This window comes from Streptomyces sp. NPDC027672 (assembly GCF_055566335.1).
Map to the genome: position 1 here is coordinate 1 of NZ_JBVHSO010000007.1, position 430,488 is coordinate 430,488.

At 73.3% G+C, this 430,488-nt stretch carries 382 protein-coding genes, 1 tRNA gene, 1 other RNA gene, 8 pseudogenes and 2 riboswitches; of the genes and pseudogenes, 209 read left to right on the forward strand and 183 right to left on the reverse strand.

Annotation, left to right across the window (positions count from 1 at the left end; all coding sequences use genetic code 11):
• Positions 1-391: 391 nt before the first annotated feature.
• From ACZ4SV_RS17985 to ACZ4SV_RS18010, 6 genes are all read right to left on the reverse strand, one after another.
• Positions 392-1,264, reverse strand: coding sequence for an ECF transporter S component (locus ACZ4SV_RS17985; RefSeq protein WP_397943305.1), 873 nt, complete (start codon positions 1,262-1,264; stop codon positions 392-394).
• Positions 1,261-3,018 (reverse strand): ABC transporter ATP-binding protein, encoded by a 1,758-nt coding sequence (locus ACZ4SV_RS17990; RefSeq protein WP_468005359.1) that lies wholly within the window; start codon positions 3,016-3,018, stop codon positions 1,261-1,263. Before ACZ4SV_RS17990 ends, ACZ4SV_RS17985 begins: the two co-directional genes overlap by 4 nt.
• Positions 3,015-4,301: a CbiQ family ECF transporter T component gene (locus ACZ4SV_RS17995; RefSeq protein ID WP_468005361.1), complete on the reverse strand. Its 1,287-nt coding sequence runs from the start codon at positions 4,299-4,301 to the stop codon at positions 3,015-3,017. Before ACZ4SV_RS17995 ends, ACZ4SV_RS17990 begins: the two co-directional genes overlap by 4 nt.
• Positions 4,288-4,944, reverse strand: a complete 657-nt coding sequence (locus ACZ4SV_RS18000) for an SCO2322 family protein (protein WP_468005363.1) — start codon at positions 4,942-4,944, stop codon at positions 4,288-4,290. The genes ACZ4SV_RS17995 and ACZ4SV_RS18000 overlap by 14 nt, the downstream gene beginning before the upstream one ends.
• Entirely contained in the window at positions 4,941-6,155 is a 1,215-nt protein-coding gene (locus tag ACZ4SV_RS18005) for a prenyltransferase/squalene oxidase repeat-containing protein (protein ID WP_397943309.1), read from the reverse strand. The genes ACZ4SV_RS18000 and ACZ4SV_RS18005 overlap by 4 nt, the downstream gene beginning before the upstream one ends.
• Before the next feature lie 270 nt (positions 6,156-6,425).
• The gene (locus ACZ4SV_RS18010) at positions 6,426-7,481 is read right to left on the reverse strand and encodes a hypothetical protein (protein ID WP_468005365.1); all 1,056 of its coding nucleotides are present in this window, start codon (positions 7,479-7,481) and stop codon (positions 6,426-6,428) included.
• A gap of 247 nt (positions 7,482-7,728) precedes the next feature.
• Here ACZ4SV_RS18010 and ACZ4SV_RS18015 point away from each other — a divergent pair, with 247 nt between their 5' ends.
• Positions 7,729-8,322 (forward strand): helix-turn-helix transcriptional regulator, encoded by a 594-nt coding sequence (locus ACZ4SV_RS18015; protein ID WP_365876275.1) that lies wholly within the window; start codon positions 7,729-7,731, stop codon positions 8,320-8,322.
• A 198-nt stretch (positions 8,323-8,520) separates the two neighbouring features.
• Positions 8,521-9,579: an NAD(P)/FAD-dependent oxidoreductase gene (locus ACZ4SV_RS18020; protein ID WP_468005367.1), complete on the forward strand. Its 1,059-nt coding sequence runs from the start codon at positions 8,521-8,523 to the stop codon at positions 9,577-9,579.
• A 336-nt stretch (positions 9,580-9,915) separates the two neighbouring features.
• Here the strand turns inward: ACZ4SV_RS18020 and ACZ4SV_RS18025 are convergent, their stop codons facing one another.
• Positions 9,916-10,536 carry a TetR family transcriptional regulator gene (locus ACZ4SV_RS18025; protein ID WP_397943313.1) on the reverse strand — a complete coding sequence of 207 codons (621 nt, stop codon included), beginning with the start codon at positions 10,534-10,536 and terminating at the stop codon, positions 9,916-9,918.
• 218 nt (positions 10,537-10,754) lie between these two features.
• Between ACZ4SV_RS18025 and ACZ4SV_RS18030 the strand changes: the two genes are divergently transcribed.
• Genes ACZ4SV_RS18030 through ACZ4SV_RS18040 form a run of 3 tightly spaced genes read left to right on the forward strand, consistent with a single transcriptional unit; the run spans position 10,755 to position 14,070 of the window.
• A complete protein-coding gene (locus tag ACZ4SV_RS18030; protein ID WP_468005369.1) occupies positions 10,755-12,263 on the forward strand; it encodes a glycosyltransferase family 4 protein in 1,509 nt (502 codons plus the stop codon).
• Positions 12,257-13,003, forward strand: a complete 747-nt coding sequence (locus ACZ4SV_RS18035; RefSeq protein WP_397943316.1) for a class I SAM-dependent methyltransferase — start codon at positions 12,257-12,259, stop codon at positions 13,001-13,003. Before ACZ4SV_RS18030 ends, ACZ4SV_RS18035 begins: the two co-directional genes overlap by 7 nt.
• Positions 13,000-14,070, forward strand: coding sequence for a prenyltransferase/squalene oxidase repeat-containing protein (locus tag ACZ4SV_RS18040; protein WP_468005372.1), 1,071 nt, complete (start codon positions 13,000-13,002; stop codon positions 14,068-14,070). Before ACZ4SV_RS18035 ends, ACZ4SV_RS18040 begins: the two co-directional genes overlap by 4 nt.
• A gap of 48 nt (positions 14,071-14,118) precedes the next feature.
• Here ACZ4SV_RS18040 and ACZ4SV_RS18045 read toward each other — a convergent pair whose 3' ends face one another.
• Entirely contained in the window at positions 14,119-14,412 is a 294-nt protein-coding gene (locus ACZ4SV_RS18045) for a hypothetical protein (RefSeq protein ID WP_365876287.1), read from the reverse strand.
• 234 nt (positions 14,413-14,646) lie between these two features.
• Between ACZ4SV_RS18045 and ACZ4SV_RS18050 the strand changes: the two genes are divergently transcribed.
• Positions 14,647-15,216, forward strand: a complete 570-nt coding sequence (locus ACZ4SV_RS18050) for a hypothetical protein (RefSeq protein WP_397972800.1) — start codon at positions 14,647-14,649, stop codon at positions 15,214-15,216.
• A gap of 90 nt (positions 15,217-15,306) precedes the next feature.
• On the opposite strand, the gene ACZ4SV_RS18055 is transcribed toward ACZ4SV_RS18050, so the two are convergent.
• Complete coding sequence (locus ACZ4SV_RS18055) at positions 15,307-16,080, reverse strand: hypothetical protein (protein WP_365876291.1); 774 nt, start codon at positions 16,078-16,080, stop codon at positions 15,307-15,309.
• Between the two features lie 119 nt (positions 16,081-16,199).
• Positions 16,200-17,144, reverse strand: coding sequence for an N-acetylmuramoyl-L-alanine amidase (locus tag ACZ4SV_RS18060; protein ID WP_468005374.1), 945 nt, complete (start codon positions 17,142-17,144; stop codon positions 16,200-16,202).
• A 173-nt stretch (positions 17,145-17,317) separates the two neighbouring features.
• On the opposite strand from ACZ4SV_RS18060, the gene ACZ4SV_RS18065 reads away from it, so the two are divergent.
• Positions 17,318-18,016, forward strand: a complete 699-nt coding sequence (locus ACZ4SV_RS18065; RefSeq protein ID WP_468005376.1) for a VOC family protein — start codon at positions 17,318-17,320, stop codon at positions 18,014-18,016.
• Between the two features lie 18 nt (positions 18,017-18,034).
• Positions 18,035-18,352, forward strand: a pseudogene (locus ACZ4SV_RS18070) (XRE family transcriptional regulator); the annotation flags it as partial.
• Between the two features lie 96 nt (positions 18,353-18,448).
• Here ACZ4SV_RS18070 and ACZ4SV_RS18075 read toward each other — a convergent pair.
• Together ACZ4SV_RS18075 and ACZ4SV_RS18080 are read right to left on the reverse strand one after the other, a co-directional pair.
• Positions 18,449-19,099 (reverse strand): class I SAM-dependent methyltransferase, encoded by a 651-nt coding sequence (locus ACZ4SV_RS18075; protein ID WP_468005378.1) that lies wholly within the window; start codon positions 19,097-19,099, stop codon positions 18,449-18,451.
• Positions 19,100-19,227: 128 nt separating this feature from the next.
• Complete coding sequence (locus ACZ4SV_RS18080) at positions 19,228-20,973, reverse strand: MFS transporter (RefSeq protein WP_365876297.1); 1,746 nt, start codon at positions 20,971-20,973, stop codon at positions 19,228-19,230.
• A 226-nt stretch (positions 20,974-21,199) separates the two neighbouring features.
• On the opposite strand from ACZ4SV_RS18080, the gene ACZ4SV_RS18085 reads away from it, so the two are divergent.
• The gene (locus ACZ4SV_RS18085; protein WP_365876299.1) at positions 21,200-21,739 is read left to right on the forward strand and encodes a SigE family RNA polymerase sigma factor; all 540 of its coding nucleotides are present in this window, start codon (positions 21,200-21,202) and stop codon (positions 21,737-21,739) included.
• Positions 21,739-22,515 carry a hypothetical protein gene (locus ACZ4SV_RS18090; RefSeq protein WP_468005381.1) on the forward strand — a complete coding sequence of 259 codons (777 nt, stop codon included), beginning with the start codon at positions 21,739-21,741 and terminating at the stop codon, positions 22,513-22,515. The genes ACZ4SV_RS18085 and ACZ4SV_RS18090 overlap by 1 nt, the downstream gene beginning before the upstream one ends.
• Before the next feature lie 215 nt (positions 22,516-22,730).
• On the opposite strand, the gene ACZ4SV_RS18095 is transcribed toward ACZ4SV_RS18090, so the two are convergent.
• Both ACZ4SV_RS18095 and ACZ4SV_RS18100 read right to left on the reverse strand, forming a co-directional pair.
• On the reverse strand, positions 22,731-23,372 hold the full coding sequence (locus tag ACZ4SV_RS18095; RefSeq protein ID WP_468005383.1) for a response regulator: 642 nt from the start codon (positions 23,370-23,372) through the stop codon (positions 22,731-22,733).
• A gap of 194 nt (positions 23,373-23,566) precedes the next feature.
• Positions 23,567-25,033, reverse strand: a complete 1,467-nt coding sequence (locus tag ACZ4SV_RS18100) for a sensor histidine kinase (protein WP_468005385.1) — start codon at positions 25,031-25,033, stop codon at positions 23,567-23,569.
• Positions 25,034-25,275: 242 nt separating this feature from the next.
• On the opposite strand from ACZ4SV_RS18100, the gene ACZ4SV_RS18105 reads away from it, so the two are divergent.
• The gene (locus ACZ4SV_RS18105) at positions 25,276-26,136 is read left to right on the forward strand and encodes a MaoC/PaaZ C-terminal domain-containing protein (RefSeq protein ID WP_468005387.1); all 861 of its coding nucleotides are present in this window, start codon (positions 25,276-25,278) and stop codon (positions 26,134-26,136) included.
• Positions 26,137-26,233: 97 nt separating this feature from the next.
• Here the strand turns inward: ACZ4SV_RS18105 and ACZ4SV_RS18110 are convergent, their stop codons facing one another.
• Complete coding sequence (locus ACZ4SV_RS18110; RefSeq protein WP_365877187.1) at positions 26,234-26,392, reverse strand: hypothetical protein; 159 nt, start codon at positions 26,390-26,392, stop codon at positions 26,234-26,236.
• Positions 26,393-26,488: 96 nt separating this feature from the next.
• Complete coding sequence (locus ACZ4SV_RS18115) at positions 26,489-27,754, reverse strand: hypothetical protein (RefSeq protein ID WP_468005389.1); 1,266 nt, start codon at positions 27,752-27,754, stop codon at positions 26,489-26,491.
• A 187-nt stretch (positions 27,755-27,941) separates the two neighbouring features.
• Here ACZ4SV_RS18115 and ACZ4SV_RS18120 point away from each other — a divergent pair, with 187 nt between their 5' ends.
• Genes ACZ4SV_RS18120 through ACZ4SV_RS18130 form a run of 3 tightly spaced genes read left to right on the forward strand, consistent with a single transcriptional unit; the run spans position 27,942 to position 31,042 of the window.
• Positions 27,942-28,778, forward strand: coding sequence for a Nif3-like dinuclear metal center hexameric protein (locus ACZ4SV_RS18120; protein WP_468005391.1), 837 nt, complete (start codon positions 27,942-27,944; stop codon positions 28,776-28,778).
• Positions 28,779-28,795: 17 nt separating this feature from the next.
• Positions 28,796-29,539 (forward strand): zinc ribbon domain-containing protein, encoded by a 744-nt coding sequence (locus tag ACZ4SV_RS18125; RefSeq protein WP_365877223.1) that lies wholly within the window; start codon positions 28,796-28,798, stop codon positions 29,537-29,539.
• Between the two features lie 27 nt (positions 29,540-29,566).
• The gene (locus tag ACZ4SV_RS18130; protein ID WP_468005393.1) at positions 29,567-31,042 is read left to right on the forward strand and encodes a bifunctional RNase H/acid phosphatase; all 1,476 of its coding nucleotides are present in this window, start codon (positions 29,567-29,569) and stop codon (positions 31,040-31,042) included.
• On the opposite strand, the gene ACZ4SV_RS18135 is transcribed toward ACZ4SV_RS18130, so the two are convergent.
• The 4 genes from ACZ4SV_RS18135 to ACZ4SV_RS18150 form a co-directional block, all read right to left on the reverse strand.
• Positions 31,027-31,689 carry a bifunctional 4-hydroxy-2-oxoglutarate aldolase/2-dehydro-3-deoxy-phosphogluconate aldolase gene (locus ACZ4SV_RS18135; RefSeq protein ID WP_468005395.1) on the reverse strand — a complete coding sequence of 221 codons (663 nt, stop codon included), beginning with the start codon at positions 31,687-31,689 and terminating at the stop codon, positions 31,027-31,029. The genes ACZ4SV_RS18130 and ACZ4SV_RS18135 overlap by 16 nt on opposite strands.
• Before the next feature lie 72 nt (positions 31,690-31,761).
• Positions 31,762-32,544, reverse strand: a complete 783-nt coding sequence (yaaA, locus tag ACZ4SV_RS18140) for a peroxide stress protein YaaA (protein ID WP_468005397.1) — start codon at positions 32,542-32,544, stop codon at positions 31,762-31,764.
• A gap of 59 nt (positions 32,545-32,603) precedes the next feature.
• On the reverse strand, positions 32,604-33,167 hold the full coding sequence (locus ACZ4SV_RS18145) for a hypothetical protein (RefSeq protein WP_468005399.1): 564 nt from the start codon (positions 33,165-33,167) through the stop codon (positions 32,604-32,606).
• The gene (locus ACZ4SV_RS18150; RefSeq protein WP_468005401.1) at positions 33,164-33,928 is read right to left on the reverse strand and encodes a MerR family transcriptional regulator; all 765 of its coding nucleotides are present in this window, start codon (positions 33,926-33,928) and stop codon (positions 33,164-33,166) included. The genes ACZ4SV_RS18145 and ACZ4SV_RS18150 overlap by 4 nt, the downstream gene beginning before the upstream one ends.
• Before the next feature lie 290 nt (positions 33,929-34,218).
• Here ACZ4SV_RS18150 and rnpB point away from each other — a divergent pair.
• Positions 34,219-34,633, forward strand: an RNA gene (rnpB, locus tag ACZ4SV_RS18155) — RNase P RNA component class A.
• Positions 34,634-34,683: 50 nt separating this feature from the next.
• Here rnpB and ACZ4SV_RS18160 read toward each other — a convergent pair.
• Positions 34,684-35,205, reverse strand: a complete 522-nt coding sequence (locus ACZ4SV_RS18160) for an NUDIX domain-containing protein (RefSeq protein ID WP_468005403.1) — start codon at positions 35,203-35,205, stop codon at positions 34,684-34,686.
• 164 nt (positions 35,206-35,369) lie between these two features.
• On the opposite strand from ACZ4SV_RS18160, the gene ACZ4SV_RS18165 reads away from it, so the two are divergent.
• Positions 35,370-36,215 carry a SigB/SigF/SigG family RNA polymerase sigma factor gene (locus ACZ4SV_RS18165; RefSeq protein WP_365877203.1) on the forward strand — a complete coding sequence of 282 codons (846 nt, stop codon included), beginning with the start codon at positions 35,370-35,372 and terminating at the stop codon, positions 36,213-36,215.
• Positions 36,216-36,449: 234 nt separating this feature from the next.
• On the opposite strand, the gene ACZ4SV_RS18170 is transcribed toward ACZ4SV_RS18165, so the two are convergent.
• Positions 36,450-36,899, reverse strand: coding sequence for a hypothetical protein (locus tag ACZ4SV_RS18170; protein ID WP_365877205.1), 450 nt, complete (start codon positions 36,897-36,899; stop codon positions 36,450-36,452).
• A gap of 150 nt (positions 36,900-37,049) precedes the next feature.
• On the reverse strand, positions 37,050-37,781 hold the full coding sequence (locus tag ACZ4SV_RS18175) for a hypothetical protein (protein ID WP_468005404.1): 732 nt from the start codon (positions 37,779-37,781) through the stop codon (positions 37,050-37,052).
• Between the two features lie 456 nt (positions 37,782-38,237).
• Here ACZ4SV_RS18175 and ACZ4SV_RS18180 point away from each other — a divergent pair, with 456 nt between their 5' ends.
• Positions 38,238-38,750 carry a MarR family winged helix-turn-helix transcriptional regulator gene (locus ACZ4SV_RS18180; protein WP_365877209.1) on the forward strand — a complete coding sequence of 171 codons (513 nt, stop codon included), beginning with the start codon at positions 38,238-38,240 and terminating at the stop codon, positions 38,748-38,750.
• A gap of 10 nt (positions 38,751-38,760) precedes the next feature.
• On the opposite strand, the gene ACZ4SV_RS18185 is transcribed toward ACZ4SV_RS18180, so the two are convergent.
• From ACZ4SV_RS18185 to ACZ4SV_RS18195, 3 genes are all read right to left on the reverse strand, one after another.
• Positions 38,761-39,948: a PP2C family protein-serine/threonine phosphatase gene (locus ACZ4SV_RS18185; protein ID WP_365877211.1), complete on the reverse strand. Its 1,188-nt coding sequence runs from the start codon at positions 39,946-39,948 to the stop codon at positions 38,761-38,763.
• Between the two features lie 297 nt (positions 39,949-40,245).
• Positions 40,246-40,686, reverse strand: coding sequence for an ATP-binding protein (locus ACZ4SV_RS18190; protein ID WP_468005843.1), 441 nt, complete (start codon positions 40,684-40,686; stop codon positions 40,246-40,248).
• Between the two features lie 499 nt (positions 40,687-41,185).
• A complete protein-coding gene (locus ACZ4SV_RS18195) occupies positions 41,186-42,358 on the reverse strand; it encodes a PP2C family protein-serine/threonine phosphatase (protein ID WP_365877213.1) in 1,173 nt (390 codons plus the stop codon).
• Between the two features lie 201 nt (positions 42,359-42,559).
• On the opposite strand from ACZ4SV_RS18195, the gene ACZ4SV_RS18200 reads away from it, so the two are divergent.
• Both ACZ4SV_RS18200 and ACZ4SV_RS18205 read left to right on the forward strand, forming a co-directional pair.
• Positions 42,560-42,994 carry a MarR family transcriptional regulator gene (locus ACZ4SV_RS18200; protein ID WP_365877215.1) on the forward strand — a complete coding sequence of 145 codons (435 nt, stop codon included), beginning with the start codon at positions 42,560-42,562 and terminating at the stop codon, positions 42,992-42,994.
• Between the two features lie 406 nt (positions 42,995-43,400).
• Entirely contained in the window at positions 43,401-43,958 is a 558-nt protein-coding gene (locus ACZ4SV_RS18205) for an NADPH-dependent FMN reductase (protein ID WP_468005407.1), read from the forward strand.
• Positions 43,959-44,223: 265 nt separating this feature from the next.
• Here the strand turns inward: ACZ4SV_RS18205 and ACZ4SV_RS18210 are convergent, their stop codons facing one another.
• Positions 44,224-44,769, reverse strand: coding sequence for a DoxX family protein (locus tag ACZ4SV_RS18210; protein WP_468005409.1), 546 nt, complete (start codon positions 44,767-44,769; stop codon positions 44,224-44,226).
• A 228-nt stretch (positions 44,770-44,997) separates the two neighbouring features.
• Between ACZ4SV_RS18210 and ACZ4SV_RS18215 the strand changes: the two are divergent.
• A pseudogene (locus ACZ4SV_RS18215) lies at positions 44,998-45,197 on the forward strand (hypothetical protein); the annotation flags it as partial.
• 165 nt (positions 45,198-45,362) lie between these two features.
• On the forward strand, positions 45,363-46,538 hold the full coding sequence (locus ACZ4SV_RS18220; protein WP_468005411.1) for a D-alanyl-D-alanine carboxypeptidase family protein: 1,176 nt from the start codon (positions 45,363-45,365) through the stop codon (positions 46,536-46,538).
• Positions 46,539-46,790: 252 nt separating this feature from the next.
• On the opposite strand, the gene ACZ4SV_RS18225 is transcribed toward ACZ4SV_RS18220, so the two are convergent.
• Both ACZ4SV_RS18225 and ACZ4SV_RS18230 read right to left on the reverse strand, forming a co-directional pair.
• The gene (locus ACZ4SV_RS18225) at positions 46,791-47,549 is read right to left on the reverse strand and encodes an SDR family oxidoreductase (RefSeq protein WP_468005413.1); all 759 of its coding nucleotides are present in this window, start codon (positions 47,547-47,549) and stop codon (positions 46,791-46,793) included.
• Positions 47,550-47,638: 89 nt separating this feature from the next.
• Positions 47,639-48,667 (reverse strand): Gfo/Idh/MocA family protein, encoded by a 1,029-nt coding sequence (locus tag ACZ4SV_RS18230; protein WP_468005845.1) that lies wholly within the window; start codon positions 48,665-48,667, stop codon positions 47,639-47,641.
• Positions 48,668-48,772: 105 nt separating this feature from the next.
• Between ACZ4SV_RS18230 and ACZ4SV_RS18235 the strand changes: the two genes are divergently transcribed.
• From ACZ4SV_RS18235 to ACZ4SV_RS18255, 5 genes are all read left to right on the forward strand, one after another.
• Positions 48,773-50,077: a multidrug effflux MFS transporter gene (locus ACZ4SV_RS18235; protein WP_468005415.1), complete on the forward strand. Its 1,305-nt coding sequence runs from the start codon at positions 48,773-48,775 to the stop codon at positions 50,075-50,077.
• Entirely contained in the window at positions 50,017-51,198 is a 1,182-nt protein-coding gene (locus ACZ4SV_RS18240) for a serine hydrolase domain-containing protein (protein WP_468005417.1), read from the forward strand. Before ACZ4SV_RS18235 ends, ACZ4SV_RS18240 begins: the two co-directional genes overlap by 61 nt.
• A 676-nt stretch (positions 51,199-51,874) precedes the next feature.
• Entirely contained in the window at positions 51,875-52,870 is a 996-nt protein-coding gene (locus ACZ4SV_RS18245; protein WP_468005419.1) for a small ribosomal subunit Rsm22 family protein, read from the forward strand.
• Positions 52,871-52,901: 31 nt separating this feature from the next.
• Entirely contained in the window at positions 52,902-53,516 is a 615-nt protein-coding gene (locus ACZ4SV_RS18250; protein WP_365878294.1) for a TetR/AcrR family transcriptional regulator, read from the forward strand.
• Between the two features lie 127 nt (positions 53,517-53,643).
• Positions 53,644-54,381 (forward strand): bifunctional DNA primase/polymerase, encoded by a 738-nt coding sequence (locus tag ACZ4SV_RS18255; protein ID WP_365878296.1) that lies wholly within the window; start codon positions 53,644-53,646, stop codon positions 54,379-54,381.
• A gap of 16 nt (positions 54,382-54,397) precedes the next feature.
• On the opposite strand, the gene ACZ4SV_RS18260 is transcribed toward ACZ4SV_RS18255, so the two are convergent.
• Genes ACZ4SV_RS18260 through efeO form a run of 4 tightly spaced genes read right to left on the reverse strand, consistent with a single transcriptional unit; the run spans position 54,398 to position 58,629 of the window.
• Positions 54,398-55,390, reverse strand: a complete 993-nt coding sequence (locus ACZ4SV_RS18260) for an SCO2278 family lipoprotein (RefSeq protein ID WP_468005422.1) — start codon at positions 55,388-55,390, stop codon at positions 54,398-54,400.
• A complete protein-coding gene (gene efeU, locus ACZ4SV_RS18265; RefSeq protein WP_365878300.1) occupies positions 55,350-56,222 on the reverse strand; it encodes an iron uptake transporter permease EfeU in 873 nt (290 codons plus the stop codon). The genes ACZ4SV_RS18260 and efeU overlap by 41 nt, the downstream gene beginning before the upstream one ends.
• A gap of 3 nt (positions 56,223-56,225) precedes the next feature.
• Positions 56,226-57,476 (reverse strand): iron uptake transporter deferrochelatase/peroxidase subunit, encoded by a 1,251-nt coding sequence (gene efeB / locus ACZ4SV_RS18270; protein WP_468005424.1) that lies wholly within the window; start codon positions 57,474-57,476, stop codon positions 56,226-56,228.
• A gap of 16 nt (positions 57,477-57,492) precedes the next feature.
• Positions 57,493-58,629 (reverse strand): iron uptake system protein EfeO, encoded by a 1,137-nt coding sequence (efeO, locus tag ACZ4SV_RS18275; RefSeq protein ID WP_365878304.1) that lies wholly within the window; start codon positions 58,627-58,629, stop codon positions 57,493-57,495.
• Positions 58,630-58,797: 168 nt separating this feature from the next.
• Here efeO and ACZ4SV_RS18280 point away from each other — a divergent pair, with 168 nt between their 5' ends.
• Positions 58,798-59,466 (forward strand): PhzF family phenazine biosynthesis protein, encoded by a 669-nt coding sequence (locus ACZ4SV_RS18280; RefSeq protein WP_468005427.1) that lies wholly within the window; start codon positions 58,798-58,800, stop codon positions 59,464-59,466.
• 116 nt (positions 59,467-59,582) lie between these two features.
• A complete protein-coding gene (locus ACZ4SV_RS18285; RefSeq protein ID WP_365878308.1) occupies positions 59,583-59,792 on the forward strand; it encodes a hypothetical protein in 210 nt (69 codons plus the stop codon).
• A gap of 60 nt (positions 59,793-59,852) precedes the next feature.
• Here ACZ4SV_RS18285 and map read toward each other — a convergent pair whose 3' ends face one another.
• Positions 59,853-60,710 carry a type I methionyl aminopeptidase gene (gene map, locus ACZ4SV_RS18290; protein ID WP_365878310.1) on the reverse strand — a complete coding sequence of 286 codons (858 nt, stop codon included), beginning with the start codon at positions 60,708-60,710 and terminating at the stop codon, positions 59,853-59,855.
• Positions 60,711-60,768: 58 nt separating this feature from the next.
• Here map and ACZ4SV_RS18295 point away from each other — a divergent pair, with 58 nt between their 5' ends.
• Positions 60,769-61,002: a hypothetical protein gene (locus tag ACZ4SV_RS18295; RefSeq protein ID WP_397943374.1), complete on the forward strand. Its 234-nt coding sequence runs from the start codon at positions 60,769-60,771 to the stop codon at positions 61,000-61,002.
• 10 nt (positions 61,003-61,012) lie between these two features.
• Here the strand turns inward: ACZ4SV_RS18295 and ACZ4SV_RS18300 are convergent, their stop codons facing one another.
• The gene (locus ACZ4SV_RS18300) at positions 61,013-61,609 is read right to left on the reverse strand and encodes a hypothetical protein (protein WP_365878314.1); all 597 of its coding nucleotides are present in this window, start codon (positions 61,607-61,609) and stop codon (positions 61,013-61,015) included.
• A gap of 102 nt (positions 61,610-61,711) precedes the next feature.
• Between ACZ4SV_RS18300 and ACZ4SV_RS18305 the strand changes: the two genes are divergently transcribed.
• The 3 genes from ACZ4SV_RS18305 to ACZ4SV_RS18315 all read left to right on the forward strand — a co-directional run bounded on the left by ACZ4SV_RS18305 (position 61,712) and on the right by ACZ4SV_RS18315 (position 63,805).
• On the forward strand, positions 61,712-62,785 hold the full coding sequence (locus ACZ4SV_RS18305) for a sialidase family protein (RefSeq protein WP_468005430.1): 1,074 nt from the start codon (positions 61,712-61,714) through the stop codon (positions 62,783-62,785).
• Positions 62,786-62,822: 37 nt separating this feature from the next.
• Positions 62,823-63,527 (forward strand): NADPH-dependent F420 reductase, encoded by a 705-nt coding sequence (npdG, locus tag ACZ4SV_RS18310; protein WP_468005435.1) that lies wholly within the window; start codon positions 62,823-62,825, stop codon positions 63,525-63,527.
• Positions 63,528-63,613: 86 nt separating this feature from the next.
• Entirely contained in the window at positions 63,614-63,805 is a 192-nt protein-coding gene (locus ACZ4SV_RS18315; protein ID WP_468005437.1) for a hypothetical protein, read from the forward strand.
• Here ACZ4SV_RS18315 and ACZ4SV_RS18320 read toward each other — a convergent pair.
• The gene (locus ACZ4SV_RS18320) at positions 63,795-64,595 is read right to left on the reverse strand and encodes a site-2 protease family protein (RefSeq protein ID WP_365878321.1); all 801 of its coding nucleotides are present in this window, start codon (positions 64,593-64,595) and stop codon (positions 63,795-63,797) included. The genes ACZ4SV_RS18315 and ACZ4SV_RS18320 overlap by 11 nt on opposite strands.
• A 158-nt stretch (positions 64,596-64,753) precedes the next feature.
• Here ACZ4SV_RS18320 and ACZ4SV_RS18325 point away from each other — a divergent pair, with 158 nt between their 5' ends.
• On the forward strand, positions 64,754-68,014 hold the full coding sequence (locus ACZ4SV_RS18325; protein WP_468005439.1) for an AfsR/SARP family transcriptional regulator: 3,261 nt from the start codon (positions 64,754-64,756) through the stop codon (positions 68,012-68,014).
• A gap of 13 nt (positions 68,015-68,027) precedes the next feature.
• Here the strand turns inward: ACZ4SV_RS18325 and ACZ4SV_RS18330 are convergent, their stop codons facing one another.
• From ACZ4SV_RS18330 to panB, 6 genes are all read right to left on the reverse strand, one after another.
• Positions 68,028-68,849, reverse strand: a complete 822-nt coding sequence (locus tag ACZ4SV_RS18330; RefSeq protein WP_397943384.1) for an ABC transporter permease — start codon at positions 68,847-68,849, stop codon at positions 68,028-68,030.
• On the reverse strand, positions 68,846-69,865 hold the full coding sequence (locus ACZ4SV_RS18335) for an ATP-binding cassette domain-containing protein (protein ID WP_365878327.1): 1,020 nt from the start codon (positions 69,863-69,865) through the stop codon (positions 68,846-68,848). Before ACZ4SV_RS18335 ends, ACZ4SV_RS18330 begins: the two co-directional genes overlap by 4 nt.
• A gap of 97 nt (positions 69,866-69,962) precedes the next feature.
• Positions 69,963-70,673 carry a hypothetical protein gene (locus ACZ4SV_RS18340; RefSeq protein WP_468005442.1) on the reverse strand — a complete coding sequence of 237 codons (711 nt, stop codon included), beginning with the start codon at positions 70,671-70,673 and terminating at the stop codon, positions 69,963-69,965.
• Positions 70,674-70,689: 16 nt separating this feature from the next.
• Complete coding sequence (locus tag ACZ4SV_RS18345; RefSeq protein ID WP_365879665.1) at positions 70,690-71,067, reverse strand: hypothetical protein; 378 nt, start codon at positions 71,065-71,067, stop codon at positions 70,690-70,692.
• A 34-nt stretch (positions 71,068-71,101) separates the two neighbouring features.
• Positions 71,102-72,634, reverse strand: coding sequence for a zinc ribbon domain-containing protein (locus ACZ4SV_RS18350; RefSeq protein ID WP_468005444.1), 1,533 nt, complete (start codon positions 72,632-72,634; stop codon positions 71,102-71,104).
• 311 nt (positions 72,635-72,945) lie between these two features.
• Entirely contained in the window at positions 72,946-73,812 is an 867-nt protein-coding gene (gene panB / locus ACZ4SV_RS18355) for a 3-methyl-2-oxobutanoate hydroxymethyltransferase (RefSeq protein ID WP_398217304.1), read from the reverse strand.
• A 179-nt stretch (positions 73,813-73,991) separates the two neighbouring features.
• On the opposite strand from panB, the gene ACZ4SV_RS18360 reads away from it, so the two are divergent.
• From ACZ4SV_RS18360 to ACZ4SV_RS18375, 4 genes are all read left to right on the forward strand, one after another.
• The gene (locus ACZ4SV_RS18360; RefSeq protein WP_468005446.1) at positions 73,992-75,578 is read left to right on the forward strand and encodes an MFS transporter; all 1,587 of its coding nucleotides are present in this window, start codon (positions 73,992-73,994) and stop codon (positions 75,576-75,578) included.
• Positions 75,579-75,812: 234 nt separating this feature from the next.
• Entirely contained in the window at positions 75,813-76,442 is a 630-nt protein-coding gene (locus ACZ4SV_RS18365) for a TetR/AcrR family transcriptional regulator (RefSeq protein WP_365879657.1), read from the forward strand.
• Positions 76,443-76,628: 186 nt separating this feature from the next.
• Positions 76,629-77,693, forward strand: a complete 1,065-nt coding sequence (locus ACZ4SV_RS18370) for an endonuclease/exonuclease/phosphatase family protein (RefSeq protein WP_468005449.1) — start codon at positions 76,629-76,631, stop codon at positions 77,691-77,693.
• Positions 77,694-77,831: 138 nt separating this feature from the next.
• Positions 77,832-79,046 carry an MFS transporter gene (locus ACZ4SV_RS18375; protein WP_468005451.1) on the forward strand — a complete coding sequence of 405 codons (1,215 nt, stop codon included), beginning with the start codon at positions 77,832-77,834 and terminating at the stop codon, positions 79,044-79,046.
• A gap of 44 nt (positions 79,047-79,090) precedes the next feature.
• Here ACZ4SV_RS18375 and ACZ4SV_RS18380 read toward each other — a convergent pair whose 3' ends face one another.
• Together ACZ4SV_RS18380 and ACZ4SV_RS18385 are read right to left on the reverse strand one after the other, a co-directional pair.
• On the reverse strand, positions 79,091-79,483 hold the full coding sequence (locus ACZ4SV_RS18380) for an SgcJ/EcaC family oxidoreductase (protein WP_365875904.1): 393 nt from the start codon (positions 79,481-79,483) through the stop codon (positions 79,091-79,093).
• Positions 79,484-79,599: 116 nt separating this feature from the next.
• Positions 79,600-80,106, reverse strand: coding sequence for a carboxymuconolactone decarboxylase family protein (locus ACZ4SV_RS18385; RefSeq protein ID WP_468005454.1), 507 nt, complete (start codon positions 80,104-80,106; stop codon positions 79,600-79,602).
• Positions 80,107-80,254: 148 nt separating this feature from the next.
• On the opposite strand from ACZ4SV_RS18385, the gene ACZ4SV_RS18390 reads away from it, so the two are divergent.
• Together ACZ4SV_RS18390 and ACZ4SV_RS18395 are read left to right on the forward strand one after the other, a co-directional pair.
• Positions 80,255-80,560 carry a hypothetical protein gene (locus ACZ4SV_RS18390; RefSeq protein WP_397980568.1) on the forward strand — a complete coding sequence of 102 codons (306 nt, stop codon included), beginning with the start codon at positions 80,255-80,257 and terminating at the stop codon, positions 80,558-80,560.
• Positions 80,561-80,648: 88 nt separating this feature from the next.
• The gene (locus tag ACZ4SV_RS18395; protein ID WP_468005456.1) at positions 80,649-82,346 is read left to right on the forward strand and encodes a RecQ family ATP-dependent DNA helicase; all 1,698 of its coding nucleotides are present in this window, start codon (positions 80,649-80,651) and stop codon (positions 82,344-82,346) included.
• 18 nt (positions 82,347-82,364) lie between these two features.
• Here the strand turns inward: ACZ4SV_RS18395 and ACZ4SV_RS18400 are convergent, their stop codons facing one another.
• Both ACZ4SV_RS18400 and ACZ4SV_RS18405 read right to left on the reverse strand, forming a co-directional pair.
• The gene (locus ACZ4SV_RS18400; protein ID WP_365875896.1) at positions 82,365-82,724 is read right to left on the reverse strand and encodes an ATP-binding protein; all 360 of its coding nucleotides are present in this window, start codon (positions 82,722-82,724) and stop codon (positions 82,365-82,367) included.
• Complete coding sequence (locus ACZ4SV_RS18405) at positions 82,721-82,942, reverse strand: hypothetical protein (protein WP_468005459.1); 222 nt, start codon at positions 82,940-82,942, stop codon at positions 82,721-82,723. The genes ACZ4SV_RS18400 and ACZ4SV_RS18405 overlap by 4 nt, the downstream gene beginning before the upstream one ends.
• 113 nt (positions 82,943-83,055) lie before the next feature.
• On the opposite strand from ACZ4SV_RS18405, the gene ACZ4SV_RS18410 reads away from it, so the two are divergent.
• Complete coding sequence (locus tag ACZ4SV_RS18410; protein ID WP_468005461.1) at positions 83,056-83,916, forward strand: helix-turn-helix domain-containing protein; 861 nt, start codon at positions 83,056-83,058, stop codon at positions 83,914-83,916.
• The gene (locus ACZ4SV_RS18415) at positions 83,888-84,169 is read left to right on the forward strand and encodes a DUF397 domain-containing protein (protein ID WP_468005463.1); all 282 of its coding nucleotides are present in this window, start codon (positions 83,888-83,890) and stop codon (positions 84,167-84,169) included. The genes ACZ4SV_RS18410 and ACZ4SV_RS18415 overlap by 29 nt, the downstream gene beginning before the upstream one ends.
• Before the next feature lie 54 nt (positions 84,170-84,223).
• Here ACZ4SV_RS18415 and ACZ4SV_RS18420 read toward each other — a convergent pair whose 3' ends face one another.
• From ACZ4SV_RS18420 to ACZ4SV_RS18430, 3 genes are all read right to left on the reverse strand, one after another.
• Positions 84,224-86,167 carry a S53 family peptidase gene (locus tag ACZ4SV_RS18420; RefSeq protein WP_468005465.1) on the reverse strand — a complete coding sequence of 648 codons (1,944 nt, stop codon included), beginning with the start codon at positions 86,165-86,167 and terminating at the stop codon, positions 84,224-84,226.
• Positions 86,168-86,378: 211 nt separating this feature from the next.
• Positions 86,379-87,011, reverse strand: coding sequence for a DUF305 domain-containing protein (locus ACZ4SV_RS18425; protein WP_468005467.1), 633 nt, complete (start codon positions 87,009-87,011; stop codon positions 86,379-86,381).
• The gene (locus ACZ4SV_RS18430; protein ID WP_468005469.1) at positions 87,008-87,685 is read right to left on the reverse strand and encodes a DUF3105 domain-containing protein; all 678 of its coding nucleotides are present in this window, start codon (positions 87,683-87,685) and stop codon (positions 87,008-87,010) included. The genes ACZ4SV_RS18425 and ACZ4SV_RS18430 overlap by 4 nt, the downstream gene beginning before the upstream one ends.
• Before the next feature lie 139 nt (positions 87,686-87,824).
• On the opposite strand from ACZ4SV_RS18430, the gene ACZ4SV_RS18435 reads away from it, so the two are divergent.
• The gene (locus ACZ4SV_RS18435) at positions 87,825-88,271 is read left to right on the forward strand and encodes an RrF2 family transcriptional regulator (protein ID WP_468005471.1); all 447 of its coding nucleotides are present in this window, start codon (positions 87,825-87,827) and stop codon (positions 88,269-88,271) included.
• Here ACZ4SV_RS18435 and ACZ4SV_RS18440 read toward each other — a convergent pair.
• Positions 88,268-89,458: an aminotransferase class V-fold PLP-dependent enzyme gene (locus ACZ4SV_RS18440; RefSeq protein ID WP_468005473.1), complete on the reverse strand. Its 1,191-nt coding sequence runs from the start codon at positions 89,456-89,458 to the stop codon at positions 88,268-88,270. The genes ACZ4SV_RS18435 and ACZ4SV_RS18440 overlap by 4 nt on opposite strands.
• Before the next feature lie 158 nt (positions 89,459-89,616).
• On the reverse strand, positions 89,617-90,801 hold the full coding sequence (locus tag ACZ4SV_RS18445; RefSeq protein ID WP_468005475.1) for a globin domain-containing protein: 1,185 nt from the start codon (positions 90,799-90,801) through the stop codon (positions 89,617-89,619).
• 305 nt (positions 90,802-91,106) lie between these two features.
• Between ACZ4SV_RS18445 and glnA (ACZ4SV_RS18450) the strand changes: the two genes are divergently transcribed.
• Positions 91,107-92,468 (forward strand): type I glutamate--ammonia ligase, encoded by a 1,362-nt coding sequence (gene glnA / locus ACZ4SV_RS18450; RefSeq protein ID WP_365875872.1) that lies wholly within the window; start codon positions 91,107-91,109, stop codon positions 92,466-92,468.
• A gap of 214 nt (positions 92,469-92,682) precedes the next feature.
• On the opposite strand, the gene ACZ4SV_RS18455 is transcribed toward glnA (ACZ4SV_RS18450), so the two are convergent.
• The 7 genes from ACZ4SV_RS18455 to ACZ4SV_RS18485 all read right to left on the reverse strand — a co-directional run bounded on the left by ACZ4SV_RS18455 (position 92,683) and on the right by ACZ4SV_RS18485 (position 100,323).
• On the reverse strand, positions 92,683-93,354 hold the full coding sequence (locus tag ACZ4SV_RS18455) for a DUF3618 domain-containing protein (protein WP_468005477.1): 672 nt from the start codon (positions 93,352-93,354) through the stop codon (positions 92,683-92,685).
• Positions 93,330-93,752: a phage holin family protein gene (locus tag ACZ4SV_RS18460; protein WP_468005479.1), complete on the reverse strand. Its 423-nt coding sequence runs from the start codon at positions 93,750-93,752 to the stop codon at positions 93,330-93,332. Before ACZ4SV_RS18460 ends, ACZ4SV_RS18455 begins: the two co-directional genes overlap by 25 nt.
• Position 93,753: 1 nt before the next feature.
• On the reverse strand, positions 93,754-94,494 hold the full coding sequence (locus ACZ4SV_RS18465) for a hypothetical protein (protein WP_468005481.1): 741 nt from the start codon (positions 94,492-94,494) through the stop codon (positions 93,754-93,756).
• A 166-nt stretch (positions 94,495-94,660) separates the two neighbouring features.
• The gene (locus ACZ4SV_RS18470; protein ID WP_468005483.1) at positions 94,661-97,033 is read right to left on the reverse strand and encodes an Orn/Lys/Arg family decarboxylase; all 2,373 of its coding nucleotides are present in this window, start codon (positions 97,031-97,033) and stop codon (positions 94,661-94,663) included.
• A gap of 113 nt (positions 97,034-97,146) precedes the next feature.
• Positions 97,147-98,190 (reverse strand): TolB family protein, encoded by a 1,044-nt coding sequence (locus ACZ4SV_RS18475; RefSeq protein WP_468005485.1) that lies wholly within the window; start codon positions 98,188-98,190, stop codon positions 97,147-97,149.
• The gene (locus tag ACZ4SV_RS18480; RefSeq protein ID WP_468005487.1) at positions 98,187-99,434 is read right to left on the reverse strand and encodes an MFS transporter; all 1,248 of its coding nucleotides are present in this window, start codon (positions 99,432-99,434) and stop codon (positions 98,187-98,189) included. Before ACZ4SV_RS18480 ends, ACZ4SV_RS18475 begins: the two co-directional genes overlap by 4 nt.
• Position 99,435: 1 nt before the next feature.
• Positions 99,436-100,323 (reverse strand): alkaline phosphatase family protein, encoded by an 888-nt coding sequence (locus tag ACZ4SV_RS18485; RefSeq protein ID WP_365875858.1) that lies wholly within the window; start codon positions 100,321-100,323, stop codon positions 99,436-99,438.
• A gap of 127 nt (positions 100,324-100,450) precedes the next feature.
• Here ACZ4SV_RS18485 and ACZ4SV_RS18490 point away from each other — a divergent pair, with 127 nt between their 5' ends.
• Entirely contained in the window at positions 100,451-101,332 is an 882-nt protein-coding gene (locus ACZ4SV_RS18490) for a DUF72 domain-containing protein (RefSeq protein ID WP_468005489.1), read from the forward strand.
• A gap of 710 nt (positions 101,333-102,042) precedes the next feature.
• Entirely contained in the window at positions 102,043-105,036 is a 2,994-nt protein-coding gene (locus tag ACZ4SV_RS18495; protein ID WP_468005491.1) for a bifunctional [glutamine synthetase] adenylyltransferase/[glutamine synthetase]-adenylyl-L-tyrosine phosphorylase, read from the forward strand.
• Positions 105,037-105,149: 113 nt separating this feature from the next.
• On the opposite strand, the gene ACZ4SV_RS18500 is transcribed toward ACZ4SV_RS18495, so the two are convergent.
• Both ACZ4SV_RS18500 and ACZ4SV_RS18505 read right to left on the reverse strand, forming a co-directional pair.
• On the reverse strand, positions 105,150-106,013 hold the full coding sequence (locus ACZ4SV_RS18500) for a phosphatase PAP2 family protein (protein WP_468005493.1): 864 nt from the start codon (positions 106,011-106,013) through the stop codon (positions 105,150-105,152).
• Between the two features lie 68 nt (positions 106,014-106,081).
• Positions 106,082-107,116 (reverse strand): LacI family DNA-binding transcriptional regulator, encoded by a 1,035-nt coding sequence (locus ACZ4SV_RS18505; protein WP_365879134.1) that lies wholly within the window; start codon positions 107,114-107,116, stop codon positions 106,082-106,084.
• A 377-nt stretch (positions 107,117-107,493) separates the two neighbouring features.
• Here ACZ4SV_RS18505 and ACZ4SV_RS18510 point away from each other — a divergent pair, with 377 nt between their 5' ends.
• From ACZ4SV_RS18510 to ACZ4SV_RS18535, 6 genes are all read left to right on the forward strand, one after another.
• Positions 107,494-108,762, forward strand: coding sequence for an extracellular solute-binding protein (locus ACZ4SV_RS18510; RefSeq protein ID WP_468005495.1), 1,269 nt, complete (start codon positions 107,494-107,496; stop codon positions 108,760-108,762).
• A gap of 105 nt (positions 108,763-108,867) precedes the next feature.
• A complete protein-coding gene (locus ACZ4SV_RS18515; protein ID WP_468005497.1) occupies positions 108,868-109,872 on the forward strand; it encodes a carbohydrate ABC transporter permease in 1,005 nt (334 codons plus the stop codon).
• Positions 109,873-109,891: 19 nt separating this feature from the next.
• Positions 109,892-110,797, forward strand: coding sequence for a sugar ABC transporter permease (locus ACZ4SV_RS18520; RefSeq protein ID WP_468005499.1), 906 nt, complete (start codon positions 109,892-109,894; stop codon positions 110,795-110,797).
• A 78-nt stretch (positions 110,798-110,875) separates the two neighbouring features.
• Positions 110,876-112,549: a glycoside hydrolase family 13 protein gene (locus tag ACZ4SV_RS18525; RefSeq protein WP_468005501.1), complete on the forward strand. Its 1,674-nt coding sequence runs from the start codon at positions 110,876-110,878 to the stop codon at positions 112,547-112,549.
• A 160-nt stretch (positions 112,550-112,709) separates the two neighbouring features.
• Positions 112,710-114,086, forward strand: coding sequence for an alpha-amylase (locus ACZ4SV_RS18530; RefSeq protein WP_468005503.1), 1,377 nt, complete (start codon positions 112,710-112,712; stop codon positions 114,084-114,086).
• A 40-nt stretch (positions 114,087-114,126) separates the two neighbouring features.
• The gene (locus tag ACZ4SV_RS18535; RefSeq protein WP_365879124.1) at positions 114,127-114,489 is read left to right on the forward strand and encodes a 5-carboxymethyl-2-hydroxymuconate Delta-isomerase; all 363 of its coding nucleotides are present in this window, start codon (positions 114,127-114,129) and stop codon (positions 114,487-114,489) included.
• An 18-nt stretch (positions 114,490-114,507) separates the two neighbouring features.
• Here the strand turns inward: ACZ4SV_RS18535 and ACZ4SV_RS18540 are convergent, their stop codons facing one another.
• The 5 genes from ACZ4SV_RS18540 to ACZ4SV_RS18560 form a co-directional block, all read right to left on the reverse strand.
• The gene (locus ACZ4SV_RS18540; RefSeq protein WP_397941908.1) at positions 114,508-115,197 is read right to left on the reverse strand and encodes a TetR/AcrR family transcriptional regulator; all 690 of its coding nucleotides are present in this window, start codon (positions 115,195-115,197) and stop codon (positions 114,508-114,510) included.
• Positions 115,198-115,233: 36 nt separating this feature from the next.
• Positions 115,234-116,286, reverse strand: a complete 1,053-nt coding sequence (locus ACZ4SV_RS18545; protein ID WP_468005506.1) for a PDR/VanB family oxidoreductase — start codon at positions 116,284-116,286, stop codon at positions 115,234-115,236.
• Positions 116,283-117,161, reverse strand: coding sequence for a metal-dependent hydrolase (locus ACZ4SV_RS18550; protein ID WP_468005508.1), 879 nt, complete (start codon positions 117,159-117,161; stop codon positions 116,283-116,285). Before ACZ4SV_RS18550 ends, ACZ4SV_RS18545 begins: the two co-directional genes overlap by 4 nt.
• 84 nt (positions 117,162-117,245) lie before the next feature.
• The gene (locus ACZ4SV_RS18555; protein WP_468005510.1) at positions 117,246-119,213 is read right to left on the reverse strand and encodes a hypothetical protein; all 1,968 of its coding nucleotides are present in this window, start codon (positions 119,211-119,213) and stop codon (positions 117,246-117,248) included.
• A gap of 50 nt (positions 119,214-119,263) precedes the next feature.
• Positions 119,264-119,764 (reverse strand): tetratricopeptide repeat protein, encoded by a 501-nt coding sequence (locus ACZ4SV_RS18560; RefSeq protein ID WP_468005512.1) that lies wholly within the window; start codon positions 119,762-119,764, stop codon positions 119,264-119,266.
• A gap of 115 nt (positions 119,765-119,879) precedes the next feature.
• On the opposite strand from ACZ4SV_RS18560, the gene ACZ4SV_RS18565 reads away from it, so the two are divergent.
• Positions 119,880-120,272 (forward strand): hypothetical protein, encoded by a 393-nt coding sequence (locus ACZ4SV_RS18565; RefSeq protein WP_397945705.1) that lies wholly within the window; start codon positions 119,880-119,882, stop codon positions 120,270-120,272.
• Between the two features lie 122 nt (positions 120,273-120,394).
• On the opposite strand, the gene ACZ4SV_RS18570 is transcribed toward ACZ4SV_RS18565, so the two are convergent.
• From ACZ4SV_RS18570 to ACZ4SV_RS18600, 7 genes are all read right to left on the reverse strand, one after another.
• Positions 120,395-121,909 carry a DUF1996 domain-containing protein gene (locus ACZ4SV_RS18570; protein ID WP_468005514.1) on the reverse strand — a complete coding sequence of 505 codons (1,515 nt, stop codon included), beginning with the start codon at positions 121,907-121,909 and terminating at the stop codon, positions 120,395-120,397.
• Positions 121,910-122,044: 135 nt separating this feature from the next.
• Positions 122,045-122,698, reverse strand: coding sequence for a response regulator transcription factor (locus ACZ4SV_RS18575; RefSeq protein ID WP_365873556.1), 654 nt, complete (start codon positions 122,696-122,698; stop codon positions 122,045-122,047).
• Positions 122,683-123,957, reverse strand: coding sequence for a sensor histidine kinase (locus ACZ4SV_RS18580; protein ID WP_468005517.1), 1,275 nt, complete (start codon positions 123,955-123,957; stop codon positions 122,683-122,685). The genes ACZ4SV_RS18575 and ACZ4SV_RS18580 overlap by 16 nt, the downstream gene beginning before the upstream one ends.
• A gap of 51 nt (positions 123,958-124,008) precedes the next feature.
• Complete coding sequence (locus ACZ4SV_RS18585) at positions 124,009-125,034, reverse strand: NAD-dependent epimerase/dehydratase family protein (protein WP_468005519.1); 1,026 nt, start codon at positions 125,032-125,034, stop codon at positions 124,009-124,011.
• A 65-nt stretch (positions 125,035-125,099) separates the two neighbouring features.
• The gene (locus ACZ4SV_RS18590; protein WP_365873562.1) at positions 125,100-125,696 is read right to left on the reverse strand and encodes a winged helix-turn-helix domain-containing protein; all 597 of its coding nucleotides are present in this window, start codon (positions 125,694-125,696) and stop codon (positions 125,100-125,102) included.
• Positions 125,697-126,270: 574 nt separating this feature from the next.
• Positions 126,271-127,311, reverse strand: a complete 1,041-nt coding sequence (gene glnII / locus ACZ4SV_RS18595; RefSeq protein WP_365873564.1) for a glutamine synthetase — start codon at positions 127,309-127,311, stop codon at positions 126,271-126,273.
• A 233-nt stretch (positions 127,312-127,544) separates the two neighbouring features.
• Positions 127,545-127,913, reverse strand: a complete 369-nt coding sequence (locus ACZ4SV_RS18600) for an ArsC/Spx/MgsR family protein (protein ID WP_365873566.1) — start codon at positions 127,911-127,913, stop codon at positions 127,545-127,547.
• 220 nt (positions 127,914-128,133) lie between these two features.
• On the opposite strand from ACZ4SV_RS18600, the gene ACZ4SV_RS18605 reads away from it, so the two are divergent.
• Positions 128,134-128,448 (forward strand): hypothetical protein, encoded by a 315-nt coding sequence (locus ACZ4SV_RS18605; protein WP_365873568.1) that lies wholly within the window; start codon positions 128,134-128,136, stop codon positions 128,446-128,448.
• An 80-nt stretch (positions 128,449-128,528) separates the two neighbouring features.
• Here the strand turns inward: ACZ4SV_RS18605 and ACZ4SV_RS18610 are convergent, their stop codons facing one another.
• Positions 128,529-129,401, reverse strand: coding sequence for an alpha/beta hydrolase (locus tag ACZ4SV_RS18610; RefSeq protein ID WP_468005523.1), 873 nt, complete (start codon positions 129,399-129,401; stop codon positions 128,529-128,531).
• Between the two features lie 148 nt (positions 129,402-129,549).
• On the opposite strand from ACZ4SV_RS18610, the gene ACZ4SV_RS18615 reads away from it, so the two are divergent.
• Positions 129,550-129,804 (forward strand): hypothetical protein, encoded by a 255-nt coding sequence (locus ACZ4SV_RS18615; RefSeq protein ID WP_468005525.1) that lies wholly within the window; start codon positions 129,550-129,552, stop codon positions 129,802-129,804.
• 36 nt (positions 129,805-129,840) lie between these two features.
• On the opposite strand, the gene pspAB is transcribed toward ACZ4SV_RS18615, so the two are convergent.
• From pspAB to glnA (ACZ4SV_RS18635), 4 genes are all read right to left on the reverse strand, one after another.
• On the reverse strand, positions 129,841-130,425 hold the full coding sequence (pspAB, locus tag ACZ4SV_RS18620; RefSeq protein ID WP_468005527.1) for a PspA-associated protein PspAB: 585 nt from the start codon (positions 130,423-130,425) through the stop codon (positions 129,841-129,843).
• Position 130,426: 1 nt separating this feature from the next.
• Entirely contained in the window at positions 130,427-131,341 is a 915-nt protein-coding gene (gene htpX / locus ACZ4SV_RS18625; RefSeq protein WP_397980523.1) for a zinc metalloprotease HtpX, read from the reverse strand.
• Between the two features lie 157 nt (positions 131,342-131,498).
• Positions 131,499-131,756 carry an SCO2583/SCO2584 N-terminal domain-containing protein gene (locus tag ACZ4SV_RS18630; RefSeq protein WP_365873577.1) on the reverse strand — a complete coding sequence of 86 codons (258 nt, stop codon included), beginning with the start codon at positions 131,754-131,756 and terminating at the stop codon, positions 131,499-131,501.
• 225 nt (positions 131,757-131,981) lie between these two features.
• Positions 131,982-133,391, reverse strand: a complete 1,410-nt coding sequence (glnA, locus tag ACZ4SV_RS18635) for a type I glutamate--ammonia ligase (RefSeq protein ID WP_468005530.1) — start codon at positions 133,389-133,391, stop codon at positions 131,982-131,984.
• Between the two features lie 210 nt (positions 133,392-133,601).
• Here glnA (ACZ4SV_RS18635) and ACZ4SV_RS18640 point away from each other — a divergent pair, with 210 nt between their 5' ends.
• Complete coding sequence (locus tag ACZ4SV_RS18640; RefSeq protein WP_365941907.1) at positions 133,602-134,069, forward strand: RDD family protein; 468 nt, start codon at positions 133,602-133,604, stop codon at positions 134,067-134,069.
• 1,513 nt (positions 134,070-135,582) lie between these two features.
• Here ACZ4SV_RS18640 and ACZ4SV_RS18645 read toward each other — a convergent pair.
• Positions 135,583-137,226 (reverse strand): FAD-dependent oxidoreductase, encoded by a 1,644-nt coding sequence (locus tag ACZ4SV_RS18645; RefSeq protein WP_468005532.1) that lies wholly within the window; start codon positions 137,224-137,226, stop codon positions 135,583-135,585.
• 203 nt (positions 137,227-137,429) lie between these two features.
• Here ACZ4SV_RS18645 and ACZ4SV_RS18650 point away from each other — a divergent pair, with 203 nt between their 5' ends.
• From ACZ4SV_RS18650 to ACZ4SV_RS18680, 7 genes are read left to right on the forward strand one after another with little or no spacing between them, the layout of a single operon-like run.
• On the forward strand, positions 137,430-138,512 hold the full coding sequence (locus tag ACZ4SV_RS18650; RefSeq protein WP_365874534.1) for a SchA/CurD-like domain-containing protein: 1,083 nt from the start codon (positions 137,430-137,432) through the stop codon (positions 138,510-138,512).
• A 33-nt stretch (positions 138,513-138,545) separates the two neighbouring features.
• Positions 138,546-138,983: a cupin domain-containing protein gene (locus ACZ4SV_RS18655; protein ID WP_468005535.1), complete on the forward strand. Its 438-nt coding sequence runs from the start codon at positions 138,546-138,548 to the stop codon at positions 138,981-138,983.
• On the forward strand, positions 138,980-140,239 hold the full coding sequence (locus tag ACZ4SV_RS18660) for a beta-ketoacyl-[acyl-carrier-protein] synthase family protein (RefSeq protein ID WP_365874538.1): 1,260 nt from the start codon (positions 138,980-138,982) through the stop codon (positions 140,237-140,239). Before ACZ4SV_RS18655 ends, ACZ4SV_RS18660 begins: the two co-directional genes overlap by 4 nt.
• Positions 140,240-140,246: 7 nt before the next feature.
• Entirely contained in the window at positions 140,247-141,491 is a 1,245-nt protein-coding gene (locus ACZ4SV_RS18665) for a beta-ketoacyl synthase N-terminal-like domain-containing protein (RefSeq protein WP_365874540.1), read from the forward strand.
• A 25-nt stretch (positions 141,492-141,516) separates the two neighbouring features.
• The gene (locus ACZ4SV_RS18670; protein WP_268695444.1) at positions 141,517-141,771 is read left to right on the forward strand and encodes an acyl carrier protein; all 255 of its coding nucleotides are present in this window, start codon (positions 141,517-141,519) and stop codon (positions 141,769-141,771) included.
• Between the two features lies 1 nt (position 141,772).
• Positions 141,773-142,252, forward strand: a complete 480-nt coding sequence (locus tag ACZ4SV_RS18675; RefSeq protein WP_365874542.1) for an SRPBCC family protein — start codon at positions 141,773-141,775, stop codon at positions 142,250-142,252.
• A gap of 21 nt (positions 142,253-142,273) precedes the next feature.
• Positions 142,274-142,606 carry a TcmI family type II polyketide cyclase gene (locus ACZ4SV_RS18680; protein WP_365874544.1) on the forward strand — a complete coding sequence of 111 codons (333 nt, stop codon included), beginning with the start codon at positions 142,274-142,276 and terminating at the stop codon, positions 142,604-142,606.
• 75 nt (positions 142,607-142,681) lie between these two features.
• On the opposite strand, the gene ACZ4SV_RS18685 is transcribed toward ACZ4SV_RS18680, so the two are convergent.
• The 6 genes from ACZ4SV_RS18685 to lipB all read right to left on the reverse strand — a co-directional run bounded on the left by ACZ4SV_RS18685 (position 142,682) and on the right by lipB (position 148,164).
• Entirely contained in the window at positions 142,682-143,677 is a 996-nt protein-coding gene (locus ACZ4SV_RS18685; protein WP_468005847.1) for a methyltransferase, read from the reverse strand.
• A gap of 112 nt (positions 143,678-143,789) precedes the next feature.
• On the reverse strand, positions 143,790-144,917 hold the full coding sequence (locus tag ACZ4SV_RS18690) for a right-handed parallel beta-helix repeat-containing protein (RefSeq protein WP_468005539.1): 1,128 nt from the start codon (positions 144,915-144,917) through the stop codon (positions 143,790-143,792).
• A gap of 129 nt (positions 144,918-145,046) precedes the next feature.
• Positions 145,047-145,748, reverse strand: coding sequence for a DUF4191 domain-containing protein (locus ACZ4SV_RS18695; protein WP_468005540.1), 702 nt, complete (start codon positions 145,746-145,748; stop codon positions 145,047-145,049).
• 73 nt (positions 145,749-145,821) lie between these two features.
• Positions 145,822-146,043 carry an SCO2195 family GlnR-regulated protein gene (locus ACZ4SV_RS18700; protein ID WP_365874550.1) on the reverse strand — a complete coding sequence of 74 codons (222 nt, stop codon included), beginning with the start codon at positions 146,041-146,043 and terminating at the stop codon, positions 145,822-145,824.
• Positions 146,044-146,286: 243 nt separating this feature from the next.
• Entirely contained in the window at positions 146,287-147,252 is a 966-nt protein-coding gene (lipA, locus tag ACZ4SV_RS18705; protein ID WP_365874552.1) for a lipoyl synthase, read from the reverse strand.
• 114 nt (positions 147,253-147,366) lie between these two features.
• A complete protein-coding gene (gene lipB, locus ACZ4SV_RS18710) occupies positions 147,367-148,164 on the reverse strand; it encodes a lipoyl(octanoyl) transferase LipB (RefSeq protein WP_365874554.1) in 798 nt (265 codons plus the stop codon).
• Between the two features lie 239 nt (positions 148,165-148,403).
• Between lipB and ACZ4SV_RS18715 the strand changes: the two genes are divergently transcribed.
• A complete protein-coding gene (locus tag ACZ4SV_RS18715; protein WP_468005543.1) occupies positions 148,404-149,873 on the forward strand; it encodes a regulator in 1,470 nt (489 codons plus the stop codon).
• Between the two features lie 58 nt (positions 149,874-149,931).
• On the opposite strand, the gene ACZ4SV_RS18720 is transcribed toward ACZ4SV_RS18715, so the two are convergent.
• Positions 149,932-151,311: an NAD(P)/FAD-dependent oxidoreductase gene (locus ACZ4SV_RS18720; RefSeq protein WP_468005545.1), complete on the reverse strand. Its 1,380-nt coding sequence runs from the start codon at positions 151,309-151,311 to the stop codon at positions 149,932-149,934.
• A gap of 182 nt (positions 151,312-151,493) precedes the next feature.
• Positions 151,494-152,387 (reverse strand): TIGR01777 family oxidoreductase, encoded by an 894-nt coding sequence (locus tag ACZ4SV_RS18725; protein ID WP_468005547.1) that lies wholly within the window; start codon positions 152,385-152,387, stop codon positions 151,494-151,496.
• A 72-nt stretch (positions 152,388-152,459) separates the two neighbouring features.
• On the opposite strand from ACZ4SV_RS18725, the gene ACZ4SV_RS18730 reads away from it, so the two are divergent.
• Entirely contained in the window at positions 152,460-152,948 is a 489-nt protein-coding gene (locus tag ACZ4SV_RS18730; RefSeq protein ID WP_468005549.1) for a GNAT family N-acetyltransferase, read from the forward strand.
• A 25-nt stretch (positions 152,949-152,973) separates the two neighbouring features.
• On the opposite strand, the gene ACZ4SV_RS18735 is transcribed toward ACZ4SV_RS18730, so the two are convergent.
• Positions 152,974-154,158 (reverse strand): MarP family serine protease, encoded by a 1,185-nt coding sequence (locus ACZ4SV_RS18735; RefSeq protein WP_468005551.1) that lies wholly within the window; start codon positions 154,156-154,158, stop codon positions 152,974-152,976.
• A gap of 131 nt (positions 154,159-154,289) precedes the next feature.
• On the opposite strand from ACZ4SV_RS18735, the gene ACZ4SV_RS18740 reads away from it, so the two are divergent.
• Positions 154,290-155,372: a peptidoglycan recognition protein family protein gene (locus ACZ4SV_RS18740; RefSeq protein ID WP_468005553.1), complete on the forward strand. Its 1,083-nt coding sequence runs from the start codon at positions 154,290-154,292 to the stop codon at positions 155,370-155,372.
• Positions 155,373-155,686: 314 nt separating this feature from the next.
• Here ACZ4SV_RS18740 and ACZ4SV_RS18745 read toward each other — a convergent pair whose 3' ends face one another.
• From ACZ4SV_RS18745 to ACZ4SV_RS18780, 8 genes and pseudogenes are all read right to left on the reverse strand, one after another.
• Positions 155,687-156,205, reverse strand: coding sequence for a DUF4240 domain-containing protein (locus ACZ4SV_RS18745; protein WP_365874578.1), 519 nt, complete (start codon positions 156,203-156,205; stop codon positions 155,687-155,689).
• A gap of 59 nt (positions 156,206-156,264) precedes the next feature.
• A pseudogene (locus ACZ4SV_RS18750) lies at positions 156,265-157,247 on the reverse strand (helix-turn-helix transcriptional regulator).
• 129 nt (positions 157,248-157,376) lie between these two features.
• Positions 157,377-160,079, reverse strand: a complete 2,703-nt coding sequence (gene aceE / locus ACZ4SV_RS18755; protein ID WP_397941960.1) for a pyruvate dehydrogenase (acetyl-transferring), homodimeric type — start codon at positions 160,077-160,079, stop codon at positions 157,377-157,379.
• Between the two features lie 257 nt (positions 160,080-160,336).
• Positions 160,337-160,960 (reverse strand): GntR family transcriptional regulator, encoded by a 624-nt coding sequence (locus ACZ4SV_RS18760; protein ID WP_365874570.1) that lies wholly within the window; start codon positions 160,958-160,960, stop codon positions 160,337-160,339.
• A gap of 223 nt (positions 160,961-161,183) precedes the next feature.
• Positions 161,184-163,043: a 2-oxoglutarate dehydrogenase, E2 component, dihydrolipoamide succinyltransferase gene (gene sucB, locus ACZ4SV_RS18765; RefSeq protein WP_468005556.1), complete on the reverse strand. Its 1,860-nt coding sequence runs from the start codon at positions 163,041-163,043 to the stop codon at positions 161,184-161,186.
• 62 nt (positions 163,044-163,105) lie between these two features.
• A complete protein-coding gene (gene lpdA, locus ACZ4SV_RS18770) occupies positions 163,106-164,494 on the reverse strand; it encodes a dihydrolipoyl dehydrogenase (protein ID WP_365874574.1) in 1,389 nt (462 codons plus the stop codon).
• A gap of 296 nt (positions 164,495-164,790) precedes the next feature.
• On the reverse strand, positions 164,791-166,338 hold the full coding sequence (locus tag ACZ4SV_RS18775; RefSeq protein ID WP_365884215.1) for a leucyl aminopeptidase: 1,548 nt from the start codon (positions 166,336-166,338) through the stop codon (positions 164,791-164,793).
• 295 nt (positions 166,339-166,633) lie between these two features.
• Complete coding sequence (locus ACZ4SV_RS18780; protein ID WP_468005559.1) at positions 166,634-167,473, reverse strand: adenosylcobinamide-GDP ribazoletransferase; 840 nt, start codon at positions 167,471-167,473, stop codon at positions 166,634-166,636.
• Between the two features lie 60 nt (positions 167,474-167,533).
• Between ACZ4SV_RS18780 and ACZ4SV_RS18785 the strand changes: the two genes are divergently transcribed.
• Together ACZ4SV_RS18785 and ACZ4SV_RS18790 are read left to right on the forward strand one after the other, a co-directional pair.
• Entirely contained in the window at positions 167,534-168,298 is a 765-nt protein-coding gene (locus ACZ4SV_RS18785) for a hypothetical protein (protein ID WP_397945719.1), read from the forward strand.
• Between the two features lie 19 nt (positions 168,299-168,317).
• Positions 168,318-168,524: pseudogene (locus ACZ4SV_RS18790) on the forward strand (hypothetical protein); the annotation flags it as partial.
• Positions 168,525-168,709: 185 nt separating this feature from the next.
• On the opposite strand, the pseudogene ACZ4SV_RS18795 reads toward ACZ4SV_RS18790, so the two are convergent.
• The 3 genes and pseudogenes from ACZ4SV_RS18795 to cobT all read right to left on the reverse strand — a co-directional run.
• Positions 168,710-169,405, reverse strand: a pseudogene (locus tag ACZ4SV_RS18795) (hypothetical protein); the annotation flags it as partial.
• 6 nt (positions 169,406-169,411) lie between these two features.
• Positions 169,412-171,193 carry a phosphatidylglycerol lysyltransferase domain-containing protein gene (locus ACZ4SV_RS18800; RefSeq protein ID WP_468005561.1) on the reverse strand — a complete coding sequence of 594 codons (1,782 nt, stop codon included), beginning with the start codon at positions 171,191-171,193 and terminating at the stop codon, positions 169,412-169,414.
• Between the two features lie 122 nt (positions 171,194-171,315).
• The gene (gene cobT / locus ACZ4SV_RS18805; RefSeq protein WP_468005563.1) at positions 171,316-172,551 is read right to left on the reverse strand and encodes a nicotinate-nucleotide--dimethylbenzimidazole phosphoribosyltransferase; all 1,236 of its coding nucleotides are present in this window, start codon (positions 172,549-172,551) and stop codon (positions 171,316-171,318) included.
• Between the two features lie 133 nt (positions 172,552-172,684).
• Here cobT and ACZ4SV_RS18810 point away from each other — a divergent pair, with 133 nt between their 5' ends.
• The gene (locus ACZ4SV_RS18810) at positions 172,685-173,668 is read left to right on the forward strand and encodes a class I SAM-dependent methyltransferase (protein ID WP_468005565.1); all 984 of its coding nucleotides are present in this window, start codon (positions 172,685-172,687) and stop codon (positions 173,666-173,668) included.
• Between the two features lie 11 nt (positions 173,669-173,679).
• On the opposite strand, the gene ACZ4SV_RS18815 is transcribed toward ACZ4SV_RS18810, so the two are convergent.
• The gene (locus ACZ4SV_RS18815; RefSeq protein ID WP_397941973.1) at positions 173,680-174,882 is read right to left on the reverse strand and encodes a bifunctional adenosylcobinamide kinase/adenosylcobinamide-phosphate guanylyltransferase; all 1,203 of its coding nucleotides are present in this window, start codon (positions 174,880-174,882) and stop codon (positions 173,680-173,682) included.
• A 79-nt stretch (positions 174,883-174,961) separates the two neighbouring features.
• Between ACZ4SV_RS18815 and ACZ4SV_RS18820 the strand changes: the two genes are divergently transcribed.
• The gene (locus ACZ4SV_RS18820) at positions 174,962-175,171 is read left to right on the forward strand and encodes a hypothetical protein (RefSeq protein WP_365878876.1); all 210 of its coding nucleotides are present in this window, start codon (positions 174,962-174,964) and stop codon (positions 175,169-175,171) included.
• Positions 175,172-175,207: 36 nt separating this feature from the next.
• On the opposite strand, the gene ACZ4SV_RS18825 is transcribed toward ACZ4SV_RS18820, so the two are convergent.
• The 3 genes from ACZ4SV_RS18825 to ACZ4SV_RS18835 all read right to left on the reverse strand — a co-directional run bounded on the left by ACZ4SV_RS18825 (position 175,208) and on the right by ACZ4SV_RS18835 (position 177,859).
• Positions 175,208-176,281 carry a S1C family serine protease gene (locus ACZ4SV_RS18825; RefSeq protein WP_468005568.1) on the reverse strand — a complete coding sequence of 358 codons (1,074 nt, stop codon included), beginning with the start codon at positions 176,279-176,281 and terminating at the stop codon, positions 175,208-175,210.
• Positions 176,282-176,447: 166 nt separating this feature from the next.
• On the reverse strand, positions 176,448-177,149 hold the full coding sequence (locus ACZ4SV_RS18830) for a class I SAM-dependent methyltransferase (protein ID WP_468005849.1): 702 nt from the start codon (positions 177,147-177,149) through the stop codon (positions 176,448-176,450).
• An 83-nt stretch (positions 177,150-177,232) separates the two neighbouring features.
• Positions 177,233-177,859, reverse strand: coding sequence for a DUF3043 domain-containing protein (locus ACZ4SV_RS18835; RefSeq protein ID WP_365878880.1), 627 nt, complete (start codon positions 177,857-177,859; stop codon positions 177,233-177,235).
• A 247-nt stretch (positions 177,860-178,106) separates the two neighbouring features.
• Between ACZ4SV_RS18835 and ACZ4SV_RS18840 the strand changes: the two genes are divergently transcribed.
• The 5 genes from ACZ4SV_RS18840 (at position 178,107) to ACZ4SV_RS18860 (ending at position 184,414) form a co-directional block, all read left to right on the forward strand.
• Entirely contained in the window at positions 178,107-178,886 is a 780-nt protein-coding gene (locus ACZ4SV_RS18840; RefSeq protein ID WP_365878882.1) for a PspA/IM30 family protein, read from the forward strand.
• A gap of 38 nt (positions 178,887-178,924) precedes the next feature.
• Positions 178,925-179,203: a PspA-associated protein PspAA gene (gene pspAA / locus ACZ4SV_RS18845; RefSeq protein WP_365878884.1), complete on the forward strand. Its 279-nt coding sequence runs from the start codon at positions 178,925-178,927 to the stop codon at positions 179,201-179,203.
• A 56-nt stretch (positions 179,204-179,259) separates the two neighbouring features.
• Positions 179,260-180,477, forward strand: coding sequence for a sensor histidine kinase (locus tag ACZ4SV_RS18850; RefSeq protein WP_468005571.1), 1,218 nt, complete (start codon positions 179,260-179,262; stop codon positions 180,475-180,477).
• Positions 180,474-181,154, forward strand: coding sequence for a response regulator (locus ACZ4SV_RS18855; protein WP_468005573.1), 681 nt, complete (start codon positions 180,474-180,476; stop codon positions 181,152-181,154). The genes ACZ4SV_RS18850 and ACZ4SV_RS18855 overlap by 4 nt, the downstream gene beginning before the upstream one ends.
• A 158-nt stretch (positions 181,155-181,312) precedes the next feature.
• Positions 181,313-184,414 (forward strand): efflux RND transporter permease subunit, encoded by a 3,102-nt coding sequence (locus ACZ4SV_RS18860; protein ID WP_468005575.1) that lies wholly within the window; start codon positions 181,313-181,315, stop codon positions 184,412-184,414.
• A gap of 70 nt (positions 184,415-184,484) precedes the next feature.
• Here ACZ4SV_RS18860 and nadA read toward each other — a convergent pair whose 3' ends face one another.
• Complete coding sequence (gene nadA, locus ACZ4SV_RS18865; RefSeq protein WP_397980512.1) at positions 184,485-185,669, reverse strand: quinolinate synthase NadA; 1,185 nt, start codon at positions 185,667-185,669, stop codon at positions 184,485-184,487.
• A gap of 263 nt (positions 185,670-185,932) precedes the next feature.
• Between nadA and ACZ4SV_RS18870 the strand changes: the two genes are divergently transcribed.
• Positions 185,933-186,289: an iron-sulfur cluster assembly accessory protein gene (locus ACZ4SV_RS18870; protein ID WP_023551351.1), complete on the forward strand. Its 357-nt coding sequence runs from the start codon at positions 185,933-185,935 to the stop codon at positions 186,287-186,289.
• An 85-nt stretch (positions 186,290-186,374) separates the two neighbouring features.
• Here ACZ4SV_RS18870 and ACZ4SV_RS18875 read toward each other — a convergent pair whose 3' ends face one another.
• Positions 186,375-187,964, reverse strand: a complete 1,590-nt coding sequence (locus ACZ4SV_RS18875; protein ID WP_468005578.1) for a hypothetical protein — start codon at positions 187,962-187,964, stop codon at positions 186,375-186,377.
• Positions 187,965-188,064: 100 nt separating this feature from the next.
• Positions 188,065-188,274: a hypothetical protein gene (locus ACZ4SV_RS18880; protein WP_365882704.1), complete on the reverse strand. Its 210-nt coding sequence runs from the start codon at positions 188,272-188,274 to the stop codon at positions 188,065-188,067.
• A 130-nt stretch (positions 188,275-188,404) separates the two neighbouring features.
• On the opposite strand from ACZ4SV_RS18880, the gene ACZ4SV_RS18885 reads away from it, so the two are divergent.
• Positions 188,405-189,379, forward strand: a complete 975-nt coding sequence (locus ACZ4SV_RS18885; protein WP_468005580.1) for a carbohydrate kinase family protein — start codon at positions 188,405-188,407, stop codon at positions 189,377-189,379.
• A gap of 45 nt (positions 189,380-189,424) precedes the next feature.
• On the opposite strand, the gene ACZ4SV_RS18890 is transcribed toward ACZ4SV_RS18885, so the two are convergent.
• A complete protein-coding gene (locus ACZ4SV_RS18890) occupies positions 189,425-190,813 on the reverse strand; it encodes an aminotransferase class V-fold PLP-dependent enzyme (protein ID WP_468005582.1) in 1,389 nt (462 codons plus the stop codon).
• A 280-nt stretch (positions 190,814-191,093) separates the two neighbouring features.
• On the opposite strand from ACZ4SV_RS18890, the gene ctaC reads away from it, so the two are divergent.
• From ctaC to ACZ4SV_RS18910, 4 genes are all read left to right on the forward strand, one after another.
• On the forward strand, positions 191,094-192,053 hold the full coding sequence (gene ctaC / locus ACZ4SV_RS18895; RefSeq protein WP_365882698.1) for an aa3-type cytochrome oxidase subunit II: 960 nt from the start codon (positions 191,094-191,096) through the stop codon (positions 192,051-192,053).
• A complete protein-coding gene (gene ctaD, locus ACZ4SV_RS18900) occupies positions 192,050-193,783 on the forward strand; it encodes an aa3-type cytochrome oxidase subunit I (RefSeq protein ID WP_365882696.1) in 1,734 nt (577 codons plus the stop codon). The genes ctaC and ctaD overlap by 4 nt, the downstream gene beginning before the upstream one ends.
• Positions 193,780-194,178: a cytochrome c oxidase subunit 4 gene (locus ACZ4SV_RS18905; protein ID WP_365941985.1), complete on the forward strand. Its 399-nt coding sequence runs from the start codon at positions 193,780-193,782 to the stop codon at positions 194,176-194,178. The genes ctaD and ACZ4SV_RS18905 overlap by 4 nt, the downstream gene beginning before the upstream one ends.
• A 132-nt stretch (positions 194,179-194,310) precedes the next feature.
• On the forward strand, positions 194,311-195,573 hold the full coding sequence (locus tag ACZ4SV_RS18910; RefSeq protein WP_365876108.1) for a L,D-transpeptidase: 1,263 nt from the start codon (positions 194,311-194,313) through the stop codon (positions 195,571-195,573).
• A 56-nt stretch (positions 195,574-195,629) separates the two neighbouring features.
• Here the strand turns inward: ACZ4SV_RS18910 and ACZ4SV_RS18915 are convergent, their stop codons facing one another.
• Positions 195,630-196,031 (reverse strand): response regulator, encoded by a 402-nt coding sequence (locus tag ACZ4SV_RS18915; RefSeq protein WP_468005585.1) that lies wholly within the window; start codon positions 196,029-196,031, stop codon positions 195,630-195,632.
• A 154-nt stretch (positions 196,032-196,185) separates the two neighbouring features.
• Here ACZ4SV_RS18915 and ctaE point away from each other — a divergent pair, with 154 nt between their 5' ends.
• From ctaE to ACZ4SV_RS18945, 6 genes are all read left to right on the forward strand, one after another.
• Positions 196,186-196,806, forward strand: a complete 621-nt coding sequence (gene ctaE, locus ACZ4SV_RS18920) for an aa3-type cytochrome oxidase subunit III (protein WP_365876104.1) — start codon at positions 196,186-196,188, stop codon at positions 196,804-196,806.
• A 62-nt stretch (positions 196,807-196,868) separates the two neighbouring features.
• Positions 196,869-197,681: a cytochrome bc1 complex diheme cytochrome c subunit gene (gene qcrC / locus ACZ4SV_RS18925; protein ID WP_397941994.1), complete on the forward strand. Its 813-nt coding sequence runs from the start codon at positions 196,869-196,871 to the stop codon at positions 197,679-197,681.
• On the forward strand, positions 197,678-198,736 hold the full coding sequence (gene qcrA / locus ACZ4SV_RS18930; protein ID WP_468005588.1) for a cytochrome bc1 complex Rieske iron-sulfur subunit: 1,059 nt from the start codon (positions 197,678-197,680) through the stop codon (positions 198,734-198,736). Before qcrC ends, qcrA begins: the two co-directional genes overlap by 4 nt.
• Positions 198,733-200,370, forward strand: a complete 1,638-nt coding sequence (gene qcrB, locus ACZ4SV_RS18935; protein WP_365876098.1) for a cytochrome bc1 complex cytochrome b subunit — start codon at positions 198,733-198,735, stop codon at positions 200,368-200,370. The genes qcrA and qcrB overlap by 4 nt, the downstream gene beginning before the upstream one ends.
• 122 nt (positions 200,371-200,492) lie before the next feature.
• Entirely contained in the window at positions 200,493-201,557 is a 1,065-nt protein-coding gene (gene trpD / locus ACZ4SV_RS18940; RefSeq protein WP_397941997.1) for an anthranilate phosphoribosyltransferase, read from the forward strand.
• A 75-nt stretch (positions 201,558-201,632) separates the two neighbouring features.
• Positions 201,633-201,749: riboswitch (SAM riboswitch) on the forward strand.
• A gap of 137 nt (positions 201,750-201,886) precedes the next feature.
• On the forward strand, positions 201,887-203,248 hold the full coding sequence (locus ACZ4SV_RS18945) for an aminotransferase class V-fold PLP-dependent enzyme (RefSeq protein ID WP_468005591.1): 1,362 nt from the start codon (positions 201,887-201,889) through the stop codon (positions 203,246-203,248).
• A gap of 81 nt (positions 203,249-203,329) precedes the next feature.
• Here ACZ4SV_RS18945 and ACZ4SV_RS18950 read toward each other — a convergent pair whose 3' ends face one another.
• Together ACZ4SV_RS18950 and ACZ4SV_RS18955 are read right to left on the reverse strand one after the other, a co-directional pair.
• Positions 203,330-203,611 carry an Lrp/AsnC family transcriptional regulator gene (locus ACZ4SV_RS18950; protein WP_360734273.1) on the reverse strand — a complete coding sequence of 94 codons (282 nt, stop codon included), beginning with the start codon at positions 203,609-203,611 and terminating at the stop codon, positions 203,330-203,332.
• The gene (locus ACZ4SV_RS18955) at positions 203,608-204,351 is read right to left on the reverse strand and encodes a rhomboid family intramembrane serine protease (protein WP_365876090.1); all 744 of its coding nucleotides are present in this window, start codon (positions 204,349-204,351) and stop codon (positions 203,608-203,610) included. The genes ACZ4SV_RS18950 and ACZ4SV_RS18955 overlap by 4 nt, the downstream gene beginning before the upstream one ends.
• Before the next feature lie 152 nt (positions 204,352-204,503).
• Here ACZ4SV_RS18955 and ACZ4SV_RS18960 point away from each other — a divergent pair, with 152 nt between their 5' ends.
• The 5 genes from ACZ4SV_RS18960 (at position 204,504) to ACZ4SV_RS18980 (ending at position 209,840) form a co-directional block, all read left to right on the forward strand.
• Positions 204,504-204,743 (forward strand): hypothetical protein, encoded by a 240-nt coding sequence (locus ACZ4SV_RS18960; RefSeq protein ID WP_365876088.1) that lies wholly within the window; start codon positions 204,504-204,506, stop codon positions 204,741-204,743.
• 48 nt (positions 204,744-204,791) lie between these two features.
• A complete protein-coding gene (locus tag ACZ4SV_RS18965) occupies positions 204,792-206,135 on the forward strand; it encodes an NYN domain-containing protein (protein ID WP_468005594.1) in 1,344 nt (447 codons plus the stop codon).
• Positions 206,136-206,348: 213 nt separating this feature from the next.
• On the forward strand, positions 206,349-207,383 hold the full coding sequence (locus ACZ4SV_RS18970) for a C40 family peptidase (protein WP_468005596.1): 1,035 nt from the start codon (positions 206,349-206,351) through the stop codon (positions 207,381-207,383).
• Between the two features lie 237 nt (positions 207,384-207,620).
• Positions 207,621-208,622, forward strand: coding sequence for a C40 family peptidase (locus ACZ4SV_RS18975; protein WP_468005598.1), 1,002 nt, complete (start codon positions 207,621-207,623; stop codon positions 208,620-208,622).
• 27 nt (positions 208,623-208,649) lie between these two features.
• Positions 208,650-209,840: a hypothetical protein gene (locus ACZ4SV_RS18980; RefSeq protein WP_365881499.1), complete on the forward strand. Its 1,191-nt coding sequence runs from the start codon at positions 208,650-208,652 to the stop codon at positions 209,838-209,840.
• Positions 209,841-209,892: 52 nt separating this feature from the next.
• Here ACZ4SV_RS18980 and ACZ4SV_RS18985 read toward each other — a convergent pair whose 3' ends face one another.
• Positions 209,893-211,128 carry a glycosyltransferase 87 family protein gene (locus ACZ4SV_RS18985; protein ID WP_468005600.1) on the reverse strand — a complete coding sequence of 412 codons (1,236 nt, stop codon included), beginning with the start codon at positions 211,126-211,128 and terminating at the stop codon, positions 209,893-209,895.
• Positions 211,129-211,272: 144 nt separating this feature from the next.
• Between ACZ4SV_RS18985 and ACZ4SV_RS18990 the strand changes: the two genes are divergently transcribed.
• Positions 211,273-212,415: a glycosyltransferase family 4 protein gene (locus tag ACZ4SV_RS18990; protein WP_397942011.1), complete on the forward strand. Its 1,143-nt coding sequence runs from the start codon at positions 211,273-211,275 to the stop codon at positions 212,413-212,415.
• A gap of 28 nt (positions 212,416-212,443) precedes the next feature.
• Here ACZ4SV_RS18990 and ACZ4SV_RS18995 read toward each other — a convergent pair whose 3' ends face one another.
• Entirely contained in the window at positions 212,444-214,240 is a 1,797-nt protein-coding gene (locus tag ACZ4SV_RS18995; protein WP_468005602.1) for an AMP-dependent synthetase/ligase, read from the reverse strand.
• Between the two features lie 297 nt (positions 214,241-214,537).
• Between ACZ4SV_RS18995 and ACZ4SV_RS19000 the strand changes: the two genes are divergently transcribed.
• The 6 genes from ACZ4SV_RS19000 (at position 214,538) to ACZ4SV_RS19025 (ending at position 219,673) form a co-directional block, all read left to right on the forward strand.
• A complete protein-coding gene (locus ACZ4SV_RS19000) occupies positions 214,538-215,335 on the forward strand; it encodes a metallophosphoesterase family protein (protein ID WP_365881491.1) in 798 nt (265 codons plus the stop codon).
• Positions 215,336-215,458: 123 nt separating this feature from the next.
• Positions 215,459-215,926: an SRPBCC family protein gene (locus tag ACZ4SV_RS19005; RefSeq protein WP_468005605.1), complete on the forward strand. Its 468-nt coding sequence runs from the start codon at positions 215,459-215,461 to the stop codon at positions 215,924-215,926.
• Between the two features lie 100 nt (positions 215,927-216,026).
• On the forward strand, positions 216,027-217,199 hold the full coding sequence (locus ACZ4SV_RS19010) for an ArsA family ATPase (protein WP_468005607.1): 1,173 nt from the start codon (positions 216,027-216,029) through the stop codon (positions 217,197-217,199).
• Positions 217,200-217,255: 56 nt separating this feature from the next.
• Positions 217,256-217,780, forward strand: a complete 525-nt coding sequence (locus ACZ4SV_RS19015; protein ID WP_468005608.1) for a DUF5304 domain-containing protein — start codon at positions 217,256-217,258, stop codon at positions 217,778-217,780.
• Positions 217,781-217,847: 67 nt separating this feature from the next.
• Positions 217,848-218,801, forward strand: coding sequence for an ROK family glucokinase (locus tag ACZ4SV_RS19020; RefSeq protein WP_365881483.1), 954 nt, complete (start codon positions 217,848-217,850; stop codon positions 218,799-218,801).
• Between the two features lie 125 nt (positions 218,802-218,926).
• Positions 218,927-219,673 (forward strand): endonuclease/exonuclease/phosphatase family protein, encoded by a 747-nt coding sequence (locus ACZ4SV_RS19025; protein ID WP_365883804.1) that lies wholly within the window; start codon positions 218,927-218,929, stop codon positions 219,671-219,673.
• A 121-nt stretch (positions 219,674-219,794) separates the two neighbouring features.
• On the opposite strand, the gene ACZ4SV_RS19030 is transcribed toward ACZ4SV_RS19025, so the two are convergent.
• On the reverse strand, positions 219,795-220,406 hold the full coding sequence (locus ACZ4SV_RS19030; RefSeq protein WP_365883805.1) for a hypothetical protein: 612 nt from the start codon (positions 220,404-220,406) through the stop codon (positions 219,795-219,797).
• Positions 220,399-221,178, reverse strand: coding sequence for an alpha/beta hydrolase (locus tag ACZ4SV_RS19035; protein WP_468005611.1), 780 nt, complete (start codon positions 221,176-221,178; stop codon positions 220,399-220,401). The genes ACZ4SV_RS19030 and ACZ4SV_RS19035 overlap by 8 nt, the downstream gene beginning before the upstream one ends.
• Before the next feature lie 102 nt (positions 221,179-221,280).
• On the opposite strand from ACZ4SV_RS19035, the gene ACZ4SV_RS19040 reads away from it, so the two are divergent.
• The 4 genes from ACZ4SV_RS19040 (at position 221,281) to ACZ4SV_RS19055 (ending at position 225,158) form a co-directional block, all read left to right on the forward strand.
• Positions 221,281-222,051, forward strand: coding sequence for a lysophospholipid acyltransferase family protein (locus ACZ4SV_RS19040; protein WP_365883807.1), 771 nt, complete (start codon positions 221,281-221,283; stop codon positions 222,049-222,051).
• 68 nt (positions 222,052-222,119) lie between these two features.
• Positions 222,120-223,343 (forward strand): MacS family sensor histidine kinase, encoded by a 1,224-nt coding sequence (gene macS / locus ACZ4SV_RS19045; RefSeq protein ID WP_468005613.1) that lies wholly within the window; start codon positions 222,120-222,122, stop codon positions 223,341-223,343.
• Entirely contained in the window at positions 223,343-224,020 is a 678-nt protein-coding gene (locus tag ACZ4SV_RS19050; protein WP_365882952.1) for a response regulator transcription factor, read from the forward strand. The genes macS and ACZ4SV_RS19050 overlap by 1 nt, the downstream gene beginning before the upstream one ends.
• 109 nt (positions 224,021-224,129) lie before the next feature.
• Positions 224,130-225,158, forward strand: a complete 1,029-nt coding sequence (locus ACZ4SV_RS19055) for a 6-phosphofructokinase (protein ID WP_365882953.1) — start codon at positions 224,130-224,132, stop codon at positions 225,156-225,158.
• A gap of 14 nt (positions 225,159-225,172) precedes the next feature.
• Here the strand turns inward: ACZ4SV_RS19055 and ACZ4SV_RS19060 are convergent, their stop codons facing one another.
• Together ACZ4SV_RS19060 and ACZ4SV_RS19065 are read right to left on the reverse strand one after the other, a co-directional pair.
• Entirely contained in the window at positions 225,173-227,029 is a 1,857-nt protein-coding gene (locus tag ACZ4SV_RS19060) for an anthranilate synthase family protein (protein ID WP_468005616.1), read from the reverse strand.
• A 122-nt stretch (positions 227,030-227,151) separates the two neighbouring features.
• Entirely contained in the window at positions 227,152-227,208 is a 57-nt protein-coding gene (locus tag ACZ4SV_RS19065; RefSeq protein WP_365882961.1) for a trp operon leader peptide, read from the reverse strand.
• 105 nt (positions 227,209-227,313) lie between these two features.
• Between ACZ4SV_RS19065 and ACZ4SV_RS19070 the strand changes: the two genes are divergently transcribed.
• Both ACZ4SV_RS19070 and ACZ4SV_RS19075 read left to right on the forward strand, forming a co-directional pair.
• Entirely contained in the window at positions 227,314-228,666 is a 1,353-nt protein-coding gene (locus tag ACZ4SV_RS19070) for a class II 3-deoxy-7-phosphoheptulonate synthase (RefSeq protein WP_468005618.1), read from the forward strand.
• A gap of 149 nt (positions 228,667-228,815) precedes the next feature.
• Complete coding sequence (locus ACZ4SV_RS19075) at positions 228,816-229,040, forward strand: (2Fe-2S)-binding protein (RefSeq protein ID WP_468005620.1); 225 nt, start codon at positions 228,816-228,818, stop codon at positions 229,038-229,040.
• Positions 229,041-229,053: 13 nt separating this feature from the next.
• Here the strand turns inward: ACZ4SV_RS19075 and bfr are convergent, their stop codons facing one another.
• Entirely contained in the window at positions 229,054-229,560 is a 507-nt protein-coding gene (gene bfr, locus ACZ4SV_RS19080) for a bacterioferritin (protein ID WP_365882958.1), read from the reverse strand.
• Between the two features lie 171 nt (positions 229,561-229,731).
• Here bfr and ACZ4SV_RS19085 point away from each other — a divergent pair, with 171 nt between their 5' ends.
• The gene (locus tag ACZ4SV_RS19085) at positions 229,732-230,364 is read left to right on the forward strand and encodes a sulfite oxidase-like oxidoreductase (RefSeq protein ID WP_468005623.1); all 633 of its coding nucleotides are present in this window, start codon (positions 229,732-229,734) and stop codon (positions 230,362-230,364) included.
• A 12-nt stretch (positions 230,365-230,376) separates the two neighbouring features.
• Here ACZ4SV_RS19085 and ACZ4SV_RS19090 read toward each other — a convergent pair whose 3' ends face one another.
• The 5 genes from ACZ4SV_RS19090 to thiO form a co-directional block, all read right to left on the reverse strand.
• A complete protein-coding gene (locus ACZ4SV_RS19090; protein ID WP_468005625.1) occupies positions 230,377-231,264 on the reverse strand; it encodes a deoxyribonuclease IV in 888 nt (295 codons plus the stop codon).
• A 57-nt stretch (positions 231,265-231,321) separates the two neighbouring features.
• Complete coding sequence (pknB, locus tag ACZ4SV_RS19095) at positions 231,322-233,295, reverse strand: Stk1 family PASTA domain-containing Ser/Thr kinase (protein ID WP_468005627.1); 1,974 nt, start codon at positions 233,293-233,295, stop codon at positions 231,322-231,324.
• Positions 233,296-233,434: 139 nt separating this feature from the next.
• Positions 233,435-234,229, reverse strand: a complete 795-nt coding sequence (locus ACZ4SV_RS19100; protein WP_365882761.1) for a thiazole synthase — start codon at positions 234,227-234,229, stop codon at positions 233,435-233,437.
• 3 nt (positions 234,230-234,232) lie between these two features.
• The gene (gene thiS, locus ACZ4SV_RS19105) at positions 234,233-234,445 is read right to left on the reverse strand and encodes a sulfur carrier protein ThiS (protein WP_365882759.1); all 213 of its coding nucleotides are present in this window, start codon (positions 234,443-234,445) and stop codon (positions 234,233-234,235) included.
• A complete protein-coding gene (gene thiO / locus ACZ4SV_RS19110) occupies positions 234,442-235,611 on the reverse strand; it encodes a glycine oxidase ThiO (RefSeq protein ID WP_397980502.1) in 1,170 nt (389 codons plus the stop codon). Before thiO ends, thiS begins: the two co-directional genes overlap by 4 nt.
• Positions 235,609-235,719, reverse strand: a riboswitch (TPP riboswitch). (Overlaps the previous gene by 3 nt.)
• A gap of 53 nt (positions 235,720-235,772) precedes the next feature.
• Between thiO and ACZ4SV_RS19115 the strand changes: the two genes are divergently transcribed.
• The 6 genes from ACZ4SV_RS19115 to ACZ4SV_RS19140 all read left to right on the forward strand — a co-directional run bounded on the left by ACZ4SV_RS19115 (position 235,773) and on the right by ACZ4SV_RS19140 (position 240,638).
• Complete coding sequence (locus ACZ4SV_RS19115; protein WP_365882755.1) at positions 235,773-236,123, forward strand: avidin-fold protein; 351 nt, start codon at positions 235,773-235,775, stop codon at positions 236,121-236,123.
• Between the two features lie 32 nt (positions 236,124-236,155).
• Positions 236,156-237,388, forward strand: a complete 1,233-nt coding sequence (locus ACZ4SV_RS19120) for an NAD(P)/FAD-dependent oxidoreductase (protein ID WP_468005631.1) — start codon at positions 236,156-236,158, stop codon at positions 237,386-237,388.
• A 99-nt stretch (positions 237,389-237,487) separates the two neighbouring features.
• Entirely contained in the window at positions 237,488-237,853 is a 366-nt protein-coding gene (locus tag ACZ4SV_RS19125) for an Rv2175c family DNA-binding protein (RefSeq protein WP_365942126.1), read from the forward strand.
• 97 nt (positions 237,854-237,950) lie between these two features.
• Entirely contained in the window at positions 237,951-238,598 is a 648-nt protein-coding gene (gene thiE, locus ACZ4SV_RS19130; RefSeq protein WP_468005634.1) for a thiamine phosphate synthase, read from the forward strand.
• Between the two features lie 109 nt (positions 238,599-238,707).
• A complete protein-coding gene (gene metF / locus ACZ4SV_RS19135; protein ID WP_365884063.1) occupies positions 238,708-239,631 on the forward strand; it encodes a methylenetetrahydrofolate reductase [NAD(P)H] in 924 nt (307 codons plus the stop codon).
• 56 nt (positions 239,632-239,687) lie between these two features.
• On the forward strand, positions 239,688-240,638 hold the full coding sequence (locus ACZ4SV_RS19140) for a hypothetical protein (RefSeq protein WP_468005636.1): 951 nt from the start codon (positions 239,688-239,690) through the stop codon (positions 240,636-240,638).
• 51 nt (positions 240,639-240,689) lie between these two features.
• Here the strand turns inward: ACZ4SV_RS19140 and ACZ4SV_RS19145 are convergent, their stop codons facing one another.
• The 5 genes from ACZ4SV_RS19145 to ACZ4SV_RS19165 all read right to left on the reverse strand — a co-directional run bounded on the left by ACZ4SV_RS19145 (position 240,690) and on the right by ACZ4SV_RS19165 (position 246,826).
• Positions 240,690-242,186, reverse strand: a complete 1,497-nt coding sequence (locus tag ACZ4SV_RS19145) for a phytoene desaturase family protein (protein WP_468005638.1) — start codon at positions 242,184-242,186, stop codon at positions 240,690-240,692.
• 58 nt (positions 242,187-242,244) lie between these two features.
• Positions 242,245-242,847 (reverse strand): DUF4126 domain-containing protein, encoded by a 603-nt coding sequence (locus ACZ4SV_RS19150; protein WP_468005640.1) that lies wholly within the window; start codon positions 242,845-242,847, stop codon positions 242,245-242,247.
• A gap of 404 nt (positions 242,848-243,251) precedes the next feature.
• Positions 243,252-243,881: a TetR/AcrR family transcriptional regulator gene (locus ACZ4SV_RS19155; protein WP_365942224.1), complete on the reverse strand. Its 630-nt coding sequence runs from the start codon at positions 243,879-243,881 to the stop codon at positions 243,252-243,254.
• A gap of 52 nt (positions 243,882-243,933) precedes the next feature.
• A complete protein-coding gene (locus tag ACZ4SV_RS19160) occupies positions 243,934-246,021 on the reverse strand; it encodes a YhgE/Pip family protein (RefSeq protein ID WP_468005642.1) in 2,088 nt (695 codons plus the stop codon).
• Positions 245,990-246,826: an ATP-binding cassette domain-containing protein gene (locus ACZ4SV_RS19165; RefSeq protein ID WP_468005645.1), complete on the reverse strand. Its 837-nt coding sequence runs from the start codon at positions 246,824-246,826 to the stop codon at positions 245,990-245,992. Before ACZ4SV_RS19165 ends, ACZ4SV_RS19160 begins: the two co-directional genes overlap by 32 nt.
• A 171-nt stretch (positions 246,827-246,997) precedes the next feature.
• Between ACZ4SV_RS19165 and ACZ4SV_RS19170 the strand changes: the two genes are divergently transcribed.
• The 3 genes from ACZ4SV_RS19170 (at position 246,998) to ACZ4SV_RS19180 (ending at position 249,242) form a co-directional block, all read left to right on the forward strand.
• The gene (locus ACZ4SV_RS19170; RefSeq protein ID WP_468005647.1) at positions 246,998-247,576 is read left to right on the forward strand and encodes an SAV_6107 family HEPN domain-containing protein; all 579 of its coding nucleotides are present in this window, start codon (positions 246,998-247,000) and stop codon (positions 247,574-247,576) included.
• A gap of 203 nt (positions 247,577-247,779) precedes the next feature.
• Positions 247,780-248,550 (forward strand): methyltransferase, encoded by a 771-nt coding sequence (locus ACZ4SV_RS19175; RefSeq protein WP_468005649.1) that lies wholly within the window; start codon positions 247,780-247,782, stop codon positions 248,548-248,550.
• Between the two features lie 308 nt (positions 248,551-248,858).
• On the forward strand, positions 248,859-249,242 hold the full coding sequence (locus ACZ4SV_RS19180) for a DUF3040 domain-containing protein (protein ID WP_365883398.1): 384 nt from the start codon (positions 248,859-248,861) through the stop codon (positions 249,240-249,242).
• Positions 249,243-249,368: 126 nt separating this feature from the next.
• On the opposite strand, the gene ACZ4SV_RS19185 is transcribed toward ACZ4SV_RS19180, so the two are convergent.
• The 4 genes from ACZ4SV_RS19185 to ACZ4SV_RS19200 all read right to left on the reverse strand — a co-directional run bounded on the left by ACZ4SV_RS19185 (position 249,369) and on the right by ACZ4SV_RS19200 (position 255,049).
• Positions 249,369-251,756, reverse strand: coding sequence for a transglutaminase TgpA family protein (locus ACZ4SV_RS19185; RefSeq protein WP_468005652.1), 2,388 nt, complete (start codon positions 251,754-251,756; stop codon positions 249,369-249,371).
• Positions 251,753-253,111 carry a DUF58 domain-containing protein gene (locus tag ACZ4SV_RS19190; protein ID WP_397970468.1) on the reverse strand — a complete coding sequence of 453 codons (1,359 nt, stop codon included), beginning with the start codon at positions 253,109-253,111 and terminating at the stop codon, positions 251,753-251,755. The genes ACZ4SV_RS19185 and ACZ4SV_RS19190 overlap by 4 nt, the downstream gene beginning before the upstream one ends.
• Positions 253,111-254,187, reverse strand: coding sequence for an AAA family ATPase (locus ACZ4SV_RS19195; RefSeq protein WP_468005655.1), 1,077 nt, complete (start codon positions 254,185-254,187; stop codon positions 253,111-253,113). The genes ACZ4SV_RS19190 and ACZ4SV_RS19195 overlap by 1 nt, the downstream gene beginning before the upstream one ends.
• 250 nt (positions 254,188-254,437) lie before the next feature.
• The gene (locus tag ACZ4SV_RS19200) at positions 254,438-255,049 is read right to left on the reverse strand and encodes a beta-class carbonic anhydrase (RefSeq protein ID WP_365882261.1); all 612 of its coding nucleotides are present in this window, start codon (positions 255,047-255,049) and stop codon (positions 254,438-254,440) included.
• 290 nt (positions 255,050-255,339) lie between these two features.
• On the opposite strand from ACZ4SV_RS19200, the gene rsmH reads away from it, so the two are divergent.
• The 16 genes from rsmH to ACZ4SV_RS19280 all read left to right on the forward strand — a co-directional run bounded on the left by rsmH (position 255,340) and on the right by ACZ4SV_RS19280 (position 273,195).
• Positions 255,340-256,296, forward strand: a complete 957-nt coding sequence (gene rsmH / locus ACZ4SV_RS19205; RefSeq protein WP_468005658.1) for a 16S rRNA (cytosine(1402)-N(4))-methyltransferase RsmH — start codon at positions 255,340-255,342, stop codon at positions 256,294-256,296.
• Between the two features lie 112 nt (positions 256,297-256,408).
• A complete protein-coding gene (ftsL, locus tag ACZ4SV_RS19210) occupies positions 256,409-256,969 on the forward strand; it encodes a cell division protein FtsL (RefSeq protein WP_468005660.1) in 561 nt (186 codons plus the stop codon).
• A gap of 5 nt (positions 256,970-256,974) precedes the next feature.
• Positions 256,975-258,939 carry a peptidoglycan D,D-transpeptidase FtsI family protein gene (locus ACZ4SV_RS19215; protein ID WP_468005662.1) on the forward strand — a complete coding sequence of 655 codons (1,965 nt, stop codon included), beginning with the start codon at positions 256,975-256,977 and terminating at the stop codon, positions 258,937-258,939.
• 44 nt (positions 258,940-258,983) lie between these two features.
• On the forward strand, positions 258,984-260,639 hold the full coding sequence (locus ACZ4SV_RS19220) for a UDP-N-acetylmuramoyl-L-alanyl-D-glutamate--2,6-diaminopimelate ligase (RefSeq protein WP_468005664.1): 1,656 nt from the start codon (positions 258,984-258,986) through the stop codon (positions 260,637-260,639).
• Between the two features lie 4 nt (positions 260,640-260,643).
• Complete coding sequence (locus ACZ4SV_RS19225; RefSeq protein WP_365883062.1) at positions 260,644-262,050, forward strand: UDP-N-acetylmuramoyl-tripeptide--D-alanyl-D-alanine ligase; 1,407 nt, start codon at positions 260,644-260,646, stop codon at positions 262,048-262,050.
• Positions 262,047-263,120 (forward strand): phospho-N-acetylmuramoyl-pentapeptide-transferase, encoded by a 1,074-nt coding sequence (gene mraY, locus ACZ4SV_RS19230; RefSeq protein ID WP_365883061.1) that lies wholly within the window; start codon positions 262,047-262,049, stop codon positions 263,118-263,120. The genes ACZ4SV_RS19225 and mraY overlap by 4 nt, the downstream gene beginning before the upstream one ends.
• The gene (gene murD, locus ACZ4SV_RS19235; RefSeq protein WP_468005667.1) at positions 263,102-264,538 is read left to right on the forward strand and encodes a UDP-N-acetylmuramoyl-L-alanine--D-glutamate ligase; all 1,437 of its coding nucleotides are present in this window, start codon (positions 263,102-263,104) and stop codon (positions 264,536-264,538) included. The genes mraY and murD overlap by 19 nt, the downstream gene beginning before the upstream one ends.
• Positions 264,539-264,606: 68 nt before the next feature.
• Entirely contained in the window at positions 264,607-265,968 is a 1,362-nt protein-coding gene (gene ftsW / locus ACZ4SV_RS19240; protein ID WP_468005669.1) for a putative lipid II flippase FtsW, read from the forward strand.
• Between the two features lie 6 nt (positions 265,969-265,974).
• Positions 265,975-267,063, forward strand: coding sequence for an undecaprenyldiphospho-muramoylpentapeptide beta-N-acetylglucosaminyltransferase (gene murG / locus ACZ4SV_RS19245; RefSeq protein WP_365882169.1), 1,089 nt, complete (start codon positions 265,975-265,977; stop codon positions 267,061-267,063).
• Positions 267,064-267,089: 26 nt separating this feature from the next.
• Positions 267,090-267,884 (forward strand): cell division protein FtsQ/DivIB, encoded by a 795-nt coding sequence (locus tag ACZ4SV_RS19250; protein WP_468005672.1) that lies wholly within the window; start codon positions 267,090-267,092, stop codon positions 267,882-267,884.
• 279 nt (positions 267,885-268,163) lie between these two features.
• The gene (gene ftsZ, locus ACZ4SV_RS19255; RefSeq protein ID WP_365882165.1) at positions 268,164-269,372 is read left to right on the forward strand and encodes a cell division protein FtsZ; all 1,209 of its coding nucleotides are present in this window, start codon (positions 268,164-268,166) and stop codon (positions 269,370-269,372) included.
• Positions 269,369-270,133 carry a peptidoglycan editing factor PgeF gene (gene pgeF / locus ACZ4SV_RS19260; protein ID WP_468005674.1) on the forward strand — a complete coding sequence of 255 codons (765 nt, stop codon included), beginning with the start codon at positions 269,369-269,371 and terminating at the stop codon, positions 270,131-270,133. The genes ftsZ and pgeF overlap by 4 nt, the downstream gene beginning before the upstream one ends.
• Before the next feature lie 6 nt (positions 270,134-270,139).
• Positions 270,140-270,859, forward strand: coding sequence for a YggS family pyridoxal phosphate-dependent enzyme (locus tag ACZ4SV_RS19265; protein WP_365882161.1), 720 nt, complete (start codon positions 270,140-270,142; stop codon positions 270,857-270,859).
• Between the two features lie 128 nt (positions 270,860-270,987).
• Positions 270,988-271,629: a cell division protein SepF gene (locus tag ACZ4SV_RS19270; RefSeq protein WP_365882159.1), complete on the forward strand. Its 642-nt coding sequence runs from the start codon at positions 270,988-270,990 to the stop codon at positions 271,627-271,629.
• 59 nt (positions 271,630-271,688) lie between these two features.
• Positions 271,689-271,979, forward strand: coding sequence for a YggT family protein (locus ACZ4SV_RS19275; protein ID WP_365882157.1), 291 nt, complete (start codon positions 271,689-271,691; stop codon positions 271,977-271,979).
• A 52-nt stretch (positions 271,980-272,031) separates the two neighbouring features.
• On the forward strand, positions 272,032-273,195 hold the full coding sequence (locus ACZ4SV_RS19280; RefSeq protein ID WP_468005678.1) for a DivIVA domain-containing protein: 1,164 nt from the start codon (positions 272,032-272,034) through the stop codon (positions 273,193-273,195).
• 170 nt (positions 273,196-273,365) lie between these two features.
• Here the strand turns inward: ACZ4SV_RS19280 and ileS are convergent, their stop codons facing one another.
• The gene (ileS, locus tag ACZ4SV_RS19285; RefSeq protein WP_468005680.1) at positions 273,366-276,509 is read right to left on the reverse strand and encodes an isoleucine--tRNA ligase; all 3,144 of its coding nucleotides are present in this window, start codon (positions 276,507-276,509) and stop codon (positions 273,366-273,368) included.
• A 606-nt stretch (positions 276,510-277,115) separates the two neighbouring features.
• Between ileS and ACZ4SV_RS19290 the strand changes: the two genes are divergently transcribed.
• The 4 genes from ACZ4SV_RS19290 to ACZ4SV_RS19305 all read left to right on the forward strand — a co-directional run bounded on the left by ACZ4SV_RS19290 (position 277,116) and on the right by ACZ4SV_RS19305 (position 280,333).
• Positions 277,116-278,168: a TraR/DksA family transcriptional regulator gene (locus ACZ4SV_RS19290; protein WP_468005682.1), complete on the forward strand. Its 1,053-nt coding sequence runs from the start codon at positions 277,116-277,118 to the stop codon at positions 278,166-278,168.
• A gap of 58 nt (positions 278,169-278,226) precedes the next feature.
• Positions 278,227-278,856: a signal peptidase II gene (gene lspA, locus ACZ4SV_RS19295; RefSeq protein WP_468005684.1), complete on the forward strand. Its 630-nt coding sequence runs from the start codon at positions 278,227-278,229 to the stop codon at positions 278,854-278,856.
• Positions 278,857-278,924: 68 nt separating this feature from the next.
• On the forward strand, positions 278,925-279,869 hold the full coding sequence (locus ACZ4SV_RS19300; RefSeq protein ID WP_365872377.1) for an RluA family pseudouridine synthase: 945 nt from the start codon (positions 278,925-278,927) through the stop codon (positions 279,867-279,869).
• Positions 279,866-280,333, forward strand: a complete 468-nt coding sequence (locus tag ACZ4SV_RS19305) for a GNAT family N-acetyltransferase (protein WP_468005686.1) — start codon at positions 279,866-279,868, stop codon at positions 280,331-280,333. The genes ACZ4SV_RS19300 and ACZ4SV_RS19305 overlap by 4 nt, the downstream gene beginning before the upstream one ends.
• Positions 280,334-280,376: 43 nt before the next feature.
• On the opposite strand, the gene ACZ4SV_RS19310 is transcribed toward ACZ4SV_RS19305, so the two are convergent.
• Entirely contained in the window at positions 280,377-285,542 is a 5,166-nt protein-coding gene (locus ACZ4SV_RS19310; protein ID WP_468005688.1) for a trypsin-like peptidase domain-containing protein, read from the reverse strand.
• A gap of 7 nt (positions 285,543-285,549) precedes the next feature.
• On the reverse strand, positions 285,550-285,861 hold the full coding sequence (locus ACZ4SV_RS19315; RefSeq protein ID WP_365872371.1) for a trypco2 family protein: 312 nt from the start codon (positions 285,859-285,861) through the stop codon (positions 285,550-285,552).
• Between the two features lie 252 nt (positions 285,862-286,113).
• Between ACZ4SV_RS19315 and ACZ4SV_RS19320 the strand changes: the two genes are divergently transcribed.
• Positions 286,114-287,700: a Na+/H+ antiporter gene (locus ACZ4SV_RS19320; RefSeq protein WP_365872369.1), complete on the forward strand. Its 1,587-nt coding sequence runs from the start codon at positions 286,114-286,116 to the stop codon at positions 287,698-287,700.
• A gap of 73 nt (positions 287,701-287,773) precedes the next feature.
• Here ACZ4SV_RS19320 and ACZ4SV_RS19325 read toward each other — a convergent pair whose 3' ends face one another.
• Positions 287,774-288,880: a mechanosensitive ion channel family protein gene (locus tag ACZ4SV_RS19325; protein ID WP_468005691.1), complete on the reverse strand. Its 1,107-nt coding sequence runs from the start codon at positions 288,878-288,880 to the stop codon at positions 287,774-287,776.
• A gap of 106 nt (positions 288,881-288,986) precedes the next feature.
• On the opposite strand from ACZ4SV_RS19325, the gene ACZ4SV_RS19330 reads away from it, so the two are divergent.
• Positions 288,987-289,559, forward strand: coding sequence for a dienelactone hydrolase family protein (locus ACZ4SV_RS19330; protein ID WP_397940631.1), 573 nt, complete (start codon positions 288,987-288,989; stop codon positions 289,557-289,559).
• Between the two features lie 4 nt (positions 289,560-289,563).
• On the opposite strand, the gene ACZ4SV_RS19335 is transcribed toward ACZ4SV_RS19330, so the two are convergent.
• From ACZ4SV_RS19335 to ACZ4SV_RS19350, 4 genes are all read right to left on the reverse strand, one after another.
• Positions 289,564-291,234: an alkaline phosphatase D family protein gene (locus ACZ4SV_RS19335; protein WP_468005693.1), complete on the reverse strand. Its 1,671-nt coding sequence runs from the start codon at positions 291,232-291,234 to the stop codon at positions 289,564-289,566.
• 79 nt (positions 291,235-291,313) lie between these two features.
• On the reverse strand, positions 291,314-292,126 hold the full coding sequence (locus ACZ4SV_RS19340; protein WP_468005695.1) for a thioredoxin domain-containing protein: 813 nt from the start codon (positions 292,124-292,126) through the stop codon (positions 291,314-291,316).
• 63 nt (positions 292,127-292,189) lie between these two features.
• Entirely contained in the window at positions 292,190-292,870 is a 681-nt protein-coding gene (locus ACZ4SV_RS19345; RefSeq protein ID WP_365872359.1) for a hypothetical protein, read from the reverse strand.
• 68 nt (positions 292,871-292,938) lie between these two features.
• Positions 292,939-294,279, reverse strand: a complete 1,341-nt coding sequence (locus ACZ4SV_RS19350; RefSeq protein ID WP_468005698.1) for a DUF2252 domain-containing protein — start codon at positions 294,277-294,279, stop codon at positions 292,939-292,941.
• Positions 294,280-294,478: 199 nt separating this feature from the next.
• On the opposite strand from ACZ4SV_RS19350, the gene dnaE reads away from it, so the two are divergent.
• Entirely contained in the window at positions 294,479-298,018 is a 3,540-nt protein-coding gene (gene dnaE, locus ACZ4SV_RS19355; RefSeq protein WP_365872355.1) for a DNA polymerase III subunit alpha, read from the forward strand.
• A gap of 68 nt (positions 298,019-298,086) precedes the next feature.
• Here the strand turns inward: dnaE and ACZ4SV_RS19360 are convergent, their stop codons facing one another.
• Positions 298,087-298,257: a hypothetical protein gene (locus tag ACZ4SV_RS19360; RefSeq protein ID WP_365872353.1), complete on the reverse strand. Its 171-nt coding sequence runs from the start codon at positions 298,255-298,257 to the stop codon at positions 298,087-298,089.
• 226 nt (positions 298,258-298,483) lie between these two features.
• On the opposite strand from ACZ4SV_RS19360, the gene ACZ4SV_RS19365 reads away from it, so the two are divergent.
• From ACZ4SV_RS19365 to ACZ4SV_RS19380, 4 genes are all read left to right on the forward strand, one after another.
• Complete coding sequence (locus ACZ4SV_RS19365) at positions 298,484-299,698, forward strand: NYN domain-containing protein (RefSeq protein ID WP_365872351.1); 1,215 nt, start codon at positions 298,484-298,486, stop codon at positions 299,696-299,698.
• A 110-nt stretch (positions 299,699-299,808) separates the two neighbouring features.
• On the forward strand, positions 299,809-300,819 hold the full coding sequence (locus ACZ4SV_RS19370) for an ABC transporter ATP-binding protein (RefSeq protein ID WP_468005851.1): 1,011 nt from the start codon (positions 299,809-299,811) through the stop codon (positions 300,817-300,819).
• Positions 300,820-300,884: 65 nt separating this feature from the next.
• Positions 300,885-301,706, forward strand: coding sequence for an ABC transporter permease (locus ACZ4SV_RS19375; protein WP_365872347.1), 822 nt, complete (start codon positions 300,885-300,887; stop codon positions 301,704-301,706).
• Positions 301,707-301,740: 34 nt separating this feature from the next.
• Positions 301,741-302,367: an AAA family ATPase gene (locus ACZ4SV_RS19380; protein ID WP_468005701.1), complete on the forward strand. Its 627-nt coding sequence runs from the start codon at positions 301,741-301,743 to the stop codon at positions 302,365-302,367.
• 57 nt (positions 302,368-302,424) lie between these two features.
• On the opposite strand, the gene ybaK is transcribed toward ACZ4SV_RS19380, so the two are convergent.
• From ybaK to ACZ4SV_RS19400, 4 genes are all read right to left on the reverse strand, one after another.
• Positions 302,425-302,925 carry a Cys-tRNA(Pro) deacylase gene (gene ybaK, locus ACZ4SV_RS19385; protein WP_468005703.1) on the reverse strand — a complete coding sequence of 167 codons (501 nt, stop codon included), beginning with the start codon at positions 302,923-302,925 and terminating at the stop codon, positions 302,425-302,427.
• Positions 302,926-302,998: 73 nt separating this feature from the next.
• Entirely contained in the window at positions 302,999-303,739 is a 741-nt protein-coding gene (locus ACZ4SV_RS19390; RefSeq protein WP_397940651.1) for an LON peptidase substrate-binding domain-containing protein, read from the reverse strand.
• An 11-nt stretch (positions 303,740-303,750) separates the two neighbouring features.
• Complete coding sequence (locus tag ACZ4SV_RS19395; RefSeq protein ID WP_468005705.1) at positions 303,751-304,800, reverse strand: hypothetical protein; 1,050 nt, start codon at positions 304,798-304,800, stop codon at positions 303,751-303,753.
• 269 nt (positions 304,801-305,069) lie between these two features.
• A complete protein-coding gene (locus ACZ4SV_RS19400; protein WP_468005707.1) occupies positions 305,070-306,650 on the reverse strand; it encodes an oxidoreductase in 1,581 nt (526 codons plus the stop codon).
• Between the two features lie 212 nt (positions 306,651-306,862).
• On the opposite strand from ACZ4SV_RS19400, the gene hisD reads away from it, so the two are divergent.
• The 9 genes from hisD (at position 306,863) to ACZ4SV_RS19445 (ending at position 313,887) form a co-directional block, all read left to right on the forward strand.
• Complete coding sequence (gene hisD / locus ACZ4SV_RS19405) at positions 306,863-308,188, forward strand: histidinol dehydrogenase (protein ID WP_365872335.1); 1,326 nt, start codon at positions 306,863-306,865, stop codon at positions 308,186-308,188.
• Positions 308,185-309,297, forward strand: coding sequence for a histidinol-phosphate transaminase (locus ACZ4SV_RS19410; protein WP_365872333.1), 1,113 nt, complete (start codon positions 308,185-308,187; stop codon positions 309,295-309,297). Before hisD ends, ACZ4SV_RS19410 begins: the two co-directional genes overlap by 4 nt.
• Positions 309,294-309,887: an imidazoleglycerol-phosphate dehydratase HisB gene (hisB, locus tag ACZ4SV_RS19415; RefSeq protein WP_365872331.1), complete on the forward strand. Its 594-nt coding sequence runs from the start codon at positions 309,294-309,296 to the stop codon at positions 309,885-309,887. The genes ACZ4SV_RS19410 and hisB overlap by 4 nt, the downstream gene beginning before the upstream one ends.
• Before the next feature lie 4 nt (positions 309,888-309,891).
• Positions 309,892-310,056, forward strand: coding sequence for a hypothetical protein (locus tag ACZ4SV_RS19420; RefSeq protein WP_365872329.1), 165 nt, complete (start codon positions 309,892-309,894; stop codon positions 310,054-310,056).
• A complete protein-coding gene (gene hisH / locus ACZ4SV_RS19425; RefSeq protein ID WP_397970427.1) occupies positions 310,047-310,691 on the forward strand; it encodes an imidazole glycerol phosphate synthase subunit HisH in 645 nt (214 codons plus the stop codon). The genes ACZ4SV_RS19420 and hisH overlap by 10 nt, the downstream gene beginning before the upstream one ends.
• Before the next feature lie 3 nt (positions 310,692-310,694).
• Positions 310,695-311,420, forward strand: coding sequence for a bifunctional 1-(5-phosphoribosyl)-5-((5-phosphoribosylamino)methylideneamino)imidazole-4-carboxamide isomerase/phosphoribosylanthranilate isomerase PriA (gene priA, locus ACZ4SV_RS19430; protein ID WP_365872325.1), 726 nt, complete (start codon positions 310,695-310,697; stop codon positions 311,418-311,420).
• Positions 311,417-311,812 (forward strand): RidA family protein, encoded by a 396-nt coding sequence (locus ACZ4SV_RS19435; protein WP_365872323.1) that lies wholly within the window; start codon positions 311,417-311,419, stop codon positions 311,810-311,812. The genes priA and ACZ4SV_RS19435 overlap by 4 nt, the downstream gene beginning before the upstream one ends.
• Positions 311,809-312,564 (forward strand): imidazole glycerol phosphate synthase subunit HisF, encoded by a 756-nt coding sequence (gene hisF / locus ACZ4SV_RS19440; RefSeq protein ID WP_365872321.1) that lies wholly within the window; start codon positions 311,809-311,811, stop codon positions 312,562-312,564. Before ACZ4SV_RS19435 ends, hisF begins: the two co-directional genes overlap by 4 nt.
• An 84-nt stretch (positions 312,565-312,648) precedes the next feature.
• The gene (locus ACZ4SV_RS19445) at positions 312,649-313,887 is read left to right on the forward strand and encodes an MFS transporter (protein ID WP_468005712.1); all 1,239 of its coding nucleotides are present in this window, start codon (positions 312,649-312,651) and stop codon (positions 313,885-313,887) included.
• A gap of 19 nt (positions 313,888-313,906) precedes the next feature.
• Here the strand turns inward: ACZ4SV_RS19445 and ACZ4SV_RS19450 are convergent, their stop codons facing one another.
• A complete protein-coding gene (locus ACZ4SV_RS19450) occupies positions 313,907-314,542 on the reverse strand; it encodes a TIGR03085 family metal-binding protein (RefSeq protein ID WP_468005714.1) in 636 nt (211 codons plus the stop codon).
• A gap of 83 nt (positions 314,543-314,625) precedes the next feature.
• On the opposite strand from ACZ4SV_RS19450, the gene hisI reads away from it, so the two are divergent.
• The 11 genes from hisI to lgt all read left to right on the forward strand — a co-directional run bounded on the left by hisI (position 314,626) and on the right by lgt (position 323,493).
• Positions 314,626-315,027, forward strand: a complete 402-nt coding sequence (gene hisI, locus ACZ4SV_RS19455; RefSeq protein WP_397940666.1) for a phosphoribosyl-AMP cyclohydrolase — start codon at positions 314,626-314,628, stop codon at positions 315,025-315,027.
• 11 nt (positions 315,028-315,038) lie between these two features.
• Entirely contained in the window at positions 315,039-316,517 is a 1,479-nt protein-coding gene (locus tag ACZ4SV_RS19460; protein ID WP_468005716.1) for an anthranilate synthase component I, read from the forward strand.
• Positions 316,518-316,613: 96 nt separating this feature from the next.
• Positions 316,614-317,252, forward strand: a complete 639-nt coding sequence (locus ACZ4SV_RS19465; RefSeq protein WP_468005718.1) for a TIGR02234 family membrane protein — start codon at positions 316,614-316,616, stop codon at positions 317,250-317,252.
• A 115-nt stretch (positions 317,253-317,367) separates the two neighbouring features.
• Positions 317,368-317,625: an HGxxPAAW family protein gene (locus ACZ4SV_RS19470; RefSeq protein ID WP_365941847.1), complete on the forward strand. Its 258-nt coding sequence runs from the start codon at positions 317,368-317,370 to the stop codon at positions 317,623-317,625.
• 111 nt (positions 317,626-317,736) lie between these two features.
• Positions 317,737-318,228 carry a DUF2752 domain-containing protein gene (locus tag ACZ4SV_RS19475; protein ID WP_468005720.1) on the forward strand — a complete coding sequence of 164 codons (492 nt, stop codon included), beginning with the start codon at positions 317,737-317,739 and terminating at the stop codon, positions 318,226-318,228.
• Positions 318,229-318,354: 126 nt separating this feature from the next.
• Positions 318,355-319,164, forward strand: a complete 810-nt coding sequence (trpC, locus tag ACZ4SV_RS19480) for an indole-3-glycerol phosphate synthase TrpC (protein WP_365877706.1) — start codon at positions 318,355-318,357, stop codon at positions 319,162-319,164.
• 20 nt (positions 319,165-319,184) lie between these two features.
• Positions 319,185-319,400, forward strand: coding sequence for a tryptophan biosynthesis modulator TrpM (gene trpM, locus ACZ4SV_RS19485; protein ID WP_365877704.1), 216 nt, complete (start codon positions 319,185-319,187; stop codon positions 319,398-319,400).
• A gap of 56 nt (positions 319,401-319,456) precedes the next feature.
• Complete coding sequence (gene trpB, locus ACZ4SV_RS19490) at positions 319,457-320,740, forward strand: tryptophan synthase subunit beta (RefSeq protein ID WP_468005723.1); 1,284 nt, start codon at positions 319,457-319,459, stop codon at positions 320,738-320,740.
• Positions 320,737-321,555: a tryptophan synthase subunit alpha gene (gene trpA, locus ACZ4SV_RS19495; RefSeq protein WP_468005725.1), complete on the forward strand. Its 819-nt coding sequence runs from the start codon at positions 320,737-320,739 to the stop codon at positions 321,553-321,555. Before trpB ends, trpA begins: the two co-directional genes overlap by 4 nt.
• A gap of 109 nt (positions 321,556-321,664) precedes the next feature.
• Positions 321,665-322,441 carry a DsbA family protein gene (locus ACZ4SV_RS19500; RefSeq protein WP_365877697.1) on the forward strand — a complete coding sequence of 259 codons (777 nt, stop codon included), beginning with the start codon at positions 321,665-321,667 and terminating at the stop codon, positions 322,439-322,441.
• 80 nt (positions 322,442-322,521) lie between these two features.
• On the forward strand, positions 322,522-323,493 hold the full coding sequence (gene lgt / locus ACZ4SV_RS19505) for a prolipoprotein diacylglyceryl transferase (RefSeq protein ID WP_468005727.1): 972 nt from the start codon (positions 322,522-322,524) through the stop codon (positions 323,491-323,493).
• Positions 323,494-323,605: 112 nt separating this feature from the next.
• On the opposite strand, the gene ACZ4SV_RS19510 is transcribed toward lgt, so the two are convergent.
• Positions 323,606-324,973: an ADP-ribosylglycohydrolase family protein gene (locus ACZ4SV_RS19510; RefSeq protein ID WP_468005729.1), complete on the reverse strand. Its 1,368-nt coding sequence runs from the start codon at positions 324,971-324,973 to the stop codon at positions 323,606-323,608.
• A gap of 452 nt (positions 324,974-325,425) precedes the next feature.
• On the opposite strand from ACZ4SV_RS19510, the gene ACZ4SV_RS19515 reads away from it, so the two are divergent.
• The 3 genes from ACZ4SV_RS19515 to ACZ4SV_RS19525 all read left to right on the forward strand — a co-directional run bounded on the left by ACZ4SV_RS19515 (position 325,426) and on the right by ACZ4SV_RS19525 (position 332,684).
• Complete coding sequence (locus ACZ4SV_RS19515; RefSeq protein ID WP_365877691.1) at positions 325,426-326,157, forward strand: VIT1/CCC1 transporter family protein; 732 nt, start codon at positions 325,426-325,428, stop codon at positions 326,155-326,157.
• 559 nt (positions 326,158-326,716) lie between these two features.
• Positions 326,717-331,228 (forward strand): glutamate synthase large subunit, encoded by a 4,512-nt coding sequence (gene gltB, locus ACZ4SV_RS19520; protein ID WP_468005732.1) that lies wholly within the window; start codon positions 326,717-326,719, stop codon positions 331,226-331,228.
• Entirely contained in the window at positions 331,221-332,684 is a 1,464-nt protein-coding gene (locus tag ACZ4SV_RS19525; protein ID WP_468005734.1) for a glutamate synthase subunit beta, read from the forward strand. Before gltB ends, ACZ4SV_RS19525 begins: the two co-directional genes overlap by 8 nt.
• 150 nt (positions 332,685-332,834) lie before the next feature.
• Here ACZ4SV_RS19525 and ACZ4SV_RS19530 read toward each other — a convergent pair whose 3' ends face one another.
• Entirely contained in the window at positions 332,835-333,716 is an 882-nt protein-coding gene (locus ACZ4SV_RS19530) for a hypothetical protein (RefSeq protein WP_468005736.1), read from the reverse strand.
• A gap of 71 nt (positions 333,717-333,787) precedes the next feature.
• Complete coding sequence (locus ACZ4SV_RS19535; protein WP_468005738.1) at positions 333,788-335,539, reverse strand: glycoside hydrolase family 35 protein; 1,752 nt, start codon at positions 335,537-335,539, stop codon at positions 333,788-333,790.
• A 100-nt stretch (positions 335,540-335,639) separates the two neighbouring features.
• Here ACZ4SV_RS19535 and ACZ4SV_RS19540 point away from each other — a divergent pair, with 100 nt between their 5' ends.
• The 5 genes from ACZ4SV_RS19540 to ACZ4SV_RS19560 all read left to right on the forward strand — a co-directional run bounded on the left by ACZ4SV_RS19540 (position 335,640) and on the right by ACZ4SV_RS19560 (position 342,760).
• On the forward strand, positions 335,640-336,530 hold the full coding sequence (locus ACZ4SV_RS19540; RefSeq protein WP_397945767.1) for a helix-turn-helix domain-containing protein: 891 nt from the start codon (positions 335,640-335,642) through the stop codon (positions 336,528-336,530).
• A 34-nt stretch (positions 336,531-336,564) separates the two neighbouring features.
• Entirely contained in the window at positions 336,565-336,915 is a 351-nt protein-coding gene (locus tag ACZ4SV_RS19545; protein WP_365883172.1) for a chorismate mutase, read from the forward strand.
• Positions 336,916-337,063: 148 nt separating this feature from the next.
• Complete coding sequence (gene pepN, locus ACZ4SV_RS19550) at positions 337,064-339,556, forward strand: aminopeptidase N (protein ID WP_468005741.1); 2,493 nt, start codon at positions 337,064-337,066, stop codon at positions 339,554-339,556.
• 310 nt (positions 339,557-339,866) lie between these two features.
• The gene (locus tag ACZ4SV_RS19555) at positions 339,867-341,351 is read left to right on the forward strand and encodes a pyridoxal phosphate-dependent decarboxylase family protein (protein WP_468005743.1); all 1,485 of its coding nucleotides are present in this window, start codon (positions 339,867-339,869) and stop codon (positions 341,349-341,351) included.
• Positions 341,348-342,760 (forward strand): lysine N(6)-hydroxylase/L-ornithine N(5)-oxygenase family protein, encoded by a 1,413-nt coding sequence (locus tag ACZ4SV_RS19560; RefSeq protein ID WP_468005745.1) that lies wholly within the window; start codon positions 341,348-341,350, stop codon positions 342,758-342,760. The genes ACZ4SV_RS19555 and ACZ4SV_RS19560 overlap by 4 nt, the downstream gene beginning before the upstream one ends.
• Positions 342,761-342,840: 80 nt before the next feature.
• Here the strand turns inward: ACZ4SV_RS19560 and ACZ4SV_RS19565 are convergent, their stop codons facing one another.
• Positions 342,841-344,646 (reverse strand): bifunctional metallophosphatase/5'-nucleotidase, encoded by a 1,806-nt coding sequence (locus ACZ4SV_RS19565; RefSeq protein WP_468005747.1) that lies wholly within the window; start codon positions 344,644-344,646, stop codon positions 342,841-342,843.
• A gap of 216 nt (positions 344,647-344,862) precedes the next feature.
• Between ACZ4SV_RS19565 and pyk the strand changes: the two genes are divergently transcribed.
• Positions 344,863-346,299, forward strand: coding sequence for a pyruvate kinase (gene pyk / locus ACZ4SV_RS19570; RefSeq protein WP_365941742.1), 1,437 nt, complete (start codon positions 344,863-344,865; stop codon positions 346,297-346,299).
• A gap of 12 nt (positions 346,300-346,311) precedes the next feature.
• Here the strand turns inward: pyk and ACZ4SV_RS19575 are convergent, their stop codons facing one another.
• A complete protein-coding gene (locus ACZ4SV_RS19575) occupies positions 346,312-347,100 on the reverse strand; it encodes a helix-turn-helix domain-containing protein (RefSeq protein WP_468005749.1) in 789 nt (262 codons plus the stop codon).
• A gap of 84 nt (positions 347,101-347,184) precedes the next feature.
• A tRNA-Leu gene (locus ACZ4SV_RS19580) sits at positions 347,185-347,268 on the reverse strand.
• Between the two features lie 99 nt (positions 347,269-347,367).
• On the opposite strand from ACZ4SV_RS19580, the gene ACZ4SV_RS19585 reads away from it, so the two are divergent.
• Positions 347,368-348,027 (forward strand): ANTAR domain-containing response regulator, encoded by a 660-nt coding sequence (locus ACZ4SV_RS19585; RefSeq protein ID WP_468005751.1) that lies wholly within the window; start codon positions 347,368-347,370, stop codon positions 348,025-348,027.
• 80 nt (positions 348,028-348,107) lie between these two features.
• Here ACZ4SV_RS19585 and ACZ4SV_RS19590 read toward each other — a convergent pair whose 3' ends face one another.
• The 8 genes from ACZ4SV_RS19590 to ACZ4SV_RS19625 form a co-directional block, all read right to left on the reverse strand.
• Positions 348,108-348,824 (reverse strand): ABC transporter ATP-binding protein, encoded by a 717-nt coding sequence (locus ACZ4SV_RS19590; protein ID WP_397940711.1) that lies wholly within the window; start codon positions 348,822-348,824, stop codon positions 348,108-348,110.
• A complete protein-coding gene (locus ACZ4SV_RS19595; protein WP_397940713.1) occupies positions 348,821-349,732 on the reverse strand; it encodes an ABC transporter ATP-binding protein in 912 nt (303 codons plus the stop codon). Before ACZ4SV_RS19595 ends, ACZ4SV_RS19590 begins: the two co-directional genes overlap by 4 nt.
• Before the next feature lie 5 nt (positions 349,733-349,737).
• On the reverse strand, positions 349,738-351,564 hold the full coding sequence (locus tag ACZ4SV_RS19600) for a branched-chain amino acid ABC transporter permease (RefSeq protein WP_468005754.1): 1,827 nt from the start codon (positions 351,562-351,564) through the stop codon (positions 349,738-349,740).
• Between the two features lie 5 nt (positions 351,565-351,569).
• Entirely contained in the window at positions 351,570-352,499 is a 930-nt protein-coding gene (locus ACZ4SV_RS19605) for a branched-chain amino acid ABC transporter permease (protein WP_365883344.1), read from the reverse strand.
• Positions 352,500-352,610: 111 nt separating this feature from the next.
• Positions 352,611-353,846, reverse strand: coding sequence for a branched-chain amino acid ABC transporter substrate-binding protein (locus tag ACZ4SV_RS19610; protein ID WP_468005756.1), 1,236 nt, complete (start codon positions 353,844-353,846; stop codon positions 352,611-352,613).
• 783 nt (positions 353,847-354,629) lie between these two features.
• On the reverse strand, positions 354,630-355,064 hold the full coding sequence (locus tag ACZ4SV_RS19615) for a hypothetical protein (protein ID WP_468005758.1): 435 nt from the start codon (positions 355,062-355,064) through the stop codon (positions 354,630-354,632).
• A gap of 245 nt (positions 355,065-355,309) precedes the next feature.
• Entirely contained in the window at positions 355,310-355,801 is a 492-nt protein-coding gene (locus ACZ4SV_RS19620; protein ID WP_365880321.1) for a hotdog fold thioesterase, read from the reverse strand.
• Positions 355,802-355,848: 47 nt separating this feature from the next.
• Complete coding sequence (locus ACZ4SV_RS19625; RefSeq protein WP_468005760.1) at positions 355,849-358,161, reverse strand: FdhF/YdeP family oxidoreductase; 2,313 nt, start codon at positions 358,159-358,161, stop codon at positions 355,849-355,851.
• Positions 358,162-358,437: 276 nt separating this feature from the next.
• Between ACZ4SV_RS19625 and polA the strand changes: the two genes are divergently transcribed.
• A complete protein-coding gene (polA, locus tag ACZ4SV_RS19630; RefSeq protein ID WP_468005762.1) occupies positions 358,438-361,164 on the forward strand; it encodes a DNA polymerase I in 2,727 nt (908 codons plus the stop codon).
• An 801-nt stretch (positions 361,165-361,965) separates the two neighbouring features.
• Here the strand turns inward: polA and ACZ4SV_RS19635 are convergent.
• A pseudogene (locus ACZ4SV_RS19635) lies at positions 361,966-362,811 on the reverse strand (DUF4184 family protein); the annotation flags it as partial.
• 330 nt (positions 362,812-363,141) lie between these two features.
• Here ACZ4SV_RS19635 and ACZ4SV_RS19640 point away from each other — a divergent pair.
• On the forward strand, positions 363,142-364,947 hold the full coding sequence (locus tag ACZ4SV_RS19640) for a lytic transglycosylase domain-containing protein (protein ID WP_468005764.1): 1,806 nt from the start codon (positions 363,142-363,144) through the stop codon (positions 364,945-364,947).
• 76 nt (positions 364,948-365,023) lie between these two features.
• On the opposite strand, the gene hrpB is transcribed toward ACZ4SV_RS19640, so the two are convergent.
• Both hrpB and ACZ4SV_RS19650 read right to left on the reverse strand, forming a co-directional pair.
• Positions 365,024-367,561, reverse strand: coding sequence for an ATP-dependent helicase HrpB (hrpB, locus tag ACZ4SV_RS19645; protein ID WP_468005766.1), 2,538 nt, complete (start codon positions 367,559-367,561; stop codon positions 365,024-365,026).
• A gap of 100 nt (positions 367,562-367,661) precedes the next feature.
• Positions 367,662-368,546 carry a class I SAM-dependent methyltransferase gene (locus ACZ4SV_RS19650; RefSeq protein WP_468005768.1) on the reverse strand — a complete coding sequence of 295 codons (885 nt, stop codon included), beginning with the start codon at positions 368,544-368,546 and terminating at the stop codon, positions 367,662-367,664.
• A 323-nt stretch (positions 368,547-368,869) separates the two neighbouring features.
• Here ACZ4SV_RS19650 and rpsA point away from each other — a divergent pair, with 323 nt between their 5' ends.
• The gene (rpsA, locus tag ACZ4SV_RS19655; RefSeq protein WP_365877075.1) at positions 368,870-370,366 is read left to right on the forward strand and encodes a 30S ribosomal protein S1; all 1,497 of its coding nucleotides are present in this window, start codon (positions 368,870-368,872) and stop codon (positions 370,364-370,366) included.
• Between the two features lie 108 nt (positions 370,367-370,474).
• On the opposite strand, the gene ACZ4SV_RS19660 is transcribed toward rpsA, so the two are convergent.
• Complete coding sequence (locus ACZ4SV_RS19660) at positions 370,475-371,431, reverse strand: right-handed parallel beta-helix repeat-containing protein (protein ID WP_468005770.1); 957 nt, start codon at positions 371,429-371,431, stop codon at positions 370,475-370,477.
• A gap of 189 nt (positions 371,432-371,620) precedes the next feature.
• Between ACZ4SV_RS19660 and ACZ4SV_RS19665 the strand changes: the two genes are divergently transcribed.
• The 3 genes from ACZ4SV_RS19665 to ACZ4SV_RS19675 all read left to right on the forward strand — a co-directional run bounded on the left by ACZ4SV_RS19665 (position 371,621) and on the right by ACZ4SV_RS19675 (position 373,691).
• On the forward strand, positions 371,621-372,559 hold the full coding sequence (locus ACZ4SV_RS19665) for a PAC2 family protein (RefSeq protein WP_365877071.1): 939 nt from the start codon (positions 371,621-371,623) through the stop codon (positions 372,557-372,559).
• An 84-nt stretch (positions 372,560-372,643) separates the two neighbouring features.
• Positions 372,644-373,261, forward strand: a complete 618-nt coding sequence (coaE, locus tag ACZ4SV_RS19670; RefSeq protein WP_468005772.1) for a dephospho-CoA kinase — start codon at positions 372,644-372,646, stop codon at positions 373,259-373,261.
• A gap of 49 nt (positions 373,262-373,310) precedes the next feature.
• Positions 373,311-373,691, forward strand: a complete 381-nt coding sequence (locus ACZ4SV_RS19675; protein WP_365877067.1) for a tetratricopeptide repeat protein — start codon at positions 373,311-373,313, stop codon at positions 373,689-373,691.
• A 257-nt stretch (positions 373,692-373,948) separates the two neighbouring features.
• Here the strand turns inward: ACZ4SV_RS19675 and ACZ4SV_RS19680 are convergent.
• Positions 373,949-374,209 (reverse strand): annotated as a pseudogene (locus ACZ4SV_RS19680) (DUF6343 family protein); the annotation flags it as partial.
• A 159-nt stretch (positions 374,210-374,368) separates the two neighbouring features.
• Between ACZ4SV_RS19680 and ACZ4SV_RS19685 the strand changes: the two are divergent.
• Together ACZ4SV_RS19685 and ACZ4SV_RS19690 are read left to right on the forward strand one after the other, a co-directional pair.
• Entirely contained in the window at positions 374,369-375,061 is a 693-nt protein-coding gene (locus ACZ4SV_RS19685; RefSeq protein ID WP_468005775.1) for a class I SAM-dependent methyltransferase, read from the forward strand.
• A gap of 119 nt (positions 375,062-375,180) precedes the next feature.
• Complete coding sequence (locus tag ACZ4SV_RS19690) at positions 375,181-375,630, forward strand: DoxX family protein (protein WP_468005777.1); 450 nt, start codon at positions 375,181-375,183, stop codon at positions 375,628-375,630.
• 160 nt (positions 375,631-375,790) lie between these two features.
• Here the strand turns inward: ACZ4SV_RS19690 and ACZ4SV_RS19695 are convergent, their stop codons facing one another.
• The gene (locus ACZ4SV_RS19695) at positions 375,791-376,666 is read right to left on the reverse strand and encodes an RNA-binding S4 domain-containing protein (protein ID WP_468005779.1); all 876 of its coding nucleotides are present in this window, start codon (positions 376,664-376,666) and stop codon (positions 375,791-375,793) included.
• Between the two features lie 121 nt (positions 376,667-376,787).
• Here ACZ4SV_RS19695 and ACZ4SV_RS19700 point away from each other — a divergent pair, with 121 nt between their 5' ends.
• A complete protein-coding gene (locus ACZ4SV_RS19700; RefSeq protein ID WP_468005781.1) occupies positions 376,788-377,483 on the forward strand; it encodes a uracil-DNA glycosylase in 696 nt (231 codons plus the stop codon).
• 126 nt (positions 377,484-377,609) lie between these two features.
• Here ACZ4SV_RS19700 and ACZ4SV_RS19705 read toward each other — a convergent pair whose 3' ends face one another.
• On the reverse strand, positions 377,610-378,065 hold the full coding sequence (locus ACZ4SV_RS19705; protein ID WP_468005854.1) for a GNAT family N-acetyltransferase: 456 nt from the start codon (positions 378,063-378,065) through the stop codon (positions 377,610-377,612).
• A gap of 340 nt (positions 378,066-378,405) precedes the next feature.
• On the opposite strand from ACZ4SV_RS19705, the gene ACZ4SV_RS19710 reads away from it, so the two are divergent.
• The 3 genes from ACZ4SV_RS19710 to ACZ4SV_RS19720 all read left to right on the forward strand — a co-directional run bounded on the left by ACZ4SV_RS19710 (position 378,406) and on the right by ACZ4SV_RS19720 (position 381,525).
• Positions 378,406-380,334 (forward strand): FUSC family protein, encoded by a 1,929-nt coding sequence (locus tag ACZ4SV_RS19710; protein ID WP_468005783.1) that lies wholly within the window; start codon positions 378,406-378,408, stop codon positions 380,332-380,334.
• 138 nt (positions 380,335-380,472) lie between these two features.
• Positions 380,473-381,117: a DUF899 domain-containing protein gene (locus ACZ4SV_RS19715; RefSeq protein ID WP_468005785.1), complete on the forward strand. Its 645-nt coding sequence runs from the start codon at positions 380,473-380,475 to the stop codon at positions 381,115-381,117.
• Positions 381,118-381,369: 252 nt separating this feature from the next.
• Positions 381,370-381,525 (forward strand): hypothetical protein, encoded by a 156-nt coding sequence (locus ACZ4SV_RS19720; RefSeq protein ID WP_397980579.1) that lies wholly within the window; start codon positions 381,370-381,372, stop codon positions 381,523-381,525.
• A gap of 91 nt (positions 381,526-381,616) precedes the next feature.
• Here the strand turns inward: ACZ4SV_RS19720 and ACZ4SV_RS19725 are convergent, their stop codons facing one another.
• The gene (locus ACZ4SV_RS19725) at positions 381,617-382,021 is read right to left on the reverse strand and encodes a hypothetical protein (protein WP_468005856.1); all 405 of its coding nucleotides are present in this window, start codon (positions 382,019-382,021) and stop codon (positions 381,617-381,619) included.
• An 80-nt stretch (positions 382,022-382,101) separates the two neighbouring features.
• Positions 382,102-382,791 (reverse strand): ATP-binding protein, encoded by a 690-nt coding sequence (locus ACZ4SV_RS19730; protein ID WP_398216033.1) that lies wholly within the window; start codon positions 382,789-382,791, stop codon positions 382,102-382,104.
• A 216-nt stretch (positions 382,792-383,007) separates the two neighbouring features.
• Here ACZ4SV_RS19730 and ACZ4SV_RS19735 point away from each other — a divergent pair, with 216 nt between their 5' ends.
• Both ACZ4SV_RS19735 and ACZ4SV_RS19740 read left to right on the forward strand, forming a co-directional pair.
• Positions 383,008-383,868 carry a helix-turn-helix domain-containing protein gene (locus ACZ4SV_RS19735; protein WP_365877048.1) on the forward strand — a complete coding sequence of 287 codons (861 nt, stop codon included), beginning with the start codon at positions 383,008-383,010 and terminating at the stop codon, positions 383,866-383,868.
• Positions 383,869-384,123 (forward strand): DUF397 domain-containing protein, encoded by a 255-nt coding sequence (locus tag ACZ4SV_RS19740; RefSeq protein ID WP_365877046.1) that lies wholly within the window; start codon positions 383,869-383,871, stop codon positions 384,121-384,123.
• Positions 384,124-384,328: 205 nt separating this feature from the next.
• On the opposite strand, the gene ACZ4SV_RS19745 is transcribed toward ACZ4SV_RS19740, so the two are convergent.
• Together ACZ4SV_RS19745 and ACZ4SV_RS19750 are read right to left on the reverse strand one after the other, a co-directional pair.
• Positions 384,329-385,816, reverse strand: a complete 1,488-nt coding sequence (locus tag ACZ4SV_RS19745; protein ID WP_468005788.1) for a glutamate synthase subunit beta — start codon at positions 385,814-385,816, stop codon at positions 384,329-384,331.
• A 719-nt stretch (positions 385,817-386,535) separates the two neighbouring features.
• Positions 386,536-387,231 (reverse strand): NAD(P)-dependent oxidoreductase, encoded by a 696-nt coding sequence (locus ACZ4SV_RS19750; protein ID WP_468005790.1) that lies wholly within the window; start codon positions 387,229-387,231, stop codon positions 386,536-386,538.
• Between the two features lie 146 nt (positions 387,232-387,377).
• On the opposite strand from ACZ4SV_RS19750, the gene ACZ4SV_RS19755 reads away from it, so the two are divergent.
• The gene (locus ACZ4SV_RS19755) at positions 387,378-387,722 is read left to right on the forward strand and encodes a winged helix-turn-helix transcriptional regulator (RefSeq protein WP_468005792.1); all 345 of its coding nucleotides are present in this window, start codon (positions 387,378-387,380) and stop codon (positions 387,720-387,722) included.
• 43 nt (positions 387,723-387,765) lie between these two features.
• Positions 387,766-388,398 (forward strand): nucleoside/nucleotide kinase family protein, encoded by a 633-nt coding sequence (locus tag ACZ4SV_RS19760; protein WP_468005794.1) that lies wholly within the window; start codon positions 387,766-387,768, stop codon positions 388,396-388,398.
• Between the two features lie 162 nt (positions 388,399-388,560).
• Here ACZ4SV_RS19760 and corA read toward each other — a convergent pair whose 3' ends face one another.
• Positions 388,561-389,688 (reverse strand): magnesium/cobalt transporter CorA, encoded by a 1,128-nt coding sequence (corA, locus tag ACZ4SV_RS19765; RefSeq protein WP_468005796.1) that lies wholly within the window; start codon positions 389,686-389,688, stop codon positions 388,561-388,563.
• A 194-nt stretch (positions 389,689-389,882) separates the two neighbouring features.
• On the opposite strand from corA, the gene ACZ4SV_RS19770 reads away from it, so the two are divergent.
• Positions 389,883-390,677 (forward strand): methyltransferase domain-containing protein, encoded by a 795-nt coding sequence (locus tag ACZ4SV_RS19770; protein ID WP_468005798.1) that lies wholly within the window; start codon positions 389,883-389,885, stop codon positions 390,675-390,677.
• A 49-nt stretch (positions 390,678-390,726) separates the two neighbouring features.
• On the opposite strand, the gene ACZ4SV_RS19775 is transcribed toward ACZ4SV_RS19770, so the two are convergent.
• Positions 390,727-391,656 carry a carbohydrate kinase family protein gene (locus tag ACZ4SV_RS19775; RefSeq protein ID WP_468005858.1) on the reverse strand — a complete coding sequence of 310 codons (930 nt, stop codon included), beginning with the start codon at positions 391,654-391,656 and terminating at the stop codon, positions 390,727-390,729.
• Complete coding sequence (locus tag ACZ4SV_RS19780) at positions 391,641-392,549, reverse strand: pseudouridine-5'-phosphate glycosidase (protein ID WP_468005800.1); 909 nt, start codon at positions 392,547-392,549, stop codon at positions 391,641-391,643. The genes ACZ4SV_RS19775 and ACZ4SV_RS19780 overlap by 16 nt, the downstream gene beginning before the upstream one ends.
• A 99-nt stretch (positions 392,550-392,648) precedes the next feature.
• On the opposite strand from ACZ4SV_RS19780, the gene ACZ4SV_RS19785 reads away from it, so the two are divergent.
• Positions 392,649-393,077 (forward strand): VOC family protein, encoded by a 429-nt coding sequence (locus ACZ4SV_RS19785; RefSeq protein WP_468005802.1) that lies wholly within the window; start codon positions 392,649-392,651, stop codon positions 393,075-393,077.
• A gap of 109 nt (positions 393,078-393,186) precedes the next feature.
• Here the strand turns inward: ACZ4SV_RS19785 and ACZ4SV_RS19790 are convergent, their stop codons facing one another.
• Positions 393,187-393,741, reverse strand: coding sequence for a methylated-DNA--[protein]-cysteine S-methyltransferase (locus ACZ4SV_RS19790; protein ID WP_468005804.1), 555 nt, complete (start codon positions 393,739-393,741; stop codon positions 393,187-393,189).
• A gap of 42 nt (positions 393,742-393,783) precedes the next feature.
• Positions 393,784-394,656, reverse strand: a complete 873-nt coding sequence (locus ACZ4SV_RS19795) for a glycerophosphodiester phosphodiesterase (RefSeq protein WP_468005806.1) — start codon at positions 394,654-394,656, stop codon at positions 393,784-393,786.
• Positions 394,657-394,934: 278 nt separating this feature from the next.
• On the opposite strand from ACZ4SV_RS19795, the gene ACZ4SV_RS19800 reads away from it, so the two are divergent.
• From ACZ4SV_RS19800 to ACZ4SV_RS19820, 5 genes are all read left to right on the forward strand, one after another.
• Positions 394,935-395,813 (forward strand): MHYT domain-containing protein, encoded by an 879-nt coding sequence (locus ACZ4SV_RS19800; protein ID WP_468005808.1) that lies wholly within the window; start codon positions 394,935-394,937, stop codon positions 395,811-395,813.
• Positions 395,814-395,853: 40 nt separating this feature from the next.
• Positions 395,854-397,992 carry an excinuclease ABC subunit UvrB gene (gene uvrB / locus ACZ4SV_RS19805; protein ID WP_365872717.1) on the forward strand — a complete coding sequence of 713 codons (2,139 nt, stop codon included), beginning with the start codon at positions 395,854-395,856 and terminating at the stop codon, positions 397,990-397,992.
• Positions 397,993-398,163: 171 nt separating this feature from the next.
• A complete protein-coding gene (locus ACZ4SV_RS19810; protein ID WP_365872715.1) occupies positions 398,164-398,739 on the forward strand; it encodes a TerD family protein in 576 nt (191 codons plus the stop codon).
• Between the two features lie 277 nt (positions 398,740-399,016).
• Entirely contained in the window at positions 399,017-400,018 is a 1,002-nt protein-coding gene (locus ACZ4SV_RS19815; RefSeq protein WP_468005811.1) for a TerC family protein, read from the forward strand.
• Positions 400,019-400,077: 59 nt separating this feature from the next.
• On the forward strand, positions 400,078-401,178 hold the full coding sequence (locus ACZ4SV_RS19820; protein ID WP_397980461.1) for a calcium:proton antiporter: 1,101 nt from the start codon (positions 400,078-400,080) through the stop codon (positions 401,176-401,178).
• 27 nt (positions 401,179-401,205) lie between these two features.
• Here the strand turns inward: ACZ4SV_RS19820 and ACZ4SV_RS19825 are convergent, their stop codons facing one another.
• Complete coding sequence (locus ACZ4SV_RS19825) at positions 401,206-402,477, reverse strand: MFS transporter (RefSeq protein WP_468005813.1); 1,272 nt, start codon at positions 402,475-402,477, stop codon at positions 401,206-401,208.
• 209 nt (positions 402,478-402,686) lie between these two features.
• Between ACZ4SV_RS19825 and aroQ the strand changes: the two genes are divergently transcribed.
• Positions 402,687-403,160 carry a type II 3-dehydroquinate dehydratase gene (aroQ, locus tag ACZ4SV_RS19830; RefSeq protein WP_468005815.1) on the forward strand — a complete coding sequence of 158 codons (474 nt, stop codon included), beginning with the start codon at positions 402,687-402,689 and terminating at the stop codon, positions 403,158-403,160.
• A gap of 14 nt (positions 403,161-403,174) precedes the next feature.
• On the opposite strand, the gene ACZ4SV_RS19835 is transcribed toward aroQ, so the two are convergent.
• The 5 genes from ACZ4SV_RS19835 to ACZ4SV_RS19855 all read right to left on the reverse strand — a co-directional run bounded on the left by ACZ4SV_RS19835 (position 403,175) and on the right by ACZ4SV_RS19855 (position 407,672).
• Positions 403,175-403,903, reverse strand: coding sequence for an amino acid ABC transporter ATP-binding protein (locus ACZ4SV_RS19835; RefSeq protein ID WP_468005860.1), 729 nt, complete (start codon positions 403,901-403,903; stop codon positions 403,175-403,177).
• Between the two features lie 64 nt (positions 403,904-403,967).
• On the reverse strand, positions 403,968-404,825 hold the full coding sequence (locus ACZ4SV_RS19840) for an amino acid ABC transporter permease (RefSeq protein ID WP_468005862.1): 858 nt from the start codon (positions 404,823-404,825) through the stop codon (positions 403,968-403,970).
• A 50-nt stretch (positions 404,826-404,875) separates the two neighbouring features.
• Entirely contained in the window at positions 404,876-405,760 is an 885-nt protein-coding gene (locus ACZ4SV_RS19845) for an ABC transporter substrate-binding protein (protein WP_468005817.1), read from the reverse strand.
• Positions 405,761-406,264: 504 nt separating this feature from the next.
• Positions 406,265-406,921, reverse strand: coding sequence for an MBL fold metallo-hydrolase (locus ACZ4SV_RS19850; RefSeq protein ID WP_468005818.1), 657 nt, complete (start codon positions 406,919-406,921; stop codon positions 406,265-406,267).
• A gap of 64 nt (positions 406,922-406,985) precedes the next feature.
• Positions 406,986-407,672 carry a maleylpyruvate isomerase family mycothiol-dependent enzyme gene (locus ACZ4SV_RS19855; RefSeq protein ID WP_468005820.1) on the reverse strand — a complete coding sequence of 229 codons (687 nt, stop codon included), beginning with the start codon at positions 407,670-407,672 and terminating at the stop codon, positions 406,986-406,988.
• Between the two features lie 225 nt (positions 407,673-407,897).
• On the opposite strand from ACZ4SV_RS19855, the gene uvrA reads away from it, so the two are divergent.
• Positions 407,898-410,951: an excinuclease ABC subunit UvrA gene (gene uvrA, locus ACZ4SV_RS19860; protein ID WP_468005822.1), complete on the forward strand. Its 3,054-nt coding sequence runs from the start codon at positions 407,898-407,900 to the stop codon at positions 410,949-410,951.
• 200 nt (positions 410,952-411,151) lie between these two features.
• Here uvrA and ACZ4SV_RS19865 read toward each other — a convergent pair whose 3' ends face one another.
• Positions 411,152-412,072, reverse strand: a complete 921-nt coding sequence (locus ACZ4SV_RS19865; RefSeq protein ID WP_468005824.1) for a carbohydrate kinase family protein — start codon at positions 412,070-412,072, stop codon at positions 411,152-411,154.
• Positions 412,069-413,196: a LacI family DNA-binding transcriptional regulator gene (locus ACZ4SV_RS19870; protein WP_468005826.1), complete on the reverse strand. Its 1,128-nt coding sequence runs from the start codon at positions 413,194-413,196 to the stop codon at positions 412,069-412,071. The genes ACZ4SV_RS19865 and ACZ4SV_RS19870 overlap by 4 nt, the downstream gene beginning before the upstream one ends.
• A gap of 374 nt (positions 413,197-413,570) precedes the next feature.
• Here ACZ4SV_RS19870 and ACZ4SV_RS19875 point away from each other — a divergent pair, with 374 nt between their 5' ends.
• Complete coding sequence (locus ACZ4SV_RS19875) at positions 413,571-413,993, forward strand: Rieske (2Fe-2S) protein (protein WP_397945791.1); 423 nt, start codon at positions 413,571-413,573, stop codon at positions 413,991-413,993.
• A gap of 87 nt (positions 413,994-414,080) precedes the next feature.
• Here the strand turns inward: ACZ4SV_RS19875 and ACZ4SV_RS19880 are convergent, their stop codons facing one another.
• Complete coding sequence (locus ACZ4SV_RS19880; RefSeq protein ID WP_468005829.1) at positions 414,081-415,028, reverse strand: hypothetical protein; 948 nt, start codon at positions 415,026-415,028, stop codon at positions 414,081-414,083.
• Between the two features lie 546 nt (positions 415,029-415,574).
• Here ACZ4SV_RS19880 and uvrC point away from each other — a divergent pair.
• The 12 genes and pseudogenes from uvrC to ACZ4SV_RS19940 all read left to right on the forward strand — a co-directional run.
• Entirely contained in the window at positions 415,575-417,761 is a 2,187-nt protein-coding gene (uvrC, locus tag ACZ4SV_RS19885; RefSeq protein ID WP_468005831.1) for an excinuclease ABC subunit UvrC, read from the forward strand.
• Complete coding sequence (gene rapZ, locus ACZ4SV_RS19890; RefSeq protein WP_468005833.1) at positions 417,758-418,816, forward strand: RNase adapter RapZ; 1,059 nt, start codon at positions 417,758-417,760, stop codon at positions 418,814-418,816. Before uvrC ends, rapZ begins: the two co-directional genes overlap by 4 nt.
• Positions 418,813-419,880, forward strand: a complete 1,068-nt coding sequence (locus ACZ4SV_RS19895) for a gluconeogenesis factor YvcK family protein (RefSeq protein WP_468005835.1) — start codon at positions 418,813-418,815, stop codon at positions 419,878-419,880. Before rapZ ends, ACZ4SV_RS19895 begins: the two co-directional genes overlap by 4 nt.
• Complete coding sequence (gene whiA, locus ACZ4SV_RS19900) at positions 419,871-420,860, forward strand: DNA-binding protein WhiA (RefSeq protein ID WP_365326335.1); 990 nt, start codon at positions 419,871-419,873, stop codon at positions 420,858-420,860. Before ACZ4SV_RS19895 ends, whiA begins: the two co-directional genes overlap by 10 nt.
• Before the next feature lie 535 nt (positions 420,861-421,395).
• Positions 421,396-424,350, forward strand: coding sequence for a M14 family metallopeptidase (locus ACZ4SV_RS19905; RefSeq protein ID WP_468005837.1), 2,955 nt, complete (start codon positions 421,396-421,398; stop codon positions 424,348-424,350).
• A 298-nt stretch (positions 424,351-424,648) separates the two neighbouring features.
• Complete coding sequence (gene gap / locus ACZ4SV_RS19910; protein ID WP_365872677.1) at positions 424,649-425,656, forward strand: type I glyceraldehyde-3-phosphate dehydrogenase; 1,008 nt, start codon at positions 424,649-424,651, stop codon at positions 425,654-425,656.
• Positions 425,657-425,791: 135 nt separating this feature from the next.
• On the forward strand, positions 425,792-427,003 hold the full coding sequence (locus ACZ4SV_RS19915) for a phosphoglycerate kinase (protein WP_397940799.1): 1,212 nt from the start codon (positions 425,792-425,794) through the stop codon (positions 427,001-427,003).
• A 39-nt stretch (positions 427,004-427,042) separates the two neighbouring features.
• Positions 427,043-427,798, forward strand: coding sequence for a triose-phosphate isomerase (gene tpiA / locus ACZ4SV_RS19920; protein ID WP_365872741.1), 756 nt, complete (start codon positions 427,043-427,045; stop codon positions 427,796-427,798).
• Between the two features lie 107 nt (positions 427,799-427,905).
• Positions 427,906-428,133 (forward strand): preprotein translocase subunit SecG, encoded by a 228-nt coding sequence (secG, locus tag ACZ4SV_RS19925; RefSeq protein ID WP_365872673.1) that lies wholly within the window; start codon positions 427,906-427,908, stop codon positions 428,131-428,133.
• A 252-nt stretch (positions 428,134-428,385) separates the two neighbouring features.
• Positions 428,386-428,721 carry an RNA polymerase-binding protein RbpA gene (locus tag ACZ4SV_RS19930; protein ID WP_010352468.1) on the forward strand — a complete coding sequence of 112 codons (336 nt, stop codon included), beginning with the start codon at positions 428,386-428,388 and terminating at the stop codon, positions 428,719-428,721.
• Between the two features lie 147 nt (positions 428,722-428,868).
• On the forward strand, positions 428,869-430,122 hold the full coding sequence (locus ACZ4SV_RS19935; protein ID WP_468005840.1) for an MFS transporter: 1,254 nt from the start codon (positions 428,869-428,871) through the stop codon (positions 430,120-430,122).
• A gap of 52 nt (positions 430,123-430,174) precedes the next feature.
• Positions 430,175-430,488, forward strand: a pseudogene (locus ACZ4SV_RS19940) (glucose-6-phosphate isomerase); the annotation flags it as partial.

Consider the following 430,488-nt stretch of genomic DNA (forward strand, 5'->3'; position numbering starts at 1 on the left):
GCGGTGGTGAGGGCCTTCTTCGGGGAAGCGATGCGACGGATGAAGGAGACGGACACGAAAGAACCTCTTGCCTCGGGGACGGGGGATCGCCGGCATGGGACGGGCCACACGCTGTGGCCGCATGCGTCGGCGCCGCGGCCCGCTGTGGGCTCGTGGCGCCTGGCGACGTCATTCAGATAAGCAGCCCCGGCAGCTGTCCGCAATGACCCCCTTTACTAGTGGTGGCCGGATCCGCCGGAAAAGCCGAGTGTGTGGCGTGGGTCTCAATCCCCAGGTCAGCAAGGGTGCACCCGAGGGCGAACCGGGCAAATGGGTCTACGGCCCGGAATCGTAGGTGACGTGCGTCATGTGGGCCTCTTCACCGTCCCGCTCACCCGGCGCGGGCGAGGTGTCACCGTGCGGGACCGTCGAAAGTGACCGCGGTCTCGAAAGCGGCCCGCCGGGTGGCCCGGCGCAGCGCCCGCAGCACCGCCGGACCGAGCGCCACGGTCAGCACCACCGTGCAGACGGCCCGGCCCAGGTCCCAGCCGAGCGAGGTGGCCAGGCAGTACGCGAGGAAACGGGCCAGGTTGGCGGCGACCGGCGCCCCGGCGTCGAAGGAGATCCCGGAGGCGCCCGGCCCCAGGAAGGGCCAGCCGGCCAGGTTCATCACCGTGCCGTAGGCGAAGGCGGCCAGGAAGCCGTAGCAGGCGAGCATCAGCAGCTCGGCCCGGCCGCGCAGCCGCACCGGACCCGGCAGCAGGCCCGCGCCCATCGTGAACCAGCCCATGGCCAGCATCTGGAACGGCAGCCACGGCCCGACCCCGCCCGTGAGCAGCGCGGAGGCGAACATCGTCACCGAGCCCAGCGTGAAGCCGAAGCCCGGCCCGAGCACCCGTCCGCTCAGCACCATCAGGAAGAACATCGGCTCCAGGCCCGCCGTCCCCGCGCCGATCGGCCGCAGCGCCGCGCCCGTCGCCGCCAGCACGCCCAGCATGGCCACGGCCTTCGGTCCGAGGTCCGACTCCGAGATGGTCGCCGCGACCACCGCCACCAGCAGCCCCAGCAGGCCCGCGAAGAGCCACGGTGCGTCCTGGGCGTGGGCGCTGATCCGCGATCCGGGCGGGGCGAGGAACGGCCAGCCGAAGGCGGCCACCCCCACCGCGCCGGTCAGCGCCAGCGCGGCCAGCGAGCGCGGGCCGAGCCGGACGGCGTGCGGCCGGGCGGGCCGCCGGGGTGCGCGGAGCGGCGTGTCACGGGGCGTGGGGCCGGGGGCGCGGGTCATGCCAGGGCCTCGCGGACCTCGGACACGGTCAGCCAGCGCTGCGGCGCCAGGATCTTCGTCACCTGCGGTGCGAAGGACGGCGAGGACACCACGATCTCGGCCGTCGGACCGTCGGCGATCACCTCGCCCTCGGCGAGCAGCACCACCCGGTGGGCCAGCTCGGCTGCCAGCTCCACGTCGTGCGTGGCCAGCACGATCGCGTGGCCCCGTGCCGCCAGGTCGCGCACCACACCGACCAGGCGGGCCTTGGCCGCGTAGTCCAGGCCGCGGGTCGGCTCGTCCAGCAGGAGCAGCGGCGGGCGGGCCGTGAGGACCACGGCCAGCGCGAGCACCAGGCACTGGCCCTCGGACAGGTCGCGCGGATGCGTGGTGTCGGTGATGTCCGGCAGCAGCGTGCGGACCAGGGCCCGGCAGGTGCCGGGCGCGGCGCCCGCGTCCTGGTCGGCCGCGGCGCACTCGGCGGCGACCGTGTCCGCGTACAGCAGGTCGCGCGGGTCCTGCGGCACCAGGCCGACCTGGCGTATCAGGTCGCGGGGCGCGGTGCGGTGCGGGGCGGTACCGCCGACGGTGACGGTTCCGGCGTCGGGCGCGAGCAGGCCGACGAGGGAGCCGAGCAGGGTCGACTTGCCCGCGCCGTTGCGGCCCATCAGCGCGATCGTCTCGCCGGGCGACACGGTCAGGTCCACCTGCCGCAGGGCGTGGACCTGGTCACGGCGGACGGACAGCGAGCGGACCTCGGCCAGCGGGCGCGTCCCGGCGGGCGGCGCGGTGCCCGGGGCGGGGGAGGAGGCGCGGCGGCGGAAGCGGAAGCGGCGGGCCGGAGCGGCGGCGGGCGCGGCGCCGGGCGCGGTGCCGAGGGCGGGACCGTCCGCGGCCGTGTGCGAGCCGTCGCGCGGGGCCGGGACCGTGTGCGAGTCCTCCCGCCGGGCCGGGGCCGTGTGCGCGAGGCGTTCTCTCAGCTCCCCGGCGCGGCGGCGGGCGTCGCGGACGGTCAGCGGCAGCGGCGACCAGCCGGCCAGCCGGCCCAGCGCGATCACCGGCGGGTACACCGGGGAGACGGCCATCACCTCGGACGGCGTGCCGGTGACCGGCGCGGCGCCCGGCGCGGGCAGCAGCACGACCCGGTCGGCGTACTGGATCACCCGCTCCAGCCGGTGTTCGGCCAGCAGCACCGTCGTGCCGAGGTCGTGCACCAGCCGTTGCAGCACGGCCAGCACCTCCTCCGCGGCGGCCGGGTCCAGCGCCGAGGTCGGCTCGTCCAGGACCAGGACGCGCGGGTGCGGGGTGAGGACCGAGCCGATCGCGACCCGCTGCCGCTGTCCGCCCGAGAGCGTGGCGATCGGACGGTCCCGCAGCGCGGCCAGCCCCAGCAGGTCCAGCGTCTCCTCCACCCGGCGCCGCATCACCTCCGGGGCGAGCCCCAGCGACTCCATGCCGTAGGCGAGTTCGTCCTCCACGGTGTCCGTCACGAAGTGCGCCTGCGGGTCCTGCCCCACCGTGCCGACCACGTCCGCGAGATCGCGCGGCCGATGGGTGCGGGTGTCCCGGCCGGCCACCGTCACCCGTCCGCGCAGCGTGCCGCCCGTGAAGTGCGGGACCAGTCCGCTGACCGCGCCCAGCACGGTCGACTTGCCCACCCCGGACGGACCGGCGAGCAGCACGAGTTCACCTTCGGGCACCTCGAAGTCCACACCGGCGACGGTGGGCCCGGCGGCGCCCTCGTAGGTCACGCTGACTTCCTCGAAGCGGATCACGAGGGCTCCTTGGACACGAACCGGGGGGCGGGGCGGGGCGTAGGGGCTTTCCGGGCGGGGCCGGGCACGGGCCGGGGCACGGACGCGGGTACGGGCGCGGGGCCGGTCCGCGGGCCGGGCGGCCTCGGGACGGCGAACGCGGGCAGCAGGGCGAGCAGCACGGCCGCGGCGGGCCAGAGCGGGAGCGTCGGGGCGACGAGCGGTACGACGCCGGGGTGCAGCGCCTGCGGGTCCTGCGCGGAGGCCAGCGTCAGCAGCCCGGCCACCGCGGCACCCGAGCCCGCGACCAGCCAGGCCCGAGCGTCCCAGGGGTCCGGCCGGTACCGGGTCCGCAGCGAACGCCGGCCGCCCAGCCGCAGCCCCGCGAGCGCGGCGACGACCCCGGCGAGCAGCACGGGCAGCCCGTACGCGCCGCCCTCGGCCGTCAGCAGCCCGTACGTGCCCGCGCACACGCCCAGCAGCCCGCCCAGCGTGAGCGCGGCCGTCGTACGGCGGACGGACGCGGGGACCTCGGCGGTACGGCCGTAGCCGCGCGCCTCCATCGCGGCGGCGAGCGCCACCGACCGCTCCAACGCGCCCTCCAGCACCGGCAGTCCGACCTGGAGCAGGCCCCGCACCCCCCGGTCGGGGCGGCCGCGCAGCCGGCGGGCCGCGCGCAGCCGCCGCACGTCGGCGATCAGGTGCGGCGCGAAGGTGAGGGCGACGACCACGGCCACGCCCGTCTCGTACAGGGCGCCCGGCAGGGATTTCAGCAGCCGGGTGGGGCTCGCCAGGGCGTTCGCGGCGCCCACGCAGACGAGGAGGGTGGCCAGCTTCAGACCGTCGTAGGCCGCGAACAGGACCGCCTCGGCGGTCACCCGGCCGCCCAGCCGGATGCCCTGCGCCCAGTGCGGCAGCGGGACTTCGGGCAGGGTGAGCAGGGTGTGCGTGCCCGGGATCGGGGAGCCGAGGGCCACCGCGAACAGAACGCGGACGACGACCACGGCGAGCGCGATCCGGACGAACGCGCCGTAGGAGCGGGCCCAGGGCGCGGCGGAGCGGTGCGTCGCCACGACGTAGCCGGCGGCGGCGGTGAGGAGGGCCAGCAGGAGCGGGTTGGTGGTGCGGGTGGCGGCGGTGCCGAGCGAGAGCGCCCACAGCCACCAGGCACCGGGGTGCACGGTCGCCCACCGGGAACGCCCCGGCCCGGCCGGACGCACCGGCTCGCGCGCGTGCTCCTGTCCCGGCTCAGCCGGACGCACGGACCCGCGCGCGTGCCCCTGTCCCGGCTCAGCCGGACGCATCGCGCCGCCGCCTGGCCTGCCACGCCGCCGCGGCCGCCAGGGCGGCCACCGCCGCCGCGCCGACCGGCAGCCCCAGCGACGGCCCGCCGTCACCACCGCCGTCACCGCCGCCGGCCGGCCCGTCCGTCCGCCGTGCCTGCCCCGACACCTGCTCGCCGCACCCCTGCGCCGGATACCCGGCGATCGCGCACAGCAGGGCGTTGGTGTCGTAGCGCAGCGGCTTGGCCACGGCGGCGAGCGCGTCCGCGCTCGTCGCGTCGGGCGCCACCCGCGCGCACGCCGTCCGCCGGTCCGGCGGTGTCTCGCCGGACGGCGCGTCCGCGCGCGTGCCGAAGTCCAGGACCAGCGCCACCCGTTTCGTCCCCGGCCGCGCGGGCGTGTCCGCGCAGAGGGTGCCGAAGTCCGCCGTGCCGCGCGGCCGGGCCGCGTCCGCCGAGTCCGCGCTCACCGCGAACCGGAAGCCCTGGACCGCTCCGTCGCCGGGCCGGGCGGACGCCGGGCCCTGCGTGGCGTACGTCCAGTGGCCGCCGGTGCGCTCCCAGAAGGACCAGTAGCGGTAGCCGGTGGCGCCGGCCGGCCCGGCGGAGCCGAGCAGCAGCAGCGCGGCGGCGAGCAGCGGCACGGCACGGCGGACGGCGGTCACGCGCCGCGCTTCTTCCGGCCGCTGAGCAGGAAGCCGATGCCGATGCCGGCGACGAGGCAGACACCGACGAACCACCACACGCCGGCCTTGGAGTCCTTCTTCTCGTCCCGCGCGGCCGGGTCGTGCCCGCCGGCCTCCATGTGCGGGGCCGGGCCCAGCGCGTTCAGGGAGGCGACCAGACTGGTGCCGCCGAAGTCGCCCGGCTGCTCGCGCAGCGCGTGCGCGGCGAGGATCAGCTGCGCGTACGCGGCCGGGCCGCTGCGCTCCGCCCACGGGCCGGCGTTCTTCTCCAGCCAGGCGTACGCCGTGCGGGCCGGTCCGCCGCGGCCGTCCGCGGCGAGCGCGACGACCGCGTCCGCGGTGTTGCCGAAGTCGGGCTGGTCCTTGGCGCCGGGCAGCGTGGAGGTGAGGTGGCCGGACGTGCCGACGGCCGCCGCCAGATAGGCACCGGCGTTGTCGGCGACCTGCCGCCGGGTGGGACGGTCCGCCCCGCTGCAGCCGTCCCGCTCCGGGGCCTTGCCGGTCCCGGCCACGAAGCCCTTGCCGAGCGCGCCCAGCAGGCCGGCCGCCGTGGCGTCCGCGTTGGGCGTCAGCTCGCCCTTCTCGTCCGGCTGGAAGGCGAGGGCGCCGCCGCCGTCCCGGCCGCACGGCACGGACCAGGCGGGCAGCGCGTCGTACGGGGACTTGCCGGAGACCCGGACGGACGCCGGGTCGGTGCCGGCCGCGGCGAGCGCGCCGATGACGACGGAGGTGGAGTTGGCGTCGCTCGGGTCGCCCGGGTAGTAGCTCCAGCCGCCGTCCTTGTTCTGCACGGACTTCAGCCATCCCACGGCCTTCTCCACGGCGCCGCCGTGCCCGCCGGTCGCGGCCAGGGCCTGGACGGCGGCGGCCGTGCTGTTGGTGTCCGGCTTGAGCTTGGCGTCGCAGGGCTTGTCCGGGGCGGCCCGGTAGGCGGCGAAGGCGCCGTTCGCGCACTGCTGGCCGGTGAGCCAGTCCACGGCGGGGGCGGCGGGCCGGTAGCCGAGGGTGCGCTGCGCGACCAGCGTCAGCGACTGCCGCCACACACCGTCGTACGTCGGGTCGCCCTTGCCGTACAGCCCCGACGGGACCGTCGCCTTGGGGGACGGGGACGGGCCGGCGGCCGTGGCGGGCGCGGCGGCGGCCAGCACGCCTACGGCGGCGAGAGCCGCGGCACTGCGGCGGACGTTCATGGTCGGCGACTGCCTCTCCTGCGGGGAGCCGGGCGGCGCACGGGGATCCCCCGGGCGGCTCGGCTCCGTCAACCTCGACGGTGCCGTGCGCGGCGGACCGCCGGCGCACGCGAGCCGGTCAACGCCCCGCCCGGGAGCGTTCCGGGACGTGAAACAGGGCAACGCCGGAATTGCACCGGCTTCCCCCCGTACGGGTGTGACGACCCCGCCACTTTACCGGCCGCCCTCGCGGGGTCCGGGGGCGGCCGTGGCCCCGGACCCGCGCGGGGGCTACGCCGCGGACCGGTCCGGCTCCGGGGTGACCGTCGCCGTCAGGTGGCGGGCCATGCGGCGCAGGGCCGCCTCGCACTCCGCGGCGCTCTCGCCGGTCGCCACCCAGTGGGCGAGGCGGTCGGTCAGGTCCGCGTGCGGGGCCGCCGTCACCGGGTCGCCCGTGCGGCGGGTGAGGACCATGCGTTCGGCGGCCGGGTCGTCCGCGGCGGCGGGGTCCAGCCGGAGGTGGGTGAGGCGGCCGGTCAGGGCCGGGTAGGCGAACTGGACGGCGGCGGCCCGCTGCCGGGTCGGGGTCACGTCGGGCAGCCCGCCGGTCGCCAGCACCGCGGCGGCCCCGGCCAGGTCGACACCGGTGGCCCGCTCCACCAGCAGCGGGATCAGATCGCCGGGCGGATGCGGGGCGACGCCCAGCACGCGCGGGCCGCGGGCGGTGAGCCGCAGGGTGAGGTGCGCGACCGTATGGGTGAGGCCGAGGGCGCGCACGGTCCGCTCCACGCACTGGCGCAGGAACCGGTTGTGCAGCAGCCCGTCGTGCGCGTGGACGCAGTGCCGCAGCGGGCGGCGGGCGGGCGCCGGCCCCGGCGTCGTCCGGGTGAGCGCCACGATGCGGACCTCGTCGTCCAGGACGACGGCCTCCACGGACACCGGCGGGCCCTGGGCCGCCTCGCCGTCCGCCGGTCCGGCCACCGGCACCCGGTGCCGCGCCAGCAGCGCCCGCAACGCGACGGGGTCGGCGCACACCGCGGCCGTCTCGTACGGCAGGCCCGGCACTCCCAGCCGGCCGGCGAGCCGCGCGGCCGGGAGCAGATGCTCCGCGGACCAGGTGAGCACACCGCCGACCGCGCGTCCGGCCGCGTACCGCAGCACCGCCTCGGCCGTCTGCTCCTCGCGCGCGGGGTCCGCCGCGAGATGACCGGTCAGATACGGCCGCGCCCAGGCGGGCGGGTCCGGGTCGACCAGCAGCACCGGACGGACCGCGGCGATCCGGGCCAGCGGGAACTCGCCGCAGACGTCGCGGCGGCCGGACCCGAGGAGAACGACGGGCAACGCCATGGATGGCCGGACCTTCCCCCGGGGGAAGGCGGTCGTCGAACACCCCGGGTGCCGCTCCCCCATCGGCGGCACCCGGGGCGGGTCGGATCTTGCTCTCCGTGCAGTGATCCTCACCCACCGCACCAGCAACTGTCAACGATAGCTGCGCAATTGGGCAGGGAGCCTTGTCACGTCTGGTCGCCGAACGGGCCGAGCGGGTAGCCTCGCGCCAGCCACCGCATGCAAGACGCGCCCAGGGGGGACCTCGGTGAGTGACGCCTACGCCGCGCTGGCCGAAGTCCTGGACCGGCTCGGCGAGCTGACGTGCAGGCCCGGCCGGCTGCCGGAGGCGCTCGACGTGGCCGGCCTGTCGTACCGCACCGGCATTCCCGTGGGCGTCGTGGTGGAACTGCTCTCCGGCGGCCGGGCCGCGGAGACCTGCCTCGCCGAACGCGTGCGCCGCCGCCTCGACTTCATCCGGGAGACCCGGCGCCGGCCGGACGGCAAGCGGTACTCGCTGGACGAGCTGGCCAGGATCGCCGGAACCAGCAGGCAGTGGCTGAGCGAGTGGCGCAAGAGCGGGATGCCGAGCCTGGAGCACGCCGACCGGCTGCGCCGGTTCTTCGGCCTGCCCGCGGGCTTCTTCACGGCCGACGAACCGGAGGCGCTGCACGCGGCCCTGCAACCGGTGCTGCAGGGCCTGGAGGCCGAGGCGGACCCGCTGCTGCGGCTGCGTGAGAGCGGTCTGATACGACTGGCCGCCCGTGCCCCGCAGATGAACGCCCGGCAGCTCGCCACCCTGGCCGACCTGGCCGAAATGATCATCGCCTCGGAACGGGCGGGGGACACCGGACGCACCTGAGCGGCGCGAGGTGTGGGGTCCCGCCCAGTGCTTTGAACGGTGCGACGCGCTGGGTGCTGCCGGGTGCTTTGTGCAGCGCGACGCGCCGGGTGCTCCCGGTGCCCCTTCTGGTGTGACGCGGGTCTCAGCCGGGGCGTGTCACGGGGGGCCGGGCTGTCTCGTCTCGGGTGTGAGCAATCGCTTCGAGGGGAGACCAGGATGAGGATTGTGGTGGTGGGCGCCGGGTACGCCGGGACGTTCGCGGCGAACCGGGCGGCCCGGAAGATCAAGGGCGCCGAGGTCACGGTGGTCAACGCGCGCCCGGAGTTCGTGGAGCGCATCCGGCTGCACCAGCAGGTCGCCGGCACGGCCGAGGCCGCGACCCCGCTCGACGCGATGCTGCGGCCCGGCATCGCCACGCGGATCGGCACCGTCGAGAAGGTCGGCGACGGCACGGTCCTCCTCGGCGACGGCGAGAGTATCGGCTACGACCGCCTGTTCCTGGCCGTGGGCAGCACGGTCCGGGCGCTTCCCGGCACCGTCCCGGTCGGCACCTGGGAAGGCGCCCGGCAGGCCCGGGCGGCACTCGCCGCGCTGCCCGCGGGGAGCACCGTCACCGTGGCCGGCGGCGGCCCGACCGGCCTGGAGACCGCGACCGAGGTGGCCGAGGCCCGGCCCGACCTGCGGGTGCGGATCGTCGCCCCGTCGGTCGCCGACTGCCTGTCGGGCGGCGCCCGGCGACGGGCGCTCGCCGCACTGGACCGGCTGCGGATCGAGGTCGTCGACGACGGCGTCGAGGAGGCCGCCGCGGGTGTGGTGCGGCTGCGCTCGGGCCGGGAGGCCGGCTCGGACCTGACGCTGTGGGCGATCGTGGCGGGCGTCCCCGACCTCGCCGCGCGCAGCGGCCTGGACGTGGACGCCGGCGGCCGGATCGTGGTCGACGCCTGCCTGCGCAGCGTCACCGACCCGCACGTCTTCGCCGTGGGCGACTGCGCGGGCGTGCCCGGCACCCGCTTCGGCTGCCAGACCGCCCATCCGCAGGCCAAGGCCGCGGTCGACGCCCTGGCCCGGCTGGAGCGGGGCCGCGCGCCCGAGCCGTACACCCCGCGCTACGTGGCCCGGTGCGTCAGCCTCGGGCGCGCGGACGCGGTGGCCCAGTTCACCCACCCCGACGACAGCCTCCGGGACGGCTACCTCGGGGGCGGCGCCGCGATGGCGTTCAAGAAGATCGTCTACGTCGGCACGAAGTACAGCACCCGCAAGGCGGTGGGTGCCTGACCGGGGCGGCCGGCGCCTGACCGGGGTGGCCGCGCTGACCGGTGCGGCCCGGGGCCTTCGTCCGGCATGAGGGCACGGAAAAACCTACGAGACGGGTTCCCTTCGCCGGTATGGTCCGGATCAGGTCCTGGGGGTCGTCGTCCGGCCTGACCACTGCCTTCCGACCTCTCAGCCCCACCGTCGCCGTCGGCCCGGGCGGACACCTGCGCGTCTCGCCTGAGTCGGCTACTCCGGTTGGACTCCCTCACTCGCCTCGTAGGCTGCTTTCAGGATACAACGGGCAAGGCGTGACGGAACCGCCCAATTCCCACCATTTGCCGACGCCTGTACGGGTGGTCACGCCCGGGGGGACGGTTCCGTCAGGTCGATCAGGCGGCACACCGTCTCGATGTCGACCTTCACCTGGGCGATGGAGGCGCGGCCGGACAGCCAGGTGATGAGGGCCGAGTGCCAGGTGTGCTCGATGACCCGGACCACGGAGAGCTGCTCGGGCGTGGGAGCGTCCAGGCCCATCGCGTCCAGGATGATCGCGGTGGTCTGCCGGGAGACCTGGTCGACCTCGGGCGAGACGCTGCGGTCGGCGAAGGTGAGGGCGCGGACCATCGCCTCGGCCAGGTGCGGTTCCCGCTGGAGGGCGCGGAAGGCGCGCATCAAGGTCTGGGCGACCCGCTCGGCGGCCGTGTCGCCCGCCGGCGGCTTCTTGCGCAGGGTGCCGTGCAGATGCTCCAACTGGTCCTGCATGGTGGCGACCAGCAGGTGCACCTTGGACGGGAAGTACCGGTACAGCGTGCCGAGGGCCACCTGCGAGGACTCGGCGACCTCGCGCATCTGCACGGCGTCGAACCCGCCCCGGCCGGCGAGCCGGGCGCTGGCGCGCAGGATCCTGCGGCGGCGGGCCTCCTGCCGCTCGGTGAGGGCCGGGACGGCCGGACGCGAGGAGCTGGCTTCCGCAGGCATGGATCCCCCGTGACGGTCGGTGAGGGCGTCCGCAGGGCTCGTGATCGGACAGCGGGACAGGGCCCGCGCGCCGTGGCGCGAATCACCTGATCCACTGCTCACAGCGCCCCTACCTGCCGGTAGATTCAGAGCCTCTCGAACGATCAAGTCTGAAACTTGTTCTAGATTAACGTCCCGTCGTAGTCTCGCGGGACAGTGCAGGCAGAAGGGGGCACGGAGTGACCGCTGAGGCCCGGGAAGCGGGTGCCGACCAGGAACCCGCGGCCGGTGGGGGCCCCTCCCGCCCGAGCGCAGCCGGGGGCGGGGGAGAGCGACCGCTCCACATCGCGCTCCTCACCTACAAGGGGAACCCGTTCTGCGGGGGCCAGGGTGTCTACGTACGGCACCTCTCGCGCGAGCTGGCCCGGCTCGGCCACCGGGTCGAGGTCATCGGCTCCCAGCCGTATCCGGTCCTGGACGAGGGCTACCCGAACCTCACCCTCACCGAGCTGCCCAGCCTCGACCTCTACCGCCAGCCCGACCCCTTCCGCACCCCCAGGCGGGACGAGTACCGGGACTGGACCGACGCCCTTGAGGTCGCCACGATGTGGACCGGCGGCTTCCCCGAGCCGCTGACCTTCTCGCTGCGCGCCCGCCGGCATCTGCGCGCCCGGCGCGGCGAGTTCGACGTCGTCCACGACAACCAGACCCTCGGCTACGGCCTGCTGGGGGACATCGGCGCGCCGCTGGTCACCACGGTCCACCACCCGATCACCGTCGACCGGCGGCTGGAGCTGGACGCGGCCGAGACCTGGCAGCGCCGCTACGCGGTCCGCCGCTGGTACGCCTTCACCCGTATGCAGAAGCGCGTCGCCCGCCGGCTGCCCTCGGTCCTCACCGTCTCCGGCAGCTCCCGGCAGGAGATCGTGGACCACCTCGGCGTCCGCGACGACCGCGTCCACGTCGTCCACATCGGCGCCGACACCGACCTGTTCGCGCCGGATCCCGCCGTCCCGCAGGTGCCGGGGAGGATCGTCACCACCTCCAGCGCGGACGTGCCGCTCAAGGGCCTGGTCTTCCTGGTGGAGGCGCTGGCCAAGGTGCGCGCCGAGCACCCGGCCGCCCACCTCGTCGTCGTCGGCAAGCGCCCGCAGGACGGCCCGGTCGCCCAGGCGATCGAGCGCTACGGCCTCGACGGCGCCGTCGACTTCGTCAAGGGCATCTCCGACGCCGAACTGGTCGACCTGATCCGCTCCGCCGAAGTCGCCTGCGTGCCCTCCCTCTACGAGGGCTTCTCGCTGCCCGCCGCCGAGGCCATGGCCACCGGCACCCCGCTGGTCGCCACCACCGGCGGCGCGATCCCCGAGGTCGCCGGCCGCGACGGCGAGACCTGCCTGGCCGTGCCGCCCGGCGACCCGGACGCGCTCGCCGCCGCGCTGAACCGGCTGCTGGCCGACCCGGAACTGCGGGTACGGCTCGGCCGGGCCGGCCGCGCACGGGTGCTGGCCAAGTTCACCTGGGCGCGCGCCGCGCAGGGGACCGTGGCCCGCTACCGCGAGGCCATCGCCCGCGCCGCGGGCCCCGGCGGCTCCCGCCCCCGGACCGGACCGCCCGCGGACACCTCCGCCGCGGCCCCGGTTCCCGGCCGCTCCGCGGCCGCAGCGAGCGTCGCGGCCCCGCCAGGCGTCGCGTCCGCGACCTCGACGAGTGACACCAGCGTCTCCTCCGAAAGCAGGGCCACGTGCTGACCGTCGACTTCTCCCGGTTCCCGCTCGCCCCGGGCGACCGCGTCCTGGACCTCGGCTGCGGGGCCGGCCGGCACGCCTTCGAGTGCTACCGGCGCGGCGCCCGGGTCGTGGCCCTGGACCAGAACGGCGAGGAGATCCGCGAGGTCGCCAAGTGGTTCGCGGCGATGAAGGAGGCCGGGGAGGCACCGGAGGGCGCCACCGCCACCGCCATGGAGGGCGACGCCCTCGCCCTGCCGTTCCCGGACGACTCCTTCGACGTCGTCATCATCTCCGAGGTGATGGAGCACATCCCGGACGACAAGGGTGTGCTCGCCGAGATGGTCCGCGTGCTCAGGCCGGGCGGGCGCATCGCCATCACCGTGCCGCGCTACGGCCCCGAGAAGGTCTGCTGGGCCCTGTCCGACGCCTACCACGAGGTCGAGGGCGGCCACATCCGCATCTACAAGGCCGACGAACTCGTCGCCAAGGTCCGCGAGGCGGGCCTGAGGCCGTACGGCAGCCATCACGCGCACGCCCTGCACGCGCCCTACTGGTGGCTGAAGTGCGCGTTCGGCGTCGACAACGACAAGGCGCTGCCGGTACGGGCGTACCACAAGCTGCTGGTCTGGGACATCATGAAGAAGCCGCTCGCCACCCGGCTCGCCGAGCAGGCGCTGAACCCGCTGATCGGCAAGAGCCTCGTCGTCTACGCCACCAAGCCGCACCTCCCGGCGCTGGGCGCAGAGGCGGACGCCACGTGACCACTCCCCGGACGGAACACCTGGTCCTGCCCGGGGTCCTCACCGAGGGGGAGGCCGCCGCGACCGTCCGCGGCATCCTCGCCGCCCAGCGGGAGGACGGCGCGATCCCGTGGTTCCGCGGACACCACCTGGACCCCTGGGACCACACCGAGGCCGCCATGGCCCTGGACGCGGCCGGCGAACACGAGGCCGCCGAGCGCGCCTACGCCTGGCTCGCCCGGCACCAGAACCAGGACGGCTCCTGGTACGCCGCCTACGCCGACGGCGCCCACGACCACGTCACCGACCGCGCCCGCGAGTCCAACTTCGTCGCCTACATAGCCGTCGGCGTCTGGCACCACTACCTCTCCACGGGCGACGACACCTTCCTGGACCGGATGTGGCCGGCCGTCTACGCGGCCGTCGAGTGGGTGCTGCGGCTCCAGCAGCCCGGCGGACAGATCGGCTGGCGCCGCGAGGACGACGGCACGCCCACCGCCGACGCCCTGCTGACCGGCAGTTCCTCCGTCCACCACGCGCTGCGCTGCGCGCTCGCGATCGCCGAGCAGCGTGAGGAACCGCAGCCGGACTGGGAGCTGGCCGCCGGGGCGCTGCGGCACGCGATCCGCCGGCACCCCGAGCGCTTCCTCGACAAGGACCGCTACTCGATGGACTGGTACTACCCGGTCCTCGGCGGCGCCCTGACCGGGGCGGAGGCCAAGGCCCGCATCGAGGCCGGCTGGGACCGGTTCGTCGTACCCGGCCTCGGCGTGCGCTGCGTGGTCCCGAACCCCTGGGTGACCGGCGGCGAGTCCAGCGAACTCGCGCTCGCCCTCTGGGCGGTGGGCGAGTCCGACCGGGCCCTGGAGATCCTCCAGTCCATCCAGCACCTGCGCGATCCCGAGTCCGGCCTGTACTGGACGGGCTACGTCTTCGGGGACGACGTGGTCTGGCCCCGCGAGCTGACCACCTGGACGGCGGGCTCCCTGCTGCTGGCCGTGGCCGCGCTGGGCGGCCACGAGGCCACCTGCGCGGTGTTCGGCGGCGAGCACCTGCCGGCCGGCCTGGACCCGGACTGCTGCGGCTGAGCCGTCGCCGGCACGGCTAGGGCCCGTCGCTCAACGTTAGCCTGCCGCTCAGTGCCGGTGCAGGCGGTTGGCTATCGCGTGGCCGGCGAACAGATAGACCACGGCGGCCAGGCCGTAGCCGGCCACCACGCGGGCCCACGCCTCGTCGAAGGTGAAGAGGTCGTGCGACCACCCGGCCAGCCAGGAGGCCGCGTCGTGCACGAACTGGACCAGGCTGTTGGCCCGGTTCGCGTCCAGCAGGTACATCAGGATCCACAGGCCGAGGATCAGCGCCATGATGTCGGCGACGACCGCGACGACCGTGCCGGCCTGGTTCGCACCGTTGCGATATCGAGGGGACATACCTGTCGGATTGCCGGGCGGCGGGCCGTGAAACCCCGGAGAGAACCCGGACGGAGCCCGGAAACGCCCCCGACACGCCCCCGACGGAGACCCGGACGCGAACCGGGAACCGGACGTGCACCCGGACGTGCATGGGGCCTCGGACGGCGTCCCCCGAGTGGCGCGTCCCGCCGTCCCGGGGGAGGCTGCCGGAGGAAAACAGACCGCTCGGGGAGGACACGTCCGGAGGACCTCGTGCCCGTACCGATACGGCGCCTCTTCGTGGCGCTCACCTTGTGCTGCGCCCTGGTGGCCGGTGCCACCGCCTGCGGAGGCAGCGAGAAGAGCAGTACGAAGGACACCGCGGCGGCCCAGGCCAAACCCGCCGTCGACGAACCCAGCCCGTCCACGTCCGCCGAACGCCAGAAGTTCGCCAAGACCCGGTTCGTGGCGAACGCGGGACTCGCCGCCGGCGCGACCTACCAGTGGATCGTCAAGCCCTGGAAGGCGGGCAAGTTCAAGAAGGGCGCCAAGGGCCGCAAGCTGGCCCTGGTCAAGGCCGCCGCCGCCGGCGCCTTCGCCTACAACCGGCTCAAGGCGGCCCAGAAGAACGCCCAGGGCGATCCCACGCTCGCCAAGGCGATCGCGCCGCTCGGCGCCGGCATCGACGCCCTGAAGAACCTGTCGGGCAAGCTGCGCAGCGGCGACGAGGGCGCGGCGGGCGCGTTCGACGACATCATCAACAACGTCAAGGACGCGGGCAAGAGCGCCGGCGCCCCGGTCCGTGAGCAGGTGCCCTCGGCCGCCGAACTGGCCAAGGGCTGACACCCTCTCACCCACAGGTGGGAAGAAGGCCGTACGACAACGGCCCCTCGCCCGGGAGGGCGAGGGGCCGCTGCGGCGGTCTGCGCGGGGTCAGCCGCGCTGGATGCCGGAGGTGTCCTGGAGCACACCGCGGCGGCCGTCCTGGGTCTGCGCGACCAGCGCGGCACCGCGCTGCTCGACGGCCAGGTACCAGGTGCCCGGCGCCAGTTCGGCGATCGGGTTCGGCGAACCGTCCTCCGCGAACAGCGGACGGGTCACCGGCACGGCGAACCAGAACGGCGAGAAGTCCGCGGCCGGCGGCTGGGCCGCCGGGGCGCCCGGCGCGGCCGGAGCACCCGGACCGGCCGGCGGCTGCTGCCCGTACGGCTGGCCCGGCTGCGGCTGGGCACCGTACGGCTGCTGCGGCTGGGCGCCCGGGTAGCCGTAACCGCCGGGCGGCTGGGCGCCGTAGGGCTGCGGGGCCACCGGCTTGGGGGCCGGGACCAGGGCGGCCTGGAGGGCGGGGACGAGAGGAGTGGCGATGGCGGCGGCGGCCACGGCGAGAGCGGCGATGAACCCGAGGATCAGTCCGGCGCCGGCGTCCACGCCGTCCAGGTCGATGAGCGTCCACAGCAGCGACCAGGCCACCAGGATCGCGAACGCGGTGCCGACGGCGGACAGGTCGAGCCCGGCGACCTTGCGCGGCTGCGGCAGGCAGCGGTTGACGACGATGAGGACGGCACCGATCACCGCGCCCATGTAGAGGCCCAGGCCCGTGCCCAGGTTGTCCCACGCGCTCCGGCTGAGGTCGCCGCCGAAGCCTGAGTAGGTGTAGAAGTTGAGGAACGACGCGATGAACAGCACCACCGCTGCTCCGATCACCACGCCGTCGCCTCTAGTGAGGGAGCGGATATTCACTTCAGCAGGTCCTTCGTAGGTCGTCTCGTCGTCGGTAGACACTATCGTCCGCACGTTCGGACTGTCCGGCCGGTTACGCCCGCCGGTCAGGAAGCGCGCAGGAAACTCACGATTCCCTCAGAGATCCCCTGCGCCGCCCGCTGCCGCCAGGCGCCGCTGGTCAGCAGTGCCGCGTCCTTGCTATCGCGCATGTTGCCGCACTCGAGGAACACCTTGGGAACCGTTGACAGATTGAGACCACCGAGGTCGGTGCGCGTGACCAGACCTGTACCGCCGCCCAGGTAGTTGGACGGCGGCTCGTCCGTCCGGCGCCGGTAGCCGTCTGCGACGCGCACCCCGAGGTCGTGCGACGGCCCCACGATGGCGCGGGTGTCCGCGGCACCGGCGTGCACGGAACCCGGCAGGATGACGTGGAAGCCGCGGTCGCCCTCGGCGGAGCCGTCGGCGTGCAGGGAGATCGCCGCGTCCGCGTGCGCGGCGTTGCCGATCCGCGCCCGCTCGTCCACGCACGGCCCCCAGGCCGGGCCGTCCTCGTCACGGGTCAGCCGCACGGTCGCGCCCTGCCGCTCCAGCAGCGCGCGCAGCCGGTGCGCCAGGTCGAGCGTGAACCGGGCCTCGGTGTAACCGTCGTTGGTGGACGTCCCGGTGGTGTCGCACTCCTTGCTGTTCGTGCCGATGTCCACCGGCCGGCCGATCTCGGCCGGGTGCCGGAAGTTGCCCGGGTTGTGTCCCGGGTCGACGAGGACGACCCGGCCCCGCAGCGGCCCCGAGCCGCCCGGCCGGCCGGAGGACGGACCGGACGCCTTGCCGTCGCCGTCCGGGGAGGCGGCCTTGGCACCGCCGGGGGCGGGTGACACCGTCGCGGTGCGCGAGGCCGGCGCGGACGCGGCCGCGCCGCCGTCGCCCACCGCCTCGTACGCCGCCCAGCCGAGCAGCGCACCGGGCACCAGCGCGGCGAGCGCCACGGTCAACGGCCCGCGCCGGGGCCGGCGGGGCTGCGGGGAATCGGAATCCGGGCCTGTGTACGACACGTCTGCCACCTTAAAGGCCGCTCACGTGCTCCGCAGATCGGCTGAACCCTCCATCCGTTCCGCTGTGCAGGCGATGCGCACACCCCCGTCCACACAGTGCCGGCCGGGTTCAGGGAGAGGCCGAGCGGCCAGCGGCGAAGGGGGCTGTCGGACCTGCACGTTACCTTGAGCGGATGACCCACGGAGAGAGCAAGATCGAGAGCATCAGGCCGCAGCGGTTCCACGAGAGCGCCGGCGTGGAGGACTGGCGTGTCGTGGGCGAGGGCGCGTGTGCGTATTTCCGCACCGGGTCGTTCGCGGTCGGCGCCCGGTTCGTGCAGGCGATCAGTGAGATCCCGGGAGCCGGGGACGATCATCCGGACGTCGACGTGAGGCAGGAGGGCGTGATCGTACGGCTGATCACGGTCACGGACGACTACTACGGGCTGACCGAACGGCACATCGAGCTGGCCCGGCGGATCTCGGCGGTGGCCCGCGCGCTGGACGTACCGGCCGAGCCGTCCGCCGTGCAGACCGTCCAGGTCACCATCGACGCCCTCGCAGGGACCGACGTGGTGGCGTTCTGGCGTGCCCTGCTCGGCTACCAGGACCGTGCGAACAGCGGCGAGGACCTGATAGACCCGCGCCGTCGTGGAGCACCGTTCTACTTCCAGCAGATGGACGCACCGCGCCCGCAGCGCAACCGGGTCCACGTCGACGTGTGGGTGCCGTACGACCAGGCCGAGGCCCGGATAGCCGCAGCGCTCGCGGCCGGTGGCCGCCTGGTCAACGACGCCGACGCGCCGTCGAACTGGGTATTGGCCGACCCCGAGGGCAACGAGGCGTGCGTCGGCGTGGCCGGCCCACCCGAGCCGGCCACCGACCGCCCGTGAACGCAGTGCGGAGACGCTCTGTCTGCCCGCAGCCTGCCCAACGGCAGCCTCAACCCGGACAGCCCGCTCACCCTGGATCTCCAGGTGGACGGGAACACGGTCACGGGCACCCGGACGGAGCAGACCGCAGGCAGCGGCTACTACCAGGGCGCCCGTTACTTCGACGCGCTCCAGATGCTGGCCGAGCCGACCGGCCGGCGTATGGCCGGGAAGTGGGTCGGCTTCGGCCGTGAGTTCGACGTGAACACCGGCCCATGGGAGTTGCGTCTCCAGGACACGTCCACGGACAAGGCGACGCTCGCGCGGTACAACCGGCCGCCCGAGCAACAGCAGTGAGGAGCCACGGGTGACCCGGGCCCCTCACACCAGGTTCGGCGCGACGATGCCGGGGGCGTACACCCTCACCCTCGATGCCGTGCTCTCACCGCGCCCTCAGATCCCCGCCCCCGTACGCCGCAGCACGCGCAGCGAACCGGTGACGGAGACCTCCGTGAACGCCCCGGAGCCGAGGGCCCGCAGGTAGATCCGGTACGGTGCCTGGCCCGTGAACTCGTCCTCCGGGTGCGGGAAGACGTCGTGGATGACCAGCAGCCCGCCCTCGGCCACGTGCGGCGCCCAGCCGTCGTAGTCGGCGCCCGCGTGCTCGTCGGTGTGGCCGCCGTCGACGAACACCAGCCCGAGCGGGCGGTTCCAGAGTGCCGCGATCCGCGGGGAGCGGCCGACGAGGGCGATCACGTGCTCCTCCAGGCCCGCCCGGTGCAGGGTGCGCCGGAACAGCGGCAGCGTGTCCATCACCCCGAGCGCGGGATCGACGGTCTCCGGGTCGTGATAGTCCCAGCCCGGCTGCTGCTCCTCGCTGCCCCGGTGGTGGTCGACGGTCAGCGCCGTGACCCCGGCCGTGCGGGCGGCGTCCGCGAGCAGGATCGTGGAGCGCCCGCAGTAGGTGCCGACCTCCAGCAGCGGCAGCCCGAGCCGGCCCGCCTCCACCGCCGCCGCGTACAGCGCCAGCCCTTCGTCCACGGGCATGAACCCCTTGGCCGCCTCGAACGCGGCCAGGATCTCGGGCTGGGGTACGGCGGGCATGTCACGCCTTTCGGTCGTACGGCTGTGCGGACGCCGCCCATGCTGCCGCACCCCCGGCCACGGAGGTGACCAGGGGTGCGTTCGGTGCCCTGTGCAGGGCGTGCGGAGCGGTGCGGCCGCGGGCCGGGCTAGGCGTTCACCGCCTCGCCGGGCAGCGAGAGGTCCAGATCGACGGCCCGCTCGGCGCCGGGATGCGTGACGGAGGAGGCCAGCGGCCCGTGTCCGGCGGCCCTCGCGGCCAGCACGTACGCCCCCTCGGCCGGCACCGGCAGGACATAGCCGCCGTCCTCGCCGGTGACGGTGGCACCCGCCTGCCGCCCGCGCCGGTCGATCAGCGTGACCTTGGCCCGCGCCACCGGGGCGCCGTCGGCGCCGAGCACCCGGCCCTTGAAGCCCCGCAGCACCTCCTCGGCCCGCGCCAGCGAGGCGTCCTCCTCGCTGCTGGCCCGGAGCTGCGTGTGCTGCGCGGCCGGGCGCGGGGACTTCGGCAGGAACACCGCGAGCAGCAGGCCGACGGCCACCGCGGCGGTGGCGATCAGGAAGGAGACCCGGAAGCCGTGCATGGTCGGGACCGCGACCCCGCCCACGTGGTGCGCGGTGTTGGCCAGCACCATGCCGACGACGGCGCTCGACACCGAGGTGCCGATGGACCGCATCAGGGTGTTCAGGCCGTTGGCCGCGCCGGTCTCGGAGGCCGGGACCGCGCCGACGATCAGGGCGGGCAGCGAGGAGTAGGCGAGACCGATGCCGGCGCCGAGGATCACGGAGGTGACGACCGTCTGCCAGGCCGCGTCCATCAGGCCGAGACCGCCGCCGTAGCCGATCGCGATGATCAGCAGACCGCTGATCAGGGTGACCTTCGGGCCGTACCGGGCGGACAGGCGCGCGTACACCGGCGCGGTGAACATCATCGTCAGGCCCAGCGGGGCCACGCACAGGCCCGCGACGACCATCGACTGGCCGAGGCCGTACCCGGTGGCGGTGGGCAGCTGGAGCAGCTGGGGCAGGACGAGCGAGACGACGTAGAACGCCACGCCGACCATGATCGACGCGAGGTTGGTGAAGAGGACGGCCGGGCGCGCGGTGGTGCGCAGGTCGACCAGCGGCGCCTTGGCGCGCAGCTCGAACAGGCCCCACAGCACGAGGACGACGACGGCCGCGGCGAACAGACCGAGCGTGGTGCCAGAGGACCAGCCCCAGTCGCTGCCCTTGGTGATGGGCAGCAGGAGCAGCACCAGACCGGCGGACAGGCCGAGCGCGCCGAGCAGGTCGAAGGTGCCCTTGGCGCGCATCGGGGACTCGGGCACGACCAGCAGGGTGAGGACGATGGCGAGCACGCCGAGGCCGGCGGCGCCGTAGAACAGGGTGTGCCAGTCGCTGTGCTGGGCGATCAGGGCCGCGGCGGGCAGGGCGAGGCCGCCGCCGACGCCGATCGAGGAACTCATCAGGGCCATCGCCGAGCCGAGCCGCTCACGCGGCAGCATGTCCCGCATCAGGCCGATGCCCAGCGGTATCGCGCCCATGGCGAAGCCTTGCAGGGTGCGTCCCGCGATCATGACGAGGAGCTGGCTGGTGAGCGCGCTGACCAGGGCACCGGCCACCATCACGGCGAGGCTCAGCACGAGCATGCGGCGCTTGCCGTACAGGTCGCCGAGCCGGCCCATGATCGGGGTGGCCACGGCGCCGGACAACAGGGTGGAGGTGAGGACCCAGGTGGCGTTGCTGGGCGCGGTGTCCAGCAGCTGCGGCAGGTCCTTGATGACCGGCACGAGCAGCGTCTGCATCACCGCGACGACGATGCCCGCGAAGGCGAGCACCGGGACCACCGCGCCGCCCGCTGTCCGGGTGGGCTGGTCGGTCGTCGTGTCTGTCATGGAGTGAGGCCTTCCACGTGTCATAAGTACCGGGTAAACCTCGTATGCACAGGCAACTATTCCGTTGCTTCGAGCCTCTAACGAATTCTTGACCGTTTCATGGGTTTCTGAGCCATCGTCACCGGCCAAGGGCCTCGCGGTCCCGGGGAAGAAGTGGCGCCGGTCCGGCGGAGGGGGCAACGGTCCGGGCGGTTCATGGACTCCTTTAGACATCTAGGAGGTGCCCATGGGGGACGGGAAGCAGACTCGGGACGAGGAGTTCCAGAGTTTCGTGGTCGGCCGCTGGCCACGGTTGATGCGTACGGCATTTCTCCTCACGGGGGAGCAGCATGCCGCCGAGGACCTGGTCCAGTCGACGCTCGAACAGGTCTATGTGGCCTGGCGCCGGGTCGGCGGCGCCGACGACCCCGAGGCGTATGTACGGCGCGTGATGATCAACGCGCACGCGCGCAAACACCGCAGAAGGCTCCGCGAGTTCCTGGCGCCGAAGGACGACTCCGGACTGGTGCGCGAGGTGGCGGACACGGGGGACCGGATCGCCCAGGCCGACGACCGCGGCGCCCTGCTCAAGGCGCTCGCGCAACTGCCCGTGCGCCAGCGGGAGGCGGTGGTCCTGCGGTACTGGGAGGACCTGACGGAGACACAGACGGCGGAGGCGATGGGCTGCTCGGTCGGCACGGTGAAGAGCAACGCGGCCAAGGGGATCGCGAAACTCCGCGCCATACCGGCACTGGCCGACACGGTGACGCACGGAGGGCGGAAGTGATGAGCGCGGACCGGGAGAACCACGACATGGCACAGACGGACATCGCCCTCCTGCTCGCCGAGGCGGCGGACGAGGTGGAGATCGGTATAGCCCCCGTCCAGGCGGTCGTCCGCGGCGGCCGGCGGCGCAGGACGCGGCGCTGGGCGGTGACGGCGGCCACGGCCCTGGCGCTGACGGGCTCGACGGGCGTGACGCTGGCCCTCGCCGGGCTGCCCGCGAGCCACCACGCCGCCCGGGTGGCACCCGCGGCCACCCGCCCGGCGTCACCGCAGGAGCGGCATGTGTACGCCCCGCAGCGCACGGAACTGGGCCGCGGGGTGTACCGGGGCACGCAGTGGCGGGTGGAAGTGCAGGTGTGGGGCGCGGCCGCGGACAGACAGGAGGCCGGGCGGCAGTACGACGCGATGGCCCGGCTGGGCATCGAACCGGCGGTCGACGAGCCGGCCGGTCTGGTCGGCAAGCTGTCCTACTTCGTCACCCGCGTCTGGGGAGACCACCGCCCGCAGCAGGTCATGTTCGACACGGTGCGGAGCTGGGACCACATGGCGGGCGGTGACCTGAACGCGATCGCCACCCGGCTGGGCTCGACGCCCGAGAGTTCCGGACGGCTGGTCATCGGACGGGTCGCCAGGACCGCCACCCAGGTCAAGTGCGTCTGGAACGACGGCGACACCCTGGTGACCACCACGGAGGGCGCCGCCGGCTCCCCGGTGAACTGGTTCCTCTGCGTGGCACCGGAGGGGAAGAGCTATCGGGAGGCGGAGGTGATCCAGTAGCGCGGAGACGATCCGGGGTGAGGGATGAGGGGTGAGGGGTGAGAGCTGAGCGGTGAGGGGTGACGGGTGGTGTGTCCGCCGGACGCGCGGTCGCAACGGCCGCCGTCACCGGCGCCCGGGGCCGGCCGTCCGTGCCGTCGCCGGGTGTCCGGGGCCGACCGCCTGCGCTGTCGCCGGGTGTCCGCGGCCGGCCGCCCTCGTCGTCGGGCGTTCGCTCACAGCCAGCCCTGCTGCCGGGCCTCCCGTACCGCCTCGCTCCGGTTGCGGGTGCCGGTCTTGCCGATCGCGGAGGAGAGGTAGTTGCGGATGGTGGACTCCGACAGCCGGAGCCGCAGGGCGATATCGGCGACGGTCGCTCCGTCCACCGACGCCCTGAGCACCTCGCACTCGCGGGCCGTCAGCGGGTTCGGCCCGGCGCTGAGCGCGGCGGCGGCCAGTACCGGATCGACCACGGTCTGACCGGCGAGCACCCGCCGGATCGCCGCGGCCAGCTCCTCCACCGGCCCGTCCTTGACGAGGAAGCCGGCCGCACCGGCCTCCATGGCCCGGCGCAGATAGCCGGGCCGGCCGAAGGTGGTGAGGATCAGCACCCGGCAGCCGGGCGCCCGTACCCGCAGCTCGGCCGCCGCGTCCAGGCCGCTCATGCCCGGCAGTTCGATGTCCAGCAGGGCCACGTCCGGCCGGTGCGCGAGCACGGCGTCCACGATGCCGTCACCCGTGCCCAGCTGGGCCACGACCTCGATGTCCTCCTCCATGCCGAGCAGCAGGGCGAGGGCGCCGCGCATCATGCCCTGGTCCTCGGCGAGCAGCACCCGGACACACTCGGCGGACCGCTGCTCCCGGGACGTCTCGCTCATGGGCTCAGCGTACGGCGGCGGGCGAAGCGGCGGGGCCACGCTGAAGCCGCGGGGCCGCGCGCACCGGGACCGGGTCTGTCCTGCCGCGCCGGACCGCGCCGGCTCCGGCAGCGCCAAGCGCTGGACGGCCGGGGCCTCCGGGCGGCCGGCCGGACCCGGCACTGGACGCCGGGACCGGCGTCACCCGGCAGCCGTCACCTCGTGGCCGTCAGCTCCTCGGCGCCAACCGGCAGGACGGCGACGACCGTGAAGCCGCCGCGTGGCGACGGACCGGCCGTGAGCGAACCGCCCGCCGCCGCGAGGCGCTCGGTGAGCCCTTTCAGCCCGGTACCGCCGATACCGGCGCCCGCGCCCAATCCCATGCCCGCGCCCGCACCGATCCCGGCGCCCGCGTCAGTCCCGGCGCCCGCGCCCGCAGCCGGACCCGCGCCCACACCGATCCCGGCACCAGCACCAGTACCAGCACCAGCACCGGCACCCGCGCCCGTCCCGGCACCCGCCTCCGGTCTCGCCCCGTTGTCCGTGACCGTCAGGCTGACCTGTTCGGTGGTTCCCTCCACGGTGATCTCGCAGCGCGTCGCGTGGCTGTGGCGGACGACGTTGGTGACGGCCTCGCGCACCACCCAGCCGAGCAGGGCCTCGGCCTGCGGGTCGAGCGGCGTGCCCGACTGGCGGACCACCGGCTGCACGCTCGCCGCCGACAGTGCCGACCGGGCCCGGGTCAGCTCGGTGGCCAGGCTGCCTTCGCGGTAGCCGGTCACCGCCTCGCGGATCTCGGTGAGCGCCTGCCGGCCGACCGACTCGATGTCCGAGATCTGCGCCAGCGCGGCCTCCAGGTCGCGGGAGGCCAGCCGGCGGGCCGCCTCCGACTTCACCACGACCACCGACAGCGTGTGTCCGAGCAGGTCGTGCAGATCACGGGAGAAGCGCAGCCGCTCCTTCTCCACCGCGCGCCGGGCCAGCTCCTCGCGGGCGGCCCGCAGCTCCCGGACGGCCTCGGACAGGCCGAGAATCGCGGCGGTCACCATGCTGGACAGGAAGGTGGCGTAGGCGATGCTGGTCGCCTCGTCCCAGCCGGCCCGCAGCCAGGAGACGGCTCCCGCGTACAGCGTGAGGAGCAGTCCGGCCCGGCCCAGCCACCGGCCGCGCAGGGTGGCGCCGGTGGCGAGGCCGAGCAGCGGGAAGAACATCAGCCAGTTGCCGCCGTAGCCGAGGGCGAGGGCGGTGGTGACCAGACCGAGCAGGCCCAGGGCCACCCGGTTGGAGGCCGACTCCCGCTTGGCCCGGTCGAAGGCGCGGAAGGTGACGTGGACGTAGAGGGAGTTGAAGGCGAGCATCCCCAGGCCGCCGATCCACGGGTTCGGGGTCTCGCCCTTGAGCAGATTGGAGAAGGCGCCCATGCCCAGCAGCAGCCAGGGCAGCAGGGTGAAGCCGGTGGGCGGCGGACCCGTCTGTCCGTCGGCGGCCGCCTTCCTCCGGCGCCGGGCGGCCGCCCACCCCGCGCCGAGACGGCCCGCCCCGGCCTGCGGTGCCCGCGGCGATTGCGGTGCCTGCGGTGTTCGAGGTGCCTGTGCCGTCTGCGGGCTCCGGGGGGTCTGCCGTGTCCCCGATTCCGTGGGTCCGGTCCCTGTCCGGCACCGTCTGCCCCGCCACCTTGTCATCTGTTTCCCCCGGTCGAACGCTCTCCGCCGCGCGGCGGTAGGACGCACAGCGTATGGACCGAGGGTAAGGAAGCGGACATGGCCGCGGGCAGACACGGATGTACGGACCCGGGCAGGACAAATGTCCTGCCCGCGCCCGCCGTCCCCTGACGCCGGGCCGCGTCGTACGCCTTCACCGGCACGGGAGGCCGGGGCTATACAGAGGGCGCCGGGTCTTTCGCCGCCACTGTCCCAGGAGTCCCATGCCCATCGACGCAGCGCGGGCCCTCGCGGCCGCCCCCCGGACCGGCGAGATCGGCTGGGACCACAAGGACGTGCTGCTCTACCACCTCGGCATCGGCGCCGGCCGGCCCGCCACCGGCCCCGGCGAACTGCGCTACACCCTGGAGTCCCGGCTGCACGTCCTGCCCAGCTTCGCCACCGTCGCGGGCGGCGGCGCGCCCGGCGTGATCGGCGCGCTGTCCATGCCGGGGATCGACGTCGACCTGGCGCACGTCCTGCACGGCGGGCAGACCCTCCGCGTCCACCGCCCGCTCCCGGTGCGCGGGGCCGCCACCGCCACCGACCGGATCACGGCCGTGTACGACAAGGGCACGGCGGCCGTCCTGGTCATGCGCACCGAGGCCGCCGACGCCGGCGGACCGCTGTGGACCTGCGACGCGCAGATCTTCGTACGCGGAGAGGGCGGCTGGGGCGGCGACCGTGGTCCCTCCGCCCGGCCCGACCCGCCCGCCGGCGCACCCGACCGGACCGTCGAGCTGCCGGTCCGCGAGGACCAAGCGCTGCTCTACCGCCTCAGCGGCGACTGGAACCCGCTGCACGCCGATCCCGGCTTCGCCCGCCGCGCCGGTTTCGCCCGGCCGGTCCTGCACGGGCTGTGTACCTACGGCATGACGCTCAAGGCGGTGGTCGACACCCTGCTCGGCGGGGAGGTGGCGCGGGTCCGGTCGTACGGCACCCGGTTCGCGGGCGTCGTCTTCCCGGGCGAGACGCTGCGCGTGCGCATGTGGCGGGCGGACGGCAGCACGGTCCGGGTGGCCGTGAGCGCCGTCGAGCGGGACGACGCGCCCGTCCTCACCGGCACCACCGTCGAACACACCTGACAGCCGGCCCCTCCGGACCGCGATCACAGGGCCGGGACGCGGGCCGGGACGCGGAAAGAGGGGGCACCCGGTGGGTGCCCCCTCCTCGTCACTGCCGTCAGGCAGCCGCCTCGGCCCTCTCCTGGGCCGGCTTGCGATGCCGGCCGTGCGGAGCGGTCTCGCTCTCCTGGGCCGCGATCGGGCCCCGGTGCCGGCCGTGGCCGGTGGTCTGGCGAGAGCCGGCAGACAGCTGCTCAGTGGTGCTGGTGTCGCTCATCGGACGTATTCACCCCGTCAACATGATCTTTCGTACAGCCGGGCGAGTCTAACCGGCGCACTACGGGCCGAATCCAGGCGCACACGCCGACCGGCACTAGTTCGTTACAAGACGCCCCAAGGGGGCCTGCTGCAACGGCACGGGACGGACCGGCGTCGGCCCGGACCCGTCCGTCACCGGCACCGGAAGCTCCGGTTCCGCCGCCCCGGGCTCCGGTCCCGCCCCCGTGGGTTCCGGCTCCGCCACCGGCGGTTCCGGTTCCGGGCGCCGGGGCTCGGGATCGGCTTCCCGGGGCTCCGGTCTGGACGAGGCCCGCCCGAAGGCGCCGTCCCGCACGGGTCCCGCCGGCACCGTCAGGTGCGCCACGCCGCAGGGGGTCGCCCGCGTCGCGTACGGCAGCCGCAGCACTCCCTCCCGCGTCCACACCCCGGCCCCCGCCAGCCAGCCCTCCGGCGCCGGAAGGTGGCGCACCCGGCGTTCGGCCGGCCGCCAGGTGCCCACCCAGGTGCCGAGCGGGCCGTCGATCCGCAGCCCCACCGCGCAGTTCTCCGGCACCAGCATCTGTCCGGGCTGGATCGCGAACGGCGTCACCGCGCACCCGGGAAGCCGCAGGCAGTTCGGGAACCGGACCGGCAGGGTGCTGCCCAGGACGCCCCAGCCCAATCGTTCCTGCCCGGGGGAGGGCGCGTCCGAGGAGATCAGCAGCAGCCCGCTGTCGAGGTCGGCCAGCAGCAGCCGGTCGTCGCTGTGCTCCGTGATCTGCAGCAGCGGCGAGATCTCGCCGCGCTCCAGGTCCAGCACGACCGTCTTGGTGCGTCCGCCCAGTTCCCGGTCGAGCGCCAGCAGCCGGCCGGTGGTGTCCAGCCAGACCCCGCCCGAGCAGCGCCCCGGCACCTCGGCCAGCCGCCGCGGTCCGCGCGCCCCGCCCGCCACCAGCCACACCGTGCCGCAGCGCGGTCCGGCGGCGAGGGCGTACGCCCGGCCGCCGCCCGGCGCCGGCGGCAGCAGGGCGAGCCGGGTGCCCGGCTCGTGGCACTCCACCCCGCCGAGCGGCAGCTCGCCGGTGCCCGGCCCGGTCGGGTACAGCAGCGAGAAGGCGTGCCGCGCGCCCACCAGCCGGTGGATCAGCACCCGGCCGTCGCCCATCGGCTGCACCACGGTGCCGGGCTCCTCCGGCTGGTGGCCGGGCAGCGGCACCGCGTAGGGCTCCGGGCCGTCCAGGGTCCACCGCTCCGGGTACCAGCAGTCACCGGCCGGCGCGAGCCGGGCGGCGTACGCGCCGTCCGCCGTGATCACGCACCCCGCCCCCGGCACACCCGCGGTCCCGCTCGTGGACGGGGGTTCGAGCACACTGACCGTCATCGTTCGGTCACCTCCGGCGACGAAGCTAGTTTTCGTCCGCGCGGACGCGCCCCGCGCCGGTGCCCGCTTCACACATACGGGTGGCGCAGAACCGTTTCATCCGAGGAAACCGGGACCGTTGTGCTGACCGCGCCCGGTCCGGACGCATGCGGTACGGCCCCGCCGAACAGCCAGGTAGCCTTGGCCCGTGCCCCGTCTGTCTGAAGTCATCGCCGCGCTGGAGAGCCTGTGGCCCGCCGAGCGGGCCGAGTCCTGGGACGCGGTCGGCACCGTCGTGGGCGATCCCGCCCAGGAGGTCACCCGGGTCCTGATCGCCGTCGACCCCGTCCAGGAGATCGTCGACGAGGCGGTGAAGCTGGGCGCCGGCCTGCTGGTCACCCACCACCCGCTCTATCTGCGCGGTACGACCACGGTCGCGGCCACGCACTTCAAGGGCCGGGCCGTGCACACACTGATCAAGAACGACATCGCGCTGCACGTCGCCCACACCAACGCCGACACCGCCGACCCCGGTGTCTCCGACGCCCTCGCCGGCGCCCTGGACCTGCGGGTCGTAGGCCCCCTCGTGCCGGACCCCACCGACCCGCACGGGCGCCGGGGCCTCGGCCGGATCTGCGCGCTCGACCACCCGCTGACCGTCCGCGACCTCGCCGCGCGCGCCGCCGAGCGGCTGCCCGCGACCGCGCAGGGCATCCGGGTGGCCGGCGACCCCGAGGCCGTCGTCCGCACGATCGCCGTCAGCGGCGGCTCCGGCGACAGCCTGTTCGACCAGGTCCGCGCGGCCGGCGTCGACGCCTTCCTCACCGCCGACCTGCGCCACCACCCGGCGTCCGAGGCGGTGGCCCACAGCCCTCTCGCGCTGCTCGACGCGGCGCACTGGGCCACCGAGTGGCCCTGGTGCGAGCTGGCCGCGAGCCAGCTCGACGAGATCTCCGACCGTCACGGCTGGGACCTGCGCGTCCACGTCTCCAAGACGGTCACCGACCCCTGGACCGCCCACGCGGCGTCCACCACCACCCTCTAGCCCACGGGAGCCCCCAACTGAACGCCGCGCCCGCCGACCAGATCCGACTCCTCGACGTCCAGGCCCTCGACGTCCGCCTCCAGCAGCTCGCGCACAAACGGAAGTCCCTGCCCGAGCACGCCGAGATCGACTCGCTGACGAAGGACCTCACGCAGCTTCGCGACCTGCTCGTGGCCGCGCAGACCGAGGAGAGCGACTGCGCCCGCGAGCAGACCAAGGCCGAGCAGGACGTCGAACAGGTGCGCCAGCGCGCCGTCCGCGACCAGAAGCGCCTGGACTCGGGCGCGGTCGGCTCGCCGAAGGACCTGTCCAACCTCCAGCACGAGATCGCCTCGCTCGCCAAGCGGCAGGGCGACCTGGAGGACGTGGTCCTGGAGGTCATGGAGCGCCGTGAGGCCGCGCAGGAGCGGGTGCGCGAGCTGACCGAGCGGGTCTCCTCGGTGCAGTCGAAGATCGACGACGCGACCGCGCGCCGGGACGCGGCGTTCGGGGAGATCGACCGCGAGACCGCCTCGGTGACCAAGGAGCGCGAGGTCGTCGCCGCCTCCGTCCCCGCCGACCTGCTGGCCCTGTACGACAAGCTGCGCAAGCAGCAGGGCGGCATCGGCGCGGCGAAGCTGTACGCCCGCTCCTGCCAGGGCTGCCGGCAGGAGCTGGCCATCACCGAGCTGAACGAGATCCGCACGGCGGCGCCGGACACGGTGATCCGCTGCGAGAACTGCCGCCGCATCCTGGTGCGCACGGCGGAGTCGGGTCTGTAAGAGACACGGGGACAAGGGGCGTTGCGGGTGCGGGAGTTCATCGTCGAGGCCGACGGCGGGTCACGGGGCAACCCCGGGCCCGCGGGGTACGGGGCCGTGGTGCTGGACGCGGCGACGGGGGAGACGCTGACGGAGGCGGCGGAGTACCTCGGCGTCGTCACGAACAACGTCGCCGAGTACCGCGGCCTGCTGGCCGGCCTCCGCGCCGCCCACGCCCTCGATCCCAGCGCGTCGGTCCATGTCCGCATGGACTCCAAGCTGGTCGTCGAGCAGATGTCGGGCCGCTGGAAGATCAAGCACCCGGACATGAAGCCGCTGGCGGCCGAGGCCCGGTCGGTCTTCCCGCCGGACCGGGTCACGTACGAGTGGATCCCCCGCGAGCACAACAAGCACGCCGACCGCCTGGCCAACAAGGCCATGGACGCCGGCCAGCCCACCGCAACGCCGACCGCTGACCCCGCCGTAGCTGCGGGCAGTCGTGCCGCCGCGGAGCCTTCCGGCGGGTCCGTAGCTGCGGGCAGTCGTGCCGCAGGGGAGCCTTCCGGCGGGTCCGTAGCTGCGGGCAGTCGTGCCGCTGGGGCGGCACGGGTGGGCGCAGCGGCACCTCCCAGCGAGCAGCGCCCGACCACTGCCCCCGCCGAACAGCGCCCGGACCGTCCCGCCGAGCAGGACCCGGCCGTCTCCGCCCAGCAACGCCCGGACCGCCCCACCGAGCAGCACGGGGCCGCCCCTGGCGAGGCGCACGCGGTCGCCCCCGGCGAGGCGCACACCACCGCCCCCGGCGAAGCACCCGCCCCCGCCCCCGGCGAAGCACCCGCCCCCGCCCCCGCCGAAGCGCGGCGTTCCGCCCCCGGCTGGAGCGCCGCCCCGGACCTCGGCGCCCCCGCCACCTTCGTCCTCCTCCGCCACGGCGAGACCCCGCTGACCCCGCAGAAGCGCTTCTCCGGCAGCGGCGGCAGCGATCCCGCCCTCTCCGCCGCCGGCCGGGAGCAGGCCCGCCGCGTCGCCGAAGCGCTGGCCCGGCGCGGCACGGTGCAGGCCGTCGTCGCCTCCCCGCTCGCCCGCACCCGCGAGACCGCGGCCATCGTCGCCGCCCGGCTGAACCTGCCGGTCACGGTCGAGGACGGGCTGCGCGAGACGGACTTCGGCGCCTGGGAGGGCCTGACCTTCGGCGAGGTCCGCGAGCGTCACCCGGACGACCTGAACGCCTGGCTCGCCGACCCGGAGGTCCGTCCCACCGGCGGCGGCGAGAGCTTCGCCGAGACCGCGACCCGGATCGCCGCCGCCCGGGACGAGCTGGTCGCGGCGTACGCGGGCCGCACGGTCCTGCTGGTCACCCACGTCACCCCGATCAAGACCCTGATCCGGCTCGCCCTCGGCGCCCCGCCGGCGTCCCTGTTCCGGATGGAGCTGTCGGCGGCCTCCCTGTCGGCGGTGGCGTACTACGCGGACGGCAACGCGAGCGTACGGCTGTTCAACGACACCTCTCACCTGCGTCCCTGAGGCCGGTTCCCGAGCCCGGCCGCGGCCCGCGCCAGTTGCTCGACCCGGTCCCAGTCCCGGGCCGCCACCGCGTCCGCCGGGACCATCCAACTGCCGCCGACACAGTCGACGTTGGGCAGGGCCAAGTACTCCGGCGCGGTCTGCGGTCCGATGCCGCCGGTCGGGCAGAAGCGGGCCTGCGGCAACGGTCCGGCGAGCGACCGCAAGTACGCCGTACCGCCCGCCGCCTGCGCCGGGAAGAACTTCATCTCCCGCACCCCGCGCTCCAGCAGCGCGACGACCTCCGAGGTGGTCGACACACCGGGCAGGAACGGCACGCCGGACCCGAGCATGGCCGTCAGCAGCGCCTCCGTCCAGCCGGGGCTGACCAGGAACCGCGCCCCGGCCGCCGTACTCGCGCGCACCTGCTCCGGGGTGAGCACCGTGCCCGCGCCGACCACCGCGTCCGGCACCGCGCCGGCGATCGCGCGGACCGCGTCCAGGGCCGCCGGGGTCCGCAGCGTCACCTCGATCGCGGGCAGCCCGCCGGCCACCAGCGCCCGCGCCAGCGGTACGGCGTCGGCGGCGTCGGCGAGCACCACGACGGGCAGCACGGGCGCGAGATCCAGTACCGAGGCGGCGGGGGAGGAGGGCAGCGGCGAGGTCATGCCCTCATCGTGCCCAGCCCCTGCACGTGCCGCAACGAGCGTTGCGCAGGATGCAACGTATGTGCCGGCGCGTCAGTGGATCTCGTCCACCAGCACGTCCAGCGACCACGCCTTGCCCGGCTTGCCGGGTGCCTGGGCCTCCACGGCGTACCCCAGCTCCCGCAGCGCCTCCACCAGCTCGGCGGGATCGCGCGGCACGGCCCCGGAGGTCAGCAGGGCGCGGACGATCCGGCCCTTCGTCGCCTTGTTGAAGTGGCTGACGACCTTCCGGGTCGGCGCGTGCAGCACCCGTACCGTCGCCGTGCGCCCGGCCACCTCGCCCTTCGGCCGCCAGGCGGTCGCGTAGGCCGAGGACCGCAGGTCCAGGACCAGCCCCTCGCCGGCCGCCGCCGGCAGGACCTCGGCCATCGGGGTCCGCCAGTGTCCGGCCAGCGCGCCGAGGCCCGGCAGCTTCACCCCCATCGAGCAGCGGTAGGAGGGAATCCGGTCCGTCACCCGCACCGCGCCCCACAGCCCGGAGAACACCAGCAGCGAGTCCGCCGCGCGCCGCCGGCCGGCCGCGTCCAGCGTGGCCAGGCCGAGGGCGTCGTAGAGGACACCGGTGTAGATCTCGCCGGCGGGGCGGGTGCCGGCGGTGCGCAGTGCGGCGTTCTTCGCGACCTCGCCGCGCAGCCCCTCGCTCAGCCCCAGCACCTCGCGGGCCTTCTCCGTGTCGCCGGCGCACAGCCCGACCAGCTCGCCGAGCACCGCCTCCCGCGCGGCGGTCAGCCCCGGCAGGGACAGCGACCGGAGCTCCAGCGGGGCACCCTCGCCCGGGTTCGCCTTGCCTTCGGAGGGCGGCAGCAGGACCAGCAACACATACTCCTTACCTAGACCTCCGCCAGGGTACGGCGTGCCCCCCGCCCCCCTCCCGCTCAGCCCGGCGTGAGCGCCCGGACCAGGCCGGCGGTGTCGTCGGCGTACAGCCGGACCACGCGCACCGGCCTGCGGCGGCCCAGCACGGTGGTGTGTACGACGGGCTCGGCCAGCTCCAGCGTCACCGTGGTCTGCGAGCCGACGGCGAGGTCCAGGGTGTCCGGCGCCGGCTCGTGCGTCATCCGGGTCTCGCGGCGTACGGCGGCGATCGCGGTACGCGGGATCCGCAGGTCCACCTGGGCGCCGTAGCGCACCCGCAGCGCGTCGGCGGTCAGCACGTGCGGGCGGACGGCGCCGGCGGCGTGCAGGGCGACCACGAACAGCACGGTGTAGATGTCCAGCACCAGCATCACGTCGTGCGCCAGGGGCATGTCCCGCAGCATGACGGCCACGCCGACCGTCTCCACCAGGCAGACGAAGGCGAGACCCAGCAGCGTCGCGCCCTGCCCGCGCGCGTACCCGAACACCCGCCCGCCGGTCGTGCCCTCGGTGCGCCGGGCCAGCCAGAGCGCCAGCCCCGCGAAGAGCCGCATCTCGTGCCTGGCCAGCCGGTACACGATCATCGCCGCTCCTCCCCCGAAAGGATCACCAGCATACGGCGCACCGCCTCCGCCCGGGCAGGCCCCAAGTCGGCGTACAGGGCCTGCAACACCGGGTTGTCCGGATCCAGTTGGCCCTCCGGAAGGAACCCGTCCCGAAGCAAGCCACCGGGCACGCAGGCGGCCAGGGCGCGCGCCGTCCGCTCCACGCGCGCGTCGTCCGGGCCGGCGTCCGCGAGCGCGTCGAGCAGCGCGTACGCCTCGCGGGTGCGGGCCACCGTGTCCGGATCGTCCAGGGCGCCGCGCAGCATCGACACCAGCCGCTCCCGGTCCCCGGCCGACGCGCCCGTCTCGACCAGCGCGAGCAGTTCCCTGTCCCGGGCGGCCGTGGGGGAGTCACCGGCGGGCAGCGCGTCGAGCAGCGCGGCCAGTCCGGGGGAGACGGGCCCCTCGGCGGACGGCACCCCGGCGTCCAGCAGCGCCCGCAGCCGCCGCCGGCGCTCCCGGAGTGCCGCCTCCTGCCGGGCCAGGTCCGCGTCGAGTTCGGTGAGCACCTCGGTGAGGTCCCTGCCCGCGTCGTCGGCGAGCACGTCCCGCACCTCGGTGAGCCCCAGCCCCAGCTCGGTCAGCCGCCGGATCCGGGCCAGGACGACGGCGTGGCGGAGGGTGTAGTGCCGGTAGCCGTTGGCCAGCCGCGCCGGCTCGGGCAGCAGGCCCTGATGGTGGTAGTGCCGCACGGTCCGCGTCGTGACGCCGACGGCGGCGGCGAGTTCTCCGATCCGCATGCGCCCAGTACAGACGTTGACGTCGCGACGGGGTCAAGCGGCGACCGCCGGGACGCCGAACCGGCGCTCCACGCCGTCCGCTCCACGCGTGCGTCGTCCGGGCCGGCGTCCGCGAGCGCGTCGAGCAGCGCGTACGCCTCGCGGGTGCGGGCCACGTCTCCGGCAGCCCGGCGCCGATGCCTCCGGCTGCGACCGCCCCGGGTGCGCTGCGGGGCGGGACGGCACGTACCTGCCGGAAGCCGGCGGTCTGCGGTGCGGCGGGCGCCCGGTACCATGGTCAGCACGGCAGACGAGCCGGGCGGACGGCCGCGTGGAGTTCCCGCGAGGGGGCTTCCCGAGGAACGTCCGGGCTCCACAGGGCAGGGTGGTGGCTAACGGCCACCCGGGGTGACCCGCGGGACAGTGCCACAGAAAGCAGACCGCCGGGGACCTCGGTCCTCGGTAAGGGTGAAACGGTGGTGTAAGAGACCACCAGTGCCCAGGGTGACCTGGGCAGCTAGGTAAACCCCACCCGGAGCAAGGTCAAGAAGGGGCGGCCTTTCGCAAGAAGGGCGACCCTGCGCGGACGATCGAGGGCGGCCCGCCCGAGTCCGCGGGTAGACCGCACGAGGCCGGCGGCAACGCCGGCCCTAGATGGATGGCCGTCGCCCCGGCGCCCGCGAGGGCACCGGGGAACAGAACCCGGCGTACAGCCCGACTCGTCTGCCGCTCAGTGCTTCCGACCAGCGGGAACGCAGGCCAGAGGCCCTCGGTGATCACATGAGGGGCGCACCGTCGCGGAGGTACAGCGGCCGTCCCTCGTCCAGTGCCTTCAGGGCGTGCTCGAACCGGCGCCGGATGCGGTCCCGGAGGCGATCGATGGCTTCGGCGGCTGTGACGAAGGCGGCTTCGGACAGCTCGTCGTCGCGTGGCCGCAGCCGGTCGGTCTGATCCTCGCCCAGGGTGCCGCCGTCGAAGACGAACGCGAGCTGATCGTCCCAGGGACCGTGGGGGGCCACCCAGTCCACCACCAGCAGCCCGAGCGGCGTGACGCGGACGCCGAGTTCCTCCATCAGTTCACGGCGCACCGCGTCCTCCGGCGGTTCGTTGGCCTCCGCCATCCCACCGGGCAGATCCCATCCCGGTTTGTAGGTGGGGTTCACCAGGAGCACACGGCCGGACGGGTCCCGCAGCAGCACATCGGCCGCCACGCGCTTGCGGGCCTGCTTGGCGTTGCCCTCCGCGAGGTACGCGTTCCACGCATCGGCGTCGGCGGGATCGGGTGCTGTGCGCCTCATGCGGGGGTGCCTCCCGGGGCCGGGGCTGGTTTTCGGTGGGGTGTCCGGGGCGGGGACCTGGTGAAATGGCGGGATGGTGAGGCATGAGGTGGGCCGGTCAGGGTAGGCGCGGCTCTGGTGACCCGCTCACGGGAGCGGGTGAACGAGAGCAGGGAGGCCCTGGGATGACGACGGCACTCGTCGGCACGGCGACCGACCTCGGCACGGAGCTGCCGCAGATCGCAGATCCGCAGAAGGTCGCGCCCCAGGACGCCCGTGAGCTGACGAGGGTCTTCTTCGACCGGCTCGCCGTGCTGGAGGAAGGCACCCACGAGTACCAGTACGCGCGCAACACGCTGATCGAGATGAACATGTCCCTGGTGCGCTTCGCCGCCCGCCGGTTCCGCAGCAGCGGCCAGGACATGGAGGACGTCGTCCAGGTCGGCACGATCGGGCTGATCAAGGCGATCGACCGGTTCGAGATCTCCCGCGAGGTGCAGTTCACCAGTTTCGCGGTGCCCTACATCGTCGGGGAGATCAAGCGCTTCTTCCGCGACACCTCCTGGTCCGTCCACGTGCCCCGGCGCCTCCAGGAGGCCCGCACGGAGCTGGCCAAGGCCAACGAGGAACTGCGCGGCCGGCTGGGCCGTGCGCCCAGGGTCTCCGAGCTGGCCGCCCTGATGAACCTCACCGAGGAGCAGGTCGTCGAGGTCCAGATCGCGGCGAACGGCTACCACTCCGCCTCGCTGGACGCCGCGATCAGCGCCGACGCCGACGAGGGCGAGGCCGCGCTGTCCGCGTTCATAGGCGAGGAGGACGCCGCCCTGGAACTCGTGGAGGACTTCCACGACCTGGCCCCCCTCATCGCCGGACTGGGCGAGCGGGACCGGCGCATCCTCCACATGCGGTTCGTGGAGGAGATGACGCAGGCGCAGATCGGCAAGGAGCTGGACGTCTCGCAGATGCACATCTCACGCCTGATCTCCCGCATCCTGGAGCGCCTCCGCTCGGGCATGCTGGCCACCGGCTGACGACCATTGGTCGCCGGTTGCGGCGGCCACCGGTCGCCGGCTGACGTCCAGCCCATCGGCCATCCGCCCACCGGCCTACGCCCAGCCCATCGGCCATCCGCCCACCGGTCATCGGCTGCCGCCCACCGACCGGCGGCGGGGCCGGGACCGTGGGGCCGGGCGGCGCCCCGTCCGTGGTGCGCCGGCCCGCCCCGCGCTCGTCGCCCGTCCTCGTGGCTCTCCCGCCCCCGGCCGTCAGTGCGGTGAGCGGCTGCGCGGGACCCGCAGCAGAGGGCTCACCCGTCCGTTCAACTGGTTGAGCGCGTCCCGCAGTACCGGCCGGTCCGGCGGTGCGGCCGCCAGCAGCGTCTGTTCCAGAAGCTGCCGACGGCGTTGCCGCGTCGCTTCGAGCACGGACTTCCCGGCGCCCGTGAGACAGAACATGCCGGCCGGCCCGCGCCGCACCAGGGCGCGCCGCTCCAGGTGGTCGCACAGCCCGACCGCCGCCGCGAAGTCGACCCCGAGATCCCGGGCGATTCCGCCCGGGTCACCCGGCCCGTCCGCCAGCGCGAGGAGCGCGCGCATCTGCTCGTCGGAAATCCTCGGGGCGACGTCCTCGTGTGCCCGCTGCCACAGCTCGATCATCGATTCGGCGACGTGTGCCGCAGCCGGCGATGCCGCGGCTGGTTCGGGATCCACTGACATGGTTTTCCCCTTCCATGATGCCGTCGAGTAGCGCGCTACCCGCCAGGCGGCATTTCAGCCCCGCCGCTTTGTTCGAAAATGCTCTGATCTGGGCTGTGGGAAACGAATTGAGGCACGAGATGGGCCGTACGGGTTACGCGCGACGGACCCTCAGGAAGCCGTCTTGCCCGCCTTCGTGCCGTCGACGACCTGTCCCGTCGGCGGAGGCGTCGCCTTGACCGGCTTCTCGTAGTCCGAGAAGACGACGGTGCCGGGGGTCTTGCCGCCCGACTGGTCCAGCTTGAGGATGTACGGCTTTCCCTCGGCGGCGACGTACATCGTGATGGTCTCGCCGCTCCCCTTCTTCTTCTTCAGCGGGACCGCCTTCCGGCCGTCCACCGTGGTGACGTCGCCCTTCGTCATTCCCTTGCGCTCGGACTTGTCGCTGTCCAGATCGGCCAGGAATCCCTGCTTGTCGCAGAATCCCGTCGTACGGGAATCACCGACCGGCACCTTCACCCACCGGCCGCTCAGCGCCCGGGCCTGCTTCTGTCCGCCGGCCGAATTCCCCGCGGCACCGGCCCAGAACTTGTCGTCGCCTTTGACATACGTGGCCTGGCCGGTGTGGATGACGTCGGCCGAACCGCTGCGCATCGCCATCCTGCCCTTGCAGTTCTTCCGGGTGTCGACGTGGAAGTCGACCGTCAGGGGCTGTCCTTGCGCGGAGAGTTTCCCGGCCATGCGCATCGAGGTGGCGTCCCGGGTGGCGGTCACGGCCTTGGCGGCCACCTGGTCGGCGTTCTGCCCCTGGAACGGCTGGTCCGACGAAGTGTCGTCGGAGCAGCCCGCGACACCCAGGGCGGTGGTCGCGCAGATCACGGACACGGCTAACGTGCGGCTCACGGACATGCGAAAACCCCTCCGGGGATAGGTGCTGTTCCTGTCTGCCGGGCGGGCCGTCGCTCTCGCCGTCGCGTGACGGCCGCCGTGGAACTCCGGTATCCCCGTGATAACGGAATAGTCGCTTCCTTTTTCGCGGGGCTCCCGCCGGGCCGACCCGGCGGGAGCCCCGGTCACGGCGGACCACCCCGCGCAACGGCTCGCCGAACAACCCCGGCCGCCCCGGCACCCCGCGCAACGGCACCCCCCCGCAGCGGCCCCTCACGCAGCGGTTCGCCGCCCAGACCACCCCCGTCCCACCCCCTCGCGCCACGGCTCGCCGGGCAAACCTCCGTCATCCCGGTCCCTCGGTTCCTACGATGGCTCGGCCGGCGGTGCTTGCTGCGCGTCTCTTCGGGTACCGCGTTTGAATGGGGATGGCATCCACATGGGCAGGCGATTGCTGAAAGCGATGGGTTCGTGACTCGTCTCAGTGGCTCCGGGGACGACCAGGCGAGCGGGCCGGACGGAGATCCGTGGTCCCTCGCGCTGGAGATCTCCGATGCCGTGGACGGTCTCGCGGACCTGTGGTCGGTGGCGAGCCAGCAGGCGAGCCTGCGGCTGTCTCCGCACCAGTTGCGGGCGCTGCGCATCCTGGAGTCCGAGCCCGGGCTCAATCTCACGGCCCTGGCGGAGGGCATGGAGATAGGGATGCCGACCGCGAGCCGGCTGTGCGACCGGCTGGAGGCGGCCGGTCTGCTGGAGCGCGTGCTGCACCCGCACAAGCGGCGCGAGGTGCAGCTCAACCTCACCGGTCACGGCCGGCAGGTGCTGGCCGAGGTGACCTCCCGCCGGTCGGACGCGCTCGCGGAGGTCCTCGCGGCCATGGCGCCGGCCGAGCGGGCGGCGCTGAGCCGGGGCATGCGCGCCTTCCTCGCCGCCCACGAGAGCGCCACCGGGAAGACCGGCAAGAAGGACGGCCGCCGGTCCTGACCGGCCCGTGTCAGTCCGGGCGCCCGCGCCAGTCCAGGCAGACCACCGCGGCGTCGGACATCAACTCCCGGTTGCCGTAGTGCTCGACCAGCCCGGAGACGACCGCGCGGGCCGTCTCGTGCGGCGCCGCGGAGCGGGTGGCGCCGAGGATCTGGCGCAGGGCGCTCTCGCCGAACAGGGCGCCGTCCGTCGAGCGGGTGCCGTGCACCCCGGAGCTGACCACGATGAGCCGGTCTCCCGGCTCCACCCGGAACGCCTGCTCCTGGTACTGGGTCTCCTCGAACATGCCCAGGGGGAGCTGGGCGTCCAGGGCGACGCGCTCCGTGTGCCCGTCACGCTGGCGGAACAACTGGGGGGAGCCGGCGTCGACCGCGTGCACCGCGCCGGTGGCCAGGTCGAACCGCAGCAGCAGCGTGGAGGCGTACGCCTTGCCGCCGTACTGGGCGTACACGGCCTGGTCGGCCAGGCACGCCTGGTCGGCCAGGCCGATGCCCGCGCGGCGGGCGTTGCGCAGGGCGCTGACCGTGAGACTGGTGAGCAGCGACGCCTCGATGCCCTGCCCCATGCCGTCGGTGACGGTCAGGACGAGGTGGTCGGCGCTGCCGGACCAGTCGAAGTTGTCGCCGCCGATGGAGTAGGCGGGTTCGAGGTGGGCGCCGATGGTGTACTCCGCGCGGGCGCAGCCCCGGCCGGGCAGGAGCTGCCACTGCATCTCGGCGGCGAGGGTGAGGCGACGGGTGCGGCGGGCCAGGAGGTAGAGGTCGGTGTCGCGGTCGGCGGTGGCCACCTCGTGGCCGAGTGCCGTGGCGAAGTCGCCGAGCCGCAGCACGGTGTCCGGATCGGCGGCGCCCGCGGGCAGTCGCACCGAGAGGACGCCCAGCCGGTCGCCGCGCACGGTGATCGGCAGATGCACCAGGAGGCCGGGCGGCGTGCGGAGCACCTCCACGACCGGGCTCTGGGTGAGGAAGGCGCTGCCCGCGGGGCCCTCGTGGGCGGGGACCGCAGGGCCGGTGTGGGGCAGATGGGACACCGGTTGCAGGACGGTCAGTCCGTAGTCGGCGAGCAGGAGCGTGACCTCCTGGGCCCCGGCGCGCTCGGCGAGGATCCGGCGGGCGGTGGCCACCAGCGCGTGCGGCGCGGCCGCGCGCAGGTCGGCTTCCGGGGACGGAAGCGGTTCAAAGGCTGTCACGGTGTTCACCCTCTCGCCTCAAGACCTCCACGCTACCGCCCCTTTTCCACGGCGGGCGGCGGGGAGGGGCCGTTACGGGCAGCGCGCCCGCGGCGGCGATCCGGGCAGCGCTCGCGGCGTTCCGGTGCGCGGCGGCGGTCCCGGCCGTGCTCACGGGGCACCGGTGCGCGGCGGCGGTCCGGGCAGCCTTCACGGCGTACCGGTGCGCGGTGGCGGTCCCGGCCGTGCTCACGGGGCACCGGTGCGCGGTGGCGGTCCCGGCCGCCTTCACGGCGTACCGGTGCGCGGTGGCGGTCCCGGCCGCCTTCACGGCGTACCGGTGCGCGGCGCGGGCAGACCGGTGAGCCAGTCCGTGATGGTCACGGTGGTGCCCCGGCCGGGGCGGCTGTGCAGGGTCAGCTCCTGGACCAGCCGTCTGGCCCCGCTCAGGCCGCTGCCCGGACCGTCGCCCGGGGAGCCGCCGGCCATGGCCCGCTCCACGTCCCGGATGCCCGGGCCCGCGTCGGCGAAGGTCAGCCGCAGCCCGCGGCGGGCCCCGTCCCCGAGCGGTGTGATCTCCACGTGGCCGCCGCCGCCGTGCACGAGGGCGTTACGGGCCACCTCGCTGGCCGCGGTGACCAGCTTCGTCTGCTGCACCAGTCCGAAACCGAGGGCGGCGGCGGCCTGGCGCACCTGGCGGCGTACCCGGGCGAGATCCGCGTCGGAGCCGATCGGCAGGCACGCCGTCGCATCGAGTGGGGCCTGCATCACGCACCGTCTTCCACCGGAGCGGCCGCGGCCGCCGAGGACGTGCGGCCCTGCGGGGAGAGGGCCGTGGAAAGGGGCCGGGCACCCGCTCGTCCGGTGCCGCGCACCACACCGCCCGCCGGCACCGCTGCCGGTGCCGCTGCCCGGTCCGGGCTCCGGCGGGTGACACGGGGGCCCGTCGGTCCGGGCCCGCTGCCGTGACCGGGCGCGGGGGGACGACCGCGCCCCGCGTCTGCCGGACGGTGCCGCCCGCCGGCTCCCCGCCGCCCGCCCCCTCGGGGGCGTGCCGTACTGCGCCACGCGCGTTCTCCCTGCTGCCGGTGGTGCGGTGCCGCCTGTCCTGCGGGCCTCGCGGGCCCGGCAAGTCCTGCGTGCGCCTCGGACCCGCGGGACGGCCGGCCGGTCGGCCGATCCATGGACATCAGGCAATTATTGCCACCCGGCAAACGCGGGCGCGAGGGGGTGGGTCCGGACGGCGCGTGACCGGCACCGCGGCCGGTCAGCTTCCGGCCGGCCGGCCGTGCCAGTCCAGGCAGACGACCAGGGCGTCGTCGTCCGGTGCCGGCCTGCCCCGGTGGCCGGTCAGCTCCCGCAGGATGGCCCGCGGCACCTCGGCCGCGGGCAGCAGCCGGGTGGAGTGGATGGCCCGGGCCAGCGCCTCGTCCCCGTACGCCTCGCCCTTCGGGTCGGCCACGTCGTGGACGCCGTCGCTGACGAAGAGGAGCCGGTCACCGGGCTCGACCTGGAAGTCCTGCGCGACGTAGTCGGTCTCCTCGAACATGCCGAGGGGAAGCTGGGCGTCCAGGGCGATGCGCTCGACCACCCCGTCGCGCAGCCGCAGCAACTGGGGGGAGCCCGCGTCCACGACGCTCGCCCGGCCGGTGGCGAGATCGAAGTCGAACATGAGGACCGACAGGTAACAGCGGCCCTGGTAGTGCGCGTAGACGGCCTGGTCGGCGAGGGCCGCCTGGTCCTCGATGGAGATGCCGGCCCGCCGGGCGTTGCGCAGGGCGTTGATGGCCAGGTTCGTCAGCAGGGACGCCTCTATGCCCTCGCCCATGCCGTTGGTGACGTACAGCATCAGGTGGTCGGCGGTGGCGGACCAGTCGAAGTTGTCACCGAAGATGGCGTAGGCGGGCTCCAACTGGGCGCCCAGCTCGTATTCGGCCCGCGAGCAGGAGCGGCCGGGCAGGAGCTGCCACTGCATCTCGGCGGCCAGCGTCAGCCGGTCCTTGCGCCGCACCTGGAGGTACAGGTCGGTGTCCCGCTCGGCCACGATCACCTCGTGCCCGAGCATGTCGGCGATCTCGGCCAGCTCGGGCTCCGACTGCCGTACGGCCCCGGCGTCCGGCAGGGTCACCGACAGCACACCGAGCCGGTCGCCGCGCACGCTGACCGGCAGGTGCAGCCGCACCCGACCGTCCCGCACCTCCTCGGGGTACGGCTTCTGCGAGCCGAAGGCCCGGCCGACCGGGCTGTTGTGCACCGACACCGGCTCCAGCGTGTGCGGCAGCACCGACACCGGCTGGAGCACCGTCAGGCCGTAGTCGGCCAGGTAGAGCTCGACGTCCTCCGCGCCGTACTGCTCGACCAGTACGGCGCGGATGGCGTCGAGCAGTGCATGGGGAGCCGCTGTGCGCAGCGCACGTTCAGCGGCCACGAGTCTGTTCATGATGGGAAATACACCTATCTTTCGCCGGACAAGGTATGTGCCTCGTTCACGAGGCGGAGCTTCCGGTCGGGCCGCGTCGGGCACCTCGGGGCGCCCGGTGCCAGTGCGTGCACCTAGTACGCTGACAGGCGCCCCAGTGCCTGCGAGAGTGTGACCGTGACTGCCTTCCGCCGCCGCCCAGAGCCCGATGAGGTCGCACGGGTGACCACCACGGCCGTCGAGCTGCTGGAGGTCGTGTGGGGCCGGGCTTCCACCGCTCCCACCTCCGCGTCCCAGCTCCGTGTGCTGCACATCCTCGAGCACCACGACGGCATCAACCTGCGCACGCTCGCCGAGTACCTGGCGTCCACCCCGCCGTCCACCAGCCGGCTGTGCGACCGTCTGGTGGCCGCCGGGTTCGTCGAGCGGGTGGTGAGCCCGCAGGACCGGCGGGAAGTACGGCTGCACCTCAGCGGCCGGGGCCGCGCGTTCCTCGCCGACCTGCGGGCCCGCAGGGAGAAGGAACTGCGGAAGGTGCTGGCGGATATGCCCGCCGCCAAGCGGATCGCGCTGCTGGAGGGGCTGGAGGCGTTCTGCGCGACCGCGGCGACGCAGATACACGACGACGCCTCGGGCACGGGCAGCCGGACGGCCTGACCCGCGGTTCGCGGCGCCGGGGTCACCGCCGCCCTCAGGCGATGGCGACCAGTACACGGAGTGGTCTCCGTCCACCGGAGCATTCCACGTCCTTCCCCGCACACGTCCGACACGGTTACTTTGTTGCCTCACGGCTATTGTTGTCAAACGGCAACAGTACGTCTGACAGCCCTTACCTCCACCCGGTTACCCCCGTCGCGGCGCGATCCGCCGTGGTTGTGCGGCACGTCTCCCGTCCGGGGGACCCGGGGCACCCGGCTGCCGCCCGGCGCTCCCCGCCCGGACCGGTGCCGGCCCGGACGCCGTGACCGCGGTGAACTTGCAGGTCCGCACCGGAGTTGGCGGCCCCGCTCCCGGCCCGCCGGTCCCCCGGAACCCGCCGGTTCCCGGACGTAGGCTGACCGGCATGAGAATCCTCGGACTGTGCGGAAGTCTGCGTTCCGGTTCACTGAACGCGGCCGTCCTGCGCTCGGCGGCGGAGCTGACCCGGCCCCCGCGCGAACTCGTCGTCGCACCGCCCCTGGACCGGCTGCCCTTCTTCAACGCCGACGTCGAGGAGACCGCGCTGCCCGCGGCGGCCGCGGAGCTGCGGGCCGCGGCCGGCGCGGCGGACGCCCTGCTGATCGTCACGCCGGAGTACGCCCACGGCACCTCCGGCGTGCTCAAGAACGCCCTGGAGTGGCTGATCGGCGGCGGCGAGGTCGACACCAAGCCGGTGGCCCTGGCGAGCGCGTCCCCCGCGGCGAGCGGCGGCGATCGGGCCCGCGCCTGGCTCGCGGAGACCCTCGCCGTGATGGGCGCCCGGGTGCTCCCGCGGGACCTGCGCGTCCCGCAGGCCACCTTGAAGATCGCCGACGGCCGGATCACCGACGAGCCGACCCGCGCGGCCCTGGCCGCTCTCCTGGACGACCTCGCCCGGGCGGCGGCCCGGGCCCGCGAGGATGCCGCCCGCCTGGTCTGCTGAATCCGGGCGGCGGCCCGGCCCGGCGAGGATGCCGGCCGCCTGGCTTGCTGAGCCCGGGTGGCGGTCCGGGCCCGCGAGGCGCCGACCGCCCGGCCTGCTGAACCCGGGCAGCGGTCCGGACCGGCGAGGCGCCGACCGCCCGGCTTGCTGAATCCGGGTGGCGGTCCGGGCCCGTGAGGACACCGGCGGCCCCGGCCCGCGAGGATGCCGACCGCCCGGCCCGCTGAGCCCCGGCCCCGGCAGCGGTCGGCGGGCCGACGCCGGCTCACTCCTCGAACAACGGCTCCTGCTCGCCCTGCGCCGCCCGGCGCAGCCGCCGGCCGCGCGCGCCCACCACCACGGCCGTCACCGCCGCCGTCACGCCCAGGGCGGCCGGGACCATCCAGCCGCGGTCGAGGACATGGCCGAGGGCGTGGTCCAGGGAGAGGCGGCCCGGTCCGGTGACGGCGAGACCGGCCGCCGTCACCCCCAGGCTCGCCGCCTGCTCGTAGCCGCCCTCCTGGGCGAAGAACCCGTTGGGCACGTGCACCGCCGCCGCGCCCGCCATCGCGCCGGCCGCCGCCGCGCCCGCGGCCGGTGTGGCGAGGCCCAGCGCCAGCAGCAGGCCGCCGCCCGCCTCCGCCAGGCCCGCCGCCGTGGCGCTCGCCTTGCCGGGCCGGTAGCCCACGGACTCCATGAACTGGCCCGTGCCCTCCAGACCGTGACCGCCGAACCAGCCGAACAGCTTCTGCGCGCCGTGCGCCGCCAGCACCCCGCCGGTGCCCAGCCGGAGCAGCAGCAGGCCCAGATCACGTCGGTCGTAACAGGTCACGGTGACTCCCAGCAGACGGGCGGACAGGCTCCCTCCCCACCCCACCCTCGCACCGCCGGCCCCGCCCGTCCCGTCCTGACTGCCGTTCGGGTGGCGGCCCCGGGGGAGTGGTGCGTGTCCGCGCGTGCGCTGCGGCTCCTGGCGGTCCCGCCACGACGGTACGGACCCTGGGGCGCGACGGGATCGCCGTGCCCGCACTCGGCTTCGGCCGCCGGGCCTCCGGGGGCCGGCCGCACCCTCGCCCGGGGCGCCCTGCCCTGGCTGTGGGTCCACGGTCCACGGCCCACGGCCCACGGTCCACGGCCCACGGCCCACGGCCCACGGCCCGCGGCCCGCGGGCCGTGCCCGTCCCCGGCTTCCGCACCGTCACCCGGGCCGAGGAGAACGCCGGCGCGCTCGTGAAGGGCCCTCTCCCACGGCCCGGTTGACGGAAATCGGCCACCTGCCCGGCCGGTAACGGACCGGGCGGCCGGTACGGCGGGGCGGGCGGGCGACGCGGGAGGTGCCGTGCCCGTTGCGCCGGCCGTCCGAATCGGCGCCGTACCGGCCCTCCGATCGCGAGAGCCCTGCTCGGCGCGGTGTACCTTCCCCGAGTGCGTGAAAGTTCCCGGCTCAGCCGGCGTGCCGTCCTCGGGCTGACGGCCGCCGCCCTGCCCCTGTCCATGGCCACCGATGCCGCGGCGGCCACCGTCGTCGGCGGCGAACGCCTGGCCCGTACCGGCGTCCAGGCGCGCGGCGCCTCCGGACTGCCCGACAAGCTCACCGCCCGGTCCTGGCTGGTCGCCGACTGCGTGACCGGCGAGGTGCTCGCCTCCTTCGGCGCGCACCGGCGCCTCGCGCCGGCGTCCACGCTGAAGATGCTGTTCGCGGACACCGTGCTGAAGAAGTTCGACCGCACCGAGCGGTACCGGGTCACCGAGGCCGATCTCGCCGACGTCCCGGCCGGCTCCAGCCTCGTCGGCATCAAGCCCGGCATCACCTACACCGTCGAGCAGTTGTGGCAGGGCGTGTTCCTGCGCTCCGGCAACGACGCCGTGCACGTGCTGGCCCACATGAACGGCGGCATCGCCAAGACCGTCGCCGAGATGCAGGCCAGGGCTGCCGACCTCCAGGCCCTGGACACCCGCGTGGTCAGCCCCGACGGCTTCGACCACAAGGGCCAGCTCTCCTCGGCGTACGACCTGACGCTCTTCGCCCGCCACGGCCTGCGGGACGCCGAGTTCCGCCGCTACTGCGGCACGCGGACCGCCGACTTCCCGGCGGGCGGCAAGAAGACGTTCCAGATCCAGAACACCGACCGCCTGCTCACCGGGGCATGGGGGCTCAAGACGTACAACGGCCTGATCGGTGTGAAGAACGGCTACACCAGCCATGCCGGCAACACCTTCACCGGCGCGGCCACCCGGGGCGGGCGCACCCTGCTCGTCACCGTGATGCACCCGCAGGCCGGCGGCAACGGCGTCTACGAGGAGACCGCCGCGCTGCTCGACTGGGGCTTCGGACACGGGCGTTCGGCCCAGGCCGTCGGCATGCTGGTGGCACCGCTGAGCGAGGGCGGGGCGCGCACGGCCACGGAACCCGCGCGGCCGCCGGTGCGCGCGGCGGCCGCGCCACCCGGCGTGGCGGCCCCCGGCGGCCCGGCCTGGCCGGCCGTGGGTGCCGGCGCCGGCGCGCTTGCGCTGCTGGGCGCGGGAGCCTGGACCCTGCGCCGCCGTACCCGGACCCCGGCGGCCGGCGAACCGACGGGCCGGGGCAGACGCCGCCGCTGAGCGGAGAGCCGTCGTACGACACGGCGCGGCGGCCGTCCCCGCCGGCCGGTGTGTCCTCGCGTACGCCGCGAGGTGCATCCCCCTGGTCCGGTCCGGTGGTACGGCCGCCGGCCGCCTCCCCCCTCGGAAGTGGCTGCGGAACTCCCCTGCCCAACTGTGAAGTTCTGGTGGAGGAAAGTTGAGCACACGTCAGGGACGACCGGCAATACCGCGGAGGGCCGGCGTCCGCCCGCGCGTGCGGACCGGCGCGGCTCAGCCCCGCCCGATGTACGGCATCGTCGTCGCCATCACCGTCGCGAACTGCACGTTCGCCTCCAGGGGCAGTTCCGCCATGTGCCGTACCGTGCGCGCCACGTCGGCCACGTCCATCACCGGTTCCGGGGCTACCTCCCCGTTTGCCTGGAGTACGCCCGTGCGCATCCGCTCCGTCATGTCGGTCGCCGCGTTGCCGATGTCGAGCTGGCCGACCGCGATCCGGTACGGCCGCCCGTCCAGGGACAGCGACTTGGTCAGCCCGGTCAGCGCGTGCTTGGTCGCGGTGTAGGCGACCGAGTGCGGCCGGGGCGCGTGCGCCGAGACGGAACCGTTGTTGATGATCCGGCCGCCCTGCGGGTCCTGTTCCTTCATCCGCCGGTAGGCCGCCCGCGCGCACAGGAAGGCGCCGTTGAGGTTCGTGTCCACGACCTGCCGCCAGGCGTCGTACGACAACTCCTCCACCGGGACCCCGCCGGGCCCGAAGGTGCCCGCGTTGTTGAACAGCAGGTCCACCCGGCCGAACCGCTCCACGGTGGCCGTGAACAGCCCCTCGACGTCCTCGGGCCGGGACACGTCGGTGGGCACGGCCAGCGTGGCCGCCCCCGGCGCCAGTGCCGCCGTCCGGGCCAGCGGTGCGGCCCGCCGGCCGGCCAGCGCCACGGACCAGCCGGCGCGCAGCAGTTCCACGGCGACGGCCCGCCCGATCCCGGACCCGGCGCCGGTCACCACCGCGGTCTTCGCGTTCCTGTCAGTCATGACTCCGCAGCGTAGGCCCCGCATCCGCGATGCGGAATCCGGTGTCCGCCATACGGTTGTCCGAGAGCCGTTCGACGATTATCCGACGGCTATCCGGCGGCGGCCACCGTCGCCTCCGCCCGCTCCTCGCCGGGGTAGCGCACCCCGATCCGCTCCCGCACCGCGTCCAGCGTGCGCATCACCGCGAGCGTCCCCTCCAGCGGCACCAGCGGCGACTCCTTCTCGCCCGCGCGCAGCGCCCGCATGACCTCCCGCGCCTCGTGCCGCAGGCTGGTGCGCGGCCCGTCGGCGGGGTCGGCGGCGAACTCCTCGGGGTCACGGCCGTCGCGGTGCAGCACGAACCGCTCCGGATGGAAGAACCCGGACGGGACGTCGATCCGGCCGCGCGTGCCGGTCACCGACGCGGTCACCGCCGTACCGCCGGCGATCGAGCAGTGCACCGAGGCCAGCGCGCCGCTCTCCCAGGACAGCAGGGCGCCCGTCTGGAGGTCGACGCCCTCGGGCGAGAGCACCGCGCTCGCGGTGACCGTGTCCGGCTCGCCCAGCAGCAGGTGCGCGAACGACACCGGGTACACGCCCAGGTCCAGCAGCGCGCCGCCGCCCAGCGCCGGGTCCCGCAGCCGGTGCGCGGCCGGGAACGGCCCGGCGATCCCGAAGTCCGCCTGCACCGTGCGCACCTCGCCGATCGCCCCGTCCGCCACCAGCGCCGTCAGCCGCCGAACCAGCGGATTGCAGTACATCCACATCGCCTCCATCAGGAAGCGGTCGTGCTCCCGCGCCAGTGCGACGAGTTCCGCCGCCTCGCGCAGGTTCAGCGTGAACGGCTTCTCGCACAGCACGTTCCGGCCCGCCGCCAGGCACAGGCCGGCCGCCGCCCGGTGCGCCACGTGCGGAGTGGCGACGTACACCACGTCGACGTCCGGGTCCGCGGCCAGCGACTCCCAGTCGCCGTACGCGCGTTCCGCCCCGAACCGCTCGGCGAACGCCTCGGCCGAGTCCCGCCGGCGGGAGGCCACCGCCGTGATCTCCGCGTCCGGCAGATCGACCAGATCCGCGGCGAACGCCGCCGCGATCCCGCCGGTCGCCAGGATCCCCCACCGCACGTTCCGCTCCGCCATCGCCGTCCCGCCCTCGCTCATCCGTGCCTCGGCAGTGTGTACGAGCTGAGAGCATAGGTGCCGGTCGCGTCCGCGACAGCGATGTCAGCGAAGAGGGAGGGGCACATGCCGGAGCACACGGCGGCACCGACACCGGACACGCGGCGGGAGGGGGCGACGGCCCGGCCGGCGGCCGGCGTCCGCCGCACCGGACTGCTCGTCACCTTCCTCCTGGGCGGCCTCACCGCGACCCCGCCCCTCGCGATGGACATGTACCTCCCGTCCCTGCCGGAGGTCACCCACGCGCTGCACGCGCCCGCCGCCACCGTCCAGCTCACCCTCACCGCGTGCCTGCTCGGCATGGCCCTCGGACAGCTCGTGGTCGGCCCGATGAGCGACCGCTGGGGCCGCCGCCGGCCGCTGCTCGCCGGCCTCGCCGTCTACGTCGTCGCCACCGCCCTGTGCGCACTCGCCCCGAACGTGGAGACCCTGGTCGCCTTCCGGCTGGCCCAGGGACTCGGGGGCGCGGCCGGGATCGTCATCGCGCGGGCCGTCGTCCGCGATCTCCACGACGGCGTGGCCATGGCCCGCTTCTTCTCCACCCTGATGCTGATCTCCGGGGTCGCCCCGGTCGTGGCACCGCTCATCGGCGGGCAACTGCTGCGGGTGACGGACTGGCGGGGCGTGTTCGTCGTCCTCACCGTGGTCGGCGCCGCGCTCGCCGCGCTCGTCTGGCTGCGGCTGCCCGAGACGCTGGAGCCCGCCGGCCGGCACAGCGGCGGCGCGGGCGAGGCCCTGCGGTCGATGCGCGCCCTCCTCGCCGACCTGCCCTTCACCGGCTACATGCTGGCCGGCGGCTTCACCTTCGCCGCGCTGTTCGCGTACATATCCGCCTCGCCCTTCGTCGTCCAGGAGATCTACGGCGCCTCCCCGCAGACCTTCAGCCTGCTGTTCGGCCTGAACTCCATCGGCCTGGTGATCACCGGACAGGTCAACGGCAAGCTGCTGGTGGGGCGGGTCAGCCTGGACAAGGTGTTCGCCGTCGGCCTCGCGGTGATCGCGCTCGCGGCCACCGCCCTGCTGCTGATGGCCTCCGGCGTCTTCGGCGACACGGGTCTCGTCCCGGTCGCCGCGGCCCTCTTCGTACTGATGTCCGCCATGGGCATCACCCTGCCCAACGCGCAGTCCCTCGCCCTGCAGCGCACCCGGCACGCCGCCGGCTCCGCCTCCGCGCTGCTCGGCACCTCCTCCTTCCTCGTCGGCGCGGTCGCCTCGCCGCTCGTCGGCGTCGCGGGGGAGCGCACCGCCGTGCCCATGGCGGTGGTCCAACTGGCCGGGGCACTGGTCGCGGCGGTCTGCTTCATGGGAATGTGCCGTCCCTGGACGACACGGAAGACCAGCCGTGCGGGCGCGGAGGGAGACGTGAGCTGAGCGCACCGAGACTGCGCGCCGGCACACCGGAACGCGCCGGGCTCGACCCCGTCGCGCTCGGGCACCTGGCCGCCGGGGCGCGCGCCCTCACCGCCGGTGAGCGCCCGTGGGCGGCCGGCGCCGTCGTGCTGGCCGGCCGCGGGCCCGTGATCGCCGTGGCCGAGGCCACCGGCTGGGCGGTCCGCTACGCCCGCCACGACCCGGGGACCGGCACCGGCGTCGAACTGCCGCCCGCCGCCCGGGTCCCGGCCGCCCTCGACACCCGCTTCGACCTGGCCTCCCTCACCAAGCTGTTCACCTCGGTGGCCGCGGTGCAGCAGATCGAGCGCGGCACGCTCGGCATCGACACCCGCGTCGGCGACTGCCTGCCCGACTTCCACGCCGCCGTCGCGCACGGCATCACGGTACGGCAGCTCCTCACGCACACCTCCGGGCTGCGCCCCGAACTGCCCCTGTACGACTGCCCGGACGACGCCACCCGGCTGGACCTGCTGCGCGCCGAGGCCCCGGTGGCCGCGCCGGGCACGTACCGGTACTCGGACCTGAACATGCTGCTGCTCCAGTCCGTCCTGGAGCGGATCACCGGCCGCACCCTGGACGTCCTCGTGCGGGACGGCATCACCCGCCCGCTCGGCATGACGGCCACCGCGTTCGGCCCCTGCCCCGGTGCCGCGGCCACCGAGGACCAGCGGCGGCCGTGGGCCAAGGCCGACCGGGGCATGCTGCGGGGCGTGGTCCACGACGAGAACGCGTGGGCACTCGGCGGGGTCGCCGGGCACGCCGGACTGTTCTCCACCGCGCCCGACCTCGCCGTCTTCTGCCGCGCCCTGCTCGCCGGCGGCTCCTACGGCCCCGCGCGCATCCTCGGCCAGGACTATGTGGAGCTGCTGTTCACCCCGCCCGGCCTGGGCTTCGCCGTGGACCAGCCGTCCTTCATGGGCGCGCTCGCCGGCCGCGGCGCCGCGGGCCACACCGGCTTCACCGGCACGTCCCTGGTCGTGGACCCGGCCACGGACACGTTCCTGATCCTGCTGGCCAACACGGTCCACCCCAGCCGCCGCCCGACGGACAACGGTCCCCGCGCCGCCCTGGCGACCCTGCTGTCCCAAGCAGTGATCTGACCCCACGCACGGGGCCCACCCGCCCCGGCCGGTCCGCCCGCACCGGTGGCTCAGCACCGGGGCGCCGGACCGCCGCCCGTCCGCGGTGCCCGCCCGCCCGCCCGCCAGCGGTGTCGGGCCGTCTACCCGCCCGGCCGGTCCGCCCACCCGCACCGGTGGCTCAGTGCCGGGGCGACGGGCCGCCCACCCGCCACTCCGGACGGCTCGTCGGCGGCGCCGCTTCCGCCCGCGCCGGTGGTTCGCCACCTCGGGGCCGGACCTCCGCCCGCGTCGGTGGCTCGGCACTGCGGTGCCGGGGTGCCCGCCCGTACCGGCGGCTCCGCGCCGGGGCGCGGCGCTGGTCCGCCCGCCGGTCCGCCCACCCGCGGCTCCGGACGGCTCGCCCGCGACGCCGGACCCCCCGCGCGGCGGTTCGGCACCGGGGTGCCGGGGTGCCCGCCCGTACTGGCGGCTCCGCGTCGGGGCGCGGCGTTGGCCCGCCCGTCGGTCCGCCCACCCGCGGCCCGGACGGCTCGCCCGCGGCGCCGGACCCTGCCCGCGCGGCGGTTCGGCACCGGGGTGCCGGGCCGCCCGGCCGCGCCAGCGGATCAGCACTGCGGCGCCTGCCCCCGCCCCACGGGGCCGGGGTGCCGTACCGGCGGCCTCGCGCCCCGGTGGGGCGCCGTAGAATCGCCAGGTGAACGACCCCACCTCCGCGGCCGTGGTGCTCCGGGCCGCCCTGGCCGAGTTGCTGGACGGGCTGCCGGCCAGGGAGACGGCCGCCGCCGTGGACCGGCTGATCGCCCACTACCGCGGCGACACCCCGACCCACGCCCCGATCCTGCGCGACCGCGCCGACGTCGCCGCGTACGCCGCCTACCGGATGCCGGCCACCTTCGAGGCGGTCCGCTCCGCGCTCGCCGCGTTCGCCGCCGCCGTGCCCGGCTGGAGTCCGGCCGGCCACACCGACGTCGGCGGCGGCACCGGTGCCGCCACCTGGGCCGTCACCGCGACCTGGCCCGGCGAGCGCCCCGTCACCGTGCTGGACTGGGCCGAGCCCGCCCTCGCCCTCGGCCGCGAGCTGGCCGCCGCCCGGCCGGCCCTCGCGGACGCCCGCTGGCGGCGCGCCCGGATCGGCGTCGACCTCACCCTGGACGACACCGACCTGGTCACCGTGTCGTACGTCCTCAACGAGCTGACGCAGGCCGACCGCGCCGCCCTCGTCGACGCCGCCGCCCGCGCCGCCCGGTCCGTCGTGATCGTGGAGGCCGGCACCCCGGCCGGCTACGCCCGGGTCATCGAGGCCCGCGACCGGCTGATCCGGGCCGGCTTCCGGATCGCCGCGCCCTGCCCGCACAGCGCCGCCTGCCCCATCGCGCCCGGCACCGACTGGTGCCACTTCGCCGCCCGGGTCGGCCGCTCCTCGCTGCACCGCCAGGTCAAGGGCGGCTCGCTGGCGTACGAGGACGAGAAGTTCTCCTACGTCGCCGCCACCCGGCTGCCCGCCGCACCGGCCGCCGCCCGCGTGGTCCGGCGCCCGCAGATCCGCAAGGGCCAGGTACTGCTGGACCTGTGCGAGAGCGGGGAGCGGCTGGACCGCACCACGGTCACCAAGCGCCACGGCGACCTGTACAAGGCGGCCCGGGACGCCGCCTGGGGCGACGCCTGGCCGCCGGACGGCTCCGCGTCGTAGTCCGCCCGGACCGCTTGTTACTTTCGACGCCATGGTCGACAAGCCCGCCCCCGATGCCACCCGCCGCAGCGAGAAGTCCCGCCGGGCGATCTACGCCGCCGCCCTCGCGCTGGTCGGCGAGGTCGGCTATCCGAAGACCACCGTCGAGCGCATCGCCGCCCGGGCCGGCGTCGGCAAGCAGACCATCTACCGCTGGTGGTCCTCCAAGGCGGACGTCCTGCTGGAGGCGTTCCTCGACCTCGCCGGGCAGACCGCCGAGGCGGCCGGGCAGGAGCCGTACGCCATCCCGGACACCGGCGACCTGGCCGCCGACCTCAAGGCGGTGCTGCGGGCCACGGTGGACGAGCTGCACGACCCGCGCTTCGAGGTGCCGACGCGGGCCCTGACCGCGGAGGGCGTCGTGAACGAGCAGGTCGGCCGCGCGTTCGTGACCGCGCTGCTCGAACCGCAGCTCCAGCTCTACGTCGCCCGGCTGCGCGCGGCCCAGGACGCCGGGCAGGTACGGCCCGACGTGGACCCCCGGATCGCGCTGGAGCTGTTCGTGTCGCCGCTCGCCCAGCGCTGGCTGCAGCGGACCGGGCCGATCTCCCACGCCTACACGGACACCCTGGTCGACTACGCCCTGCACGGCATCGCGCCCCGCTGACGCGCCCCCGCGCACGACCGCCGGCCCGCGTGATCCCGTCCGCCGCGCCCCCCGGTCCGCGCGAAGATGGGACGATGAGGCATGCTGTCCGCACAGCAGCGAGGCCACCACGGGACCGAGGGGATAGATGAGCGACACGTTCGGCGGCCACACCGGCCGGCAGGGCAGACTCTCCCAGTGGCTGCGCGGACGCCGCCCGAAGGAGGCCGACGCCGCCGGGGACGGCGGCCGGGAGGCCCTGCTGCTCGCCGCCGCCGGCGCGGGTCTGCCGCTCGCCCCCGCCGCCCATCCCGCGCCGGGCTACCGCTGTTCCTGTGACCGCGTCGGCTGTCCCACCCCGGCCCGGCACCCGGTGTCGTTCGCCTGGCAGACGCAGTCCACCACCGACCGCGGCCAGATCGAGCGCTGGGCCCGGCACCAGCCGCAGGCGAACTTCATCACCGCCACCGGCATGGTGCACGACGTGCTCGACGTGCCCCTGGACGCCGGCCGGGAGGCTCTTCAGCGGCTGCTCGCCTCCGGTGTGGAGGTCGGCCCGGTCGCCGAGAGCGACGACGGCCGCATGCTGTTCTTCACCCTCACCCGGGGCACCCCGGAGGACGAGGACGAGTGGTGGCCGTGCGAGCTGGACTGCCACCCGGAGACGATGGACGAGCACCCCGGCCTGCGCTGGCACTGCCGGGGCTCCTACGTCCTGGTGCCGCCCGCCCGGCTGCCCGGCGACGACGGCCAGCGGGTGCGCTGGCTGCGCGGCCCCGAGCATCCGCTGCCCGACCCGCTGAGCCTGCTGGAGGCGCTCACCGACGCCTGCGCCCGGCACGCCGGCACCGACCAGCAGGGCAGCACCTGGCCGCTGCACCGCTGACCGGTCCGCCGGCGGCTCACCCGCCCTGTGCGGCCGTCAGCCCCTGCACCCGCCCCAGCATCCGCACCGGACCGCTGCCGGCCGGGTCGTACACGGCCTCGTTGGCGATCGACTCCAGCGTCAGGGACTGCTTGACCTCGCCCTTGATCAGGGCCCGCACGTCCCGGTCGGGCACCGGCACGGTGGCGCCCGGGTAGGCGGTCTGCTTCTCGTAGTGGTGCGTGGTGAAGAACACCAGCGCGCCGCCGTCCGCCGTGCGCAGCGCCAGCGGCGCGTAGTCGCCGTGGGTGAGCGGTGCGTCGATGAACTGCCGGACCAGGCCGGGCTTGCGGGCCGCCTTCGCGCGCTCCGCGCGCAGCCCGCTGGTGCCGCGGCCGTCCGCGAAGGTCTTCCCGCCGCTCTGCAGATAGGCCGCGTACGCCTTGCTCAGCGCGTCCGGGCGCACGGCCAGCCGCCCGGTGCCGGCGGGCACCGCCTCGGCCCAGCCGGCCTCGCCGGTGCGGAACTCGGGCACGGTCCCCGGCGCCATCAGCGTCAGATACGCCACCCGCCACCGCTCGCCGAGGTCGCCGCGGGTGAACACCAGCACCCAGCGGTAGTCGCCGCCCTTGTTGCCCCGGGCGTCGGCGACGAACCAGCGGGGCCAGCCGGCCTTCTCGGGGATCGTGATCTTCACGTCGGTCAGCGTCAGCGGGGTGTGCCGCGGATTCCCGGACGGGCTGTTGACGTGCCCGGCCCTCAGCCGGGCGGAGTCGATCGCGGCGAGGGCGCCGGTGACATAGGGCGCGTCCACCGAACGGTCGTAGGTCTGGTCGGCCTTGTTGTACGCGGCGGTGAAGGCGGTGAGCGCCCTGGCGGCCTCGGCGCGCGTGGCGGCGGGCAGCACCTCGCGCTCGCCGTGCACCACCACGCAGCCGCTCGCCGTCAGCGACAAAGCGGTCAGCGAGGCCGCTATGAGTGCGTTCCGCTCACGCCTGCGAAGCCGTCGACGGCTGCGTTCCCTGGTCATCGGGCTCCCTCACCTTCCCCTTCCCGGAGGCGAACCCTACCGGGGAGAGGAACAGCCCGAGCACCGGGACCAGATACAGCGCCCACACCGTGATCTGGACGACCGTCGGGTCCGGCTGGAAGTTGAACACGCCCTTCAGCAGCGTGCCGTACCAGCTATCCGGCGGGATGGTGTCGCTGATGTCGAACGCCAGGTCGGTCAGGCCCGGGATCCAGCCGGCCTCCTGGAGGTCGTGGAAGCCGTACGCCAGCACGCCCGCCGCGACCACCACCAGCATGCCGCCGGTCCAGGTGAAGAACTTCGCCAGGTTGATTCTCAGCGCGCCCCGGTAGAACAGCCAGCCCAGCAGGACGGCCGTGGCGAGGCCGAGGGCGACCCCGGCCAGCGGGCGCGGGGTGCCGTCGGAGGCCGCGTGCACCGACGCCCACACGAACAGCGCGGTCTCCAGGCCCTCCCGGCCGACGGCGAGGAACGCGGTGGCGACCAGCGCGCCGGTGCCGAGGGCGAGGGCCGCGTCCAGCTTGCCGTGCAGCTCCGACCTCAGGTGCCGGGCGGTGCGCCGCATCCAGAACACCATCCAGGTCACCAGGCACACGGCGAGGACCGACAGGGAGCCGCCGAGCGCCTCCTGCGCCTGGAAGGTCAGTTCCTGCGAGCCGAACTCCAGCGCGCAGCCGAAGCCCATGGCGATGACGACGGCCACACCGATGCCGGCCCAGATCGGCTTCAGGGCGTCCCTGCGGCCGGTCTTGACCAGATAGGCGATCAGGATGCAGACGACGAGCGACGCCTCCAGTCCCTCGCGCAGGCCGATCAGGTAGTTGGAGAACACGGACTACGCCTCCTTCGAGAACAGCGTGCTGCCCCACCAGTCGTCCGCGTCGCGGACGCCGGGCGGGATCGCGAAGACCGCCGAACCCACGTGCTGGATGTACTCGTTGAGCGCGTCGTGCGCCGACAGTCGGCGCTGGAGCGGGATGAAGCCCTTGCGCACGTCGCGCTGGTAGGCGAGGAAGAACAGGCCCGCGTCGAGCCGGCCGAGCCCGTCCGTGCCGTCGGTGAAGGAGTAGCCCCGGCGCAGGATCGTGATCCCGCCGTTGGCGTCCGGGTGCGCGAGCCGCACGTGCGCGTCGGGCTTCATCGCCTTCAGGAACGGCTCGTCGTGCTCCTTGGGCTTGCCGACCGGGGCGCCCTCGCGTTTGTCGCGGCCGAAGACGTCCTCCTGCTCCTGCAGCGAGGTGCGGTCCCAGGTCTCGATGTTCATCCGGATGCGCCGGGCGACCAGATACGACCCGCCGGTCATCCACTCCGGCCCGTCGCCGTCGCCGACCCAGACGAACTTGTCCAGCCGGCCGGTCTCGGTGCCCGCGATGTTGCGGGTGCCGTCCTTGAAGCCGAAGAGGTTGCGCGGGGTCTGCGCGCCCGGCGTGGTGGAGGAGGTCTTGCCGAAGCCGAGCTGGGACCAGCGCACGGCCACCGTGCCGAAGCCGATCCGGGCCAGGTTGCGGATGGCGTGCACGGCCACCTGCGGGTCGTCGGCGCACGCCTGCACGCACAGGTCGCCGCCGGTGCGGGAGCGGTCCAGGTTGTCCCCGGGGAACCGGGGCAGGTCGGCCAGGGCCGCCGGCCGCTTCCCGGCCAGCCCGAACCGGTCGAAGAGGGACGGCCCGAAGCCGATGGTCAGCGTCAGCCGGGACGGGGCGAGCCCGAGCGCCTCGCCGGTGTCGTCGGGCGGCGCCTCGGCGAGCCCGCCGTACGCGCCCTCGCCGACCGGCTTGCCGGCGGTCATCCGGCGGGCCGCGGCCGTCCACTCCTTCAGCATCCGGACGAACTCGTCGCGGTCCTCGGTCTTCACGTCGAACGCGGCGAAGTGCAGCCGGTCCTGGACCGGGGTGGCGATGCCGGCCTGGTGGACGCCGTGGAACTCCACCGCGCCGCCCGTCTCGGCGGCCACCGGGTCCACGTCGTCGCCCGCCTTGGCCATCGCCACCGCGCCGCCGGCCGCCGCGGCCCCGAGCGCGAGCCCGGCCCCGCCCCAGCCGATCAGCGCCCGGCGCGACGGAGTCCCGCCCTGTGTCTCGGTCATCGCTGTGCCCTCCTGCTCACTTCACGACCGCGGCGGCCAGCTTGGACAGCGGCTCGGCGAGCGCGTTCACCGCGTCCGACAGCTCCTTGCGCTGCTCCTTGCCGACCTTGTCGTAGGAGACGAAGTCGTACGACGCCTTGTCCGAGCGGTAGCTGCCGAGCAGCGTCTCCAGCGCCGTGAACCGCTTGTCCAGGTCCTTCGTCAGGGCCGGGTCGTTCTTCGCGGCGACCGGCTTCAGCAGCTCGTACGCCTTCCGGGCGCCCTCGACGTTGCCCTGGAAGTCGACCAGGTCGGTGTGGGCGTAGCGGTCCTCCTCACCGGTGACCTTGCCGGTGGCGACCTCGTCCAGCAGTTCCTTGGCGCCGTTGGCCATGGAGGTCGGGGTGATCTCGGCCTTGCCGACCCGGCGCTGCCAGTCCTTCAGGTCCGTCACCAGCCGGCCGGCGAGGGCCTTCTCCTCGGCGCCGATCTTCCGGTCGTGCCACAGGGCCTTCTCCAGCCGGTGCCAGCCGGTCCACCGCTGCCCGTCCTCCAGGCCGTCCTCGCGGACGTCGACCTTGGGGTCGATGTCACCGAAGGACTCGGCGACCGGCTCGGTGCGCTCCCAGCCGAGGCGGGAGAGGGCGTACGCCTTCTTCGCGGCCGTCAGGTCGCCGGCCTGGACGGCCTTGGCGAAGGTCTCGGCCTTCGGCACGGTCTCGTCGGCCTGGTCCTGGGCGTACTGGCGGTAGTCGGCGACCGCCCGGTCCAGCCGCGGGTCGCGCTGCGCGGCGGAGCCGCCGCCGGTCACGGTGAGCTTCTGCCGGACGCCGTGGCCCTTCATGCCGGGGCGGCAGGCGATCTCGTACGAGCCGGCCTTCACCTCGGCGGTCAGCGTGTACTTGGTGCCCGGCCCGATGTTCTCCTTCTCGGAGACGATCCGGTCGTCCGGGAAGACGATCTCGACCTCGGTCGCCTTCGCGCCCTTGTTCTCGATCTTCAGTGTCACCTGGCCGGCCGGGACGGAGGTGCGGGAGGTCTCGCAGGTGGAGTCCGCCGCGGTGACCTGGATGGCGTCCCCGTCCTTGGCATCGCTCTTCGCGGTGCAGGCCGAGAGTGCGGTCAGAGCGGCCGCGGTCGCGGCGGCGGTGACGGTCAGTCGGACGGCTCGCATGCAGGCTCCAAGCGGATCTGTTCTGGTGAGGCTGCCCTAACTTACATGAGGCTTACCTCACCCAGACCCCCGCGGTCCGTGATTCTGCTCTCAGCGCCCGGGCCCCCGGGACGGTGGTCCGGACCGCTCCCGGCGCCGGGGCGCCGGCCGGGGTGTTTCAATGCCCCGGTGACTGACTACGACGTACTCCGCGTCTTCTGCGGACCGGACGGCGGATGCGGCAACAGGCTGGGCGTCGTCCGGGACGGCTCGGTGCTGCCCGGGCGGGCGGACCGCCAGGCGCTGGCCGGCGAACTGGGCTTCAGCGAGACCGTGTTCGTGGACGACCCCGAGCGCGGAGTGATCGACATCTATACGCCCACCCTGCGGCTGCCGTTCGCCGGTCACCCGTGCGTGGGCACCGCCTGGCTGCTCGACGTGCCCGAACTCGTCACCCCCGCCGGTGTCGTCGGGGTGCGGCTGGACGGCGAGTTCACCTGGATCGAGGCCCGCGCCGAGTGGGCGCCGCCGCGCACCCTGCGCCAGTACCCGGACGCGGCCGCCGTGGACGCGCTTCAAGTCCCGTCGGGGAAGCCGGGGGAACCAGGAGAACCAGGGGAGTGGGTGTACGCGTGGGCGTGGGAGGACGAGGCGGCCGGGCGGGTCCGTGCCCGGGGCTTTCCTGGGCGGGGTGACGGGATCGACGAGGACGAGGCCACCGGGGCGGCGGCGCTGCTGCTCACCGACCGGCTGGGCCGGGCCCTGAACATCACCCAGGGCCGGGGCTCGCAGATCCTGACCGCGCCTCAGCCGCACGGCTGGACGGAGATCGGCGGACGGGTCCGGCTGGAGCGCTGAGCCGTACCGGCGTCCGGGTGAGGGTCCGGGCGCCCGTCCGGGTGGAACCGCGTGTGCGCGCGCGGGCGAACGGGGACCAGTGGGCGTGACCACTCCGCCTCCCCGAGAGGAGCACCATGCGCATCAGATCAGTCCTGGCCGCGACCGTTCTCGCCGTCGCCCTGGCCGCGACCGGCGCGACGACGGCCGGCGCCCACGGCCGCGACGACGACAGCGACGAGAGCAAGGACCGCGAGGCCGTGTGCAGCGAGTACTCCGGCCAGATCACCTCGCTGGAGAACACCATCTCCTGGGCCGGCACCCACTGCCGGGGCTCCCTGCACTGATGCGGTCCGGGTCCCTCTCGCGCACGCGGCGAGGGGGACCCGGGGCCCGCCGGCCCGCGGTCAGGGCAGGGTGAGGATGTCCGCGCCGGTGTCGGTCACCACCAGCGTGTGCTCGAACTGCGCGGTCCGCTTGCGGTCCTTCGTCACGACCGTCCAGCCGTCGTCCCACATGTCGTACTCGTGGGTGCCCAGCGTCAGCATCGGCTCGATCGTGAACGTCATCCCCGGCTGCATCACCGTCGTCGCGTGCGGACTGTCGTAGTGCGGGACGATCAGCCCGGAGTGGAACGACGAGTTGATGCCGTGCCCGGTGAAGTCCCGCACCACGCCGTAGCCGAAGCGCTTGGCGTAGGACTCGATGACCCGGCCGATGACATTGATCTGCCGGCCCGGCCGCACGGCCTTGATCGCCCGGTTCAGCGCCTCCCGGGTCCGCTCCACCAGCAGCCGCGACTCCTCGTCCACCTCGCCGACCAGGTAGGTGGCGTTGTTGTCGCCGTGCACACCGCCGATGTACGCCGTCACGTCGAGGTTGACGATGTCACCGTCCCGCAGGACCGTGGAGTCCGGGATGCCGTGGCAGATGACCTCGTTGACCGAGGTGCACAGCGACTTCGGGAAGCCGCGGTAGCCCAGCGTGGACGGGTAGGCGCCGTGGTCGCACAGGTAGGCGTGGGCGACCGCGTCGAGCCGGTCCGTGGTCACGCCGGGTGCGATGATCTTCGCGGCCTCCTCCATCGCCCGCGCGGCGATACGGCCGGCGATCCGCATCGCCTCGATGGTCTCCGGGGTCTGCACCTCCGGCCCCGTGTACGGCGCCGGCGCGGGCTTGCCGACGTACTCGGGGCGCCGGATGTTTCCGGGGACCGGACGGGTGGGAGACAGCTCCCCTGGTACGAGCAGCGACTGGCCAGACATGCCAGCGAGTCTAACCAGCGGACATGGGGGAACATGTCGGTGGCGAGAGGAGCTGTCCATGGCCCTGTTCAAGAAGCGCACCGCCGGCAAGCCGGGCGAGTGGTACTACTGCCTGGAGCACAAGAAGGTCGAGGAGGGCCCGGACTGCCCGGGCAAGGACCGCTTCGGGCCCTACGCCTCCCCCCAGGAGGCCCGGCACGCGATGGAGACCGCCGCCGAGCGCAACCTCCAGTGGGAGAACGACCCGCGCTGGCACGACGCGTCCGCCGGCCGGGACGGCGACGAGGCCTGACCCGGGCACGTCACCAGGAGGCCGGGGGCGGGGCCGTCAGGGCCTCCGCCAGCCGGGACAGACGGTCCCGGAACCCGCGCCGGGCCCGCGGCGGGCCCGGGTTCTCGCCGGCCGCCGCGCTCACCAGGTGCTGCACGGTGTCCAGGTCCAGCTCCGCGCCTTCCGGCACGGCCAGCGTGTCGTGCGCCAGCGCCGCCAGCTCGCCCCCGCCCGCGCCGAGCGCCAGCACCGTCGCCCCGGCCCGCCGGGCGTCGTGCACCCGCTCCAGCAGCGGCGCCGGCTCCCGCACCGCCACCACCAGCAGCGTCTCGCCGCGCCGCGCCGCCGCGAGCCGGCCCGGACCGACCGCCAGGTGCGGGGGATCACCGGGCCGCGGGTGCTGCCGGACCAGCGTCGGCGCCAGCTCGGGCGTGCCCGACCAGGCCGCCTCGTCCACCAGGTGCGCGGCCAGGTGCCACGGCTCGTACTCCGCCGTGCCCGCCAGCAGCAGCCCGCCGCCGTGCGCCACCACCGACCCGCGCAGCACCCCGGCGAACCGCCGGGTGGCACCCAGCCACTCCGTCCCGGCCAGCACTTCCCGCAGCAACGCGACCCGTACGGCGTCCATGGACCGCATCCTGCCGGAACCGGTCAGTCGTGACCCGGAGTTCACCGGGAATTCGCCCGGACTGGGGAGGGTCCCGGCCCGTCCCGACCCAGGAGCCGCCCGATGACCGACGTCACCGTCCCCTTCCGCGCGGGCCACGAGGGATACGCCTCCTTCCGCATACCCGCGCTCGTCGCCACCGCCTCCGGCACGCTGCTCGCCTTCTGCGAGGGCCGCGCCGACTCCGCCGCCGACCACGGCCGCATCGCCGTCGTGCTGAAGCGCTCCACGGACGGCGGCCGCACCTGGGGCCCGCTCCAGGTCGCCGCGGACCACGGACCCGACCTCGCCGGCAACCCGGCCCCGGTCGTCCTGGACACCGGCCGCGTCCTGCTCGTCCACATCCGCGCCGCCGCCTGGGCCACGGAGGCCGCCATCCTGCGCGGACAGGTCCCGGACGCCGACGGCCGCCGGGTCTGGGTGCAGCACAGCGACGACGAGGGCGCCACCTGGTCCGAGCCGAGGGAGATCACCGGGCAGGTGAAGCGGCCGGGCTGGCGCTGGTACGCCACCACGCCCGGCCACGCCCTCCAGCTGGCCTCCGGCCGCGTCCTGGTCCCGGCCAACCACACCGTGGCGCCCGCCGGGACCGACACCGGCGCCGAGGCCAAGTACAACAGCGGACACTGCCTGCTCAGCGACGACCGCGGCGCGAGCTGGTACCTCGGCTACCTGGACGAGAACACCGACGGCTACGTCAACGTCAACGAGACCACCGCCGCCGAACTCCCCGACGGCCGCGTCTACCTGAACGCCCGCAACGACTCCCCGTCGCCCGGCAACCGCGCCGACGCCCACTCCGCGGACGGCGGGCGGACCCTCGGCAAGCCCTTCCGGCCGCAGGCCGGGCTCACCGCACCGGTCTGCCAGGCCTCCGTCCTCCAGCTCCGCGACCCCGACCTGCTGCTGTTCTCCGCGCCCGCCGACCCCGCCGCCCGCGCCCTGATGACGATCCGCGCCTCCCGCGACGGCGGCACCACCTGGCGGACCGCGTACACCGTCGACGGACTGCCCGCCGCCTACTCCGACCTGGTTCGCGCCGACCCGCGCACGGTCGGGCTGCTGTACGAGACCGGCGACTTCGGCGCCAACGAGACGATCACCTTCCGCCGGGTGCCGGTGCACCGGCTGACCTGACCCGGTGCCGCCGGCGGCCCGGACGTAGAGTCGGGCCATGACCTCTACCGACAGCGCACAGAAGGCCCCCGCCAAGGACCCCTGGGACCTGCCCGACGTCTCCGGGTACACCGTCGGCGTGCTCGGCGGCACCGGACCGCAGGGCAAGGGCCTCGCCTACCGGCTGGCCCGGGCCGGCCAGAAGGTGATCATCGGCTCCCGCGCCGCCGACCGTGCCCGGGCCGCCGCCGGTGAACTCGGCCACGGCATCGACGGCGCCGACAACGCCGAGACCGCCCGCCGCAGCGACATCGTGATCGTCGCCGTGCCGTGGGAGGGCCACGGCGACACCCTGGCGGCGCTGCGCGGGGAGCTGGCCGGGAAACTGGTCGTGGACTGCGTCAACCCGCTCGGCTTCGACAAGAAGGGCGCCTTCGCGCTCACGCCCGAGGAGGGCAGCGCCGCCGAGCAGGCCGCGGCCCTGCTGCCGGACTCCCGGGTCACCGCCGCCTTCCACCACCTGTCGGCCGTCCTGCTCCAGGACCCGGAGATCGAGCAGATCGACACCGACGTCATGGTGCTCGGCGAGGAGCGCGCCGACGTGGAGATCGTGCAGGCGCTGGCCGGCCGCATCCCCGGGATGCGCGGCGTCTTCGCCGGCCGGCTGCGCAACGCCCACCAGGTGGAGTCGCTGGTCGCGAACCTGATCTCCGTCAACCGCCGCTACAAGGCGCACGCCGGGCTGCGGCTGACCGACGTGTGAGCCGCGCGCGGGGCGTGCGGGGGGCATGGGGGACACTGGTCGGTGAAGCACCCGCCGATCCGTGTCCCCGACAGGAGCCACCCGTCATGCCCCGCATCGCCCTCTACCCCCTCGCCGTCTGCGTCCTCGCCGTGGCCGCGGCCGTCGTCTCCTTCGTCCAGGGAAGCTGGCTGGGGATCGTCTGGGTGCTGCTGGCCGGGCTGTCCTCCAACATGACCTGGTACTACACCAAGCGCGGCCGGACCGCCGCCGGCCGGGACACGTCCGTCACGAGCTGAGCGAGCAGATCTCCGGGGCGTCCTCCCAGAAGCGGTAGTCCGCCTGGCCGCAGTACTGGGAGAGGATGTCCACGTGCAGCGCGCGCAGCAGGGAGTCGACCACGTCGAAGAAGACGTCGTTCACCGCCGGCAGCCACAGCAGCGCGAACACGAACAGCAGCCCGAACGGGGCGAACGGCTCCACCTGCCGCTTCACGTTGTACGACAGCCACGGCTCGAGCACGCCGTACCCGTCCAGGCCCGGCACCGGCAGGAAGTTCAGGATCGCCGCCGTCACCTGGAGCAGCGCCAGGAACGCCAGCGCGTACCGGAAGTCCGCGGGCACGCCGTCCAGCGCGTCCAGCCAGAAGGGCGCCGTGCACACCGCGGCGAACACCACGTTCGTCAGCGGGCCCGCCGCCGAGATCAGGCTGTGCCGCCAGCGGCCCGGGATGCGGTGGCGCTCGATGAACACCGCGCCGCCGGGCAGCCCGATCCCGCCCATGATCACGAACAGCACCGGCAGCACGATGCTCAGCACCGCGTGCGTGTACTTCAGCGGGTTCAGCGTGAGGTAGCCCTTCGCGCCGACCGTGATGTCCCCGCCGTGCAGGGCGGTGCGCGCGTGCGCGTACTCGTGCAGGCACAGGGAGACGATCCAGGCCGCGGTCACGAACAGGAACACCGCGATGCCCGGCCGCTCGGCGAACCCGGTCCAGGTGGCCCAGCCGGTCACCGCCGTCACGGCCAGGATGCCGACGAACACGGGACTGACCTGCCGGTCGCCGTGGCGGGTGGTGGCGGTGGTCATGGGTCGGCTCCTGGGGAAACGAGGACGGTCGGGAAGATCCGAGAGCATACGGGGAAAACGCCTCGCGGTCGCCGCCGGGTTCCTGGAGGGTGGGGGAAGGGCCCGCCCCGGCCCCGGCACCCCCACCACCGTCACCACCTCCCACACCTCCGGAGACAATGGACCCCGTGCGCTATCGGCTGCTCGGCACCACCCAGGCGATCCGTCCCGACGGCACGGCCGTCCCGGTCGGCGGGGCGCGGCTGCGTGCCCTGCTGAGCGTGCTCGCCCTCAGGGCCGGCCGCACCGTGCCGGCGGGCGTCCTCGTGGACGAGGTGTGGGGCGACGGCCCGCCCGCCGACGCCGCCGGTGCCCTCCAGGCGCTCGTCGGCCGGCTCCGGCGGACCCTCGGGGCCTCCGCCGTCGCCTCCGCCGACGGCGGCTACCGGCTCACCGCCGGCCCCGACGACGTCGACCTCGCCCGCTTCGACCGGCTGACCGCCGACGGGCTCGCCGCCCTCGCCGACGGCGACCCGGCGAAGGCCGCCGCCGTCCTCGACGACGCCCTCGGCCTGTGGCACGGGCCCGCCCTCGCCGACCTGCCCGACCGGACCGCCGAGGCGGCCCGCTGGGAGACCCGCCGCCTCGACGCCCTGCGCGCCCGGCACACCGCCGCCCTCGCCCTCGGCCAGGCCGAGCAGGCGCTGCCCGAACTGACCGCCCTGTGCGACGACCACCCGCTGGACGAGCCGCTCCAGGCGCTGCGGCTGCGCGCGCTGCGCGACGCAGGCCGCCCGGCCCAGGCCCTCGCCGCCTACGAGGACGTACGGCGGCTGCTCGCGGACCGGCTCGGCTCCGACCCCGGACCCGAACTGCGCGCCCTGCACACCGAGCTGCTGCGCGCGGAACCGCCGGCCCCGGTGAACTCCCCGGCACCGGCCCGCCCGGGCAACCTGCCCGCCCGGCTCACCTCCTTCGTCGGCCGCGAGAGCGACCTGCGGACCATCGCGGCCGACCTGGCCGGCGCCCGCCTGGTCACCCTCCTCGGACCCGGCGGCGCCGGGAAGACCCGGCTGTCCCAGGAGGCCGCCGAGGCGGTACGGCACACCGTCCGGGACGGCGTGTGGCTCGCCGAGCTGGCTCCCGTGGACGACCCGGACGCCGTACCGCAGGCCGTGCTCACCGCGATCGGCGCCCGCGAGACCGTGCTGCACGGCGCCGGCGTGGAGAGCATGCGCGCGGTCGGCGACCGGCACGGCGACCCGCTGGAACGGCTCGTGGAGCACTGCGCCCGGCGCCGGATGCTGCTGGTCCTCGACAACTGCGAGCACGTCGTGGACGCCGCCGCCCGGCTCACCGAGACCCTGCTCGCCCGCTGCCCGGAGCTGACCGTCCTCGCCACCAGCCGCGAACCCCTCGGCGTGCCCGGGGAAGTGGTGCGGCCCGTGGAGCCGCTGCCCGAGCCGGTCGCGCTGCGGCTGTTCGCCGAGCGGGGCGCGGCGGCCCGGCCCGGCTTCCGGACCGAGGACGACCCCGAGGCGTGCGCCGAGATCTGCCGCCGCCTGGACGGGCTCCCGCTCGCCATCGAGCTGGCGGCGGCCCGGCTGCGCATGCTCACGCCCCGGCAGATCGCCGGCCGGCTGGACGACCGGTTCCGGCTGCTGACCTCCGGCAGCCGCACCGTGCTGCCCCGGCAGCAGACCCTGAGGGCCGTCGTGGACTGGTCCTGGGACCTGCTGGACGCCGGCGAACGGGACGTCCTGGCCCGGCTGTCGGTGTTCGCCGGCGGCTGCGACCTGGCCGCCGCCGAGGCGGTGTGCGGGCCGGCCGCGCTGGACGCGCTCGGCTCCCTGGTCGACAAGTCCCTGGTGGTGGCCGCGCCCGCGGCCGTCGGCGGCATGCGCTACCGGCTGCTGGAGACCGTCGCCGAGTACGCCGCCGAACGGCTCGCCGAGACCGGCCGCCGCGCCGGGACCGAGCGCGCCCACCTGGCGTACTACCGCGAACTCGCCCGCACCACCGACCCGCTGCTGCGCGGTCCCGAGCAGCGCGCCGCCATCGACCGGTTCCAGGCGGAGTACGAGAACCTGCGCACCGCCCTGCGGCACGCCGTCGCCCTCGGCGACGAGCAGGAGGGGCTGTGCCTGGTCCTGTCGCTGCTGTGGTTCTGGCAGATGCGCGACCAGCGCGTGGAGACCCGCACCTGGTGCCAGGAGGTCATGGCGCTCGGCCCCGACCCGTTCGCCGAACCGGTCCGCCCGGCCGCCCCGGTGTGGCGGCGCTGCACCGACACCCCGCCCCCGTACACCGGCGAGATCCTCGCCGAGGCCCGGCGCGGTGTCCATCTCGCCCATCTGGCCTGCATGGACACCGAGATCGACATCTGGGAGACACCCGAGGCGCAGGCCAAGCTGCGGGCGGTCACCCGGGTCTACGAACCCGGCATGCCGCAGACCTGCCGGCCGCCGGGCCTGCTGTGGTTCTTCGCGGTGCTGCTGACCGGCGGCGTCGACCGGCTGCACGCCATCGTGGACGCCTGTGTGCGCACCTGCCGGGACACCCCGGGCTTCGAGTGGGAGCTGGCCGGGGTGCTGCACCTGCGCGCCAACTTCCGCGCCAACCGCACCGCCTGGGCGGGCGACGCCACCCGGGACGCCGACGAGTCCCTGGAGATCTTCCGCCGCCTCGGCGACGCCTGGGGCGCCACCGAGGCGCTGTCCGCGCGCGGCGAGTCCCACGAACGCAAGGGCGCCTACCAGCGGGCCGCCGCCGACTACCGGTCCGCCATCGAGCACGCCGAACGCCTCGGCGCCCGCGGCCAGGTGGCCGTGTTGCGGGCCCGGCTCGGCAGCGTGCTGCTGGAGGCGGGCGACGCCGTGCGCGGCGAGCGGATGCTCCGGGACGTCATCGCCGGCCAGGAGGGCACCTCGCACGAGGCGATGCCGATGGCCCGGCTCTTCCTGGCCGGCTGGCTCGGCCTGACCGACCGCACCGCGGAGGCGCGCGAGGAACTGCGGCGGCTGCGCGAGGAGTTGCCGATCGCGCACTTTGTCGTCGTCTTCGACGCCATGCTGGTGTGCCAGGAGGCGTGGCTGGACGCCCTGGACGAGCGGACCGGGCAGGCCCTCGCCGGGGTCCGCCGGGCGCTGCGCCTCGCCGCCGACCCGCTGTCCGAGGCCATCACCCCGCATCTGAACGCCGTGTGCCTGGCCGTCGCCGCGATGGCCGTCGCCGCCGACGGCCGGGCCGCCGACGCCGCGCGCTGTCTGGCCGCCGCCCAGGCGCTGCTGCCGCCCGGCCACGTCGCCTCCGGCCTGGAACGGCGGGGCCGGGCCCTCATCGAGGCCCGCATCCGGCGCGGGCTCGACGACGGGGCGTACCGGGCCGCGTACGCCGAGGGCGGTGGCCTCTCCCTCGCGGAGGCCACCGCCCTGATCTGACCGGCGTGCGCGGTCAGCTCTTGGTGCGGAACTTGTGGACGGCGACCGGGGCCATCACCGCGGTCAGCCCCACGGACCACAGGACCGTCACCCACAGCGGGTGCGCGACCGGACCGCCCGCCATCAGCCCGCGCGCGCAGTCGGCCAGCGCGGAGAGCGGGTTGTAGTCGGTGAACGCCTGGAGCCAGCCCGGCATCGACGCGGTCGGCGCGAAGATCGAGGAGCCGAACTGCAGCGGCATCAGCACCAGGAAGCCCATGGCCTGCACCGACTGCGCGTTCTTCATCGTGACGCCGAGGGTCAGGAACACCCACATCAGCGCCGAGCCGAACAGCGCGGACAGCGCTACGGAGCCCAGCAGGCCGCTCCAGCTCTCCACGTCGTAGCCCACGAGCAGGGCGACGATCAGCAGCACCACGGTCGCGAACAGCATCCGCATCAGCTCCACCGCGATCTTCGCGACGAGGACGGAGCCGCGCCCGATGGGCAGCGAGCGGAACCGGTCCATGACACCGGAGTTGAAGTCCTGGTTGAAACCGGTGCCGACTCCCTGAGCCATGTTCATGCCCATCATGGCCAGCAGTCCGGGCACCACGTACTGCACGTACTGGTCCTGCCCGCCGCCCAGCGACTTGCCGATGGAGCCGCCGAAGACGTACACGAACAGCAGGGTGAAGACCACCGGGAACAGGATGGCGTCGAACATCGACTCCGGGTCCTGGCGGATCCACAGCAGGTTGCGGCGGATCAGCGCGCCGGTGTGCCGCAGATGGCCGCGCAGCGGGATCGGCGTGTCGGCCTGCGGGGCGGACGGGGCGAGGGTGGCGGCGCTCATACGGCGACCTCCTGGCGGTCGGGAGCGGTGTCCTGCGGGGCACTGGCACGGTGGCCGGTGAGGGACAGGAACACCTCGTCCAGGCTGGGCAGTTCGGTGGTGATGGAGGACAGGGTGATGCCGCGCGCGGTGACCGCGCCGACCACCGCGGTCAGCTGCTCGTCGCTGAGGACCGGCACCAGCAGCGTCCCGGACTCGGGGTCCACGGTGGTGGCCGCGAGCCCGGTCAGACCCAGCTCGTCCAGCAGGGCGGCGAGCGGGCGCAGCTCCAGCGGGTCGACCGGGCGGACCCGCAGCGTGCGCCCGCCGACGCGGGCCTTCAGCTCCTCGATGCCGCCGCGTGCGATGACCCGGCCGCGGTCCACCACGGTCAGCTCGGAGGCGAGCTGTTCGGCCTCCTCCATGTACTGGGTGGTGAGCAGCACGGTGACGCCCTCGCCGACCATCGCCTTGACCTCGTCCCACACCTCGTTGCGGGTGCGGGGATCGAGGCCGGTGGTGGGCTCGTCCAGGTACAGCACGGCCGGCCGGCCGATCATCGAGGCGGCCAGGTCCAGCCGGCGCCGCATACCGCCGGAGTAGGTGGCCGCCGGGCGCCGGGCGGCCTCGGTCAGGGAGAACCGTTCCAGCAGCTCGTCGGCGCGGGCCCGGGCGTCCTTGCGGGACAGGTCGAGCAGCCGGCCGATCAGGTACAGGTTCTCCCAGCCCGGCAGCTTCTCGTCCACGGACGCGTACTGCCCGGTCAGGCCGATGACCCGGCGCAACTGCCGGGGCTGGCGCACGACGTCGTAGCCGGCCACGGTGGCCTGGCCGGCGTCCGGGGTGATCAGGGTGGACAGGATGCGTACGAGCGTGGTCTTGCCGGCGCCGTTCGGCCCGAGCACACCCATCACGGTGCCCTCGCGCACGTCCAGGTCGACGCCGTCCAGCGCCTTGGTCTCGCCGTAGTGCTTGACCAGCCCCCGTACGGTCACGGCGGAGCGTCCGCCGGCGGGGTTGTCGTCGATGCGTGTCATGGGGACGACCCTGCCAGGGCCCGCCGACAAACCGCCGACAGGCCGCCTACAGCGCCGGCGCGGCGGCTGTGGGCGGCCTGTCGGCACGGGTCTGCCGCTACGACACCTCCCGGATGCGGGCGCCGGTGATCCGGCCGTCCGTCACGGTGTAGGTGCCCGTGAACACGCGGACGCTGCCGTCGTCCTGGGTCGCCCGGAGGTCGGCGCGGACCTCGCCGCCGCCGGTGTCGGAGGCGGTCACCTCGACGTGGGCCGTGCCGGCGAAGCCCGCCACCCACTTGGTGTAGGACCCCTGGTAGAGGCGGGAGCCGCCCAGGGCCCAGGCCGCCGGGTAGTCCCCGGCGTTCAGGTAGTCGTAGTACGTCGTGACGACCGTGCTCGCGTCCTGGGTGGCCGACGGTTCGGGCGTCGGGGTGCCGGTGTCGTACCCGCCGCCGTCCTCCGTGGCGGAGTCGTCACCGGGGTAGCTCTCCGGTGTCTCCGGCGTGGTGGACCCGTCGTCGTACGGCGACGGGACGGTGTCCTGGCCGTCGTCCGTGGGCCAGGGGGAGACCAGGCCGGCGGGCGCGCCGGCCGCCGGGTCGGGGCGGTGAGCGACGGCCACCGCGACGGACACGCCGCCGGCCACCAGGACCGCCGCCAGCGCCCACGGCAGCCAGACGGGCAGCCGGGTGGCGCCGAACCGCACGTACCCGGTCCGGCCGGCGGTCCCGGCCGGACCGGCGGCGGGGCGCGGCGCGCCGCAGTCCGGGCAGACCGGCCCGCCGGCGTCCGTGACGCGCGCGCCGCACTGAACGCAGAAGCGCATGGTGTCCCGCCCCCGTCTACAGGCCCCGGACGGCTTCTTCGATGGTCACCGCGAGCGAGGCCAGCGCGGCGAACCCGGGTACGGCGTCCACCAGCGCCTTCGCGACCCGGCGCAGCTTGCCCGTCCGGGGCTCCGGCGCGGCCAGCTCCTCGCGCGCGTCCTCGGCGAACTCCGCCAGGTCCGCCCGCTCCGGGTGGTCCGAGCGGCGCACTTCCTCGATGAACCGGGCCAGCAGCTCGCTGACCTCGGCCGGGGTCGGCGCGGGTCCGGGCCCGGCCGCCGGCTGCTCCGTGACGCGGAAGTCGACGCGCGCGTTGCTGCCGCTCGCCACCACCGCGTTCCTCACCTGGGCGTTGCCCGTCGCGATGACGCCGTCGTTGCTGCGTCCGTCCATGGGGTCCCCGTTCGTCGTCCGGTGGGCCGCGGCCTCAGTCCGTGTTGGGCCGCGGGATCTTCTTGAGGATGGTGGAGATGCGGGACCTGTCGCCCGAGGCGACCGCGCTCGACTCGACCCGCGCGCCGGCGGTGGCGATGATGCCGTTGTTGATGATCGTCTCCTGACGCTTGATCAGGTCGCCCGCGTCGATGCCGTGGTCCACGGCGAACTCCACCAGGGCGTCCAGGATGCGCCGTTCGGCGGTCTTGAGGACCATGCCGGAGTCGACCTTCTGGAAGTACCGTTGGTGGTCCGTGGCGGAGGCGAGCTGCCGCACGCTCTGGCGCGCCCCGTAGTCGAACATCTTCAGCCGGGTGATCCGCCGGTGCTGCTTGCGCAGCCGGCTGTGCATCCGGAAGTCCGGGAAGAAGCCCGTCACCGCGCGGACCGGCGAGGCGATCAGCACGAACGGCGCGCTGGCCAGGCTCTGCAGCACCATCGCGAGGAACTCGCGCGGCGAGGGGGCCGGCATCAGGCTGTCGATGGTCCGGTAGCGGTCCAGCAGCGGGCACAGCACGGTGGGCAGGGCCTCCACGAACAGGTTGGAGTCCGAGCGCACGAGCCGCAGGAACAGCGAGGTGACCAGCTCGCCGCCCCAGCCCGAGGAGTGCGTGACGAGATAGACGCGCGCGGTCTCCTCCGGGGCCCGCTTCAGCGCGTCGAGCCGGTCCCGGCCGATCTGGGCCACGGGACGGCCGAGCGGGTCCGGCAGGAACCGGGGGTCGCCCAGCACCGCCGTGCCCTCCACGAAGACCCGCTCCTGAAGCTCCAGGCAGGGCAGCGACAGCTCGCCGACCCGCCGGGCGATGTGGGCGTACAGGTCCGCGACGTCGAACTCCCGGGGCGCCACGCCGTCGTGTCCCGGCGCGGTCACGTCGAAGCTCAGCGACCAGGAGTCCAGTTCCTGGCCGTATCCGGTGAACGGCGAGAAGTCGCTGTAGACGGTGAGGTTGCCGTGCGCGTACTCGTCGATCTGGCGCAGGCGCCGGGCGGCGGAGTCGTTGGGCGGCGGCGGTGCCTGGGCCGGGTCGAAGCGGTCCGGGCGCAGCCGCTGGAGGTGTTCGCCGTACTGGGTGGAGAGCGCGAACCCCAGCGTCGTCAGCCAGCCGAACACGAACAGCAGGAACGCCGCCAGGCCGCTGCCCATCAGCCAGCCGACGACCAGGATCACGAACTCGGCCGCCAGCAGCAGGTCCCGGGCGTGCCGCCGGGCGTTGGCCTGGTAGGCGTGCCGCAGGACCACGGGCACGTCACAGCCGGGAGCCGGTGCCACGCCGAGGTGCGGTTCGGCGGCGATGTCCCGGATGAGCGAGTCGGCGTACGGCCGGTCCAGGTAGACGGCCGCGCACATGTAGCGGGTCAGGTCCCGGCCGCCGGTCCAGCGCGGGACGGTGAGGCCGTGGGCCGGGCGGGCCGCGGGCGGCGGGCCGGCCGCGGTCAGTGCGGATCCGCACTCGCCGCAGAAGGCCGCGCCCGGCACGGCGGCGGCGGAACAAGCGGAACAGGCGGTCTGAAGCTGGGCCATCGTCGCTCCCCCGAATGTGAGACGTCCCACATCGTCAAGTGCACCACCCGGACAGCGTCAGGGGAGCCCCCGGCGGGTTTTCGACGCCACTCCGTTACCCGGAGTTCGAGCCAACTCCCTTGCGTACGGAGAAAGTTGTGGCCAAAGGTGCGGGGCGGCCGGCCGGGTGCCACCGGAGGCCGGCCGGGTCGCCACCGGAAAAGGGACAGCCCGCCGACGGGGGAAGATCGGCGGGCTGTCCGCGGTGGTGCCGCGATGGTCCGGCGGCCGGGGCGCTCCCGGACCGGGGCGCTCCCGGGCTCAGGCGGTCCCTAGTGGACGGAGTGCTCCGGGGCCGGGAAGGTGCCGCCGACGACGTCCTCGGCGAACGCCTTGGCCGCGCCGGTCATGACCGCGCGCAGATCGGCGTACTGCTTGACGAACTTCGGCACCCGGCCCGACGTCAGCCCCAGCATGTCGGTCCACACCAGCACCTGCGCGTCCGTCTCCGGTCCCGCGCCGATGCCGACCGTCGGGATGTGCAGCACGCGCGTCACCTCGGCCGCCAGCTCCGCCGGCACCAGCTCCAGCACCACCGCGAACGCGCCCGCGTCCTGCACGGCCTTCGCGTCCCGCAGCAACTGCGCCGCCGCCTCCTCGCCGCGGCCCTGCACGCGGTAGCCCATCGCGTTGACGGACTGCGGGGTCAGCCCGATGTGGGCCATGACCGGGATGCCGGACTCCACCAGCAGCCGGATCTGCTCGTGCGAGCGCTCGCCGCCCTCCAGCTTGACCGCGCCGACCCCGGCCTCCTTCACCAGCCGGGTCGCCGAGCGCAGCGCCTGCACCGGACCCTCCTGGTAGGAGCCGAAGGGCAGGTCGCCGACGATGAGGGCGCGCCCCGTGCCGCGGACGACGGCGGCCGAGAGCATGGTCATCTCGTCCAGCGTGACGGGTACGGTGGTCTCGTACCCGAGGTGACAGTTGCCGGCCGAGTCGCCGACCAGGATCACCGGGATGCCGGCCTCGTCGAAGACGGACGCGGTCATCGCGTCGTAGGCGGTGAGCATGGGCCACTTCTCGCCGCGCTCCTTGGCGAGCGTGATGTCGCGGACGGTGATGCGGCGGGTGCCCTTTCCTCCGTACAGCGCCTTACTGCCGTCGGAGGGGTTCGTGCGGGCAGCCGAAAGCTGCGTCATGGCAACGGCTCCTTCAGTCATCTCGGGGCGCCCTGACGGCGTCCCCGGATCGTCTCCATGGTGGCACCTCGTACCGGCGGCGACCAGGGGGACCCCCTGTGAGTCACGCTGCGTAAGGCGTTGGCAAAGAATTAAGATACGAGACCGTTCCGTATCGAAATGATCGTAGGCTCGGGGCCATGACAAGTCCCGTCCCTGTCTCCCGCATACCGGAAGACGTGCACCGGCGCCGCTGGGCGATCCTCGGCGTACTGATGCTGAGCCTGCTCATCGTCGTACTCGACAACTCGATCCTGAACGTCGCCATCAAGACCATCGCGACCCCGGCGCCGACCGGCCTCGGCGCCAGCCAGGGCCAGATCGAGTGGGCGATCAACTCCTACACCCTGGTCTTCGCCGGCCTGCTGTTCACCTCCGGGCTCATCGGCGACCGGATCGGCCGCAAGAAGGTGCTGCTCGGCGGCATCCTCGTGTTCGGCATCGGCTCCGCGCTCGCCGCCGAGTCCGGCTCGCCCGGCGAGCTGATCGCCTACCGCGCGCTGATGGCCCTCGGCGCCGCCTTCGTGATGCCGGCCACCCTCGCCGTGCTGATGAACGTCTTCGAGCGCCACGAGCAGCCCAAGGCCATCGGCATCTGGGCCGGCGGCGTCGGCCTCGCCATCGCCATCGGACCGATCACCGGCGGCGCGCTCCTCGACCACTTCTGGTGGGGCTCGGTCTTCTTCGTCAACGTGCCCATCGTGATCGTCGCGCTCGTCCTGATGGCCTGGCTGGTGCCCGACTCCCGTGATCCCCGGCCCGGCCGCCTCGACCCCGTCGGCGTGGTCCTGTCCGTCGTCGGCCTGGTGCTGCTGGTCTACGGCATCATCAAGGGCGGCGAACTGGCCGACTTCACCGACGCCAAGGTGCTGGCGACCATCGCCGCCGGAGTCCTCGTCCTGGTCGCCTTCGTCCTCTTCGAGAAGCGCAGCGACCACCCGTCGCTGGACGTCACCTACTTCAGGAACAAGGCGTTCTCGGCCGCCATGAGCGCCATCGCGCTGGTCTTCTTCGCGCTGATGGGCGTCACCTTCTTCGGCGTCTTCTACACCCAGAGCGTGCGCGGCTACTCGCCGCTGGAGTCCGGCGTGCTGATGCTGCCGCTCGCCCTGGCCCAGCTCGTCTTCGCGCCGCGCGCCCGGCTGGTGGTCGACCGGTTCGGCAACCGGGCCACCACCACCGCCGGTCTGCTGCTGATCGCGGCGACGCTGGCCGCGTTCGCCGGGTTCGAGGCCGACACGCCGATCTGGCTGCTGGAGGTCGTCTTCTTCCTCATGGGCACCGGCATGGCGCACATCATGACGCCCACCTCGGTCGTGATCATGCAGGCCCTGCCGCGCGAGAAGGCCGGCTCCGCCTCCGCGCTCAGCAACACCTTCCGCCAGGTCGGCGGCGCCCTCGGCATCGCCGTACTGGGCTCGGTCCTCGCCACGTCCTACCGCAACGGCATCGAGGACAAGCTGGGCGCGCTGCCGCCCGGCCTGCGCGACACCGCCGCCGAGTCCATCGAGTCCACCCTCGGCATCGCCGAGAAGCTGGGCCCGCGGGGCCAGGCCCTCGTCGGCCCGGCCCACGACGCGTTCCTGCACGCCATGCACATCACCGCGCTGTGCGGCACGGGCGTCGCGCTGGTCGGCGCCGTGGTGACGGCCCTGTTCCTGCCGGGCAGGCCGCCGGCCGGCCGGCAGGACGAGCAGGAACGGGAACTGGTCGCCACGGCGGACTGACCCGGGCACGGCGGCCTGCGGGAGCGGGCCCTGCGGGAGCGGGCCTGCGGGGAGCACGCCGAGGGCAGCGGGTCTGCGGGGCACGTCTCCTGCGGGAAGCGTCCCTGCCGGGAAGCGCCGCTACAGGGGATCACCCTTACGGGAAGTGACACTACGGGGGAAGGGGGGCCGCTGCGGGACGATCCCGCAGGCGCGGGACGACGCCCGCGCGTGAGTGAGAGGACGGACAGCGACGTGAGCCTTGCCGACAGCCGGCCCGGGCCGGACGTACCCGCGCGGGGCCGCCCGCGCAGCGCCGCGGTGGAACACGCCATCGTGGAGGGAGTGATGAGACTCCTGGAGGACGGCGTGCCCCTCGCCGAGCTGTCCATCGAGCGCATCGCCCGCACGGCCGGGGTCGGCAAGGCCACCATCTACCGCCGCTGGAGCGGCAAGGAGGAGCTGTTCGTCGACGTGGTCCGCGCGGCCGAGCCGCCCGAGCCCGAACTGCCCGGCACGTCCATGCGCGACGACCTGCTCGCCCTGCTGGAGAACCTGCGGCAGCGGGGCCTGGCCAGCCGCTCCTCGGCCCTGCTGCACAACGTGCACGCCCAGATGAAGAGCAATCCGAGGATCTGGGCCGCCTATCACGACAACGTCATAGCGCCCCGGCGCGAGCAGGTCCTCGACGTGCTGCGCCGGGGCCAGCGCGACGGCGAACTGCGGCCGGACGTCGACGTGGAGCTGGCGAACGACCTGTTCGTCGGGCCGGTCCTGGTCCGCTCCGTGATGCGTCCCGAGGCCGAGCTGCCCGAGGATCTGGCGGAGCAGATCGTCGACGCGGTCCTGGCCGGCCTACGGCCCGTCAGCTCCACAGCCTCGTAGCACTCCTGTGCGTGTTTCGTCACAGACACGGCCGGTTCGCCGCTGTCCGGAACTCCCGCCACCGCTCCGCTCGTCCTCGTCTTCCGTACGGCCGTCACGGGACGGCGGGAACGGAGCCGGTCATCCCCTAGGGTCGAAGGCACGGGGGGACGAACGGTGTGCACGGCAGGCAGTGAGGCAGACGGTATGGCGCAGCAGGCGTACATGACGGAGACGGCGGACGGCGGCTCGGGGCCCGAGCGACCGGGGACCCGGCTCCGACGCCTGGCGCACCGGCTGGTCAGCGGCTGGCGGGGCGATCCGCGGATCTGGCGCCGGGGCGCCGTCCTCGCCGTGCTGTCCCTGCTGCTCGCCCTGGTGATGCTGGTGCACTCCCGCATCCCCAACCGGGTGGGCAACCTCGGCAGTCTCACCGAGACGTTCCTGCCCTGGCTGGGCCTGGCCATCCCGGTGCTGCTGGTGCTGGGCGTGGTGCGCAAGTCGGCGACCGCGCTCATCGCGGTGCTGCTGCCGGCGGTCGTCTGGCTGAACCTCTTCGGCGGGCTGCTGACCGACAAGACGGACGCCGGCGGCACGGCGGGCGCCGGCGATCTGATGGTGGCCACCCACAACGTCAACGCCGACAACCCGGACCCGGCCGCGACCGCCACCGACGTGGCCGCGTCCGGCGCCGACGTGCTGGCCCTGGAGGAACTGCCCGCCTCCGCCGTCCCGGTCTACGCCAGGGCGCTCGCGCCGACGTACAAGTACCACGCGGTGGTCGGCACGGTCGGGCTGTGGAGCCGCTACCCGATGACCGAGGTGCGGGCGGTCGACATCAAGCTGGGCTGGAAGCGGGCCATGCGCGCCACCGTGACGACCCCGCGGGGCCCGGTCGCGGTCTACGTCGCGCACATGCCGTCGGTGCGGGTGAAGCTGGCGGCCGGGTTCACCGCGCGGCAGCGGGACAAGAGCGCCGCCGCGCTCGGCGAGGCGATCTCCGACGAGACCCTGCCGCGGGTGATCCTGCTCGGCGATCTGAACGGCACCATGAACGACCGCTCGCTCAACGGCGTCACCTCGCAGCTGCGCTCCACGCAGGGCGCGGCGGGCAGCGGCTTCGGATTCAGCTGGCCGGCGTCGTTCCCGATGGCCCGCATCGACCAGATCATGGTCAAGGGCGTGGAGCCGGAGAGCTCCTGGACGCTGCCGCGCACCCGCAGCGACCATCTGCCGGTGGCGGCCCGTGTGAAGCTGGACACGGGCTCGTAAACCGCCGGACCGCCCGACCTGGGCGATCCGGCGGAAAACGGCGACGTGCGGGGAATGCGGATCGGCACGCATTTGTTTCGAACTGGAACATACTGCGAGACTCGATCCTCTCCCCGCTTCCGCTCTGAAAGGTCCCTCATGCCCCTGGCCCTGCTCGCCCTCGCCGTGGGCGCCTTCGGCATCGGTACGACCGAGTTCGTGATGATGGGCCTGCTGCCCGACGTCGCGGACGACCTGCACATCTCGATCCCGGCCGCCGGGCACCTGGTCTCGGCGTACGCGCTGGGCGTGGTGATCGGCGCGCCCCTGCTGGCCGCGGTGACCGCCCGCATGTCCCGCCGTACGGTGCTGATCCTGCTCATGGCCCTGTTCGTGGCGGGCAACGCCCTGTCGGCGTTCGCCCCGGGCAACACCTCGCTGCTGGCCGCCCGCTTCCTCAGCGGTCTGCCGCACGGCGCCTTCTTCGGGGTGGGCGCGGTCGTCGCCACGGCGATGGTCCCGCCGGAGCGCAAGGCCCGCTCGGTGTCGCTGATGTTCCTCGGCCTGACCGTCGCCAACATCGCCGGCGTGCCCGCCGCCACCCTCATGGGCCAGCACTTCGGCTGGCGGGCCACGTTCCTCGCGGTGAGCGCGATCGGCGTGGCGGCGATCGCCTCGCTGGCCCTGCTCATCCCGCGCGCTCACACGCCCGCGCCCGCGACGGGCCTGCGCTGCGAACTGGCCGCCCTGCGCTCCCTGCCGGTCTGGCTGGCCCTCGGCACGACGGTGGCCGGCTTCGGCGCCCTCTTCGCGGCCTACAGCTACATCACTCCGATGCTGACGGGCACCGCGGGCTACGCGGAGACGAGCGTCACCCTGCTGCTGGCGCTGTTCGGCGTGGGCGCCACCGCGGGCAACCTGCTCGGCGGCCGCCTGGCGGACCACTCGCTGCGCACCACCCTGTTCGGCGGCCTGTTCGCCCTCACGCTGGTGCTGCTGCTGTTCCCGCTCCTGATGCGGGCGCAGTGGAGCGCGGCGCTGGCGGTGACCCTGCTGGGCATGGCGGCGTTCGTCACGGGCTCCCCGCTCCAGCTCATGGTGATGGAGAAGGCGTCGGCGGCCCCGTCCCTCGCCTCCTCGGCCAACCAGGCCGCCTTCAACCTGGCCAACGCCGGCGGCGCCTGGATCGGCGGCCTCACCCTGGCGGCCGGTTTCGCCGCGACGTCCCCGGCCCTCGCGGGCGCGGCCCTCGCGGTCCTCGGCCTGGCCGTGGCGGGCCTGGCGTACGCGGTGGACCGCCGCCGGGCCGTCACCCACGCGGGCCGCGTGATCGCCTCCCACGTACCGGAGAGCACGGGGGCCCTGCACCACTGACACCCGCACGGGCCCGGTTCCCCGGCCGGGGAACCGGGCCCGTGCTAGCCGGCCCGCACTTCGGTGTTCTGGCACGCGTGCAGCAGCCACCGCCCGTCGTTCTCCCTGGCCATGATGTACAGCGGAGCGCCTTCCGTGCCGCCCTCCGCCGAGTGGTAGACCTGGCGGACCTTCACGGCCGCCACGTCGGGCCGCAGGAACCGTATGTGCACGGCCTGGTAGGTGACCTCGCCGTCCCAGCTCGCGGCGGGCAGCACGGCGCGGGTGAACTCGGCGATGGCGTCGAGGCCGATGAGGACCTTGCCGTGGGCGGTCGTCCAGAGGGCGTCGGGATGGAACAGGGCGAGGAACCCTTCGGTGTCCTTCGCCCGCTGTGTGCGCTCGACGGTGGCCACGACCTGCTCGATGGCCGCGGTGTCCGCGGTTACGGTGCTCATGCGGATCACTCTGCGACCTCAAGCCGACTTGAGGTCAAGGTCCGACGGCCGCGCGGACCGGCCGCTCCCGCCCGCCCGGTCACGGCACCGTCCGGCCGGTCACGGTCCCGCTCCCGTCACTTCCACGGGTCGGTGAACGACCGGCCGGGCACCGGCTTGGCGATCAGCGCCACCGGGATGAAGAAGCCGACCTGGCCGATGGCGAACATCAGCGTGGCGAGCGCCTTGGGCTCGTAGTGCCCGGCCGCCTGCGCGTACAGCTCGTCGGAGACCCGCTCACCGGCCGCGGACGGCCGGAACACCGCTTCCGCCAGCGCCAGCGCGGCGCGCTCCGCGCCGGTGAAGTACGGCGAGTCCGGCCAGGACGCCACCGAGGTGATCCGCTCCTCCGACTCCCCGGCCTTGCGCAGGAACCCCGTGTGCAGCACGGTCAGGTAGGTGCTGCCCACGAGCTGACCGGCCCGGAGCTGCACCAGGCTGATCGTGGAGCGCGGTACGGAACCGTTGCCGGTGACCTTGAACAGGGCCGCCGACACCTCCGCCAGCTCGGGAACCAGTGCCGCGGGGTCCTCGGGCATCCGCGGAACCATCGGGACCTCCGCCGTGATCGAACGTGCTTCCATCGCCGTCTCCTTCGGGCTTTCACGTTGCTGTCACCGCTCTGACGGATCACGGCGGCGAAAGGTGACCGCCGCACGGCGGGCGCGCTTGGAGCGCCGGGTTCCGGGCACGCGGAACCCGGACAGCGCAGGCCGAGCCGGAGGTGGTGCCGTGAGCAGGAAGACGTACCGAGTGGCCGCCTCGGGACAGTGGACCGACGAGGAGGAGGGGCGCCGCCGGCTGCCCGCCGGCGAGGTCCACGCCTGGGAGCCGGGGCTGAACCAGACGGTCTGCGGGCTGGCCCTCAGCCGCTCGCAACTGGTCCGCTTCCCGGGCGTCGCCTGGGCGGACACGTTCCCGGAGTCCGGCGGCGCGGCGGACCGGGTGCAGCGCGTCTGCCCGCGGTGCGCCTCCGTGGCCGGCCGCCGCGGCACCGACGCCCGCCCCCGCTGGCAGCGCACCAACCCCCGGCCCTGAAGCCGCACCCCGCGGAGTGATACGCGGCTTTCCGGCGGGTACCCGGTGCTTCTGTCACGGGTGAGGGAGCAGTGCGGATGGTGTGCGGATGGTGAGGACGGCGGGGTCGCGCTCCGGGGAGCAGGATCTCGCCGGGCGGCTGCGGCGGACGGCGGCCGACGTCTTCGGCTGGGAGCGGCTGCTGCCCGAGCAGCTCACGGCCATGGAGTGGGTGCTGCGCGGCCACGACACCCTGGTCGTCATGCCGACCGGCTCCGGGAAGTCGGCCGTCTACCAGGTCCCGGCGCTGCTGCTGTCCGGCCCGGTCGTGGTCGTCTCCCCGCTGCTCGCCCTCCAGCGGGACCAGATCGCCGGCCTGCCCGAGGACGACCGGACGCCGGGCGCCGTCGCGATCAACTCCGACCTGGGCGCGGCGGACACGGAGGCGGCCTGGGAGGACGTACGCGCGGGCCGGGCCCGCTTCGTCTACCTGTCGCCCGAGCAACTGGCCAGGGACGACGTGGTGGACCGGCTGGCCGAGGCACGCCCGGCCCTGTTCGTCGTGGACGAGGCCCAGTGCGTCTCGTCCTGGGGCCACGACTTCCGGCCCGACTACCTGCGCCTGGGACAGGCCGCGCACCGCGTGGGCCGGCCGCCGGTCCTGGCCCTGACCGCGACCGCCGCCCCGCCGGTGCGCCGGGAGATCGCCGAGCGGCTGGACATGCGCGAGCCCCGGCTGATGGTCACCGGATTCGACCGGCCGAACATCCGGCTGGAGGTCCGCCGCTTCCTCGACGAGGACGAACGCCGGCGGGCCGTCGTGGAGCGCGCCGCCGCCGAGCCGAAGCCGGGCATCGTCTACGCGGCGACCCGCAAGGAGAGCGAGCAGTACGCCGCCGAACTGGCCGCGCTGGGACTGGCCGCCGAGCCCTACCACGCCGGGCTGCGCGCCGCCGAGCGCTCCCGCGTCCACGACGCCTTCCTCGCCGGCGAGGCCGATGTCGTCGTGGCGACCTCGGCGTTCGGTATGGGCATCGACAAGGAGGACGTACGGTTCGTCCTGCACGCCGCGCTGCCGGGCTCCCTGGACGCCTACTACCAGGAGATAGGCCGCTGCGGCCGGGACGGGCAGCCCGCCCTCGCCGTCCTGCACTACCGGGCCAAGGACACCGGCATGCAGGCGTTCTTCGCCACCCGAGCGCCGGGCCGCGAGGCACTGACCCAGGTCGCCGAGGCCGTCCACGACCACCGCGCGGACCCGGCCGGCCTGGACGAACTGCACGAGGACACGGGCCTGACCAAGCGGCGGGTCACCGCGGTGGTCAACCTCCTGGAGGAGGCCGGGGCCGTCGACACCGAACCGGACGGCGAGGTGCGCCCGGCCGAGGGCGTCTCACCCGGCCGGGCGGTACGGCGCGCGCAGGAGACGGCCGAGGAGCACCGCCGTACCGACCGGTCGCGGGTGGACATGGCGCGGGCCTACGCCGAGACGACCGGCTGCCGGCGGCACTTCCTGCTCGGCTACTTCGGAGAGCCCTACGACGCCCCGTGCGGCAACTGCGACACCTGCGACGCGGGAGCCGGGACGGAGGACGACGCGGGACGGCCCGCGGGGCGCTACCCGACCGGGACCGAGGTGCGGCACGAGCAGTGGGGCGAGGGCACGGTGCTGAGCGAGGAGGCGGACCGCATCACCGTGCTGTTCGACCGGGCCGGCTACCACACCCTGTCCCTCGCGGCCCTGGCCGAACACGACCACCTCCTCACGGTGGTACGCCGCCCCGGCGAGGACCGGCCGGACGCCTGACGGCGCCTCGCCCCGGCGTCAGTCCAGCACCTCGCACCACACCGTCTTGCGGTCCGGCCCCTGCTCCACGCCCCACCGCACGGCGAGCGCGTCCACGAGGGCGAGCCCTCGCCCCGACTCCTCCGTGCACCCGGCGGAGCGCGGGACGGGCAGCGCGCGCGGGCCGGGATCGGTCACCTCGATCCGGGTACGGCCGTGAGCCGCCGTACCCGTGACGCGCACGGTCACCGGGGTGCCCTCGCCCAGGTGCTCGATGACGTTCGTCAGCAGCTCGGTCACGCACAGCCGGATGTCGTACCCGTGGTGGCGGAGCCGGTGGCGCAGCTCCGGCGCGGCCTTGGGCGTGGCGAGCAGACGGAACTCCAGCGAGGTGATCACTCGGCCGCCGCCTTCCGCAGTACGGCGGTGAGGGCCTGCGCGGTCGCCGTGTTGCAGTTGCCGAGCGTGACGAGACCGGCGGGCGGGTCGTACGTCCCCGCGAAGCTGGGCAGGTCCACCCGGAGCGAGGGCAGCGTGATGCCGTGCAGGGCCAGGGCGGCGCGGAGTTCCTCGACGCAGCGGATCACGTCGTGGGTGGTGGGGGAGGGGTCTGGCATGGGGCCACAACCTTCTGTGCGTGGTGTGACGAACAGCTCACAGAGTGTCGCGCGAGTCGCTACCGTGAAAGAGGTTTCGCGTTCGCGGCCAGGGCAGCGGAGGAGTGTGAGCGGTGACCCGCGGCAAGGACATCGACGGCTCGACCAGCGTCCCGACCTTCTACGGCAAGGAGTTGCGGTGGAAGAGGGAGGCGGCGGGCCTGTCACTGGAAGCGTTCCTAGAGGGCAGCTTCTACGGCAAGACGTACCTCAGCGACATCGAGCGCGGCGAGCGACGGATGCCGCTCGACCTGGCCCGGCACGCGGACCGGGTCCTGGAGACGGACGGCTTCTTCGAGCGCCGCTGCGAGGACGTACGGAAGGCGCGCAGGACCGGGCACCCTGCGTACTTCGAGAAGGTACTGGAAGCGGAGAAGCATGCCCTGACCATCGAAGAGTGGTGTCCGGTGATTCTTCCCGGGCTACTTCAGACGCCGGCCTACGCGCGGGCCATCATCCTGGCGGGCCTCCCGCTGTCGGCTGACACGGAGGTGGAAGAGAAGGTCAGCGCCCGGATGGCGCGTGCCAACCTCTTCGAGGACCACCGCACCCCGGAATACTGGGTCATCCTGCACGAGTCGCTGATCACCGAACCGCTCCTTGCGGCGGAGGAGATGACCGCACAGCTCGACCGCATTGCGCAGTTGGCGGACCGGCGGCGGATCACTCCGCAGATCGTTCCGCGGAAGCAGAAGTCGTATCCGTTGATGGCCGCCTCAATCATGACCATGACGTTCCCGGATGCGCCGCCGCTGGTGTACACCGAAGCGTCGTACAGCGGAGTCACCGTTGATGATCCGGCTCTCGTGGCTCGGTACCGCAAGGCATACGATCGGCTCAGGGCCGTTGCGCTGTCACCAGACACGTCCCTCGCCATGATCAAGGCCGCGGCAGAGGATTATCGAAATGGCAAGCACCCGGATCGACTTGAGTGACGCTCTATGGCTCAGGAGCAGCTACAGCAACGAAGACGGCGGTAACTGCGTGGAAGTAGCCACCGACTTCCCCGGCGCCGCCCTCTGGCGCAAGTCGAGCTACAGCAACGGCGACGGCGGTCACTGCGTCGAAGTCGCCGACAACATCCCCGGACTCGTCCCCGTGCGTGACTCCAAGGTCCCCGACGGCCCCGCCCTGATCGTCACCGCCTCCGCCTGGACCCCCTTCGTCACCGCCCTCAAGTCCCGGTAACGCCAAGGGGGCGTGAGGCCACCAGCGCCTCACGCCCCCGGTCTGTGCGGCGGGTCAGTGCCGGCGGTACGACTGGACGTAGCCGTGGGCCGGGGAGCCCACGCCCGTCACGTCGTCGTAGCCCTTCACCGCGGACAGGGAGCTGTCCTCGCCCAGGGTGCGGGCGGAGTAGAGCAGACCGTCCGCCGCGTCCACGCCGTTGGCGAAGTCGACGCGGGCGACCGCCAGGCCGGAGCCCGTCGGGTTGTCCGTGACGTCGTGGTAGACGCCCTGCTTGCCGTAGTCGGCGTAGATCGCCGGGTTGGCGAAGCCGAGCGGCTTGCCGCCGCGGGCCTCCTGGGCCAGCGCCTGGACGCCGGCGATGACCGGCGCCGCCAGCGACGTGCCGCCGATGCGGTACTCGCTGTACTGCTCGGTGCCGTCCGGGAAGGTCTGGGTCTGGCCGACGAGGAAGCCGGTGTTCGGGTCGGCGATGGCCGCGATGTCCGGGACGACGCGGTTGCCGGCGGCGTTGTTGGCCGTGGCGAGCGCGTCCGGGACGACGCCCTTCTGGTAGTAAGGCTGCGGCACCGTCTTGCTGGTGCCGCCGCCCGCGCCGGAGGTGAACGTGCCGGGAAGGTTCGTCCAGCTCTTGCCGTCGGCCGACAGGGTCGCCTTCTCGGTGCCCCAGCCGGTCTCCCACAGGTACTTCTCGTCCTTGCCGACGGCCAGCGACGTGCCGCCGACCGCCGTCACCCACGCCGAGTTGGCCGGGGTGTCGACCTGCTTCACACCGGAGGCCGCGACCTGGTCGCCGTCGTCACCGGAGGAGAAGTAGAAGCCGATGCCCTGCACCGCGCCGAGCTGGAAGACCTGGTCGTACGCGGCGGCGAGGTCCGGCGTCTGGTTGGCCTCGATGTCGCCCCAGGAGTTGGAGACGATGTCGGCGAGGTGGTTGTCGACGACCTTGCCGAGGGAGTCCAGCAGGTCGTCGTCGTAGCAGGAGGCCGCGCCGACGTAGGTGATGTCGGCGGCCGGGGCCAGCGCGTGCGCCGCCTCGACGTCGAGGGTCTCCTCGCCGTACCAGCCGGCCGCGCCGCACTCCTCGGTCTTGGTGTAGTTCTTCGGCAGCACCTGGTGCAACTGGCCGGTCGTCCAGGCCGCGTCGCCGTGCTTCTTGGCGTAGGCACCCGCGTCGTAGGCGATCGTCGGGGACGCGTACGCGTCCGTGATCGCGATGCGGACACCCTTGCCGGTGTAGCCGCCCGCGCCGTAGGCCGCGCGGAGCTGCTTGCCGGTGTAGCCCCTGACCGCGTACGGGATCTTGCCGCCGTAGGCGTCCGGGAGGGTGGTCGCGATGTTCGAGCCGTAGTACGAGGAGAACGGCCCGGAGTTCTTGAACACGGCGTCCGGCGGCGGGAGCTGGTCGTCGTGGTGCGCGGTGTGCGGGGCGTTGTCCAGGCCGGTGACGGTCAGGACGGCGCCCTTCAGCGCGGCCGGGGCGGAGGCGGTGCGCGCCGGGGCGCGGTAGGTCTTCGCGCCCTTGGCGTAGTCGTGGAGCTGGGTGCCGAACGCCTTCTCGGCGGCGGCCACGTCACCGGAGACGGCGACGTAGTGCCCGGTGACCGCGGTGACGGTCAGACCGGCCGACTTCAGCCAGTGCGTGACCGCGGCGACCTGCGCCTTGGTGGCGCCGAAGCGGACCTGCGCCTTCTTCGCGCTCAGGTACTTGCCGTAGAGCGGCGAGGCCGGGTCGGAGACCGCCTTGGCGTAGGCGGCGAGGCCGGCCGCGTCCCGGCCGGCCAGGTAGACACGGGCCTTCACCCGGCCGCTGTCCGGGGTGGCGCCCCGGTCCGCCTTGGCCGTGGCCCACAGCGGCTTGGTGCCCTTCAGTACGTCACGGGCGGGGCTGTCGGCGGCGTGTGCCGCGGGTATGCCCAGCGCCAGCGCTCCGGCGATCATCGGCAGTGTCGCTGCCAAGCTCACCCCGGCGCGCACGGTGGCGCGGTTGGATCTCATAGAACCCCCTGCGATGCGGTTCGCATGCATGTAGTGGCTGGTGCCTCATGCGATCCGCGCCCCGGCCCGCGGCGGTTTCGGCCGGTGAAGGGATCACATGATGGGGGTCACTCTTGCGATGAACCGTTCATGCCAGGGGAACGGGGGAGTCAAGAGAAGATCAAGTCCACGCCATCCGGGGCGATTTGGGCTTTTCCTCCTTACGGGGATGTTACGAACGCGGTTGCGCCCCACGCTCCTTGAGCATCCCGGCCATCAGCTCGATCTCCGACTGCTGCGCCTCGACCATGCCCTGCGCGAGCCGCTTCTCCACGCCGACCGTGCACTTGGCCACACAGCCCTCCGCCATGTGGACACCGCCCTTGTGATGGTCCGTCATGAGCTGGAGGTAGAGGATCTCCGCCTGCTTCCCGTTCAGCGACTGGAGCCTCTTCAGCTCGGTGTCGGTGGCCATCCCGGGCATCAGCGCGCCGTCCTTGCCGGCGGCCATGCCGCGCATGCCCATCCAGGTCATCGGCGGCTCGGCCGACACCTTCGGCAGCCCCCACAGGTCCAGCCAGCCCAGCATCATGCCGCGCTGGTTGGCCTGCGTCTGCGCGATGTCGTAGGCGAGCCGCCGCACCTCCTCGTCCTTGGTGCGGTCGCGCACGATGTACGACATCTCCACGGCCTGCTGGTGGTGGACGGCCATGTCCCGCGCGAAGCCCGCGTCCGCCGACTCCGCGGCCGGTGTCCGCTCCCGCGCTCCGCCGGAGTCCTGGGCGACCGCGTACGTGATCGCGCCGGCCGCGGCCAGCGCCGTCACCGCGCACCCGGCGACCCAGCCGAGGGCGTGCCGGCTCACTTCATGACCCCGCCGGTGCACGAGGCACCCGGCTCCGGCGTCTGCTGCCCCTGCACGTACGCGGCGAAGAACTTGTCCACTTCCGGGTCCTTCGCGCTCTTGACCGCCACCTGGTGGCCCCACGCCGACAGCAGCAGCGGGGCGTCCTGGTTCGCGTACGGGCTCATCAGCGAGTACGGCGTCTTCTTCACCTTCGCCGCGAGCGCGTCCACGTCCGCCTTGGCCGCCTTGCCGGTGTACGTCACCCAGACCGCGCCGTGCTCCAGCGAGTGCACGGCGTTCTCCTCCGGCACCGGGTCGGTGTAGACGTCACCGTTGCAGTTCAGCCAGACCGGGTTGTGGTTGCCGCCGACCGGCGGGTGCATCGGGTACGTCACCTTGGTCGTCACGTGGGTCCGGGCCAGCTTGCCCGACCAGCTCTTCACGCCGTCCTTGCCGGTGGTGAAGTGCCCGGAGTCCCCGGCGCCCTTGGCGTCGCCGCTCGCGGTCGAGTCCTTCTTGTCCGACTGCGCGTTCACCAGGACCACGCCGCCGACGACGAGACCGGCGACGACCACCGCGCTGGCGGCGACGAGCAGGATCCGGTTGCGGCGTTCCCGGGCACGCTCGGCGCGCCGCATCTCGTCTATGCGCGCCTTGCGCGCCGCGGTGCTGCTGTTCTTGCCGGAACCCATGAGAGGTGTCCTTCGGGAGAGGAACGGGCGGGGACGGTGGGGCCCGCTGATCGTAATGCGGAAAGCGTCCGCTGCCGTAGGGCGTCGCACGGCCGACGGTTAATTTGAAGCCAGGATGCGCATTACCTACCCTCGCGGTATGCGGCTGCTGCGCTCCACCGACCTGGCCCTGCGCGTCCTGATGCGACTGGCCGTCATCACCGACGCCACGCCCACCACCCGCCAGGTCGCCGCCGACATGGGAGTGCCGTACACGCACGCCGCGAAGGTCGTCGCCGGACTCCAGCGCCTGGGCCTGGTCGACGCCCGCCGCGGCCGGGGCGGCGGGCTCGCGCTGACCGAGCGGGGCCGTGCGGCCTCGGTCGGCGCGGTCGTCCGCACCTTCGAGGGCGACGGCGACGTGGTCGAGTGCGAGGGCGCGAACCCCTGCCCGCTGCGCTCCGGCTGCCGCCTGCGCGGCGCGCTGCGCCGGGCCCAGGAGGCCTTCTACGCCACCCTGGACCCGATCACGATCGCCGACATCGTCACCGACCCGACCGGCCCCCTGCTGCTGGGCCTCTCCAGGGGGCCGGCGGCCGAGGGCTAATGCTCTGGCAGGCGGTCGGCGGGAGGCAGAGCGTCGATCAACTGATCGATCTCGTCGTCCGTGTTGTAGTAGTGCACGGAGGCGCGGACCACCGAGGTGAGGGACCGGGGTGCGAGGTCCCAGCGCGCGTAGCCCGCGAGGGAGACCGAGACGTTGATCCCGCGGGCCTGGAGGGCCCGTGCGACGTCCTGGCTGTCGTGGCCCTCGACGGTGAAGGTCACGATGCCGCACTGGCGGACGCCACGGTCGTGGACCCGCACCCCGGGCAGCGTGCGCAGGCGTGCGCGCAGGTTCGCGGCCAGGCGGGTCACCCGTTCCCCGATGGCGTCGAGGCCGAGACCGAGGGCGTAGTCCACGGCGGTGCCGAGGCCGATCTTGCCGGCGTAGTAGGTCTCCCAGTTCTCGAACCGGCGGGCATCGGCCCGGACCCGGTAGCTGTCGGCCGACGTCCAGGTGGCCGCGTGCAGGTCCAGGAACGGGGGCTCCAACTGTTCGCGGATGCGCGGCGAGCAGTAGAGGAAGCCGGTGCCGCGCGGCCCGCGCAGGAACTTGCGGCCGGTCGCGGTGAGCAGATCGCAGCCGATCTCGCCGACGTCGACGGGCATCTGGCCGAGGGACTGGCAGGCGTCCAGCAGGTAGACGATGCCGGCCTCGCGGGCCGCTCTGCCGATCTCGGCGGCCGGGTTGACCAGGCCGTTCTGGGTCGGCACATGCGTGACCGCGATCAGCTTGACCCGTTCGTCGATCATCGCGCGCAGTGCGTCGACGTCGAGCTGGCCGTCGGCGTCGTCCGGTACGACCTCGACGCGCACGCCGTGGCGTCGGGCGGTCTGCAGGAAGGCGATCACATTGCTCGCGTACTCGGCACGGGCGGTCAGGATGCGGTCGCCTTCGGCCCAGGGCAGGGAGTAGAACGCCATGTCCCAGGCGCGGGTGGCGTTCTCCACCACCGCGATGTCCTCGCGTCCGGCGCCGATCAGACGGGCCAGCGAGTCGTAGGTGCCCTCGATCCGCGCGGCCTGCGCGGCGGCGGCCTCGTACCCGCCGATCTGCTCTTCCAGGCGCAGATGCCCCACCACCGCATCGACCACCGGGCGGGGCGGCAGAGCCGCCCCCGCGTTGTTCAGGTGGACCACCCGCGCGACGCCCGCCGTCTCGTGACGGACCCGCTCCACATCGATCGCCACCGGCACCCGACTCCTTCACGCGTATGCGTCCCTTCGCGGTCACCTACGCTACGGTCCGCACGGCTGCCGGGTCGGCGGGCATGCCAGGACGGCGGGCGGCTGCCGGGATCCCCCTCGCCCCGTCTACGACTCCGGCTGTCCTGACACTGCTTCCACGGCTAGCCCTGGGCCAGCCACAGGTCCGGGCCGAACACCTCGTAGTGGATGTCGGCCGGGGCCACGCCCTTGCCGATGAGCTGGGCGCGGATCGCGCGCAGGAAGGGCAGCGGGCCGCACAGGTAGGCGCGGGTGCCGGGCCGTACGGCGACGTCCGCCAGGTCGGGCAGGCCGGTCCGGGCGCCGGGCCCGGCGTCGCGCTCGTAGAAGAAGTGCACGTCGGCGGCCGCCAGCTTGCCGGCGTAGGCGGTGTGGTCGGCGCGCAGGGCGTGGTCGGCGGGGGAGCGGTCGCCGTGCACCACGGTGACCGGGCCGCGGTGGCCGCCGGCGGCCAGGTCGGCCAGCATCGCGATCATCGGCGTGACACCGATGCCCGCGGAGGCGAGCAGCACCGGCGTGTCCGCGCCGGCGTCCAGGACGAGGTCGCCGTACGGCTCGGACAGCTCCAGGACGTCACCGGGGCGCACCCGCGCGTGCAGGTGGTGCGAGACCTCGCCGTCCGGCGTGGTGCCGCCGTGCACCCGCTTGACGCTGAACTGGCGCACGCCCTCGGCCGGCGCCCCGGACAGGCTGTACTGCCGTATCTGCCGGGCCCCGTCCGGCAGGGTCACGCCCACGGAGACGTACTGCCCGGCGCGGAAACCGGCCACCGGGCCGCCGTCCGCCGGCCGCACCCGGAAGGTGACGACGTCCGCGGTCTCCTCGACGCGGTCGACGACCTCCCACGCGCGCAGGCCGGGGCCGCCGCTCTCCTCGTACAGCCGCTTCTCGATCGCGATGAGCGCGTTCGCCATCAGCCAGTAGACCTCGTCCCAGGCGGCGGCCACCTCGGGCGTGACGGCGTCCCCGAGGATCTCGGCGATCGCGGCGAACAGGTGCTGGTGCACGATCCGGTACTGCTCGGGGGCCACGCCCAGCGAGGCGTGCTTGTGGGCGATCCGGCCCAGCATCGCGTCCGGCCGCTGCTCCGGGTGGTCCAGCAGACGGGTGGCGAAGGCCGCGATGGAACCCGCCAGGGCCTGCTTCTGGGTGCCGGCGGCCTGGTTGCCCCGGTTGAACAGGTCCCGCAGCAGCTCCGGGTGGGCGGCGAAGAGGCGGGCGTAGAAACGCTCGGTGATCTCGCCGATGGCGGCCCCGACGGCGGGCAGGGTGGCGCGGACGGTGGCTGCGGACTGCTCGGTCAGCATCGGGACTCCTCGGAGGACTCGGCTGATCAGCACGGTAAGAAAATTGGCATGTGGGATGCAAATTAAAAGGCAGTGGTATCGCTCACGGGCGAAGCGGACCGGCCATTACGGATACCGCCGCGAGCAGGCAAGATGGGCGAGAGCGCAGTAGACCTGCCGGACGAGAGCCGTTCAGGGCGCGGACGCTCGGGCGATCAAGGTCCGCAACGCGCGTGAAACGGTGTCGTGGTGGGATGCTCAGGTGCCCGACCGCCTCCCGTGGTACCCGGGCAGGCGGCCTGACCAGCAAGGATGGGAAGCGGAAGATGGACAAGCAGCAGGAGTTCGTGCTCCGGACCTTGGAGGAGCGCGACATCCGGTTCGTACGCCTGTGGTTCACGGACGTGCTGGGCTTCCTCAAGTCCGTCGCCGTGGCCCCCGCCGAACTGGAGCAGGCCTTCGACGAGGGCATCGGCTTCGACGGCTCCGCGATCGAGGGCTTCGCCCGGGTCTACGAGTCCGACATGATCGCCAAGCCGGACCCGGCCACCTTCCAGGTCCTGCCGTGGCGCGCGGAGACCCCGGGCACCGCCCGGATGTTCTGCGACATCCTCATGCCGGACGGCTCCCCGTCCTTCGCCGACCCGCGCTACGTCCTCAAGCGCGCCCTCGCCCGCACCTCCGACCTGGGCTTCACCTTCTACACCCACCCGGAGATCGAGTTCTTCCTGCTGAAGGACCGCCCGCTGGACGGCTCCCGCCCCACGCCCGCCGACAACTCGGGCTACTTCGACCACACCCCGACCAACGTCGGCATGGACTTCCGCCGCCAGGCGATCACCATGCTGGAGTCGATGGGCATCTCGGTGGAGTTCTCCCACCACGAGGGCGCGCCCGGCCAGCAGGAGATCGACCTGCGGTACGCCGACGCGCTCTCCACGGCCGACAACATCATGACCTTCCGCCTGGTCATGAAGCAGGTGGCGCTGGAGCAGGGGGTCCAGGCGACCTTCATGCCGAAGCCGTTCTCCGAGCACCCCGGCTCCGGGATGCACACCCACCTCTCGCTCTTCGAGGGCGACCGGAACGCGTTCTACGAATCGGGCGCGGAGTACCAGCTCTCCAAGGTCGGCCGCTCTTTCATCGCGGGCCTGCTGCGGCACGCGGCGGAGATCTCCGCGGTCACCAACCAGTGGGTCAACTCCTACAAGCGCATCTGGGGCGGCTCCGAGCGCACGGCGGGCGCCGGCGGCGAGGCCCCGTCGTACATCTGCTGGGGCCACAACAACCGCAGCGCCCTGGTCCGCGTCCCGATGTACAAGCCCGGCAAGACCGGCTCCGCCCGCGTGGAGGTCCGCTCCCTGGACTCCGGCGCCAACCCGTACCTGGCCTACGCCCTCCTGCTGGCCGCCGGCCTGAAGGGCATCGAGGAGGGCTACGAGCTGCCGCCGGGCGCCGAGGACGACGTCTGGGCCCTGTCCAACGCCGAGCGCCGCGCGATGGGCATCGAACCCCTCCCGCAGAACCTCGGCGAGGCCCTGACCCTGATGGAGAGCAGCGACCTCGTCGCCGAAACCCTCGGCGAGCACGTCTTCGACTTCTTCCTCCGCAACAAGCGCCAGGAGTGGGAGGAGTACCGCAGCGAGGTCACCGCGTTCGAACTGCGCAAGAACCTGCCGGTGCTGTAAACCCGACACCGAACCACCCCCGGGGCCGACGGTCAGACACCGTCGGCCCCGGTGTGTCAGGGCCTCATGGACCGTCCGCGCCGGGGTACAGGGCAGCCATGATCTTCTTCAGTAACCGGGTCGGCTGCCTGGGCTCCCTGCTCGTCAGTGTGGTGGCGACCGTCGTCCTGTTCTGGATCCTCGGTCGGTGACCGGACGGTCGCCACCCCCGGGGTCAGCCGGATCCTGACCGGTTCCGGGCCTCGTCTGTGAGGTGGTGGCCGGAGTCCCGGGCCTGGTCGGTGACCTGGCCGGTCTGGGCGCGGGCCTCGTCCTGGGTCGTGCGGGCGGCCTGCGCGGCGCTGTCCTGCACCTCCGCCGCCGCGCTCTGCGCCACTTCCCTCGCGCCTTCCTTCAGGTGCTGCGCGGACTCGGCCGTGGCCTGCTTGACCGGCTCCAGCGCGTCGCTCTCCATCAGGTCGGACGCCTTCTCCCGCTCGACCCGGGAGGCGGGCAGCAGCGAGGACGCCAGCAGACCGACGCCGAAGGCGACCAGGCCGGCCGCGAGCGGGTTGCCCTGGGCCCGGCGGCGGGCCAGCTCGGGGGCCTGCTGAAGGGCCTGCCCCGCGCCGCCGACCGTGTCGCGCGCCGAGCCGGCCACGCGCCCGGCGCCTTCCTGGAGGGAGCCGGTCGCCGACTGCGCGGTGTCCGCGACACCGTGCGCGGTGTCCGCCGCGGTGCCCATGACCCGCTCGCGGACGCCCGACACCGCACCGCGCATCCGGTGCGCCCGGCGGCGGACCACCCGCCGGGGACTGGTCCGGTCGGCGAGCTGGTCCACGTCGGCGGACAGCCGGTCGCGAGTGGCCGCTATCTCGGCCCTCACCTGGTCGGGTGACGTGCCCATTGCGCGTTCTCCTTCATGGTCTCGACGGTTCGCTCGGGCTTGGGCGAGACGGCACGCATCCGGCTGCGCCCCTGCTGGTACAGCACGGCCGCGACGACGGCCCACACCGCGGCGACGATGAGGGCGGCCCAGCCCCCGTCCATCACGTTGGCCAGCCCGAACACGGCGGCCAGCGACAGGAACAGCAGGACCAGATAGCCGGCGAACCCGGCGCCGCCGTACATCCCGGCGGCCTTGCCCGCCCGGGTCCCCTCCTCCCTGACCCCGGCCTTGGCCAGTTCGATCTCCTGGCGGAAGAGGGTCTGCAGGTCCGAGGTCACGGCGGACAGCAGCCGGCCCACGGACGCGTCCTCCCCCTGCGGCCGGGCCGGCCCGGAAACGGGCGGGACCGAGGCCATCTCACACCTCCGGGTAAGGGCGGCCCGGTGTGCCGTCCGGCGGCGTACCGACGGTCGGCGGCACCGAGGGAGCGGGCGGCACCGGCGGTGGTCCGCCCGGCGCGGCTCCGGCCGGCGGTCCGGGCGGCGCCTGGGCCGCGGTCGCCGGCCCGGGTTCCGCGAGAGAGCCGGTGGGCAGCGCCTGGGCGGCCGGGGCGTCCAGCGCCCCCTGGTCCGGCCCGGTACCGCCCTGCCCCCGCTCGTGCCCGTCGGACCGCGAGGCGGCCCCCGCCGCCTTCGCCAGGCGCCCCACGGCCAGTCCGGCCAGCAGCGCGCCGCCCAGGAAGGCGCCGGGACGGCGGCGCGCGAACCCCTGGAGATCACTGACCAGGCCGTGGACGCCCTGCTTCTCCAGGTAGTCCGCCGCCCGGTGCCCCCGGTCGGCCGCCTGGGCCGCCAGACCGCGGGCGGGCGAGTCGTCCCGGGCGTTCTCGGCGAGGCCGGTGAGGTCCTCCGCCCACTGCCTGAGGGTGCCGGCCGCGCGCTTGGTCTGCTGGTCGGCCTCGCCCATCGCACGGCCGCGCAGTTCCTCGATGACCGTGCCCGCCTGCTGCCGTGCCTCGCCGACGACGGCGCGGGTCTGTTCCGCCGCGGTCCCGGCGACCTGGGCCGCCGCCTGTCTGGCCTGGCCGGCCGTCGCGGCGGTCTCCGCCCTGACCTTCTCCCCGGTGCTCCCGGTGCCCGTCTGTATGGACTCACTCATCGGCGACGTCTCCTCATCGGATGTCCAGCGTGCGGTCCCGTCCGCGGGATGCCCGGCCCGGACCAGAGGCCGTACGCCGGGCACCCCACGAGACCGTCCGTCCCGCTCCGAGTCGCCATTTGTCCGTGTTCGACACCCTTTGCGGGGCATGGATCGTGAGCGCGCGTCACTCCGGTCGCAGGCACTCGATCTCGTAGTCGCCCGTCTCCTCGTCGATCGTCACGCCGTGGGTCTCGCTGCGGAAGCCCGGGAAGCGGCGGTCGAAGGTCTCCAGGGCGGTGAGGTAGCGCAGCAGGGAGCCGTCCTGGGCGCCGGTGGACTCGCCCGGCATGAGGACCGGGATGCCGGGCGGGGTGACCGTGACCATCGCCGCCGCCACCCGGTGCGCCGCGTCGGCGATCCGGACGCGTTCCGTGCCGCCGCGCACCAGCCGCTCGTAGCAGTGGTGCGGCGGGTGGACCGGCTCGGGAAGCTGCTGGAACGCCGTGTCCAGCAGCTCCACCAGGCGGGCCGAGCGCAGCTCCTCGTGCATCTGCCGGCACAGCTCCCGCAGGGTCAGCCCGGCGTACCGCTTCGGATGCGCCTCGACGGCCCAGGGCAGCACGCGGTCGAGCCGGGCGTCGGCGTCGTACAGGGCCTTGAAGTCCATCAGGGCGTCCAGCAGCGTGCCCCACTTGCCCTTGGTGATGCCCATCGAGAACAGGATGAGCGTGGTGTAGCTGTCGGTCTTCTCCACCACGATGTTCCGGGTCGCCAGGTACGCCGTCAGCACGCGCGCCGGGATGCCCTCCTCGGCCATCTCGCCGGTCGCGGTGATGCCGGGACAGGTCAGGGTGACCTTGACCGGGTCCAGCATGCAGTGGCCCTCGGTCAGCCCCGGGAAGCCGTGCCAGGCGGCGCCCGGCTCCAGCAGCCAGCAGGACTGCTCCGAGGCCAGCAGCTCCGGCGGCGCCTCGTCGAAGGGCAGCCGCTCGCCCGTCTCCGGGTCGGTGACCTCCTCGGGCTGCCAGACGCCGAAGAACCACGGCGGCCGGTCCCCGGCGCTCGCCACCCGCCGTCCCAGCCGCACCATCTCCTGCCGGAAGCGGACCGCCTCGGTGACCGCCTCGCCCAGCAGCCACTCGCCCTGCGGGCCGTCCATCATCGCCGTCGCCACGTCCAGTGAGGCGATCATCGGGTAGAGCGGCGAGGTGGTCCCGTGCATCATCAGGGCCTCGTTGAAGCGGTCGTGCTCCACGGGCGCCCGGGGAGCCGGCCGCACGTGCACCATCGCCGACTGCGACAGCGCGGCCAGCAGCTTGTGCGTGGACTGGGTGGCGAAGACCGTCGGCCGGTCCGGGCCCGGGAAGGCCGCCTCGTCCACGGACATGCCGTACCGGCCCGCGTACAGCGGGTGGAAGCGGGCGTACGCGAACCACGCCTCGTCGAAGTGCACCCGGGGCGTGCTGGCCGCGAGCGCCTTCGCGGTCGGTACGGCGTCGTAACTCAGGCCGTCGTAGGTGGAGTTGGTGAACACCGCGTACTGCGGGTCCCGGGACACGGCGCCCTCGGCGAGCGGGTGCGCGGCGATCCGGTCCGCGATCGAGCCCGCCGCCAGCTCGGCCGGCGGCAGCGGGCCGGCGAGGCCGTAGCCGTTGCGGGTCGGGATCAGGTAGACGGGCCGGGCGCCGGAGACCACCAGGCCCTGGAGCACCGACTTGTGGCAGTTGCGGTCCACCAGCGCCAGTTCGTCACGGGTGACGCTGAAGTGGCCCACCAGACGGTTGCAGGTGGAGTCGCCGTGCAGCACGAAGTAGGTCAGCTCCGAGCCGAAGACACGGGCCGCGTTGCGCTCGGCCTCCCCGATGGGCCCGGTGTGCTCGAACAGCGAGCCCAGTCCCTCCACCGAGATCGACAGGTCGGAGCGGAGCAGCCGCTCGCCGAAGTAGTCGTGGAAGGCGCGTCCCACCGGCGACTTGAGGAACGCGACCCCGCCGGAGTGGGCGGGCGTGTGCCAGGAGTACTCGTGGGCGTCGTGGAAGCGGCGCAGCGCCCGGAAGAACGGCGGCAGCACGTCCTCCCGGTAGGCGCGCGCGGCGCTGGTGATGCGGCCCGCGATGAAGCCCGGGGTGTCCTCCAGCGGCCAGACGTACCCGACGACCGTCTCCGACACCCACAGCGGCAGCTCCCGCAGGCCGTCCTCGGCCATGACCAGGAACACCGGCAGGTCCCGGTAGCGCTGCCCGATGCGGCGCAGCACGGCGGCCCCGCCCGGGTCCCCGTGCACGATGCCGGCCGGCCGGGGCGGCGCGGCGAGCGCGGCGCCGGGCCCGTCCCCGGGCCGCCACCCGCCCTCCTCCGGCAGGTCCCACGCCACCAGGGCCGCCGCCAGGCCCGCCTCCGTCCGCAGCACCGCGTCGGCGTCCTCGGCGGTGACCGCCCACCGCACCTCGAAGCCGTCCGCCTCCACCGCGTCCCGGATCTTCCGTAGCTGCTCGGCCGCGGCGCCTTCCGTGCTCGGGTGCTCCGGCACCGCCACCAGGATCTTGCTGTCGCTCATGCGTGCCCTCGCCCTCTCCGGCGGCCGTCCGGCCGCCGCGGAAAGTCTCCGGGGCGGTCCGCCGGGCGGCCGGGCGGCGGGCAGGCAGGTCACCGTGATGGGGGTAAACCTGGTTACCGCGTTGACCCGGAAGGCGGTTTGCCGAGGTACGCCGGCGACACGGCGGCCGGGCTGATCCGCCGCGCCCGGCCCGAGCCGTCCGCCGGGACCTGGTAGAGGTCGGCGCCGTAGTCCCCGGGCAGCGCGTACACGACCGTACGGGCGTCCTTCCACACCGCCTGGTCGTCCACGCTCCGCATCTCGGCGAGCGGTGTCTCCCGCAGCGTCCGCAGGTCCAGGACGTACAGCCGCCAAGGCGCGTCCTTCGGCAGCCCCGCGACCCGCTTCTTGTACGCGACCCGGGTGCCGTCCGGGGACAGCGACGGGCACTCCACGTTGGCGTGCACCGTGGTGACCGTCCGGGCGCGCAGGTCGCCGCGGACCAGGTAGGTGCGGCCCCCGGTCGCCAGCGTCGCGTAGAAGGTGCGGTCGTCGGCCGCGAACGTCACGCCCCAGAAGTTGGCGTCGGCCGCCCGGTAGGTCCGCCCGTCCTTGACGATCCGGAACGCCTCCAGCGACGGGATCAGCGTGCCGTCGCGGGTGTCGGCGATCGCCGTGCGCGTGGAGAAGTCCGTCCCGGCGTACGAGTCACCGCCCACGAACGCCGTCCAGGCGGCGAAGTGCCCGGTGGGGGAGACCCGGGCGCGGGACGGGATGCCCGGCACGTCGTAGCGGTCCACGGTGTGCAGGCGGGCGTCGAGGATCAGCGCGCGGTAGGTGTCCGAGACCGGGCCGTGCACGGCCTGGAGGCAGACCCCGGTGCCCGCGGCGGCGTAGAAGCGCAGGCACTTCAGGCCCGCGGCGGTGCGCGGGCCGCCGGGAGCGCCGGCCGGGACGCTGGTCAGCTCGTCCCGGTGCGGCCCCCACGCCATGTTCCGGAACACCAGCCGCCCGGAGTCGCGCAGGGTCACCGTCCCCGAAGTGACGGCCGGCCCGCCCGCCTGCACGCGGTCCCGGCGCTCCGCCCGCGCGGAGGCGTGCAGCACGGACGCCAGCCCGACCGCCGCCAGCACGGCGACGGCCGAGACCAGGATCAGGACGCGGTGGCGTACGGTCATGCGGTCCTCCCCGGACGCGACAGAAGGCAGAACACGGCGCACCCGGCCAGCGCCACCGCGGCCCCGGCCAGCGCCGTCCGGTCGCCCCACACCGTCCAGGCCGCGCCGAACAGCAGCGAGCAGGCGAACCGGGTCAGCGCCTGCCCGGTCTGTACGACGGCCAGCCCGGACGAGCGCAGCGTCTCGGGCACGCTGTCCGAGGCGGCGGCCATCAGCACCCCGTCGGTGGCCGCGTAGAAGGTGCCGTGCAGGGCGAGCACCAGGAAGGGCAGGGCCGTGCCGTGCCAGGGGCCGAGCAGCAGCGCGTACACCACGAGCAGCGCGCCGTGGCCGGCCAGGAAGACCGTCCAGCGGCCCACCCGGTCCGCGAGCCGGCCGAGCACCACCGCCAGCAGCAGGAACGCGGCGGCCGTGCCGAGCGGCAGCAGCGCGAACCAGCGGTCCGGGACGCCGAGGCGGCGCTGGAGCAGCAGATAGACGAAGGAGTCGCTCACCGTGGCCAGGCCCAGCAGCAGCGCGCAGACGGTGATCCGGCGCAGATCGCGGCGGCGCAGCAGGGCGAGCGCCGCGCGCAGCGTCGGCCGCTCGGCCGGCACCGCGCCGCCCCGGCCGCCCGGCACGAACAGGACCAGCACCAGGACGCCCAGCACGGCGACACAGGAGCTGACGGTGAACACCGCGTCGTAGCCGTCCACGGTGGCCCGCAGGATCAGGAACGCCACCAGCGGTCCGAGCAGCGCCCCGGCGGTGTCCATCGCGCGGTGCACGCCGAAGGCCCGGCCGCGCGTCTCGGGCGGGCCGGACAGCGAGATCAGCGCGTCCCGCGGCGCCGTCCGCAGGCCCTTGCCGGTCCGGTCCGCGGCGAGCACGAGCCCGATCGGGGTCAGCGTGTGCGCCACCAGCAGCAGCGGCTTGCACACGGCCGAGATGCCGTAGCCGAGCCCGGCCACCCACTTGTGCCGCCCGCCGCCCCGGTCGGCGAGGTGGCCGCCGACCAGGCGCACGAGCGCGGAGAAGCCGTTGTAGACGCCGTCCAGCAGCCCGAAGCCCAGCGGCGACAGGCCCAGCCCGGTCACCAGGTACAACGGCAGCACCGCCGTCACCATCTCCGAGGACACGTCGGTGACCAGGCTGACCGTTCCCAGCGCGAGCACGGTCGGCGCGACCGCCGCACGGCGCCGCCCGGCGGAAGGCCGGACGGCGCCGTGGGCGGACGTGCTCGCGCGGCTGTCCGCTACGTACACGTCAGGACGCCCAGATGCCGGTGATGTCCTTGGCGCCGGCCGCGTTGCCCGCGTGCGCGGTCAGGCCCTGGCTGTCCTCCAGGGTGCGCAGCAGGTCGTAGTGGTTGTACGTGACCGAGGAGCTGGACCCGGCGGCGACGGGCTGCCCGTAGAACACGGTGGGGATGCGGTTCCCGCTCAGCCGGTTGTCCTCGTCGAAGGTGACGACGAGCAGGCTGTTGTGGGTCTTGGCCCACGTCGCGTACGCGCCCAGCTTGTTCTTCAGCCAGGTGTCACCGGTGGACACCGAGCAGTCGTGCATGTCGCTGCACAGGTCCGGCACCACGAACGACAGCTTCGGCAGCGTCGTGTAGTCGGTGGGGAACTGCGCGAACGTCTTCGCGGTCGAGGTCGGCACGTTGCTGAACCCGAACCACGGGTTGTGCTTGCGCGCGTAGTTCCCGCTGCTGCACGTCGTCGAGCCCTGGCTCGGCAGGGTCTCGTTGTAGCTGGCCCAGCTCCGGCCGGCGGCGATCAGCTCGGAGGCGAGGTTGGGCGCCGAGGAGAAGCCCGGGGTGTAGCAACTGTCGTCGGTGATGCCCTGCGTCGAGCCGGAGAACAGCGCGAAGTAGTTCGGCTGGCTCGGATGCGTCTCGGCGTACGACTGGGTCAGATTGGCGCCTCCCGACTTCAGCGAGTTGATGTACGGCGCGCTGGACGATCCGATGACCTGGCTGTACGCGTGGTTCTCGAAGACCACGACGACCACGTGGTCCGGGCTGGGGACGGCGCCCGCGGCGTGCGCGGACTCCTCGCCGAGCCCGGTCCACAGCCCGAACGCGGCCGCGGCGAGGGCCGCTGCGGACGCCACGACGGTACGGGCACGGCGGAACACGGAACTGCCGGACACATCAACCTCCGGAAACGGGTGGGCGGCTGGCGGTGCGGTCAGAGCATGCACACGCCAACATTCCCCTGGCCCACACGGGCCAACCCCACGGGTGAAGACCGGATGAACGACGGGTACCCCCGCTTCCATGGCGGACATCCTCATCGGCACCTGCGGCTGGACCGACCCGAACCTGCTCAGGAGCGGCTGGTACCCACCCGGCCATCGTGACCCCGACAAACGCCTGCGCCACTACGCGACCCGCTTCCCGCTGGTCGAAGTGGACTCCTCCTACTACGCCCTGCCCTCCGCCCGCACCACCGCCCTCTGGGCCGACCGCACCCCCGACGGCTTCCGCTTCGACGTCAAGGCGTTCTCCCTCCTCACCGGCCACCCCACCCGCCCCGCGGCCCTCCCGCCCGACCTGCGCACCCACCCCCGCGACGAGGCCCTGCGCACCGAGGTCTGGACCCGCTACGCCGAAGCGCTGGCCCCCCTCCACGACACCGGCCGCCTCGGCACCCTGCTCTTCCAGTACCCGCCCTCCCTGCGCCCCGGCCCCGAGGCCGAGACCTTCATCCGCACCGCCCGCGAACGCGCCCACGACTGGCCGTTCGCCGTGGAGTTCCGCGACCCGGCCTGGTGGCACCCCGACCACGCGGCCCGTACGACCGCCTTCCTCACCGACCTCAACGCCACGGCGGTGGCCACCGACACCCCCGAGGACCGGCACCCCGTCCCCGTCACCACCCCCCACCTCGCCATGGTCCGCTTCCACGGCCGCAGCCCCCACTGGCGCACCGGCAGCAAGGAGGACCGCTTCCGCCACACCTACACCGAGCAAGAACTCGCCCAGTGGCTGCCCCGCATCCGCTCCCTGTCGGCGGCCACGTCCGAGGTCCACCTCCTCTTCAACAACTGCTGCGCCGACGCGGCCCCCACGGCGGCCCAGACGATGCACGACCTACTGAGCACGACATTCCCCCACCAGCCCACCCCGGCCGAGAAGACGACCCCCGAGGCCCACTAGGACGACCTGGCCCCGCACCCGAGCCCGCCGGGCGAAGGCGGCACCACCCGCACCGGTGCACGGCGGGTGGAGGCGGGCCGGCCCGCACCCGAGCACGGCGGGCGGAGCCGGACACGCGAAGCGACAGGGGACGGCCCGCACCCGAGCCCGCCGGACGGAACCGGACCCGCGACGGGGAACGACCCGCACCCGCGCGCGGCGGGCGGAGCCGGACACGCGGCGCGACGGGGGTAGGGCCCGCACCCGCGCACGGCGGGCGGAGCCGGACACGCGGCGCGACGGGGGTAGGGCCCGCACCCGCGCACGGCGGGAAGGGGACGTGCCGGGCGGTGTCCGCCCGCAGCGGCCGGCGAGAAGTCCGGCAACGGCTGGAGAAACAGGGCGCCGGACCGAGGACGGACACTGCCCGGTGCGGCCCCGACCCCGAACGCACCGAGGGCGCGACCGCAACCACGACGCACCGACAGGGGCCGCCGCAGGCATGACGCGGCACCCCCGGGTGCCGCACCAGGCATGGCACGGCACCCCGCACCCGCCCAGCCCGCCGCAGGCACGGCAAGCCCCCCGCACGCCCGGCACCCCCGCACCCCCCCACTCCCGGCACCCCCACCCCCCAGCCCCCCCAACCCCCCGCATGGCCCCCCACCACCCCCCACCCCCTCCGGTTAGGCTCTGGCCAGGACACCAGCCACCCGAGGGAGACCACGGACATGACGCCGGGCCGCAGAAGCAGCACCTTCACCCGTCTGCTCCGACACGGCTTCACCGACCCCTCCGCCGCCGAACGCCTCCTCGACGGCCCCGAACTCGCCCCCGTACGCGACGACCCCGTCCTCCTCGAAGCCCTGGGCGCCACCGCCGACCCCGACCTCGCCCTGCACGGCCTGGTCCGCCTCCTGGAGGCGCAGCCCACCCCCACCGCCCACCGCGAACTGCTGGACACCCTCGTCGCGGCCAAACCCCTCCGCGACCGCCTCCTCGGCGTCCTCGGCGCCTCCGAGGCCCTCACCGACCACCTCGCCCGCCACCCCGCCGACTGGCAGGCCCTGGTCACCTACGAGCCGCACGACCTCCACCCCGGCGTCACGGAGTTCGAACGCGGCCTCGCCGAGGCCGACGACCCGGTCTCGCTCCGCGTCGCGTACCGCCGCTGCCTGCTCTCCATCGCCGCCCGCGACGTCTGCGGCACCACGGACGTCGCCGAGACCGCCGCGGAACTCGCCGACCTGGCGACCGCCACCCTGCGCGCCGCCCTCGCCCTCGCCCGGGCCGCCGCCCCGAAGGACGACGCCGCCTGCCGCCTCGCGGTGATCGCGATGGGCAAGTGCGGCGGCCACGAGCTGAACTACGTCTCCGACGTCGACGTGATCTTCGTGGCGGAACCCACCGAGGGCACCCCGGAGACCGAGGCCCTGAGGTCCGCGACGCGACTCGCCGCCCACCTGATGCGGATCTGCTCCGAGACGACCGTGGAGGGCTCCATCTGGCCGGTGGACGCCAACCTGCGTCCCGAGGGCCGCAACGGCCCCCTCGTGCGCACCCTCAGCAGCCACCTCGCGTACTACCAGCGCTGGGCCAAGACCTGGGAGTTCCAGGCCCTCCTCAAGGCCCGCCCGGTGGCCGGCGACACCGCGCTCGGCGAGGCGTACATCGAGGCCCTGGAACCCCTGGTCTGGCAGGTGGCCGAACGCGAGAACTTCGTGGCGGACGTCCAGAAGATGCGCCGCCGCGTGGTCGAGAACATCCCCCTCTCCGAGGTCGACCGCGAACTCAAGCTGGGCCCCGGCGGCCTGCGGGACGTCGAGTTCGCCGTGCAGCTCCTCCAGCTCGTGCACGGCCGCACCGACCCCGCCCTGCGCAGCGGCACCACCCTGGACGCCCTCCAGGCCCTGGCCGCCGGCGGCTACGTGGGCCGCGAGGACGCCGCCCGCCTGGACGAGGCGTACCGCTTCCTGCGCTCCATGGAGCACCGCATCCAGCTACACCGCCTGCGCCGCACCCACCTCGTCCCCGAGTCCGAGCCGGACCTGCGCCGCCTCGGCCGCTCCCTGGGCCTGCGCGCCGACCCGGCCGCCGAGCTGACCCGCGAGTGGAAGCGGCACACCGGTGTCGTACGCCGGCTGCACGAGAAGCTCTTCTACCGCCCGCTGCTCGACGCCGTGGCCCAACTCGCCCCGGGCGAGGCCCGGCTGAGCGCGGAGGCGGCCCGGGTACGGCTCGTCGCGCTCGGTTACGCCGACCCGGCCGCCGCCCTGCGCCACCTGGAGGCCCTGGCCTCCGGCGTGTCCCGCAAGGCGGCCATCCAGCGCACCCTGCTGCCGGTCCTGCTCGGCTGGTTCGCCGACTCCGCCGACCCGGACGCCGGCCTGCTGAACTTCCGGAAGGTCTCCGACGCGCTCGGCAAGACGCCCTGGTACCTGCGCCTGCTGCGCGACGAGGGCGCGGCGGCGGAGAACCTGGCCCGGGTGCTGTCCGCGGGCCGCCTCGCGCCCGACCTGCTGATGCGCGCCCCGGAGGCGGTCGCGCTGCTCGGCGACGGCGCCGGCGCCGGCCTCGCGCCCCGGCAGCGCGCCGCGCTGGAGCAGGAGGTCATGGCGGCGGTGGGCCGCGCGGAGAACGCCGCGCAGGGCGTCACCGCGGCCCGGGGCGTCCGCCGCCGCGAGCTGTTCCGCACCGCCGCCGCCGACATCATCGGCTCCTACGGCACCGAGACCCACCCCGCCGTGGCGGACCAGGGCGCCCTGGTGGACCGGGTCGGCGCGGCCGTCTCCGACCTGACCCGGGTCACCCTGGCCGGCACCCTGCGCGCGGTCGTCCGGGACGGCTGGGGCGACACCCTGCCCACCCGGTTCGCCGTCATCGGGATGGGCCGCTTCGGCGGCCACGAGCTGGGCTACGGCTCGGACGCCGACGTGCTGTTCGTGCACGAGCCGAGGGACGGCGTGGACGAGCAGGAGGCGTCGGCCGCCGCCGCCCGGGTCGTCGCCGAGATGCGCCGGCTGCTCCAGCTCCCCAGCGCCGACCCGCCGCTGCTCATCGACGCCGACCTGCGCCCGGAGGGCAAGTCGGGCCCGCTGGTGCGCACCCTGAAGTCATACGAGGCGTACTACCGCCGCTGGTCCCTGGGCTGGGAGTCCCAGGCGCTGCTGCGGGCCGAGCCGGTGGCCGGCGACGCGGAGCTGGGCCGGCGGTTCACCGAGCTGATCGACCCGCTGCGCTACCCGGCCGGGGGGCTGACGGAGGACGCCGTCCGGGAGATCCGCCGGCTCAAGGCGCGCATGGAGTCCGAGCGGCTGCCGCGCGGCGCCGACCCGAAACTGCACACCAAGCTGGGTCCGGGCGGGCTGTCCGACGTCGAGTGGACCGTGCAGCTCCTCCAGCTCCGTCACGGCCACCACGAGCCCGGCCTGCGTACCACCCGCACCCGGCAGGCGCTGGCCGCCGCCCGCGCGGCCGGACTGCTGTCCGCGGAGGACGCGGAAACCCTGGACGAGGCGTGGGTGCTGGCCACCCGGGTGCGCAACGCGGTCATGCTGGTCCGGGGCCGGGCCGGGGACACCTTCCCGACCGAGCCGCGCGAGCTGGCCGCCGTCGGCCGCTACCTGGGCTACGGCGCCGGGCACGCCGGGGACATGCTGGACGCCTACCGCCGTACCGCCCGCCGGGCACGCACGGTCGTGGAGGAACTGTTCTACGAGGACTGAACACGGCCGTCCCGGGCGCCCCGGACGGACGGACCGGACGGAAGCCGCTCAGGAGCCGCTCCACGCGAACCGGACGGAAGCCGCTCGGCTGCCGCTCTACGCGGACTGGGGGACTACGCGGACTGGGCGGACCCCAGCGGCCGGCCCGCGGGTCTCGGGACCAGCCGGGGCAGCGCGTACGGCAGGCTGCCGTACCAGACGCGGGCCGCCGCGAAGCCGAAGCAGAGGCAGAGCGCCCCGCCCACCGCGTCCAGCCAGAAGTGGTTGGCGGTGGCGACGATCACCACCAGGGTGAGCGCCGGATACAGCAGCCCCAGCACCCGCACCCACGGCACCGACGCCAGCGCGAAGACCGTCAGCCCGCACCACAGCGACCAGCCGATGTGCATCGAGGGCATCGCCGCGTACTGGTTCGACATGTGCTTGAGGTCGCCCGAGGCCATCGAACCCCAGGTGTGGTGCACCAGCACGGTGTCCACGAAGTGCCCGCCGCGCATCAGCCGGGGCGGCGCGAGCGGGAACAGGTAGTAACCGAGCAGGGCCACGCCCGTGGTCGCGAACAGCACCAGCCGGGTCGCCGCGTACCGGCCGGGATGCCACCGGTACAACCACACCAGGACACACAGCGTGATGACGAAGTGCAGTGTGGCGTAGTAGTAGTTCATCCCGATGATGAGCCAAGTCACCGAGTTCACGGCGTGGTTGACCGAGCGCTCGACCCCGACGCCCAGTGCGTGCTCCACGCGCCAGATGACGTCGGCGTTGCGCAGCGCCGCGGCCCGCTGCTCCGGGACGGCGTTGCGGATGAGCGAGTACGTCCAGTAACTCGCCCCGATCAGAAGGATCTCGAACCACAGCCGGGGCCGCCGCGGCCGGCGCAGCCGCGCCGCCACACCCTGTCTGTCCTCGCCCGTGACGGTCCGCGGAACGGCCACCTCCTCGCGACCTTCCGGCTCTGTCACGGTCGAGTCACTCATAGGCACAGAGTCTGCCAGAAAAGGCTTCTTCGGCCGATCATCCCAAGGTCGGGTTCCCTCCGCACCTTCTACGGCGTGCGGAGGACGTGCGGGGCCGAGGCGGTGGACCCGCGGACCACCAGTTCCGGCATGAACACGAACTCGCTGTGCGGCGCCGGTGTCCCGCCGATCTCCTCCAGCAGCGTGCGCACCGCCGCCTGTCCCATCGCCGGCACCGGCTTGCGGACCGTGGTCAGCGGCGGGTCGGTGAAGGCGATCAGCGGGGAGTCGTCGAACCCGACCACCGACACGTCCCGCGGCACCTCAAGGCCGCGCTGCCGGGCCGCCCGTATCGCGCCCAGCGCCATCATGTCGCTGGCGCAGACCACCGCCGTGCAGCCCCGCTCGATCAGCGCCGTCGCCGCCGCCTGACCGCCCTCCAGCGTGTACAGCGAGTGCTGGACCAGCTCCGTCTCGACGGTCTCGGCGGGGAGGCGGAGCTGCTCCTGCACCGCCCGGACGAAGCCCTCGATCTTGCGCTGCACGGGCACGAACCGCTTGGGTCCGAGGGCGAGCCCGATCCGGGTGTGCCCCAGCGACGCCAGGTGGGTCACCGCCAGCGCCATCGCCGCCCGGTCGTCGGGCGAGATGAACGGTGCCTGCACCTTCGGCGAGAACCCGTCCACCAGCACGAACGGCACGCCCCGCGCCCGCAGCCGCTCATAGCGCTGCATGTCCGCCGTGGTGTCCGCGTGCAGCCCGGAGACATAGATGATCCCGGCGACCCCGCGGTCCACCAGCATCTCGGTCAGCTCGTCCTCGGTCGACCCGCCGGGGGTCTGGGTGGCGAGCACCGGGGTGTAGCCCTGGCGGGTCAGGGCCTGGCCGATGACCTGGGCCAGGGCCGGGAATATCGGGTTCTCCAGCTCCGGCGTGATCAGCCCGACCAGGCCCTCGCTGCGCTGCCGCAGCCGCACCGGGCGTTCGTAGCCGAGCACGTCCAGCGCGGCGAGCACGGACTGGCGGGTGGTGGCGGCGACGCCCGGTTTGCCGTTGAGGACCCGGCTGACGGTCGCTTCGCTCACCCCCGCCTGCGCAGCGATGTCGGCAAGCCGTGTGGTCACGGCATTGGACTGTACCGGTCGTATCCGCCCTTGCCCACCGGCCGGACGCCGGGCACGGGCGGGCGGACGGCCTGCCGTGGGTTGCTGCGTCATCGCGCTCCCTCGGGAATCTTGGCGGCAAGAGCTTGCAAGTCTTGCACAGGTGTCGTCATCGGCGCTCACGGCGGGCCCTGCCGGGTCGCGGAGCGGTCGACACCTGATCACGGCCGGGTAACCATCGTGTCTTCTTGCACTTTTTTTCTGCAAGGTCTTTCGCGCCGCTTACCTGGCTGTTACGTTCCCTGTCGCCCGGCCGCGGCAACGGCGCAGTCGGCAAGTCGCGGGAGGCGGGCGGGACCGCCCCCGTACCACTCGGGCTTAACCCTCAAGGAGAACTCATGCGGCGTGGCATAGCGGCCTCCGCGCTGGTGGCGTCCCTCGCCCTGACGGCGACGGCGTGCGGCGGGAGCGACAGCGGGAAGTCGGACGGCCCGGTCACCATCACCTGGTGGGACACCTCCAACGCCACCAACGAGGCACCGGCGTACCAGGCCCTGGTCCGCACATTCGAGGCCGCGAACAAGGACGTCAAGGTCAAGTACGTCAACGTCCCGTTCGACCAGGCGCAGAACAAGTTCGACACCGCCGCCGGCGCCACGGGGGCGCCGGACGTGCTGCGCTCCGAGGTCGGCTGGACCCCGGCCTTCGCCAAGAAGGGCTTCTTCCTGCCGCTGGACGGCACCGAGGCCCTCGCCGACCAGGGCAAGTTCGAGCCGAACCTGATCAAGCAGGCCCAGTACGACGGCAAGACCTACGGCGTGCCGCTGGTCACCGACACCCTCGCGCTGGTCTACAACAAGGCCCTGTTCAAGAAGGCCGGCATCACCGAGGCGCCCAAGACCTGGGACGAGCTGAAGGCCGACGCTGCCAAGGTCCAGGACAAGGCCGGCGTCGACGGCTACTGGGGCTCCACCCAGTCCTACTACGCCCAGCCGTTCCTGTACGGCGAGGGCACCGACACCGTCGACGTCGCCGCCAAGAAGATCACCGTCGCCTCGGCCGCCGCCAGGAAGGGCTACGGCACCTGGCTCAGCCTGTTCTCCGGCAAGGGCCTGCACAAGGCCGACGCCACCGCCGACGCCTACGCCCACATCCAGGACGCCTTCGTCAACGGCAAGGTCGCCGCGATCATCCAGGGCCCCTGGGAGATCACGAACTTCTACAAGGGCAGCGCCTTCAAGGACAAGGACAACCTCGGCATCGCCACCGTCCCGGCCGGCTCCACCGGCAAGGCGGGCGCCCCGACCGGCGGCCACAACCTCTCGGTCTACGCCGGCTCCGACGAGGCCCACCAGAAGGCGGCCCTGAAGTTCGTGAAGTTCATGACCTCGGCGCAGGCGCAGGAGACCGTCGCGCTGCAGAACTCCACCCTGCCCACCCGCGCCGACGCCTACACCGGCAAGGTCAAGGCCGACCCGGGCATCGCCGGCTACCAGGGCGTCCTGTCCGCCGCGCAGCCCCGCCCGGCCCTGCCCGAGTACAGCTCGCTGTGGGTCCCGCTCGACAGCGAGCTGCCCAAGGTCGCCAGCGGCAAGGAGTCGCTGGACAAGGGCCTCGCCAACGCCGAGCTGGCCATCTCCAAGCTGGTCGACGGCTTCGGCAAGTGAGCCCGGGTGGCCGCCGGACGCTCCCGCCGCGAGGAGCCGGGAGCCGTCCGGCGGCCACCGCCCCGTGCCCAGCCCAACCCCTTGATCGTTTGAAGGTGTCGAACCATGACAGTCGCCATCGACCGCGCGACCGGCAAGCGCCGCGGTGACCGCGCGCCTCGTCCCGGGCTGGGGCAGCGCGTCCGCAACGGCCTCCAGAAGTACTGGTACGCCTACGCGATGATCGCCCCGGTGGTCGTCGTGCTCGGTGTCCTCGTGGGCTACCCGCTGGCGCGGGGCTTCTACCTCACCCTGACCGACGCGAACAGCCTGAACTCGGCCCGCACCATCGGCGTCCACCACATCGACGCCACCTACAAGTTCGTCGGCCTGGACAACTACCAGGACATCCTGTTCGGCCCGACGGCCTACGACCGGTTCTGGTCGCACTTCCTGTGGACCGTCTTCTGGACGGCCGCCTGCGTCGCCCTGCACTACTCCCTGGGCCTCGGCCTCGCGCTCATGCTCAACCAGAAGCTGCGCGGCCGGACCGTCTACCGGCTGCTGCTCGTCCTGCCCTGGGCCGTGCCGACCTTCGTCACCGTCTTCTCCTGGCGGATCATGCTCGCCGACTCCGGGGCGCTCAACCAGGTCCTCGGCGCGCTCCACCTGCCCCAGCCGGAGTGGCTGGAGGACACCTTCTGGCAGCGGTTCGCCGCCATCATGGTCAACACCTGGTGCGGGGTGCCGTTCATGATGCTCTCGCTGCTCGGCGGACTGCAGTCCATCGACTCCTCGCTGTACGAGGCGGCGGAGATGGACGGCGCGAGCGCCTGGCAGCGCTTCCGGCACGTCACTCTGCCCGGACTGCGCTCGGTCAGCTCCACCGTGGTGCTGCTCGGCGTCATCTGGACGTTCAACCAGTTCGTCATCATCTTCCTGCTGTTCGGCAAGAACTCCGCCCCGGACGCCCAGATCCTCGTCACCTGGGCCTACCAGCTCGGCTTCGGCCAGCAGCCGCGCGACTTCGCCCAGTCCGCCGCGTACGGCGTGCTGCTGCTGTCGATCCTCACCGTCTTCACCTCCTTCTACTTCCGCTGGCTGAAGCGCAATGACCAGCTCGCCGTCTGACGCCGCAGGAGCCGCCGCCATGAGCACCACGACCCTGGACACGACCGAGACCGCACCGGCCCCGGCACCCGCGCCCGGCCGCCGCGTCCGCCGGCGCGGCGAGCGCGGCCCGCTGGGCCTGGCCCTGCTGCACGGCGGTCTCGCCCTGGCGAGCCTGATCGCCCTGGCCCCGGTGGCCTGGCTGTGCTACCTGTCCCTCGGCCCGGACAAGGAGGACTACCTCCACCCGGGCGGGATCGCGGCCAAGCTGACCTTCTCCAACTACGGCTTCGTGCTCCAGCACACCGGGTTCCTCGACTGGTTCAAGTCGACGATGATCGTGGCCCTCGGCACCACCCTCGTCGGCGTCCTGGTCGCGGCCACGACCGGCTACGCGGTCTCCCGGATGCGCTTTCCCGGCTACAAGCAGCTGATGTGGGTCCTGCTGCTCACCCAGGCGTTCCCGATCGCGATCCTGATCGTGCCGATGTACGAGATCTTCAGCGAACTCGGTCTCATCGACTCCTACTGGGCGCTGATCATCATCAACTGCTCCACCGCCGTGCCGTACAGCGCCTGGCTGTTGAAGGGCTACTTCGACACCATCCCCTTCGAGATCGACGAGGCCGGACGGGTGGACGGGCTCACCCCGTTCGGCACGTTCTTCCGGCTGATCCTCCCGCTGGCCCGGCCGGGCCTGGCCGTGGCCGCGTTCTACACCTTCATCACCGCCGTCGGCGAGGTCGCCTTCGCGACGACGTTCCTGCTGGACGACTCCAAGTACACCTTCGCCGTCGGCCTCCAGACCTTCGTCAGCGAGCACGACGCCCAGTGGAACTACATGGCCGCCACCGCGGTGCTGATCGCGATACCCGTGACGGTGTTCTTCTACCTGGTGCAGAAGAACCTGGTCACCGGCCTCACCGCAGGCGGCACCAAGGGCTGACACCCCGCCCGCCCGCACGTGCGCCGGTGATCTGTCCACCGGCCGCCCACCACGCCCCAGTTACGTATCAAGGACGCCATGAGCCAGCAGCACTCCGCCGCACCGGCCCGCCACTTCGTCGCCGCCTCCGTCGCCGACCGCCGCGACTGGTGGCGGGACGCGGTTATCTACCAGGTCTATCCGCGCAGTTTCGCCGACAGCAACGGTGACGGCATGGGCGACCTGGAGGGCGTACGCTCCCGCCTGCCGTACCTGCGCGACCTCGGCGTCGACGCCGTGTGGCTCAGCCCCTTCTACGCCTCCCCGCAGGCCGACGCCGGGTACGACGTCGCCGACTACCGTGCCGTCGACCCGATGTTCGGCTCCCTGCTGGACGCCGACGCGCTGATCCGCGACGCGCACGCGCACCACCTGCGCGTCATCGTCGACCTGGTCCCGAACCACTCCTCCGACCGGCACGAGTGGTTCAAGCGCGCCCTCGCCGAGGGCCCCGGCTCCCCGCTGCGCGAGCGCTACCACTTCCGGCCCGGCCAGGGCGCCGACGGTGAACTCCCGCCCAACGACTGGGAGTCCATCTTCGGCGGTCCGGCCTGGACCCGCGTCCCGGACGGCGAGTGGTACCTGCACCTCTTCGCGCCCGAGCAGCCCGACTTCAACTGGAACCACCCGGCCGTCGGCGACGAGTTCCGCTCCATCCTGCGCTTCTGGCTGGACATGGGCGTGGACGGCTTCCGGATCGACGTCGCCCACGGCCTGGTCAAGGCGGACGGCCTGCCGGACCTCGGCACCCACGACCAGGTGAAACTGCTGGGCAACGACGTGATGCCGTTCTTCGACCAGGACGGCGTGCACGCCATCTACCGCCAGTGGCGCACGATCCTCGACGAGTACGCCGGAGAGCGGATCTTCGTCGCGGAGGCGTGGACGCCGACCATCGAGCGCACCGCCCGCTACGTCCGCCCCGACGAACTCCACCAGGCGTTCAACTTCCAGTACCTGGCGACGGCGTGGGACGCCGGCGAGCTGCGCACGGTCATCGACCAGACGCTGGAGGCGATGCGCCCGGTCGGCGCGCCCGCCACCTGGGTGCTGTCCAACCACGACGTCACCCGGCACGCCACCCGCTTCGCCAACCCGCCCGGCCTCGGCACGCAGATCCGCTCGGCCGGCGACCGCGCGCTGGGCCTGCGCCGTGCCCGCGCCGCCACCCTGCTGATGCTCGCCCTGCCCGGCTCGGCCTACCTCTACCAGGGCGAGGAACTGGGCCTGCCGGACGTCGTGGACCTGCCCGACGAGGTGCGCCAGGACCCGGCGTACTTCCGGGGCGCGGGCCAGGACGGCTTCCGCGACGGCTGCCGGGTGCCGATCCCGTGGACCCGCGAGGGCTCCTCCTACGGCTTCGGCGCCGGCGGAAGCTGGCTGCCCCAGCCGCCGGACTGGGCCGAGCTGAGCGTGGAGGCGCAGACCGGGACGCCCGGCTCGACGCTGGAGCTGTACCGGTCGGCGCTCAGGGTGCGCCGCTCCCGGCCGGACCTCGGCGCCGGCGAGGCCGTGGAGTGGCTGCGGGCACCCGAGGGCGTCCTCGCCTTCCGGCGGGGCGACTTCGTGTGCGTGGCGAACACCACCGGCGAGTCCGTGACGACGCCGTCGTACGGCCGGGTCCTGCTCACCAGCGGTGAGGTGACCGAGGCGGACGGCGAGACGAAGGTGCCCGCCGACACGACGGTGTGGTGGTCGACGGCCGCCGGCTGACAGCGGCCTGAAAGTCCTTGCGGAAACCCCGCACCGGCCCGCTGTCCTCCGGACGGCGGGCCTTTACCCTCTGCGTCACCCCCTCCTCCGCCGCGAGGTGTCAGGAACCTCCGTGACCTCCGTCGGCGGCCCCGGCCTTCAACGTCGAAGGAAACCCCACATGGCACGCAGCACCCTCCCCGCGGCGGTCGCCCTCACGGCCGCCGCCCTGGTCGGCATGAACCCCACGGCCGCCGAGGCGGCACCGCCCGGCACCAAGGACGTCACCGCCGTCCTGTTCGAGTGGAAGTACGCCTCCGTGGCCAGGGAGTGCACCACCGCCCTCGGCCCCGCCGGCTACGGATACGTGCAGGTCTCCCCGCCCGCCGAGCACATACAGGGCGCGCAGTGGTGGACGTCGTACCAGCCGGTGTCGTACAAGATCGCCGGCCGCCTCGGCGACCGCACGGCGTTCCAGAACATGGTGAACACCTGCCACGCGGCCGGTGTGAAGGTCGTCGTGGACGCCGTCGTCAACCACATGTCGGCCGGCTCGGGCACCGGCACCGGCGGCTCGGCGTACACGAAGTACGACTACCCGGGCCTGTACTCGGTCCACGACTTCGACGACTGCACCTCCCCGGTGTCGGACTACGCCGACCGCTGGAACGTGCAGCACTGCGAACTCGTCGGCCTCGCCGACCTGGACACCGGCGAGGAGTACGTCCGCAAGACCATCGCCGGCTACCTGAACGGCCTGCTCGCCCTCGGCGCGGACGGCTTCCGCATCGACGCGGCCAAGCACATCCCGGCCGCGGACCTCGCCGACATCAAGAGCCGCCTGACCAACCCGTCCGTCTACTGGAAGCAGGAACTCGTCTACGGCGCCGGCGAGGCCGTCCAGCCGTCCGAGTACACCGGCAACGGCGACGTCCAGGAGTTCCGCTACGCCTACGACCTCAAGCGCGTCCTGACCGGCGAGAAACTGGCCTACCTGAAGAACTTCGGGGAGGGCTGGGGCTATCTGAACAGCTCCGTGGCGGGCGTCTTCGTCGACAACCACGACACCGAGCGCAACGGCAGCACGCTGAACTACAAGAGCGGCGCCAACTACACCCTGGCCAACGTCTTCATGCTGGCCTGGCCCTACGGCGCGCCCGACGTCGACTCCGGCTACGAGTGGTCCGACGCCGACGCGGGCCCGCCCAACGGCGGCACCGTCGACGCCTGCTGGCAGGACGGCTGGAAGTGCCAGCACGCCTGGCCGGAGATCAGGTCCATGGTCGCCTTCCGCAACGCCACCCGGGGACAGGCGGTCACCGACTGGTGGGACAACGGCAACAACTGGATCGCCTTCGGCCGCGGCGGCAAGGGCTATGTGGCGATCAACCACGAGTCCGCCGCCCAGACCCGGACCTACCAGACGTCCCTGCCCGCCGGCACGTACTGCGACGTGCAGAGCGGCACCCCGGTGACCGTGGACTCCGGCGGACGGTTCACCGCCACCCTGGGCGCGAACACCGCACTGGCGCTCTACGCCGGCAAGCCGAACTGCTGAGGCCCTAGGGTGAGTGCGTAGCCGTAGAACAGGAGCCCGTATGCCGCAGATCACCGTCGACTACTCCGACACCCTGGAGAGCGCCTTCGACCGCGCGGGATTCGCCCGGGCGCTGCACGAGGCGACCGTGGGGATCGCGGCGGCGAAGCCGGAGTCCTGCAAGACCCAGTTCCGGCCGAGCGCGTACACGGCGTTCGGGTACGAGGACCCCGGCGCGCGCGGGCACGCCGTCGTGCACGTGACGATCGGGCTCCTCGCCGGGCGCGACGCGGAGACCAAGGCCCGGCTGACCGAAGCGGTGCTGGAGCTGCTGCGCACCCATGTGGCGGATGCGGCGGTCACCCTGCACGCCTCCGCCGAGGTCCGCGACCTCGACGCCTCGTACCGCAAGTCCGACGGCTAGCCGGACCCCGGCGGGCGCTCAGGAAGCGAGCGTGACGAGCCGGCCGACCAGGTCCGCGAAGGGGCCGTCGGCCGGCTCCGCCTCGGTCAGCCGCTTCAGCAGGGCCGCCAGGTCCGCGTCGTAGGCGGCGCTGACGGCGGCCAGCGCGGCGAAGTCGTGCACGAGCTGGACCTCCAGCTCGGCGCGCGGAATGCGCCGGCCGTCCAGCCAGATCAGCGCGGTGGACTCGGCGAGCGAGATCCAGGAGCGCACCACCAGCTCCAGCCGCGCGGACGCCTCGGTCACGCCCAGATGCGACAGGATCCGGTCATAGGCGGCCTGCCGTACGGAGTCGACGAGCGCGTTGGTCGCCGAGGAGCCCACGGCCGGGCCGCCGCGCATGAGGGCCGAGAAACCGGGGCCGTGCTCGTCCACGAAGTCGAAGTAGCGGCCCATCACCCGCAGCAGCCGGGCGCCGAGCGGGCCCTCGCGCGGTTCGTCGAACCGGCTCGCCAGATCCTCCGACGCACGCTTCAACGCGGCCTCGTACAGACTGAGTTTGCCCGGGAAGTAGTGGTAGACCAGCGGGCGCGAGATGCCCGCCGCCGTGGCTATCTCGTCGATGGAGACCTCGTCCGGAGAGCGCCGGCTGAACAGGTCGAGGGCGACACCGATCAGCTGCTGCCGCCGCTCCTCGACACCCATCCTGCGGCGCACCCCGGTACTCATGCGAACACCTTACCGAGCGGATTCGGCCGCCCGGGTTCACAGGTCGAGCACCAGCCGGCCGCCGTGGGCCCGGGAGACGCAGATCAGCATCGAGTCGCGCCGTTCGGCGTCCGTCAGCAGCTCGTCCCGGTGGTCGACCTCCCCTTCGAGCACCCGTTGCCGGCAGGTGCCGCAGAAGCCCTGCTCACAGGAGTAGGCGGTGTCCGGCAGCACCCGGCGCACGGCGGCCAGCACGGTGGAGCCGGCCGGCACCGGCACCGTCCGCCCGGTGCGCCGCAGTTCCAGCGCGAACGCGGTGTCGCCGCCGGGCCCGGTGCGCGGCGCGAACCGCTCCACGTGCAGGGCGGCGCCCGCCGGCAGCCGTTCCTCCACCGCCGCCGTCAGGCCCTGCGGGCCGCAGCAGTACACCGCCGTGCCCGGGGTGGTGTCCGCGAACAGGGCCGCCAGGTCGGGCCGGCCGTCCTCGTCCTCGGCGACGACCGTCAGCCGGTCGCCGGCCAGCCGCGCCACCTCCTCCAGGTACGGCATCGAAGCCCGGCTCCGCCCGCCGTACAGCAGCCGCCACTCGGCGCCGGCCGGCAGGGCCCGCAGCATCGGCAGGACCGGGGTGATGCCGATCCCGCCGGCGACGAAGACGTAGGCGGGCGCGTCGGCCAGCGGGAAGCGGTTGCGGGGCCCGCGCACCTCCAGCTCCATGCCCGCCGCCAGCCGCTCGTGCACCTCGCGCGAGCCGCCCCGGCCGTCCGCCACGAGCCGGGCGGCGACCGTGTAGGAGGAGGTGTCCGCGGGATCACCGCACAGGGAGTACTGCCGTACGAGACCCGAGGGCAGCACCAGGTCCAGGTGGGCGCCCGGCTCCCAGCGCGGCAGTGCGGAGCCCTCCAGCCGCAGTTGCACGACCCCGTCGGCAATCGTCTCGTGCGCCGTGAGCAGCAGCCGCAGGGCCCGTGGGCGCGGCCGGCCGGAGACCGGCGGGTCCAGGGCGGGCAGCGGCCACAGCGGCGAGACGCGGACACGGCGGCGCAGCGCCCGCCGGGTGAGCAGGGCGGCGGCCGCGACGAGCGCGACGGTGCGCGGCTTCGGCGTCACGCGGTCCTCTCCTCCGCCGCCGTGGCCGCGGGGGAGGCCGCCAGATAGGCGACGGCCTGGGCGGTGTCGCCCTCCTGCGCGGGGTGGTAGCCGCGGCTCAGATAGCGCGGGACGGATTTGAGCACGTCCCCGGTCGCGGGCAGCAGGCCCTGCCTGCCCCGGACGTGGAAGTCCTTGAGCGTGGCCTTGCCGCCGGCGAGCGACGGGTCGTTCTCCATGAAGAACCGCGTCCCGCGCTGCCACAGGAACACCAGCGCGGTGAAGGCGGTCGCCCAGGTCCGGACGCGCCGGCCGTAGCCCCCGTCGACGTGCTCGAACAGCTCGAAGGCGACCGAGCGGTGCTCGACCTCCTCCGCGCCGTGCCAGCGCAGCAGGTCCAGCATCACCGGGTCGGCGCCGCGCCGGTCCAGTTCCCCGGCGTTGAGCACCCAGTTCCCCAGGAACGCCGTGTAGTGCTCGATGGCCGCGATGAGCGCCACCCGCTCCATCAGCCACCACCGGCGCGGCCTGCCCGGCGGCAGCGTCCGGTCGCCGAGCAGCTTCTCGAAGAACCAGTCGACCTGCGCGGTGTACGGCGTCGGGTCGAGCCCCAGCTCCCGGAGGCGGGGCAGCACCTCGTCGTGGGCCTGGGAGTGCATCGCCTCCTGGCCGATGAAGCCGAGGACGTCCGCGCGGAGGTGCTCGTCGCGGACGTACGGCAGCACCTGCTTGTACACGTGCACGAACCAGCGCTCACCGGCGGGCAGCAGCAGGTGCAGCACATTGATGGTGTGCGAGGTGAAGGGGTCCCCCGGCACCCAGTGCAGCGGCGTGCCGTCCCAGGAGAAGGACACCTTGCGTGCCTTGAGGGGCACCCGGTCCCGCGTATCAGACATGGCGTCAATGTACTGGCGGGTAGGACGCCTGAGAACCCCTTGCGCGCGCCTTGTTTACGCAAGTGTCAACAAGGTGCGTCCGTCCTACCGCAGCCCCGTCACCGTCCGGCCGTCCGTCAGCCGGCCCGTCAGGTCGGCCCGCGCGCCCTGCCCGGCCCTGACGGCCAGCAGCGGTCCCCGCCCGGACGCGGTGATCCCGCCCGTCGCCGAGATCGACGCCGTGTCCTCGCCGCCCGCCGCCAGCAGGTACCAGGAGCCCGCCGCCGACTTCCACAGCACACCGGCCAGCACCTGCGGATCCCGGGGCCCGCAGGCCGGCACGTCCGTGCCCTTGGCGACGACCGCCCCGGCCGGCCCGCCCGGCGTGCGGAACTGGGCCAGCGCCGCCGTGCCTGTACCGCGCCAGGTCTCCGCCCGGGTGCACACCCAGGTGCCGGACCCGCTGCCGTCGGGCAGCGGCTGCTCGGCGTACGCCCAGGCGTTGACGCTGCGGACACCCGACGCCCGCTCGGCCGCCAGCGAGCAGGCGAACGGCGCCCAGGCGCGCAGCCCCTGTGCGTCCGACGCCTCCCCGGCCGCCCCGGGCCGGCCGGCCGTGAGGTGGGCCGGGACCAGCTCGCCGAGGTCGGTGGCCAGATGCGTGCCCGAGGCGTCCGTGAGCTGGAGCACGCCCCACGAGGTGCAGCCGCCGGACCGGACGGCCGGGCTGGCCAGCGGTGCGGTGACCCCGCCGGCGAGCGGGAGCGGTTTGACGGCCGACTCCGGCCGGGTCAGGTCCCGCTGGGCCGCCTTCGTCACCCACGGCGCGGTCAGATAGCGGACGTTGCCGTCGGAGCGGTCCAGCACCAGCGCGCTCGCCCCGGCGCCCGTCGCGCCGTCGACCCGGGCGAAGTCCAGGGCCGCGCCCCGGGTGCCGTCCTTGGGCTCGGCGTAGCGGACGACGCGCAGGCCGTCGTAGAGCAGCACCACGCGGGCGGTGTCGACCTCGCCCGCGTACAGCAGCTGGGGCGGGCCGGCCGGGCCGCCGGTCGCGGTGCCCGGGGTCGCCGACACGTGCACCGTCCCTCCCGGGCGGGCCCAGACCGCGAGGGCGCGGCGCAGGAGGGCCGGGTCGCCGGTGAGCGGGCCGCGCGCGGGCCACACGGAGAAGTCGGTGCGGGCCGAGGTGCGCCAGGCGGCGGGCGGGACGCGGGTCAGCCGGCCGGGGTCGAGGGCGGCCGTGGCGGCGGGGTTCACGGCGCCGGCGGGCGCGGCCGCGCCGTCCGGGCCCCAGCCGCCGTCCGGGAGCGCGACCAGCGCGCCGCACACCGCGAGCGCGGCGGCGGCGGCGAGCACGGCCTTCGTGTGCCGGCGGCGGCGCGGCAGATCGGTGGGCCGGGCCTGGAGCGCGCACGGGTCGAACTCGGGCGAGGAGAGCAGCCCCGGGTGCGCGGGCACCCCGTTCGCCGAGGCCAGCGCGCCGCCCGGATCACTCACCCCGGCGGCCCGCAGCAGCTCGCGCACGTCCGGGTCGGGCAACTGCTCCAGAGCGCGCAGCACGTAGGCGGCGCGGGCCGGCGCGGACAGGGTGGCCAGCCGCTGGTCCAGGGCGAGGGCGTCGGCGCCGCCCGAGCGCGGGAACAGCCGCAGGCCCCACACCTGGGGGAGCAGCGGCGGCGGCGCGGCGAGGCGGAACGGACCCGTGCGGGGGCGGGCCGCCACCAGGGCCGTGCGCAGCACCTGCTCCCGCAGACAGGCGTATCCCGGGTCGTCGTCCCGGCGGGCCCCCGCTCCCGGCCCCGCCCGGCCGGGGCGCTGGGCCGGGAGCACGGAAGAGCGCCTGCGGCCCCGGGGCACGGCGCGCTGGGCGAGGGCGTGCGCGGTCAGCACCCGGCGGCTCCGGCCGAGGTCCGGCGGCAGCACCAGATAGGCGAGCCGGACCAGCCGGGGATAGTGCTCGACGAGCGCGGCCGCGGCCTGCTCCTCGCCGACCGGGCCGGTACGGGAGGGGGCCGCCCCCGCCCGGTGGGTGCGCGAGGGTGCGTGACGCGGGGGTACATCCTGTGACTGCACGTCCAGGAGAACGAGCGAGCCGGTGGTCGGTCACCGCGGGGGCGGGTGCCTCACGCCTCCGGTGCGGCCAGGGCGCGGGCGTAACGGGCCATCGACTGCCGGTAGCGCGGCAGATGCGGGGCGAGCGCGCCGAGCACCAGGGACAGGCCCTCGCGGTCCCGGCCGAGGCTGGACAGGCACAGCGCCAGCACCGCCCGCACCGCGTCGTCCAACTCGTCGGAGGGCTCGTCCAGTTCCGGCGTGAGCAGCTTGACGGCCTCCTCCGCCTGCCCGGTGTTGCGCAGCGAACTCGACAACTGGATCTTCGCCCGGCGGCCCCGGTATCCCGTGAGCCCGCGCTCCAGCGCCTCGCGGTAGAGCGGCACGGCCCGGTCCGAGTGCCCGGTGGAGTCCCAGGCGCAGGCCCGCTCGAAGGGGCCCAGCGGGCTGTCGTCGGGCAGTTCGGCGACCAGGCCGTCGATCACGGCGCGCAGTTCGGGCGCACGCTCCGGCGGACAGTCGTCGAAGTCGGCCCAGGCGGCGGCCACGCGGTCTTCCCAGTTCTGGTTCACCGCGCCACCTTCGCACACCCGTACGCGTCCGTCGCCTGAATTGAGCGCACCGCGCGCGCGGGCCGTATCCGAGGGCGCCGGGGCACGCCCGGCACCTCAGGACCGGAGGAGACAGATGAGGCTGAGGCGACTGGCGCCCGGCGCGGCGGCCCTGCTCGCGCTGGCGGGCTGCGGCTCGGGCGGTCACACGGGGCCGGTGCCGCCCACCGCGACCGGCAGTCTGGAACGCCTGGCCGCCCGGGTGCGGTGCGCGCCGGACATGCAGACCGACGCCGACGAGATCCGGCAGGCCGTCTGCCGCACCCGCGACGGCCGGTTCATCCTCGCCACCTTCGCCACCGACCGGGGCCAGCGCGAGTGGATCGACGACGCGAAGGACTACGGCGGCCACTATCTGGTCGGCCGCAAGTGGGTCGCCGTGGGCGACGACGGTGTGGTCAGGGTGCTGCGCGGCACGCTCGGCGGCGACCTGGAGACCGGCGCCGACCATCACGCGCACGGCGGCTGAGCGGGCCGCGGCGCGGGCGCGCTCCGGCGGCCGGCGCGGGGCGCGGTGGCGCGCGGGCAGGGCGAAGGCCGGTGACGAGGGGGGATCGTCACCGGCCTTCTGTCAGGTGCCCGGGGCGGGGATCAGGAGCAGTTCCGGCCGCGGTTGACGCAGTCGGCGATCCGGCCGGCCAGGCCGTCGCGGGTGACGCTGATGAAGTCGTCGTGGTCCGTGGCGGGCTTGTGCAACTGCTCGGGGAAGCCGTCCACGGCGTAGGCGTTCTTCACCTGGCCGTTCTGCACGGCCGGCGGGGTGATGTCGTACACGAGCCGCATCGTCAGCTGCGGGATCGCCTTGAAGCCGGCCGGGCAGGCGCCGCTCGCCGGGTCGGCGAAGGCGACGTGCGCGCGGTGGTTGGCGCTGTCGGTGTTCTGCCCGTCCCAGCAGCTCTGGAAGGCGAACGAGCGCACCACCTTGCTGCCCTGCGGGCAGATCGGGTACTGCGCGGTCAGCTGCACCTTGGTCTCGAAGCCGGTGCAGCTCCAGTGCGCGTTGGCGTTGGCCAGGCCGTTGGTGGTGGTCTTGGCGTCCCCGGTGATGATGCGCAGGAACTGCGGCATCGCGACGACCTTGCTCACCGGGCTGCCCACGTACCTGATCTCGGCCTGGGCCGGGGTCAGGACGCGGCCGACATTGCCTTCCTTGCCCCCGCCGTCGGCGTTCTGGTCGAAGTCCCGGGTGCCGTCCTGGACGCGGACGACCGGCCAGTAGTACGACGACAGGTCGCTGCGGTTGCGGCAGCTCGTGCCGCCCCGCAGGAACGTCTGGTTGCTGGCGAAGGCGTTCACCTTCTGGTTGCCGACGTAGTCGTGCAGGTGGTGCGCGCCGTTGGCCACGCCCGGCGCCACGATCACGTTGTCGGTGTTGTGGTTCTTGTTGGCGTTCACCCCGCAGCGCGTGGTGAAGGTGCCCGTGGAGCCGTTGCGGGTCGCGCGCGGCTTGCCCTGGACGTTCGGCGCGACCTTGGTGATGTCCACGAAGTCGGCCGCGACCGGACCGTTGCCGGCCTGCCCGCCGTTGCCCTGCTGCCCGCCGCCCTGCTGGCCGCCGTTCTGCTGACCGCCGTTCTGCTGACCTCCTTGCCGGCCGCCGTCTTGCTGCCCACCTGCGGTGGTCTGGTCGGCGTCGCGCGTGGTGCAGGCGGCGAGCCCGCTCAGCGCGGCGTCGAAGGAACCGCCGGCCCGCTGGACGTCGAGGCGGATCCGGTCGATCGTCGCGCCCCGCTTCTCCTTGAGCGGGCCGACGATCGCGTTCTGCACGAAGCCGGGGTCCTTGGCCTGCGCGTCGCGGGTCGAGGCGAGCCGGGCGTAGGCCTCGGTGATCTGCCGGTCGAGAGCGGCCAGTTCAACCGCCACGCCCCGGCGGGCCGCGTCCGGCACGTCCGTCAGCCGCTGGCCGACGTCCGGGCAGGACAGGGTCGCGACCCGGGCCGGCGCGGCCTTGGTCTCGTTGCCTCCCCACGAGCGGTGGTCCGGCTCGTGCGCCGAGGCGTAGAAGTTCGCCCAGACCAGCCCGCCCCCACCGAGCGCTAGGGCCGCCGTTGCGGCCATGGCCTTGACGGCCAGCGGCGTACGGCGTTTTCGTGTGTTGCGTCCCATGGAACTCCTCTGACTTCCTTGCGGGGCAGCATCGGGGCGCCCGACAGGAGTGAAGCGGCGCCCTTCCATACGGACGCGGCCCCGAAGGTGTTCACCCGTCACACGAATTGCCTTGCCCGGCAGGCGAGTTGCAGGTCAGCGGTCCTGGTCGAGATAGGCGAGCACCGCCAGGACCCGCCGGTTGTCGTCGTCCGCCACCTCCAGGCCCAGCTTGGCGAAGATGTTGGAGGTGTGCTTGGCGATCGCCCGTTCCGTCACCACCAGTTGCGCCGCGATGCCCGTGTTGGAGCGGCCCTGGGCCATCAGCTCCAGCACCTCGCGCTCGCGCGGGGTGAGCCGGGCCAGCGGGCGGTCCGCGGCCGACCGCCGGGTGAGCAACTGCTGGATCACCTGCGGGTCCATCGCCGTACCGCCCGCCGCCACCCGTCGTACGGCGTCCACGAACTGCTCCGCGTCGAACACCCGGTCCTTCAGCAGATAGCCGATCCCGCCGGCGCCGTCGGCGAGCAGCTCGCGCGCGTACAACTGCTCCACGTGCTGGGAGAGCACCAGCACCGGCAGCCCGGGCCGCGCCCGCCGGGCCGCCAGCGCGCACTGGAGCCCCTCGTCGGTGTGCGTGGGCGGCAGGCGCACGTCGACCACGGCCACGTCCGGCTCCGACTCCGCGAGCGCCCGGGTGAGTTCGGGGCCGGTCTCGACGGCGGCGGCGATCTCGAAGCCGTACGCCTGGAGCATCCGCACCAGCCCGTCGCGCAGCAGGAACAGGTCTTCGGCTAGGACAACGCGCACGGGATCTCCAGGGTCACCACGGTGGGACCGCCGACGGGGCTGCCGACGGTCAGGTTCCCGTCGAAGGTACCGAGCCTGCGCCCGATGCCGGCGAGCCCCGAACCCGCGCCGACCACCGCACCGCCCCGGCCGTCGTCGGTGACCGTGATCCGCAGCCGGCCGCCGGCGTGACGCACGTCGATCCCGATCCGGCCGGCCCCGGAGTGCTTGACCGCGTTGGTGAGCACCTCGTTCACCGCGAAGTAGGCGGCCGACTCCACGGGCGCGTCCGGGCGGCCGGGCAGGTCCACGGTCACCTCCGCCGGCAGCGGCAGCCGCAGCGCCAACGCCCGTACGGCGTCGCCCAGTCCGCGTTCGGCGAGCACCGGCGGATGGATGCCGCGCACCAGGTCGCGCAGCTCCGCCAGGGCCTCGGCGGAGTTCCGGCGGGCCTGGGCCAGCAGCTTCTTCGCCTCCGCCGGGTTCCGTTCGACCAGCATCTCGATGGTCCCGAGGTCCATGCCCATGGCGACCAGCCGGGCCTGGGCGCCGTCGTGCAGGTCCCGTTCGATGCGGCGCAGTTCGGCGGCCGAGGTGTCCACCGCGTCCCGCCGGGTCTCGGTCAGCACCCGGACCCGCTCGGTGAGGTCGTCCCGGCCGCCGAGGACCGCGCGGGTGAGCCGGAAGTGCAGCACGAGCAGCCGCGGCGCGAAGCGGACCCCGGCCACCAGCAGCGCGGCGGCCAGCACACCGGCGAGCAGCGCGGTGGCCTGGCCGGTCACCGGCACGAACGCGTACCAGTACACGTCGTCCGGGCCGTGCACGAACGCCCGCCACAGCCCGGCCGCCACCAGCAGGCCCTGGACGGGGAACAGCACCAGGACGGCCGGGAGCAGCGCGGTGACGGTGCCCGCCGTCATGTCGGCCAGCAGCCAGCGCAGGTCCCGCCAGGTCTGCGGGTCCCCGAGCATGACGACGGTGCGCCGCCAGGCGCCGGCCCCTTCCGGAACCGGCCGGTAGGTCACGGGGATCGCCACCCCGCACCACTCGGCGGCGAGCCTGCGCCGCGTGTTCGCATACTCCCGCAGCCCGCCGAGCATCGCCGGCACCAGGAACAGGCCGAGGCCGACGGGCAGGAGTTCGAGGGAGACGACGGTCAGCACGAAGCACAGCACCGTCACCGGCAGCATCGCCAGGGCCAGTACGAGACCTCGTACGGCGGCCAGTACCGCTTCTCGGGCGCGGGCGCGCACGTCGTCCTGCGGGGCGTCGGTGTTCATGCCGTCAGTCTGGCCGAGCCCGGCCGCCCGGTCACGGGGCGGAACCCCACGTCAGGGGGTGGTGCCGGATACACCCCCGGCCCCGCCCAGCACCTTCGCCTCCACCCGCGGGTCCAGACCGGGGCGGGAGCGGTCCGGCCGCAGCGGCGCGCTGCCGCCCAGCCGGACCAGCCAGTCCCAGGTGGCGGCGACCGTCTCGGCCACGGGCCGGCACACCAGTCCCGCCGCGAGCGCCCGCGACACGTCCGAGCCGTGCATCGCGTCGTACATCTCGCCGCCCGGCGGCACCCACACCGGCAGGTCGGTCCACGGCGCGATCCCGGCCGCGAGCACCGTCTCGGGGTCGGTCCAGCGCAGTTCGGCGTCCGCGCCGGTGACGCGCAGGCACGCGTCGAGCAGTTCGCCCATGGTGGTGTGACCGGGCGGGCTCACCAGGTCGTACGGGCCGCTCAGCCCGCTCTCCAGCGCGCCGAGCAGCCAGCCGGCCAGGTCGCGGACGTCGATGTACTGCAGCGGCAGCTCGCGCGGGCCGGGTGCGAGGACCGGGCCGCCGCGCGCGATCCGGGTGAGCCACCAGGGCAGCCGGCCCACGTTCTCGTACGGGCCGAGGATCAGGCCGGCCCGGGCCAGCAGGGAGTCCGCCGTGCCGAAGGCGCCGACGGCGGCCAGTTCGCCGCCGCGCTTGTCGTGCGCGTAGTCCGTCGCCCCGGCGTCCGCGGCGGCGCCCTGGACCAGCGGGGCGTCCTCCGTGGCGCCGGGCGGCGCCGGCCAGGCGTACACCGACCGGCTGGAGACGTACGCGTACCGCCCGGCCCGGCCGCGCAAGCGCCGGGCCGCCTCGTGCACGGCACGCGGCGCGGCCGACCAGGTGTCGGCCACGGCGTCCCACTCGCCGCCGTCCGCCGCGAGCGCGGCGAGGCCGTCCGGCGCGGTGCGGTCGCCGTGCACCGGCCGGGCCCCGGCCGGCAGCGGGTGCCGTCCCCGGTTGAAGACGGTCACCTCCCAGCCGCGTCCGAGCGCGGCCTCCACGACCGCGCGCCCCACGAACTCCGTACCGCCCAGCACCAGAAGTCTCATGCCGGGGATCCTGCCCGGTCCGGGGCCGTGGGGCCACGGGGCTCCGCCGAGGGCGGAACGGACGGTCAGCGGCCGGTCGGCGGGGTGTACTTGTAGCCGACCCGGCGCACCGTCTGGATCGCCTTGCGGTGCCGCTCGCCCAGCTTGCGGCGCAGCCGGGCGATGTGCACGTCCACGGTGCGGCCGTCGCCGACATGGCCGTAGCCCCACACCGTGGTGACGAGCTGGTCGCGGGTGTGCACCCGGTGCGGGTGGGCCACCAGATGCGCGAGCAGTTCGAACTCCAGGTAGGTGAGGTCGAGTTCGCGGTCGTCGACGCTGGCGATGCGCCGTACCGGGTCGATCCGCACCAGCGGGTCGGTGCCGGGCCCGGCGGCGTCCCGCGGCTGGTCCGGGACCGCGACCGGCAGGAACGGGGGCCGCTGGTCGGCGGGGACCAGCACCAGATAACCCACCATCGGGGGCTGGCCGGGCAGGGTGGGCAGGGTGTGCTGCGGCGCGGGCAGCCAGGTGGCGCCCGGCGGCAGGAAACCGGCCACGTCCGCCGCGTCCACGACCTCGTCCCGGTCCACGGCGCGCAGCCGGTGCCGGGTGCCGGGCGGCGCGGAGACGGGGGCGGGGGCGGGCAGGGCGGCGGTGGAGAGGGATCGGGTGGTCGCCATGAGAGGTCAGCTCTTTCGCGCGAGGGGTTCGTCGAGGAAGACGGCGGCCGCGATTCGTGGTCGGGCGCACCGAGGACGTACGTCGTTTCGCGCTGGCCGAAGGCCGGGGGTACGGCTTTAGAGGGCCCGCGCGTTCCTCGCGCGGCGACACACACGGTCGAAGTCGTGGTGCTGACGGGAAGGCCAGAACGGCTGGAGGTCATAACGACCCGTCGCGGTGCTCTGCTGGATGCCGGCCATGGCTCCATTGAAGCAGAGGCGCGCGGCGGGCAGGAGTCTCCTCTCACTGCTTGGACGTTTCCTTGGCGGTAAATTGACGTGACGTCCGCCCGCGATGCCCCCTTTCCGCCCAGGTCAGCGGGGTGCGGGCGGTCGGCCGCCGCCCGGCCGCCGTCTCAGCAACCGGACAGTGCGGACGCCCGGCCGGCCACGGGGACGGTCGCCGGGAGCGGCGGTGCGGCGGCCGGGAGTGGGCGCGCGGCGGCCCCGCGCACCCCCGGCACGGACCGGCGCGCGGCAGCGAAGAGGGCGCCCGCCGGATCGGCGGGCGCCCTCTTCGGTGGCGTGGGACGGATCAGACCTGGCCGGCCTTCTCCAGCGCGGCGCAGCAGGTGTCCACCATCAGGCGGGTCACCACGTACGGGTCGACGTTGGCGTTCGGACGGCGGTCCTCGAGGTAGCCCTTGCCGTCCTTCTCGACCTGCCACGGGATGCGCACCGAGGCACCGCGGTCGGAGACGCCGTAGGAGAACTCGTCCCAGGGCGCGGTCTCGTGCAGACCGGTCAGGCGCTCGTCGATGCCGGCGCCGTAGTTCTTCACGTGGTCCAGCGGCTTCGAGCCCTCGCCGAGCGCCTCGCACGCGGTGACGATGGCGGCGTAGCCCTCGGGACCCTCGCGCATCGCCTTGGTGGAGAAGTTGGTGTGCGCGCCGGCGCCGTTCCAGTCGCCCTTGACCGGCTTCGGGTCCAGGGTCGCGGAGACACCGAAGTCCTCGGCGGTGCGGTACAGCAGCCAGCGGGCCAGCCACAGTTGGTCGGAGACCTCCAGCGGGGCCAGCGGACCGACCTGGAACTCCCACTGGCCGGGCATGACCTCGGCGTTGATGCCGGAGATGCCGAGGCCCGCCTTCAGGCAGTTGTCGAGGTGCGCCTCGACGACGTCGCGGCCGAAGATCTCGTCGGCGCCGACACCGCAGTAGTAGCCGCCCTGCGGGGCCGGGAAGCCGCCCTCGGGGAAGCCCAGCGGACGCGAGCCGTTGAAGAAGGTGTACTCCTGCTCGATGCCGAAGACGGGCTCCTGCGCGGCGAACCGCTCGGCGACCTCGGCCAGCGCGGCCCGCGTGTTGGAGGAGTGCGGCTGCATGTCCGTGTCCAGGACCTCGCACAGGACGAGCACGTCGTCGCCGCCGCGGATCGGGTCCGGGCAGGTGAAGACCGGCTTGAGCACGCGGTCCGAGGAGTGGCCCTCGGCCTGGTTGGTGGAGGAGCCGTCGAAGCCCCACAGCGGCAGCGCGTCGAGACCGGCCGGGGCACCCGTGATGATCTTCGTCTTGGAACGCAGCTTGGCCGTCGGCGTGGTGCCGTCGATCCAGATGTACTCAGCCTTGAAGGTCACGGGGCCCATCCTTCGGGGGTGGTCGGGCCCACTGGCGGGAGCCCGGCGCTGCGGCACCGGTGCGCCGCTCGAACTGCCGGGCAGCCTGTCAACGGGCCGTTTCCCGCCGGTTGCCCGTATGTGAACCCCGTGTTACCCGGGCCTTCTGTGGTGCGGCTCACGTGCGGGGGCGCCAGGGGACCGGCGGTCCGGCCGTGTACGGCCCGCACCGGCCCCCGGATACCGGCCCGGACTCAGCTTCCGTCGCGGGAGAGGGCCTCCCGTACGGCGTCCTCGCTGCGCGCCACCAGCGCCGTCCCGTCGTCCGCGGTGATGATCGGACGCTGGATCAGCTTCGGGTGCCCGGCGAGCGCGGCGATCCAGCGGTCCCGCGCGCTCTCGTCCCGCGGCCACTCCTTCAGCCCCAGCTCCGCCGCCACCGGCTCCTGGGTGCGGGTGATGTCCCACGGCTCCAGGTCCAGCCGCTCCAGTACGGCCCTGATCTCGTCCTCGCCCGGGACGTCCTCCAGATACCGGCGCACGGTGTACTCGGCGCCCTCGGCGTCCAGCAGGCTGATCGCGCTGCGGCACTTGGAACAGGCCGGATTGATCCAGATCTCCATGCGGGACACGGTACGCGGTCCCGGCTCTGTTCGAATTCACGGCACCCCGGCAGTCTCACCCTCACCGCTGGTGACAAAACGTCAATCTCCCTGCTCATCAGGCGGATCGGCATCTGCCGCGGACGGTCGATTGTCAGTGGCCGCCGGTAGAATGGAAGCAGTGTTCGAAGGGCGGGCGCCGGGGTCCCGGTGGCCGGCCCGACCGCGACAGGAGGATCCTGTGCCCGCTGCCGCTCTGAAGCCGAAGCCGTCGCCGACCCAGTCCACCGCCCAGCGTCCCGTGCCGTTCGACTCGCCGTACGAGCCCGTGGCGAAGCGACCGCTCCCGGCCGGCCGGCCGCGCGAGTGGTACGTCACGCACAACCGGCGCCTGAAGGCCATGCGCCTCGCCATAGCCCTGCTCGACTCCGGGATCCACCTGCCGGACCAGGCCCGGAACGAGACGATCCGCGGCGCGGCCGAGCGGATCGGGATGCGGGCGCCCTCCGACACCACGTGCCACATGGTGCGGGCGCTGATGCGCTACTCACGCTGAGCGCCCCGGCCGCCGGGGCTCCCGCCGCGGGGCCCCGGCACCGGTGACGGCCGTCCCGGCCAGCCCTGGCCGCCGACGGCTCACACGGACGCGCCGGTCCCGTCACCGACGGCGGCCGGCTGCCCGGTGTGCACGGCCGGCTGGCCGGTGTGCGCGGCCGGCTGACCGTCGTGCGCGGCCGGCTGGCCAGTGTGCGCGGCCGGCTCGCCGCCTTCCGGTCCCTCGGGGCTTTCCCTGCCCTCCAGGCCCTCCAGCAGGAGCGCCACGAACTCCCGCCGGTCCTCGGGATGGTCGTGGAACCACACGCCCACCCGGTGCTCGGAGTCCGGGAGTTCGAGGCGGGTGAGCCGGGCGCGGGCGGACAGCGCCTGCCGCACCGCCTCCGTCACCTGCGGCGGGATGACCGCGTCGTTGCCGGGCACCGCCAGCACGGCCCGGCCCGCGTACGACCGCAACGCCTCCAGAGCCCGGGACTCCCGCCAGCCGTCCGGGGTGCGGATCAGCTCGGAGAAGCGGCTGTCGCCGGTGCCGAACGGGACCTCCCAGGCCGCCGGGGAGTAGACGGCGGGCGCGCCCAGACCGATCGCCGCGACCCGGCGCCCGTAGTGCCGCACCAGGTCCGCGACCGTCTGCCCGCTCATGCTGAAGCCCACCAGCACCAGGGGGTCGGCCGCCGGGGCGTGCGCGTCGAGCACGGCCACCGCCTGCTCGTAGCGCCGGCGCAGGCTCAGCTCGGAGAGCGCGCCCGTGCTGTCGCCGTGACCGGAGAAGTCGAAGGCCAGGGCGCGGCAGCCCTGGGCGGCGAAGTCGGCGAGGAGCGGCGTCAGGCGTTCCTTGCTGCCGTTGCCCGCGCCGTGCAGCAGCACCACGGTGGCCCGGCCGGCCGGACCGGCGCTCACTGCGCTGAGCCGCTCGCCGTCGTACGGGTGCGTGAAACCGGTGAGTTCGTCCATGCGGGTCATTCACTCACGGCCGGTCCGCCGCCGGAAAACCGGATGCACCGGCGGTCGCGCCCTCCCTACGCTGAACGAACGGAGACGCATCGGTCACCCTCCGTCACCCCCACCCCGTTCACTCCGCTCCACTCCTTGGAGGTTCGTCATGCGTGGCATTCTCGCGGCCGGGACGGTCGTCCTGGTGGTCATCGGCATCGGCAACCACCTCTGGTGGCTCGCGGCCGTGGCCCTGTTGTATCTGTACGCCACGCACGGCCGTGGCTCGCCCGGCGCGGTCCCGCCCGCCGCCGGACCCGGCGCCCCGCCCGAGAGCTACCGGGCGTACCGGGAGCGCCGGGACCGGCAGGCCGAGTGGGAGCGCCGCTACCGCCGTGAGCGGCCCGCCGGGAAGACCCGGTGAGCCGGTGACGCGGTGCGTCCGGGGTGCCGCCCGCCGTCACAGGCCGGGGGCGCCCCACACCGGGAACCAGCGGCCCAGGTCCGGTTCGACCGGCAGGTCGCCGTCGAGGGCCGCCCTGAGCTGTAGCTCCAGCGCGGTGTCCCGCCGCTCGGCGGCGCCGGGCAGCGGGGCGAACGGATAGAAGGTGCCGCGCTTGTAGAGGTAGACGAGGGCGAGCCGCCGGCCGGTGCCGTCCGTGAAGGAGACCAGGGAGCACAGCAGCTGCGGGCCGAAGCCGGCCGCCTCCAGCGAGCTGTTCACCGCGTGCAGGTCGGTCACCAGCTCGGGCAGCCGGCCGGGGGAGCGGCGCGACACCAGCCAGGAGTAGCCGTAGCCGTCCCGGTGCGGTGTGACCGGCGGGCCGGTGCGGTCGCTGTCCGCGTCCAGCAGCTCCCGCACCTCCTGGCACAGCCGCTCGAAGGCGGCGCCCTCCACCGTGGCGAAGCACACCGCCCCGCTCCCGGTCGGCGCGAAACCGGCCGCCGCCTCCAGCGTCACCGCCGCCGACGGCAGCGCGAACAGCCGGTCGAGATCGGGCGCGACCGGTTTCGTACGGCCGAGCAGGACGTCCAGCAGTCCCACGTCAGCCCGCCTCGCCCGGGGCGGCGGGCTCGCCCAGCTCCGCCGAGATCCGGCCCAGCTGCTCCAGCCGCTGTTCCAGGGTCGGGTGGGTGGAGAAGAACCGCTCGATGCCGGGTTCCCGGCCGGTCGCCGGGGTGAAGTAGAACGCGTTGAACGCCTGGGCCGTCCGCAAATCCTTGGTCGGGATGCGCGCGATCTCCCCGGAGACCTTGGTGAGCGCCGCGGCCAGGGCCGAGGGCCGGCCGGTCAGCTGCGCCGCCGCGCGGTCGGCGGCCAGCTCGCGGTACCGGGACAGGGCCCGGATCAGCAGGAAGCTGAGCGCGTACACGGCCGCCGAGACGGCGAGGACGGCGGCGAGGACGGCGGCCGTGTTCTGGTCCCGGCGGCCGAACACCTGAGAGTAGAAGGCGAACCGGACGACGAGGCCCGCCAGCACGCCGAGGAAGGACGCCACCGTGATCACGGCGACGTCCTTGTGCGCGACGTGCGACAGCTCGTGCGCGAGCACGCCTTCCAGCTCGGCGGGCTCCAGCCGGCGCAGCAGGCCCGTGGTCACGCAGACCACGGCGTGATCGGCGCTCCGGCCGGTCGCGAACGCGTTCGGCATGTCCATCGGGGACACGGCGACCACCGGCCTGGGCAGGTCGGCGATGGCGCACAGCCGGTCGACCACGGCGTGCAGCTCGGGATACTCCTCCCGCTCCACGACCCGTCCGCGCATCGCGTACATGGCGATCCGGTCGGAGAACCAGAACTGCGCCACGAAGAGCGCGCCCACCAGGACGGCGACCAGCACCCAGGACTTCAGCAGCACGATCAGCGCGGCGACGAAGCCCACGTACAGCAGGCCGAGCAGGAACAGCGTCACACCCATGCGCACGGTCAGCCGCCGATCGCTCCGGAACCGGCTCCGCATCTCGCATCACCCCGCACTCAGGCACTCGTCCCGCCTCCAGTGTGCACCCGGGGATTCCCATGCCGAGGTACACGGCGGCCACGGAAGCGGCAAAATACGGCCGCGCACCGGCCGGGCGCCGTGCTGTTGCGTCAGTGCCGGGGGCCGTGCTGTCGCCTCAGTAGGAGGAGCGCATCTGCGCGTACCCGAGCAGCACGATCACCACGGCCACACAGCCGAGCACCACGGCCGTCGACACCCAGGACGACCGGCGCGGCCCCACCGGGCCCGGGTCGGCACGGAAGGGCGCCGGTTCCGGCGGGTTCTCCTTCCAGCGGGCGGCGAGCATCCGGGCCCGCGCGGAGGGCTCCTTGTGCTCGGCGGAGTCCGCCCACGTGTGATCGAACTCGCGCTCCCAGTCGTCCTGTTCCAGCATCCCCGTGCAACCTCTCTCGTCCGGCGGAGTCCGGGAGGATGATCCCCCGACAATAGGAAGTCTGGGAAGCGCGAAAGGTTGCACGGGGCCGGGAGCCGGACACCGGGAGCGGCCGGCGTGCGGGCAAGCGAGAGGGCTGCCGCCCCGCAAGGGGGGCGGCAGCCCTCTCGGCCGTCTCTCGCGTCATGTCAGGGACAGGGGGCCACGGCCGGCTGTCCCCGCCGGTCACACGTCGAAGTAGAGCTCGAACTCGTGCGGGTGCGGGCGCAGGGCGAGCGGGGCGATCTCGTTGGTGCGCTTGAAGTCGATCCACGTCTCGATCAGGTCGGACGTGAACACGTCGCCCTGGAGGAGGAACTCGTGGTCGGCCTCGAGGGCGTCGAGGACCGCGCCGAGGGAGGTCGGGACCTGGGCGACGTTCGCGTGCTCCTCGGGAGCCAGCTCGTACAGATCCTTGTCGATCGGCTCGGCCGGCTCGATCTTGTTCTTGATGCCGTCCAGGCCCGCCAGGAGCAGCGCCGAGAAGGCCAGGTACGGGTTGCCGGAGGAGTCGGGCGCGCGGAACTCCACGCGCTTGGCCTTCGGGTTCGACCCGGTGATCGGGATACGCATCGCGGCCGAGCGGTTGCGCTGCGAGTACACCAGGTTGATCGGCGCCTCGAAGCCCGGCACCAGGCGGTGGTAGGAGTTCACCGTCGGGTTGGTGAAGGCCAGCAGCGACGGCGCGTGCCTGAGGATGCCGCCGATGTAGTAGCGCGCCATGTCCGACAGGCCCGCGTAACCGGCCTCGTCGTAGAACAGCGGGTCGCCGTTGCTCCACAGCGACTGGTGCACGTGCATGCCCGAGCCGTTGTCACCGAAGATCGGCTTCGGCATGAAGGTCGCGGTCTTGCCGTTGCGCCAGGCGACGTTCTTCACGATGTACTTGAAGAGCTGGAGGTCGTCGGCGGCGGCCAGCAGCGTGTTGAACTTGTAGTTGATCTCCGCCTGGCCGGCGGTGCCCACCTCGTGGTGCTGGCGCTCGACCTTCAGGCCGGACTTCTCCAGCTCCAGGGAGATCTCGGCGCGCAGGTCGGCGAAGTGGTCGACCGGGGCCACCGGGAAGTAGCCGCCCTTGTAGCGCACCTTGTAGCCGCGGTTGTTCTCCACCGCGCCGGTGTTCCAGGCGCCGGCCTCGGAGTCGATGTGGTAGAACGACTCGTTCGCGGAGGTGGCGAAACGCACGCTGTCGAAGACGTAGAACTCGGCCTCGGGGCCGAAGTACGCGGTGTCGGCGATGCCCGTCGACGCCAGGTAGGCCTCCGCCTTCTTCGCCACGTTGCGCGGGTCACGGGAGTACTGCTCGCCCGTGATCGGGTCGTGGATGAAGAAGTTGATGTTGAGGGTCTTGTCCCGGCGGAACGTGTCGACACGCGCGGTGGACAGGTCGGCACGCAGAGCCATGTCGGACTCGTGGATGGCCTGGAAACCGCGGATCGACGATCCGTCGAAGGCCAGCTCCTCGTCCGGGTCGAACGCCTCAACGGGCACCGTGAAGTGCTGCATGACGCCCGGCAGGTCGCAGAAGCGGACGTCGACGAACTTGACGTCCTCGTCCGCGATGAACTTCTTGGCCTCGTCGGCGTTCTGGAACATCCAGCTCCTCCTACTCCCGACCGTCCTCGCCGGGGTGGTAGATCGTTCGTGCGGCCAGTGCGGTGGCACACGCTGGTCTTGACCCTAGGGATGGGTGATTTCTCGGGCGTGACCCGTTTGTTTCACAGAAGTTAACCAGCCACCTGTCCACCGTAGCCCGGACACACCCCTGCGCGTAGTGTCCGAAACCGGGCGCAGTACCGTGGACGGGTGGACAACAGGCAGGCAATCGGATCGTGGCTCTCCGGCCCGCGCGCGGCCATGGAAGAGGCGGGCGCCGACTTCGGGTACCGGGGCGAGCAGCTCGGTCTGCCGGAGCAGGGGCCGAACTCGATGGCACGGCCCGGACGGCGGCTCGGCGCGCTCGCCGTGGACTGGGCGCTGTGCGTCCTGATCGCATACGGCCTGATCACCCACCGCAACGGCCCGGCCACGAGCAACTGGGCGCTGGGCGTCTTCTTCGCGCTGAGCGTCCTCACCGTCGGCACGGTCGGCTTCACCCCGGGCAAGCGCCTCTTCGGCATCCGGGTCCTGGCCCTGGAGACCGGCACCGTCCGCCCGGGCCGCGCCCTGCTGCGCTCGGTCCTGCTGTGCCTGGCGATCCCCGCACTGATCTGGGACCGCGACGGCCGCGGCCTGCACGACCGCCTCGCGAAGACGGTAGAAGTCCGCATCTGACCCCGCCGGACCCCGCCCCGCCCTGGCCTGAAGCCTGCGGCAGCCGGAACCGGAGGGGGCCGCCCCCGCCTGGCCCGATGCCTGCGGCGGCCCGACCCGGCGGGGTCCGCCCCGCCCCGGTCGGGAACGGCCGGCCCCACCCGTGCCGCGGCCCGCGTGCCTGCGGCGGCCTGACCCGGTGGGGTTCGCCCCGCTCCGGTCGGAACCGGCCGGGCCCGCTCGTGCCGAGTGCCTGCGGCGGCCCGATCCGGTGGGGTCCGCCCCGCCCCGGTCGGGAACGGCCGGGTCCACCCGTGCCGCGGGCCGCGTGTCTGCGGCGGCCGGAACCGGCCGGGTCCGCTCTGACTCCGGTCTGAAGCCCGCGGCGGCCCCGGACCGGCAGGGCCCGCCCCCGCCCTGGCCTGAAGCCTGCGGCGGCCGGACCGGCGGGGCCTGCCCCCGGGCACACATACCTGGGGCAGCCTGACCCGGTGGGGTCCGCCCCGCCCCGGTCGGGAACGGCCGGGTCCACCCGTGCTGCGGCCCGCGTGTCTGCGGCGGCCGGAACCGGCCGGGTCCGCTCTGACTCCGGTCCGAAGCCCGCGGCGGCCCCGGACCGGCGGGACCTGCCCCCGCCCTGGCCTGAAGCCGGCGGCGACCGGACCGGCGGAGCCTGCTCCCCCGGCCCGCACCCCTGGGGCGGCCTGACCCGGTGGGGTCCGCCCCGCGCCGGTCCGAAACGGCCGGGCCCACCCGTGCCACGGCCCGCGTGCCTGCGGCGGCCTGACCCGGCGGGGTTTGGCCCCGCGCCGGTCGGGAACGGCCGGGCCCGCCCCCGCCCGGCCTCAAGCCTGCGGCGGCCTGACCCGGTGGGGTCCGCCCCCGCGCCGGTCGGGAACGGCCGGGCTCACCCGTGCCGCGTGCCACGTGCCTGCGGCGGCCTGACCCGGCGGGGTCCGGCCCCGCGCCGGTCGGGAACGGCCGGGCTCACCCGTGCCGCGGCCCGTGTGCCTGCGCCGACCGGGCCCGCCCCCGCCCGGCCTGAAGCCTGCGGCGGCCGGAACCGGCCGGGTCTGCCCCGTTGCGCCCCCGTCCCGCCCCTCTCGTGCAGGAGCCGCCCGCACTCTCCGGCACGGACGACCTCCGTCACGACGCCCGCGCTGTTCGCCGGCCTCGGCACCGGTCTCCGCGCCCGGCACCGCCTCCGCGCCCGGCACCGGGACGGACCCATGCCGGGCGCCGGCGTCCGCGCCCGGCACCGGACCCGCGCCGGGCCCCCGGACCCGCGCCCGGCACCGGTGCCCGAGTCCGACACCGGTGCCCGCGCCCGGCACCGGTCTCCACCAGCCCTGGGACGCGTGCCCAGCACCGGGACCCGCGCCCGGCGCCGGTGCGGTGCCCGGCACCGGCGTCCGTGCCCGGCTCCGGGCACCACCAGGCCCGGAACCCGTCCCCGGCCCGGAACCCGTCCCCGGCCCGGAACCCGTCCCCAGCCCGGGGCCCGCCCCAGTCCCGGCCCGGGGCCCGCCTCCTCTCACCCCCGGCGCAGTACCGCTCCCAGTACCCTCCGCAGTTCCGTTTCCGGGGCTGGGGGGATGGTGGGGGTGCGCCAGGCTACGAAGCCGTCGGGGCGTACCAGGACCGCTCCGTCCGCCGTGGTGCCGTGCAGCGCGGCCCAGCCGGGGGCTTCGTCGTGGACCAGGTCGGCGTCCGGGCCGGTGCCGACGCGGTAGGGCTCCAGCCGTACCCCGTCCGTGTCCGCGATCCGCCGTGCGGCCGCGTGCCAGGCCGCGCCCGCGGGCGAACCGGCGTCGCTGAGCAGGACCAGCGAGCGCTCGTAGAGGTCGACCGAGGAGAGCCGTTCGCCAGCCCGGCGCAGCCACAGGTGCGGGGCCCGGCTGCCCGGGTCCGCGGTCAGCCGCACCTCGTCGGGCACGACCGGCTGGGCCGGGTCGGCGCCCAGGACGGCGCCCTCCGGATAGCGGTAGGCGAGGACGACCGGGAGGATGCCGCTGCGCGGGCCGGAGCCGACGCCCGGGGTCGGGGCGAAGCCGGGGTGGCTGTGCTCCACGGAGCGCGCCGAGGCGCGGGCGCTGGTGGCCAGGGCGACCGGGCGGCGCTCGGTGTCGTAGGTGTCCAGCAGGCCGGGGCCGGCCCAGCCGTCGAGGACGGCGGCCAGCTTCCAGGCCAGGTTGTGGGCGTCCTGGATGCCGGTGTTGGAGCCGAAGGCGCCGGTCGGGGACATCTCGTGGGCCGAGTCCCCGGCGAGCAGCACCCGGCCGGCCGCGTACCGCTCGGCGACCCGCTCCGCCGCGCGCCAGGACGCCTTGCCGGTGATCTCCACGTCCAGGTCGGGCACGCCGACGGCCAGCCGGATGTGCCGCTGGAGCCGTTCCTCGGTGAACTCCTCCAGCCGCTCGCCGTGTTCCGGGTGCCAGGGGGCGTGGAAGACCCAGTGCTCCTTGTTGTCGACGGGCAGCAGGGCGCCGTCGGCCTCCGGGCTGGTGAGGTAGCAGCAGATGAAGCGGCGGTCGCCGACGGTCTCGGCGAGCAGCTTGGAGCGGAAGGTGACGCTCACGTTGGCGAACAGGTCGCCGGGGCCGTTCTGCCCGATGCCGAGGTGGCGCCGGACGGGGCTGCGCGGCCCGTCGCAGGCGACGAGGTAGTCCGCGCGGACCGTGTACAGCTCGTCGCTGTCGCGGTCCCGGACGAACGCCGTCACTCCTTCGGGGTCCTGGGCGAAGGACTCCAGCTCGTGGAAGTAGCGCAGGTCGCCGCCGAGCGCCCGGGCCCCCTTCAGCAGCACCGGCTCCAGATCGTTCTGGCTGCACAGGCACCACGACGTGGGGCTGAACCGGGCCAGCCCGCCGCCCGGGTCGATGTGCCGGAACAGCCATTCGCCGGCGTCCCCGGCCAGCGTGGGCGTCTGCAGGATGCCGTGGTTGCCGGCGAGCAGGGAGGCCGCCGCCTTGATGTCCGGTTCGAGGCCGGCCACCCGGAACAGCTCCATCGTCCGCAGGTTGTTGCCGCGGCCGCGCGGATGGATCGAGGTCCCGGAGTGCCGCTCGACGAGCATGTGCGGTACGCCCAGACGGCCCAGGAACAGGGAGAGGGACAGGCCCACCAGGGAGCCGCCCACGACGAGGACGGGCACCTGGTGATCGGCTTTGTGCTGCATCAAGGCTCCAGAGGCAGGGGTGGGGATGTGGGGCGCGCTGGTGTTTGTGTGCCCTGTGGGACGGCTTTCGCGTGCTCAATCACCCACGTGGTTCACGCGAGTCGCGCGCAGCGGGGGAAGCGGCACAGGATCAAGAAGCGCTGACGTCGCGTCATTCGGCCGCCGGCGTCCGCCTCTGCCCCCGTGAAGGAGATGTGCGCAGCATGACCACCTTGTCGGAAAAGCTCTCGGCCCCGTCGACGCGCCAGGTGTCGAAGCGGGTCTCCCAGTCCGTGTTCGACGGCTCCCCGCTCAGGGTCGTCCTCCTCGTGGACGTCCACGACGGCGCCCAGCAGCAGTTCCTGGAGGCCTACGAGCAGCTGTGCAACCAGGTGGCGCAGGTTCCCGGCCACGTCAGCGACCAGCTGTGCCAGTCGATCGAGAACCCCTCCCAGTGGCTGATCACCAGCGAGTGGGAGAGCGCCCCGCCGTTCCTCACCTGGGTGAACAGCGAGGAGCACGTGCGGATGGTGGAACCGCTGCACAGCTGCGTCCGTGACACCCGGTCGCTGCGCTTCCACGTCGTCCGCGAGACGGGCGAGGACGCCGCCGGTGCCGCCTCGCGCCGCCGGCTCCAGTCGTCCCCGCGGATCGGCGACGGTGTGATCCGGCACGCGCTGACCTTCACGGTCCGGCCGGGCAGCGAGGAGCGGGTCAAGAAGATCCTCGCGGACTACGCCTCCCCCCGGGCCCGGGTCGACGAGACCACCCGGCTGTGCCGGACCTCCCTGTTCATGCACGGCAACCGGGTGGTGCGGGCCATCGAGGTGCGCGGTGACCTGCTCGCGGCACTGCGCCACGTGGCCCGGCAGCCGGAGGTGCGGGCCGTGGAGGAGGCGATCAACCCCTATCTGGAGCAGGAGCGGGACCTGGACGACCAGGAGTCCGCGCGGGTGTTCTTCACCCGGGCGGCGCTGCCCGCCGTACACCACCTCACCGCCGACGAGCTGACCGAGGGCGAGCGGCGCGCCGAGTACTACCCGGCCCGGCCGGGCGGCGGGATGCGGCTGGCCGAGCTGCTCGCCCAGCGGGACGAGGCGGCGGCGGACGACCCGGACGGCCCGGTCCTGCGCAGCACGATCTTCCAGCGCGACGACGTCGTCGTCCGGCTGATCGACGTACGGCCCGGCCTCGGCGCGCGGGCCCTCGCGGCTGAGGCGCGGCGGCCGGCCGCGCTGGACGCCCTGCTGGACGGCGAGCCCGTCGGCATGGACCTCGTCACCGACCGCCGCTCACCCGACGCCTGACCCGGCCGGCCAGCACACCAACGGAGGAACACCGTGACCAGACCCCTTCCGAAGATCGTGGACCTCGGCGAGACCGAGCCCAACACCCGGCGCGGCGGTGATCTGCGGGCCATGCTCACCCCGACGACGGTGGGCGCCACCAGCGGTTTCATGGGCGTGGCCCTCATCCGGCCCGGCGACCGCATCGGTGAGCACTACCACCCCTACTCCGAGGAGTTCGTCTACGTCGTCTCCGGGCTGCTGGAGGTCGACCTGGACGGCGAACCGCACCCGCTGCGGCCCGAGCAGGGCCTGATGATCCCGATCAACATGCGCCACCGCTTCCGCAACGTCGGCGACGTGGAGGCGCGGCTCGTCTTCCACCTGGGCCCGCTCGCCCCGCGGCCGGCCCTCGGGCACGTCGACACCGAGGAGACGGCGGACCTCGCCGTCGCCGCCGAGCCGGCCCGCCGGGAACAGGTCCGCTCATGACCCGGCGCGTGGCGGTCACCGGCATAGGCGTCGTCGCCCCGGGCGGGATCGGCGTACCGGCGTTCTGGGACCTGCTGGCCGAAGGCCGTACCGCGACGCGGGGCATCACGTTCTTCGACCCGGCCGGGCTGAGGTCCCGGATCGCCGCCGAGTGCGACTTCGACCCGGCGGCGCACGGCCTGGACACCGAGCAGATCCAACGGGCGGACCGGTACATACAGTTCGCGCTGGTCGCCGGGGAGGAGGCGGTCCGGGACTCCGGTCTCGACTTCGCCCGGGAGGACCCGTGGCGGATCGGTGTCTCGCTGGGCACCGCCGTCGGCGGCACCACCCGTCTGGAGCACGACTACGTCCTGGTCAGCCATCGCGGGCAGCGCTGGGACGTCGACCACGGCGAGGCGGAGCCGCAGCTGCACCGGGCGTTCTCGCCGAGCACCGTGGCCTCCGCGGTGGCGGAACGTTTCGGCGCGCAGGGTCCGGTGCAGACCGTCTCCACCGGCTGCACCTCGGGCCTGGACGCCGTCGGCTACGCCTTCCACACCGTCCAGGAGGGCCGCGCCGACATCTGCGTCGCGGGGGCCTCCGACTCGCCGATATCCCCGATCACCATGGCCTGCTTCGACGCGATCAAGGCCACGTCACCCAACAACGACGACCCGGCGCACGCCTCCCGGCCCTTCGACAACAACCGTGACGGGTTCGTCATGGGCGAGGGCGGCGCCGTGCTCGTCCTGGAGGAACTGGAGCACGCCCGGGCCCGCGGTGCCCGTGTGTACTGCGAACTGGGCGGCTACGCCACCTTCGGCAACGCCTACCACATGACCGGCCTGACCAAGGAGGGCCTGGAGATGGCGCGGGCCATCGAGACGGCGCTCGGCCAGGCGCGGCTCGACCCGACGGCGATCGACTACGTCAACGCGCACGGCTCCGGCACCCGGCAGAACGACCGCCACGAGACGGCGGCCGTGAAGCGGGCGCTCGGCCACCACGCCTACGACACCCCGATGAGCTCCATCAAGTCCATGGTGGGGCACTCCCTCGGGGCGATCGGCGCCATCGAACTGGTCGCGTGCGTGCTGGCCCTCGCCAAGCAGGTCGTACCGCCGACCGCGAACTACGAGATCCCCGACCCGGAGTGCGACCTGGACTACGTCCCGCGCGTCGCCCGCGAACGCAAGCTGAGCAGCGTGCTGTCCGTGGGCAGCGGGTTCGGGGGATTCCAGTCCGCGGTGATCCTGACCCGGCCCAGGGAGTGAGGACACGATGAGCGAACCGAAGGACCGGCACGCGGCCGTCACCGGCATCGGGGTGGTCGCACCCAACGGCACCAGCACCGACACCTTCTGGAAGGCAACCCAGGAGGGCCTCAGCGTCCTCGACCGGGTCACCCGCGAGGGCTGTGAGCACCTTCCCCTCAAGGTGGCCGGTGAGGTCCGCGCCTTCGACCCGGCGGCCACGATCGAGGAGCGCTTCCTCGTCCAGACCGACCGGTTCACGCACTACGCCATGGCCGCGGCCGACCTCGCGCTGGACGACGCCCGGCTCGGGCAGGCCAGCATCCCCGACGCGCCGTACTCCATCGGCGTGGTCACCGCCGCCGGATCCGGCGGCGGCGAGTTCGGCCAGCGCGAACTGCAGCGACTGTGGGGCAAGGGCAGCCGGTTCGTCGGGCCGTACCAGTCCATCGCCTGGTTCTACGCCGCGAGCACCGGCCAGGTCTCCATCCGCCGCGGCTTCAAGGGACCCTGCTCGGTCGTCGCCTCCGACGAGGCCGGCGGCCTGGACGCCCTCGCCCACGCGGCCCGGGCGGTGCGGCGCGGCACCGACGTGATCGTGGCCGGCTCCACCGAGGCGCCGCTCGCGCCGTACTCGATGGTCTGCCAGCTCGGCTACGAGGAGCTGAGCCGCGAGCCGGACCCGGCCCGGGCCTACCGGCCCTTCACGGACGGCGCGTGCGGGTTCGTGCCGGCCGAGGGCGGCGCGATGCTCGTCGTGGAGGCGACGGGCACCGCCCGGCGGCGCGGCGCCGACGTCCGGGCCGTCATCGCCGGCCACGGGGCCACCTTCACCGGCGCGTCCCGCTGGGCGGACTCCCGCGACGGCCTCGCCCACGCCATCGGGCAGGCCCTCGCGGAGGCCGGCTGCGCCCCCGAGGAGGTCGACGTGGTCTTCGCCGACGCCCTCGGGGTGCCGGCGGCGGACCGGGCCGAGGCGCTGGCGCTCGCCGACGCCCTCGGCGCGCACGGCACCCGGGTGCCGGTCACCGCCCCGAAGACCGGCACCGGCCGCGGCTACTGCGCGGCCCCGGTGCTGGACACCGCCGCGGCCGTGCTGGCCATGGAGCACGGCATCATCCCGCCGACGCCGAACGTCTTCGACGTCTGCCACGACCTCGACCTCGTCACCGGCCGCGCCCGCGTCGCCGAACTGCGGACGGCACTGGTCCTCAGCCGCGGACTCATGGGGTCGAACTCGGCGCTGGTGCTGCGACGCGGCCCGGCGCACTGAGAACAGCAGCAAAGGAGGAAGCACCATGCCGCAGATCACCGTGGAAGAACTGGCCGCCCTGATGAAGAAGGCCGCCGGGGTCACCGTCAGCCCGGAGCAGCTCGTCGAGAAGCCGGACACCGGCTTCGACGTCCTCGGCGTCGACTCGCTGGGCCTGCTCGGCATCGTCGGCGAACTGGAGAACACGCACGGCACCCCGATGCCGGTCGACGCCGAACGCTGCAAGACGCCCCAGCAGTTCCTCAACCTCGTCAACACCACTCTGATGGCAGGAGCCTGAGATGGCAGGACACACCCGGAACGAGATCACCATCGCCGCACCGCTGGACCTGGTCTGGGACATGACCAACGACCTGGAGCGCTGGCCGCAGCTGTTCAGCGAGTACGCGTCGGTGGAGGTCCTCAAGCGGGAGGGCGAGAAGACGACCTTCCGGCTGACCATGCACCCGGACGAGAACGGCACCGTCTGGAGCTGGGTCTCCGAGCGCGAGCCGGACCGTGACTCCCGCACCGTCACGGCCCGCCGGGTGGAGACCGGCCCCTTCGCCCACATGGACATCCACTGGCGCTACGAGGAGGTCCCCGCCGGCACCCGGATGATCTGGACGCAGGACTTCGCGATGAAGCCGGACGCACCGGTCGACGACGACTGGATGACCGACAACATCAACAAGAACTCCAAGGTCCAGCTGGCCCTGATCCGGGACAAGATCGAGAAGGCGGCGGCCGGACAGCGGCCCGCCCCGGCCCTGGCCGACTGAGCCGGACGACAGGAGACGACCGTGCACCAGGCCCTGATCGTCGCCCGTATGGCGCCGGACTCCGCCCCCGGCATCGCCAAGGTGTTCGCGGAGTCCGACCGGGGAGAGCTGCCCCACCTCGTCGGGGTGGTCCGGCGCAGCCTCTTCCAGTTCGGCGATGTGTACATGCACCTCATCGAGTCCGAACGCGAGCCCGGACCGGCCATCGCCGAGGTGGCCTCGCACCCCCAGTTCAAGGAGGTCAGCGAACGGCTGTCGGCGTACGTCAGCGCGTACGACCCGCAGACCTGGCGGTCCCCGAAGGACGCCATGGCCCGCCGCTTCTACCTCTGGGAGCGCGACGCCGGCGTCTGACCCCCCGTCCGGACCACCGGTGCCGGGCCCGCGTGCGACGCGGACCCGGCACCGGTGCGCCGTGGGGCGGTGCGCTCACGCGGGGACCGTGCAGTCGAACGCGTGCAGGAAGGGGTTGACCGGCTGGATGCCGCGGACCTCCAGGCCCGCCGCGCGGAGCCGGCCGGTCATGCTGCCGGTGGTGTGCTTGGCCCCGCCGACGTTCAGCAGGAGCAGCAGGTCCATGGCGGTGCTGAACCGCATCGACGGCGTGTCGTCCACCAGGTTCTCGATGACGACCACCCGGGTGCCGGGACCGCCCGCCCCGACCACGTTGCGCAGCAGCCGCGTGGTGGACTCGTCGTCCCACTCCAGGATGTTCTTGATGATGTAGACGTCGGCCCGGACCGGGACGGCCTCACGGATGTCACCCGGCACGATCCGCGCCCGGCCGGCCAGGTCGCCGCCCTCGCGCAGCCGCGGCAGGGCCTTCTCGACCACCCGCGGCAGGTCCAGCAGGTAGCCCCGCATCGCCGGGTACTTGTCCAGCAGGCTGGCCACTACGTGCCCCTGCCCGCCGCCGAGGTCGGCGACCGCATCACTGCCGGACAGGTCGAGCAGGGCGGCGACCTCCCGGGCCGACTGCTCGCTGGACCTCGTCATCGCCCGGTTGAAGACGTCGGCGGACTCCGGGGCGTCCTCGTTCAGGTAGGCGAAGAACTCCTTGCCGTACAGGTCCTGTACGACGTTCCGGCCGGTGCGCACCGCCTCGTCCAGCCGGGGCCAGGCGTCCCAGGTCCACGGCTCGGTGCACCACTGGGCGATGGCCCGCAGGCTGTTCGGGTCGTCCTCGCGCAGCAGCCGGGACATCTCGGTGTGCGCGAACGTCCCGTCGGGGCGCTCGGCGAAGACGCCGTAGCAGGACAGGGCGCGCAGCAGCCGGCGCAGCGGTCCGGGCTCGGTGCGTACCGCCGCCGCCAGGCCCTCGACGGTCATGGGCGCCTCCCCGAGGGCGTCGGCGACGCCGAGCCGGGCGGCGGCGCGGACGGCGGCGGCGCAGGCCGCCCCGAACACGAGTTCGCGCAGCCGCATCGACGGGGGCGGGGAGGAGGGTGCCGCGGACTCCGGCGGAGTGGAGAGCGCGGGGGATGGTGCGGTCATGTGCCGCCTTCCTTCCTTGCGTGGGTCGGGTACGGCCGCCCGGTCAGCACAGGCCCGCGGGCTTGGAGGCCCGGCAGGTGTTGCGGTCGAAGGCGTTGCCGCTCTTGCCGGCTTCCTGGTTGACGAGGTCGGCCGGGGAGTTGGCCGACAGCCGGTTGCCGGTGATCCGGTTCCGCTCGCCGGGCGCGCCCACGAAGCTCTTGAACAGGACGATGCCGCCCGACAGCGGGGACTTGCCGGAGTGGCCGGTGACCGTGTTCCGGGTGATCAGGGCCTTCTCGGTGCCGGTCAGGACGATGCCGGAACCCTGGAGGTAGGGCAGCCGGGCGGTCTTCGGGCAGTAGCGGTTGTTCCGCTCGACCAGGTTGTCGGCGACGGTCAGGGCGCCGGCCCTGGGCTTGTTCTCGTCGCCCACGACGAAGACGCCGGCGCAGTTGCCGGTGACGTGGTTGCCGGTGACGTCGAGGTTGCGCAGCCGGCGGACGGTGAGGCCGATCCGGTTGCCCGCCAGGAGGCTGTGCTCGACCACCGTGCCCTTGGTGTCCTGGGCGCCCTGCTCGGCCTTGACGCTGTTGGCGAGGAACAGGCCCGCGTCCCCGTTGCCCCGGGCGGTGTCGTTGCGGAACGCGCCGCGGGTGGAGTGCTCCTGGGCGATGCCCCACTGGCCGTTGCCGTCGGCGGTCACCCGGGCGACGGTCAGCCGGTCGGTGCCCATGGACCACACGCCGGTCTTGGCGAAGCCGGTCACGCGCAGGTCGGAGACGGTGACGTCGCGCAGGGCCCGGTTCTTCCCGCCGACCACGCAGATGCCGTTGCCGGCCGCGAGACAGGTGACGGAGGCCGCTTTCCCGGCCGCCGTCCCGGACTGTGCCGTCCCGGACTGTGCCGTCCCGGCCTGTGCCGCCTTGGTCTTGGCCGGTGGCCGGAGCACGGTGTGCCGGCCCACACCGCGCAGGGTCACGCCGGGCGTCCGGACCGTGACGCTCTCGTGGTAGGTGCCGGCCCGCACCAGCACGGTGTCGCCGGACGCGGCGGCGTCCACCGCCTTCTGGATGGACTCACCCGGACGCACCACGAGGGTCCGGTGGGCGGCCGACGCCGGGGTGGCGGCGGTGAACGTCCCGACGAGGACCGTGGTGCACGCGAGGTACGTAATATGGCGTTTTGTCACATGCCGAAGGCTAGGAGCGTATGAGCCGATTACCGGCCGGATGCTCCGATCGGCGGCGTGTCATACGAAAGCCCCGCACCGGTGGGGTGCGGGGCTTCGTCGGTGAGGTATACGTTCGGGCGGGGAGGCTCAGCGCCCGCGCTGGCCGCCCTTCGGCAGCTTCATGCCCTTGGGCATCGGGCCCTTGGGCAACGGCATGTTGCGCATCAGGTCGCCCATGGCCCGCAGCCGGTCGTTGGTGGTCGTCACCTGCGGGCCGGTCAGCACGCGCGGCAGCTTCAGCAGGGTGGTGCGCACCTTCTTCAGCGGCACCTGGCCCTCGCCGTCACCCACGATCACATCGTGCACCGGCACGTCCGCGACGATGCGGTTCATCTTCTTCTTCTCGGCGGCCAGCAGGCTCTTCACCCGGTTCGGGTTGCCCTCGGCGACCAGCACGATGCCGGCCTTGCCGACCGCCCGGTGCACCACGTCCTGGCTGCGGTTCATCGCCACCGCCGGAGTCGTCGTCCAGCCCCGGCCGATGTTGTCCAGCACGGCCGCGGCGGCGCCCGGCTGGCCCTCCATCTGGCCGAACGCGGCCCGCTCGGCCCGGCGGCCGAACACCATCGCCATGGCCAGCAGGGCGATCAGCAGGCCGAAGATACCCAGGTAGACCGGGTGGCCGAGCAGGAAGCCGATCGCGAGGAGGACACCGAAGGTGCCGACGCCGACGGCCGCGAGTACAAGACCGATCTTCGTGTCGACCTTGCGGGTCATCTGGTACGTGAGGGCGATCTGCTTCAGTCGCCCGGCATTCGCGGCGTCCGCCGCGGGTTCCTTCCTCGCCATGCCACGAAGTCTACGTGCCCCGGGGAGCCGCGGACGACGGCAGTGTCCGGCGGGCGGGGCCGGGGGAGGGGAGTCAGGTGCGGTCGGCGGCCCGCTCCAGGACCTGCTGGGCCTCCACCCGGGCCCGGGCCCGGCGGCGGTCCTCCAGGACGGAGGTCCACGCGTTCCGGCGGGCGGTGCGCTGACCGCCGCTCATCAGCAGGGACTCGACGGCGCGCAGGGCGTCGGTGAAGGACGGGCGGGCGGTGGCGCGGGTGCCTTTCGGCACGCCGTCGTACACGGGTGCGGCCTGCATGGTCGAGGTCCCCCCTCGAAGCGATGGAGATACGGGGCGTGATACGAGGGTCACGGTTCGGTGTTACCAGGGCGTGACCGACCGGTCAAACGCCCATGAAGCCCCGGTGCGCGGGGCCGGAACGCCGACGCGGCCCCGGCACCGTCCTCATCAGCGAGGACGGGCGGGACCGCGTCGGCCCGGCCGCTTACTGGCTGGTAGCCGCTTGTGCGTGAGTTCACACGGTCGGCTCACATCGTATGATCACACCGCCTGGGCGGCGACGAACGCACCGCGCTTCTCCACCGCCATCTGGTACAGGCGCCCGGCGCGGTAGGAGGACCGCACCAGCGGGCCGGACATCACACCGGAGAAGCCGATCTGCTCGGCCTCCTCCTTCAGCTCCACGAACTCGTGCGGCTTGACCCAGCGCTCCACGGGGTGGTGGCGGACGGAGGGGCGCAGGTACTGCGTGATGGTGATCAGCTCGCAGCCGGCGTCGTGCAGTTGCCGCAGCGCCTCGCTCACCTCCTCGCGGGTCTCGCCCATGCCGAGGATCAGGTTCGACTTGGTGACCAGGCCGACGTCGCGGGCCTCGGTGATGACCTTCAGGGAGCGCTCGTAGCGGAAGCCGGGGCGGATCCGCTTGAAGATCCGGGGCACCGTCTCGACGTTGTGCGCGAAGACCTCGGGCCGGGCCGAGAAGACCTCCGCGAGCTGCTCGGGCACCGCGTTGAAGTCGGGCGCCAGCAGCTCGACCTTGGTGCGGCCGCCCTCCCGGCCGGCGGTCTGCCGGTGGATCTGGCGCACGGTCTCGGCGTACAGCCAGGCGCCGCCGTCCGCCAGGTCGTCGCGGGCGACGCCGGTGATGGTGGCGTAGTTCAGGTCCATCGTGACCACGGACTCGCCGACGCGGCGCGGCTCGTCGCGGTCCAGGGCCTCGGGCTTGCCGGTGTCGATCTGGCAGAAGTCGCAGCGCCGGGTGCACTGGTCGCCGCCGATGAGGAAGGTCGCCTCGCGGTCTTCCCAGCACTCGTAGATGTTCGGGCAGCCGGCTTCCTGGCACACCGTGTGCAGCCCCTCGCTCTTCACGAGGTTCTGCATCTTCGTGTATTCGGGGCCCATTTTCGCCCGGGTCTTGATCCACTCGGGCTTGCGCTCGATGGGGGTCTGGCTGTTGCGGACCTCCAGGCGCAGCATCTTGCGTCCGTCCGGTGAGACTGCGGACACGTCGGCTCCCTGTGACTTCGATTCTTCGGCGTACACCAGGGTACGCCCGTGTACTTCGCGCCCTGCCGGTGAGGCCAACCCCGAGGCCGCAGGGCGCATTCCCGTGCCGGACGGTCAGGCGGAGGCCGTCTCGATCTCCCGGGGCTTGAGTTCCGCGTTCTCCAGGACGTCCCGCAGGTGCCGCTCGATCACCGGCAGCACCTCCTCGATCGTGACGTCCCGGCCCAGCTCGCCCGCCAGGGAGGCGACGCCCGCGTCCCGGATGCCGCACGGGATGATCCGGTCGAACCACTTCATGTCCGGGTTCACGTTGAACGAGAAGCCGTGCATGGTGACGCCCTTGGCCACCCGGATGCCGATCTGCGCGATCTTCCGGTCCTCGCGCCGCTGGCCGGCGTTGGAGGGCGCGTACTCCGGGCCGTTCAGGCGCGGGTCGAACTCGTCGTCGTTCAGCCGGGGGTCGAAGTCCAGGGACAGCCCGCCGAGCGCGGGCCGCTGCTCGACCGGGTCGCCGAGCACCCACACCCCGCTGCGCCCCTCCACCCGGGTGGTCTCCAGGCCGAACTCGGCGCAGGCCCGGATGATCGCCTCCTCCAGCCGCCGCACGTGCGCGACCACGTCCACCGGGCGGGGCAGCTTCTGGATCGGGTAGCCCACGAGCTGGCCCGGGCCGTGCCAGGTGATCTTGCCACCGCGGTCCACGTCGATGACCGGGGTGCCGTCCAGCGGGCGCTCGCTGTCCTCGGTGCGCCGGCCGGCCGTGTACACCGGAGGGTGCTCCAGGAGGATGACGGTGTCGGGGACCTCGTCGGCGAACCGGGCCGCGTGCACCCGGCGCTGCTCGTCCCAAGCCACCTGGTACTCGACGGCATCCGCACCGAATCCCCTGCGGACGAACCGCAACTCACTCACGGCAAGCGCCTCCCTCGGCGATGGGTGTGTCAGGCATGTATCGCGCCCACGCCACTGTACGTCCGACCGGCGTGCGTCAGCCCTGCGGATGTTCCTCACACGATCGGATGAATGCCCGGCGAACTGTGCGACCACCTGCTCACTCTCCGCTACATTCACGCCGTTCGTGAGGCCATAACGGCTGCTCAAAGGCAATCCGGGCACGTCGACGGCCCGGAAGGCAGGAGACCGCACCGCAGATGACGGACCGACCCGCGCAGCGCACCCCCAACCGCCAGCTCGCCGCGCTCATCGCAGAAGCGGGGTTCTCCAACGCGGGTCTGGCCCGTCGCGTCGACCAGCTCGGCCTGGAGCACGGGCTGGACCTGAGATACGACAAGACGTCCGTCACCCGCTGGCTGCGCGGGCAACAGCCGCGCGGCACGACCCCCGCCCTCATCGCCGAGGTCTTCACCCGCCGGCTCGGCCGCCGGCTCACCGCCCAGGACCTCGGCCTGGACGCCTGCGCACCGGTCTACGCCGGGCTGGAGTTCGCGGCCACCCCGGAGGAGGCCGTCGACATCGTCAGCGGCCTGTGGCGCAAGGACTCCGGCAGCCAGGCCGAACTGCGCCGGATCGCCTTCACCCCGGCCGGGCTGGTCGTGCCCAGCCGGGACTGGCTGATCGGCAAGGCCGACGACCGGGTGGCCCGCGAGCCCGCGCCCCGGGTGCCGCCGCAGGCCCGGCCCGGCGCGCACAAGCCTCCGCTCCCGCCCGGGGTGCCGGGCACGGCACGGACCCGCGGCACCGCCGAACGCCTCCCCGGCCACAAGGTCACCGGCGGTGACATCGCCGCGCTGCGCTCGGTCGGCGAGCTGTTCCGCGCCCTCGACGACCGGTTCGGCGGCGGCCACGCCCGGCAGGCGCTGGTGCGCTATCTGGAGCACGAGTGCGAACCGATGCTCCGCGGCTCCTACGACGAGCAGACCGGCCGCCGGCTGTTCGGCGCCGCCGCCGACCTGACCCGGCTCGCGGGCTGGACGTCGTACGACATCGCCGCGCACGGCCTCGCCCAGCGCTACTTCGTCCAGGCACTGCGGCTCGCCCAGGCGGCCGGCGACCGGGCGTACGGCTCGTACGTGCTGGTCACCATGAGCCGCCAGGCCGTCTACCTGAGCCATGGCCGCGAGGCCGTCCAACTGGCGCGCGTCGCCCAGCAGGGCGTGGGCACGGGCGCCCCGCCGGTGGTCCAGGCACTGCTGCACGCCTCCGAGGCGCGGGCGCACGCGGTCCTCGGCGAGGTGCGGGCGTGCACCGCGGCGCTGGTCAGGGCCGAGCGGGCGCTGGACGCGGCCCGGCCCTGCGACGACGTGCCGTACTGGGCCAGGTTCTTCGACGAGGGGCAGCTCGCGGACGAGCTCGGGCACTGCCACCGCGACCTCCAGCAGTTCCGGGCCGCCGCGCAGCACGCCGAGCGCGCCCTCCAGCTGCGGGCGCCCGCCTTCGCCCGCAGCCGGCTGTTCTGCCGGGTCGTCCTCGCCACGGCCCGGCTCGGCCTCGGCGAACTCGACCAGGCGTGCGCGCTGGCCGCGGAGGCGGCGGCCCAGGCCGCGGAGATGCGCTCGGCCCGCGCGGTGGAGTACGTCAGGGACTTCGAGCGCCGTCTGGAGCCGTACCGGGACGCGGCACCCGTGCGTAGCTACCGCGAGAAGGTCGCGGCCTGGGGCTAGCGGCGCCGGGGGCTGGCGGCGCCGGGGGCCGGGCTCCCGGCGGCCCGTCCCGGCGCGCTCAGGCCGCCCTGGGCAGGGTCGGTGCCGGATCGGCGCGGTGCAGGGAGCCCATGCCCAGGTCGGCCAGGACGGCGGCGGCCGCCCGGTGGGCCGAGTGCAGGGCGCCCTGGACCGTGCTGGTGTCCCGGTGGTCGCCGCAGACGTACAGGCCCGCCAGGAGCCGTACCGGCCGGCGCGGATCGTGCGGCGGGCGCATCGCCGGGACCGCCTCGGGCGTGTGGTGCACGGCCAGCGTCTCCCAGCGGCGCGTGGAGGTGCCGTAGAGCCGCGCGAGGTGGATGCGGACCGCGGTGTCGACGTCCTGCGGCGGCGGGCCCAGCACCGTGGAGGAGATCAGCGTCCGCCCGGCCGGCGCCCGGCTCGGGTCCACCGCGCTGAGCACCGCCGTGCGCGCCACCGGCCCGCCCCGGTCCGCGTCCAGCAGCAGCGACGCCCCGGCCGCGCGGACCGCCGCCGGGTCGTCGGTGGTGTGGTGCAGGACCGTCACCGGATGGAAGTCCGGCACCCGCAGCCCCGGCAGCAGCTCCGCCGCGGCCCGCGCGTCGGTGGCCAGCAGCACCGCCCGGCAGCGGATCTCCCCGTGCTCCGCGGTGGCCACCGAGGTCGTGGACACGGCGGTGACCCGCACGCCGGTGCGCACCGTGCCCGGCGGCAGCGCCCCGGCCAGCAGTTCCGGCAGCGTCTCCGCGCCGCCCTCGGGCACACCCAGCCGGCCGCTGGCGAAGGCGCGCAGCGCCAGGTCGGCGCACCGGCTGGACGTGCTCAGCTCCGGATCGCACAGCAGCGCGGCGAGCAGGGGGCGCAGGAAGCCGTCGATGGTGCGGGCCGGCAGGCCGCGCCGGTCGAGCGCCTGGGCCGCGGGCAGCTCGGGCCGGGCGAGCAGGCGTTCGACGGGCGTCGTCGCGATCCGGCCGAGCACGGCGCCCAGCCGGACCTGGTCCACCGCGCCGGCCACCGGCGCACCGGTCCGGCCGGGCGCGGCCGCGGTGCTCCTGGGCGGTCCGGCCAGGGCGCGCACCGCGTGAAGCGCGCCGCGTGCGCCGCGTGCGCCCCCGGCGCTCCCGCCGGCCGCCGGCGGCAGCACACGCTGGACCCGTCCGTCGCGGTGCAGCAGGACGCCCGGCGCGAAACGGCGCACGGCCAGGGCGTCCAGGCCCGGTGTCAGCCGGAGTTCCGGGGACGACGCGGACAGTAGCTGTCCGAGGCGGTCGAGCCGGAAGCCGTCGACCTTCTCCGTCGACATGCGGCCGCCGACGTACGGGGCGGCCTCCAGGACCGCGGTGGTGACTCCTGCGCTGGTCAGCCGGTGGGCCGCCGAGAGACCGGCGATCCCGGCCCCCACGATGACGACGTCCACCTGGTACGCGGGCTCAAGCACGAGGCCCTCCTGTGGTTGCGCGGCCGGTGGAGGCGTCAGGGCCCCGACACGCGCCGCGGATACCCGAGTTCGCCTTGAGGCTAGGGCGGTGACCGGCCCGGGACAGTCGCGCATCGGCAGGGCACGGTCGCATGGAGGTCGCATACCGTCACACGCGTTCGCCGGTGTCACCGGCCGGTGCGTCACGCCGCGCGGATCGCCTCCTCGATCCCCGGGCACGCGAACCGGAAACCCGACTCCAGCAACCGCCTCGGGACCGCCCGCTGGCTGCCCAGCACATCCCCGGCCATCTCGCCGAGCACCGCCCGCAGCGCCGCGGCCGGCACCGGGAAGAGCGCCGGCCGGCGCAGCACCCGCGCCATCGCCGCCGTGATCTCACGGTTGGTCAGCGGCTCGGGCGCCGTCAGGTTGAACGGCCCGGACAGACCGGCACCGTCGATCAGGTGCCGGATCGCGGCCACCTCGTCGCGCAGCGCGATGTACGACCAGTACTGCCGCCCGTCGCCCAGCCGGCCGCCGAGCCCCGCCCGGAACAGCGGGAACAGCCGCCCCCAGGCCCCGCCGCCGCGGGCCACCACCAGCCCGGTGCGCAGGAACACCGTCCGCACCCCCGCCGCCGCGGCGGGCGCCGCCGCCCCCTCCCACTCCACGCACAGCCGGGCCAGGAACCCGTCGCCCGGCGGCGCGTCCTCGTCCACCACCCGGTCGCCGGTGTCGCCGTAGAAGCCGATCGCGCTGCCGTTCAGGAAGACCCGCGGCGGGCGCGGCAGCGAGGCCACCGCCTCGGCGAGCGCCGCCGTGCCCAGCACCCGGCTCTCCCGGAGCAGCCGCTTGTACTCCGGTGTCCAGCGCCGGTCGCCCACCCCGGCCCCCGCCAGATTCACCACCACGTCACACCCGGCCAGACCCGCGGTGTCGACAGACCCCCGGGCCGGGTCCCAGCGGACCTCGTCCGGGCCCCGGGGGTCCCGGCGCACCAGCCGCACCACCTCGTGCCCGTCGGCGGCCAGGGACCGCGCCAGAGCGCCACCGATGAGACCGGACGCGCCGGCCACCGCGATACGTGATCGTTCCATGGCCCCAGCATGACCGCACCGCGGCCCGGAAACCCGCTGGACCCCCGGATCACGCGCCGTAGGGTGATCGCCATGCCCGAGCCTTCCATACGCCCCGCCCAGTCCGCCGACGAGCCGGAACTCGCCGTCCTGGACCGGGCCACCTGGTCCACGCTGCACGCGGTGACCCCCCGGCCGCAGCCGCCGTACCCGCCGTTCTTCGACGAGCGGCACCCGCCGGAGGAGTTCCTCGTCGCCGAGTCCGGCGGACGCCTCCTCGGCTACATCCGGCTCACCCGGCCCACACCGCTCGCCGCCAACGCGCACGTCCTGACCGTCCAGGGCTTCGCCGTCGCCGGCGAGGCACGCGGACAGGGCGTCGGGCGCGCGCTGCTGCGGGCCGCCGCCGCCCACGCCCGCGAGCGCGGCGCACGCCGTCTGACCCTGCGCGTGCTCGGCCACAACACCCCGGCCCGCGCGCTGTACGAGTCCGAGGGGTTCGCCGTCGAGGGAGTGCTGCCGGGCGAGTTCCTGATCGACGGCCGGTACGTGGACGACGTGTGCATGGGCCGCGCCCTGTGACCCGGCCTGATCCGCACGGCAGGCCCTACGCGGCGACCAGCTCGCCCGTGTCCACCGGCTCCGTCGCCGTGGCCGCGCGCCGGGCGTCGCCCGCCACCTCGGCCGCCGTCAGCGCGTACCCGGTCCCGGGGTCGGAGACGGAGCGGGCGAAGACCACCCCGGACACCCGGCCGTCCGTGGTCAGCAGCGGGCCGCCGGAGTTGCCCGGCCGCACCGTGGAGCGGATCGCGTAGACGTCCCGGGTGACCGAGCGGTCGCTGTAGATGTTCTGCCCGGTCGCCCGCACCCGGCTCGCGACCGTCGCCGCCCGCAGGTCCAGGCCGCCGTCCTGCGGATAGCCCGCCACCACCGCCGGGTCCCCACGCCCCGCGTCCGGGTCGAAGCGCAGCACCGGGGCGCGCAGCCGGGGCACGTACAGCACCGCCACGTCCCGGTCCGGGTCGAACAGCACCACCCGGGCCCCGTACGCCGGCCCCACCCCGCCGGTCCGCACGCTCGGACGGTCGATGCCGGCCACCACGTGCGCGTTGGTCAGCACGTGCCCCGGCGCGTAGACGAACCCGCTGCCCTCGCGGCCCTCGGCGCCCGCGGCACCCTCGATCTTCACCGTGCTCAGCCGGGCGGCCTTCGTCGCGTCCGGGGTGACGCTGTCGCCGGACGGCCGGGCCACCCGGGCCGTCGACTCGTTCTCGAACGGGTTGAACACCTGCGGGAAACCCGCCTGGTCCAGCGCGGACGTGGCCCGGGAGAACCACGCCGGCGTGGTGTCGGGCATCGTCCGCTGCACCGCGCCCAGCACCGCCGAGTCCCGGACCGCCGTCGTCAGCGGCCGCACCGGGGCCGCCGACAGCACGCTCGCCGCCACCCAGGCCACCACCAGCACCGCGACCGCGTTCGCCGCGGCGCCGCCCAGTCCGTCCGCCACCCGCAGCGGACCCCGGTCCAGCTCCCCGCGCAGCCGCAGCGCCAGCCGGCCCGTCAGTTCGTGCCCCACCACGGCCGGCACCAGCACCGTCAGCACCGCGAGCACCGTCGCCGCGGGCGAGCCCCGCGCCACCTGGCCCGTCACCCAGGGCAGCAGCCACACGCCGAGGGCCGCGCCGCCCACGAACCCGGCCAGCGAGACACACCCGGCCACCAGTCCGCGCCGGTACCCGGAGACCGCGTAACAGGCGGCCACCAGCACGAGCAGCACATCCAACAGGTTCACGACAGCCGCCTTCCTCCCGGGTCTCCCCGGTTCGTCGCCGCCCTCCGGGAACGATCCGGATCAGGACGAGGGTTCCGCCAGGTGGCACAGCGCGCCTCGCGGGCCCGGCGGGGCGCAACGAGAGTGGGATCATGCGCCTCGTCCCCAGAGCCCGCCGGGCCCGCGCACGCTCCGCCGCGACGCCCCGCCGCGCCCCGCGGCGCATACCCGGCGCCGTGCTCGTCCTGCTCGGCTGCCTGCCCGGACTGCTGGCCGTGGGCGCGCTCGCCCTGTGCGTCCCCGGCGCCGGTCGGGTCGTGGTGTCCCGCCCCGACCGCCCGGCCGCCGGGGCCCGGCCGCCCGCCTACCGGGCCGCCCGGCCGCGCATCGTGCCGCGCTCCGCCTGGCTGGACCGGGCCACCGGACGCGGCCAGCCGCCGCCGCGCTACGACGACGAGGTGGTCGCCGTCTTCCTGCACCACACCGACTCGCCCAACGGCTACGCCTGCGCCGACGCGCCCCGGATCATCCGCGGCCTGTACGCGGGCCAGACGGGGGAGCGCCGCTGGGACGACATCGGCTACAACTTCCTCGTCGACCGCTGCGGCACGGTCTACGAGGGCCGCGCCGGCGGTGTCGAACGGGCCGTCACCGGCGCCCACACCCAGGGCTTCAACCACCGCACCGCCGGCATAGCGGCCCTCGGCACCTTCACCGCCGGGGTCCCGGTGCCCCGGCCCATGACCGACGCCATCGCCGCGCTGGCCGCCTGGAAACTCGGCCTCGCCGGTGTCGACCCGCGCGGCCGGGCCCGGCTGGTCTCCAGCAGCAGCCTCAGCCGCTACCGCGCGGGCACCGCCGCCACCCTGCCCGCCCTGGCCGGCCACGACACCGGCTTCCCCACGAGCTGCCCCGGCGAGGCCCTCACCGCCCGCCTCCCGGCCCTCCGGGAACACGCCGCCCTGCTCCAGGGCCGCCCGCCCGCACGGCCGCCGCACAGCCCACGGCCCACCCCACCGCGGTCCCGGACGGCCCACAGCGTCCTGCCCACCCCACCGCGGTCCCGGGCGGCCCACAGCGCCCTGCCCACTCCGGCACGTCCCCGGGCGGACCACAGCCCGGGGCCCGCGCCGTCGCCGGACGAGGCGTCCAACGGACGTCCCCGGACGCACGGCGGCACCCGGCCCGCTCCGAGTCCCCGGGCCGGAGGCGGGGACCCCGGACGGCACCCGTGAGGACGGCCGGGCCGGCGGCCGGTGCGGACCCGCGCGGGAGCGCGCCGGCCGGCTCCGGACCACGCACGCCGGACCGCCGCGCCGCGCGGCCACAAGGGGGGTCGTGAGGAGCGCGTCCGGCCCGGTCGCCGGGGTCGTGTGGGGTGCGTCCGGCCCGGTCACCAGGGTCGTGTGGCGTGAGTCCGGCCCGGTCGCCGGGACCCTGAGGGGTGCGTCCGGTCCGGACCGGGCGGACGGGGTGCCGCCGTGCCGGGCGTCCGGGACCGGCCGGGGGCGGGCGGCCCCGGCGGCAGGCATCGGCGTGCGGGCCGGTCTCACGCCCTCAACCGCTCCCACAGCCGGGGATAGCGCTGCGCGAGCGCCCGGTCGTCCTCCAGGTCCAGCGGTGTGCCCTCCGGTTCCCCCGGCGCCGGGGCGATGCCCAGGTCGGGCGCGACGGTCCCGGTCAGCTGCTCGTACGCCTCGTCCGCCGCGTACCCCAGCTCCTCGCCGTCGCCGTCGATCTCCTGGTCGAACTCGCCCAGCAGTCCGGCCAGCGCGTCCGGTTCGTGCAGGGCGCCCTCGAAGACCTCCCGGCCCTGCCCGATCAGCCAGCAGCGGAAGTAGTCGAACGCGTCGTCGCTGCACCCGTCCAGCAGCAGCCAGGCCGCGCCCCACAGATCCCAGCGGTAGGCGCGGTTGTAGCGGGCCTCGAAGTGCCGGGCGAAGTCCAGGACCAGCTCCGGGTCGAGCTGGAGCAGCCGGTCCACGAGCAGGTCGGCCTGCTCCTCGGGGTCGCCGCCGGCGGCCTCGCGGGTGGTGTCGATCAGCTCCCAGAACTCCGTCTCGTCCATCACGCCACCAGGATCCGGCCTCGGCCGGTGGGGCGCACGCGGAGTGCGGAACAGCGCCGTCAGCCGCCCCCGCGCCGGTACAGCGCGGCGGCGCGGGCCGCGTCCGCCGCGAACCGCTCCCGCAGCCCGGCCGGCGCCAGCACCTCGGCCTCCGGTCCGAGCGCCGTCAGCTGGGCGTGCGCGATCTCCTCCGACTCCACCGGCAGCGTCACCGTCACCCAGCCCCCGGCGTCCGGCGCGCCCGGTTCCGCCAGCGCCTCCCGCGCGGCGAGCGGATCGACGGCGTGCGGCAGCCGGCGCACACCGTCCGGGGAGAGCCGTACACGACCTCGGCGCGCAGGATCGACCGCGCGAACCGCTCGGCCTGCTCCGCCCAGAAACCGGGCAGGTCGAAGTCCGGGTCCCGGTCGAACCGCTCGTCCAGCGGGTCCACCGCGGTGAACCGGTCGATCCGGTACGTCCGGAACGCGCCGTCGCCGGCCACCCGCGCGCACAGGTACCAGACGCCCGCCTTCAGCACGAGCCCGTACGGCTCCAGCCGCCGCTCCACCACGCCGTCGGCGCGCCGGTAGCAGGCGAGGACCCGGCCGTCCGCCCACACCGCCTCGGCGAGCGCCGGCAGCGGCGCGGGCGTCTCCGGCTCCCGGAACCAGCCGGGCGCGTCCAGGTGGAACCGCCGCGCGGCCGAGTCCGGCGCGTCCCGCAGCGAGGGCAGCAGCGCCGCCGCCACCTTCAGCCGGGCCGCCGAGGCGGCGTCCTGGAGCCCCATGTCCCGCAGCGCGCCCGGCACCCCGCTCAGGAACAGCGCCTCGGCCTCGCCGCGGGCCAGCCCGGTCAGCCGCGTCCGGTACCCGCCGACCAGCCGGTAGCCGCCGGCCCGCCCCCGGTCCGCGTACACCGGCACGCCCGCCTCGGACAGCGACTGCGCGTCCCGGGTCACGGTCCGCTCCGACACCTCCAGCTCCCGCGCCAGCTCGGCGGCGGTCATGGAGGCCCGGGACTGGAGCAGGAGCACCATCTTGATCAGGCGGGCGGCACGCATGCGTTCATGATGCCGGGCGGCACCGGCGACGGCGGCGGGGGACCGGGAAGCCGGGGAAAGCCGGGGAAGCCGAAAAAGACACAGCAGGGGTACGGCCGCGGCCGTACCCCTGCCTGGCGCGGGCGGTGATTACAGCCCGTACCGCTCCCGGGCCTCCTTGACCGCCGTGGCCTTGACCTCGCCGCGCCGGGCGAGCTGGGCCAGGGCAGCGACGACGATCGACTGGGCGTCGACGCCGAAGTGGCGGCGGGCGGCCTCACGGGTGTCCGACAGACCGAAGCCGTCGGCGCCCAGCGAGGACCAGTCCTGCTCCACCCACTGCGCGATCTGGTCCGGGACCTGGCGCATGTAGTCGGTGACCGCGAGGACCGGGCCGTCGGCGCCCTGGAGCGCCTGGCGGACGTACGGCACCCGCTCCTCGCCGCGCAGCAGGGCCGCGTCGGCCTCCAGCGCGTCCCGGCGCAGCTCCGACCAGGAGGTCGCGGACCACACGTCGGCGGCCACGCCCCACTCCTCGGCCAGCAGCCGCTGCGCCGTCAGCGCCCAGTGGATCGCCGTGCCCGAGCCGAGCAGCTGGATGCGCGGGGCACCCGCCGTCACGGCCACCCCGGCCGACTCCGCCGTGTTGAAGCGGTACAGGCCCTTGACGATGCCCTCGTCGATGCCGAGGCCCTGCGGCTTGGCCGGCTGCGGCAGCGGCTCGTTGTAGACCGTCAGGTAGTAGAAGACGTTCTGGTCCTCGCCCGGCTTGGCCTCGCCGTACATCCGGCGCAGACCCTCGCGGACGATCACCGCGATCTCGTAGGCGAACGCCGGGTCGTACGTCAGCGCGGCCGGGTTGGTCGCGGCGATCACCGGGGAGTGGCCGTCGGCGTGCTGGAGGCCCTCGCCCGTCAGGGTGGTCCGGCCCGCCGTCGCGCCGACGAGGAAGCCGCGGCCGAGCTGGTCGCCGAGCTGCCACATCTGGTCGGCCGTGCGCTGCCAGCCGAACATCGAGTAGAAGATGTAGAACGGGATCATCGCCTCGCCGTGCGTCGCGTACGACGTGGAAGCGGCGATGAAGTCGGCCATCGAACCGGCCTCGGTGATCCCCTCGTTGAGGATCTGGCCGTTCTTGGCCTCCTTGTAGTACATGAGCTGGTCGCGGTCGACCGGCTCGTACGTCTGGCCCTTGGGCGAGTAGATGCCGAGGGACGGGAAGAGGCTCTCCATGCCGAAGGTGCGCGCCTCGTCCGGGACGATCGGCACCCAGCGCTTGCCCGTCTCCTTGTCGCGGACGAGGTCCTTGACCAGGCGGACGAAGGCCATGGTAGTGGCCACGTTCTGGGTGCCGGAACCCTTGTCGAAGGAGGCGAACGCCTTCTCGGCGGGGGCGGGCAGCGGGGCCAGCGCGTGGGTGCGGCGGGCCGGGGCCGGGCCGCCGAGGGCCGCGCGGCGCTCCTGGAGGTAGCGCACCTCCGGGGAGTCGGCGCCCGGGTGGCCGTAGGGCACCACGCCGTCGGTGAAGTCGCTGTCCTTGATCGGCAGCTCCAGCAGGTCGCGCATCGCCTTGAACTCGTCCACCGTCAGCTTCTTCATCTGGTGGTTGGCGTTCTTCGACGCGAAGCCCTCGCCGAGGGTGTGGCCCTTGACCGTCTGGGCCAGGATCACGGTCGGCGCGCCCTTGTGCTCGACGGCGGCCTTGTACGCGGCGTAGACCTTGCGGGCCTCGTGGCCGCCGCGCGAGAGGTGGAAGCACTCCAGGATCTTGTCGTCGCCGAGCAGCTTCGCCATCTCGGCGAGCGCCGGGTCGGCGCCGAAGAAGTCCTGGCGGATGTAGGCGGCGTCGCGGGTCTGGTACGTCTGCACCTGCGCGTCCGGCACCTCGCGCAGCCGGCGGACCAGCGCGCCCGTGGTGTCCAGGGCGAACAGCTCGTCCCAGGCCGTGCCCCACAGCGTCTTGACGACGTTCCAGCCGGCGCCGCGGAACTGGGCCTCCAGCTCCTGCACGATCTTGAAGTTGGCGCGGACCGGGCCGTCCAGGCGCTGGAGGTTGCAGTTGATGACGAAGGTGAGGTTGTCCAGCTCCTCACGGGCCGCCAGGGCGAGGGCCGCCGTCGACTCGGGCTCGTCCATCTCGCCGTCGCCCAGGAAGGCCCAGACGTGGGAGGCGGAGACGTCCTTGATGCCGCGGCTGGTCAGGTAGCGGTTGAAGCGCGCCTGGTAGATCGCCGACAGCGGGCCGAGGCCCATGGAGACCGTCGGGAACTCCCACAGCCAGGGCAGCCGGCGCGGGTGCGGGTACGACGGCAGGCCGTTGCCGCCCGCCTCCTGGCGGAAGTGGTCCAGGTGGTGCTCGGAGAGCCGGCCGTCGAGGAAGGCGCGGGCGTAGATGCCCGGGGAGGCGTGGCCCTGGATGTAGAGCTGGTCGCCGGAACCGTCGCCCTCCTTGCCCTTGAAGAAGTGGTTGAAGCCGGTCTCGTACAGCCAGGCGGCGGAGGCGAAGGTGGCGATGTGGCCGCCGACGCCGTGCTTGCTGCCGCGGGTCACCATCGCCGCCGCGTTCCAGCGGTTCCACGCGGTGATCCGCGCCTCCATCTCCGGGTCGCCCGGCAGGGCCGGCTCGGCGGAGGTGGGGATGGTGTTGACGTAGTCGGTCTCGAGGAGCTTCGGCAGCGCGATGCCGCCCGCCTCGGCGCGCTCCAGCGTGCGGCGCATCAGGTACGCGGCACGGTGCGGCCCGGCCTCCCTGGCGACGGCGTCCAGGGACGCCTGCCATTCGGCGGTCTCCTCCGGGTCGCGGTCCGGGAGCTGGTCGAGCGCGCTCGGCTGGATGGCGTGGGGGTCGGTCATGTCGCCGCCTTCCTCAGTCGAAGGGGGTTCCCTCAGGTAAGGGTTCGGGGGTGCCCTTGGTCTTTGGCAGGACAGGGCAGTGGACTTCGGTGGAAGTCCGTCGGCGACTGTAACTCCCTGATCGATGATCGATCAAAGGGGCGAGGCGGAAAAAGTCTTGATTCCGAGAAAGTAGGCACCGGGTGCCTTCGAAATGGGCACCGGGTGCCGCTTCCGGGAGGGGTTTTCGCAGGTGAGCGGGGGTATGCTCGGCTGGCTCAGGCGCGCGGCGCGCAGCCCAGCACATGGGCCTTCACCAGTTCCGCGATCCGCGGATCACGCCGCTGGAAGGCCTGCACCAGCTCCTCGTGCTCCTCCGCGTACGACTGCTGGACCGTGCCCAGCCAGCGGATCGACAGCGCCGTGAAGACCTCGATGCCCAGGCCCTCCCAGGTGTGCAGCAGCACCGAGTTGCGCGCGGCGCGCACCAGCTCCCGGTGGAAGCCGACCGTGTGCCGCACCTGGGCCGTGCCGTCCGCCTCCCGGTCGGCCTCGTACAGGGCCGCCACGTGCGGTTGCAGCGCCGAGCAGTCCTCCGCCAGCCGGTCGGCCGCCAGCTCGGCCGCGATGGCCTCCAGACCGGCCCGGACCGGGTAGCTCTCCTCCAGGTCGGCCGCGGTCAGATTGCGGACGCGTACGCCCTTGTTCGGGGCCGACTCGATCAGCCGCAGCGACTCCAGCTCGCGCAGGGCCTCCCGCACCGGCGTCTGGCTGACCTCCAGCTCGGTGGCGATCCGGCGCTCCACGATGCGCTCGCCCGGCTGCCAGCGCCCGCTGACGATTCCCTCCACGATGTGCTCGCGGATCTGCTCGCGCAGCGAGTGGACGACGGGCGCGGTCATGACGGCTCCTTAGGCAGGGCTTCGACGTGTAGACAATACGGCCGGTCCGCTCCGCGGGCAGGGCGCGCGGGGGCGCTTTGGCGCAGGTGAGACGAGCCTTACACGCCGCGCGCCCCGACAAACACGCACACCCCGCCCGGAAGGTTCCGGACGGGGTGTGCGCTGCGGTCCGATCGGGACGGCACCGGCCGGCTCACGGCCCGGTGCGCGTCCCCGGCGCTGGTCAGAGACCGAGTTCCACCTCGAACTCGCCGGCCTCCAGGATCGCCTTGACCGTCGTCAGGTAACGGGCCGCGTCGGCGCCGTCGACCAGACGGTGGTCGTAGGAGAGGGTCAGGTAGGTCATGTCGCGGACGCCGATGACCGTGCCCTCCTCGGTCTCGATGACGGCCGGACGCTTGACCGTGGCACCGATGCCGAGGATCGCGACCTGGCCCGGCGGCACGATGATCGTGTCGAACAGCGCGCCGCGCGAACCGGTGTTGGAGATGGTGAAGGTCGCGCCGGACAGCTCGTCGGGCGTGATCTTGCTGGCCCGGACCTTGCCCGCCAGCTCGGCCGTGGCCTTGGCGATGCCCGCGAGGTTGAGGTCGCCGGCGTTCTTGATGACCGGGGTCATCAGGCCCTTCTCGGAGTCCACCGCGATACCGACGTGCTCGGTGTCGAAGTAGGTGATGGTCCCCTCGGCCTCGTTGATCTTGGCGTTGATGACCGGGTGGGCCTTCAGCGCCTGCGCGGCGGCCTTGACGAAGAACGGCATCGGGGAGAGCTTGACGCCCTCGCGGGCCGCGAAGGAGTCCTTCGCCCGGGCGCGCAGCTTCATCAGACGGGTGACGTCGACCTCGACGACCGAGGACAGCTGCGCCTGCTCGTGCAGCGCCTTGACCATGTTGTCGCCGATGACCTTGCGGATGCGCGGCATCTTGACGGTCTGGCCGCGCAGCGGGGAGGCCTCCAGCGCCGGCGCCTTCTTCGCGGCGGCCGGAGCGGCGGCCGGGGCCGCGGCCGGAGCCGGGGCGGCGGCGGCCTTGGCGGCCTCGGCGGCGGTCAGGACGTCCTGCTTGCGGATCCGCCCGCCGACGCCGGTGCCCTTGACGGTGGCGAGGTCGACACCGTTCTCGGCGGCCAGCTTGCGCACCAGCGGGGTCACGTACGCGCCCTCGTCGGTCGCCTGGGTGGCGGTCGGCGAGGTCGGCGCGGTGGCCGGGGTCACCGGAGCCGGAGCCGGGGCGGGCGCCGGAGCCGGAGCCGCGGGCTGGGCCGGGGCGGCAGCGGCGGGAGCGGGAGCCGGGGCCGGAGCCGGGGCGGGCGCCGGAGCCGCGGCGGGCGCCGGAGCCGGCTCGGGGGCCGGGGCCGGGGCCGGGGCCGGGGCGGGCGCCGGGGTCTCGGCGGCCGGGGCGGGAGCCGGGGCGGCCGGGGCGGCGGCGGGGGCCGGGGCAGCGCCCGGGGCGCCGATGACGGCCAGCTTGGCGCCGACCTCGGCGGTCTCGTCCTCGCCGACCACGATCTCCAGCAGCACGCCGGAAGCCGGCGCCGGGATCTCGGTGTCGACCTTGTCCGTGGAGACCTCGAGCAGCGGCTCGTCGGCCTCGACGGAGTCGCCGACCGACTTCAGCCAGCGGGTCACGGTGCCCTCGGTCACGGACTCGCCCAGCGCGGGCAGGACCACGTCCGTGCCCTCCGCGCCACCGGCCTCGGCGGCGGGAGCGGGAGCGGCCTCGGCGGCGGGGGCCGGCGCCGGGGCGGCCGGGGCCTCGGCGGCGGGGGCAGGGGCAGGGGCAGGCTCGGCGGCCGGGGCCTGGGCGGGCTCGGCGGCGGGGGCCTCGGCGGCAGCGGGCGCGCCCGTGCCGTCGTCGATGAGGGCCAGCTCGGCGCCGACCTCGACGGTCTCGTCCTCGGCGACCTTGATGGACGCCAGCACGCCGGAAGCCGGCGCCGGGATCTCGGTGTCGACCTTGTCCGTCGAGACCTCGAGCAGCGGCTCGTCGGCCTCGACGCGCTCGCCCTCGGCCTTCAGCCAGCGGGTGACAGTGCCCTCGGTGACGCTCTCGCCGAGCGCCGGAAGGGTTACGGAAACCGCCATGGTTTCGGTTGCTCCTAACGAATTGCGGAAGTCTGTGTCGTCGCGCCCGAAGACGGAAGGCGTCAGTCGTGCATGTGGAGGGGCTTGCCGGCCAGGGCCAGGTGCGCCTCGCCGAGAGCCTCGTTCTGCGTCGGGTGGGCGTGGATGAGCTGGGCCACCTCGGACGGCAGCGCCTCCCAGTTGTAGATCAGCTGCGCCTCGCCGACCTGCTCGCCCATGCGGTCGCCGACCATGTGCACGCCGACCACGGCGCCGTCCTTGACCTGGACCAGCTTGATCTCGCCCGCGGTCTTCAGGATCCGGCTCTTGCCGTTGCCGCCGAGCGGGAACTTGATCGAGACGACCTTGTCCGCGCCGTAGACCTCCTTGGCCTTGGCCTCCGTGATGCCGACGGAGGCGACCTCCGGGTGGCAGTACGTCACCCGCGGGACACCGTCGTAGTCGATCGGAACGACCTTCAGACCGGCCAGACGCTCCGCCACCAGGATGCCCTCGGCGAAGCCGACGTGCGCGAGCTGGAGCGTCGGGACCAGGTCGCCGACGGCGGAGATGGTGGGAACGTTGGTGCGCATGTACTCGTCGACCAGGACGTAGCCGCGGTCCATCGCGACGCCCTGCTCCTCGTAGCCCAGGCCCTGGGAGACCGGGCCGCGGCCGACGGCGACGAGCAGGACCTCGGCCTCGAACTCCTTGCCGTCCGCCAGGGTGACCTTGACACCGTCCTGGGTGTACTCGGCCTTCTGGAAGAAGGTGCCCAGGTTGAACTTGATGCCGCGCTTGCGGAAGGCGCGCTCCAGCAGCTTGGAGGAGTTCTCGTCCTCGACCGGGACGAGGTGCTTGAGGCCCTCGATGACCGTGACGTCGGCACCGAAGGACTTCCACGCCGAGGCGAACTCGACGCCGATGACACCGCCGCCCAGGATGATCGCGGACTTCGGCACGCGGTCCAGGACGAGGGCGTGGTCGGAGGAGATGACGCGGTCGCCGTCGATCTCCAGGCCGGGCAGGGACTTCGGCACGGAGCCGGTCGCCAGCAGGACGTGGCGGCCCTGGACACGCTGGCCGTTCACGTCGACGGAGGTGGGGGAGGACAGTCGGCCCTCACCCTCGATGTACGTCACCTTGCGGGAGGCGATCAGACCCTGCAGGCCCTTGTACAGGCCCGAGATGACGTCGTCCTTGTACTTGTGGACGGCCGGGACGTCGATGCCCTCGAAGGTGGCCTTGACACCGAACTGCTCGCTCTCGCGGGCCTGGTCGGCGATCTCGCCCGCGTGCAGCAGGGCCTTGGTGGGGATGCAACCCTTGTGCAGGCAGGTGCCGCCGACCTTGTCCTTCTCGATCAAGGCGACGTCCAGGCCCAGCTGGGCCCCGCGCAGGGCCGCGGCGTAACCACCGCTACCACCGCCGAGGATCACTAGGTCGAAAACGGTGCTGGCGTCGTTCGCCACGTCACGTCCTCCATGCATGTGCGCCGTAGGCCGGTCGACGATGACCGGCAGGCGGCTGGTGTCCGGCCGCTTGATGCTTCGGCCCTTCGGTGGGGGCCCTGTCCTGCCGGGCTCCATCTTTGCACTTGTCGGACGGGATCGAGACGCCGGGCCGGTGTGTGAGACGTCCCACGTCCGGCGGGAACGGACGCCGGACGCGGCGGCGGCGCGGGGCCGCGGGGGCGATCACGGCCGCGCGGCCCGCGCCGCGCGACCGGCCCCCGCGCCCCCGCGTCCCGCGGGCGGCCGGGCGGACGTCAGCCCAGGTCGCCTTCGGCGGTCAGCTCCGCCAGCCGCACCAGCGTCCGCACCGCGGAGCCGGTCCCGCCCTTCGGCGTGTACCCGAACGGGCCGCCCTCGTTGAACGCCGGGCCGGCGATGTCCAGGTGCGCCCAGGTGATGCCCTCGCCCACGAACTCGCGCAGGAACAGGCCGGCCACCAGGCCGCCGCCCCACCGCTCGCCCATGTTCGCGATGTCGGCCACGGGCGAGTCCATGCCCTTGCGCAGGTGCTCCGGCAGCGGCATCGGCCAGGCCGGCTCGCCGACCTCCTCGGCCGCCTCGTACACCGTGGTGCGGAACGCGTCGTCGTTGGCCATGACGCCGAACGTCCGGCTGCCCAGCGCCAGCATCATCGCGCCGGTCAGCGTGGCCACGTCCACGATGGCGTCCGGGTTCTCCTGCGAGGCCGCCCACAGCGCGTCGGCGAGCACCAGCCGGCCCTCGGCGTCGGTGTTGAGCACCTCGACCGTCTTGCCGCTGTACATGCGCAGCACGTCACCCGGGCGCACGGCGGAGCCGGAGGGCATGTTCTCGGCCAGCGCCAGCCAGCCGGTGACCTCGACCTCCAGGCCGAGGCGGGCGGCGGCGACGACCGCGGCGAACACGGCGGCGGCACCGCTCATGTCGCACTTCATGGTCTCGTTGTGGCCGGCCGGCTTCAGCGAGATGCCGCCCGAGTCGTAGGTGATGCCCTTGCCGACGAAGGCCAGGTGCTTCTCCGCCTCGGGGTGCTTGTACGACAGCTTCACCAGGCGCGGGGTGGCCGCCGAGCCGCCGCCGACGCCCAGGATGCCGCCGTAGCCGCCCTTGGCCAGCGCCTTGTCGTCGAGCACCTGCACCTTGATGCCGTGCTCCTTGGCCGCGGTCTGCACGAGGGCGGCGAAGGAGGCCGGGGTGAGGTCGTTCGGCGGGGTGTTGACCAGGTCGCGGGCGCGGTTCAGCTCCTCGGCGACCGCGACCGCGCGGGCCACCGCGCCCTTGTGAGCGGCGTCGCGCGGCTTGCCGCCCAGCAGCGCGGCCTCGGCCAGCGGCGCCTTGCCGTTCCTGGCCCGGCCGTTGCCCGCCTGGGCGCCGCTCTTGTAGACGTCGAAGGAGTAGGCGCCGAGCAGGACGCCCTCGCCGATCGCGCCGAGCGCGCCGGCGCTGTCCACGGGCAGCGCGAACGCGGCCTTGCGGCACCCGGCGAGCGCGCGGGCGGCGACACCGGCGGCCTTGCGCAGCGCCTCCGGGTCGAAGCCGGCGCTCTCGTCGGCCTCCGCGTCCGAGGGCCCCGGGCCGAGGCCCACCGCCACCACGAGCGGGGCCTTGAAGCCGGCCGGTGCGGGCAGCTTGGTCAGCTCGCCCTCGGCACCCGAGGCGCCGAGGGTCTCCAGGACGCCGGCCAGCTTGCCGTCGTACGCCTTGTCCACGGCCTCGGCGCCCGGCGCGACGACGGGCCCCTGGGCGCCCTTGGCGACACCGATCACGATCGCGTCGGCCCGCAGGCCGGGCGCCGCGGCGGTGCTGAGAGTCAGAGCAGTCACGGTGGTGAGTTCTCGCTTCCGATGTGAAGTTCCTGTGGCCGAAACGGGGTGGGTCGACCGGGCCCGGGAGCCGACCCTAGGCCCAGGCCCGGGGACAGGTGACAACCGGGGCCGCCACCTCGCCGGCGAACACCCGGGACGAGACTACGCGCGTACGTGCGTTCGCTCATTCCTTCGGGTGGCCACCCGTGCGTGGCACCGGCCCGCCGCTCCCGGCCGCGCTCCCGTGCGCCGGGCGGCGCGCGCCGGGTTCCGGCGTGCCGCCGCCCCACCGGTTCGGATGACGCCCCGGCGCTCAGCGGCCGAGCGAGAGCACCACGAGCACCGTCGTCGCGGCCGTCTCGGCCACCGCGCCGAACACGTCCCCGGTCACCCCGCCGAACCGCCGCACACAGCGCCGCAGCAGCAGTTCGGCGGCGCAGAGGCCGGCGGCCACGGCGAGGGCCGTCCGGGCGCCGTCGTACCCGCCGGAACAGGCGCCCGCCGCCCCGGCCGCCGCCACCGCCCCGGCCACCACGCCCAGCGCGGCCGGCCGCGGCACCACCCCGGCCACCGCGGCGCCCAGCCCCTCCGGACGGGCCGCCGGCACCCCGGAGCGCGCGGCCAGGGTGAGCGCCAGCCGGGCCGCGAGCGCCGAGACCACGGCCGCCAGGGCGCCCCGCGTCCAGGAGGCGCCGTAGAGCTGGGCCAGCACCGCCACCTGGGCGAGCAGCACCAGGACCAGGGTGAGCACGCCGAACGGTCCGATGTCCGACTGCTTCATGATCCGCAGCGCGTCCTCGGCGGGCTTGCCGCTGCCCAGCCCGTCCGCGGTGTCGGCGAGCCCGTCGAGGTGCAGGCCCCGGGTCAGCGCGGCGGGTACGGCGACCGAGGCGACGGCGGCGAGCAGCGGGCCCGCGCCCAGCCGGAGCAGCAGCAGGCCGAGCCCGGCCGCGCAGAGCCCGACGGCCAGCCCGGCCGCCGGCGCCCACAGCATCCCGCCGCGCGCCGCCGCGCGGTCCCAGCGGCGCACCCGCACGGGCAGCACGGTGAGCGTGCCGAAGGCGAAGCGCAGGCCGTCGCCGGCCGACGGCGCGGCGGACGGGGACGGCGGGGAGGGCGGGGAGGGCGGGGACGGTGAGGAGGGTGTCGGCACCGGCGCAGGGTATCCGGCGGTCCCGGGGCCCCCGGCGGCGCCCGGGGATAAAGTGCGCACATGGGGCACTGGTGGGTGCGGAACATCGTCGAGCCGGGCAAACTGCCGCTGCTGCTCGCCCTCGCCGCCTTCGTGCTGACCTTCGCCGCCACCCGGGCCGTCACCCGGCTGATCCGGGCCGGCAAGGGCCCGTTCGGCAACGTCCGGGCGGGCGGGCTGCACATCCACCACGTCGTCCCCGGCGTCGTCCTCACCGTCGTCGGCGGCTTCGGCGCGGTGGCCAGCGACCGGCACGGTGCCGGCGGGGCCGTCTCGGCGGTGCTGTTCGGCATGGGGGCGGGCCTCGTGCTGGACGAGTTCGCGCTGCTCCTGCACCTGGACGACGTCTACTGGAGCGCGGAGGGCCGCAAGAGCGTCGAGGTCGTGGTGCTCACCGCGGCCCTCGTCGGGCTGCTGCTCGCCGGGTTCTCCCCGTTCGGCGTCGACAACCTCACCCGGCAGGAACTGACCGACCGGACCACGGCCGTCGCCAACATCGCCGCCAACTTCGTCCTCTCCCTGGTCGCGCTGGGCAAGGGCAAGACCCGGACCGCGCTGTTCGGGGTGATCGTGCCGCTGGTCGCGCTCGTCGGCGCGGTCCGGCTCGCCCGCCCCGGCTCCCCGTGGGCCCGCCGCTGCTACGGCCGCCGGCCCCGGGCCCGGGCCCGCGCCGTGCTGCGTGCCTACCGGCACGACCGGCGTTGGGCGGGGCCGCGGCGGGCGGTTCAGGACTGGATCGGTGGCAGACCGGACCCCCGCCCGGCCCGGCTGCCGGACCACCGGTGAGGCCGGACGCCGGCCGGGCGGCTCGCCGTGGGCCTGCCGCCGTCACGGCCGCCGGCCGCGCGGTTCGGGCCCGGCGGCCCGTCGGCCGCCGCCTCGGGCCAGGCCCCCGGCCGTGCTGCGTGCCTACCGGCACGACCGGCGTTGGGCGGGGCCGCGGCGGGCGGTTCAGGACTGGATCGGCGGCAGACCGGACCCCCGCCCGGCCCGGCTGCCGGACCACCGGTGAGGCCGGGCGGGGCGGCTCGCCGTAGGGGCGCCGCTGTCGCGGCCGGCGTGGGTGCCCGGCCACCGCTGGGGGCCGTCGCCGGCGCGGGTGCCCGGCCATCGGTGCGGGCGGGTGCCGGTCCGGCGGCCCGGGGCCGGACCCGCGCCGCCACGGCCGTCGGCTCGGGTGCCGGACCGCTGCCGGGGGCCGCTGCCGGCGGGAGTGCCGGGCCGTCGGCGGGGGCGGTCCGGGTGGCGGTCCCGTGCGGCCGCCAGCAGGCACAGCAGCCCCACCGCCAGCAGCGCGGCCAGGTGCTCCTTGCCCGCCAGGTTCTCCTTCGCCAGCACCTCGGCGACCATCGCCGCCGTCACCGCGCCCGCCGTCACATAGGCGCCGTACCGCCAGGCCACGAACACCGCGAGCCCCACGACCGCCGCCGACGGGCCGGTGTCCACCACCTGCGCGTCGGTCCACGGCAGCCCGAACGGGGCGTGCGCGCCGAGGGTGACGCCGAGGCGCGCGTACAGCGTCCCGGCGAGCGTGGCGGCGTAGGCGATGGCCAGCGTCCGCCGCCGGCCCAGGCACAGTTCCGCGATCCCGAACACCAGCAGGATCTGCGCCAGCGCACCCCACACCGGCAGGTCCAGCGCGGGCACGAACAGCGACAGCGGGGTGCGCAGCAGGGCCGGCCCCAGCGGATCCGCGGCGCGCACCGCGCCCAGGTCCTGCACCGGCCCGTACCCCCACGGCCGGTTCTGCACGTACTGCAGGAGCGCGGTCAGGCCGACCGCCCCCAGCGTCATCGGCAGCGCGGCGGCCCCGCGCCGGCGCAGCGGCTCGCGCACGGCGCCGTACAGCGGTCCCCACTCGGCGCGGGCCCAGCGGGCGAGCGTTCCCCTCACGTTTCCTCATCCCCGTACGGTCAGACGCGTGTCCAGGTGCCTGCGGTGCAGCCACTTCGGCAGTCCCGGGGCCTCCAGGAAGCCCTCCGCGCGGGCCGCGGCGAGGCCGATGCGCGGCAGGTCCGCGCTCTTCTCGAAGAGCAGGAACCGCGGTTCCCAGATGGGCCGGTACTTGGCGTTGGCGCGGTACAGCGACTCGATCTGCCACCAGCGGGAGAAGAAGCCGAGCAGCGACCGCCACAGCCTCAGCACCGGACCGGCGCCGAGGCGCGCACCACGTTCGAAGACCGACCTGAACATCGCGAAGTTGAGCGAGACCTGCGTGATCCCGGTCTCGCCGGACCGCCGCAGCAGCTCGATGACCATGAACTCCATCAGCCCGTTGTCGCAGTCCCGGTCCCGCCGCATCAGGTCCAGGGACAGCCCGGCCGGGCCCCAGGGCACGAACGACAGCAGCGCCCGCAGCCGCCCTTCGGCGTCCGTGCACTCCAGCATCACGCACCGGCCGTCGCCGGGGTCGCCGAGCCGGCCCAGCGCCATGCTGAAGCCGCGTTCGGTCGCGCCGTCGCGCCAGTCGTCGGCGCGCTCGACGAGGAACGCCATCTCGGCCGCCGGGATGTCCTCGTGCCGCCGGATCCGCACCCGGTACCCGGCCCGCCGCACCCGGTTGTACGCCTGCCGGACCGTGCGCATCGCCCGCCCCTCCAGCGTGAACTCGGCGATCTCCACGACCGCCTCGTCGCCGAGTTCCAGCGCGTCCAGCCCGTGCCGGGCGTAGACCGTCCCGGCCTCCTCGCTCGCGCCCATCACCGCCGGGATCCAGCCGTGCGCCCGCGCCTCGGCCAGCCACGGCGCGATCGCCCCCGGCCACGCCTCCGGGTCGCCGAGCGGATCCCCGGACGCCAGGCTCACCCCGCCCACGACGCGATAGGCGACGGCGGCCTTCCCGGTCGGCGACCACACCACGCTCTTCTCCCGGCGCAGCGCGAAGTAGCCGAGCGAGTCGCGCTCACCGTGCCGGTCCAGCAGGGTCCGCAGCCGTTTCTCGTCGTCCTCGGTGAGCGGGTCGACGGCCCGCCGGGAGCGGAAGGCGGCGTAGAGGACGGCGAGGACGAGGGCCGTGCTGAGCACGTTGACCGCCACGTTGGCCCAGCGGGGCGGCTCGATCCCCGGGAAACGGGACTCGTCGGCCGCCACCGACACCAGCCGCAGGGTGCCGTAGTACCAGCGCTCCCGGAACGTGGAGCGGGCCGCGTCCGGCGCCTGGTTGGTGACCGTCACCAGCAGTCCGGCCAGCAGGCTCGCGGCCAGGCCGCCGCAGACCGCCACGGTCGCCGCGAGCCGCGGGTTGGACCGGTCGCCCTTGGCGTAGAACTCCCGGCGGCCGGCGAGCAGCGCGCCCACGAAGGCGGCCGTCAGGACCAGGGAGACCCAGTTCTGCGCGTACCGCCGGATCTCCGGGAACGCCATGGCCAGTGCGAGCAGGGCCAGGAAGAGCCCGCTCACCACCAGGTTCAGGATCCACGCGGCCCGCTTGCGGCGCCGCATGGTGATCGCCAGGAAGGCGGTGAACACCCCGGAGGCGAAACCGGCCGTCAGCAGATACGGCGTGAAGAAGTCGTCCTGGTTGTGCCGGCGCACGTCCTGGCCGAGCGAGACCCACACCGCGCTGAGGAAGTTGACGAAGGCGACGGTCCGCAGATACCAGACGGCGAAGGCGCCGGCCCGCCGGGAAGTCCGGGTGGACCGCCCCGCCCGCTCCGCCACGGCAATTCGGGCATCTCCCATGAAGAGGATCATATGGCCACGGCCGGGACGAACCGCGCTTCTGTGGCCGGCTCCCGCTCCGGCCCCTCTGTTCGGGCGTGTTCGGGTGCCGGACCGGCCCCGGCCGGCCCGGCACCACCGGGCTACTCCTCCCCGGCCGCCGGGTCCTGCCCGGTCCCCGGCGTCTTCGGGCTGCCTGGCTCCGGGTCCTTCGCAGCCCCCGTGTCCGCCACGGTCGCCGGGTCCTTCACGGCCACCGGGTCCGCCACGGTCTCCGCGTCCTTCACGGCTTCCGTGTCCTGCCCGCTCCCCGGCTCCGGCTCCTCCCCGGCCGCCGGCTTCTCGGGCAGCTCCGCGGCCAGCGCGGCGGCGCTGCGGACGAGCGGCAGCGCCAGCAGCGCGCCCACGCCCTCGCCGACCTTCACGCCCTGCTCCAGCAGCGGCTCCAGCGCCATCCGGTCCAGTGCCTTCGCCTGGCCCGGCTCCCCGCTGGCGTGCCCGGCCAGCCACCAGTCCGGCGCCCGGAACGCCACCCGCTGGGCGACCAGCGCGCACGCGGCGGCCACCACCCCGTCCAGGACGACGGGCAGCTTGCGCACCGCGCACTGGAGCAGGAACCCGGTCATCGCCGCGAGGTCCGCCCCGCCCACGGCCGCGAGCAGCTGGAGCTGGTCCCCGAGTACCGGCCGGGCCCGCCGCAGCGCGTCCCGGACCGCCGCGCACTTGCGCATCCACGTCAGGTCGTCGATCGCCAGCCCGCCGCGCCCGGTCGCGACGGACGCGTCGGTCCCGCACAGCGCGGCGACCAGCACCGCCGCCGGCGTGGTCCCGCCCACGCTGACATCGCCGAGGACCACCAGGTCGGTGCCCGAGTCGGCCTCCTCGTCGGCGACCGCGACCCCGGCCAGCAGGGCGGCCTCGGCCTCCTCCGGGGTGAGCGCGTCCTCGATGTCGATCCGGCCGCTGCCCCGCCGCACCCGGTGCCGGGTCACATCCGGCGGGAAGGTGTCCGCCGGGCAGTCCACGGCCATGTCCACGACCCGTACGGGCACCTCCAGCCGGCGCGCGAGCACGGACACCGGGCTCGCGCCCTCCAGCACCGCCCGCACCAGCCGCTCCGCGCCGCCCGCCGGCCGCGCCGACACGCCCAGCCCGGCGACGCCGTGGTCGCCGGCGAACAGCACCACCCGCGGCCGTTCGACCGGCCGCACCGGCACCTCGCCCCGCGCGGCGGCCAGCCACTCGCCCAGCTCGTCCAGCCGGCCCAGGGCCCCGGGCGGCACGACCTGGCGCTCGCGCCGGGCCTCGGCGTCACGGCGCACGCCCCCGTCCGGGCGCTCGATCAGATCGGTGAAGTCGTCCAGATTAAGGCTGCTCATTCGCCGAACAGTACCGCCAGCGGGCGCACGCTCCCGCGGCACATCACCGCCCCGCCCGCACGCCGTCTTGGCACCGCGGACCGGTATCCCATACGTTCCGCTTTGCCGCGGAATGTCGCACAGGGAGCCGCCCATGCCGACCACGCCCCTCACCCCGCAGATCACCACCCCCCACGACCCCTTCCAGGAGCCGCGCCGCGCGGACTGCCCCTGGTGCGGCTCCCGGGCGCTGCGCACCCGGCTGCGCGCGCCCGACCCGCTGCGCCACCGGGCGGGCACCTTCGTCCTCGACGAGTGCGCCGACTGCGCCCACACCTTCCAGAACCCCCGGCTCAGCGCGGAGGGACTCGCCTTCTTCCGCCGGGACGCCTACGAAAGACAGCTGGCGGACCTCACCGCCCGCGTGCTGCCCGAGCGCGCGGTCCGGCGCCGGCACCGGGCCACCGCCCGGCGGCTGTCGGCGCTGCGCGAACCGGAGAGCTGGCTGGACGTCGGCACGGGCCACGCCCGGTTCCCCGAGGCGGCGAAGGAGTTCTTCCCCTACACCAGCTTCGACGGGCTGGACCCCACGGCGCGGGTGGAGCAGGCGCTGCTGGAGGGCCGCGTGGAGGAGGCGCACCGCGGCTATCTGACGACGCCCGGCATGACGGCCCGGCTGCGCGCCCGCTACGACGTCGTCACCATGTTCCACCACCTGGAGCACGCCCCCGACCCGCGCGCCGAACTCCGCGCCGCGCTGACCGTGCTGCGGCCCGGCGGCCACCTGGTCGTCGAAGTACCCGACCCGCGCAGCCTGTTCGCCGTACTCCTCGGCAAGTGGTGGCTCCCGCACGGCCAGCCGCGCCATCTGCACCTGCCGCCGCCGGCCAACCTGCGCGCCGAGCTCTCGGCCCTGGGCTGCGCGGTCCTCGTCACGGACCGCACGGACCCGCACGTGCCGTACGACCTCGCGGCGGCCGTCGCGCTGGCGCTGGCGCACGCCCGTCCGCCGCTGCGTCTGGCGGCGGCGCCGGTCCGCACGCTGGCCGCGGCCCTGGACCACGGATGCGCTCCGCTGCTGCGCCGGACGCGGTTCTCCAACGCGTACCGGATCGTCGCCCGCAAGGGCGCCGGGTGACCGCCGGCCGCTCACCCCCGCAGCACCAGCGCCTGCCCCGCCACCACCAGCACCACCTGCTCGCACTCCGCCGCGAACGCCGCGTTCAGCCGGCCCAGTTCGTCCCGGTAGCGGCGCCCGGACGCCGTCGCCGGGACGATCCCCGAGCCGACCTCGTTGGACACCGCCACCACGGACCGCCGGGTGCCGCGCACCGCCTCCGTCAGCTCCCGCACCCGCTCCCGCAGCGCCTTCTCGCCACCGCCCGCCCACTCCGCGTCGTCCCACGCCCCGACGGAGTCCATCACGTCCGTCAGCCACAGCGACAGACAGTCGACCAGCAGCGGCGGCCCGTCCTGCGCCAGCAGCGGTACCAGGTCGGTCGTCTCCGCCGTACGCCACGAGCCCGGCCGCCGCTCCCGGTGCGCGGACACCCGCGCCGCCCACTCGGTGTCCCCGGCGCGCGTGCCGCCCGTCGCCACGTACAGCACGTCCGGGAACGCCTCCAGGCGCCGCTCCGCCTCCACCGACTTGCCCGAGCGGGCCCCGCCCAGCACCAGTGTCCGGCGCGGCACGTCCGGCACCTCCTCGTACGCCCCGACCACCAGCGTCGAGCCGTCCGGCACCGCCCGCGCCCCGGCCGCCGCGAGCCGGCGCCGCAACTCCGCGCCGGGCGGCACGTCGTGGTCCAGGTGGACGGCGAGGACGTCCGTCGTGGGGCCGGCGGCACCGGCCGCCCGCAGCCGGGCGAGGGCGTCCGGGCGGTTCACCACGTCCGCGAGGACCATGTCGTAGGGCCGCGCCGCCGTCTGCTCCAGTCCGGCCGGCGACCCGCCCGGCGGCAGGTACAGCAGCCGCTGCCCGTCCGGCCCGGTCACCGCGTACCCGGTGCCGCCCGCGTCCATCGCCACGGCCCGCACTCGATGCCCCGTCAGCAGCGCCAACTCCCGCCCGTCCGGCACCCGGCCGGGCTGAGGCAGCCCGGCCGGCACCTCCACCGCCGGACCGTCGTGCGGGTGCGACAGCAGCACCTGCCGCACCCCGGCCAGCGAATGCCCGGCGCGCGCCGCCGCGAACGCCGCGCCCGGGGTCAGGTCGAGCAGCAGCGCGTCGTCCACGAGCACCGCGGTCGCGGCCCGCGCGCCGGGCCCGAGCGCGCTCGCGCAGGCGGCGCAGGAACAGTCGGGCCGCGGCAGTCCCGCGGGGGCACCGGTACCGAGCAGAGTGATGTCCACGGACCGATTTTCGCCTGTCCCGGCAGGTCTTGCGCTTCCGGCTAGGCTGCCAGCAGGTGTTGGATCAAAGGAGGCCCACATGACGGCATGGACGTGGCGGTTCGAGAAGGCCGACGGGACGGAGGTCCAGCCGGCGGTCCAGCCCGAGGAGTTCACCACCCAGGGCGACGCCGAGTCCTGGATCGGCGAGCAGTGGAAGGCGCTGCTGGAGGGCGGGGCCGACCAGGTGCGGCTGTTCGAGGAGAACACCGAGATCTACGGCCCGATGAGCCTGCACGCCGACGCGTGAGCGGCCGTATGGCGGGGTGAGGAGGCGGCGCCCTCCTCACTGCTCGCCCAGCGTCACCTCGGCGGTGTGCCCGGTGCCGTCCCGCAGGTACGTCACCGTGGTCCGCCGGCCCGGCCGGTCCGCGGCCAGCGCCTCGGACAGCGAGGTGATGGTGGTCAGCGGGGTGTCGCCCAGCCTGGTGATGACGTCGCCGGGGCGCAGGCCCGCCCGGTCGGCCGCGCCGCCGGCCCGGACGCTGACCACCGCCACCCCGGCCGGCCGGTACCGGTCGTCCACGACCGTGCGGGCGGTGATGCCGAGGGCCGCCCGCCCGGAGTCGACGACCTCGCCGTGCCGCACGATCTGGCCGGCGACCGTGCGGACCAGGGACGCCGGGATCGCGAAGCCGATGCCGGGCGCGGCGCTGCCGCCGAGGCCCGGGTCGGCCGCGGCGAGCGTCGGGATGCCGATCACCCGCCCGTCCAGGCCGACCAGGGCGCCGCCGCTGTTGCCGGGGTTGATCGCGGCCGACGTCTGCACCATGTTCGCGATCGTGGCGCCCGTGCCGCCGCCCTCGCTGCCCTCGCTGACGGTCCGTCCGGTCGCCGAGACGATGCCCTGCGTCACGCTGGACGACAGCCCCAGCGGCGAGCCCATGGCCAGCACGATCTGGCCGGCCTCCACCTTCTCGGAGTCCCCGAACACCGCCGGCTTCAGCCCGTCGGGCACCCGGTCCAGCCGGACCACGGCGAGGTCCTGCTCCGGGTAGGAGTAGACGAGGGTCGCGGTGAGCGGCTCCTCGCTGCTGGCGGTGGTCACCTGGAAGGTCTTCTCCGCGCCGACCACGTGCGCGTTGGTGACGATGTGCCCCTTGTCGTCGTACACCACCCCGGAGCCCAGGTCGCGGCTGGCCTGGATCTGCACGACCGACGGCAGGACATCCCTGATCACCTGCTGGTAGCGGTCCTGGAGATCGGTCGCGGCCGTCGGCACGGCCGCCCCGGTGGCCGCCGGGGCGTCCCGTCCGGCCAGGGCGACGGGACCGGAGCAGCCGGCGGCCGGGGCCGCGCAGCACAGGAGCGCGACGGCGAAGACGGCCGTCCGCGGCGCGCGGGTACGGGAAGCGTCCATGCCCCGAGTCTCACCGCGCCGTGATCACCCGGCCCGCGCTGTTGCCCCGAACGGGCTCAGGGCCTCCCTTACGGAGTACCCCGGACGCGGGACGGAGCACACCGGACGCGCGGGCCCCGGGCCCGGACGGCAGCCCCCAGGGCCGGCCTGATCCGGACGGAAGACCCTAGCCCCGTACGCCGCACAGGTGCAGCAGCGCCGCCACCCCGCGGTAGGGGTCCGTGCGGCCGGCCCGCTCCTCGACCGCGAGCAGCGTCCCCAGGTCGTCGGGCAGCGCCGCCTCCTGCGCGGCCGTGTCCGTGAAGACCCGCACGCCGTACCAGGCGCGCAGCGGCGCGGCGATGCCGTCGAGCGTGGCGGTCAGGGCGGCCAGCCGGTCGGCGCGGACGTCCAGGCCGAGGCGGTTCTGGTAGGCGGTCGTGTCGAAGGCGGCCAGGGCGCCCGCCCAGTCACCGCCGAGACCCGGGCGCATGGCGAGCGCGTCGCCGTTGCGGACCAGCAGGGAGAGCAGACCGCCCGGGGCCAGCATCCGCGCCAGGCCCGCCACCAGCGGGTCGGGCTCCGTCACGTACATCAGGACGCCGTGGCACAGCACCACGTCGAAGCTGCCCGGCAGGAAGTGCACACCGGTGTCCCGCCCGTCGCCCTGCACCAGCCGCACCCGCTCCCGGATGCCCTCCGGTTCCCGGGCCACGGCCTGGCGGGCGGCGGCGACCAGCACCGGGTCCTGCTCGACGCCGGTGACGTGGTGGCCGAGCCGGGCCAGCCGCAGCGCCTGCGCGCCCCGGCCCATCCCCACGTCGAGCACCCGCAGCCGCCGCCCGACCGGGAACCGCCCGGCTATCTGCTCGTCCAGCTGCCGGGCCACCAGCTCCCGGCTCACGACATCGCGCAGGCCGCCCGGCCCGTCCGGCCGGGCGTCGGCCGCGCCCCCGGTGACAGCCTCTGCGCTCAGGGCCGCTCTCCGCGCTTGACCTGCGGCTTCGGCAGCCGGAGCCGGCGCATCTGGAGCGAGCGCATCAGCGCGTAGGCCACCGCGCCGCGGGTGTTCTGGTCCGGGAAGCGCTCCGCGAGCCGCTTGCGCAGCCGGAAGCCGCTCACCGCCGCGTCCAGCACGATCAGCACGATCACGATCAGCCACAGCAGCAGCGCCACGCTCTGGATGGAGGGCACCCGCACCACGCTCAGCACCAGGATGACCACGGCGAGCGGCAGGAAGAACTCCGCCACGTTGAACCGGGAGTCCACCCAGTCCCGGGCGAAGCGGCGGACCGGGCCCTTGTCCCGGGCGGGCAGATAACGCTCGTCGCCGCTGGCGAGGGACTGGCGCTGCCGCTCCAGGGCTTGCCGCCGTTCCTCGCGCCGGCGCTGTGCTGCCTCCTTGCGGTTCGTCGGCGTGGAGGCGACGCTGCGGCGCTGGGGCCGGGCCTCACTGCGCTTGGGCGTGGGCCGGCCCTTGGGGGCCTGCGGGTCGCGGGGCTGCTTGGAGTCGGTCACCGGCGCCTTGTCGGCGGGGGCCTTCTCTTCCTTGGCACGGCTACGGAACACAAAACCCAAGGGTAAGGGCTGCACCGGCATGGACCCCAGCCCCGCGGGGAACGATCCGGCAACACCGGGCGTCTGTAGGGGACGGAGGGAGGAGATCGGGGTGGGATCACCTACTCCTCGCGCCGGAGCGGGACGGTCCGCGGTCGTCCTCGGGGAGGAGCGCATCACCCCGCGAACAGTGCGGTAATGGAGACAGGGCCCGTACTGTGGGTCTTGTCGCAGGTTCGGTGAGCTGGAGTCCGTCAGAAGGGGGCGCGCGAAGCCCATGAGCGGTGTCATGAAGCGTATGGGGATGATCTTCCGCGCGAAGGCGAACAAGGCCCTTGACCGGGCCGAGGACCCGCGCGAGACCCTCGATTACTCCTACCAGAAGCAGATCGAGCTGCTGCAGAAGGTGCGGCGCGGCGTCGCCGACGTGGCGACCAGCCGCAAGCGCCTGGAGCTCCAGCTCAACCAGCTCCAGCAGCAGTCCGGCAAGCTGGAGGACCAGGGCCGCAAGGCGCTCGCGCTCGGCCGGGAGGATCTGGCCCGCGAGGCGCTGTCCCGCAGGGCCGCCCTCCAGCAGCAGGTCACGGACCTGGAGTCGCAGCACGCCACCCTCCAGGGCGAGGAGGAGAAGCTCACCCTGGCGGCCCAGCGCCTCCAGGCCAAGGTGGACGCCTTCCGCACCAAGAAGGAGACCATCAAGGCCACCTACACCGCGGCCCAGGCCCAGACCCGCATCGGCGAGGCGTTCTCCGGCATCTCCGAGGAGATGGGCGACGTGGGCCTCGCCATCCAGCGCGCCGAGGACAAGACCGCCCAGCTCCAGGCCCGGGCCGGCGCCATCGACGAACTGCTCGCCTCGGGTGCCCTGGACGACCAGTCCGGGATGCAGAAGGACGACATCCAGGCCGAGCTGGACCGGCTCTCCGGTGGTACGGATGTAGAGCTGGAACTGCAGCGCATGAAGGCCGAGCTGGCCGGGGGCTCCCCGCAGCAGGCTCTCGAGGGCGGCACCGGTCAGGGGCAGTCCCAGCAGCAGCCGCAGGACACCCCGCGCTTCGACAAGCAGTAACCGGTCCGACGCCGGGGTCCGAGCCGATGGAGGCCGACGTGATCGTACGGATCATGGGGGAGGGCCAGGTGAGGCTGGACGACGCCCACCTCGCCGAGCTGAACAGGCTGGACGACGAGCTGCTGGCCGAGGTGGAGAGCGGTGACGGCGAGGGGTTCCGCCGCACGCTCGCCGCGCTGCTGGACGCCGTCCGCCGCTCCGGCACGCCGCTGCCCGACGACGCGCTGGAGCCCTCCGAACTGATCCTGCCGTCCCCGGACGCCACCCTGGAGGAGGTCCGCTCCCTCCTCGGCGACGACGGCCTCATCCCGGGCTGACCGGCCCAGGTCCCGGTCCGGGGACCGGTGCGCGAAGGGCGCCGTACTGTTCCCCCGTGAGCACTCTCGACCGCGCCCGGTGCGGCCTCAAGGCCCACCCGCTGGCCCTGGACGCGGCCCTGGCCGCGGCCGTCCTCGTCTGCATGGTCGCCGGCTCCTTCGCGGTGCCGCGCGACGGGCACGGCGTGACCTGGGGCGTGCACACTCCGGACGTCCTCAGCCTGCTGCTCATGCCGGCCGGCGCCGCGGCGCTCGTCTTCCGCCGCCGCGCGCCCCGCACGGTCCTCGCGTTCACCGGCACGGTCTCCGTGGTCGAGTGCGTCACCGGCGACCCGCGCGCCCCGGTCGCGATGTCCGCCGTCGTCGCCTTGTACACCGTCGCCGCGACCACCGACCGCCCCACCACCTGGCGCCTCGGCCTGCTCACCATGACCGTGCTGACGGCCGCCGCCATGCTCGCCGGCCCGCTGCCCTGGTACGCCCAGGAGAACCTCGGCGTCCTCGCCTGGACCGGCATCGGCGCCACCGCGGGCGACGCCGTGCGCAGCCGCCGCGCGGTCGTCCAGGCCATCCGGGACCGCGCCGAACGCGCCGAACGCACCCGCGAGGAGGAGGCCCGCCGCCGGGTCGCCGAGGAACGGCTGCGCATCGCCCGTGACCTGCACGACGTCGTCGCCCACCACATCGCCCTGGTCAACGTCCAGGCCGGGGTCGCCGCCCACGTCATGGACAAGCGGCCCGACCAGGCCAAACAGGCCCTGGCCCATGTCCGCGAGGCCAGCCGCAGCGCGCTGGAGGAGCTGCGCGCCACCGTCGGCCTGCTGCGCCAGTCCGGCGACCCGGAGGCCCCCACCGAGCCCGCCCCCGGCCTGAGCCGGCTGCCGGACCTCGCGGCCACCTTCCGCAGCGCCGGCCTCCCGGTGGAGGTGGCCGGCGCCGGCCAGGGCGGCGAGCTGCCCGCCGCCGTCGACCTGGCCGCCTACCGGATCGTGCAGGAGGCGCTGACGAACGTGCAGAAGCACGCGGGACCCGGCGCCCGGGCCGAGGTCAGCGTCGTACGCGTCGGCCCCGCGCTGGAGGTCACCGTGCTGGACGACGGCTCCGGAACGCCCGGGGTGCCCGAGGCCGGCGGCGGGCACGGGCTGCTCGGCATGCGCGAGCGGGTCGGCGCCCTGGGCGGCACCCTGACCACCGGACCCCGCTACGGCGGCGGTTTCCGCGTCCATGCGATCCTGCCCGTCAAGACGCCGCCGGCCCCAGGGGAGCCCGTATGACCATCCGTGTCCTGCTCGCCGACGACCAGGCCCTGCTGCGCAGCGCGTTCCGGGTGCTGGTCGACTCCGAGCCCGACATGGAGGTGGTGGGCGAGGCGTCCGACGGCGCGGAGGCGGTCCGGCTGGCCCGGGAACAGGCCGCCGACGTGGTCCTGATGGACATCCGGATGCCCGGCACCGACGGGCTCGCCGCCACCCGGATGATCAGCGACGACCCCGCCCTGGCCCAGGTCCGCGTGGTCATCCTGACCACCTTCGAGGTGGACGACTACGTGGTGCGGGCGCTGCGCGCCGGCGCCTCCGGCTTCCTAGGCAAGGGCAGCGAACCGGAGGAGCTGCTGAACGCCATCCGGATCGCGGCCGGCGGCGAGGCCCTGCTGTCCCCGGCCGCCACCAAGGGCCTGATCGCCCGCTTCCTCGCCCGCGCGGACGACGGCGACGGCTCCGGCCCGGCCCGCGCCGAGCGGCTGGGCGCGCTCACCGGCCGGGAGCGGGAGGTCCTCGTCCAGGTCGCCGGCGGTCTGTCCAACGACGAGATCGCCGAGCGCCTGGCGGTCAGCCCGCTGACGGTGAAGACGCACGTCAACCGGGCCATGGCCAAGCTGGGCGCCCGGGACCGGGCACAGCTCGTCGTGATCGCGTACGAGTCGGGGCTGGTCCGTCCGAGGAGGGACTGACCTCCACCCGCGTGTACTGCGCGCGGAGTAGGGGCCCGGCACCGGAACGGGACCTGGGGCCTACGGAACGGGCCCTCGGCATGGCCCAAGGTGGTGCAGTGGGCGTCCGCCCGCGCCCCCCGCCGCTTCTGCCGCTCCCAGAAGAGAGACCCTGACCCATGTCCTGGCTGTCCCGGTTCAGCCTCGCGCAGCGCGCCCTCGTCGGGCTCGTGTCGCTGATCGTGCTCGCCTTCGGGCTGATCGCGATACCCCAGATCAAGCAGCAGTTGCTGCCCACCATCGAACTGCCCATGGTGTCGGTGATCGCGCCGTACCAGGGCGCCTCGCCCGACGTGGTCGAGAAGCAGGTCGTCGAGCCCATCGAGGACAACCTCCAGGGCGTCGACGGCGTCACCGGCGTCACCTCCACGGCGAGCGAGGGCAACGCCGTGATCATGGCGTCCTTCGACTACGGCAACGACACCAAGCGGATCATCTCCGACGTCCAGCAGGCCGTGAACCGGGCCCGCAACCAGCTCCCGGACGACGTCGACCCGCAGGTCGTCTCCGGCTCCACCGACGACATGCCGACCGTGGTCCTGGCCGTCACCTCCGGCAAGGACCAGCAGGCGCTCGCCGACCAGCTCGACACGACGGTCGTACCGGCCCTGAAGGACATCGACGGCGTCGGCCGCGTCCAGGTCACGGGCGTACGCGACCTCCAGGTCACCGTCACCCCGGACGACGCGAAGCTGGCGCGGGCCGGGCTCACCCCGGCCGCCCTCGCCCAGGCCCTCCAGGCGGGCGGCGCCACCGTCCCGGCCGGCTCCTTCGACGAGGACGGCGTGGGGCGCACCGTCCAGGTCGGCGGCGGCTTCACCTCACTGCGGCAGATCGAGGACCTGCGGATCGCCGGCGCGGACGGGAAGAAGCCCGTGCGCCTCGGTGACGTGGCCGCCGTCGCCAAGCGGCCGGCCCCGGCCGACTCCCTCACCCGCACCGACGGCCGGCCCAGCCTCGCCGTCAACGTCACCATGGACCACGAGGGCAGCGCGGTCTCCATATCCGACGCGGTCCACGACAAGCTGCCCGGGCTGCGCGCGGACCTCGGCGCGGGCGCGAAGCTCACGGTCGTCAGCGACCAGGGCCCGGCCGTGTCCAAGTCCATCAAGGGCCTGACCACGGAGGGCGCGCTCGGTCTGCTCTTCGCGGTCCTGGTGATCCTGCTCTTCCTGGCGTCGGTCCGCTCGACCCTGGTCACGGCGGTGTCCATCCCGCTGTCCGTGGTCCTCGCCCTGCTCGTGCTGTGGACCCGCGGCCTGTCGCTGAACATGCTGACGCTGGGCGCGCTGACCATCGCCGTCGGCCGGGTGGTGGACGACTCGATCGTGGTCCTGGAGAACATCAAGCGGCACCTCGGCTACGGCGAGGAGCGCAAGGAGGCCATCCTCACCGCGGTCCGCGAGGTGGCGGGCGCGGTCACCTCCTCCACCCTCACCACCGTCGCCGTGTTCCTGCCGATCGGCCTGGTCGGCGGCATGGTGGGCGCGCTGTTCGGCTCGTTCAGCATCACCGTGACGGCGGCCCTGCTGGCCTCCCTGGTGGTCTCGCTGACGGTCGTGCCGGTCCTGTCGTACTGGTTCCTGCGCGCCCCGAAGGGCACGCCCGCGGACGCGGCCCAGGCCCGCCGCGAGGCCGAGGAGAAGGAGGCGAACAGCCGGCTCCAGCGCGCCTACGTCCCGGTCCTGCGGTTCGCCACGCGCCGCCGCCTCACCAGCGTGCTCATCGCGATCGTCGTCCTGGTCGTCACCTTCGGCATGTCCGGCCTGCTGAAGACGAACTTCTTCGACCAGGGCGAGCAGCAGGTCCTCACCGTCAAGCAGAAGCTGAAGCCCGGCACCGGCCTCGCCGCCACCGACGCGCAGGCCCGGCGGGTGGAGAAGCTGCTCGCCGCCACCGACGGCGTCAAGGACTACCAGGTCACCGTCGGCTCCTCCGGTTTCATGGCGGCCTTCGGCGGCGGCACCGACACCAACCAGGCGTCGTACCAGGTGATGCTGGAGGACTCGGCCTCCTACGACGAGGTGCAGCGGCACCTCGAGGACGGGCTGAAGAAGCTGGACGGCATCGGGACGACCACCGTGTCGGCCGGTGACGGCTTCGGCAGCCAGGACCTGAGCGTGGTGGTGAAGGCGTCCGATGCCAAGGCGCTGCGCACCGCGGCGGAGCAGGTCCGCTCCACGGTCGCCGGCCTCGACCACGTCACCGACGTCACCAGCGACCTCGCCCAGAGCGTGCCGCGGATCTCGGTGAAGGCGAAGCCCGCCGCGGCGGCGGCCGGGTTCGACGAGCAGAAGCTGGGCGCCGCGGTGGCGCAGGCGGTGCGCGGCACGACGGCGGCCAAGGCGGTCCTGGACGACACCGAGCGGGACGTCGTCGTCCGGTCGGCGAAGCCCGCGACCACGCTGGCCCAGCTCCGCAAGCTGCCCCTCGGCCCGGTGCGGCTGAGCGACGTCGCCACGGTGAAGCTGGTGGACGGCCCGGTGTCCATGACCCGTATCGACGGGCAGCGCGCGGCCACCGTCACGGCCCGGCCGACGGGCGACAACACGGGCGCGATCAGCACCAAGCTGCAGTCGAAGATCAAGGACCTGAAGCTGCCGGCGGGCGCCACGGCCGAGATCGGCGGTGTCAGCTCCGACCAGGACGACGCGTTCAAGAACCTGGGCCTGGCCATGCTCGCGGCGATCGCGATCGTCTTCATGCTGCTGGTGGCGACCTTCCGCTCGCTCGCCCAGCCGCTGATCCTGCTGGTCTCCGTCCCGTTCGCGGCGACCGGCGCGATCGGTCTGCTGGTGGCCACCGGCACCCCGATGGGCGTGCCCGCGATGATCGGCATGCTGATGCTGATCGGCATCGTGGTGACCAACGCGATCGTGCTGATCGACCTGATCAACCAGTACCGCGCACAGGGGTACGGCGTGGTGGAGGCCGTGATCGAGGGCGGCCGGCACCGGCTCCGCCCGATCCTGATGACCGCGCTGGCGACCATCTTCGCGCTGCTCCCGATGGCCCTGGGCGTCACCGGCGAGGGCGGCTTCATCGCCCAGCCGCTGGCCGTGGTGGTCATCGGCGGCCTGATCACCTCGACCCTGCTGACCCTGCTCCTGGTGCCGACGCTCTACGCCATGCTGGAGCTGCGCAAGGAGCGCCGGGCGAAGAAGCGCGCGGCGAAGCGGCGGCCGGCGGCGGAGAAGACGCCGGAGCCCGCCGGGGTGTGATCCCCGCCGGGGTGTGACGGGTACGGAAAAGGGCCGGGTCTCCTTGCGAGGCCCGGCCCTTGTGCGTCCGTTACGGCAGCGCCAGCATCCGCTCCAGCGCCAGCTTGGCGAACGCCTCCGTCTCCTTGTCGACCTCGATCCGGTTGACCAGGGTGCCCTCGGCGAGGGACTCCAGGGCCCAGACCAGGTGGGGCAGGTCGATGCGGTTCATGGTCGAGCAGAAGCAGACCGTCCGGTCGAGGAAGACGATCTCCTTGTCCTCGGGCGCGAAACGGTTCGCCAGCCGGCGCACCAGGTTCAGCTCCGTGCCGATGGCCCACTTGGAGCCGGCCGGGGCGGCTTCGAGGGTCTTGATGATGTACTCGGTCGAGCCGACGTAGTCCGCCGCGGCGACGACCTCGTGCCGGCACTCGGGGTGCACCAGCACGTTCACCCCCGGGACGCGCTCGCGCACGTCCTGGACCGACTCCAGGCTGAACCGGCCGTGCACGGAGCAGTGGCCGCGCCACAGGATCATCTTGGCGGCGCGCAGCTCGTCCGCGGTCAGGCCGCCGTCCGGCTTGTGCGGGTTGTAGACCACGCAGTCGTCCAGGGACATGCCCATGTCGCGGACGGCGGTGTTGCGGCCCAGGTGCTGGTCCGGCAGGAACAGGACCTTCTCCCCCTGCTCGAAGGCCCAGTCCAGGGCGCGCCGGGCGTTGGAGGAGGTGCAGATGGTGCCGCCGTGCTTGCCGGTGAACGCCTTGATGTCGGCGGAGGAGTTCATGTACGAGACCGGCACCACCTGCTCGGCCACGCCGGCCTCGGTCAGCACGTCCCAGCACTCGGCGACCTGCTCGGCGGTCGCCATGTCGGCCATGGAGCAGCCGGCGGCGAGGTCGGGCAGGACCACCTTCTGGTCGTCGGAGGTCAGGATGTCCGCCGACTCGGCCATGAAGTGCACACCGCAGAAGACGATGTACTCGGCCTCCGGGCGGGCGGCGGCGTCCCGGGCCAGCTTGAAGGAGTCGCCCGTGACGTCGGCGAACTGGATGACCTCGTCGCGCTGGTAGTGGTGGCCGAGCACGAAGACCTTGTCACCCAGCTTGGCCTTGGCGGCGCGGGCGCGCTCGACCAGCCCGGGGTCGGAGGGCGACGGCAGGTCACCGGGGCACTCGACGCCCCGCTCGCTCTTCGGGTCGGCCTCGCGGCCGAGCAGCAGCAGGGCGAGCGGGCTCGGCTGCACGTCGAGTTCCGGGGTCTGGGCGGTGGTCACGGCACGCACCCTTTCTACTTTTCGTCTAACTGACGCTATCTATCATAGCTGGTTCACGTCACTTTGACGATGGCGATAGCGTCGATGTGACGTGAATCCCCCCGGCCTCCGCTCCGGGCCGCTGTCCGCCCGACGGGCCGTGTGCGAGCATGAGGAGGGAAGTGAAAACGCGACAACGCGAATGCCCGGCCCGGAATGAATCCGCGGAATCGCCGGTTGCACTCGTCGGCAAGCAGTCTCCGTACAACCCGGGAGAGATGTAGATGTCCGTATCGGACGAGACCACCACCGTCACCGACGGCATCATCCTGACCGACGCCGCGGCGGCCAAGGTCAAGGCCCTGCTCGACCAGGAAGGCCGCGACGACCTCGCGCTGCGCGTCGCCGTCCAGCCCGGCGGCTGCTCCGGCCTGCGCTACCAGCTCTTCTTCGACGAGCGCTCGCTCGACGGCGACGTGGAGAAGGACTTCGGCGGGGTCAAGGTCGTCACGGACCGGATGAGCGCCCCGTACCTCGGCGGCGCCACCGTCGACTTCGTGGACACGATCGAGAAGCAGGGCTTCACGATCGACAACCCGAACGCGACGGGCTCCTGCGCCTGCGGCGACTCCTTCAGCTGAGCCGCGATCCGACCGAAGAAGGCGGCGGCCCCCCTCGGGGGGCCGCCGCCTTCGCGTCGCGCGCCGGCCGGCGCGGTGGCACCGGTCAGCGCGGCGTCGCCGGTACGGCCGGGCGGAGCGCGCCCGGGGAAGCCTGCGGGATCGCCCTGCCGTCCGTGCCGACCACCGCCCGCCCGGCCGGCGGGGCGGCGAGCGTCACCGTCCGCACGTACTCCTTGGCGATCAGTACGCACACCCGGTCCGGCCAGGGCCGCTCGGTGACCGTCACCGTCACCCGGTCGCCGCTCTCCCGCGCCGACGCGTCGTAGTCGGCGCACACCCCGCCGAAGAAGCGCACCCGCAGGGTCCGCCCGTCGGCCGTGTACGAGGTCACCGGCACGCTCCGGCTCTTGCCGGACGTGGGCGGCGGGGCGAGGTACTCCGGGACGACCGCCGGATACGTCACCGTGAACGCGCCGTCCGCCCCGGACCCGCGCACCCGGAACAGCCAGGACGGCACCAGCGCCGGCCGCCCGCCGGCCGACCGCGCGGCCAGCCCGAACACCGCCTGGTCCACCGTGGCCGTGCCACCGCCGGCCGGCCGCTCAGGCGCCCCCGTGGACGCCCCGCACGGCTGCTCCAGCCGGTCCTTCAAAGGCACCGGGCTCGCGCACCCGCCGGTTCCCATCCGGTGCCCGTCCCGCGCCTTGCCGTTCAGCAGCTCCAGCGTCTTCGCGGCGCCCAGCACGGGATAGACGGCGCCCTTCACCGGCGCGCTCAACCGCCCGTGCCCGCCGACCAGTTCACCCGTGCGGCCGACGGTCAGGCCGGTCGTCCAGCCGTACGTGGGCAGTCCGCCCACCACCGGGTCCGCGTCGACCACCCGCTGGGCACCCTGGACCCGGCTCGCGTCGGTCCGCGCGCCGCCCAGCCCCGCCGCCGCCAGCACCGGCGCCGCCGCCGCCTCGGCGTCGGCCGCGCTCACCGGGGCACCGGCCGGGCGGCCCGGGTCCGGGGCGCACACGGTCACCTTGCGGCAGTCGTCGGTGCCCGGCGCGTACCGGCTGTACGACCAGTTCCCCGGCGCGTCCCGGTCCACCGTCAGACGCGGCCCGGAGCCGTCCTGGCCGCCCACCCGCCAGCTCCGCCCCTCGGCCACCGGCGCCCCGTCCAGGCCGAGCGCCTTCGCCAGCCGGACCACGCGCTCCCGGCCGACCTCGCCCGCCGGCGCGTAGACCGCCGCCGTACCGGGCCCGGCCGGCAGCTCGCCCGCGGCCACGTACCGGACGCCGGACGGGTCCGGCTCGCCCGGCGCGATACCGCCGTCGCCGTCCGCGGCCGGGCCGTCCAGCGCGAGCGGCGGGGGAGTGCCGTGGCCGGACGCGGCCGGGGCGCTCCCGCCCTGGCCGCCCGGTCCGCCGCCCGCCGCCAGGCAGGCGCCGCCGCCCCCGGCCAGCAGGACGGCCGCGACGGCGCAGGCGACGGCGGCGGGCGACCGCCGCCGCCCGGCCGCGCGTCCGCCGTCCGCGGTGACCCGCTGCCCGGCCGCGGCCGCCGCCGCACCCTGTCCGGACGCCTTCGCCGCCCCGGTCGTCCCGGCTGCCTCGTCTACGCCGTGTGTCTCGGACGCCTCTGATGCCTCGGATGCCTTCGGAACCGCCGCGTCGCCGGGGTCCTCGGGCTGCTCGGTGTTCACCGCATCGCTCCTCGCTGGGTCGGGTCCGGCCGTCCCCGCGCGGGGACGGTGATGGGACGCGGGAGAGGAGCGCGCGGTTCCCGGGCACGCGCCCGGCGGGTCAGTCGCCGTAGTCCGACATCGCGTCCAGCAGCCGGGCCGACCGCGCCGGCACGCTGACCCCGTGGATGCGGGACGGGGACACCGGACCGGGCTCGGCCCGCTCCGGTACCGCCCAGTGCGGGGCCATGCGGGCGCAGTCGCCGCGCAGCGAGGCGAGGCCGCCGCCGGACTCGGCCGGCGCGGAGGGAAGGGCCTTGGGGTTCGTCATGACCGCACCGTACGCACGCCGCGGACCGCGGAGAAAGATCTACTATCGGGTAGTTTCGTCAACTTCAGCGGCGGCGGCCGACCGGGTAGCGTGAACTGTCAACGCCGTCTCCCGCAGGAGAGTCCCCGTCGTGCGCATCGCAGTCACCGGCTCCATCGCCACCGACCACCTCATGACCTTCCCCGGCCGTTTCGCCGACCAGCTCGTCGCGGACCAGCTGCACACGGTCTCGCTCTCCTTCCTGGTCGACAACCTCGACGTGCGCCGCGGCGGCGTCGGAGCCAACATCGCCTTCGGCATGGGCCAGCTCGGCACCCGGCCGGTCCTGGTCGGCGCCGCCGGCCCCGACTTCGACGACTACCGCGCCTGGCTCGACCGGCACGGTGTGGACACCGAGTCGGTCCGCATCTCCGAGACCCTGCACACCGCCCGGTTCGTGTGCACCACCGACGCCGACCACAACCAGATCGGCTCCTTCTACACCGGCGCGATGAGCGAGGCCCGGCTGATCGAGCTGAAGACCGTGGCGGACCGCGTCGGCGGCCTCGACCTGGTCCTCATCGGCGCCGACGACCCCGAGGCGATGCTCCGCCACACGGAGGAGTGCCGCTCCCGGAACATCCCGTTCGCCGCCGACTTCTCCCAGCAGATCGCCCGGATGGAGGGCGAGGAGATCCGGACACTGCTGGACGGCGCGACCTACCTGTTCTCCAACGAGTACGAGAAGGGGCTCATCGAGTCCAAGACCGGCTGGAGCGACACGGAGATCCTGTCCAAGGTCGGCCACCGGATCACCACGCTCGGCTCGCGCGGCGTACGCGTCGAGCGCTCCGGCGAGGACCCGATCGAGGTCGGCTGCCCGGAGGAGGAGCGCAAGGCCGACCCCACGGGCGTCGGCGACGCCTTCCGCGCGGGCTTCCTGTCCGGGCTGGCCTGGGGCGTCCCGCTGGAGCGGGCGGCGCAGATCGGCTGCATGCTCGCGACGCTGGTCATCGAGACCGTGGGGACGCAGGAGTACCAGCTACGGCGGGCCCACTTCATGGAGCGGTTCGTGAAGGCGTACGGCGAGGACGCCGGCCGGGAAGTCCGCGCCCACCTCGGCTGAGGTCCCCGCGGAGGCGCCTCCCGCGGCCCCGGCCCGGGGGGCGTCTCAGCCCGCCCTGCGGACCACGTACGCCGTGCCGCGGTCCGCCGGCTCCTCGCCCACGTACTCCTGGCCCCGCATCTCGCACCACGCCGGGATGTCCAGGCGGGCCGCCTCGTCGTCGGACAGGACGCGGACCGTGCCGCCCACCGGCACGTCGCCGATCACCTTCGCCAGTTCGATGACCGGGATCGGGCAGCGCTTGCCGAGGGAGTCGACCACCAGGTCCTCCCGGCCCGCCCCCGGACCCGCCTGGGTGACCGGGGCCGGGGTGCCCAGCTTCTCCCGCACCCCGGCCACGGCTTCCGGCAGCACCCGCAGGAACCGCTCCACGTCCGCCTCGGCCGTCCCCGCTGGCAGGGACACCCGGACGTTGCCCTCGCTCAGCACGCCCATCGCCTTCAGCACATGGCTGGGTGTCAGCGTGCCGCTCGTGCAGGAGGAGCCGGAGGAGACCGCGAAGCCGGCCCGGTCCAGCTCGTGCAGCAGCGCCTCGCCGTCGACGTAGAGGCAGGAGAAGGTGACGATCCCGGGCAGCCGGTGCCCGGCGTCGCCGACCACCTCCGTGTCCGGCACCAGCCGCGGCACCCGGGTGCGGATCCGCTCCGTCAGCTCCCGCAGCCGTACCGCCTCCTGGGCCGCCTCGGCCCGCACCGCGCGCAGCGAGGCCACGGCCGCCACGATCGCCGGGATGTTCTCGAACCCGGGCGCCCGGCCCGACTCCCGTTCGTCCACCGGCCCCCGCGCGGCGAACCGCACTCCCTTGCGCACGACGAGCAGTCCGACCCCGGCCGGCCCGCCCCACTTGTGCGCGCTGGCCGCGAGCAGCGACCAGTCGCCCTCGACCGGCCCCCAGCCCAGCGACTGCGCCGCGTCCACCAGCAGCGGCACCCCGGCGGCCCGGCACACCTCGGCCACCCGGGCCACCGGCTGCACGGTGCCCACCTCGTGGTTGGCCGACTGCAGGCAGGCCAGCGCGGTGTCCGCCCGGAGCGCCGCCTCGTACGCCGAAGGGGTGACGGCTCCCGCCCGGTTGACGGCCACCCGGGTGACGCTCCCGCCCTCCGCCTCGAACTCCTCGGCCGCATGGAGGACGGAGGAGTGTTCGACCGCTGACACGATCAGGTGGCGTCCGGTCCGGCGCCGCCCGGCCAGCGCCCCCGCGATCCCGGTGTGCACGGCCCGGGTGCCGGACGGGGTGAAGACCAGCTCGTCGGCCCGGCACCCGACGGCCTCGGCGGCGGCCTCGCGCGCGGCGTCCAGCAGCATCCGCGCCCTGCGCCCCTCCCGGTACAGCCGCGCGGGATCCGCCCATCCCTCGTCCAGGGAGGCCGACAGCGCCTGGCGGGCGACGGGGTGGAGAGGGGTGGCGGAGGCTGCGTCGAAGTAGGCCATACGGCAACGTTAAGACCCCGGCGGAGGCGGTCCGTCCGCAGGCGTGAAACGGTCGCGTTGACGGCCGCGGCGTGGAGTGCGACCAGCGCTGACGTACCCGCAGCCGCCAATCCAGCGAACCACCCCACCCAGTAGGCACCCCTCCCCGCGAACCCTCGGAGAGGGTGGGCTAGGGTTTGGTCCGCATAAACATCCAAACCCCTGCCCGACGCAGGGCGGCGACCGACCAGCGAGAAGGCCGCAGCCGACCGCGCGGGCGAGACTCTCGGGAAGGCGCTACGTGAGTCCCAACGGCTCCGACCGCTCGCCGCGGCGCCCGATGCGGCGGAAGCTGCTGCAGGCACTGACCGCGGGCCTGGTCCTGGCGACCGCAACCGGTTGCACATACAAGGACTTCCCCCGCCTTGGCATGCCCACCCCGACCACGGAAGAGGCTCCGCGGATCCTCTCCCTATGGCAGGGCTCCTGGGCTGCCGCGCTCGCCGTCGGCGTGCTGGTGTGGGGCCTGATCCTGTGGAGTGCTTTCTTCCACCGGCGCAGCCGCACGAAGGTCGAAGTACCTCCGCAGACGCGGTACAACATGCCGATCGAGGCCCTCTACACGGTGGTCCCGATCATCATCATCTCGGTGCTCTTCTACTTCACGGCCCGGGACGAGTCGAAGCTCCTCGACATGTCCAAGAAGCCCGACGTCACGGTCAACGTGGTCGGCTTCCAGTGGAGCTGGGGCTTCAACTACATCTCGGACGTCCCCGGGTCCACCGGCGACGCCAAGACCGACAAGAACCTGGCCGGTGTTCCGGACCGGTACAAGAAGGACTTCCCGGCGAACGCCGGCGGTGTCTACGACGTCGGTACGCCCGCCTCGCGGAACCCGCAGACCGGCAACCCCGGGCCGACCCTCTGGCTCCCCAAGGGCAAGACGGTCCGCTTCGTCCTGACCTCGCGTGACGTCATCCACTCCTTCTGGGTGCTGCCGTTCCTGATGAAGCAGGACGTCATCCCGGGCCACCCGAACGCCTTCCAGGTGACTCCCAACAAGGAGGGCACCTTCCGTGGCAAGTGCGCCGAGCTGTGCGGCGTCGACCACGCCCGGATGCTGTTCAACGTGAAGGTCGTCTCCCCGGAGCGCTACGAGCAGCACCTCAAGGACCTCGTCAAGAAGGGGCAGACCGGTTACATTCCCGCGGGCATCGACCAGACGCCGCACGAGAAGAACCGGGAGTCGAACATCCTGTGAGCATCCTCAACGAACCCCAGGGTGCCGCGGCAGCAGGGTCCCACTATGAGGACGAGCTGCCGGTCCGGCGCCAGCGCCGCGGCGAAGTCGTCGTCAAGTGGCTGACGACGACCGACCACAAGACGATCGGCACGATGTACCTGGCGACGTCGTTCGCCTTCTTCCTGATCGGCGGCGTGATGGCGCTGCTGATGCGCGCCGAGCTGGCCCGTCCGGGCGAGCAGTTCATGTCGAACGAGCAGTTCAACCAGGCGTTCACGATGCACGGCACGATCATGCTGCTGATGTTCGCGACGCCGCTGTTCGCCGGCTTCGCGAACTGGATCATGCCGCTGCAGATCGGCGCGCCGGACGTGGCGTTCCCGCGGCTGAACATGTTCGCCTACTGGCTGTACCTGTTCGGCTCGCTCATCGCGGTCGGCGGCTTCCTCACCCCGCAGGGCGCGGCCGACTTCGGCTGGTTCGCCTACTCGCCGCTGTCGGACGCGGTCCGCTCGCCGGGCGTGGGCGCCGACATGTGGATCATGGGTCTGGCCTTCTCCGGCTTCGGCACGATCCTCGGCTCGGTCAACTTCATCACCACGATCATCTGCATGCGCGCGCCCGGCATGACGATGTTCCGCATGCCGATCTTCGTGTGGAACGTGCTGCTGACCGGTGTGCTGGTCCTGCTGGCCTTCCCGGTGCTGGCCGCCGCGCTGTTCGCCCTGGAGGCGGACCGCAAGTTCGGCGCCCACGTCTTCGACGCCGCCAACGGCGGCGCCTTGCTGTGGCAACACCTCTTCTGGTTCTTCGGCCATCCAGAGGTGTACATCATCGCGTTGCCGTTCTTCGGCATCATCTCCGAGGTCATCCCGGTGTTCTCCCGGAAGCCGATGTTCGGCTACATGGGTCTGATCGCCGCGACCATCGCGATCGCCGGTCTGTCCGTGACGGTGTGGGCCCACCACATGTACGTCACCGGTGGTGTGCTGCTGCCGTTCTTCTCCTTCATGACCTTCCTGATCGCGGTGCCGACCGGTGTGAAGTTCTTCAACTGGATCGGCACCATGTGGAAGGGCTCGCTGTCCTTCGAGACGCCGATGCTCTGGGCGACCGGCTTCCTGATCACCTTCACGTTCGGTGGTCTGACCGGTGTCATCCTGGCCTCGCCGCCGATGGACTTCCACGTCTCGGACTCGTACTTCGTGGTGGCCCACTTCCACTACGTGGTCTTCGGCACGGTCGTCTTCGCCATGTTCTCCGGCTTCCACTTCTGGTGGCCGAAGTGGACCGGCAAGATGCTGGACGAGCGCCTGGGCAAGATCACCTTCTGGACGCTGTTCATCGGCTTCCACGGCACCTTCCTGGTCCAGCACTGGCTGGGCGCCGAGGGCATGCCGCGCCGGTACGCCGACTACCTGGCGGCCGACGGCTTCACCGCGCTGAACACGGTCTCGACCATCAGCTCCTTCCTGCTCGGCCTGTCGATCCTGCCGTTCCTCTACAACGTGTGGAAGACGGCCAAGTACGGCAAGCCGGTCGGCGTGGACGACCCGTGGGGCTACGGCCGCTCGCTGGAGTGGGCCACGTCCTGCCCGCCGCCCCGGCACAACTTCGTCACCCTGCCGCGGATCCGCAGCGAATCCCCGGCGTTCGACCTGCACCACCCCGAGATCGCCGCGCTCGAACAGCTTGAGCACGCCGGTCACGGCACCGCCGTCGCGGGCAGCAAGGAGGCCGGCAAGTGAAGATCCAGGGTCGGATGTTCATCTGGCTGAGCGTCTTCATCCTGATCATGGCCATCGTGTATGGCGTGTGGTCGAAGGAGCCGGCCGGTACCACGGCGCTCTTCCTGGCCTTCGGCCTGGCCGTCATGATCGGTTTCTACCTGGGCTTCACCGCCCGGCGGATCGACGCGGGCGCCCAGGACGACAAGGAGGCCGACGTCGCGGACGACGCGGGCGAGCTGGGCTTCTTCAGCCCGCATAGCTGGCAGCCGCTCATGCTGGGCTTCGGCGGCGCGGTCGCCTTCCTCAGCATCGCGGTCGGCTGGTGGCTGATCTACTTCTCCGCGCCGTTCATCGTCATCGGCCTGTTCGGCTGGGTGTTCGAGTACTACCACGGTGAGAACCGGACCCAGTAGGGCGCGCTGAACGCACCGGGAGCCCGGACCTTCCTGACGGAGGGTCCGGGCTCCCTTCGTTTGCCGTAGCGACGTTCGCTCGTATGCGTTGTCCGCCGTGCCGGTCGTCCCGTCATCTCATAGCGTGATCACATGAACCACACTGCGCGGACCCGCAGCGTCGTCGGCTGCACCCTGCTGGTGACCGCCCTCGGTGCGGGCGTCACCGCTTGCGGTTCGGACGGCAACCCCCTGTCGGCCAGGCCGTACGACGCAGCGGACCTGATCTCCTTCAACGGCCCCACCGAGACCGGGAAACGGGTCGACCCGGACAAACCCCTGGAGGTCACCGCCAACAGCGGTGAGGGCCGCATCACGGACGTCGTCGCCCGGGACTCCACCGGGCGCTTCGTGACGGGCGAACTCGCCGCCGACGGCAGCCGCTGGCACAGCACCTCCCCCCTGGCCGCCGGCGCCCGCTACACGGTCACGGTGAGCACCGAGGACGAGGACGGCGCACCCGGCCGCAAGGTCCTCGCCTTCGACACCAGCAAGCCCGCCGGCCGGAAACGGCTGGGCGTCACCTTCGGACCGGGCAACGGCACCTACGGCGTCGGCCAGCCCGTCACGGCCCAGCTCGACCAGGGCATCAAGGACAAGGCCCAGCGCGCCGTGGTGGAACGGGCGCTGCGGGTGGAGTCCGTGCCCGCCGTGCCGGGCGCCTGGTACTGGGTGAGCGACAAGGAACTCCACTACCGCCCCAAGGACTACTGGCCCGCCCACGCCACCGTCCGGGTGCACAGCAACCTGGACGGCATCCGGATCGGCGACCGGCTGTGGGGCGGGAAGTCCGCACCGCTGAAGCTGACCATCGGCGACCGGGTCGAGGTGGTCACGGACGCCGCCGCGCACCAGCTCACCTACTACAAGGACGGCCGGGAGATCGAGCAGATCCCGGTCACCACCGGCAAGCCGGGCTTCGAGACCCGCAACGGCGTCAAGGTGGTCCTGGAGAAGCAGTACTTCGTACGGATGCGCGGGAGCACCGTCGGCATCGCCGAGGGCAGCTCGGACTCCTACGACCTGCCGGTCTACTACGCCACCCGGGTGACCTGGTCCGGCGAGTACGTCCACGCCGCGCCCTGGTCCGTGGGCTCCCAGGGCTACGCGAACGTCAGCCACGGCTGCACCGGGATGAGCACGTCCAACGCCGAGTGGCTGTACGACAACATCCGGCCGGGCGACGTCGTCCGGGTCGTCAACTCCGAGGGCGACCCCATGGAGCCCTTCGGCAACGGCTTCGGCGACTGGAACGTCGACTGGAACAAGTGGCGCACGGGCAGCGCCCTGACGGGCAAGACCCCGGACGGCTCCGCCCCGGCGGACACCGTGCGCCTGCGGCCAGCGGCCGTGTGAGCGCCCTGGAGGGGCACGGGACCGCGTGCGGCACGCGGTCCCGGTGCCCCGCGCTCCTAGGCGCTCAGCAGCCTCTTGCGCCGCAGCAGGGAGGCGAGCGAGGCGGCGAACTCCACCGGGTCCACCGGCAGGGTCACCGCGGCGTCCGCGCGGCTCCACGTGGCCAGCCAGGCGTCCTGCGGCCGGCCCATGAGCAGCAGCACCGGCGGGCAGTCGAACACCTCGTCCTTGATCTGCCGGCACACGCCCATGCCGCCCATCGGCACGGCCTCGCCGTCCAGCACGCAGACGTCGATGCCGCCCCGGTCCAGCTCCCGCAGCACCGCGTCGGGCGTCGCGCACTCCAGGAACTCCACCGGCGGGACGTCCGGAGCGGGCCGGCGCCCGGCGGCCAGCCGTACTTGCTCGCGGGTGTTGGAGTCGTCGCTGTAGACCAGCACCGTGGCGGTCGGCTGCATTGTTCCTCCGGGACGTCGGCGTCGTACGGACGGGACGGACAGGGCCGTCTGGGCGGATGTTACTCCCCTGAACACCACGTCAGCACCGGTTCGGCGGGGGGCAACACTCCGAACGGCACCCCCCGGAGTGAGCGCGAGATAAGCGACCGACATAATGTCGGTCGTGGCGACAGCAACGACAGTAGATACCGGGCACGCGCACCCGTCGGTCAACCGGCCGAACCTCACCAGCGTCGGAACCATCATCTGGCTGAGTTCCGAGCTGATGTTCTTCGCGGCCCTCTTCGCGATGTACTTCACCCTCCGGTCGGTGACCGGACCGGCTCACTGGAAGGAGATGGCGGAGGCACTGAATGTGCCCTTCTCCGCCACGAACACCACGATCCTGGTGCTCTCCTCCCTCACCTGCCAGCTCGGCGTGTTCGCGGCCGAGCGCGGCGATGTGAAGAAGCTCCGTGGCTGGTTCATCCTCACCTTCATCATGGGTGCGATCTTCATCGGCGGTCAGATCTACGAGTACACGGAGCTGGTGAAGAAGGACGGCATCTCGCTGTCCTCGGACCCGTACGGCTCGGTGTTCTACCTGACCACCGGCTTCCACGGCCTGCACGTGACGGGTGGCCTCATCGCCTTCCTGCTGGTCCTCGGCCGTACCTACATGGCCAAGAGGTTCACTCACGAGCAGGCGACCGCCGCCATCGTCGTGTCCTACTACTGGCACTTCGTCGATGTCGTCTGGATCGGCCTCTTCGCCACGATCTACCTGATCAAGTAGCGGGAACCTCTCCCGCACATCCAGAAGCACCGACGCAGAAGATCCTGACACCGGGGTAATCCGTGAAAAAGCTCTCCGCACGACGACGCCATCCGCTGGCGGCGGTCGTCGTCCTACTCCTCGCGCTGGCGGCCACTGGGGGGCTGTACGCCGCGTTCGCGCCCGCGGGCAAGGCACAGGCCGATGAAACCGCCCAGTCCCTGACCATCAAGGAGGGCAAGAAGCTCTACGAGGTCGGCTGCGCCAGCTGCCACGGCACCGGTGGCCAGGGCTCCTCCGACGGCCCCAGCCTCGTCGGCGTGGGCGCCGCCGCGGTCGACTTCCAGGTGGGCACCGGCCGTATGCCGGCCTCCACCTCCCAGATGGCCCAGATCCCGCGCAAGAAGGTCACCTACTCGCAGGCCGAGATCGACCAGCTGGCCGCGTACGTCGCCTCGCTGGGCGCCGGCCCGAGCGTGCCCACCAAGCAGCAGTACGGCCCCGAGGGCGCGGACATCGCCAAGGGCGGCGAGCTGTTCCGCACCAACTGCGCGCAGTGCCACAACTTCACCGGCAAGGGCGGTGCCCTGACCAAGGGCAAGTTCGCGCCGACGCTGGAGGGTGTCGCTCCGAAGCACATCTACGAGGCCATGCAGACGGGCCCGCAGAACATGCCGTCCTTCCCCGACACCACGATGTCGGAGAAGAACAAGAAGGACATCATCGCGTACCTGAACGCGGTCAACGGCGACAAGACCGAGAACCCGGGTGGTCTGGAGCTGGGCGGTCTCGGACCGGTCAGCGAGGGTCTGTTCGGCTGGATCTTCGGCCTCGGCACGCTGATCGTGGTCGCCGTCTGGGTCGCCGCTCGGACCGCAAAGGCCAAGAAGTCATGAGTAGCCAAGACATTCCAGAAGAGAACCTGCCCGCTGAGCAGGACCACGCACATGGCGCGGTAGGGGTCGCGGACGAGGAGAACCCGTTCGCCGACCCGGGGCTGCCGCCGCACGAGCACCGGATCCAGGACATCGACGAGCAGGCCGCCAAGCGGTCCGAGCGCGTGGTCGCCCTGCTGTTCACGGTGTCGATGCTGGCCACCATCGGCTTCATCGTCTCGTACCTGGCGGTGCCGCACGACAAGGCGGTCTTCGTCTTCCCGATCGGCCACATCAACGCGCTGAACTTCACGCTGGGCCTCACCCTCGGCGTGGCGCTGTTCTGCATCGGCGCGGGCGCGGTCCACTGGGCCCGCACCCTGATGTCCGACGTGGAGGTCGCCGACGAGCGTCACCCGATCGAGGCGTCCCCCGAGGTCCGGGCGAAGGTCCACGCGGACTTCCGCCTGGGCGCCAAGGAGTCGGCGCTCGGCCGCCGCAAGCTGATCCGCAACACGATGTTCGGCGCTCTGGCCCTGGTGCCGCTCTCCGGCGTCATGCTGCTCGGCGGCCTCGGCCCGGCGCCCGGCACCAAGCTGCGCCACACCATGTGGGCCAAGGGCAAGCGCCTGGTCAACATGAACACGAACCAGCCGCTGCGTCCCGAGGACGTCGCCGTGGGCTCGCTCACCTTCGCCAAGCCCGACGGCCTGGAGGAGCACTCCGAGGAGTTCCAGACGGAGATCGCCAAGGCCGCCCTGATGATCGTCCGCATCCAGCCGGGCAACATCAAGGACAAGCGCGAGCTGGAGTGGTCGCACCAGGGCATCGTCGCCTACTCGAAGATCTGCACCCACGTCGGCTGCCCGATCTCCCTGTACGAGCAGCAGACGCACCACGTGCTGTGCCCGTGCCACCAGTCCACCTTCGACCTCTCCGACGGTGCCCGAGTGATCTTCGGCCCCGCCGGCCACGCCCTGCCGCAGCTGCGCATCGGTGTGGACAGTGAGGGTTACCTCCAGGCGCTCGGCGACTTCGAGGAGCCCGTCGGTCCTGCTTTCTGGGAGCGCGGATGAGTACTGCAGACAACGCGACGCCCCGCTCTCGCGGGCAGGCGCCGGCCGGCGAGCGGTTCGCCGACTGGGCCGACGGCCGGCTGGGGATCTACTCCCTCGCCAAGGCCAACATGCGCAAGATCTTCCCCGACCACTGGTCGTTCATGCTCGGCGAAGTGTGCATGTACAGCTTCATCATCATCATCCTGACGGGTGTCTATCTGACGCTGTTCTTCCACCCGTCGATGAACGAGGTGCAGTACCACGGCACGTATGTCCCGCTCCAGGGACAGCTGATGTCGGAGGCGTTCAACTCGACCCTGCACATCTCCTTCGATGTGCGCGGTGGTCTGCTCGTCCGGCAGATCCACCACTGGGGTGCCGTGGTCTTCATCGCCGGCATGTTCGTGCACATGATGCGCGTGTTCTTCACCGGCGCGTTCCGCAAGCCGCGTGAGATCAACTGGCTGTTCGGCTTCCTGCTGCTCTTCCTGGGCATGTTCACCGGTTTCACCGGTTACTCGCTCCCGGACGACCTGCTCTCCGGCACCGGTGTCCGCTTCATGGAGGGCGCGATCCTGTCCGTGCCGATCATCGGCACGTACATCTCGTTCTTCCTCTTCGGCGGCGAGTTCCCGGGCGGCGACTTCGTGGCCCGCTTCTACTCGATCCACATCCTGCTGCTGCCGGGCATCATGCTGGGCCTGATGGTGGCCCACCTGATCCTGGTCTTCTACCACAAGCACACCCAGTTCGCGGGTCCCGGCAAGTCGAACAACAACGTCGTCGGCATGCCGCTGCTCCCGGTGTACATGGCGAAGGCCGGCGGCTTCTTCTTCCTGGTCTTCGGTGTCCTCGCGGCCCTCGCGGCGATCGCGCAGATCAACCCGATCTGGGCGATCGGCCCCTACCGTCCGGACCAGGTGTCCACCGGCGCCCAGCCGGACTGGTACATGGGCATGGCCGAGGGTCTGATCCGCGCCATGCCGGGCTGGGAGATCAACTTCTGGGGCCACACGCTGGTCCTGGGCGTGTTCATCCCGCTGCTGCTGTTCGGCGTGATCCTCATGGCGATCGCGGTCTACCCGTTCATCGAGTCGTGGGTCACCGGCGACAAGCGCGAGCACCACATCCTGGACCGCCCGCGCAACGCCCCGACCCGTACGGCGTTCGGTGTCGCCTGGCTGACCGTGTACTTCGTGATGCTGATCGGCGGCGGCAACGACATCTTCGCCACGCACTTCCACCTGTCGATCAACGCGGTCACCTGGTTCGTCCGGATCGCCTACTTCGTGGCCCCGGTCATCGCGTTCATCGTCACCAAGCGGATCTGCCTCGGCCTCCAGCGCCGCGACCGCGACAAGGTGCTGCACGGCCGCGAGACCGGCATCATCAAGCGGCTGCCGCACGGTGAGTTCATCGAGGTGCACGAGCCGCTCAGCCAGGAGCAGCTGCACACGCTCACCGCGCACGAGCAGTACACGCCGGCCGAGATCGGCCCGACGGTCGACGAGAACGGCGTCGAGCGCAAGGTGCCGGCCTCGCACAAGCTGCGGGTGAAGCTGTCCAACGCCTACTTCGGCGAGGACAACCAGATCCCGAAGCCGTCCGCCGAGGAGTACAAGGAGATCACGAGCGGCCACGGCCACCACTGATCCCCGCGTCGCCACGCCACGCCGAAGGGCCCCGTCCGCGAGCCGGACGGGGCCCTTCGCCATGCCGCCGGGCTGGATAGGGTGGGGGGCGACGGAGCAGGAATCTGTACGAGGAGCGGCTGATGAGCGCTGTGACCCCCGCTGGAGGCGACACCGCGGCGGGCCGCTCCTGGCCCGCCCTGCTGAACGGCCTGCTGGACGGCCGGGACCTGTCCGCGGACGACACCGCGTGGGCGATGGACCGGATCATGCGCGGGGAGGCGACCGACGCCCAGATCGCCGGGTTCGCGGTGGCGCTGCGGGCCAAGGGCCAGACGGTCCAGGAGATCACCGGCCTGGTCCGCACCATGTACGAGCACGCGAACGTGATCGAGGTGCCCGGCCGCACCGTCGACATCGTCGGCACCGGCGGCGACGGCGCCAAGACGGTGAACATCTCCACGATGTCCTCGCTCGTCGTGGCCGGTACCGGCGCGAAGGTCGTCAAGCACGGCAACCGCGCCGCGTCCTCGGCGTCCGGCTCCTCCGACGTGCTGGGACAGCTGGGGGTCAACCTCGACCTGTCGCCGCGCCGGGTGGCCGAGGTCGCCGACGAGGCCGGCATCACCTTCTGCTTCGCGGTGAAGTTCCACCCGGCGCTGCGCCATGTGGGCGCCGCCCGCGGGCAGTTGGGCATCCGGACGGTGTTCAACCTGCTCGGCCCGCTGACCAACCCGGCGCGGGTGCGGGCCCAGGCGGTCGGGGTGGCCGTCGCCCGCGAGGCGCCGATCGTCGCGGGCGTGCTCGCCGAACGCGGCAACTCCTCGCTGGTCTTCCGCGGGGACGACGGGCTGGACGAGCTGACGACGACGGCCACCTCCCGGGTCTGGGTGGTGCGGGACGGCAAGGTCCGCGAGGAGTCCTTCGACCCGCGCGACGCCGGCCTCCGCCTGGTCCCGGTGGAGGCCCTGCGCGGCGGCGACCCGGCGTACAACGCGCAGGTGGCCCGCCGGCTGCTGGACGGCGAGCACGGGGCCGTACGGGACGCCGTGCTCCTGAACGCGGCGGCGGCGCTGGTCGCCCTGGACCCGGCGGACGCGCCGCTCGCCGAGCAGCTCAGGGCGGGCATGGCGAGGGCCGCGGAGTCGATCGACTCCGGGGCGGCCCGGCGGGTGCTGGAGCGCTGGGTGGCCGCCAGCAACGCGTGAGGTGACCGGAAGTCGTCCCGCGATCCGGACACGGGGTTGCGGGACGACGATCATCTCGCGTACTTTTCTGCACCAGGTCATGAGTGACAGTCATGAGGCCCCGGCCGACTGTCCGGCAACCCTCCGTCCGTGGCGGGGTGCCCCGGGTGAAGACCAGGCCGTGGACAGCAAGGTCCACGGCAAGCGCGGATCCCTCGCACCACCAGGGATCCTGGTCGTCGAGGAGTCTTCCGTGAGCAAGCGAATGCGTTAGGGCCGCAGAGCCCCGCCTCCGCACACCCTTTTCTCTTCACCCCGCCGCGTTCCGCATTCCTTCACGGGAGTTCGCCATGTCTGTCTCCACCGCTGCCGCCGACCAGTCCGTTTGCACCCCTCTGCCCGTTCTGGGGGCAGATGTCTCCGTGCCGCTGGTCACCGGCGGCGAAGTCACCTACGCGGCCCTCGACTACGCGGCCAGCGCCCCGGCCCTCCAGCGCGTCTGGGACGACGTCGCCGCCTACGCCCCGTACTACGGCAGCGTCCACCGCGGGGCCGGCTACCTCTCCCAGCTCTCCACCGACCTGTTCGAGAACGCCCGTGCGGCGGTCGCCGAGTTCCTCGGCTGCCGGCCCGGTGACCAGGTCGTCTTCACCCGCTCCACCACCGACTCCCTCAACCTGCTGGCCCGGGTGGTCCCGGCCGGCTGCCGGGTCTTCGTCTTCGAGACCGAGCACCACGCCTCCCTGCTGCCCTGGCAGCACGCGGACGTCACCTACCTCGACGCCCCGCGCACCCCGCAGCAGGCCGTGGAGACCCTGGAGCGCGCCCTCGCCGAGCGCGACCCGCACGGCCCGGCCCTGGTCTGCGTGACCGGCGCCTCCAACGTCACCGGCGAGCTGTGGCCGGTGCGCGAACTGGCCGCCGCCGCGCACGCCCACGGCGCCCGGATCGTCCTGGATGCCGCCCAACTGGCCCCGCACCACCCGGTGTCCGTCGCGGACCTCGACGTGGACTGGATCGCCTTCTCCGGGCACAAGCTGTACGCGCCCTTCGGCTCCGGTGTCCTCGCCGGCCGCGCCGACTGGCTCCAGGAGGCCGAGCCGTACCTCGCGGGCGGCGGCGCCAGCCGCAAGGTCACCCGGCGCGAGGACGGCGGCGTGGCCGTGGAGTGGCACGAGACCGCGGCCCGGCACGAGGCCGGCTCCCCGAACGTCATCGGCGCCTACGCCATCGCCTCCGCCTGCAAGGCGCTCACCGAGGCCGGCTGGGACGCCCTGGTCGCCCGCGAGCGGCACCTGATCGCCAAGGTCCGCGCGGGCCTGGCCGAGGTCCCCGAGGTGCGCGTGCTGTCCCTGTTCGGCGACGACGCCCCGCGGGTCGGCGTCATCTCCTTCGTCGTCGAGGGCTGGAACAGCTCCCACTTCGCCGCCGCGCTCTCCGCCGAGTACGGCATCGGCGTCCGCGACGGCCTGTTCTGCGCCCACCCGCTGGTGCGCACCCTGCTCGGCAGCGACCCGCAGACCCAGGGCGAGTGCGGCGCCCCGGAGGCGGCCCCGGGCGAGAAGTCCCTCAACGCCATCCGCGTCAGCTTCGGCGCGGGCACCCCGGACGAGCACGTCGAGCGCTTCGTCACCGCGGTGCGGGAACTGGTCCGGGACGGCGCGAAGTGGCAGTACCGCACGGAGGAGGGCCGCTGCGTCCCGGCGGTCTGACGCCGGCCCGCCGCGCGACAGGCCGCGCCCCGGGGCCTGTCCGCCCGTTCCTGTCGCGCGACGGGAACGGCCGGGCGGGCCCTAGTTGTCCAGGCCGATCGCGAACGCGGCTTCCAGGTCGTGCTGGGAGTAGGTGCGGAACGCCACGTGCGTGTCCGTGCCCTCCACACCGGGGATCTTGCTGATGCGGCCGGGGATGACCTCGGCGAGGTCCTCGTGCTGCCGGACCCGGACCATGGCGATCAGGTCGTAGGTGCCGGTGACCGAGAAGACCTCGCTGACGCTGTCCAGCGCGGCGATCCGCTCCGCGATCTCGGGGATCCGGTCCACGCTGGTCTTGATCAGAACGATCGCGGTGATCACGGTTGTCTCTCTCCCTCGGTGACCGGAGCCGGTGCGGCCTTCACTCTAGTCCCACGGCCGTAGCGCACCCACGCGTAGCCGAAGCCGAGACCGAAGCCGACCAGGTGGGCGAGGTAGGCCACCCCCGGCCCGTCCGAGGCCCGCCCGGCCGCCAGCCACTGCAGGGCCGCCCAGCAGGGCAGCACGACCCAGGCCGGGAAGCGCAGCGGCAGGAAGAACAGGAACGGCAGGAGACTGGTCACGCGCGCCCGGGGGAACAGGTAGAGGAACGCTCCCAGCACCGCCGAGACCGCACCGGAGGCGCCGACCAGCGACTGCCCGGACGCGGCGTTCGCCGCCGCGTAGCCGAGGAGGGCGAGGTAGCCGCAGCCGGCGTAGAACAGCGTGAACTCCACCCGTCCCATCCTCTCCTCGGTCATCGCTCCGAAGACGAAGAGGAAGAGCATGTTGCCGAGCAGATGGACCCAGCTGCCGTGCACGAACAGCGCGGTGGCCGGGGTGAGCGCGCCCCGGGCCGGTCCGTCGAACAGCTCGGCCGGGACCACGCCCCAGCGCCGGAAGTACGCCCGCTGGACGGCCGGCAGCGCGTCCCCGGAGCCGTACCCGGGCACCAGCCCGGAGGCCGGGCCGAGCGCGAAGAGCAGGACGCACAGCGCGATGAGCCCGTACGTCACCGGCGCCGGCGTGCTCCGGACCGCTCTGAGGGCCCTGCCGGCGGCCGTGCTCCAGGTACTGATCATGACTACAGAGCATGACGTAACGGGACGCATGCCGACAGACCGCCTCGCCGCCGTGGACGGACGGGCGGCGAGTGACCGCCAGGCCGTAGGGTTACGAGCCACACGCGCCGGTCAGCGGCGCGGACCGACACGAGAAGGAGCGGACCAGCGCGATGACGGTTCCCCTGCCGACCGCCACGACCCGGTGGCGCTGTGCCCTGTGCGGCAACCTCACCCGGTTCGACGTGACCCGCTCGTCCAAGGTCGTCGAGTACATCCACCTCGATCTGGCCGGCGAGCCCACGGTGGAGGAGCGCGAGGTGGTCAGTGAGACCATCGAATCGGTGCGCTGCCGCTGGTGCAACGCGGTGGACCAGGTGGAACTCGTGGACAGGCCGGGCGCCGGCTCCTGAGCGGAGCCGCCCCGGAGAGGCTCTTTTTCCGGTATTGGGGTGTGACGGATGGTGGAGACCGCAGGCGGGGGGCCGGACGACGGCACCGCTGAGGTGCTTGACCGTCCGCTGCCCGACGGTGTGCGCCGGCGGGTCGTGCAGATCGTCTCGGACGCTTTCGGCGGGCTGACCGTGGCGGAACTGCCCGCCCAGTTGCGGCAGTACGCCCGGTTCGCCCCGAACCGCCGGGCGAAGTTCGCCGGGAACGCGATGGCGGCGGCGCTGGAGACCGACCCGCTGTTCCGGCAGCGGATCGGCGAGAAGTTCCGGGAGACGCAGGCGGAACTCGCCGGCGCCCTCGACGCCGGCGCCCCGCCCCCGGCCGCGGACCCGCTCGACGTGGCGGCGGCGGCCTACGTGCTGCGCCCCGCGGGCTGGGTGAAGCTGGTCGCCGCGGCCGGCGAGGAGGCCCAGCGCGCCGACGCCGAGCGGGCCGACGAGGAGAGCCGGGCCGAGCTGGAGCGGCTGCGCGCGGAGCTGGCCCAGGCCCGCGACCACACGCGCGCCGAGACCGAACGGCTGCGCGTGGAGCTGGAGTCGGCGAAGAAGGAGGCCGAGTCGCTGCACCGCAAGCTGCGTTCGGCGCTCAACGACGTCAAGCGCGGGGAGGCCGCGCTGCGCAAGGTCCAGGGCGAGATCGACGCCGTGCGCGCCGAGACGCAGGTGCAGGTGTCGGCGGCGGAGAGCGAGTCCCGGCGGCTCAAGGCCCGCCTGGGCGAGGCCGAGGCCGCGCTGGAGGCCACCCGCCGGGCGGCCCGGGAGGGCCGCAGCGTGGAGGACATGCGGGTGCGGCTGCTGCTCGACACCCTGCTGGAGGCGACCCAGGGCCTGCGGCGCGAACTCGCGCTGCCGCCGGTGTCGGTGCGCCCCGCCGAGACCGTCGACGCGGTGGAGCCGGGCCGGATGACCCCGAAGGACATCGCCGCGCGCGCCCTGTCGGAGCACGATCCGGCGATCCTCGACCAGTTGCTCGCGCTGCCGCAGGCGCACCTGGTCGTCGACGGCTACAACGTGACCAAGACCGGCTATCCGCAGATGCCGCTGGAGAAGCAGCGGCTGAGGCTGCTGGGCCAGCTCTCGGCGCTCGCCGCGCAGACCGGGGCCGAGGTGACCTGTGTCTTCGACGGGGCCGAGCTGGCCGCGCCGGTGCTGCTGGCGCCGCCGCGCGGGGTGCGGGTGCTGTTCTCCAAGCCGGGTGTCACGGCCGACGAGCTGATCCGCCAGCTCGTGCGCGCCGAGCCGCCGGGACGTCCGGTCATCGTCGCCTCCACCGACCGGGAGGTGGCCGACGGGGTCGCGAAGGCGGGCGCCCGGCCGGTGGCCTCCGCGGTGCTGCTGAAGCGGCTGTCCTGAAGGTCCAACAGGCCCGGATAATGCCCGAATTGGCAGGCAACGTCACGCAACGTAGTGTCAATCCGGCATCACTGCATGTGAGTTATGTGCAAAGAATGCATGGCGTGACGGGGTTTTTTGCCGTGAGGATTTGAACTGATCACAGCTAGGTCACTAGGGTCTGGGCTCGAACCTCCGAACGGGTGAACACTCACAAGAAGGAGTTCGTCCTCCGTGGCGTCCCACCGTCGACCCAAGCAGCCGAGCCGCACTCGCGTGACCGTGCTCACCACCGCTGCCGCAGCTGCCGTCGCGCTCAGCGCCAACGCCGCCAATGCCGCGCCGAGCGAGAATCCGGGCAAGGCCGAGGTCAAGGCCAAGGTCGACAAGCTCTACGAGCAGGCCGAGCAGGCGACCGAGAAGTACAACGGCGCCAAGGAGAAGCAGCAGAAGCTGCAGAAGGAGATCTCCACCATCCAGGACAGCGTCGCGCGCGGCCAGGAGGAGCTGAACAAGCTCCGCGACGGCCTCGGTTCGCTGGCCACCGCGCAGTACCGCTCCGGCGGCATCGACGCCTCGGTCCAGCTCTTCCTGTCCTCGGACCCGGACGACTACCTCGACAAGGCGTCCACGCTCGACCAGTTGAGCAGCCAGCAGGTCGACGCGCTGAAGAAGATCCAGGACAAGCAGCGCGAACTCGCCCAGGAGCGGGCCGAGGCCACCGAGAAGCTCAAGGACCTCTCCGCCACCCGCACCGAACTGGGCAACAAGAAGCGGGAAGTCCAGGGCAAGCTGGCCGAGGCCCAGCGGCTGCTGAACACCCTCACCGCCCAGGAGAAGGCGCAGCTCGCCCAGGAGCAGCAGCGCGCCAACCGCTCCTCCACCGAGCGGGTGGACCTCAAGGACGCCCCGCCCGCCTCCGGCCGCGCCTCGGCCGCGTTCGCCGCCGCCCAGAGCCAGATCGGCAAGCCGTACGTCTACGGCGCCACCGGCCCCTCCTCCTTCGACTGCTCGGGCCTGACCTCCTGGGCCTACGCCCAGGCCGACGTCTCCATCCCGCGCACCTCCGAGGCGCAGGCGGGCATCGGCACCCGGATCGGCTCGGTCGGCGATCTGAAGGTCGGCGACCTGGTCTTCTTCTACGGCGACCTGCACCACGTGGGCCTGTACGCCGGTGGCGGCCAGGTGCTGCACGCCCCGCACACCGGTGCCGTGGTGCGCTACGAGTCCATCAACAACATGCCGTTCCAGTTCGGCGTCCGGGTCTGACACCCGGACCCCGGTCCGACACGGTGGCGTCCGAACGGGCGAATCACCGGAACCGGAACTGACCCCGCGCCCCGCCGGTGACCTGCGTCAGCGGCGGGGCGTCAGCGTGTGTTGACGCCGAGGTCTTTGGTCCGGACCCCTTCGCACGGCTACTGTCTGCCGCGTTTCCCCGGTGCCGGGGCCTCCCCGTCCCCAGGCGCCGGGGAACGGCCTGTGTCCGCCTGCCGAAGGACTGCCGTGGGGTCCCATCGCCGCCTTGCACCGTCCGGATTCGACCGGGGCACCGCCGCCCTGTGCGTGCTGTCGGCGGCGGCCGCGCTCGGCGCCGTACCCGCGCACGCGGCACCGGACGCCGGCGCCCGCGCGGAGGTCGACCGGCTCTACACGGAGGCCGAGAAGGCGACCCAGGCGTACGACAAGGCCGACGAACGCGCCGGCGAGCTGCGCCGCCGGGTGCGCACCGCCCAGGACCGCATCGCCCGGCAGCAGCAGCGCGTCAACGACCTGCGCGAGCAGCTCGGCGCACTGGCCGGCGCGCAGTACCGGGCCGGCGGCATCGATCCGGCGGTGGCCCTGCTCTTCTCCGCCGAGCCCGACGACTACCTGGACAAGGCGGCCACCCTCGACCGCATCGGCGCCCGGCAGGCGGGCCGGCTCAAGGAGCTGCGGTCCATGCTGCGCGCACTGGTCCAGGAGCGCGCGGAGACCGCCGGGATCCTCGCCGAGCTGGAGCGCAGCCGCAAGGCGGTGGCCGCCCACAAGCGGACCGTGGAGCGCAAGCTGGCCCGGGCCCGGCAACTGGTCAACGCCATGTCCGCCGCCGAACGCGCCGCCTACGACCGGGCCTCCCGGGGCAGCCGCACCGACCCGCCCGCACCGGCCGCCGGCCAGGGCGGCCGCGCCGCCGCCGCCCTGGCCGCCGCCCGCTCCGTGCTCGGCCGCCCGTACGTGTGGGGCGCCAACGGCCCCGACCGCTTCGACTGTTCGGGCCTGACCCAGTGGGCGTACGCGCACGCCGGCGTGCACCTGCCGCGCACCTCGCAGGAGCAGCGGTACGCCGGCCGCCGGGTCCCGCTCTCCCAGGCCCGCCCCGGCGATCTGGTCGTCTACCGCTCCGACGCCGGCCACGTGGCCCTGTACGCGGGCCACGGCCAGGTCATCCACGCGCCCTACCCCGGCGCCCCGGTGCGCTACGACCCGGTCGGCATGATGCCGGTCTCCTCGGTCACCCGGCCCTGACCGCGCCCGACACCGTACGATCGGGCGGTGGCTGGTCGTCGGCGGGCATGGGTCATCGGAGCCGTGGGGCTCGGTCTGCTGCTGCCGCTGGCCGGGTGCACCGCGCCCCCGGCGGCGGCCGATCCGGTCCGCACCGAGGTGCAGCGGGTGCTCGACCGGCGCGCGGCGGCCCTGCTCGGCCACGACGAGCGGGCGTACGGCGCGACCGGCGCCCGCACCGAGTACACCCGGCTGCGCGCCCTCCCGCTGGCCTCCTGGAGCTACCGGGTCACCGCCGTGCGCCGCACCGGCTCCGGGGCCACCGCCGACGCCGACCTGCGCTACCGCGTCGCCGGCTACGACACGGCCCCGGTCGGCGCCCGCCGCACTCTCACCCTCGGCCGGACCGCCGCCGGCCGCTGGTACGTCACCGCCGACCGGCCCGCCCCCAGGGCCGGGCAGCAGCTGTGGGACCAGGGCCCGGTGACCGTGGTCCGGGGCGCGCACAGCCTGGTGCTCGGCGCCGGCGGGTCCGCCCCGGACCTGCGCCCCTTCGCCCGGCTGGCCGACGAAGCGGTGCCGGCGGTGTCCGGGGTGTGGGGCACGGGCTGGAGCCGCCGGATCGTCGTCCTCGTGCCGCGGTCCCTGACGGGCATGGCGGCCCTGCTCGGCTCGCCCGCCGCCGACTACCGGGGCATCGCGGCCGTCACCACGGGCGAGGCGGGCGGCTCGGGCCGGGCGCCCGCGGACCGGGTGGTGGTCAACCCGGACGCGTACGCGCTGCTCGGCGACACCGGCAAGCAGGTGGTCGTCACCCACGAGACGACCCATGTCGCCACCCGGACGGCCACCACCGCCGCCACTCCGCTGTGGCTGTCCGAGGGCTACGCCGACTGGACCGGCTACCTCGGCACCGGCCGCACCCCGGCCGAGGCCGCCCCCGAACTGGCCCGGTCGGTCCGGGACGGCGAGGTGCCCCGGGCGCTCCCGGCCGACGCGGACTTCCGCTTCACCAGCGACCCGACGAAGCTGGCCCGGGCCTACGAGGGCGGCTGGCTGGCCTGCCGGATGATCGCCGACCGCTGGGGCCCGTCCCGGCTCGGCGCCTTCTACCGGGCCGTCGGCGCCCACCCCGGCCGCGCGGGCGCCGTGGAGGAGGCCCTGCGCACGGTGCTCGGCACCACACCGCCGCGGTTCACCGCGCAGTGGCGCGCGTACCTCGCCCGGCAGCTCGGCTGAGCCCGGCGACGGCCCCCCGCGGCCGTACGGTGCCGCCGTGGCGGGCCGGGCGTCAGGAGGAGACCGGGGTCCCGGCGGGGCGGGCGGAGCGGGGCGGGAAGGGAGCGGCGGCACCGGGCCGCACGGTCGAGCGCCACAGCAGGCGGGCCGCCGTGAGCGCGGCCGCGAGCAGCAGGCCGTTGCGCAGCACCAGCAGCGTGATGCCGTACCAGTCGCTCAGCACCACGTGCGAGAAGCCGAGCGGGAACTCCAGGACGGTCAGGAAGGACGCCAGCACGGTCAGCAGCGCGGGGGCGCCCATCCGGCTCGCCCGGTGCGACAGGCAGACGGCGGCCAGGCCGACCAGCCAGACCAGGTACTGCGGGCTGATCACCCGGCTGGTCACCGTGAACAGCAGCACCGCCGTGAGGGCCGCGTCGGCGAGGGTGTGCGGCCGCGGGGCGCCCGCGCGCAGCCGCCACAGCAGCAGCCAGCCGAACGCGGCCCCGGTCAGTGCCAGCGCGGCCGTGCTGACCGCCCCCACCCCCGGGCCCAGGAACTCGATCGAGCCGTAGTTCAGCAGCACCTCGCCCTGCCAGCCGAAGTGCCGGGCCACATGGAAGACCAGGGCGCCCAGCGACTCCACCTCCGTGCCCCGGTCCCGCTGGAAGGACAGGAAGGCGAAGGCGCCCGGCATCGACACCGCGAACAGCAGCGCGACACCCGCCGCGGTGACCGCCGCCGAGGCCCACGCCCGCCGCCGCACCACACCGACCAGCAGCAGCGCCGGCCACACCTTCAGCAGCGCCCCGAGCGCGGTCAGCGCGCCCATCACCCGCGGGCGCCGGGCCCCGGCGAGCAGCGCCGCCACGGCGACCGCGGTCACCATCAGGTCGTAGCGGGCGTACACCGTCGGCCCGAGCAGCGGCACCCCCGCCGCCCACACCCAGGCGCCGCGCGGGGACCGGCCGGGCCGCCCGCCCGCGCGCACCAGCAGCGCCAGCACGACCGCGTCGGACAGACAGGCCAGCACGTAGAAGGCGTGCGCGTACGACAGGAAGGGCAGGGCGGCGGGGGAGAGGACCGCGAGGGCGGCGGCGGGCGGGTACTGCCAGGTGACGTCGTCCAGCGGAAACGTTCCCTGGCGCAGCACCTCGTACCAGCCGCGGTAGATCACCGACACGTCCGAGGTGACGTCCGGGCCCGGGAAGACGTACACCCGGAACACGAACAGCAGCAGCACCGCGCGGCTGCCGGCCCAGGCCGCGAGCAGCCACGTCAGGGACCGTCCGGCGCCCTTCGTCTCCACCTGATCCCCTGCCGTCCGCCGCCGTGTGTGCCCGTGCCGTTCGAATCCGCGCGAGCGACCATGATGTCCCGCGTTCCCGTGCGGGTGCCACAGACCCGGCCGGGCACGCGGGCGGGAACGGTCCATTCGGTAGGGTCGGCGGCGATGGACAAGACCCTCGTCGTCACCAACGACTTCCCGCCCCGGCCGGGCGGCATCCAGGCGTTCCTGCACAACATGGCCCTCCGCCTGGACCCCGGCCGGCTGGTCGTCTACGCCTCCACCTGGAAGCACGGCCGGGAGGGCGCCGAGGCCACCGCCGCCTTCGACGCCGAGCAGCCGTTCACCGTCGTCCGCGACCGTACGACGATGCTGCTGCCCACCCCCCGGGTCACCCGGCGGGCGGCCGGACTGCTGCGCGAGCACGGCTGCACCTCGGTGTGGTTCGGGGCGGCCGCCCCGCTCGGCCTGATGGCACCCGCGCTGCGCGGGGCCGGCGCCGAGCGGCTGGTGGCCACCACCCACGGGCACGAGGCCGGCTGGGCCCAGCTGCCCGCCGCCCGGCAGCTGCTGCGCCGGATCGGGGAGTCCACGGACACCCTCACCTACCTCGGGGAGTACACCCGCTCCCGGATCGCCGCCGCGCTCGGCCCGGCGGCGGCCTCGCGGATGGTGCGGCTGCCGCCGGGAGTCGACGAGAAGACCTTCCACCCCGCCTCCGGGGGCGCCGAGGTCCGCGCCCGGCTCGGCCTCACGCAGCGGCCGGTGGTGGTCTGCGTCTCCCGGCTGGTGCCGCGCAAGGGCCAGGACACCCTGATCCGGGCCCTGCCCCGCATCCTGGCCGCCGAGCCGGACACCGTGCTGCTGATCGTCGGCGGCGGCCCCTACGAGCGCGACCTGCGCCGCCTGGCCCGGGAGACCGGCGTGGCCGGTTCGGTCCGGTTCACCGGCGCCGTGCCCTGGTCCGAGCTGCCCGCGCACTATGGCGCCGGCGACGTGTTCGCGATGCCGTGCCGGACCCGGCGCGGCGGCCTGGACGTGGAGGGCCTGGGCATCGTCTACCTGGAGGCGTCGGCGACCGGCCTGCCGGTCGTCGCGGGCGACTCCGGGGGCGCCCCGGACGCGGTCCTGGACGGCGAGACCGGCTGGGTGGTCCGCGGCGGCGAGCCCGCGGAGGCCGCCGACCGCATCGTGGCGCTGCTGGCCGACGCCGACCTGCGCCGCCGCATGGGCGAGCGGGGCCGCCGGTGGGTGGAGGAGAAGTGGCGCTGGGACCTGCTGGCCGAGCACCTGAAGGCCCTGCTGTAGGACCGCGCCCCCGCGGGGGCGCGGCGCCTCACTTGGCGTAGATCGCCTCGATCTCGGCGGCGTAGTCCCGCGCCACCACGTTCCGCTTGAGCTTCAGCGACGGCGTCAGATGGCCCGACTCCTCGGTGAACTGGGCGGGCAGGATGCGGAACTTGCGCACCGACTCCGCCTTCGACACCGCCGCGTTGCCGTCGTCCACGGCCGCCTGGACCGCCGCCAGCAGATCGGGGTCCTCGCGCAGCGCCGCCGCCGTGGCACCGGCCGGCTTGCCGTGCTCGGCGGCCCAACGGCCCAGGAACTCCTCGTCGATGGTGACCAGCGCGCCCACGAACGGCCGCCCGTCGCCCACCACCATGCACTCCGCGACCAGCGCGTGCGCCCGGATCCGGTCCTCGATCACGGCCGGCGCCACGTTCTTGCCGCCCGCCGTGACGATGATCTCCTTCTTCCGGCCGGTGATCCGCAGATAGCCGTCCTCGTCCAGGGTGCCGATGTCACCGGTGTGGAACCAGCCGTCGGCCAGCGCCTCCGCCGTCGCGCCCGGGTTGTTCCAGTACTCCTTGAACAGGTGCTCGCCGTGCAGCAGCACCTCGCCGTCGTCCGCTATCCGCACCACCGAGCCGGGCAGCGGCTGCCCGACCGTGCCGATCTTCTGCCGGTCCCAGGGGTTGAACGCGGTCGCCGCGCAGGACTCGGTCAGGCCGTAGCCCTCCAGCACCGTGAAGCCGATGCCCCGGAAGAAGTGGCCGAGCCGCTCGCCCAGCGGGGCGCCCCCGGAGATGGCGTACTCGCCCCGGCCGCCGAGCACCGCGCGCAGCTTGCCGTAGACCAGCTTGTCGAAGAGCTTGTGCTTCAGCTTCAGGCCGAGCGACGGACCGGACGGCGTGTCCAGCGCCTTGCTGTAGGCGATCGCGGTGTCCGCGGCCCGGTCGAAGACCGCGCCCTTGCCGTCCGCCTGCGCCTTGGCCCGCGCCGAGTTGTAGACCTTCTCGAAGACCCGCGGCACACCCAGGATCAGCGTCGGCCGGAACGCGGCCAGTTCGTCCGTGAGGTGCTTGATGTCCGGGACGCAGCCCAGCTTGATCGGCGCCATCATCGGCGCGACCTGCACCAGCCGCCCGAAGACATGGGCGAGGGGCAGGAAGAGCAGCACGGAGCACTCGCCGGTGCGGAACAGCGGACGCAGCCGCTCCACGACGTTCCCGCACTCGGCGAAGAAACTGCGGTGGGTGAGCACACAGCCCTTGGGCCGCCCGGTCGTGCCGCTGGTGTAGACGATGGTCGCCGGGTCGTCGGCGCGGGCGAGCGAGCCGCGCTCCTCGACCGTCTCGTCCGCCACGCCCTGGCCGAGCCGGCCCAGCTCCGCCACGCCCCCGGCCTCGATCTGCCAGAGGTGCTTCAGCGCGGGCAGCGACTCGCGCACCGACTCCACGGCCGCCGCGTGGGCGTCCAGTTCCACCACGCAGGCGGTGGCGCCCGAGTCGGACAGGATCCACCGCACCTGCTCCGGCGAGCTGGTCTCGTACACCGGCACGGTGACGGCGCCCGCGCTCCAGATCGCGAAGTCCAGCAGCGTCCACTCGTACCGCGTCCGGGACATCAGTCCCACCCGGTCGCCCGGCTGGACCCCGGCGGCGACGAGGCCCTTGGCGGCGGCGTGCACCTCGGTGAGGAACTCCCGTGCGGTCACGTCCTGCCAGACACCGTCCACCTTGCGGGCGATGACGGCGACGTCGGGATGCTGCGCGGCGTTTCTGCGGACGATGTCGGTCAGATTGCCGTCCGCGGGGACCTCGTACAGGGCCGGAAGGCTGAACTCGCGCAAGACTGCTGCTCCTCATAGGGCGCCGGCGCCACGACGTTGTGCGATGCGACGGTGCGGTCCAAGGCTCGGGCAAGTGCTCGGGTACTTCGGTGGCTGAAAACCAGAGCACGACTGGACTGCCCGGACGTTACCCGCCGGTATGGCGTCTACGACAGGGGGTCCCGGCGAGATGTTCGCTGCGTCACACACGCGGACTTTCCTTCGCGCACAGTAGTCCACGGCCCAACCGACCGGCGAGTAACCGCAGGCCGGACCGGCACTGTTCACCCCACCCCCGCGCGCCTACCCTTGATCACCATGGCATCCACACGCACCGGCAGCCGGCGGACCCGGGTCCATGTGGTCAGCGACGTGCACGGCAACGCCCGGGACCTGGCCCGGGCCGGCGACGGCGCCGACGCCCTCGTCTGCCTCGGCGACCTCGTCCTCTTCCTCGACTACGCCGACCACTCGCGCGGGATCTTCCCCGACCTGTTCGGCAAGGAGAACGCCGACCGCATCGTCGAGCTGCGCACCGCCCGCCGGTTCGCCGAGGCCCGCGAGTTCGGCGCCCGGCTGTGGGCCGGCGTCGGCGCCGACCGGGCCGCCGCCATCGAGAAGGCGGTCCGCAGGCAGTACGAGGAGATGTTCGCCGCGTTCCCCGCACCGACGTACGCCACCTACGGCAATGTCGACATGCCGCAGCTCTGGCCGGAATACGCCCGGCCCGGCACCACCGTCCTCGACGGCGGGCGGGTGGAGATCGGCGGCTGGACCTTCGGCTTCGTCGGCGGCGGCCTGCGCACCCCGATGCGCACGCCGTACGAGATCGACGACGAGGAGTACGCGGCGAAGATCGAGGCAGTCGGCGAGGTCGACGTGCTGTGCACCCACATCCCGCCGGAGGTGCCCGAGCTGGTGTACGACACCGTGGCCCGCCGCTTCGAGCGGGGCAGCCGGGCCCTGCTGGACGCCGTCCGCCGCACCCGGCCCCGGTACGCGCTGTTCGGGCACGTGCACCAGCCGCTGGCCCGCCGGATGCGGATCGGCGCCACCGAGTGCGTGAACGTGGGGCACTTCGCCCGCACCGGCACGCCCTGGGTGCTCGAATGGTGAGGCACGTCGGGCGGGGTGAAGGCGGCAGGTCGGCGGCGCGGTAGCCTTCACGCTGCACACACGTGCGCAGCCGGCGCACACAGATCTCTCCCAACCCGGCCCGCATCTGGAGGAGCCACCGCGATGGCGGAACACACCAGTTCGAGCATCACGATCGAGGCGGCCCCGGCCGACGTCATGGCGGTGATCGCCGACTTCGCGCGCTACCCGGACTGGACCGGCGAGGTGAAGGAGGCGGAGGTCCTCGCCACCGACGAGCGGGGCCGCGCCGAACAGGTCCGCCTCGTCATGGACGCCGGCGCCATCAAGGACGACCAGACCCTCGCCTACACCTGGGCCGGCGAGCACGAGGTCTCCTGGACCCTGGTCAAGTCCCAGATGCTGCGCTCCCTGGACGGCACCTACCTGCTGAAGCCGGCCGGCGCGGACGCCACCGAGGTCACCTACCGGCTCACGGTCGACGTCAAGATCCCCATGCTCGGCATGATCAAGCGCAAGGCCGAGAAGGTCATCATCGACCGGGCCCTGGCGGGCTTGAAGAAGAGGGTGGAGCAGGGGCCGTCCGCGACGGCCGGACACACGGCCGGCTGACCGCCGGCCGGCCCGGACCGCCCCGACCGCCCGGACCCTCCGGGGCCGCCGCCCCCGGCGGCGGGCGGACCGCCGGCGGGGCACCGGTAGCGTTCCCGTCATGCGCACCATCCTGATCACGGGCCCGGGCGGCGGCGGACGCACCACGGTCGCCGCGGCGACCGCGCTGCGCGCCGCCGGCGAAGGCACCCGCACCCTCCTGCTCAGCGCCGACCACACCGACACCCCGGGCGTGGCACTGGGCACCGGGACGGGACCGGCCCCCACCGAGGCCGCGCCGCACCTCACCGTCTGGCGCCCGGACGCCACGGAACGCTTCCGGCAGGACCTCACCGCCTTCCAGAGCCGCGCCGTGACCGTCCTCGACCTGCTCGGCGCCGCCCGGCTGGACGCCGAGGAGGTCACCCCGCTGCCCGGCGCCGAGGAGCTGTCCTTCCTCCGCGCCCTGCGCGACGCGGCCCTCTCCGGACGGTACGACCTCCTCGTCGCCGACCTCCCGCCGCTGCCGCAGGCCCTCGCCCTGCTCGCCCTGCCCGAGGAGCTGCGCCGCTATCTGCGCCGCCTGCTGCCGCCCGAGCGGCAGGCCGCCCGCGCCCTGCGGCCGGTCCTCGGCCGGCTGGCCGGCGTGCCCATGCCCGCCGGGTGGCTGTACGAGACGGCGGCCCGCTGGGACCTGGAGCTGGCCGCCGTCGAGACCGTCCTGACCGACCCGGGCACCGCCGTACGCCTGGTCGCCGAGCCCGGCCCGGCCGGCGCCGCCGCGATCCGCGCCGCGAGCCTCGGCCTGGCCCTGCGCGGCCTGCGCACCGAGGCCCTGATCGCCAACCGGACCCTGCCCGACGCGGCCCCCGACAGCTGGCTCACCGGACTCCTCGCCCAGCAGCGCAAGACGCTCGCCGACTGGCGGGAGACCCACGACGTGCACACCGTCGCGCACCTCGGCCGCGACCCGCAGGGCCCCGACGACCTCGCCGCCCTCGCCGTGCCCGCCGTCGATCCGGCGCCCGCCCCGGTGCAGTGGCCCGTCACCGACCGCATCGCCGAGGACGGCGTGCTGGTCTGGGCGCTGCCGCTGCCCGGCGCGATACGGGACGAGCTGGACCTGGTCCGGCGTGGCGACGAACTCCTGATCAGCGCGGGCCCGTTCCGCCGGATCGTGCCGCTGCCCTCCGCGCTGCGCCGCTGCACCGTCGCCGGCGCCGGACTGCGCGAGGGCGAACTGCGCATCCGGTTCGCCCCGGACCCGGACCTGTGGCCTGCCGCCGGCCGGTGAGCCGGGCACGGCCGTTCGGGTAACGTCGTAAAGGCGAACCTAGTCAGGAGTCCGCCATGAGCGATGAGCGCCCCGCACCCGAACCGCCGCAGGAGCGGGCGACCGACGCCGACGCCTGGGCCACGGCCTGCGCCGAGGACCTCGCCGCCGAGAAGGCCCGCCGCCGCACCGAGCAGGGAGCCCCGCCGGGCCCGGCCGCCGAGGAGCTGAAGAAGCTGGTGGACGCGGTGGCCGACAAGCTCTCCGGGCTGTCCTCGCCCCTCCTCCAAAGCCTCGCCGGACCCGCCGCCCAGCAACTGGCGCGGCAGGCCGTGGAGCAGGCCAAGGCCGCCGTGGAACCCGTCATCGAGCGCAACCCGGACGTTTTCGGCCACCTGGCCGCGGCCGGCGGCGAACTGCTCGCCGCCTACCGCTCCGCCGTCCAGGCCCAGGAGCGGCGCTGGACGGCCGGTCCGGGCGGCGGCCGGCCGGACCGCCAGGACCGCCAGGACCGGGCGGACCGGGACGAGCGGGACGACACGGGCGGCCGCGGGGACCGGGGCGAGGGCACCGGTCCGGGGGAGCGCATCGACCTGGACTGAAGCCCTGGCACGGCGGGGCCTCGGGTACGGTTGGCCGTAGCGGGGCTCGACCGAAACTGAGGGATTCATGGGACTCACCATCGGCGTCGACATCGGCGGCACGAAGATCGCGGCCGGCGTGGTCGACGAGGAAGGCAACATCCTCTCGACCTTCAAGGTGCCGACCCCCACCACGCCCGAGGCCATCGTGGACGCCATCGCCTCGGCGGTGGAGGGCGCGCGCGCCGGGCACGAGATCGTCGGCGTGGGCATCGGTGCCGCCGGTTACGTCAACCGGCAGCGCGCCACGGTGTACTTCGCGCCGAACATCGACTGGCGCAACGAGCCGCTCAAGGAGAAGGTCGAGGCCCGCACGGGCCTTCCGGTCGTGGTCGAGAACGACGCCAACGCCGCCGCCTGGGGCGAGTACCGGTTCGGCGCCGGCAAGGGCCACCGCAACGTCATCTGCATCACGCTCGGCACCGGCCTCGGCGGCGGCATCATCATCGGCAACAAGCTGCGCCGCGGCCACTTCGGCGTGGCCGCCGAGTTCGGCCACATCCGGATGGTCCCGGACGGCCTGCTGTGCGGCTGCGGCTCGCAGGGCTGCTGGGAGCAGTACGCCTCCGGCCGCGCCCTGGTCCGCTACGCCAAGCAGCGCGCCAACGCCACCCCCGAGCGCGCCGAGGTGCTGCTCGCGCTCGGCGACGGCACCCCCGACGGCATCGAGGGCAAGCACATCTCCATGGCCGCCCGGCAGGGCTGCCCGGTCGCCGTCGACTCCTACCGCGAGCTGGCCCGCTGGGCCGGCGCCGGCCTGGCCGACCTGGCCTCCCTGTTCGACCCGTCCGCGTTCATCGTCGGCGGCGGCCTCTCGGACGAGGGCGATCTGGTCCTCGACCCGATCCGCAAGTCGTACAAGCGCTGGCTGGTGGGCGGCAACTGGCGCCCGGTGGCCGACGTGATCGCCGCCCAGCTCGGCAACAAGGCGGGCCTGGTGGGCGCGGCGGACCTGGCCCGGGAGCCCGACCCGGTCATGTAGCGGCGCCGGGGCGCGGCGCCCGGTGTCCGCGCGGCCGGGCCGCGCGGACACCTCCGGCCGCGGCGGGTCCGCGGCCGGGGGCACGGGTCGCCGCGCCCCGGTCCCCGGGGCGTACATTGATCCACATGGTGCCGCTCCCCGACTCCCACACCGCGGCAGACGGTTCCGCCGTCGTCCGCGTGCTCAGCTACAACATCCGCTCGATGCGCGACGACACCGCCGCCCTCGCCCGTGTCATCAGCGCCTGCGCCCCGGACCTGGTCCTGCTCCAGGAGGCCCCGCGCTTCTTCCGCTGGCGCAAGAAGCTGGCCCGGCTCGCGGCGGCCTCCGGCCAGGTCGTCCTCACCGGAGGGGCCACGGCGGCGGGTCCGGCGATCCTGTGCGGTCTGCGCGCCACCGTCGAGCGGACCGAGGATGTCCTGCTGCCGCTCACGCCCGGTCTGCACCGGCGCGGTCTCGCCGGCGCCGTCGTCCGGTTCGGCGCCGCCCGGCTCGGCGTCGTCAGCTGCCACCTCAGCCTCCGCCAGGACGAGCGCCAGGCCCAGGGCGGGCTGCTCCTCGACCACCTCGCCGGGCTGGGCGCGGAACACGCCGTCGTCGGCGGCGACCTGAACGAACGCCCCGACGGACCCACCTTCCGCCGCCTCGCCGCCGGCCTCCAGGACTGCCGTACGACCGCGCCCTGGGGCGGCGAGTTCACCTCGCCCGCCACCGGTCCGCACCAGCGCATCGACGCGGTCTTCGCGACCAAGGGCATCGAGGTGCTGGGCTGCGGCGTGCCCCTGGACGAGCCGGGGATCAGCCGGGCGGACCTGCGGGCGGCCACGGACCACCTCCCGGTGCTGGCCGCCCTGCGGGTCCCGGCGGCGTAACCGGCGTCGGCGGCCGGGCACGGGCCCGGGCGTCGGCCGGCCGCGGACCCTGCCCGGCCCAGCGTCAGCCGACCGCGGACCCGGTCCGGCCCAGCGTCGGCCGGCCCGGCCCGGTCCGGCGTCAGACCACCGCTCCGCGGCCCGGGCCGTCGTCCTCCTCGTCGTCCGTCCGCATCCGCGCCACCAGCGTCACGAAGCCGCCGAGGAAGCCGCCGATGCCGCAGGTCGCCAGCCACCAGGTCATGTCCCAGCCGAGCAGCACCGCCAGCAGCAGCAGGACGGGGCCGCCGACCACGCCGAGCCAGGCGAACTTCGCGGTGGTGTCCGCGGCCGGCAGCGGCGGCGGCTCCGGCGGGACGAAGTGGCCCTCGTCGCCGTCGCCGAAGTCGTCGTCGGACGGTTCGGCCACCGCGTAGTCACGCGGGCCGATCCCGGGCGCGAAGGAGACCGAGCCGCCGAGCGGCCGCGCGGGCGGGGCGTCGCCCCCGTCGTCCCCGCCGGTGTCCGCCACGGCGTTCTTCTCCAGCAGCGCCAGATCCTCCACCGGCTTGAACGGCCGGGCGCCCGGCGGGTCCGGCGGCTCCACGCCGTAGCCGGCGACGATGGCCCGCCAGGCGGCGTCCTCGTCGAACGGCACCTCCTGGCGGTCCGGTTCACGGGCCCCCTGGCCCTCGCGGTCCTCCTGGCCGTCGCGGTCCTCGCGGCCCTCACGGTCGGAGTCGTGCTCAGCCAACTGCGGCCGTCCCTTCCTTGCCGACACTGGGTGCGAGCCGGCCGATGAAGGCGTAGCTCTCCTCGAAGATCCGGTCCGCGTCCACGTCCAACGTCGCGACGTGGTAGCTCTGTTCCAGCACGGTCTCCGTGACGTCCAGGGACGACACCCGGCTCAGCACGCGCGCCGAGTCGGCCGCCGGGACGACATGGTCCTGGGCGCTGCGCAGCAGCAGCAGCGGCTGGGTGACCTGGGGCAGCTCGCCGTCCAGCCGGCGCAGGAACCCGCGCAGCGAGTGCGCCGCGTGCAGCGGCACCCGGTCGTAGCCCAGCTCCGCCGCGCCCTCCTTCGCGATGTCGCTGGCGATGCCCTTCGTGGTGCGCACCAGGTGCCGGGCCACCGGCAGGGCGTACGCGGACAGGCCGTGCACCTTGTTGGCCGGGTTGACCACCACCACGCCCGCGACCCGCTCGCCGTGCCGGGCCGCGAGCCGGAGGGCCAGCGCGCCGCCCATCGACAGCCCCGCGACGAACACCCGGGAGCAGCGCTCGGCGAGGAGGCGCAGCTCGCGGTCCACCTCCGCGTACCAGTCCTGCCAGGTGGTGAGCTGCATGTCCGCCCAGCGGGTGCCGTGGCCGGGCAGCAGCGGCAGGGAGACGGTCAGGCCGCGGGCCGCGTGGTGCTCCGCCCAGGGGCGCAGCGACTGGGGCGAGCCGGTGAAACCGTGGCAGAGGAGGACCCCCACCTCACCGCCCTGGTGGCGGTACGGCTCGGCTCCGGGGAGAACTGGCATGTGCTTCACCGTACGCGACCGCACTGACACCGACCAGGGTCGTCGGGCCCATTGACGGTCCTTGGGGTTAAGGTCTGTCCGACGGAAACGGGAGGCACACGGGTGTTGTACGGCACGATGAAGGTCGCCATCGGCGGGCCGCTGAAGGTCGCTTTCCGGCCGTGGGTGGAGGGCCTGGAGAACATTCCGGCCACGGGTGCGGCCATCCTGGCCAGCAACCACCTCTCCTTCTCGGACTCCTTCTTCCTGCCGGCCGTGCTGGACCGCAAGGTCACCTTCATCGCCAAGGCCGAGTACTTCACCACCCCGGGCGTGAAGGGCCGCCTCACCGCGGCCTTCTTCAAGGGCGTCGGCCAGCTCCCGGTGGACCGCTCCGGGGCGCGCGGCGCCGGTGAGGCGGCGGTCAGGAGCGGCATAGAGGTGCTGGAGCGCGGCGAGCTGTTCGGCATCTACCCGGAGGGCACCCGCTCGCCCGACGGCCGGCTGTACCGGGGCAAGCCCGGCGGTCTGGCCCGGGTGGCGCTCGCCACCGGGGCGCCGGTCATCCCGGTCGCCATGATCGACACGGAGAAGATCCAGCCGCCCGGCAAGGTGGTGCCCAAGCTGATGCGGCCCGGCATCCGCATCGGCAAGCCGCTGGACTTCAGCCGCTACCAGGGCATGGAACACGACCGGTTCGTGCTGCGCGCCGTGACCGACGAGGTCATGTACGAGATCATGAAGCTCTCCGGCCAGGAGTACGTCGACATCTACGCCACCGCCGCCAAGCGGCAGCTCACGGAGGCGGCCAAGGCGGCGAAGGCGGCGAAGGCGGCCAGGGAAGCCGAAGCGGAGCAGACCGGCACGGCCGGGAAGAAGCAGGACGAGTCCTAGCCGCGGCGGACCAGCGGTCCGGCGGGCCGGGGTACCAGGGGACCGGGGGAATCGGGGGGCCGGGGGACATGCCCAAGCGCGAGCGGGTCATGCGGATGTCGGTGGAGCTGCCGCTGTGGCGCGCGCTGACCGCGTACCGCGTCCTGACCATGCTCTACGCGATCGGCCTGTGCGCCACCGCCTACGACCAGTTCGTCCGGCCCTGGGTGGCCGTCGCCTACTACGCCGTGCTGGTCGTGTGGACCCTCGCCACCCTGCCCAGGGTGGCGAACGCGGCGAGCTGCACCCGGCGCTTCCTCGCCGCCGACCTGGCCGTCGCGCTGGCCGGCATCCTGCTCACCCCGCTCGCCGACAGCCACCAGCGGATCGCGGGCGGCGGCCCCACCCTGCCGTCGATATGGACGGCCGGCGCGGTGCTGGCCTTCGCCGTCAAGGGCGGCTGGCGCTGGGCGGCCGTCGCCTCCACGGCCGTGGCCGCGGCCAACCTGGCCGAGCGCGGCCACCCCGCCCGGGACACCGTGCACAACGTGATCCTGGTCTGGGTGGCCGCCATCGCCATCGGCTACGTCGTGGAGGTGGCCCGCGCCTCCGAGCGCACCCTCGCCCGCGCCCTGGAGATCGAGGCGGCGACCCGGGAACGGGAGCGGCTGGCCCGGGACATCCACGACGGCGTGCTCCAGGTGCTGGCGATGGTGAAGCGCCGGGGCGCGGCGCTCGGCGGCGAGGCGGCCGAGCTGGGCCGGCTGGCCGGGGACCAGGAAGTGGCCCTGCGGACCCTGGTCTCGGGCGGTCTGGTGCCGGTGTCCCGGGTCTCGGAGGACCTGGCCGAGGGCGCCGTCGTCCGCGCGGTGGAGGAACCGGACGAGACCGGTCCGCTCGACTTGCGCTCCCTGCTCGCGCCGTACGCGGGTGCCCGGGTCAGCCTGGCCGAGCCCGGCGCCCCGGTGCCGCTGCCGCCGGCCGCGGCCCGCGAGGTGGCCGCCGCCGTCGGGGCCGCCCTGGACAACGTGCGGGCGCACGCGGGGGACGGGGCGCGAGCCTGGATCCTGCTGGAGGACGAGCCGGACGAGATCGTCGTCACCGTCCGCGACGACGGCCCCGGCATCCCCGAGGGCCGGCTGGCGCAGGCCGAGGGCGAGGGCCGGCTCGGGGTGGCCCTCTCGATCCGGGGCCGGCTGCGCGACCTCGGCGGCAGCGCCGGGATCCTCTCCGTTCCCGGGCAGGGCACGGAGGTCGAACTGAAGGTACCGAAGGGCGCCGTGCGGGCGCGCGGCGAGAAGGCGGAGCGGTGATGACCGAGCGGCAGGACCCGATCAGGGTCATGGTGGTGGACGACCATCCGATGTGGCGGGACGCGGTCGCCCGGGACCTGGCCGAGTCCGGTTTCGAGGTGGTCGCCACCGCCGGTGACGGCGAGCAGGCGGTGCGCCGGGCCCGGGCCGCCGCGCCCGACGTGCTGGTGCTGGACCTCAACCTGCCCGCCAAGCCCGGCGTCCAGGTGTGCAAGGAACTGGTCGGCCACGACCCGGCGCTGCGGGTCCTGGTGCTCTCGGCGAGCGGCGAGCACGCCGACGTGCTGGAGGCGGTGAAGTCCGGCGCGACCGGCTATCTGCTGAAGTCGGCCTCCACCGCGGAACTGCTCGACGCGGTGCGCCGTACCGCCGCCGGCGACCCGGTGTTCACGCCGGGCCTGGCCGGGCTGGTGCTCGGCGAGTACCGGCGGCTGGCCGCCGAGCCCGCGCCCGCCGCGGACGCCGGCGAGCCGGGCGCGCCCCGGCTGACGGAGCGGGAGACGGAGGTGCTGCGGCTGGTGGCGAAGGGCCTGAGCTACAAGCAGATCGCCGAACGCCTCGTCATCTCCCACCGCACGGTCCAGAACCACGTCCAGAACACCCTGGGCAAGCTGCACCTGCACAACAGGGTGGAGCTGGTCCGGTACGCCATAGAGCGCGGACTCGACGGGGAGTAGGGCGCGCACGCGGCGCGCGCCCGGATCACCCGAATCGCCCCTCCCGATGTGACCTGAATCACCATTAGCGTGACTCGGCGTCAGACCATCGCGGCGAAGGGACATTTCCATGCGCGTCGGAGTACTGACCGGAGGCGGCGACTGCCCCGGGCTCAACGCCGTCATCCGGGGCGTCGTCCGCAAGGGCGTGCAGGAGTACGGCTATGACTTCGTCGGATTCCGGGACGGCTGGCGCGGTCCGCTGGAGAACGACACCGTCCGTCTGGACATCCCCGCCGTGCGCGGCATCCTGCCCCGCGGCGGCACCATCCTCGGCTCCTCGCGGACCAACCCGCTCAAGGTGCGCGACGGCATCCGCCGGATCAAGGACAACCTGGCCAAGCAGGAGGTGCAGGCCCTGATCGCGATCGGCGGCGAGGACACCCTCGGGGTCGCCGCCCGGCTGTCCGACGAGTACGGGATGCCCTGTGTCGGCGTGCCGAAGACCATCGACAACGACCTGTCCGCCACCGACTACACCTTCGGCTTCGACACCGCCGTCAACATCGCCACCGAGGCCATCGACCGGCTGCACACCACCGCCGAGTCCCACATGCGGGTCCTGGTGGTGGAGGTGATGGGCCGGCACGCCGGATGGATCGCCCTGCACGCGGGCCTGGCCGGCGGTGCCAACGTCATCCTCATCCCCGAACAGCGCTTCGACATCGGCCAGGTCTGCGACTGGGTGACCTCCCGGTTCCAGGCCTCCTACGCGCCGATCGTGGTCGTCGCCGAGGGCGCCGTGCCGAAGGACGGCCAGGTGGTGCTCAAGGACGAGTCGCAGGACTCCTTCGGGCACGTCCGGCTGTCCGGGGTGGGCGAGTGGCTGGCCAAGGAGATCGAGCGGCGCACCGGCAAGGAGGCGCGCACCACGGTCCTCGGCCACGTCCAGCGCGGCGGCACGCCCAGCGCCTTCGACCGCTGGCTCGCCACCCGCTTCGGACTGCACGCCATCGACTGCGTCCACGACGGGGACTTCGGCCGGATGGTCGCCCTGCGCGGCACCGACATCGTCCGCGTCCCGCTGACCGAGGCGACGGCCAGACTGAAGACGGTGGACCCGGAGCTGTACCGGGAGGCGGGCGTCTTCTTCGGCTGACCGGCGCCCGGGCGCTACACGGTCGTGCGGCGCAGCCCGCCCACCAGCTCCCGCACGACCGCGGCCCCGTTCAGCGTCAGCACCGACTCCGGGTGGAACTGCACCCCGGCGAAGCCGGGACCGCGCAGGGCGTGCACCTCGCCGTTCTCCGCGCGGCTCACCTCGACGCCGTGCGCGGCCAGCTCCCGGGCCGCGTCCTCGTCGCAGCGCGCCACGAAACTGTTGTAGAAACCGACGGTCTCGCTCCGCCCGAACAGGTCGATCTCCGTCTGCGCCCCCTGGTACGGCACCTCCTTGCGGACGAGCTCCAGCCCCAGCCGGGCCGCGATCAGCTCGTGTCCGAGGCACACGCCGAGCACCCCGTGCCGGTGACCGCCCAGCACCTCGGCGGTCAGGTCCCGCAGGAACGCCATCCGGGGATCGGCGAGGTCGGCGGGGTCGCCGGGGCCGGGCCCGAGGACCACCGGACCCGGGTGCGCGAGCACCGCCTCCCGCAGTCCGGGTTCGTCGTACCGCCGGACGCTCACGTCGAGCCCGCCGGACCCGAGGACGTGCGCCAGCATCGCGGTGAAGGTGTCCTCGGCGTCCACCACGAGGGCCTGGCCGGTCAGGACGCCGGGCCGCTCCCGCATCCGCAGCCAGAACGGCGCGAGCCCCGCCCGCCGCCCGTCCAGCGCGGCCCGCACCCGCGGGTCGTCGGCCAGCCGGGGCCGCTCCCGCTCCGCGCGCGGCCGGGCCGGGCCCACCCCGAGCGCCGCCAGCACGCCCGCCGCCTTCGCGTGGGTCTCCGCGACCTCGCCGGCCGGGTCGGAGCCGCGCACCAGCGTCGCCCCGACGGGCACCCGCAGCCGGCCGTCGGCGCCGATGTCGGCGGTGCGGATCAGGATGGGCGAGTCCAGGGTCTGCGCGCCCCCGGCGTCCCGCCCGAGCAGGGCCAGCGCACCGGCGTAGTACCCGCGGCCCCCGCGCTCGTGCCGCTCGATCACCCGGCACGCGTTCTGCACCGGGGACCCGGTCACCGTCGCCGCGAACATGGTCTCCCGCAGCACCTCGCGCACGTCCAGGGAGGACCGGCCGCGCAGCTCGTACTCGGTGTGCGCGAGGTGCGCCATCTCCTTCAGCCGCGGACCGACGACGACACCGCCCATGTCGCCGACGGTGCACATCATCTTCAGCTCCTCGTCGACGACCATCGACAGCTCCTCGGTCTCCTTGCCGTCGGCGAGGAAGCGGAGCAGGTGGTCCGGCGTGGGCCCCTCGGCGGGATAGCGGTACGTCCCGCTGATCGGGTTCATCACGACCGTGCCGCCGGACATCCGCACGTGCACCTCGGGACTGGCGCCCACCAGCGTCCGGTCCCCGGTGTGCACCACGAACGTCCAGTAGGCGCCGCGCTCGCCCGCCAGCAGCCGCCGGAACAGGGCGAGGGCGTCGGCGCGGCCGAAGCCGGGGATCCGGCCCTCGTAGGTGCGCCGGATCACGAAGTTCGCGCCCTCGCCCCGGCCGATCTCCTCGCGCAGCACCCGGCCGACGATCCGCTCGTACTCCTCGTCGTCCACGTCGAAGCCGCCGCCCTCGACCCGCACCTCGTGCGCGGGCAGCACACCGAGGGCCTCGTCCAGGTCGAGCGTGTGCGTCTCCTCGGGGGTCAGCACCAGCAGCGGGGTGCCGTCGTCGCGGACGTCGAAGCCGCGCTCGCGCAACTGCCGGAACGGGACGAGCGCCAGCCCCTCGTCGGGCAGGTCGGCCAGCCGGTCGCACCGGGTCACCGGGCCGGTCAGCACCTCCACCAGGCGCTCGTCGCGGCCCGGGGTGCGGCGGTGGAGCAGGGCGAAGGGGCGGGAGTCGTGCACCAGCCGTGCCAGGTCCATGGTTCCTCTTTTCCGTCGATGTGATCGAAGTGATCGGTGCTCGATGGCGGTGAGGAACGGCCCCGGAAAACGCCGAAGGCCGCCCCTCGGGCGGCCTTCGCGAAGTCTTGTCGTACGCGCGATCAGCGGGCCGCCGGAGAAGCGGTCCACCACCAGGTCTGGATCGACAGCGCGAACATGCCGGGAACCCTACCGCACCCGCCGGCCGTCCGGCAGGCAGTCAGGCCGTCTCACCCTTCGAGCCGGAGGAAGAACATGGGACACGACCCCGTAATGTTTACGGAGTGACCGTGAACGCTAAGACCAGCCCGAGCGCTGGCAACACCTGGCGACACCTGCCCGCGGCGCAGCAGCCCGAGTACCCCGACCCCGAGGCTCTGCGCGCAGTGATCGCGGACCTCGAGTCGTATCCGCCGCTCGTCTTCGCGGGCGAGTGCGACCAGCTGCGCGCCCGGATGGCGGCCGTCGCCAAGGGAGAGGCGTTCCTTCTCCAGGGCGGCGACTGCGCCGAGGCGTTCGACGCGGTGTCCGCCGACCACATCCGCAACAAGCTGAAGACGCTGCTCCAGATGGGCGCCGTGCTGACCTACGCGGCCTCCGTGCCCGTGGTGAAGGTCGGCCGGATCGCGGGGCAGTACTCCAAGCCGCGCTCCAAGCCGACCGAGACCCGCGACGGTGTGACGCTGCCGGTGTACCGGGGCGACTCCGTCAACGGCTTCGACTTCACCGAGGCCAGCCGCATCCCGAACCCGGAGCGGCTCAAGCAGATGTACCACGCGTCGGCCTCCACGCTGAACCTGGTGCGCGCCTTCACCACCGGCGGCTACGCCGACCTGCACCAGGTGCACGCCTGGAACCAGGACTTCGTGCGCACCTCGCCGTCCGGCCAGCGCTACGAGCAGCTCGCGCGGGAGATCGACAACGCGCTGAACTTCATGCGGGCCTGCGGTACCGACCCGGAGGAGTTCCGGACCGTCGAGTTCTACTCCTCGCACGAGGCGCTGCTGCTGGACTACGAGTCCGCCCTGACCCGGGTCGACTCCCGCACCGGCAAGCTGTACGACGTCTCCGCGCACATGGTGTGGGTCGGCGAGCGCACCCGGCAGCTGGACCACGCGCACATCGAGTTCGCCTCGCGGATCAGCAACCCGATCGGCATCAAGCTGGGCCCGTCCACCACGGCCGAGGAGGCGCTGCGCTACATCGACCGCCTCGACCCCGAGCGGGAGCCGGGCCGGCTGACCTTCATCGTCCGGATGGGCGCCGACAAGATCCGCGACAAGCTGCCCGAGCTGGTCGAGAAGGTCACGGCGTCCGGCGCGACGGTGGCCTGGGTGACCGACCCCATGCACGGCAACACCTTCGAGGCGGCCTCCGGGCACAAGACGCGCCGCTTCGACGACGTGCTGGACGAGGTCAAGGGCTTCTTCGAGGTCCACAAGGAGCTCGGCACCCACCCGGGCGGCATCCATGTGGAGCTGACCGGCGACGACGTCACCGAGTGCGTGGGCGGCGGCGACGAGATCTTCGTGGACGACCTGCACCAGCGTTACGAGACGGCCTGCGACCCGCGGCTGAACCGCAGCCAGTCGCTGGACCTGGCGTTCCTGGTGGCCGAGATGTACCGGGACCAGTGACCGGCCGGCACTGAGTCACCCTGGGGCGCGGATCACACCGGATCCGCGCCCCGGTCACTTCTCCGGGTGCCGGGAATGGGTTAGGTTAGGTTTGCCTCACCGAACAGGGGAGGGCAGTGACCAGCGACCCTCCGGGGAGGTGAACCCGCGTGTACGTCTGCAGTTGTTTCGGCATCACCGAGGACCAGGTCAAGCAGCACGCGGAGAAGGGTGCCTGCACCCCGCGCCAGATCGCCTCCGCCTGCAAGGCCGGCACCGACTGCGGCGGCTGCGTCCGGCGCATCCAGGCCCTGCTCGGCCGCGGCGCCTGCCCCCGCCGGGAGCTGGCCGGCCAGCGCGCCCCGGCGCTCGTACGGCTGGACGACGCGGCCTGACGACGCCGGCCGCTCAGTGGCCGGACAGGCCGCCCGAGGCGTCGGGCTGGCTCTGCTCGATGACGGTCGCCAGATAGAGCGCCTCGCCCAGCTTGTCCACGAGTTCCAGCTGGGTGTCCAGATAGTCGATGTGCTGCTCCTCGTCGGCCAGGATCGCCTCGAAGACGTTGGCCGACGTGATGTCGTCCTTCTCGCGCATCACCTGCACGCCCCGGCGCAGCCGGTCGATGGCCTCGACCTCGATCTGCCGGTCCGCCTGGAACATCTCGGTCACCGTCTGCCCGACCTGCACATGGCCGAGCCGCTGGTAGTTGGGCAGACCGTCGAGGAGCAGGATGCGGTCGGTGAGCACCTCGGCGTGGCGCATCTCGTCGAACGACTCCGCCCGGGTGTACCGGGCCAGCTTGGTCCATCCCTTGTGGTCCTGCAGCTTGGCGTGCAGGAAGTACTGGTTGATCGCGGTCAGCTCGGCGGTCAGCTGTTCGTTGAGCAGTTCGATGACCTCGGGGTCGCCTTGCATCGCTGTGGACTCCTTCCAGAGGGACCCGGCCGATAGCGCCGCATGATTGCACCGACGGAGAAGATCGTCCAGTAAGTGGATACTTAGTAAGTTCGCACCGACTTGTCCGTATATGCCCTTTTCGGAGAGTGATGGTCAAGGGCACTGCCCGAGGTCTGTCAGGATGGATACATGGGTCATCCGGTGGAGCGAGGGTCTGGGGCAGCGGCAGGTTCAGAGCTTCCGCCGGGTCAGCGGCTCCAGCGCGGCTGGCCGGTCACGCACTACGGGCCCGTGCCGAAGTTCCGGCCCGAGCGCTGGGAGTTCCGGGTCTTCGGGGCCACCGCCGACGGTGACAAGCGGACCTGGGACCACGAGGAGTTCACGGCCCTGCCGTACACCACGGTGACGGCCGACCTGCACTGCGTGACGAAGTTCAGCATGGTCGGCGCGGAGTGGGGCGGCGTCCCGGCGAGCGCCGTACTGGAGCTGGCCCCGCCGGCGCCCGACGTCACCCATGTGATGGTCTGGGCGGAGTACGGCTTCAGCTCGAACCTGCGCCTGTCGGACTTCTGCTCCGACCGGACCATCTTCGCCACCCACAAGGACGGCGAGCTGCTCACCGCCGAGCACGGCTTCCCGGTGCGCCTGATCGTCCCGCACCTGTACGCCTGGAAGGGCCCGAAGTGGGTCCGGGGCGTGGAGTACATGACCGCCGACCGCCGCGGCTTCTGGGAGGAGCGCGGCTACCACAACGTCGGCGATCCCTGGCGGGAGCAGCGTTACTCCTACCAGGAGGAGCCCGGGGACGGCCCCGAGCTGTGACTCCGGGCGCCGTCAGGCGTCGCGCAGCTTCTTCAGCCGTTCCACGTCCGCCGCGTGCCCCTCCTTGCCGCCGGGCGTCTCGATGACCAGCGGGACGCCCTCGGTCGCCGGGTGGGTCATGAGCGCCCGGAACGGGTCTTCACCGATGTGGCCGGCGCCGATGTTCTCGTGCCGGTCCTTGTGCGCGCCCGCCACGTCCTTGGAGTCGTTGGCGTGGATCAGCTTCAGCCGGCCCGCGCCGACCGTCTCCACCAGCAGATCCAGCGTCTGGTGCATACCGGCCGGCCCGGTCAGGTCGTGCCCGGCGGCGAAGACATGGCAGGTGTCCAGGCACACGCCCAGCTTCGGGTGGGCGTCCAGCGCCGCGAAGTACGGCCCGAAGTCCCAGGTCCGCGAGCACAGCGAGGCGCCCTGCCCGGCCGTCGACTCCAGCAGCAGGAACGGGTCGTCGTCCTCGGTCAGCTCGTCCAGCAGCGGCAGCAGCCGCTCGCGCACCTGCCGCAGCGCCACCTCCCGCGTCCGGCCGCCGGTCGCGCTGCCGGTGTGCACCACCACACCCAGCGCGCCGATCTCGCGCCCGCGCCGCAGCGAGTGCCGCAGCGACTCCACCGACCGCTCCGCCGTCGCCTCGGTGTGCGAACCGAAGTTGATCAGGTACGGCGCGTGCACGTACACCGGGACCGACTCCTCGGCGCAGGCCGCGCGGAACGCCTCGTCCTGCCGCGGGTTCCCGGCGGGCGTGGCCCAGCCGCGCGGGTTGGCGACGAAGACCTGCACGGCCTCCGCCTGCAGCTCACGGGCGTAGGACAGCCCGACGGAGTGCAGACCGCCGGCCACCGGGACATGGCTGCCGACGGGATTGCGGGGACTGCCGGGGCGGGGGGATCGAACGGGACTCACCCGTTCAGGGTGTCATGTCCGCCCCCGCGCCCGGACCGTGATCACCGGTGAGACCGGTCACCGGATGGTGATCGTGACCGTCGACCCCTTGGGCGCCTTGTCGCCGCCGTCCACCGACTGCTTCTTCACGGTGTCGCCGAACAGTCCGAGCAGCCCGCGGTCCTCGTCCACCTCGAAGCCCGCCGCCTCCAGCGCCTCATGGGCGTCGTCCACGCTGTCCCCGACCACGTCCGGGACCTCGACCAGCTCCGGGCCCTCGGACAGCGTCAGGGTCACCGTGTCGCCCTCGGCCGCCTCGTTGCCCTCCTGAGGGCTCTGCGCGGCGACGGCGCCCTTGTCGTACTCGGAGTGGACCCGCTTGGCGGCGATCCGCACCTTCAGCCCCGCGTCCGTCAGGTCCTGCCGCGCGCTGTCCAGGTCGTCGCCGGTGACGTCGGGCACGTCGACCGGGCTGCCCTTGCTGACGGTCAGCGCGATCGCCGAGCCCGCGTGCCGCTTGGTGCCCGCGTCCGGCGTCGTCCGGACCACCGAGCCGCGCGGCACGTCGTCGCTGAACTCCCGGGTGACCATGCCCGGCTCCAGGCCGTCCGCCTTCAGCCGGGCCCGCGCCTTCGCCAGCGACTGGCCCTCCACGTTCGGCACGTTCACCGTCTCCGGGCCGAGCGACACGGTCAGCGACACCGCGTCGTGGTCGCGTATCCGGGCGCCGGGCGCCGGGTCGGAGCCGATCACCGTGCCCCGCTCGACGGTGTCGCTGTAGGCGTGCTCGACCTCGCCGACGCCGAGCCCGGCCGCCTCCAGCCGGTCCCGCGCCTGGGCCTCCGTCTTCGCCAGCAGTGGCGGCACCTTGGTGAACTGGCCGGAGTTGATGTACCAGACACCGGCGCCCCCGCCCAGCACCACCAGCACGGCCGCGATCAGGGCCAGCACCGCGCGCCGCGGCCGGGCCGGGCGGCGCCGGGGCGGCACGGGCGGGCTCTGCAGCCGGGCCGTGCGGTCGACACCGTCCGCCGCGGCAGTCAGCGGCGGGTTCTCGCCGTCGGCAAGCGGCCCGGACGGGGATTCCACCGCGCCGGCGGAGCGGGGGACGGGGGCGGTCAGCGCGCGCGGGATCACGCTCGTGCGGTCCCCGGCGTTGTCGTGCCGCGCGGCCAGCGCCTGCGGCGGCAGCGTGTCCAGCTCCTCGTCGGTCAGCGCCGGCCGGGCCTGCCGCGCCTGGCCGAGCAGCGCCACCGCGTCCTGCGGCCGGGCGTCCGGGGTGCGCGCGGTGGCCGACGCCACCAGATCGTCCAGCGCGGACGGCAGCCCGGGCACCAGGGCCGAGGGCGGCGGCACGTCCGCGTGCAGGTGCTGGTAGAGCACTTGGGCCGGGGAGTCCCCGGAGTGCGGCTTGGCGCCCGTCAGCATCTCGTACAGCATCACCCCGCACGCGTACACGTCCACGCGCGGGCCGGTCGTGCCCTGCTCGATCTGCTCGGGCGCGAGGTAGGAGACGGTACCGAGCACGGCGCCCGTCGTGCTGGTCACCGTGTCCACGGAGCGCACCAGCCCGAAGTCGGCCACCTTCACCCGGCCGTCGTCGGCTATCAGCACGTTCTCGGGCTTCATGTCGCGGTGCACGAACCCGGCCCGGTGCGCGGCACCGAGCGCGGCGAGCACCGGCTCCAGGATGTCCAGCGCGGCCCGCGGCTGCACGGCGCCGCGCTCGCGCAGCACGTCCCGCAGCGTGCAGCCGGCGATGTACTCCATCGCCAGGTAGACGTACGACCCGTCGGTGCCCTGGTCGAAGACCTGCACCACGTTCGGGTGGTCGAGCCGGGCGACCGACTTGGCCTCCCGGATGAACCGCTCCACGAACGACCCGTCGGCCGCGAGCGCCGGGTGCATCACCTTCAGCGCGAGCACACGGTCCAGACGGGTGTCCAGGGCCCGGTAGACCGTGGCCATCCCGCCCGCCGCGATCCGCGCGTCGACGCGGTAGCGGCCGTCGAGCACCTGCCCGACCAAGGGGTCCTGAAGGGTCGTATCCACGAGAGGCGAGTCTACGAGGCACCGCCCGCGCCCCCGCCCCGCCGGCCGCCCCCGCGGCGGCACTGCAGCCGACCTGTGACGAGCGGCACGCGGGACGAGGGTCACACGGCGGGCTCCGGACCCGCGCGGGAAGGCGCCGTCAGAACGCCGGCCGCTCCGGGTCCAGCCGGGCCAGACCCTCCGCCGGGGAGGACGCCTCCGCGAGGTAGCGCCGCGGGATCCGCCCCGCCAGCCGGGCCAGCCGGCCGCCCTCCACCGCGTGCCGCATCGCCGCGGCCATCCGCTCCGGCTCCTGCGCCCGCGTCACCGCCGACGCCAGCATCACCCCCGCGCAGCCCAGCTCCATCGCCAGCGCCGCGTCGGACGCCGTGCCGGCCCCCGCGTCCAGGATCACCGGCACGCGCGCGTGCTCCACGATGAGCTGGAAGTTGTGCGGATTGCGGATGCCGAGCCCGGAGCCGATCGGCGAGCCGAGCGGCATCACGGCGGCGCACCCGGCGTCCTCCAGCCGGCGCGCGAGCACCGGATCGTCGTTGGTGTACGGCAGCACCGTGAACCCGTCGTCGACCAGCGTCTCCGCCGCTTCCAGCGTCTCCACCGGATCGGGCAGCAGCGTCCGCTCGTCGGCGATCACCTCCAGCTTCACCAGGTCCGTGCCGAGCGCCTCCCGGGCCAGCCGCGCGGTCAGCACGGCCTCGCCGGCCGTGAAACAGCCCGCCGTGTTCGGCAGCACCCGGATGCCGAGCCGTTCCAGCACCGAGAGCACCGAGCCGTGCACGGAAGGGTCCACCCGCCGCATCGCGACGGTCGTCAGCTCCGTGCCGGAGGCGACCAGCGCCCGTTCCAGCACCTCCAGGCTGGGCGCCCCGCCCGTGCCCATGATCAGCCGGGAGGAGAAGGTCAGGTCACCGAGGACCAGCGGATCGTCGGCCATGGCTCAGCCTCCCTGTACGGCGGTGAGGACCTCGACGCGGTCGCCCTCGGCGAGCGCGGTCGCCGCCCACCGCGCGCGCGGGACGACGGTCTCGTTGACGGCGGCGGCCACCCCGCGCGGCGCCGCGGTGAGCGTGCGCACCAGGGCGTCCAGCGCGGTGCCCGGCGCCACGCGGCGGGGTTCGCCGTTGACGGAGATGGTCACGGAGGTGCTCATACGGGCTGCTCCTGCTGTTCCGGGCGGGCGGCACCGAAGCGCCGGGGAGTGAAGGGACGTGCCTCTTCGGGGAGTTCGCCGGTGGTCAGGGTGTGCGCCAGGACGTCCCCGGTGACCGGCGTGAGCAGCACCCCGTTGCGGTGGTGACCGGTGGCCAGCAGCAGCCCGGCCAGGCCGGACGGGCCGAGCAGCGGCGCGTTGTCGGGGGAGCCGGGGCGCAGTCCGGCCCGGGTCTCGGTGAGCGGCAGCTCGGTGATGCCGGGCACCAGCTCGTGGGCGTCGCGCAGCAGCTCGTACACGCCGCCGGCCGTGACCGTCGTGTCCCAGCCCAGCTCCTCGCTGGTGGCGCCGACGACCAGCTCGCCGTTCTCCCGGGGCACCAGATAGACGTGGCCGCCGCGCACCACGGCCCGTACGGTCCGGCTCAGGAACGGCGCGTACCGGGGCGGCACGGCCAGCCGCAGCACCTGCCCCTTGACCGGCCGGACCGGCGGCGACAGCTCCCGCGGCACGCCCGCGAGGCGTCCGCTCAGGCTGCCGGCGGCGAGCACCACCTGCTCCGCGCGCAGCCCGGTGCCGTCCGCCGTGGTGACGCCGGCGGCCCGGTCCGCGACCACGTCCAGGCGCTCCGCCCGGTCGCGGTGGAACACCACACCGGTCCGCTCGCACGCGGCGACCAGGGCCGCGGCCAGCCGGCGCGGGTCGATCTGGTGGTCGCCGTCGACCCGCAGCCCGCCGCGCACCCCGGGCGCCAGCATCGGTTCCAGGCGCCGGCACTCCCGCCCGGACAGCCACTGGGCCGTCAGACCGCAGCGCTGCTGGAGCGCGTGCAGTTCGCGCAGGTGGGCCCGGTCGTCGGCGTCCAGCGCGACGGCGAGGGTGCCGCAGCGCCGGTAGCCGAGGTCGTGGCCGGTCAGCGCGGTCAGCTCGGCGGCGAACTCCGGATAGCGGCGGGCCGACTCCAGGTTCAGCCCGAGCAGCGTCTCCTCGCCGTAGTGCAGCTCGGTGACCGCGGCCAGCATCCCGGCCGCCACCTGGGCGGCGCCGCCCCCGGGCGCGGGGTCCACGACGGCCGTGGCGAGCCCGCGCTGCGCCGCGCGCCAGGCCGTGACCAGGCCGATGATTCCGCCCCCGATGACGAGGACGTCGGACGTACGTGACGACATGGGCGGTGAGCCCCTCCCTTCGCCGGCATGACCCGGATCAGGTTCGTACGGTCGGAGGCCGCGAGCCTCCCTCTCAGCCCGGTCGTCCGGGCTCCCGCGAGTGCTTGTACGGTGGCCACCCTAGCCCGCACCCCTCCTCACCCGTAAGGGAGCCCCGTTCCATGGCCCGGTCGCTCGACGGACTCGCCTTCGCCCCCGTGTCGGACCAGGACCCGGGCCAGGTGGGCACCGCCACCCGGTTCGCGTACCACGAGCGGGACGGCGCCGTCTGGGCCGAGTACGCGGGCGGCGACGTGGTGCGCGGCCATCTGGTCGGCACCCGCGAGGGCGACCGGCTGGACTTCCGGTACGTGCAGCTCAGGACCGACGGGACGACCGCCTCCGGGCACTGCGTGTCCACGGTCGGGGAGCTGCCGGACGGGCGGCTGCGGCTGACGGAGACCTGGGAGTGGGAGTCCGGTCCGGGCGCCGGCACGAGCGTTGTGGAGCAGGTCACCGAGCACGCCCGCTGACTGACGTTCCGTCATGTGTCTAAGGTGACCGGGTGAGCGAGCAGACAGCACAAGAGGGCACGTCACCGGGGCCGCGCGTGGTCGTCGTCGGCGCGGGCATGGCCGGGGTGCAGACCGCCGTGGCCCTGCGGGAACAGGGCTTCCGGGGCCGGGTGACCGTCATCGGCGCCGAGCCCCACCAGCCCTACGACCGGCCGCCGCTGTCCAAGGCGGTCCTGCTCGGCAAGGCCGAGGACTCCGCCTTCGACGTCGACTTCGAGTCCCTCGGGGTCGAACTGCGGCTCGGCTGCGCGGTGCGCGGCCTGCGGGCGGACGCGCGCGAGCTGGACACCGAGGCGGGCCCGGTGCCCTACGACGTCCTGGTCCTCGCCACCGGCGCCGAACCGGTCACGCTGCCCGGCACCGAGGGCGTGCCCGGCGTGCACCTGCTGCGCACCCTGGACGACGCCGGCCGGCTGCGGCCCGTGCTCGCCCGGCAGCACGACGTCGTCGTCGTGGGCGCCGGCTGGATCGGCGCCGAGTTCGCCACCGCCGCCCGCGAGGCCGGCTGCGCGGTGACCGTCGTGGAGGCCGCCGGCCGGCCGCTGGCCGGCGCCCTGCCCGCCGAGGCCGCCGCGCCCATGGCCGCCTGGTACGCCGACGCGGGCGTCGCACTGCGCACCGGCGCGCGCGTGGCGCGGGTCGAGCCCGGCGCGGTGGTGCTCGCCGACGGCACCCGGCTGCCCGCGGGCGCCGTCGTCGTCGGCATCGGCGCCCGTCCCGCCACCGCCTGGCTGGCCGGCTCCGGCGTCGCCCTGGGCGCGCACGGCGAGGTCCTCACCGACGACCGGCTGCGCAGCTCGCTGCCGGACGTGTACGCCGTGGGCGACTGCGCGTCCTTCCCGTCGGCCCGCTACGGCGAACGGCTCCTCGTCCACCACTGGGACAACGCCCTTCAGGGCCCGCGCACGGTCGCCGCGAACATCCTCGGCGAGACCCCCGCGGTCTACGACCCGGTGCCGTACTTCTGGTCGGAGCAGTTCGGCCGGTTCGTGCAGTACGCCGGGCACCACGCCGCGGCCGACCGCCTGGTGTGGCGCGGCGACCCGGCCGGCCCGTCCTGGACGGTCTGCTGGCTGCGCGCGGGCCGCCTGGTCGCCCTGCTGGCCGTGGGCCGGCCCCGGGATCTCGCCCAGGGCCGCCGGCTGATCGAGGCCGGCCGCGCCATGGATCCCAAGGCCCTGTCGGACCCGGCCTGCCCCTTGAAGAACGCCACGGCCGACTGAGCGCCACGGCCGCCCGCGGGGGCGTGACCGGCCACGACGGACCCGCGGACGGCCGACGACACATCGCGGGCGCCCCGGCGGAGCGCCTACGCTAGATCCGTGACCGAGATTGACGCAAAGATCGATGCTCTCGTCCCCGCCTGGCTCACCCTCCCCGACATCGCCGACATGCTCGGCGTCGAGGTGACGCGCGTCCGGCAGCTGGTCAAGGACGGCCAGCTCATCGCCGTACGCCGGGGTGAGAACAGGGCGCTGCACGTCCCCGCCGCCTTCATCGACGGGGACAAGGTCGTCAAGGGCCTGTCCGGGACCCTGACGCTCCTGCGGGACGACGGCTTCACGGTCGAAGAGATGATCGAGTGGCTTTTCACGCCCGACCCGACCCTGCCCGGCACGCCCGCGCAGGCCCTGAGCGAGAATCGCGGCACGGAGGTGAAGCGCCGCGCCCAGGCGCTCGCCGTCTGAGCCGCACCGGGGAGCAGGAGGCGGTGTGCGGGCCGGACGCCCGCACACCGCCGCCGCAGCACCGCCAGGGACACCGACCACGGGGGGACCCACGCACATGACCGACACCGCCCGCGCCGCGCTCGCCGACGCCCGCCTGTACCTCTGCACGGACGCCCGCCGGCGCCAGGGCGACCTGCCCGAGTTCCTGGACGCGGTCCTGGCCGGGGGTGTGGACATCGTGCAACTGCGCGACAAGGGCATGGAGGCCGCCGAGGAGCTGGCGCACCTGGAGGTCTTCGCCGACGCCTGCGCCCGGCACGGCAAGCTGCTCGCGGTCAACGACCGGGCCGACGTGGCCCACGCCGCCGGCGCCGGCGTGCTGCACCTGGGCCAGGGCGACCTGCCCGTCCCCGCGGCCCGCGCGATCCTCGGCGACGGCGTGCTGATCGGCCGCTCCACGCACACGGAGGCCGAGGCCGCCGCCGCGGCCGTCCAAGACGGCGTGGACTACTTCTGCACCGGCCCCTGCTGGCCCACCCCCACCAAGCCCGGCCGCCCCGCGCCCGGCCTCGGCCTGGTCCGCCACACGGCGGCCCTCGGCACCGGCCGCCCCTGGTTCGCCATCGGCGGCATCGACCTCGGCAACCTGGACGAGGTGCTGGACGCGGGCGCCCGCCGGGTGGTCGTGGTCCGCGCGCTCACCGAGGCGGACGACCCGGGCGCTGCGGCGGCCGAGTTCGGCAAGCGGCTGCGGCAGGCTTGATAGCGCCCGGTGGCCGGATCGGTGTCCAAGGGGTGGACACGCGGCCGACAATCCGGGCAATTTCCCAGGTTCGGTTGGGGGACCGCCCACCCCTGGCTAACCTGCCCGTATGGCCCTCGGAACCCCATCCACCAGGACTGATCGCGCACGCACCGTGCGCGACATGCTCGCCACCGGCAAGACGACGTACTCCTTCGAGTTCTCGGCGCCGAAGACTCCCAAGGGCGAGCGGAACCTGTGGAGCGCGCTCCGGCGGGTCGAGGCGGTCGCCCCCGACTTCGTCTCCGTGACCTACGGCGCCGGCGGCTCCACCCGCGCGGGCACCGTCAAGGAGACCCAGCAGATCGTCGCCGACACGACGCTGACCCCGGTTGCCCACCTCACCGCGGTCGACCACTCCATCGCCGAACTGCGCAACATCATCGGCCAGTACGCCGACGCCGGCATCCGCAACATGCTCGCCGTGCGCGGCGACCCGCCCGGCGACCCGATGGGCACCTGGGTCCCGCACCCCAAGGGGCTCACCTACGCGGCCGAACTCGTCCGGCTCATCAAGGAGTCGGGCGACTTCTGCGTGGGCGTGGCCGCGTTCCCGGAGATGCATCCGCGCTCCTCGGACTGGGACACCGACGTCGCGCACTTCGTGGACAAGTGCCGCGCGGGCGCCGACTACGCCATCACACAGATGTTCTTCCAGCCGGAGTCGTATCTGCGGCTGCGCGACCGGGTGGCGGCGGCGGGCTGCGACACCCCGGTGATCCCGGAGATCCTGCCGGTGACCAGCGTGAAGATGCTGGAACGGTTGCCGAAACTGAGCAACGCCCAGGTCCCGGACGCCCTGAAAGAGCGGATCCTGGCGACGCGGGACGATCCGGCGGCGGTACGCTCCATCGGTATCGAGTTCGCCACGGAGTTCTGCGCTCGGCTGCTGGCCGAAGGAGTGCCCGGACTGCACTTCATCACGCTGAACAGTTCCACGGCGACCCTGGAAATCTACGAGAACCTGGGCCTGCACCACCCCCCGCGGGCCTAGACCGGCCGCACCGCGATACGACACACTGCGTAGCGGTCACTGGGAGAGGGGCGTACATGGGCTGGGCGGTCCTCTACATCGCGTTCGGCGGCGTCGCGCTGTGGTTGCTGGGCGAGGTGCTGCTGCAATACAAGGCGCGGCTGCGCTGGCGGCTGCTGGCCTTCGCCGGTTTCGCCGGGGTCGTGGCCGGTGTGCTGTTGCCCTCCGTGATCGTGATCGGGGTCGGCGCGATCGCCTTCGCGGTCGGCCAGACCTATGTGACGCTCTCGTTCCGCCGTGGCTTCGCCTCCGGCTGGGCGGTCAAGCGGCCCGGCCCCGGGACCGGCGGCAGCAAGCGCCGCCGGGGCCGCACGGACCGGCAGACCGCGGCCCCGCAGGACCCCGGGCCCGCCGACGAGCAGGACACCGGCCGGCCGGCCTACGGGCAGGAGACCGGTCACGGCACCGATCACCCGGCCTACGGCCAGGCGCCCGGCGACCACGACGGCTTCGACCGCGCCGACTTCGACCGCGCCGACTTCGACCGCGACGACGTCTTCACGCCGGCCGCCTCCCGTGCGGACGGCACCGCCCCCGCCGAGACAGCCGCCGTCTACGAACCGCTGGTCCTCCCCGAGGACCCCGGCGGCTACACCGGCTACGGCGACACCGCCCAGCAGACCCCGGCCTACGACTACCCCGCCTACGGCCGGCCGCAGGACTACGGCTACGACACCGCCGGCCGGCCGCAGGGGTACGCCAACTACTCCGACCCGTACATCGGCACCCAGTCCTACGGCGGCTACGACCAGGGCTACGGCGAGCAGTACGGCCAGCAGCCCGGCTACGCCCCGGACCCGTACGCCCCCGGCGGCTACCCCGAGACCCCGCCGGGCGGCGTCTGGGTGCCGCAGCAGCGCACCGACGACAGCCACGGCGGCGAACTCCCGCAGGAGCAGCCGTATCCGCAGCCGGACGGACACCGGCCGCAGCCCGGCGCCGGCTACGACGAGCAGTACCGCTTCTGAGCCGTCCGGGCCCCGTCCGCCGGGGCCCGGGCCCCGCTCAGCGGACCCCGCTCACTGGGAGCCGCGGAACTGCGGTCCCTCCACGATCAGCCCGGCCACCAGCGCGCCCGACATCCCGGCGTGCGCCAGTCCGCCGCCCGGGTGGGCCCAGCCGCCGGCCCGGTAGAGCCCGGGCAGCCGCGTGGTGTTCGCCGGGTGCAGGAAGCGGCCCCCGCCGGCGGCGAGCGCGGGCGCGGGCACGGACCCGTCCGGGGCGCCCGTCTCCGCCCCGGCGTCGCCCGGCGCCCGCACCTCGTGCCACAGCAGCCGCTCGCGCAGCCCCGGTATCGCGCGCTCGCCGGCGGCCAGGAGGAGGTCCGTGTACCGCTCGTCCCGGCCGGCGCCCGCGGGCACCACGGCGGACAGCACCGCCGACTCGTGCGCGTCGTCGGGGCGCAGCGCGGGATCACCGGGGCGCAGCACGGTCACCGTCGGCGCGGGCGGCTCGGCACCGCCCGGCGAGGCCAGGAAGTCCCACTCCGCCCCGGCGTCCGCCGGGTGCACGACCGTGCGGTGCGCGGCACCGGGCTCCCGGGCGCCGCGCAGGGCGAGCAGCAGCGTGAACCGGGCGGGCGGCGCGGCCTCCGGGTCGGCCCGCACCTCGCCCTCCCCGTCCAGCGGACGGTCCGTCAGGGCCCGCAGCCGCGCCGGATGCACGCCCGCCACGACATGGTCCGCCTCGGCGGCCGTGCCCCCGGCCAGCTCCACGCCGGCCGCCCGGCCGTCCCGCTCCGTGATCCGGGTGACCTCGGCGCCGAAGACGAACTCCACCCGCCGCGCCAGGCACCGCTCGTACACCGCGCGCGCCAGCTCCCGGAGGCCGCCGCGCACGTACCAGGTGCCGAAGGCGTGCTCCATGTACGCCAGCACGGCCGCGCTCGCCGGGGTGGTGCGGGGATCGAGGCCGTAGGCCAGCGCGTGACTCGTCAGCAGGGCCGTCAGGCGCTCGTCCCGCAGCTCGAAGGCGCCGATCTCGGCCAGCGTCCCGGCCCGGCGGGTGCGCAGCAGCCGCTTGTGCGGGACCGCCGGATACGGCTCCTTCTCGGCCAGCACCCGCCAGTCAGGCCACAGCGGCTCCTCCAGCAGCGGCCGGCGGGTGCGGTCCCAGGCCTCCCGGGCCCGCACCAGGAACGCGCCCCACCGCTCGCCCGCCCCCGCGCCCAGCGCCTCGTCCAGGGCCGCGACGACGCCCGCGCGCGAGGCGTTCGGCAGGGACACCGCGGAGCCGTCCGCGAAGACGTGCCGGGACGAGGGGTCGACCTGGACCAGCCCGACGCACTCCTCCAGCGGTTCCTTCCCGGTCTTGACGAACAGATCGCGGTACACCGCCGGCAGCGTCAGCAGCCCCGGGCCCGTGTCGAAGCGGAAACCCTCCCGCTCGAACCGGCGCACCGCACCGCCGTACGTCTCCGTCCGCTCGTACACCACCACCCGGTGGCCCGCGACGGCCAGCCGGGCGGCGGCCGCCATCGCGCCCATCCCGGCGCCGATCACCGCAATCCGTGCCATGCCCGCGACTTTATCGACCGCCACCGACAACGCGGCCGCCGGGCCGCCGCGCCGCAGGTCAGGGGACTCGCGAGGCGATGCGCCGCTCCTCGCGCCGCTGGGCCCGGCGGCGCAGGAAACGCCGGATGCGCGTGACGAGGAACACCAGGGCCAGCAGCCCGCCGGCCAGCAGGACACCCGAGACGACCGCCGCGGCCAGCGGATGGAACATCGCGAACGCGACGACGGCGCCGACCCCGAGATCCTCGGCGAGGCTCAGCACGATGTTGCTGAACGGCTCGGGCGAGGCGTTGACCGCCATCCGCGTCCCGGCCTTGACGGTGTGGCTGGCCAGCGCCGTCGACCCGCCGAGCACACCGGCCGCCAGCTCGGGGACGGAGCCGCTGTGGCCGGCGAGCAGCGCCCCCACCCAGGCGCCGGCGGCCGGCCGGACCACCGTGTGCACGGAGTCCCAGACCGAGTCGACGTAAGGGATCTTGTCGGCGACGGCCTCGCACAGGAACAGCGCCCCCGCGACGATCAGCACCTCGGGCCGCTGCAACGCCTGCGGCACGTCGTCGCTGATCCCCGTCACGCCGAACAGGCCGAGCAGCAACACCACCGCGTAGGCGTTGACGCCGCTGGCCCAGCCACTGGTGAAGACCAAGGGGAGTACGGACACGCAGGCGATCGTAGCCACCCGGCGGGCGTACGGCCCGGCCCGCGCGCGGACGGCTGAGTACGCGTACTCAGACCGCCGGATGAGTACGCGCGCGGATGGGCCGCCGGCCGCCGGGACGAGAGAGTGGAGCCACGGCAGGGGGCGGGGCCGGCACCGCCGACACGGGGCGGCGGAACCGCGCCCGCCCGCCGGCCGCTCCTTCCGCCGATCCGTCGGCGGAAGCGAGACGGGGGGCCTCGGGGGAAGACCGCCACGGGGGTCCGCAGGGGGAGACCAGGGGGAACCCGTACGGGGGAGAACGGGAAGGACGTACGGGGAGCACGGGGGAGCACGGGGGAGAGAAGAGGCGCCGGTCCGGGAGCGGACCGGCGCCTTCTTCCGTGGGCCGGGAGGTCCCCGGGCGCTCAGACCCTGCCGCTGACCCGTCCCTGGAGCAGCCGGGACAGGGCCGCGTGGACATCGTCCAGGGAGCGCTCCGGCTGGAACGACTTCCAGTCCAGCGCGGCCACCAGCACCATGCCGACCAGCGCCGCCGCCGTCAGCGGGACGTCGATCTCGTCGCTGAACTCGCCGGCCGCCACGCCGTCGCGCAGCACGCCCTCCACCACCGCGACCGCCTCCCGCCGCACCACCATCAGGGTGGACTGCCAGGCCCGGTTGGTGCGCCACAGCTCGGCGACGTACAGCTGGGTGAAGGCCGGGTAGCGGTCGATGAAGACCAGGCCCGCGCGGACCATCGCGTCCAGCGCGTCCACCTTGCCGCCGCCCGCGCGCGCCGTCCGCTCGGCCGCCTCCTTCAGCGAGGCGGTGAGCAGGCCGACGCCGTGCCTCAGCAGCTCCTCGAAGAGGACGGACTTGCTCGCGAAGTTGTAGTACACCGTGCCCTTCGCGACCCCGGCCCGCTCGGCGATCTCGTCCACCGTGGTCGCGGAGAAGCCCTGCTCCGCGATGAGCGTGACGGCCGCCTCGTAGAGCTTCTGCCGGGTGGCCTCGCGGCGCGTGCTGCCGCCGGCCCGAGCGCTGCTGCTTTCCATGGCCCCGATTCTCACAGGTCCGCGCGGGTGCGGGCGCTTCCCCCGGCCCCCGTCACAGGGTCAGCTCCGGATGCAGCCGGGCCGGCGTCCACACCTGGCGGCGGCGGGCCGCGAGGGCGGTCAGCGCCAGGGCGCCGGCGGTGAACGCGGTCAGCACCCCGCACGCCTGCCACACCGGGCCGAGCCCGCCGCCGGTGATCAGCCGGCGCAGCGCCTCCACGATGTAGCTCATCGGCAGGAACGGGTGCACGGCGGCGAAGAAGCCGGGGCTGGTCTGCACCGGATAGGTGCCGCCCGCCGAGGTCAGCTGGAGCATCAGCAGCGCAAGGACCAGGATCCGCCCCGCCGCGCCGAACCGGGCGTTCAGCCACTGCACGAGCGCCGCGAAACAGGCGGTGACCAGGAAGAGGAAACCGAGCGTGCCGGCCGTCCGGAGCATTCGCAGCCCGATCGCCCAGTGCAGCACGGCCATCAGCGCCGTCACCTGGAGCACGCCGACGGCGACCACCGGCAGCCAGCCGGCGCACGCGATCCGCCAGGCGGAGGCGCCGGCCGCGAGGGCCCGCCGGTTGAGCGGCGGGATCAGCATGTAGGCCACCATCGCGCCGACCCACAGGGACAGCGGGATGAAGTAGGGGGCGAACCCGGTGCCGTAGTTCGGCGCCCGGTGCAGGTCCTGGGAGGCGAGCCGGACCGGGTCGGCCATCACGCCGGTGCGCCGGTCGCGGTCCCGCTTGTCGTAGTCCGGGATCTTCCGGGCGCCCGAGTGCAGTCCGCCGGCCAGCTTCCCGGAGCCGTCCGACAGCTTGTACAGGCCGCCGTTCAGGGTCTCGGCGCCCGACTTCGCGGTGCCGATGCCCTGGTCCAGGGCGACCGCGCCGGTGTGCGCGGTGCCGAGCCCGGTGTGCAGCCGCTCGGCGCCGGCGGCGACCTTCCGCGCGCCGGTGTTCAGCGTGTTGATGTCCTTGACGGCGTGGGCGACGTCCTCGGACAGGTGCGGTGCGCGCGCGGCGAGGGCGTCGGCCTGCTTGCGCAGGGCGCCCAGGTTGTCCCGCATGGTCTTCAGGTCGCCGTGCTGGTCGGCGATGAGGGTGTTGAGGTCGTCGGCGACGGTGGCGGTCTCGGCGGCGGCCCGCTCGGCCCGCTTGAGCTGCGGGCAGGCCGGGTCGGGGACGGGCGCCTTCTCGCAGCGCGCCCGGTAGACCTCGTCCAGGACGGCGGCGGAGGCGTGCGCGGCCTTGGCGGTGCCCGGGGCCAGTTTCACCAGCGTCTCCAGGTTGTCCCCGACCGCCTTGGCCGAGTCGGAGACCAGCCGGGCGGTGTCCCCGACGGTCTTCTCGTTGTCCTTCAGGAACGGGCCCGCGTCGGCGTAGACGCCGTTGACCTGGTCGGCGAGCGCCTGGGTGCCGTCGGCGACCTGCCGGGCGCCCTTCTGCAGGTCACCGGAGCCGGTGTCCAGCTTCTTCAGGCCCTTGGCCAGCTCGCCGCTGCCGCTCTTGGCGTCCTTCAGCCCGTCCGCGAGGTCCTTGGAGCCCTTCTCCGCCTTGCCGATACCGCTGTTCAGCTTGTCGGCGCCCGCGGCCGCCGTGACGGTCTGGTCGTGGATGTCGGAGAAGGACACGAAGATCTTGTCCAGGAAGCCCCGGGACGCCTTCGTGGACGCGGCCGAGCGCACCTCGGCGAAGACCGTGCGGGAGATCTGCCCGACGATGTAGTTGTTCGCGTCGTTGGTGCGCACCTGTAGGGCGCCGGCCTCGGGGGAGTCGCCGGAACTGGAGGCGATCCGGCGGCTGAAGTCGGCCGGCAGGGTCAGCGACAGGTAGTAGGTGCCGTCCTCCACGCCCGCGCGGGCCTCCTCGTCGCTCACCTCGTGCCACTCGAAGGTCCGGCTGTCGCGCAGCCCGTCGGTGATGTCGTCGCCGGCGGTGATCCGCTTCCCGCCCGCCGTGGCGCCCCTGTCGTCGTTGACCAGGGCCACCGGGACGCGGTCCAGCCGGCCGTACGGGTCCCAGAAGGACCACAGGTACAGGGCGCCGTACAGCAGGGGCAGCACGAGCAGCGCGACCAGCGCGGCGCGCGGCAGCCGTCCGCGTCCGAAGCGCCTCAGCTCAAGCGCGGCCAGCCTCGGCGAGCGCGTCACCGGCGTCCTCCTTCGGTCCGGTCGGCACGGTCACGCAGTCGCCGGGCGCGGTGCGGCACACGGCCACGACCGTCGTCCCCGCGCGGGCGAGGGACCGCAGCAGGTCCCACATCGCGGTGCGTTCGGTGTCCGACAGCTTCATGTCGACGTCGTCGACGCCGAGCAGCCGGGGCCGGCCGAGCAGCGCGAGCGCGAGGGACAGCCGCGCCTCCTGCGGCCGTTCCAGGTCCCGTACGGCCGTCCGGGAGCCCTTCGGGAGCGTCTCCAGGTCCAGCCGGGCGGCGGCCAGCGCCGCGTCGACGCGCAGCCGGGCCTCGTGGTCGCGCCGGGGCCGCGGGTGCAGCAGCCCGCTCAGGGAGCCGCCGAAGCGGTGCTCCAACAGGGCCCGCTCCCGCAGGTGTTCGCCCACGGTCAGGGCCGGCTCCAGGTCGGTCACGCCGGTCACGTTGGCCACCGCGGACAGGCGGCGCACGGCCGCCATGTGCCGGGGAAGTTTCAACTCGCCGACCGTGGCGACTCCTTCAGTGGGTTTCATCCGCCCCGTGAGGGACAACAGCAGACAGGTGCGGCCGGAGCCGGACGGTCCGTCGAGCGCGATCAGCGAGCCGGGCGCCGCGTCCAGGGTGATGCCGCGGAAGGCCCAGCCCCGCGGCCCCTTGACCCCGAGGCCCTCGGTCCGGACCCCGACGCCGGGGGGATCGTCCGGGTGGTGCGTGTCCTCGGCGCCGTCGGTGTCGTCGGTGTCCTCGGTGTCCTCGGTGACGTCGATGCCCTCGGCGCCGTGCGTACCGGCCGTGTCGTTCACGAGCCCCCCTGCCTGGTGTGCCCCGGTCAGTTGTACTGACTAGTCAGTACAAAAATACGCCCGAACCTACGACCGAGGCAAAAGCCCTGGTCAGAACGGATTGTCAGTGGCATACCTCACGATGGGCACATACGGCATACGTGCCGTCACCCAGACGACAGGAGGTTCGTCATGGCCCACTCGTCCGCAGCCGCCGCACCCCGGCGCCGCGCCACCGGCCCTGCCCCCTCACTGACCGGACCGGCGAGCGACGTGCACCCCGTGCTGCGCCGGGCCACGGCCCCGCCCGCCGCCCTCGACCTGCTCGCCCAGGCCCGTGCCGCACTGGAGGAGGCCACCGTCCTGGAGACCCCCAACGAGCGCTATGCCACGGCCCACCTCGCCGCCCTGCGCACCGCCGCCGCCGTGCTCGCGGCCCGGGGCCGGCCCGAGACCTCCGCGCGCCGCCGGGCCCGGATCCGCAGCGCCTGGGAGGTGCTGCCCGAGATCGCCCCGGAACTGGCCGAGTGGAGCGCGCTGTTCGCCTCCGGCGCCGCCCGCCGCGCCCGCGCCGAGGCCGGCATCCGGGGCGCCGCCGGCCGGCGGGACGCCGACGACCTGATACGGGACGTGGCGATGTTCCTGCGCCTCGTGGAGCGGATGCTCGTCCTCCAGCCGGTCCTGCCCCAGCCCCGCCAGGACACCGGCGGACCCGACGGCCCGGCACCGCGCGCCCCGGCACCGCGCGGCGCACTCCCGGACACCGGCTGAGCGCCCGGCCGGCGCACTCCCGGACACCGGCTGAGCACCCGGCTGCCGCACTGCCCGACACCGGCGGGGTGCCCGGCCGGCGCGCCCCGCGGCACACCCCGCCGGGCCGCGACGCGAGGAGCCGCCGCGGCATGGGAGGCAATCGGGAGGCAATAGGGTGGAGAGGCCTGAAATCCGCCCGCCCCGCCGAGGAGTCAACTGCCGTGTCGGACCCGTCGCGCCCCCGCGCCTCCCTGCGTACCGCCGTGGTCTGGGACGTCTTGCAGGACGCTCTCGACCGCCGGGTCAAGGCCACGGGCCGGGACTCGCTGGACGTCCTCGACACCGGGGGCGGCAGCGGCAACTTCGCCGTGCCCCTGGCCCGCCTCGGCCACCGCGTCACCGTGGTCGACCCCAGCCCCAACGCCCTGTTCGCGCTGGAGCGCCGCGTCACCGAGGCCGGCGTCGCCCAGCGGGTCACGGGCGTCCAGGGCGACGCGCACGGCCTGTTCGACGTGGCCGAACGCGGCGCGTACGACGCCGTCCTGTGCCACGGCGTCCTGGAGTACGTGGACGACCCGGCCGAGGGCGTCCGCAACGCGGTCGCGGCGCTGCGCCCCGAGGGCGTCCTCAGCCTGCTCGCCTCCGGGCTCGGCGGGGCCGTGCTCGCCCGCGCCCTGGCCGGCCACTTCACCGAGGCCCGGCAGGCGCTCCAGGACCCCGCGGGCCGCTGGGGCGCCGGCGACCCCATGCCCCGCCGGTTCACCCCCGAACAGCTCACCGCGCTGGTCGAGGGCGCCGGTCTGCGGGTCGGCGCGGTGCACGGCGTGCGGGTCTTCGCCGACCTGGTGCCCGGCGTCCTGGTGGACACCGAGCCCGGCGCCCTCGACGCGCTGCTGCGGCTGGAGGCCGCGGCGGCCGAACTGCCCGCCTTCCACTCCGTCGCCACCCAGCTCCACGTGCTCGGCGAGACACCGGGCGCCGCGGCGGTCTGAGCGCGCGGCCCCGCCGGCCCGGGGCCCGGGCCCACACCCCCGTGGAACAGCCGCTGATCAGGGCCTGGGCGGCGGATGGAGTACGCCACATGCCCCCCGATCGAGCGGTTTGCGCCGTATGATCGAGGTACACCGCCCGGCATGACGGGTCGGCTGCCGGGGAATGCAAGCCTCAGCGAGCCGGACGGCCATGACGGACTCCGGTTGGCCAGTAGGCGTAGAGGGGCGGGTTTCACGGGGGCGATTCCCTGCCTATCCTGAAGGGACCCCCCGGGTCGCCCCGGCGACTGCACGATGAGGAGGACTCCGTGCCGCTCTCGGAGCACGAGCAGCGCATGCTCGAGCAAATGGAGCGAGCGCTGTACGCCGAAGATCCCAAGTTCGCGTCGGCGCTTGAGGGAAACGGCCTGCGGACGTACACCCGTCGGCGGGTCTACCAGGCGGTCGCGGGTTTCCTCATCGGTATCGCGCTCCTCATGACCGGAATGGTCATGCAGCTCATCTGGGTCAGTGTGGTGGGCTTCCTCGTCATGCTGGGCTGCGCCGTGCTGGCCGTCACCGGCTGGCGCAAGACCCCCAAACCGGGTGAGCGCCCCCCGGCCGCCGTGCGCCGCCAGCCACGGCCGAAACGGACCGTGATGGACCGGATCGAGCAGCGCTGGCAGCGCCGCCGGGACGAACAGGGCCGCTGACCGGCGGCGCGCACCGGCCGGAGCGTCCCCGGACCGGACTCCCGCAGACCCAGACATCCGCAGACCAGACATCCGCCGAGGGGCGGCCACCATCCGGTGGCCGCCCCTCGGCGCTGCCGCTGCCGCTCAGCCCCGCTGACCGTCCGGCCGGCGCAGCGCCGGCCGGACCGCCGCGGCCCTGGCCCCGAGCGCCGACCAGCGGGCCGCCACCGCCCGCCACGCCCGCACCGACGAGCGGGGCAGGAACAGCGCCCGCAGTCGCGTCCCGGCGCCCGCCACGGCCCGCAGCCCCTCGATCACCCGGCGCACGTCCTCGGCCGCGCCCGCCGCCGGACGCGGCCGGGGCGCGTACAGGACCTGCTCCACCGCGTCCGCGACCCGGTGCACGGCGGCCCCGGCCGCCGGATCCAGAGCCCCGAGCCGGACGATCCGCGCGGCGGCCTTGCGCGGGGTCAGCGACTCGTCCGGCACGATGCCGTGGTCCCAGGCGCTGTCCGTCAGCTCCTGCCAGGCGGCCAGGGTGTGCGCGGCGGCGCCCTGCTCGGTCCGGGCGTGCCCGCCCAGCCGCCGCGCGCGCGTCCGCCGGCGCCACAGCAGCGGCGCCAGCGAAGCCGCCAGGACCAGCAGCGCGCCCAGCGCGGTCAGCGGCCACGCCCACCCCTGCGCACCGGCGCGGCCGTCGGGCGCGACCACCGCCGCCGACGGGCTGTCGCACGGCGTCGCCCCGTGCGGGCCGGAGGCGCAGCTCTCGCCCGGCGAGGCCGCCGCCGACGGCGCCGAGGACGCGCCCTTGGACGGCAGCACCTCGTCCGGCAGCGAACTGCCGGGCGTGTCCGACTGGGTGTACGACGGCGTGGTGCCCCGGGTCGGGGTCGGCTCGAAGCGGGTCCAGCCCACACCCTCGAAGTACAGCTCCGGCCAGGCGTGCGCGTCCCGCTGGCTCACCGCGACCGTGCCGTCGGCCTGCGGGGTGCCGGGCGCGAAGCCCACCGCGACCCGGGCCGGGATGCCGAGCGTGCGGGCCATCGCCGCCATCGCGAAGGAGAAGTGGACGCAGAAGCCCTGCTTCTTCTCCAGGAAGTTCGCGATGGCGCCCGGGCCGCGGCCGACCTCCACCCGGGTGTCGTACTGGAACCCGCCGGTCACCGCGAACCAGTCCTGCAGCTTGACGGCCTCCTCGTAGTGACTGCTGCTGCCGGCCGTGATCTCCCGCGCGGTGCGGGCCACCACCTCCGGCAGCGCGGAGGGCACCTTGGTGTACTCGGCGCGCAGGGCGGCCGGCGGCTGCGGCGCGGCGGCCAGCTGCCGCGCGGTCGGCTCCACGTCCAGGCTGGTCACCTCGTACGTCTCGCCGCGCGTGGTCTGCCCGTGGTCGCCGACGAGGGTCATCCCGACCGGCTCGTACCGCCACCGGCCGCCGGCCTTGACCTCGCTCGGCGGATAGGGCATCGGCAGCCAGTCCTGGGCGTAGGTGTCCGCCGCCGTGACCGTGGTGCGCACCGTGCCGCGCCGGACGTCCGGGCCCAGGCCGGCGGGCGTGGGCAGCCGGTCCGGCACGCCCACGACGTGCCGCTGGGCCGGCTTCCAGGTGGTGCCGTCGAACTCGTCCAGGGAGACGATCCGCAGATACAGGCCGGACAGGTCGCCGTCGCTGGTGCGCAGGGACAGCACCTGGCGGTCGTCGTCGGTGTTCAGGTTGTCGCGCAGCGACACCAGCGGGTTGACCGCCGAGATCGTGCCGCCGTCGCCGTTGCCCGCACCCACCCGGTCGCGGGCGGCGTCCAGCAGGCCGCCGTGCAGCGCGGGCAGGGCGAGCGGCACGACCAGGGCCACGCCGAGCGCCAGCACGCCGATCCGGCGGCCGGTGCGCACCGGCCCCAGGGCGCCGCCGGTCCCGGAGCCGCCGGGCGCGCGGGGCGCGCCGCCGAAGACCCGGCCCCACTGGGCGAACCGGTCCCGGCCCTCCGCGAGCAGCAGCATCAGATAGCCGGCCGCCGCCACCAGGAACCACAGCCAGTCGGCGCCGCCCTCGGACAGGCCCGCGGCCACCGAGTACAGCGCGAGCAGCGGCAGCCCGGCCGGGGCCGCGCTGCGGAACGTCACCGCGAGCGTGTCCACCAGCAGCCCGATCACCAGCACACCGCCGATCAGCATCAGCTTGATGCCGTCGGTGAGCGGCGCCGGTATCGCATAGCGGCCGATGTCGTCCCCGCCCTGCTGGAGCAGGTGCGCGAAGTGCCGGAAGGCCTCCGGGCCCGGGACCAGTCCGGCGATCGCCTGCCGCCGGGCGCACACCAGGGTCAGCAGCACCAGGGTGGCCAGGGCCTGCGCCAGCACGGTCGGCGCCCGGCCGAGCGGCACCCGCCGGGCCGCCGCGCCCACCCCGGCCTGCACGGCCACCAGCGGGACCAGTTGCAGCAGCCAGGTCGGCTCGCTGACCAGCGGCAGCAGCGCGCAGGAAGCCATCAGCGTGGCCGCCGCCGCGCACAGCGCCAGCCGTGCCCGTCCGCTCATCCCGGGACCTCCCCGCCCACCGGGGCCGTACCGGAGCGCTCCCGGTCGGCCTGCCGCCACAGATCGGCCGGCGCGGCGCCGCGCGGCACGCTCAGCGCCGTCCAGCCCGCCTCGCGCAGCAGCCGCAGCCGCCACGCGTGCCGGTCGCCCGCGCGGGGCACGTCGGTCGCCTCCCGCGTCCAGACGTCCGGGTCCAGCACGAAGGCGACGGCGCCGCCGCGCCCCCGCATCCCGGCGACCGTCATGGCCTGCTCCTCGTCCAGGTCGCCGAGGAAGGCGACCAGCAGTCCGCCGTGGCCGCCGCGCAGCGCGTCGTACGCCGCGGACAGGCCGGTGCCGTCGGAGTGGTCGATCACCGCGAGGGTGTCCAGCATCAGGGCGGCCGCGTCCGCCGTCTCCTGGCCGGTGCCCGCGAAGCCGTCGCCGCCCTCGCCGGGCACCGCGCTGCCGGTGTCGGTCAGCAGCCGCACCGAGAAGCCGCGCTCCAGCATGTGCACCAGCACCGAGGCGGCACCGGAGACGGCCCACTCGAAGGCCGAGTCCGGGCCCGCGCCCTCGTAGGCCCCGCCCCGGGTGTCCAGCAGCACGGTGCACCGGGAGCGCCGGGGCTGCTCCTCGCGGCGCACCATCAGCTCGCCGTGGCGGGCGGTGGAGCGCCAGTGCACCCGGCGCAGGTCGTCGCCGTGGCGGTAGCCGCGCGGGATCACGTCGTCCTCGCCGGCCAGGGCCGGCGAGCGCCGCCGTCCGTCGCCGTGTCCGCGGGCCGCGCCGCCGAAGCGGACCGGGGCCAGCGGCTCCACGCGCGGGATGACCGTCAGCGTGTCGTACGTCGAGAAGGAGCGGGTCAGCTCGCACATGCCGAAGGGGTCCGCCAGCCGTAGCTGGAGCGGACCCAGCGGATAGCGGCCGCGCAGGTCGGAGCGGACCCGGTAGGACACCTCGCGGCGGCCCTGCGGCTCCATCCGGTCCAGCACGAACCGGGGGCGCGGACCGAGGACGTAGGGCACCCGGTCCTGGAGCATCAGCAGACCGGTGGGCAGCCGGGAGACGTTGTCCATGCGCAGGTGCACCCGGGCCTCGTCGCCGGCCGGGACGCGGGCGGGGGCCAGCACACGGGTGGCGGTCACCCGGTAGCGCGTGCGGTACAGCACGGCCGCGCAGATCAGGGGCAGCACGGCGAGCAGCAGGCCGACCCGCAGCAGATCGCTCTGGCCCAGCACGAACGCGCAGACGGCGGCGGCGATCCCGGCCGCGAGGAAGGAGCGGCCCCGGGTGGTCAGACCCGCCAGGGCCGTGCGCACACCGCCCGCCTCGCCGCGGTCGGGCTCCGCCGGCCCGGTCCCCCCGAAGCTCATCACCGGATCCGCGGGGGCTGTTCGGGATAGGCCGGGACGGTCCGGCCGACGGCGCCGGGGCCGCCCTGCCGACCCGGGCCCGTGGGCACCGAGGTGTGCTGGAGGATCTCCAGCACCACCTGTTCGGCCGTACGGCGGCCGAGCTGGGCCTGGGCGGTGGGCAGCAGACGGTGGGCGAGGACGGGGACGGCCAGCGCCTGGACGTCGTCCGGCAGCGCGTAGTCCCGGCCGGCGAGGGCCGCGGACGCCTTGGCCGCGCGCAGCAGGTGCAGCGTGGCACGCGGGGAGGCGCCGAGTCTGAGGTCGGGGTGGACACGGGTGGCGGCGACCAGTTCGACCGCGTACCGCCGGACCGGCTCCGCGACGTGCACGCCGCGCACCGCCTCGATCAGCTTCACGATCTCGTGCGCGTGCGCCACCGGCCGGAGGTCCTCCAGCGGGCTGACGCCGCCGTGCACGTCGAGCATCCGCAACTCGGCCTCCACGCTCGGGTAACCGACGGAGACGCGGGCCATGAAGCGGTCGCGCTGGGCCTCGGGCAGCGGGTAGGTGCCCTCCATCTCCACCGGGTTCTGGGTGGCCACCACCATGAAGGGGCTGGGCAGTTCGTACGTCTGCCCGTCGATGGTGACCTGCCGTTCCTCCATGGACTCCAGCAGCGCCGACTGGGTCTTGGGCGAGGCGCGGTTGATCTCGTCGCCGATCACGATCTGCGCGAAGATGGCGCCCGGCTTGAACTCGAAGTCCCGGCGCTGCTGGTCCCAGATCGACACGCCCGTGATGTCCGAGGGCAGCAGGTCCGGGGTGAACTGGATGCGCCGCACCGAGCAGTCGATGGACCGCGCCAGCGCCTTGGCGAGCATCGTCTTGCCCACTCCGGGGACGTCCTCGATCAGCAGGTGGCCCTCGGCGAGCAGCACGGTCAGCGCGAGCCGTACGACCTCGGGCTTGCCCTCGATCACGCTCTCCACCGAGCCGCGCACCCGCTCCACCGTGGCGGTCAGGTCGTCCCCCGGGCTCCCGTACGGCCGGGCGGGGGCGTCCCCATGGCTAGCAGGATCGTCATAGGTGGTCACCCGGCCCTCCTCGGCCCATCCATTACGGGCCGACGCTCCGCTAGCGAAACCGGCCCACCCCGAAACACGGACGCCACGCGGGAAAAGTTCCGCGTGCCGCCCCACCCCGCATTCTTGCCGCCGTTACCGATTCGTGTCACTCGCCTGTGGACAACTGCCCACGCGGCGCCGGTCCTACGACTTTCCGGGGCCGCGTTCCCGGCCGGGGCGGCGGGACGCGCCCCGGTGCGGCCGGCCGGCCGGTGCCGGGTCAGGACGGGTCGATCTCGCGCAGCAGACCGGTGCGCACGTCGAACACGAAGCCCCGCACGTCGTCGGTGTGCGGCAGGAACGGCGAGGTGCGCACCCGCTGCATGGACTGGCGCACGTCCTGGTCGACGTCCTGGAAGGACTCCACCGCCCACGCCGGCCGCTGCCCGATCTCCCGCTCCAGCTCGGTGCGGAAGTCCTCGGTGAGGGCCTCCAGGCCGCAGCCCGTGTGGTGGATGAGCACGACGCTGCGGGTGCCCAGCTTGCGCTGGCTGATGGTCAGCGAGCGGATGACGTCATCGGTGACCACTCCGCCCGCGTTGCGGATGGTGTGGCAGTCGCCGAGCTGCAGACCGAGGGCCTGGTGCAGGTCGAGACGGGCGTCCATGCACGCGACGACGGCGACGCGCAGCACCGGCCGGGCGTCCATGCCGGGGTCCTCGAACGCCTCGGCGTAGTGGTGGTTGGCCGTCACCAGACGGTCGGTCACGGTGCCGTCCGCGGGTATGGCGCCTTCGGGCCCGGCGGGAACTGCAGCGGAAGTCGTCATGCCGACGACGGTACTGGTCACGTCACCTTCCGGCCTGCCGTGAGAGGGGACAAAGAACGTCATCGCGGCTTGGTGTGAGCTAACCCACAGGGAGGGCGCGGCACGGCCGAACGGGTGGAACGGCGCGCGACGGGGTTCCCGCCGCGCCCCGGTGCGCGACGCGCAGGCCGGTTGATTGACCCGGGGACGGCGTGGACTAAAGTGACGCGAAAGCGGGAGACGAGTCTCTCCCCGCTGGTGAGACCCCCGGAGACCCCGGCGCACACCCGGATTCGTCTCCCCGCGCGCGCGGCGCGTACGTACGGCTCGGGGGACCGACGGTGCGTACGGCCCGCCGGAACTGAGAGGCCCCCTTGAGCCAGAGTCGACACGTCCCGGTGATGCTCCAGCGGTGCCTGGACCTGCTGGCACCCGCCCTGGAGCGGCCCGGAGCGGTGGTCGTCGACTGCACCCTCGGCCTCGGCGGGCACAGCGAGGCGCTGCTCACCCGGTTCCCCGGCGTCCGGCTGGTCGGCCTCGACCGGGACACGGAGGCGCTGCGCCTGTCCGGCGAGCGGCTGGCTCCGTTCGGCGACCGCGCCACCCTCGTGCACGCGGTCTACGACGAGCTGCCCGGCGTACTCGACCGGCTCGGCATCGCGCGCGTGCAAGGCGTCCTGTTCGACCTCGGGGTCTCCTCCATGCAGCTCGACGAGGCCGGCCGCGGCTTCGCCTACGCGCAGGACGCGCCCCTGGACATGCGCATGGACCAGACCACCGGCGTCAGCGCCGCCGAGGTCCTCAACACCTACCCGCCCGGCGAACTCGTGCGCATCCTGCGCGCGTACGGCGAGGAGAAGCAGGCCAAGCGGATCGTCGCCGCGGTCGTCCGGGAACGGGAGAAGGAGCCGTTCAGCACCAGTGCGCGGCTGGTGGAACTGATCCGGGAGGCCCTGCCGCAGGCCGCCAAGCGCACCGGCGGCAACCCGGCCAAGCGCACCTTCCAGGCGCTGCGCATCGAGGTCAACGGCGAACTGTCCGTGCTGGAGCGGGCGGTGCCGGCCGCCGTGAAGGCCCTGGACGTGGGCGGGCGCATCGCCGTGCTGTCGTACCACTCGCTCGAGGACCGGCTCGTCAAGCAGGTGTTCGCGGCCGGCGCCGCGAACACCGCGCCGCCCGGACTGCCGGTCGTGCCCGAGCGGTACCAGCCGCGGCTCAAGCTGCTCACCCGTGGTGCCGAACTTCCCACCGAGGAAGAGATCGCCGACAACCGCCGGGCCGCACCGGCCAGACTGCGGGGTGCCGAGCGCATCAGGGAGGACGTCGAGTGAGCGAGACGGGTCGGAGGGTCTCCTCCGCGCAGCCCGGGGTCCGGCCGGCGGGCCCCCTCGCGTACCCGAAGGCGCGCCCGGCCGGCGGCGGCCCCCACGCGGCGGGGGAGCGGTGAGCAGGAAACCCGAGCTGAAGGGGAGGGCCGCGCGGCTCGCCCGGCTCCTCCCGGCCGGCCGCGCCCGGGCGGCCCGCACCCCGTTCGTCCTCCTCGTCGTCCTCCTCCTCGGCGGCGGCCTCATCGGGCTGCTGGTGCTGAACTCCGCGCTCAGCGAGGGCTCCTTCCGGCTCGACGACCTGCAGAAGCGGACGAAGAGCCTCACCGACGAGGAGCAGGCCCTCCAGCGGGACATCGACGCCTACTCGTCCCCCGACGCCCTCCAGCGGCGCGCCCGCGAACTCGGCATGGTCCCCGGCGGCGACCCCGCCTTCCTCGGCCCCGACGGCACCGTCAAGGGCGTACCGAGCGCCGCACCCGGGACCGCCGCCGGGACCGCGGCCCTCTCCGGCCCGGCCGCCCCCGAGGCCCTGATCCCGGCCGTCGCGCCGGATCCCGCCGCCCCGGACCCCGCGGCCGCGCCCACCGTCCCGCCGGCCCAGCCGCCGGGCGCTCCCGCGGCCTCCGCGCCGCCCGCCGCCCCCCAGACCGTGCCCACCCCGACCCCCGGCAGGTGACGGAAGTGTCCGACAGGCAACCGCCGCGCCGCCGGGTGCCCGGGCCGGCCAGGCCCCCGCGGCCGCGCAGCGCCGTCCGGCGGCAGCCCGGACCCGGCGCCCGGCCGGCCCGCCGTCCCGGCGGGTCCCGGCCCATGCCCGCGCGCCCGCTGCGGCTCGGCAGCCCCCGGCCCCGGCTGCGCCTGGTCGGCCTCGCGCTGACCCTGGTGCTGCTCGTCTTCGTCGTACGGCTGCTCCAGGTCCAGGCGGTCGACGCGAGCGCCTACGCGGCGCGGGCCGAGCAGAACCGGTACGTGGTGCACACCCTGGCCGCCGAGCGCGGCGAGATCACCGACCGCAACGGCGTCGCCCTCGCCGTCAGCGAGGACGCCTACGACATCACGGCCGACCCGACCATGTTCAGCGCCCGGCAGCTGAAGATCGGCGACGGTCCGGAGCGGGCCGCCGCGCTGCTCGCCCCGATCCTCGGCCAGGACCAGGCCACGCTCGCCGGCAAGCTGCGGCCCGCGAACAAGGACGCCCGCTACACCCGGCTCGCCACCCGGCAGACCCCGCAGGTCTGGAAGCAGATCAGGGACCTGAAGACCGCGCTCGCCAACAAGGCCGGCACCGACCACACCACCGTCAACGTGCTGGCCGGCGTCTTCGCCGACCCCAGCAGCCAGCGCGTGTACCCCAACGGCGACCTGGCCGCCGGGATACTGGGCTGGGTCAACGCCGACGGCAAGGGCGGCGGCGGCGTCGAGCAGCAGCTGGACAAGCGGCTCTCCGGCAAGGACGGCAAGGTCCGCTATGCCCAGGCCGGCGGGCGCGAGGTGCCCACGGTGGGCTCCGCCGAGACCCCCGCGGTGCCCGGCGCCGACGTCGAGCTGACCCTCGACCGGGACATCCAGTGGGCCGCGCAGAGCGCCATCAGCGAGCAGGTGCGCAAGTCCGGGGCGGACCGCGGCTACGTCATCGTCCAGGACACCCGCACCGGCCAGATCCTGGCCATGGCCAACGCGCCCGGCTTCGACCCGAACGACCTGGCCAAGGCCGACGGCGACGCGATGGGCAACGCGGCCCTCCAGGACGCCTACGAGCCCGGCTCCACCGCCAAGGTGATGTCGATGGCGGCCGTGCTGGAGCGGAACGCGGCGACCCCGCTCACCCACGTCGTCATCCCCAACCGGCTGCACCGCGGCGACCGGCTCTTCCAGGACGACGTCGACCACGGCACCTGGTACCTCACGCTCAACGGCGTGCTCGCCAAGTCCAGCAACATCGGCACCATCCTGGCCACCGGCGAACTCGCCAAGAGCCAGCCCGAGGCCAACAAGGTCCTCTACTCCTACCTGCGCAAGTTCGGCATCGGGAGCTACACCGGACTCGGCTTCCCCGGCGAGACGCCCGGCATCCTCGCGCCGCCGCAGAAGTGGTCCACCTCGCAGCAGTACACGATCCCTTTCGGCCAGGGGTTCTCCATCAACGCGATGCAGGCCGCCTCCGTGTACTCCACCATCGCCAACGGCGGGGTCCGCGTCGAGCCCTCCCTGGTGCGCGGCACCAAGGGCGCCGACGGGCGGTTCACACCGGCGCCGAAGCCCAAGCAGACCCGGGTGGTCAGCGCCAGGACGGCCAAGAGCCTCGCCCAGATGCTGGAGTCCGTCGTGGACGACGAGCAGGGCACCGGCATCAAGGCCCGCATCCCCGGGTACCGGGTGGCGGGCAAGACCGGCACGGCCAACCGTGTGGATCCGGCCACCGGCCGCTACCGCGGCTACACCTCGTCGTTCGCCGGTTTCGCGCCCGCCGACAACCCGCGGATCACCGTCTACTGCGCCATCCAGAACGCCACGTCGGGCGACTACTTCGGCGGCCAGATCTGCGGCCCCATCTACAAGCAGGTGATGGAGTTCGCCCTCAAGACCCTCCAGGTCCCGCCGACCGGGGCGAAGCCCGCCAGCCTGCCCGTCGAGTACAAGCCCTGATCAGCACCCCCACTGGTCAGCACGGAAACACCAGGAACGAGCCCGTGACAACGATCACCCCCGACCCCGGGAACCACAGGGACGACAGCCCCTCGCTTCGCTCCGGAGCCGGTACGCCCGGTACGCTCACCGCCGTGCCACACGCTGATCAGTCCCAAACCACCCAGAAGGGCGCTTCCGTGACGTATCCGGGACCGCCGCGACCGGTTCAGGTCTCCGCCACCCCCCTCGCGGAACTGGCCGATCAGCTGGGTGCCGCCGCTCCGGACGCCGCCGCCGAGGTCACGGGCATCACCCACGACTCGCGTGCCGTCCGCCCCGGCGACCTGTACGCCGCCCTGCCGGGCGCCCGGCTGCACGGCGCCGACTTCGCCCCCCAGGCCGCCGGCCTCGGCGCGGTCGCCGTGCTCACCGACCCGAGCGGCGCCGAGCGCGCCGCCGCCACCGGTCTGCCGGTGCTGGTCGTCGACGACCCGCGCGCCCGGATGGGCGAACTCGCTGCCACCCTGTACGGCCGGCCCGGCCGCGACCTGCTCCAGATCGGCATCACCGGCACCTCCGGCAAGACCACCACCGCCTACCTGGTGGAGGGCGGCCTGCGGACCGCCCGCGCCACCGGGCTCATCGGCACCGTCGAGACGCGCATCGGCGACGAGCGGATCAAGTCCGAGCGCACCACCCCCGAGGCCACCGACCTCCAGGCCCTGTTCGCCGTCATGCGCGAACGCGGGGTCGAGGCGGTCGCCATGGAGGTCTCCAGCCACGCCCTGGTCCTCGGCCGGGTCGACGGCTGCGTCTTCGACATCGCCGTGTTCACCAACCTCAGCCCGGAGCACATGGAGTTCCACTCCGACATGGAGGACTACTTCCGGGCCAAGGCGCAGTTGTTCACGCCCTGGCGCAGCCGGCTCGGTGTGGTCAACGCCGACGACGAGTACGGCCGCCGGCTCGCCCGGGAGGCGACCGTCCCCGTCGTCACCTACTCCGCCGAGGGCCACCCCGACGCCGACTGGCGCGCCCAGGACGTCCAGGTCGGCCCGATGGACTCGACCTTCACCGTGCTCGGCCCGGACGGCCTGCGCGTCCACGCCAGGTCGCCGATCGCCGGCCCGTTCAACGTGGCCAACACCCTCGCCGCCATCGTCGCCCTCGCCGTCGCCGGTCTCGACCCGCAGGCCGCCGCCGACGGCATCGCCGCCGTACCCGGCGTCCCGGGCCGCCTGGAGCGCGTCGACGCCGGGCAGCCCTACCTCGCCGTCGTCGACTACGCGCACAAGACGGACGCGGTCGAGTCGGTGCTCAGGGCGCTGCGCAAGGTCACCAAGGGCCGGCTGCACATCGTCCTCGGCTGCGGCGGCGACCGCGACCGGACCAAGCGCGCCCCGATGGGCGCCGCCGCGGCCCGGCTCGCCGACACGGCCGTACTGACCTCCGACAACCCCCGTTCCGAGGACCCGCTCGCGATCCTTGCGACCATGCTCCAGGGCGCCGCCTCGGTGCCCGCGCACGAGCGCGGCGAGGTGCTCCTCTTCGAGGACCGGGCCGCCGCCGTCGCCGCCGCCGTGGGCCGCGCCCAGGCCGGCGACACGGTGCTGGTCGCGGGCAAGGGCCACGAGCAGGGCCAGGACATCGCCGGCGTGATCCGTCCCTTCGACGACCGCCAGGTGCTTCGCGAAGCTATCCAGAAGACCCAGGGATGAACTTGTGATCGCCCTCTCCCTCGCCGAGATCGCAGCAGTCGTCGGCGGGCAGACGCACGACATACCGGATCCGTCCGCACAGGTCACGGGACCGGTCGTCCGGGACTCCCGGGAGGTGGTGCCCGGCAGCCTGTTCGCCGCCTTCGTCGGCGAGCGCGTGGACGGCCACGACTACGCGCAGCGGGTCGTCGAGGCCGGCGCGGTCGCCGTGCTGGCGTCCCGGCCGGTCGGCGTCCCCGCCGTCGTGGTGGACGACGTCCAGGCCGCCCTCGGCGCCCTCGCCCGGCATGTCGTGGCCCGGCTCGGCGCGACCCTCGTCGCGCTGACCGGCTCGGCCGGCAAGACCAGCACCAAGGACCTGATCGCCCAGGTGCTCGGACGCAAGGCGCCGACCGTGTTCACGCCCGGCTCGCTGAACAACGAGATCGGGCTGCCGCTGACCGCCCTGACCGCCACCGAGGAGACCAGGTTCCTCGTGCTGGAGATGGGCGCCCGCGGCATCGGGCACATCCGCTACCTCGCCGGCCTGACCCCGCCGAAGATCGGCCTGGTGCTCAACGTCGGCACCGCGCACATCGGCGAGTTCGGCGGCCGTGAGCAGATCGCCCAGGCCAAGGGCGAACTCGTGGAGGCGCTGCCCGCGGACGGGACCGCCGTCCTCAACGCCGACGACCCGCTGGTGCGGGCCATGGCCTCCCGTACCCAGGCGAAGGTGGTGCTTTTCGGAGAGTCGGCCGAAGCGGACGTACGCGCCGAGAACGTGCGACTCACGGACAGCGGACAGCCCGCCTTCAGGCTTCACACACCCTCCGGTGCAAGCGATGTGACGATGCGCCTGTACGGTGAGCACCACGTGTCGAACGCGCTCGCCGCGGCCGCCGTCGCCCATGAGCTGGGCATGTCCGCAGCGGAGATCGCCCTCGCGCTCTCCGAGGCGGGCTCCCTCTCCCGCTGGCGCATGGAGGTCACCGAGCGCCCGGACGGCGTGACCATCGTCAACGACGCCTACAACGCCAACCCCGAGTCCATGCGGGCCGCCCTCCGGGCGCTCGCGGCCATGGGCAGGGGGCGCCGCACGTGGGCGGTGCTCGGCAAGATGGCCGAGCTGGGGGACGAGGCGCTCGCCGAGCACGACGCCGTCGGACGGCTCGCCGTCCGGCTCAACGTCAGCAAGCTCGTCGCCGTCGGGGGGATTGAGGCCTCCTGGCTGCAATTGGGCGCATATAACGAGGGTTCGTGGGGTGAGGAGTCGGTGCACGTGTCCGACGCACAGGCGGCGATCGACCTGTTGCGCAGCGAGTTGCGCCCGGGGGACGTCGTGCTCGTGAAGGCGTCCCGTTCGGTGGGGCTGGAGAGCGTCGCCCAGGCGCTCGTCGAGGCCGGTGCCGGGCGTGGGGTTGATGCCCGATGATGAAGCAGATCCTCTTCTCGGGCGTCATCGGCCTCTTCCTGACGCTGATCGGCACGCCGCTGCTGATCAAGCTGCTGGCCCGCAAGGGCTACGGCCAGTACATCCGTGACGACGGCCCCCGGGAACACGCCAGCAAGCGCGGTACGCCGACGATGGGCGGCATCGCCTTCATCCTGGCCACGATCGTCGCCTACTTCCTGTCCAAGGTGATCACCGGCCAGCCGCCGACCTACTCGGGTCTGCTGGTGCTGGGCCTGATGTTCGGCATGGGCCTGGTCGGCTTCCTGGACGACTACATCAAGATCGTCAAGCGCCGGTCGCTGGGTCTGCGGGCCAAGGCGAAGATGGCCGGCCAGCTGATCGTCGGCATCGCCTTCGCGGTGCTCTCGCTCCAGTTCGCCGACGCGCGCGGCAACACCCCGGCGTCCACGAAGCTGTCGTTCATCACCGACTTCGGCTGGTCGATCGGCCCGGTGCTGTTCGTGGTCTGGGCGCTGTTCATGATCCTCGCGATGTCGAACGGCGTGAACCTGACCGACGGTCTGGACGGCCTCGCCACCGGTGCCTCGGTCCTCGTCTTCGGCGCCTACACCTTCATCGGCGTCTGGCAGTTCCAGGAGTCCTGCGCCAACGCGCAGACCCTGACCAACCCGGGCGCCTGCTACGAGGTGCGCGACCCGCTGGACCTCGCCGTGGTCGCCTCCGCGCTGATGGGCGCCTGCCTCGGCTTCCTGTGGTGGAACACCTCGCCGGCGAAGATCTTCATGGGCGACACCGGTTCGCTGGCGCTCGGCGGTGTCCTCACGGGTCTGGCCATCCTCTCCCGCACGGAGCTGCTGGTGGCCATCATGGGCGGCCTGTTCGTCCTCATCACCATGTCGGTCGTCATCCAGGTCGGCTCCTTCCGGCTCACCGGCAAGCGCGTCTTCCGGATGGCGCCACTGCAGCACCACTTCGAACTCAAGGGCTGGTCCGAGGTCCTGGTGGTGGTCCGGTTCTGGATCATCCAAGGCATCTGTGTGATCGTCGGACTGGGCCTCTTCTATGCGGGATGGGCAGCGGACAAGTGACCTCCACCTCGGGGCTCTTCGACTTCCAGGGCACGCACGTCACCGTCGCCGGGCTCGGCGTCTCCGGTGTCCCGGCGGCCAGAGCGCTGCACGCGCGCGGAGCGGTCGTCACGGTCGTCAACGACGGCGACGACGCACGCGCGCGGGAGCAGGCCGCGGACCTGACGGCGCTCGGTGTCACCGTGCGCCTCGGCGACGGGGCGACCCTGCCGGAGGGCACCGAGCTGATCGTCACCGCGCCCGGCTGGCAGCCGGACAAGCCGCTGTTCCTGGCGGCCCGCGAGGCGGGCGTGCCCGTCTGGGGCGACGTCGAGCTGGCCTGGCGGCTGCGCGGGCCGGACGCGGCCCCCTGGCTGGCCGTGACGGGCACCAACGGCAAGACCACCACCGTCCAGATGCTCGCCTCCATCCTGAAGGCGGCGGGCCTGCGCACGGCCGCCGTCGGCAACATCGGCGTCTCGCTGCTGGACGCGGTCCTCGGCGAGGAGGAGTACGACGTCCTCGCCGTGGAGCTCTCCAGCTACCAGCTCCACTGGGCGCCGTCCCTGCGCGCCCACTCGGCCGCGGTCCTCAACCTCGCGCCGGACCACCTGGACTGGCACGGCTCCATGGAGGCGTACGCGCGCGACAAGGGCCGTATCTACGAGGGCAACAAGGTCGCCTGCGTCTACAACGTCGCGGACCCGGCCACCGAGGGCCTGGTGCGCGCGGCCGACGTCGAAGAGGGCTGCCGGGCCGTCGGGTTCACCCTCGGCACCCCGGGCCCGTCCCAACTCGGCGTCGTGGACGGCATCCTGGTCGACCGCGCCTTCGTCGAGAACCGGCAGAAGAACGCGCAGGAACTGGCCGAGGTCTCCGACGTCCGGCCGCCGGCCCCGCACAACATCGCCAACGCCCTGGCGGCGGCGGCCCTCGCCCGCGCCTTCGGGGTGCCCGCCGGCGCGGTACGGGACGGGCTGCGGGCCTTCCGGCCGGACGCCCACCGCATCGCGCACGTGGCCGACGTCGACGGCGTCGCGTACGTGGACGACTCCAAGGCCACCAACACCCACGCCGCGGAAGCCTCGTTGGCGGCATATGAGCAGATCGTATGGATCGCGGGCGGGCTGGCGAAGGGCGCCACCTTCGACGAACTGGTCGCCAAGTCGGCGAAGCGGCTGCGGGGCGTGGTCCTGATCGGTGCCGATCGGGCCCTGATCCGCGAGGCCCTGGCGCGACACGCCGCGGAAGTACCCGTGGTCGACCTCGACCGGACCGACACTGGGGCGATGCTCCAGGCGGTGACGGAGGCCGGGCGCCTGGCCCGGCCCGGCGACACGGTGCTGCTGGCCCCGGCCTGCGCCTCCATGGACATGTTCACCAACTACAACCAGCGCGGCGACGCGTTCGCGGCGGCGGTCCGCGAACTCGGCGCCTGACCCCGGCCGCCTGCCGGGCGGACCTTGGGAGGGACGCGTGGGACGGTCGACGTTCAGCGGAGGGACCGATGCCCAGTAGCCGTACCGGCCGGCCGCCCGTGCAGCGGGCGTCCCGCCGCCCCGCCGTCTCCCGCACCCCGCGCGAGAACCCCGTACAACGGCTCGGCGACCGCGCCCGCAAGGCGTGGGACCGGCCCTTGACGGCCTACTACCTGATCGTCGGCGGCAGCGTGCTGATCACCGTGCTGGGTCTGGTGATGGTCTACTCGGCCTCCCAGATCACCGCGCTCCAGCTCTCGCTGCCCGGGTCGTTCTTCTTCCGCAAGCAGTTCCTCGCCGCGCTCATCGGCGGGGCGCTGCTGCTCGCCGCCTCCCGCATGCCGGTGAAGCTGCACCGGGCGCTGGCCTACCCGATCCTCGCCGCCGCCGTCTTCCTGATGGTCCTGGTGCAGGTGCCCGGGATAGGGCGGGAGGTCAACGGCAACCAGAACTGGATCTCGCTCGGCGGCTCCTTCCAGATCCAGCCCAGCGAGTTCGGCAAGCTGGCGCTGGTGCTGTGGGGCGCGGACCTGATCGCCCGCAAGCAGGAGCGCAAGCTGCTGGCCCAGTGGAAGCACATGCTGGTGCCGCTGGTCCCGGTCACCTTCCTGCTGCTCGGCCTGATCATGCTGGGCGGTGACATGGGAACCGCGATCATCCTCACGGCGATCCTGTTCGGCCTGCTCTGGCTGGCGGGCGCGCCCACCCGGCTGTTCGCCGGGGTGCTGTCGGTCGCCGCCCTGATCGGGGTCCTGCTGATCAAGACCAGTCCCAACCGGATGGCCCGGCTCGCCTGCATCGGTGCTACCGAGCCGAAAAGCGGGGTAGCCGACTGCTGGCAGGCCGTGCACGGCATCTACGCCCTCGCCTCCGGCGGACTGTTCGGCTCCGGGCTCGGCGCGAGTGTGGAAAAATGGGGCCAACTCCCGGAAGCCCACACCGACTTCATCTTCGCCGTCACCGGCGAGGAACTGGGTCTGGCGGGGACGCTGTCGGTGCTCGCCCTGTTCGCGGCTCTAGGCTATGCGGGTATCCGCGTGGCCGGACGCACGGAGGACCCCTTCGTGAGGTACGCCGCGGGAGGCGTGACCACCTGGATCACCGCCCAGGCGGTGATCAACATCGGTGCGGTGCTCGGTCTGCTGCCGATCGCCGGCGTCCCGCTCCCGCTGTTCTCCTACGGAGGGTCCGCCCTGCTGCCGACCATGTTCGCCATCGGGCTGCTGATCGCCTTCGCACGCGACGAGCCCGCTGCGCGGGCCGCGCTTGCGATGCGGCAACCTCGCTTTGGTAGAAAGCGGGCGGGAGGCTCCGGCGCTGCGCGGGGGCCTCGGAGATGGAACACGATGCGACGGCGTGCCTCGGCGGCGCGTTCGTCCGGAGAGCGGTGAATTTCGGTGCATGTCGTACTCGCCGGTGGGGGGACCGCCGGCCACATCGAGCCCGCGCTCGCCCTCGCGGACGCCCTGCGCAGGCAGGACCCCACCGTGGGGATCACGGCCCTGGGCACGGAGCGCGGCCTGGAGACCCGGCTCGTCCCGGAACGCGGCTATGAACTGGCGCTGATCCCGGCGGTGCCGCTGCCCCGCAAGCCCACGCCCGAGCTGATCACCGTACCGGGCCGGCTGCGCGGCACGATCAAGGCCGCCGAGCAGATCCTGGAGCGCACCAAGGCGGACGTCGTGGTCGGTTTCGGCGGCTATGTCGCCCTGCCCGGCTATCTGGCCGCCAAGCGCCTCGGGGTGCCCATCGTCATCCACGAGGCCAACGCCCGCCCCGGGCTGGCCAACAAGATCGGCTCGCGGTACGCGGCCCGGGTCGCCGTCTCCACCCCGGACAGCAAGCTGCGGGACGCCCGCTACATCGGCATCCCGCTGCGCCGCTCCATCGCCACGCTGGACCGCGCCGCCGTCCGCCCGGAGGCCCGCGCCCGCTTCGGCCTCGACCCGAATCTGCCCACGCTGCTCGTCTCCGGCGGCTCGCAGGGCGCCCGGCGGCTGAACGAGGTGACGCAGACGGTCGCCCCGTGGCTCCAGCAGGCCGGCATCCAGATCCTGCACGCGGTCGGCCCGAAGAACGAACTGCCGCAAGTGCACCAGATGCCGGGAATGCCGCCCTACATCCCGGTAAGTTACCTGGACCGGATGGATCTCGCGTACGCCGCGGCCGACATGATGCTCTGCCGCGCGGGCGCGATGACCGTCGCCGAACTCTCCGCCGTCGGGCTCCCGGCCGCGTACGTCCCGCTGCCCATCGGCAACGGCGAACAGCGGCTCAACGCCCAGCCGGTGGTCAAGGCGGGCGGCGGACTCCTCGTCGACGACGCGGACCTGACGCCCGAGTGGGTGCAGCAGAACGTGCTGCCCGTGCTCGCCGATCCGCACCGGCTGTACGAGATGTCCCGCTCGGCAAGCGAGTTCGGCCGCCGGGACGCCGACGAGCTGCTCGTCGGCATGGTGTACGAGGCGATCGCCTCGCGCCGTTAGGACCGTATGACGAAAGGGCAGTGAGCGTGGCCGGACGGACGACCGCCGAGCGCGGGGAACGCCAGCAGGAGTCGTCCGGCCCGCCGCCCGCCCGCCGGCCCGGCCGAACGCGCCTTCGTAGGATCATCGTTCTGGCCGTGGCGTTGGTGCTGCTGGCCGCCGGCACCACCTGGGTGCTGTACGGCTCGCAGTGGCTGCGCGTGCGGCAGGTCTCGGTGTCGGGCACGCTCGTACTGACCCCCGCGGAGGTCCGCGAGGCGGCGGCCGTGCCCGTCGGCGCGCCGCTGGCCTCGGTCGACACGGGGGCCATCGCGGCCCGGCTGCGGCGGAAACTGCCCCGGATCCACACCGTGGACGTGGTGCGGTCCTGGCCGCGCGGAATCGGTCTGAACGTGACCGAACGCACTCCGGTCCTGCTCGTGCGCAAGGGCCGCGACGTCATCGAAGTCGACGACGAGGGCGTGCGTTTCGCCACGGTCGCCCGGGCGCCGAAAGGCGTGCCGACCCTGGAGATGTCCGTCTCGCGCACGGGTCCCGGCGCGGCGAGCCTGCGCCGCTTCGGCAGCGGCCGGCTGGTGCGCGCGGCCGTCCGGGTCGCCGGCGACCTGCCCGGTCCCGTGGCCCGCACCGCCCGGACCGTCCGGGTGCGCTCCTACGACGCCATCTCCGTGGAGTTGGGCGACGGCCGCGTGGTGGCATGGGGCAGTGACGAGGACGGCCGCGCCAAGGCACGGGCCCTCACGGCTCTCATGAAAGCAGCTCCCGGCGCGCGGCACTTCGATGTCAGCGTCCCCACCGCCCCCGCGTCAGCGGGGAGTTGACGCACATCAGCGCAGGCCAGCACCCTGGTTGGGCACCGCTATGCCTGATCACATAGGGTGAAAAGAAAAACGGGAGGTTCGGCGTGTTCGTTGAACGGGCGCCGCTTGTCGACTTAGTGTCCTGTTCAGAAGACTCCAGAGAACGGACACACTGGTAACCCTAAACTTCAAGGTTAGGGTTCGGGTCGGCGCTACGGACCGTCCCATTCGGCATCCGTCGTCCCGGCGCGGGGCACCGCACGGCGGCGACAACGTAATTCGAGGCGAGAGGCCTTCGACGTGGCAGCACCGCAGAACTACCTCGCAGTCATCAAGGTCATCGGTGTCGGCGGCGGTGGTGTCAATGCCATCAACCGGATGATCGAGGTCGGTCTCAAGGGCGTCGAGTTCATCGCCATCAACACCGACGCACAGGCGCTGTTGATGAGCGACGCCGACGTCAAGCTGGACGTCGGCCGCGAACTCACCCGCGGACTCGGCGCCGGAGCCAACCCGGCTGTCGGCCGCAAGGCCGCCGAGGACCACCGCGAGGAGATCGAGGAGGTCCTCAAGGGGGCCGACATGGTCTTCGTGACGGCCGGTGAAGGCGGCGGCACCGGCACCGGCGGGGCGCCCGTCGTGGCGAACATCGCACGGTCGCTGGGCGCCCTCACCATCGGCGTCGTGACGCGCCCGTTCACTTTCGAGGGACGGCGCCGCGCGAACCAGGCCGAGGACGGCATCGCCGAACTCCGCGAAGAGGTCGACACCCTCATCGTGATCCCGAACGACCGGCTGCTGTCCATCTCGGACCGCCAGGTCTCGGTCCTGGACGCCTTCAAGTCCGCGGACCAGGTCCTGCTCTCCGGTGTGCAGGGCATCACCGATCTCATCACCACCCCCGGCCTGATCAACCTCGACTTCGCCGACGTCAAGTCGGTCATGTCCGAGGCCGGTTCGGCCCTCATGGGCATCGGCTCGGCCCGCGGCGACGACCGCGCGGTGGCCGCCGCCGAGATGGCGATCTCCTCGCCGCTGCTGGAGGCGTCCATCGACGGCGCCCGCGGTGTGCTGCTCTCCATCTCCGGCGGCTCCGACCTCGGTCTGTTCGAGATCAACGAGGCGGCCCAGCTGGTCAGCGAGGCCGCCCACCCCGAGGCCAACATCATCTTCGGCGCGGTCATCGACGACGCCCTGGGCGACGAGGTCCGGGTCACCGTGATCGCGGCCGGCTTCGACGGCGGCCAGCCGCCGGCCCGCCGGGACAACGTCCTCGGCTCGGCCTCCGGTTCGGCCGGCGGGCGCCGCGAGGAGCCCGCGCCGGCCCGGCCGAGCGAGCCCAGCCGGCCGTCCTTCGGCTCGCTGGGCAGCGTCAAGCCCAAGGAGGAGCCGGAGCCGGCACCCGAGCCGGCGGTCGACCTCCCGGTCGCCCCGCCGGTACCGCCGTCGCCCCGGACCTACTCGGACAGCGCGGCCGAGGAGCTGGACGTCCCGGACTTCCTCAAGTGATAGGACAGCGCGAGAGCGTGAGCGGCGCGCACTTCGCCTTCACCGACCGGTGGGGCGGGGTGAGCGCCGCTCCGTATGAGGAGCTGAACCTCGGCGGCGCGGTCGGCGACACGCCCGGGTCGGTGACGGTCAACCGCGAGCTGGCGGCCAAGTCGCTCGGGCTGGACCCGGGCCTGGTCGTCTGGATGAACCAGGTGCACGGCGCCGGCGTCACCCGGGTGAACGGTCCGTGGGGCACGGACGTCCCCTCGTTCGGGGGAAACCGGGAGGAGGGCGGCGCGGTGCCGGAGACCGACGCGCTCGTCACCGCCCGGCGCGGCCTCGCGCTGGCCGTCCTCACCGCCGACTGCGTGCCGGTGCTGCTGGCCGACCCCGTCGCCGGGATCGTCGCCGCGGCCCACGCCGGCCGGCCCGGCATGGTCGAGGGCGTCGTCCCGGCCGCCGTACGGGCCATGACCGAACTCGGCGCCGAGCCGGGCCGGATCGTCGCCCGCACCGGACCGGCCGTGTGCGGCCGGTGCTACGAGGTGCCGGAGGCGATGCGCGCCGAGGTGGCCGCCGTCGAACCGGCGGCGTACGCCGAGACGAGCTGGGGTACGCCGGCGGTCGACGTGTGCGCCGGCGTGCACGCCCAGCTCGACCGGCTCGGGGTGCGCGACCGGGCGCGTTCGCCGGTGTGCACGCGGGAGTCGCAGGACCACTTCTCGTACCGCCGCGACCGCGTCACCGGACGCCTCGCGGGCTATGTCTGGCTGGACTGATAGGGCATGACGGACCGTAAGACCGAACTCGCCGCGAATCTGGCGAAGGTGGAGGAGCGCATCGCCGCCGCGTGCGCGGGGGCCGGGCGCGCCCGGGAGGAGGTGACCCTGATCGTGGTCACCAAGACCTACCCGGCGAGTGACGTGCGGATCCTGTCGGAACTCGGGGTGCGCCACGTCGCCGAGAACCGCGACCAGGACGCGGCCCCGAAGGCCGCCGCCTGCGCGGATCTGCCGCTGAAGTGGCACTTCGTGGGTCAGTTGCAGACCAACAAAGTGCGTTCCGTGGTCGGTTATGCCGATGTCGTGCAGTCCGTCGACCGGTCCCGGCTGGTCACCGCGCTGTCGAAGGAGGCGGTGCGGACGGGGCGCGAGCTGGGCTGTCTGCTCCAGGTCGCGCTGGACGCCGGGGCGAGCGGCCGGGGCGAGCGCGGGGGCGTGGCCCCGGACGGAATCGAAGAGTTGGCCGGTCTGGTCGCCGACGCGCCCGGGCTGCGGCTCGACGGACTGATGACCGTCGCCCCGCTCACCGGCGCGTACGCGGGACGCGAACAAGCGGCGTTCGAACGGCTCATGGATTTGTCGACCGACCTGCGCCGGGGTCATCCGGCTGCGACCATGGTGTCGGCAGGGATGAGCGCGGACCTCGAACAGGCCGTGGCCGCCGGGGCGACACATGTGCGCATTGGCAGCGCGGTACTCGGAGTCCGCCCCAGGCTCGGGTAACGTCGCCAGGAAGTCGGACCACAGCAGAAAATATGGTCAATGCCCGTGAAGTTGGGCACAACGACCACGTGGATCGCGGGCACTTGGCAGTCGTCAGCCGATCCACCACAGAGCGGAGGACTCAGAGCATGGCCGGCGCGATGCGCAAGATGGCGGTCTACCTCGGCCTCGTGGAGGACGATGGGTACGACGGCCGTGGATTCGACCCCGACGACGACTTCGAGCCGGAGCTGGACCCGGAGCCCGAACGGGACCACCGGCGGCACGAACCGTCACATCAGCCGCACAGCGCACATCAGTCCCAAAGGGACGAAGAAGTGCGTATCGTGCAGCCGCCCGCGCCGCGCGAACCAGTCGCCCGTTCGACTTCGCTCGCCGCGGAATCCGGACGCCCGGCGCGGATCGCGCCCGTGGCATCCATCACACAAGAACGCCAGTCCCTGGAGAAGAACGCGCCGGTGATCATGCCCAAGGTCGTATCGGAACGAGAGCCTTACCGGATCACCACGCTTCACCCGCGGACCTACAACGAGGCCCGTACCATCGGGGAACACTTCCGTGAGGGCACCCCGGTGATCATGAATCTGACGGAGATGGACGACACGGACGCCAAGCGACTTGTCGACTTTGCGGCGGGTTTGGTGTTCGGTCTTCACGGCAGTATCGAGCGAGTGACGCAGAAGGTGTTCCTGTTGTCTCCTGCTAACGTCGATGTCACGGCGGAGGACAAGGCCCGCATCGCAGAGGGCGGGTTCTTCAACCAGAGCTGAGACGGACGACCGGACCGCAGTACGGAAGAACATGGACAGGGGAGAGGGAACCGCAGGCCATGAGCGTGTTCGCGCAGGTGATCTACATCGCGCTGATGGTGTTCCTCGTCGTGCTCATCTTCCGGCTGGTCATGGACTACGTCTTCCAGTTCGCCCGCTCGTGGCAACCCGGCAAGGCGATGGTGGTCGTTCTGGAGGCCACCTACACTGTCACCGATCCACCGCTGAAGCTCTTGCGGCGGTTCATCCCGCCGCTGCGTCTCGGGGGCGTGGCGCTCGACCTGTCCTTCTTCGTACTGATGATCATCGTCTACATTCTCATCTCCGTCGCGCGGAGCTTCGTGAGATGAGGAGGGACGATCCGGTCTTGCCGACTGCCGATGACTACGTTGAGGTGAAGAGATGCCGTTGACCCCCGAGGACGTGCGGAACAAGCAGTTCACGACCGTCCGCCTCCGAGAAGGCTATGACGAGGACGAGGTCGATGCCTTCCTCGACGAGGTCGAAGCCGAACTGACGCGTCTGCTGCGCGAGAACGAGGACCTGCGCGCCAAGCTGGCCGCCGCGACGCGAGCCGCCGCGCAGAACCAGCAGAACCAGCGCAAGCCCCCGGAGCAGGACCAGCAGCACCCTCAGCAGCAGCATCCCCAGCAGCAGCACCCTCAGCAGCAGCAGGGCATGCGAGGTCCCGGCCAGCCGGTGCCCGCCGGGATATCGGGCCCGCCGCAGCAGCAGATGGGTGGCCCCATGGGTGGTCCGCCCCAGCTGCCGAGCGGTGCCCCGCAGCTGCCCGCCGGCCCCGGCGGTCAGGGCGGCCCGCAGGGTCCCGGTCCGATGGGCCAGGGTCCGATGGGTCAAGGCCCGATGGGCGGTCAGCCGCCCATGCAGCAGCAGATGGGCGGCCCGATGGGCGGTCCCATGGGTGGTCCCATGGGCGGTCCGATGGGCGGCCCCGGTCAGGGCCCCGGCGGCGACAGCGCCGCCCGTGTCCTCTCGCTGGCCCAGCAGACCGCCGACCAGGCGATCGCCGAGGCCCGCTCCGAGGCCAACAAGATCGTCGGCGAGGCCCGCAGCCGCGCCGAGGGTCTGGAGCGTGACGCCCGTGCCAAGGCCGACGCCCTGGAGCGGGACGCGCAGGAGAAGCACCGCGTCGCCATGGGCTCCCTGGAGTCCGCGCGCGCCACGCTGGAGCGCAAGGTCGAGGACCTGCGCGGCTTCGAGCGCGAGTACCGCACGCGGCTGAAGTCGTACCTGGAGTCGCAGCTGCGTCAGCTGGAGACCCAGGCGGACGACTCGCTGGCCCCGCCGCGCACCCCGGCCACGGCCTCGCTGCCGCCGTCCCCGTCGCCCTCCATGGCGCCGGCGGGCGCCGGTGCCCCGTCCTACGGCGGCAACCAGTCGATGGGCGGCTCGCAGGCCCCGTCCGGTCCGTCCTACGGCGGCCAGCAGCAGATGACCCCGGCCATGACGCAGCCCATGGCCCCGGTCCGGCCGCAGGGTCCGTCCCCGATGGGCCAGGCTCCCTCGCCGATGCGCGGGTTCCTGATCGACGAGGACGACAACTGAGCACCGGGCACGGTGCGTAGGACGCCTCAGGCGTCGGCAGCGTTCAGGGCGCGGCCCCGGATTCCGGTCCGGGGCCGCGCCCTTTGCCGTGGGCGGACGCCCGGGACGCGTGACAAAAGGGCCCGGCCTCCCCGTGGGGAGACCGGGCCCTTCCGTCGGGGGCGGGGGCGTTACGCCTTGCGCAGCCGGAAGACGAGCGACAGGCCCTCGTCGGTGAAGGGCTCGCCGTAGCCGTCACCGGCCTCGCCCTGGCCGAAGTCGGTGGCCAGCACCTCGTCGGCGATCAGCCCGGCGTGCTCGGTGAGGGCCGCGACGACCGCCGGGTCCGTGGAGGTCCAGCGCAGGGCGATCCGGTCGGCGACGTCCAGACCGCTGTTCTTGCGGGCCTCCTGGATGAGCCGGATCGCGTCCCGGGCCAGGCCGGCCTGCCGCAGCTCCTCCGTGATCTCCAGGTCCAGCGCCACCGTGGCACCGGAGTCGGAGGCCACCGACCAGCCCTCGCGCGGGGTCTCCGTGATGATCACCTCGTCCGGGGCGAGGGTCACCGTCTCACCGTCGACCTCCACGGACGCCGTGCCCGCGCGCAGAGCGAGGGAGAGGGCGGCGGCGTCGGCGGCCGCGACCGCCTTCGCCACGTCCTGCACCCGCTTGCCGAACCGCTTGCCCAGCGCGCGGAAGTTGGCCTTGGCGGTCGTGTCGACCAGGCTGCCGCCGACGTCGGACAGGGAGGCCAGGGCCGAGACGTTCAGCTCCTCGGTGATCTGCGTGTGCAGCTCCGGGTCCAGGGACGCGAAGCCGGTGGCCGCGATCAGCGCGCGGGACAGCGGCTGCCGGGTCTTGACGCCGGACTCCGCGCGCGTGGCCCGGCCCAGCTCCACCAGCCGGCGCACCAGCACCATCTGCTGCGACAGCTCCGGGTCGATCGCGGCGAGGTCCGCCTCCGGCCAGGCGGCCAGGTGCACCGACTCCGGCGCGCCCGGCGTGACCGGGACGACCAGGTCCTGCCAGACCCGCTCGGTGAGGAACGGGGTGATCGGCGCCATCAGCTTGGTGACCGTCTCCAGCACCTCGTGCAGCGTGCGCAGCGCGGCCTTGTCGCCCTGCCAGAAGCGGCGGCGCGAGCGGCGGACGTACCAGTTGGACAGGTCGTCGACGAACGCGGACAGCAGCTTGCCGGCGCGCTGGGTGTCGTACGCCTCCAGCGCCTGGGTCACCTGGTCGGTCAGCGCGTGCAGTTCGGACAGCAGCCAGCGGTCCAGCACCGGGCGCCCGGCCGGCTCCGGGTCCGCCGCGGACGGCGCCCAGCCGGACGTACGGGCGTACAACGCCTGGAAGGCGACCGTGTTCCAGTACGTCAGCAGCGTCTTGCGCACGACCTCCTGGATGGTGCCGTGGCCGACCCGGCGCGCGGCCCACGGGGAGCCGCCGGCCGCCATGAACCAGCGCACCGCGTCCGCGCCGTGCTGGTCCATGAGCGGGATCGGCTGGAGGATGTTGCCCAGGTGCTTGGACATCTTGCGGCCGTCCTCGGCCAGGATGTGGCCGAGGCAGACCACGTTCTCGTACGACGACTTGTCGAAGACGAGGGTGCCGACGGCCATCAGCGTGTAGAACCAGCCGCGGGTCTGGTCGATCGCCTCGGAGATGAACTGCGCCGGGTACCGGCTCTCGAACAGCTCCTTGTTCTTGTACGGGTAGCCCCACTGCGCGAACGGCATCGACCCCGAGTCGTACCAGGCGTCGATGACCTCCGGGACCCGGGTGGCCGTTTCGCCGCAGCCCTCGTGCGGGCAGGCGAAGGTGACCTCGTCGATGTACGGCCGGTGCGGGTCGAGGCCGGACTGGTCGGTGCCGGACAGCTCGGACAGCTCGGCGCGGGAGCCGACGCAGGTGAGGTGGTCCTCCGCGCAGCGCCAGATGGGCAGCGGGGTGCCCCAGTAGCGGTTGCGGGACAGCGCCCAGTCGATGTTGTTGTTCAGCCAGTCGCCGAAGCGGCCGTGCTTGACCGTCTCCGGGAACCAGTTGGTCTTCTCGTTCTCCTGGATGAGCCGGTCCTTGACGGCCGTCGTACGGATGTACCAGGAGGGCTGCGCGTAGTAGAGCAGCGCGGTGTGGCAGCGCCAGCAGTGCGGGTAGCTGTGCTCGTACGGCAGGTGCTTGAAGAGGAGTCCGCGCTCCGCCAGGTCCTCGGTGAGCTTTTCGTCCGCCTTCTTGAAGAAGACGCCGCCGACCAGCGGGACGTCCTCGTCGAAGGTGCCGTCCTGGCGGACCGGGTTCACCAGGGGAAGGCCGTAGGCGCGGCAGACCTTGAGGTCGTCCTCACCGAAGGCCGGGGACTGGTGGACCAGACCCGTGCCGTCCTCGGTGGTCACGTAGTCGGCGTTCACCACGAAGTGGGCGGGCGCCGGGAACGCGACCAGCTCGAACGGGCGCTGGTAGGTCCAGCGCTCCATCTCGGCGCCGGTGAAGGTCTCGCCGGTGGTCTCCCAGCCCTCGCCGAGCGCCTTGGCGAGCAGCGGCTCGGCGACGACCAGCTTCTCCCGGCCGTCGGTCGCGACGACGTAGGTGACCTCCGGGTGCGCGGCGACCGCCGTGTTGGACACCAGGGTCCAGGGCGTGGTCGTCCACACCAGGAGCGCGGCCTCGCCGGCCAGCGGTCCGGAGGTGAGCGGGAAGCGGACGTACACGGACGGGTCGACGACCGTCTCGTAGCCCTGGGCCAGCTCGTGGTCGGACAGGCCCGTGCCGCAGCGGGGGCACCAGGGGGCCACGCGGTGGTCCTGGACCAGCAGGCCCTTGCCGAAGATCTCCTTCAGCGACCACCAGACGGACTCCACGTACTCGGGGTCCATGGTGCGGTAGGCGTCGTCCAGGTCGACCCAGTAGCCCATGCGGGTGGTCAGCTCGGCGAACGCGTCGGTGTGCCGGGTCACGGACTCGCGGCACTTGTCGTTGAACGCGGCGATGCCGTACGCCTCGATGTCCTGCTTGCCGGAGAAGCCCAGCTCCTTCTCGACGGCCAGCTCGACGGGCAGGCCGTGGCAGTCCCAGCCGGCCTTGCGCGCCACGTGGTAGCCGCGCATGGTGCGGAACCGCGGGAAGACGTCCTTGAAGACGCGGGCCTCGATGTGGTGCGCGCCGGGCATGCCGTTCGCGGTGGGCGGGCCCTCGTAGAACACCCACTCGGGGCGGCCCTCGGACTGCTCCAGGCTCTTGGCGAAGATCTTCTGTTCGCGCCAGAAGTCGAGCACGGCGTGCTCAAGAGCGGGCAGGTCGACCTGTGCGGGCACCTGGCGGTACGTCGGCGCTGTCATCTGCGAGCATCCTCCAACGGACTTGCTGCCTTCCGTCGGAGGGACGAGAGCCTTCGATCCTGTCGACGCCGTGTGCGGCGCGCTCCCGCGGTACCACCCTCCTTGGCTCCCCGGTGCGCCGTACGCGCCGGTGAGCCCCCTCATTGGGGTCGCGAAACCGGTTCTACTCGCCGTCGTCCCAGGGGGCGCGGCTTTCTTCCGGCGGCTCCGGGGTGATCTTCACGTCGCGCTCGCCCCCGGGCTCACACCGTCCCCGGGTCGCTCTGGGCTGCGTACGCCGCTACTCGTCCCCATCCACGCTTCTCGCTCCGCCCAGTGTACGGCGCCGCGCGGACGGTGGCGGACCGGTTTTCCGCGGGCCCGGGCCATGGGCGCGCGACCGGGCCGGTTGACCCGGATGGCGAGGGGGCGGCGGCCCGGGTTCCGGGTGCGCCGGGCGCGGCGGAATACCCGGCGGACAGCGGGGCACAACCGAGGCAGGCCCGCGGTCCGGGGGGTGCGGGCGGGCGAATCGGGCGGTGTGCCCCGTTGCCGCGGGACTCAAGTCGATTTATCGTCCCAGCACGATTCGCGAGCAAGATCACAATATGTGAAGGGGCCGCGGCCATGGTGGCGAAGAAGACCGCCGTACAGCAGCCGGCGACCGGCGGGACGGGCGCGGGGCCCGCCACCGAGGAGACGGCCCCGGGCAGCACGGCCGGCGGGACGGCCGCGGAGCAGACCGCCGGGCGGGGCGCTGAGAAGGCCGCCGGGCACGTTTCCGCCGGGACGGCGGCCGGGGGGAGGACCGCTGCGCAGAAGGCGGCCGTGAAGAAGGCGGCGGCGGGTAGGAAGACGGTGGCCGGCGGGAAGACCGCGGCCGTGAAGAAGTCCGCCGCCAAGGAGGCGGCGGCCGGGAGGACGGCCGCGAAGAAGACGGCCGCCGGGAAGACGCGCGCCAAGGAGGCGGCTACGGAGATGACGGTCACCAAGGAGGCGGCTGTGGAGACGACGGCCACCACGCAGACGGCCGGGAAGCACACGGCGGCCGTGGGGGAAACGGCCGCCCCGAAGACCGCCGCCGGGAAGACCGCCGCCCCGAAGGCCACGGCCGGCCCGGCCGCGGCCGTGGCGGCGGGCCTGGGGAGCACGGCCAAGGAAGCGGGCGCGGCACGGGCCGCGGAGCAGACGGGAGCCACGACAGTGGTTGCGAAGAAGACTCCTGGCACGGCCACGGCGGACCAGGGCGCCGTACCCAAGGCGCGGACGGGCGCGGCGGAGCCCGGCGAGCTGGCGGTGCGCCCCGGCGAGGAACCGTGGACCCCGGAGGAGGTCGAGGAGGCCCGCACGGAACTCCAGTCCGAGCTGGAGCGGCTGCGGGCGGAGATCAGCTCGTCCGAGGCGTCCCTCGCCGGACTGATGCGGGACTCCGGGGACGGCGCCGGCGACGACCAGGCCGACACCGGCACCAAGAACATCACGCGCGAGCACGAGCTGGCGCTGGCCGCCAACGCGCGCGAGATGCTCACCCAGACCGGGCGCGCCCTGGAACGGCTGGACGCGGGCACCTACGGGCTCTGCGAGAACTGCGGCGAGCCCATCGGCAAGGCCCGTATGCAGGCGTTCCCGCGGGCCACGCTGTGCGTGGAGTGCAAGCAGAAGCAGGAACGCCGCTCCTGAGCCGGGAGGCCGTGCCGTAGTCTCGTCCTCAGTCAGGCACCTAGGTTGAGGGACTCACGTGGCAGAGGCGGAGCGCATCATCGGTACGCCGGACACCCCGGACGACGACCACGGGCGGACGACGGCGGCCGCGGCGCCCGCCGGTGCGCCCGGTCAGACCGGTGCGGACGGGCAGGACGACGCCGCGGCGCGGCGGACCGGCCGCGGCCGCCGGATCGCGGTGCTGTTCGCGGTGGCCGCGTTCGCGTACGCCCTCGACCTGATCAGCAAGATGCTCGTCGTCTCCCGGCTGGAGGGCCACGCGCCGATCCGGGTCGTCGGGGACCTGCTGGAACTGCACGCCATCCGCAACCCCGGCGCCGCCTTCGGCTTCGGCGCGGCCTTCACGGTGATCTTCACGCTGATCGCCGCCGCCGTGATCGTGGTGATCATCCGGCTGGCCCGCAAGCTGTACAGCTTCCCGTGGGCGGTCGCGCTCGGGCTGCTGCTCGGCGGCGCGCTCGGCAACCTCACCGACCGGGTCTTCCGGGCGCCGGGCGTCTTCGAGGGCGAGGTGGTGGACTTCATCGCGCCCCAGGGCTTCGCGGTGTTCAACCTCGCCGACTCGGCGATCGTGTGCGGCGGCATCCTGATCGTGCTGCTGTCCTTCCGCGGCCTGGACCCGGACGGCACCGTCCACAAGGACTGAGCCCGTACCGGCCCGGGTTTTCCACAGGCTCGTGCGGAGGCGTCCGGCCCGTCCTGCATACTCGACGGGTGAGCACGATTCCCGAGATCCGAACCCTGCCCGTGCCCGACGGCCTGGAGGGCGAGCGTGTCGACGCCGCCATCTCCCGCATGTTCGGCTTCTCCCGCACGAAGGCGGCGGAGCTGGCCGCGGCCGGCAAGGTCCAGGTCGACGGCGCGGTGGTCGGCAAGTCCGAGCGGGTGCGCGGCGGCGCCTGGCTCGAAGTCGAGATGCCGCAGGCGCCCGCGCCCGTCCAGGTGGTCGCCGAGCCGGTCGAGGGCATGGAGATCGTGCACGACGACGACGACGTGGTCGTGATCGTCAAGCCGGTGGGTGTGGCCGCGCACCCGTCGCCGGGCTGGTCGGGGCCGACCGTCATCGGCGGTCTCGCCGCCGCCGGGTACCGGATCTCCACCTCCGGCGCCGCCGAGCGCCAGGGCATCGTGCACCGCCTGGACGTCGGCACCTCGGGCCTGATGGTCGTCGCCAAGTCGGAGCGCGCGTACACCTCGCTCAAGCGCCAGTTCAAGGAGCGCACGGTCGACAAGCGCTACCACACGCTGGTCCAGGGCCACCCGGACCCGACCAGCGGCACGATCGACGCCCCGATCGGCCGCCACCCGCAGCACGACTACAAGTGGGCGGTCACGGCCGAAGGCAAGCCCTCCGTCACCCACTACGACCTCGTCGAGGCCTTCCGCGCCGCCTCCCTGCTGGACGTGAAGCTGGAGACGGGCCGCACCCACCAGATCCGCGTCCACATGGCCGCCCACCGCCACCCGTGCGTCGGCGACCTCACCTACGGCGCCGACCCGACCCTCGCCAAGCGGCTGCACCTGACCCGCCAGTGGCTGCACGCGGTGCGCCTCGGCTTCGAGCACCCCGGCGACGGCGCCTGGGTGGAGTTCGCGAGTGACTATCCCGAGGACCTCCAGAAGGCCCTGGAGCAGGTCCGCGAGGAGAGCTGGGCGTGAGCCCGGCCTACACCGTCCGCCTGGCGGAGGACCCCGCCGACCGCGAGGCGTGCTTCGCGGTCCGCAAGGAGGTCTTCGTGGTCGAGCAGGGCGTCGCGGAGGACCTCGAGTACGACGATTACGACGCGGTGGCCGTGCATGTGCTGGCGGTCCGCGAGGACGGGGTGCCGCTGGGCACCGGGCGGCTGCTCCACGGCGAGGCGGCGGCCTCCAGGACCGGCGGCGACCCGACGGCCGGCTCGCTGGGCCGGCTCGCCGTCTCCCGGACGGCACGCGGCCTCGGCGTCGGCGCGGCCCTGGTGCGCGCCATCGAGGACGCGGCCCGCGCCCGCGGCCTGGCGGCGGTGGACCTGCACGCCCAGACCCGGGCCCTGGGGTTCTACGAGCGCCTGGGCTACACGGCGTACGGCCCGGAGTTCCTGGACGCCGGCATACCGCACCGCGCGATGCGCCGGGCCCTGTAGCGCGGCGGACACCGGCCCGCCGCCGCGCCCGCCCCGCCCGCGCTCACCCCGCCGGGTCGAGCTGCGACGAGAAGCGCCGGGCCTGTTCGGCCGTCTCCGGGTCCGTGTCGGCGCGCGCGAGCAGCAGATCGGCCAGCTCCCGCCCGTATCCGTTCCTCGTGGAGCCCGGGACCAGGTGGTCCTGGTACACGCCGAGCCACCGCAGCGTGTAGTCCCTGGTCTGCCGCGCCTGGTCCACCGAGAGCCGTTCCACCGCGAGCAGGGACCGCAGCACCAGCCGGGACTTGAACTGCGGCATGTGCCGGCCCAGCCAGTCGAAGGACCGGTCCACCAGGGCGGTGAGCCGGTCGGCCGGCAGGTCGCGCACCCGGAGCAGGGCGTCGAGGAAGAAGCAGGCGTCGAAGTCGGTGGCGCGGGCGCCCACCCAGTCGTAGGCGAGGTCGACCGAGGCGGCCGAGACCTCGGCGGGGATCTCCGGGCGGGCCAGGACGGCCTTCAGCAGCCTGGGCGCGCCGATCTCCCCGAGGTTGCGGTCGCTCCAGCGCAGGGCGCGCCGGGCGACGTCCGTCAGCTGGGCCGGGGTGAGGTCGGGGCGCTCCAGCAGCGGTTCCAGCACGTACTGCACGTCACGCCCGGTCCACCCGGCGTCCACCCAGGCCAGCGCGTGCCCGACCAGCAGGGCGGTCTCCCGCGGCCCCGGCCACGGTGAGGCGTTCAGCGGGCCCAGGACCAGCGCCGCCTGCTCGCCGGTGCCGTGCAGCCGGAGCCAGGCGAAGGTGGTGCGCAGCACCTCGTGTCCCTCGGCCGGGGCGAGATCGGTGCGGGCGAGCAGTTTCCTGAGCACGTACTGCGCGTCGCTCAGGGCGGCGTGCCGGCCGAGCCAGCGTTCGGTGTGCGCCAGCGCCGTGCCGAGCGGTTCCTCGCCGAGGTCCGTCCGGTCGAGCAGACCGGCCAGCACCGAACTGGCCTGCGGCAGCGCGCCGTGCCGGCCGAGCCAGCGGTCCGCCGTGGCGACGGCCCGGTCCAGGACGGCGCCGGTGAGCCGGTGCCTGCTGAGCAGCAGGCCGAGGTGCCAGGCGCCGTCCAGGCTGTCCGGGTGGGCGTCGGCCCAGTCCAGCACGACGGTGACGATCGACTCGAACGCCTCCTGGGTGAGCTGCCGCCGGCTGAGCAGGGCCCGGAACAGGTCGAACGGGGGCAGCTCGCCGCTGTCCGGGGCGAGCTGGGCCAGCGCCTCGGCGATCGAGTGCGCGGCGCCCGCGGCCGTGGCCGCCTTGATCTTCGCCGCGTGCACGGCGGCGTTCCTCGGGCTGGCGGGGTTGGCCGCCGCCCAGTCGGAGCCGGCCGCCTCGACCCGGGCGCGCTGGGCGTCGTCGAGGTCCGTCCGGCCCAGCAGTTCGATGAGGACGTTGGCCGCCACCGGGTGCTCGCGGTGGGTGTGCGCCCAGACGACGGCGAGTTCGACCGCCTCCCGCCGGTCGGTCCCGGTCAGCTCCGCGCGGCGCAGCAGGGCCCGCACCGGGCGCTCCGCCCAGTGGTTCCCGACGTGTTCGCGCACCCAGGGCAGGGCCCGGGAGACGGCGCGCTCGGCCTCGTCCGGTTCCAGGTCGCCGCGGAAGAGCAGGCTGCCGAGGACGCGGCCCGACAGCGGCACGTCGGCCGGATGGAGGTCGGGCCACGGCAGGGAGTGGGCGAAGACGCGCCGCAGCCGCGGCCCGTCCAGGTCCCGCCTGAGCAGCAGGTGGAACAGGACGATGCCCGCCACGTGCTCGCCGCCGTGCCGCTCCAGCCAGGCCAGCGCCCGGCCGAGGGTGGCCGGGACGAACTCCGCGGGCAGGTCCTGCCGGGCCAGGAGCGCGCCGAGCACATAGCCGGTGCCGCCTTCGGACGGGTGGCGGTCGATCCAGGCCAGGGCCGCGGCGGCCGACCGGGTCAGCGCGTCGTAGGCCAGGGACTGCCGGTCCAGCAGGGCGCGCAGGACGTGGCTGGCCGCCGGGCTGGTGCCGTGGGCGGCGAGCCAGTCGAGCGCGGCCGCCACATGGCCGGCGGCCTCCTCGGCGGAGATGTCGCGCTGCTGCCCCAGCAGGGTGACCAGGGCGTAGCTGTTGTCCTCGTCGTCCGGCCGGCCCGCGAGCCGCCGCTCGGCGTACCGGTTGGCCAGGGCCCGCTCGTCCGCGGTCAGGCCGTCGTAGGCGAGCAGGAAGTTCAGGAGGCGGTCCGCGGTGTGCTCCAGGGCGTGCACCGCCAGCCACGCGCCGGCGTGGGCCACCGTCCGCCGGACCACCTCGTGCGTCAGGTCGGGCCGTTCCAGCACGGCGCGGAGGAAGAAGTCCGCGGCCGGGTCCTCGGCGTGCCGCGCCAGCCACGCGTCGGCGAGCCGGACGGCGCTCTCGCGTTCGCCGTCGGTCAGGTCCTGGCGCCTGAGCAGCACTTCGAGGACGTAGGTCCAGTTGGACTCGACCGGCTGGTCCCGGGTCCAGGCCAGGGCGGCCCGCACGGCGTCGCGCAGCTCGGTGCCGGTCAGGTCGCCGCGGGAGAGCAGCCTGCTCACCACGTGGCTGGCCTCCTGGAGGCGGCCGTGCGCGGCGAGCCATTCCCCGGCCCGCCGGAAGACCGTCCGCCGCATCTCCGGGGTGAGGTCGTCGCGGGAGAGCAGCCGGGCGAGCACATGGCAGGCGTCGGGTCCGGTGCCGTACTCGCCGAGCCACAGCTCGGCGGTCCGCACGGCCCGGCGCGCGTCCACGCGCAGCGACGGGTGCTCCAGGAGCGGGGCGAGGACGTACGTGGCCTCGCGCCTGGTCTGGTACCGGCCGAGCCAGCGCAGCGCGGCGGCGACGACCCGCTGCTCCTGGTGCCGGGTCAGGTCCCGGCGGGCCAGCATCCTGGCGAGCAGGTGGCTCGCCTCGACGAGGGCGGAATTGTCGGCCAGCCAGACCACGGTGGTCTGCAGGACCTCCGGCAGGAAGCTGGTGGCGACCTCGTCGCGTTCGAGCAGGATGGCCAGCACGAAGCCGCCCTCACGGCGCCGGCTGTGCAGCTCCAGCCAGCGCAGCGCGGTGGGCACCAGCCGCCGGGCGGCGTCGGTCGGCAGGTGTCTGAGGCCGCGGCGCAGCACGTGCCGGGCGTTGACGCTGTCGCCGTACTCCTCCAGCCAGGGGTCGACGATCGCCTGCCAGTGCCCTACCAGGGCGCCGGCCCAGGGCGGCCCCGAGCAGATCGCGCCCAGCGCGTAACCGCCGACGTCGGGGTCGCGCTGCATGACGTCGCCGATGGCGGGCGCGTTCCCGGCGAACCAGTCCGCCAGCACCTCGCGGACCTCCGCGTCCCGGGACCGCTGCGCGAGGTCGTCGAGGAGCCGGGCGAGGTTCGTCGCGTACCGGCCGATGGTGCGGGCCTCGGTGAAGCAGCCGGACAGCAGGTCGTGGGTGCGCGGCCGGTCGACCCGGGTGCCGTCGGGGCGGATCACCGAGTCGGTCAGCTGGTCGCAGACGATGTCGTGGGCCACCTCCAGGTGCCCGCCCTCGCCCTCCAGCCAGCCGAGGCCGAGCAGGGCGTCGACGACGGTGTCGGCCCGGCCGGCGCCGCTGGGCGTCGCGGTGAGCGCGGCGCGGGCCGCCTCCCGGACCTCGGCCTCCGGCTGCGGGCAGGCCGCCGCGGCGGCCGCGGCGGCCACCAGGTCGTCGGAGGCGTGCACGCCGTCCAGGGGCGAGCGGGGGGCGGGCACGGTGAGGGCGTCCTCGTGCAGCCGGGAGTGCAGCCACTTGGCCAGCTCGCCGCCCTCGCGCATGCCCGCGATATGCGGCGGGCCCAGACCGCGCACCACACGGCGCTCCATCTCGGAGGCGATCAGCAGGGTGAGGATGGGCCGGTGCCCGCACAGCCGCCGCATCTGCTCCAGGCCGTACGCGGCCACGGCCGTCCCGGCCAGGCGCCGCAGGCCCTGGTCGGCGACCTGCGCGAGGAACTCCTCGTCCTGGCGCAGGTGCACCTCGCCGAAGAAGGACCGCAGCCGGCCGCGGTGCTGCTGGAGCCAGCCCGGCCGCACGGAGGCCAGGAACACCACCGCGACGCCCTCCTTGGCGGCGTCGGGCAGCAGCCGGCCCTTGACCGCCTCCAGGTCGAGCGGTGACTCGCCGTTGTCGGTGATGAACAGGTTCAGGTAGTCCACGACGACCAGGACGTCCTGGGAGCCGCCCAGGACCGCCTTGGCGATGTCGTCGACCAGGGACGCCGAGCCGCCGGGCCGGACGTGCAGCACCCGCCAGCCGGCCTCGTGGGCCACCCGGCCCACCTCGATGGAGGTGCGGGTCTTGCCGGTGCCGGCGGCGCCGACGAGCAGCAGCCCGTCGTCCTCGCCCTCCAGGATGCGACGCATGATCCGGTGCGGGTCGGCGTCGTGCCCGGCCCCGGGGGAGACGAACGGCAGGTGGTCGGAGATGAGGTTCTTCTTGAAGCCGGTCAGGCCGGCGAGCAGGTCGTCCTGGTCGACCACCGCGGGCAGCGGGTCCTCGCTCTCGGCCCGCAGCACGTCGGTGGGCTTCAGCTTGGTCGCCCGGACGCCCTCGCCGATCAGCACCTCCCGGAAGCCGGGGTCCTCCAGCGCGCGGCTGACCGGCTCGGCCTCGACGGTGTTGCTCCCCGCGGCGGTCCGGCACTGGTGCTGCACGCCGACGAGGTAGGTGCCCTCCTTCGTGAAGAAGGCGGCACCGGACATGCCCTTCCACACCTCGCCGGCCGGGGACGGGAAGCGGGGCGCGTGGGTGATCGCGATGTCCAGCAGACCGGACTTCAGATGGGAGCCGAGGCGCAGCACGCCCCCGGGCGCGAAGCTGTCCCGCCCGGCCAGCCCCGACAGCTCCGGACGGCGGGCGAACCGGGGGAAACCGATGGCCTGCACCTCCACCGAGCCCGGGCCCGAGGGCAGGCGGCCGAAGCGGACCAGCGGCACGTCCGGCACGGGCTCGCGCAGCCTGAGGAGCGCCAGGTCCTGTGCCGGGGACGTCCAGGCCACGTCCGCGGGCAGCCGGAGCGCCGCGCCGCCGAGCAGGACGTCGACGGTGCCCGGCCCGTCCGCCAGCGGCCGCAGCAGATGGCGGGCCGTGAGCACCAGACGCCTGCTGATCAGGAAACCCGAGCCGTACTCGGCGTTCTCCCCCCGCTGTACGAGGATCTCCGCGACGCGTGCCCCGTGGTCGATCCCGGCCCCCATGCCCGCCCTAGCCGATCAGGTCGGAGACGTCGTCGCCGGTGAGGACCGTGGCCGGCGTGCCCTGCGCGTCGTAGGTCTCGGGGGACAGCCGCAGCTTGACCACATGGGTGCGGGTGTTCTTCGACCCGCCGGTGAAGTCGCCGGAGACCACCCAGAACTTCACGCCGCCCTTGCCCTGCTTCGTCTTCTCGACGGCGACGTGCAGCTCCAGGTCGACGGACTCGATACGGAACCGGACGTCCTTGCCGTCGGCCTCGGCACGGGCGGTCTCGATCTCGGACCGCAACGACGCGAGAAGGTCGGAGAGTTCGATGTCCATGGTGACCTCCAGGTGGGTGCCGGCGGCGACGGCCGGAGCGACGGACTCCCCGGAAGTCCGCCGAGGGCTGACAATGCGTCAAATACGCGTGCCGGAAAGGGCGTTGGCCGCCGTGCCGCCGCCTGCCTCCCGGGTAGGGCGTGCAGTGTATGCGAACACGCGGGCCGCACCAAGCCGCCCGTGCCGAATCCGCAGGTCGCGATGGCAGACTGGAGGTCCGCCGTGTGATCGTCGAAACCCGGAGCGCCATCCGTGGACCAGCTGGCTCTGTTGTTCGTACTGCTGCTCGGGGCCCTGGTGAGCGTCCCGGTCGGGGACCGGCTGGGGCTGCCGGCGCCGGTGCTGATGACCGTGTTCGGCGGGGTCCTGGCGGTGGCCGACTTCGTGCCGAACGTCGACATCCCGCCCGAACTGATCCTCCCCGGACTGCTGCCGCCGCTGCTCTACGCCGCCGTCCGCCGGACCTCCTGGCGGCAGTTCGCGGCCAACGTCCGCCCGATCCTCCTGCTGGCCGTGGCGCTGGTGTTCGTGACGATGGTGTGCGTGGCCTTCGTCGCCCACGCGATCGTGCCCGGACTGCCGATGGCCGCCGCCGTCGCCCTCGGCGCCCTGATCGCCCCGCCCGACCCGGTCGCCGCGACCAGCGTCGCCGGACAGCTGGGACTGCCGCGCCGGCTGGTGTCGATCCTGGAGGGCGAGGGGCTCTTCAACGACGTCACGGCCATCGTGCTCTACCACGTGGCGATCGCCGCCGCCGTCAGCGGCGCGTTCTCGCCCTGGCAGGCCGGACTCGACCTGGTGCTGTCCGCCGTCGTCGCGGTGGCCGTGGGACTGGTGCTGGGCTGGGGCGCGAACAGGCTGATGGACCTGCTGGGCGATCCGACGCTCCAGATCGGCATGACCCTGCTGGTGCCGTACGCCGCCTATGTGCTCGCCGAGAAACTGCACGGCTCCGGGGTGCTCGCCGTGCTCACCACGGCGCTCTTCCTCGCCGAGTACGCCACCGACGCCGACGACGTGATGACCCGGCTCGCCGGGCACACCTTCTGGGACATCATCGACACCCTCGTCACCGGCGTCGCCTTCGGGCTCATCGGACTGGAACTGCACAACGCCATCCGCACGGCCCAGGGCCGGTGGGGCGAGATGCTCGGCTGGGCGGCGGCCGTCGTCGGCGTGGTGGTCGTCGTACGGCTGCTGTGGCTGCTGCCGGCGACCTGGCTCACCAAACGGCTGCACGCCCGCCGGGACTACGACGAGGAGATCCCGGTGAGCTGGCGGGAGACCGTCGTCATGTGGTGGTCCGGGATGCGCGGCGTGGCCTCGGTGGCGCTGGCGCTGGCCGTGCCGCTGCGCACCGGCGCCGGCGCCCCGTTCCCCGACCGGGACGAGATCATCTTCATCGCCTTCGGGGTGATCGTCGCCACCCTGGTGGTGCAGGGGCTGACCCTGCCCTGGCTGGTGAAGCGGCTCGGGGTGCGGGCCGACTCCGAGCGGGAGAAGGAGTTCGAGAAGGAGCTGGCGGTGCGGGCCGCGAAGGCGGCGAAGCGCCGGCTGCGCGAGATCGAACAGGTGGAGGAGCTGCCCGAGGAACTGTCCGAGCAGATGTTGCGGCGCGCCTTCGACATCGGCATCCGGATCAGCCCGGACATGGGCGAGGAGGAGCGCCGGGAGGCGCAGTACCAGCGGGCCAAGCGGATCAAGCGGGTGCGGCGCATCCAGAACGAGATGCTGAGCGCCGCGCGCCACGAGGTGCTGGCCGCGCGCAGCGAGCCCGGCGCGGACCCGGAGATCGTCGACCGGGTGCTCCGTCACCTCGACGTACGCAGTCTGCGCTGACCGCTGACCGCTGACCGCTGACCGCTGACCGCCGACCGCCGACGGCCGACCGCCGGTGCCGGGGCGCCGGCGGTCAGCCGCGGCCGGTGCGCGGGAAGTCGTACGCCCTGCGCAGCGCGATGCGGTCGGGGGAGGGGACGTGGTGCGGCGGGAGCACCGAGTCGGCGGTGTTCACCCGGGGCAGCGCGTAGGGGTGTTCCGTGGCCAGCCAGCTGATCATCTGCTCGCGGACCGCGACCCGGATCGTCCAGATGTCGTCCGCGTCCTTCGCCGTGACCAGCGCCCGCACCTGGATGGTGCTCGGTGTGGAGTCCGTCACCTGGAGGTTGCAGGCGCGGCCGTCCCAGGCCGGGCAGTGGCGCAGGATGTCCCGCAGCTTCTCGCGCATCGCCTCCAGCGGCGCGCTGTGGTCGAGGTGCCAGTAGACGATGCCGGTCATCTGCGGGGTCCCGCGGGACCAGTTCTCGAACGGCTTGGAGGTGAAGTACGACACGGGCATGGTGATCCGGCGCTCGTCCCAGGTCCGCACCGCCAGGAAGGTCAGGGTGATCTCCTCGACCGTGCCCCACTCGCCGTCCACCACCACCGTGTCGCCGATGCGGACCATGTCGCCGAAGGCGATCTGGAGCCCGGCGAACATGTTGGCCAGCGTGGACTGGGCGGCGACACCGGCCACGATGCCGAGGACGCCGGCGGAGGCCAGCAGGGACGCGCCGGCCGCGCGCATCGCCGGGAACGTCAGCAGCATCGCCGCCACCGCGACCACCCCGACGATCGCCGCCACCACCCGCATGATCAGCGTCACCTGGGTGCGCACCCGGCGCACCCGGGCCGGGTCGTGGTGGGCGCGCGCGTACCGGGCGTACGTCGACTCCACCACGGCCGACGCGATGCGGATCACCAGCCAGGCCGCCGCCCCGATCAGCACCAGGGTCAGCGTCCGGCCGACCCCGGTCCGGTGCTCCTGGAGCAGGTCGGCCTGGTCGTAGGAGCCTCTGAGCAGGGCGGCGCACAGCACGAGCTGGTACGGCACGCGGCCCCGCCGCAGCAGGTCCCACAGCGGGGTGTCGGTGCGGCGTTCGTCGGCCTTGCGCAGCAGTACGTCCGTGGCCCAGCCGATGAGAACGGTCAGGAACACGGAGCCGCCGACTACGATCACGGGTCGGAGTACGGTCTCCATGTCTCCGAACGTAACCGGCTTCGGCGGGCATGAACATGTGTCTTCCCGGCGCACGTGGGTACGGCCGCGCTACGGCTCCGGCCGGCCCGGCTGGCACCATGGCCTCATGAACATCATGCTCTTTCACTCGACCTACGGGCTCCGGCCGGCGGTGCGCGAGGCCGCGGACCGGCTGCGCGCGGCGGGCCACGAGGTGTGGACGCCGGACCTCTTCGAGGGGCACACGTTCGACACCGTCGAGGACGGCATGGAGTTCAAGGAGCGGACCGGCAAGGACGAACTGCTGAAGCGGGCCGTGCTGGCGGCGGCGCCGTACTCCGACCGCGGGCTGGTGTACGCCGGGTTCTCGCTCGGCGCGTCCGTCGCCCAGACCCTGGCCCTCGGCGACGACAAGGCGCGCGGCCTGCTGCTCCTGCACGGCACGTCGGACATCGCGCCGAACGCGCGGGTGGACGAGCTGCCGGTGCAGTTGCACGTGGCCGAGCCTGACCCGTTCGAGACGGACGACTGGCTGAGCGCCTGGTACCTCCAGATGGGCCGGGCGGGCGCCGACGTGGAGGTCTACCGCTACGCCGGGGCCGGTCACCTCTACACCGACCCCGGCCTGCCGGACTACGACGCCGAGGCCGCCGAGGCCACCTGGCGGGTGGCGCTCGGCTTCCTCGGCACGCTCGGCTGAGCGGCTACACCGGGTCGTACGTCCGCTCGATCCGCTGGGTGCCGCTGCGGGTGCGGTAGGAACGCGCCCAGCCGGCGGTGGCGTGCGCGTCGGCGCGGTCGGAGACGACGTAGTAGTCCATCTGCGCGCGCTCGGCGGTCAGGTCGAGCACGCCGTAGCCGTGCCGGTCCGTGTCCACCCAGTGGACGTGCCGGTTGGCGGCCTTGATGACCGGTGCGGCGACCGCGGAGACCGTGCCCTCGGGCACCTTCACCAGGTCGTCCAGGTTGTCGGAGGTGACCGAGGTCACCACGAACTCGGTGGCCGCCGACGCCGACAGCGGATAGGTGCCCGCGTCCACCGGCACGTCGTTGGCCCACGCCATGTGGATGTCACCGGTCAGGAAGACGGTGTTGCGGATGCCGTGGGCGCGCAGGTGGGCCAGCAGTTCGCGGCGGTCGTCGGTGTAGCCGTCCCACTGGTCGGTGTTGAGGGCGAGGCCCTCCTGCGGCAGGCCGAGCAGCTTCGCCAGCGGCTTGAGCAGGTCGGCGGTGAGCGAGCCGATGGCGAACGGCGAGATCATCACCGAGTTGCCGACCAGCCGCCAGGTGGTGTCGGAGGCTTGCAGGCCGGCCTTCAGCCAGTCGAGCTGGGCCCGGCCGGTGAGGGTGCGGTCCGGGTCGTCCACCGAGCCGTTGGCCGTGGCCGCCTGCTGGGAGCGGAACGAGCGCAGGTCCAGCAGGGACAGGTCGGCCAGCCTGCCGAAGCGCAGCCGCCGGTAGGTGGTGCCGGCGACGGCCGGGCGGACCGGCATCCACTCGAAGTAGGCCTGCTTGGCGGCGGCCTGACGGGCCGCCCAGGTGCCCTCGGCGCCCTCGGTGTGGTTGGCCGCGCCGCCCGCCCAGGCGTTGTCGGCGAACTCGTGGTCGTCCCAGATCGCGATGACCGGCGCCGCCAGGTGCAGGGCCTGGAGGTCGGGGTCGGTCTTGTACGTCGCGTGCCGCAGCCGGTAGTCGGCGAGGGTGAGGATCTCGCCCGCCGGGGCGTGCGGGCGCACGACCGTGCCCCGGGTGCCGTACTCGCCGGACTTGTACTCGTAGATGTAGTCGCCGAGGTGCAGCCAGGCGTCCAGGTCGCCGCGGGCGGCGAGGTGGCGGTAGGCGGCGAAGCGGCCCGCCTCCCAGTTGGCGCAGGACACCACGCCGAAGCGCAGGCCGGTCACGACCGCGTCCGCCGCCGGCGCGGTGCGGGTGCGCGCCACCGGGGAGTCGGTGCCGCCCGCGGAGAAGCGGAACCAGTAGTCCGTGGCCGGGGCCAGGCCCCGGATGTCGGCCTTGACGGTGTGGTCGGAGGCGGCCGTCGCGGTGGTGGTGCCCCGGGCGACGACGTCCGTCAGCGCCCTGTCCCGGGCGACGACCCAGCCGACCTCGGTGTCCGGACCGAGCCCGGAACCCGGTATCGCCTCCGGGACGGGGGTCACCCGGGTCCACAGCAGGACGCCGTCGGGCAGCGGGTCGCCGGAGGCGACACCGTGCAGGAAGGCGGGAACGCCCGTGGCGGCGCGGGCCGGCCGCGCGGCGGCCAGCGGGCCGGCCAGGACGGCGGCCGCCGCGGCGGCCTTGACGACCGTACGGCGACGGGGCGCGAGCGGGCCGGGGTCCGGAGCGGCCCCGGCTGATCTGTATCGACTGGTCACGGTCGATCAGGTTACTGACCGGTACCCACCCAGGCGGACGAACTGCCGAAAGTTCGCCCGCCGTTCTCCCCGGTGTCGGTCAGCCCTTGAGGGCCGCCGCGAGCGCGGTGTCGAACTCCTGCACGGTCATCGGCGCGTTCTTGCCGTCGGCGCCCGTCAGCACCTTGCCGTCCATCTTCAGCGTCGGCGTGCCCGAGATGCCGTCCTTGTCGAAGATCTCGGACTCCTCCAGCGCCCACCGGTCGAAGGTGCCGTCCCGCACGTCCTTGCGGAAGGCCGCGTTGCCCTTCAGGGCGGGGACGGTGTCGGCGATCTCGATCAGGTAGGAGTCGTCCTTGAACTTGTCGGTGGTCTCCTCCGGGTGCCACTTCTTCGAGTACATCGCGGACTTGTACTCGGCGAACGCCTCGGGGCTGACGTTGAGCGCGGCCCCCAGGGCGCTCAGCGCGTTCTTGGAGCCCTCGCCGCCCATGCCCTTGTCGAGGAAGGTGGCGCCGACGTACTGGATCTTGAACTTGCCGGCGTCCAGGTCCTTCTTGACGGTCGGGCCGACCGTCTGCTCGAACGTGGCGCAGACCGGGCAGCGCGGGTCCTCGTACATCACCAGGGTCTTCTTGGCGTCGGCCTTGCCGAGGACGACCGTCGTGCCGTCCGCGCCCGAGGTGTGGGCGGGCTTGACCAGCTTGTCGTCCTTCGCCGCCTCCCAGTGGGCGGGCTTGTTGGCCTGGACGACCGCGTAGCCGATGCCGCCGGCTGCGGCCAGGACGGCCACGACCGCGCCGGCCACGGTGAGCTGCCGCCTGACCTTGGCGCGCTGGGCCTGCCGCTCGCGCTCCTGGCGCAGCCGCTCCCGGGCCGCCGTCTTGGCCGACTGGCTGTTCCGCTTGCTCATGTCTGATCTCCATGTGGGACGCGCACAGGTCGTACGCGGGATACGTGTGGGGACTGGTCGTGCTCAGGCGGAGGCCGGTGAGCACGGCGGTCCACGCCGTCCCAGGGAGTGCACGAGGAGCCGGTCGGGGCCCGCGGCGCGGGGCGGGGCCGGACGGGCCGGCCGGCGGGCCGGCAGCGGCCGTACGGTGACCGCGGCCACCGCCAGCAGCAGCGGCCGGAAGGTGGTGGCGGCGACCGCGCGCAGCAACTGGCCCAGCGCCCGCTCGCCCCGGCGCAGCCAGGCGGCGGCCAGCAGCCCCACGCACAGGTGCGCGGCCAGCAGCAGCCAGGCCGCGGCCGGGCCGGCCTGCGCCAGCAGCGCGCCGGTCCGCTCCGGACCGCCGGCCATCCGGGCCAGCGGGCCGCCCACCGGGCCCTCGCACAGCACGTCCAGGCCGACCGCGCGCAGCGGACCGGCGACCGGGCCGCCCGCCCGGCCGTAGCAGGCGTGCTGGCCGGTGGTGAACACCGTGTCGGCGGCCAGCTCCAGCGGGACCAGCAGGGCCGCGATCCGGCCGAAGCCCCGCTCGCGGCCCGCCAGCGCGTACGCCGTGACGAACACCCCGGCGGCGACCGCGCCCACGGTCGCCGCCGGCAGCGGAACACGGGACAGCAGCACGTGCGACGCGGTGCCGAGCGTCACGACGAAGGCCGTGAACAGCGCCGCGCGCACGGCTCTGAGCTGGGTCCCGGATATGTCCATAGCGAAAGAAGAGTCTGGCACGGAGACCGGTAAAAGACCCCTAAAGGGCGCCTGTGAACCGGCGGCCGTTACAGCCCCGGTATCCGGCCGTTGCGGAACAGGTCGACGAAGACGCGGTGATCGGCCCGCGCGCGGGCGCCGTAGCCGTGCGCGAAGTCCACCAGCAGCGGCGCGAAGCCCTCCTCGTCGGCCGCGATCGCCGCGTCGATGGCCCGCTCGGTGGAGAACGGCACCAGCGACTCGCCGGAGGTGTCGTCCGCCGCCGCGTGCATGGCGGCGGTGGCCCGGCCCAGGTCGGCGACGACGGCGGCGATCTCCGCCGGGTCGTCGATGTCGTCCCAGCCCAGGTCCACGGCGTACGGCGAGACCTCGGCGACGAGCTGGCCGGCACCGTCCAGCTCGGTCCAGCCGAGCCACGGGTCGGCGTGCGCCTGGAGGGCGCGCTGGGAGATCACCGTGCGGTGGCCCTCGTGCCGGAAGTACCCCGCGACGGCCGGATCCGTCAGGTGCCGGGAGACGGCCGGCGTCTGGGCCTGCTTGATGTAGATCACGACGTCGTTCTCCAGGGCGTCGCTGTGGCCCTCCAGGAGGATGTTGTACGACGGCAGGCCCGCAGAGCCGATGCCGATGCCCCGGCGGCCCACGACGTCCTTCACCCGGTAGGAGTCCGGGCGGGCCAGGGAGGAGTCCGGCAGCGTCTCCAGATAGCCGTCGAAGGCCGCCAGGACCTTGTAGCGGGTGGCCGCGTCCAGCTCGATCGCGCCGCCCCCCGCGGCGAAGCGGCGCTCGAAGTCACGGATCTCGGTCATCGACTCCAGCAGCCCGAACCGGGTCAGCGCGCGGGCGTCGCGCAGCGCGTCCAGCAGCGGCCCCTCCGCGGTGTCCAGCGTGAACGGCGGTACCTCGTCCTGCCGGACGCCCGTCGCCAGGGAGCGGATCCGCTCGCGGTACGCGTGCGCGTAGACCGTCACCAGCTCGGAGATCTGCGCGTCGCTGAGCGCCTTCGCGTACCCGAGGAGCGCGACCGACGCCGCGAAACGCTTCAGGTCCCAGGTGAAGGGGCCGACGTACGCCTCGTCGAAGTCGTTGACGTTGAAGACCAGGCGGCCGTTGGCGTCCATGTACGTGCCGAAGTTCTCCGCGTGCAGATCGCCGTGGATCCACACCCGCGAGGTGCGCTCGTCCAGGTACGGACCGCTCGGCGCGTCCCCGTCGGCCCGCCCGGCGTCCAGGTCGTGGTAGAAGAGGCACGCCGTGCCCCGGTAGAACGCGAACGCCGAGGCCGCCATCTTCCGGAACTTCACCCGGAACGCGGCCGGGTCGGCGGCCAGGAGCCGGCCGAAGGCGGTGTCGAAGACGGCGAGGATCTCCTCGCCGCGCTGCTCCTCGTCGAGCTGGGGGACCGACATCGCGGGGTGCCTCCTGGTGCGGTACGTCACTCGTACGACAGTGTGTCTGCCGTCTCCAACGCACGAAGGTACGCGCTGGTGCCCGGGGCGCCGCGGGCCGTGCCCGTCGGCCGCTGTCGGCGGCGAGGCATAGACTTCGACGCTGACCCCCGCAACCGTCCGCCCGCCCGTCGTCCGTGTTTCCGTTGGAGGCCAAACCGTGTCGAAGCCGCCCTTCACGCACCTGCACGTCCACACCCAGTACTCGCTGCTGGACGGTGCCGCGCGGCTGAAGGACATGTTCAACGCGTGCAACGAGATGGGCATGACGCACATCGCCATGTCCGACCACGGCAACCTGCACGGGGCGTACGACTTCTTCCACTCCGCGAAGAAGGCCGGAATCACCCCGATCATCGGGATCGAGGCGTATGTCGCTCCCGAGTCCCGGCGCAACAAGCGCAAGATCCTCTGGGGCCAGCCGCACCAGAAGCGGGACGACATCTCCGGCTCCGGCGGTTACACCCACAAGACGATGTGGGCCGTGAACAAGACCGGCCTGCACAACCTCTTCCGGCTCTCCTCCGACGCCTACGCCGAGGGCTGGCTGCAGAAGTGGCCCCGGATGGACAAGGAGACCATCGCCCGGTGGTCCGAGGGCATCGTCGCCTCCACCGGCTGCCCCTCCGGCGAGGTGCAGACCCGGCTGCGCCTCGGCCACTTCGACGAGGCCCTGAAGGCCGCCGCCGAGTACCAGGACATCTTCGGCAAGGACAAGTACTTCCTGGAGCTGATGGACCACGGCATCGAGATCGAGCGCCGGGTCCGCGACGGCCTGCTGGAGATCGGCAAGAAGCTGGGCATCCCGCCGCTGGTCACGAACGACTCCCACTACACGTACGCGCACGAGGCCGGCGCCCACGACGCCCTGCTGTGCATCCAGACCGGCAAGAACCTCTCCGACCCCGACCGCTTCAAGTTCGACGGCACCGGCTACTACCTGAAGTCCACGGACGAGATGTACGCCATCGACTCCTCGGACGCCTGGCAGGAGGGCTGCGCCAACACGCTGCTCATCGCCGAGATGGTGGACACCACCGGCATGTTCGAGAAGCGCGACCTCATGCCGAAGTTCGACATCCCGGAGGGTTACACCGAGGTCACCTGGTTCCAGGAGGAGGTCCGCCGCGGCATGGACCGCCGCTACCCGGACGGCGTCCCGGAGGACCGCCAGAAGCAGGCCGACTACGAGATGGACGTCATCATCCAGATGGGGTTCCCGGGCTACTTCCTCGTGGTCGCCGACTTCATCATGTGGGCCAAGCGCCAGGGCATCGCCGTCGGCCCCGGCCGGGGGTCCGCGGCCGGCTCGATCGTCGCCTACGCCCTCGGCATCACCGACCTCGACCCGATCCCGCACGGCCTGATCTTCGAGCGGTTCCTCAACCCCGAGCGCATCTCCATGCCCGACGTCGACATCGACTTCGACGAGCGCCGGCGCGTGGAGGTGATCCGGTACGTGACCGAGAAGTACGGCGCCGACAAGGTCGCCATGATCGGCACCTACGGCACCATCAAGGCCAAGAACGCGATCAAGGACTCCGCGCGCGTGCTGGGCTACCCGTACGCGATGGGCGACCGCATCACCAAGGCCATGCCCGCCGACGTCCTCGGCAAGGGCATCCCGCTGTCCGGCATCACCGACCCCGCCCACCCGCGCTACAGCGAGGCGGGCGAGGTCCGCTCGATGTACGAGAACGAGCCGGACGTGAAGAAGGTCATCGACACCGCGCGCGGCGTGGAGGGCCTGGTCCGGCAGATGGGCGTGCACGCCGCCGGCGTGATCATGTCCAGCGAGACCATCACCGAGCACGTCCCGGTCTGGGTCAGGCACACCGACGGCGTGACCATCACCCAGTGGGACTACCCGAGCTGTGAGTCGCTCGGCCTGCTGAAGATGGACTTCCTGGGCCTGCGCAACCTCACGATCATGGACGACGCGGTCAAGATGGTGAAGGCCAACAAGGGCCTCGACATCGACCTGCTGTCCCTGCCGCTGGACGACCCCACGACCTTCGAACTGCTCCAGCGCGGCGACACCCTCGGCGTCTTCCAGTTCGACGGCGGCCCCATGCGGTCCCTGCTGCGGCTGATGAAGCCGGACAACTTCGAGGACATCTCCGCCGTCTCGGCCCTGTACCGGCCGGGCCCGATGGGCATGAACTCGCACACCAACTACGCCCTGCGCAAGAACGGCCAGCAGGAGATCACCCCGATCCACCCGGAGCTGGAGGAGCCGCTCCGGGAGGTCCTGGACGTCACCTACGGCCTGATCGTCTACCAGGAGCAGGTGCAGAAGGCCGCCCAGATTATCGCGGGCTACTCGCTCGGCGAGGCCGACATCCTGCGCCGCGTGATGGGCAAGAAGAAGCCGGAGGAGCTGGAGAAGAACTTCGTCATCTTCCAGGCCGGCGCCCGCGGCAACGGCTACAGCGACGAGGCGATCCAGGCGCTGTGGGACGTGCTGGTCCCGTTCGCCGGCTACGCGTTCAACAAGGCCCACTCGGCCGCGTACGGCCTGGTGTCGTACTGGACGGCGTACCTGAAGGCGAACCACCCCGCCGAGTACATGGCCGCCCTGCTGACCTCCGTGAAGGACGACAAGGACAAGTCGGCGGTCTATCTCAACGAGTGCCGCCGCATGGGCATCCGGGTGCTCCCGCCGAACGTGAACGAGTCGGAGGCGAACTTCGCCGCCCAGGGCGACGACGTGATCCTCTTCGGCCTGTCCGCCGTGCGCAACGTCGGCACCAACGTCGTCGAGTCGATCATCAAGTGCCGCAAGGCGAAGGGCAAGTACACCTCCTTCCCCGACTACCTGGACAAGGTCGAGGCGGTGGTCTGCAACAAGCGCACCACCGAATCGCTGATCAAGGCCGGCGCCTTCGACTCGATGGGCCACACCCGCAAGGGCCTCACGGCACAGTACGAGCCGATGATCGACAACGTGGTCGCGGTCAAGCGCAAGGAGGCCGAGGGCCAGTTCGACCTCTTCGGCGGGATGGGCGAGGAGACCAGCAGCGAGCCCGGCTTCGGACTCGACGTGGAGTTCTCCACCGACGAGTGGGACAAGACGTATCTCCTCGCCCAGGAGCGGGAGATGCTCGGTCTGTACGTCTCCGACCACCCGCTCTTCGGCCTGGAACACGTCCTCGCCGACAAGGCCGACGCGGGCATCGCCCAGCTCACCGGCGGCGAGCACGCCGACGGCGCGGTGGTCACCATCGGCGGCATCATCTCCGGTCTCCAGCGCAAGATGACCAAGCAGGGCAACGCCTGGGCGATCGCCACCGTGGAGGACCTCGCGGGCTCCATCGAGTGCATGTTCTTCCCGGCCACCTACCAGCTCGTCTCCACCCAACTGGTCGAGGACGCCGTGGTGTTCGTCAAGGGCCGGCTCGACAAGCGCGAGGACGTGCCCCGGCTGGTCGCCATGGAGCTGATGGTCCCGGACCTGTCCAACGCCGGCACCAACGCGCCCGTGGTGCTCACCATCCCGGCGGTGAAGGTGACACCGCCGATGGTCAGCCGCCTCGGTGAGATCCTCAGCCACCACAAGGGCGACAGCGAGGTGCGGATCAAGCTCCAGGGCCCGCGCAAGACCACGGTGCTGCGCCTGGACCGGCACCGGGTCAAGCCCGACCCGGCCCTCTTCGGCGACCTGAAGGTGCTCCTCGGCCCGTCCTGCCTGGCCGGCTGAGTCCCGCGACGGAAAAGGGGCGCACCCGCCACGGGTGCGCCCCTTCCGTGTCCGGGCGTCAACTGCCCTTAGTTGTGGCCGAAGCTCTTCTGCTTCTTGCGCGTGGCGTCCGCCGGGCCGCCCTGGATGTGCGACACCGGCGAATCGGCGTGCTCCTCCGCCGCGGGCCGCTGGGCGTGCTCGGTCCGCGGGGTGCGGTTCTGCGGGCCGGCCTGCTTGCGGTTCTTGTTCTTGGCCATGGTGATCTGCCTCCTGTGGGGGATCTGGGGGCCAGAGCCGGGACCAGATTCACATATGCCGACATCAGCCGCATGTCGGATAATTACCGTGTGTGACAGGGAAGCTGGGCCGACGGGAACCGGCAAACGCCACGCCGATGATCGAGTTCGGGCCGTTAACCTCCGCGTGGTCGGGCAGACTCGAAGGAAGTCCGAAGCAAAGCCTCCCGGGAAGAGGGTGAGTCGCGTGGACCGCTGCATCGTCCTGGTGGACGCCGGGTATCTGCTGGGAGCCGCCGCCAGCCTCCTCGCCGGCGAGCCCTCGCGGTCCCGGATCACCGTCGACCACGCGGCGCTGATCCTGGCCCTGCGGGAGCGCGCGGAGTCCGACACCGGGCGCCCGCTGCTGCGCATCTACTGGTTCGACGGCGCCCCCGACCGGGTCCCCCAGCCGGAGCACCGCAGGCTGCGGGTGATGCCCCGGGTCACCGTCCGCCTCGGCGCCCTCACCCGGAGCGACGGACGCTGGGCGCAGAAGGGCGTCGACGCCGCCATGCACGCCGAACTGACCGAACTGGCCCGCAACCGCGCCTGCTCGGACGTCGTCCTCGTCACCGGCGACGGTGATCTGCTGCCCGGGATGATGGCCGCCAAGGAGCACGGCGTCGCCGTCCACCTGTGGGCCGTCCAGGCCGCCGACGGCGACTACAACCAGTCCGAGGACCTGGTCGCCGAGGCCGACGAGCGGCGCGTGCTGGACCGCGCCTGGATCACCCAGGCCGTCCGCGTCAAGGAGCTGACCGGCGTGTGCGCCCCGCCGCCCGCGCCCCGCCCCGAGATCGCCGCGATCCTCTCCGCGCCGCTGCCCGAGTCCGCGCTCGCGGCGGCCGAACGGTCCGCGCAGCAGTCCGCGCACCCGCCCGCCGCGACGGAGAACGGCAGCCCCGAGCGGGTCCCCGCGCCCAAGGGCGTCCCCACGCCCAAGGACCTGGCCGCGCTGCGCGCCCCCGGCACCCAGACCGCGCCGCCCCCGGCGACCGCGACCCTGCGCTGGTCCTCCGACAAGGGCTGGGTCGAGCGGCCGGGAGTGACCGCCGAGCCGCCCGAGGCCGCCTCCATGCCGACCCTGGCCCAGCTCACCACGGCCGAGCAGCGGTGGGCCGACCGCGAGGAGGACATCACCACCGTCGGCGGCGATCCGTACGAGGTGGGGCAGGTCTTCGCCCGCCGCTGGATCTCCCGGCTCGGCGACCAGAGCCACCTCCAGCGGCTGTCGCAGATGTATCCGCGCATCCCGCACCGGATCGACGGCGAGCTGCTGCGGTACGCGGCGCGTTTCGGACTGCTCGCGCACAAGGACGACCAGATCGACGAGCACGACCGTTACGCCATCCGGGCGGGGTTCTGGCGGGAGTTCGACATCCCGGCGGCGGCCGACCAGCAGCCCTCCGCCGCCGACTGAATCCGGCCGGCCGGGTCCCGCGGCCGCTCCCGGCCCGCCCCGGCCGGTGCCCCCGTACCCGCCCCCAAAGGCGAGTAAAGCCCCCCGACCCCGTAGGCTCGTCCTTTGTGATGACGCGCGCGGGACAGGCACTTCGGTACGACGAGGTCGTACGCGTGCGCGGACTCGCCAAGACCTACCCGGCCGTCAAGGGCCGCCGGGGCACGCCGGCCACCCTGCCGGTGCGGGCCACCGACGGGGTGGAACTGGACGTGCGGCGCGGCGAGGTCTTCGGGCTGCTCGGCCCGAACGGCGCCGGCAAGTCCACCCTCGTACGGCAGCTCACCGGACTGCTGCGGCCGGACACGGGCAGCGTGGAGATCCTGGGCCACGACATCGTGCGGCACCCGGAACGGGCCGCTCGCCTCCTCGCCTACCTGGGCCAGGAGTCCTCGGCCCTGGACGAGCTGACCGTCTCCCTCGCCGTCGAGACCACCGGACGCCTGCGCGGCCTGGACGCACGCCGGGCCCGGGCCGAACGGGACGCCGTGCTGGAGGAGCTGGGGCTGACCCCGATCGCCGGCCGGGCCCTGCGGAAGCTGTCCGGCGGACAGCGCCGGCTCGCCTGCTTCGCCGCCGCCCTCGTCGGCCGCCGCCCGCTGCTCGTGCTGGACGAGCCGACCACCGGCATGGACCCGGTGGCCCGGCGCGCGGTGTGGGCGGCCGTGGACCGGCGGCGGGCCGAGCACGGCACGACCGTGCTGCTGGTCACCCACAACGTCATCGAGGCCGAGACGGTCCTGGACCGGGTCGCGGTGCTCGACCAGGGCCGGGTCATCGCCTGCGACAGCCCGGCCGGGCTCAAGGCCCGGGTCGCCGGCGAGGTGCGGGTGGAGCTGGTGTGGCGGGAGCGGGCGCCGCTGGAGGTGCCCGAGGTGGCCGTCCTGCGCGAGCGGGCGGCGGAGTCCGGCCGGCGCTGGACGCTGCGGCTCGCGCCCGAGGAGGCCCGCGCCGTCGTCGCCACGGTGACCGGCGGGGCCGCCTTCGCCGCCCTGGACGACTTCACGCTCGCCACGCCCAGCCTGGAGGACGTCTACCTGGCGCTGGGCGGCGAGGCCCGGCAGGGACTGGTGAGGGCGTGAGCGGACGGTCCCCGCGACGCGCGGGTGCCGGTGCGACCGCCGTAGGGAATGAGGAGCAGCTCGTCGTGAGTGTCGTACCCGCCGAGGTCCTGCCGGGCGGCGCCCGGGCCGTGCCGGAGCCGGCGCCCGGCGCGGCCGAGCTGGGCCCGCCCGCGCGGCTGTGGCCGTCGCTGGCGGCCGTCTACCGGGCGCAGTTGTCCCGGGCCCGGGTGGCGCGCATCCCGCTGCTGTTCGTGGCGACCTTCCAGTCGGTCGGCATCGCCGTGATGATGCGCGGGGTCGTCGACAGCGGCCCCGAGGCCCAGTCCGTGGTGGCCGGGTCGGCCGTACTGGTCGTCGCCTATGTGGCGCTGAACCTGCTGTCGCAGTACTTCGGGCAGCTACGGGCCAGCGGCGGGCTCGACCACTACGCCACCCTGCCGGTGCCGCCGGCCGCCGTGGTGCTGGGCGCGGCGGCGGCGTACGCCTCCTTCACCGTCCCGGGCACCCTGGTGACCGCCGTGTTCGGCTGTGTGCTGTTCGGGCTGCCGCTGACCAACCTGTGGGTCCTGCTGGCCGTCGTCCCGCTCGCCGGGGCCGCGCTGGCCGGTCTCGGCGCCGCCTGCGGGCTGCTCGCGCCCCGGCCGGAGCTGGCCACGCTGCTCGGCCAGCTGGGCATGTCGGCGGCGCTGCTGCTGGGCGTGCTGCCCGCCGACCGGATGCCGGAGGTGATCCGGCTGGCCCGCGATCTGCTGCCCTCCACCTACGGCGTGGAGGCGTACGCGCGGACCTTCGGCGCCCACCCGGACTGGGCCGTCGTCCTCGTCGACCTCGGCGTGTGCGCGGGGGTCGGCGTGCTCTCGCTGGCCGTGGCGACCCGGGCCTACCGCAGGGCCGCCGTCCGGTGACGCGGCCCACAGGACGACCTGGCACGATGGCAGGGTGACCGCACCGTTGACTCCGCCACCGCCGCCGCACGACGACTCCGCGCACCCGGTCCGGCAGCCGCCGCCCGCCGGGGCGCTCGCCGGGCACGGGCGGGAACAGGACGGTCCCGGGATGCGGACGGAACTGCGCGAGGCCGCCGTGATCACGGTGGCGACGGCGCTCGGCGGGGTGCTGCTCGGGCTGCTGTGGTGGTGGCTGGCGCCGCATGTGCCGCTGGTCGGCGACGAGCTGGACGGGAACTGGGTCGTCTATCTGAAGGACTCCGAGGGCGAGCAGGCCGTCGGGGTGGACGGCACGTTCACGCTGCTGGGGCTCGGGTTCGGGCTGGTCGGCGCGGTCGCCGTGTTCCTGCTGCAGCGGCGCGGCGGAGTGCCGCTGGCGGTGGCGCTGGGCCTCGGCGGCCTGCTCGGCTCGCTGCTGGCCTGGCGGCTCGGCGTCTGGCTGGGCCCCGCGTCCGACGTGCTCGCCCACGCGCGGGCCGTGGGCAAGGGCGTGACGTTCCCGGCGCCGCTGAAGCTGTCGGCGAAGGGCGCGCTGCTGGCCTGGCCGTTCGCGGGGCTGCTGGCCCACCTCGGCCTGACCGCGCTGTTCGGCCCCCGCGACCAGGAGCCGCCCGCCTGACCGGCGGGCCGTGCTCGCGTACGTGCCGACGGGCGGCCGGAGCCGGGCGTGAGCCCGTCAGCCCCGTCCGATGGGCGCCAGCACCGCTTCCGTGAGTTTCGCCAGGTCGTCCGGGGCCAGCTCGACCTCCAGACCCCGCCGTCCCGCCGACACACAGATCGTGGCGTGCGCCCGCGCGGAGTCGTCCAGGACCGTGGGCAGCTTCTTGCGCTGGCCGAGCGGGGAGATGCCGCCGCGGACGTAGCCCGTGGTGCGCTCGGCCAGGGCCGGGTCGGCCATCGCGGCCCGCTTGCCGCCCACCGCCGCCGCCAGCGCCTTCAGGTCCAGCGAGCCGGCCACCGGGACCACGCCGACCACCAGGGAGCCGTCCACGTCGGCCACCAGCGTCTTGAAGACGCGCTCGGGCGGGACGCCCGTCGCCTGCGCCGCCTCCTCGCCGTACGACGGGTGGGACGGATCGTGCTCGTAGGCGTGGACGGTGAACTCCACGCCCGCCGCCGTCAGCGCCACCGTCGCGGGTGTGCCCCCGGACTGCTGTTTCTTCGCCTTCTTCGCCATCAGGAGTGCGGTTCCCTCGCTCTCGTCCCGGTACCTCGTCGGCGGTACCCCGCCCCGGTACCGTCCCGGTACCTCAGTTCAGGCTCGTCGGCGTCCGCGTCAGTTCGAACGCGGGCAGCGACGGCAGGCCACGGATGATGGCCGTCTCCGCGCGCAGCAGGTTCAGCTCGTCCCGCAGCCGGGACGCGGTGTCCGGCGCCTGGAGCAGCCGCTGCTTGGTCGGCGTGTCGTGCACCATGGCGGCGGCCACCAGGTACGACACCACGCCCGGGTCGTCCGGCAGCTCCGCGCCGGTGGACAGCGAGCGTTCGCGGGCGCCCGCCAGCCGCTTCTGGTACCGCCGGAAGGACCGCAGCACGTCCTCGGCCAGCGGGCCGGCCTCGTCCCCCGGCTCCTCCGCCAGCTCCTCCAGCTCCGCGGTGAGGAACGGACCCGAGGCGTCCACGGACAGCAGCCGCACCCGGGTCGTGCCGGTCGCCAGCACCTCGAAGGTGCCGTCGGGCCGCTCCCGGATGGTCGCCGCGTCCGCCACACAGCCCACCGTGTGGAAGGCCCGCAGCGGGTCGGCGCCGAAGCCGGCGGCCGGGCCCCGCGCGGGCAGCGCGGTGGGGTCGGGCATGCCCGGGGCGCTCGGCGCGACCTCGTGGCCGTCGCGGATGGCGACGACCGCGAACCGGCGCGGCTCGTCCTCGGGCGTCTTCAGCAGATCGCGCATCATGGCGCGATACCGCTCCTCGAAGACGTTGAGCGGCAGCACGAGCCCGGGGAACAGCACCGAGTTCAGCGGAAAGAGCGGGAGACGGGCGGTGGTCACGGCGCCCCAGCCTAGTGGTCGGCGGCGGGGCCGTGTCCGCCGTGCCCGCCGACGAGCCCCGGCGGCACCGTCAGAAGCCCGGCCGGGGCCGGTCCGGCCGCCGTCTCCAGGTGCTCGCGCAGCCGCAGGAAGTGGCCGAGCGGGTCGTCGGAGAACCGGTCCCACGGGAACGACGTGGCGTACGGGCCGATCAGGCGCAACTGGGTCCGGGCGTCCTTGCGGCGGTCCAGCCGCAGCAGCACGTACAGCAGTTTGTTGCGGACCTCGGCCGGCGCCGGGTCGGCCGCCGGGAGACGCGCGGACAGCACGATCGCGCGGTCGGCCGCCGCGTCCAGCCGGGCGCGCGGCACCGCCGCCCCGCAGCCGTCGGTGAGATAGCCGAAGGCCGCGCGGGCGGGCAGCGCCTGGACCAGCGAGCCGGCCGGGGCGTCCTGCGCGGCCCGGTCGGCGAAGTCGAAGCACTCGCGGTGGGAGCCGTGCCAGGAGGCGGCCAGATAGCGCAGGGCGGCCACATGGCAGCCGTAGTGGTGCGGGGCGCGCCGGACGGCCGCCTCCCACAGCTCCTCGAAGTAGCGGTGCCCGGCCCCGGAACCGCGCGCGTGGTCGAGCGCGATCCGCCAGGGCACCGGGTCGCGGTCGTCGGCGCGGGCGGCGGCGGTGATCAGCGGGCTCACCTCGCGCAGCAGCTCGGCCCGGGCCGGCGAGGGCCAGGCGCGGTCCACCGCGAGCTGGGCGCCGACCAGCAGCGCTCCGGGGTCGTCGGGCGCGGCGGCCCGCCACGCCTCGTACCACTCGGGGCGGGAGCGGGCGAAGGCGGCCAGGCGCCGCGCGTACCGGTCCCTGAGCTCCCACTCGGCCGCGGCGCGGGTGGCGGCGAGCAGTCCGGCCGCGGTGGCGTACTCGCCCCGGCCGGCCGCGACGAGTGCGGGGGAGAGGCGGTCGTCGGGCGCGTCGAGCACGGCCTCGTACCCGGCCGGTGGCCGGCCGGCCGGGAGTGCGGGGCGGGGGGTCATCCGGGTGGGGCGGATGAACGAGGGCAGCAGAGCCATGGTGCCGACCATTGAAAGTCCGCAGGTCGGGGCGGCGCCAGAGGCTCCGGGCAAGTCACGGAAAGTTGTACGGCCGACGGTCAAGGGGCGGTAAAGGGTGAATGCGCGTCTCGTGGCGGTGTGGTGAGGGACGGGTGTGTTCCGCCGGTTCCGGCACGCGGTGGGGGACGGGTGGCCGCTGGCTCCGGCGCGGGCGGCCCGGCCACGGCTGTGGCGCGGCGGGCGGGCGGTGAGCGGCGGGTGGCCCCGCGGCTCCGGCACGGGTGAGCGCGGCCCGTGCCTCAGCTACGGCGCAGCAGGCGGGTGGCGCCCGCCGCCACCGTGGTCGCCAGGACCCAGCCGAGCAGGATCATCACCGTCGCCAGCCACTGCCAGCCGCCGCGCAACTGCCACTGGCCGGCCTGCCCCAGGTCGATCACCGGCAGCAGCAGGTCCAGCGTGAACAGCGCCGGGCTCCAGGCCGGGTGGCCGCCGGGGCTCACCGGCGGATGGTCGGCGTGCGCGAACGCGAGCGTGCCCGCCGCCCACAGCACCGCCATCCACACCGCGGCCCGGCCGGGCCGGTAGCCGTAGGCCACGGTCCAGTCCTGCACGAACCCCCAGACCTTGCCGGCCGGCGGCAGCGTCTCGCGCCGCCGGCGCTGCTTGGCGAGCAGCACCTCGCGCGCGTCCTCGTCCTCCCCGGCGGCCCGCAGCACCGCGGCCAGCCGCTCGTACGCCTCCGGGGCGTACTCGGCGGTGGCCGCCGCCACCCAGTCCAGGCGCCGGGCCAGCGGGAACGGGCCCTGCGGCACCAGGTTCTCGTAGGCGAACCCGCCCATGTGCAGGTTGCCCTCGTCCGGCCAGCTGCTCGCGCGGTCCACCAGGTTCACGATCCGCGCGCCGGACAGCACGACCTTGCCGTGCTGCGGCTTGTCCCCGAGGAAGCGCAGTTCCGGTGTCTGCACCCGGCGCAGCGACAGCTCCTGGTCGTCGGTGAAGGCGAACAGGGCCCGCTCCAGGTCGACGGCGTCGCCGAACCGCCCGTCGTCCAGCCGCACCCCGCCCCGGCACTCGAAGCGCTGGACGCGGGTCCCGCGCGCGGGCGTGGTGCCGCTCAGCGCCGGGCCGCCCAGGCCGGCCGGGGTCAGGTACAGGGTGCGCTCGACCGTGAGCTGCGGGGCGTTCAGGGCGAACCGGGCGTACGGGTTGGCCAGCCGGGCGCCGCGCAGGCTGAGCGACCCGCCCATCTGGGCGCCGCGCAGGCTCAGCTCGCCGTACGACTCCAGCAGCTCCGCCTGGAGGTCCTGGCCTACGGTCATGCCGTCCGCCGCGATCGACCGGCCGCTGCGGTCGCGGTGCACGACCGCCTGGTTGAGCAGCAGATCGGTGCCGATGTGCGCGTCCGTCAGCCGGGCCCCGCCCGGGAACCGGCAGCGCGGCAGATGCAGGTCGCCCTCGGTGTGCACCCGGGCCGCCTCCAGGCGGGGCACCGAGCAGTCCGCCAGGCGCACGGTCGTGAACCGGGCCTCCGGCAGCCGGACCTCCTCGTCGAAGCGGCAGCCGGTCAGCTCCACGTACGGCGTGATCTGGCCGCCCGACACGTCCAGCACCCCGGATATCCGGACGCCGACCAGCTTCAGCGCGGACACCCGGCCCGCGAGCGCGGGCGGGCCGTCCAGCAGCAGCCAGCAGACGATACGGGCCCGCACGGTCCGCTCCGGACCCCACGGATACCCGCCGTGCGGATCGTCCGCGGCGAAGTCCCCGCTGCTCAGGTCGTAGACACTGCCGTTGCGGAAGGCCTGCCACATGCCCGCCTCGCTCGCGGTCAGGTCGTCCGGCAGGTCCCCGGTGGTGCGGATGCCGGCTCCCTCGCTCACCGTTCTCCTCTCCCCGTCACGGTGGTTTTCGTACAGCCGTTCATGCCCGCTGCGTGACCTCCCGAACACCACACGTGAAGGTGATCTTCCGGATTCCGGCCACGGTCTGTGCCGGGCATTGACCCACGGCGCGGCCGTCGGCGGGGCCCGTTCTGTATCAGCCATTGATACGCGCGAACGGCCCGCCGCGGCGGTCTGAGAGAATTGGAACCGTGATCTCCCGAATCGATCTGCGCGGCGACGCCCTCCCCGAGGGCCCCGCCCTGCGCGACCTGCTGCCCCGAGCCGACTTCGACGTCTCGGCCGCCCTGGAGAAGGTGCGGCCGATCTGCGAGGCCGTGCATCATCGAGGCGACGCGGCGCTGATCGACTTCGCCGAGAAGTTCGACGGAGTACGGCTGGAAACCGTCCGTGTCCCGGCCCAGGCGCTCACCGACGCGCTCGCCGCCCTGGACCCGGCCGTGCGGGCCGCGCTGGAGGAGTCCATCCGCCGGGCCCGGCTGGTCCACCGCGCGCAGCGCCGTGAGACCCACACCACCCAGGTGGTGCCCGGCGGCTCGGTCACCGAGAAGTGGGTGCCGGTCGAGCGGGTCGGTCTGTACGCGCCGGGCGGGCGGTCCGTCTACCCGTCGTCCGTGGTCATGAACGTCGTGCCGGCCCAGGAGGCCGGGGTGGAGTCCATCGCGCTCGCCTCGCCGGCGCAGGCCGGTTTCGGCGGCCTGCCGCACCCGACGATCCTCGCCGCCTGTGCCTTGCTCGGCGTGGACGAGGTGTACGCGGCCGGCGGCGCCACCGCCGTCGCGATGTTCGCCTACGGCACCGAGTCCTGCCCGCCCGCCCCCATGGTCACCGGCCCGGGCAACATCTGGGTCGCCGCCGCCAAGCGCTACTTCACCGGCCGCATCGGCATCGACGCCGAGGCCGGCCCGACCGAGATCGCGATCCTCGCGGACGCCACCGCCGACCCGGTGCACGTCGCCTCCGACCTGATCAGCCAGGCCGAGCACGACCCGCTCGCGGCGGCCGTCCTGGTCACCGACTCCGCCGAACTGGCCGACGCGGTGGAGAAGGAACTCGGGCCCCAGGCCGAGGCCACCAAGCACACCGAGGACCGGATCGTGCCCGCGCTGCGGGGCAGGCAGTCCGCGATCGTCCTCGTGGACGGCATCGAGGAGGGCCTGAAGGTGGTCGACGCCTACGGCGCCGAGCACCTGGAGATCCAGACCGCCGACGCCGCCGCGGTCGCCGACCGGGTGCGCAACGCGGGCGCGGTCTTCATCGGCCCCTGGGCGCCCGTCTCGCTCGGCGACTACGCGGCCGGGTCCAACCACGTCCTGCCCACCGGCGGCTGCGCCTGCCACTCCTCGGGCCTGTCCGTCCAGTCCTTCCTGCGCGGCATCCACATCGTGGACTACACCCGCGACGCGCTCGCCGAGGTCGCCCACCACGTGGTGACGCTGGCGGAGGCGGAGGACCTGCCCGCGCACGGCGCGGCGATCAAGGCGAGGTTCGGCTGGAAGGTGCCCGAGAGCAAGTGAGCGACGTGAGGATCGACGATCTGCCCGTACGGGACGAGCTGCGCGGCAAGTCCCCCTACGGCGCGCCCCAGCTGGACGTCCCGGTCCGGCTGAACACCAACGAGAACCCCTACCCGCTGCCCGAGCCGCTGGTCGAGCGGATCGCGGAGCGGGTGCGGGAGGCCGCCCGCGACCTGAACCGCTACCCGGACCGGGACGCGGTCGAGCTGCGCACCGAGCTGGCCGCGTACCTGACGCGGACCGGCGGCCACCGGCTCGGCGCCGAGAACGTCTGGGCCGCCAACGGTTCCAACGAGGTCATCCAGCAACTGCTGCAGACCTTCGGCGGACCGGGCCGCACGGCGATCGGCTTCGAGCCGTCGTACTCGATGCACGCGCTCATCGCGCGCGGCACCGGCACCGGCTGGATCCCCGGCCCGCGCCGCGAGGACTTCACGATCGACCTCGCCGCCGCCGAGCGCGCGATCGCCGCGCACCGGCCGGACGTCGTCTTCGTCACCACCCCCAACAACCCCACCGGCAACGCGGTCCCGGCCGAGACCGTCCTCGCGCTGTACGAGGCGGCGCAGGCGGCCAAGCCGTCGATGGTGGTCGTGGACGAGGCCTACGTCGAGTTCAGCCACGGCGCCTCGCTGCTGCCGCTGCTGGCCGGCCGTCCGCACCTGGTGATCTCCCGGACCATGTCCAAGGCGTTCGGCGCGGCCGGCCTGCGCCTCGGCTACCTGGCCGCGCACCCGGCCGTCGTGGACGCCGTCCAGCTCGTCCGCCTGCCGTACCACCTGTCGGCCGTCACCCAGGCGACCGCCCTGGCCGCCCTGGAGCACACCGACACCCTGCTCGGCTACGTCCGGCAGCTGAAGTCCGAGCGGGACCGGCTGGTCACCGAGCTGCGCGCGCTCGGCTACGAGGTCACGGAGTCCGACGCGAACTTCGTGCAGTTCGGCCGGTTCCCGGACGCCCACGAGGCCTGGCAGCGCATCCTCGACCACGGCGTGCTGGTCCGGGACAACGGCGTACCGGGCCGGCTGCGGGTGACCGCCGGCACCCCGGAGGAGAACGACGCGTTCCTCGACGCGGTCCGTCAGCTGAAGAAGGAGCAGGGTTCATGAGCCGCACAGGACGCGTGGAGCGCACCACCAAGGAGACCTCGGTGCTGGTCGAGATAGACCTCGACGGCACCGGCCGGACCGACATCGCCACCGGCGTCGGCTTCTACGACCACATGCTCGACCAGCTCGGCCGGCACGGTCTGTTCGACCTGACCGTGAAGACCGACGGCGACCTGCACATCGACTCCCACCACACCATCGAGGACACCGCCCTCGCGCTGGGCGCCGCCTTCAAGCAGGCCCTCGGCGACAAGGTGGGCATCTACCGCTTCGGCAACTGCACGGTCCCGCTGGACGAGTCCCTCGCCCAGGTCACCGTCGACCTGTCCGGCCGCCCCTACCTCGTGCACACCGAGCCCGAGACCATGGCGCCGATGATCGGCGCGTACGACACCACGATGACCCGGCACATCCTGGAGTCCTTCGTCGCCCAGGCGCAGATCGCGCTGCACGTGCACGTGCCGTACGGCCGCAACGCCCACCACATCGTGGAGTGCCAGTTCAAGGCGCTGGCCCGGGCCCTGCGGTACGCGTCCGAGCGCGACCCCCGCGCGGCCGGCATCCTCCCGTCGACGAAGGGCGCGCTGTAACCCCATGAACAGTCTGTCGTCCCTGCTGATCGTCGTCGGCCTGTTCCTGGTCGGCGGCATCGTCTCCTTCGTCAAGCAGAAGATGCCCACCAGCCTGATCGTCCTCCTGTCGATCGCCGCGGGCCTGTGCCTGGTGGCGGGCGTCATGCGCCTGGAGGTGTGGAATTGAGCACGAAGAAGGTCGTCGTCTTCGACTACGGCTTCGGCAACGTCCGCTCCGCCGAACGCGCCCTCGCGCGCGTGGGTGCCGACGTCGAGATCACCCGTGACTTCGACCGGGCGATGAACGCCGACGGCCTGCTGGTGCCGGGCGTCGGCGCGTTCGCCGCCTGCATGAAGGGCCTGCGCGCCGCGCGCGGCGACTGGATCGTGGACCGCCGGCTGTCCGGCGGACGCCCGGTCATGGGCATCTGCGTCGGCATGCAGATCCTCTTCGCGCGCGGCATCGAGCACGGCGTGGAGGCCGAGGGCCTGGACGAGTGGCCCGGCACGGTCGGCCCGCTCCAGGCCGACGTGGTGCCGCACATGGGCTGGAACACCGTCGACGCGCCGGCCGGCACCCGGCTGTTCGCCGGCCTGGACGCCGACGCCCGCTTCTACTTCGTGCACTCCTACGCCGTCCACGAGTGGTCCCTGCCGACCCACAACCCGGTGATCGAGCCCCCCAAGGTCACCTGGGCCACGCACGGCGAGCCGTTCGTGGCCGCCGTGGAGAACGGCGCCCTGTGGGCCACCCAGTTCCACCCCGAGAAGTCCGGCGACGCCGGTGCCCAGCTCCTCACCAACTGGATCGGAACCCTGTAGACCATGGCCAAGCTCGAACTCCTCCCCGCCGTCGACGTCCGCGACGGCCAGGCCGTCCGCCTCGTACACGGCGAGTCCGGGACCGAGACCTCCTACGGCTCCCCGCTGGAGGCCGCCCTCGCCTGGCAGCGCGCCGGCGCGGAGTGGCTACACCTGGTCGACCTGGACGCCGCGTTCGGCACCGGGGACAACCGCGCCCTGATCGCCGAGGTCGCCCGGGCGATGGACATCAAGGTGGAGCTGTCCGGCGGCATCCGCGACGACGACACCCTCGCCGCCGCCCTGGCCACCGGCTGCACCCGGGTGAACCTCGGCACGGCCGCCCTGGAGACGCCCGAGTGGGTCGCCGAGGTCATCGCCGAGCACGGTGACAAGATCGCCGTCGGTCTGGACGTCCGGGGCACCACGCTGCGCGGCCGGGGCTGGACCCGCGACGGCGGCGACCTCTACGAGACGCTGGAGCGCCTGGACAAGGAGGGCTGCGCCCGCTACGTCGTCACCGACATCGCCAAGGACGGCACGCTCCAGGGCCCCAACCTGGAACTGCTGAAGAACGTGTGCGCGGCCACGGACCGCCCGGTGGTGGCCTCCGGCGGCGTCTCCTCCCTGGACGACCTGCGCGCCATCGCCGGCCTGGTCCCGCTCGGCGTCGAGGGCGCCATCGTCGGCAAGGCCCTGTACGCCAAGGCGTTCACCCTGGAAGAGGCCCTGACGGCGGTGTCCCGGTGAGCGACGTGCGACGCGTGGTGACCGGCGCGCCCTGGGAAGAGGAGTTCGGCTACTCCCGCGCGGTGGAGCTGCCGAACGGACTGGTGCTGGTCTCGGGCTGCACGTCCGTCGTGGACGGGCAGATCGCCGGGGGCGGCCCCTACGAGCAGGCGGCCAACGCCTTCCAGGTCGCCCTCTCGGCGCTGGAGCGGCTGGGACTCGGCCGGGACGACGTGGTGCGGACCCGCATGTACCTCACGCACGCCCGGGACGTGGAGGAGGTCGGCCGGGCCCACAAGGAGCTGTTCGACACCGTCCGGCCCGCCGCTTCCATGATCATCGTCTCCGGTCTCGTCGACCCCAGCCTGGTCGTCGAGGTCGAGGTGGAGGCGTTCCGGGGAGTGACCGCATGACCCTGGCCGTACGGGTGATCCCCTGCCTGGACGTGGACGGCGGCCGGGTCGTCAAGGGCGTCAACTTCCAGAACCTGCGCGACGCCGGCGACCCCGTCGAGATGGCCAAGGTCTACGACGCCGAGGGCGCCGACGAACTGACCTTCCTCGACATCACCGCGTCCTCCGGCAACCGCGAGACGACCTACGACGTGGTGCGCCGCACCGCCGAGCAGGTGTTCATCCCGCTGACGGTCGGCGGCGGCGTCCGCACCGCCGAGGACGTGGACAAGCTGCTGCGGGCGGGCGCCGACAAGGTGGGCGTGAACACCGCGGCGATCGCCCGCCCCGACCTGATCCGCGAGATCGCCGAGCGCTTCGGCCGCCAGGTGCTGGTGCTGTCGGTGGACGCCCGCCGGACCGGTCCGGGCGGCTTCGAGGTGACCACCCACGGCGGCCGGCGCGGCACCGGCATCGACGCGGTGGAGTGGGCGCACCGGGCGGCGGAGCTGGGCGCGGGCGAGATCCTGCTGAACTCCATGGACGCGGACGGCACCAAGGACGGCTACGACCTGGAGATGATCGCGGCGGTCCGCAAGCACGTCACCGTCCCGGTGATCGCCTCCGGCGGCGCCGGCCGGCTGGCCGACTTCCCGCCGGCCGTCGCGGCGGGCGCCGACGCGGTCCTGGCCGCCTCGGTCTTCCACTTCGGCGACCTGCGCATCGGCCAGGTCAAGCAGACCCTGCGGGACGCCGGCCACCCCGTCCGGTAGACCCGCCGCCTTCCCAAGGGCCCCGGCCGCCCGGCCGGGGCCTGCCGCACGCCCGCGACAGCCGCCCGAGGAGCGCCCCTTTCCGTGACCGCGCCGCTCATACCGCCGGCGACCGCGCACGCCCACCGTGACCCCCGCGTCCTGCGCTGGCTCGGCGCCTACACCTCCTCGATGCTCGGCGACAGCGTCTACTACCTCGCGCTGTCCTGGGCCGCCGTCCAGGCCGGCACGCCCGCGCAGGCCGGACTGGTGATGTCCGCGAGCGCCCTGCCCCGGGCCGTGCTCCTGCTCGGCGGAGGCGTGCTCGCCGACCGGCTGGGCCCGCGCAGGGTCGTCATCGGCAGCGACGCCGTCCGCTGCGCCGCCGTCCTCGCCGTCGCCGCGCTGCTGTTCCTCACCCGCCCCGGACTGTGGCCGCTCGCCCTGCTCGCCCTGGTCTTCGGCGCCGTCGACGCCGTGTTCCTGCCGGCCGTGGGCGCCCTGCCGGCCCGGATCACCGGCCAGGACCAGCTCGCCCGCGTCCAGGGCCTGCGCGGCCTCGCCAACCGGGGCGCGAGCGTCGTCGGCGCCCCGCTCGGCGGCCTCGGCGTGGCCCTCGGCGGCGCCCCGGCCGCCTTCACCCTCGCCGGGGCGCTCATCGCCCTCTCGGTGCCGCTGCTGGTCTCCGTGCGGATCCCCGACCCGCGGGCGGACGGCCCGCCGGGCGCCGCGGGGACCGCCTGGAGCGATCTGCGGGCCGGTCTGCGCCATGTCCGCCACCACCGCGTCCTCGGACCGCTGATGATCGCCATCGCCCTCGGCGACCTCGGCTTCGTCGGCCCGCTGAACGTCGGTCTGACCCTGCTCGCCGACCGGCGCGGCTGGGGCGCCGCCGGACTGGGCTGGGTGCTGGCCGGATTCGGCACCGGCGCGGGCGCCGCCGCGCTGCTGCTGGCGGCCCGCGGCCGGGTGCCGCGCGCCGGACTGGTCACCGGGTGCGCGTGCACCGCCGGCGCCGTGGCCCTCGGCGCCCTCGCCTTCGTGCCGGCCCTGACCGCCGCCGTCGGCACCGCCCTGCTGGTCGGTCTGCTCACCGGACTCAGCGGCGCCCTGTGCGGCGCCCTGCTCCAGACCCAGTCCGACCCCGCCTACCTGGGCCGGGTCACCGCCGTCTCCGGCCTCGTCAGCCTCGGCCTGGCCCCGCTGAGCATGCCCCTGGCGGCCGCCGCGGCCGGCACCTTCGGACTCGGCCCGGTCTACGCCGTCAGCGCCGCCGTCTGCGGACTCGGCGGCCTCGTCGTCCTCGCCGTACCGGCCCTGCGCGGCGCCGAACTGCCCGGCTGACCGCGCCCGGACCGTGGTCTCAGATGCCGAGCTGCCTCGACTCGTGCAGCCGGGAGACCGCCTCCGCGTCCCCGTCCAGCTCCACCCGGGCCGCGCTCTGCCGCCCGTACGCGAACAGCAGCAGCTCCGACGGCTCACCGGTCACCGTGACCACCGGCGTGCCCCGGTGCGCCACCACGGTCTGCCCGTCCGGGCGGCGCAGCACCAGACCCGTCGGCACACCCCGGCCCATCAGCCGCGCCGCCCGCTCCAGCCGGGACCACAGCGTGTCCTGGAAGACCGGGTCCAGCTCGCGCGGCGTCCAGTCCGGCTGGGCGCGGCGGACGTCCTCGGTGTGGACGTAGAACTCGATGATGTTGGCCGCCTCGTCGACCTGCTTGAGCTGGAAGGGCGAGAACCGGGGCGGGCCGGTGCGGATGAGCTGGATCAGCTCCTCGTACGGCTTGGCCGTGTACTCGGCCATCACCTTCTCCAGGCGCGGCGCGAGCTGTCTGAGCAGCGTGCCGCCCGCCGCGTCCGGCCGGCGCTCGCGCACGATCACGTGCGCGGCCAGGTCCCGGGTCCGCCAGCCCTCGCAGAGGGTTTCGGCGTCCGGCCCGACGGTTTCCAAGAGGTCGGCGAGCAGCAGCCGTTCACGCTTGGCGAAGGTCGACATGGGGAAAGCCTACGGCCAGGCGGCCGGTCCGCCCAATGGACGGGGGAGCGGGCCCGGCCGGCGCGCGCGGCACAATGGCACCCATGACCAGTACGACCGGCAGCCCCCGGCCCAGCAGCCTCGACCCGGAGATCGCCGCGCGGCTCAAGCGCAGCGCCGACGGTCTCGTCCCCGCCATCGCCCAGCAGTACGACACCGGCGAGGTGCTGATGCTCGGCTGGATGGACGACGAGGCACTGCACAGGACGCTGACCACCGGCCGCTGCACCTACTGGTCGCGCAGCCGCCGGGAGTACTGGGTCAAGGGCGACACCTCCGGCCACGTCCAGCGGGTGAAGTCGGTCGCGCTGGACTGCGACGCCGACACCCTGCTGGTCAAGGTGGACCAGGTGGGTGCCGCCTGCCACACCGGCGCGCGCACCTGCTTCGACGCGGACGTGCTCCTTCAGGACGCCGGTTCCGCCGCCCCGGCGTCCGCTCAGTAAGGTCGGCCGCCATGGACCTCGAGACCTTCCGCGAACTGGCCACCGACCGGCGTGTCATCCCGGTCACCCGCAAGCTCCTCGCCGACGGCGACACCCCGGTCGCCGTCTACCGCAAACTGGCCGCCGAACGCCCGGGCACCTTCCTGCTGGAGTCCGCGGAGAACGGCCGCTCCTGGTCCCGGTACTCCTTCGTCGGCGTCCGCAGCGCCGCCACGCTCACCGCGCGCGACGGACAGGCCCACTGGACCGGCACCCCGCCCGTCGGCGTCCCCACGGACGGCGACCCGCTCGTGGCCCTGCGCGCCACCCTCCAGGCCCTGCACACCCCGCACCAGGAGGGCCTGCCGCCGTTCACCGGCGGCATGGTCGGCTACCTGGGCTACGACATCGTGCGCCGCCTGGAGAAGATCGGCCCGGGCGAGCGCGACGACCTGGAGCTGCCCGAGCTGACCATGCTGCTCACCAGCGACCTCGCGGTGATGGACCACTGGGAGGGCTCGGTCCTGCTGATCGCCAACGCGATCAACCACAACGACCTGGACACCGGTGTCGACGAGGCGTACGCGGACGCCGTGGCCCGCCTGGACGCCATGGAGGCGGACCTGTCCCGCTCCGTCGCCCAGCCCCCGGCGCAACTGCCGCCCTCGGAGCTGCCCGGGTACACCGCCCGCTGGGGCGGCCCCGACTACCAGCGGGCCGTCGAGGACGTCAAGGAACGCATCCGCGCGGGCGAGGCCTTCCAGGTCGTGCCCTCCCAGCGGTTCGAGACGCTGTGCACGGCGAGCGCCCTGGACGTCTACCGGGTGCTGCGCGCCACCAACCCCTCGCCGTACATGTACCTCTTCCGCTTCGACGGCTTCGATGTCGTCGGCTCCTCCCCGGAGGCGCTGGTGAAGGTGGAGGACGGGCGCGCGCTGGTGCACCCCATCGCCGGCACCCGGCACCGCGGGGCCACCCCGCAGGAGGACCAGGCGCTCGCCGAGGAACTGCTCGCCGACCCCAAGGAGCGCGCCGAGCACCTGATGCTGGTCGACCTCGGCCGCAACGACCTCGGCCGGGTCTGCGAGCCCGGCTCGGTCGAGGTGGTCGACTTCATGTCCGTCGAGCGCTACTCGCACGTGATGCACATCGTCTCCACCGTCACCGGCAAGGTGGCGCCCGGCCGCACCGCCTTCGACGTGCTCACCGCGTGCTTCCCGGCGGGCACCCTCTCCGGCGCCCCCAAGCCCCGCGCGATGCAGATCATCGACGAACTCGAGCCGTCCCGGCGCGGCCTGTACGGCGGCTGCGTCGGCTATCTGGACTTCGCCGGCGACTCCGACACCGCGATCGCCATCCGCACGGCCCTGCTCCGCGACGGCACGGCCTACGTCCAGGCCGGCGCCGGCGTCGTCGCCGACTCCGACCCGGCCGCGGAGGACCAGGAGTGCCGCAACAAGGCGGCGGCGGTACTGCGCGCCGTGCACACGGCGAACCGCCTGGGCGGCTAGGGTCTTTCGTTTGGATCAGGCCGGATTCGAACGAAAGACCCTGGGGCGTTTCTCATACGAACCCCGGGTGACGGTTCGCCCGGGGTTCAGGCGATAGTGGAGTACGTGACTGCCGTACCCCACCTCCCTTCCCAAGCCGCCGCGCCCGCCCGGTCCGGCCGGCGGAGCCTCGCCGTCGCCCTCCTGTCCGGCGCGCTCGGCGCGGCCGTGGCACTGCTCGCCACCCGGCAGCGCTGGGCGGAGGGCACCGCGACGGTGGCGGGCGGCGCGTTCCCGCTGACGGCCAAGGGCAGCGACGTCACCGGCGTCCCCGCGGCCCTCGCCATAGTGGGCCTCGCCGCGCTCGTCGCCGTCTTCGCCGTCCGCCGGGCCGGCCGCCTCCTGGTCTCCGCACTGCTCGCGCTGTCCGGTGCCGGGACCGCCGCCGCCGCCCTCGCGACCGCCTCCGACAGCTCCGCGCTGGACGAGAAGGCGGCCCGGGTGAGCGGGGACAGCTCCGCCACGGTCGCCGCGCTCACCCACACCGGCTGGCCCTACGTCGCCGCCGCCGGCGGGCTGCTGATCCTGCTCGCCGGACTGCTCGCCCTGCGCTACGGCGGCCGGTGGCCCGCGATGTCCGGCCGGTACGAACGCGGCACCGACCGCCCCCGGCGCACCGCCCGCCCGGCCGACCCGGAGCGCCCCGAGGAGATCTGGAAGGCCCTGGACCGGGGCGAGGACCCGACGGGCGCCTGAGCGGTGTGGTGAAACAGACGCCACCCCCGCGTCCGGCGCCCGCGGCCGTGCGGGACAATGGACGACGAGCGTACGACGCCTATCACGAGACGTACACAGCAACGAGGAGCAAGTCATGGCGGGCAGCAGCCACGGTCACACCCCGGCCGCCTGGACCGGTGTCATCATCGCCTTCATCGGTTTCTGCGTCGCGGGCGCCTTCATGGTGATGGCCCAGCCCGTCGGCTTCTGGGCCGGTATGGCGATCACGGTCCTCGGCGCGGTGGTCGGCGCGATCATGCGCGCCATGGGACTCGGCATGCCGAAGCAGTCCGGCACCCTGCCGCACCAGAGCCCGGCGCCGAGCCGCGAGCCGGTCGGGGCGGAGAGCTGATCCACAGGCGTCACCCGCGGGGCGGCCCGGCGGCCTAGAGCCGCGGGCCGCCCCGCGCACGTGCGGGGCCGCCGGCGCGCGGGCGGCGGTCCGGCGGGGCAGAATGCGGACGTGAACGCCTCCGGCCGCCCGGCCCCGCCCCGCGCCCCCGCCCGGCGGCTCGCGCCCGGCGCTCCGGTCCGGCGGTTCGCGCCCCGCGGCCCCGTCCGGCGGCTCGCCGTCCCCGTGGCGCTGCTCGCGGCCGTCGCCGGGGCCTTCGCCTACGTCGGCGCCGTCGACCCGGGCGAACCCGGCCACTACCCGGTCTGCCCGCTGTACCGGCTCACCGGCCTGTACTGCCCCGGCTGCGGCGGACTGCGCGGCGCGCACGCCCTCGTCCACGGCGACCTGCTCACCGCCCTGCGCGACAACGCGCTCGGCGTGGCCGGCGCCCTGGGCTTCGCCGTGCTGTGGACGCTCTGGGCGGCCCGCGCGGCCCGCGCGGCCCGCGGCCGCCCGCCGCTCCCCGGCCTCCCGCCCGCCGGCCTGTGGGCGGCCGGCGCCCTGGTGCTGGTGTTCACCGTCGTCCGGAACCTGCCGTTCGGTGGCTGGCTCCGCCCTTGACGGACGTCCAGGTAGTGGGACCGCCCTCCGCCGGATGCGGGGCCACGGCCCCGCTGCGGATACCATCGCATTGACCAAAGGTTTTCCGAACCTGAAGGAACCACCGTCTGGAAGGGGGCCGCTCGCGTGAGTGTGCTCGACGAGATCATCGACGGAGTCCGTGCCGACCTCGCCGAGCGGCAGGCACGCGTCAGCCTCGACGAGCTCAAGGAGCGCGCGGCCAAGGCCCCCGCCGCCAAGGACGGGGTGGCCGCGCTCAAGGGCGACGGCGTCAAGGTGATCTGCGAGGTCAAGCGCTCCAGCCCGTCCAAGGGCGCGCTGGCCGCGATCGCCGACCCGGCCGGACTCGCCGCGGACTACGAGGCGGGCGGCGCGGCCGTCATCTCCGTCCTCACCGAGCAGCGCCGCTTCGGCGGCTCGCTCGCCGACCTGGAGGCCGTCCGCTCCCGCGTGGACATCCCGGTGCTGCGCAAGGACTTCATCGTCACGTCGTACCAGCTCTGGGAGGCCCGCGCGTACGGCGCCGACCTCGCGCTGCTGATCGTGGCCGCCCTGGACCAGCCGGCCCTGGAGTCGCTGATCGAGCGGGCGGTGTCCATCGGTCTGACCCCGCTGGTCGAGGTGCACGACGAGGACGAGGTCGAGCGGGCGGTGGACGCGGGCGCCAAGATCATCGGTGTCAACGCGCGCGACCTGAAGACGCTGGAGGTCGACCGCGGCACGTTCGAGCGGATCGCCCCGGAGATCCCGGACGAACTGGTCAAGGTCGCCGAGTCCGGGGTGCGCGGCCCGCACGACCTGATCGCCTACGCCAACGCCGGCGCCGACGCGGTCCTGGTCGGCGAGTCCCTGGTCACCGGCCGCGACCCGAAGGCGGCGGTGGCCGACCTGGTGGCGGCGGGCGAACACCCGGCCCTGCGCCACGGGCGCGGCTGAGCGCCGCTAGGCTGGGTCCGATGACTCTCACCGTGACGACCGTGGACCGGCACGCGCGCCTGGCGCGCGGCTGCCGCCCGCGCGGCTGCCGTGCTCCGGCCCGCCGCGTCCACGGCCGCCGCGTGCGGTACGTCATCGGAGACGAACCCGGGCAGGTCAACGGCCGCCGAAGGCAGCGCGCCCTCCAGGGGCGCGGGGAACTGCGCGACACGCCGGGCCGGCCCGCGGCCGGCTGACCACCCCCGCCCCACGGCGCACAGTGTCTCTTCCGCACTCACCGTGAGGTTTCCGCATGCCCAGCGACTTCTTCGTTCCCGACCCCGAGGGCCGGGTCCCCAGCGCCGAAGGCTACTTCGGCGCGTTCGGCGGCAAGTTCATCCCGGAGGCCCTCGTCGCCGCCGTGGACGAGGTGGCCGTCGAGTACGACAAGGCCAAGCACGACCCGGAGTTCGCCCGCGAGCTGGACGACCTGCTGGTCCACTACACCGGCCGCCCGTCGGCGCTCACCGAGGTGCCGCGGTTCGCCGGACACGCCGGCGGCGCCCGGGTGTTCCTCAAGCGCGAGGACCTGAACCACACCGGCTCCCACAAGATCAACAACGTGCTCGGCCAGGCCCTGCTCACCCGGCGCATGGGCAAGACCCGGGTCATCGCCGAGACCGGCGCCGGCCAGCACGGCGTCGCCACGGCCACCGCCTGCGCGCTGTTCGGCCTCGATTGCACCATCTACATGGGCGAGATCGACACCGAGCGCCAGGCCCTCAACGTGGCCCGCATGCGCATGCTCGGCGCCGAGGTCGTCGCCGTGAAGTCCGGCAGCCGCACCCTGAAGGACGCCATCAACGAGGCGTTCCGGGACTGGGTCGCCAACGTCGACCACACCCACTACCTGTTCGGCACGGTCGCCGGCCCGCACCCCTTCCCGGCCATGGTCCGCGACTTCCACCGGGTGATCGGCGTCGAGGCCCGCCGCCAGATCCTGGAGCGCGCCGGGCGCCTCCCGGACGCGGCCGTCGCCTGCGTCGGCGGCGGCTCCAACGCCATCGGCCTCTTCCACGCCTTCATCCCGGACGCGGGCGTCCGCCTGATCGGCTGCGAGCCCGCCGGCCACGGCATCGGGACCGGCGAGCACGCGGCCACCCTGACCGCGGGCGAGCCCGGCATCCTGCACGGCTCCCGGTCCTACGTCCTCCAGGACGACGAGGGCCAGATCACCGAGCCGTACTCGATCTCGGCCGGCCTGGACTACCCGGGCATCGGCCCCGAGCACGCGTACCTGAAGGACTCCGGCCGCGGCGAGTACCGCGCGGTCACCGACGACGCGGCCATGCGGGCCCTGCGCCTGCTGTCGCGCACCGAGGGCATCATCCCGGCCATCGAGAGCGCCCACGCCCTCGCCGGCGCCCTGGAGGTCGGCCGGGAGCTGGGCGAGGACGGCCTGATCCTGGTCAACCTGTCCGGCCGCGGCGACAAGGACATGGACACCGCCGCGCGCTACTTCGGCCTGTACGACACCGACGCCGAGGTCGCGGCCGACGCCGCCGACACCGCCGAGATCGAGGGAGACGTCAAGTGAGCGGGAACATCCGGCTGCTGTCGGACACCCTCGCGGGCGCCAGGGCCGAGGGCCGCTCCGCGCTCATCGCCTACCTCCCGGCCGGGTTCCCGACCGTGGACGGCGGCATCGAGGCCGTCCGGGCCGTCCTGGACGGCGGCGCGGACGTGGTCGAGGTCGGCCTGCCGCACAGCGACCCGGTGCTCGACGGCCCGGTCATCCAGACCGCGGACGACATCGCCCTGCGCGGCGGGGTGCGGATCGCCGACGTTCTCCGCACGGTCCGGGAGGCCCACCGGGCCACCGGGAAGCCGGTCCTCGTCATGACGTACTGGAACCCCGTCGACCGCTACGGCGTCGAGCGCTTCGCCGCCGAGCTGGCCGAGGCGGGCGGCGCCGGCTGCATCCTGCCCGACCTGCCGGTGCAGGAGTCGGCGCTGTGGCGGGAGCACGCCGAAAAGCACGGCCTCGCCACGGTCTTCGTCGTGGCGCCGAGCAGCAAGGACGAGCGGCTCGCCGAGATCACCGCGGCGGGCAGCGGATTCGTCTACGCGGCCTCCCTCATGGGGGTCACCGGCACCCGTGAGTCCGTCGGCGCGCAGGCCCAGGACCTGGTCGAGCGCACCCGCGGCACCGGCACCGCGCTGCCGGTCTGCGTCGGGCTCGGCGTCTCCACCCCGGCCCAGGCCGCCGAGGTGGCCGGCTTCGCCGACGGCGTGATCGTCGGATCGGCGTTCGTCAAGCGGATGCTGGACGCGCCGGACCACGCCGCCGGCCTCGCGGCGGTGCGCGAGCTGGCCGGGGAACTGGCGAAGGGCGTACGCGGACAGGCGTGACCGCCCGCGGTGACCGTCGGCCTGCCCTTCGTCAAGGGAGTCGGTCACTCGAACGGGTGGACCTCGGACCGGGGAGGCGCGCTGCGCCTCCCCGGTTCGTTCTGGGGGTGTGAGCGAGAAGAACCGTGACGGAAAGCGCACCGCCCGGGAGCGGCTGGCGGTCGAGCGCGAGAAGCAGAAGTCCGCGGACAGGCGCCGGCGCGCGCTGATCGTGGGCGCGAGCGTCGTGTGCGTCCTGGGCCTCGCGGCGGTGATCGGCGTGGTCGCCGCGAACGCCGGCAAGGACAAGAAGAGCGCCGGCGCCGGCCCGGCCGTGGCGCCCTCGGGCGCGCAGGGCAAGGACAGCCTCGCGCTCCCGGTCGGCAAGGACGGCGCCGGGTCGACGCTCACCGTCTGGGAGGACTTCCGCTGCCCGGCCTGCCAGGCCTTCGAGGTGGCGTACCGGCCGGTGCTCCACGAGCTGACCGACGCCGGCAAGCTCAGGATCGAGTACCACCTGGTCCGGCTGATCGACGGCAACCTCGGCGGCACCGGCTCGCTGCGCGCCGCCAACGCCGCCGCCTGCGCCCAGGACGCCGGGAAGTTCCGCGACTACCACGACGTGCTGTTCGCGAACCAGCCCAAGGAGACCGACGACGCCTTCGCGGACAACGGCAGGCTGACCGGGCTGGCCGGCAAGGTGAAGGGCCTGGACACGCCCGCGTTCCGCTCCTGCGTCGACAAGGGCACCCACGACGGCTGGGTGGAGAAGTCCCACCAGGCGTTCCGCACCGGCGGCTTCAACGGCACGCCCACGGTGCTGCTCGGCGGCAAGAACATCTACCAGGACCGGACGATGACCCCGGCCAAGCTGAAGCAGACGGTGGAGGCGGCCGACCGGCGGTGAGCGTGCACCGCGCCCGTTATGGACCCGTAGCCGGGCTGCTTGCCGTCCCCACGGCCCGGCACGGTAGCGTCGGACCTGCCATGAACCTTGCCTATATCCCCAGCCCGTCGCACGGGGTGCTGTACCTCGGCTCCCTCCCGCTGCGCGGCTACGCCTTCTGCATCATCATCGGCGTCTTCGTTGCCGTCTGGTTCGGCAACAGGCGTTGGATCGCCCGCGGCGGGCAGCCCGGCACGGTCGCCGACATCGCCGTCTGGGCCGTGCCGTTCGGCCTGGTCGGCGGCCGGCTCTACCACGTGATCACGGACTACGAGCTGTACTTCGGCGCGGGCCGCGACTGGGTGGACGCCTTCAAGGTCTGGGAGGGCGGCCTCGGCATCTGGGGCGCGATCGCGCTCGGTGCGCTCGGCGCGTGGATCGGCGCGCGGCGCCGGGGCGTCCCGATGCCCGCGTACGCCGACGCCGTCGCGCCCGGCATCGCGTTCGCGCAGGCCATCGGCCGCTGGGGCAACTGGTTCAACCAGGAGCTGTACGGCCGGGAGACCCATGTGCCCTGGGCGCTGCACATCACCTCGTCCGAGGGCGGCCGGGTGCCGGGCTACTACCACCCGACGTTCCTGTACGAGTCCCTGTGGTGCGTCGGCGTCGGCCTGCTGGTGATCTGGGCGGACCGCCGGTTCCGGCTGGGGCACGGCCGGGCGTTCGCCCTGTACGTCGCGGCGTACTGCGTGGGCCGCGGCTGGATCGAGTACATGCGGGTGGACGACGCCCACCACATCCTGGGCCTGCGTCTGAACGACTGGACCGCACTGGTCGTCTTCCTGCTGGCGGTGACGTACATGGTGGTGTCGGCGAAGAAGCGGCCGGGCCGGGAAGCGGTGGTCGAACCGGGTGCGGTGAGCGCCGGCGACGCGGCCGAGGACACGACGCCCGACACCGACACCGAGGGCGAGGCCGGGACCGCCGGGCGGACGGCGCCGGCGGCGGACAAGACGGAACCGGCGCCCGCGCCGGACTCCAAGCCGGAGCCGGAGTCGGCCGAGAAGAGCTGACCGGCCGGCGGACCGACACGGAGGGCGCCCGGGGAACCCCGGGCGCCCTCGGCGTGTGCGGGGGCGGGCGGCCCCGGGGTGACCCGGTCCGGCAAGGTGGCCGGCAGGCCCGTCAGAGCGCCTGCCGGCGGGTGAGCTGGGCGAGGGTGTCGAAACCGGACCCGTCGAAGTCGGCGAGGCGGCTGGCGAGCCGGTTCTTCAGCGGGGCCCGCCAGTGTTCGGGCAGCGCGTCCGGGGAGCCGGCGAGCAGACCGGCGACACTGCCCGCGGCGGCGCCGGCCGTGGCGGTGTCCCAGCCGCCGGACACGGCACGGCCCACGGAGCCGGTGAAGTCGCCGTCGGCGTGGGTGAGGGCGGCGGCGAGCAGGGCGGTGGTGGGGACGGCGTGCAGCCGGTGGTGGGTGGCGGCGTAGCGGTCCTGGAGGGCGTCCGCCACGTCCGCGAAGTCCGTCGTGCTCCGGGCCAGCCGGACGGCGTGGGCGACGGCCGCAGCCAGCCGGGACCGGGGCGGGAGGACCGCGCGGCCGGCGCGCAGGCAGGCGTGGACGTCCTCGGTGCCGGTGGCGGCGGTGGCGATGACGGCAGCGGTGAACATCGCCGCGTAGACGCCGTTGGCGGTGTGGGTGAGGACCGCGTCGCGGTGCGCCTGCCGGGCGGCGGCGGCCGGGTCGCCCGGGTGGGTCCAGCCGTGCACGTCGGCGCGGACCAGGGCGCCGGTCCATTCGCGGAACGGGTTGCGGTGGCGGGCGGTGTGCGGGGGTTCCACGCCGGCCAGCAGATTGCGCAGGGCGAGCCGCTCGGCGGTGGAGGTGCGGCCGGCCGGCAGTTCGTCGAGCCAGAGCCGGGCCACGTCGTCGGTCGTGAACGCCTTGCCGTGCCGCTGGAGCAGCAGCAGGCCGAGCAGGGTGTGGTCGAGTTCGCCGGTCGAGGGCATGCCGTCGATGTTCTCGGCGAGGCAGGGGGCGGCGTCCCGGGGGTTCCACGGGTGGGCGGCCAGGAGGTCCCCGGGGACCGACCGGGCGGTGAAGTAGCCGGCGGGGGGCCAGTTCCCGGCCGCCTCGGCGAGGGCGCGCAGGCCGTCGAGGGGGAGCGCCTCGACGGGCTTGCCGAGCAGACAGCCGACGGCCCGGCCCAGCCAGGCGGCTTCGAGGGCGGCGCGGTAGCGCTCCGCGGGGGCGCGCGGTCCGGCGGGGGGCGCCGGCCAGGCGGGGCACAGCGCCGTGATCCGGGCCGGCTCCGTCGGCTCGTCCTCGGCGAAGCGGCTGGGCAGATCGGCGAGTTCGTCCAGCAGGTCCTCGGCCAGCAGGCGCAGGTAGCGGGTGACGCCGGGCGCGGACGCGCCGGCCCGCTCCGGGGCGTCCGGGCCGCCCGCCGCCCGCCAGCGCGCCTCGACCGCCTTCGGTTCGCGCCCGTCCAGCCGGGCCTGGCGCAGTTCGTGGCCCAGCAGGTCTTCCGGCTGGACCCAGGTCAGACGGAGCACGGGCGGCCTCCGAGAGGACCGGCCGCGCGCTCGGGGGCGCGGGTCCCGTCCCGGCCGGCGGCCCGGCGCGCGACCCCGGCGGGCGCCGGGCCGGGCGCCCACGGCCCCTGCCGGCCGTTATCCGCGGCCGCCGGGGCGAGGGACCGGGCGGTGCGCCAGGCGTTGCCGCCGGCCGCACCGGCCGGTACTCCGGTGCGCCGCGGGCCGGGGGACGCGCCGACGCGTGCTTCGTTTCTGACCGTCATGTCCCGAATCATCCCCCTGGGCGGTCCGGGTCGCGCGGTTTCCAGGGTTCCGGCGCGTCCCACGCGGCCGGTGCCGGAGGGCAAAACCGCAGGTTAGCCCAGCCTTTCCTTGCTGGCGGAGACGGAATCACCAGCGTAGATTCTGTGTTGTCAAAAAGTAGAACGCGTCCAAAGTCAGCTTTGGCTAAGCTCACCTGGGGGGCCCGCATGGCCATCATCGAAACCGAGGCCGCGCTGCACGAAGCGCACCGCGACAACCACACGCACCGCGATGTGAACGGCGGCTGGCTGCGGCCCGCCGTCTTCGGTGCGATGGACGGCCTGGTTTCGAACCTCGCCCTGATGACGGGCGTGGCCGGCGGCTCCGTGGGCCAGCACACCATCGTCATCACCGGCCTCGCGGGCCTCGCCGCCGGCGCCTTCTCCATGGCGGCCGGCGAGTACACCTCCGTCGCCTCGCAGCGCGAACTCGTCGAGGCCGAACTCGACGTCGAACGCCGTGAGCTGCGCCGGCACCCGCAGGACGAGGAAGCGGAGCTGGCCGCGCTGTACGCGGCGCGCGGGGTGGAGCCCGAGCTGGCCCGCCAGGTGGCCCGGCAGCTGTCCCGGGACCCCGAGCAGGCCCTGGAGATCCACGCCCGCGAGGAACTGGGCATCGACCCCGGTGATCTGCCCTCGCCGCTGGTCGCCGCCGTGTCCTCGTTCGGTTCGTTCGCCCTCGGCGCCCTGCTGCCCCTCCTGCCGTACCTCCTCGGCGCGACCGTGCTGTGGCCGGCCGTGCTGCTGGCCCTCGCGGGGCTCTTCGGATGCGGTGCCGTGGTGGCCCGGGTGACCGCGCGGAGCTGGTGGTTCAGCGGTCTGCGGCAGCTCGCGCTCGGCGGCGCGGCGGCCGGTGTGACGTACGCCCTGGGCACTCTGTTCGGAACGGCCGTAGGATAGGCCGACCGGTACCTATGCGAGGGGCCGCATAAGTACCCGTTACTCACTGGTTTCAGTTCCTTGACGACCGGGCATGAGCCGTAAGCGCTGCGGGCAATGACGCCTGCCGCACCCCCTCGGGGCGGGTGATGTCACCCTCCCCGGCCCCCGCGGGGCCGCCGGACGCCGATCCGACCGATCGGGTCCGTGGCGGTCCCTCCGCCACGTCGGCCGTCACCGCACGGCCCCCGCCGCCACCCCACGGCACCGCCGTCCCGTACGGCACCGCGCCGCCACCGCGCGGCATCCGCCGCGTCCCCGTGGCACCTCCGCCGCGACCGCGGCGTCCGCATGATGGAACGGAGTATCCGGTTCCCGGGAACCGCTCCATCATGTAACCTGCACGAAATTTTGATCTCACCGTAGATCTCACGCAGAGGGCCAACGTCGTCCCTCGGCACCTGCCACATGCCATATGACGACGACGGGAGAGCCGATGCGTACGCCGCGCCAGCCGTCCCAGCACTCCACGAACGGCCGAAACTGGTCGTTCATGGATGCTCGCCCTGCTGCGCAGGGTATGTACGACCCCCGCAACGAACACGACGCCTGCGGCGTCGGTTTCGTCGCCACTCTCACCGGCGAGGCCTCCCACACCCTGGTCGAGCAGGCACTCACCGTGCTGCGCAACCTGGAGCACCGCGGCGCCACCGGCTCCGAGCCCGACTCCGGCGACGGCGCGGGCCTCCTCTCCCAGGTGCCGGACGCCTTCCTCCGCGAAGTGGCCGGATTCGACCTTCCCGCGGCCGGTTCCTACGCGGTAGGCATCGCCTTCCTGCCCCAGACCGGGGCCGAGGACGCCGTCTCACAGATCGAGACGATCGCCGCCGAGGAGGACCTCACCGTCCTCGGCTGGCGCGAGGTCCCGGTCGCCCCGGAGCTGCTCGGCGCCACCGCCCGCTCCACCATGCCGCTGTTCCGGCAGCTGTTCGTCGCCGACGGCGCCAGCGAGGGCATCGCCCTGGACCGCAAGGCGTTCGTGCTGCGCAAGCGCGCCGAGCGGGAGGCCGGGGTCTACTTCCCGTCCCTGTCCGCCCGGACGATCGTCTACAAGGGCATGCTGACCACCGGCCAGCTCGAGCCCTTCTTCCCGGACCTGTCCGACCGCCGCTTCGCCTCCGCGATCGCGCTCGTGCACTCCCGGTTCTCCACGAACACCTTCCCGTCGTGGCCGCTCGCACACCCGTACCGCTTCGTCGCGCACAACGGTGAGATCAACACCGTCAAGGGCAACCGCAACTGGATGCGCGCCCGCGAGTCCCAGCTGCTCTCCGGCCTGTTCGGGCCCCAGGACAAGCTGGACCGCCTCTTCCCGGTCTGTACGCCGGACGCCTCCGACTCCGCCTCCTTCGACGAGGTGCTGGAGCTGCTGCACCTCGGCGGCCGTTCGCTGCCGCACTCGGTGCTGATGATGATCCCGGAGGCGTGGGAGAACCACGTCTCCATGGACCCGGACCGGCGCGCCTTCTACCAGTTCCACTCCACGATGATGGAGCCCTGGGACGGCCCCGCCTGCGTCACCTTCACCGACGGCACCCAGGTCGGCGCCGTCCTCGACCGCAACGGCCTGCGCCCCGGCCGCTACTGGGTCACCGACGAGGGCCTGGTGGTCCTCGGCTCCGAGGTCGGCGTCCTGGACATCGACCCCGCCAAGGTCGTCCGCAAGGGCCGTCTCCAGCCCGGCCGGATGTTCCTCGTCGACACCGCCGAGCACCGCATCATCGAGGACGACGAGCTCAAGGCGTCCCTCGCCGCCGAGAAGCCGTACGCCGAATGGCTGGAGGCCGGCGAGATCGAGCTGGTCGACCTGCCCGAGCGCGAGCACATCGTCCACACCCACGCCTCGGTCACCCGCCGCCAGCAGACCTTCGGCTACACCGAGGAAGAGCTGCGCGTCATCCTCGCGCCGATGGCCCGCGCCGGCGCCGAGCCGATCGGCTCCATGGGCACGGACTCCCCGATCGCGGCCCTCTCCGAGCGCCCCCGGCTGCTCTTCGACTACTTCACCCAGCTCTTCGCGCAGGTCACCAACCCGCCGCTGGACGCCATCCGCGAGGAACTGGTCACCTCCCTGCGCTCGTCGCTGGGCCCGGAGGGCAACCTGCTGGAGCCGACGGCCGCCTCCTGCCGCTCGGTCACCCTGCCCTTCCCGGTGATCGACAACGACGAGCTGGCCAAGCTCATCCACATCAACGCCGACGGCGACATGCCCGGCTTCAAGGCCGCGACCCTCTCCGGCCTGTACCGGGTCTCCGGCGGCGGTGACGCCCTCGCCGCGCGCATCGAGGAGATCTGCGCCGAGGCCGACGCCGCCATCGACAACGGCGCCCGGCTGATCGTCCTGTCGGACCGCCACTCGGACGCCGAGCACGCGCCGATCCCGTCGCTGCTGCTCACCTCGGCCGTCCACCACCACCTCATCCGCACCAAGCAGCGCACCCAGGTGGGCCTGCTGGTCGAGGCCGGCGACGTCCGCGAGGTCCACCACGTCGCCCTGCTCATCGGCTACGGCGCCGCCGCCGTCAACCCCTACCTGGCGATGGAGTCGGTGGAGGACCTGCTGCGCGCGGGCACCTTCCTGAACGGCCTGGAGCCCGAGCAGGCCATCAAGAACCTGATCTACGCCCTCGGCAAGGGCGTGCTGAAGGTCATGTCCAAGATGGGCATCTCCACCGTCGCCTCCTACCGCGGCGCGCAGGTCTTCGAGGCCGTCGGCCTGGACGAGGGCTTCGTGGAGACGTACTTCAACGGCACCGCCACCAAGATCGGCGGCGTCGGCATCGACGTCATCGCCGCGGAGGTCGCCGCCCGCCACGCCAAGGCCTACCCCGTCTCCGGCATCGCCCCGGCGCACCGCGCGCTGGACATCGGCGGCGAGTACCAGTGGCGCCGCGAGGGCGAGCCGCACCTGTTCGACCCGGAGACGGTCTTCCGTCTCCAGCACTCCACGCGCTCCGGCCGGTACGACATCTTCAAGAAGTACACGTCCCGGGTGAACGAGCAGTCCGAGCGCCTGATGACGCTGCGCGGCCTGTTCGGCTTCAACTCCGGCCGCGGCCCGATCCCCGTCGAGGAGGTCGAGCCCGTCTCCGAGATCGTCAAGCGGTTCTCCACGGGCGCGATGTCGTACGGCTCCATCTCCAAGGAGGCGCACGAGACCCTCGCCATCGCCATGAACGAGCTGGGCGGCAAGTCCAACACCGGCGAGGGCGGCGAGGACGCGGACCGCCTGTACGACCCGGCGCGCCGCTCGGCGATCAAGCAGGTCGCCTCCGGCCGTTTCGGCGTGACCTCCGAGTACCTGGTCAACGCGGACGACATCCAGATCAAGATGGCCCAGGGCGCCAAGCCCGGCGAGGGCGGCCAGCTGCCCGGCCACAAGGTCTACCCGTGGGTGGCCAAGACCCGGCACAGCACCCCGGGCGTCGGCCTGATCTCCCCGCCGCCGCACCACGACATCTACTCCATCGAAGACCTGGCCCAGCTGATCCACGACCTGAAGAACGCGAACCCGCGGGCGCGGATCCACGTCAAGCTGGTCTCCGAGGTCGGCGTCGGCACGGTCGCGGCCGGTGTGTCCAAGGCGCACGCGGACGTCGTCCTGATCTCCGGCCACGACGGCGGCACGGGCGCCTCCCCGCTGACCTCGCTGAAGCACGCGGGCGGCCCCTGGGAGCTGGGCCTCGCCGAGACCCAGCAGACCCTGCTGCTCAACGGCCTGCGCGACCGGATCGTCGTGCAGACCGACGGCCAGCTGAAGACCGGCCGGGACGTGGTCATCGCCGCGCTGCTCGGCGCCGAGGAGTTCGGTTTCGCCACCGCTCCGCTGGTCGTCTCCGGCTGCGTGATGATGCGCGTCTGCCACCTGGACACCTGCCCGGTCGGCATCGCCACCCAGAACCCGGTGCTGCGCGACCGCTTCGCCGGCAAGGCCGAGTACGTGGTGAACTTCTTCCGGTTCATCGCCGAGGAGGTCCGCGAACTGCTGGCCGAACTGGGCTTCCGCTCCATCGAGGAGGCCGTCGGCCACGCCGAGGTGCTGGACGTCGAGCGCGCGGTGAACCACTGGAAGGCGCAGGGCCTGGACCTGGCCCCGCTGTTCCACGTGCCCGAGCTGGCCGACGGCGCCGTCCGCCACCAGGTCGCCGCCCAGGATCACGGCCTGGAGAAGGCCCTGGACAACGAGCTGATCAAGCTGGCCGCCGACGCGCTCGCCGCGCAGGACGCGACCGAGGCCCAGCCGGTGCGCGCCCAGGTCGCCATCCGCAACATCAACCGCACGGTCGGCACCATGCTCGGCCACGAGGTGACGAAGAAGTTCGGCGGCGCGGGTCTGCCCGACGACACCATCGACATCACCTTCACCGGCTCCGCCGGCCAGTCCTTCGGCGCGTTCCTGCCGCGCGGCGTCACGCTGCGCCTGGAGGGCGACGCCAACGACTACGTCGGCAAGGGCCTGTCCGGCGGCCGGATCGTGGTCCGCCCGGACCGGGCCGCCGACCACCTCGCCGAGTACTCCACCATCGCGGGCAACACCATCGCCTACGGCGCCACCGGCGGCGAGCTGTTCCTGCGCGGCCGTACCGGTGAGCGGTTCTGCGTCCGCAACTCCGGCGCGCTGGTGGTCTCCGAGGGCGTGGGCGACCACGGCTGCGAGTACATGACCGGCGGCCACGCGGTCGTCCTCGGCCCGACCGGCCGCAACTTCGCCGCGGGCATGTCCGGCGGTGTCGCCTACGTCATCGACCTCGACACCGCCGACGTCAACGCCGGCAACGCCGGTGCGGTCGAGGCGCTGGACGACGCGGACAAGCGGTGGCTGCACGACGTGGTGCGCCGCCACGCCGAGGAGACCGGCTCGACCGTCGCCGCGAAGCTGCTGGCCGACTGGGACACGGCCGCGGCACGCTTCAGCAAGATCATCCCCAGCACGTACAAGGCAGTGCTCGCCGCCAAGGACGCCGCCGAGCGAGCCGGTCTCTCCGAGACCGAGATCACCGAGAAGATGATGGAGGCGGCGATCAATGGCTGACCCGAAGGGCTTCCTGAACCACGGCCGTGAGGTCGCCGAGACCCGCCCCGTCGCCGAGCGGGTCAGGGACTGGAACGAGGTCTACGTCCCCGGCTCCCTGCTGCCGATCATCAGCAAGCAGGCCAGCCGCTGCATGGACTGCGGTATCCCGTTCTGCCACAACGGCTGTCCGCTGGGGAACCTGATCCCCGAGTGGAACGACTACGCCTACCGCGAGGACTGGGGCGCCGCCTCCGAGCGGCTGCACGCCACCAACAACTTCCCGGAGTTCACCGGCCGCCTGTGCCCGGCCCCGTGCGAGGCGGCATGTGTGCTGGGCATCAACCAGCCGCCGGTCACCATCAAGAACGTCGAGGTCTCCATCATCGACAAGGCGTGGGACAGCGGGGACGTCGCCCCGCAGATCCCCGAGCGCCTGTCCGGCAAGACGGTCGCGGTCATCGGCTCGGGCCCGGCGGGTCTCGCCGCCGCCCAGCAGCTGACCCGGGCCGGCCACACGGTCGCCGTCTACGAACGCGCGGACCGCGTCGGCGGCCTGCTGCGGTACGGCATCCCCGAGTTCAAGATGGAGAAGCGGCACATCAACCGCCGGATCGAGCAGATGCGCGCGGAGGGCACCCGCTTCCGCACCGGCGTCGAGATCGGCCGCGACATCAACGCCCGCGACCTGAAGAAGCGGTACGACGCGATCGTGATCGCCGCCGGCGCCACCACCGCGCGCGACCTGCCGGTGCCGGGCCGCGAACTCAAGGGCGTCCACCAGGCGATGGAGTACCTGCCGCTGGCCAACAAGGTCCAGGAGGGCGACTACGTCACCCCGCCCCTGTCGGCCGAGGGCAAGCACGTCGTCGTCATCGGCGGCGGTGACACCGGCGCGGACTGCGTGGGCACCGCCCACCGGCAGGGCGCGGCCTCCGTCACCCAGCTGGAGATCATGCCCCGCCCGAACGACGAGCGGCACCCGGTCGCCCAGCCCTGGCCGACCTTCCCGCTGCTCTACAAGGTCACCTCGGCGCACGAGGAGGGCGGCGAGCGGGTCTACTCCGTCTCCACCACCCACTTCGAGGGCGACGAGGACGGCAACGTCCAGTGGCTGCACCTCACCGAGGTCGAGTTCGTGGACGGCAGGCTGACCCCCAAGCCGGGCACCGAGCGCAAGATCCCGGCCCAGCTCGTCACCCTCGCCATGGGCTTCACCGGCACCGACCGGGAGAACGGCCTCGTCGAGCAGTTTGGGCTGGACCTGGACGAACGGGGTAACATCGCCCGCGACGCCGACTTCCAGACCAACGTGCCGGGTGTGTTCGTCGCCGGTGACGCCGGCCGCGGCCAGTCCCTCATCGTGTGGGCGATCGCGGAGGGCCGCTCGGCCGCCCGCGGAGTCGACCGCTACCTGACCGGGGCCAGCGACCTGCCGGCCCCGATCCGCCCGACGGACCGCGCCCTGGCGGTCTGACGCGCACGGACCCGGGGTCCTCGGACCCCGGTCCCCAAGGAACGTCCCGTACAACGGCGTACGGAACACAGATGGCGCCTGCCCGCCTGTCCCCGACCGGACGACTGGGCAGGCGTCGTCGCACCTCCGGACCGGGACCGCGCGCGGCGGCTACGTGTCGCACTCCAGCACCGTCCGGCACAGCCCGCACCGGGCCCGCACCCGCCCCTGCACCGGCACCTTGATCCGCTGATGGCAGGTCGGGCAGGGGAAGGACACCCGCAGCCGGCCGGCCGCGTCCGGGTCGAAGGCGTACGGCGCCGCCGGCGGACCCGTCCCGGCGTGCCGGCGGTCGTGGGCGTAGCGGCGGCGGCCCGCCCAGCCCGCCGCGGTCAGCGGCGGCTGCCGCCCGTCGTGCCGGGCCCGCTCCAGCCCCTTGGCGTAGGCGGTGTACGCCTGCGGGCTGGTGAACCACAGCGACGGGTCCTCACCGAAGAGCAGCGCCCGCTTGGCCAGGACGTAACCGAACTCCTCCGGGGTGAGATAGCCCAGCTTCTGGGAGGAGACCGCGTCCTGCCGGTAGGCGTCCAGCAGCAGCCAGCCCGCGCCCAGGTACGCCGCCGCCGTGTCCGTCAGGATCTCGTTCTCCGCCGTGGTGGCGAAGGCCAGGTCCAGCCGGTGCAGATAGACGTGCGCCACCTCGTGGGCGAGGGCCGCGCCGATGTCCCGGCGGTGGGCGCGGAACCGGTCGTTCAGCTCGACGAAGTACTCCGGGCCCGCCGCCAGTTCGACGTTGGCCGCGTGGGTCATCTCCCGGAAGCCGACGATCAGCCGCGCGTCCGGCAGCCGGAAGTGCCGCACGATCTCCCGGGCCACCCGCTGCGCGCCCAGATGCAGGTCGTCGGTGTCGCAGAACGCCACGTCGGCGGGGGCCACGCTGGCCGAGAACGTCTCGATGGTGTCCCGGGACAGCCGCCGGTACAGCGCGGTGACGGCGGCCCGCACCGTCTCCAGATGCGGATAGCCGTGCTCGACCGGCCCGCCGTTCGCCACACCGGCACCCCCTGAGGACGCGGAACCTCCCTCCACTGTAGGCGGCACGGCCCCGGCGGGAAGGGCTCCGGTCACACGGGCAGCAGACGGGGCGCCACGGTGTCCGGTTCCCCTTCGTCCAGATCCAGCAGCCAGATCTCGTTCCCGCCCTCCCGCAGCACCGGCCCGGGCACGTACAGCGACCGCTGCGGGCCCGCCGACCAGTACCGGCCCAGCCCGAAGCCGTTGATCCAGGCGAAACCGCGGGTCCGGCCCGGCAGCTCCAGCCGGGCGTCCCCGGCCCCGCCGACCGTGACCGACCCCCGGTACAGCCCCGGCGCGCCCGTCCGGGGCGGCGCTTCGAACGGCACCGCGGCCACACCGCCGTCGAACGCGTCCAGATCCAGCCCCCGCGCACGGACCCCGTGCAGGTACTGCCGCTCGTGCAGGATGCCGCCGGTGACGCCCTTCGGCTCGCCCAGCCGCGGCCCGTAGTTCACCCGCCCCAGCGACTCCACCCACAGCTCCAGGCGCGCGGGGCCCGCGACCGGCTCCGGCAGCCGCGGCGCGTCCTCGGTGAGCACCCCGGCCCGCCGGCCGTCGACGTACACCACGGCGAGGTCGCGCAGCCCGCGCACGGTCAGCGGGTACGGCCGGCGCGGACCGGGCACGTCGACCGTGTAGCGGACCAGGCCCCGGGTGATCCCCAGCTCCTCGAAGGCCGGCGGCACCGGGCCGGCCGTCTCCGGTCCGCCCAGCGCCTCCAGCACACCGGACAGCGGCGCCCAGCCGGTCAGCACGGCCTCGGCCGGGGCACCGAGCCGCGCGGGCGGCGGCGGCAGGGCGGGCAGCGGCCCCGGCCGGTACCGGGCCAGCACCTCGCGGAACCGGTGGAACATCTCCGTGGCGCGGCCGTACTCGTCCACCGGCGCGCCGTAGTCGTACGACGTCACGTCCGGCAGCAGCCGGCCCTCGTGCAGGGCGCCGTCCCGGTTGGCGCCCGCCCAGCCCCCGAAACTCGTCCCGCCGTGCGCCAGGTACAGGTTCACCGACGCCCCGCACTCCAGGATCTCCCGCAGCACCGCCGCGGCCTCGTCCGCGTCCCCCACGGCGTGCTCACCGGCCCAGTGGTCGAACCAGCCGCACCAGAACTCCATGCACATCAGCGGACCGCCCGGACGGTGGCGGCGCAGCGCCGCGAACGCCTCGCCCGCCCGGGAACCGAAGTTCACCGTGGCCGGCACCCCGGGCAGCGAACCCCCGGTCAGCATGTGGTCCTCCGGCCCGTCCGAGGTGCACAGCACCGCGGTGACGCCCTCGGCGCGCAGCAGACCGGCCAGCTCCGCCAGATAACCGGCGTCACTGCCGTAGCTGCCGTACTCGTTCTCCACCTGCACCATGATCACCGGGCCGCCGCGGCCGAGCTGGCGGGGCACGATCTCCCGCAGCAGCCGCCGGAACCAGCTCCGCACGCGGCCCAGATACCGCTCGTCCCGCGTCCGCACCCGGACACCGCCGCCCGTCAGCCACGCCGGCAGCCCGCCGTTCTCCCACTCCGCGCAGATGTACGGCCCCGGCCGCACGATCGCCCACAGGCCCGCCGCGTGCACCGCGTCCAGGAACCGGCCGACCGCCGCCACGTCCCGGTACGTCCCCGGACGCGGCTCGTGCAGGTTCCACGGGACGTACGTCTCCACGCAGTTCAGGCCCATCGCCCGCAGCATGCCCAGCCGGTGCTCCCACTGCGCCTCGTGCACCCGGAAGTAGTGCAGCGCCCCGGACAGCACCCGCACCGGCCGCCCGTCCAGCAGGAAGCCGGATTCCCCCACCGTGAACTCGCTCATGCGCCCCAGCCTCGCCCCCTTCCCGCGGTCCGCGCCATGGACGAGGATCGGCGCCGCTTGGACAAAAACGCGCACCGCGCGGACCCCGGGAGGAGCACCGATGTACCGGACCTGGATGCGGTTCCTCAGCCCCGGCCCCGCCCACCACCGCCTCGGCCTGGTCTGCCTGGGCGTCGGCCTCCAGCACGGCGCGCTGCCCGTGGTCGGCCCGCGCACCCTCGACCACCACGTGGCCGTGGTGATCAGCGCGGGCGGCGGCTGGTACCAGGGCGCCGACGGCCGCCGTACGACGGTCACCGCGCCCGCGCTGCTGTGGCTCACCCCCGGCGTGCCCCACCACTACGGCCCCGACCCGGACACCGGCTGGGACGAGGGCTTCGTCGACTTCGCGGGCCCCGCCACCGCCGCCTACCGGGACCTCGGCTACATCGAACCCGGCCGGCCCGTGGTCCCGCTCTCCGACGCCACCGGGCCCCGCACGGTCATCGCCCGCGTCGCCCGGGCCGCCCGCCGCGGCAACCCGCTGCTGGAGGTGGAGACCGGCGCCGCCGTCCACGAACTCCTCGTCGCGCTGCGCCGTGCCCGCGCCGACCTCGCCCCCGACGGCGACCAGGTGCTGGCGGCCCTGGCCCGGGACGCCTGCACACCGCTGACCGTCGCCGGCCACGCCGCCCGGCACGGCATGACCACCGCCGCGCTGCGCGAAGCGGTGCGCCGGGCGGCCGGATGCAGCCCCAAGGACTATCTGCTCGGCATCCGCCTCGGCCGGGCCAAGGAACTGCTCGCCGGCACCGAACTGCCCGTCGCCGCCGTCGCCCGCCGCGTCGGCTACGCCGACCCCGCCTACTTCTCCCGCCTGTTCACCCGGCGCGTCGGCCTCGCCCCCGTCCGCTTCCGCGCCCGGCAGGGCCGTACCGTGCCCGGCGGCTGGAGCGACCGCGTCCCGGACCCCGGCGACCCGCCGCTGATCCACTCCTCGGACACCCCGTAGGACCCGGCCCGTCCAGCGCATAGGGTTGACCCCCATGACCACCAGCAACACCGGCACCGGTGCCGCGGACCCCGGGGTCCGCCAGGAACTGGAGCGGCTGCGCGACAGCATCGACAACATCGACGCGGCCGTCGTCCACATGCTCGCCGAGCGTTTCAAGGCCACCCAGCAGGTCGGCCGGCTCAAGGCACTGCACCAGCTCCCGCCCGCCGACCCCGCCCGCGAGGCCCGCCAGATCGAACGGCTGCGCCGCCTCGCCGAGAACGCCAAACTGGACCCGGCGTTCGCCGAGAAATTCCTGAACTTCATCATCGCCGAGGTGATCCGGCACCACGAGCGGATCGCCGAGGACACCCACAACGGGCAGCGGGACCAGGACGCCTGAGCCCCGGCCCGCCCACGGCGGCCGGCGCCCGCGCCGGACCGGGGGAGGGCCGGGGAGCAGCCGGCGAGGAGCCGGGGCGCGCGGGGAAAAAAGCCGTGTACCGATCCGCCCCTGTGCGCTGTCGCCCTCATCAGGCAGCATGGCCTGCATGTCCGTACTCACGCGCGACGAAGCGCAGCTCCGAGCACAGTTCCTCGACGTCCACCGGTACACGGTCGAACTGGACCTCACCACCGGTGACGAGACCTTCGACTCCCGTACCGAGATCCGGTTCACCGCCCGGTCCGACGGGGACACGTTCGTCGAACTGAAGCCCGCCGAGCTGCGCAGCGTCACGCTCGACGGACAGCCGCTCGACCCCGCGGCCCTCACCGGGCACCGGCTGCCGCTGAAGAACCTCACCGCCGGCGAGCACCTGCTGCGCGTCGACGCGGTCATGCGCTACTCCCGCACCGGCGAGGGCATGCACCGCTTCACCGACCCCAGCGACGGCGAGACGTACGTCTACACCCAGATGTTCATGGACGACGTCCAGCGCGTCTTCGCCGCCTTCGACCAGCCCGACCTCAAGGCCGTCTTCGAGGTCTCGGTCACCGCCCCCGAGGGCTGGACCGTCCTCGCCAACGGCGTCACCGCCCGCCGCGCCGACGGCGTCTGGCAGGCCGCGCCCACCCCGCCGGTCTCCACCTACCTGGTCGCCGTCGCCGCCGGCCCCTGGCACTCGGTGCGCACCGAACACCGCGGACTGCCCTTCGGCCTCCACTGCCGCCGCTCCCTCGCCCCCCACCTCGACACCGACGCCGAGGAGATCCTCGACATCACCCGCGCCTGCTTCGACCGCTACCACGAGAAGTTCGAGGAGCCCTACCCCTTCGACTCCTACGACCAGGCGTTCGTCCCCGAGTTCAACGCCGGCGCCATGGAGAACCCGGGCCTGGTCACCTTCCGCGACGAGTTCGTCTACCGCTCCGCCGTCACCGACACCGAGCGCCAGACCCGCGCCATGGTCATCGCACACGAGATGGCCCACATGTGGTTCGGCGACCTCGTCACCCTCAAGTGGTGGGACGACATCTGGCTGAACGAGTCCTTCGCCGAGTACATGGGCTACCAGACCACCGCCGAGGCCACCCGGTTCACCGACCCCTGGACCGAGTTCGGCGTCACCCGCAAAGCCTGGGGCTACGACGCCGACCAGCGGCCCACCACCCACCCGGTCGCCCCCGAGAACGTCGACGACACGGCCTCCGCCCTGCTCAACTTCGACGGCATCTCCTACGCCAAGGGCGCCTCCGCGCTGCGCCAGCTCGCCCACTGGCTCGGCGAGAAGGACTTCCTCGCCGGCATCAACACCCACTTCGCCCGGCACAAGTTCGCCAACGCCACCCTCGCCGACTTCATCGACTCCCTCGCCTCGGCCACCGACCGCTCCGTGCCCGCCTGGGCCGACAACTGGCTGCGCACCACCGGCGTCGACACCCTCACCCCGGTGATCACCTCCGCCGGCGGCACCTGCGCGCTCACCGCCGACCGCGCCGGCAGCCGCCCGCACCGCCTCAGCGCCGGCCTGTACGACCACGACATCACCGACCCGGACCGGCTGGTGCTGCGCGAACGCGTCGACCTCGACCTGCCGCAGACCGCCCCGCAGCCCATCGGCAAGCGCCCCGCGCTGGTCCTCCTCAACGACGGCGACCTCACCTACGCCAAGATCCGCTTCGACACCGCCTCCTTCGACACCGTCCGCACCAGCCTGTCCGGACTGCCCGACCCGCTCACCCGCGCCCTCGTGTGGAACGCCCTCCGCGACGCCGTGCGCGACGGCGAACTCCCGCCCGCCGCCTACCTGGAGACGGCCCGCGAGCACCTGCCCCGCGAGACCGACCTCGCCGTCGCCCAAGGCGTCCTCGCCTTCGCCGCCGGCCAGCTCACCGAGCAGTACCTGGCCCCCGCCGACCGGCCGGCCGCCCTGGCCGCCCTCACCTCCCTCTGCCGCGACCTGCTGCGGCGCACCGAGGACGGCGACCACCCCGGCCTGCGGCTGATCGCCGTACGGCACCTGATCTCCGTGGCCGCCCAGCCCGAACCCCTCGCCTCCTGGTTCGCCGACGGCACGGTCCCCGGCGGACCGGAACTCGACCCCGAGCTGCGCTGGCGCGTCCTCGCCCGGCTCGCCGTCCTCGGCGCCACCGACGAGGACACCATCGCCGCCGAACTGGCCCGCGACCCCAGCGCCACCGGCCAGGAGGGCGCCGCCCGCTGCCGCGCCGCACTGCCCGACCCGGAGGCCAAGCGCGCCGCCTGGGAGGCGATGTTCACCGGCGACGACCTGTCCAACTACCTCTTCACGGCCACCGCACAGGGCTTCTGGCAGCCCGAACAGGCCGAACTGGTCCGCGCGTACGTGCCGCGCTTCTACCCGGACGCCGTCGCCCTCGCCGCCCGCCGCGGCCCCGCCATCGCCGTCGCCGCCGGCCGCTGGTGCTTCCCGGCCCACGCCGTCGACACCGAGAACCTCCGGCTCGGCGAGGCCTGCCTGCGCGACGCCGACCTCACCCCGGCGCTGCGCCGCACCCTCGCCGACCGCCTGGACGACCTCTCCCGCGCCCTGCGGGTACGCGGCGAGCGGCCCGGGGAGTAGGCGCGGGACGCGGGCAGGCCGTCGGCCCCGGGGCCGACGGCCCGCGCACGGCCGGGCCCGCGGAAGGCGGCACCGTGATGGCGGTGACCGGCGCGACCGGCACCGCCGGCCGCGCCGGTCACCGCCACCGGCCTCCCGGCGCGGCCCCAACCCGTCGCCGGCAGAGGGCAGTACACACTTTCGGGTCGTGTTCCCCTGGCTTTCGGGACACAGGGCTCTCTTCCGGTACAAGCTGGAACTCCACCCACACGCCGGAAACCCCGGGCCGACGCCGGCCCGCCGGACGTTCCCGCGCCCCGGAGGAGAGCCCATGAGCGGAGGAGAGACCCCGCACCCGCCTCCACTCGCCCCGGTCGCCCCGGCCCCTCCACTCGCCCCGGTCGCCCCGGCCCCTCCACTCGCCCCGGTCGTCCCGGCCCCGCCGCTCGCCTCGGGCCCCGGCGGTCCCGAGGCCCTGCGCCCCCTCCTCGCCACCGTCCTCGACGCGCTCGCCGCCGGCCGGACCGCACGCGGCGGCCCCCTGCCCGCCGGCGGCCCCGACACCGTCACCGCCCGCGTCACCGCCGTCCTCGGCGACGCCCTGCCCGACACCGGCGACCCCGACGCCCTGCGCACCCTCGTACACACCCTCGCCGCGGGCGCCGCCGACCCCGCCGACCCGCTCTGCGCGGCCCACCTGCACTGCCCGCCGCTCGCCGTGGCCGTCGCCGCCGACCTCGCCGCGAGCGCCCTCAACCCCTCCCTGGACTCCTGGGACCAGGCCCCGGCCGCCTCCGCCCTCGAAGCCGCCGTCGCCCGCGCCCTCGCCCGCACGGCCGGCCTCGCCGACGCCCTCGTCACCACCGGCGGCACCGAGTCCAACCAACTCGCCCTGCTGCTCGCCCGCGAAGCCCACGGCAGCGGCCTGCGCCTCGTCCACGGCGCGAACGCCCACCACTCCCTGCCCCGCGCCGCCTGGCTGCTCGGCCTGCCCGAGCCCGCCGTCGTCCCGGCACCCGGCGGCACCCTGGACCCGGCCGCCCTCGACCACACCCTGCGCACCCTCCCCGGCCCGCTGCTCGTCGCCGCCACCGCCGGCACCACCGACGCCGGCCTCATCGACCCGCTGCCCGAGATCGCCGACCGGTGCGCCGCCCACGGCGCCCGGCTGCACATCGACGCGGCCTACGGCGGCGGGCTGCTCTTCAGCGACCGCCACCGCCACCGGCTCACCGGCCTCGAAGCCGCCCACACCGTCACCCTCGACCTGCACAAACTGGGCTGGCAGCCGGCCGCCGCCGGCCTGCTCGCCGTCGCCCGCCCCGGCGAACTCCGCACCCTCCACCAGCGCGCCGACTACCTCAACGCCGCCGACGACACCGAAGCCGGCCTCCCCGACCTCCTCGACCGCTCCCCGCGCACCACCCGCCGCCCCGACATCCTGAAGATCGCCGTCACCCTGCGCACCCTCGGCCGCACCGGACTCGGCGCCCTGGTCGACCAGGTCTGCGCCCGCGCCCGCGAACTCGCCGCCCTGACCGCCGAAGACCCCCGCTTCGAGCTGTACGGCCGGCCCGTCATCAGCACCGTCCTGTTCCGCCCGGCCGGCGCCACCGACGACGCCGTGGCCGCCGTCCGCCGCGCACTGCTGCACCACGGCCGGGCCGTGCTCGGCCGCGCCCGGCTCGACGGCCGGCTCTGGCTCAAGGCCACCGTCCTCAACCCCCACACCCGGCCGGACGACCTGGCCCACCTGCTCGACCTCGTCGCACGCGCCGCCCCCGTCGAACTCGCCGAAAGAAGCACCCCCGGATGACCCACCCCCCACGCCACGAGCCCGCCACCCCCCGCGACCTCGTCGGCATCGGCATCGGACCCTGCAACCTCTCCCTCGCCGCCCTCGCCCACCCGCTCGCCGAACTCGACGCCGTCTTCTACGAACAGCGGCCCGGCTTCGACTGGCACCCCGGACTGCTCATCGAGGGCGCCACCATCCAAGTGCCCTTCCTCGCCGACCTCGTCACCCTCGCCGACCCCACCAGCCCCTGGAGCTTCCTCAGCTACCTCAGAAACCGCGAACGGCTCTTCCCCTTCTACTTCGCCGAGCGCTTCCACATCCAGCGCGCCGAGTACGACGCCTACTGCCGCTGGGTCGCCGAAGCACTCCCCGGGCTGCGCTTCCGCCACCAGGTCGACTCCGTCCGCTGGAACCCCGAACGAGACGTGTTCGAAGTCGACTACGCCCAGCTCGACACCGACGGCGAGACCGAGACCCTGGGCCGCACCTACACCCGCAACATCGTCCTCGGCATCGGCACCGCCCCCTACGTCCCCGAACCCCTCCAGCCCCTCGTCGACGCCCCCGGCGTACCCGTCCTGCACGCCGCCGACTACCTCGGCCACCGCGACGCCGTCCTCGCCGCCGGACACGTCACCGTCGTCGGCTCCGGACAGTCGGGCGCCGAGATCTTCCTCGACCTGATGCGGCACCGCCCGCCCGGCCAGGAACAACTGCACTGGATCGGCCGCACCGAGGCGTTCGCCCCGATGGAGTACTCCAAGCTGGGCCTGGAACACTTCACCCCCGACTACACCCGCTACTTCCACGCCCTCGACGAACCCGTCCGCGACCGGCTCGTCTCCGCCCAGTGGCAACTGCACAAAGGCATCGACGCCGGCACCCTCGCCGCCATCCACGACGAGCTGTACCGGCGCACCCTGCACACCGGCTGGCCCGACGCCGTCCTCACCCCCGGCGTCCGCGTCCGCACCGCCGGCCGCATCGCCACCAGCCGGATCGAACTCCACCTGGAACACCTCCAGCAGGGCAGCCGCACCCGGCACACCACCGACGCCGTCATCCTCGCCACCGGCTACCGCGAACGCCCCCTCGGCCGCATCCTCGCCGGACTCGACCCCTACGTCCGCCGCGACAGCAGCGAACGCCCCCTCATCGACGGGGAGTTCCGCCTCGTCCTCGACCCTGCCGTCAGCGGCTCGGTCTACGTCCAGAACGCCGAACTGCACACCCACGGCGTCGGCGCCCCCGACCTCGGCCTCGCCGCCTGGCGCAGCGCCACCATCCTCAACTCCCTCACCGGCAAGGAGACCTACCCACTGCCCACCCGGACCGCCTTCACCACCTTCGGACTCGACGACCCCGCGGAACGGGTGCCGCAGGCCCGGCAGCCCAAGCGGCTCATCCCGCTCGTCGACGGACCCTGACCGCCCGCACGACCGGCCGAGCCCACCGGCGGCGGCACCGCCCGCCAGGACCGCCGCCCCCCCGCGCCCCGCACCACCGGCTAGAACACCGGCACGCCGTCCCGCACCAGCTTCCAGTCCGCCGACGCGAAGTCCTTCGGGTCCAGCACACCCTTCGCGGTCACCCACTCCGCGATCCGGGTCCGGATCTCCGTCGACTCCGACCACACCTCCTTGGCCGTCGCCACATACGGGAAGGCACCACCGCCGTTGGCCCGGTAGTTGTTCACCGCCAGCACGAACTGCTGCGCGTCGTCCAGCGGGGCCCCGCCGAAGGCCAGGTTCCTGATCCGCGACCCGGCCGGCCGCGCGATGTCGATGTCGTACGACAGCCCCGACACGTAGTCGTAGTTGTAGTCCGGACGGCCACCGGCATTGGTCAGCTTCTCCACGTCGACCACGGCACCGGCCGCCGTCTGGACGTAGTACTCCGCCGAGTACTCCAGATACGCCCGCACCTGCGCGCCCGTCAGCACCTTGGCCACCAGCGTGTTGTCGTACACATACAGGCTCGACAGATCCCGGATGGTGACCTCGCCCGCCGGGATCTCGGAGGTCCGGGAGAACGGCGACGCCTGGGCGATCACCGGCAGCGCGGCATACTCCGTGCCCGCGAGCGCCGCCTTGACCACGTCCTCCTGGACCCTGGTGATCAGATCGATGATCGGCGCGTCCCGGTACCGGGCCTCGACGGTCGTCAGCGTCTCGGTGGCCCGGCCCACCACCTGGTTGACGTACGCCACGACCTTGCGGTGATCCTCGGTCAGCAACCGGGTGATCTCCGGATGATCGGCCACGGTCCGCGAGTCGCGCAGGGACGCGGAGACCGACTCCACCTCCCAGCGGCCCTTGCCGAACACCAGCTCGATGTCGAAGACGGTGAGCCGCTCGGCGTAGCACAACGGCTCGGACAGCACCACGGTCCGGCCCGTCCGCTCGTTGACCACCTTCAGCTCCGGGATCTCCAGATGCGCGTGACCCACCAGGATCGCGTCGATACCGGGCACCTTCCGGGCCACCTCGGCCGCCGCGTTCTCCAGATACGGCACCTGGTCACCGTACGACGACGTGCCCGAGGTACCCGAGTGCGCCGAGACGACCACCACGTCCGCACCCATCGACCGCAGCTTCGGCACCCACTTGGCCGCCTGCTCCTCCAGCCCCGGGAACGCCAGCCGGCCCTGCACATACGCCTTGTCCCAGATCGCGATGCCCGGGTTGGTCAGACCGAGCACGGCCACCCGGACCGGCTTGGCACCCGGCACGTGGAACGTCTTCATGACGTACGGCGGGAAAGCGGGCCGCAGCGTCTTCGCGTCCACCGCGTTGGCGCCGAGCAGCGGGAAGTCAAGCTGCCCCTCGAACGCCCGCAGCGTCTCGATGCCGTAGTTGAACTCGTGGTTGCCGAGGGCCGCCGCGTCGTACCCGATCGCGTTCATCGCCCGCGCCATCGGATGCACCGGACCACCCTCGGCGGTGATCGGGTCCACCTTCGCGTAGTAGTACGTCAGCGGGGTGCCCTGGATGGTGTCACCGGCGTCCAGCAGCAGCGTGTTGCGGCGGCCCTTCTCCTCGCGCACCTGCTCGACCAGGGTCGCGATACGCGCCAGGCCCAGCGCGTTGCCCGCCTTGTCGGAGTACTCCGCGTCCTTGAAGTAGTCCCAGTTGAAGACGTGACCGTGCAGGTCCGTGGTGCCCATGACGGTCAGCGCGTACCGCTTCGCGCGGTGCCCGGGCGCGCCGGCCCCGGCCGCCTCGGCCGCCGGCGCCGCCGCCGCGCCGGCGACCACCGCTCCCGCTCCGGTGGCGGCGGACTTCTTCAGGAACTTCCGACGGTTCAGCGGCATCTCTCGGTCTCCTAGGCGATGGTCGACAACGCGCGTAGATTCTGTCCTGAGCATGTCCGGCGGCAACAGGTCCGCGAGGTTGCGATCTGATGACCATCGCTCATCGGAGCGCACCACCGCGCACTTCAACACTTGTCAACAACCCTTTGCCGAAAGTGTGTTGAGTGGTCATACGACACCGAGTCCCTACCCACGGGTAAGCCCTAGGCTCGACTCATGCGCCGAGCAAAGATCGTCTGTACCCTGGGGCCCGCCACCGACTCGTACGACCAGATCAAGGCACTGGTCCAGGCCGGAATGGACGTCGCCCGGTTCAACCTCAGCCACGGCACCCAGGCCGAGCACGAGGAGCGCTACCAGCGCGTCCGCCGAGCGGCCGACGAAACCGGCCGCAGCGTCGGCATCCTCGCCGACCTTCAGGGCCCGAAGATCCGCCTCGGCCGCTTCACCGAAGGCCCCGTACTCCTTGAACGCGGCGACACCTTCACCCTCACCGTCGAAGACGGCGCCGAAGGCGACCGCCACCAGTGCGGCACCACCTACGCCGGCCTCGCCGCCGACGTCACCCCCGGCGAACGCGTCCTCGTCGACGACGGCAAGGTCTGCCTGGAGGTCACCGCCGTCGACGGCCCCCGCGTGCACACCCGGGTGATCGAAGGCGGCGTCGTCTCCGACCACAAGGGCCTCAACCTCCCCGGCGTCGCCGTCTCCGTCCCCGCCCTGTCCAAGAAGGACGAGGACGACCTGCGCTGGGCACTGCGCACCGGCTTCGACGTGATCGCCCTCTCCTTCGTCCGCAGCGGCGACGACGCCCTCGACGTCCACCGGATCATGGCCGAGGAAGGCCGCCGCCTCCCGGTCATCGCCAAGATCGAGAAACCCCAGGCGGTACGGAACCTCGACGGCATCGTGGCCGCCTTCGACGGCCTGATGGTCGCGCGCGGCGACCTGGGCGTCGAGATGCCGCTCGAACAGGTGCCGATGGTCCAGAAACGCGCCGTCGCACTCGCCCGGCGCAACGCCAAACCGGTGATCGTCGCCACCCAGATGCTCGACTCCATGATCGAGAACTCCCGGCCCACCCGCGCCGAGGCGTCCGACGTGGCCAACGCGGTCCTCGACGGCACGGACGCGGTGATGCTCTCGGGCGAGACCAGCGTCGGCAAGTACCCGGTCGAAACCGTGCGCACCATGGCGAAGATCGTCGCCGCGGCCGAGGAGGACATGCTCGCCAAGGGGCTGCCGCCGCTGACCGAGCGGAGCAAGCCGCGCACCCAGGGCGGCGCGGTCGCACGGGCCGCCGCCGAGATGGGCGACTTCCTCGGCGCCAAGTTCCTGGTCGCGTTCACCCAGTCCGGGGACACCGCCCGCCGCCTGTCCCGCTACCGCTCGCCGATCCCGCTCCTGGCCTTCACCCCGGAGCCGGCCACCCGCTCCCAGCTCAGCCTCACCTGGGGCGCCGAGACCTTCCTCGGCCCGCACGTGGACTCCACCGACGCCATGGTCGACCAGGTCGACGAGCTGCTGCTGAAGTACGGCCGCTGCCGGAAGGGCGACGTCGTGGTGATCACCGCCGGCTCCCCGCCCGGCGTCTCCGGCGCCACCAACATGGTGCGGGTCCACCACATCGGCGAGGACGACAGCCCGAAGTGACGGGGGCCGGGATCAGCGCTTCGGCCCGACGTGGAGATCCATGAGGGCTACGGAGGCCCTGCGGGCGACGGAGACGGTGAACGGGGCGCCGCCGCGGGCCAGGGTGGTCCACTCCACGCCGACCAGGTCGAGAGCGTCCGTGAAGAGCCCGCGGATGTCGTCCGACTTGTTGCAGAAGAAGTAGCGCGGATACTCGTACCGCTTGCGCTCACCGGCGACCGTCCGGGTCGTCCAGTTGGTGACCCGGCAGCCGTCGGAGTGGACGAGACCCCGGACGAACTCCCAGGGGTGGTCCCGGACGATCGCCCACTGCCAGGGCTCGAGCACGATCGGACGCTCATGCTTCTTCCCGGGCCCGTGCTGGGGGAACAGGCAGGACAGGTGCATCGAGTAGACCTTCACGTTGTGGCAGCCCTGTTTCCGCACCCGGCACACCGAGTTCGCGGGGAACACGGCGCGCATAGCCGACTCGCACGCGTCCATCACGGCGGGCCACGCATCCGAGCACGTGATCATGAGGTTGGGCACCCGGTGCCCGGAGTAGCGGCTGATGTGGCCGTCGCCGAGATAAAGGCCCAGAAGATAGCCGTAGGCCACCTCGTCGAGCGGGCGGCCGTCGCACCGCGGGCATGGTGGACTATGCCGCCCGGGACACTCGCCGCGTCGGACCCGGTCGAGGTGCTTCCAGTAGCCGATTGTCCCCTCGGGCACGTGCAGGTGCTGCGCCACGTCCGCGTTTCTCGCGCCGCCCCGGAGCAGCGTGAGGGCCTTCTGTCGCACTTCAGTGCTGTAGACGTTCATGCGGACACTCTGTGTGGGCGCCCGTGCCGACACGCGAAAAAAGCGGAGAACCACGCGAACGTGATCCTCCGCTTCGTACTGCGGTGCCCGGTGTGGGATTCGAACCCACATGCCCGAAGGGCACGGCATTTTGAGTGCCGCGAGTCTGACCAGTTCCTCCAACCGGGCAGGCGAGGGGGCCGTGGGAAGTGTACCGGTTCACCGCTCATCCCCGCAGCTAGGTACCCTGCTGGAAGCAGAGCCCCTGCCCTGGACCAAGGAGCCTCCGTGACCGCCCCCGAGTCGCCCCAGCCCGTAGACGTGACCGACGAGGACAAGTCGCACGTGCCTCCGCTGACGACCCGTGTCGTCATCGCGGAGGACGAGGCGCTGATCCGGCTCGACCTCAAAGAGATGCTGGAGGAGGAGGGGTACAGCGTCGTCGGTGAGGCCGGGGACGGCGAGCAGGCCGTCGAGCTGGCCCGCGAGCACCGGCCGGACCTGGTCATCCTGGATGTGAAGATGCCCAAGCTGGACGGCATCTCCGCGGCCGAGAAGATCGCCGAGGAGTCCATCGCGCCGGTCCTGATGCTCACCGCCTTCTCGCAGCGCGACCTCGTCGAGCGGGCCCGGGACGCCGGTGCGATGGCGTATCTGGTGAAGCCGTTCAGCAAGAGCGACGTCGTGCCGGCGATCGAGATGGCCGTCTCCCGGTTCACCGAGCTGAAGCAGCTGGAGCAGGAGGTCGCCGACCTCTCCCAGCGGCTGGAGACCCGCAAGCTGGTCGACCGGGCGAAGTCGATCCTGCAGACCGAGTACGGCCTGACCGAGCCGGCCGCCTTCCGCTGGATCCAGAAGACCTCCATGGACCGCCGGATGTCGATGCAGCAGGTCGCGGAGGCGGTCATCGCGGACAACGACGAGAAGAAGGCCGCGAAGAAGGGCTGACCGTTCTTGCCGGCGTTCCCCGCGCCGGCCGTGGGGCGCGGGGAACGGTGCGGTCCGCCGTGGCGGACCGCCTGTGAGGTTCAGTCCTCGCCGAGGTAGGCCTTGCGGACCGATTCGTCGTGGAGCAGGTCCCGTCCCGTTCCGGACAGGACGATCGTGCCGATCTCCATGACATGTCCCTGATCCGCGAGCGAGAGCGCCGCCTGGGCGTTCTGCTCGACCAGCAGGATCGTCGTCCCCTGCGCCTTCAGCTCGGCGATCGTCGCCATGATCTTCTGCATCATGATCGGCGACAGTCCCATCGACGGCTCGTCGAGCATCAGCAGCTTGGGCCGGGACATCAGCGCCCTGCCCATCGCCAGCATCTGCTGCTCGCCGCCGGACAGGGTGCCGGCGGCCTGCTTGCGGCGTTCGCCGAGGATGGGGAACAGGTCGTAGGCGCGCTGGATGTCCTGTTCGATACCCGGCCGGTCGCTGCGCAGGAACGCGCCGAGGCGCAGGTTGTCCTCGATGGTCATGCGCGGGAAGATGTGCCGCCCCTCGGGCGAGTGGGCGAGGCCCAGCGAGACCACCTCGTGGGCCGGGACCTTCTTCAGCGATCTGCCGTTGAACCTGATCTGTCCGCCGGCCGGCTTGAGCAGTCCGGACAGGGTGCGCAGGGTGGTGGTCTTGCCGGCGCCGTTGGTGCCGATGAGGGTGACCACCTGGCCGGCGTCGACGGTGAAGGAGATGCCCTTGACGGCTTCGATCTTGCCGTAGGCGACCCGCAGGTCCTCGACTTCGAGCAGTGCGGTCATCGGTCGTTCTCCTTGCCGGGCGCGGCGTCCTTCGTGGTCTCGGCGTGGGCCTCGGCGGCCGCGACCTCGGCCGCCTCCTCGGCGCCGGGCGCGTCCTCGAAGGGTTCGCCGAGGTAGGCCGCGACCACCCGTTCGTCGCCCTGGACGGTGGCGCTGTCGCCTTCGATCAGCTTCTCGCCCTGGACGAGTACGGCGACGCGGTCGCACAGGTTGAAGATGAAGCGCATGTCGTGCTCGATGACGAGGACGGCGATGCCCATGTCGCGGATGGCGAAGACGAGTTCCTCGGTGACCCGGGTCTCCTGCGGGTTCATGCCGGCGGTGGGTTCGTCGAGGAGCAGCAGGCCGGGTTCGCTGGCGAGGGCGCGGGCGATCTCCAGTTTGCGCTGTTCGCCGTAGGGGAGGTTGCGGGCGAGGTGGTCGGCCTTGTGGTCCAGGCCGATGAAGGCGAGGAGTTCCATGGCCCGGTCCTTGGAGGCTTTTTCGGCCCGGTGGAAGCCGGGGCCGCGCAGGACGGCGGACCAGAAGCCCTCCTTGGTGCGGGTGTGCCGGCCGACGAGCACGTTCTCCAGGACGGTCATGTTGGCGAACAGCCGGATGTTCTGGAAGGTGCGGGCGATGCCGGCGGCGGTGACCTTGAAGGGGGTGGGCGGCAGGACGTTGCCCTGGTAGCGGACTTCGCCCTCGGTGGGGACGTAGAGGCCGGTCAGGCAGTTGAAGAAGGTCGTCTTGCCGGCGCCGTTGGGGCCGATGAGGCCGACGATCTCGCCGGCGCCGACGGTGAGGTCGACGCCGCGTACGGCGGTCAGGCCGCCGAAGCGCATGGTCACGCCGCGGGCGTCGAGGACGGTGGTGCGGGGTGCGGGGGCGCCGGGGGCGGTGCCGCGGGTGGTGGTGTCGGTGGTCATGGTGGTCAGGCCCCCGCCTTCGTCAGGAGGGTGGGCGCCGGTGCCTCTTCGTGGAATTCGAGCTGGCGGCGGCGGTTGGGGATGAGGCCCTCGGGGCGGAACCGCATCAGCAGGACGAGTGCGAGGCCGAAGGCGAAGAGCTGGTAGTTGCCGAGGAACTGGAGTTTGTTCGGGATGAGGAAGAGCAGGGCGGCGCCGATGAGGGGGCCGCTGATGGTGCCCATGCCGCCGAGGACGACCGCGGCGAGCAGGAAGGCGGAGTTGGGCGGGATGGGTCCGGCGAACAGGTACTGCTCGGGGGTCACGGTGTAGGTGACGTGGGCCTGGACGGTGCCGGCGAGGCCGGCGAGGGAGGCGCCGACGGCGAAGGCGATGAGCTTGACCCGGAAGCCGTTGATGCCCATGGCGAGTGCGGCGGTCTCGTCCTCGCGGATGGCGACCCAGGCGCGTCCGATGCGGGAGTTGCCGCTGCGGCGGAAGACCAGCACCACGACCGCGGTGATGATCAGCATGAGGAAGAAGTAGTTGGCGAACCGGCCGATGGTGAAGCCGCCCATGGCGTGCGGGGCGCCGAAGTCGAAGCCGAGGACGTCGAGGTTGGGGATCGAGGAGATGCCGTTGGAGCCGTTGGTGAGGTCGGGTCCGGAGGTGCCGTCGAGGTTGTTGGCGGTGATGCGGAAGATCTCGCCGAAGCCGAGGGTGACGATGGCGAGGTAGTCGCCGCGCAGCCGGAGGGTGGGGGCGCCGATGAGGACGCCGAAGACCAGGGAGGCGGCGGCGCCGACGAGGACGGCGGCCCAGAACGGGAAGTGCACGTGGAACGGTGAGCTGGGGGAGCCGGAGACCAGGGCCGCGGCGTAGGCGCCGACGCCGAGGAAGGCGACGTAGCCGAGGTCGAGGAGGCCGGCGAGGCCGACGACGATGTTCAGGCCGAGGGCGACGGTGGCGAAGATGAGGATGTAGACGCCGAGGGTGGCGTACTGGTCGTTGGTCTGGGTGAAGGGGAACAGGGCGGCGGCGGCGAAGGCGCCGCAGGTGGTGATGCCGGTGTGGCGGGAGGCGATCTGTGAGACGTGGGCGATGAGGCCGGCTTTGGTGAGGGCGGCGAATCCGAGTCCGGCGGTGAGCAGGAAGCCGATGAACAGTTCGTCGTACTCGGTGCCGATGCCGTAGGTGAAGACGGCGAGGCCGAGCGCGAGCATGGCGACGATGACCAGGATCTCGGCGTACGGCGGGAGGGCGGGCGCGGGCCGGGGCGGGCCGGCGGCGAAGACGGCCTTGGTGGTGGTCCACTTGTGGGCGAGGCCGTGCCTGGTCTTCTCCCAGCCGGTGTCGTCGGGGTCGGCCGGGTCGGGCGCGGGCCGCTGGAAGGGCAGGGCGAGCGCGCCGGCGAAGGCGGCGAGGCTGGCTACGGCGACGAGGATGCCGCCGGGTTCCAGGTTGACGACGCCGCCGAGGTCGGTGCTGATCGCGAGGACCGTGTACCAGCTGGTGGCGAAGGTGGCCAGGGTGGCGAACCGCAGGGCCGCGTCGGGTCCGGCGGGTGCGAGTGCGCCGAGGCCGGGGACGCCGTAGGAGGCGAGTGCGTACACGGTGGCGAGGAGCGCGCCGATGAGGACGAGGACCTGGAGGCCGCCGGGGTAGCCGTAGACGGTGAGGTCGCCGGGGAACGCGGAGGTCCAGGTCCAGGCGAGGAAGGTGGAGACGGCCGTCAGGAGGCTGCCGCCGAGGGCGAGGGCGCGGGCGGCCTTCTCGGGCAGGGGCAGCAGGCCGGAGGGGGTGCCGGCCGTGCGGGCGGCGGGGGTTTCGGGTGCGGTGGTCTGTGTGGTCATCGGTCTCACGCCCTGTCCGCGACACGTTCGCCGAGCAGGCCCTGCGGCCTGAACAGCAGTACGAGGATGAGGAGTACGAAGGCCCAGACGTCGGCCCAGGACTGGCTGCCGAACTTGTCCATGCCGGGGATGTCGGCGATGTAGGCGGTGGCCAGGGTCTCGGCGACGCCGAGGACCACGCCGCCGATCATGGCGCCGTAGATGTTGCCGATGCCGCCGAGGACGGCCGCGGTGAACGCCTTCAGGCCGAGGATGAAGCCCATGCGGAAGTTGATCTCGCCGTACTTCAGGCCGTAGGCGACGGCTCCGACGGCGGCGAACGCGGCGCCGAGCGCGAAGGCGATCACGATGATGCGGTCGGTGTTGACGCCCATCAGTTTGGCGGTGTCGGGGTCCTGGGCGGTGGCCTGCATGCCGCGGCCGGTGCGGGTCTTCATGACGAAGTAGGCGAGGATCGCCATGCTGATGGGGGCGGCGGCGACGAGGAAGATGTCCCCGGTCTGGATGGTGACGCTGCCGATCTCGAAGGGGCCGCCGGCGATCTGCGGGAAGGTGCGCGCGGACTTCGCCTCCGGGTACCAGGCCCAGACCGCCTGCTGGAGGGCCAGGGAGAGGCCGATGGCGGTGATGAGGGGGGCGAGGCGTGGGGCGGTGCGGAGGGGCCGGTAGGCGAATCGTTCCGCCCCTACGGCGATGGCGACCGCGACGACGACCGCGCCGACGATCATCAGCGGCAGCGCGATCCACATGGTGGTGCCGCCGGGGAGCCAGAGCCAGACGGTGAGCGCGCCGAAGGCTCCGGTCATGAATATCTCGCCGTGGGCGAAGTTGATGAGCTGGACGATGCCGTAGACCATGGTGTAGCCGATGGCGACGAGCCCGTACATGGATCCTAGGAGCAGGCCGTTGACCAGCTGCTGCGGCAGTTCGTTCACCGCATGTCCTCCGAGCGTTCGGAAAGTGCGAGGGATGGGGCCGGATGCGAGTCCGCGCGGGGCGCCAGTGGAACAGCGCCCCGCGCGGCCCTCGGGTGGTACGGGCGCCGGTCAGCCGGCGTAGGTACCGGACTTGACGGGCACCCAGGCACCGTTCTTCACGGCGTACACGGTCAGCTGCTTGTTGGTGGCGTCGCCGAACTCGTCGAAGGAGACCTTGCCGGTCACGCCGTCGAAGGACACGTTCTGCATGGCCTCGGTGACCTTGGCGCGGGCGTCGGAGGGCAGCTTGCCGCCGTTCGCGTCGACGACCTTCTTCACGGCCTCGATGACGGCCCAGGCGGAGTCGTAGGAGTAGCCGCCGTAGGCGGAGTACCCCTCCTTGTAGCCGGCCGCCTTGTAGTCGGAGACGAACGTCTTGGCGGAGGGCAGGTCCTCGACCGGGGCGCCGACGGAGGTGGCGAGGTCGCCGGTGCTCTCGGCGCCCGCCAGCTTCATGTACGTGTCGTCCTTGACGCCGTCGCCGCCGACCAGCGGTATCTTGGCGCCGGCGGCCTTGATCTGCTTGCTCAGCGGGCCGGCCTGCGGGTACTCGCCGCCGTAGTAGACGATCTCGGCGCCCGAGTTCTTCACCTTGGTGGCGACCGCGGAGAAGTCCTTGGCGTCGGGGTTGATGTGCTCGGTGCCGACGACCTTGCCGCCCAGCTTCTTGAACTCGTCGGTGAAGGTGGCCGCGAGCCCGGAGCCGTAGGTCTTCTTGTCGTCGATGACGAAGACCTTCTTCTTCTTGGCGGTGTTGTACACGTACTGGGCGGCGAACGGGCCCTGGATGGCGTCCGTGGTCGCGGTGCGGAAGTACGCCTTGTAGGGGCGGACCTTCTTGTGCTGCCAGTCCGCGCCCTGGGAGAGGGACGGGCCGGTGTTGGCGGGGGAGACCTGGGCCAGTTTGGCGTCGTCGAAGACCTTCTGCATCGACTCGGCGACCGAGGAGTTCAGCGGGCCGACGACTCCGAGGACCTCCTGCTCGGAGACGAACTTGGTGGCGTTCTGCTGGCCGGCGGAGGGCTGCGCCTGGTCGTCGAGGGCTTCGACCTTGAAGGTGACGCCCTTGACGAAGTTCTGCTTGTTGGCGTTCTTGGCGGCGAGGTCCGCCGAGTTCTTGATGCCGAGGCCCATGGCGGACAGGTCGCCGGTCAGGGGCGAGTCGACGCCGATGACGACGGTGGTGCCGCCGTCGCCCGCGCCGGTGCCCTCCTTGTCGCCGCTGTCGCGCGAACCGCAGGCGGTGAGGGTGAGTGCTCCCGCCGCCAGCGCGGCGGTGATGGCGATAAGCGAACGTTGACGCACGATCAGTCCTTTCCCCAGGCACAACCGCCTCCCCATGGAAGCGGCCGAGTCGCGCGCCGCGCTGAATTGACAATCCGAAGGCGCGGTGACTGGCCGTGACTCTAAGCGTGTGTGGGGAACGTGGAGGAGAGTCTGACCCAGGCTGTGACGCTCTTGTTATGACACGACGTAATGCACAGCGGTACACCGTGGTCGAGAAGGCGGAATTCAGGGGGATTCGCGCCGTCCGCATGCTGAGAACCCGCAGGACTGAGCATGATCATCCCAGGTGTGTCGGCTGTTTTGCTGATTACTCGAATCCGTTGCCGCGGGCGTCTTCCCGTCCTCGGGACGGCCTTCCGTGTGTGTCCGCAGGGGATGAAGGTCTGTGCATATATTGCGCGCGTATTACGCTGAGTTACGCGCAGGAAAGGGAATCCGGCATTCCTGTGGGCCTTTCGGCATTTCGTCGTGTGCGGCGTTATGGTGATCCTGCGGGCGGAGCCCGCGGGGGTACGGAACGGAGCGGTAAGTTCCGTCCGCACGGGCCGACTTGCGTACGGCCGCGCCCCACGCGTCACGCCGGCCGGCGGCCGGGAGGTCACGCTCGGTAGGACGACGAAGCCGGGGCCGTACGGCGGGTGGCGGGGCGGAGCGGGCGATGCGGGCGGGCGACGACGGGTCCCTTCCGGCGGTCCCGCGGCGGCGGGCCGGTGCCGGCGGGCTGGTGCCGGCGGTCCCGCGGCGGCGGACTGGTGCCGGCGGACTGGTGTCGGCGGTCCCGTGCCGGCGGGTCGGTGCCGCTCAGGTCCAGGGGGTGTCGTCCGGCCGCCCGTGGCGGTAGCGCGCGGCGCACTCGGCGCGGATCTGCCGGGCCATCAACTCGGTTACGTCACCGGCCGCTTGGCGCTTTCCGGCGGCCCGCCCGGCGTCCACGGCATCCCTCAGGATGTCGTACTGCCCGTGGGACAGGCCCATCGACTGGTAGTCGCCGTAGGTCTCGCCGTCGAGCACCTCGCGGGCCCAGTAGGTGACGAGCCGGGTGCAGAGAGCGGCGTCGGAGACCGGCGGTGCGGAGGCGGATCGGGCGGGGTGCGGGGTGGTGGCCGAGTGCGTGCGGTGCGCGGGGTGCGGGGAGGCGCCCGGGTCCGCGCAGCCCGCCACGAAGAGCAGTGCCGGCAGCACCGACGCCGGCACCAGGAACCTCGCTCCCGGCCGGGGGCCTCCTCGCCGTCCCATGGGCCGAAGCTATGGGGGGACGGGGCAGGAGGCAACGCTTCCGGCGGCACGGGCGGGGCGACGGTCCGGCGGCACCTGGGCTCGGTGGGCGGCGGCAGGCGCAGGCGGAACAGGCGGGGTGAGCAGGCAGGGGACGGGAACGGCGACGGCTCGGTCGACACGAACGGCTCGGTCGACGGGAACGGCTTGGGCGGCGGGCGTGGCGGGGGCGGCCGGGGTGGTGGTCCGGCCGCCGTCCGCGCCGGTCAGCTCGCGGCGGGCCGCACGAGCGCGCCTTCGCCCGGGCGGGCGTCCCGCAGCAGGCAGGTGAGCCGGGCGGAGCAGACCCGGCGGCCCTCCTCGTCGCTGATCACGATCTCGTACGTCGCCGTCGACCGGCCCCGGTGCACCGGCGTGGCCACCCCGGTCACCAGGCCCGAGCGGACCCCGCGGTGGTGCGTGCAGTTCAGGTCCACACCGACCGCGATCTTCGAGGTGCCGCCGTGCAGCATGGAGCCGACCGAGCCCAGGGTCTCCGCCAGCACCGCGGAGGCGCCGCCGTGCAGCAGGCCGTACGGCTGGGTGTTGCCCTCCACCGGCATGGTCCCGACGACCTTGTCCGCCGACGCCTCAAGGATCTGCACGCCCATGCGCATGCCCAGGTGTCCGGCCGAGAACAGGGCGGGCAGGTCCACGCCGAGCGTCGCGTACTCGTCGATGACCTCCTGCGGGAACTTCACTCGCTGCTGCTCGCCCATGGGCCGGCTCCGTTCGTCGTCCACCAGAGTGCTCACTGAGCAAACGCTCAGTCGGCCGCCGATTGTTCCAGAGGACGCCGCGCGCCGCCGGTGTGGGCTTCCAGGCGCACCACGACGGACTTGCTGGCCGGGGTGTTGCTGGTGTCGGCGGTGGCGTCCAGTGGCACCAGGACGTTCGTCTCGGGGTAGTACGCCGCCGCGCATCCCCGGGCCGTCGGATACAGCACCACCCGGAAGCCGGGCGCCCGCCGCTCCACGCCGTCCCGCCACTCGCTCACCAGGTCGACGTACGCCCCCTCCTCGACCCCGAGCGATCGCGCGTCCTCGGGATGCACCAGCACCACCCGGCGTCCGCCCGTGATGCCCCGGTAACGGTCGTCCAGGCCGTAGATGGTGGTGTTGTACTGGTCGTGCGAGCGCAGGGTCTGGAGCAGCAGCCGGCCCTCGGGCAGCGCCGGGTACTCCACCGGCGCCGCCGTGAAGTTGGCCTTGCCCGTGGCGGTCGGGAACCGGCGTTCGTCGCGCGGGGCGTGCGGCAGCGCGAAACCGCCGGGGCGGGCCACGCGCGCGTTGAAGTCCTCGAAACCGGGGATGACGCGCGCGATGCGGTCCCGGATCGTTCCGTAGTCCCTGGCGAACTCCTCCCACGGCACGACGCTGCGCTCGCCCAGCACCCGGCGGGCCAGCCCGCAGACGATGGCCGGCTCGGACCTGAGCCGCGGGCTCGCGGGAGCGAGCCGCCCGCGGGAGGCGTGCACCATGCCCATGGAGTCCTCGACCGTCACGAACTGCTCGCCGCCGGCCTGCACATCGCGCTCGGTCCGGCCCAGCGTCGGCAGGATCAGCGCCCGCGCGCCCGTGACCACGTGCGAGCGGTTCAGCTTGGTCGACACGTGCACGGTCAGCCGGGCCCGGCGCATCGCGGCCTCGGTGACCTCGGTGTCCGGCGAGGCGGAGACGAAGTTGCCGCCCATGGCGAAGAAGACCTTCGCCTCGCCGTCGCGCAGCGCGCGGATGGCCCGGACGACGTCGAAGCCGTGCTCGCGCGGCGGCACGAACCCGAACTCCTTCTCCAGGGCGTCGAGGAAGGCCGGGGCGGGCCGCTCGAAGATGCCCATGGTCCGGTCGCCCTGCACGTTGCTGTGTCCGCGCACCGGGCACACGCCCGCGCCCGGGCGGCCGATGTTGCCGCGCAGCAGCAGGAAGTTGACCACCTCGCGGATGGTCGGCACCGAGTGCTTGTGCTGGGTCAGGCCCATCGCCCAGCAGACGATGGTCCGCCGCGAGGCGAGGACCATGCCGAGGGCCTGCTCGATCTCCGCGCGGGTCAGGCCGGTCGCGGTCAGCGTCTCGTCCCAGCCGGCGGCGCGCGCGGCCGCCGCGAACTCCTCGAAGCCGTGGGTGTGCTCGCGGACGAACTCCTCGTCGACCGCGCCCTCCGTCTGGAGGATCAGCTTGTTGAGGAGCCGGAAGAGGGCCTGGTCGCCGCCGATGCGGATCTGCAGGAACAGGTCGGTGATGGCGGCGCCCTTCACCAGGCCCTGCGGGGTCTGGGGGTTCTTGAAGCGCTCCAGGCCCGCCTCGGGCAGCGGGTTGACGCTGATGATCTTCGCGCCGTTCGCCTTGGCCCGCTCCAGCGCGGAGAGCATGCGCGGATGGTTGGTGCCCGGGTTCTGGCCCGCGACGATGATCAGATCGGCCTGGTGCAGATCCTCCAGCAGGACGCTGCCCTTGCCGATGCCGATGGTCTCGCCGAGCGCCGACCCGGACGACTCGTGGCACATGTTCGAGCAGTCCGGCAGGTTGTTCGTGCCCAGCTCGCGCGCGAAGAGCTGGTACAGGAACGCGGCCTCGTTGCTGGTGCGGCCCGAGGTGTAGAAGACGGCTTCGTCCGGGGAGCCGAGGGCGGCGATCTCCTCGGCGACGATGTCGAACGCCCGCTCCCAGGAGACCGGCTCGTAGTGCGTGCCGCCCTCGGGGAGGTACATGGGGTGGGTGAGCCGGCCCTGCTGGCCCAGCCAGTAGCCGCTGCGGCCGGAGAGGTCCGCGACGGAGTGCGCGGCGAAGAACTCGGGTGTGACCCGGCGGAGCGTGGCCTCTTCCGCCACCGCCTTGGCGCCGTTCTCGCAGAACTCCGCCGCGTGCCGGTGGTCCGGCTCGGGCCAGGCGCAGCCCGGGCAGTCGAAGCCGTCCTTCTGGTTCACCCGCAGCAGCGTCAGCGCGGTGCGCTTCACGCCCATCTGCCGCTGGGCGATGCGCAGCGTGTGCCCGATGGCCGGCAGCCCCGCCGCCGCGTGCTTCGGCTCCGCGACCCGCGGCGCGTCCTGCACCGGATCACCCTTGGGCGGCTTGGTCGCCATCGCGCCCTCCCCTTCGCCAGCGTGTGAGAACAACCGCTGCCGATCCTCCCACGGCCCACTGACAACGGAACCGGACGGTCGCGCCGGTACCGCGGACGACCGGATCGCCCGGCGTCGTCCGGCGGCCGGGTCGGCCCGGCACGGTCCGGCAGCGGCGGTCGCGCCGGGTGCCGTCCGTGCGGAACCGTCGTCACGGCAGGTGACCGCGGCACCGCTCCCGGGCCCGAGGGGGCCGTCCGGCCCGCGGTGTCGGTGCGGCGTGGCAGGATCGGGGACGTGGCAGAGACAGCACCGAAGCAGACCGACAAGACCTCCGGCGGTCCCCGTCCCCGGCTGATGCTCATGGACGGGCACTCGCTGGCCTACCGCGCGTTCTTCGCGCTGCCCGCGGAGAACTTCACCACCGCGACCGGCCAGCCGACGAACGCGATCTACGGCTTCGCGTCGATGCTGGCCAACACCCTGCGTGACGAGGCGCCCACGCACTTCGCGGTGGCCTTCGACGTCTCCCGCAAGACCTGGCGTTCCGAGCGGTTCACCGAGTACAAGGCGAACCGCTCCAAGACGCCGGACGAGTTCAAGGGCCAGGTGGAGCTGATCGGCGAGCTGCTCGACGCGATGCACGCCCCGCGCTTCGCCGTCGAGGGGTACGAGGCGGACGACATCATCGCCACCCTCGCCACCCAGGCCGAGGCCGAGGGCTTCGACGTGCTGATCGTCACCGGCGACCGCGACTCCTTCCAGCTGGTCAGCGAGCACACCACGGTGCTGTATCCGACGAAGGGCGTCTCGGAGCTGACCCGGTTCACTCCGGAGAAGGTTTTCGAGAAGTACGGCTTGACGCCCGCCCAGTACCCGGACTTCGCGGCGCTGCGCGGCGACCCGTCCGACAACCTCCCCGGCATCCCCGGCGTCGGCGAGAAGACCGCGGCGAAGTGGATCAACCAGTTCGGCTCCTTCGCCGAGCTGGTCGAGCGCGTCGACGAGGTCAAGGGCAAGGCGGGCCAGAACCTCCGCGACCACCTGGAGTCCGTCAAGCTCAACCGTGTCCTGACCGAGCTGGAGCGGCGGATCGAGCTGCCGAGGACGGTCACCGACCTGGAGCGCGCCCCGTACGACCGCAAGGCCGTGGCGATGGTCCTGGACACGCTGGAGATCCGCAACCCGTCGCTGCGCGAGCGCCTCTTCGCCGTCGACCCCGGCACGGAGGAGGCCGAGCCCGCCCCGGTCACCGCCGACGGCGTCGAGATCGACGGCAGCGTGCTGGGCACCGGCGAGCTGGCCCCCTGGCTCGCCGAGCACGGCAGTGGGACCCTGGGCGTCGCCACCGTCGGGACCTGGGCTTTGGGCGCCGGCTCGGTCGCCGAGGTCGCCCTCGCCGCGGCCGGCGGAGCGGCGGCCTGGTTCGACCCGTCCGAGCTGGACGAGGCCGACGAGAACGCGTTCGCCGCCTGGCTGGCCGACGCCGGCCGGCCCAAGGTGTTCCACGACGCCAAGGGCGCCATGCGGGTCCTCGCGGAGCACGGCTGGCGCGTCGACGGCGTCACCATGGACACCGCGCTCGCCGCCTACCTGGTCAAGCCGGGCCGCCGCTCCTTCGACCTGGACGCGCTGTCGCTGGAGTACCTGCACCGCGAGCTGACGCCCGCCGCCACCGCCGACGGCCAGCTGGCCTTCGGTGCGGACGAGGGCGCCGAGGCCGAGGCCCTGATGATCCAGGCCCGCGCGGTCCTGGACCTGGGCGAGGCGTTCACGGGCCGCCTGGAGGAGGTGGGCGCCGCCGACCTGCTGCGGGACATGGAGCTGCCCACCTCCGCGCTGCTCGCCCGCATGGAGCGGCACGGCATCGCCGCCGACCGGACGCACTTCGGGGCGATGGAGCAGATGTTCGCGGGCGCGGTGCAGCAGGCCGTGAAGGAGGCGCACGCGGCGGCCGGCCGCGAGTTCAACCTGGGCTCGCCCAAGCAGCTCCAGGAGGTCCTGTTCGGCGAGCTGGCGCTGCCGAAGACGAAGAAGACCAAGACCGGCTACACCACGGACGCCGACGCGCTGGCCTGGCTCGCCACCCAGACCGACAACGAACTGCCGGTGATCATGCTGCGCCACCGCGAGCAGGCGAAGCTGCGGGTCACCGTCGAGGGCCTGATCAAGACCATCGCGGGCGACGGCCGTATCCACACCACCTTCAACCAGACGGTGGCCGCGACCGGACGTCTGTCCTCCACGGACCCGAACCTGCAGAACATCCCCGTGCGCACCGACGAGGGCCGGGCGATCCGCCGGGGCTTCGTGGTCGGCGAGGGCTTCGAGTCCCTGATGACCGCGGACTACAGCCAGATCGAACTGCGCGTGATGGCCCACCTCTCCGAGGACGAGGGCCTGATCGAGGCGTTCACCTCCGGCGAGGACCTGCACACCACGGCCGCGTCCCGGGTGTTCGGCGTCGAGCCCGGCGCGGTGGACGCGGAGATGCGCCGCAAGATCAAGGCGATGTCGTACGGCCTGGCCTACGGCCTGTCCGCGTTCGGCCTCTCCCAGCAGCTGAACATCGAGGCGGCCGAGGCCCGGGCGCTGATGGACGCGTACTTCGAGCGCTTCGGCGGGGTGCGGGACTATCTGCGCCGGGCGGTCGACGAGGCACGGGCCACGGGCTACACGGCGACGCTCTTCGGCCGCCGCCGCTATCTGCCCGACCTCAACAGCGACAACCGCCAGCGCCGCGAGGCGGCCGAGCGCATGGCCCTCAACGCGCCCATCCAGGGCACGGCGGCCGACATCGTGAAGATCGCCATGCTGAAGGTGGACGAGGCGCTGCGGGCGGCGGACCTGAAGTCCCGCATGCTCCTCCAGGTCCACGACGAAATCGTCCTGGAGATCGCCCCCGGCGAGCGGACGGCCGCGGAGGAGATCGTCCGCCGCGAGATGTCCGGCGCCGTGCAGCTCAGGGCTCCCCTGGACGTCTCGGTGGGCGTGGGCCCGGACTGGGAATCGGCGGCGCACTAGGCGAAACCCCGTCTGGATCAGTCCGGGCCGACCTGATCCAGACGGACCTCCAGCCGACGACGAAGCGGGGGAGGGGCGCGAAGGCAGGTGGCGGGGGGAGCGCCCCCCGCCACGCCCTCCCGGCGTCAGCGCCCGGCCCACCCGCACCGATCCCAGGCGCCCCACCGCTCCCGCGCCGGATTGCGGGCCGGATCCCCGCCGAGCCCGTCACTCTCGTGGCCCCCGCCAAAACGCCCCCCACCCCCCGCAGCCGCAACACTGCGGGCATGGGTATACGCATGCTTCACCGCCGGACGCCCGAGGCAGCCGCCGCGGCCTGGGCGGCCGCCGCCCCGGCGCAGACCGTGCCCGCCGCCCCGGTTCCGGCCCTCGCGGCCGACGCAAGCACCGCCCGCATCCCGGCCGACCTGCCCACGACCGTCCGCAGCGTCGCCAGACGCCTCGGACGCGGGCTCGCCCGCCGCCCCGTCCGCCGGCCCGACTGGCGTCAGTGGCACGACCTGGCCCGCGGCTATCTCGCCCTCGCCCTCACCCTGATCCCCCGATCCCGCCCCCGCCCCAAACTCACGGTCTTCGTGGTGTCCCTCGCCGAGCGGCCGACTGCTCCCGGCCCGCATCACCGACAGCCTCCGCAGCCTCCGCAGCCTCCCCGCGAGGCCCGTGAGCCGCGCGATCCCCGCGATCCCCGCGATCCCCGCGATCCTGGCGGTCCCCGCGATCCTGGCGGTCCCCGCGATCCTGGCGGTCCCCGCGATCCTGGCGGTCCCCGCGATCCTGGCGGTCCCCGCGACGCCCGTGGTCCCCGCGAGCCCCATGAGCCCCGTCAGCCCCGCGATCCACGGGACCAGGGGCCGGACGCCAGACCCTGACCCCCACGGCGTAGACCAGCAGCCCCAGGACCATCCCGGCGCCCACCCCGAAGCACAGGGTGGGCACCAGCTCCCACAGGCCCCCGCCCGCGCCTCCCCGCTGCCGCTGGTGCGCCGTCCGCTGCACCGCCCCGGCCAGCGCGCAGCCCCCGATCACCGCGAGCGCCCACCACCGGTCCCGCACCGACAGTACCGGCAGCCCCGCCGGCACCGCGTCCGGCGCCCGCCGCAGCGCCCGCGCCACGAACGCCACGATCAGCACGGCCCCCGCCAGCGACGACCCGTACTGCGACCAGGTGAACAGCGGCATACCCGCGAGCCGGTCACGCCCCAGGGCCGGCACCAGCCGCGTACCCCACCGGTCGTGATGGGTGAACGCGTCCCACACCACATGGGTGAGCGCGCCGAGCACCGCGGAGCCGTACCACCAGCCCGCCGCCGCGCCCCGCCCGCGCGCGCGGGGCGCACCACGGCGCAGCAGCGCGGCCGGCCGTCCCCGCCGGGCCGCCGGCAGCAGCGCCAGCAACGGGTCCCGGACCAGCAGCCACAGCCCCGCCAGGGCACAGGCGAGGACCGCGTCGACGGTGGCGACCCCGGTGAACGCGTGCGTGACCGTGCCGAATTCCATGCCGCCCGGCAGGAAGCCGGCCGTGTAGTAGGGCAAGTCGGGTGCGAAGGAGCCCGTGACGAGCGCCACGGGCACCAGCCGGCCCCGGCCGCTCCCGTCCCGGCGGATCGCGGGCAGCACGGCCGCCGCATGGCTGAGTGTGAACGGCAACAGGGCCTCCAGAACGTGCGGCGGCCCCTTCTCCGGCGCCGGTGACCAGGTGCGCCCAGTATGCGGGAGGACATCTGCGGGCGCGTGTGCCGACGGCAGTCGGCCAACCGGCGGCCGGCCGGTGAAATCCGGGTGCCAACCGGTGCGTTTCCACAGCAAGTTGTCGTAGGGTCACCTGCGCCCCCTTGCGCGCGCTACGGTCGTACCCGCGTCGCACGGACGGAAAAAACGGAACAAGGGGCAACCAGAGCACCGGGTCAACCGTCAGACCAGAGCGAGGCAGTCGGAGACGCAGACGGGCGCAGGGCGTCCACGGGAGGGGTTCACTCTATGGCGGCGCATTTCGGCAGTCGGCTGCGGAAGGGAGCGGCGACCACCGCGGTGGCCGCGGCGGCGGTCGCGGCTCTCTCCGCCTCCCAGGCTCCAGGAGTGGCCGGCGAGGACGAAAGACCCGCGACGGCGGGCGCGTCGACGGCCTCCGTGGCGGACTCCGACGGCAACGCCACCGGCAACTCGCCCTACTACACGGACCTTCCGCCGCTGCACAGCCCCCAGCCCAGCCCCTCGTCCGCCGTCGGCACGTCCGTCTCGCGGAGCGGCGGCGAGGCCGGCATCCCGGCGACGGTCCTGGACGCCTACCAGAAGGCCGCGGCCGAGCTGCGCACCGCCAAGCCCGGCTGCAACCTGCCCTGGCAACTGCTCGCCGCCATCGGCAACGTCGAGTCGGGCCAGGCCCGCGGCGGCCAGGTCGACGCCGGCGGTACGACGCTGCGCCCCATCCTGGGCCCGCAGCTCGACGGCAACGGCTTCGCGCTCATCCCGGACACCGACGGCGGCGCCTACGACGGCAACAGCGCCTACGACCAGGCCGTCGGACCGATGCAGTTCATCCCGTCCACCTGGGCCTGGGCCGGCCGCGACGGCAACGGGGACGGCAAGAAGGACCCCAACAACGTCTACGACGCCGCGCTCGCCGCGGGCCACTACCTGTGCCGCAACGACTGGGACCTGGCCCACGAGCCCGACCTGCACAGCGCGATCCTCAGCTACAACAACTCGCAGGACTACCTCGACCTGGTCCTGAACTGGATGGAGTACTACCGCAAGGGCACCCACTCCGTCCCCGACGGCTCCGGTGGCGTGCCCGGGCACCGCAGCGACGAGAACGGCGGCCCCACCGCCTCCCCGCTGCCCACGCACCCGCCGACGACCGGACCGGCCCCCACGCCGCACCCGCCGCACAAGCCGCACCAGCCTTCCGACGGCAAGGACGGCGGCGACCACGGCGGCAAGGAGACACCCAAGCCGCCGCAGCCGCCCGTCCCGCCGACCAGCCCGCCGACCCAGACCGACCTGGTGGACCACCTGGAGGACGCGGGCACGAAGCCGCTCGCCGCGAGGGCCGGCGACGCCTTCACCGAGCGGATCGGCACCCGCGCCGAGACCAAGGCCGGCAAGTCCGTCGCCAAGATCAGGGTCCGGTTCACCATCACCGGCGATACGGACGCCACCTTCGCCGGCGGCGAGACCGTGGCCACGGTCGCCACGAACGCCCAGGGCCTCGCGCTCACCCCGGCGCTCCAGGCCGGCGAGAAGACGGGCGACTTCAAGGTCACCGCGACGGTCGTGGGCCGCACGGTCAAGGGCGTCGACTACACCGCGACCGTCACCGCGCGCGCCGCCGACACCCTGACCCGCACCACCGACACCCCGCTGACCTGCGTCCCGGGCGGCGAGTTCGCCGAACAGGTGCAGGCGAAGGCGACGTACAAGGGCGCCGTCGCCGACCGGGTCGCGGCCACCGCCACCCTGGTCAGGTCCGCCCTGGACGCCCGGCCGAACGACAAGGGCCCCTACTTCAAGGACGCCGCCGGCAAGCCCGTGCGCACCCTCACCGGCCTCCAGACGGACGCCAAGGGCCTGCTCACGCTGCCCAAGCTGTACGCCGACGACACCACCGGCACCTTCCTGCTCCGCATCACCACCACGGGCGGCGCGACGCTCACGGTGCCGCTGACGGTGGCGGACACCGGCGACTCCACCGGGCTCCCCCTCCCGCTGCCGCAGACGCCCACCGCGTCCGCGGGGACGCCCGCCCCGGACCCGTCCGCACCGGACCCGTCCGCCTCCTCCTGAGGCCGCGCGCGACACCAGGGCGCCCTTCCCGCTCACCCGGGAAGGGCGCCCTCCCGCGTCCCGGCACCCGCCCGCGTCAGCGCCTGAGCCGCGCGTTGGTGTGCCGGGTGGGCTCGGCCGTCGCCGGGTCCTCCGGCCACGGATGCTTCGGGTACCGGCCGCGCAGTTCCGCCCGCACGGCCCGGTAGCCGTCCCGCCAGAAGGAGGCCAGATCCGCCGTGACGGCGGCCGGCCGCCCGGCGGGCGAGAGCAGATGCACCAGCAGCGGCACGCCCGCCACGGCCGGCGTCTCCCGCAGCCCGAACATCTCCTGGAGTTTGACGGCGAGCACCGGCCGCCCGGGATCCCGGTAGTCGATCCGGACCGCGGACCCGCTCGGCACGGTGATCCGCTCGGGCGCCAGCTCCGCCAGCCGGGCCGCCTCCCCGCCCGCCCACGGCAGCAGCCGCCCGAGGGCCTGCCCGGCGTCGGTCCGGGCCAGATCGGCCCGCCGCCGCGCCCTGCCCAGCTCCGGTTCCAGCCACTCGTCCACGCGCGCGAGCAGCGCGTCGTCGGACACGTCCGGCCAGGGCTCCCCGAGGTGCTCCCGCAGGAACGCCAGCCGCTGCCGCAGCACCTCGGCCTCCCGCGACCAGCGCAGCAGCCCGAGTCCCTCCTGCCGGAGCCCGTCCAGGAGAGCGGCGCGTACGAGGGCCGGGTCCGCGTCCGGCAGCGGCCGCACGGCCAGCTCGACCGCCCCCAGCCGCTCCACACGCCGGGCCACGACGTCCCCGTCGGCCCAGCGCACTTCGTCCCGCTCCGACAGCAGCGCGCCGGCGGCGGCGACCGCCACCTCCTCGGACACGGCGGCCCCGAGCCGCACGCGCGCGTGCCCCGTCCCGGCGGGCCGGTCGGCTACGGCGACGACGATCCAGGGCGCCCCGCGCAGCCCGGACCCCTCGGCGAGCCCGGCCCGGGTCCCGGACGCCATGAGGTACGACCCGCCGTCCAGCCGGGCGACCCGCTCGGGAAACGCGAGCGCGGCGACACGCCCGACGAGCCGGTCGTCACCGGCCGGCCCGGCGTCTTCGGCACCCGGCCCGGCCGGCCCGTCCGTCCGGCGGTCACGGGCGGGCGGACCGGCGGCGTCGGCCGACCCGGCCCGCAGCCGCCGCACCTCCGCCGCCCACCGCGCCGCGTAGCCGTCACCGCCGCGCCGGGCCCGCCGCAGAGCCGCCGCGAGGTCGTCGCCGTACTCCCGCGGCACCTCCTCGGAGAGCAGCGCGACGACCGGGGCCCCGTCCCCGCCCGTGTCCAGCAGCGCCCGCCCCAGCCGCGGGTGCAGCCCCAGCCGGGCCAGCCGCGCACCGGTCCGCGTGGCACGTCCGGCGTCGTCCACCGCGCCCACCGCGGTCAGCGCGGAGCGCGCCGCCGCCATCGCCCCGGCCGGCGGCGGATCCAGCAGCGCCAGCCCGGAGGCGTCCGGATCGCCCCAGCAGGCCGTCTGGAGGGCGAACGCGGTCAGGTCGGCCACCTTGATCTCCGGCGCCGGGAAAGCCGGCAGCCGGCCGTCCTCGGCCTCGGCCCAGCACCGGTACACCGTGCCCGGCGCCTCCCGCCCGGCCCGTCCCGCCCGCTGCCGGCCGGCCGCCCGCGACGCCCGTACGGTGGTCAGCCCGCTCAGCCCGCGCGCGTGGTCCACCCGCGGCTCCCGCGCCAGCCCGGAGTCCACCACCACCCGCACCCCGGGCACCGTCAGCGACGACTCCGCCACGGACGTCGCCAGCACCACCCGGCGCCCCCGGCCGGCCGTCAGCACCGCCTCCTGCACCGCGGCCGGCGCCCGCCCGTGCACCTGGAGCACCTCGATGCCGTCCGGTTCCCCCAGCAGGCCCGCCACCCGCGCGATCTCACCCACGCCGGGCAGGAAACACAGCACGTCCCCGTCCCGCTCGGCCAGCGCCCGCCGCACCACCGACGCCACATGGGCCGTCAGCGCCGGATCCACCCGCATCCCGTGCGGCGGCCGTACCGGACGGACCGGCGGCGCCCACACCACCTCCACCGGATGCGCCACACCCGCCGCCTCGACCACCGGCGCCCCGCCGAGCAGCCGCGCCCACCCCTCGGCGTCCGTGGTCGCCGAGGCGGCCACCAGCCGCAGCTCCGGCCGCAGCGTCTGCCGGACGTCCCACAGGAACGCGGCCGCCGTGTCGGCGTCCAGGTGCCGCTCGTGGCACTCGTCCAGCACGACCACGTCCACCCCGGCCAGTTCCTGGTCCCGCTGGAGCCGCTGGAGCAGGACACCGGTCGTCACCACCTCCACGCGCGTGTGCCGGCCCACGGCCCGCTCGCCGCGCACCGTGAAACCGACGCTCCCGCCCGGCCGCTCGCCCAGCAGCCACGCCATCCGCCGGGCCGCCGCGCGCACCGCGATCCGCCGCGGCTCGGCCACCACGACCCGCCGCGCGGGACCGCCCCCGACCAGCCCCGCCAGCACGAGCGGCACGAGCGTCGTCTTGCCGGTGCCGGGCGGCGCCACGAGGACGGCGGCCCCCTCGTGCTCCAGCGCGTCGGTCAGGGCGGGCAGGGCGGAGCGCACGGGCAGCGCGTCCAGGGCGTCGTCACGGATCACGCCCCCAGTGTCGTACGACGCGAAAACGTCCCCCACGCGCGCGTGCGCCTCGGAGGAGCGTCCACGCGCGCGTGGAGCGCCGCCGAGGGGCCCGGCCGGCTCAGTCCCGCTCGCACACGAAGATCGCCGTGCCCGGGATCAGGTTCCCGCGCAGCGGTGACCAGCCGCCCCACTCCGTGGTGTTCCATCCCGGCCACTCCGGCTCCACCAGGTCCACCAGGCGGAAACCGGACGCCACGACGTCCCGCACCCGGTCGCCCAGCGTCCGGTGGTGCTCGACGTACACCGCGCGGCCCTGCTCGTCCTGCTCCACGTAGGGCGTGCGGTCGAAATAGGACGCGGACACCGACAGGCCCTCGGGACCCGGCTCGTCCGGGAACGCCCAGCGGATCGGATGCGTCACCGAGAACACGAACCGCCCGCCCGGCCGCAGCACCCGGCGCACCTCGCGCAGCACCAGCCGCGGGTCGGCCACGAACGGCAGCGCCCCGTACGCGGAGCACGCCAGGTCGAAGGCGCCGTCCGCGAAGGGCAGCGCGCCGGCGTCGGCGCAGACCAGCGGGAAGGCCCCGCCGATCCGCAGGGCGTGCTGGAGCTGGCGGTGCGAGAGGTCCAGGGCCACCGGCCGCGCCCCCTGGGCGGCCAGCCAGCGCGCGCACTGGGCCGCGCCCGCGCCGATCTCCAGGACCTCCCTGCCCTTCAGCTCCCCGGGCTGGCCCAGCAGCCCGGCCTCCGCCTCGTCCAGGCCCTCCGGACCCCAGACGAAGCGGTCGTCGCCGAGGAACGCGCCGTGTTCGGTCTGGTACTCGTCGGCGTTGCGGTCCCACCAGCTCCGGCTGGCCCGCGTGCTCTCCGTGACGTCCGCGTCACGCCGGGTCGCCTCCGCCTCGGACTCCCCGGACGGCTGCGGATCGTACGTTTCCGGCTCTTGGATGATCGGCTCCCTCGTCGTACTCTTCCGTCCAACCCGCCGAGGGGCCCGCACAGAGGGGATCCCCACGGGCTCGCGCGGGCTGCCGGACCCTTTCTTCCGCCGGAAACACGGCGATCCGCCCCAGGTGGGCGCCTTCGCGCATTGACCCTGTCCGGCTGCCCCCGTATGCTACAAGTTGCGCTGCGGGCCTGCGCTCCTCAGACGTAGCAGGCTGCGCTCGCATCTGTTGTATGTCCCCTCGGTTGTCGAGGCGCCACCGGGCATCCGGTGCTCAAGTGGCGCTTCCTTGGCTGTCCGGCTTCTGCAGAGCGAAACGGGCTCCCGGCGTAAGCAGTACCTACGACTTCAATGTCCGTACCGGAGCCCTTTCCCACATGACGAGCAGCACCGAGACCACCGCCACCACCCCGCAGGTAGCGGTCAACGACATCGGTAACGAGGAAGCCTTCCTCGCGGCGATCGACGAGACGATCAAGTACTTCAACGACGGCGACATCGTCGACGGCGTCATCGTGAAGGTCGACCGGGACGAGGTCCTGCTCGACATCGGTTACAAGACCGAAGGTGTCATCCCGAGCCGCGAGCTCTCGATCAAGCACGACGTCGACCCGAACGAGGTCGTGGCGGTCGGCGACGAGATCGAGGCCCTTGTTCTCCAGAAGGAGGACAAGGAAGGCCGCCTGATCCTCTCGAAGAAGCGCGCCCAGTACGAGCGTGCCTGGGGCACGATCGAGAAGATCAAGGAAGAGGACGGCATCGTCACCGGTACCGTCATCGAGGTCGTCAAGGGTGGTCTCATCCTCGACATCGGCCTCCGTGGCTTCCTGCCGGCCTCCCTCGTGGAGATGCGCCGCGTCCGCGACCTCCAGCCCTACGTGGGCAAGGAGCTCGAGGCCAAGATCATCGAGCTGGACAAGAACCGCAACAACGTGGTCCTGTCCCGCCGTGCCTGGCTGGAGCAGACCCAGTCCGAGGTCCGCCAGACGTTCCTCACGACCCTCCAGAAGGGTCAGGTCCGTTCCGGCGTCGTCTCCTCGATCGTCAACTTCGGTGCCTTCGTGGACCTGGGTGGCGTCGACGGTCTGGTCCACGTCTCCGAGCTGTCCTGGAAGCACATCGACCACCCCTCCGAGGTCGTCGAGGTCGGCCAGGAGGTCACGGTCGAGGTCCTCGACGTCGACATGGACCGCGAGCGCGTCTCCCTGTCGCTGAAGGCGACCCAGGAAGACCCGTGGCAGCAGTTCGCCCGCACCCACCAGATCGGCCAGGTCGTGCCCGGCAAGGTCACGAAGCTGGTTCCGTTCGGTGCGTTCGTCCGCGTGGACGAGGGCATCGAGGGTCTGGTCCACATCTCCGAGCTGGCCGAGCGCCACGTGGAGATCCCGGAGCAGGTCGTCCAGGTCAACGACGAGATCTTCGTCAAGGTCATCGACATCGACCTCGAGCGTCGCCGCATCAGCCTCTCGCTGAAGCAGGCCAACGAGGCCTTCGGTGCCGACCCGTCGGTGGTCGAGTTCGACCCGACCCTGTACGGCATGGCCGCGTCCTACGACGACCAGGGCAACTACATCTACCCCGAGGGCTTCGACCCCGAGACCAACGACTGGCTCGAGGGCTACGAGAAGCAGCGCGAGGAGTGGGAGCGCCAGTACGCCGAGGCGCAGCAGCGCTTCGAGCAGCACCAGCAGCAGGTCATCAAGTCCCGCGAGGCCGACGCCGCTGCCGCGGCCGAGGGCGGCGAGGCTGCGGCTCCGGCCGCCTCCGGCGGTGGCGGTTCGTACTCCTCCGAGGGTGCGGACACCTCCGGTGCGCTGGCCTCGGACGAGGCGCTGGCGGCGCTGCGCGAGAAGCTGGCCGGCGGCCAGAGCTGAACGCAGCCGCTGAGGCTTAGCCGATAGCAGGCCGAGGGGCCGCACCTTCCCGGGTGCGGCCCCTCGGGCGTGTCCGGACGTCCCGCGGCAGGCGCGGTCCCGCGCCCCTCAGGACGTCACCGGGATGTTGGTCAGGCCCTTGCCGCCCGTCACCGTGTTCGTGCCGTAGACCGTCGTCCGGCAGTTCGCGCCGGCGTTGGTGACGTCGATCGCCAGCCGGGTGGAGCCGGTCGCGCCCGTCAGGTCCGACCTGTTGCCCTTGAAGACCGTGCCGCAGCCCCAGCCGGGCTGCTGGGTGTGGGTCTGGTAGCCGTCGTTGCCGGTACGGGTGCCGGTGTTGTCCTGGACGAGGACGTCGTTGCCCTTCACGTCCACCCAGGAGTCGTCGTAGTTCGCGCCGGTCAGACCACTGCCGTCGAAGGTGTTGCCGATGATCTGCGCGCCGGTCGTGCCCTCCTTGACGTCGACGTTCTCGCCGCCCACGTCCGGGCCGATCGTGTTGTCCAGGATCCGGATGCGGTCGCTGTGGTCGGACAGCGTGTTCGCGGTGCCCACGTACACGCCCTCGCCCATGCCCCGGCCGTCGTTCCCGGTGTCGTAGATCCTGGAGTTCCTGAGCACGCCGTCCGTGCTGGAGTCGCGGAAGTGCACGCCCTCCATGTCCAGGCCGTGCACCGTGACCCCGTCCACGACGACACCCTGCGCCGCGTCGATCATGATGCCCTTCTGGCCGCCGGTCACGGTCAGGCCGCTGACCGTCCAGTACGAGGCGCCGTTCAGATGCAGCCCGTAGCCGCCGCCCGCGGTGAGCACCGCCCCGGGTGAGCCGGTCAGGGTGATGCGGGCCGCCGCCGTGGCCGGCACGGTCGCCTTGAAGTTGCCCGAGTAGGTGCCGTCCGCCAGGTGGATGGTGTCACCGGGCCGGGCGGCGCCGAGCGCGGTCTTCAGCTGGGCGGCGGTCGTGACCTCGACGGTGGCGGCGGAGGCCGGACCGCCGGCCAGGAGCAGACCGCCGGCGGCGAGGCTCGTGGCGAGCAGGGAGGTGAGGGGCGTGCGCAGACCCATGAGTGCTCTCCTGTCGTACCGGTACGTGAACGGGCAACGCCGACGTGAACGCGGATGGCCGTGAAGGTACGGACCAGGTGACGAGGCGTCAAGGTGTCCCGCAGGAGATCGCGGACCGGCGGCGTGTCGCGGGAATGTCCCTGTTCCGGGGCGCGTTGTCGAGGTGGAACACGAGGAGGAGCGGTCACAGTGCTTGATCCGCAGGGTTTGTACGCATGGGAGCCGAAGGGCCTCGCCGTGGTGGACATGGCGCTCGCCCAGGAATCGGCCGGCCTTGTCATGCTCTACCACTTCGACGGATACATCGACGCGGGCGAGACCGGCGACCAGATCGTCGACCGGCTGCTCGACTCACTGCCTCACCAGCTCGTGGCGCGATTCGACCACGACCGGCTCGTGGACTACCGGGCCCGCCGCCCCCTGCTGACCTTCCAGCGGGACCGCTGGACGGACTACGAGACGCCGGCCATCGAGGTGCACCTCGTCCAGGACACCACCGGCGCCCCGTTCCTGCTGCTGTCCGGCCCCGAGCCGGACGTCGAGTGGGAGCGGTTCGCGGCCGCGGTGCGGCAGATCGTGGAACGGCTCGGCGTGCGCCTGTCCGTGAACTTCCACGGCATCCCCATGGGCGTCCCGCACACCCGCCCGGTGGGCCTGACCCCGCACGGCAACCGCACCGACCTCGTTCCCGGCCACCGCAGCCCCTTCGAGGAGGCCCAGGTGCCCGGCAGCGCCGAGGCCCTCGTCGAGTACCGCCTCATGGAGGCCGGACACGACGTCCTCGGCGTCGCGGCGCACGTCCCGCACTACATCGCCCGTTCGCCGTACCCGGACGCCGCCCTGACCGTCCTGGAGGCCGTCACGGCCGCCACCGGCCTGGTGCTGCCCGGCGTCGCCCACGCGCTGCGCACGGACGCGCACCGCACGCAGACCGAGATCGACCGGCAGATCCGCGAGGGCGACGAGGAGCTGACCGCACTCGTCCAGGGCCTCGAGCACCAGTACGACGCCGCCGCCGGCGCCGAGACCCGGGGCAACATGCTGGCCGAGCCGGTGGAGATCCCGTCCGCCGACGAGATCGGGCAGGAGTTCGAGCGGTTCCTCGCGGAACGGGAGGGCGAGGGCTGACGCGCCCGGCAGCAGCCGTACCGGTCCGGAGCCGCCCGGCGCCTGCCGTACCGGCCCGGCGCCGGAGCGTCTAGGCTGCCGCCCATGCTGACAGTGGGCCTGACCGGCGGAATCGGCGCCGGCAAGAGCGAGGTGTCACGGCTGCTCGTGGAGCACGGGGCCGTACTGATCGACTCGGACCGCATCGCGCGGGAGGTCGTCGCGCCCGGCACACCCGGCCTCGCGGCCGTGGCCGACGCCTTCGGCACGGACATCCTCGCCGCCGACGGCAGCCTGGACCGGCCCCGGCTCGGCTCCCTCGTCTTCGCCGACCCCGGGAAACTGGCCGTGCTCAACTCGATCGTGCACCCCCTGGTGCGCGACCGCTCCCGGGAACTGCAGAGCGCCGCGGCCGAGGACGCCGTCGTGGTCAACGACGTCCCCCTGCTCACGGAGAACGGCCTCGCACCGCTCTACGACATCGTGATCGTCGTGGACGCGAGCCCCGAGACCCAACTGGACCGGCTGGTACGGCTGCGCGGGATGACCGAGGAGGACGCCCGCGCGCGGATGGCCACCCAGGCGACGCGCGAGCAGCGCCGGCAGATCGCGGACGTGGTCATCGACAACGACGTGCCCCTGGACGCGCTGCGAAAGCGCGTCGCCGAGGTGTGGGACGACCTCGCCCGCCGGGCCCGCCAGGGCACCACCGGCGCGGAATAGCCCGCCGGCCGGAGGCGTTGAAGTCCTGGAGCAAGGGAAGGACTCAGCCGTGCCCGACACCAGCGGAACCGCCGGACGTACTCCGGAGACGCATGTCATCGACTTCCGTGCCGCCGAGCAACTGCTCAACGCACGGGATCCCCGGGGCGCGGTGAAGCTGCTCGACTCCGTCATCGCCGCGCACCCCGAGAACACCGCCGCCCGGCTGCTGCGCGCGCGTGCCTTCTTCGCCGCGGCGCAACTGCGACCGGCCGAGCTGGAGTTCACCATCGTGCTGGAGCGCGAACCGGACAACGCGTTCGCGCACTTCGCCCTGGCCCGCACCTACGAGCGCCAGGGCCGTCCCGACCAGGCCAAGCGCCACTTCCGGCTGGCCGCCGCGCTCGACCCCAACCCGCAGTACCTGAAGGCCGCACGCTTCGACGACTGACGGCGGGGCGCGCACCGACGGCGCGACGTGCGTGAGCGACGCGGGTGGCGGGAGACGCCCCGCTACGGATGGCGGTGCGGTGGCGGCCAGGGAGGCGGTCCGCCCGGCCGGCGGGACCTCGGCGGGGAACCGGGCGGCCTGGTTCCGGACGGCCCGTTCGGCGGCGGTGGATACGGTGGCCCGTCTCGTGGGGGCGGGTAAGGCGGTTCGCTCCGAGGAGGCGGGTAGGGCGGTCCGTTTCGCGGGGGCCGGTACGGTGGTCCGCTCCGCGGGGGCGGGTACGGCGGGATGTCCCGGCCCGGCTGGTAGTGCGGGCCCTGCCGGATGTGCCGGACGATGAACACCAGGTCCACGGTGACCACCAGCCACAGCACCCCGCACGCCGCCGCCCAGCCCGGACGCCCGGCCAGCGCGAAGGCCACCGTGCCGAGGACCGCCCAGACCAGCCCCCACACGCTCAGCCAGAACCGCGCCCGCAGGGAACTGCGCGCGGTCGCCGGTTCACTGCCCGTACGCATCGGCTCATCGCTCCTGTCCACAACGTACTCTTCGGCGACGAATCGGATCAATCCGGCGACACCCGCTTAATCTGGCCCGGCCCGGGCCGCCGAGTGACTCGAACGGGTGAATCGCGGCGGGAGGGGAACGGGCGTGCGGACGCGGGCCGTTGTCCGGGCATGAGGATCGAGACGCGTGAGGGATACGAGGGCACGGGGCCCGGACCCATCACCCCGGACGGCTGCGCGGTCGAGCTGTACGCACGGCTGCCGGTGGGCGACGAGCCGGACATCGTCGCCGCGGCGGTGCCGGCCGGGGCGCACATCCTGGAGCTGGGCAGCGGAGTGGGCCGGGTGACCCACCCGCTCCTGGAGCGCGGCTTCACGGTGACGGCGGTGGACGAGTCCGCCGACATGCTGGCCCGGATCCGCGGGGCACGCACGATACGCAGTCCGATCGAGCGCCTCGACCTGGGCGAGCGGTTCGACGTGGTGATGCTCGCGTCCTTCCTGGTGCACGCCGGTGACGAGGAGGTGCGCAGGGGCCTGCTGCGCACCTGCGCCCGGCATGTGGCGCCGGGCGGCTGCGTGCTGATCCAGCGGGAGGGCGCGACCTACCACACCGACGTGCCCAGGGAGCGGGTCGACCCGAGTGGCTTCACCGTCCGGATCGTGTCCGTGGAGCCGGCCGGGGACGGGGTGAACTCGGTCCACGCGGAGTATCTGTTCCCGGACGCGGTGTGGACCCAGACGTTCCTGTCCCGGCCGCTGACGAAGGAGCGGTTCGAGTCGGCGCTGACGGAGGCGGGACTGAAGACGGACGCCTATCTGACACCGGACGGTATATGGGTCAGGGCCGTACCCGTCGCGTGACGCGCGCCGGGCCGCCGGACCTCCCGCACGAGCGATTCCGCCGCGAGGGCCGATGAGTTCCCGGTACGCGGCCGGTCTACCCAGGCGAAAGCAACCGGCACGTCCACCAGGAGACCTCCATGTCCGAGACCACCGCTGCCGCCGGCTCCACGACACCCGCGGCCTCCGCCGGCTCGCGCCCGGCCGGGACGCGCGCGGCCCTGGTCACGCTGCGGGCCGTGCAGGTGCTGCTCGCCCTGTTCTTCGGCGTCGCCAGCGCCCTGCCCAAACTGATAGCGCACCCGACCGCCGTCGAGTCCTTCGACAGGATCGGCTGGGGCAGCGGGGCGATGTACCTCATCGGCGCGCTGGAACTCGCCGGGGCGGTCGCACTGTTGGTGCCGGTGCTCCAGTCCCTGGCGGCGGTCGCCCTCGGCGCGCTCATGGTGGGAGCGTTCATCGTCCAGCTCACCGTGTTCGACGGCCAGAACGCGGCGACCCCGCTGATCCTGATAGCGCCCCTCGCTCTGATCGCCTGGACCCGCCGCGCCCACACCAGGGACCTGCTGCGGCTGCTGAACCGGCGGTGACACCCCCACCGGGGGCGTCATGTGGCCGTCGCTGTGCACTTGCCTGGCGGTAGAGGGGTAGGGGGTCGCCGGCCTGCTGGCTTGCCTGGTCTCAGGGGGGTCGTTGGGTGCCCGGTCTGGCTGGCCGTGGGCGGGCGCGGGCTTGTTCGGTGGTTCTCGCTCACCGCCCGCGCCGTCGCCCGCCGGAGCCGCCGCGGTCACCGGTTCCGCCACGGTCATCGGCGCTGCCACGACCGCCGCCACGGCCTCGGTCACCGGCAGCGGCGCGGCCACTGTCACGGCCACGGCCGCGGTCACCAGCGCCGCCACGGCCGTCCGATCCGCCACGGCCGCCGCCCGGTCCGCCAGGGCCGCCGGAGGGCCCGGGGCCACCCGCGCCGCTGACGCCGCCGGCCGCGGCGAGACCGGCGAAGCCGCCGGGGGCGCCGGCGCTGAGGCTGCGGAGGCGTTCCAGCTCGCGGCGGTCCCGCTTGGTCGGGCGGCCGGTGCCCCGGTCGCGGAGGCCGGCGGGGGCGACGGCCTCGCGGGGCGGGGGCGGAGGGGAGTTGTCGATGTAGCACTGCGCGGCCACGGGCGCCCCGACCCGCTTGCGGATCAGGCGCTTGACGATCACGATCCGCTCGCGGCCCTCGTGCCGCAGCCGTACCTCGTCGCCGACGCGCACGGAGTAGGCGGCCTTCACCCGCTCGCCGTTCACGTGCACGTGCCCGCCCCGGCAGGCGGTGGAGCCGAGGGAGCGCGTCTTGATCAGCCGGACGGCCCAGATCCAGCTGTCGATACGGACGGTCTCGCCCTTGCCGGGCCCGGCGGCCTCGGCGGCGGCCACCGCGGCGGCGACCTTGGGGTCGAGCGGCTGCCGGGCGGGGGCGGCTCCCTCCGCGGGGGCCGGGCCCTCGGTGGAGGCCAGCCCTTCGGTGGGAGGCAGGCCCTCGGTCGGGGACGGGCCCTCGGTGGGGGAGGGGCCCGTGCCGTCCGGCAGGCCGGTCATGTCGGCGGTCCCACGGTCCACGTTCTCGTCCGCATCCTCGGAAGCCATGCCCCGACCTTAACGCCCTGGGGCCGCAGAGCCGGAAGCGTTTTCGCGGCTCCGGGCCGGGCGGGGCACCCCGCTAGCTCCGGCCGCGTGACCCGGGCGGGCCGGGGCATACGGTGACGGTATGGACGACAGCAGCGCCCTCGCCCGGCTCGACCGGCGCGTCTCCGGCTGCCGGGCCTGCCCCCGGCTGGTCGAGTGGCGTGAGGAGGTGGCCCGTACGAAACGGGCCGCGTTCGCCGACTGGACGTACTGGGGGCGGCCGGTCCCCGGGTTCGGACCCGCCGACGCCCGCTTGGCGATCATCGGTCTGGCCCCGGCCGCGCACGGCGGCAACCGCACCGGCCGCATGTTCACCGGGGACCGCTCGGGAGACGTGCTCTACCAGGCGCTGTACGACGTGGGGCTCGCCTCCCAGCCCACCTCCGTCAGCGCCGACGACGGTCTGGAGCTGTACGGCGTGCGGGTCACGGCACCCGTGCACTGCGCTCCGCCCGCCAACAAGCCGACCCCCGGCGAGCGCGACACCTGCCGCCTCTGGCTGGTGCAGGAGCTGGGGCTGCTGCGGCCGACGCTGAAGGCCGCGGTCGTCCTCGGCGCCTTCGGCTGGCAGGCCGCGCTGCCCGCGTTCGCCGAGGCGGGCTGGACCGTGCCCCGGCCCCGCCCGGCCTTCGCCCACGGTGCCCGGGTCGCGCTGGACGGCCTGGACCTCTTCGGCTGCTTCCACGTCAGCCAGCGCAACACCTTCACCGGCAAACTCACCACCGGCATGCTGCGCGAGGTCCTGACCACGGCGGCGGAGGCGGCCGGACTGCCGTGACCGGCCGGACTGCCGTACCGGCCGGGGTGACGGAGCCAGGGCGGTGCCCCACGCCGGCTCCCCCGGTCTCCGTCCACGGGCGCCAGACGCCCGCCCCGCTTCCGCTTCAGGGGCGCCAGACGTACTTCAGGGGCGCCAGACGTAGCGGACGTCCGGTTCGCGTTCCTCGTTGCGGCTGCCGTCGGTGCGCTCCACGGCGGTGAAGCCGTGCCGTTCGTAGAAGCGGTGGGCGGGCTCGTTCACCTGGAAGGTCCACAGGAACAGCCCGCCCGGGCTGCGTTCCTTGGCCAGTGCGACGAACCGGTCCCCGATGCCCCGCCCGCGCCACCCGGGGTCCAGGTACAACTGGTCCAGCGACTCGCCGTCCAGCACCATCATGCCGACGATCCCGGCCCCGGCCGTCTCCGCCACCCAGGTGTCCAGCGCGGGCACCACGACGTCCCGGAACCAGCCGCGTACGGCGTCGTCGCCGTGCGGCCGGACGACCGTCGGCAGCGCGGCGCCGAAGGACCGCAGATAGACGTCGGCGACGGCGCGCGCGTCGGCGGCCCCGGCGGGGCGCAGCACGACCGGGTCCGGCACCGGGACCGGACGGCCGGAGGGACGGGAGCGGGGGCGGGTCACGCGCCGGATCACGGAAGCGGCTCCTACGAGGATCGGCGGACAGCGGTCCCGCCAGGCGAACAGTCTTCCGATGATCGGACCTCACGGTCCCGGGCGCATCCGAAATACCGGCGCCCGAAGCCGGCGGGACCCGCGCCGGGGCATTGCGTTCATAAAGAAAACAGCCGGACCGGCAGCTTTCACACGGGCGAAACGTGAGCGTTCCGTTTGCGGGGGGAACGCGATCTACCGTAGGAGCACACCGACCGGCCACCGTCGTCCGAAGGCTCACCCCGCCCTCGTCCCGAACAGGAGCCCCGTGACCCGGCCCGCCGTACCCCTCTGGCTCGCCCACGCCTTCCGTGCCCAGCGCGGCCCCGTGCCCTGGAGCGCGGTGTGCCGGGGCGCGCTCGCCGCCGGGCCGTCGCTGCTCGCCGGGATGGCCCTCGGCCGGACGGCCGCCGGGGTGCTCGCCGCCATCGGCGCGATGCTGGCCGGCATCAACGACCGGCCGGGCAGCCGCCGGGCCTCGGTACGACGGCTCGGGGTGCCCGCGCCGGCCGGGGCGCTGGGGCTGCTCGCCGGCACCTGTGCCGGACAGGAACTGTCCGCCGTACCGCTGACCCTGGTGCTCGCCGCGCTGGGCCTGGCCGCCGGTGCCGTCAGCGCGATCGGGCCCGTCGCCTCCGCCGCCGGCACCCAGCTCCTCGTCGCCGCGGCCGTCGGCGCCGGGATGCCGGCGGCCGAGCCCGGCTGGCAGCGGGCCCTGGCCTTCCTCGCGGGCGCCGGCTGGCTGCTCGTCCTGCGGCTGGTGCTGCCCACGCCCGGCTCGCTCGCCGGTGACGTCCGGTACGACGCGGAGCGCAACGCGGTCGCAGACGTGTACGACGCCATCGCCGCGCTCGTCGAGGCGGCGGGCGGGGAGCGGGCCACGGCCCGGCGGGCGGCGCTGACCGCCGCGCTCGACCACGCCCAGGACGCCCTCGCCGGGCCCCGGCTGCGCCGGTACGCCGGGTCCGCCGCCGAACGCCGGCTGCACGCGCGGTTCGCCGCGGCCCTGCCCCTCGCCGAGGCCGCCACCGCCCTGTACTGGACCGGCGAGCCCCTGCCGGCGCGGGCCGCGGAAGGCGCCCGGCGGCTCGCCGTGGCCGTGCGCCGCAACGCCCGCACCGGCCCGCTGCCCGCCCCGCACCTCCCGCCCACCCGGCCACGCTCCGGTGAAGAATCGCTGGTGGGAGCCCCGGCGCTGCCCGCCCTGCGTGCCCTGGACGACGCCCTGCTGCGCGCCGCCGAGGCCTTCGACGGCGGCGAGGGCGCGCACCGCGGACTGCTCGGCCGGCGACGGGGCGCGCGGCAGGCGCTGCGGGCGGCGCTCGGTGCCGGCGGGCGCGAGTACGGCCTGCGCGTCGCCCTCTGCTTCGGTGCCAGCGCCGCCATCGCCCAGGCCCTGCACCACACCCGCTGGTACGGGCCGCACGCGCACTGGTACTGGCTGCCCGCCACGGCCGTCTTCCTCGTCAAACCCGATCTCGGTCCGCTGGCCTCACGGGTGCTGTGCCGGGCCGCCGGTACGGTGCTCGGCGCCCTGGTGTTCGCCGGCCTCGCCGCGCTGCTGCCCCGCCCGGCGGGCCTGATCGCGCTGGTGGCGCTCTGCGGCGCGCTCATCCCGGTCGCCACCCGGCACTTCGCGGCGCTCACCGCCGTCGCCACCGTTCTCGTCCTCGCCCTGGTCATGGCCGGCGGCGAACCGCAGGCATCGGTCAGCCGGATCGGCGAGACCCTGCTGGCCTGCGCGCTCGTCCTGGTCGTGGGGCACCTGCCGATGCCGGGGGCACGGGGCGGCGGCGTACGGGACCGGCTCACGACGGCCGGCGGTGCCGCGCACGACTACCTCCGGCACGTGCTCGGCGGACCCGGGGACGGGCTCGTCGCCGGCCCCGGGGACCGCGCCGAGCGGTGGGCGCTGCGCCGCGAGGCCTACCGGACCCTCGCCGAGGCCCGCGCGGCCATCGCGCTCGCCGCCGCCGAGCTGCCCGCCCTGGCCCGGCACACCGAGGGCACGGACGCCGTCGCCGAGGCGCTGGAACGGCTCGTGGACACCACCACGGCCTGTGCCGTGCACCTCGACGACACCGGACGGCTCACCTCCCGGCACGTCCGCCGGCTGCGGGAGGCGCTGGCGGAGCTGGAGCGGCGGGGCGTACCGGGCGTGCGGGACGTACGGGTGCCGGCGTCCTCCGCCGCGTAACCGCACCGCCCGCCGTACGACGAAAGCGCCCAGGGATGGGCCCCGCCGAGACTGGCCGAAAAACCCACCCTGCCCGGCGATGAGTTCCGCGCCCGCCGACGGTCACCCCCCGAAACGCACCGTCGGACAGGAGGGCTCATGTCGTTTCCGGAGATCGTCTCGCGCGAACAGTGGCGCGCGGCGCGCGAGGAGCTGCTGCGCAAGGAGGAGGCGGTCAGGCGGGCGCGCGAGATCCTGGCCGCCGAGCGCCGGCGGCTGCCCATGGTCGAGGTCGACCCGGGGTACGTCTTCGAGGGCGGTGACGGCAAGGCCACCCTGCTCGACCTCTTCGAGGGCCGGACCCAGCTCGTCGTCCACCACTTCATGTTCGCGCCGGAGTGGCGGACCGGCTGCCCGTGCTGCGCGGCCTTCCTGGACCAGGTCGGCCACCTCGCCCATCTGCGCGCCCGCGACACCTCCTTCGCGGCCGTCTCCCGGGCGCCGTTCACCCGCATCCTGCCGTTCAAGGCGCGGATGGGCTGGGCGGTGCCCTGGTACTCCTCGTCGCACAGCGACTTCAACCGCGACTTCCAGGCCACCGTCGCGGCGGACGGCGGCCTGGCCGACCGCCCGGGCCTCAGCTGTTTCCTGCGCGACCACGACCGCGTCTTCCACACCTACTCGCTGTACGACGACGGGCTGGACGTCCTGGGCACCACGGCTGCCCTGCTCGACCTGACCGCCCTCGGCCCCCGCCCGGCCGGCAGCGACCGGCTCCGGCTGCACGACGAGTACGACTACTGACCCGACGCGCGGGACGCGGGACACCGCGCCGCAGGACGTGAGCCACCCGTGTACGACTTATGACAGCGCGCGTACGACCGGTGACACGGAAGGTGCTCTTCGTGTCACCAAGTGAACGGACTCTCACGGTCCGCGCCGAACCGGCGTCGGCATTGTCTCAGTACGGTCACCGAGCGGGCCGTTCCCGCTCTCCAGGGCGTTAACTCCTACGAGTACGACTTCTGGAGGTGCGAGATGGTGAACGGGCGAACAGTGCTCGAACGCTTTTCCGCCGGTGGTCCGCGGGGCTCCTGGCCCGCGGAGGAGTTCGCGCACGCGCGGCGTCAGGAAGGACTGCCCGCCGAGGTCGTCATGGACCTCGCGACGGACACGTTCCTGGTGATCGTCCGCGGCCGGACGGCCGAGTGAGCCGCGCCCGGGCCGCCGCCGGCGCCCTGTCGCCGGCCGCACCCGACGAGGCCCCCGCCTCCGTGTCACACCGGGTCGTGCCGCGCCGCCGCTACGCCGGTACGGCCCGCGACCAGTCCGGAGCCGTACCCGTCACCCGGCACAGGGCCAGGTAGAGCGGGATGGGCGGGGTGTAGGGGACCGGGTCCGCCGGGCGGTGGATGAGCCGGGCGGTGCCGGAGACCGGGGCGCCCACCGCGTAGCGGGCCGGGGCCGGCCAGGGCAGGGCGTAGTCGGAGTCCGACGGGACGATCCACCACCAGTGCGAGCCGTCGGCGTACACGCATCCCACCCGCGGCAGCCAGGGGAGGACGAGCGGACCGAGGCGGTCCGGCACGGCCACCGCGTCGCAGCCGAGCGGAGTGGTCATGCCGTCCGGCAGGGACAGCCGGGGGCCCGGGTCCTGGGCCGGCCGCCTGCGTTGCAGACGGACGAGCGTGTTCAGCCCGAGGGTGATCTCCTGACCTGCACCGCCGCCCCCGGAACGCCGCGCACCGCCGCTCCCCGGAACGCTGCCCCCGGACGCGCCGGGGCCCGTCACCGGCGGTCTCCGGGATGACCCTGCTCGGGCTGTCGTCTGCTCGCCTCGGCCGGCTGGTCCTCGCCGGAGTCGTCCGGGCGGCCCGGCTTGGAGCGGGCGCCCCAGCCGAGGTCACCGCGCGGCTTGGCCGTGTCGTGGACGGTGTCGGCCCGGCGGGGCAACTCGGTCCGGTGAGGCAGTTCGGCCCAGACCATCAGTCCAGGGCCGTGCTCCTGGGCGCCCCAGGCCCGGCACAGCGCGTCGACGAGAAGCAACCCCCTCCCGTGCTCCTCGTCGGGTCGCTGCGGGGACGGGTGGGGCTCGCCAGGAGCACAGCCCTCGTCGCGTACGGCTATGCGCACCATGTCGTCGTGATCGTGCAGCTCGCACACCACCCGGCTGCTCGCCGTGTGCACGATCGCGTTGGTGACCAGCTCGGATATGACCAGGGCCGCGCTGTCACAGGTGTCCGCGCAGACCGACCAGCCGGAGAGCCGGGCCTGCGTCAGCCGTCTCGCCCGGGCCACGGAACCCGGATGCGCGGCCAGCTCGAACCGGAATCTGCGCCCGGCCGTGCCTGCGTGGAGAGGCGCACCCTCCAGCGGGTGAGCGGCGGCTCGCGCGGGGAAATCCCCACCGGCGCCGGGACCGCGACGGTCTGCGGCGGCGTCTGTTCCTAAAGGCGCGGACGGAATCACGCATGCCACTATCGTCCTGCCACGGACACTTGGCAAGAGTCACTCTGAAAATTGCAGAGTGCTGTATGACTCGGTGAGGGGCCGTGGCAGACTGCTCGCAACAGCACCTCGCGCGGCGCCAATTGAAGTCGTCGGAGATCCGACCCGATCCCCCGAACGCACTTTCGAATGGCGCCGCAGGGCTGTCAGGAACGTTCCGTGGAGGCTTTCGGTGGAGGTGGCAGCGTGAGCGAGCCGCGGTCCGCGCCGACGGTGGGCCAGGTGGTCCTCGGCCGGCGCCTGCAGGACCTGCGGGAACGCGCCGGGCTCAAGCGCGAGGAGGCGGCCCGCGTCCTCCGTGTCGCCCCCGCCACCGTCCGCCGCATGGAGACGGCGGAGGTCTCCCTCAAGATCCCGTACGTGCAGCTCCTGCTGAAGGCCTACGGCGTCCCCGACGACGAGGCCGAGGTCTTCGTCCAGCTCGCCGAGGAGGCGAACCGGCCCGGCTGGTGGCAGCGGTTCCACGACATCCTGCCGGGCTGGTTCTCGATGTACGTCAGCCTGGAGGGCGCGGCCGGCCTCATCCGTTCCTACGACCCGCACTTCGTCCCCGGCCTGCTGCAGACCGAGGACTACGCGCGCGCGGTGCTGAAGTCCGGTGCCATCGGGCAGACGAGCCCGGACGACATCGAGCGCCATGTCGCCCTGCGCATGCAGCGTCAGCAACTGCTCACCCGTCCCGACCCGCCCCGCTTCTGGGCGGTGATGGACGAGACCGCGCTGCGCCGCCCGGCGGGTGGTCCGGAGGTGATGCGCGCGCAGATCGACAAGTTGCTTGAGGCCACGAAGCTGCCCCATGTGACGCTCCAGGTCGCCCCGTTCGCCAACGGCCCGCACCCGGGGACGTACGGGCCCTTCGTGCTGTTCCGATTTGCCATGTCAGAACTGCCGGACATGGTCTACAGCGAGTACCTGACCGGCGCCGTCTATCTGGACGCGCGCACCGAGGTGGCGACACACCTGGAGGTCATGGACCGCATGGCGGCGCAAGCCGCTACGGCACAACGCACGAAGGAGATCCTCCGGGATCTCCGCAAGGAGCTGTGAATGGATCGCATCATGCCGCGCGGACGCGTCTACAACGGGATGCCCGCGCGGGAGTTGGGCAGCGAGGGCTGGCACAAGCCCTGGAGCGGCGGCAACGGCGGGAACTGCCTGGAAGCGATGAAGCTGGCCGACGGCCGGATCGCCGTACGCCAGTCGACCGATCCCGACGGGCCGGCGCTGATCTACACCATGGCCGAGATGACCGCGTTCATAGAGGGCGCCAAGGCGGGGGTGGCCGACTTCCTGGTGTCCTGAAACCCACCGGCGGCCCGGCCCGACGGCCGGTCGGCGGTTTTTTGCGTTCTGCCCCGCTTTCCCTGGTCTCCCCTCCCGGGAACTCCGCCGGCCGCCGCCCACCACGAGCCCGTGAGCCCCGGGCGAAGCCGACACCGCCGCCACGAAGCTCCTTCGCCCCCTCTCCGGTCGTCCTCGCTCCGTTTGGCCTCGCTCCGCTCCCTCTTCAGACCGCCATCGGCCGGTCCGCGGGCCCGATCGGGGCCGGGAGCCGGGAACTGCCCGTCAGATAGCGGTCGACGGCCGCCGCGACCGCCCGGCCCTCCGCTATCGCCCACACGATCAGCGACTGCCCGCGCGCCGCGTCCCCCGCGGCGAACACCCCGGGAACGTTGGTCGCGAAACCGTCGTCCCGGGCGATCGTGCCCCGCGGCGTCAGCGCCAGCCCCAACTGCCCGATCAGTCCGTCCTCCTGGTCGGGCCCGGAGAAGCCCAGGGCGAGCAGCACCAGGCCGGCCGGGAGGTCCCGCCCGGTGCCCGGCACCGGCAGCCGCCGCTCGTCGACCTCCACCAGGTGCAGCGACCGCACATTGCCCCTCCCGTCTCCCGTGAAGCGGAGCGTGGACGCCGCGAACAGCCGCGCGTCCGCGTCCGCCGCCGGTGCCGTCCGCAGGTCCCGCGCCTCCTCGTGCGCGGCCGACAGCCGGTAGACCCTCGGATACGTCGGCCACGGCTCGGTGTCCTCGTCGCGCTCGGCATCCGGCTGTGCGTAGATGTCCAGCTGGGTGACGGACGCGGCCCCCTCGCGCACCGCCGTGCCCAGACAGTCCGCCCCGGTGTCCCCGCCGCCGACGATCACCACATGCCGGCCGGCGGCCGACAGCGGCGAGACCTCCAGATCACCCTCGCACACCCGATTGGCCAGCGGCAGATACTCCATCGCCTGGTGTATCCCGTTCAACGTCCGTCCCGGCACCGGAAGTTCCCGCCACGCCGTGGCACCGGTCGCGATCACCACCGCGTCGTACCGGGTCCGCAGCTCGGCCGCCGGAACGTCCCGGCCGACCGCCGTCGAGGTGCGGAACCTCGTCCCCTCCGCCCGCATCTGCTCGATCCGCCGTTCCAGATGCCGCTTCTCCATCTTGAACGCGGGGATGCCGTACCGCATCAGCCCGCCGGCCCGGTCGTCCTTCTCGTACACCGCGACCGTGTGCCCGGCCCGGGTCAGCTGCTGCGCCGCGGCCAGTCCGGTGGGTCCGGAGCCGATGACCGCAACTGTCTTCCCGGACAACCGCTCGGGCGGCCGGGGCGGGGTGAAGCCCTCCTCCCACGCCCGGTCGGCGATCGCGCACTCGACGTTCTTGATGGTGACGGCCGGCTGGTTGATCGCCAGCACACACCCCGCCTCGCACGGCGCCGGACACAAGCGGCCGGTGAACTCCGGGAAGTTGTTGGTCGCGTGCAGCCGGTCGCTCGCCGCCCTCCAGTCCTCCCGGGCCACCAGATCGTTCCACTCGGGGATGAGATTGCCCAGCGGACAGGCCTGATGGCAGAACGGGACACCGCAGTCCATGCAGCGGTCGGCCTGCTTGCTGACGATGGGCAGCAGCGCTCCCGGGACGTACACCTCGTCCCAGTCCCTCGCCCGCTCCTCGACGGGCCGCCGCGGCCACTCCTGGCGCGGTGTGGTCATGAACCCCTTGGGATCGGCCATGGCGTCTTCCTCGCGTACGGGCACCGCCGGCGCCGCGTGTACGAAGGGCCGTGCGTCATCCTTGCGGCACCCTTCCGGCCACGATACGTCCCAGCCGCCGACCGCGCAGGCGGGGAACAGCGTTTTCTGCCGGGGGCCACCGGCAGCCGGCCCGCCCCACGCGGTCCGGCGTTCCTCCGGTCGGGCTCCGTCTCGATCCACGTGCTCGCCTCCACCTCCCGCCATGCCCGCAGCACACTCTCCCGTCCGGCACGATCCGGCGCCGTGCCCGCACCGCGGCACACCATCTCGGCGGCTGGTCGTACGGCCCGTCCGCGTGCGGCGCACCCGCCACGACCGCCGCACTCCCGGCCGGCGCCCGGCCACACCGCGCCCGGCCGACACCCAGCCGCATCGCGCCCGGCCCGTACCGACGCGTGACCCGCGTTCGACCGGTCCTGCCCGGCCGGACAACCGGGGCAGAGCCGGAGGACCACGGCAGTGAACGCCACCGCGAACCGCTCGCCCTCCGCCGCCCGCGCCGATCCGGCACCAGCGGCGACAGCGGACCATGCCGACGGCGACAGCGGACCATGCCGGCAGCCGGCACACCGCTCACGCGTGTCGGCGACCGGACGAGGACGAGCCGCCCGGGGGAGCGGGGAGCGGGAAGCTGCGGGAACCTCCCTGCGCGGTACTGACCCCGGCCGCCGCCCACGCCTCCTACCCCGCTTACCCACTCACCCCACGCCCTCCTCCCGGTAGTTGAACACCGACACCCGGGTACGGTGCCGCACCGGCCGCTCGATCTCGTCCACCACCGCCACCGCCAGATCCGCGTACGACAGCCACGGCGCACGTCCGTCACCCGGCAGCCGTTCCCCGCCGACGCGATACCGCCCCGTCCGGGCACCTCCGGGGTCGAGGAACCCGGGAGGCGTCAGCATCACCCAGTCGACGGGCCCGTCCCCGCGTTCCCGCAGCCGGTGCAGCCCGGCCGTGTGCGCCAGCGCGAACGGCCGGATATCGGGCGGGAAGACGAGCGGGTCGTCCATCACCGGCCGCCCGTCCGCCCCGAGCAGGTTGGCGGCCAGGCCCAGCGCGACGAGCCGGTCCACACCGGCCGACGCGAGCCCGTCGAGCAGCGCGTCGGCCGCCTTCACGAAGAACTCGGGGTCCAGCGTGTCGAAGCCCTGCTCCGGCCCGCTGAACGGCGAGACGGCATGCACCGCCCCCGCGTGCCCGCCGGCGACCCCCGCGACCAAGCCGGGGTCGGTGACATCACCCGCTACGACCGTGACGCCCTCCGCGCCGAGATCCGGATACCGCGCCGGATCCCGCACCACGGCCGTCACCGCGAAGCCCCGCGCCCGTGCCTCGGCCGTCACCGCCCGTCCGGCCCGGCCCCCGGCCCCGAAGACCACGATCCCGCTCATCCACAACCTCCCGCTTCCGCACGCCCGTTGGCGTCCGACCGGGACCTTAGGGACCGCACCCCCGGTTACCGCAACGGAACCGGCGCTACCCTCGACGGATGACCGACGCGACGGACCCAGGCCGTCCCGCACCTATCGATCCCGACATGTTCCACCCCCTGTGTCCGTCCTCCGCCGTGCCCTTCCGGGTCGGCGACAAATGGTCCGGCATGGTCATCCGCTGCCTCCAGCACGGGCCGCGCCGCTTCGGTGAACTACGGGTCCCGCTCAAGGCCGTCACACCCAAGGTCCTCAGCGAGACCCTGCGCGCGATGGAGCGCGACGGCCTGGTGACCCGCACCGCCTACGACGAGAACCCGCCCCGCGTCGAGTACGCGCTCACCCCGCTCGGCCGTTCCCTGATCCCCCTCCTCGACGCGGCCCGCGTCTGGAGCGAGACCCATCTCCCCGCCCTGCTCGCGGCCCGTCGCGCGGCCGACGCCCGCCCCTGACCGTTCTCGTCGCCGTACCGGACCACCCGGCATCATGGGCCCTGTGCGACTCGAAGCGATCACCTGGGACCGGCTGGCCGAGCGACTCGCCGACCGCCTGGCCGACGCGGCGCCGGCCGATGCGGGGGCCTGGCCGCGTGTCGGCTTCGACGGTGCGCCGGCCGCTCGGCCCGGAGACCTCGCCACGCGGGTCGGGGAGGCGCTGCGGGTGCGCGGCCGGCCCTCGCTGGTCGTCGGCACCGAGGGTTTCCTGCGCCCGGCCTCGCTCCGCCTGGAACACGGGCGACGGGACGCGGAGTCGTACTACAGCGGCTGGTTCGACACGGGCGCCCTGTGGCGGGAGGTCTTCGGCCCGCTCGATCCCGGCGGCAGCGGGCGGATCCTGCCCGACCTGTGGGATCCGGTCACCGACCGGGCCACCCGCAGCCCCTACGTCCCGCTCCCGCCCGGCGGCATCCTGCTGCTCCACGGCCCCCTCCTGCTGCGTCACTGGTTCCCGTTCGATCTGACCGTTCACCTCCTCCTCTCCCCGGGCGCCCTGCGCCGCCGCACGCCCGAGGCCGACCACTGGACGCTGCCCGCCTTCGAACGCTACGAGGCCGAGACCGACCCGGCCGGGACGGCGGACGTCCTGGTCCGCGCCGACGACCCGCGCCACCCCGCCTGGACCGGCTGACCCGCGACCCCGCCTGGGCCGGCTGACCCGCGCCATCCCGACTGGACCGGCTGACCCGTGGCCACCCCGCCTGGGCCGGCTACCCGCGCCCACCGGCCAGGACCAGCCCGGCGGACCCCGCCGCCCGGCTCCGCCGTCCGCCGCACCGGCGCGCTGCGCCGCTCAGAGCCAGCCGTTGCGCCGGAAGCCCCGGTACAGCGTCAGACACGTCACCGCCATCACGGCCATGACCAGCGGATACCCGAACCGCCAGTGCAGTTCCGGCATATGGCGGAAGTTCATGCCGTACACCCCGCACACCATCGTCGGCACGGCGATCACCGCGGCCCAGGCCGTGATCTTCCGCATGTCCTCGTTCTGCGCGACGGTCACCTGCGCCAGATGCGCCTGCAGGATGGAGTTGAGCAGCTCGTCGAACGCGGCGATCTGGTCCTTGGCCCGAATCAGGTGGTCGAGCACGTCCCGGAAGTAGGCCTGTATCTCCGGGCCGACGACCCGTATGGGCCGGGTGGCCAGGTCCTCCATCGGGCGGCCCAGCGGCACCACCGCCCGCTTCAGCTCCAGCAGTTCGCGCTTCATCTGGTAGATGCGGCCCGGGTCGAGCCGCGCGCCGTACTCCGAGAACACCTCCGTCTCGACCTGGTCGATGTCGCCCTGCACCTCGTCCGTGACGCTCAGATAGTCGTCGACGACATGGTCGGCGATGGCGTGCAGGACCGCTGCCGGCCCCTTGGCGAGTTGCACCGGGTCCGTCTCCAGCTCCTCGCGCAGCGGGCCGAGCGAGCCGTGCCGGCCGTGCCGTACCGTGATCACGAAGTCCCGGCCGGCGAAGACCATGATCTCGCCGGTGTCCACCACCTCGCTGGTCGCCGTCAGCCGTTCGTGTTCCACGTAGCAGACGGTCTTGAAGACCGCGAAGAGCGTGTCCCCGTAATGCTCCAGCTTCGGCCGCTGATGGGCCTCGACCGCGTCCTCCACCGCCAGCGGATGCAGGGCGAACAACTCGGCGACACCCGCGAACTCACGCTCCGTCGGCTCGTGCAGCCCGAGCCAGACGAAGCCCTCGCCCGTCTTGCGCACCAGCCGCACGGCATCCACGAGGTCGGCGCACCCGGACACGCGCACGCCGTCCTGATACGTCACGCAGTTCACCACCGACGAGCCCAGCGGTGATCTGGCGGGATGGCTCAGGTCCACCCGCGGCCGGCGCCGGGCCAGCCGCGCCACCTTGCGCAGGCCGCCGACCCTGCCCAGCGCCGTGACCTTCCGCAGATTCCCTGCCATGGACATCCGGATCTCCCCGTGTGGATCCCCTCGCGCAACGCTCCCGCGCCTTGCTCCGCAAGTCTGCCAGTCCCGGGCAGAACGCGTGCGGACCTGTGGGAACGGGAAGTTCCGCTTGGTTCCCGCCTGTGGACAACCGGGTGCCCGCACTGCGGGAACAGGACGGCCGGGGCGACCGGGACGCTGGGAGGATCGGCGGCATGACGTCATCCGATGGATACCTGCTCGACAACCGGCAGGACGAGGCCGGCCGGCGCTTCGACGCCTTCGCCACCCTCTTCGACCCCACGACCTTCCGGCACCTCGAAGCGCTCGGCGTCGGACCCGGCTCGCGCTGCTGGGAAGTCGGGGCCGGCGGCACCTCCGTCGTCTCCTGGCTCGCTGCGAAGGTGGGGCCGGCCGGGGAGGTCGTCGCCACCGACATCGACACCTCGCGGCTTGTCCCCGCGGCCCGTCCGCCGGTGCGGGTCCTCGTCCACGACGTCGGCGCCGGGGAACCACCGGGGGAGGGCTTCGACCTGGTCCACGCCCGGCTGGTCCTCGTCCACGTGCCCGACCGGGAGCGGGCCTTGCGGTCGATGATCGAGTCCCTGCGGCCCGGCGGGCGACTGCTGATCGAGGATGCCGACCCCGCCCTCCAGCCCCTGATCTGCCCCGACGAGCACGGCCCGCGGGAACGGCTCGCCAACCGGCTGCGCCACGGTTTCCGCCGCCTGCTCGCCGACCGCGGCGCCGACCTGTCCTACGGCCGCACACTCCCGCGGCTGCTCCGGGAGGCCGGGCTGCACGGCGTGGAGGCCGACGCGTACTTCCCCGTGACCTCGCCCGCCTGCACCGCCCTGGAGGCCGCGACGGTCCGTCAGATCCGCGACCGGCTCGTCGCCGCCGGCCTGGCCACCGACGCGGAGATCGACCAGCACCTGGCCGACGTGGAGTCCGGCACCATGGACCTGGCCACCGCCCCGTTGATCTCGGCCTGGGGGCGCAAGGCGTAACCGCCGTCCGAGACCGCCGGGCCCCGTTCCCGCACGGCAAGGAAGCCACCTAACTCGTGTCGCCCCGGCGCGGTGGCCGGCCGCCGATCCGTCCCACCGCCTCGGCGCCCGCCCGGCAGCCCCGTGCCGCCGCCTCTTCCGGCTGAGCGCCCGCGAGCAGGGCCGCGAGGAACGCCCCGGTGAAGGCGTCGCCCGCGCCCGTCGTGTCCCGGGGCGCCGCCGGCATGGCCGGGACCCGGACCGGCGCGGTGCCGGAACGGGCCATCAGCGCCCCGTCCGCACCAATCTTGGCCACCACCAGCGGTACGAGCCGGCTCAACTTGACCGCCGCGTCCGCGGGATCCGGCAGCCCGGTCAGCAGACACGCCTCGTCCCGGCTGGGCAGCAAGACGTCCAGCCCGCGTGCGAACGCCAGGAAACGGTCCACCCCCAGCTCCGATAGGAAGCCGGCCGAGGCCGGGTCCATGCTGACCGGCACACCCCGCGCGCGGGCCGCCGCGAGCGCCGTCTCGGCCAGTGCCCGGCTCGACTCTGTGAACAGCAGATAACCCGACAGATGCAGCCGGCCCACCCCGTCGAGCAGCGCGTCCGACCAGTCGGCGGGGTCCAGCCGCAGCGACGCCCCGCTGTCCGTCAGAAACGTCCGCTCGGCCGCCGCACGCGTGTCGACGAGGCAGAGCACCGTCCCGGTCGCCGCCTCCGTATCCACCACGAGCCGGGGCCGTACACCGGCCGCGACCAGCTCCCGCTCGTGCCATGCCACGGCGTCCGCGCCGACCCGCCCCAGCAGCCGTACGTCCGCACAGCCCGCGCGGGCCGCCCAGCAGGCCACGTTGGCGCCCGCGCCGCCCGGCACCGTCCGGATCGCGGCGGCCGTGTCGGTGCCGGCCGCGAGCGGTCCCCGGTGCCGGGCGACCACGTCGGTGACCACGTCCCCGACGACCAGCAGTGCTCGGCCCGCGTTCACTCCCCGGTCCAGGCCGTGGCGATCCGCGCCGCCAGCCGTACGTTGCCGCGCACCGCCGCCAGATTGGCGTCCAGCGAGGCCCCGTCGGTGTGCCGGACCAGATAGTCCAGCAGGAACGGCGTCACCGCCTGCCCGCTGACACCCTGCCGTGCGCAGGCGTCCAGCGCGTCGGCGAGCACGCGCGCGTGCAGCCCGGGATCGAGCTGCTCCGCCTCCGGGACGGGATGGGCGACGATCAGCGCCGCGTCCGGCCCGGCCAGCGCGTCCTGGGCGCGCATGACGGCGGCGACCTGCTCCGGGGTGTCCAGCGTCCAGTCGACCGGATGGCCCGAGTCCGTCAGATAGAAGCCCGGGAACCGGTCCGTGCCGTACCCGGCGACGGCCACACCCAGCGTCTCCAGCCGCTGCAGCGTCGCCGGCACGTCCAGGATCGACTTCACGCCCGCGCACACCACCGTGATCCGGGTCCGCGCCAGCAGCCCCAGGTCGGCCGATTCGTCCTGGGACACCGTCCACTGCCGGTGCACACCGCCCAGCCCGCCGGTGGCGAACACCCGGATGCCCGCCAGTACGGCGAGCCGTGCCGTCGCCGACACGGTCGTCGCCCCGCTGGCGCCCGCCGCCACGGCGAGCGGCAGGTCGCGGTGGCCGAGTTTCCGGACGCCGTCCTCGTTCGCGATCCGTGCCAGCTGTTCCTTGTCCAGGCCGACCCGGGGCCGCCCGTCGAGCACGGCGACGGTCGCGGGTACGGCACCCTCCCGCCGTACCGCTTCCTCCAGCTCCAGCGCCGCCTTCAGGTTGCGCGGACGGGGCAGACCGTGCGCGATGATCGTGGACTCCAGCGCCACCACCGGCCGCCCCGCGTCGATGGCCTCCCGGACTTCTTCCGACACCACCAGCACCACGTGCCCGCCTCCTGTCCGTCGGTCCCTTCTCATCTCTGGCGGGCGCCGGTCACGGCTAAACGCTTGTGGCGCGCGGGGGAGGCCACCAGCCTGGGACGTATGACGGACAACAGCACGCGCCTCGACCACGTCGTCCTGTGGGTGGCCGATCCGGTCGCCGCGGCGGCCTTCTACCAGACGGCCGTCGGTCTGGAGCCGGTCGGCGTCGCCGAGTACACGGAGGGAACGGCGCCCTTCCCCTCCGTACGCGTCAACGAGGAGACCGTCCTCGACCTCGCCCCGCGCTCCTTCGCCGCGCGGATGAGGATGCTGCCCGGGTCGGCCGACAGCGCCGGACACCCGGTCAACCACGTCTGCCTGGCCCTGCCGGCCGACGCCTTCGACGCCCTGCGCGCCCGCCTGGAGGGACACGGGGTCCCCGTGTCGGGTATCGACCCCGGCCTGTCGGGCGCCCGCGGCAACGCCACCCGCAGCTTCTACTTCCGCGACCCCGACGGCAACGTCTTCGAGGTCCGGCACTACGACTGAGATCCGCCCCCACGACCAGGCCCTGGTCCGGAACAGGCCGGGCTCGCGGCCCGGCCAGGGAAACGAAGGGTCCTGGCCGCGTGCGGCCGGCCCTCGCACCCGCGGCCGGTCAGAACAGCGGCTCGGGCAGCACACCCTCCAGCGCCAGCAGCTTCCGCTTGGTCTCCAGCCCGCCGCCGAAACCCCCGATGCCGCCGTGGCTCTCCACCACCCGGTGGCACGGCACCACCAACGGCAGCGGATTGGCGCCCATCGCCGCGCCCACCGCCTGCGCCCCGCCGGGCTGGCCGACCCGGCCCGCCAGATCGCCGTACCCCACCACGGTGCCGTACGGCACACCGGCCGCCAGCTCCCGCAGCACCTGCCGGTTGAACCCGGAGATCAGCGACCAGTCCAGCGGCAGGTCGAAGGTGCTCCGCTCACCCGCGAAGTACGCCCGCAACTGGCGTATCGCCTCCGCCAGCAGCGGGGAGTCCGGATCCTCCACGGGCTCGCCGCCCAGCCGGGCGGCCAGCCGCTCCAGCGCCCGGTCGCGCACCGCGTCCGAGGCGTGGAAGACCACGTTGACCAGGCCCTCTGAGGTCGCCGCCAGCATCAGCGGGCCGATGGCCGTACCGACCACCGCCCACACGACCCGCCGCTCATCCTGCCCAAGGCTGTCCATGCGCCCACGGTACGACCCGCCACTGACAACGCCCGCCCGGACTCAGTCCGATTCCAGCGCCGTCCGCACCACGTCGGGCTTGTTGGTGATGATCCCGTCGACCCCGTAGGCGGCGACCCGGCGGGCTGCGGACGCGTCGTCCACCGTCCAGACGAACACCCCGAGCGGCCGGCCGTGCGGCCCGTGGAGGGCGTGCACCGCCGAGACGTACTCCCGGGTGAGCGACCCCTGCGAGGGGTTGACGAGATCCGCGAACCCCGCGAACCGGGGCAACTGCGCCACATCGGGGGCGCCGAGGTAGGCGGTGGTGACCGCCGGCTTCAGTTCGTGGACGGTCCGCACGCTGTCGGCGCTGAAGCTCTGCACGACCAGCCGCTCCCGGTGCCGGCCGTCCAGCCAGCCCTCGTTCCCGAGGAGCTTCAGCGTCTGCTGCTCGATGCCCGGGTACAGCTCCGGGCTCTTGATCTCCAGGAGCAGTTTCTCGTGATCGTGTTCGAGCCGGCGCATGTACTGCTCCAGCGTCGGCACGCGTGCGCCCGCGTACGCGGGGGAGAACCAGCTGCCCGCGTCCAGCCGGGCGATCTCCGCGGCCGTGAAGTCCCGCACTTTCCATGGAGCCCGGCCGGGGTAGACGTCCTCGACGTCCGTGGTGCGCTCCAGGCTGTCGTCGTGCAGGACGACCAGCTCACCGTCCTTGGTGCGCTGGACGTCGTTCTCCACCCAGGAGAAGCCCAGCTCGGCGGCCTTGTCGATGGCGGCCAGCGTGTTCTCGGGCGCGTAGGCGGAGGCGCCCCGGTGGGCGATCACGGTGGGTGTCCCGCCGTCGCCCGCCCGGGCGGCGGAGCCTGGGCTCAGCAGGACCGTCGCCGTTCCCACGGCCGCGACGGCCAGGGCGGCGACCAGGCGTGCGCGCATGCGTACTCCTCGCGTCGAGTGCATACCGACAGCACCAGACTGACAGCTCCGCGTCAACGGCACCCGGGCGCACGACGACCACAGAGCGGGGCAGATGTGTCAGCTCCGCTCACCGGGGGCGCACATCTGCGGCCAGGACGTGTTTCTTTGCCGGAAAGTCGTTCGACCATTCCGGTGGGGGTCATACTCTCTGCGACAACCCTGACCGCCCGCGCGGTCCTGGGACGGGGGAACATTCAGGTATTCCGGGACGCAAGAAAGCGGAAGGGCAGCCGCGGATGCAAGGCACGGTCGACGGATTCAGCTACGGGGCCGTCACCCCGTTGGTGGCCTATCTGATGGCCTGCCTCGGCGGCGCCCTCGGCCTGCGCTGCACCACCCGGTCCCTGCTGGTGACGCACTCCCGGCGCCCGGCCTGGCTGGCCCTCGGCGCGGCGGCGATCGGCTCCGGGATATGGACCATGCACTTCGTGGCCATGATGGGCTTCACCATCAAGGAGGCGCCGATCCACTACGACGCGCCGCTCACCTACGCCAGCCTCGGGCTCGCCATCGTCATGGTCGGCGTGGGGGTCTTCATCGTCGGCTACCGGGGCGCCACCGGCACCCCGCTGTTCACCGGCGGCACGATCACCGGACTCGGCGTCGCCTCGATGCACTACCTGGGTATGGCCGGCGTCCGTTTCCACGGACAGTTCACTTACAACACCTTCACCGTCGCGGCCTCCGTCGTCATAGCGGTCGTGGCCGCCACCGCCGCCCTGTGGGCCGCCGGGCAGGTACGGGGGTTCCTGTGGAGCGTGGGGGCGAGCCTGGTCATGGGGCTCGCGGTCAGCGGCATGCACTACACCGGGATGGCGGCCCTCCGCGTCCACCTCGACGGCGCCGGACACTCCGCCGGAGGGACGCCCGACGCGTCCGCGCTCGCGCCGATGCTGATCGGTCCGCTCGCCTTCCTGCTGCTCGCGGGCGTCGTGGTGATCTTCGACCCGCTGATGGTCGTGGGCGGTCCCGACTGGACGCCCGTCGAGCACAAACCGGGCGTCCCGGCCGCCGCGGTGCCCTCCCACACGGACCGCCATCCCGACCTCCACCAGGGCCGCCCGCCGGTCCGCCGGCCCGAGCACCACCGCTTCCGGACCCCGCAGAACCGCTGACCGGGGCCGGTTGTCAGTGGGGGGTCGTACGGTGGATGGCATGCGGCCCGTTTCCCACATCGAACGCACGGTGGCGCCCTTCGAGGTCGTCAGCCCCTACCAGCCCAGCGGCGACCAGCCGGCGGCCATCGCCGACCTGGCCAAGCGCATCGAGGCCGGTGAGAAGGATGTCGTCCTCCTGGGCGCGACCGGCACCGGCAAGTCCGCCACCACGGCGTGGATGATCGAGAAGCTCCAGCGTCCCACGCTGGTGATGGCGCCGAACAAGACACTGGCCGCCCAGCTGGCCAACGAGTTCCGCGAGCTGTTGCCGAACAACGCGGTCGAGTACTTCGTCTCGTACTACGACTACTACCAGCCCGAGGCGTACGTCCCCCAGTCGGACACCTACATCGAAAAGGACTCCTCGATCAACGAGGAGGTCGAGCGCCTGCGCCACTCGGCCACCAACTCGCTGCTCACCCGCCGTGACGTCATCGTGGTCGCCTCGGTCTCCTGCATCTACGGCCTCGGTACGCCGCAGGAGTACGTGGACCGCATGGTGCCGCTCCGGGTCGGCGACGAGGTCGACCGGGACGAGCTGCTGCGCCGCTTCGTCGACATCCAGTACACGCGCAACGACATGGCCTTCACCCGCGGCACCTTCCGGGTGCGCGGCGACACCATCGAGATCTTCCCGGTCTACGAGGAGCTGGCCGTCCGAATCGAGATGTTCGGGGACGAGATCGAGGCGCTGTCCACGCTGCACCCGCTCACCGGCGAGATCATCAGCGACGACCGCCAGCTCTACGTCTTCCCCGCCTCCCACTACGTCGCCGGCCCCGAGCGCATGGAGCGGGCCGTCAACGACATCGAGAAGGAGCTGGGGGACCGCCTGGCCGAGATGGAGAAGCAGGGCAAGCTGCTGGAGGCGCAGCGTCTGCGCATGCGCACCACGTACGACATCGAGATGCTCCGCCAGATCGGCACCTGCTCCGGTGTGGAGAACTACTCGATGCACTTCGACGGCCGCGCCCCGGGCTCCCCGCCCAACACGCTGCTGGACTACTTCCCGGACGACTTCCTGCTCGTCATCGACGAGTCGCACGTCACCGTCCCGCAGATCGGCGCGATGTACGAGGGCGACGCCTCCCGTAAGCGGACCCTCGTGGACCACGGCTTCCGGCTGCCCTCCGCCCTGGACAACCGTCCGCTGAAGTGGGAGGAGTTCCAGGAGCGCATCGGGCAGACCGTCTACCTGTCGGCCACTCCGGGCGCCTACGAGCTGTCGCGCTCGGACGGCGTCGTCGAGCAGATCATCCGGCCGACCGGCCTGGTCGACCCGGAGGTCGTGGTCAAGCCCACCGAGGGCCAGATCGACGACCTGGTGCACGAGATCCGCAAGCGGACCGACAAGGACGAGCGGGTCCTCGTCACCACGCTGACCAAGAAGATGGCCGAGGACCTCACCGACTACTTCCTGGAACTCGGCATCCAGGTGCGCTATCTGCACAGCGACGTCGACACCCTGCGCCGCATCGAACTGCTGCGCGAGCTGCGCTCCGGTGAGTACGACGTGCTGGTCGGCATCAACCTGCTGCGTGAGGGTCTCGACCTGCCCGAGGTGTCGCTGGTGGCGATCCTGGACGCCGACAAGGAGGGCTTCCTGCGCTCCGGCACCTCGCTGATCCAGACCATCGGCCGCGCGGCGCGGAACGTCTCCGGCCAGGTCCACATGTACGCCGACAAGATCACCCCGGCGATGGAGAAGGCCATCGAGGAGACCAACCGCCGCCGGGAGAAGCAGATCGCCTACAACAAGGCCCGCGGCATCGATCCGCAGCCGCTGCGCAAGAAGATCAACGACATCGTCGCGCAGATCGCCCGGGAAGAGGTCGACACCGAACAGCTCCTCGGCTCCGGTTACCGCAACACCAAGGACGGCAAGAACGCGAAGGCGCCCGTTCCCGCGCTCGGCGGCAAGGCGGCCAAGGGCGCCAAGGCGGGCAAGGCCGCCAAGGGCAAGACGGTGCCCACGGACCGTCCGGCGGCCGAGCTGGCCGAGCAGATCGAGGAGATGACCGAGCGCATGCGGGCCGCCGCGGCGGAGCTGCAGTTCGAGGTCGCGGCCCGGCTGCGTGACGAGGTCGCCGAGATGAAGAAGGAACTGCGTCAGATGCGGGAGGGCGGCCTCGCCTGAGCCAGCGCGTCACCGTCGGCCTCGGCCATAAGCATCAAGTGTTGCAACACCGACACAAAGCGCGGGCCGAGGCCGGCGCCGCCGGTGGCCGTGCGTAGGGTTCTGGACGACCGCGGCGTGCGCAGCGACGGCTCGGCGCGGCACCAGGGATTGTCGAGAGGGGAAACAGCCGTGTCCGTCAACTTGTCCAAGGGTCAGGCCATCAGCCTGGAGAAGAACGACGGGGCGACCCTGACCGCGGTCCGCATGGGACTCGGCTGGCAGGCGGCGAAGCGGCGTGGCCTGTTCGGCTCCCGTACCCGCGAGATCGACCTGGACGCGTCGGCGGTCCTCTTCGCCGGCCAGGAGCCTCAGGACGTCGTCTTCTTCCGCCACCTGGTGAGCGAGGACGGTTCCGTGCGGCACACCGGTGACAATCTCGTCGGCGGCGTCGGCCGGGGCGACGACGAGGCGATCCTGGTGGACCTGCAGCGCGTCCCGGCCCACATCGACCAGATCGTCTTCACGGTGAACTCCTTCACCGGCCAGACCTTCGAGGAGGTGCAGAACGCCTTCTGCCGACTCGTGGACGAGACCAACGGCCAGGAACTCGCCCGCTACACCCTGGCCGGCGGCGGCGAGTACACCGCCCAGATCATGGCCAAGGTGCACCGCGCGGGCCCGGGCTGGACGATGACCGCGCTCGGCGCCCCGGCCGACGGCCGCACGTTCCAGGACCTGATGCCGGCGATCCTGCCGCACCTCTAGCCCCGGACCGCCCGCCCTCCTGCGAGGTCCACGGCTTACGTCAAGCACTAGTAAAAGCACTCTGACCTGCGGACTTGGATTCCACTTTACTCAGCTCTTTACCTTTCCTTGGTGATTGGGGTACTGTTTTCCCTACGGAGGGGAGTACTCCCCAAGTGCGGCGCACCCGTCAGTACGGACCGGTTCCGGTCCCGGGGCGCCGGCCCGACACGGGCGGAAGAGACCTCCGGCAGCGACAACGCTGATGTGTTCACCGTCACGCAATGCCGGAGGTGCAGTGGAAGTCTCCATGACCCTGTGGGTCCTCACCATCGTGGGTCTCGCCGCCCTGATCGCGGTCGACTTCTTCATCGGTCGCAAGCCGCACGAAGTGTCGATCAAGGAAGCGGGTATCTGGACGGTCGTCTGGGTTGCCCTGGCCGGTCTGTTCGGTCTCGGCCTGTTGCTCTTCGGCGGCGGTCAGCCGGCCGGCGAGTTCTTCGCGGGCTTCATCACCGAGAAGTCGCTGAGCGTCGACAACCTCTTCGTCTTCGTCCTGATCATGGCGAAGTTCGCGGTGCCCGTTCAGTACCAGCAGCGCGTCCTGCTCGTCGGCGTTCTCATAGCCCTGGTCCTGCGGGCCGCCTTCATCGCCGCCGGGGCCGCGATCCTCGCCAGCTTCTCCTGGGTGTTCTTCCTCTTCGGCGCCTTCCTGATCTGGACCGCCTGGAAGCTGGTCCAGGAGGCCCGCGCGGACCAGGACGACGAGGAGTTCGAGGAGAACAAGCTCCTGAAGGCCGCGGAGCGCAAGTTCGGCGTGGCCGACCGATACCACGGCACCAAGCTGTGGATCCAGCAGAACGGCAAGCGCGTCATGACGCCGATGCTGGTCGTGATGCTCGCCATCGGCACCACGGACGTGCTGTTCGCCCTGGACTCCATACCCGCGATCTTCGGCCTGACCCAGGACCCGTACATCGTCTTCACCGCCAACGCCTTCGCTCTGATGGGGCTGCGCCAGCTCTACTTCCTCATCGGCGGACTGCTCAAGAAGCTGGTCCACCTCTCGTACGGGCTGTCGGTCATCCTCGGCTTCATCGGCGTCAAGCTGGTGCTGCACGCCCTGCACGAGTCGGGCGTCCACGTGCCCGAGATCGGCATCCCGGTCTCGCTCGGTGTGATCTGCGCGGTCCTCGCCGTCACCACCGTGACCAGCCTGCTCGCCACCCGGAAGCAGGAGGCCGCCGAGACGGCGCGCGCCGGCGGCGAGGGCGCCCGCAAGGACAGCGTCGACGTCTGACGGCTCCAGCACGAAAAGAACGGAATGCGAACCCTGTACGCCTCTGCGAACATCGCCGCATGATCCCTCGGCTCCGATCGCTCACCCATCAATGGACGATCCTCGTGCCGGTCCTCGCGGTCGTCCTGCTGCTCTTCACCTGGGGCCGGGACCTTCCCGGCGCCGTCGTCGGCGTGGTGACCCTGGTCCTCGCGGGATCCGTCCTGGCGGCGGTGCACCACGCCGAGGTGGTCGCCCACCGGGTCGGCGAACCCTTCGGTTCCCTGGTCCTCGCGATCGCCGTCACGATCATCGAGGTGGCCCTGATCGTCACCCTCATGGCCGACGGCGGCAGCAAGAGTTCCACCCTCGCCCGGGACACCGTCTTCGCCGCCGTGATGATCACCTGCAACGGTATCGTCGGGATCTGCCTGCTCGTCGCCTCCCTGCGGCACCGCACGGCCGTCTTCAACCCGGAAGGCACCGGCGCGGCGCTGGCGACCGTGGCGACGCTGGCCACGCTCAGTCTCGTCCTGCCGACCTTCACCACCAGCAGGCCCGGACCCCAGTTCTCAGCCGTCCAGCTGACCTTCGCCGCGCTGTCCTCACTGATCCTCTACGGGCTGTTCGTGACCACCCAGACCGTGCGGCACCGTGACTACTTCCTGCCCATCACCCGGCAGGGCGCGGTCATCACCGCCGACGACCACGCCACGCCCCCGCCCGTGCGCACCGCCTGGCTCAGCCTCGGTCTGCTCGGACTGGCCCTGATCGGCGTGGTCGGGCTGGCCAAGAGCGTGTCACCCACCATCGAGTCGGGTGTGGCGGCGGCGGGCCTGCCGCACGAGGTGGTCGGTGTGATCATCGCGCTGCTCGTCCTGCTGCCCGAGACGATCGCCGCGCTGCGCTCCGCCCGCCGGGACCGGGTGCAGACCAGTCTCAACCTCGCGCTCGGCTCCGCCATGGCCAGCATCGGCCTGACCATCCCGGCCGTGGCCCTCGCCTCCGTCTGGCTGTCCGGACCCCTCGTGCTCGGTCTCGGTTCGACCCATATGCTGCTGCTCGCGCTGACCGTGGTGGTCAGCTCCCTGACCGTGGTCCCCGGCCGGGCCACACCGCTCCAGGGCGGCGTCCACCTGGTGCTGTTCGCGGCGTACCTGGAACTGGCGGTCAACCCGTAGCCGGTGGGCGGCGCGCGGCGTGTCCGCTCAGCCCGTGACCGGTTCCGCCGCCGGCGCGGGCACCGGACGCGTCTCCGGCAGCAGCGCGAAGCACACCAGGCTGATCAGCGCGATGCCCGTCAGATACACGCCCACGCCCCACGGGATCCGCCCGCCCCGCTCCGCGAGCGTCGTGGCCACGATCGGGGTGAGGGCGCCGCCGAGGACCCCGCCCAGGTTGTAGCCCACGGCGGCGCCCGTACAGCGCACCCGGGGCTCGTACAGTTCCGGCAGATAGGCGGCGATCACCGCGAACATGGTGACGAAGGCGAGCAGGGCACCCAGGATGCCCAGGAACATCAGCAGCGGCTCGCCGGTCGCCAGCAGCGCGACCAACGGGAGCATCCACAGGACGGAGGCCGCGCACCCCGTCAGACACATCGACCGGCGCCCGTACCGGTCACCGACCAGCGCGACGACGGGAATGAGCGCGCCCTCCACGAGCACCGCGCCCATGACGCACATCAGCATGACCGTGCGGCTCACACCGAGCCGTTCCGTGGCGTACGCCAGCGACCAGGTCGTCACCGCGTAGAACACCGCGTAGCCCACGGCCAGCGCTCCGGCCGTCAGCAGCACCAGCCGCCCATGGTGCCGTACGACCTCGACGATGGGCACGCGCGCGTGGTCGTCGATCTCCAGGAAGCTGGGGCTCTCCGTGAGGGACGAGCGCAGCCACAGCCCCGCCAGGGCGAGCGCGCCGGCCGCCCAGAACGGCACCCGCCAGCCCCAGCGCGCGAACTCCGCGTCGGACAGCGCCGCCGACAGCGCGAGCACCACCGCGTTGGCCAGGACGAAGCCCACCGCCGGCCCCACCTGGGGGAAGCTGGTCCACAGAGCGCGCCGCCGGGCGGGCGCGTGCTCGGCGGTCAGCAGGACCGCTCCGCCCCACTCCCCGCCGAGCCCCAGCCCTTGCAGGAAGCGCAGGACGAGCAGCAGCACGGGCGCGGCCACGCCGATGGTCCCGTAGGAGGGCACACAGCCCACCGCGACCGTGGAGGCGCCGGTGAGCAGAAGCGAGGCGACAAGCACCGGCCGCCGCCCGCGCCGGTCCCCGAGGTGCCCGAACAGCACCGAGCCCAGCGGCCGGGCCACGAACCCCACCCCGAACGTGCCGAACGCCGCCAGCGTGCCCGCGACCGGCGAGAACGTGGGGAAGAACAGCGGCCCCAGGACCAAGGCCGCCGCCGTGCCGTAGACGAAGAAGTCGTAGAACTCGATCGCCGTCCCGGCGAGCGAGGCGGCGGCGAGCCGTGGCATGGACGGGGGCTGTGCAGCCTGTACGTCGCGCATGCCGGGTCAACTACCCACAGTGATCAGGAGTTACGGGGGCGTACGGTGGTGATCACGGGACGGGGGTGCGCGCCCTGGCGACCGGCGCACACGGCCCGCCGGCGTCCCGGCCGGCGTGATAGACCGGGTCCGACCGGCGGACGCAGCCGCACCGCCCCGAACGGACCGGAGGAACCGTGCCCCGCACCCTGGCCAACGCCCCGATCATGATCCTCAACGGGCCCAACCTGAACCTGCTCGGCCAGCGCCAGCCGGAGATCTACGGCAAGGAGACGCTGGCCGACGTGGAGGCGCTCTGCGCCGAGGCGGCGGCGGCGCACGGCGGCACGGTGGACCTCCGCCAGTCCAACCACGAGGGGGAACTGGTCGACTGGATCCACGAGGCGCGGCTCGGCCACTGCGGGATCGTCATCAACCCCGGCGCCTACTCGCACACGTCGGTCGCCCTCCTGGACGCGCTCAACACCTGCGACGGCATGCCCGTGCTGGAGGTCCACATCTCCAACATCCACCGGCGCGAGTCGTTCCGGCACCACTCGTACGTCTCCCTGCGCGCCGACGGCGTGATCGCCGGATGCGGAGTGCAGGGCTACGTGTTCGGCGTGGAACGGGTCGCGGCGCTGCTCGGAGCGGCGCGGGCGGAGGCGTAATCCCGCGCGAGGGACTACAGCCGGCCCGCCTCCACGATCCGGCGCAGGAAGCGCCGGGTGCGCTCCTGCCGCGGATCGCCGAAGACCTGCTCGGCGGTGCCGCGCTCCAGCACGACCCCGCCGTCCAGGAAACACACCTGGTCGGCGACGTCCCGCGCGAACCCCATCTCGTGCGTGGCGAGCACCATGGTCATGCCCTCGTCCTTCAGGGTGCGGACCACCTCCAGCACCTCGCCCACCAGTTCGGGGTCGAGCGCGGCCGTGATCTCGTCCAGCAGCAACAGCCGGGGCCGCACCGCGAGCGCCCGTACGATCGCCACACGCTGCTGCTGGCCGCCGCTGAGCCGGTCCGGGTAGGCGCCGGCCTTCCCGGTGAGACCGAGGCGCTCCAGCAGCTCCCTGGCCCGTTCCTCGGCCTCCGCGCGGGCGACGCCGTGCACTCGGCGGGGCGCGAGGGTGATGTTGTCGAGCACGGTCATGTGCGGGAAGAGGTTGTACGCCTGGAAGACGACGCCGATCCGGCGCCGTACCGCGTCCTGGTCAGCCCGCGGGTCGGTGATCTCCTCCCCGTCCAGCCAGATCGCGCCGTCGTCGATGTCCTCCAGCAGGTTGGCGCAGCGCAGCAGCGTGGACTTGCCCGAACCGGAGGCGCCGATCAGCGCGGTCACCGTGTGCGGGGCGACCTCCAGATCGACGTCCCGCAGGACCACCGAACCGCCGAAGGTCTTGCGGACGGACTCCATCCGCAAGGCGGGCGCGCCGCTCGCGGACGTGCTCTCGGACGTGCTCACGGACATCCTCCCCGGGTCACAGGGACCCTCCCTGGGCCCGCTGCCGGTCCATCCGGGCCGTGACCCAGTCGGTGAACCGGGTCATCGGGATGGTCAGCGCCACGAACACCAGCCCCGCGACGATGTACGGCGTGTAGTTCAGACTGCGCCCCACGATGATGTCGGCCGCCCGCACCGCGTCCACCGCGCCCCCGATGGAGACCAGACCGGTGTCCTTCTGCAACGACACCAGGTCGTTGAGCAGCGGCGGCACCTGGCGGCGCACCGCCTGCGGCAGGACGACGTAGCGCAGGGCCTGCCGGTTGGTGAGGCCCAGCGAGCGCGCCGCCGCGCGCTGCGAGGGGTGGACGGACTCGATGCCCGCCCGGAAGACCTCCGCCACGTACGCCGAGTACGTCAGCGTCAGCGCCGTACCGCCGAGCATGACGGGGTCGACCGTCACGCCCTGCAGCCGCAGCGCCGGCACGCCCAGAACGACGATCATCAGATTGATGATCAGCGGCAGGCCGCGGAAGAAGTCGGTGTACGCCGCCGCCAGCACCCGCAGCGGGAAGAAGACCGGGCCGCGCAGGGTCCGGGCGATGGCGATCAGCATGCCGAGCACCAGGACGGCGGCCCCGCAGACCACCAGCAGCCGGAGGTTCAGCCACAGCCCGTCGAGGACCTTCGGGAACGCCTCGCGCGCGTAGTGCGCGCTGAAGAAGGTCTCCTTGGTGCGCGGCCAGCCGGGGGCGCTGACGACGACCAGGTAGAGCACGACGGCCGTGCCGAGGGTCGACAGGGCCGCGACCGCCGTGGCGCGGCGGGCACGCGCGCGCCGGTAGCGCTCGCGTGCCAGGCGCCGCTCGGAGGGCGCGTACCCGTCGTCGGTCATGGGACCCTTGGCGTCCGCCTCCTCCCGGGCCGGCTCGCCCTCGGTCACCGTCACTTGAGCACCGGGGCGTCGACGGCGTCCGAGAGCCACCGCTTCTCGATCGCCGCCAGCGTGCCGTCCTCGCGCAGGGCGTCGACGGCGGCGGTCACGCACGGGGTCAGCGCGCTGCCCTTGTCCAGCACCAGCCCGAACTGCTCCGGCGTGCCGCCCTGGTGCTCGAACTGCCCGACGATCTTCGCGTCCGTGACCTCCGCAGCGGTGATGTAGAACGCCGTCGGCAGATCGGTGACGACGGCGTCCACCTGGCCGTTCCGCAGGGCGGACTTGGCCTGGTCGTTCTTGGCGTAGACGGCCGCCTCCCGGGCCGGCTTCACCACGTCGGTGATGTAGTCGAGGCTCGTGGTGCCCACCTGGGCGCCCAGCTTGAGCTTCCTCAGGTCCGCGATGCTCGTCGCCTTCGCGGCCTTGCCGCCCTTCAGCGCGATGACGGCCTGGCGCACGTCGTAGTAACCGGAGGAGAAGTTCACGGCCTTCTTGCGCTCGGCGCTGATCGACACCTGGTTGATGTCGAAGTCGAAGGTCTTCACCCCCGGCGCGAACGCCTTGTTGAACGGCACGCTCTGCCAGACGACCGCGCTCTTGCCGTATCCCAGCCGCTTGGCCACGGCATAGGCGACCGCCGACTCGAAGCCCTCGCCGCTCGCGGGCTTGCCGTCCTTGAACCAGGGTTCGTACGCCGGTTCGTCCGTCGCGATCGTCAGCTTCCCGGACGTCTTCGTGGGCGACGCGCCCTTGGCGCAGGCCCTCGAGGCCGGCCCGGACGGAGCGGCCGACGCCTCCCCCTCGGGCTGCGGCGCACAGCCGACGGCGGTGGCGAGCAGGGCTACGGTGGCAGCGGCGACCGCGCGGCGCAGAGTACGAGGGGCAGGACGCATGGCGGGAGAGTGGCAGTGAACGCCGCGTCTGTCCAGGTCACGGCCGTAGATGTCCGCATAGTGGGAGCGGGTGTTGCGGCGGTGTGAACACGGCCGGAAGCGGCACGCCACGCGCGCGTGCCCGGTGCCTGGGCCGCCGGCCGAGGGCGGGGATGAAGACCGGCGGCCTCTACCGCCCGGGAACCGTCGTCCTGGGCGGGGCTGCTACCAGTTGACCGCGCGAAGGCGTTCCGCGGGAGTGCGCACGGAGGCCCGCCGCAGGCGAAGGAATCACACGGGGCGCGCGGGGAGGCGGCGCGCGCCGGGCGTGTGTGCGGGCGCGTGTCGGCTCCGTCGACCGGTCGTCAAGGACTCGCCCGGTCGTCAAGGACTCGCCCGGTCGTCACGGACTCGCCAGGCCGCGCGGCCTGCCAGGACACGCGCGCAGGCGCGTCCGGAGGCGAGGCGCCGTCCGGGCGCCCGGGGTCCGTTTCCGATGACCGTCCGCCCCCGTCCGGCCTCCGGTCACCACCCGCGCGCGTGCCACTCCGGCAGATGCGGCCGCTCCGCGCCCAGCGTCGTGTCGTTGCCGTGTCCCGGATAGACCCACGTCTCGTCCGGCAGCACCTCGAAGAGCTTCGTCTCCACGTCATGGATCAGGCTGGCGAACGCCTCCGGGTCCTTGCGCGTGTTGCCGACCCCGCCGGGGAAGAGGCAGTCGCCGGTGAAGACGTGCGGATGGCCGTGCGGGTCGTCGTAGACCAGCGCGATCGAACCGGGCGTGTGCCCGACCAGATGGCGCGCCGTCAGCTCCACCTGACCCACCCGGATGACGTCGCCGTCGTCGACGAGGACATCGGTGGGCACGGGGATGCCGGCGGCGTCGTCGCGCCCCGCGTACGTACGCGCGCGCGTGGCCGCGACGACCTCGGCGAGGGCCTGCCAGTGATCGCCGTGCTGATGCGTGGTGACCACGGACGCGATGCCGTCGTCACCGATCATGCCGAGAAGCGTCCCCGCCTCGTTGGCCGCGTCGATCAGAAGCTGCTCGTCGGTGGCCCGGCAGCGCAGCAGATAGGCGTTGTTGTCCATCGGGCCGACCGCGATCTTGGTGATCATCAGGTCTTTCAGCTCGTGCACATCCGCCGGTCCGCCGACCTTGACCTCTCCGGAGTACGTCATGTCCGCAGCCTATAGCGGGAGGGCCCCCGGCCCCACAGCCGGAAGACCCCGTCCCGCGCCGGGTCTACAGCGGGGGCAGCTCCGGCAGCTCTCCGCCGTCCGTCTTCAGCGCCGCGCCGTCGCGGCGCCCGGCGAGCCACCCCACCAGGTCCGCCGGCAGGCCGGTGACCGTGATCTGCGGCACGTCGGCCTCCCGTCCGGTGGTCCACGCGCGCGTGCCGTCCGTGAGACGGGTCGCCGGGATGCCGGGCCGGCCGGAGAACCGTTCCGCGAGGAAGTCGGTCTCCCGCTCCAGGAACTCGGCCGGGAGGTCCTCCAGCTCGTATCCGATGCCCAGGTCCACGTGGTGCAGCTCCACCTCCGCCCACCGTCGGAACGGCACCCGTGACGCGGAGTCGGTGACGCCGTTACGCAGCTCGACCGTGCGCGACCAGTCCGCGGGCGCCTCCCCGGCCGTCCGGAACCGGGCCGCGCTCTCCCGCAGGTCGGTGATCTGCTCCTCCAGGGGCCGGTCCGCGCCCCGCTCGATGTCGTCGTCCCGCTGCCCGGCGCTCGCGTACATGGGACGGCCCAAGAGGACGTTCACGAGCGCGTCCGCGTTCCGGGCCAGGTGGGCGAGGACATGCCCGCGGCTCCAGCCCGGCAGCCGTGACGGCTCGGCCGGCGAGGCGTTGTGCAGAGCGGCGACCGCGGTCAGCAGCCGATCGGTCGCCTCACGTACACGGACCAGGTCATGAGCGTGATCAATCATGGCGCCGACCCTAGTCCGGCCACACCTTCGGGTGAAGGACGCGCATCCCGGCCGTGAATCGAATGTACGTGCTATATGGTCGAAGGCGGCATCGGGCATGCTGGAGGGCCGGGGGTTGTTATGCACCCGGGCAATCCGCCCCGACGTTGTCAGTGGCTCCCCCTAGTCTGAAGAAGCACAGGGGCCCTGCTCCTGTCACTTCTCTCAAGAAAGGTGCGGACCGGCGTGGCCGACCGTCTCATCGTCCGTGGCGCGCGCGAGCACAACCTGAAGAATGTCTCGCTCGACCTGCCGCGTGACTCGCTCATCGTCTTCACGGGCCTGTCCGGGTCGGGCAAGTCCTCCCTGGCCTTCGACACGATCTTCGCGGAGGGCCAGCGTCGTTACGTGGAGTCGCTCTCCTCGTACGCGCGGCAGTTCCTCGGCCAGATGGACAAGCCCGACGTCGACTTCATCGAGGGCCTCTCCCCGGCGGTCTCCATCGACCAGAAGTCGACCTCGCGCAACCCGCGCTCGACGGTCGGCACGATCACCGAGGTCTACGACTACCTGCGCCTGCTCTTCGCGCGCATCGGCAAGCCGCACTGTCCCGAATGCAGCCGCCCGATCTCGCGGCAGTCGCCGCAGGCCATCGTGGACAAGGTGCTGGAGCTGCCGGAGGGAAGCCGCTTCCAGGTGCTCTCGCCGCTCGTGCGCGAGCGTAAGGGCGAGTTCGCCGACCTCTTCGCCGACCTGCAGACCAAGGGCTACTCCCGTGCGCGCGTGGACGGCCAGACCATACAGCTGTCCGAACCGCCGGCCCTGAAGAAGCAGGAGAAGCACACCATCGAGGTGGTCGTCGACCGCCTCACGGTGAAGGACTCCGCCAAGCGCCGCCTCACCGACTCCGTGGAGACGGCCCTCGGCCTGTCCGGCGGCATGGTCGTGCTCGACTTCGTCGACCTCCCCGAGGGCGACCCGGAGCGCGAGCGGATGTACTCCGAGCATCTGTACTGCCCGTACGACGACCTGTCCTTCGAGGAGCTGGAGCCCCGCTCCTTCTCCTTCAACTCGCCCTTCGGCGCCTGCCCCGAGTGCACCGGCATCGGCACGCGCATGGAGGTCGACCCGGAGCTGATCGTCCCGGACGAGGACAAGTCCCTGGACGAGGGCGCCATCCACCCCTGGTCGCACGGGCACACCAAGGACTACTTCAGCCGTCTGACCGGCGCCCTCGCGGACGCCCTAGGCTTCCGCACGGACATCCCCTTCGCGGGCCTGCCGCAGCGCGCCAGGAAGGCCCTGCTGTACGGCCACAAGACCCAGATCGAGGTGCGCTACCGCAACCGCTACGGCCGGGAGCGCGTCTACACCACTCCCTTCGAGGGTGCGGTGCCCTTCGTCAAGCGCCGGCACAGCGAGGCCGAGAGCGACGCCAGCCGCGAGCGCTTCGAGGGGTACATGCGCGAGGTGCCCTGCCCCTCCTGCGAGGGCACGCGGCTGAAGCCGATCGTCCTCGCGGTCACGATCATGGGCAAGTCGATCGCCGAGGTCTCCGCGATGTCGATCAGCGACTGCGCGGACTTCCTGGGCGAGCTGAAACTGAGCGCGCGTGACAAGAAGATCGCCGAGCGGGTCCTGAAGGAGGTCAACGAACGCCTGCGCTTCCTGGTCGACGTCGGCCTGGACTACCTCTCGCTCAACCGCGCGGCCGGCACCCTGTCCGGCGGCGAGGCCCAGCGCATCCGCCTGGCCACCCAGATCGGCTCCGGTCTCGTCGGCGTCCTGTACGTCCTGGACGAGCCGTCCATCGGTTTGCACCAGCGCGACAACCACCGGCTGATCGAGACGCTGGTCCGGCTGCGTGACATGGGCAACACGCTCATCGTCGTGGAGCACGACGAGGACACGATCAAGATCGCCGACTGGATCGTGGACATCGGTCCGGGCGCCGGCGAACACGGCGGCAAGGTCGTGCACAGCGGCTCCGTGAAGGAACTGCTCGACAACACCGAGTCGCAGACCGGCGCGTACCTCTCGGGGCGCAAGTCGATCCCGCTCCCGGACGTCCGGCGCCCGCTCGACCCGTCCCGGCACCTCACCGTGCACGGCGCCCGCGAGAACAACTTGCAGGACATCGACGTGTCCTTCCCGCTGGGTGTCTTCACGGCCGTCACCGGCGTCTCCGGATCCGGCAAGTCGACCCTGGTCAACGACATCCTGTACACGCACCTGGCCCGCGAGCTGAACGGCGCCCGGACCGTGCCCGGACGGCACACCCGCGTCGAGGGCGACGACCTGGTCGACAAGGTGGTGCACGTCGACCAGTCCCCGATCGGCCGGACCCCGCGGTCCAACCCGGCGACGTACACCGGCGTCTTCGACCACATCCGCAAGCTGTTCGCCGAAACGACCGAGGCGAAGGTCCGGGGTTACCTGCCCGGCCGCTTCTCCTTCAACGTCAAGGGCGGCCGCTGCGAGAACTGCGCGGGCGACGGCACGATCAAGATCGAGATGAACTTCCTCCCGGACGTCTACGTCCCGTGCGAGGTCTGCCACGGCGCCCGGTACAACCGGGAGACCCTGGAGGTCCATTACAAGGGCAAGTCCATCGCCGAGGTGCTGAACATGCCGATCGAGGAGGCCATGCACTTCTTCGAGGCGGTCCCGGCGATCTCCCGTCACCTGCGGACGCTGAACGACGTCGGTCTCGGTTACGTCCGCCTCGGCCAGTCCGCCACCACCCTCTCCGGTGGTGAGGCGCAGCGCGTCAAGCTGGCCAGCGAGCTGCAGAAGCGGTCCACCGGACGCACGGTCTACGTCCTGGACGAGCCGACCACCGGTCTGCACTTCGAGGACATCAGCAAGCTGCTCACGGTGCTCGGCGGGCTCGTCGACAAGGGCAACACGGTCATCGTCATCGAGCACAACCTCGACGTGATCAAGACCGCCGACTGGATCGTGGACATGGGCCCCGAGGGCGGCGCCGGCGGTGGCCTGGTGGTCGCCGAGGGCACGCCGGAGGAGGTCGCCGGGGTGCCGGCGAGCCACACGGGCAAGTTCCTGCGGGAGGTCCTCGGCGCCGACCGCATCAGCGACGCCGGCCCGGTGAAGGCCCAGCGTGGCACCACCAGGAGGAAGACGGCCGCCGCCAAGGCACCGGCCAAGAAGGCGGTGACGGCCAAGGTCGACGGCACCGCCGCCAAGGCGAAGGCGAACGGCACCACGGCCAGGAAGGCCGCCACGGCCACGAAGAAGGCGACGCCCGCGAAGAAGACCACGCGGACCCGGACCGCCTGAACCGGCCGGCCCGGAGAGCGACGGGAACACTGTCCGTCTTCGTCCTGGCGCATTCGGTGAGAAATTCGGCGCCCTGCGGGAACTTCCCGCGGGGCGCCGCTCGTTCCTCGATCAGCACGGACCGGTCCGTGCTGACAGACGGGCCCCCGCAGGCCGTGGGCCCGGACGCACCTTGTCAACAGCACAGGGAAACAGACCGCTCAGAGCGCGGCCGGATCACCCAGCTCCGCCGCGTACGGCGGCTCGGCGCCCGCCCGTGAGCAGGTGACCGCGGCCGCCCGTGCCGCGAAGCGCAGCAGCCGCGTCCAGCCCTCCGCCCCGAGGCCGGCGAGCGCTTCCCGGGACAGCGCGTCCCGGCCGGCCAGCCCGTGCAGCAGGGCCGCGTTCACCGTGTCCCCGGCCCCGATGGTGTCCACGACCTCGACCTTCTCACCCGGCACGGAAACCTCCGCACCGTCCCGGGTGAACACGGTCAGTCCGTCACCGCCCCGTGTGACCACCACGGCCGCCGGCCCCGCGGCCAGCCACTCGCGCGGCGTGCCGCCGAGCCACGCCGCGTCCTCCGCGGACAGTTTCAGCAGCGTCACCGAGGGCAGCCAGCCGCGGAAACGCTCCCGGTAGGCGTCCGCGTCCGGGATCAGCCCCGCCCGGACATTGGGGTCGAGCGCGGTGAACAGCCCCTGCCCGGCGGCGGTGTGCAGCAGCGCCTCATAGGCGCTCGCCCCGGGCTCCAGGACGAGCGAACAGGTGCCGAAGGACACCGCGCGGGTACCGGCGGGGAGCGCCGCCGGGGCGGTGAACAGGCGGTCGGCGGTGCCGTCGACATAGAAGGAGTAGGCGGCCGAGCCGCCGGCGTCGAGCGTGGCCACGGCGAGGGTCGTCGGCTCCGGCCCCCGCTGTACGCCGGACACGTCGACCCCGGCCCGCCGCAGCCCGTCGAGCAGGGCCTCGCCGAACGCGTCGTCCGACGTCCGCGAACAGAAGGCGGTGGGGGAGCCGAGCCTGCCGAGGGCCACGGCGGTGTTGTACGGGCCGCCGCCGAGCGCCGGCTTCAGGTCCGCGAGGGCACCGGCGCCCTGCGGTACCAGGTCGATCAGTGCCTCACCGGCGACGACGATCACGAGGCGGTTCCCTTCTCGGACAGCGTGGATGATGCGGTGTTCCCGTCCGCCCCGGCGGGCCCCGGATCCTCCGGGCAGCCGCAGGACGTGCGGTGGACGAACGCGCACGGCAGCCGCACCGTCCGGGCCGGCCGGTCCGGCTCGGCCAGCCGGTCCAGCAGCACCCGGACGGCCTGCGCGCCCAGCTCCCGGCTGGGCTGGGCGATGGCGGTCAGCCGCGGCGAGAACAGGTCGGCCCAGGGGAAGTCGTCGAAACAGCACAGAGCGATGTCGTCCGGCACGGACCGGCCGTGGCGGCGCAGCGCGCGCAGGGCGCCGATGGTCATCGCGTTGTTGGCGGTGACGAGAGCCGTGGGCGGGTCGGGCAGGCCGAGCAGGGCGGCGGTGGCCCGCTCGGCGCCGTCCGACTCGGAGCGGCCGGACAGCAGAAGCCGTTCGTCGTACTCCAGACCGGCGGCGGCGAGGCCCGCCCGGTAACCGGCGACACGTTCATCGGTGGTGCTGAGTCCGGGCAGGCCCGCGATCAGGCCGATCCGGCGGTGCCCCCGTCCGGCGAGGTGGGTCACGAGCAGGGCCGTCGGCGCGCTGCTCTCGGCACAGACCTGGTCGAAGCGGTACGCGCTCGCGGACGGGGCGGCACCCGCGTCACCCGGCGGCAGGTCCTCCGTCGTGCGCGCGGTGACGAGCCGGTCCAGGAAGACCGTCGGTACGGCGTGGCGGCGCAGATAGCCGACGAGGTCGCGGGGGTCGGCGGACGGGGCGACGATCACGCCGTCCACCCGGCGCTCATGGAGGAGCTGTACGGCCCTGCGTTCGTGCCGGGGGTCGTCGTGCGGGTCGGCGATGAGCAGGCTGTAGCCCGCCTCCAGAGCGGCAGTCTCGACGCCGTGCAGGATCTCTGTGAAGTACGGGTTGCCGAGGGCCGACACCGCGAGGCCGATGGAGCGGGTGCGCGAGGTCACCAGAGAGCGGGCCAGGGTGTTGGGCGTGTAGCCGAGGGCGTCGACGGCGTCGAGCACGGCCTGGCGGGTGCGGGGGAGCACCGGGCGGGTGCCGTTGAGGACATGGGAGACGGTGGCCACGGAGACACCGGCGCTCCGGGCGACATCCGCCATCGTGGCCATCGTGCTCCTCTCGCGGCCCTGCACCGCGCCTCTCAACCGACAAGTCGACGAGAACCCAGCCGGCCCACCCGCCGGTCAGCCCTGTCCCGGCCGCCCTCCGTACCGACCCGCGCCCTCCGCACCGACCCGGCCGACCAGTCCTAGGCGGCCCTAAGCGGCCCCTGGGCCGGGACGCTTCCTCGGCGACCTTCCGGCCGGGACGCTACCGCATGCTCCGGCCCCGCGTAAACGCTTACGTAAGCGCTTACGTGCTCGCGTCCCGACCGTGGGCCCCTTGCCCCGCATCCCTGCCGCCTCCCGCCGCCCCGCTCCCCGGCCGCTCACTCTGTCCCGGTATCGTGCGCTCCGCACATCCCTTGACCCCTGGAGTCCCGATGCCCGCCCGCTCCTCCGCGAGCCGCCGTACCGTCCTTCGAGGGGCCGCCGTGGTCCCGGTCGCCGGGCTCGGCCTGGCGGCCTGCGCGGCCCCGGACGGCAGCGGTGCGGCCACGCCGACCGCGCCCGTCGACCTCGGTAAGGACAGCGAGGTCGCCGAGGGCGGTGCGAAGCTCTACCGGGACCAGAACGTGGTCGTCAGCCGCGGCAAGGACGGCACGCTGAAGGCGTACAGCACGATCTGCACGCACGCCGGGTGCCCCATCAACAAGCTGGAGGGGACGACCCTGATCTGTCCCTGCCACGGCAGCCGGTTCGACGCGGTGACCGGCAAGGTGGTCGAGGCGCCGGCCACCGCCCCGCTGACCGAGCTGACGGTCAAGGCCGCGAACGGCAGGATCATCGCCGGACCGGCCGACTGACCGAGGAGCCACGGCCGGCCGGCCGGGCAACCGCCCGGAACGGGCACCGCGGCCCGGTCGGCGGGCGGGCGGACGGCGGCTGACCGCTCACTCCCAGTCCCAGGCGATCCCCACGATGCCCGGCCGGATCCGCGGCTCGACCAGATGGGCGCTGTGATGCGGACCGGTCACGGACAGTTCCTGCCGGCCGGTGCGCGGGGCCGCCGCCGAATGCTGGGAGAAGCGGTGGCAGCGCACCGGCAGGGCCGCCGGATCGAAGCGCACCTGGAGCGCGTACTGCCCGCCGGGGAAACCGCACCGGTGCAGATACTCGCGGGACGGTCCGGCGGTGCCGTCCTCGATGGCGTACCGGAAGAGGAAGGTGTCGCCGGAGTCCAGCCGGGTGCCGAAGAGCAGCTCGGCCACCAGGACACCGGTACTCCGGTCCCACCGGACCCGGCCGGTGCGGCAGTTCTCCAGCGCGTGCACGGTGACGCGGCGGGGGTCGCCGCCCGGGTCGCCGTGGTGGACGGCGACAAAGCGGTCGACGCCGTCGCGGTGGGCGCGCACGATGTGGTGGGCCTCGCGGCCGGCCAGTTGCCGCCGGGCGCCGATCCGGACGCATTCGTGGTGGCCCAGGCTGCGCAGCCCGCCGTCCAGGGACCAGCCGAGGTCGGCGGTGAGCCGGTCCCGGACGTCCGAGGCATGGATCAGGGAGCGGTAGGAGGGGCCCGCCGGGCGACCGGCCGCCGCCCGCTCGTCGGACTCGGTGAGCAGCCGGATCAGTGACTCGTCGGGCAGTTCGAGGATCTCCTCCAGGGCCCGTACGGCGCGCAGCGACTCCGGGCGCTGCGGGCGGCGGGCGCCCTGTTGCCAGTAGCTCAGACTGGTGACGCCCACCCTGACCCCGTGGCGCGACAGATGGTGCTGCACCCGCTGGAGCGGCAGTCCGCGTGCGGCGATCGCGGCGCGCAGCGCCACATGGAAGGGACCGCCCCGCAGGGCCGTGGCCAGTTCCGCGGTGGGGATGTCCGCGTGTTCCGTGGCATGCCGCATGCCGGGGGCCTCTCTGTGAGGTGTCGCTACGGCTGGTCGTACCGCCTGCGCGAGTGTCGTGGGGCCACCCCCGTGGGCGCTGCCGGCACCCGTGGCCGGGCCCGCCGCGCCCGCACGCCTGTGTGCACGGCCCCGATTCCCCCGCATTGAAGCGTGTTGACCAGAACCCGACAACACCCTGGGCGCGGTCGCTCCGGAGGACTGGCCGGACCTCGCCGGTACGCGGACCCCGGCGCAGGACGGCGTGGGACGTGGCGGGCCTGCTCCCGCCTCCCGCCGAGGAGCGGAGGACGGGCCAGGTGTCCCCGGCATGTCCGGAACCCGTCCACCGGATGTCCGGGGCCGGCTTCGCGGGCAACGGCCCAGGGCCTTGGAGAGGGCGGCGTGCCGGTGCGAGGCGCCCGGCGGCCGACGCGAGACTTCTGCCGGACGACACCCTCGCGGCGCGTCCCACGGCCTCCTGCGGGCCACCGCCGCCCGCCGTACCGGACCGGGGTTATCCACAGGCCCGACGCGGTGTCGGTGCTCGCCAGTAGGGTGTGAGACATGGCCGACCCCTCCAGCTACCGCCCCAGGCCGGGTGAGATCCCGGACTCTCCCGGGGTGTACAGGTTCCGCGACGAGCACCGCCGGGTGATCTACGTCGGAAAGGCGAAAAGCCTGCGCCAGCGCCTGGCGAACTACTTCCAGGACCTGGCGAACCTGCACCCGCGCACCCGGACGATGGTGACCACCGCCGCGTCCGTGGAGTGGACCGTGGTGTCCACGGAGGTCGAGGCGCTGCAGCTGGAGTACTCCTGGATCAAGGAGTACGACCCCCGGTTCAACGTCAAGTACCGCGACGACAAGAGCTACCCGTCCCTCGCGGTCACGATGAACGAGCAGTTCCCGCGGGTGCAGGTGATGCGCGGTCACAAGAAGAAGGGCGTGCGGTACTTCGGGCCGTACGCGCACGCCTGGGCCATCCGGGACACCGTCGACCTGCTGCTGCGGGTGTTCCCGGTGCGCACCTGCTCCACCGGTGTCTTCAAGAACGCCGCCCGCACCGGCCGCCCCTGCCTGCTCGGCTACATCGGCAAGTGCTCCGCACCCTGTGTCGGCCGCGTCACACCCGAGGACCACCGGGAGCTGGCCGAGGAGTTCTGCGACTTCATGGCCGGCCGCACCGGCACCTACCTCCGCCGTCTGGAGAAACAGATGACGGAGGCGGCCGAGGAGATGGAGTACGAGCGGGCGGCCCGCCTGCGCGACGACATCGGGGCCCTGAAGAAGGCCATGGAGAAGAACGCGGTCGTGCTCGCCGACGCGACCGACGCCGACCTCATCGCCGTCGCCGAGGACGAGCTGGAGGCGGCCTTGCAGATCTTCCACGTGCGCGGCGGCCGGGTCCGCGGTCAGCGCGGCTGGGTGACCGACAAGGTCGAGGAGGTCACCACCGGCGCCCTGGTCGAGCACGCCCTCCAGCAGTTGTACGGCGAGGAGAGCGGGGACGCGGTGCCCAAGGAGGTGCTGGTCCCGGCCCTGCCCGAGCCGGTCGAGCCGGTCCAGGACTGGCTGGCCGCCCGCCGCGGGGCGAACGTGTCGCTGCGCATACCGCAGCGCGGCGACAAGAAGGCCCTCATGGAGACCGTGCAGCGCAATGCCCAGCAGGCCCTCGCGCTGCACAAGACCAAGCGCGCCTCCGACCTGACGACGCGCTCGCGCGCGCTGGAGGAGATCGCCGAGGCCCTGGACCTGGACAGCGCCCCGCTGCGGATCGAGTGCTACGACATCTCCCACCTCCAGGGTGACGACGTGGTGGCCTCCATGGTCGTCTTCGAGGACGGGCTGCAGCGCAAGAGCGAGTACCGCCGCTTCCAGATCAAGGGCTTCGCCGGCCAGGACGACGTCCGGTCCATGCACGAGGTGATCACCCGCCGGTTCCGGCGCTACCTCGCCGAGAAGGAACGCACCGGGGAGTGGGCCGACGGCTCCGGGGTGGACGGCTCCGACGGTTCCGGAGCGGACGGCTCCGCCCTGCCGGCCGCCCTCGCCGGCGGCTCCGGCGCCGAGGGTGCCTTCGCCGGTGCCGAGGGTGCCCTCGCGGGCGGCGACGGCGCGCTCGCCGGTCCGGAGGTGATCACCGACTCTCTCAAGGACGACGACGGCCGGCCCAGGAAGTTCGCCTACCCGCCGCAGCTGGTGGTGGTCGACGGTGGTCAGCCGCAGGTCGCGGCGGCCCGGCGGGCCCTGGACGAACTGGGCATCGACGACATCGCCGTGTGCGGTCTCGCCAAGCGCCTGGAGGAGGTCTGGGTGCCCGGCGAGGACGACCCGGTGGTCCTGCCCCGTACCAGCGAGGGCCTCTACCTGCTCCAGCGCGTCCGCGACGAGGCACACCGCTTCGCGATCACCTATCAGCGCACCAAGCGCGCCAAACGCTTCCGCGCGGGCCCGCTGGACGACGTCCCCGGTCTCGGCGAGACGCGCAAACAGGCGCTCATCAAGCATTTCGGCTCGGTGAAGAAGCTGCGGTCCGCCACAATCGAGCAGATCCAGGAAGTGCCCGGGATAGGCCGGAAGACGGCCGAGACCATCGCCGTGGCCCTCGCCCAGGCGGCCCCGGCCGCACCTGCCGTGAACACGGCGACCGGAGAGATCATTGAGGACGAGGAACCCGGTACGACGGGGGGTTCCTCGGGGGAGCCCGTGACCGCGGGCGCCCCGGACGAACGACGGGGGCAGGAGACATGACGGAGCACGACGCACAGCCCACAGCGCAGCGAGATCAGACGGACGGCACCACGGGCGACGCCGCCGCCCGGCAGGAAACGGCCCGGCAGGACACGAGCCAGGACACGGCCCGGACCGACGCCGGTCAAGGCGCGGGCCAGGACAACGGAGCACAGGTGAGTACGGGCAGCGAGACAGCCGGGGCCGGCGAGGCCGCCATCCCCGAGCTGGTGATCATCTCCGGTATGTCCGGAGCCGGCCGGTCCACGGCGGCCAAGTGTCTGGAGGACCTCGGCTGGTTCGTCGTGGACAACCTCCCGCCCGCCCTCATCCCCACCATGGTGGAGCTGGGCGCCCGCTCGCAGGGCAACGTGGCGCGGATCGCGGTCGTCGTGGACGTGCGCGGCCGGCGCTTCTTCGACAACCTGCGCGAATCCCTCGCCGACCTGGACACCCGGGGCGTCACCCGGCGGATCGTCTTCCTGGAGTCCTCCGACGAGGCCCTGGTCCGCCGCTTCGAGTCGGTGCGCCGCCCGCACCCGCTCCAGGGCGACGGGCGCATCGTGGACGGCATCGCCGCCGAGCGGGAACTGCTGCGCGAACTGCGCGGCGACGCCGACCTGGTGATCGACACCTCCAGCCTCAACGTGCACGAGCTGCGCGCCAAGATGGACGCCCAGTTCGCGGGCGAGGAGGAGCCCGAGCTGCGGGCCACCGTGATGTCCTTCGGCTTCAAGTACGGCCTGCCGGTCGACGCCGACCTGGTCGCGGACATGCGGTTCCTGCCCAACCCGCACTGGGTCCCGGAGCTGCGCCCGTACACCGGCGTCAACGAGGAGGTCGCGGCCTACGTCTTCAACCAGCCCGGCGCCAAGGAGTTCCTCGACCGGTACGCCGAGCTGCTGCGGCTGATCGCCGCCGGCTACCGGCGCGAGGGCAAGCGGTATGTGACCATCGCCATCGGCTGTACCGGCGGCAAGCACCGCTCGGTCGCGATGTCGGAGAAGCTCGCCGCGCGTCTCGCGGCCGAGGGCGTGGAGACGGTGGTCGTACACCGGGACATGGGACGGGAATGACGGAACGTACACCGCGGCTGGGCAGACTGCGCCGGATGGTGCCCGAGGCGCGCTCCGGCCGCCCGGTCGAGGCCCGCGGGGGCCGGCCCCGCCGGCGCGGCGCCCAGCCCAAGGTGGTCGCGCTCGGCGGCGGCATGGGCCTGTCCGCGTCGCTCGCCGCGCTCCGCCGGATCACCGGCGACCTCACGGCCGTCGTCACCGTGGCCGACGACGGCGGCTCCAGCGGCCGGCTCCGCGACGAGCTGGGCGTGCTGCCGCCCGGCGACCTGCGCAAGGCGCTGGCCGCGCTGTGCGGTGACGACGACTGGGGCCAGACCTGGGCCCGGGTCATCCAGCACCGCTTCCAGTCCCAGGGCGATCTGCACGAGCACGCGGTCGGCAACCTGCTGATCGTCGCCCTGTGGGAGCAGCTCGGCGATCATGTGCAGGCGCTGGACCTGGTCGGCAAGCTGCTCGGCGCGCACGGCCGCGTGCTGCCCATGTCCGCCGTGCCGCTGGAGCTCCAGGCCCTGGTCAAGGGGCACGACCCGGGGCGCCCGGACGACGTGGACACCGTGCGCGGGCAGGCCACCGTCGCCCTGACGCCCGGCGAGGTGCAGTCGGTGCACCTCGTGCCCAACGACCCGCCCGCCGTCCCCGAGGCCGTCGCGGCGGTCCTGGACGCGGACTGGGTGGTGCTGGGCCCCGGCTCCTGGTTCTCCTCGGTCATCCCGCACCTGCTGGTGCCCGATCTGCTGGACGCCCTCACCGAGACGAAGGCGCGCCGGGTGCTCTCCTTGAACCTGGCGCCGCAGCCGGGAGAAACCGAGGGCTTCTCACCGCAGCGTCATTTGGAGGTTTTGGGGCGACACGCCCCTAAACTCGCCCTGGACGTGGTGCTGGCCGACGAGGCCGCCGTGCCCGACCGTGACTCGCTCACCGAGGCCGCCAAGCGGCTGGGAGCCGCGGTCGAGCTGGCGCCGGTGGCCCGGCCCGACGGAACACCCCGGCACGACCCGGAGCTGTTGGCCGCCGCGTACGACCGTATTTTTCGGATGCATGGAAGGATCGGCCCATGGCGATGACGGCAGCGGTGAAGGACGAGATCTCCCGGCTCCCCGTCACCCGGACCTGCTGCAGGAAGGCGGAGGTCTCCGCCATCCTGCGCTTCGCCGGCGGTCTCCACCTGGTGAGCGGGCGCATCGTGATCGAGGCCGAGCTGGACACCGCGATGGCGGCGCGCCGGCTCAAGCGGGACATCCTGGAGATCTTCGGGCACAGCTCCGAGCTGATCGTGATGGCGCCCGGCGGGCTGCGCCGCGGTTCGCGGTATGTCGTACGGGTCGTCGCGGGCGGCGACCAGCTCGCCCGGCAGACCGGTCTGGTCGACGGGCGGGGCCGGCCGATCCGCGGACTGCCCCCGCAGGTGGTCTCCGGGGCGACCTGTGACGCGGAGGCGGCCTGGCGCGGGGCCTTCCTGGCGCACGGCTCGCTGACCGAGCCCGGCCGCTCCTCCTCCCTCGAGGTGACCTGCCCGGGCCCGGAGGCGGCGCTCGCGCTGGTCGGCGCCGCCCGCAGACTCTCCATCGCCGCGAAGGCCCGCGAGGTGCGCGGCGTGGACCGGGTGGTGGTCCGGGACGGTGACGCGATCGGCGCGCTGCTCACCCGGCTGGGCGCGCACGAGTCGGTGCTGGCCTGGGAGGAGCGCCGGATGCGCCGCGAGGTGCGGGCCACGGCCAACCGGCTCGCCAACTTCGACGACGCCAACCTGCGCCGCTCGGCCCGTGCCGCCGTGGCCGCCGGCGCCCGGGTCCAGCGCGCCCTGGAGATCCTGGGCGACGAGGTTCCCGAGCACCTCGCCGCCGCCGGACGGCTGCGCATGGAGCACAAGCAGGCGTCCCTGGAGGAGCTGGGCGCGCTCGCGGACCCGCCGCTGACGAAGGACGCGGTCGCGGGCCGTATCCGCCGGCTGCTGGCGATGGCCGACAAGCGCGCCACCGACCTGGGCATCCCGGGTACGGAGGCCAACCTCAGCGAGGAGCTGGCGGACAACCTCGCCGGCTGACCCGGCCCGCCCGCCCCGCCGGTGCCGAGGCAGCCACCAGCCCATCGGCACCGGCCACCGCCCAGGCACCCCCCTCCGGCCGGCCCCGGCCGCTGCCCGGCAAGTCCGGTCACACGCAGCAGACCCTGCCCGGCGAGCCCGGTCTACGAGTACCGGCCACTGCCGCCCGGCGGTTCCGGCCCGCGCCCCCCGCCACCGCCCGGCAAGTCCGGTCCACCAACACCGGCCGCCGCCCGGCGCGTCCGGTCACGCGCACCAGATCCGGCCCGGCGCGTCCGGTCACGCACACCGGCCGGTGCCAGGCGCACCCCCGGCCCGCGGCCACCGACGGCCACTGCCCACTCAGCCGTCACTGAGCCCCCGTCAAGTCCCCTCAGCCGCCCTCCCGGTCGTCACCAAAGGCTGGTAATCCGGCCCACCGGTACCGCCTCTCACTCGTACACCACCCGTCCGCGAGGCACTCTTGACTCGGTCACCGAGTGACATGAGCCTGGCCTCTGTTCGCCGCTGTTGCGGACCACCTGTAGGGGGGTTCATGAGACACAGAGCGAGATCGATCCTCGCTGTCGGCGCGCTGGTGATCGGCGGAGCCGTCCTCGCACCCACGGCCCAGGCGCGGAGTGGGAACCCGGCGCCGTCCGGGCCGGACGAGGTCAAGGTCTTCCAGGCCGAGGTCACCAAGAAGCAGGTACCCCTGCTGCTCCAGGCCGGCCAGGACGGCCACGAACTCGGCCGGCAGGCGGCCGGAGGCGGCCGGACCCGGGTCGAGGTCTACCTCACCGACCGGCAGGCCGCGCACCTGCGCGCGCAGGGCGTCGCCCTCACCGAGCACACCCTGTCGGCCAAGGCGGAGGCCCGGACCGAGGACGCCGCGCAGGGCGTGTTCCGTCCGTACGGCGCGAGCGGCGGGCTGAAGGAGGAGATCCTCCGCACCGCGCGGGCCCACCCCGGCCTCACCAAGGTCGAGTCCATCGGCAGGACCGTCAAGGGCCAGGACATCCTCGCGCTCAAGCTGACCCGGAACGCGAAGAAGTCCGAGGACGGCTCACGGCCGGCCGTGCTCTACATGTCCAACCAGCACGCGCGCGAGTGGATCACCCCGGAGATGACCCGGCGGCTGATGCACTACTACCTGGACCACTACACGAGCGACAAGCGCGTCAAGAGGCTCGTCGACTCGACCGAACTGTGGTTCGTCCTGTCGGCCAACCCGGACGGCTACGACTACACCTTCCAGGACTCCGGCACCCGTCTGTGGCGCAAGAACCTGCGGGACGTCAACGGCGACGGCGTCATCGGCACCGGCGACGGCGTCGACCTCAACCGCAACTTCCCCTACAAATGGGGCTACGACGACGAGGGTTCGTCCCCCAATCCCACCAGCCAGACCTACCGCGGCGCGAGCCCCGGCTCCGAACCCGAGACCAAGGCCCTGGACGCCTTCGAAAAGCGCGTCGGCTTCCGGTACGGCATCAACTACCACTCCGCCGCCGAACTTCTCCTCTACGGCGTGGGCTGGCAGGTGGCCACGCCCACCCCCGACGACGTCCTCTACCGGGCGCTGGCCGGCACGCCCGCCAACCCGGCCATCCCCGGCTACCGTTCGCAGGTCTCCTCGGAGCTGTACACCACGAACGGCGAGGCGGACGGCCACGCGTCGAACGTCAACGGCATGGCGATGTTCACTCCGGAGATGTCGACCTGTCAGACCGCGTCCGACAGCGACCCGGACGACGCCTGGCGAAGCCAGGACTGCCAGTCGGTCTTCAACTTCCCCGACGACGAGAAGCTGATCCAGCGGGAGTTCGCCAAGAACATCCCGTTCGCGCTCGCCGTCGCCGAGACCGCCGCGCACCCCGACCGGCCGGCCTCCCCGGTCGGTCTGGACGCCGCCGACTTCACCCCGGCCGCGTTCACCACGTCGTACTTCCGGGGCGCGGACCAGCTGGTCTCGGTCGTCGTCCGCAAGGCGCTGCGGGACAAGGAGCTGAAGTACCGCGTCAACGGCGGCCGCACGCTCGACCAGGCGCTGCGGCCCTGGCGGGGCGGCGAGACCTACGGCGGCGAGGACGACCTCTACTTCGACGAGTACCGCGCCAAGGTGCGCGACGGCGAGCCGGGCGACAAGGTCGAGGTGTGGTTCACCGGCGAGACCGGGAGCGGCAGGAAGGTCTCCAGCACCCACTTCACGTACACCGTCGCCAAGCGGCCGGGGGCGGACACGCTCGTGGTCGCCGAGGAGGGCGCGGCGGCCACGCAGGCGCGGACCTACGCGGACGCGCTGAGAGCCGCCGGACACCGCGCCCTGGTCTGGGACGTGGCCGCGCAGGGCGCCCCGGACCCGCTCGGCGTGCTGGGCCACTTCCGGACGGTCGTGCACTACTCCGGAGCGGCCGGTCCCGGCAACGCCACCCAGCTCGCGCTGCGCGCCTACCTCAACGAGGGCGGCAGGCTGATCGAGGCCGGCGAGCTGGCCGGCGGCAGCGTCGACCTCGGCGACGGCACCCTGTCGGACGACTTCAGCCAGTACTACCTGGGCGCCTACAGCCGCACCTCGACGAAGGGAGCCACCGGTTTCACCGGCTCCGGCGCGCTCGACGGCTTCACGGGCGCCCTCGGCGACGCGCCCGGCAACCCGCTGGACCGGGCCGGTACGTACGGCGTCACCTCCGACGAACTGCCGGTCGCCGCGTACCCGCAGTTCGCGAGCGCGGGCGCGGGGACGTTCGCCGGGACGGTCAACCCCTACGGGCCGTACGCGGGCACGTCCATGGCCGCCGCCGTGCACACCGACGACGCCTACAAGCGCCTCACCCGCACCCTCGACCTCACCGGTGTCACGGCCGCCGACAGGCCGGCCCTGAGCGCCCGGCTGCTGTGGGACACCGAGCCGGGCTACGACCACGCGGTGGTGGAGGCGCACACCGTGGGCGCCGACGACTGGACGACCCTGCCGGACAGCGGCGGGGCCACGCGGACGGCGGTGCCGGACGAGTGCGGGGGCGGGTTCCTGATCGGCGAGCACCCGTGGCTGAAGCACTACCTGACCCTGACCGGGAACTCCTGCGCCGCGAGCGGGACCACCGGCTCCTGGAACAGCCTCACCGGCCGCTCGGCCGGCTGGCAGCGGGTGGACTTCGACCTGAGCGCGTACGCCGGGAAGTCCGTCGAGGTCTCCCTCGCCTACATCACCGACCCGGGCAGCGGCGGGCACGGTGTCCTCGTCGACGACGCCTCGCTGGGCGTGGGCGGCACGGCGCGGGAGACCGAGGGCTTCGAGACCTCGCTGGGCGCCTGGCGGGCGGCGGGACCGCCCCCGGGCAGCCCGGCGGTCCTGAAGGACTGGACCCGCACCGGGACCCTGTTCCGGACCTATGGCGCGGTCACCACGGACGACACCGTGCTGCTCGGCTTCGGTCTGGAACAGCTCGCGTCGGCGGCCGACCGGACGGCTCTGCTGAGGAAGGCGTTCGCCGCGCTCGACAGGTGAGCGGAGTCCTCTCTCAACAGTGCGCGGAACAGGCGTTCCTCATGTGAGCCGACCCGCTCACGAACGAGTGAAAATGGCGTCCAGAGTGCCCCGTATTCCGTGACAAACGCGGATGATTACGTTGCCGATCCGAGGCGGTCCGTACCCCTACTGGCGGGTACGGACCGCCTGCCCGTGTATGGGGCGTCTCGATGTCACCCAGGGGCCCTCAGAGAGGTAGGGTCGGGGGTGGTCGGGGACATCCCAAATACAGCTCGCCGGCACCGCATGGCCGGCGTACCAACGAGGAGATCGGTTCGTGACGATCCGCGTAGGCATCAACGGCTTCGGCCGCATCGGGCGTAACTACTTCCGCGCGCTGCTGGAGCAGGGTGCGGACATCGAGGTTGTGGCTGTCAACGACCTGGGTGACACCGCGACCACCGCTCACCTGCTCAAGTACGACACCATCCTGGGCCGGCTCAAGCAGGAGGTGTCCCACACCGCCGACACGATCACCGTCGACGGCCACACCATCAAGGTGCTGTCCGAGCGCAACCCGGCGGACATCCCGTGGGGTGAGCTGGGTGTCGACATCGTCATCGAGTCCACCGGCATCTTCACCAAGCGCGAGGACGCCGCCAAGCACATCGCGGGCGGCGCCAAGAAGGTCCTCATCTCGGCTCCGGCCAAGGACGAGGACATCACCATCGTGATGGGCGTCAACCAGGACCAGTACGACCCGGCGCAGCACAACGTCATCTCCAACGCCTCCTGCACCACCAACTGTGTGGCGCCGATGGCCAAGGTCCTCGACGAGAACTTCGGCATCGTCAAGGGTCTGATGACCACGGTGCACGCGTACACGAACGACCAGCGCATCCTGGACTTCCCGCACAAGGACCTGCGCCGCGCCCGTGCCGCCGCCGAGAACATCATCCCGACGACCACCGGTGCCGCCAAGGCCACCGCCCTGGTCCTGCCGCAGCTCAAGGGCAAGCTGGACGGCATGGCCATGCGCGTCCCGGTCCCGACCGGCTCGGTCACCGACCTGGTCATCGAGCTCGGCCGCGAGGTCACCAAGGAAGAGGTCAACGCCGCCTTCCAGAAGGCCGCCGAGGGCGAGCTGAAGGGTCTCCTCGAGTACACCGAGGACCCGATCGTCTCCTCCGACATCGTCAACTCCCCGGCGTCCTGCACCTTCGACTCCTCCCTGACCATGGTCCAGGAGGGCAAGAACGTGAAGGTCATCGGTTGGTACGACAACGAGTGGGGCTACTCCAACCGCCTCGTGGACCTCACGGTCTTCGTCGGCAACCAGCTCTGATCGCAAACAGCAGGACCACGAAGTGAGAGCAGGGCCCGGCCAGCGCACCGCCGCGCTGCCCGGGCCCTGTCCCACGTACCGAGCGCGCCCTTTTACGATCAGGTGCACCAAGAGCCCTCCTTTGGAGTCCACTCAATGAAGACGATCGACGAACTTCTCGCCGACGGCGTGAGCGGCAAGCGGGTTTTCGTCCGCGCCGACCTCAATGTGCCGCTGGCCGATGGGACGATCACCGACGACGGCCGCATCCGCGCCGTCCTGCCCACCGTCAAGGCCCTCGCCGAGGCGGGCGCCAAGGTGGTCGTCGCCTCGCACCTGGGCCGCCCCAAGGGCGCCCCGGACCCCGCCTTCTCGCTGCTGCCCGCGGCCGAGCGACTCGGTGAACTGCTCGGCGCCCCGGTCGCCTTCGCGCAGGACACCGTCGGCCCGGCCGCGCACGACGCCGTCGACGGCCTCCAGCCGGGCCAGGTCGCGGTCATCGAGAACCTGCGCTTCAACCCGGGCGAGACGTCCAAGGACGACGAGGAGCGCGGGGAGTTCGCCGACCGGCTCGCCGCCCTCGCCGATGTCTACGTGGGCGACGGCTTCGGCGCCGTCCACCGCAAGCACGCCTCCGTGTACGACCTCCCGGCCCGGCTGCCGCACTACGCCGGCTACCTGATCGCCACCGAGGTCGGCGTCCTGAAGAAGCTCACCGACGACGTGAAGCGGCCGTACGCGGTCGTGCTCGGCGGTGCCAAGGTCTCCGACAAGCTGGGCGTCATCGACCACCTCCTGGAGAAGGCCGACCGCATCCTCGTCGGCGGCGGCATGGCCTACACCTTCCTCAAGGCCCAGGGCCACGAGGTCGGCATCTCCCTGCTCCAGGAGGACCAGATCCCGGCGGTCAAGGAGTACCTGAAGCGCGCCGAGGAGCGCGGCGTGGAGTTCGTCCTCCCCGTCGACGTCCTCGTCGCGCCCGAGTTCCCGGACCTGAAGACCAAGGCCCCGGCCCACCCCACCACGGTCGCCGCGAACGCCATCCCGGCCGACCAGGAGGGCCTGGACATCGGCCCGGAGACCCGCGAGCTGTACGCCGCGAAGCTGGCCGACGCCGCGACCGTCTTCTGGAACGGCCCGATGGGCGTCTTCGAACACCCGGACTACGCCGAGGGCACCAAGGCGGTCGCCCAGGCACTCGTCGCGTCGGACGGCTTCACCGTCGTCGGCGGCGGCGACTCCGCCGCGGCCGTGCGTACGCTCGGCTTCGACGAGAACGCATTCGGCCACATCTCGACCGGTGGCGGCGCCTCCCTCGAATACCTCGAGGGCAAGACGCTCCCCGGCCTCGCCGCACTGGAGGACTGACCCTTGGCAGCATCCAATCTCTCCGGGCGCACGCCGCTGATGGCGGGCAACTGGAAGATGAACCTCAACCACCTCGAGGCCATCGCCCACGTCCAGAAGCTGGCCTTCGCGCTGGCCGACAAGGACTACGAGGCCGTCGAGGTCGCCGTACTGCCGCCCTTCACCGACCTGCGCTCCGTGCAGACCCTGGTCGACGGCGACAAGCTCAAGATCAAGTACGGCGCCCAGGACATCTCGCAGCACGACTCCGGCGCCTACACCGGCGAGATCTCCGGGCCGATGCTGGCCAAGCTGAAGTGCACCTACGTGGTGATCGGCCACTCCGAGCGCCGCCAGTACCACCACGAGACCGACGAGCTGGTCAACGCCAAGGTCAAGGCCGCCTTCAAGCACGGCCTCACCCCGATCCTGTGCGTCGGCGAGGAGCTGGACGTCCGCGAGGCGGGCAACCACGTCACCCACACCCTCGCCCAGGTCGAGGGCGGTCTGAAGGACCTGCCGGCCGAGCAGGCCGAGACCGTCGTGATCGCCTACGAGCCGGTGTGGGCCATCGGCACCGGCAAGGTGTGCGGCGCCGAGGACGCCCAGGAGGTCTGCGCCGCCATCCGCGCCAAGGTGGCCGAGCTGTACACGCAGGACGTGGCCGACAAGGTCCGCATCCAGTACGGCGGCTCGGTGAAGTCGGGCAACTGCGCCGAGATCATGGCCCAGCCCGACATTGACGGCGCCCTGATCGGCGGCGCTTCGCTGGACGCCGACGAGTTCGTCAAGATCGTGCGCTTCCGCGATCAGTGACCCCGCCGTGAGTAGGCGGTAGCGGCGATACGTCGTACTCTTGCGGGGGCACAGCCGAAGCGCTGTGCCCCCGTCGTCCATCCGAATCCGAGGAAGTTGGTCCAGCCGTGGTTTTGGGGTTCTCGATCGCCCTGATCATCTTCAGCCTGCTGCTGATGCTGCTGGTGCTGATGCACAAGGGGAAGGGCGGCGGCCTGTCCGACATGTTCGGTGGCGGCATGCAGTCCTCCGTCGGCGGCTCCTCGGTCGCCGAGCGCAACCTCGACCGGATCACCATCGTGATCGGTCTGCTGTGGTTCGCGTGCGTCATCGTCCTCGGCATGGTGATGAAGTAGCACGGCCGACGCGGGCGGGCGCGCACGGCGCGAACCGGCCGAGCGTCCGGCACATGCCGCATATTCCACACGTAAAGCCCCATGTTCGGTACGCGCCCCCGGGCGCGGCCTATCATGGGGCTTGCGTCTTGGTGTGGGGGGCCGGTAACTCCAATCACTGGACGCGCGTTGGGCCTTACGTAGACTGAGGCGCTCGCGGCGAAGCGAAACGCCGACTAGCTTCGCGGCACCATCACGCAGGGAGTTACGACCGTGGCAAGTGGCAACGCGATCCGAGGTAGCCGGGTCGGGGCGGGGCCGATGGGCGAGGCCGAGCGCGGCGAGTCCGCACCGCGTCTGCGCATCTCCTTCTGGTGCTCCAACGGGCACGAGACGCAGCCCAGCTTCGCCAGCGACGCGCAGGTCCCCGATACCTGGGACTGCCCGCGCTGCGGCTTCCCGGCCGGTCAGGACCGGGACAACCCGCCGGCCCCGCCGCGCACGGAGCCGTACAAGACGCACCTCGCGTACGTACGCGAGCGGCGCAGCGACGCGGACGGCGAGGCCATCCTCGCCGAGGCGCTCGCCAAACTCCGAGGCGAGATCTAGGACTTGTCACCGGCCGGGTGCCCACGGGCGCCCGGCCGGAGCCGTCTGCGCCGCCCGCGGCCGGCCGATGCCCGTCGATTGTCAGTGGTGCCCTCTACGGTGTGTGCATCGACGCATCTCGGGGGGCAACGGGTGGTAGTGGTCGCGGTGGAGAGCAGGGGCGCACCGTCCTGGCGCGGGGGATTCGGGCGGCTGTGGACCGCCGCCGTGGTCTCCCGGTTCGGAGACGCGTTGCGCGCGTCCGCGCTGCCGTTGCTCGCCGTGCGCCTCACCGACGATCCGCTCCTCGTCGCCTCCGTCTCCGCCTGCGGCTATGTGCCGTGGCTGCTCTTCGGGCTGCTCGGCGGCGCCCTCGCGGACCGCGTCGACCAGCGGCGGGCGATGTGGCTGGTGGACACCGTGCGGGGCCTGCTCGTCGCCGGTTTCGCCCTCGCGGTGGGCCTGGGACACGCCGGTGTCCCGCTGCTGATCGCCCTCGCCTTCTCGCTCACCGCGCTCCAGACGCTCTTCGACAACGCCGCCACGGCCCTGTTGCCGTCCCTGGTGCAGCGCGCGGCACTGGGCAGCGCGAACGCCCGGCTGATGACCGGTCAGCAGGTCGCCGGGGGACTGCTGGCGGGCCCGTTCGTGCCGCTGCTGCTGGCCGCCGGGGCGTTCCTGCCGTTCGCGGCCGACGCGGGCACCTATCTGGTGGCCGCCGCTCTCGTGGCCTCCCTGCGCAGACCGCCTCCCGTGCGGGAGCCACGCCCGGCCGGCAGCACCCTGCGCGCCGAGATCTGCGCGGGCCTGCGCGTCCTGGGCCGCGACCGGGTGCTGCGCGCGGTCTGCGCGGCCACCCTGCTGTGCAACATCGGCATGGGCGCCCTGATCGCCACGCTGGCCCTGCACGTGACCCGCTGGCTGGACGCGGGCGACACCGGCTATGCCGCCGCCATGACGGCGTACTCGGCCGGCGCGCTGGCGGGCGGCTTCCTCGCCCAGCGGATCGCGGCCCGCACGGGCCGGGTCCGGGCCCTGCTCCTCGGCTGCGCGGTCCAGACGGCCGCGCTGCTGCTCATCGGCTCCGTGCGGCAGGTGTCCGCCTTGGTCGCCGGGATGGTGCTGCTCGGCGCGATGACCATGGTGTGGAACGTCAACCAGGTCACCCTGATGCAGCACCGCAGCCCCGAGGCGATGACGGGCCGGGTCTCCTCGGCGTTCCGCACCGCGTCGACCTCCGGTGCCCCGCTCGGCGCCTTCCTCGGCGGGGCCGCGGCCGGTCTGGCCGGCCTCAACGCGCCCGCTCTGCTCGCGGCCGTCCTGTTCGGCGCGGCCGTCGTCGCGCTGATACCGGTCCGCGAGGCGGAGAGATCCGTCGCCGCCCACGAGGAGGGCGTCGTGACCGCTCGCACGGGCGGCTGATCAATTAGGTTGGAACACCTGGGGCAGGCACGAAAGAAGGCTGAAGTCGGATATGAACGCTCACGGCCGTACCAGGCTCGACCAGACGCCCGAGTGGACCGCTCTCGCCAAGCACCGAAAGGAGCTGGCGGACGCCCGGCTGCGGGAGCTGTTCGCCGCCGATCCGGCGCGCGGCACCCGGTACACGCTCCAGGTGGGCGACCTCCACCTCGATTACTCCAAGCACCTGATCACCGACGAGACCCTCCGTCTGCTGCGCGAACTCGCCGCGGCGACCGGTGTGTTCGGGCTGCGGGACGCGATGTTCCGGGGTGAGCGGATCAACGTCACCGAGGACCGGGCGGTGCTGCACACCGCGCTGCGGGC

Coding starts and splice junctions, on each gene's coding strand:
- ACZ4SV_RS17985 (WP_397943305.1), bottom strand. CDS start 1,264: ATGACCCGCGCCCCCGGCCCCACGCCCCGTGACACGCCGCTCCGCGCA.
- ACZ4SV_RS17995 (WP_468005361.1), bottom strand. CDS start 4,301: ATGCGTCCGGCTGAGCCGGGACAGGGGCACGCGCGCGGGTCCGTGCGT.
- ACZ4SV_RS18005 (WP_397943309.1), bottom strand. CDS start 6,155: ATGAACGTCCGCCGCAGTGCCGCGGCTCTCGCCGCCGTAGGCGTGCTG.
- ACZ4SV_RS18010 (WP_468005365.1), bottom strand. CDS start 7,481: ATGGCGTTGCCCGTCGTTCTCCTCGGGTCCGGCCGCCGCGACGTCTGC.
- ACZ4SV_RS18020 (WP_468005367.1), top strand. CDS start 8,521: ATGAGGATTGTGGTGGTGGGCGCCGGGTACGCCGGGACGTTCGCGGCG.
- ACZ4SV_RS18025 (WP_397943313.1), bottom strand. CDS start 10,536: ATGCCTGCGGAAGCCAGCTCCTCGCGTCCGGCCGTCCCGGCCCTCACC.
- ACZ4SV_RS18045 (WP_365876287.1), bottom strand. CDS start 14,412: ATGTCCCCTCGATATCGCAACGGTGCGAACCAGGCCGGCACGGTCGTC.
- ACZ4SV_RS18065 (WP_468005376.1), top strand. CDS start 17,318: ATGACCCACGGAGAGAGCAAGATCGAGAGCATCAGGCCGCAGCGGTTC.
- ACZ4SV_RS18075 (WP_468005378.1), bottom strand. CDS start 19,099: ATGCCCGCCGTACCCCAGCCCGAGATCCTGGCCGCGTTCGAGGCGGCC.
- ACZ4SV_RS18080 (WP_365876297.1), bottom strand. CDS start 20,973: ATGACAGACACGACGACCGACCAGCCCACCCGGACAGCGGGCGGCGCG.
- ACZ4SV_RS18085 (WP_365876299.1), top strand. CDS start 21,200: ATGGGGGACGGGAAGCAGACTCGGGACGAGGAGTTCCAGAGTTTCGTG.
- ACZ4SV_RS18090 (WP_468005381.1), top strand. CDS start 21,739: ATGAGCGCGGACCGGGAGAACCACGACATGGCACAGACGGACATCGCC.
- ACZ4SV_RS18095 (WP_468005383.1), bottom strand. CDS start 23,372: ATGAGCGAGACGTCCCGGGAGCAGCGGTCCGCCGAGTGTGTCCGGGTG.
- ACZ4SV_RS18100 (WP_468005385.1), bottom strand. CDS start 25,033: ATGACAAGGTGGCGGGGCAGACGGTGCCGGACAGGGACCGGACCCACG.
- ACZ4SV_RS18105 (WP_468005387.1), top strand. CDS start 25,276: ATGCCCATCGACGCAGCGCGGGCCCTCGCGGCCGCCCCCCGGACCGGC.
- ACZ4SV_RS18110 (WP_365877187.1), bottom strand. CDS start 26,392: ATGAGCGACACCAGCACCACTGAGCAGCTGTCTGCCGGCTCTCGCCAG.
- ACZ4SV_RS18115 (WP_468005389.1), bottom strand. CDS start 27,754: ATGACGGTCAGTGTGCTCGAACCCCCGTCCACGAGCGGGACCGCGGGT.
- ACZ4SV_RS18135 (WP_468005395.1), bottom strand. CDS start 31,689: ATGACCTCGCCGCTGCCCTCCTCCCCCGCCGCCTCGGTACTGGATCTC.
- ACZ4SV_RS18145 (WP_468005399.1), bottom strand. CDS start 33,167: ATGATCGTGTACCGGCTGGCCAGGCACGAGATGCGGCTCTTCGCGGGG.
- ACZ4SV_RS18150 (WP_468005401.1), bottom strand. CDS start 33,928: ATGCGGATCGGAGAACTCGCCGCCGCCGTCGGCGTCACGACGCGGACC.
- ACZ4SV_RS18160 (WP_468005403.1), bottom strand. CDS start 35,205: ATGAGGCGCACAGCACCCGATCCCGCCGACGCCGATGCGTGGAACGCG.
- ACZ4SV_RS18165 (WP_365877203.1), top strand. CDS start 35,370: ATGACGACGGCACTCGTCGGCACGGCGACCGACCTCGGCACGGAGCTG.
- ACZ4SV_RS18170 (WP_365877205.1), bottom strand. CDS start 36,899: ATGTCAGTGGATCCCGAACCAGCCGCGGCATCGCCGGCTGCGGCACAC.
- ACZ4SV_RS18190 (WP_468005843.1), bottom strand. CDS start 40,686: ATGCAGGCCCCACTCGATGCGACGGCGTGCCTGCCGATCGGCTCCGAC.
- ACZ4SV_RS18195 (WP_365877213.1), bottom strand. CDS start 42,358: ATGAACAGACTCGTGGCCGCTGAACGTGCGCTGCGCACAGCGGCTCCC.
- ACZ4SV_RS18205 (WP_468005407.1), top strand. CDS start 43,401: ATGAGAATCCTCGGACTGTGCGGAAGTCTGCGTTCCGGTTCACTGAAC.
- ACZ4SV_RS18225 (WP_468005413.1), bottom strand. CDS start 47,549: ATGACTGACAGGAACGCGAAGACCGCGGTGGTGACCGGCGCCGGGTCC.
- ACZ4SV_RS18230 (WP_468005845.1), bottom strand. CDS start 48,667: ATGGCGGAGCGGAACGTGCGGTGGGGGATCCTGGCGACCGGCGGGATC.
- ACZ4SV_RS18235 (WP_468005415.1), top strand. CDS start 48,773: ATGCCGGAGCACACGGCGGCACCGACACCGGACACGCGGCGGGAGGGG.
- ACZ4SV_RS18250 (WP_365878294.1), top strand. CDS start 52,902: ATGGTCGACAAGCCCGCCCCCGATGCCACCCGCCGCAGCGAGAAGTCC.
- ACZ4SV_RS18255 (WP_365878296.1), top strand. CDS start 53,644: ATGAGCGACACGTTCGGCGGCCACACCGGCCGGCAGGGCAGACTCTCC.
- ACZ4SV_RS18260 (WP_468005422.1), bottom strand. CDS start 55,390: ATGACCAGGGAACGCAGCCGTCGACGGCTTCGCAGGCGTGAGCGGAAC.
- efeB (WP_468005424.1), bottom strand. CDS start 57,476: ATGACCGAGACACAGGGCGGGACTCCGTCGCGCCGGGCGCTGATCGGC.
- efeO (WP_365878304.1), bottom strand. CDS start 58,629: ATGCGAGCCGTCCGACTGACCGTCACCGCCGCCGCGACCGCGGCCGCT.
- ACZ4SV_RS18285 (WP_365878308.1), top strand. CDS start 59,583: ATGCGCATCAGATCAGTCCTGGCCGCGACCGTTCTCGCCGTCGCCCTG.
- map (WP_365878310.1), bottom strand. CDS start 60,710: ATGTCTGGCCAGTCGCTGCTCGTACCAGGGGAGCTGTCTCCCACCCGT.
- ACZ4SV_RS18295 (WP_397943374.1), top strand. CDS start 60,769: ATGGCCCTGTTCAAGAAGCGCACCGCCGGCAAGCCGGGCGAGTGGTAC.
- ACZ4SV_RS18300 (WP_365878314.1), bottom strand. CDS start 61,609: ATGGACGCCGTACGGGTCGCGTTGCTGCGGGAAGTGCTGGCCGGGACG.
- ACZ4SV_RS18305 (WP_468005430.1), top strand. CDS start 61,712: ATGACCGACGTCACCGTCCCCTTCCGCGCGGGCCACGAGGGATACGCC.
- npdG (WP_468005435.1), top strand. CDS start 62,823: ATGACCTCTACCGACAGCGCACAGAAGGCCCCCGCCAAGGACCCCTGG.
- ACZ4SV_RS18315 (WP_468005437.1), top strand. CDS start 63,614: ATGCCCCGCATCGCCCTCTACCCCCTCGCCGTCTGCGTCCTCGCCGTG.
- ACZ4SV_RS18320 (WP_365878321.1), bottom strand. CDS start 64,595: ATGACCACCGCCACCACCCGCCACGGCGACCGGCAGGTCAGTCCCGTG.
- ACZ4SV_RS18325 (WP_468005439.1), top strand. CDS start 64,754: ATGGACCCCGTGCGCTATCGGCTGCTCGGCACCACCCAGGCGATCCGT.
- ACZ4SV_RS18330 (WP_397943384.1), bottom strand. CDS start 68,849: ATGAGCGCCGCCACCCTCGCCCCGTCCGCCCCGCAGGCCGACACGCCG.
- ACZ4SV_RS18335 (WP_365878327.1), bottom strand. CDS start 69,865: ATGACACGCATCGACGACAACCCCGCCGGCGGACGCTCCGCCGTGACC.
- ACZ4SV_RS18340 (WP_468005442.1), bottom strand. CDS start 70,673: ATGCGCTTCTGCGTTCAGTGCGGCGCGCGCGTCACGGACGCCGGCGGG.
- ACZ4SV_RS18345 (WP_365879665.1), bottom strand. CDS start 71,067: ATGGACGGACGCAGCAACGACGGCGTCATCGCGACGGGCAACGCCCAG.
- ACZ4SV_RS18350 (WP_468005444.1), bottom strand. CDS start 72,634: ATGGCCCAGCTTCAGACCGCCTGTTCCGCTTGTTCCGCCGCCGCCGTG.
- panB (WP_398217304.1), bottom strand. CDS start 73,812: ATGACGCAGCTTTCGGCTGCCCGCACGAACCCCTCCGACGGCAGTAAG.
- ACZ4SV_RS18360 (WP_468005446.1), top strand. CDS start 73,992: ATGACAAGTCCCGTCCCTGTCTCCCGCATACCGGAAGACGTGCACCGG.
- ACZ4SV_RS18370 (WP_468005449.1), top strand. CDS start 76,629: ATGGCGCAGCAGGCGTACATGACGGAGACGGCGGACGGCGGCTCGGGG.
- ACZ4SV_RS18375 (WP_468005451.1), top strand. CDS start 77,832: ATGCCCCTGGCCCTGCTCGCCCTCGCCGTGGGCGCCTTCGGCATCGGT.
- ACZ4SV_RS18380 (WP_365875904.1), bottom strand. CDS start 79,483: ATGAGCACCGTAACCGCGGACACCGCGGCCATCGAGCAGGTCGTGGCC.
- ACZ4SV_RS18385 (WP_468005454.1), bottom strand. CDS start 80,106: ATGGAAGCACGTTCGATCACGGCGGAGGTCCCGATGGTTCCGCGGATG.
- ACZ4SV_RS18395 (WP_468005456.1), top strand. CDS start 80,649: ATGGTGAGGACGGCGGGGTCGCGCTCCGGGGAGCAGGATCTCGCCGGG.
- ACZ4SV_RS18405 (WP_468005459.1), bottom strand. CDS start 82,942: ATGCCAGACCCCTCCCCCACCACCCACGACGTGATCCGCTGCGTCGAG.
- ACZ4SV_RS18415 (WP_468005463.1), top strand. CDS start 83,888: ATGGCAAGCACCCGGATCGACTTGAGTGACGCTCTATGGCTCAGGAGC.
- ACZ4SV_RS18420 (WP_468005465.1), bottom strand. CDS start 86,167: ATGAGATCCAACCGCGCCACCGTGCGCGCCGGGGTGAGCTTGGCAGCG.
- ACZ4SV_RS18430 (WP_468005469.1), bottom strand. CDS start 87,685: ATGGGTTCCGGCAAGAACAGCAGCACCGCGGCGCGCAAGGCGCGCATA.
- ACZ4SV_RS18435 (WP_468005471.1), top strand. CDS start 87,825: ATGCGGCTGCTGCGCTCCACCGACCTGGCCCTGCGCGTCCTGATGCGA.
- ACZ4SV_RS18445 (WP_468005475.1), bottom strand. CDS start 90,801: ATGCTGACCGAGCAGTCCGCAGCCACCGTCCGCGCCACCCTGCCCGCC.
- glnA (WP_365875872.1), top strand. CDS start 91,107: ATGGACAAGCAGCAGGAGTTCGTGCTCCGGACCTTGGAGGAGCGCGAC.
- ACZ4SV_RS18455 (WP_468005477.1), bottom strand. CDS start 93,354: ATGGGCACGTCACCCGACCAGGTGAGGGCCGAGATAGCGGCCACTCGC.
- ACZ4SV_RS18460 (WP_468005479.1), bottom strand. CDS start 93,752: ATGGCCTCGGTCCCGCCCGTTTCCGGGCCGGCCCGGCCGCAGGGGGAG.
- ACZ4SV_RS18465 (WP_468005481.1), bottom strand. CDS start 94,494: ATGAGTGAGTCCATACAGACGGGCACCGGGAGCACCGGGGAGAAGGTC.
- ACZ4SV_RS18470 (WP_468005483.1), bottom strand. CDS start 97,033: ATGAGCGACAGCAAGATCCTGGTGGCGGTGCCGGAGCACCCGAGCACG.
- ACZ4SV_RS18475 (WP_468005485.1), bottom strand. CDS start 98,190: ATGACCGTACGCCACCGCGTCCTGATCCTGGTCTCGGCCGTCGCCGTG.
- ACZ4SV_RS18490 (WP_468005489.1), top strand. CDS start 100,451: ATGGCGGACATCCTCATCGGCACCTGCGGCTGGACCGACCCGAACCTG.
- ACZ4SV_RS18495 (WP_468005491.1), top strand. CDS start 102,043: ATGACGCCGGGCCGCAGAAGCAGCACCTTCACCCGTCTGCTCCGACAC.
- ACZ4SV_RS18500 (WP_468005493.1), bottom strand. CDS start 106,013: ATGAGTGACTCGACCGTGACAGAGCCGGAAGGTCGCGAGGAGGTGGCC.
- ACZ4SV_RS18510 (WP_468005495.1), top strand. CDS start 107,494: ATGCGGCGTGGCATAGCGGCCTCCGCGCTGGTGGCGTCCCTCGCCCTG.
- ACZ4SV_RS18515 (WP_468005497.1), top strand. CDS start 108,868: ATGACAGTCGCCATCGACCGCGCGACCGGCAAGCGCCGCGGTGACCGC.
- ACZ4SV_RS18520 (WP_468005499.1), top strand. CDS start 109,892: ATGAGCACCACGACCCTGGACACGACCGAGACCGCACCGGCCCCGGCA.
- ACZ4SV_RS18525 (WP_468005501.1), top strand. CDS start 110,876: ATGAGCCAGCAGCACTCCGCCGCACCGGCCCGCCACTTCGTCGCCGCC.
- ACZ4SV_RS18530 (WP_468005503.1), top strand. CDS start 112,710: ATGGCACGCAGCACCCTCCCCGCGGCGGTCGCCCTCACGGCCGCCGCC.
- ACZ4SV_RS18535 (WP_365879124.1), top strand. CDS start 114,127: ATGCCGCAGATCACCGTCGACTACTCCGACACCCTGGAGAGCGCCTTC.
- ACZ4SV_RS18540 (WP_397941908.1), bottom strand. CDS start 115,197: ATGAGTACCGGGGTGCGCCGCAGGATGGGTGTCGAGGAGCGGCGGCAG.
- ACZ4SV_RS18550 (WP_468005508.1), bottom strand. CDS start 117,161: ATGTCTGATACGCGGGACCGGGTGCCCCTCAAGGCACGCAAGGTGTCC.
- ACZ4SV_RS18565 (WP_397945705.1), top strand. CDS start 119,880: ATGAGGCTGAGGCGACTGGCGCCCGGCGCGGCGGCCCTGCTCGCGCTG.
- ACZ4SV_RS18570 (WP_468005514.1), bottom strand. CDS start 121,909: ATGGGACGCAACACACGAAAACGCCGTACGCCGCTGGCCGTCAAGGCC.
- ACZ4SV_RS18580 (WP_468005517.1), bottom strand. CDS start 123,957: ATGAACACCGACGCCCCGCAGGACGACGTGCGCGCCCGCGCCCGAGAA.
- ACZ4SV_RS18585 (WP_468005519.1), bottom strand. CDS start 125,034: ATGAGACTTCTGGTGCTGGGCGGTACGGAGTTCGTGGGGCGCGCGGTC.
- ACZ4SV_RS18590 (WP_365873562.1), bottom strand. CDS start 125,696: ATGGCGACCACCCGATCCCTCTCCACCGCCGCCCTGCCCGCCCCCGCC.
- ACZ4SV_RS18600 (WP_365873566.1), bottom strand. CDS start 127,913: ATGGAGATCTGGATCAATCCGGCCTGTTCCAAGTGCCGCAGCGCGATC.
- ACZ4SV_RS18610 (WP_468005523.1), bottom strand. CDS start 129,401: ATGGACGAACTCACCGGTTTCACGCACCCGTACGACGGCGAGCGGCTC.
- ACZ4SV_RS18615 (WP_468005525.1), top strand. CDS start 129,550: ATGCGTGGCATTCTCGCGGCCGGGACGGTCGTCCTGGTGGTCATCGGC.
- htpX (WP_397980523.1), bottom strand. CDS start 131,341: ATGCGGAGCCGGTTCCGGAGCGATCGGCGGCTGACCGTGCGCATGGGT.
- ACZ4SV_RS18630 (WP_365873577.1), bottom strand. CDS start 131,756: ATGCTGGAACAGGACGACTGGGAGCGCGAGTTCGATCACACGTGGGCG.
- glnA (WP_468005530.1), bottom strand. CDS start 133,391: ATGTTCCAGAACGCCGACGAGGCCAAGAAGTTCATCGCGGACGAGGAC.
- ACZ4SV_RS18645 (WP_468005532.1), bottom strand. CDS start 137,226: ATGCAGCACAAAGCCGATCACCAGGTGCCCGTCCTCGTCGTGGGCGGC.
- ACZ4SV_RS18650 (WP_365874534.1), top strand. CDS start 137,430: ATGACCACCTTGTCGGAAAAGCTCTCGGCCCCGTCGACGCGCCAGGTG.
- ACZ4SV_RS18660 (WP_365874538.1), top strand. CDS start 138,980: ATGACCCGGCGCGTGGCGGTCACCGGCATAGGCGTCGTCGCCCCGGGC.
- ACZ4SV_RS18665 (WP_365874540.1), top strand. CDS start 140,247: ATGAGCGAACCGAAGGACCGGCACGCGGCCGTCACCGGCATCGGGGTG.
- ACZ4SV_RS18670 (WP_268695444.1), top strand. CDS start 141,517: ATGCCGCAGATCACCGTGGAAGAACTGGCCGCCCTGATGAAGAAGGCC.
- ACZ4SV_RS18675 (WP_365874542.1), top strand. CDS start 141,773: ATGGCAGGACACACCCGGAACGAGATCACCATCGCCGCACCGCTGGAC.
- ACZ4SV_RS18685 (WP_468005847.1), bottom strand. CDS start 143,677: ATGCGGCTGCGCGAACTCGTGTTCGGGGCGGCCTGCGCCGCCGCCGTC.
- ACZ4SV_RS18695 (WP_468005540.1), bottom strand. CDS start 145,748: ATGGCGAGGAAGGAACCCGCGGCGGACGCCGCGAATGCCGGGCGACTG.
- ACZ4SV_RS18700 (WP_365874550.1), bottom strand. CDS start 146,043: ATGCAGGCCGCACCCGTGTACGACGGCGTGCCGAAAGGCACCCGCGCC.
- ACZ4SV_RS18715 (WP_468005543.1), top strand. CDS start 148,404: ATGACGGACCGACCCGCGCAGCGCACCCCCAACCGCCAGCTCGCCGCG.
- ACZ4SV_RS18725 (WP_468005547.1), bottom strand. CDS start 152,387: ATGGAACGATCACGTATCGCGGTGGCCGGCGCGTCCGGTCTCATCGGT.
- ACZ4SV_RS18730 (WP_468005549.1), top strand. CDS start 152,460: ATGCCCGAGCCTTCCATACGCCCCGCCCAGTCCGCCGACGAGCCGGAA.
- ACZ4SV_RS18740 (WP_468005553.1), top strand. CDS start 154,290: ATGCGCCTCGTCCCCAGAGCCCGCCGGGCCCGCGCACGCTCCGCCGCG.
- ACZ4SV_RS18745 (WP_365874578.1), bottom strand. CDS start 156,205: ATGGACGAGACGGAGTTCTGGGAGCTGATCGACACCACCCGCGAGGCC.
- aceE (WP_397941960.1), bottom strand. CDS start 160,079: ATGACCGACCCCCACGCCATCCAGCCGAGCGCGCTCGACCAGCTCCCG.
- ACZ4SV_RS18760 (WP_365874570.1), bottom strand. CDS start 160,960: ATGACCGCGCCCGTCGTCCACTCGCTGCGCGAGCAGATCCGCGAGCAC.
- sucB (WP_468005556.1), bottom strand. CDS start 163,043: ATGGCGGTTTCCGTAACCCTTCCGGCGCTCGGCGAGAGCGTCACCGAG.
- ACZ4SV_RS18785 (WP_397945719.1), top strand. CDS start 167,534: ATGGGGCACTGGTGGGTGCGGAACATCGTCGAGCCGGGCAAACTGCCG.
- ACZ4SV_RS18800 (WP_468005561.1), bottom strand. CDS start 171,193: ATGGGAGATGCCCGAATTGCCGTGGCGGAGCGGGCGGGGCGGTCCACC.
- cobT (WP_468005563.1), bottom strand. CDS start 172,551: ATGAGCAGCCTTAATCTGGACGACTTCACCGATCTGATCGAGCGCCCG.
- ACZ4SV_RS18810 (WP_468005565.1), top strand. CDS start 172,685: ATGCCGACCACGCCCCTCACCCCGCAGATCACCACCCCCCACGACCCC.
- ACZ4SV_RS18820 (WP_365878876.1), top strand. CDS start 174,962: ATGACGGCATGGACGTGGCGGTTCGAGAAGGCCGACGGGACGGAGGTC.
- ACZ4SV_RS18825 (WP_468005568.1), bottom strand. CDS start 176,281: ATGGACGCTTCCCGTACCCGCGCGCCGCGGACGGCCGTCTTCGCCGTC.
- ACZ4SV_RS18835 (WP_365878880.1), bottom strand. CDS start 177,859: ATGCCGGTGCAGCCCTTACCCTTGGGTTTTGTGTTCCGTAGCCGTGCC.
- ACZ4SV_RS18840 (WP_365878882.1), top strand. CDS start 178,107: ATGAAGCGTATGGGGATGATCTTCCGCGCGAAGGCGAACAAGGCCCTT.
- ACZ4SV_RS18855 (WP_468005573.1), top strand. CDS start 180,474: ATGACCATCCGTGTCCTGCTCGCCGACGACCAGGCCCTGCTGCGCAGC.
- ACZ4SV_RS18860 (WP_468005575.1), top strand. CDS start 181,313: ATGTCCTGGCTGTCCCGGTTCAGCCTCGCGCAGCGCGCCCTCGTCGGG.
- ACZ4SV_RS18870 (WP_023551351.1), top strand. CDS start 185,933: ATGTCCGTATCGGACGAGACCACCACCGTCACCGACGGCATCATCCTG.
- ACZ4SV_RS18880 (WP_365882704.1), bottom strand. CDS start 188,274: ATGACGAACCCCAAGGCCCTTCCCTCCGCGCCGGCCGAGTCCGGCGGC.
- ACZ4SV_RS18890 (WP_468005582.1), bottom strand. CDS start 190,813: ATGGCCTACTTCGACGCAGCCTCCGCCACCCCTCTCCACCCCGTCGCC.
- ACZ4SV_RS18910 (WP_365876108.1), top strand. CDS start 194,311: ATGAACCACACTGCGCGGACCCGCAGCGTCGTCGGCTGCACCCTGCTG.
- ACZ4SV_RS18915 (WP_468005585.1), bottom strand. CDS start 196,031: ATGCAGCCGACCGCCACGGTGCTGGTCTACAGCGACGACTCCAACACC.
- ctaE (WP_365876104.1), top strand. CDS start 196,186: ATGTCGGTCGTGGCGACAGCAACGACAGTAGATACCGGGCACGCGCAC.
- qcrA (WP_468005588.1), top strand. CDS start 197,678: ATGAGTAGCCAAGACATTCCAGAAGAGAACCTGCCCGCTGAGCAGGAC.
- qcrB (WP_365876098.1), top strand. CDS start 198,733: ATGAGTACTGCAGACAACGCGACGCCCCGCTCTCGCGGGCAGGCGCCG.
- trpD (WP_397941997.1), top strand. CDS start 200,493: ATGAGCGCTGTGACCCCCGCTGGAGGCGACACCGCGGCGGGCCGCTCC.
- ACZ4SV_RS18945 (WP_468005591.1), top strand. CDS start 201,887: ATGTCTGTCTCCACCGCTGCCGCCGACCAGTCCGTTTGCACCCCTCTG.
- ACZ4SV_RS18955 (WP_365876090.1), bottom strand. CDS start 204,351: ATGATCAGTACCTGGAGCACGGCCGCCGGCAGGGCCCTCAGAGCGGTC.
- ACZ4SV_RS18960 (WP_365876088.1), top strand. CDS start 204,504: ATGACGGTTCCCCTGCCGACCGCCACGACCCGGTGGCGCTGTGCCCTG.
- ACZ4SV_RS18965 (WP_468005594.1), top strand. CDS start 204,792: ATGGTGGAGACCGCAGGCGGGGGGCCGGACGACGGCACCGCTGAGGTG.
- ACZ4SV_RS18990 (WP_397942011.1), top strand. CDS start 211,273: ATGGACAAGACCCTCGTCGTCACCAACGACTTCCCGCCCCGGCCGGGC.
- ACZ4SV_RS19000 (WP_365881491.1), top strand. CDS start 214,538: ATGGCATCCACACGCACCGGCAGCCGGCGGACCCGGGTCCATGTGGTC.
- ACZ4SV_RS19005 (WP_468005605.1), top strand. CDS start 215,459: ATGGCGGAACACACCAGTTCGAGCATCACGATCGAGGCGGCCCCGGCC.
- ACZ4SV_RS19010 (WP_468005607.1), top strand. CDS start 216,027: ATGCGCACCATCCTGATCACGGGCCCGGGCGGCGGCGGACGCACCACG.
- ACZ4SV_RS19015 (WP_468005608.1), top strand. CDS start 217,256: ATGAGCGATGAGCGCCCCGCACCCGAACCGCCGCAGGAGCGGGCGACC.
- ACZ4SV_RS19020 (WP_365881483.1), top strand. CDS start 217,848: ATGGGACTCACCATCGGCGTCGACATCGGCGGCACGAAGATCGCGGCC.
- ACZ4SV_RS19025 (WP_365883804.1), top strand. CDS start 218,927: ATGGTGCCGCTCCCCGACTCCCACACCGCGGCAGACGGTTCCGCCGTC.
- ACZ4SV_RS19035 (WP_468005611.1), bottom strand. CDS start 221,178: ATGCCAGTTCTCCCCGGAGCCGAGCCGTACCGCCACCAGGGCGGTGAG.
- macS (WP_468005613.1), top strand. CDS start 222,120: ATGCCCAAGCGCGAGCGGGTCATGCGGATGTCGGTGGAGCTGCCGCTG.
- ACZ4SV_RS19050 (WP_365882952.1), top strand. CDS start 223,343: ATGACCGAGCGGCAGGACCCGATCAGGGTCATGGTGGTGGACGACCAT.
- ACZ4SV_RS19055 (WP_365882953.1), top strand. CDS start 224,130: ATGCGCGTCGGAGTACTGACCGGAGGCGGCGACTGCCCCGGGCTCAAC.
- ACZ4SV_RS19060 (WP_468005616.1), bottom strand. CDS start 227,029: ATGGACCTGGCACGGCTGGTGCACGACTCCCGCCCCTTCGCCCTGCTC.
- bfr (WP_365882958.1), bottom strand. CDS start 229,560: ATGCAAGGCGACCCCGAGGTCATCGAACTGCTCAACGAACAGCTGACC.
- ACZ4SV_RS19085 (WP_468005623.1), top strand. CDS start 229,732: ATGGGTCATCCGGTGGAGCGAGGGTCTGGGGCAGCGGCAGGTTCAGAG.
- ACZ4SV_RS19100 (WP_365882761.1), bottom strand. CDS start 234,229: ATGGCCGACGATCCGCTGGTCCTCGGTGACCTGACCTTCTCCTCCCGG.
- thiS (WP_365882759.1), bottom strand. CDS start 234,445: ATGAGCACCTCCGTGACCATCTCCGTCAACGGCGAACCCCGCCGCGTG.
- thiO (WP_397980502.1), bottom strand. CDS start 235,611: ATGTCGTCACGTACGTCCGACGTCCTCGTCATCGGGGGCGGAATCATC.
- ACZ4SV_RS19115 (WP_365882755.1), top strand. CDS start 235,773: ATGGCCCGGTCGCTCGACGGACTCGCCTTCGCCCCCGTGTCGGACCAG.
- thiE (WP_468005634.1), top strand. CDS start 237,951: ATGACCGACACCGCCCGCGCCGCGCTCGCCGACGCCCGCCTGTACCTC.
- metF (WP_365884063.1), top strand. CDS start 238,708: ATGGCCCTCGGAACCCCATCCACCAGGACTGATCGCGCACGCACCGTG.
- ACZ4SV_RS19140 (WP_468005636.1), top strand. CDS start 239,688: ATGGGCTGGGCGGTCCTCTACATCGCGTTCGGCGGCGTCGCGCTGTGG.
- ACZ4SV_RS19145 (WP_468005638.1), bottom strand. CDS start 242,186: ATGGCACGGATTGCGGTGATCGGCGCCGGGATGGGCGCGATGGCGGCC.
- ACZ4SV_RS19155 (WP_365942224.1), bottom strand. CDS start 243,881: ATGGAAAGCAGCAGCGCTCGGGCCGGCGGCAGCACGCGCCGCGAGGCC.
- ACZ4SV_RS19170 (WP_468005647.1), top strand. CDS start 246,998: ATGGCCCACTCGTCCGCAGCCGCCGCACCCCGGCGCCGCGCCACCGGC.
- ACZ4SV_RS19185 (WP_468005652.1), bottom strand. CDS start 251,756: ATGAGCGGACGGGCACGGCTGGCGCTGTGCGCGGCGGCGGCCACGCTG.
- ACZ4SV_RS19190 (WP_397970468.1), bottom strand. CDS start 253,111: ATGAGCTTCGGGGGGACCGGGCCGGCGGAGCCCGACCGCGGCGAGGCG.
- ACZ4SV_RS19200 (WP_365882261.1), bottom strand. CDS start 255,049: ATGACGTTCTTTGTCCCCTCTCACGGCAGGCCGGAAGGTGACGTGACC.
- mraY (WP_365883061.1), top strand. CDS start 262,047: ATGATGAAGCAGATCCTCTTCTCGGGCGTCATCGGCCTCTTCCTGACG.
- murD (WP_468005667.1), top strand. CDS start 263,102: ATGGGCAGCGGACAAGTGACCTCCACCTCGGGGCTCTTCGACTTCCAG.
- ftsW (WP_468005669.1), top strand. CDS start 264,607: ATGCCCAGTAGCCGTACCGGCCGGCCGCCCGTGCAGCGGGCGTCCCGC.
- ACZ4SV_RS19265 (WP_365882161.1), top strand. CDS start 270,140: ATGACGGACCGTAAGACCGAACTCGCCGCGAATCTGGCGAAGGTGGAG.
- ACZ4SV_RS19270 (WP_365882159.1), top strand. CDS start 270,988: ATGGCCGGCGCGATGCGCAAGATGGCGGTCTACCTCGGCCTCGTGGAG.
- ACZ4SV_RS19275 (WP_365882157.1), top strand. CDS start 271,689: ATGAGCGTGTTCGCGCAGGTGATCTACATCGCGCTGATGGTGTTCCTC.
- ACZ4SV_RS19280 (WP_468005678.1), top strand. CDS start 272,032: ATGCCGTTGACCCCCGAGGACGTGCGGAACAAGCAGTTCACGACCGTC.
- ileS (WP_468005680.1), bottom strand. CDS start 276,509: ATGACAGCGCCGACGTACCGCCAGGTGCCCGCACAGGTCGACCTGCCC.
- ACZ4SV_RS19290 (WP_468005682.1), top strand. CDS start 277,116: ATGGTGGCGAAGAAGACCGCCGTACAGCAGCCGGCGACCGGCGGGACG.
- ACZ4SV_RS19310 (WP_468005688.1), bottom strand. CDS start 285,542: ATGGGGGCCGGGATCGACCACGGGGCACGCGTCGCGGAGATCCTCGTA.
- ACZ4SV_RS19315 (WP_365872371.1), bottom strand. CDS start 285,861: ATGGACATCGAACTCTCCGACCTTCTCGCGTCGTTGCGGTCCGAGATC.
- ACZ4SV_RS19325 (WP_468005691.1), bottom strand. CDS start 288,880: ATGGAGACCGTACTCCGACCCGTGATCGTAGTCGGCGGCTCCGTGTTC.
- ACZ4SV_RS19330 (WP_397940631.1), top strand. CDS start 288,987: ATGAACATCATGCTCTTTCACTCGACCTACGGGCTCCGGCCGGCGGTG.
- ACZ4SV_RS19340 (WP_468005695.1), bottom strand. CDS start 292,126: ATGAGCAAGCGGAACAGCCAGTCGGCCAAGACGGCGGCCCGGGAGCGG.
- ACZ4SV_RS19345 (WP_365872359.1), bottom strand. CDS start 292,870: ATGGACATATCCGGGACCCAGCTCAGAGCCGTGCGCGCGGCGCTGTTC.
- ACZ4SV_RS19350 (WP_468005698.1), bottom strand. CDS start 294,279: ATGTCGGTCCCCCAGCTCGACGAGGAGCAGCGCGGCGAGGAGATCCTC.
- ACZ4SV_RS19360 (WP_365872353.1), bottom strand. CDS start 298,257: ATGGCCAAGAACAAGAACCGCAAGCAGGCCGGCCCGCAGAACCGCACC.
- ACZ4SV_RS19370 (WP_468005851.1), top strand. CDS start 299,809: ATGACGCGCGCGGGACAGGCACTTCGGTACGACGAGGTCGTACGCGTG.
- ybaK (WP_468005703.1), bottom strand. CDS start 302,925: ATGGCGAAGAAGGCGAAGAAACAGCAGTCCGGGGGCACACCCGCGACG.
- ACZ4SV_RS19395 (WP_468005705.1), bottom strand. CDS start 304,800: ATGGTCGGCACCATGGCTCTGCTGCCCTCGTTCATCCGCCCCACCCGG.
- hisB (WP_365872331.1), top strand. CDS start 309,294: ATGAGCCGCACAGGACGCGTGGAGCGCACCACCAAGGAGACCTCGGTG.
- ACZ4SV_RS19420 (WP_365872329.1), top strand. CDS start 309,892: ATGAACAGTCTGTCGTCCCTGCTGATCGTCGTCGGCCTGTTCCTGGTC.
- priA (WP_365872325.1), top strand. CDS start 310,695: ATGGCCAAGCTCGAACTCCTCCCCGCCGTCGACGTCCGCGACGGCCAG.
- hisF (WP_365872321.1), top strand. CDS start 311,809: ATGACCCTGGCCGTACGGGTGATCCCCTGCCTGGACGTGGACGGCGGC.
- ACZ4SV_RS19450 (WP_468005714.1), bottom strand. CDS start 314,542: ATGTCGACCTTCGCCAAGCGTGAACGGCTGCTGCTCGCCGACCTCTTG.
- hisI (WP_397940666.1), top strand. CDS start 314,626: ATGACCAGTACGACCGGCAGCCCCCGGCCCAGCAGCCTCGACCCGGAG.
- ACZ4SV_RS19460 (WP_468005716.1), top strand. CDS start 315,039: ATGGACCTCGAGACCTTCCGCGAACTGGCCACCGACCGGCGTGTCATC.
- ACZ4SV_RS19470 (WP_365941847.1), top strand. CDS start 317,368: ATGGCGGGCAGCAGCCACGGTCACACCCCGGCCGCCTGGACCGGTGTC.
- trpM (WP_365877704.1), top strand. CDS start 319,185: ATGACTCTCACCGTGACGACCGTGGACCGGCACGCGCGCCTGGCGCGC.
- trpB (WP_468005723.1), top strand. CDS start 319,457: ATGCCCAGCGACTTCTTCGTTCCCGACCCCGAGGGCCGGGTCCCCAGC.
- lgt (WP_468005727.1), top strand. CDS start 322,522: ATGAACCTTGCCTATATCCCCAGCCCGTCGCACGGGGTGCTGTACCTC.
- ACZ4SV_RS19515 (WP_365877691.1), top strand. CDS start 325,426: ATGGCCATCATCGAAACCGAGGCCGCGCTGCACGAAGCGCACCGCGAC.
- gltB (WP_468005732.1), top strand. CDS start 326,717: ATGTACGACCCCCGCAACGAACACGACGCCTGCGGCGTCGGTTTCGTC.
- ACZ4SV_RS19525 (WP_468005734.1), top strand. CDS start 331,221: ATGGCTGACCCGAAGGGCTTCCTGAACCACGGCCGTGAGGTCGCCGAG.
- ACZ4SV_RS19535 (WP_468005738.1), bottom strand. CDS start 335,539: ATGAGCGAGTTCACGGTGGGGGAATCCGGCTTCCTGCTGGACGGGCGG.
- ACZ4SV_RS19540 (WP_397945767.1), top strand. CDS start 335,640: ATGTACCGGACCTGGATGCGGTTCCTCAGCCCCGGCCCCGCCCACCAC.
- ACZ4SV_RS19545 (WP_365883172.1), top strand. CDS start 336,565: ATGACCACCAGCAACACCGGCACCGGTGCCGCGGACCCCGGGGTCCGC.
- pepN (WP_468005741.1), top strand. CDS start 337,064: ATGTCCGTACTCACGCGCGACGAAGCGCAGCTCCGAGCACAGTTCCTC.
- ACZ4SV_RS19555 (WP_468005743.1), top strand. CDS start 339,867: ATGAGCGGAGGAGAGACCCCGCACCCGCCTCCACTCGCCCCGGTCGCC.
- ACZ4SV_RS19560 (WP_468005745.1), top strand. CDS start 341,348: ATGACCCACCCCCCACGCCACGAGCCCGCCACCCCCCGCGACCTCGTC.
- ACZ4SV_RS19565 (WP_468005747.1), bottom strand. CDS start 344,646: ATGCCGCTGAACCGTCGGAAGTTCCTGAAGAAGTCCGCCGCCACCGGA.
- pyk (WP_365941742.1), top strand. CDS start 344,863: ATGCGCCGAGCAAAGATCGTCTGTACCCTGGGGCCCGCCACCGACTCG.
- ACZ4SV_RS19575 (WP_468005749.1), bottom strand. CDS start 347,100: ATGAACGTCTACAGCACTGAAGTGCGACAGAAGGCCCTCACGCTGCTC.
- ACZ4SV_RS19590 (WP_397940711.1), bottom strand. CDS start 348,824: ATGACCGCACTGCTCGAAGTCGAGGACCTGCGGGTCGCCTACGGCAAG.
- ACZ4SV_RS19595 (WP_397940713.1), bottom strand. CDS start 349,732: ATGACCACCGACACCACCACCCGCGGCACCGCCCCCGGCGCCCCCGCA.
- ACZ4SV_RS19600 (WP_468005754.1), bottom strand. CDS start 351,564: ATGACCACACAGACCACCGCACCCGAAACCCCCGCCGCCCGCACGGCC.
- ACZ4SV_RS19615 (WP_468005758.1), bottom strand. CDS start 355,064: ATGGGACGGCGAGGAGGCCCCCGGCCGGGAGCGAGGTTCCTGGTGCCG.
- ACZ4SV_RS19620 (WP_365880321.1), bottom strand. CDS start 355,801: ATGGGCGAGCAGCAGCGAGTGAAGTTCCCGCAGGAGGTCATCGACGAG.
- ACZ4SV_RS19625 (WP_468005760.1), bottom strand. CDS start 358,161: ATGGCGACCAAGCCGCCCAAGGGTGATCCGGTGCAGGACGCGCCGCGG.
- ACZ4SV_RS19640 (WP_468005764.1), top strand. CDS start 363,142: ATGGCGGCGCATTTCGGCAGTCGGCTGCGGAAGGGAGCGGCGACCACC.
- rpsA (WP_365877075.1), top strand. CDS start 368,870: ATGACGAGCAGCACCGAGACCACCGCCACCACCCCGCAGGTAGCGGTC.
- ACZ4SV_RS19660 (WP_468005770.1), bottom strand. CDS start 371,431: ATGGGTCTGCGCACGCCCCTCACCTCCCTGCTCGCCACGAGCCTCGCC.
- coaE (WP_468005772.1), top strand. CDS start 372,644: ATGCTGACAGTGGGCCTGACCGGCGGAATCGGCGCCGGCAAGAGCGAG.
- ACZ4SV_RS19685 (WP_468005775.1), top strand. CDS start 374,369: ATGAGGATCGAGACGCGTGAGGGATACGAGGGCACGGGGCCCGGACCC.
- ACZ4SV_RS19690 (WP_468005777.1), top strand. CDS start 375,181: ATGTCCGAGACCACCGCTGCCGCCGGCTCCACGACACCCGCGGCCTCC.
- ACZ4SV_RS19695 (WP_468005779.1), bottom strand. CDS start 376,666: ATGGCTTCCGAGGATGCGGACGAGAACGTGGACCGTGGGACCGCCGAC.
- ACZ4SV_RS19700 (WP_468005781.1), top strand. CDS start 376,788: ATGGACGACAGCAGCGCCCTCGCCCGGCTCGACCGGCGCGTCTCCGGC.
- ACZ4SV_RS19715 (WP_468005785.1), top strand. CDS start 380,473: ATGTCGTTTCCGGAGATCGTCTCGCGCGAACAGTGGCGCGCGGCGCGC.
- ACZ4SV_RS19740 (WP_365877046.1), top strand. CDS start 383,869: ATGGATCGCATCATGCCGCGCGGACGCGTCTACAACGGGATGCCCGCG.
- ACZ4SV_RS19745 (WP_468005788.1), bottom strand. CDS start 385,816: ATGGCCGATCCCAAGGGGTTCATGACCACACCGCGCCAGGAGTGGCCG.
- ACZ4SV_RS19750 (WP_468005790.1), bottom strand. CDS start 387,231: ATGAGCGGGATCGTGGTCTTCGGGGCCGGGGGCCGGGCCGGACGGGCG.
- ACZ4SV_RS19755 (WP_468005792.1), top strand. CDS start 387,378: ATGTTCCACCCCCTGTGTCCGTCCTCCGCCGTGCCCTTCCGGGTCGGC.
- corA (WP_468005796.1), bottom strand. CDS start 389,688: ATGTCCATGGCAGGGAATCTGCGGAAGGTCACGGCGCTGGGCAGGGTC.
- ACZ4SV_RS19770 (WP_468005798.1), top strand. CDS start 389,883: ATGACGTCATCCGATGGATACCTGCTCGACAACCGGCAGGACGAGGCC.
- ACZ4SV_RS19785 (WP_468005802.1), top strand. CDS start 392,649: ATGACGGACAACAGCACGCGCCTCGACCACGTCGTCCTGTGGGTGGCC.
- ACZ4SV_RS19790 (WP_468005804.1), bottom strand. CDS start 393,741: ATGGACAGCCTTGGGCAGGATGAGCGGCGGGTCGTGTGGGCGGTGGTC.
- ACZ4SV_RS19795 (WP_468005806.1), bottom strand. CDS start 394,656: ATGCGCGCACGCCTGGTCGCCGCCCTGGCCGTCGCGGCCGTGGGAACG.
- ACZ4SV_RS19800 (WP_468005808.1), top strand. CDS start 394,935: ATGCAAGGCACGGTCGACGGATTCAGCTACGGGGCCGTCACCCCGTTG.
- uvrB (WP_365872717.1), top strand. CDS start 395,854: ATGCGGCCCGTTTCCCACATCGAACGCACGGTGGCGCCCTTCGAGGTC.
- ACZ4SV_RS19820 (WP_397980461.1), top strand. CDS start 400,078: ATGATCCCTCGGCTCCGATCGCTCACCCATCAATGGACGATCCTCGTG.
- ACZ4SV_RS19825 (WP_468005813.1), bottom strand. CDS start 402,477: ATGCCACGGCTCGCCGCCGCCTCGCTCGCCGGGACGGCGATCGAGTTC.
- ACZ4SV_RS19835 (WP_468005860.1), bottom strand. CDS start 403,903: ATGGAGTCCGTCCGCAAGACCTTCGGCGGTTCGGTGGTCCTGCGGGAC.
- ACZ4SV_RS19840 (WP_468005862.1), bottom strand. CDS start 404,825: ATGACCGACGACGGGTACGCGCCCTCCGAGCGGCGCCTGGCACGCGAG.
- ACZ4SV_RS19845 (WP_468005817.1), bottom strand. CDS start 405,760: ATGCGTCCTGCCCCTCGTACTCTGCGCCGCGCGGTCGCCGCTGCCACC.
- ACZ4SV_RS19850 (WP_468005818.1), bottom strand. CDS start 406,921: ATGACGTACTCCGGAGAGGTCAAGGTCGGCGGACCGGCGGATGTGCAC.
- ACZ4SV_RS19855 (WP_468005820.1), bottom strand. CDS start 407,672: ATGATTGATCACGCTCATGACCTGGTCCGTGTACGTGAGGCGACCGAT.
- ACZ4SV_RS19870 (WP_468005826.1), bottom strand. CDS start 413,196: ATGGCCACGATGGCGGATGTCGCCCGGAGCGCCGGTGTCTCCGTGGCC.
- ACZ4SV_RS19875 (WP_397945791.1), top strand. CDS start 413,571: ATGCCCGCCCGCTCCTCCGCGAGCCGCCGTACCGTCCTTCGAGGGGCC.
- ACZ4SV_RS19880 (WP_468005829.1), bottom strand. CDS start 415,028: ATGCGGCATGCCACGGAACACGCGGACATCCCCACCGCGGAACTGGCC.
- uvrC (WP_468005831.1), top strand. CDS start 415,575: ATGGCCGACCCCTCCAGCTACCGCCCCAGGCCGGGTGAGATCCCGGAC.
- rapZ (WP_468005833.1), top strand. CDS start 417,758: ATGACGGAGCACGACGCACAGCCCACAGCGCAGCGAGATCAGACGGAC.
- ACZ4SV_RS19895 (WP_468005835.1), top strand. CDS start 418,813: ATGACGGAACGTACACCGCGGCTGGGCAGACTGCGCCGGATGGTGCCC.
- whiA (WP_365326335.1), top strand. CDS start 419,871: ATGGCGATGACGGCAGCGGTGAAGGACGAGATCTCCCGGCTCCCCGTC.
- ACZ4SV_RS19905 (WP_468005837.1), top strand. CDS start 421,396: ATGAGACACAGAGCGAGATCGATCCTCGCTGTCGGCGCGCTGGTGATC.
- ACZ4SV_RS19915 (WP_397940799.1), top strand. CDS start 425,792: ATGAAGACGATCGACGAACTTCTCGCCGACGGCGTGAGCGGCAAGCGG.
- tpiA (WP_365872741.1), top strand. CDS start 427,043: ATGGCGGGCAACTGGAAGATGAACCTCAACCACCTCGAGGCCATCGCC.